This is a genomic window from Tardiphaga sp. 709 (assembly GCF_032401055.1).
Lineage (GTDB): Bacteria > Pseudomonadota > Alphaproteobacteria > Rhizobiales > Xanthobacteraceae > Tardiphaga.
The window spans coordinates 3,595,462-4,052,015 of the sequence record NZ_CP135529.1 but is presented as its reverse complement, the minus strand read 5'-3'; the positions used below and the strand labels follow the sequence as shown (position 1 = coordinate 4,052,015).

Annotated in this window: 424 protein-coding genes, 4 tRNA genes, 7 pseudogenes and 1 riboswitch; of the genes and pseudogenes, 184 read left to right on the top strand and 251 right to left on the bottom strand. The window is 61.8% G+C overall.

Annotated features, from left to right (window positions below; translation table 11 throughout):
• Positions 1 to 382 precede the first annotated feature (382 nt).
• Positions 383 to 892, top strand: coding sequence for a GcrA family cell cycle regulator (locus RSO67_RS19735; RefSeq protein ID WP_068737968.1), 510 nt, complete (start codon positions 383 to 385; stop codon positions 890 to 892).
• A gap of 242 nt (positions 893 to 1,134) precedes the next feature.
• On the opposite strand, the gene phoB is transcribed toward RSO67_RS19735, so the two are convergent.
• From phoB to RSO67_RS19680, 11 genes are all read right to left on the bottom strand, one after another.
• A complete protein-coding gene (gene phoB / locus RSO67_RS19730) occupies positions 1,135 to 1,839 on the bottom strand; it encodes a phosphate regulon transcriptional regulator PhoB (protein WP_068737970.1) in 705 nt (234 codons plus the stop codon).
• A 91-nt stretch (positions 1,840 to 1,930) separates the two neighbouring features.
• The gene (gene phoU, locus RSO67_RS19725) at positions 1,931 to 2,644 is read right to left on the bottom strand and encodes a phosphate signaling complex protein PhoU (RefSeq protein ID WP_315840221.1); all 714 of its coding nucleotides are present in this window, start codon (positions 2,642 to 2,644) and stop codon (positions 1,931 to 1,933) included.
• 28 nt (positions 2,645 to 2,672) lie between these two features.
• On the bottom strand, positions 2,673 to 3,500 hold the full coding sequence (pstB, locus tag RSO67_RS19720) for a phosphate ABC transporter ATP-binding protein PstB (protein WP_315840220.1): 828 nt from the start codon (positions 3,498 to 3,500) through the stop codon (positions 2,673 to 2,675).
• Positions 3,497 to 4,342 (bottom strand): phosphate ABC transporter permease PstA, encoded by an 846-nt coding sequence (gene pstA / locus RSO67_RS19715; protein ID WP_089266762.1) that lies wholly within the window; start codon positions 4,340 to 4,342, stop codon positions 3,497 to 3,499. The genes pstB and pstA overlap by 4 nt, the downstream gene beginning before the upstream one ends.
• A gap of 1 nt (position 4,343) precedes the next feature.
• The gene (gene pstC, locus RSO67_RS19710) at positions 4,344 to 5,342 is read right to left on the bottom strand and encodes a phosphate ABC transporter permease subunit PstC (RefSeq protein ID WP_086937148.1); all 999 of its coding nucleotides are present in this window, start codon (positions 5,340 to 5,342) and stop codon (positions 4,344 to 4,346) included.
• A 147-nt stretch (positions 5,343 to 5,489) separates the two neighbouring features.
• The gene (pstS, locus tag RSO67_RS19705) at positions 5,490 to 6,500 is read right to left on the bottom strand and encodes a phosphate ABC transporter substrate-binding protein PstS (RefSeq protein WP_315840219.1); all 1,011 of its coding nucleotides are present in this window, start codon (positions 6,498 to 6,500) and stop codon (positions 5,490 to 5,492) included.
• Positions 6,501 to 6,939: 439 nt separating this feature from the next.
• Complete coding sequence (locus RSO67_RS19700) at positions 6,940 to 8,256, bottom strand: ATP-binding protein (protein WP_315840218.1); 1,317 nt, start codon at positions 8,254 to 8,256, stop codon at positions 6,940 to 6,942.
• Between the two features lie 39 nt (positions 8,257 to 8,295).
• A complete protein-coding gene (locus tag RSO67_RS19695; RefSeq protein WP_315840217.1) occupies positions 8,296 to 9,342 on the bottom strand; it encodes a lysylphosphatidylglycerol synthase domain-containing protein in 1,047 nt (348 codons plus the stop codon).
• A gap of 265 nt (positions 9,343 to 9,607) precedes the next feature.
• Entirely contained in the window at positions 9,608 to 10,117 is a 510-nt protein-coding gene (locus RSO67_RS19690; RefSeq protein ID WP_315844311.1) for a DinB family protein, read from the bottom strand.
• Between the two features lie 2 nt (positions 10,118 to 10,119).
• The gene (locus RSO67_RS19685; protein WP_315840216.1) at positions 10,120 to 10,419 is read right to left on the bottom strand and encodes a hypothetical protein; all 300 of its coding nucleotides are present in this window, start codon (positions 10,417 to 10,419) and stop codon (positions 10,120 to 10,122) included.
• Positions 10,416 to 11,819 carry an OmpA family protein gene (locus tag RSO67_RS19680; protein WP_315840215.1) on the bottom strand — a complete coding sequence of 468 codons (1,404 nt, stop codon included), beginning with the start codon at positions 11,817 to 11,819 and terminating at the stop codon, positions 10,416 to 10,418. Before RSO67_RS19680 ends, RSO67_RS19685 begins: the two co-directional genes overlap by 4 nt.
• Positions 11,820 to 11,981: 162 nt before the next feature.
• Here RSO67_RS19680 and RSO67_RS19675 point away from each other — a divergent pair, with 162 nt between their 5' ends.
• Positions 11,982 to 13,040 carry a polysaccharide deacetylase family protein gene (locus RSO67_RS19675; RefSeq protein WP_315840214.1) on the top strand — a complete coding sequence of 353 codons (1,059 nt, stop codon included), beginning with the start codon at positions 11,982 to 11,984 and terminating at the stop codon, positions 13,038 to 13,040.
• Between the two features lie 59 nt (positions 13,041 to 13,099).
• On the opposite strand, the gene RSO67_RS19670 is transcribed toward RSO67_RS19675, so the two are convergent.
• Complete coding sequence (locus tag RSO67_RS19670; RefSeq protein WP_315844310.1) at positions 13,100 to 13,825, bottom strand: CBS domain-containing protein; 726 nt, start codon at positions 13,823 to 13,825, stop codon at positions 13,100 to 13,102.
• A gap of 169 nt (positions 13,826 to 13,994) precedes the next feature.
• On the opposite strand from RSO67_RS19670, the gene RSO67_RS19665 reads away from it, so the two are divergent.
• The 4 genes from RSO67_RS19665 to atzF all read left to right on the top strand — a co-directional run bounded on the left by RSO67_RS19665 (position 13,995) and on the right by atzF (position 19,302).
• Positions 13,995 to 14,801, top strand: coding sequence for an SDR family oxidoreductase (locus RSO67_RS19665; RefSeq protein ID WP_068737620.1), 807 nt, complete (start codon positions 13,995 to 13,997; stop codon positions 14,799 to 14,801).
• A gap of 266 nt (positions 14,802 to 15,067) precedes the next feature.
• Positions 15,068 to 15,802, top strand: coding sequence for an isochorismatase family cysteine hydrolase (locus tag RSO67_RS19660; RefSeq protein WP_315840213.1), 735 nt, complete (start codon positions 15,068 to 15,070; stop codon positions 15,800 to 15,802).
• Positions 15,799 to 17,442: a regulator gene (locus tag RSO67_RS19655; protein ID WP_315840212.1), complete on the top strand. Its 1,644-nt coding sequence runs from the start codon at positions 15,799 to 15,801 to the stop codon at positions 17,440 to 17,442. Before RSO67_RS19660 ends, RSO67_RS19655 begins: the two co-directional genes overlap by 4 nt.
• Before the next feature lie 54 nt (positions 17,443 to 17,496).
• Positions 17,497 to 19,302 (top strand): allophanate hydrolase, encoded by a 1,806-nt coding sequence (atzF, locus tag RSO67_RS19650; RefSeq protein WP_315840211.1) that lies wholly within the window; start codon positions 17,497 to 17,499, stop codon positions 19,300 to 19,302.
• A 112-nt stretch (positions 19,303 to 19,414) separates the two neighbouring features.
• Here atzF and RSO67_RS19645 read toward each other — a convergent pair whose 3' ends face one another.
• From RSO67_RS19645 to RSO67_RS19635, 3 genes are all read right to left on the bottom strand, one after another.
• On the bottom strand, positions 19,415 to 21,460 hold the full coding sequence (locus RSO67_RS19645; protein WP_244528112.1) for a methyl-accepting chemotaxis protein: 2,046 nt from the start codon (positions 21,458 to 21,460) through the stop codon (positions 19,415 to 19,417).
• A gap of 287 nt (positions 21,461 to 21,747) precedes the next feature.
• On the bottom strand, positions 21,748 to 22,437 hold the full coding sequence (locus RSO67_RS19640) for a 3-oxoacid CoA-transferase subunit B (protein WP_315840210.1): 690 nt from the start codon (positions 22,435 to 22,437) through the stop codon (positions 21,748 to 21,750).
• Complete coding sequence (locus RSO67_RS19635) at positions 22,434 to 23,105, bottom strand: 3-oxoacid CoA-transferase subunit A (RefSeq protein ID WP_315840209.1); 672 nt, start codon at positions 23,103 to 23,105, stop codon at positions 22,434 to 22,436. Before RSO67_RS19635 ends, RSO67_RS19640 begins: the two co-directional genes overlap by 4 nt.
• Before the next feature lie 260 nt (positions 23,106 to 23,365).
• Here RSO67_RS19635 and RSO67_RS19630 point away from each other — a divergent pair, with 260 nt between their 5' ends.
• The 4 genes from RSO67_RS19630 (at position 23,366) to RSO67_RS19615 (ending at position 28,396) form a co-directional block, all read left to right on the top strand.
• A complete protein-coding gene (locus RSO67_RS19630; RefSeq protein ID WP_068737631.1) occupies positions 23,366 to 23,851 on the top strand; it encodes a (2Fe-2S)-binding protein in 486 nt (161 codons plus the stop codon).
• Between the two features lie 88 nt (positions 23,852 to 23,939).
• Positions 23,940 to 26,294, top strand: a complete 2,355-nt coding sequence (locus RSO67_RS19625; protein WP_315840208.1) for a xanthine dehydrogenase family protein molybdopterin-binding subunit — start codon at positions 23,940 to 23,942, stop codon at positions 26,292 to 26,294.
• 12 nt (positions 26,295 to 26,306) lie between these two features.
• Positions 26,307 to 27,107 (top strand): xanthine dehydrogenase family protein subunit M, encoded by an 801-nt coding sequence (locus RSO67_RS19620; protein ID WP_315840207.1) that lies wholly within the window; start codon positions 26,307 to 26,309, stop codon positions 27,105 to 27,107.
• 179 nt (positions 27,108 to 27,286) lie between these two features.
• Entirely contained in the window at positions 27,287 to 28,396 is a 1,110-nt protein-coding gene (locus RSO67_RS19615; protein WP_315840206.1) for a CaiB/BaiF CoA-transferase family protein, read from the top strand.
• Between the two features lie 123 nt (positions 28,397 to 28,519).
• On the opposite strand, the gene hppD is transcribed toward RSO67_RS19615, so the two are convergent.
• Positions 28,520 to 29,644 carry a 4-hydroxyphenylpyruvate dioxygenase gene (gene hppD, locus RSO67_RS19610; RefSeq protein ID WP_315840205.1) on the bottom strand — a complete coding sequence of 375 codons (1,125 nt, stop codon included), beginning with the start codon at positions 29,642 to 29,644 and terminating at the stop codon, positions 28,520 to 28,522.
• Positions 29,645 to 29,777: 133 nt separating this feature from the next.
• On the opposite strand from hppD, the gene RSO67_RS19605 reads away from it, so the two are divergent.
• Entirely contained in the window at positions 29,778 to 30,245 is a 468-nt protein-coding gene (locus RSO67_RS19605) for an Lrp/AsnC family transcriptional regulator (RefSeq protein WP_315840204.1), read from the top strand.
• Between the two features lie 86 nt (positions 30,246 to 30,331).
• Positions 30,332 to 30,643: a DUF1272 domain-containing protein gene (locus RSO67_RS19600; protein WP_315840203.1), complete on the top strand. Its 312-nt coding sequence runs from the start codon at positions 30,332 to 30,334 to the stop codon at positions 30,641 to 30,643.
• Here the strand turns inward: RSO67_RS19600 and hmgA are convergent.
• From hmgA to RSO67_RS19580, 4 genes are all read right to left on the bottom strand, one after another.
• The gene (gene hmgA, locus RSO67_RS19595; protein ID WP_315840202.1) at positions 30,640 to 31,986 is read right to left on the bottom strand and encodes a homogentisate 1,2-dioxygenase; all 1,347 of its coding nucleotides are present in this window, start codon (positions 31,984 to 31,986) and stop codon (positions 30,640 to 30,642) included. The genes RSO67_RS19600 and hmgA overlap by 4 nt on opposite strands.
• A gap of 1 nt (position 31,987) precedes the next feature.
• Entirely contained in the window at positions 31,988 to 32,941 is a 954-nt protein-coding gene (locus RSO67_RS19590; RefSeq protein WP_089266735.1) for an MBL fold metallo-hydrolase, read from the bottom strand.
• 158 nt (positions 32,942 to 33,099) lie between these two features.
• The gene (locus RSO67_RS19585; protein WP_315840201.1) at positions 33,100 to 33,315 is read right to left on the bottom strand and encodes a DUF2783 domain-containing protein; all 216 of its coding nucleotides are present in this window, start codon (positions 33,313 to 33,315) and stop codon (positions 33,100 to 33,102) included.
• On the bottom strand, positions 33,312 to 34,925 hold the full coding sequence (locus tag RSO67_RS19580; protein WP_315840200.1) for an FAD-dependent oxidoreductase: 1,614 nt from the start codon (positions 34,923 to 34,925) through the stop codon (positions 33,312 to 33,314). The genes RSO67_RS19585 and RSO67_RS19580 overlap by 4 nt, the downstream gene beginning before the upstream one ends.
• 144 nt (positions 34,926 to 35,069) lie before the next feature.
• On the opposite strand from RSO67_RS19580, the gene RSO67_RS19575 reads away from it, so the two are divergent.
• The gene (locus RSO67_RS19575) at positions 35,070 to 35,543 is read left to right on the top strand and encodes a MarR family winged helix-turn-helix transcriptional regulator (RefSeq protein ID WP_315840199.1); all 474 of its coding nucleotides are present in this window, start codon (positions 35,070 to 35,072) and stop codon (positions 35,541 to 35,543) included.
• A gap of 71 nt (positions 35,544 to 35,614) precedes the next feature.
• Here RSO67_RS19575 and RSO67_RS19570 read toward each other — a convergent pair whose 3' ends face one another.
• Complete coding sequence (locus tag RSO67_RS19570; protein ID WP_315840198.1) at positions 35,615 to 36,427, bottom strand: N-acyl homoserine lactonase family protein; 813 nt, start codon at positions 36,425 to 36,427, stop codon at positions 35,615 to 35,617.
• A 267-nt stretch (positions 36,428 to 36,694) separates the two neighbouring features.
• On the opposite strand from RSO67_RS19570, the gene RSO67_RS19565 reads away from it, so the two are divergent.
• The 5 genes from RSO67_RS19565 to RSO67_RS19545 all read left to right on the top strand — a co-directional run bounded on the left by RSO67_RS19565 (position 36,695) and on the right by RSO67_RS19545 (position 44,205).
• Positions 36,695 to 38,206, top strand: coding sequence for a caspase family protein (locus RSO67_RS19565; protein WP_315840197.1), 1,512 nt, complete (start codon positions 36,695 to 36,697; stop codon positions 38,204 to 38,206).
• 223 nt (positions 38,207 to 38,429) lie between these two features.
• Positions 38,430 to 39,086, top strand: coding sequence for an OmpA family protein (locus RSO67_RS19560; protein WP_089266920.1), 657 nt, complete (start codon positions 38,430 to 38,432; stop codon positions 39,084 to 39,086).
• Between the two features lie 230 nt (positions 39,087 to 39,316).
• Entirely contained in the window at positions 39,317 to 40,180 is an 864-nt protein-coding gene (locus RSO67_RS19555; RefSeq protein ID WP_315844309.1) for an efflux RND transporter periplasmic adaptor subunit, read from the top strand.
• Positions 40,180 to 43,290: an efflux RND transporter permease subunit gene (locus RSO67_RS19550; protein ID WP_315840196.1), complete on the top strand. Its 3,111-nt coding sequence runs from the start codon at positions 40,180 to 40,182 to the stop codon at positions 43,288 to 43,290. Before RSO67_RS19555 ends, RSO67_RS19550 begins: the two co-directional genes overlap by 1 nt.
• A gap of 9 nt (positions 43,291 to 43,299) precedes the next feature.
• Entirely contained in the window at positions 43,300 to 44,205 is a 906-nt protein-coding gene (locus RSO67_RS19545) for an efflux RND transporter periplasmic adaptor subunit (protein WP_315840195.1), read from the top strand.
• Positions 44,206 to 44,220: 15 nt separating this feature from the next.
• Here RSO67_RS19545 and RSO67_RS19540 read toward each other — a convergent pair whose 3' ends face one another.
• Complete coding sequence (locus RSO67_RS19540; RefSeq protein ID WP_315840194.1) at positions 44,221 to 45,087, bottom strand: caspase family protein; 867 nt, start codon at positions 45,085 to 45,087, stop codon at positions 44,221 to 44,223.
• A gap of 350 nt (positions 45,088 to 45,437) precedes the next feature.
• Between RSO67_RS19540 and RSO67_RS19535 the strand changes: the two genes are divergently transcribed.
• From RSO67_RS19535 to RSO67_RS19520, 4 genes are all read left to right on the top strand, one after another.
• On the top strand, positions 45,438 to 47,174 hold the full coding sequence (locus RSO67_RS19535) for a hypothetical protein (protein ID WP_315840193.1): 1,737 nt from the start codon (positions 45,438 to 45,440) through the stop codon (positions 47,172 to 47,174).
• Positions 47,175 to 47,288: 114 nt separating this feature from the next.
• The gene (locus RSO67_RS19530; RefSeq protein ID WP_315844308.1) at positions 47,289 to 48,014 is read left to right on the top strand and encodes a thermonuclease family protein; all 726 of its coding nucleotides are present in this window, start codon (positions 47,289 to 47,291) and stop codon (positions 48,012 to 48,014) included.
• A 53-nt stretch (positions 48,015 to 48,067) separates the two neighbouring features.
• Entirely contained in the window at positions 48,068 to 48,919 is an 852-nt protein-coding gene (locus RSO67_RS19525; RefSeq protein WP_089266719.1) for an LssY C-terminal domain-containing protein, read from the top strand.
• A gap of 86 nt (positions 48,920 to 49,005) precedes the next feature.
• A complete protein-coding gene (locus RSO67_RS19520) occupies positions 49,006 to 50,184 on the top strand; it encodes a pyridoxal-phosphate-dependent aminotransferase family protein (RefSeq protein ID WP_315840192.1) in 1,179 nt (392 codons plus the stop codon).
• A gap of 133 nt (positions 50,185 to 50,317) precedes the next feature.
• Here the strand turns inward: RSO67_RS19520 and RSO67_RS19515 are convergent, their stop codons facing one another.
• From RSO67_RS19515 to RSO67_RS19500, 4 genes are all read right to left on the bottom strand, one after another.
• Positions 50,318 to 51,571, bottom strand: coding sequence for an MFS transporter (locus tag RSO67_RS19515; protein WP_315844307.1), 1,254 nt, complete (start codon positions 51,569 to 51,571; stop codon positions 50,318 to 50,320).
• A gap of 87 nt (positions 51,572 to 51,658) precedes the next feature.
• Entirely contained in the window at positions 51,659 to 52,240 is a 582-nt protein-coding gene (locus RSO67_RS19510) for a PRC-barrel domain-containing protein (protein ID WP_315840191.1), read from the bottom strand.
• Positions 52,241 to 52,299: 59 nt separating this feature from the next.
• Complete coding sequence (locus tag RSO67_RS19505; protein WP_315840190.1) at positions 52,300 to 54,501, bottom strand: amylo-alpha-1,6-glucosidase; 2,202 nt, start codon at positions 54,499 to 54,501, stop codon at positions 52,300 to 52,302.
• A gap of 75 nt (positions 54,502 to 54,576) precedes the next feature.
• Positions 54,577 to 56,343, bottom strand: a complete 1,767-nt coding sequence (locus RSO67_RS19500; RefSeq protein ID WP_315840189.1) for an ABC transporter ATP-binding protein — start codon at positions 56,341 to 56,343, stop codon at positions 54,577 to 54,579.
• A 17-nt stretch (positions 56,344 to 56,360) separates the two neighbouring features.
• On the opposite strand from RSO67_RS19500, the gene RSO67_RS19495 reads away from it, so the two are divergent.
• The 5 genes from RSO67_RS19495 to RSO67_RS19475 all read left to right on the top strand — a co-directional run bounded on the left by RSO67_RS19495 (position 56,361) and on the right by RSO67_RS19475 (position 60,698).
• Positions 56,361 to 56,645, top strand: a complete 285-nt coding sequence (locus tag RSO67_RS19495) for a hypothetical protein (RefSeq protein WP_139285809.1) — start codon at positions 56,361 to 56,363, stop codon at positions 56,643 to 56,645.
• Positions 56,646 to 57,710: a glycosyltransferase family 4 protein gene (locus RSO67_RS19490; protein ID WP_315840188.1), complete on the top strand. Its 1,065-nt coding sequence runs from the start codon at positions 56,646 to 56,648 to the stop codon at positions 57,708 to 57,710. It abuts the gene before it with no gap.
• A gap of 188 nt (positions 57,711 to 57,898) precedes the next feature.
• A complete protein-coding gene (locus tag RSO67_RS19485) occupies positions 57,899 to 59,482 on the top strand; it encodes a Na+/H+ antiporter (RefSeq protein ID WP_315840187.1) in 1,584 nt (527 codons plus the stop codon).
• A 113-nt stretch (positions 59,483 to 59,595) separates the two neighbouring features.
• Positions 59,596 to 60,345 carry a glucose 1-dehydrogenase gene (locus RSO67_RS19480; RefSeq protein WP_093758024.1) on the top strand — a complete coding sequence of 250 codons (750 nt, stop codon included), beginning with the start codon at positions 59,596 to 59,598 and terminating at the stop codon, positions 60,343 to 60,345.
• Between the two features lie 173 nt (positions 60,346 to 60,518).
• Positions 60,519 to 60,698: a hypothetical protein gene (locus tag RSO67_RS19475; protein WP_315840186.1), complete on the top strand. Its 180-nt coding sequence runs from the start codon at positions 60,519 to 60,521 to the stop codon at positions 60,696 to 60,698.
• Positions 60,699 to 60,705: 7 nt separating this feature from the next.
• On the opposite strand, the gene RSO67_RS19470 is transcribed toward RSO67_RS19475, so the two are convergent.
• From RSO67_RS19470 to RSO67_RS19420, 11 genes are all read right to left on the bottom strand, one after another.
• Positions 60,706 to 62,076, bottom strand: a complete 1,371-nt coding sequence (locus tag RSO67_RS19470) for an FAD-containing oxidoreductase (protein ID WP_315840185.1) — start codon at positions 62,074 to 62,076, stop codon at positions 60,706 to 60,708.
• The gene (locus RSO67_RS19465) at positions 62,073 to 62,531 is read right to left on the bottom strand and encodes a DUF4126 family protein (RefSeq protein WP_315840184.1); all 459 of its coding nucleotides are present in this window, start codon (positions 62,529 to 62,531) and stop codon (positions 62,073 to 62,075) included. Before RSO67_RS19465 ends, RSO67_RS19470 begins: the two co-directional genes overlap by 4 nt.
• Positions 62,532 to 62,686: 155 nt before the next feature.
• Positions 62,687 to 63,679: a branched-chain amino acid ABC transporter permease gene (locus RSO67_RS19460; protein WP_315840183.1), complete on the bottom strand. Its 993-nt coding sequence runs from the start codon at positions 63,677 to 63,679 to the stop codon at positions 62,687 to 62,689.
• Complete coding sequence (locus RSO67_RS19455; RefSeq protein ID WP_315840182.1) at positions 63,676 to 64,542, bottom strand: branched-chain amino acid ABC transporter permease; 867 nt, start codon at positions 64,540 to 64,542, stop codon at positions 63,676 to 63,678. The genes RSO67_RS19460 and RSO67_RS19455 overlap by 4 nt, the downstream gene beginning before the upstream one ends.
• Before the next feature lie 12 nt (positions 64,543 to 64,554).
• Entirely contained in the window at positions 64,555 to 65,259 is a 705-nt protein-coding gene (locus RSO67_RS19450) for an ABC transporter ATP-binding protein (protein WP_315840181.1), read from the bottom strand.
• Entirely contained in the window at positions 65,252 to 65,971 is a 720-nt protein-coding gene (locus RSO67_RS19445) for an ABC transporter ATP-binding protein (protein ID WP_315840180.1), read from the bottom strand. The genes RSO67_RS19450 and RSO67_RS19445 overlap by 8 nt, the downstream gene beginning before the upstream one ends.
• A gap of 45 nt (positions 65,972 to 66,016) precedes the next feature.
• The gene (locus tag RSO67_RS19440) at positions 66,017 to 67,261 is read right to left on the bottom strand and encodes an ABC transporter substrate-binding protein (protein ID WP_315840179.1); all 1,245 of its coding nucleotides are present in this window, start codon (positions 67,259 to 67,261) and stop codon (positions 66,017 to 66,019) included.
• Positions 67,262 to 67,470: 209 nt separating this feature from the next.
• Entirely contained in the window at positions 67,471 to 68,418 is a 948-nt protein-coding gene (locus RSO67_RS19435; RefSeq protein WP_315840178.1) for a glutathione S-transferase family protein, read from the bottom strand.
• 19 nt (positions 68,419 to 68,437) lie between these two features.
• Positions 68,438 to 68,647: a hypothetical protein gene (locus tag RSO67_RS19430; RefSeq protein WP_068737702.1), complete on the bottom strand. Its 210-nt coding sequence runs from the start codon at positions 68,645 to 68,647 to the stop codon at positions 68,438 to 68,440.
• A gap of 133 nt (positions 68,648 to 68,780) precedes the next feature.
• Complete coding sequence (locus RSO67_RS19425) at positions 68,781 to 70,061, bottom strand: MFS transporter (RefSeq protein WP_315840177.1); 1,281 nt, start codon at positions 70,059 to 70,061, stop codon at positions 68,781 to 68,783.
• Between the two features lie 84 nt (positions 70,062 to 70,145).
• The gene (locus tag RSO67_RS19420; RefSeq protein WP_315840176.1) at positions 70,146 to 72,428 is read right to left on the bottom strand and encodes an FdhF/YdeP family oxidoreductase; all 2,283 of its coding nucleotides are present in this window, start codon (positions 72,426 to 72,428) and stop codon (positions 70,146 to 70,148) included.
• Between the two features lie 193 nt (positions 72,429 to 72,621).
• Here RSO67_RS19420 and RSO67_RS19415 point away from each other — a divergent pair, with 193 nt between their 5' ends.
• From RSO67_RS19415 to RSO67_RS19405, 3 genes are all read left to right on the top strand, one after another.
• The gene (locus RSO67_RS19415; protein ID WP_315840175.1) at positions 72,622 to 73,734 is read left to right on the top strand and encodes an alkene reductase; all 1,113 of its coding nucleotides are present in this window, start codon (positions 72,622 to 72,624) and stop codon (positions 73,732 to 73,734) included.
• Positions 73,735 to 73,815: 81 nt separating this feature from the next.
• On the top strand, positions 73,816 to 74,007 hold the full coding sequence (locus tag RSO67_RS19410; RefSeq protein WP_081422070.1) for a hypothetical protein: 192 nt from the start codon (positions 73,816 to 73,818) through the stop codon (positions 74,005 to 74,007).
• A gap of 96 nt (positions 74,008 to 74,103) precedes the next feature.
• Positions 74,104 to 76,191 (top strand): molybdopterin oxidoreductase family protein, encoded by a 2,088-nt coding sequence (locus RSO67_RS19405; protein WP_315840174.1) that lies wholly within the window; start codon positions 74,104 to 74,106, stop codon positions 76,189 to 76,191.
• 207 nt (positions 76,192 to 76,398) lie between these two features.
• Here RSO67_RS19405 and RSO67_RS19400 read toward each other — a convergent pair whose 3' ends face one another.
• From RSO67_RS19400 to alr, 3 genes are all read right to left on the bottom strand, one after another.
• A complete protein-coding gene (locus RSO67_RS19400) occupies positions 76,399 to 78,036 on the bottom strand; it encodes a choline dehydrogenase (RefSeq protein WP_315840173.1) in 1,638 nt (545 codons plus the stop codon).
• A 262-nt stretch (positions 78,037 to 78,298) separates the two neighbouring features.
• Positions 78,299 to 79,552: a D-amino acid dehydrogenase gene (locus RSO67_RS19395; protein ID WP_315840172.1), complete on the bottom strand. Its 1,254-nt coding sequence runs from the start codon at positions 79,550 to 79,552 to the stop codon at positions 78,299 to 78,301.
• Positions 79,549 to 80,799: an alanine racemase gene (alr, locus tag RSO67_RS19390; protein ID WP_315840171.1), complete on the bottom strand. Its 1,251-nt coding sequence runs from the start codon at positions 80,797 to 80,799 to the stop codon at positions 79,549 to 79,551. The genes RSO67_RS19395 and alr overlap by 4 nt, the downstream gene beginning before the upstream one ends.
• A 66-nt stretch (positions 80,800 to 80,865) precedes the next feature.
• On the opposite strand from alr, the gene RSO67_RS19385 reads away from it, so the two are divergent.
• Positions 80,866 to 81,342 carry an Lrp/AsnC family transcriptional regulator gene (locus tag RSO67_RS19385; RefSeq protein ID WP_309940907.1) on the top strand — a complete coding sequence of 159 codons (477 nt, stop codon included), beginning with the start codon at positions 80,866 to 80,868 and terminating at the stop codon, positions 81,340 to 81,342.
• Between the two features lie 45 nt (positions 81,343 to 81,387).
• Here the strand turns inward: RSO67_RS19385 and RSO67_RS19380 are convergent, their stop codons facing one another.
• A complete protein-coding gene (locus RSO67_RS19380) occupies positions 81,388 to 83,013 on the bottom strand; it encodes an ABC-F family ATP-binding cassette domain-containing protein (RefSeq protein WP_315840170.1) in 1,626 nt (541 codons plus the stop codon).
• An 88-nt stretch (positions 83,014 to 83,101) separates the two neighbouring features.
• Positions 83,102 to 84,010: a LysR family transcriptional regulator gene (locus tag RSO67_RS19375; RefSeq protein WP_315840169.1), complete on the bottom strand. Its 909-nt coding sequence runs from the start codon at positions 84,008 to 84,010 to the stop codon at positions 83,102 to 83,104.
• A gap of 165 nt (positions 84,011 to 84,175) precedes the next feature.
• Between RSO67_RS19375 and RSO67_RS19370 the strand changes: the two genes are divergently transcribed.
• The 8 genes from RSO67_RS19370 to RSO67_RS19335 all read left to right on the top strand — a co-directional run bounded on the left by RSO67_RS19370 (position 84,176) and on the right by RSO67_RS19335 (position 92,930).
• Positions 84,176 to 85,228, top strand: coding sequence for an ABC transporter substrate-binding protein (locus RSO67_RS19370; protein ID WP_315840168.1), 1,053 nt, complete (start codon positions 84,176 to 84,178; stop codon positions 85,226 to 85,228).
• The gene (locus tag RSO67_RS19365; RefSeq protein WP_315840167.1) at positions 85,228 to 86,685 is read left to right on the top strand and encodes an amidohydrolase family protein; all 1,458 of its coding nucleotides are present in this window, start codon (positions 85,228 to 85,230) and stop codon (positions 86,683 to 86,685) included. The genes RSO67_RS19370 and RSO67_RS19365 overlap by 1 nt, the downstream gene beginning before the upstream one ends.
• A gap of 208 nt (positions 86,686 to 86,893) precedes the next feature.
• Positions 86,894 to 87,943: an ABC transporter substrate-binding protein gene (locus RSO67_RS19360; protein ID WP_315840166.1), complete on the top strand. Its 1,050-nt coding sequence runs from the start codon at positions 86,894 to 86,896 to the stop codon at positions 87,941 to 87,943.
• 168 nt (positions 87,944 to 88,111) lie between these two features.
• Positions 88,112 to 88,906: an SDR family NAD(P)-dependent oxidoreductase gene (locus tag RSO67_RS19355; protein ID WP_315840165.1), complete on the top strand. Its 795-nt coding sequence runs from the start codon at positions 88,112 to 88,114 to the stop codon at positions 88,904 to 88,906.
• 14 nt (positions 88,907 to 88,920) lie between these two features.
• On the top strand, positions 88,921 to 90,348 hold the full coding sequence (allB, locus tag RSO67_RS19350) for an allantoinase AllB (RefSeq protein ID WP_315840164.1): 1,428 nt from the start codon (positions 88,921 to 88,923) through the stop codon (positions 90,346 to 90,348).
• A gap of 4 nt (positions 90,349 to 90,352) precedes the next feature.
• Positions 90,353 to 91,195 (top strand): ABC transporter ATP-binding protein, encoded by an 843-nt coding sequence (locus tag RSO67_RS19345; protein WP_315840163.1) that lies wholly within the window; start codon positions 90,353 to 90,355, stop codon positions 91,193 to 91,195.
• On the top strand, positions 91,192 to 91,968 hold the full coding sequence (locus tag RSO67_RS19340; RefSeq protein WP_315840162.1) for an ABC transporter permease: 777 nt from the start codon (positions 91,192 to 91,194) through the stop codon (positions 91,966 to 91,968). The genes RSO67_RS19345 and RSO67_RS19340 overlap by 4 nt, the downstream gene beginning before the upstream one ends.
• Before the next feature lie 14 nt (positions 91,969 to 91,982).
• Positions 91,983 to 92,930, top strand: coding sequence for an acetamidase/formamidase family protein (locus RSO67_RS19335; RefSeq protein WP_315840161.1), 948 nt, complete (start codon positions 91,983 to 91,985; stop codon positions 92,928 to 92,930).
• Here RSO67_RS19335 and RSO67_RS19330 read toward each other — a convergent pair.
• The 3 genes from RSO67_RS19330 to RSO67_RS19320 form a co-directional block, all read right to left on the bottom strand.
• Positions 92,927 to 93,946, bottom strand: coding sequence for a carbon-nitrogen hydrolase family protein (locus tag RSO67_RS19330; RefSeq protein ID WP_315840160.1), 1,020 nt, complete (start codon positions 93,944 to 93,946; stop codon positions 92,927 to 92,929). The two genes, RSO67_RS19335 and RSO67_RS19330, sit on opposite strands and share 4 nt — an antisense overlap.
• Before the next feature lie 189 nt (positions 93,947 to 94,135).
• Positions 94,136 to 94,399 (bottom strand): hypothetical protein, encoded by a 264-nt coding sequence (locus RSO67_RS19325; protein WP_315840159.1) that lies wholly within the window; start codon positions 94,397 to 94,399, stop codon positions 94,136 to 94,138.
• A gap of 180 nt (positions 94,400 to 94,579) precedes the next feature.
• Positions 94,580 to 95,137, bottom strand: a complete 558-nt coding sequence (locus RSO67_RS19320; RefSeq protein WP_315840158.1) for an AraC family transcriptional regulator — start codon at positions 95,135 to 95,137, stop codon at positions 94,580 to 94,582.
• A 266-nt stretch (positions 95,138 to 95,403) separates the two neighbouring features.
• Here RSO67_RS19320 and RSO67_RS19315 point away from each other — a divergent pair, with 266 nt between their 5' ends.
• From RSO67_RS19315 to RSO67_RS19300, 4 genes are all read left to right on the top strand, one after another.
• On the top strand, positions 95,404 to 96,909 hold the full coding sequence (locus tag RSO67_RS19315; protein ID WP_315840157.1) for a sensor histidine kinase: 1,506 nt from the start codon (positions 95,404 to 95,406) through the stop codon (positions 96,907 to 96,909).
• Positions 96,902 to 97,543 carry a response regulator transcription factor gene (locus tag RSO67_RS19310; RefSeq protein ID WP_315840156.1) on the top strand — a complete coding sequence of 214 codons (642 nt, stop codon included), beginning with the start codon at positions 96,902 to 96,904 and terminating at the stop codon, positions 97,541 to 97,543. Before RSO67_RS19315 ends, RSO67_RS19310 begins: the two co-directional genes overlap by 8 nt.
• Before the next feature lie 99 nt (positions 97,544 to 97,642).
• Positions 97,643 to 98,008: a response regulator transcription factor gene (locus tag RSO67_RS19305; RefSeq protein ID WP_315840155.1), complete on the top strand. Its 366-nt coding sequence runs from the start codon at positions 97,643 to 97,645 to the stop codon at positions 98,006 to 98,008.
• 136 nt (positions 98,009 to 98,144) lie between these two features.
• Positions 98,145 to 99,449 (top strand): sorbosone dehydrogenase family protein, encoded by a 1,305-nt coding sequence (locus RSO67_RS19300; RefSeq protein ID WP_315840154.1) that lies wholly within the window; start codon positions 98,145 to 98,147, stop codon positions 99,447 to 99,449.
• 62 nt (positions 99,450 to 99,511) lie between these two features.
• Here the strand turns inward: RSO67_RS19300 and RSO67_RS19295 are convergent, their stop codons facing one another.
• Entirely contained in the window at positions 99,512 to 101,005 is a 1,494-nt protein-coding gene (locus RSO67_RS19295) for a CoA-acylating methylmalonate-semialdehyde dehydrogenase (protein ID WP_315840153.1), read from the bottom strand.
• Between the two features lie 98 nt (positions 101,006 to 101,103).
• Here RSO67_RS19295 and RSO67_RS19290 point away from each other — a divergent pair, with 98 nt between their 5' ends.
• On the top strand, positions 101,104 to 101,991 hold the full coding sequence (locus RSO67_RS19290) for a LysR family transcriptional regulator (protein ID WP_315840152.1): 888 nt from the start codon (positions 101,104 to 101,106) through the stop codon (positions 101,989 to 101,991).
• A 12-nt stretch (positions 101,992 to 102,003) separates the two neighbouring features.
• Here RSO67_RS19290 and RSO67_RS19285 read toward each other — a convergent pair whose 3' ends face one another.
• From RSO67_RS19285 to RSO67_RS19245, 9 genes are read right to left on the bottom strand one after another with little or no spacing between them, the layout of a single operon-like run.
• Positions 102,004 to 102,450 carry a carbon monoxide dehydrogenase subunit G gene (locus RSO67_RS19285; RefSeq protein WP_315840151.1) on the bottom strand — a complete coding sequence of 149 codons (447 nt, stop codon included), beginning with the start codon at positions 102,448 to 102,450 and terminating at the stop codon, positions 102,004 to 102,006.
• Positions 102,451 to 102,477: 27 nt separating this feature from the next.
• Positions 102,478 to 103,182: an ABC transporter ATP-binding protein gene (locus RSO67_RS19280; RefSeq protein ID WP_092140474.1), complete on the bottom strand. Its 705-nt coding sequence runs from the start codon at positions 103,180 to 103,182 to the stop codon at positions 102,478 to 102,480.
• Positions 103,175 to 103,930, bottom strand: a complete 756-nt coding sequence (locus RSO67_RS19275; protein ID WP_315840150.1) for an ABC transporter ATP-binding protein — start codon at positions 103,928 to 103,930, stop codon at positions 103,175 to 103,177. The genes RSO67_RS19280 and RSO67_RS19275 overlap by 8 nt, the downstream gene beginning before the upstream one ends.
• Positions 103,927 to 104,919, bottom strand: a complete 993-nt coding sequence (locus RSO67_RS19270) for a branched-chain amino acid ABC transporter permease (protein ID WP_315840149.1) — start codon at positions 104,917 to 104,919, stop codon at positions 103,927 to 103,929. The genes RSO67_RS19275 and RSO67_RS19270 overlap by 4 nt, the downstream gene beginning before the upstream one ends.
• 11 nt (positions 104,920 to 104,930) lie before the next feature.
• The gene (locus tag RSO67_RS19265; RefSeq protein WP_092140480.1) at positions 104,931 to 105,797 is read right to left on the bottom strand and encodes a branched-chain amino acid ABC transporter permease; all 867 of its coding nucleotides are present in this window, start codon (positions 105,795 to 105,797) and stop codon (positions 104,931 to 104,933) included.
• Positions 105,798 to 105,816: 19 nt separating this feature from the next.
• Positions 105,817 to 107,067, bottom strand: a complete 1,251-nt coding sequence (locus tag RSO67_RS19260; RefSeq protein ID WP_089266640.1) for an ABC transporter substrate-binding protein — start codon at positions 107,065 to 107,067, stop codon at positions 105,817 to 105,819.
• Between the two features lie 29 nt (positions 107,068 to 107,096).
• Positions 107,097 to 109,469, bottom strand: a complete 2,373-nt coding sequence (locus tag RSO67_RS19255; protein WP_315840148.1) for a xanthine dehydrogenase family protein molybdopterin-binding subunit — start codon at positions 109,467 to 109,469, stop codon at positions 107,097 to 107,099.
• A complete protein-coding gene (locus RSO67_RS19250; protein WP_315840147.1) occupies positions 109,466 to 109,978 on the bottom strand; it encodes a (2Fe-2S)-binding protein in 513 nt (170 codons plus the stop codon). The genes RSO67_RS19255 and RSO67_RS19250 overlap by 4 nt, the downstream gene beginning before the upstream one ends.
• Complete coding sequence (locus RSO67_RS19245; protein ID WP_315840146.1) at positions 109,975 to 110,838, bottom strand: xanthine dehydrogenase family protein subunit M; 864 nt, start codon at positions 110,836 to 110,838, stop codon at positions 109,975 to 109,977. The genes RSO67_RS19250 and RSO67_RS19245 overlap by 4 nt, the downstream gene beginning before the upstream one ends.
• 150 nt (positions 110,839 to 110,988) lie before the next feature.
• Between RSO67_RS19245 and RSO67_RS19240 the strand changes: the two genes are divergently transcribed.
• The 4 genes from RSO67_RS19240 (at position 110,989) to RSO67_RS19225 (ending at position 117,427) form a co-directional block, all read left to right on the top strand.
• The gene (locus RSO67_RS19240; RefSeq protein ID WP_315840145.1) at positions 110,989 to 111,660 is read left to right on the top strand and encodes a TetR/AcrR family transcriptional regulator; all 672 of its coding nucleotides are present in this window, start codon (positions 110,989 to 110,991) and stop codon (positions 111,658 to 111,660) included.
• Between the two features lie 576 nt (positions 111,661 to 112,236).
• Positions 112,237 to 113,889 carry a calcium-binding protein gene (locus tag RSO67_RS19235; protein WP_315840144.1) on the top strand — a complete coding sequence of 551 codons (1,653 nt, stop codon included), beginning with the start codon at positions 112,237 to 112,239 and terminating at the stop codon, positions 113,887 to 113,889.
• Positions 113,890 to 114,131: 242 nt separating this feature from the next.
• Entirely contained in the window at positions 114,132 to 115,934 is a 1,803-nt protein-coding gene (locus RSO67_RS19230; RefSeq protein WP_315840143.1) for a type I secretion system permease/ATPase, read from the top strand.
• The gene (locus RSO67_RS19225) at positions 115,934 to 117,427 is read left to right on the top strand and encodes an HlyD family type I secretion periplasmic adaptor subunit (RefSeq protein ID WP_315840142.1); all 1,494 of its coding nucleotides are present in this window, start codon (positions 115,934 to 115,936) and stop codon (positions 117,425 to 117,427) included. The genes RSO67_RS19230 and RSO67_RS19225 overlap by 1 nt, the downstream gene beginning before the upstream one ends.
• A 220-nt stretch (positions 117,428 to 117,647) precedes the next feature.
• On the opposite strand, the gene RSO67_RS19220 is transcribed toward RSO67_RS19225, so the two are convergent.
• From RSO67_RS19220 to RSO67_RS19210, 3 genes are read right to left on the bottom strand one after another with little or no spacing between them, the layout of a single operon-like run.
• Entirely contained in the window at positions 117,648 to 118,268 is a 621-nt protein-coding gene (locus RSO67_RS19220) for a type VI secretion system-associated protein TagO (protein ID WP_315840141.1), read from the bottom strand.
• The gene (locus tag RSO67_RS19215) at positions 118,265 to 119,287 is read right to left on the bottom strand and encodes a TAXI family TRAP transporter solute-binding subunit (RefSeq protein ID WP_315840140.1); all 1,023 of its coding nucleotides are present in this window, start codon (positions 119,285 to 119,287) and stop codon (positions 118,265 to 118,267) included. The genes RSO67_RS19220 and RSO67_RS19215 overlap by 4 nt, the downstream gene beginning before the upstream one ends.
• Positions 119,288 to 119,342: 55 nt before the next feature.
• Positions 119,343 to 120,617: a hypothetical protein gene (locus tag RSO67_RS19210; protein ID WP_315840139.1), complete on the bottom strand. Its 1,275-nt coding sequence runs from the start codon at positions 120,615 to 120,617 to the stop codon at positions 119,343 to 119,345.
• 626 nt (positions 120,618 to 121,243) lie between these two features.
• On the opposite strand from RSO67_RS19210, the gene RSO67_RS19205 reads away from it, so the two are divergent.
• A complete protein-coding gene (locus RSO67_RS19205) occupies positions 121,244 to 121,771 on the top strand; it encodes a DsrE family protein (RefSeq protein WP_315840138.1) in 528 nt (175 codons plus the stop codon).
• A gap of 63 nt (positions 121,772 to 121,834) precedes the next feature.
• Here RSO67_RS19205 and RSO67_RS19200 read toward each other — a convergent pair whose 3' ends face one another.
• From RSO67_RS19200 to RSO67_RS19135, 14 genes are all read right to left on the bottom strand, one after another.
• A complete protein-coding gene (locus RSO67_RS19200) occupies positions 121,835 to 124,564 on the bottom strand; it encodes a non-ribosomal peptide synthetase (RefSeq protein ID WP_315840137.1) in 2,730 nt (909 codons plus the stop codon).
• A gap of 113 nt (positions 124,565 to 124,677) precedes the next feature.
• Entirely contained in the window at positions 124,678 to 126,843 is a 2,166-nt protein-coding gene (locus RSO67_RS19195; RefSeq protein WP_315840136.1) for a polysaccharide biosynthesis C-terminal domain-containing protein, read from the bottom strand.
• 7 nt (positions 126,844 to 126,850) lie between these two features.
• Positions 126,851 to 128,800 carry an AAA family ATPase gene (locus RSO67_RS19190; RefSeq protein WP_315840135.1) on the bottom strand — a complete coding sequence of 650 codons (1,950 nt, stop codon included), beginning with the start codon at positions 128,798 to 128,800 and terminating at the stop codon, positions 126,851 to 126,853.
• A gap of 11 nt (positions 128,801 to 128,811) precedes the next feature.
• A complete protein-coding gene (asnB, locus tag RSO67_RS19185) occupies positions 128,812 to 130,770 on the bottom strand; it encodes an asparagine synthase (glutamine-hydrolyzing) (RefSeq protein WP_315840134.1) in 1,959 nt (652 codons plus the stop codon).
• A 30-nt stretch (positions 130,771 to 130,800) separates the two neighbouring features.
• On the bottom strand, positions 130,801 to 132,054 hold the full coding sequence (locus RSO67_RS19180) for an O-antigen ligase family protein (RefSeq protein WP_315840133.1): 1,254 nt from the start codon (positions 132,052 to 132,054) through the stop codon (positions 130,801 to 130,803).
• Positions 132,051 to 133,271 (bottom strand): glycosyltransferase, encoded by a 1,221-nt coding sequence (locus tag RSO67_RS19175; protein WP_315840132.1) that lies wholly within the window; start codon positions 133,269 to 133,271, stop codon positions 132,051 to 132,053. The genes RSO67_RS19180 and RSO67_RS19175 overlap by 4 nt, the downstream gene beginning before the upstream one ends.
• Before the next feature lie 353 nt (positions 133,272 to 133,624).
• A complete protein-coding gene (locus RSO67_RS19170) occupies positions 133,625 to 134,323 on the bottom strand; it encodes a helix-turn-helix transcriptional regulator (RefSeq protein WP_315840131.1) in 699 nt (232 codons plus the stop codon).
• A gap of 284 nt (positions 134,324 to 134,607) precedes the next feature.
• Positions 134,608 to 135,882, bottom strand: a complete 1,275-nt coding sequence (locus RSO67_RS19165; RefSeq protein WP_315840130.1) for a polysaccharide biosynthesis/export family protein — start codon at positions 135,880 to 135,882, stop codon at positions 134,608 to 134,610.
• Positions 135,860 to 137,029 carry a hypothetical protein gene (locus RSO67_RS19160; protein WP_315840129.1) on the bottom strand — a complete coding sequence of 390 codons (1,170 nt, stop codon included), beginning with the start codon at positions 137,027 to 137,029 and terminating at the stop codon, positions 135,860 to 135,862. The genes RSO67_RS19165 and RSO67_RS19160 overlap by 23 nt, the downstream gene beginning before the upstream one ends.
• Before the next feature lie 119 nt (positions 137,030 to 137,148).
• The gene (locus tag RSO67_RS19155) at positions 137,149 to 138,156 is read right to left on the bottom strand and encodes an SDR family NAD(P)-dependent oxidoreductase (RefSeq protein WP_315840128.1); all 1,008 of its coding nucleotides are present in this window, start codon (positions 138,154 to 138,156) and stop codon (positions 137,149 to 137,151) included.
• 5 nt (positions 138,157 to 138,161) lie between these two features.
• Positions 138,162 to 138,866 carry a sugar transferase gene (locus RSO67_RS19150; protein ID WP_315840127.1) on the bottom strand — a complete coding sequence of 235 codons (705 nt, stop codon included), beginning with the start codon at positions 138,864 to 138,866 and terminating at the stop codon, positions 138,162 to 138,164.
• A gap of 2 nt (positions 138,867 to 138,868) precedes the next feature.
• The gene (locus tag RSO67_RS19145) at positions 138,869 to 140,068 is read right to left on the bottom strand and encodes a DegT/DnrJ/EryC1/StrS family aminotransferase (protein WP_410001759.1); all 1,200 of its coding nucleotides are present in this window, start codon (positions 140,066 to 140,068) and stop codon (positions 138,869 to 138,871) included.
• A gap of 12 nt (positions 140,069 to 140,080) precedes the next feature.
• Positions 140,081 to 140,803 (bottom strand): sugar phosphate nucleotidyltransferase, encoded by a 723-nt coding sequence (locus RSO67_RS19140; protein ID WP_116659414.1) that lies wholly within the window; start codon positions 140,801 to 140,803, stop codon positions 140,081 to 140,083.
• A 559-nt stretch (positions 140,804 to 141,362) separates the two neighbouring features.
• Positions 141,363 to 142,163 carry a response regulator transcription factor gene (locus tag RSO67_RS19135; protein ID WP_315840126.1) on the bottom strand — a complete coding sequence of 267 codons (801 nt, stop codon included), beginning with the start codon at positions 142,161 to 142,163 and terminating at the stop codon, positions 141,363 to 141,365.
• A gap of 642 nt (positions 142,164 to 142,805) precedes the next feature.
• On the opposite strand from RSO67_RS19135, the gene RSO67_RS19130 reads away from it, so the two are divergent.
• Positions 142,806 to 143,489 carry a response regulator transcription factor gene (locus RSO67_RS19130; protein ID WP_315840125.1) on the top strand — a complete coding sequence of 228 codons (684 nt, stop codon included), beginning with the start codon at positions 142,806 to 142,808 and terminating at the stop codon, positions 143,487 to 143,489.
• A 170-nt stretch (positions 143,490 to 143,659) separates the two neighbouring features.
• Here RSO67_RS19130 and RSO67_RS19125 read toward each other — a convergent pair whose 3' ends face one another.
• On the bottom strand, positions 143,660 to 144,241 hold the full coding sequence (locus RSO67_RS19125) for an AraC family transcriptional regulator (RefSeq protein ID WP_315840124.1): 582 nt from the start codon (positions 144,239 to 144,241) through the stop codon (positions 143,660 to 143,662).
• On the opposite strand from RSO67_RS19125, the gene RSO67_RS19120 reads away from it, so the two are divergent.
• Positions 144,218 to 144,616 (top strand): hypothetical protein, encoded by a 399-nt coding sequence (locus RSO67_RS19120; protein ID WP_315840123.1) that lies wholly within the window; start codon positions 144,218 to 144,220, stop codon positions 144,614 to 144,616. The genes RSO67_RS19125 and RSO67_RS19120 overlap by 24 nt on opposite strands.
• 203 nt (positions 144,617 to 144,819) lie before the next feature.
• On the opposite strand, the gene RSO67_RS19115 is transcribed toward RSO67_RS19120, so the two are convergent.
• From RSO67_RS19115 to RSO67_RS18990, 26 genes and pseudogenes are all read right to left on the bottom strand, one after another.
• Entirely contained in the window at positions 144,820 to 145,380 is a 561-nt protein-coding gene (locus tag RSO67_RS19115) for a response regulator transcription factor (protein ID WP_315844305.1), read from the bottom strand.
• A 77-nt stretch (positions 145,381 to 145,457) separates the two neighbouring features.
• The gene (locus tag RSO67_RS19110; protein ID WP_315840122.1) at positions 145,458 to 146,600 is read right to left on the bottom strand and encodes a sensor histidine kinase; all 1,143 of its coding nucleotides are present in this window, start codon (positions 146,598 to 146,600) and stop codon (positions 145,458 to 145,460) included.
• On the bottom strand, positions 146,597 to 147,751 hold the full coding sequence (locus RSO67_RS19105; RefSeq protein ID WP_315840121.1) for a histidine kinase dimerization/phosphoacceptor domain -containing protein: 1,155 nt from the start codon (positions 147,749 to 147,751) through the stop codon (positions 146,597 to 146,599). Before RSO67_RS19105 ends, RSO67_RS19110 begins: the two co-directional genes overlap by 4 nt.
• 128 nt (positions 147,752 to 147,879) lie before the next feature.
• Positions 147,880 to 149,310 carry an alginate export family protein gene (locus tag RSO67_RS19100; protein WP_410001758.1) on the bottom strand — a complete coding sequence of 477 codons (1,431 nt, stop codon included), beginning with the start codon at positions 149,308 to 149,310 and terminating at the stop codon, positions 147,880 to 147,882.
• Positions 149,276 to 150,184: a glyoxalase gene (locus RSO67_RS19095; protein WP_410001757.1), complete on the bottom strand. Its 909-nt coding sequence runs from the start codon at positions 150,182 to 150,184 to the stop codon at positions 149,276 to 149,278. Before RSO67_RS19095 ends, RSO67_RS19100 begins: the two co-directional genes overlap by 35 nt.
• A gap of 17 nt (positions 150,185 to 150,201) precedes the next feature.
• Positions 150,202 to 151,836, bottom strand: coding sequence for an MFS transporter (locus tag RSO67_RS19090; protein WP_315840119.1), 1,635 nt, complete (start codon positions 151,834 to 151,836; stop codon positions 150,202 to 150,204).
• Positions 151,833 to 152,255, bottom strand: coding sequence for a DoxX family protein (locus RSO67_RS19085; protein ID WP_315840118.1), 423 nt, complete (start codon positions 152,253 to 152,255; stop codon positions 151,833 to 151,835). Before RSO67_RS19085 ends, RSO67_RS19090 begins: the two co-directional genes overlap by 4 nt.
• Complete coding sequence (locus tag RSO67_RS19080) at positions 152,252 to 154,138, bottom strand: amidohydrolase (RefSeq protein WP_315840117.1); 1,887 nt, start codon at positions 154,136 to 154,138, stop codon at positions 152,252 to 152,254. The genes RSO67_RS19085 and RSO67_RS19080 overlap by 4 nt, the downstream gene beginning before the upstream one ends.
• A gap of 63 nt (positions 154,139 to 154,201) precedes the next feature.
• Positions 154,202 to 154,492, bottom strand: a complete 291-nt coding sequence (locus tag RSO67_RS19075; protein ID WP_315840116.1) for a XapX domain-containing protein — start codon at positions 154,490 to 154,492, stop codon at positions 154,202 to 154,204.
• Between the two features lie 31 nt (positions 154,493 to 154,523).
• Positions 154,524 to 155,171: a hydrolase gene (locus RSO67_RS19070; protein ID WP_315840115.1), complete on the bottom strand. Its 648-nt coding sequence runs from the start codon at positions 155,169 to 155,171 to the stop codon at positions 154,524 to 154,526.
• A gap of 97 nt (positions 155,172 to 155,268) precedes the next feature.
• Positions 155,269 to 155,835 carry a hypothetical protein gene (locus RSO67_RS19065; protein WP_315840114.1) on the bottom strand — a complete coding sequence of 189 codons (567 nt, stop codon included), beginning with the start codon at positions 155,833 to 155,835 and terminating at the stop codon, positions 155,269 to 155,271.
• A gap of 383 nt (positions 155,836 to 156,218) precedes the next feature.
• Positions 156,219 to 156,746 carry a DUF5943 domain-containing protein gene (locus RSO67_RS19060; protein ID WP_315840113.1) on the bottom strand — a complete coding sequence of 176 codons (528 nt, stop codon included), beginning with the start codon at positions 156,744 to 156,746 and terminating at the stop codon, positions 156,219 to 156,221.
• Between the two features lies 1 nt (position 156,747).
• Entirely contained in the window at positions 156,748 to 157,725 is a 978-nt protein-coding gene (locus RSO67_RS19055) for a dipeptidase (protein WP_315840112.1), read from the bottom strand.
• Between the two features lie 78 nt (positions 157,726 to 157,803).
• Positions 157,804 to 158,523 (bottom strand): ABC transporter ATP-binding protein, encoded by a 720-nt coding sequence (locus tag RSO67_RS19050; RefSeq protein WP_315840111.1) that lies wholly within the window; start codon positions 158,521 to 158,523, stop codon positions 157,804 to 157,806.
• Positions 158,520 to 159,308, bottom strand: a complete 789-nt coding sequence (locus RSO67_RS19045) for an ABC transporter ATP-binding protein (protein WP_315840110.1) — start codon at positions 159,306 to 159,308, stop codon at positions 158,520 to 158,522. The genes RSO67_RS19050 and RSO67_RS19045 overlap by 4 nt, the downstream gene beginning before the upstream one ends.
• Positions 159,305 to 160,471: a branched-chain amino acid ABC transporter permease gene (locus tag RSO67_RS19040; protein ID WP_315840109.1), complete on the bottom strand. Its 1,167-nt coding sequence runs from the start codon at positions 160,469 to 160,471 to the stop codon at positions 159,305 to 159,307. The genes RSO67_RS19045 and RSO67_RS19040 overlap by 4 nt, the downstream gene beginning before the upstream one ends.
• A complete protein-coding gene (locus RSO67_RS19035; RefSeq protein ID WP_315840108.1) occupies positions 160,468 to 161,379 on the bottom strand; it encodes a branched-chain amino acid ABC transporter permease in 912 nt (303 codons plus the stop codon). Before RSO67_RS19035 ends, RSO67_RS19040 begins: the two co-directional genes overlap by 4 nt.
• A 22-nt stretch (positions 161,380 to 161,401) precedes the next feature.
• On the bottom strand, positions 161,402 to 162,586 hold the full coding sequence (locus RSO67_RS19030; protein WP_315840107.1) for a branched-chain amino acid ABC transporter substrate-binding protein: 1,185 nt from the start codon (positions 162,584 to 162,586) through the stop codon (positions 161,402 to 161,404).
• A gap of 267 nt (positions 162,587 to 162,853) precedes the next feature.
• Complete coding sequence (purU, locus tag RSO67_RS19025; RefSeq protein WP_315840106.1) at positions 162,854 to 163,705, bottom strand: formyltetrahydrofolate deformylase; 852 nt, start codon at positions 163,703 to 163,705, stop codon at positions 162,854 to 162,856.
• A gap of 100 nt (positions 163,706 to 163,805) precedes the next feature.
• Positions 163,806 to 163,931: pseudogene (locus RSO67_RS30525) on the bottom strand (dihydroneopterin aldolase); the annotation flags it as partial.
• Between the two features lie 67 nt (positions 163,932 to 163,998).
• Positions 163,999 to 165,288, bottom strand: a complete 1,290-nt coding sequence (glyA, locus tag RSO67_RS19015) for a serine hydroxymethyltransferase (protein ID WP_315840105.1) — start codon at positions 165,286 to 165,288, stop codon at positions 163,999 to 164,001.
• Between the two features lie 9 nt (positions 165,289 to 165,297).
• Positions 165,298 to 166,671, bottom strand: a complete 1,374-nt coding sequence (locus tag RSO67_RS19010) for an L-serine ammonia-lyase (RefSeq protein ID WP_315840104.1) — start codon at positions 166,669 to 166,671, stop codon at positions 165,298 to 165,300.
• Positions 166,672 to 166,700: 29 nt separating this feature from the next.
• Complete coding sequence (locus RSO67_RS19005; RefSeq protein ID WP_315840103.1) at positions 166,701 to 167,270, bottom strand: sarcosine oxidase subunit gamma; 570 nt, start codon at positions 167,268 to 167,270, stop codon at positions 166,701 to 166,703.
• A pseudogene (locus tag RSO67_RS19000) lies at positions 167,263 to 170,252 on the bottom strand (sarcosine oxidase subunit alpha). The gene RSO67_RS19005 and the pseudogene RSO67_RS19000 overlap by 8 nt, the downstream one beginning before the upstream one ends.
• The gene (locus tag RSO67_RS18995; RefSeq protein ID WP_068737808.1) at positions 170,249 to 170,542 is read right to left on the bottom strand and encodes a sarcosine oxidase subunit delta; all 294 of its coding nucleotides are present in this window, start codon (positions 170,540 to 170,542) and stop codon (positions 170,249 to 170,251) included. The pseudogene RSO67_RS19000 and the gene RSO67_RS18995 overlap by 4 nt, the downstream one beginning before the upstream one ends.
• Before the next feature lie 16 nt (positions 170,543 to 170,558).
• Entirely contained in the window at positions 170,559 to 171,812 is a 1,254-nt protein-coding gene (locus RSO67_RS18990; protein WP_231078505.1) for a sarcosine oxidase subunit beta family protein, read from the bottom strand.
• 276 nt (positions 171,813 to 172,088) lie between these two features.
• Here RSO67_RS18990 and RSO67_RS18985 point away from each other — a divergent pair, with 276 nt between their 5' ends.
• The 3 genes from RSO67_RS18985 to RSO67_RS18975 all read left to right on the top strand — a co-directional run bounded on the left by RSO67_RS18985 (position 172,089) and on the right by RSO67_RS18975 (position 174,424).
• On the top strand, positions 172,089 to 172,604 hold the full coding sequence (locus RSO67_RS18985) for a prolyl-tRNA synthetase associated domain-containing protein (protein WP_315840102.1): 516 nt from the start codon (positions 172,089 to 172,091) through the stop codon (positions 172,602 to 172,604).
• Between the two features lie 191 nt (positions 172,605 to 172,795).
• Positions 172,796 to 173,899 (top strand): GlxA family transcriptional regulator, encoded by a 1,104-nt coding sequence (locus RSO67_RS18980; RefSeq protein WP_315840101.1) that lies wholly within the window; start codon positions 172,796 to 172,798, stop codon positions 173,897 to 173,899.
• A gap of 33 nt (positions 173,900 to 173,932) precedes the next feature.
• Positions 173,933 to 174,424 (top strand): GNAT family N-acetyltransferase, encoded by a 492-nt coding sequence (locus RSO67_RS18975; protein WP_315844303.1) that lies wholly within the window; start codon positions 173,933 to 173,935, stop codon positions 174,422 to 174,424.
• 62 nt (positions 174,425 to 174,486) lie between these two features.
• Here RSO67_RS18975 and RSO67_RS18970 read toward each other — a convergent pair.
• Positions 174,487 to 174,575, bottom strand: a tRNA-Ser gene (locus RSO67_RS18970).
• 352 nt (positions 174,576 to 174,927) lie between these two features.
• Between RSO67_RS18970 and RSO67_RS18965 the strand changes: the two genes are divergently transcribed.
• Together RSO67_RS18965 and RSO67_RS18960 are read left to right on the top strand one after the other, a co-directional pair.
• Positions 174,928 to 175,971, top strand: a complete 1,044-nt coding sequence (locus RSO67_RS18965; RefSeq protein ID WP_315840100.1) for a PstS family phosphate ABC transporter substrate-binding protein — start codon at positions 174,928 to 174,930, stop codon at positions 175,969 to 175,971.
• Positions 175,968 to 176,981, top strand: a complete 1,014-nt coding sequence (locus RSO67_RS18960) for a PstS family phosphate ABC transporter substrate-binding protein (RefSeq protein ID WP_315840099.1) — start codon at positions 175,968 to 175,970, stop codon at positions 176,979 to 176,981. Before RSO67_RS18965 ends, RSO67_RS18960 begins: the two co-directional genes overlap by 4 nt.
• A gap of 163 nt (positions 176,982 to 177,144) precedes the next feature.
• Here the strand turns inward: RSO67_RS18960 and RSO67_RS18955 are convergent, their stop codons facing one another.
• Positions 177,145 to 178,248, bottom strand: a complete 1,104-nt coding sequence (locus RSO67_RS18955; protein ID WP_315840098.1) for an ROK family protein — start codon at positions 178,246 to 178,248, stop codon at positions 177,145 to 177,147.
• A 248-nt stretch (positions 178,249 to 178,496) separates the two neighbouring features.
• On the opposite strand from RSO67_RS18955, the gene RSO67_RS18950 reads away from it, so the two are divergent.
• Positions 178,497 to 179,837 carry a TadE/TadG family type IV pilus assembly protein gene (locus RSO67_RS18950; RefSeq protein ID WP_315840097.1) on the top strand — a complete coding sequence of 447 codons (1,341 nt, stop codon included), beginning with the start codon at positions 178,497 to 178,499 and terminating at the stop codon, positions 179,835 to 179,837.
• A 94-nt stretch (positions 179,838 to 179,931) separates the two neighbouring features.
• Here the strand turns inward: RSO67_RS18950 and RSO67_RS18945 are convergent, their stop codons facing one another.
• Positions 179,932 to 180,825 carry a LysR family transcriptional regulator gene (locus RSO67_RS18945; RefSeq protein ID WP_315840096.1) on the bottom strand — a complete coding sequence of 298 codons (894 nt, stop codon included), beginning with the start codon at positions 180,823 to 180,825 and terminating at the stop codon, positions 179,932 to 179,934.
• A gap of 155 nt (positions 180,826 to 180,980) precedes the next feature.
• Here RSO67_RS18945 and RSO67_RS18940 point away from each other — a divergent pair, with 155 nt between their 5' ends.
• The 4 genes from RSO67_RS18940 to RSO67_RS18925 all read left to right on the top strand — a co-directional run bounded on the left by RSO67_RS18940 (position 180,981) and on the right by RSO67_RS18925 (position 184,167).
• Complete coding sequence (locus RSO67_RS18940) at positions 180,981 to 182,144, top strand: mandelate racemase/muconate lactonizing enzyme family protein (RefSeq protein WP_315840095.1); 1,164 nt, start codon at positions 180,981 to 180,983, stop codon at positions 182,142 to 182,144.
• A 449-nt stretch (positions 182,145 to 182,593) separates the two neighbouring features.
• Positions 182,594 to 183,088, top strand: coding sequence for a 50S ribosomal protein L21 (gene rplU / locus RSO67_RS18935; protein WP_089266555.1), 495 nt, complete (start codon positions 182,594 to 182,596; stop codon positions 183,086 to 183,088).
• An 80-nt stretch (positions 183,089 to 183,168) separates the two neighbouring features.
• Positions 183,169 to 183,441, top strand: coding sequence for a 50S ribosomal protein L27 (rpmA, locus tag RSO67_RS18930; protein WP_068737821.1), 273 nt, complete (start codon positions 183,169 to 183,171; stop codon positions 183,439 to 183,441).
• 135 nt (positions 183,442 to 183,576) lie between these two features.
• Complete coding sequence (locus tag RSO67_RS18925) at positions 183,577 to 184,167, top strand: GNAT family N-acetyltransferase (protein ID WP_315840094.1); 591 nt, start codon at positions 183,577 to 183,579, stop codon at positions 184,165 to 184,167.
• A gap of 129 nt (positions 184,168 to 184,296) precedes the next feature.
• Here the strand turns inward: RSO67_RS18925 and RSO67_RS18920 are convergent, their stop codons facing one another.
• A complete protein-coding gene (locus RSO67_RS18920; protein ID WP_315844302.1) occupies positions 184,297 to 185,214 on the bottom strand; it encodes a DMT family transporter in 918 nt (305 codons plus the stop codon).
• Positions 185,215 to 185,376: 162 nt separating this feature from the next.
• Here RSO67_RS18920 and obgE point away from each other — a divergent pair, with 162 nt between their 5' ends.
• From obgE to RSO67_RS18905, 3 genes are all read left to right on the top strand, one after another.
• On the top strand, positions 185,377 to 186,426 hold the full coding sequence (gene obgE, locus RSO67_RS18915; RefSeq protein WP_315840093.1) for a GTPase ObgE: 1,050 nt from the start codon (positions 185,377 to 185,379) through the stop codon (positions 186,424 to 186,426).
• Between the two features lie 51 nt (positions 186,427 to 186,477).
• On the top strand, positions 186,478 to 187,608 hold the full coding sequence (gene proB, locus RSO67_RS18910) for a glutamate 5-kinase (protein ID WP_092140564.1): 1,131 nt from the start codon (positions 186,478 to 186,480) through the stop codon (positions 187,606 to 187,608).
• Between the two features lie 136 nt (positions 187,609 to 187,744).
• On the top strand, positions 187,745 to 187,966 hold the full coding sequence (locus RSO67_RS18905; RefSeq protein WP_315840092.1) for a cysteine rich repeat-containing protein: 222 nt from the start codon (positions 187,745 to 187,747) through the stop codon (positions 187,964 to 187,966).
• A gap of 55 nt (positions 187,967 to 188,021) precedes the next feature.
• Here the strand turns inward: RSO67_RS18905 and RSO67_RS18900 are convergent, their stop codons facing one another.
• Entirely contained in the window at positions 188,022 to 189,707 is a 1,686-nt protein-coding gene (locus RSO67_RS18900) for an MFS transporter (RefSeq protein ID WP_315844301.1), read from the bottom strand.
• A gap of 165 nt (positions 189,708 to 189,872) precedes the next feature.
• Here RSO67_RS18900 and RSO67_RS18895 point away from each other — a divergent pair, with 165 nt between their 5' ends.
• The gene (locus tag RSO67_RS18895; protein ID WP_315840091.1) at positions 189,873 to 191,249 is read left to right on the top strand and encodes a hydrolase; all 1,377 of its coding nucleotides are present in this window, start codon (positions 189,873 to 189,875) and stop codon (positions 191,247 to 191,249) included.
• Between the two features lie 225 nt (positions 191,250 to 191,474).
• Here the strand turns inward: RSO67_RS18895 and RSO67_RS18890 are convergent, their stop codons facing one another.
• Together RSO67_RS18890 and RSO67_RS18885 are read right to left on the bottom strand one after the other, a co-directional pair.
• Positions 191,475 to 191,783: a hypothetical protein gene (locus RSO67_RS18890; RefSeq protein ID WP_315840090.1), complete on the bottom strand. Its 309-nt coding sequence runs from the start codon at positions 191,781 to 191,783 to the stop codon at positions 191,475 to 191,477.
• Complete coding sequence (locus RSO67_RS18885) at positions 191,767 to 192,306, bottom strand: hypothetical protein (RefSeq protein ID WP_315840089.1); 540 nt, start codon at positions 192,304 to 192,306, stop codon at positions 191,767 to 191,769. The genes RSO67_RS18890 and RSO67_RS18885 overlap by 17 nt, the downstream gene beginning before the upstream one ends.
• A gap of 256 nt (positions 192,307 to 192,562) precedes the next feature.
• Between RSO67_RS18885 and RSO67_RS18880 the strand changes: the two genes are divergently transcribed.
• The 4 genes from RSO67_RS18880 to RSO67_RS18865 all read left to right on the top strand — a co-directional run bounded on the left by RSO67_RS18880 (position 192,563) and on the right by RSO67_RS18865 (position 197,117).
• Positions 192,563 to 193,948 carry a cytochrome P450 gene (locus tag RSO67_RS18880; protein ID WP_315840088.1) on the top strand — a complete coding sequence of 462 codons (1,386 nt, stop codon included), beginning with the start codon at positions 192,563 to 192,565 and terminating at the stop codon, positions 193,946 to 193,948.
• A gap of 135 nt (positions 193,949 to 194,083) precedes the next feature.
• The gene (locus RSO67_RS18875; protein ID WP_315840087.1) at positions 194,084 to 195,493 is read left to right on the top strand and encodes an adenylate/guanylate cyclase domain-containing protein; all 1,410 of its coding nucleotides are present in this window, start codon (positions 194,084 to 194,086) and stop codon (positions 195,491 to 195,493) included.
• 157 nt (positions 195,494 to 195,650) lie between these two features.
• A complete protein-coding gene (locus RSO67_RS18870; protein ID WP_093757953.1) occupies positions 195,651 to 196,130 on the top strand; it encodes a TerB family tellurite resistance protein in 480 nt (159 codons plus the stop codon).
• A gap of 207 nt (positions 196,131 to 196,337) precedes the next feature.
• Entirely contained in the window at positions 196,338 to 197,117 is a 780-nt protein-coding gene (locus RSO67_RS18865) for an SDR family NAD(P)-dependent oxidoreductase (protein WP_089266539.1), read from the top strand.
• A 109-nt stretch (positions 197,118 to 197,226) separates the two neighbouring features.
• Here the strand turns inward: RSO67_RS18865 and RSO67_RS18860 are convergent.
• Positions 197,227 to 197,302 (bottom strand) — tRNA-Ala (locus RSO67_RS18860).
• A 196-nt stretch (positions 197,303 to 197,498) separates the two neighbouring features.
• Here RSO67_RS18860 and RSO67_RS18855 point away from each other — a divergent pair.
• From RSO67_RS18855 to folD, 3 genes are read left to right on the top strand one after another with little or no spacing between them, the layout of a single operon-like run.
• A complete protein-coding gene (locus RSO67_RS18855) occupies positions 197,499 to 197,789 on the top strand; it encodes a YggT family protein (protein WP_068737841.1) in 291 nt (96 codons plus the stop codon).
• Positions 197,790 to 197,801: 12 nt separating this feature from the next.
• Positions 197,802 to 198,149, top strand: coding sequence for a DUF167 domain-containing protein (locus tag RSO67_RS18850; protein WP_315840086.1), 348 nt, complete (start codon positions 197,802 to 197,804; stop codon positions 198,147 to 198,149).
• Positions 198,146 to 199,030, top strand: coding sequence for a bifunctional methylenetetrahydrofolate dehydrogenase/methenyltetrahydrofolate cyclohydrolase FolD (folD, locus tag RSO67_RS18845; RefSeq protein WP_315840085.1), 885 nt, complete (start codon positions 198,146 to 198,148; stop codon positions 199,028 to 199,030). Before RSO67_RS18850 ends, folD begins: the two co-directional genes overlap by 4 nt.
• On the opposite strand, the gene RSO67_RS18840 is transcribed toward folD, so the two are convergent.
• From RSO67_RS18840 to RSO67_RS18830, 3 genes are all read right to left on the bottom strand, one after another.
• Positions 199,027 to 200,508: a M20 family peptidase gene (locus tag RSO67_RS18840; protein WP_315840084.1), complete on the bottom strand. Its 1,482-nt coding sequence runs from the start codon at positions 200,506 to 200,508 to the stop codon at positions 199,027 to 199,029. The two genes, folD and RSO67_RS18840, sit on opposite strands and share 4 nt — an antisense overlap.
• 31 nt (positions 200,509 to 200,539) lie before the next feature.
• Positions 200,540 to 201,079, bottom strand: coding sequence for an inorganic diphosphatase (ppa, locus tag RSO67_RS18835; protein WP_315840083.1), 540 nt, complete (start codon positions 201,077 to 201,079; stop codon positions 200,540 to 200,542).
• Between the two features lie 103 nt (positions 201,080 to 201,182).
• Complete coding sequence (locus RSO67_RS18830) at positions 201,183 to 201,692, bottom strand: GNAT family N-acetyltransferase (RefSeq protein WP_068737851.1); 510 nt, start codon at positions 201,690 to 201,692, stop codon at positions 201,183 to 201,185.
• Between the two features lie 279 nt (positions 201,693 to 201,971).
• Between RSO67_RS18830 and RSO67_RS18825 the strand changes: the two genes are divergently transcribed.
• Together RSO67_RS18825 and RSO67_RS18820 are read left to right on the top strand one after the other, a co-directional pair.
• Positions 201,972 to 202,865, top strand: coding sequence for an alpha/beta hydrolase family protein (locus RSO67_RS18825; RefSeq protein WP_315840082.1), 894 nt, complete (start codon positions 201,972 to 201,974; stop codon positions 202,863 to 202,865).
• Positions 202,866 to 202,899: 34 nt separating this feature from the next.
• Positions 202,900 to 203,310, top strand: a complete 411-nt coding sequence (locus RSO67_RS18820; protein ID WP_315840081.1) for a thiol-disulfide oxidoreductase DCC family protein — start codon at positions 202,900 to 202,902, stop codon at positions 203,308 to 203,310.
• A gap of 9 nt (positions 203,311 to 203,319) precedes the next feature.
• Here the strand turns inward: RSO67_RS18820 and RSO67_RS18815 are convergent, their stop codons facing one another.
• Positions 203,320 to 204,573: an NAD(P)/FAD-dependent oxidoreductase gene (locus RSO67_RS18815; RefSeq protein WP_315840080.1), complete on the bottom strand. Its 1,254-nt coding sequence runs from the start codon at positions 204,571 to 204,573 to the stop codon at positions 203,320 to 203,322.
• A gap of 93 nt (positions 204,574 to 204,666) precedes the next feature.
• Here RSO67_RS18815 and maiA point away from each other — a divergent pair, with 93 nt between their 5' ends.
• Positions 204,667 to 205,332 (top strand): maleylacetoacetate isomerase, encoded by a 666-nt coding sequence (gene maiA, locus RSO67_RS18810; RefSeq protein ID WP_315840079.1) that lies wholly within the window; start codon positions 204,667 to 204,669, stop codon positions 205,330 to 205,332.
• A 196-nt stretch (positions 205,333 to 205,528) separates the two neighbouring features.
• Here maiA and typA read toward each other — a convergent pair whose 3' ends face one another.
• Positions 205,529 to 207,352 (bottom strand): translational GTPase TypA, encoded by a 1,824-nt coding sequence (gene typA, locus RSO67_RS18805; protein ID WP_315840078.1) that lies wholly within the window; start codon positions 207,350 to 207,352, stop codon positions 205,529 to 205,531.
• Positions 207,353 to 207,581: 229 nt separating this feature from the next.
• Positions 207,582 to 209,135 (bottom strand): alkaline phosphatase D family protein, encoded by a 1,554-nt coding sequence (locus tag RSO67_RS18800; RefSeq protein ID WP_315840077.1) that lies wholly within the window; start codon positions 209,133 to 209,135, stop codon positions 207,582 to 207,584.
• 143 nt (positions 209,136 to 209,278) lie between these two features.
• A riboswitch (cobalamin riboswitch) is annotated at positions 209,279 to 209,472 on the top strand.
• Between the two features lie 105 nt (positions 209,473 to 209,577).
• Here RSO67_RS18800 and RSO67_RS18795 point away from each other — a divergent pair.
• Together RSO67_RS18795 and RSO67_RS18790 are read left to right on the top strand one after the other, a co-directional pair.
• Positions 209,578 to 211,845 carry a TonB-dependent siderophore receptor gene (locus RSO67_RS18795; protein WP_315840076.1) on the top strand — a complete coding sequence of 756 codons (2,268 nt, stop codon included), beginning with the start codon at positions 209,578 to 209,580 and terminating at the stop codon, positions 211,843 to 211,845.
• Positions 211,846 to 211,847: 2 nt separating this feature from the next.
• On the top strand, positions 211,848 to 213,296 hold the full coding sequence (locus RSO67_RS18790) for a PepSY domain-containing protein (RefSeq protein WP_315840075.1): 1,449 nt from the start codon (positions 211,848 to 211,850) through the stop codon (positions 213,294 to 213,296).
• Here the strand turns inward: RSO67_RS18790 and RSO67_RS18785 are convergent.
• On the bottom strand, positions 213,293 to 214,711 hold the full coding sequence (locus tag RSO67_RS18785) for a TAXI family TRAP transporter solute-binding subunit (protein WP_315840074.1): 1,419 nt from the start codon (positions 214,709 to 214,711) through the stop codon (positions 213,293 to 213,295). The genes RSO67_RS18790 and RSO67_RS18785 overlap by 4 nt on opposite strands.
• Positions 214,712 to 214,929: 218 nt before the next feature.
• On the opposite strand from RSO67_RS18785, the gene RSO67_RS18780 reads away from it, so the two are divergent.
• Positions 214,930 to 215,235 carry a 4a-hydroxytetrahydrobiopterin dehydratase gene (locus RSO67_RS18780; RefSeq protein WP_315840073.1) on the top strand — a complete coding sequence of 102 codons (306 nt, stop codon included), beginning with the start codon at positions 214,930 to 214,932 and terminating at the stop codon, positions 215,233 to 215,235.
• A gap of 81 nt (positions 215,236 to 215,316) precedes the next feature.
• On the top strand, positions 215,317 to 215,700 hold the full coding sequence (locus tag RSO67_RS18775; protein WP_315840072.1) for a YkvA family protein: 384 nt from the start codon (positions 215,317 to 215,319) through the stop codon (positions 215,698 to 215,700).
• A 22-nt stretch (positions 215,701 to 215,722) separates the two neighbouring features.
• Here the strand turns inward: RSO67_RS18775 and RSO67_RS18770 are convergent, their stop codons facing one another.
• Positions 215,723 to 216,697, bottom strand: coding sequence for an NADPH:quinone oxidoreductase family protein (locus tag RSO67_RS18770; protein WP_315840071.1), 975 nt, complete (start codon positions 216,695 to 216,697; stop codon positions 215,723 to 215,725).
• Positions 216,698 to 216,816: 119 nt separating this feature from the next.
• On the opposite strand from RSO67_RS18770, the gene RSO67_RS18765 reads away from it, so the two are divergent.
• The 7 genes from RSO67_RS18765 to RSO67_RS18735 all read left to right on the top strand — a co-directional run bounded on the left by RSO67_RS18765 (position 216,817) and on the right by RSO67_RS18735 (position 224,465).
• Positions 216,817 to 217,656, top strand: coding sequence for an SDR family oxidoreductase (locus RSO67_RS18765; RefSeq protein ID WP_315840070.1), 840 nt, complete (start codon positions 216,817 to 216,819; stop codon positions 217,654 to 217,656).
• Positions 217,657 to 217,858: 202 nt separating this feature from the next.
• A complete protein-coding gene (locus RSO67_RS18760) occupies positions 217,859 to 218,479 on the top strand; it encodes an invasion associated locus B family protein (RefSeq protein WP_315840069.1) in 621 nt (206 codons plus the stop codon).
• 204 nt (positions 218,480 to 218,683) lie between these two features.
• Entirely contained in the window at positions 218,684 to 219,862 is a 1,179-nt protein-coding gene (gene rlmN / locus RSO67_RS18755) for a 23S rRNA (adenine(2503)-C(2))-methyltransferase RlmN (protein WP_315844300.1), read from the top strand.
• Positions 219,863 to 219,864: 2 nt separating this feature from the next.
• Entirely contained in the window at positions 219,865 to 220,341 is a 477-nt protein-coding gene (locus RSO67_RS18750) for a hypothetical protein (RefSeq protein ID WP_315840068.1), read from the top strand.
• A gap of 45 nt (positions 220,342 to 220,386) precedes the next feature.
• Entirely contained in the window at positions 220,387 to 221,181 is a 795-nt protein-coding gene (locus RSO67_RS18745) for a phosphatase PAP2 family protein (RefSeq protein WP_315840067.1), read from the top strand.
• 68 nt (positions 221,182 to 221,249) lie between these two features.
• Positions 221,250 to 222,587 carry an argininosuccinate synthase gene (gene argG, locus RSO67_RS18740; protein ID WP_315840066.1) on the top strand — a complete coding sequence of 446 codons (1,338 nt, stop codon included), beginning with the start codon at positions 221,250 to 221,252 and terminating at the stop codon, positions 222,585 to 222,587.
• Between the two features lie 165 nt (positions 222,588 to 222,752).
• The gene (locus RSO67_RS18735) at positions 222,753 to 224,465 is read left to right on the top strand and encodes an alkaline phosphatase (RefSeq protein ID WP_315844299.1); all 1,713 of its coding nucleotides are present in this window, start codon (positions 222,753 to 222,755) and stop codon (positions 224,463 to 224,465) included.
• Positions 224,466 to 224,741: 276 nt separating this feature from the next.
• On the opposite strand, the gene RSO67_RS18730 is transcribed toward RSO67_RS18735, so the two are convergent.
• Positions 224,742 to 225,821: an OmpA family protein gene (locus RSO67_RS18730; protein ID WP_315840065.1), complete on the bottom strand. Its 1,080-nt coding sequence runs from the start codon at positions 225,819 to 225,821 to the stop codon at positions 224,742 to 224,744.
• 310 nt (positions 225,822 to 226,131) lie between these two features.
• Here RSO67_RS18730 and RSO67_RS18725 point away from each other — a divergent pair, with 310 nt between their 5' ends.
• Positions 226,132 to 226,785: a hypothetical protein gene (locus tag RSO67_RS18725; protein ID WP_315840064.1), complete on the top strand. Its 654-nt coding sequence runs from the start codon at positions 226,132 to 226,134 to the stop codon at positions 226,783 to 226,785.
• Positions 226,786 to 226,981: 196 nt separating this feature from the next.
• Here the strand turns inward: RSO67_RS18725 and RSO67_RS18720 are convergent, their stop codons facing one another.
• Both RSO67_RS18720 and RSO67_RS18715 read right to left on the bottom strand, forming a co-directional pair.
• Positions 226,982 to 227,221 carry a hypothetical protein gene (locus tag RSO67_RS18720; protein WP_068737881.1) on the bottom strand — a complete coding sequence of 80 codons (240 nt, stop codon included), beginning with the start codon at positions 227,219 to 227,221 and terminating at the stop codon, positions 226,982 to 226,984.
• The gene (locus tag RSO67_RS18715) at positions 227,222 to 227,707 is read right to left on the bottom strand and encodes a pyridoxamine 5'-phosphate oxidase family protein (protein WP_315840063.1); all 486 of its coding nucleotides are present in this window, start codon (positions 227,705 to 227,707) and stop codon (positions 227,222 to 227,224) included. It abuts the gene before it with no gap.
• A gap of 147 nt (positions 227,708 to 227,854) precedes the next feature.
• Here RSO67_RS18715 and RSO67_RS18710 point away from each other — a divergent pair, with 147 nt between their 5' ends.
• A complete protein-coding gene (locus RSO67_RS18710) occupies positions 227,855 to 228,241 on the top strand; it encodes an MAPEG family protein (protein ID WP_315840062.1) in 387 nt (128 codons plus the stop codon).
• Positions 228,242 to 228,278: 37 nt separating this feature from the next.
• Here the strand turns inward: RSO67_RS18710 and RSO67_RS18705 are convergent, their stop codons facing one another.
• From RSO67_RS18705 to sdhC, 9 genes are all read right to left on the bottom strand, one after another.
• Positions 228,279 to 230,258, bottom strand: a complete 1,980-nt coding sequence (locus tag RSO67_RS18705; RefSeq protein ID WP_315840061.1) for an ABC transporter ATP-binding protein/permease — start codon at positions 230,256 to 230,258, stop codon at positions 228,279 to 228,281.
• Positions 230,259 to 230,309: 51 nt separating this feature from the next.
• Positions 230,310 to 232,439: an ATP-binding protein gene (locus RSO67_RS18700; RefSeq protein ID WP_315840060.1), complete on the bottom strand. Its 2,130-nt coding sequence runs from the start codon at positions 232,437 to 232,439 to the stop codon at positions 230,310 to 230,312.
• A gap of 99 nt (positions 232,440 to 232,538) precedes the next feature.
• Positions 232,539 to 233,312: an ABC transporter permease gene (locus RSO67_RS18695; RefSeq protein ID WP_093757930.1), complete on the bottom strand. Its 774-nt coding sequence runs from the start codon at positions 233,310 to 233,312 to the stop codon at positions 232,539 to 232,541.
• Positions 233,309 to 234,097, bottom strand: coding sequence for an ABC transporter ATP-binding protein (locus RSO67_RS18690; protein ID WP_315840059.1), 789 nt, complete (start codon positions 234,095 to 234,097; stop codon positions 233,309 to 233,311). The genes RSO67_RS18695 and RSO67_RS18690 overlap by 4 nt, the downstream gene beginning before the upstream one ends.
• A gap of 30 nt (positions 234,098 to 234,127) precedes the next feature.
• Positions 234,128 to 235,144 carry an ABC transporter substrate-binding protein gene (locus RSO67_RS18685; protein WP_315840058.1) on the bottom strand — a complete coding sequence of 339 codons (1,017 nt, stop codon included), beginning with the start codon at positions 235,142 to 235,144 and terminating at the stop codon, positions 234,128 to 234,130.
• A gap of 205 nt (positions 235,145 to 235,349) precedes the next feature.
• On the bottom strand, positions 235,350 to 236,132 hold the full coding sequence (locus tag RSO67_RS18680; protein ID WP_068737894.1) for a succinate dehydrogenase iron-sulfur subunit: 783 nt from the start codon (positions 236,130 to 236,132) through the stop codon (positions 235,350 to 235,352).
• A 24-nt stretch (positions 236,133 to 236,156) separates the two neighbouring features.
• Complete coding sequence (gene sdhA, locus RSO67_RS18675) at positions 236,157 to 237,995, bottom strand: succinate dehydrogenase flavoprotein subunit (RefSeq protein WP_315840057.1); 1,839 nt, start codon at positions 237,993 to 237,995, stop codon at positions 236,157 to 236,159.
• Between the two features lie 3 nt (positions 237,996 to 237,998).
• Positions 237,999 to 238,400: a succinate dehydrogenase, hydrophobic membrane anchor protein gene (gene sdhD / locus RSO67_RS18670; protein ID WP_068737898.1), complete on the bottom strand. Its 402-nt coding sequence runs from the start codon at positions 238,398 to 238,400 to the stop codon at positions 237,999 to 238,001.
• Entirely contained in the window at positions 238,397 to 238,795 is a 399-nt protein-coding gene (gene sdhC, locus RSO67_RS18665) for a succinate dehydrogenase, cytochrome b556 subunit (protein WP_068737900.1), read from the bottom strand. The genes sdhD and sdhC overlap by 4 nt, the downstream gene beginning before the upstream one ends.
• A 246-nt stretch (positions 238,796 to 239,041) precedes the next feature.
• On the opposite strand from sdhC, the gene RSO67_RS18660 reads away from it, so the two are divergent.
• Both RSO67_RS18660 and RSO67_RS18655 read left to right on the top strand, forming a co-directional pair.
• On the top strand, positions 239,042 to 239,890 hold the full coding sequence (locus tag RSO67_RS18660) for a sulfite exporter TauE/SafE family protein (protein ID WP_315840056.1): 849 nt from the start codon (positions 239,042 to 239,044) through the stop codon (positions 239,888 to 239,890).
• A 97-nt stretch (positions 239,891 to 239,987) separates the two neighbouring features.
• Positions 239,988 to 240,980, top strand: a complete 993-nt coding sequence (locus RSO67_RS18655) for a cation diffusion facilitator family transporter (RefSeq protein ID WP_315840055.1) — start codon at positions 239,988 to 239,990, stop codon at positions 240,978 to 240,980.
• A 97-nt stretch (positions 240,981 to 241,077) separates the two neighbouring features.
• Here the strand turns inward: RSO67_RS18655 and RSO67_RS18650 are convergent, their stop codons facing one another.
• A complete protein-coding gene (locus RSO67_RS18650; RefSeq protein WP_315840054.1) occupies positions 241,078 to 242,592 on the bottom strand; it encodes a malonyl-CoA synthase in 1,515 nt (504 codons plus the stop codon).
• A 416-nt stretch (positions 242,593 to 243,008) separates the two neighbouring features.
• Here RSO67_RS18650 and RSO67_RS18645 point away from each other — a divergent pair, with 416 nt between their 5' ends.
• From RSO67_RS18645 to RSO67_RS18635, 3 genes are all read left to right on the top strand, one after another.
• Positions 243,009 to 243,596 (top strand): fasciclin domain-containing protein, encoded by a 588-nt coding sequence (locus tag RSO67_RS18645; RefSeq protein WP_315840053.1) that lies wholly within the window; start codon positions 243,009 to 243,011, stop codon positions 243,594 to 243,596.
• Between the two features lie 255 nt (positions 243,597 to 243,851).
• Positions 243,852 to 244,487, top strand: a complete 636-nt coding sequence (locus RSO67_RS18640) for a cytochrome b/b6 domain-containing protein (protein WP_315840052.1) — start codon at positions 243,852 to 243,854, stop codon at positions 244,485 to 244,487.
• Between the two features lie 10 nt (positions 244,488 to 244,497).
• Entirely contained in the window at positions 244,498 to 245,280 is a 783-nt protein-coding gene (locus tag RSO67_RS18635; protein WP_315840051.1) for a molybdopterin-dependent oxidoreductase, read from the top strand.
• On the opposite strand, the gene RSO67_RS18630 is transcribed toward RSO67_RS18635, so the two are convergent.
• A complete protein-coding gene (locus tag RSO67_RS18630; RefSeq protein ID WP_315844298.1) occupies positions 245,267 to 246,400 on the bottom strand; it encodes a YbfB/YjiJ family MFS transporter in 1,134 nt (377 codons plus the stop codon). The two genes, RSO67_RS18635 and RSO67_RS18630, sit on opposite strands and share 14 nt — an antisense overlap.
• 191 nt (positions 246,401 to 246,591) lie before the next feature.
• Between RSO67_RS18630 and leuB the strand changes: the two genes are divergently transcribed.
• On the top strand, positions 246,592 to 247,704 hold the full coding sequence (leuB, locus tag RSO67_RS18625; RefSeq protein ID WP_315840050.1) for a 3-isopropylmalate dehydrogenase: 1,113 nt from the start codon (positions 246,592 to 246,594) through the stop codon (positions 247,702 to 247,704).
• A gap of 224 nt (positions 247,705 to 247,928) precedes the next feature.
• Here the strand turns inward: leuB and RSO67_RS18620 are convergent, their stop codons facing one another.
• Both RSO67_RS18620 and RSO67_RS18615 read right to left on the bottom strand, forming a co-directional pair.
• Positions 247,929 to 248,306, bottom strand: coding sequence for a hypothetical protein (locus RSO67_RS18620; protein ID WP_089266485.1), 378 nt, complete (start codon positions 248,304 to 248,306; stop codon positions 247,929 to 247,931).
• A gap of 186 nt (positions 248,307 to 248,492) precedes the next feature.
• Entirely contained in the window at positions 248,493 to 249,296 is an 804-nt protein-coding gene (locus RSO67_RS18615) for a hypothetical protein (protein WP_315844297.1), read from the bottom strand.
• A 115-nt stretch (positions 249,297 to 249,411) separates the two neighbouring features.
• Here RSO67_RS18615 and RSO67_RS18610 point away from each other — a divergent pair, with 115 nt between their 5' ends.
• Positions 249,412 to 250,446: an aspartate-semialdehyde dehydrogenase gene (locus RSO67_RS18610; RefSeq protein ID WP_092140659.1), complete on the top strand. Its 1,035-nt coding sequence runs from the start codon at positions 249,412 to 249,414 to the stop codon at positions 250,444 to 250,446.
• Between the two features lie 102 nt (positions 250,447 to 250,548).
• Here RSO67_RS18610 and RSO67_RS18605 read toward each other — a convergent pair whose 3' ends face one another.
• Positions 250,549 to 251,202, bottom strand: a complete 654-nt coding sequence (locus RSO67_RS18605; protein ID WP_315840049.1) for a carbonic anhydrase — start codon at positions 251,200 to 251,202, stop codon at positions 250,549 to 250,551.
• A 129-nt stretch (positions 251,203 to 251,331) separates the two neighbouring features.
• Here RSO67_RS18605 and RSO67_RS18600 point away from each other — a divergent pair, with 129 nt between their 5' ends.
• A complete protein-coding gene (locus RSO67_RS18600) occupies positions 251,332 to 252,210 on the top strand; it encodes a CoA ester lyase (RefSeq protein WP_315840048.1) in 879 nt (292 codons plus the stop codon).
• Between the two features lie 1,080 nt (positions 252,211 to 253,290).
• Here RSO67_RS18600 and RSO67_RS18595 read toward each other — a convergent pair.
• The 3 genes from RSO67_RS18595 to RSO67_RS18585 all read right to left on the bottom strand — a co-directional run bounded on the left by RSO67_RS18595 (position 253,291) and on the right by RSO67_RS18585 (position 255,182).
• Positions 253,291 to 254,082 carry a hypothetical protein gene (locus RSO67_RS18595; protein ID WP_315840047.1) on the bottom strand — a complete coding sequence of 264 codons (792 nt, stop codon included), beginning with the start codon at positions 254,080 to 254,082 and terminating at the stop codon, positions 253,291 to 253,293.
• A gap of 21 nt (positions 254,083 to 254,103) precedes the next feature.
• Positions 254,104 to 254,709 carry a 3-isopropylmalate dehydratase small subunit gene (gene leuD, locus RSO67_RS18590; protein ID WP_089266479.1) on the bottom strand — a complete coding sequence of 202 codons (606 nt, stop codon included), beginning with the start codon at positions 254,707 to 254,709 and terminating at the stop codon, positions 254,104 to 254,106.
• A gap of 71 nt (positions 254,710 to 254,780) precedes the next feature.
• Entirely contained in the window at positions 254,781 to 255,182 is a 402-nt protein-coding gene (locus RSO67_RS18585) for a metallopeptidase family protein (RefSeq protein ID WP_315840046.1), read from the bottom strand.
• Positions 255,183 to 255,386: 204 nt separating this feature from the next.
• Between RSO67_RS18585 and RSO67_RS18580 the strand changes: the two genes are divergently transcribed.
• Positions 255,387 to 255,674 carry a hypothetical protein gene (locus RSO67_RS18580; RefSeq protein ID WP_410001899.1) on the top strand — a complete coding sequence of 96 codons (288 nt, stop codon included), beginning with the start codon at positions 255,387 to 255,389 and terminating at the stop codon, positions 255,672 to 255,674.
• 1 nt (position 255,675) lies between these two features.
• Here RSO67_RS18580 and RSO67_RS18575 read toward each other — a convergent pair whose 3' ends face one another.
• Entirely contained in the window at positions 255,676 to 255,891 is a 216-nt protein-coding gene (locus RSO67_RS18575) for a hypothetical protein (protein ID WP_315840045.1), read from the bottom strand.
• Positions 255,892 to 256,136: 245 nt separating this feature from the next.
• Between RSO67_RS18575 and RSO67_RS18570 the strand changes: the two genes are divergently transcribed.
• The 3 genes from RSO67_RS18570 to RSO67_RS18560 all read left to right on the top strand — a co-directional run bounded on the left by RSO67_RS18570 (position 256,137) and on the right by RSO67_RS18560 (position 257,996).
• Complete coding sequence (locus RSO67_RS18570) at positions 256,137 to 256,427, top strand: hypothetical protein (RefSeq protein WP_315840044.1); 291 nt, start codon at positions 256,137 to 256,139, stop codon at positions 256,425 to 256,427.
• A gap of 163 nt (positions 256,428 to 256,590) precedes the next feature.
• Positions 256,591 to 257,031 (top strand): hypothetical protein, encoded by a 441-nt coding sequence (locus RSO67_RS18565; RefSeq protein WP_315840043.1) that lies wholly within the window; start codon positions 256,591 to 256,593, stop codon positions 257,029 to 257,031.
• Between the two features lie 311 nt (positions 257,032 to 257,342).
• Positions 257,343 to 257,996 (top strand): hypothetical protein, encoded by a 654-nt coding sequence (locus RSO67_RS18560; protein WP_315840042.1) that lies wholly within the window; start codon positions 257,343 to 257,345, stop codon positions 257,994 to 257,996.
• A gap of 177 nt (positions 257,997 to 258,173) precedes the next feature.
• On the opposite strand, the gene RSO67_RS18555 is transcribed toward RSO67_RS18560, so the two are convergent.
• The 6 genes from RSO67_RS18555 to RSO67_RS18530 all read right to left on the bottom strand — a co-directional run bounded on the left by RSO67_RS18555 (position 258,174) and on the right by RSO67_RS18530 (position 263,074).
• Positions 258,174 to 259,343 (bottom strand): winged helix-turn-helix domain-containing protein, encoded by a 1,170-nt coding sequence (locus tag RSO67_RS18555; protein ID WP_315840041.1) that lies wholly within the window; start codon positions 259,341 to 259,343, stop codon positions 258,174 to 258,176.
• A 202-nt stretch (positions 259,344 to 259,545) separates the two neighbouring features.
• Entirely contained in the window at positions 259,546 to 260,961 is a 1,416-nt protein-coding gene (gene leuC, locus RSO67_RS18550; protein WP_093757912.1) for a 3-isopropylmalate dehydratase large subunit, read from the bottom strand.
• 113 nt (positions 260,962 to 261,074) lie between these two features.
• Entirely contained in the window at positions 261,075 to 261,299 is a 225-nt protein-coding gene (locus RSO67_RS18545; RefSeq protein WP_315840040.1) for a hypothetical protein, read from the bottom strand.
• A gap of 16 nt (positions 261,300 to 261,315) precedes the next feature.
• Positions 261,316 to 261,714 (bottom strand): 50S ribosomal protein L19, encoded by a 399-nt coding sequence (rplS, locus tag RSO67_RS18540; protein WP_089266471.1) that lies wholly within the window; start codon positions 261,712 to 261,714, stop codon positions 261,316 to 261,318.
• A 122-nt stretch (positions 261,715 to 261,836) separates the two neighbouring features.
• Positions 261,837 to 262,589, bottom strand: coding sequence for a tRNA (guanosine(37)-N1)-methyltransferase TrmD (trmD, locus tag RSO67_RS18535; protein ID WP_315840039.1), 753 nt, complete (start codon positions 262,587 to 262,589; stop codon positions 261,837 to 261,839).
• Between the two features lie 50 nt (positions 262,590 to 262,639).
• Positions 262,640 to 263,074, bottom strand: coding sequence for a helix-turn-helix domain-containing protein (locus RSO67_RS18530; RefSeq protein WP_315840038.1), 435 nt, complete (start codon positions 263,072 to 263,074; stop codon positions 262,640 to 262,642).
• A gap of 132 nt (positions 263,075 to 263,206) precedes the next feature.
• Between RSO67_RS18530 and RSO67_RS18525 the strand changes: the two genes are divergently transcribed.
• On the top strand, positions 263,207 to 264,076 hold the full coding sequence (locus tag RSO67_RS18525; protein WP_315840037.1) for an SDR family oxidoreductase: 870 nt from the start codon (positions 263,207 to 263,209) through the stop codon (positions 264,074 to 264,076).
• A gap of 3 nt (positions 264,077 to 264,079) precedes the next feature.
• Here RSO67_RS18525 and rimM read toward each other — a convergent pair whose 3' ends face one another.
• The 3 genes and pseudogenes from rimM to ffh form a co-directional block, all read right to left on the bottom strand.
• Positions 264,080 to 264,604, bottom strand: coding sequence for a ribosome maturation factor RimM (gene rimM, locus RSO67_RS18520; protein ID WP_315840036.1), 525 nt, complete (start codon positions 264,602 to 264,604; stop codon positions 264,080 to 264,082).
• 6 nt (positions 264,605 to 264,610) lie between these two features.
• On the bottom strand, positions 264,611 to 264,943 hold the full coding sequence (rpsP, locus tag RSO67_RS18515; RefSeq protein WP_089266465.1) for a 30S ribosomal protein S16: 333 nt from the start codon (positions 264,941 to 264,943) through the stop codon (positions 264,611 to 264,613).
• Between the two features lie 49 nt (positions 264,944 to 264,992).
• Positions 264,993 to 266,511 (bottom strand): annotated as a pseudogene (ffh, locus tag RSO67_RS18510) (signal recognition particle protein).
• A 346-nt stretch (positions 266,512 to 266,857) separates the two neighbouring features.
• On the opposite strand from ffh, the gene RSO67_RS18505 reads away from it, so the two are divergent.
• On the top strand, positions 266,858 to 267,922 hold the full coding sequence (locus RSO67_RS18505; protein WP_315840035.1) for an MBL fold metallo-hydrolase: 1,065 nt from the start codon (positions 266,858 to 266,860) through the stop codon (positions 267,920 to 267,922).
• A gap of 139 nt (positions 267,923 to 268,061) precedes the next feature.
• On the opposite strand, the gene RSO67_RS18500 is transcribed toward RSO67_RS18505, so the two are convergent.
• The gene (locus tag RSO67_RS18500) at positions 268,062 to 268,775 is read right to left on the bottom strand and encodes an SIMPL domain-containing protein (RefSeq protein WP_315840034.1); all 714 of its coding nucleotides are present in this window, start codon (positions 268,773 to 268,775) and stop codon (positions 268,062 to 268,064) included.
• Positions 268,776 to 268,845: 70 nt separating this feature from the next.
• Entirely contained in the window at positions 268,846 to 269,592 is a 747-nt protein-coding gene (locus RSO67_RS18495; RefSeq protein ID WP_115031932.1) for a GyrI-like domain-containing protein, read from the bottom strand.
• Between the two features lie 195 nt (positions 269,593 to 269,787).
• Here RSO67_RS18495 and dapF point away from each other — a divergent pair, with 195 nt between their 5' ends.
• Entirely contained in the window at positions 269,788 to 270,660 is an 873-nt protein-coding gene (gene dapF, locus RSO67_RS18490) for a diaminopimelate epimerase (protein WP_315840033.1), read from the top strand.
• A gap of 3 nt (positions 270,661 to 270,663) precedes the next feature.
• Here dapF and RSO67_RS18485 read toward each other — a convergent pair whose 3' ends face one another.
• Entirely contained in the window at positions 270,664 to 271,299 is a 636-nt protein-coding gene (locus RSO67_RS18485; RefSeq protein ID WP_315844296.1) for an RNA pseudouridine synthase, read from the bottom strand.
• 163 nt (positions 271,300 to 271,462) lie between these two features.
• Here RSO67_RS18485 and ftsY point away from each other — a divergent pair, with 163 nt between their 5' ends.
• Both ftsY and RSO67_RS18475 read left to right on the top strand, forming a co-directional pair.
• Entirely contained in the window at positions 271,463 to 272,407 is a 945-nt protein-coding gene (gene ftsY / locus RSO67_RS18480) for a signal recognition particle-docking protein FtsY (RefSeq protein ID WP_149529495.1), read from the top strand.
• Positions 272,407 to 273,018 (top strand): septation protein A, encoded by a 612-nt coding sequence (locus tag RSO67_RS18475; protein ID WP_315840032.1) that lies wholly within the window; start codon positions 272,407 to 272,409, stop codon positions 273,016 to 273,018. Before ftsY ends, RSO67_RS18475 begins: the two co-directional genes overlap by 1 nt.
• Before the next feature lie 174 nt (positions 273,019 to 273,192).
• Here RSO67_RS18475 and RSO67_RS18470 read toward each other — a convergent pair whose 3' ends face one another.
• The 9 genes from RSO67_RS18470 to rimP form a co-directional block, all read right to left on the bottom strand.
• Complete coding sequence (locus tag RSO67_RS18470; protein ID WP_315840031.1) at positions 273,193 to 273,948, bottom strand: superoxide dismutase; 756 nt, start codon at positions 273,946 to 273,948, stop codon at positions 273,193 to 273,195.
• Positions 273,949 to 274,204: 256 nt separating this feature from the next.
• Positions 274,205 to 276,352: a polyribonucleotide nucleotidyltransferase gene (gene pnp / locus RSO67_RS18465; protein ID WP_089266441.1), complete on the bottom strand. Its 2,148-nt coding sequence runs from the start codon at positions 276,350 to 276,352 to the stop codon at positions 274,205 to 274,207.
• 323 nt (positions 276,353 to 276,675) lie between these two features.
• Positions 276,676 to 276,945, bottom strand: a complete 270-nt coding sequence (gene rpsO / locus RSO67_RS18460; protein ID WP_068734145.1) for a 30S ribosomal protein S15 — start codon at positions 276,943 to 276,945, stop codon at positions 276,676 to 276,678.
• A gap of 2 nt (positions 276,946 to 276,947) precedes the next feature.
• Positions 276,948 to 278,108, bottom strand: coding sequence for a tRNA pseudouridine(55) synthase TruB (truB, locus tag RSO67_RS18455; protein WP_315840030.1), 1,161 nt, complete (start codon positions 278,106 to 278,108; stop codon positions 276,948 to 276,950).
• Complete coding sequence (gene rbfA, locus RSO67_RS18450) at positions 278,105 to 278,521, bottom strand: 30S ribosome-binding factor RbfA (protein ID WP_068734171.1); 417 nt, start codon at positions 278,519 to 278,521, stop codon at positions 278,105 to 278,107. The genes truB and rbfA overlap by 4 nt, the downstream gene beginning before the upstream one ends.
• 168 nt (positions 278,522 to 278,689) lie before the next feature.
• Entirely contained in the window at positions 278,690 to 281,473 is a 2,784-nt protein-coding gene (infB, locus tag RSO67_RS18445) for a translation initiation factor IF-2 (RefSeq protein ID WP_315840029.1), read from the bottom strand.
• Positions 281,474 to 281,482: 9 nt separating this feature from the next.
• Positions 281,483 to 282,271 carry an RNA-binding protein gene (locus RSO67_RS18440; protein ID WP_315840028.1) on the bottom strand — a complete coding sequence of 263 codons (789 nt, stop codon included), beginning with the start codon at positions 282,269 to 282,271 and terminating at the stop codon, positions 281,483 to 281,485.
• A 16-nt stretch (positions 282,272 to 282,287) separates the two neighbouring features.
• Positions 282,288 to 283,892 carry a transcription termination factor NusA gene (gene nusA, locus RSO67_RS18435; RefSeq protein ID WP_315840027.1) on the bottom strand — a complete coding sequence of 535 codons (1,605 nt, stop codon included), beginning with the start codon at positions 283,890 to 283,892 and terminating at the stop codon, positions 282,288 to 282,290.
• A gap of 3 nt (positions 283,893 to 283,895) precedes the next feature.
• Positions 283,896 to 284,675 (bottom strand): ribosome maturation factor RimP, encoded by a 780-nt coding sequence (gene rimP / locus RSO67_RS18430; protein ID WP_315840026.1) that lies wholly within the window; start codon positions 284,673 to 284,675, stop codon positions 283,896 to 283,898.
• Between the two features lie 362 nt (positions 284,676 to 285,037).
• Here rimP and RSO67_RS18425 point away from each other — a divergent pair, with 362 nt between their 5' ends.
• The gene (locus RSO67_RS18425; RefSeq protein ID WP_089266433.1) at positions 285,038 to 286,141 is read left to right on the top strand and encodes a DUF2336 domain-containing protein; all 1,104 of its coding nucleotides are present in this window, start codon (positions 285,038 to 285,040) and stop codon (positions 286,139 to 286,141) included.
• Here the strand turns inward: RSO67_RS18425 and RSO67_RS18420 are convergent.
• A complete protein-coding gene (locus RSO67_RS18420) occupies positions 286,118 to 287,071 on the bottom strand; it encodes a LysR family transcriptional regulator (protein WP_315840025.1) in 954 nt (317 codons plus the stop codon). The genes RSO67_RS18425 and RSO67_RS18420 overlap by 24 nt on opposite strands.
• A gap of 118 nt (positions 287,072 to 287,189) precedes the next feature.
• On the opposite strand from RSO67_RS18420, the gene RSO67_RS18415 reads away from it, so the two are divergent.
• Entirely contained in the window at positions 287,190 to 288,191 is a 1,002-nt protein-coding gene (locus RSO67_RS18415) for an aldo/keto reductase (protein WP_315840024.1), read from the top strand.
• A 77-nt stretch (positions 288,192 to 288,268) separates the two neighbouring features.
• On the opposite strand, the gene RSO67_RS18410 is transcribed toward RSO67_RS18415, so the two are convergent.
• Complete coding sequence (locus RSO67_RS18410) at positions 288,269 to 289,069, bottom strand: molybdopterin-synthase adenylyltransferase MoeB (protein ID WP_315840023.1); 801 nt, start codon at positions 289,067 to 289,069, stop codon at positions 288,269 to 288,271.
• A 213-nt stretch (positions 289,070 to 289,282) separates the two neighbouring features.
• Here RSO67_RS18410 and RSO67_RS18405 point away from each other — a divergent pair, with 213 nt between their 5' ends.
• A complete protein-coding gene (locus RSO67_RS18405; protein ID WP_315840022.1) occupies positions 289,283 to 290,644 on the top strand; it encodes a serine protease in 1,362 nt (453 codons plus the stop codon).
• Positions 290,645 to 290,675: 31 nt separating this feature from the next.
• Here the strand turns inward: RSO67_RS18405 and RSO67_RS18400 are convergent, their stop codons facing one another.
• On the bottom strand, positions 290,676 to 291,353 hold the full coding sequence (locus RSO67_RS18400; protein WP_309941303.1) for a PilZ domain-containing protein: 678 nt from the start codon (positions 291,351 to 291,353) through the stop codon (positions 290,676 to 290,678).
• A 164-nt stretch (positions 291,354 to 291,517) separates the two neighbouring features.
• Positions 291,518 to 292,315: a class I SAM-dependent methyltransferase gene (locus RSO67_RS18395; RefSeq protein ID WP_315840021.1), complete on the bottom strand. Its 798-nt coding sequence runs from the start codon at positions 292,313 to 292,315 to the stop codon at positions 291,518 to 291,520.
• Positions 292,316 to 292,503: 188 nt separating this feature from the next.
• Between RSO67_RS18395 and rutA the strand changes: the two genes are divergently transcribed.
• Positions 292,504 to 293,604 (top strand): pyrimidine utilization protein A, encoded by a 1,101-nt coding sequence (gene rutA, locus RSO67_RS18390; protein ID WP_315840020.1) that lies wholly within the window; start codon positions 292,504 to 292,506, stop codon positions 293,602 to 293,604.
• A 48-nt stretch (positions 293,605 to 293,652) separates the two neighbouring features.
• Here the strand turns inward: rutA and mutM are convergent, their stop codons facing one another.
• Positions 293,653 to 294,543, bottom strand: coding sequence for a bifunctional DNA-formamidopyrimidine glycosylase/DNA-(apurinic or apyrimidinic site) lyase (gene mutM / locus RSO67_RS18385; RefSeq protein ID WP_315840019.1), 891 nt, complete (start codon positions 294,541 to 294,543; stop codon positions 293,653 to 293,655).
• Positions 294,544 to 294,637: 94 nt separating this feature from the next.
• Between mutM and ubiE the strand changes: the two genes are divergently transcribed.
• From ubiE to trxA (RSO67_RS18330), 11 genes are all read left to right on the top strand, one after another.
• Positions 294,638 to 295,399, top strand: coding sequence for a bifunctional demethylmenaquinone methyltransferase/2-methoxy-6-polyprenyl-1,4-benzoquinol methylase UbiE (ubiE, locus tag RSO67_RS18380; protein ID WP_315844295.1), 762 nt, complete (start codon positions 294,638 to 294,640; stop codon positions 295,397 to 295,399).
• A complete protein-coding gene (gene ubiB / locus RSO67_RS18375) occupies positions 295,396 to 296,964 on the top strand; it encodes a 2-polyprenylphenol 6-hydroxylase (RefSeq protein WP_315840018.1) in 1,569 nt (522 codons plus the stop codon). Before ubiE ends, ubiB begins: the two co-directional genes overlap by 4 nt.
• Before the next feature lie 61 nt (positions 296,965 to 297,025).
• On the top strand, positions 297,026 to 298,486 hold the full coding sequence (gene coaBC, locus RSO67_RS18370; RefSeq protein WP_315840017.1) for a bifunctional phosphopantothenoylcysteine decarboxylase/phosphopantothenate--cysteine ligase CoaBC: 1,461 nt from the start codon (positions 297,026 to 297,028) through the stop codon (positions 298,484 to 298,486).
• Positions 298,483 to 298,947, top strand: a complete 465-nt coding sequence (gene dut / locus RSO67_RS18365; RefSeq protein ID WP_315840016.1) for a dUTP diphosphatase — start codon at positions 298,483 to 298,485, stop codon at positions 298,945 to 298,947. The genes coaBC and dut overlap by 4 nt, the downstream gene beginning before the upstream one ends.
• Before the next feature lie 286 nt (positions 298,948 to 299,233).
• Positions 299,234 to 301,756 (top strand): ATP-binding protein, encoded by a 2,523-nt coding sequence (locus RSO67_RS18360; protein ID WP_315840015.1) that lies wholly within the window; start codon positions 299,234 to 299,236, stop codon positions 301,754 to 301,756.
• Positions 301,757 to 301,767: 11 nt separating this feature from the next.
• The gene (gene tsaE, locus RSO67_RS18355) at positions 301,768 to 303,291 is read left to right on the top strand and encodes a tRNA (adenosine(37)-N6)-threonylcarbamoyltransferase complex ATPase subunit type 1 TsaE (RefSeq protein WP_315844294.1); all 1,524 of its coding nucleotides are present in this window, start codon (positions 301,768 to 301,770) and stop codon (positions 303,289 to 303,291) included.
• Positions 303,292 to 303,383: 92 nt separating this feature from the next.
• On the top strand, positions 303,384 to 303,701 hold the full coding sequence (locus RSO67_RS18350) for a PilZ domain-containing protein (protein ID WP_068734110.1): 318 nt from the start codon (positions 303,384 to 303,386) through the stop codon (positions 303,699 to 303,701).
• Positions 303,702 to 303,878: 177 nt separating this feature from the next.
• A complete protein-coding gene (locus RSO67_RS18345) occupies positions 303,879 to 304,601 on the top strand; it encodes a nucleotidyltransferase family protein (RefSeq protein WP_315840014.1) in 723 nt (240 codons plus the stop codon).
• Positions 304,602 to 304,669: 68 nt separating this feature from the next.
• Positions 304,670 to 307,861 carry a double-strand break repair protein AddB gene (addB, locus tag RSO67_RS18340; protein ID WP_315840013.1) on the top strand — a complete coding sequence of 1,064 codons (3,192 nt, stop codon included), beginning with the start codon at positions 304,670 to 304,672 and terminating at the stop codon, positions 307,859 to 307,861.
• Positions 307,858 to 311,352 carry a double-strand break repair helicase AddA gene (gene addA, locus RSO67_RS18335; protein WP_315840012.1) on the top strand — a complete coding sequence of 1,165 codons (3,495 nt, stop codon included), beginning with the start codon at positions 307,858 to 307,860 and terminating at the stop codon, positions 311,350 to 311,352. Before addB ends, addA begins: the two co-directional genes overlap by 4 nt.
• A 101-nt stretch (positions 311,353 to 311,453) precedes the next feature.
• Positions 311,454 to 311,774, top strand: coding sequence for a thioredoxin (gene trxA / locus RSO67_RS18330; protein WP_068734104.1), 321 nt, complete (start codon positions 311,454 to 311,456; stop codon positions 311,772 to 311,774).
• Positions 311,775 to 312,009: 235 nt separating this feature from the next.
• Here the strand turns inward: trxA (RSO67_RS18330) and RSO67_RS18325 are convergent, their stop codons facing one another.
• The 12 genes from RSO67_RS18325 to aroA all read right to left on the bottom strand — a co-directional run bounded on the left by RSO67_RS18325 (position 312,010) and on the right by aroA (position 324,133).
• Positions 312,010 to 312,750: a metallophosphoesterase family protein gene (locus RSO67_RS18325; protein ID WP_315840011.1), complete on the bottom strand. Its 741-nt coding sequence runs from the start codon at positions 312,748 to 312,750 to the stop codon at positions 312,010 to 312,012.
• Positions 312,751 to 312,807: 57 nt separating this feature from the next.
• A complete protein-coding gene (locus RSO67_RS18320) occupies positions 312,808 to 314,139 on the bottom strand; it encodes a folylpolyglutamate synthase/dihydrofolate synthase family protein (protein ID WP_315840010.1) in 1,332 nt (443 codons plus the stop codon).
• Entirely contained in the window at positions 314,136 to 315,065 is a 930-nt protein-coding gene (gene accD / locus RSO67_RS18315) for an acetyl-CoA carboxylase, carboxyltransferase subunit beta (protein ID WP_315840009.1), read from the bottom strand. Before accD ends, RSO67_RS18320 begins: the two co-directional genes overlap by 4 nt.
• 105 nt (positions 315,066 to 315,170) lie before the next feature.
• Positions 315,171 to 316,007, bottom strand: a complete 837-nt coding sequence (gene trpA / locus RSO67_RS18310; protein WP_315840008.1) for a tryptophan synthase subunit alpha — start codon at positions 316,005 to 316,007, stop codon at positions 315,171 to 315,173.
• On the bottom strand, positions 316,004 to 317,221 hold the full coding sequence (trpB, locus tag RSO67_RS18305; RefSeq protein WP_315840007.1) for a tryptophan synthase subunit beta: 1,218 nt from the start codon (positions 317,219 to 317,221) through the stop codon (positions 316,004 to 316,006). The genes trpA and trpB overlap by 4 nt, the downstream gene beginning before the upstream one ends.
• A complete protein-coding gene (locus RSO67_RS18300) occupies positions 317,221 to 317,877 on the bottom strand; it encodes a phosphoribosylanthranilate isomerase (protein ID WP_315840006.1) in 657 nt (218 codons plus the stop codon). The genes trpB and RSO67_RS18300 overlap by 1 nt, the downstream gene beginning before the upstream one ends.
• 57 nt (positions 317,878 to 317,934) lie before the next feature.
• The gene (locus tag RSO67_RS18295) at positions 317,935 to 318,324 is read right to left on the bottom strand and encodes a LapA family protein (protein ID WP_315840005.1); all 390 of its coding nucleotides are present in this window, start codon (positions 318,322 to 318,324) and stop codon (positions 317,935 to 317,937) included.
• Positions 318,325 to 318,411: 87 nt separating this feature from the next.
• Positions 318,412 to 318,723, bottom strand: coding sequence for an integration host factor subunit beta (locus RSO67_RS18290; RefSeq protein ID WP_315840004.1), 312 nt, complete (start codon positions 318,721 to 318,723; stop codon positions 318,412 to 318,414).
• 161 nt (positions 318,724 to 318,884) lie between these two features.
• The gene (gene sppA, locus RSO67_RS18285; protein WP_315840003.1) at positions 318,885 to 319,865 is read right to left on the bottom strand and encodes a signal peptide peptidase SppA; all 981 of its coding nucleotides are present in this window, start codon (positions 319,863 to 319,865) and stop codon (positions 318,885 to 318,887) included.
• A gap of 202 nt (positions 319,866 to 320,067) precedes the next feature.
• Complete coding sequence (rpsA, locus tag RSO67_RS18280; RefSeq protein WP_315840002.1) at positions 320,068 to 321,771, bottom strand: 30S ribosomal protein S1; 1,704 nt, start codon at positions 321,769 to 321,771, stop codon at positions 320,068 to 320,070.
• A gap of 262 nt (positions 321,772 to 322,033) precedes the next feature.
• Entirely contained in the window at positions 322,034 to 322,672 is a 639-nt protein-coding gene (gene cmk, locus RSO67_RS18275; protein WP_093757876.1) for a (d)CMP kinase, read from the bottom strand.
• A gap of 111 nt (positions 322,673 to 322,783) precedes the next feature.
• Positions 322,784 to 324,133 (bottom strand): 3-phosphoshikimate 1-carboxyvinyltransferase, encoded by a 1,350-nt coding sequence (gene aroA, locus RSO67_RS18270; RefSeq protein WP_315840001.1) that lies wholly within the window; start codon positions 324,131 to 324,133, stop codon positions 322,784 to 322,786.
• A gap of 147 nt (positions 324,134 to 324,280) precedes the next feature.
• On the opposite strand from aroA, the gene RSO67_RS18265 reads away from it, so the two are divergent.
• From RSO67_RS18265 to RSO67_RS18255, 3 genes are all read left to right on the top strand, one after another.
• Entirely contained in the window at positions 324,281 to 324,694 is a 414-nt protein-coding gene (locus tag RSO67_RS18265) for a TIGR02300 family protein (RefSeq protein WP_149529528.1), read from the top strand.
• A gap of 81 nt (positions 324,695 to 324,775) precedes the next feature.
• A tRNA-Ala gene (locus RSO67_RS18260) sits at positions 324,776 to 324,851 on the top strand.
• A gap of 178 nt (positions 324,852 to 325,029) precedes the next feature.
• Positions 325,030 to 325,842: a class I SAM-dependent methyltransferase gene (locus RSO67_RS18255; RefSeq protein WP_315840000.1), complete on the top strand. Its 813-nt coding sequence runs from the start codon at positions 325,030 to 325,032 to the stop codon at positions 325,840 to 325,842.
• Positions 325,843 to 325,875: 33 nt separating this feature from the next.
• Here the strand turns inward: RSO67_RS18255 and RSO67_RS18250 are convergent, their stop codons facing one another.
• Entirely contained in the window at positions 325,876 to 326,334 is a 459-nt protein-coding gene (locus RSO67_RS18250) for a MarR family winged helix-turn-helix transcriptional regulator (protein WP_184512584.1), read from the bottom strand.
• A 160-nt stretch (positions 326,335 to 326,494) separates the two neighbouring features.
• Between RSO67_RS18250 and RSO67_RS18245 the strand changes: the two genes are divergently transcribed.
• From RSO67_RS18245 to RSO67_RS18210, 8 genes and pseudogenes are all read left to right on the top strand, one after another.
• Entirely contained in the window at positions 326,495 to 326,920 is a 426-nt protein-coding gene (locus tag RSO67_RS18245; RefSeq protein ID WP_089266392.1) for an organic hydroperoxide resistance protein, read from the top strand.
• A gap of 222 nt (positions 326,921 to 327,142) precedes the next feature.
• Positions 327,143 to 328,350 (top strand): annotated as a pseudogene (locus tag RSO67_RS18240) (CaiB/BaiF CoA transferase family protein).
• A gap of 167 nt (positions 328,351 to 328,517) precedes the next feature.
• Complete coding sequence (ugpB, locus tag RSO67_RS18235) at positions 328,518 to 329,831, top strand: sn-glycerol-3-phosphate ABC transporter substrate-binding protein UgpB (RefSeq protein WP_315839999.1); 1,314 nt, start codon at positions 328,518 to 328,520, stop codon at positions 329,829 to 329,831.
• A gap of 106 nt (positions 329,832 to 329,937) precedes the next feature.
• Complete coding sequence (ugpA, locus tag RSO67_RS18230) at positions 329,938 to 330,819, top strand: sn-glycerol-3-phosphate ABC transporter permease UgpA (protein WP_315839998.1); 882 nt, start codon at positions 329,938 to 329,940, stop codon at positions 330,817 to 330,819.
• Positions 330,819 to 331,667 carry a sn-glycerol-3-phosphate ABC transporter permease UgpE gene (gene ugpE / locus RSO67_RS18225; RefSeq protein ID WP_315839997.1) on the top strand — a complete coding sequence of 283 codons (849 nt, stop codon included), beginning with the start codon at positions 330,819 to 330,821 and terminating at the stop codon, positions 331,665 to 331,667. Before ugpA ends, ugpE begins: the two co-directional genes overlap by 1 nt.
• Positions 331,668 to 331,673: 6 nt before the next feature.
• Positions 331,674 to 332,771, top strand: a complete 1,098-nt coding sequence (locus RSO67_RS18220; protein WP_315839996.1) for a sn-glycerol-3-phosphate import ATP-binding protein UgpC — start codon at positions 331,674 to 331,676, stop codon at positions 332,769 to 332,771.
• A 158-nt stretch (positions 332,772 to 332,929) separates the two neighbouring features.
• A complete protein-coding gene (locus RSO67_RS18215; protein WP_068730313.1) occupies positions 332,930 to 333,355 on the top strand; it encodes an Hsp20 family protein in 426 nt (141 codons plus the stop codon).
• Between the two features lie 92 nt (positions 333,356 to 333,447).
• Entirely contained in the window at positions 333,448 to 333,714 is a 267-nt protein-coding gene (locus RSO67_RS18210) for a DUF1150 domain-containing protein (protein WP_315839995.1), read from the top strand.
• A gap of 130 nt (positions 333,715 to 333,844) precedes the next feature.
• Here the strand turns inward: RSO67_RS18210 and RSO67_RS18205 are convergent, their stop codons facing one another.
• Entirely contained in the window at positions 333,845 to 334,096 is a 252-nt protein-coding gene (locus RSO67_RS18205; RefSeq protein ID WP_315839994.1) for a hypothetical protein, read from the bottom strand.
• A gap of 162 nt (positions 334,097 to 334,258) precedes the next feature.
• On the opposite strand from RSO67_RS18205, the gene RSO67_RS18200 reads away from it, so the two are divergent.
• Positions 334,259 to 334,651: a hypothetical protein gene (locus tag RSO67_RS18200; protein ID WP_315839993.1), complete on the top strand. Its 393-nt coding sequence runs from the start codon at positions 334,259 to 334,261 to the stop codon at positions 334,649 to 334,651.
• A 32-nt stretch (positions 334,652 to 334,683) separates the two neighbouring features.
• Positions 334,684 to 335,211: a hypothetical protein gene (locus tag RSO67_RS18195; protein WP_315839992.1), complete on the top strand. Its 528-nt coding sequence runs from the start codon at positions 334,684 to 334,686 to the stop codon at positions 335,209 to 335,211.
• A gap of 111 nt (positions 335,212 to 335,322) precedes the next feature.
• On the opposite strand, the gene ptsN is transcribed toward RSO67_RS18195, so the two are convergent.
• The 7 genes from ptsN to RSO67_RS18160 form a co-directional block, all read right to left on the bottom strand.
• A complete protein-coding gene (gene ptsN, locus RSO67_RS18190; RefSeq protein ID WP_089266376.1) occupies positions 335,323 to 335,784 on the bottom strand; it encodes a PTS IIA-like nitrogen regulatory protein PtsN in 462 nt (153 codons plus the stop codon).
• Positions 335,785 to 336,008: 224 nt separating this feature from the next.
• Positions 336,009 to 336,614, bottom strand: a complete 606-nt coding sequence (gene hpf, locus RSO67_RS18185) for a ribosome hibernation-promoting factor, HPF/YfiA family (protein ID WP_089266375.1) — start codon at positions 336,612 to 336,614, stop codon at positions 336,009 to 336,011.
• Between the two features lie 59 nt (positions 336,615 to 336,673).
• Positions 336,674 to 338,350: an RNA polymerase factor sigma-54 gene (gene rpoN, locus RSO67_RS18180; RefSeq protein WP_315839991.1), complete on the bottom strand. Its 1,677-nt coding sequence runs from the start codon at positions 338,348 to 338,350 to the stop codon at positions 336,674 to 336,676.
• A 90-nt stretch (positions 338,351 to 338,440) separates the two neighbouring features.
• Complete coding sequence (gene lptB / locus RSO67_RS18175; RefSeq protein ID WP_315839990.1) at positions 338,441 to 339,457, bottom strand: LPS export ABC transporter ATP-binding protein; 1,017 nt, start codon at positions 339,455 to 339,457, stop codon at positions 338,441 to 338,443.
• A 197-nt stretch (positions 339,458 to 339,654) separates the two neighbouring features.
• A complete protein-coding gene (locus RSO67_RS18170) occupies positions 339,655 to 340,335 on the bottom strand; it encodes an LptA/OstA family protein (protein ID WP_315839989.1) in 681 nt (226 codons plus the stop codon).
• Positions 340,332 to 341,081 carry an LPS export ABC transporter periplasmic protein LptC gene (gene lptC / locus RSO67_RS18165; RefSeq protein WP_315839988.1) on the bottom strand — a complete coding sequence of 250 codons (750 nt, stop codon included), beginning with the start codon at positions 341,079 to 341,081 and terminating at the stop codon, positions 340,332 to 340,334. The genes RSO67_RS18170 and lptC overlap by 4 nt, the downstream gene beginning before the upstream one ends.
• A gap of 176 nt (positions 341,082 to 341,257) precedes the next feature.
• Positions 341,258 to 341,872 carry a ribonuclease D gene (locus RSO67_RS18160; protein ID WP_315839987.1) on the bottom strand — a complete coding sequence of 205 codons (615 nt, stop codon included), beginning with the start codon at positions 341,870 to 341,872 and terminating at the stop codon, positions 341,258 to 341,260.
• 162 nt (positions 341,873 to 342,034) lie between these two features.
• Here RSO67_RS18160 and RSO67_RS18155 point away from each other — a divergent pair, with 162 nt between their 5' ends.
• Complete coding sequence (locus RSO67_RS18155) at positions 342,035 to 342,871, top strand: NYN domain-containing protein (protein WP_315839986.1); 837 nt, start codon at positions 342,035 to 342,037, stop codon at positions 342,869 to 342,871.
• Here the strand turns inward: RSO67_RS18155 and RSO67_RS18150 are convergent.
• The 4 genes from RSO67_RS18150 to RSO67_RS18135 are packed head-to-tail and all read right to left on the bottom strand — an operon-like array spanning position 342,853 to position 345,340.
• Positions 342,853 to 343,233, bottom strand: coding sequence for a cupin (locus RSO67_RS18150; RefSeq protein WP_315839985.1), 381 nt, complete (start codon positions 343,231 to 343,233; stop codon positions 342,853 to 342,855). The two genes, RSO67_RS18155 and RSO67_RS18150, sit on opposite strands and share 19 nt — an antisense overlap.
• A gap of 24 nt (positions 343,234 to 343,257) precedes the next feature.
• Complete coding sequence (locus RSO67_RS18145; RefSeq protein WP_315839984.1) at positions 343,258 to 343,995, bottom strand: 4-hydroxyphenylacetate 3-hydroxylase C-terminal domain-containing protein; 738 nt, start codon at positions 343,993 to 343,995, stop codon at positions 343,258 to 343,260.
• Between the two features lie 10 nt (positions 343,996 to 344,005).
• On the bottom strand, positions 344,006 to 344,758 hold the full coding sequence (locus RSO67_RS18140; protein WP_315839983.1) for a 4-hydroxyphenylacetate 3-hydroxylase N-terminal domain-containing protein: 753 nt from the start codon (positions 344,756 to 344,758) through the stop codon (positions 344,006 to 344,008).
• A gap of 51 nt (positions 344,759 to 344,809) precedes the next feature.
• On the bottom strand, positions 344,810 to 345,340 hold the full coding sequence (locus tag RSO67_RS18135; protein WP_210269356.1) for a flavin reductase family protein: 531 nt from the start codon (positions 345,338 to 345,340) through the stop codon (positions 344,810 to 344,812).
• Between the two features lie 202 nt (positions 345,341 to 345,542).
• Here RSO67_RS18135 and RSO67_RS18130 point away from each other — a divergent pair, with 202 nt between their 5' ends.
• Positions 345,543 to 346,082, top strand: a complete 540-nt coding sequence (locus RSO67_RS18130) for a MarR family winged helix-turn-helix transcriptional regulator (protein WP_158596735.1) — start codon at positions 345,543 to 345,545, stop codon at positions 346,080 to 346,082.
• Between the two features lie 27 nt (positions 346,083 to 346,109).
• Here RSO67_RS18130 and RSO67_RS18125 read toward each other — a convergent pair.
• The 7 genes and pseudogenes from RSO67_RS18125 to RSO67_RS18095 form a co-directional block, all read right to left on the bottom strand.
• Positions 346,110 to 346,800: pseudogene (locus RSO67_RS18125) on the bottom strand (response regulator).
• Positions 346,797 to 349,517: a sensor histidine kinase KdpD gene (locus RSO67_RS18120; protein ID WP_315839982.1), complete on the bottom strand. Its 2,721-nt coding sequence runs from the start codon at positions 349,515 to 349,517 to the stop codon at positions 346,797 to 346,799. The pseudogene RSO67_RS18125 and the gene RSO67_RS18120 overlap by 4 nt, the downstream one beginning before the upstream one ends.
• A 40-nt stretch (positions 349,518 to 349,557) precedes the next feature.
• Complete coding sequence (locus RSO67_RS18115; protein WP_315839981.1) at positions 349,558 to 350,163, bottom strand: K(+)-transporting ATPase subunit C; 606 nt, start codon at positions 350,161 to 350,163, stop codon at positions 349,558 to 349,560.
• 11 nt (positions 350,164 to 350,174) lie between these two features.
• Entirely contained in the window at positions 350,175 to 352,298 is a 2,124-nt protein-coding gene (gene kdpB, locus RSO67_RS18110; RefSeq protein WP_315839980.1) for a potassium-transporting ATPase subunit KdpB, read from the bottom strand.
• Between the two features lie 21 nt (positions 352,299 to 352,319).
• Positions 352,320 to 354,023, bottom strand: coding sequence for a potassium-transporting ATPase subunit KdpA (gene kdpA, locus RSO67_RS18105; protein WP_315839979.1), 1,704 nt, complete (start codon positions 354,021 to 354,023; stop codon positions 352,320 to 352,322).
• Between the two features lie 28 nt (positions 354,024 to 354,051).
• Positions 354,052 to 354,141 carry a K(+)-transporting ATPase subunit F gene (locus tag RSO67_RS18100; RefSeq protein ID WP_081421711.1) on the bottom strand — a complete coding sequence of 30 codons (90 nt, stop codon included), beginning with the start codon at positions 354,139 to 354,141 and terminating at the stop codon, positions 354,052 to 354,054.
• 10 nt (positions 354,142 to 354,151) lie between these two features.
• Positions 354,152 to 354,310 (bottom strand): hypothetical protein, encoded by a 159-nt coding sequence (locus tag RSO67_RS18095; RefSeq protein WP_315839978.1) that lies wholly within the window; start codon positions 354,308 to 354,310, stop codon positions 354,152 to 354,154.
• Between the two features lie 211 nt (positions 354,311 to 354,521).
• Between RSO67_RS18095 and RSO67_RS18090 the strand changes: the two genes are divergently transcribed.
• The 3 genes from RSO67_RS18090 (at position 354,522) to RSO67_RS18080 (ending at position 356,650) form a co-directional block, all read left to right on the top strand.
• Positions 354,522 to 354,980: a hypothetical protein gene (locus tag RSO67_RS18090; RefSeq protein WP_410001756.1), complete on the top strand. Its 459-nt coding sequence runs from the start codon at positions 354,522 to 354,524 to the stop codon at positions 354,978 to 354,980.
• A 180-nt stretch (positions 354,981 to 355,160) separates the two neighbouring features.
• Positions 355,161 to 356,018, top strand: coding sequence for a 2-dehydro-3-deoxygalactonokinase (locus RSO67_RS18085; RefSeq protein ID WP_315844292.1), 858 nt, complete (start codon positions 355,161 to 355,163; stop codon positions 356,016 to 356,018).
• Positions 356,015 to 356,650, top strand: coding sequence for a 2-dehydro-3-deoxy-6-phosphogalactonate aldolase (locus RSO67_RS18080; protein WP_315839977.1), 636 nt, complete (start codon positions 356,015 to 356,017; stop codon positions 356,648 to 356,650). Before RSO67_RS18085 ends, RSO67_RS18080 begins: the two co-directional genes overlap by 4 nt.
• 151 nt (positions 356,651 to 356,801) lie before the next feature.
• On the opposite strand, the gene RSO67_RS18075 is transcribed toward RSO67_RS18080, so the two are convergent.
• Positions 356,802 to 356,888, bottom strand: a tRNA-Leu gene (locus tag RSO67_RS18075).
• Between the two features lie 163 nt (positions 356,889 to 357,051).
• Between RSO67_RS18075 and RSO67_RS18070 the strand changes: the two genes are divergently transcribed.
• A complete protein-coding gene (locus RSO67_RS18070) occupies positions 357,052 to 358,020 on the top strand; it encodes a complex I NDUFA9 subunit family protein (RefSeq protein ID WP_315839976.1) in 969 nt (322 codons plus the stop codon).
• 70 nt (positions 358,021 to 358,090) lie between these two features.
• On the opposite strand, the gene RSO67_RS18065 is transcribed toward RSO67_RS18070, so the two are convergent.
• On the bottom strand, positions 358,091 to 358,900 hold the full coding sequence (locus tag RSO67_RS18065) for an undecaprenyl-diphosphate phosphatase (RefSeq protein ID WP_315839975.1): 810 nt from the start codon (positions 358,898 to 358,900) through the stop codon (positions 358,091 to 358,093).
• A gap of 205 nt (positions 358,901 to 359,105) precedes the next feature.
• Between RSO67_RS18065 and RSO67_RS18060 the strand changes: the two genes are divergently transcribed.
• Entirely contained in the window at positions 359,106 to 359,798 is a 693-nt protein-coding gene (locus RSO67_RS18060; RefSeq protein ID WP_068730287.1) for a glutathione S-transferase family protein, read from the top strand.
• Entirely contained in the window at positions 359,747 to 360,982 is a 1,236-nt protein-coding gene (gene queG, locus RSO67_RS18055; RefSeq protein ID WP_315839974.1) for a tRNA epoxyqueuosine(34) reductase QueG, read from the top strand. The genes RSO67_RS18060 and queG overlap by 52 nt, the downstream gene beginning before the upstream one ends.
• Here queG and RSO67_RS18050 read toward each other — a convergent pair.
• Positions 360,942 to 361,412 carry a nuclear transport factor 2 family protein gene (locus RSO67_RS18050; protein WP_315839973.1) on the bottom strand — a complete coding sequence of 157 codons (471 nt, stop codon included), beginning with the start codon at positions 361,410 to 361,412 and terminating at the stop codon, positions 360,942 to 360,944. The two genes, queG and RSO67_RS18050, sit on opposite strands and share 41 nt — an antisense overlap.
• Positions 361,413 to 361,479: 67 nt before the next feature.
• Positions 361,480 to 362,262 (bottom strand): alpha/beta hydrolase, encoded by a 783-nt coding sequence (locus RSO67_RS18045; protein ID WP_315839972.1) that lies wholly within the window; start codon positions 362,260 to 362,262, stop codon positions 361,480 to 361,482.
• Positions 362,263 to 362,513: 251 nt separating this feature from the next.
• Between RSO67_RS18045 and RSO67_RS30520 the strand changes: the two genes are divergently transcribed.
• The 8 genes from RSO67_RS30520 (at position 362,514) to RSO67_RS18010 (ending at position 369,774) form a co-directional block, all read left to right on the top strand.
• On the top strand, positions 362,514 to 362,897 hold the full coding sequence (locus RSO67_RS30520; protein ID WP_410001898.1) for a hypothetical protein: 384 nt from the start codon (positions 362,514 to 362,516) through the stop codon (positions 362,895 to 362,897).
• Complete coding sequence (infC, locus tag RSO67_RS30515; protein WP_410001755.1) at positions 362,795 to 363,124, top strand: translation initiation factor IF-3; 330 nt, start codon at positions 362,795 to 362,797, stop codon at positions 363,122 to 363,124. Before RSO67_RS30520 ends, infC begins: the two co-directional genes overlap by 103 nt.
• Positions 363,125 to 363,666: 542 nt before the next feature.
• On the top strand, positions 363,667 to 363,867 hold the full coding sequence (rpmI, locus tag RSO67_RS18035; RefSeq protein ID WP_068730283.1) for a 50S ribosomal protein L35: 201 nt from the start codon (positions 363,667 to 363,669) through the stop codon (positions 363,865 to 363,867).
• Positions 363,868 to 363,935: 68 nt separating this feature from the next.
• Positions 363,936 to 364,295, top strand: coding sequence for a 50S ribosomal protein L20 (gene rplT / locus RSO67_RS18030; protein WP_068730282.1), 360 nt, complete (start codon positions 363,936 to 363,938; stop codon positions 364,293 to 364,295).
• Positions 364,296 to 364,504: 209 nt separating this feature from the next.
• A complete protein-coding gene (pheS, locus tag RSO67_RS18025) occupies positions 364,505 to 365,587 on the top strand; it encodes a phenylalanine--tRNA ligase subunit alpha (protein WP_315839971.1) in 1,083 nt (360 codons plus the stop codon).
• Positions 365,584 to 367,989, top strand: coding sequence for a phenylalanine--tRNA ligase subunit beta (gene pheT, locus RSO67_RS18020; RefSeq protein ID WP_315839970.1), 2,406 nt, complete (start codon positions 365,584 to 365,586; stop codon positions 367,987 to 367,989). The genes pheS and pheT overlap by 4 nt, the downstream gene beginning before the upstream one ends.
• Positions 367,986 to 368,753: a sulfite exporter TauE/SafE family protein gene (locus RSO67_RS18015; protein ID WP_315839969.1), complete on the top strand. Its 768-nt coding sequence runs from the start codon at positions 367,986 to 367,988 to the stop codon at positions 368,751 to 368,753. Before pheT ends, RSO67_RS18015 begins: the two co-directional genes overlap by 4 nt.
• A gap of 73 nt (positions 368,754 to 368,826) precedes the next feature.
• Complete coding sequence (locus tag RSO67_RS18010; RefSeq protein ID WP_315839968.1) at positions 368,827 to 369,774, top strand: MBL fold metallo-hydrolase; 948 nt, start codon at positions 368,827 to 368,829, stop codon at positions 369,772 to 369,774.
• A gap of 25 nt (positions 369,775 to 369,799) precedes the next feature.
• Here RSO67_RS18010 and RSO67_RS18005 read toward each other — a convergent pair whose 3' ends face one another.
• Positions 369,800 to 371,203, bottom strand: a complete 1,404-nt coding sequence (locus RSO67_RS18005; protein ID WP_120287708.1) for a flavin monoamine oxidase family protein — start codon at positions 371,201 to 371,203, stop codon at positions 369,800 to 369,802.
• A gap of 194 nt (positions 371,204 to 371,397) precedes the next feature.
• On the opposite strand from RSO67_RS18005, the gene RSO67_RS18000 reads away from it, so the two are divergent.
• The gene (locus RSO67_RS18000) at positions 371,398 to 372,285 is read left to right on the top strand and encodes a YiiX/YebB-like N1pC/P60 family cysteine hydrolase (RefSeq protein ID WP_120287707.1); all 888 of its coding nucleotides are present in this window, start codon (positions 371,398 to 371,400) and stop codon (positions 372,283 to 372,285) included.
• A gap of 9 nt (positions 372,286 to 372,294) precedes the next feature.
• Here the strand turns inward: RSO67_RS18000 and RSO67_RS17995 are convergent, their stop codons facing one another.
• The 3 genes from RSO67_RS17995 to RSO67_RS17985 are packed head-to-tail and all read right to left on the bottom strand — an operon-like array spanning position 372,295 to position 375,473.
• A complete protein-coding gene (locus tag RSO67_RS17995) occupies positions 372,295 to 373,146 on the bottom strand; it encodes a carbohydrate ABC transporter permease (protein ID WP_068730277.1) in 852 nt (283 codons plus the stop codon).
• 13 nt (positions 373,147 to 373,159) lie between these two features.
• Positions 373,160 to 374,038, bottom strand: a complete 879-nt coding sequence (locus tag RSO67_RS17990; RefSeq protein WP_089263663.1) for a carbohydrate ABC transporter permease — start codon at positions 374,036 to 374,038, stop codon at positions 373,160 to 373,162.
• A 52-nt stretch (positions 374,039 to 374,090) separates the two neighbouring features.
• Positions 374,091 to 375,473, bottom strand: coding sequence for an ABC transporter substrate-binding protein (locus RSO67_RS17985; RefSeq protein ID WP_093757839.1), 1,383 nt, complete (start codon positions 375,471 to 375,473; stop codon positions 374,091 to 374,093).
• Positions 375,474 to 375,613: 140 nt separating this feature from the next.
• Between RSO67_RS17985 and RSO67_RS17980 the strand changes: the two genes are divergently transcribed.
• Positions 375,614 to 376,366: a sulfate transporter family protein gene (locus RSO67_RS17980; RefSeq protein WP_315839967.1), complete on the top strand. Its 753-nt coding sequence runs from the start codon at positions 375,614 to 375,616 to the stop codon at positions 376,364 to 376,366.
• On the opposite strand, the gene nth is transcribed toward RSO67_RS17980, so the two are convergent.
• The gene (nth, locus tag RSO67_RS17975) at positions 376,363 to 377,139 is read right to left on the bottom strand and encodes an endonuclease III (RefSeq protein ID WP_315839966.1); all 777 of its coding nucleotides are present in this window, start codon (positions 377,137 to 377,139) and stop codon (positions 376,363 to 376,365) included. The two genes, RSO67_RS17980 and nth, sit on opposite strands and share 4 nt — an antisense overlap.
• Positions 377,140 to 377,161: 22 nt before the next feature.
• On the opposite strand from nth, the gene RSO67_RS17970 reads away from it, so the two are divergent.
• The gene (locus RSO67_RS17970; protein WP_315839965.1) at positions 377,162 to 377,680 is read left to right on the top strand and encodes a DUF2244 domain-containing protein; all 519 of its coding nucleotides are present in this window, start codon (positions 377,162 to 377,164) and stop codon (positions 377,678 to 377,680) included.
• Positions 377,681 to 377,761: 81 nt separating this feature from the next.
• Positions 377,762 to 378,643 carry a bifunctional helix-turn-helix domain-containing protein/methylated-DNA--[protein]-cysteine S-methyltransferase gene (locus tag RSO67_RS17965; RefSeq protein WP_315839964.1) on the top strand — a complete coding sequence of 294 codons (882 nt, stop codon included), beginning with the start codon at positions 377,762 to 377,764 and terminating at the stop codon, positions 378,641 to 378,643.
• A gap of 142 nt (positions 378,644 to 378,785) precedes the next feature.
• Here RSO67_RS17965 and RSO67_RS17960 read toward each other — a convergent pair whose 3' ends face one another.
• The 8 genes from RSO67_RS17960 to dnaK form a co-directional block, all read right to left on the bottom strand.
• Positions 378,786 to 379,409, bottom strand: coding sequence for a 2,3-bisphosphoglycerate-dependent phosphoglycerate mutase (locus tag RSO67_RS17960; RefSeq protein WP_315839963.1), 624 nt, complete (start codon positions 379,407 to 379,409; stop codon positions 378,786 to 378,788).
• Between the two features lie 23 nt (positions 379,410 to 379,432).
• Positions 379,433 to 380,248, bottom strand: a complete 816-nt coding sequence (dapB, locus tag RSO67_RS17955) for a 4-hydroxy-tetrahydrodipicolinate reductase (RefSeq protein ID WP_089263057.1) — start codon at positions 380,246 to 380,248, stop codon at positions 379,433 to 379,435.
• A gap of 120 nt (positions 380,249 to 380,368) precedes the next feature.
• Positions 380,369 to 380,671 (bottom strand): DUF1330 domain-containing protein, encoded by a 303-nt coding sequence (locus tag RSO67_RS17950; protein WP_315839962.1) that lies wholly within the window; start codon positions 380,669 to 380,671, stop codon positions 380,369 to 380,371.
• Between the two features lie 22 nt (positions 380,672 to 380,693).
• Positions 380,694 to 381,410 (bottom strand): orotidine-5'-phosphate decarboxylase, encoded by a 717-nt coding sequence (gene pyrF / locus RSO67_RS17945; protein WP_315839961.1) that lies wholly within the window; start codon positions 381,408 to 381,410, stop codon positions 380,694 to 380,696.
• Between the two features lie 6 nt (positions 381,411 to 381,416).
• Entirely contained in the window at positions 381,417 to 381,995 is a 579-nt protein-coding gene (locus tag RSO67_RS17940) for an NAD(P)H-dependent oxidoreductase (RefSeq protein WP_315839960.1), read from the bottom strand.
• A gap of 45 nt (positions 381,996 to 382,040) precedes the next feature.
• Positions 382,041 to 382,643: a methyltransferase gene (locus tag RSO67_RS17935; RefSeq protein ID WP_315839959.1), complete on the bottom strand. Its 603-nt coding sequence runs from the start codon at positions 382,641 to 382,643 to the stop codon at positions 382,041 to 382,043.
• A 91-nt stretch (positions 382,644 to 382,734) separates the two neighbouring features.
• Entirely contained in the window at positions 382,735 to 383,877 is a 1,143-nt protein-coding gene (gene dnaJ, locus RSO67_RS17930) for a molecular chaperone DnaJ (protein WP_315839958.1), read from the bottom strand.
• A gap of 183 nt (positions 383,878 to 384,060) precedes the next feature.
• Positions 384,061 to 385,959, bottom strand: a complete 1,899-nt coding sequence (gene dnaK, locus RSO67_RS17925; protein ID WP_120287698.1) for a molecular chaperone DnaK — start codon at positions 385,957 to 385,959, stop codon at positions 384,061 to 384,063.
• Between the two features lie 378 nt (positions 385,960 to 386,337).
• Between dnaK and RSO67_RS17920 the strand changes: the two genes are divergently transcribed.
• On the top strand, positions 386,338 to 387,282 hold the full coding sequence (locus tag RSO67_RS17920; protein ID WP_315839957.1) for a hypothetical protein: 945 nt from the start codon (positions 386,338 to 386,340) through the stop codon (positions 387,280 to 387,282).
• Positions 387,283 to 387,307: 25 nt separating this feature from the next.
• On the opposite strand, the gene RSO67_RS17915 is transcribed toward RSO67_RS17920, so the two are convergent.
• Complete coding sequence (locus tag RSO67_RS17915) at positions 387,308 to 388,837, bottom strand: hypothetical protein (protein WP_315839956.1); 1,530 nt, start codon at positions 388,835 to 388,837, stop codon at positions 387,308 to 387,310.
• On the bottom strand, positions 388,837 to 390,351 hold the full coding sequence (locus tag RSO67_RS17910; RefSeq protein ID WP_315839955.1) for a hypothetical protein: 1,515 nt from the start codon (positions 390,349 to 390,351) through the stop codon (positions 388,837 to 388,839). Before RSO67_RS17910 ends, RSO67_RS17915 begins: the two co-directional genes overlap by 1 nt.
• Positions 390,352 to 390,512: 161 nt before the next feature.
• On the opposite strand from RSO67_RS17910, the gene pncA reads away from it, so the two are divergent.
• Positions 390,513 to 391,229, top strand: coding sequence for a bifunctional nicotinamidase/pyrazinamidase (pncA, locus tag RSO67_RS17905; protein ID WP_315839954.1), 717 nt, complete (start codon positions 390,513 to 390,515; stop codon positions 391,227 to 391,229).
• Positions 391,230 to 391,378: 149 nt separating this feature from the next.
• Here pncA and grpE read toward each other — a convergent pair whose 3' ends face one another.
• Positions 391,379 to 391,978 carry a nucleotide exchange factor GrpE gene (gene grpE / locus RSO67_RS17900; RefSeq protein WP_315839953.1) on the bottom strand — a complete coding sequence of 200 codons (600 nt, stop codon included), beginning with the start codon at positions 391,976 to 391,978 and terminating at the stop codon, positions 391,379 to 391,381.
• 104 nt (positions 391,979 to 392,082) lie between these two features.
• Positions 392,083 to 393,171: a heat-inducible transcriptional repressor HrcA gene (gene hrcA / locus RSO67_RS17895; protein WP_315839952.1), complete on the bottom strand. Its 1,089-nt coding sequence runs from the start codon at positions 393,169 to 393,171 to the stop codon at positions 392,083 to 392,085.
• Positions 393,172 to 393,324: 153 nt separating this feature from the next.
• Here hrcA and rph point away from each other — a divergent pair, with 153 nt between their 5' ends.
• The 3 genes from rph to hemW are packed head-to-tail and all read left to right on the top strand — an operon-like array spanning position 393,325 to position 395,868.
• The gene (gene rph / locus RSO67_RS17890; RefSeq protein WP_093757824.1) at positions 393,325 to 394,047 is read left to right on the top strand and encodes a ribonuclease PH; all 723 of its coding nucleotides are present in this window, start codon (positions 393,325 to 393,327) and stop codon (positions 394,045 to 394,047) included.
• Positions 394,048 to 394,082: 35 nt separating this feature from the next.
• Positions 394,083 to 394,718 carry an RdgB/HAM1 family non-canonical purine NTP pyrophosphatase gene (gene rdgB, locus RSO67_RS17885; RefSeq protein WP_315839951.1) on the top strand — a complete coding sequence of 212 codons (636 nt, stop codon included), beginning with the start codon at positions 394,083 to 394,085 and terminating at the stop codon, positions 394,716 to 394,718.
• Positions 394,705 to 395,868, top strand: a complete 1,164-nt coding sequence (gene hemW / locus RSO67_RS17880; protein ID WP_315839950.1) for a radical SAM family heme chaperone HemW — start codon at positions 394,705 to 394,707, stop codon at positions 395,866 to 395,868. The genes rdgB and hemW overlap by 14 nt, the downstream gene beginning before the upstream one ends.
• Positions 395,869 to 395,871: 3 nt before the next feature.
• Here the strand turns inward: hemW and RSO67_RS17875 are convergent, their stop codons facing one another.
• Positions 395,872 to 397,098: a penicillin-binding protein activator gene (locus RSO67_RS17875; protein ID WP_315839949.1), complete on the bottom strand. Its 1,227-nt coding sequence runs from the start codon at positions 397,096 to 397,098 to the stop codon at positions 395,872 to 395,874.
• 225 nt (positions 397,099 to 397,323) lie between these two features.
• Between RSO67_RS17875 and rsmI the strand changes: the two genes are divergently transcribed.
• The 3 genes from rsmI to gshB are packed head-to-tail and all read left to right on the top strand — an operon-like array spanning position 397,324 to position 399,660.
• Positions 397,324 to 398,280, top strand: a complete 957-nt coding sequence (rsmI, locus tag RSO67_RS17870; RefSeq protein WP_315839948.1) for a 16S rRNA (cytidine(1402)-2'-O)-methyltransferase — start codon at positions 397,324 to 397,326, stop codon at positions 398,278 to 398,280.
• Positions 398,267 to 398,680: a YraN family protein gene (locus tag RSO67_RS17865; RefSeq protein ID WP_315839947.1), complete on the top strand. Its 414-nt coding sequence runs from the start codon at positions 398,267 to 398,269 to the stop codon at positions 398,678 to 398,680. The genes rsmI and RSO67_RS17865 overlap by 14 nt, the downstream gene beginning before the upstream one ends.
• Before the next feature lie 38 nt (positions 398,681 to 398,718).
• Positions 398,719 to 399,660, top strand: a complete 942-nt coding sequence (gene gshB, locus RSO67_RS17860; RefSeq protein WP_315839946.1) for a glutathione synthase — start codon at positions 398,719 to 398,721, stop codon at positions 399,658 to 399,660.
• A gap of 11 nt (positions 399,661 to 399,671) precedes the next feature.
• On the opposite strand, the gene RSO67_RS17855 is transcribed toward gshB, so the two are convergent.
• A complete protein-coding gene (locus RSO67_RS17855; RefSeq protein ID WP_315839945.1) occupies positions 399,672 to 399,854 on the bottom strand; it encodes a hypothetical protein in 183 nt (60 codons plus the stop codon).
• Here RSO67_RS17855 and RSO67_RS17850 point away from each other — a divergent pair.
• The gene (locus RSO67_RS17850; RefSeq protein ID WP_315839944.1) at positions 399,853 to 400,833 is read left to right on the top strand and encodes an MBL fold metallo-hydrolase; all 981 of its coding nucleotides are present in this window, start codon (positions 399,853 to 399,855) and stop codon (positions 400,831 to 400,833) included. The two genes, RSO67_RS17855 and RSO67_RS17850, sit on opposite strands and share 2 nt — an antisense overlap.
• A 72-nt stretch (positions 400,834 to 400,905) precedes the next feature.
• Here the strand turns inward: RSO67_RS17850 and RSO67_RS17845 are convergent, their stop codons facing one another.
• Positions 400,906 to 401,940, bottom strand: coding sequence for a diguanylate cyclase domain-containing protein (locus RSO67_RS17845; RefSeq protein WP_315839943.1), 1,035 nt, complete (start codon positions 401,938 to 401,940; stop codon positions 400,906 to 400,908).
• A 182-nt stretch (positions 401,941 to 402,122) separates the two neighbouring features.
• Between RSO67_RS17845 and RSO67_RS17840 the strand changes: the two genes are divergently transcribed.
• From RSO67_RS17840 to RSO67_RS17825, 4 genes are all read left to right on the top strand, one after another.
• Positions 402,123 to 403,661, top strand: a complete 1,539-nt coding sequence (locus RSO67_RS17840) for a YifB family Mg chelatase-like AAA ATPase (RefSeq protein ID WP_315839942.1) — start codon at positions 402,123 to 402,125, stop codon at positions 403,659 to 403,661.
• A gap of 107 nt (positions 403,662 to 403,768) precedes the next feature.
• Positions 403,769 to 404,239: a hypothetical protein gene (locus RSO67_RS17835; protein ID WP_315839941.1), complete on the top strand. Its 471-nt coding sequence runs from the start codon at positions 403,769 to 403,771 to the stop codon at positions 404,237 to 404,239.
• Positions 404,240 to 404,413: 174 nt separating this feature from the next.
• Positions 404,414 to 406,660 (top strand): PAS domain-containing hybrid sensor histidine kinase/response regulator, encoded by a 2,247-nt coding sequence (locus RSO67_RS17830; RefSeq protein ID WP_315839940.1) that lies wholly within the window; start codon positions 404,414 to 404,416, stop codon positions 406,658 to 406,660.
• A gap of 138 nt (positions 406,661 to 406,798) precedes the next feature.
• A complete protein-coding gene (locus tag RSO67_RS17825) occupies positions 406,799 to 407,749 on the top strand; it encodes a GNAT family N-acetyltransferase (protein ID WP_315844291.1) in 951 nt (316 codons plus the stop codon).
• A gap of 4 nt (positions 407,750 to 407,753) precedes the next feature.
• On the opposite strand, the gene coaA is transcribed toward RSO67_RS17825, so the two are convergent.
• Genes coaA through hisB form a run of 7 tightly spaced genes read right to left on the bottom strand, consistent with a single transcriptional unit; the run spans position 407,754 to position 412,407 of the window.
• The gene (coaA, locus tag RSO67_RS17820; protein ID WP_089263094.1) at positions 407,754 to 408,707 is read right to left on the bottom strand and encodes a type I pantothenate kinase; all 954 of its coding nucleotides are present in this window, start codon (positions 408,705 to 408,707) and stop codon (positions 407,754 to 407,756) included.
• A 28-nt stretch (positions 408,708 to 408,735) separates the two neighbouring features.
• Positions 408,736 to 409,056: a phosphoribosyl-ATP diphosphatase gene (locus tag RSO67_RS17815; protein ID WP_089263096.1), complete on the bottom strand. Its 321-nt coding sequence runs from the start codon at positions 409,054 to 409,056 to the stop codon at positions 408,736 to 408,738.
• 48 nt (positions 409,057 to 409,104) lie between these two features.
• Entirely contained in the window at positions 409,105 to 409,866 is a 762-nt protein-coding gene (hisF, locus tag RSO67_RS17810; protein WP_315839939.1) for an imidazole glycerol phosphate synthase subunit HisF, read from the bottom strand.
• Positions 409,867 to 409,876: 10 nt separating this feature from the next.
• Entirely contained in the window at positions 409,877 to 410,608 is a 732-nt protein-coding gene (gene hisA / locus RSO67_RS17805) for a 1-(5-phosphoribosyl)-5-[(5-phosphoribosylamino)methylideneamino]imidazole-4-carboxamide isomerase (RefSeq protein ID WP_315839938.1), read from the bottom strand.
• The gene (gene hisH / locus RSO67_RS17800) at positions 410,605 to 411,255 is read right to left on the bottom strand and encodes an imidazole glycerol phosphate synthase subunit HisH (RefSeq protein ID WP_231078636.1); all 651 of its coding nucleotides are present in this window, start codon (positions 411,253 to 411,255) and stop codon (positions 410,605 to 410,607) included. The genes hisA and hisH overlap by 4 nt, the downstream gene beginning before the upstream one ends.
• Positions 411,252 to 411,782 carry a DUF2628 domain-containing protein gene (locus RSO67_RS17795; protein ID WP_315839937.1) on the bottom strand — a complete coding sequence of 177 codons (531 nt, stop codon included), beginning with the start codon at positions 411,780 to 411,782 and terminating at the stop codon, positions 411,252 to 411,254. Before RSO67_RS17795 ends, hisH begins: the two co-directional genes overlap by 4 nt.
• A gap of 31 nt (positions 411,783 to 411,813) precedes the next feature.
• Complete coding sequence (gene hisB, locus RSO67_RS17790) at positions 411,814 to 412,407, bottom strand: imidazoleglycerol-phosphate dehydratase HisB (protein WP_315839936.1); 594 nt, start codon at positions 412,405 to 412,407, stop codon at positions 411,814 to 411,816.
• A 200-nt stretch (positions 412,408 to 412,607) separates the two neighbouring features.
• Between hisB and hslV the strand changes: the two genes are divergently transcribed.
• Genes hslV through hslU form a run of 3 tightly spaced genes read left to right on the top strand, consistent with a single transcriptional unit; the run spans position 412,608 to position 415,131 of the window.
• Positions 412,608 to 413,180: an ATP-dependent protease subunit HslV gene (gene hslV, locus RSO67_RS17785; RefSeq protein WP_068730238.1), complete on the top strand. Its 573-nt coding sequence runs from the start codon at positions 412,608 to 412,610 to the stop codon at positions 413,178 to 413,180.
• The gene (locus RSO67_RS17780; protein WP_315839935.1) at positions 413,177 to 413,788 is read left to right on the top strand and encodes a DUF2585 domain-containing protein; all 612 of its coding nucleotides are present in this window, start codon (positions 413,177 to 413,179) and stop codon (positions 413,786 to 413,788) included. Before hslV ends, RSO67_RS17780 begins: the two co-directional genes overlap by 4 nt.
• Before the next feature lie 41 nt (positions 413,789 to 413,829).
• Positions 413,830 to 415,131 carry an ATP-dependent protease ATPase subunit HslU gene (hslU, locus tag RSO67_RS17775; protein WP_315839934.1) on the top strand — a complete coding sequence of 434 codons (1,302 nt, stop codon included), beginning with the start codon at positions 413,830 to 413,832 and terminating at the stop codon, positions 415,129 to 415,131.
• A gap of 161 nt (positions 415,132 to 415,292) precedes the next feature.
• On the opposite strand, the gene RSO67_RS17770 is transcribed toward hslU, so the two are convergent.
• Genes RSO67_RS17770 through RSO67_RS17760 form a run of 3 tightly spaced genes read right to left on the bottom strand, consistent with a single transcriptional unit; the run spans position 415,293 to position 418,307 of the window.
• On the bottom strand, positions 415,293 to 415,886 hold the full coding sequence (locus RSO67_RS17770; RefSeq protein ID WP_315839933.1) for a Smr/MutS family protein: 594 nt from the start codon (positions 415,884 to 415,886) through the stop codon (positions 415,293 to 415,295).
• Complete coding sequence (locus tag RSO67_RS17765; RefSeq protein ID WP_315839932.1) at positions 415,883 to 417,715, bottom strand: MltA domain-containing protein; 1,833 nt, start codon at positions 417,713 to 417,715, stop codon at positions 415,883 to 415,885. Before RSO67_RS17765 ends, RSO67_RS17770 begins: the two co-directional genes overlap by 4 nt.
• Positions 417,612 to 418,307, bottom strand: a complete 696-nt coding sequence (locus RSO67_RS17760) for a Tim44/TimA family putative adaptor protein (protein ID WP_068730234.1) — start codon at positions 418,305 to 418,307, stop codon at positions 417,612 to 417,614. The genes RSO67_RS17765 and RSO67_RS17760 overlap by 104 nt, the downstream gene beginning before the upstream one ends.
• A gap of 503 nt (positions 418,308 to 418,810) precedes the next feature.
• On the opposite strand from RSO67_RS17760, the pseudogene secB reads away from it, so the two are divergent.
• A pseudogene (secB, locus tag RSO67_RS17755) lies at positions 418,811 to 419,289 on the top strand (protein-export chaperone SecB).
• A 61-nt stretch (positions 419,290 to 419,350) separates the two neighbouring features.
• Here secB and dnaQ read toward each other — a convergent pair.
• The 4 genes from dnaQ to RSO67_RS17735 are packed head-to-tail and all read right to left on the bottom strand — an operon-like array spanning position 419,351 to position 422,145.
• A complete protein-coding gene (dnaQ, locus tag RSO67_RS17750) occupies positions 419,351 to 420,052 on the bottom strand; it encodes a DNA polymerase III subunit epsilon (protein WP_315839931.1) in 702 nt (233 codons plus the stop codon).
• Between the two features lie 32 nt (positions 420,053 to 420,084).
• Positions 420,085 to 420,684, bottom strand: coding sequence for a dephospho-CoA kinase (gene coaE / locus RSO67_RS17745; RefSeq protein ID WP_315839930.1), 600 nt, complete (start codon positions 420,682 to 420,684; stop codon positions 420,085 to 420,087).
• A 16-nt stretch (positions 420,685 to 420,700) separates the two neighbouring features.
• A complete protein-coding gene (locus tag RSO67_RS17740; RefSeq protein ID WP_315839929.1) occupies positions 420,701 to 421,309 on the bottom strand; it encodes a Maf family protein in 609 nt (202 codons plus the stop codon).
• A complete protein-coding gene (locus RSO67_RS17735) occupies positions 421,306 to 422,145 on the bottom strand; it encodes a pyruvate, water dikinase regulatory protein (protein ID WP_089263669.1) in 840 nt (279 codons plus the stop codon). Before RSO67_RS17735 ends, RSO67_RS17740 begins: the two co-directional genes overlap by 4 nt.
• A 472-nt stretch (positions 422,146 to 422,617) precedes the next feature.
• Between RSO67_RS17735 and hemJ the strand changes: the two genes are divergently transcribed.
• The 4 genes and pseudogenes from hemJ (at position 422,618) to mnmG (ending at position 428,307) form a co-directional block, all read left to right on the top strand.
• Positions 422,618 to 423,040, top strand: coding sequence for a protoporphyrinogen oxidase HemJ (hemJ, locus tag RSO67_RS17730; protein ID WP_315839928.1), 423 nt, complete (start codon positions 422,618 to 422,620; stop codon positions 423,038 to 423,040).
• 274 nt (positions 423,041 to 423,314) lie between these two features.
• The gene (gene rho / locus RSO67_RS17725; RefSeq protein ID WP_068730228.1) at positions 423,315 to 424,580 is read left to right on the top strand and encodes a transcription termination factor Rho; all 1,266 of its coding nucleotides are present in this window, start codon (positions 423,315 to 423,317) and stop codon (positions 424,578 to 424,580) included.
• Between the two features lie 210 nt (positions 424,581 to 424,790).
• Positions 424,791 to 426,125, top strand: a complete 1,335-nt coding sequence (gene mnmE, locus RSO67_RS17720) for a tRNA uridine-5-carboxymethylaminomethyl(34) synthesis GTPase MnmE (RefSeq protein ID WP_315839927.1) — start codon at positions 424,791 to 424,793, stop codon at positions 426,123 to 426,125.
• A gap of 311 nt (positions 426,126 to 426,436) precedes the next feature.
• Positions 426,437 to 428,307, top strand: a pseudogene (mnmG, locus tag RSO67_RS17715) (tRNA uridine-5-carboxymethylaminomethyl(34) synthesis enzyme MnmG).
• 306 nt (positions 428,308 to 428,613) lie between these two features.
• Here the strand turns inward: mnmG and RSO67_RS17710 are convergent.
• Both RSO67_RS17710 and RSO67_RS17705 read right to left on the bottom strand, forming a co-directional pair.
• The gene (locus RSO67_RS17710) at positions 428,614 to 429,009 is read right to left on the bottom strand and encodes a DUF4269 domain-containing protein (RefSeq protein WP_315839926.1); all 396 of its coding nucleotides are present in this window, start codon (positions 429,007 to 429,009) and stop codon (positions 428,614 to 428,616) included.
• Positions 428,907 to 429,146, bottom strand: coding sequence for a DUF4269 domain-containing protein (locus RSO67_RS17705; RefSeq protein WP_315839925.1), 240 nt, complete (start codon positions 429,144 to 429,146; stop codon positions 428,907 to 428,909). Before RSO67_RS17705 ends, RSO67_RS17710 begins: the two co-directional genes overlap by 103 nt.
• A gap of 102 nt (positions 429,147 to 429,248) precedes the next feature.
• Between RSO67_RS17705 and rsmG the strand changes: the two genes are divergently transcribed.
• The 3 genes from rsmG (at position 429,249) to RSO67_RS17690 (ending at position 431,805) form a co-directional block, all read left to right on the top strand.
• Positions 429,249 to 429,962 carry a 16S rRNA (guanine(527)-N(7))-methyltransferase RsmG gene (gene rsmG, locus RSO67_RS17700; protein ID WP_315839924.1) on the top strand — a complete coding sequence of 238 codons (714 nt, stop codon included), beginning with the start codon at positions 429,249 to 429,251 and terminating at the stop codon, positions 429,960 to 429,962.
• Entirely contained in the window at positions 429,949 to 430,803 is an 855-nt protein-coding gene (locus RSO67_RS17695; RefSeq protein ID WP_315839923.1) for a ParA family protein, read from the top strand. Before rsmG ends, RSO67_RS17695 begins: the two co-directional genes overlap by 14 nt.
• Positions 430,804 to 430,914: 111 nt before the next feature.
• Positions 430,915 to 431,805, top strand: coding sequence for a ParB/RepB/Spo0J family partition protein (locus tag RSO67_RS17690; protein WP_068730222.1), 891 nt, complete (start codon positions 430,915 to 430,917; stop codon positions 431,803 to 431,805).
• Here the strand turns inward: RSO67_RS17690 and holA are convergent.
• From holA to RSO67_RS17670, 4 genes are all read right to left on the bottom strand, one after another.
• A complete protein-coding gene (gene holA, locus RSO67_RS17685; RefSeq protein WP_315839922.1) occupies positions 431,802 to 432,830 on the bottom strand; it encodes a DNA polymerase III subunit delta in 1,029 nt (342 codons plus the stop codon). The two genes, RSO67_RS17690 and holA, sit on opposite strands and share 4 nt — an antisense overlap.
• Positions 432,831 to 432,839: 9 nt before the next feature.
• Complete coding sequence (gene lptE, locus RSO67_RS17680; RefSeq protein WP_315839921.1) at positions 432,840 to 433,391, bottom strand: LPS assembly lipoprotein LptE; 552 nt, start codon at positions 433,389 to 433,391, stop codon at positions 432,840 to 432,842.
• Entirely contained in the window at positions 433,378 to 435,987 is a 2,610-nt protein-coding gene (leuS, locus tag RSO67_RS17675; protein ID WP_315839920.1) for a leucine--tRNA ligase, read from the bottom strand. The genes lptE and leuS overlap by 14 nt, the downstream gene beginning before the upstream one ends.
• 182 nt (positions 435,988 to 436,169) lie before the next feature.
• Positions 436,170 to 437,867, bottom strand: a complete 1,698-nt coding sequence (locus tag RSO67_RS17670) for a diguanylate cyclase domain-containing protein (RefSeq protein WP_315839919.1) — start codon at positions 437,865 to 437,867, stop codon at positions 436,170 to 436,172.
• Positions 437,868 to 437,942: 75 nt separating this feature from the next.
• Here RSO67_RS17670 and RSO67_RS17665 point away from each other — a divergent pair, with 75 nt between their 5' ends.
• Positions 437,943 to 438,671 (top strand): YggS family pyridoxal phosphate-dependent enzyme, encoded by a 729-nt coding sequence (locus RSO67_RS17665; RefSeq protein WP_315839918.1) that lies wholly within the window; start codon positions 437,943 to 437,945, stop codon positions 438,669 to 438,671.
• Between the two features lie 9 nt (positions 438,672 to 438,680).
• Here the strand turns inward: RSO67_RS17665 and RSO67_RS17660 are convergent, their stop codons facing one another.
• Positions 438,681 to 439,190: a L,D-transpeptidase gene (locus tag RSO67_RS17660; RefSeq protein ID WP_410001754.1), complete on the bottom strand. Its 510-nt coding sequence runs from the start codon at positions 439,188 to 439,190 to the stop codon at positions 438,681 to 438,683.
• Between the two features lie 249 nt (positions 439,191 to 439,439).
• Between RSO67_RS17660 and RSO67_RS17655 the strand changes: the two genes are divergently transcribed.
• Together RSO67_RS17655 and RSO67_RS17650 are read left to right on the top strand one after the other, a co-directional pair.
• Positions 439,440 to 440,126 (top strand): response regulator transcription factor, encoded by a 687-nt coding sequence (locus RSO67_RS17655; RefSeq protein WP_068730214.1) that lies wholly within the window; start codon positions 439,440 to 439,442, stop codon positions 440,124 to 440,126.
• Positions 440,127 to 440,198: 72 nt separating this feature from the next.
• The gene (locus RSO67_RS17650; protein ID WP_315839916.1) at positions 440,199 to 440,648 is read left to right on the top strand and encodes a cyclic nucleotide-binding domain-containing protein; all 450 of its coding nucleotides are present in this window, start codon (positions 440,199 to 440,201) and stop codon (positions 440,646 to 440,648) included.
• A gap of 6 nt (positions 440,649 to 440,654) precedes the next feature.
• On the opposite strand, the gene RSO67_RS17645 is transcribed toward RSO67_RS17650, so the two are convergent.
• From RSO67_RS17645 to tesB, 8 genes are all read right to left on the bottom strand, one after another.
• Entirely contained in the window at positions 440,655 to 441,470 is an 816-nt protein-coding gene (locus RSO67_RS17645) for an exodeoxyribonuclease III (RefSeq protein WP_315839915.1), read from the bottom strand.
• A 66-nt stretch (positions 441,471 to 441,536) separates the two neighbouring features.
• Positions 441,537 to 442,391 (bottom strand): outer membrane lipoprotein carrier protein LolA, encoded by an 855-nt coding sequence (locus tag RSO67_RS17640; protein ID WP_315839914.1) that lies wholly within the window; start codon positions 442,389 to 442,391, stop codon positions 441,537 to 441,539.
• 193 nt (positions 442,392 to 442,584) lie between these two features.
• Positions 442,585 to 445,071, bottom strand: a complete 2,487-nt coding sequence (locus RSO67_RS17635; protein ID WP_315839913.1) for a DNA translocase FtsK — start codon at positions 445,069 to 445,071, stop codon at positions 442,585 to 442,587.
• Positions 445,072 to 445,109: 38 nt separating this feature from the next.
• The gene (locus tag RSO67_RS17630; protein ID WP_315839912.1) at positions 445,110 to 446,339 is read right to left on the bottom strand and encodes an aminotransferase class I/II-fold pyridoxal phosphate-dependent enzyme; all 1,230 of its coding nucleotides are present in this window, start codon (positions 446,337 to 446,339) and stop codon (positions 445,110 to 445,112) included.
• Between the two features lie 294 nt (positions 446,340 to 446,633).
• Positions 446,634 to 448,073 (bottom strand): ammonium transporter, encoded by a 1,440-nt coding sequence (locus RSO67_RS17625; protein WP_089263149.1) that lies wholly within the window; start codon positions 448,071 to 448,073, stop codon positions 446,634 to 446,636.
• A 54-nt stretch (positions 448,074 to 448,127) separates the two neighbouring features.
• On the bottom strand, positions 448,128 to 448,466 hold the full coding sequence (locus tag RSO67_RS17620; protein WP_068730208.1) for a P-II family nitrogen regulator: 339 nt from the start codon (positions 448,464 to 448,466) through the stop codon (positions 448,128 to 448,130).
• A 469-nt stretch (positions 448,467 to 448,935) separates the two neighbouring features.
• A complete protein-coding gene (locus RSO67_RS17615; protein WP_068730207.1) occupies positions 448,936 to 449,274 on the bottom strand; it encodes a P-II family nitrogen regulator in 339 nt (112 codons plus the stop codon).
• 168 nt (positions 449,275 to 449,442) lie between these two features.
• Positions 449,443 to 450,318: an acyl-CoA thioesterase II gene (tesB, locus tag RSO67_RS17610; protein WP_315839911.1), complete on the bottom strand. Its 876-nt coding sequence runs from the start codon at positions 450,316 to 450,318 to the stop codon at positions 449,443 to 449,445.
• A gap of 142 nt (positions 450,319 to 450,460) precedes the next feature.
• Between tesB and RSO67_RS17605 the strand changes: the two genes are divergently transcribed.
• On the top strand, positions 450,461 to 451,681 hold the full coding sequence (locus RSO67_RS17605; protein ID WP_315839910.1) for a ubiquinone biosynthesis hydroxylase: 1,221 nt from the start codon (positions 450,461 to 450,463) through the stop codon (positions 451,679 to 451,681).
• 8 nt (positions 451,682 to 451,689) lie between these two features.
• On the opposite strand, the gene RSO67_RS17600 is transcribed toward RSO67_RS17605, so the two are convergent.
• Positions 451,690 to 452,667 carry a LysR family transcriptional regulator gene (locus RSO67_RS17600; protein ID WP_315839909.1) on the bottom strand — a complete coding sequence of 326 codons (978 nt, stop codon included), beginning with the start codon at positions 452,665 to 452,667 and terminating at the stop codon, positions 451,690 to 451,692.
• Positions 452,668 to 452,769: 102 nt separating this feature from the next.
• Here RSO67_RS17600 and gstA point away from each other — a divergent pair, with 102 nt between their 5' ends.
• Genes gstA through RSO67_RS17585 form a run of 3 tightly spaced genes read left to right on the top strand, consistent with a single transcriptional unit; the run spans position 452,770 to position 454,428 of the window.
• Positions 452,770 to 453,396, top strand: coding sequence for a glutathione transferase GstA (gene gstA / locus RSO67_RS17595; RefSeq protein WP_315839908.1), 627 nt, complete (start codon positions 452,770 to 452,772; stop codon positions 453,394 to 453,396).
• Positions 453,393 to 454,091, top strand: coding sequence for a glutathione S-transferase family protein (locus tag RSO67_RS17590; RefSeq protein WP_315839907.1), 699 nt, complete (start codon positions 453,393 to 453,395; stop codon positions 454,089 to 454,091). Before gstA ends, RSO67_RS17590 begins: the two co-directional genes overlap by 4 nt.
• Positions 454,092 to 454,098: 7 nt before the next feature.
• Positions 454,099 to 454,428, top strand: a complete 330-nt coding sequence (locus tag RSO67_RS17585; RefSeq protein WP_315839906.1) for a multidrug efflux SMR transporter — start codon at positions 454,099 to 454,101, stop codon at positions 454,426 to 454,428.
• 17 nt (positions 454,429 to 454,445) lie between these two features.
• Here the strand turns inward: RSO67_RS17585 and RSO67_RS17580 are convergent, their stop codons facing one another.
• From RSO67_RS17580 to trxA (RSO67_RS17570), 3 genes are read right to left on the bottom strand one after another with little or no spacing between them, the layout of a single operon-like run.
• Positions 454,446 to 454,646, bottom strand: coding sequence for a Trm112 family protein (locus RSO67_RS17580; RefSeq protein WP_068730204.1), 201 nt, complete (start codon positions 454,644 to 454,646; stop codon positions 454,446 to 454,448).
• Between the two features lie 47 nt (positions 454,647 to 454,693).
• A complete protein-coding gene (locus RSO67_RS17575; protein ID WP_315839905.1) occupies positions 454,694 to 455,368 on the bottom strand; it encodes an LON peptidase substrate-binding domain-containing protein in 675 nt (224 codons plus the stop codon).
• A 30-nt stretch (positions 455,369 to 455,398) separates the two neighbouring features.
• A complete protein-coding gene (gene trxA / locus RSO67_RS17570) occupies positions 455,399 to 456,319 on the bottom strand; it encodes a thioredoxin (protein WP_315839904.1) in 921 nt (306 codons plus the stop codon).
• Between the last annotated feature and the right edge of the window lie 235 nt (positions 456,320 to 456,554).

Here is a 456,554-nt window from a genome sequence, read left to right as displayed (position 1 = left end):
CCTAGAAACGAAACGTGCCGCCCTTCTCGGGCGGCACGTGGGCATTATTCTATGTGTGCTGTGAAGACTGTCAACCGCGCACTGCGGCTTTCGAGTCACACGGAGTCGCAGAAAAAGCCGATTTTGCAGCTTTACTTGCAGAAGCATGTGGACGCGGCATGCCCGACTCTTGCGCGCGAGTCACGGCATATTGTAGCTTTTGCCTCGTCGGATACGACATCTCGTGCGGCGGTAGATCCTTTTGACACATCCAGTGCGGCGTAACAGCCGGACGCGAAATTCGCGCCCGGTGAGCGCTAAAGGATTCTGACCGCAGGGATTTTTGAAGTCTCAACTCGCAGCGCTGCCCGGTCAGGCCGGCGCTCACGAAGGGAAAACGGCGATGACGGTAATGACATGGACCGACGATCGCGTCGAACAGTTGAAGAAACTCTGGGAAGGCGGCCTTTCCGCCAGCCAGATCGCTGCGGAACTCGGTAACGTGACCCGCAACGCCGTGATCGGCAAGGTTCACCGCCTTGGCCTGTCCGGTCGTGCCAAGAGCCCCTCCTCGGCAGCTCCGCGGCAGCGCAAGGCGCGCCCGGCGCAGCAGATGGTACGCGTCGCCCGCCCGATGGCGCGCGGCAATACCGCGCTGGCCCATAATTACGAGATCGAGGCCGAGCCCGACCCGATCGCCTATGACAACATCGTGCCGATCAGCCAGCGCCTGTCGCTGGTCGAACTCAACGAAGCCACCTGCCATTGGCCGATCGGCGATCCGTCGAGCGCGGACTTCTATTTCTGCGGCGGCAAGGCCCTGGCCGGTGCCCCCTATTGCGCGCATCACTCGCGTATCGCCTATCAGCCGGCCAGCGACCGCCGCCGCGCGGTCCCAAAGCCGACGCGCTGAGCTGGAAAGCATCTAAACCAAATGAAAATGCCCGGTGATGAGCCGGGCATTTTTTATTTGGGGCTTCTTACCTCGCCCCGCTTGCGGGGAGAGGTCGAGGCCCGCATGCGAAGCATGAGGGCGTCGGGTGAGGGGGACGCTCCACAGACTCCGAAGCCGATGGAGAGTCCCCCTCATCCGACCCGGCGTCGCTGCGCTATGCCGGGCCACCTTCTCCCCGCAGGCGGGGAGAAGGAAGATATCTACTCCGCCGCCTTGTCGAAGCGATCGTCCAGCGCATAGCCGGCGCCGCGCACGGTGCGGATTGGATCGGGCTCACCGGCGGGATTGAGCAGCTTGCGCAGGCGGCCGATATGCACGTCGACGGTGCGCTCGTCGATATAGATGTCGCGGCCCCAGACGCTGTCGAGCAACTGCTCACGGCTGAACACCCGGCCCGGATGTTCCAGGAAGAACTCCAGCAGGCGATATTCGGTCGGACCGAGATCAATCGGGCGGCTGGACCGCACGACGCGGCGCTTGTCACGGTCGAGTTCGATGTCGCCAAACGCCAAGACGGTGGCGAGACGCTCGGGAGCTGCACGACGGAGCAGGCCCTTCACGCGGGCCAGGAGCTCCGGCACGGAGAACGGCTTGACGATGTAATCGTCGGCACCGGTGGCGAGACCGCGAACGCGCTCGCTCTCTTCGCCCCGCGCCGTCAGCATGATGATCGGCAATGCCTTGGTTTCAGGCCGTGCGCGCAGACGGCGGCACAGTTCGATGCCGGAAAGACCCGGCAGCATCCAGTCGAGCACCACGAGATCCGGCACCCGCTCCTTCAAGCGGGTGTCGGCATCGTCGCCGCGCGCGACGGTTTCAACATCATAGCCTTCGGCGTCGAGGTTGTAGCGAAGAAGCGTCGTGAGGGCTTCCTCGTCCTCCACCACCAGAATGCGTGCATTCACAGCCATATGGTCAATATCCTCAGTGACGTCCGAAAAGCCTTTAGGTCATGATCCTTGCGGAAGACTGGCTTCCACTTTTCCGGATCATGCTTCAGACCGTCGGCGTATTCGCGAATGTGGTCATGTCGCCCTTCGGGCGCTTGTCGAGGATCTGTTGGCCCTCGATCATGTAGAACACGGTTTCCGCAATGTTGGTGGCGTGGTCACCGATCCGCTCGATGTTCTTGGCGCAGAACATCAGGTGGATACAGAACGAAATGTTACGCGGGTCTTCCATCATATAGGTCAGGAGTTCGCGGAACAGCGAGGTGCAGATCGCATCGATTTCCTCGTCGCCCTTCCACACCGTCATGGCGGCCGGCAAATCGTGTGCGGCATAGGCGTCGAGCACGGCCTTGACCTGGGTGGTCACGAGGTCAGTCATGTGTTCGAGGCCGCGGATCAGCTTCAGCGGATGGAAATCGCTGTCGAGCGCATTGACGCGCTTGCCGATGTTCTTGGAGAGATCGCCAATCCGCTCGAGATCGGTGGCGACGCGCAGCGCGCCGACGATCTCGCGCAAATCGACAGCCATGGGCTGGCGCTTGGCGATGGTCAGCACGGCACGCTCTTCGATCGTGCGCTGCAACTGGTCGATCTCGGCGTCGGTGGCAACGACGCGCGCACCGAGCGCGACGTCCCGGCGGATCAGCGCATCGACGGATTCGACGATCTGCCGTTCTGCGAGGCCACCCATCTCGGCGACGAGACGGGTCAGCTCCTGCAGATCGTCGTCGAAAGCCTTGGTGGTGTGTTCAAAAGCCATCTCAAATTCCTCCCGCGAATATGTCGCGTCAGCCGAAGCGGCCGGTGATGTAATCCTGGGTGCGGCGATCGGTCGGCGACGTGAAGATCTTGTTGGTCTGATCGAACTCGATCAGCTCGCCGAGATACATGAAGGCCGTGCTGTCGGAGACGCGGGCAGCCTGCTGCATGTTATGGGTCACGATCGCGATCGTGTACTGATCCTTCAACTCGTCGATCAGCTCCTCGATCTTCGCGGTCGAGATCGGGTCCAGCGCCGAGCACGGCTCGTCGAACAGGATCACTTCCGGCCGAACCGCGATGGTGCGCGCGATGCACAGACGCTGCTGCTGACCGCCCGACAGGCTGAGGCCCGACGCGTTGAGCTTGTCCTTGACTTCGTTCCAGAGCGCACCGCCGCGCAGCGCCCTCTCGACGCGCACGTCCATCTCCGACTTGGAGATCTTCTCATAGAGGCGGATGCCGAAGGCGATGTTTTCGTAAATCGTCATCGGGAACGGGGTCGGCTTCTGGAACACCATGCCGACGCGGGCGCGGAGCAGGTTGAGATCCAGCTTCGGATCCAGAATGTTCTGATTGTCGAGCATGAGCTGACCTTCGGCGCGCTGGCCGGGATACAGATCATACATACGGTTGAAGATGCGCAGCAGCGTGGACTTGCCGCAGCCCGACGGGCCGATGAACGCAGTCACCCGGTTCGCCATCAGCGTCAGGTTGATCTTCTTCAGGGCGTGGTGTTCGCCATAGTAGAAGTTCAGGTCGCGCACGGTGACCTTGGGACGGGTCTCGCCCTGCAGGGCCGACGGCGGCGGCATCGAGACGGAAGGAACGCCAGACGACACAGAAAGCTCACTCATTTTGCTGTCCTCTCGGCGCCGAGAATGCGCGCGCCAATGTTAAGGGCAAGTACGGTCAAGGTGATGATCAGGGCACCGCTCCAGGCGAGCTGCTTCCAGTACTCGTAGGGGCTCTGCACGAAGTTGTTGATGGTCACCGGCAGGTTGGCCATCGTCTTGGTGAGATCGAGGCTGAAGAACTGGTTGCTCAGCGCGGTGAACAGCAGCGGCGCCGTTTCACCAGCGACACGCGCGGTCGCCAGCAGCACGCCGGTGATGAGACCGGCGCGGGCTGCACGATAGGCGATCCGCTTGATGACCAGGGAGCGCGGCAGGCCGAGCGCCGAGGCCGCTTCGCGCAGCGGGTTCGGCACGAGACCAAGCATGTCTTCAGTGGTGCGAACCACGACGGGGATCACGATCACGGCGAGCGCAAGCGAACCGGCGAGAGCCGAGAAGCCGCCCATCGGAACCACCACCGCACCATAAACGAACAGGCCGATGATGATGGACGGGGCCGACAGCAACACGTCGTTGATGAAGCGGATCACCGAGGTGAGTTTGTCGTGCTTGCCGTATTCCGCGAGATAGGTGCCGGCGAACAGGCCGAGCGGCGCGCCGATGCCGACGCCGATGACGGTCATGATGATCGAACCGACGATGGCATTGAGCAGGCCGCCTTCCATGGAGCCGGGCGGCGGCGTGTTCTGGGTGAAGATCTGCAAGCTGATGCCGGCGATACCGTTGTAGAATAGCGTGAACAGGATCAGCGCGAGCCAGGTGACGCCAAAGAGAGCGGCACCCATGCAGAGCCCACGGATGATCATGTCGTTGCGACGGCGTGAAGCGTAAATCGGGTTCATATTAGTTGCCCGCCTTCTTTTCCAGACGCAGCAGCATCAGACGCGCTGCCGAGAGCACGAAGAATGTCAGCACGAACAGCAGGAGACCGAGCAGGATCAGACCCGATTGATGCAGACCGTCGCTCTCCGCGAACTCGCTGGCGATCGCCGCCGAGATCGTAGTGCCTGGGCCGAAGATCGAGCCTGTGATACGGAACGAGTTGCCGATGATGAAGGTCACCGCCATCGTTTCACCGAGCGCACGGCCGAGCGCCAGCATGACGCCACCGATCACACCAACACGGGTATAGGGGATGACGACGTTGCGGACGACTTCCCAGGTGGTGCAGCCGACGCCGTAAGCGGCTTCCTTGAGCACCGGCGGCACGGTCTTGAACACGTCGACCGAGATCGAGGTGATGAAGGGCAGCACCATGATGGCGAGGATCAGCGACGCGTTGAACAGCGAGAGATAGGACGGCGGGCCGGCGAAGATCACGCCGAGGACCGGGACGCCTTCGAAGGCGTTGATCATGAATGGCTGCACGTGGTTGGCCAGGAACGGGCCGAGCACGAAGAAGCCCCACATGCCGTAGATGATCGAGGGAATACCGGCGAGAAGCTCGACCGCCATGCCGATCGGGCGGCGCAGCCAGTTCGGGCACAGTTCGGTGAGGAAGATCGCGATGCCGATGCCGACTGGGATGGCGATCGCCATGGCGATCACCGAGGTGATCAGCGTGCCGTAGATCGGGCCGAGCGCTCCCAGCACCGGCGGATCAGCCGACGGTGCCCAGCGCTGCGTCGTCAGGAACGAGAAGCCGAATTCTCGAAGCGCCGGCCACGCACCAACGATGAGCGACAGAATGATGCCGCCGAGGATAAACAGAACGGACAGAGCCGAAATGCGGGTGATCCAGTAGAACGCCTGGTCCCCCGTCTTGAAGGCATTCAAAGCCTTCGCACGATCATAAGGTCCGGCAGCGTCCATCGAAGAGCTCTGTACGGCCATGTCTGCCACGCCAGTCCCCTGTAATTGTTACAATACCCCAAAACGCATTGCCCTGGAGGGGCTTGTCAGGGCGCGAAGTCAGAAGAGAAGAAGAAAGAAATTCAGCCCTGCAGCAAACGGAGGAGAGATGCCCCTCTCCTCCGCCCACAGACCAGATCAGCTCTTGATGTCAGCCGACCAGGTCTTTTCGATCAGCTTGACGACGGGTTCCGGCATCGGAATGTAATCGAGCTCTTCAGCCATCTTGGCGCCCTTCTCGAACGACCACTTGAAGAACTTGATCGCTTCAGCCGAGGCCGCCTTGTCGGTCGGGGCCTTGTGCATGAGGATGAAGGTCGCAGCAGTGATCGGCCACGAGGTTTCGCCCGGCTGGTCGGTCAGGATGACATAGTAGCCAGGAGCCTTGGCCCAATCGGCGTTCGACGCAGCAGCCTGGAAAGCCGCGACGGTCGGCTGCACGGTCTTGCCAGCCTTGTTGACCATGCCGGTATAGGTCAGCTTGTTCTGCTTGGCGTAAGCGTATTCAACATAACCGATGGCATTCTTGGTCTGGCCTACGTTGCCCGCGACGCCTTCGTTGCCCTTGGCGCCGACGCCAACCGGCCACTCGACGGCGGTACCGGTGCCGACCTTGGTCTTCCAGTCAGCCGAGGCCTTGGACAGATAGTCGGTGAAGTTGAAGGTGGTGCCCGAACCGTCCGAACGACGAACGACGGTGATGGCGGCCGACGGCAGCTTCAGCTTCGGGTTCAGCTTGGCGATGGCAGCGTCGTCCCACTTGGTGACCTTGCCGAGATAGATGTCGCCGAGCACTTCGCCGGAGAGAACCAGCTCGCCCGAGGCGATGCCTTCGAGATTCACGACGGGAACGATCGCGCCCATCACCATCGGCCACTGAACCAGGCCGTCCTTCTCGAGCTGCTCAGCCTTGAGCGGCGCGTCGGTGGCGCCGAAGGTTACGGTCTTGGCCTGGATCTGCTTGATGCCGGCGCCCGAACCAATCGACTGGTAGTTCAAACCATTGCCAGTCTCTTTCTTGTAGGCGTCGGCCCACTTCGAATAGACCGGGAACGGGAAGGTTGCGCCGGCACCCGTGATGTCGGCGGCAAATGCCGAGGTCGAGGCGGCGACGAGGCCGGCAGCGACGATCGCTTTGAGGAATTTCATGGGATGTCTCCAATCTCGTGAGCGACCGCGCCGGATGCGCCAGTTGTGCTCACGCCGCCCGTTTAGGGGTGGTCGATTGTGCTTTTATGATAGTTCCGTGACACTTGGATGACGGCACCAAGCATCTGTAAATGCTTTGTTTTTCTGCCTCCGCGGATAATTTTACCGTGCAAATGACATCGAAAATGCCCTGCCATAAGGGCCATGCCCGGCCGTCAAAATCCGCCGTCACAGGGGTTAACAATATGTTTCAGCAGGCGGAATCCGGCCTCGCGCGCATGCGCGCGTATGACAACGGCGGGTACGATATTGAGGGTGATCGGACGCAATGCCGCACCATCCGCCAGGGCTTTTTTGACTGTCCGAGCGACGCGCAGCGCTGCCCGACCGCCCGAGGGCGGTCGCTATGGGCGCAGGAGAACGAAGGGAGTTTAGGGCGTCAGGATGCCGCGGAGGCGGGAGGCGCCGGCAGCGTCTTCACCTGTGGAAAGGCGGCGGTAAAAGTCGCGCCGTTCTTCGGCACGCTTTCGATCAGCAGCCGGCCGCGGTGCCGGTTCAGGATGTGCTTCACCAGCGAGAGGCCAAGGCCCGTACCGCCCTGTGCGCGGCTGTCGCCGACATCGACCCGGTAGAAGCGTTCGGTCAGGCGCGGCAGATGCTCGGGGGCGATGCCCGGGCCATAGTCCCGCACGGCGACGCGGATTTCCGGCACACCTTCCGCAGTCGACTCCGTGGTCAACGACACGTCGACCTTGCCGCCGGATGCGCCGTATTTCAGCGCGTTCTCGATCAGGTTCTCGAACAGCCTCAACAATTCCTCGCGATCGCCGGCGATGGACACCGGCGTCTCCGGCAGCGCCATTTCGATCCTGACGTTGCGCTCGTTGGCGAGCGGCTCCAGCCCATCGCCGACCTGACGGATAATGGGGAGAATATCCACCAGCGTATCCGGCCGCACATGCGCCGACAGCTCGACGCGCGACAGCGACAGCAGATCGTCGATTAGCCGTGCCATGCGGGTCGCCTGCGCATGCATGATGCCGAGAAAGCGCTCGCGCGCCTTGGCGTCGTCCTTGGCCGGTCCCTGCAACGTATCGATGAAGCCGGACAGCGCCGCCAGCGGCGTGCGCAGCTCGTGGCTGGCATTGGCGACGAAATCGGCACGCATTTCCTCGACACGGCGCAGCGGCGTCTGGTCGTGGAACGTCATCAGCATGCAGGTGTCGGTGCCGCCAAAGGCGGTCGGAACCGGCACCGGCGTGATCATCAATTCCATCCAGCGATCGACCGGAACGTGATCGAGATAGGTCGCGCGACGCGGCTCGGTGGTGGCGATGGACTCGCGCAAGGCGGTGATGATCTCCGGCGAGCGCAGCGCGAATTGCGCCAGTTCGTTCTTGCGGAGTGCCGGCGCGAGCTGCGCCGCTGCGGCATTGAGATGGATGACGCGGCCGGCGCGGTCGAGCAGCACGGCGGGATCGGGAATGCCGGCAATGATAGCACGCACCGCGGGCGCCTCGACAGGATTGGCGGCCAGCGCCTCGTCGCGCGCCGTCACCACGTCATGCAGCCGCCACGGCACCAGCGCCGCGCCGGCGATGCAGACGAACACGATGCCCGCGCGCAGCGGCGACAACTCGCCGAAAAACACCAATGCGGCCAGCGCCAGGCCGGCGGCCAGCAGGATGATCGCCGAATGCCGCAGCCGGTCCGGCCACGGCGAAAACATGGTCGATGGAGAAGCTTCAATGGCCATCTGAACCGGATCTCTTCCTGCTGCGAATGCGAACGTATATCAGGCGCCGGAGCGACCATGTTCCTTGAGCGGGTGGCCAACGCCGGGCTTGGCGTCCGCCGCGACCGCCTGCAGCTTTTTCGATCGCGAACCGATAATAAGCTCGCGAAGCGTCAGTAACATGACTGATATAAAGAACGGCGCGAGGTAATAAAGCACCCTGAACAGCAGCATGCCAGCCAGCAGCTTTTCCTGATCCATCATTTCGAGGCCAACCAGCATGGCGGCATCGAACACGCCAAGACCGCCGGGCGAATGGCTGGCGAAACCCAGCAAGGTGGCCGAGACGAACACCACCGCCACCACAACGAAACCGACGTCAGGCTCGGCGGGCACCAGCATGTACATCGCGAGCGCACAGAAGCCGAGATCGATGATGCCGATGGTGATCTGCAGCAGGGTCAGCGGACCGCCAGGCAGTACCACCGACCAGGGGCCACGGCCGACGCTGCGGGGCTTCATCCAGACCCAGACCACATAGCCGACGAGGCCGGCGAGGATGATGTAGGCCAGGATACGGTTCATCCATGGCGGCACCTGGTTGATCGCGCTAGCCGCTTCCGGGTGATAGGCGATGCCCATACCGAGCACCGCGAGATTGCCGAGCCAGAAGGTGAGGCCGGCGAGAAAGACGATCTTGGCGACATCGACGGCGCTAAGATCCCAGGCCGAATAGATGCGATAGCGCACCGCGCCGCCGGTGAAGACGCTGGCGCCGACATTGTGGCCGATCGAATAGCTGGTGAAAGCGGCCAGCGCGTTGATCCGGTACGGCACGTCGCGGCGACCGATCGTGCGCACCGCAAACCAATCATAGAATGTCAGCGTGAAATAACCGGCGGCAACCGACAGCGCGGACAGCATGATCAGCCGCGGCTCGGTCTCTTTCATCGCCCGGAAAACGGCGGCAGCGTCGATGTTCCGCAGCTTGTGATACAGCATGTAGCAGGCGACGCCGATCACCGCGACGCTGATCAAGACACCGAGCTTGTGCAGGATTTGCTTCTCGCGCAGAAACGAGATCGCCCTGCGTATTGCTTCCAGCATCTCAACCTCGAATGCGATCCCCTGACCAGAGAGATCTGGACCAGGAAGTCAGACTAGCCTCGGCGGAACCGCCACATCAGTTGTCTCCGGCACAACCGTCGTAGCGCGTTTTGCGGCAAAGTGGAATTCGCCGGCTGTGAATAAAAACAAGCCACATCAGTATATTAGGTCAGCCCTAACAAACCACCAGCCTCTCGGGCGCATTCGCTGCGGCAAAATGCCAACGTCCCGACGCGTCTCACGTGACAATGAGGCTTTCGTGACCTCATGCCGCCGATTTGGCGGCGAGACGTTGAAAAAATAACAGATCGAGTTCGGGCGCCCCGCCTGTCAGACCCGTCAGCAACGCATGGACTTGCCCGCGGTGATGGGTCTGATGATTGAACCAGTGCGCCAGGGCCGGCGCCAGCTGCTGTTCAAATTCTTCGGGAGACGACACCCGGCGGAATTTGATGGTGCCGTTGAGACGGCGCTCGTCGAGCCCGTCCACATAACCGAGAATCCGGGCATCTTCGGCGATGCGCGCCGCATGCAACCCGTCGCAGGTCTCATACAGAATGGCATCGAGACGATCCGGCGCCTCGCCTTCGCCGGTGAAGCGCTTCATCCAGATCCGGTCCGTTGCCAGCAGATGATTGAGCGTGCCATGGACGGATTTGAAGAACGCGCCCCGGTCGGCCTGATATTGCTCGCGGCTGAGCGCGCCCGCCGCGTCGAACAGTAGGCCGTTGGCCCAGACATTGTACCGGCCGAACATGCGGTAATGGTCGAGCAGCGTCACGCCGAGCGCGCCTGCTGCCGGGTCACCACGATATCGCGCAGCCACGACCCGATGGCGCAGCCGACGAGATAGAAGCCGAACAATGCGAGGCCGAGATCGAGCCAGTAGCCGAAGCGGCCGGGCACGACTTTACCAATCGCGACGCCGATGATGACCGCGGCGATTACCGACAGGCGCTGGATCCAGACCCGCGACACCGAACGCCCGCGATAGACCACGGCGATCCAGCCCATGCAGAAGCCGATCAGGAACGCCCCGAGCAGCCAGCCCCAGTGAAACATCGCAAGATAAGTCATGGCGCTTGCCTCACGACGAATTCGATCCGGCGATTCTGCAGCTTGCCTTCGTCGGTATCGTTGGTGGCGATGGGTTGGGTACTGCCGTAGCCGCTGGTGGAGAAACGGTCCGCCGGCAAGCCGGCCTTCACGAGATATTCTTCAACGGCGAGCGCGCGCTTTTCCGAGAGCGACTGATTGAACGCCGCGTCGCCATCGCCGTCGGTGTGACCGGCGATCTCGACCCGGACATTGGGACAGCGCATGGCGATTTCCACGAGGCGATCGAGCAAGCCCGCGGAATCCACATTGATGCTGGCGCTGGACGGCTCAAACCGGATGCGGCCCTTGGTCAGGTTCTGCGCGAAGAGCTGCTGGCACACGCTGGCATCGACCGGTGCCGCGGCGGGCTTCACCGATACTTCGGCTTTGGCCTGCCAACCCTGCGGGAGCTCGCGCGCGAGACTTGCGCGTATCTGGTCGGCGGCGGCTTCGTAGAGCGCGTCCCCCGACAGCTTCACCTCGCGATCGGACACCACCAGCGTGCCGGTCGACAGCCGCGACAGCGCACCCAGCGCCGTCGTCACCGCTGCCGCAAAACCACCGGGCGCGCCGATGCTAGCCTTCAGGTTGTCGACGATCTTCTCATTGCCGAACTTGCGTCCGGCAGCCGACGCAAGCGCGGCGTGGATGTTGTTGTCCGGGACATAGCCGCTCAGCGTCAGCGTGTTCGTCACCGGGTCCTTGTTGGCCTGGAACACATAGGGCGGCGCCTTGATGTCATTGGCCGCGACCGTGAAGCCTTCCGGCAGATTCTTCAGCGCCGCCGCAATGGCTTCGCGGCCACCGAGATCGCGCGCCATGCCGGAGAGGCTGACATTGGTATCCGAAATCACCGCCTTGCCTTCCTTCAGCTTGGCGACCTGATCAAGCAACAACACAGCCGCGGCATCGAAGCGAACAGGCGCGCCGCGCTTCAGACCCATGCGGTCGGAGACCTCGGTTCCGCTGAGTGCGGCGCGGGCCGCTTCCACAATTCGCGCCTTGCTGGCCGGCAATGGCGCGGTTCCCCATAGCGTGACGCGGACATTGTCGCGCTCCGCGACCCAGACGAACGGCTTGGCTTCCGCGACGAGACGGGTCTCGTCATTGACCAGGCGAACGCCCGGCGTGGCCTCGACCGACGAGACCGCACTGCGGCGACCGTCTTCGGAAAATGCTTCGGCAGAAAACGATACGTCACGGCCGGCAACCGTGATCTGGCTCTTGTCGAGGATCGTGTTTTTCAGCGCCTCAGTGCTACGCGCCGTTAAATCCGTCTCAAGCGGAATCGTGCTAACCCAGGCAGCAACCGCCCAAAGGATGGCAAGCGGGATGAGCCCGGGCCACCATTTGGCACTCCACCTGTAAAATCCGTGCATTCGACGTCCTGCGGGTCTGGAAACAGAGAGAAAACAAACCCTTGCGGGACTGTCAAACTGAAATCAAGGCAAACCTCTGGCGTCGCCGCGGGTATTCGAATAACGCTTTGTTCAATCGTTTCTGATCATTTCCGTGGGTAGCATCAATTGCTCGGTCATACGATGAAGCAGATTCGCAATACGATTATTCGTGCCGGGCTGGATGCGCTGTATTTCAGCGGCGCCCACCGGGTGTTGCGACCTATCTTCGGCGGCGTCGGCACGATTTTCATGCTGCACCATGTGCGCCCTGCGCATGCCGGTTCGTTCCAGCCCAACCGTCACCTCGAGATCACGCCCGATTTCCTGCGCGCCACCCTCGCTTATCTGCGCGCAACCGACGTCGATATCGTGACCCCCGATGAAGTGCAGCGGCGGTTGACGGAGCGGGATTTCTCGCGCCGCTTTGCCTGTTTCACCTGCGACGACGGCTATCGCGACAACCGCGACCATGCATTGCCCGCGATGCGGGATTTCGACGCGCCCTTCACGGTCTATGTCACCAGCGACTTCGCCTCCGGCACAGGCCGGCTATGGTGGGTGGCGCTGGAGCGCGTCGTTGCCAGGGCCGACGCGATCGAGGCCCCGATCGACGGACAGATGGAGCGCCTGGACACATCGACTCTCGCCGGCAAGGACATGGCGTTCGACCGCCTGCATGGCTGGCTGCGCGGATTGCCGGAAGAAGCGGATGTCCGCCGCGAGATCAGCGCACTCTGCGCCGCGCATGGCATCGACGAAGACGCGGTCAGCCGCGAACTGTGCATGTCGTGGGACGAACTCAAACCTTTCGCCGCCGATCCGCTGGTGACAATCGGCGCGCATACTGTAAGTCACTGCAATCTCGCCAAGCAGACCGAAGCGATGGTCGTGCATGAGCTGTCAGCCAGCCGCACCGATATCGAAAACGTTCTGCAGCGCCCGGCCGTGCATCTTGCCTATCCCTATGGCGACCGCTGCGCTGCTGGTACACGGGAATTCGCATTGGCGAAAGGCGCCGGCTTCGAAACAGCCGTGACGACGCGCCCCGGCGTGATCGCCTCGGACAACTCCTCGCAGCTCACGGCGCTGCCGCGGGTCTCGCTGAACGGCAACTATCAGGACACCCGCTATCTGCCGGTGCTGACCTCCGGCGCGGCCACCGCGATGTGGAACGGCTTCCAGCGCGGCGGCACCGGATAGTCTGGCCATGCGCTGCAGGCGAACTGCAGCCTTGCTGGAGTCTTGCGTCCCGCGCCGGATCAGACCGGCTTTTGCGGCAGATCGGTATCCGGCGGAAAGTACACGCCCGACATCGGATCGACCCAGCACAGATGCTCGTTGACGCGGGTGACGCCAGCCACATTTTCAGCAGCCACGACGATCGCCCGACGGACATTCTCGTCCGTGATGAAGCCGTCGATGTCCACGACGCCATCCTTCACCCGGACGTCGAGGCCGAATGGTGTCCATTCGTTATGTCTGAGCACAGCGACGATGCGACGGCGGATCAACGCATCACTCGACCCGACATCGGAGACATCTTGCATGACATCAGCGATGGCTTCGACGAAATTCTGCCGGCTGACGATACCCACGAGTTTGTCGCCCTGCACCACCGGCACGCGTTTGATGTGATACTTCTCCATCACCTCGACGACATCGGCCAGCCCGGTCTCCTCGGTCACCGTGCGGACCTCGCGGGTCATGATCTCGTGCACCTTGCGGCCGGCTTCGCGGACATAATCGATGGCCTGCAGGCTGGGGCCACGCACGAATTCGAGCCAGCGCGGACGCCTGCGCTGCGTGCCGACCTCGTGCCGACGCAGGAAGTCCCGCTCGGTCACGATGCCAACCAGCTTGCCGGCCGCATCCACCACAGGCAATCCGCTGACGTGGTAGTCGATCATCAGCCTCGCAGCTTCGCTAATCGACGCGTCTGGCGACACGGTGACGAGCTTGCGGGTCATAATTTGATGAGCTCTAATGACACTCTCCCGTTGGGTTGAGGTCCGTTTGCTGGACGAACCAACGCGAGAAGCCTACGCCGGCCGCCAGTTCCGGCATTGATCTGGCTCAACTGCAGCGGCGCTTGTTGACTCGCCTTGCCCGCCGCCGCACACAATCGGCCCAACGACAAAATAAACGGGAGGCGTCATGTTCACCAATCTGTTTTCGCTCGATGGCCGCATTGCACTCGTCACCGGCGGCTCGCGCGGCATCGGCAAGATGATCGCAGCGGGATTTCTCAGCCAGGGCGCAGCGAAGGTCTACATCACCGCGCGCAAGGCCGGGCCGTGCGAAGCCACGGCGAAAGAACTCTCCGCGCAATACGCCGGTGAATGCATCGCACTGCCGATCGACATTTCGACCATGGCCGGCATCGAGATGCTGGCTGCCGAGATCAAGAAGCGTGAACCCAAGCTCGACATTCTCGTCAACAATGCGGGCGCCGCATGGGGCGCGGACTTCGATGAATTTCCGGAGAGCGGCTGGGACAAGGTGATGACGCTGAACGTCAAGACGCCGTTCTTTCTGACCAAGGCGCTGGCCGGACCGCTGCGTGCAGCAGCCAGCGCGGACAAGCCCGCCAAGGTCATCAATATCGCGTCCATCGACGGCATCTTCGTCAATCCGATGGAGACCTATTCCTATGCGGCGAGCAAATCCGGCCTGATCCACCTGACGCGGCGGATGGCCGTCAAACTTATCCAGGATCACGTCGTCGTCACGGCCATCGCGCCGGGCCCGTTTCAGTCGGACATGAACAAGGCTGCACGCGACAATGCCGATGAAGTGGCAACCCGCGTGCCCGCCGGCCGGATCGGCACCGACGAGGACATGGCGGGCGCGGCGATCTATCTCGCCTCGCGCGCCGGCGATTACGTGGTCGGCGCCACCATCGCGGTGGATGGCGGCATCGTTTATGCGAATCCAGGCATCAAAGGCGACGGCTGGGATTGATGATGGACAACGACGGCCCCCGGGATGGAGCATCAGCCACATCCGGGGGACCGGCTGCCGTCATAATCAGCCGCGGTTATAAAATGAGCAATTAACGAATTCCAGTCTCGCTTGAGACCGGTATGTTGCAAAGCTATTTTCCAACAAGCTCCTGAAATACCGCGCGATTAGCTTCGAAGCATGTCGCCGCTTGTCATTGTACACAATGGCACGCGCCTTGCTTCGTTAACTCCTGAGAGACCCATGCCCTTGGGGAGAGACGGCAAATGGCGGACTCACCACACTCAGCAACGGTTATTGCCGAACCCGGCCCGATCGCGGTCGACTGGGCAGTGACGGCGCTCGTCATCATCGACATGCAGCGCGATTTCATGGAGCCCGGCGGCTTCGGCGAGACACTGGGTAATGACGTGTCGCAACTGGCCAGCGCCGTCGCCCCGATCGCCGCGGTCCTGAAAACGGCGCGCGAAACCGGAATGATGGTGGTGCACACCCGTGAGGGGCACCTGCCCGATCTCTCCGACGCACCGCCCGCCAAGATCGAACGCGGCGCGCCGTCACTGCGGATCGGCGATCCCGGTCCGATGGGACGCATCCTCATTCGCGGCGAGGCAGGTCACGACATCATTCCCGCGCTCTATCCGGTCGAAGGCGAGATCGTCATCGACAAGCCCGGCAAGGGCGCATTCTACGCCACGACGCTCGGTGCCGATCTCAAGGCGCGCGAGATCGACACGCTGCTGGTCTGCGGCGTCACCACCGAAGTCTGCGTCAACACCACCGTGCGCGAAGCCAATGACCGCGGCTATCGCTGCATCGTCATTTCTGACGGCTGCGCGTCCTACTTCCCTGAATTCCACGAGATGGGCCTGAAGATGATCAAGGCCCAGGGCGGTATCTTCGGCTGGGTCGCCGACTCCGCCGCCATTCTCGACGCCATCACACGTTCTGAACATGCACCGGAGACTTCCAACAAACTTGCAGCAGGAGCATCACGATGAGCACGACCGCGGGGACGTTTTCTAAAGATTCTGCCAGCAAATCCGACTTCAAGCCCGCGCTATGGACGCCGGGCGACTGGAATGCGTTTTTCGGCTTCGGCACCAACATTCTCGTCAACATGCTGGTGCTGACCGGCCTGCTGCGCTTCGTCTTGAAGATGCCTGACAACATCGTGTTCGGCCGCATTCTGCCGGCCATGGGCCTGATGATGTGCCTGTCGACGATGTACTACGCCTGGCTCGCCTACAAACTTGCGCAGAAGACCGGCCGCAGCGACGTCTGCGCGCTGCCCTCGGGCATCAGCGTGCCGCATATGTTCATCGTCACCTTCGTGATCATGCTGCCGATCTCGATCACGACGGGCGATCCCATCAAGGGCTGGGAAGCCGGCCTCGTCTGGGTGTTCTTCCAGAGCTTTATCCTGATGATCGGCGGCTTCATTGCGCCCTGGATCCGCAAGGTGACGCCGCGTGCCGCACTGCTCGGGACACTGGCCGGCGTTTCTATCGCCTTCATCGCGATGCGTCCGGCGCTGGAAATGTTCATGACGCCGGTGATCGGCCTCACCTGCTTTGCCATCATCATGCTGAGCTGGTTCGGCGGCTATAAATATCCCAAGGGGATTCCGGCAGGCCTCGTCGCGATCGGCGTCGGCATGGTGATCGCCTGGGGCTCCAATCTGTTTGGCGTCGGTATCGGCGGCGTCAGCGTCGCCGGCGTCAAGGCGGCCTTCACCAATTTCGGCTTCTCGGTACCGCTGCCAGCCTTCGATCACGTCTTCTCGGGATTCCAGTTCCTCGGCATCATCCTGGTCACCGCCATTCCCTATGGCATCTACGATCTGGTCGAAGCGATGGACAACGTCGAGTCCGCGGAAGCAGCCGGCGACGAATATCCGACCACCCGCGTACTGACCGCCGACGGCGTCGTCTCGCTGATCGGCTGCCTGATGGGCAACCCCTTCATCAACGCGGTCTATATCGGCCATCCCGGCTGGAAGGCGATGGGTGGCCGGATCGGCTACTCTGCGGCGACCGGCCTGATGGTGATCGTGCTGTCGTGGTTCGGCGTCATCTCGCTGATGCTGGCCGTCATCCCTGTGGTCGCGATCTCACCGATCCTGCTCTATATCGGCATGCTGATCTGTGCGCAGGCGTTCGAGACCACGCCACGCGAACACGCGCCGGCCATCGCGCTTGCGCTGACGCCGCATCTCGCGGCCTGGGCCACGGTGCTGTTGTCCGGCGCACTTGGCGCCGCCGGCATGAATTTCGGCGCGATCCATTCGCCCGAATTCATCGCCAAGATGGGACAGAACGGCGTGCTGTTCCACGGCCTTGAAGTCATGGGCGGCGGCTCGATCCTGGTCGGCCTGGTGCTCGGCGCCATCGCGGTGTTCGTCATCGAACGCAAATTCATCAATGCATCGGCCTTCGCTCTGGCCGGCGCCGTCCTGACCTATTTCGGCTTCATGCATGGCGAGGCGATCGGGATCGGCGGTGGATTGGGGGTGACGCCCGGCGTTGCTCTCGCTTATGCTCTTGTTGCAGCCGGGCTCTTTGCCGCGGACAAGTTCGGCGCAACCAGCCTGTCTTCTGTCCCGCAATCGGAGCCGCCACTTGCCGTGCCTGCTGAATAACATCGTCTCAACCTGCGGGTGGCACACCCGTGCCATCCGCAGCAGGTTCGCATCGTGAGTGAGTCCGTTCCCGAAACGATCGCCGCCATCGTTGCCGCGCATCGCGCCGGCACCGTGACGCCCGCACAGACAGTCGCCCGCAGCTATCAGCGCATCCGCGACCGCGGCGACACGGCCATCTTCATCACGCTCCGGAACGAGGCCGAGGCGATTGCCGAAGTCGAGGCGCTCGCTGCGAAGGATCCCGCAACGCTGCCGCTCTACGGCGTGCCGGTCGGCGTGAAGGACAATATCGACGTCGCAGGTCTGCCGACCACCGCGGCCTGTCCCGCTTTCGCCTATAACGCAACGCGCGATGCCAGCGCCGTGGCGCGACTGCGCGCCGCGGGTGCGATCATCATCGGCAAGACCAATCTCGACCAGTTCGCGACTGGCCTCGTCGGCGTGCGCTCACCCTATGGCATTCCCAAGAATGCAATCCGCGACGATCTCGTGCCCGGCGGATCGAGCTCCGGCTCTGCCGTTGCCGTGTCCGCGGGCCTCGTGCCGCTGACGCTTGGTACAGACACTGCGGGCTCCGGCCGCGTGCCCGCCATGCTCAACAATATCGTCGGCCTTAAGCCGAGCCTCGGCCTGATCCCGACGGCCGGCGTCGTGCCGGCCTGCCGCACGCTGGATTGCGTGTCGATCTTCACGCTCACGGTGGACGATGCTGTTGCCGCGCTCGATGTGATGGGCGGCTATGACGTGCATGATCCCTATTCGCGCAAGCGGGTGCCGGGTTCGGTCACGGAATTTCCGAAAGGCCTCAAGCTCGGTGTGCCGCGCAACGGGCAGTTGATCTTCTTCGGCGACAAATCCTCGGAGAAAGCCTATGCGGACGCGCTCAAGCGTTGGACGTCACTGGGTGCGACTCTAGTCGAGTTCGATCTCGAGCCGTTCTATGAGACCGCGCGGCTGCTTTATGACGGCCCATGGGTCGCCGAGCGCCTGCTGGTGATTCGCGATTTGCTGGCGTCTGCGCCGGATGCGATCCATCCCGTCACGCGCGAGATCACCATCGCCGGCGCACGGCAGAGTGCGACCGATACGTTTGCGGCTTTGTACAAGTTGCAGGAGTTGAAGCGTGTCGCCGAACAGGCTTTCACTGCTATCGACGCACTGGTGCTGCCGACGGCACCGACCGCCTATACGACGGCGCAGGTGCTCGCCAACCCCATCAAGCTCAATTCGCGGCTCGGCACCTATACCAACTTCGTCAACCTGCTCGACCTCTGCGGTCTCGCCATTCCCGCCGCCATGCGCGCCGACGGAATCCCGTTCGGCATCACGCTACTGGCGCCGGGCGGCGACGACGCCTTGCTGGCCAGCATCGGCCGGGTGTTTCACGCCGACACCAAGCTGCCGGTTGGCGCCAGGGCCCTGCCGCAGCCGGCGCTGGCGCCACTCTCCACCGAAGTCGCCGAGGGCGAGATCGCGATCGCCGTTGTTGGTGCGCATCTCTCCGGCATGGCCCTGAACGGCGAATTGCAGGCGCTGAGCGGTCGCCTGCTGAAAGCCACGACGACGGCGCCGGACTACAAATTCTATGCGCTCAACGGCACCACGCCGGCGAAGCCCGGATTGCTGCGCGTCGCGGATGGTACGGGCGCGGAAATCGCGGTCGAAGTCTGGGCGTTGTCGGCAGCAAATTTCGGCAAGTTCGTCGCATCGCTGCCGGAGCCGATGTCGATCGGTACGCTGCGGCTGGCGGATGGCTCAAACGTGAAGGGCTTCCTGGTGGAAGCCAAGGCGACCGAAGGCGCGCGCGATATCTCGTCGTTTGGCGGATGGCGGGCCTATATGGCGAGCGTGAAGTAACTCATCGTCATGGCCGGACTTGTTCCGGCCATCCACGCCTTCCTTCGCCGTCAAGACGTGGATGCCCGGCACAAGGCCGGGCATGACGGCGTTATAGTTGCGGGCATCGCGTTTACGCCGCCCGGATATTCCCCATGAACCGGTCGAGCTCGGCACGCAGGCGCGCGCTTTCGCTCGACAGGGTCTGTGCCGAATTCAGCACCTGAGCCGATGCCGCGCCGGTTTCGGTCGCGCCGCGGTTGACGTCGACGATATCGCCGGCGACCTGCTGGGTGCCGTGGGCAACGCGCTGGACGTTCTGTGCGATCTCGCGCGTGGCAGCGCCCTGCTGCTCGACGGCGCTGGCGATCTCCGAGGCAATGCCCGAAATCTCGCCGATGGTGCTGCCGATCTGCTTGATCGCTGACACCGACTCCTGCGTCGCACTCTGCATGCCGGCAATCTGGGTCGAGATTTCCTCGGTCGCCTTGGCGGTCTGGCTGGCCAGTGACTTCACTTCGGACGCCACAACCGCGAAGCCGCGGCCGGCATCTCCGGCCCGCGCGGCCTCGATGGTCGCATTGAGCGCCAGAAGGTTGGTCTGTTCGGCAATCGCCGTGATGAGATCGACGACGTCACCGATGCGCTGTGCGGCCCGCGACAATTCGCCGATGCGAGCATCGGTCTGCTGCGCTTGCACGACTGCGCTGTCCGCGATCTTGCTGGAGGTCTGCACCTGGCGGCCGATTTCATTGACCGACAGCGAGAGCTCTTCGGTCGCGGTCGCGACCGACTGCATGTTCGAGGAGGCCTGATCCGATGCGCCGGCGACGCGGCTCGACAATCCCTCGGTGGTCTCGGCGGTGCGAGTCAGCGTGCCCGCTGCGGTTTCCAGCTGCCCTGCCGATGCCGACACGTTCGAGACGATCGCGCCCACGGCGGCCTCGAAATCGTCGGCAAAGCGGATGAGTTCGGCACGGCGCGCCGCACCGGCCTCGCGGCTTTGCTCTTCCTGAGTTGCGGCATCCCGCTCGGCCTTCGCGATGGCCTGTACCTTGAACTCTTCCACGGCCGACGCCATGTCGCCGAGTTCGTCGCGGCGGCCAAGACCTGGCAGCACGACTTCGAAGTCACCGGCTGCGAGCTTGCGCATCGCTGCGCACATCGCAATCATCGGACCGGCAATGCTGCGGCCCAGCAGCAGCGCAAGGATGGCACCGACGATGAAGCCGCCAACGCCCAGCACCATCACCTGGCGCTCGGTGTCGTGGATCGTGGTGTCGGATTCGGTTTCAAGACGCTGCTGATCGGACAGCAGATCCCCCTTCATCGCCGTCGACAGCTTGGTGATCGCTCCCGCCGTCTCCGACATTTCCTGAACGAGACCGTCGACCTTCTTGGTGTTCTCAACGAACTTGACGAAAGCATCAGCGTAGAGCTTCGTCTCCGCGGTGATCTCCTTCACCTTGTTGTTGATCTTGTCGTCATTGGCATAGATCGTCGCAAACGAGTTCTGCAGGAACTTGATGCGGGCCGTCGCGGCATTCGAGGTCTTGTCCTCGGCCTTGCCGATATAGGTGTTCACGAGCGAGGTCGCGGTGATGAACTGGGTGGTGATTTCCTTGACCTGATCCTGCACGGAAGCAAGGCCGGCCATAGTCGCGGTGTCGCCGAGATCATCGATCTTGTTACGCAGCATCAGGCTGGTGCGCGACAACTGGGTCGACGCGATGGTGTCGTTCTGTCCCTTGACGGTGAGGATGTCGGCGAACACCTTGGTGAAGGTAATGAATTCGCGGGACAGTTTGGTGATCTTGTCGAGCCGCGCGGAGTCCTTGGTCACCTTCATCGACTGGTCGATGGCGTCCTTCAGACTGGTTTCCGCAGCCTTCGCTGCCTTGGCGTCCGCTTCATTGCTGGTGAGGACGTAATAGCGCGTCAGCGCCTGATAGGAGGTCAGTTCGCGGTCGATATTACGGGCCAGACCGGACTCCGCAACGCTGGTGCGATACGACACCACGCCGGCCGAGATGCGCTCGAAGCCGACATAAGCGAGCACCATGCTGAGCGCGGATATGGCGAGCACGGCCGCAAAGCCCAGCGTCACCTTGGCGCGGAATCTGAGGGCAGGAAACTTAAAAGAAGCCGGCTTCTTCCGGACAAGCGTCGTCGTTGCCACGTGGGGCCCCCGTTCATCACTCCCAACATCCCGGTCATCGCGCGCAAGCGCGCGCAAAGCCGATGCCCAAACCTACGGCACATTGGCTAAGGACGAGTAAACGGATACCGGAACTTCTGGAGGTTGCGTGGAGCTGAACGGGGGATGCCCCCTCGGGAGGCTGTTGCTTTAAAGCTCCGTCATGCCCGCGCTCGTCGCGGGCATCCACGTCTTTGCCACAAGGAAGGCGTGGATGGCCGGGACAAGCCCGGCCATGACGGTGGAGGGGCGGGTGCTCTTCGAAGTCCCTACGCCGCCATCGCCGGCGGGGTCAGCGCCTGCCAGTTGTTGGCGAGCTGCAGCTTGGGCTCGGTGAGTGCCTGCAACTGCTCCAGCGTCATACCCTCGACCATCTCGCGCACGAACAGGCCCTGCTCCGTGACGTCAATGACCGCTAGATTGGTGTAGATGCGCTTGACGCAGCCCGGTGCCGTGAGCGGCAGCCGGCACTTCTTGAGGATACGCGGCTTACCGGCCTTGTCGGTATGATCCATGATCACGCGGATTTCCTTGGCGCCGACCGCCAGATCCATCGCGCCGCCGACACCGGGCGGAAAGGATGGATCTTCCGTGGTCCAGTTGGCGAGATCGCCGGCTTCCGAGACTTCAAAGGCGCCGAGCAGGCTGACATCGAGATGCTTGCCGCGGATCATCAGGAACGCGTCGGCGTGGTGCATGAACACGCCGCCCTTGATCAGAGTCGTGTAGTTCTTGCCGGCATCGATCAGATTCTCGTCTTCCGTGCCCGGCTCCGGCTTCGGCCCGAGACCGAGAATGCCGTTCTCGCTGTGGAAGATCACCTCGCGCCCATCGGGCACGTAGCTCGCCGCCCGCGTCGGCATACCGATGCCGAGATTGACGTAAGCGCCCTCCTGCAGGTCTTGTGCGGCGCGCCAGGCCATCTGGTCACGGTTGAGCGGCCTATACGTCGTCGTCATGCCTTTGATCCCACTACCAAGATACGATCGATGAAGATGCTCGGCGTCACCACCGCTTCCGGATTCATGCTGCCAAGCTCGACCATCTCGTCCACCTGCACCACACTGAGATCGGCAGCCATGGCCATGATCGGATTAAAATTACGTGCCGACTGGTTGTAGATCAGATTGCCCCAGCGATCGGCCTTCATGGCACGCAGCAGCGCAATGTCGCCTTTCAGCGGCTTCTCGAACACGTGCAGCACGCCGTCGATCTCGCGGGTCTCCTTGCCCTCGGCAAGTTTCGTATGCGCCGTGACCGGGGAGAAGAAGCCGCCGAGCCCCGCGGCATGAGCATGCATGCGTTCGCTGATGATGCCCTGCGGCACCAGTTCGAGTTCCAGCGTCTTGGCACGATAGGCATTGAGGAAAGCGCTGTAGTCGCCGGAGCGCGGATAGGAGCAGATCACCTTGGCTACGCGACCGGAATTGATCAGCCGGGCCAAACCAGTGTCGCCATTGCCGGCATTGTTGTGGACGATGGTGAGATTGGTCGCACCCTGCTCGTGCAGCGCCTCCAGCAGATCATCGGCAATGCCGACAGTACCGAACCCGGCCACCAGGACGACCGCGCCGTCCTTCACCCCAGCCACGGCCTCGGCCGGGCTGGCTACGCTCTTATCGATCACTCCCGAAAACTCCTCGTCGCGGAATTGTTATTGTCCGCAATCGCTTGCGGCCTTTATTGCGCCGCGACTAGAGCATCGCAGCTTGCGGATATAAAGGCACAAATTTGCAGGAGGGATACGCGTGACTTTCCCTTCGCCCGCGGCGCGCAGCTTCGCTGCGCTGGGAGAGAGGGGAGAAAGTCGCCCCACCAAATTCCCAGTTGCAAACTTTCCGGACCGCGCTTCTAATTGGAATAATTAAAAAATACCGGGAGGTCTGCGTGTCCACAGTCAAGCTGACGGTCAATGGCAAATCTGTCTCTGCCACGGTCGAAGACAGAACCCTTCTCGTCCACCTGCTCCGCGAAAATCTCAACCTGACCGGGACCCATGTGGGCTGCGATACCAGCCAGTGCGGCGCCTGCATCGTGCATATCGACGGCAAGGCCGTGAAATCCTGCACCACGCTGGTCGGTCAGATCGACGGCGCCAATGTCACCACCATTGAAGGCATTGCCAAGGGCGACCAGCTGCATCCGATGCAGGCGGCGTTCCGCGACAATCACGGCCTGCAATGCGGTTACTGCACGCCGGGCATGATCATGTCGGCGATCGACATCGTGAATCGCCACGCGGGCGATCTCGATGAAGAGACGGTGCGCCACGAGCTCGAAGGCAATATCTGCCGCTGCACCGGCTACCACAACATCGTCAAATCGGTGCTCGACGCCGCCGGACGCATGAAGGTTGCGCAAGCGGCTGAATGAGCCGCAGCGCATTGATCTGAGCTGAGCCAACCGCGCCTTTCGATGGAAAGCGCGGACAATCAAAAACTCCGGCAGGGAGACCCATGAGATGGGCGTTGAAGGCATCGGCGCACGCGTTGCGCGCAAGGAAGACAAGCGATTCATCACCGGCCGCGGCCGCTATGTCGACGACGTCAAGATCGTCGGCCTCACCCACGCGCATTTCATCCGCAGCCCGCATGCCCATGCCAAGGTCAAAGGCATCGACGCCTCCGCGGCGAAGGACATGCCGGGCGTTGTCGATGTGCTGACCGCACAGCAACTGGTGGACGACAAGATCGGCAACCTGATCTGCGGCTGGGCGGTGTCTTCCAAGGACGGCACGCCGATGAAAATGGGCGCATGGCCGGCGATGGCCCCGGACACGGTGCGCTTCGTCGGACAGGCGGTCGCCGTAGTGATCGCCGAGACAAAGAACCAGGCGAAGGATGCGGCTGAGGCCGTGGTCGTGACTTATGAAGAACTCCCTGCCGTCAGCAGCATGACCGCAGCGCTCGCCCCGGGCGCGCCGCAACTGCATCCGGAGGCGCCAGGCAACGTGGTCTATGACTGGGCGATCGGCGACGAGAAGCTGACCAAGGACGCCTTCAGCAAGGCCGCCACTGTCGTCTCGCTGGACCTGACCAATAACCGCCTGGTGCCGAATGCGATGGAGCCCCGCGCGGCCGTCGCGGAATATGACGAAGCTGAGGAGCACTTCACGCTTCACACGACATCGCAGAATCCGCATGTGGCGCGCTTGGTGCTGTCAGCGTTCTATAACGTGGCGCAGGAACACAAGCTGCGCGTGATCGCCCCCGACGTCGGCGGAGGCTTCGGGTCGAAGATCTTCATCTATCCCGAGGAAATGGTCGCACTCTGGGCCTCCAAGAAAGTGCGTCGCCCGGTGAAATGGACCGGCGACCGCACGGAAGCCTTCCTCACCGACGCGCATGGCCGCGATCACATGTCCCATGCCGAGATGGCGTTCGACGCCAACAACAAGATCCTGAGCCTGCGGGTGAAGACCCACGCCAATTTCGGCGCCTATATGTCGCTGTTCTCGTCCTCGGTGCCGACCTATCTCTACGCCACGCTGCTGTCGGGCCAGTACAATATCCCGACCATCTATGCCGAGGTGATGGGCGTCTATACCAACACCACGCCGGTCGATGCCTATCGCGGCGCCGGACGGCCGGAAGCGAGCTATCTGGTGGAGCGACTGATGGAGACATCGGCGCGTCAGTTGAAGGTCGATCCCGCGGAACTGCGCCGCATCAACTTCGTCACCCAGTTCCCGCATCAGACGCCGGTGATCATGGCCTATGACATCGGCGACTTCGGCGCGTCGCTCGACGCGGCGCTGAAGGCGATCGACTATGCCGGCTTCCCGGCGCGGAAGGCCAAGGCGAAAGCAGCCGGCAAACTGCGCGGGCTTGGCTTCTCCTGCTATATCGAGGCCTGCGGCATCGCGCCGTCCAAGGCCGTCGGCTCGCTCGGCGCCGGCGTCGGCCTGTGGGAATCCGCGGAAGTCCGTGTCAATCCGGTCGGCACCATCGAAGTGCTGACGGGCTCGCACAGCCACGGTCAGGGTCACGAGACGACCTTCGCGCAGCTGGTCGCTGACAGGCTCGGCATCTCCGTCGATCAGGTGCAGATCGTGCATGGCGACACTGATAAAGTGCAGTTCGGCATGGGCACCTATGGTTCGCGCTCGGCAGCGGTCGGCATGTCCGCGATCTTCAAGGCGATGGAGAAAGTGGAAGCCAAGGCGAAGAAGATCGCCGCGCATCTGCTCGAAGCCTCCGAAGGCGACATCGTCATCGAGAATGGCGAGTTCAAGGTCGCCGGCACCGACAAGGCGATCGCGCTGCCGATGGTGGCACTCGCGGCCTATACCGCGCACAATCTGCCTGACGGCATGGAGCCCGGCCTGAAGGAAGGCGCGTTCTACGATCCCACCAACTTCACCTTCCCGGCCGGCGCCTATATCTGCGAGGTCGAGATCGATCCCGGCACCGGCAAGACCGACATTGTCGACTTCGTTGCGGTCGATGACTTCGGCCGGCTGATCAATCCGATGATCGTGGAAGGCCAGGTCCATGGCGGCCTTGCCCAGGGCATCGGCCAGGCGATGCTCGAAAGCGCTATCTACGACGATAACGGCCAGCCGGTGACGGCGTCGTTCATGGATTACGCCATGCCCCGCGCCGACGACGTGCCGTCGTTCCGGGTCTCGCACACCACGACGCTCTGCCCGGGCAATCCGCTCGGCGTGAAAGGTTGCGGTGAGGCCGGCGCGATCGGTTCCTCACCCGCGGTGATCAACGCCATCACCGATGCACTTGGCCACAACAAGATCGAGATGCCGGCGACGCCCGGCCGTGTCTGGGAAGCGCTGCAATTGCAGCAGGCAGCGGAATAAGGGAGCAGCACGATGTACGAGACCACTTATCACCGCCCCGCCAGCATCGACGAAGCAGCGGCGCTGTTCGCCAAACATCCCGAGGCCAAGTATCTCGCCGGTGGCCACACGCTGATCCCCGTGATGAAGCAGCGTCTTGCGGCACCATCGGATGTTATCGACCTTGCCAAGATCAAGGACTTGATCGGCGTCGAGGCAACATCCGACGCGCTGATCATCAAGGCGGCGACGACCTATTACGACATCACGCAGAGCCCCGCGGCAAAGAAAGCGATCCCGGCGATCGTGCATCTGACGTCGGTGCTCGGCGACCCTGCCGTGCGCTATCGCGGCACCATCGGCGGTTCGATTGCCAATAACGATCCCGCCGCCGATTATCCCGCCGCTGTACTGGCGCTGAATGCCAGCATCAAAACCAACAAACGCGAGATCAAAGGCGACGATTTCTTCCAGGGCCTGTTCTCGACGGCGCTGGAAGAGGACGAGATCATCACATCCGTGTCGTTCCCCATTCCGGCCAAGGCCGGCTACGCCAAGATGCGCCACCCGGCGTCGCGTTTCGCACTCACCGCGGTGTTCGTCGCCCAGACAAAATCCGGCGAAGTCCGTGTCGCAGCCACCGGCGCATCGCAGAGCGGCGTGATGCGCGTGCCGGCGATCGAAGCGGCACTGAAGGCGAACTGGTCGGCGGGAGCGCTGGATAGCGTAAAGATCTCAGCCGACGGGTTGATGGGTGACATCCATGGCTCGGCGGAATATCGCGCCAATCTCATCAAGGTGATGGCACAGCGCGCGGTGGAAGCGGCCGGCTGACATTCCATCAAACGGCAAAATGCGCGCGAGCACTGCGCGCATTTTTGTGCAGTGCCGCAGCATGGCCGCATGCAGGATTGCGGCCAAAAGCTTCTTGCCCTTGTCACCTCCAGCATAGACAGTTTCCGGCAAATCGGCCCGTCGCCATCGACGACCAATATCAAGCATGGGAAACACAAGTGCAGGACACCACCCTCGCGTCGTCGCGACCACAGGCCAAAGCCACCGGCCCGCTCAAGGGCACACGCATCGTCGAATTCGCCGGCATCGGCCCCGGTCCGTTCGCCTGCATGCTGCTCGCCGATATGGGCGCCGAAGTGATTACGCTGGTACGCCCGAAGCAGATGCCGAAGGGCGCGGCGTCACGCGGCCGCAAGGTGATCGAGGTCGATCTCAAGGACAAGGCCGCCATTGCACAGGTTCTGTCGCTGCTCGATAGCGCCGATGCGCTGGTGGAAGGCTATCGCCCCGGCGTGATGGAACGCCTCGGCCTTGGACCGGATGTCGTCCTCGGCCGCAACAAGAAGCTGGTCTATGGCCGCATGACCGGTTGGGGCCAGCACGGCCCGCTGGCGCAGGCCGCCGGCCATGACATCAACTACATCTCCATCACCGGGGCGCTCGCCGCCATCGGCGGCGCCGACAAGCCCGTGCCACCATTGAATCTGGTCGGCGATTTCGGCGGCGGCTCGATGTATCTCGTGATGGGCATGCTCGCGGCCATGCTGGAAGCCAGCCGCTCCGGCCAGGGCCAGGTGGTGGACGCGGCCATGTGCGACGGCGCGGCATCCTTGATCACCATGTTCTTCGACATGACCGCGGCCGGTCGCTGGAAGGAAGCCCGCGAGAGCAACATGCTCGACGGCGGTGCACATTTTTACGGCGTTTATGAATGCAGCTGCGGCAACTTCATCTCGATCGGCTCCATTGAGCCGCAATTCTATGCCGAGCTGCGCGAACTCGCCGGGCTTTCGGAGGCCTGCTACGACAATCACATGGACTCGACAAACTGGGCCGCGGTGAAGGACAAGCTCACCGCGGTGTTCAAGACCAAAAGCCGCGACGAGTGGTCAAAGATCATGGAAGGCACCGATGTGTGCTTCGCGCCGGTGCTGACCATGTCGGAAGCGACGAAGCACCCGCACATGGTGGCACGCGAAGTCTTCATCCAGCACGAAGGCGCGACACAGCCGGCGCCCGCACCGCGGTTCTCACGCACGCCGTCGGCAGCACGGCCGGCATTGAAGGTGGAGCTGGGTGACGCGGTGAAGGAGTGGGGATCGCTGTAGTTCCCTCCCCCTTGCGCGGGAGGGTTAGGGAGGGGGTGCCACAAGCGCGGACCTGAGTGCGGCGCACCCCCACCCGCCCGGCCTTTGGCCGGCCACCCTCCCCGCAAGGGGGAGGGATAAGAACTACGCCGCGGTCTTGTCCGCCACGTGCAGCACGCCGCGCCTGATCTGATCTTCCTCGATCGACTCGAACAGCGCCTTGAAATTGCCCTCGCCGAATCCGTCATCACCCTTGCGCTGGATGAATTCGAAGAAAATGGGGCCGATCGCATTGGCCGAGAAGATCTGCAGCAGCACCTTGGTCTCGCCGCCTGCGACCACGCCCTCGCCGTCGATCAGGATGCCGTTCTTCTGCAGCCGCGGCACGTCCTCGCCATGTTTCGGCAGGCGCGCGTCAATCTTCTCGAAATAGGTCTCGGGCGGCGCCGGCATGAAGGGCAGGCCGTCGGCTCGCAGCTTCTCGATGGTGGTGTAGATATCCGTTACGCCGCAGGCGATGTGCTGGATGCCCTCGCCGTGATACGTATTGAGATATTCCTCGATCTGGCCGGCATCGCCGGCATCCTCGTTGATCGGAATCCGGATCTTGCCGTCCGGACTGGTGAGCGCGCGCGAGAACAGGCCCGAGGCGCGGCCCTCGATGTCGAAGAAGCGAATCTGGCGGAAGTTGAACAGCTTCTCGTAGAAGCCGGTCCAGACATCCATGCGGCCGCGATGGACGTTATGGGTGAGGTGATCGAGATAGAACAGGCCGGCGCCCTCAGGACGCGGATTCTTGGCGCCGAGCCATGTGAATTCATGATCATAGGCCGAGCCCTTGGCGCCGTAGCGATCGACGAAATACAGCAGGCTGCCGCCGATGCCCTTGATGGCCGGCACGTCGAGCGTCTTCTGCGCTGCGATCGCATCCGCCGGCTCGGCACCGAGCAAAATCGCGCGGTCATAGGCCGCCTGCGCATCGACGACTCGGAAAGCCATCGACGGCGCGCAGGGGCCGTGCGCGGCGACGAAATTGAAGCCGTGAGTTCCGGGCTCTTCGTTGACGAGATAGTTGATGTCGCCCTGACGATAGACCGTGATCTTCCTGGTCTTGTGCTTCGCGACCGGCACATAGCCCATCAGCCTGAACAGGGCGTGGAGTTCTTCGGGCCTCGGATGCGCGTATTCGACGAATTCAAAGCCGTCGGTGCCCATCGGATTATGTGCCGAGATGGTGGCGGCCGGCGCGTCGTGCGGAAACGGACCCATGGTGATCTCCCGAAGCTGATTTGCATTATCGCTTGGCTGGAGTGTCGGTCGTTTGCGACGCAAGGTGCATGCAAACTCGGATAGAATATGCGATATTCATGCACGATTCACGCATAAAAGAGGCTTTTGACGCATGATCCCGGTGGACGCTTTCGATCTCAAGATGCTGGCCGCACTGCAGAACGACGGCCGGCTGACCAATCAGCAGCTCGCCGATGCCGTCGGCCTCTCTGCCTCGCAATGCTCGCGGCGCCGGATGCGACTCGAGGAGGAGAAAGTGATCTCCGGTTATCACGCCGATCTGTCATCGGACGCGCTCGGCTTCAACGTGATCGCCTTCATCCAGGTGCAACTGGCCACCCACTCGCCGGACAATGCCAAGAAGTTCCGCACGCTGGTGCAACGGGTCGACGAGGTGCAGGAGGCTTACTCGCTCACCGGCGACGCCGACTATGTGCTGAAAGCCGTATTGCGCGATCTCAAGGGACTGTCCGACCTCGTCAACAATGTGCTGATGCCACATCAGAGCGTCGCGCACGTGCGTTCGTCGATCGTGCTTGACCGTTTGAAGGAAACATCGCGGCTGCCGCTCAAGGCCTAGTTTTGGCGACGGATCGCGGAATTCCCTGTTCAACTTCGTCGGCGCTTCTGCAAGGATGGGCAACCGACAACGGCAGGGGAAAGAGCATGGCACTGGCGCTGCGGCCAAACTGCGAATATTGCGACAAGGATCTGCCGCCTGCGGCACGCGATGCGTGCATCTGCACCTTTGAATGTACATTCTGCGCGGATTGCGTGGAGACCAAGCTCTTCAACGTGTGCCCGAACTGCGGCGGCGGTTTCGCCCCGCGTCCGATCCGGCCGGCCACCGAATGGCGGCCCGGACTTTCCGTTGCCAAGCGCCCGCCGTCGGACAAGCGCGTGCATCTCTCCCGCAGCCTCGAAGACATCGCCGCGCAGTCGGCGCGTATCAAGGATATTCCGCCGGAGAATCGCTAGCGCTTGTTCGGATCGAAGCGCTTCTCCAGGCCCTTCCAGCAATCCGCATAATCGCTCTGCAACGTTGCCGTCGTGGCAGCGTGTTCCGTGACGCGCTGCGGGTAGCGGGTCTCGAACATGAAGGCCATGGTGCCGGTGAGCTTCACCGGCTTCAACTCGCCATTGCTGGCGTGATCGAAGGCCTCGCGGTCCGGACCGTGCGGCAGCATCATGTTGTGCAGGCTGATGCCGCCCGGCGTGAAGCCCTGCGGCTTGGCGTCATAGACGCCGTAAATCAGGCCCATGAATTCCGACATGATATTCATGTGATACCACGGCGGCCGGAAGGTGTTTTCCGCCACCGCCCAGCGCTCCGGGAAGATCACGAAATCGATATTCGCGGTACCGGCGGTTTCAGACGGCGAGGTTAGCACCGTAAAGATCGACGGATCCGGATGGTCGAAGCCGATGGCGCCCACCGGCGAGAAGGTGCGCAGATCGTATTTATACGGCGCATAGTTGCCGTGCCAGGCGACGACATCGATGGGCGAATGCGGCAGCACCGTCTTGAACAGCGAGCCGCCCCATTTCACATAGAGTTCGGTCAGCGTGTCCTTGTCTTCATAGGCGGCCACGGGCGTGAGGAAGTCGCGCGCATTGGCAAGACAATTGGCACCGATCGGTCCGCGCTCGGGCAGCGTGAAAGCGCCGCCATAGTTCTCGCAGAGATAGCCGCGCGCGGCGGCGCCCGTGAGTTCGACGCGGAACTTGACGCCGCGCGGGATCACGACGATCTCGCCTGGCTCAGCATCGATGCGGCCGAATTCGGTGACGAACAACAAGTTGCCTTGCTGCAGCACGAACATCAGCTCGCCATCGGCATTGTAGAAATGCTGATCCACCATCGACTTCGTGATCAGATAGACATGCGCCGCCATGCCGGCCTGGGTGCCGGCGTCGCCTGCCGTGGTCATGGTCTGCACGCCCTGCAGGAAGGTCATGTCCTCCTTCGGAATCGGCGCCGGATCCCACCGCAATTGCGCGATCGGCAGATCGTTCTCGTGACACGGCGCGGTGCGCCACAGCTTGCTATCTGCCTTCTCGAACCGCCCCGAATGTTTCACCGACGGGCGGATGCGATACAGCCAGGACCGCTCATTGGTGCCGCGGGGCGCGGTGAAGGGCGAGCCCGAGAGCTGCTCGGCATAAAGCCCATAGGCCGCACGCTGCGGCGAGTTGCGGCCGATGGGCAACGCGCCGGGGAGCGCCTCCGTTTCGAAGCTGTTGCCAAAGCCGGACATATAGCCCGGCGTGACATTGGACGTCGCACGGCTGATCAGATCGGGATTGGTCGTGATGTTCATCTCATCCTCCTTGGAGCGCGGCCCACATTTCGCGGTCGCGCTTGTCGGTCCAGATCACGGGGTCGTCGATCCCCGAGGCTTCATCGAAGGCGCGGGATACATTGAACGGGAGGCAGTGCTCGTAGATCGCAAAGCTCGAAAACTTCTTGTCCATGACGTCGCGGGTTGCCGCCATGGTCTCCTTCAGGCTGCGCCCCTTGGCGACCGACATCTCGGCCGCACCGTAGAGCGACATCACGAAGTCACGCGTCATCGCGATCGCCTCGCGGGTCGTCTCCAGCCCCTTCAGCGCATCGCCGCGACCGGGCGCAATCGCTTTCGGGTTGAAGGCCCGGATCTCGTTGAGCGTCGACGGCCATTCGCGCAGCAGCGCATCGCCGCAATAGCAGGCCGAGTGATATTCGATCAGATCGCCGGAGAACATCACCTCGGCATCCGGCACCCAGGCAACGATATCGCCGGACGTATGACCGGCACCGAGCTGCATGAGACGCACCTCGCGCTTGCCGAGGAAGATCGACATCTCGCCCTCGAAGGTCAGCGTCGGCCAGGTCAGGCCGGGGATGCTCTCGGCATCCTGGAACAGGCGCGGAAAGCGGCCGAATTCGGAATCCCAATCCTGCTGGCCGCGTTCTTCCACCAGCCGATAGGTCTCCTGGGACGCGACGACACCCTGCGCCTTATAGGCAGACGCACCGAGCACGCGCACCGCGTGGTAATGCGACAACACGACATATTTGATCGGCTTGTCGGTGACCGTCCGCACGCGCTCGATCACCTTGTTGGCCATCGCCGGCGTCGCCTGCGCGTCGAACACGATGCAACCGTCATCGCCGACGATGACAGCCGAGTTCGGATCGCCTTCAGCCGTGAAGGCATAGAGATCGGTGCCGATCTCCGAGAAAGTGACCTTCTTCTCGGTCATGTCGGTCGTGGATGCGAAACCCTTGGTCATGCAGCTATTCCTTTCGAATTCCAAAACTGTCATTCCGGGGCACGAGCGGCGTCAGCCGCACGTGAACCCGGAATCTTGATGTGTTCATCACTCCGGGATTCCGGGTCTGCACTGCAGTCGCTGCGCGACTTACGTGCATCCAGGAATGACGAGCTTTCTCATTTCTCGTTCCTCACCGCCGGCAACCTTCGCTTCGCCAGCGCAATCGCGTCGCCGAGCACAGCGGCATCGCCGATATGATTGGCGAGGATCAGCACCAGCGCCGTATCGAGCGCCGCGCTTTGATCGTCGGTCAGTCCGCGATGCGCCTCGACGATGGCACGATAGGCGTCGTCGGGACTGGCGAAATTGGACGCTGTCGACAACACCGTCATGACGCTCTCCCGGAGGCACGCGCGACCGCGGCCTTGATCGCCTGCGAGGTCGGATACCGGAAGCGCGCCGCGATATAGCCATCGGGGCGCAGCAGATAGGCGTTTCCGGGATCGGCACCGTAGCGCGCCTTGAACAGCCCGGCCTCGTCGCGCAGCGCCGCATCATCGCCGACGACCAGACGCGCCACGCCGTCGGGCAGTTCAATCGCCTGACCATCCGACTGCAGCACAGTGAAGCCGCGGCCGACTCCGGCGAAACATTCCGAGAGAAACACATGTGCGCCGTCATCGCTGACGAGCGGCGCGTCCGGCATATGCGCGCCCGGCCGCGGACCGCCGGACCAGTCGTCGCTATCGGCGGTCGAGAGCGGCGTCTGATAGACCGACGGCACGGACAGCCGGCCGCCATTGATCATGCGCTTGGCGAAATCGGCTTCCCTGGCGAGGGACAGCACCGCCTGCCGCATGCGCTGCTCCTGCTTCGAATGCGGCGCGATGAAATCGGTCGCATGGGTCGAGGCGCGGATGTTCTCGTCTGCGGCCGGGCCCCGTTCGGCATCATAGCTCGCCAGCAGTGACGCCGGCGCATCGCCAGCCAGCACCAGTGCGAGCTTCCAGGCGATATTCTCGGCGTCTTCGAGGCCGGAATTGGCACCCCGCGCGCCGAACGGCGACACCTGATGCGCCGCATCGCCGGCAAAGATCACGCGCTCATGCAGGAAGCGCTGCATGCGGCGGCACTGGAACTTGTAGACCGAGATCCACTCGAAATCGAAATCGTCGTGGCCGAGCATGCGTGCGATGCGCGGACGCACCTTCTCCGGCTGCCGCTCCGCGACAGGGTCGGCATCGGGACCGAGCTGCAGATCGATGCGCCAGACATCGTCGGGCTGACGATGCAGCAGTGCGGACTGGCCGGAATGGAACGGCGGATCGAACCAGAACCAGCGCTCGGTCGGGAATTCCGCGGTCATCTTGACGTCGGCGATCAGGAACTGATCCTCGAACACCTCGCCGGAAAAATCCGCGCCGACCATGCCACGCAGACCGGAGCGTGCGCCATCGCAGGCGACGACATAGTCGGCGCGCAGCGTGTAAGGCCCGTCGGGCGTCTCGACGGTGAGTTCGGCGTGATCATTATGCTGCGCCAGCGCGATGACCTTGTTGCGCCAGCGCAGATCGATCTCCGGCAGTTGATGCACGCGATCGACCAGGAAGGATTCAGCGTAATATTGCTGCAGGTTGATGAAGGCCGGCATCTTGTGGCCGGTCTCGGGCAGCAGATCGAACTGGTAGAGCATGTCCGGTCCGAGAAAGATCTTGCCGACCTTCCACACCACGCCCTTGTCGATCATGCGATCGGCGGCACCGAGACGGTCCCAATATTCGAGCGAGCGTTTGGAGAAACAGATGGCGCGCGAGCCGTCGCCGATCCGATCGGCGTCGTCGAGCAGCACCACGCGCTGGCCGCGCTGCGCCAGATCGATGGCCAGCGACAGGCCGACAGGGCCAGCGCCCACAATCACCACGGGATGACGCGCTGCATCAACAGCAGGGCGTGCCTGATCGGCATGACGGCGATAAGCAAACTGACGGACGTGTTGCGCCATGGCTCAACCCCTGCCCTGCAACCGGATGCATTTTCGGATCAACGCTGGTCTGGCCAACGGACCGCACTCCCTCTAAGATAGTCTCATTTGCAACCATCTAAACGCCGGACCCGTGGCGGCGTCAACAGCAGAATCGGTGGCTCCGTGGCAAAATTCGACCTGTTTCAGTTCGTTCCATTCCGGCTCAACCGACTGGCCGCGGAGGTCAGCGCCGCATTGTCCGACGAATATCAGGTACGCTATGGGCTCGACATTCCGGAATGGCGCGTCATCGCCACGCTGGGCTTTCGCGACGATGCCTGCAGCGCACAGTTCATTTCGCAATGCACACGCACGCATAAATCCACCATCAGCCGCGCGGTCACCGCCCTGCTGGAACGCGAACTCATCGAGCGCGTCGAGAACGAAGATGATCGCCGCGCCTTCGAACTGCGTCTCTCCGCGAAAGGCATCGCGCTCTATGAAGAGCTGATCCCGCGCCTGCTGCACAAGGAACGCGACATCCTGTCATGTCTGACGGCGCAGGAGCGCAAGGATTTCGCCGCCGCACTCGGCAAGATCGAGCGTAGCCTCGACCTCGTGCAGACACGGCACGGTCAAAAAGCCGGCGCCTATTGAGCGATTAGCGTTGTCTTGATTTGGCGCATGATCCGATCCGAAAACCGGAAGCCACTTTTCGGGATCATGCGCTACGCGCGCACAAAGGAACGCGAGGGCGCCACATGCAGCGCATAGGCATCGGCCTTGCTGCCCTCGACGCGCGGGTAGAGCTCGCGCACCAGCGGATCGTGCCCCGGAATGATCCGATCGGGATGGCCGGCGAGGCGCTCGCAGGTCGTCCAGCCGTCGCACATGTCGCCGATATTGTAGACAATCGGAAACGGGCTGCGGCGCTGCATGTTGCCGTAATAATGCGAGGCGTCTGACGCCAACACCACCGGGCCGCGCGCGGTTTGCACGCGCACGATCTGCAGACCGTCGGAATGGCCACCAACGCGGTGCAGCGTGACGCCCGGAGCAACCTCGCCATCGCCATTATGGAACGTGACGCGCTCATTGAACACGTGTCGCACCATCAAGGTGACGTCCTCCGCCGAGAACGGATGCCGCAGCAGCCCATTGCACATGCAGCGGCCCGTCGCGTAGCTCATCTCGCGGTCCTGCAGATGGAACCTGGCATTGGGGAGACGATCGAGATTGCCGGCATGGTCGTAATGCAGATGCGTGACAATAACGTCGCGGATGTCCGCCGCGCGAACGCCGAAATCGGCCAGCGCATCGATAGGATTGATCGTGAGCTTGCGGCTGCGCTCCTTCGCGGCGGCTTCGTTGAAGCCTGTATCGACAAGGATGTCGCGGCCACCGCCGCGGATCAGCCAGACGAAATAATCGAGATCGGCCGCTGCTGTCTCATGGGGATCGGGTGCGAGATAATTCATCTGCGGCGTCCGCGGCGTCATCGTGGCATAGCGGATCGCATAGATTTCGTAAGTCACGCTCATTCGTCCCGTCCCGTTCCTGGTCGTTATTGTGCGCAACAAGCCATCGTCACCGGAAAAGGTCAAACCGTTCCAACCACCGGAATGACCGGGAACCGGGACTGCAGCGACAACGCCAGACGCGTGGTGAATTGACGCGATAGCTGCCGCCCACACTGCACGTTGACAGCCGCGATCACGCCGGTTTGATAATGCGAATGGCGTGGATTAGTGTCGCTGCGGCGCAAGCCGCAGCATGGACAGCGCCCTCAAGTGTGGACCGGTTTCATTATGAAAATGCGCATTGCTCTGATCGCTCTCCTGACGTTTGCTGCCACGCCCATCTGGCAGGCCTCCGCCGCGGAAGATCGGACCCACCGGATCGCACTGGTGATCGGCAATGCGAAATATCCGGACGCCGAGACACCGCTCAAGGAGCCCCTCAACGACGCCCGCGACGTCGCCGCCGAATTGAAGCGTGACGGATTTGAGGTCGATACCGGGGAAAATCTCGGCGGCGATGGCATGCGCCGGGCGCTCGACAAATTCTACGGCAAGGTGAAGCCCGGCTCGGTAGCCCTGGTGTTCTTCAGCGGCTTCGGCATCCAGTCCGCGCGGCAGAGTTACATGATCCCGGTCGACGCCCAGATCTGGACCGAGCCCGACGTGCGCCGCGACGGCTTCAGCCTCGAGACCGTGCTCAATGAGATCAACGGCCGCGGCGCCGGCGTCAAGATTGCGCTTTTGGACGCATCCCGTCGCAATCCGTTCGAACGCCGGTTCCGCAGCTTCTCCGCCGGGCTCGCTCCGGTGATCGCACCGAGCGGCACGCTGGTGATGTATTCGGCGGCTCTGAGCTCGGTCGTCAGCGATGGCGGCGGCGATCACGGGCTGTTTGTCAGCGAATTGCTGAAGGAAATCCGGATTCCCGATCTCACCGCCGAGCAGACGCTGAACCGGACCCGCGTCAACGTCACCCGCGCGTCGCGCAGCGAGCAGGTGCCGTGGATTTCCTCGTCGCTGGCAGAAGACTTCTCTTTCATAGCCGGAACGCGCCCGGCGTCAGCCGCTGTGGCGGAAGCCAAACCGGCCGACCCGGCGCCGGCTGCGACACCGCGCCCCCCTGCTGTGGCCAAGCCGGAAGTCGTCGCCGCACCTGTCGCCCCAGCGCCTGCTGCACCCACGCCTGTTACGCCCACGCCGGCGGCTCCAGCAGCAGCGCCTGCGCCGGCCGCGGCGCCAACTCCTGCCCCCGCCGTCGTTGCCGAAGTGCCCCGTGACGAAAACAAGATCCTGCTGGCGCTGGCGGAGGATCCGACCGTCAAATCGCTGAACGTCAAGCTGACCGACAATCCGGAAGACGCCGGCGCGCTGTATCGCCGTGGCCAGGTCTATGCCAGCAAGGGCGCCTATTCCGCTGCGATCAAGGATTTCGACGCCACAATCAAACTGAATCCCAAGGATGTCGAGGCCTACAACAACCGTTGCTGGGCGCGCACCGTGACCGGTGACCTCGCCGCCGCGCTCAAGGACTGCAACGAGGCCCTGCGCCTGCGCCCGAATTTCGTCGATGCGCTGGACAGCCGCGGCCTGGTCAATCTCAAGAACGGCCAGAGCAAGAATGCGATTGCGGATTTCGACGCTGCGCTGAAGATCAATCCGCAGCTGACTTCATCGCTCTACGGCCGCGGCCTGGCCAAACATCGCCTTGGCCAGACGGCGGAAGGCGATCTCGACATCACCAATGCCAAGGCCATGGACCCGGACATCGTCAAGGAATTTGCCGGCTACGGCGTGCGATAGCACGGCGTCCGATAGCACGGCATCCGATGATCCCCAGAGGTCACCGGAATTTCGCGGGAAAGCCGCAAGAAAATCGCAGGAATCCGCACGCCCGGTTTGAACCTGCGGCGCGCGAGCGGACACTATTGATGGCAAGCCGGAAGCCATCCTGAAGCGATCCGGCACCAGATTTTGTTGGATTTGATTCAAGCGCGTTTCGCGCGACGAAATGAAGGATGCACCCATGTCAAACACATCCGCACGCCCTGGCTTCAAGGCACTTCGCACGATCGCCATGATCAGCGTCGCCCTGTCGCTGACCGCAGGCATCGCCGCAGCGGCTGAGGAAGTGACCTCCGACCAGATCCTGCGCGCATTGGCGCCGAAGAAGCCGCTGACCCGCGGCCTGTCGATGACGCCGCCGGCCGAGCCGGCCGTCAATGCCGCCGAAGGCAAGTTCGTCGATTCCCTTCGCAATCGCAGCACGCGGTCGCTATCGATCGGCGAGCGCGAGCAGATCGCCGCCGTCGCCCAGACCAAGCCGGCGATCGATCTGGAAATTACCTTCGACTACAATTCGGCGAATATCAGCAAGAAGTCGCTGTCCTCGGTGCAGGCCCTCGGCAAGGCGCTGAGCAGCGAAGACCTCAAGGGCGCAACCTTCGTGGTCGCCGGCCATACCGACGCCGTCGGCGGCGAAGAATACAACCAGGATCTCTCCGAGCGCCGCGCTGATGCCATCAAGCGCTATCTGACGGACAAATACGGCATCGCCGGCGCCGACCTCGTCACCGTTGGGTATGGCAAGGGCAAGCCGAAGGCCGGCGTAGCGCCGACCGACCCGTCGAACCGCCGCGTCCAGGTGGTGAATATGGCGAACAAGACCACCGCGTCCCAATAGAGCTCGGTGGTACCTCCGAGCTTGCTGCGGATTGCCGCACCACAGCGTTCCGTACCACGCGGGACGCTGTTTGCTGTGGTGATCGCGGATATCCTGTATAGATTGCCCCGACCTGCCGCCGCACCGATCGAATGCCCCTGGTGCTCCGTAATACCAAGTGGATCGATCTCGCAATGAAGGCTTTTGCCTGCTTCTCCCCCTCTCTCGCATGTCTGTCGCTGGCGGCCACCATGGTCGCAACCACCTCTATCGGCTTCGCCGCTGAACCCGCACCCGCCGGCTCCGCCTCGCCGAATGGCGCCATGGTGATCGTTGCCAAGGCCACCAATGCCTGCTTCTCCGATCTCGTGCGGGTGACCGGCTTCGTGGTTCCGCGCCGCGAGGCCGTTGTCGGCGTCGAGACCGAAGGTTCAAAGGTCTCCGAAGTGCTGGTTCGCGAAGGCGACACCGTCACCGAGAACCAGGAACTGGCCCGGCTGATACCGCCGCCGACAGCAGGCAATGCACGCCCGAATCCGGTGACGCTGCGCGCCCCGGCGGCAGGCCTGATTACCTCCGTGAACACCATCGTCGGCGCGCCCGCCTCGCCGCAGGCCGGGCCGATGTTCAGGATCGCCATCAACAACGAGCTCGAGCTCGATGCGGAAGTGCCGAGCATCCACATCCTCAAGCTCAACCCCGGCGTCACGGCGCGGATCAGCCGCGACGATCAGCCCGATATTTTCGGCAAGGTGCGGCTGGTGTCGCCGCAGATCGACCGCGTGACGCAGCTGGGCCATGTCCGGCTATCGCTGGCCAGCAACCCGTCGCTCAAGGTCGGTGTCTTCGCCCGCGCCAGCATCGACGCCAAGCGCAGCTGCGGCGTCGCGATCCCGCGCTCGGCGATCGAACACTTCATGGTGCAGCTCGTGAAGGGCAACACCATTGAAACCCGCCGTGTGAAGGTGGGGCTGGTGTCTGACACGTCGACAGAAATTCTCGAAGGCGTCGAGGTGGGCGACATCGTCGTTGCCGATGCCGGCACATCACTTCATGACGGCGACAAGGTCCAGACCATGTTCGTCGATGACCTCGATCGATCGCGGGTGCGTTAATGGCAATGAATATCTCGGCATGGTCGATCCGCCATCCGCTTCCGTCCATCGTCTTCTCGATCATTCTTCTGGTGCTCGGTTGGATCAGCTTCACCAAGCTGGCGATCACGCGGCTACCGAGCGCGGACATTCCGGTGATCTCGGTCGCCGTCTCGCAATTCGGCGCAGCGCCCGCGGAACTTGAAGCGCAGGTCACCAAGACCATCGAAGACGGCGTCTCCGGCGTCGAAGGCGTGCGACACATCTCATCGTCGATCACTGACGGCCTGTCAGTCACGACCGTGCAATTCGCGCTGGAAACCAACACTGATCGCGCGCTCAACGACGTCAAGGACGCCGTAACGCGCGTGCGCGCCAATCTCCCCCAGAATGTCAACGAACCGCTGATCCAGCGCGTCGACGTGATCGGCCTGCCAATCGTCACCTATGCTGCGATCTCACCGGGCAAGACGCCGGAGCAGCTGTCGTGGTTCGTCGACGACGTGGTGAAGCGCGCATTGCAGGGCGTGCGCAACGTCGCCCAGGTCGAGCGCATCGGCGGCGTCGAGCGCGAAATCCTTGTCTCGCTCGATCCCGACCGTTTACAGGCCGCAGGCCTTACCGCAGTCGATGTGTCCAGGCGTCTGCGCGGCACCAATGTGGACCTCGCCGGCGGACGCGCCGAAATCGGCAAGAACGATCAGGCGATCCGGACACTGGCCGGCGCCAAGACGCTGAACGAACTCGCCGGCACCATGATCAGCCTGCCGTCCGGCGGCGAGGTGCGGCTCGAAGATCTCGGCACGGTCACCGATACCATCGCCGATCGCCGCACCTTTGCGCGTTTCAACGGCGAGCCCGTGGTGGCGCTGGGTATCAAACGATCCAAGGGCGCCAGCGACGTGGTGGTCGCCGCGGCCGTCCAGAAGCGCATCGACGCGCTGAAGGCGTCCTATCCCGACGTCGATCTGAAACTGATCGACACCTCGGTCGACTTCACCAAGGGCAATTACGAAGCCGCGATCTCGACGCTGTTCGAAGGCGCGGCGCTCGCCGTCATCGTGGTATTCTTCTTCCTGCGCGATCTGCGCGCCACGGTCATCGCCGCGATTTCGCTGCCGCTGTCGATCTTCCCGGCCTTCTGGGCGATGGACCTGCTCGGCTTCTCGCTCAATCTCGTGAGCTTCCTCGCCATCACGCTATCGACGGGCATTCTCGTCGATGACGCCATTGTCGAGATCGAAAACATCGTGCGGCATATGCGGATGGGCAAATCGCCCTATCGCGCCGCGCTGGAAGCGGCGGACGAAATCGGCCTCGCCGTGATCGCCATCAGCCTCACGATTATCGCGATCTTTGCCCCGGCCAGCTTCATGTCGGGCATCGCCGGACAATTCTTCAAGCAGTTCGGCATCACTGTCTCGGTGCAGGTGTTCTTCTCACTATTGGCAGCGCGCTTCGTCACGCCTGTGCTGGCGGCCTACTTCCTCAAGGATCACAAGCACGACGATCCACCGCCGGGGCGCCTGCTGCAAGCCTACAACAAGCTCGTGACCCTGTCGGTGAAACGCTACTACGTGACGGTTCTGTTCGGTCTCGCCGTCTTCGCACTGTCGATCTGGAGCATCCAGCTGCTGCCGCAGGGCTTCCTGCCGGCGCAAGACACCGCGCGCTCGCTGATGGCGATGGAATTGCCGCCGGGATCGCAGCTTGCTTACACCGAAAAGGTCACAGAAGATATCGTCGCACGGCTCCGCAAGCGACCTGAAGTGAAGAGCGTGTTCGTCGATGGTGGTCACGTTCCACCCGGCACCTATGAAGTGCGGCGCGCAGCTCTCATCATCAACTACACCCCGAAGAGCGAACGCGACAGCGCACATACACAGCGCCTGCTTGAACTCGATATCAGCAAGGAACTCGAAAGCGTTCCGGATATTCGCTACTGGTTCCTCGACGAGAACGGGCTGCGCGCCATCTCGCTGGTGGTGACCGGCACCGACAGCAATATCGTCGCCAATGTCGCCAGCGAACTGGCGACGCAGATGAAGCGCATTCCACTGATCTCCAACGTGATCTCGGAAACCTCGCTGGATCGTCCCGAGCTGCGCGTGCAGCCGCGTGCCGATCTGGCGGCACGACTCGGCGTCTCCACCGAGAGCCTGTCGGAAACCATCCGCGTCGCCACCATCGGCGACGTCGGCCCGGCTCTGGCGAAATTCGATGCCGGCGATCGCCTGGTGCCGATCCGCGTGCAGCTCGAAGACACGGCACGCGCCGACTTCCAGATCCTCGAACAATTGCGGGTACCGCTTGGCGGCGGGCGCGGCGGCGTGCCGCTATCCGTCGTTGCCGACATCAAGCTCGACCAGGGACCGACCAGCATCAACCGCTACGACAGGGAACGTCAGGCCACCGTGGCCGCGGATCTCGTGGGCACCGCCGCACTCGGCGATGCCCTGAAGAAGATCTACGAACTGCCGGTCATGAAGAGCCTGCCGAAGAATGTGAGCGTCAAGCAGTCCGGCGACGCCGAAAGCCTGAACGAACTCGCGGATGGCTTCGCCACCGCGATCTCGGCAGGCCTGATGATGGTTTATGCGGTGCTGGTGCTGCTGTTCGGTACTTTCCTGCAGCCGATCACCATCCTGTTCTCTCTGCCCCTATCCATCGGCGGCGCGATCCTGGCGCTGCTGTTGACTGGAAAGCAACTCACGACGCCGGTCTGGATCGGCATCCTGATGCTGATGGGCATCGTCACCAAGAACGCCATCATGCTGGTGGAATTTGCCGTGGAAGCCATTCGCGAAGGTAAGCCGCGAGAAGTCGCGATCATCGATGCCGGCATGAAGCGCGCGCGGCCGATCGTGATGACCACCGTTGCCATGGTCGCTGGCATGATGCCGTCTGCACTGGCCTTCGGCGCCGGCGGCGAGTTCCGCTCGCCGATGGCGCTTGCTATCATTGGCGGGCTGATCTTCTCGACGGCGCTGTCGCTGCTGTTCGTGCCGGCGATGTTCATGATGATGGACGACGTCGGACAATTGGCATGGCGCTTCGGGCGCAAGCTGCTGGCGTCGAGCGGCGAGGAAGACCCGCAAAACGGTCAGCCACCCGCCGCCCCGCACAAATAGGCACATGCAATGACCCTGTCCGTCGCCTCTTCCAAGCGAACCACCACATGGGCCAGATTGCTGGTCGCGCTGTCGCTATGCGTGTTCACGCAGCCCGCTCTGGCCGCCGACGATCCTGCTGATGCCCCGAAGGGTGCAGCAGTGACCGTGCTGACCGCCGCGAAGTCCTGCTTCTCCGCCACGGTCGAAGTCTCCGGCATCCTGATCCCGCGCGAGGAAGTCTCGATCCGTCCCGATCGTCCGGGCCTCAAGGTCGCAGAGGTCATGGTCGATGCCGGCGAGAACGTCACCGCGGGCCAGATCCTCGCACGCCTGACGCCACCGGAAGGCGGATCGCTTCAAGTTCAGGCCACGGTCGCAGGATTGGTCAGCGCCTCGTCCGCCGTGGTCGGATCGCTTGCATCGGCCAAGGGCGAGGCTCTTTTCAACATCATCGCGCGGAGCGAGTTCGAATTCATCGGCCAGGTACCGACCCGCGACCTGCCGAAGCTGAAAGTCGATCAGCCGGTCAAGGTCAAGGTGATCGGCGCTGGAGAGCTGGACGGTAAAGTGAAACGCGTCGCCTCCACCGTGGAGCCCAACAGCCAGCTCGGCCAGGTCGTGGTCTCGATCACCTCGGCCCGGCGGCTGATGAGCAATTCCTACGCGCGTGCCATCATCAAAACTGGCGAAAGCTGCGGCGTCTCAGTGCCATTGACTGCCGTTCTCTACAGTGCCGGCGGCACCGTCGTGCAGGTGGTCCGGCGGCAGCGTATCGAGACGCGGCGCGTCGAGGTTGGCCTGATGTCGGGCGGCCGCGTCGAAGTGCGCGAAGGCTTGAATGATGGCGATGTGATTGTCGCGCGCGCGGGCGCATTGCTGCGCGAAGGCGACCCGGTTCGTCCGGTGATGGCGAACGCAGACGCCGCGAAGTAATCACAACGGGAAAGATCAGCTACCGGCTTTGGCCGTTGCGCTGTCACCGAGCAGGATGTCCTCAACCAGTGACGAGGACACCGCAGGAACCTGCTCACCGGCGGTCGCGCGGGTAACCGCAACGCGGGTGTTGGTGAAGACGGACTCGGCACTCGCCGGCTTGGCCTTCATGTTCTTCAGCAATTCGGTTGCGAGCAGACTGTTCTGACCATCCACATCGTCGGCAACCTTGCCCGGCGTCGCCGAGGTCAGGATCAGCGCATTCTCAGGCACATCGATCGGCGCGAGACCACGGGAGTAACCGCGGAAGCGGCGCTCATAGGGATTGCGGCGGGACGCATCCAGCACGACCAGTTTGGCCTGGGCACCCTGCTCCTTCATGATATCGAGAACGGCCTCGACGCTCATGCCGTCGCGGCGGATGTCACGCTCTTTCCAGATCGCGGCATCGACCGGGATCATGTAGCTCTGGCGGCCAACCTGAACGCCATAGCCACCGAAATACAGCATCACGACGGTTTCAGGCTTGATCTTGGCCTTCAGGCGCTCGACAGCGCGGGTCATGTCATCGCGGGTCGCGTCTTCCACCACATCGACGTCGAAACCGTCGCGGCGGAGTGCGCTCGTCATGGCACGTGCATCATTGATCGGCTGGCTCAGCGGCGCGCCGGCGTCGGGGTAATGACCGTTGCCGATCACCAGCGCGATACGCGACGCCTTCGTCACGGGATTGATCGTCCCGGTCACCGTCTCGGCCTGTGCAGCTTCCAGCGAGCGCTTGTTCAGCGCGGCATTGGCGCCAAGCGCCAGCGAAACCAGGCCGACAAAAGCTGCGGCCACAGTGATAGAGCGACGGGATACGCGAAACTGCCGTACGTTCATAAGATCATTCCTGCTCATCGTTCAGGCGCAACCGTGGGTCGCGCGAACGTCGAAATAGGTTTGAAGGGATGCCAAACCAATGAGTATCAAATGCGCTCAATTTGCGGCATCGCAGCAAACTGGTTGTTAACCCGCCAAGGCCACCCGGGCAACCGGTAAAGGCCGGGATTTAAGACAGGGTTACTGACTGACCAGGCTAAGGTCTTGAACGCGCTTGCGCTTCACGCAATTGTAATCCCGACCGATTCGTGCAACTTTTCAAAGGCTTGCAGGTGTCGGGAGGCGATTGCGCCGCAGCAGCAGCGGGCGGTTTTCGAAGCGTGCGCAGGGACCGCACTGAAAGAAACCTCATGGGTGTGACTTATTTTGCCGGCGCCGCATACCGCGCGCTGACAGCCAGCAAAGACGGCCCGTCGCTTTACGACCTCTGCGACCCCCTTTTTCACAAGCACACCGGCGGCGACGCCCATATCGTCAAGTTCTACAAAACCGCGCTCAACAATGCCGCGCTCCGCCCGTTACTCTGCCGCGCCGGCCTGTCCGAGTTGCGCGATCCCGCCCGGTTCAAAGCCATACAGCAGGCCCTGAGAGCGGCGCGCGACGACGAGAAGCCAGATTGGGAAGCGATCGGCCAGCCCATCGCCGAGCTGCTCGACACGGTCATATTGAGCCATCCAGAGCCGAAGCCCGTGATGACTTCAGCGCAGGCACCGTCGCTGGGCGAGATCGACGATGTCATCAAGGTCTGCGGCACGCATCTGCTGCGCTCGTTCGACCGCAACGGCTTCATTCCTACTTACGCGGCGTTCAACCTGATCGGCGATCCCGACATGCATGGCCGCGATTTCCTGATGGCCCTGACGGGCCTCAATTCGCGCGGCTACAAGAATTCGACGCTGCTGTTCACCCTCGCGCGTATCTTCATCGCCCGCTCACCGGCCGGAAAACTCATCAATCCGCCATGGACCGGAATTGCCGAACCCATGTGGGAGCCGGTGCAGATCCGTCATCGCTCGGCCTATTACGACGCCTTCTTCACCGAGGCGCTGCTCAGCTTCGACGAAACCGGACTGCCGTCGCCAGACCAAACGGCATCCTCCCGCCGCGCCATCGATGCGATGGTTGAATTCTGCCTGATCACCAGCCGCGAGGAAGTCCGCTCGCATGACGGGACGCGTGTGAACGTCATCACGGCGCTGGCGCCGCCGCCACATCCGCGCTTCAGCCGGCTCTTCGCGCAGATCAAGCAGGATCTCGGCTTCGGCATCTATGTGCCGGACTGCGACACTACCGCCTGCTCATTCTCCGCCGCCACACAGGCCGGCTCGACCGACCCGATCCTCGCTCAACCCCTGCTCGACTTCTATGCCGGTTATCAGGTCGGCAACGGCAGCAACGAGCCGATGGTCACCGTGCCGATCAACGACCACATCGACTATGACGGCGCCATCGTCACCTGGATCGACAATCTCGCGGGCGAACGGCCCTATGGCAACGATCTCGATCCGACGCTCAATCTCGACGTGCTCGAAGTCTCGTTCCGGAATCTCGTCCGCTGGAAGGTGATGGAGACGCCGACACGTCTGGAAACGATGCAGCGGATCATCGGCTTCCAGCGTCGCCTCGTGGCATCCGGCGCCTTCGCCGATCCGAAATCGCACATCTACTATCTGCCGGAGCTCTACAGCGCCTATTTCGGCCGCTGCTATGCGGCTTTCCGTGAATTGCCGGCCGCGACGCAACAGGCCATCGATACCGACGGCACGTTCGACTTCATCCGCCTGCGTGTGCTCGCTTATGTGCAGCACGAGTTGATTGCGCGCGAGATGAATACTTTCGATGCGGCACTCGCACTGATCGCGCTCGGACATCTCGGCGGCGAGCTCGCGCATTTCGCTCCTGCGCTGCGCTGCATCATCACGGCAACGGGTGAAGGCGGCCGCAAGGGTCCGTTCAAGGCCTATGAATGGAACAAGATGAAAACGCCAACACGGATTCTCGTCGGCGGCCCCGAGGTGACCTCAGCCTTCGTGCTGATGGGTCTCGCGCTGGCGCGGCGGAGGATGATGAACGGCCACGCCGCATAGTTCATCGCGCGAAGTTGAAGGTATGAAGGAGCGACCGCGCTGGCATGCGCGGCGAAATGCCCGCACTGTCTCCGGATTGTCGTCATGATTTTGCAATCAAACGGTTCGATGCGCATGTTCCGCACCTTCTCACTTTTTATCGCGATGCTTTGCATTCCCGCACTGGCACAGGCCGCCGACGTGACCGGGGTGCCGAAGATTCGCGATGGCGACCAGATGACCATTGGCGCGACCCGCATCCGGCTCGCCGGCATGGATTCGCCCGGCCTCGATCAGTTGTGCCTGAATGCCGCCGGCGAGCGCTGGACCTGCGGCGTCGCGGCACATGAAGCGCTTGTTGAACATGTCGGCGACAAGAGCTGGACCTGCCACGTGCTAAGGACCGATCGCTTCGGTCGCTCGGTCGCCAGATGCGAGGTGGACGGCGAGGACATCAGCCAATGGATGGTGAAGAGCGGCTGGGCGCTCTCCTATGTGCGCTTCTCGCATGCCTATGACGCCGACGAGAAAGCCGCACGCGAGGCCAAGGCCGGACTTTGGGCCGGCGCGTTCTTCGCGCCCTGGGACTGGCGCGTCCGCAACAAGAAAACCACCATTCTCGGCTCGAGCAAGCCTCCGGAGGATGCCTTGCCGATCCTGCTGGCCTCGGCATCCGGCCACGTGGCGCCGTCGCCTACCTGCCGGATCAAGGGCAACGTCAACCGGGCCGGCGTCTGCATCTACCACACGCCCGAAAGCCGCTGGTATGCCAAGATCAGCATGCGGATCAGCAAGGGAACACGCTGGTTTTGCTCTAAAGAAGAGGCCGAAGCCGCCGGCTGCCGCGAGACCCGACGATGACATCGTGGCGCTGACGTGGCAGGTTCCCCGCTCAGATTCGATCGAGCGGAACCGTGGCTGACCTGCAGACGGATGTCATTGCGCAAAAACAACGCCGCAGCCGGACATTCCGGGCGGCGCGGCTGACGCTGCTCGCTTTGGTCATCTATGGCGGCATCGCCTATCTGTTGCTCCCGGAACTCTGGACCCATTACGAGCACCAGAAGAGCCTTGCCGGATTGCCGATGACGACCATGACCGCGCAGGGCATCCCGGGCGATCCCATCAATGTCGGCCTGATCGGCGACAAGAAGGACGTGCTGTGCGCGATGCACGCTGCCGGCTGGTATCCCGCCGATCCCGTAACCCTGCGCTCGTCCCTCGAGATTGTCGGCAGCGTCCTGCTCGACCGCCCCTATCGCGAAGCACCGGTGAGCCCGCTGGTTTATCTCGGCCGTCGCGAGGATCTCGCTTTCGAGAAGCCGGTCGGCAACAGCGCTGATCATCGCCACCACATCCGGCTCTGGAAGGTCCTCGACAAGGGGCAGGAAGATCGCCCGGTCTGGCTCGGCGATGCGACTTTCGATCGCAGCGTCGGGATCAGCAAATACACCGGCGCGATCACGCATCATATCGCTGCCGATATCGACGCGGAGCGCGCGGTGCTCGCGGGCGACCTCGAAAAGGCCGGCATGGTCGAGGCCAAATATCAGGTCACCGGAATCGGCCCAACCGTCGCCGGCCACAATGGCGGCGGCGACCTGTACTACACCGATGGCGAAGTCTGGATCCTGCGGCTGGTGGTGGCCTGCGCCAAACACGACGGCCCTCCCGAGACAATCCCGAGCCCGGCGGCGACCGAGATCAAGGACCAGATCTTCCAGGCCATCGCGAATGTGATCGGGCGTGATGCGCTGACTCACTAAGCGGTCAAATTCAAAACACCTCACACGCGCTTTGATTTCGCGCTACGCCATGGCACCATGGCCAAAAATACCAACAAGGATTGAAAATGGTCGTTCGTGCAGGTCGTGAATTTCTCGCCATCCCCGGCCCCACCACGATGCCAGACGAAGTATTGCGGGCGATGCATCGTCCGCCGCTGGATATCTACTCCAAGGAAATGGTGCAGCTCACATTCGGACTGCTGCGCGATATCGGCACGTTGTTCGCCACCAAAGGCAACACCTATATGTATATCGCCAACGGCCATGGTGCCTGGGAAGCGACGCTCACCAATGTGCTGTCGCGCGGCGACAAGATCCTGGTGCTGGAAAGCGGACGTTTCGCGGTCGGCTGGGGCCATGCGGCGCGCGCCATGGGCGTCGACGTGCAGAGCCTGAAGGGCGACTGGAATCGCGCCATTCGTCCTGCCGAGGTTGAAGCTACGTTGCGACAAGACGCCAAGCATGAAATCAAGGCTGTGCTTGCAGTGCAGATCGACACGGCGTCAGGCGCGTTCAACGACATTGAAGCCATCGGCAAGGCGATCAAGGCCGTCGGTCATCCCGCATTATTCATGGTCGACACCGTGGCGTCGCTCGGCTGCATGCCATTCGAGATGGATGCATGGGGCATCGATGTCGCCATGTCCGGCTCACAGAAAGGCCTGATGACACCGCCCGGCCTCGGCTATGTCGCCGCGAATAACCGCGCACGCGAGGTGCACAAAACCGCCAATCTGCGCACGCCCTATTGGGACTGGACCGAGCGCGACGGCGACGAGCACTACCGGAAACATTCGGGCACCGCGCCGGTGCACCTGATGTTCGCGCAGCGTCAGGCCATCGACATGCTGTTCGATGAGACGCTCGTCAACGTGTTCCAGCGCCATCGATTGCTGGCGGAAGCCGTCCGCCGCGCCGTTGCCGTATGGGCCGATGGCGGCGTACTCAGCTTCAACATCATCGAGCCGAAAGAACGCGGCAACACGGTCACGACGGTGCGGATGAACAACCCGACGCCGCTGCTCGATTACTGCCGCGATAAATGCGGCGTCATTCTCGGCGTCGGCATCGGTGACCTGCACGGAAAAGCATTCCGCATCGCCCATATGGGCCATGTCAACGCGCCCATGATTCTCGGAACGCTCGGCGTGATCGAGATGGGACTGCAGGCGCTCGGCATTCCGCACGGCAAGGGCGGCGTCACGGCGGCGGTCAACTTCCTCGGCGAAAATGTGAAGCCCTAGCCGCTCTGCGGGCCATCACACCGTCCTCATCCTGAGGAGCGCGCAATTGCGCGCGTCTCGAAGGATGCGCACCACACTCCCCATGGTTCGAGACGGCGCCAAACGGCGCCTCCTCACCATGAGGGCGCCGGCGCTAAGCCTCGCCGTGGTCGCGGCGGGTTTCCGGCATCACCAGCCAGATCAGCAACAAGCCAAGCCCGGCGACGCAGGCCAGGCCGACAAAGGCAACCGGCGCGCCGAGCTTGTCGGCGACGAAGCCGGCGGTCACCGTGCTGAGCGACGCGCCGATGCCGGTGGCGGTGCCGACAATGCCTTGCGCAAGGCTGAAGCGACCGCTGCCAAAGGCGATGTCGGCGACGATCAGCGGGATCATCACGCTGAACACGGCTGCAGTGACGCCGTCGAAGACCTGCACGGCAACCAGTGCAAACGGATCGGTGACCACGGCGAATAGCAATCCGCGGATCGCGAGCGCGGCGAAGGCGATCAGCAGCAGCGGCCGGCGGCCCCATTGCTGCGCCTTTCGGCCGACCGTCGGCGAGGTCGCCGCGACGATGGCCTGCGGTACCACGATGCAGAAAGCGATCAGCGCCGGCGCCCAATCGGCGGAGCGCGTCGTGACGACGCCCGCCATCAAAGGCAGCATCGCGGCATTGGCAAGCTGCAGCAGCAGCACAGCACAGGCGAAAATCAACAATGGTTTCTGGCGCACTAGATCGCGAAAACGGATCGGCTTCTTACTCTCGGCCTCTTTGGTGCTGGCACCATGGGCCTGAGCAGAATTGATCTCCTGGGGCCGAATCCGCGACAGCGCATAAAGCACCGGCAGCGCCAGCAAGAAGGTGACGATGAACACGGACCGGCTGGACAGCAGATAGCCGCAAGTGCCCATGACGGCGGCAGCGACGCCGTTGCCGAGCGAGGCGAAGCGCGCATTGCGCCCCAGCCGTTCGCCGATCCGCAGCGGCCCGACCAGCCCCAGGCTGATAGCGGCAATCGCGGGGCCGAGCACGCAGCTCGCCATCGCATGCAGCGTCGCTGCCGCGACGATGACAGGAAACACCGGCAGCGCGGCATAGGCTAGCGCACAGCCGCCGATCGTCGCGACCGCGGCGCCGGCGACCAGCCGCGTCGAGCGCGCCGCATCGATGATCGCGCCACCCGGAATTTGGCCGAGCAGCGCGACGATGCCCCCGATCGACAGCACGAAGCCGATCTCGACCTGCGTCCATTTTTGCGTGGTGAGATAGACCGCCACGAACGGGCCGAATCCGGTTTGCACGTCGGCGAGAAAGAAGATGAACCAGTCGAGCCCGCGCAGGCTCTGCTTCGACGGCTCCGGACTCCGCTGTGGCTCCTGCGGGCCCGGCTCGGACTCCGGCGCAATCCCCGGCGCGCAGGCAACCTCAGGCACCGCCGCGACATCATCGCCGCGGGAGAGATCAGCTGCACGTGTGGTCGCGTGAACCGCCAATTAGCGCTCCTGCATGGTGAGAGGCGGAAACCTCAGCGGCGTCAGTGTGCCGGACGCACCGAGCACGACGATCGGCTGGTCGTCCTTGTATTCCGGCGCGGCGCGCACCTGCTCGCGTGTGAGATCCAGCGTGATGCTGGCGGTCTTGTCGGCCACGTTCCAGAAATGCAGCGCACCCCAATCGACCACGATCTTGCGCGAGCCGACCCCGAGGAATCCGCCGAAGTCGATGACCGCGCCGCGCACCTGCCCCGCGCGATCGACGATCACATCGGCAATGCGTCCCATATTCTCGCTTGCGGGACTGCGCACGTCGCGGCCGAGAATGCCCTTGGCATCGAAAGCGTCGATCACCGTAACCGATGGCGGCTTGGCGACAGGCGCAGACGCGACCGGGGGTGGCGTTGCCGGCTGCACGGCAGCCGCATCAGGTGCGGGCGACGGCACGGACGGCTGTGCTTCAGGGGTGGATTTCGCTGACGACGCGGGCGGAGGCACAGGCGCATCCGCCGCCTGGCACACGGCCACGGCGTTCAACGCCAACGCGACAGCCAATCCGGCAACGGTGCGAATTGCAGGCATAGAAACTCCCTCACTCACGCGTTTCGCTGATGGGCACGACCCCAGCGCCAGGCGACGCGTCAATGCGTCAATACGATCGATACCTGGATTTGACCGCGGGTTCGCAGCACTTCCAGCGACACATCGTTCTCGTGTTTGCGCAGGCAGAGATCGACGCTCGACTCGCCGAGCCGGAGATCACGCAAAATGACGTATTGCAGGAAAGCGGGCAGCCGCGGATTGCGGAAACGAATCTCGCCGCGCGCGACATCGAATTCGATTCCTAACGCTGCCTCGAGCAGAGTATACGGCGTTGCGCTGGCCCAGGCCTGCGGCGCGCAGGCCACCGGATACAAGGTCGGGCCGCGGCGTTTTTCGCGCTGAAAGCCGCAGAACAATTCCGGCAATCGTCGCAAGTCCATATAGGCCGCGGTGTCGAACAGGCCCTTGAAGACGGCCTCGACCGAATGCTTCAGGCCATAGCGTGCCAGACCGAGTGTAATCAGCGCATTGTCGTGCGGCCAGATCGAGCCGTCATGATAGGACATGGGATTGTAGCGCGCCTCCCCGCGCGCAATGGTGCGAATGCCCCAGCCGGTGAAGAAATGCGGACGCATCAGGTCAGCGGCGACCATGCGCGCACGGTCTTCACGGACGATGCCGGTGAACAGCAACTGGCCCGCATTGGAGGCGCGAACCGCGCAAGGCATCTTCTTGCCGTCGAGCGCAAGCGCATAGGTGCCGAGTTCCTCGCACCAGAAAGCTTCCTCGAACCGCGCAGCAAGTTGCTCCGCTTCGGCCTCGAGCTGCCGGGCCTTGTCGGGCAGGCCTATGCGCAATGCGAGACGCGACGCCAGATGCTTGGCGGCGAAGACATAACCCTGCACTTCCGCCAGCGCGATATTGCCCTCAGCGAGCTTTCCATCGGCATGGAAGATGGCGTCATACGAATCTTTCCAGCCCTGGTTCTGAAGCCCCTGTTCGGTAGCGCGCTGATATTCTACGAAGCCATCCTTGTCGGGATCGCCCGGACCGTCGATCCATGCGAGGGCCGCCTCAACGGCCGGCCACAGCTCGCGCAGGGTTTCATCATCGCCGGTGCGCTCGACATACATCCCTGCGAGCATCACAAAGAGCGGCGTGGAGTCGACGCTGCCGTAATATTGCGCGAACGGAACTTCGCGGAGCGCAGCCATCTCGCCGCCGCGCATTTCGTGCAGGATCTTGCCGGGCTCGGCATCCGCCAGCGGATCGACCGATTTCGCCTGAAATGCCGCAAGCCGTTTGAGCACGCCGCGCGCCACGCGCGGATCGATCCACAACAGTTGCAACGCCGTGATCAGGCCATCGCGGCCGAATGTCGTGGAGTACCAGGGAATACCGGCATAGGGGTATCGCCCCTGCGGCGTATTCGTCATCAGGATGCTGAGATCGGCCATCGCCTGGCAGAGCACCTCGTTGAAAATATCATTCGAGGTCTCGACCGTCGCCGCACCCTTGCTGAAATTGCGCATCTCGCGGCGATGCGCGAGCAACCCACGAAAGAACGGCACAGGCTTGTGGCCGGCCTCGGCGTTGCAACTGGCGGCAACGAACAGCGACGTCGTTTGCTGCGGCTTCAGCTCGAAGTGGTAGGTCGCGGTATTGGCTGCCAGCCGCGTCGGGCGCGGATCGAAATGCACCATCGTGCTAAGCGACCGGCCGTCGAGGCCGGTATATTCCAGCGCAACGTCACTCGGTCCGATCAGGCGACTCGTGGCGATGCCGCGATGCTTGCGTTTTTCGCCGCGCACCTCGAACAGATCGGCAAAGTCATTGTCGAATGTGAGCGTCAGATCGAAACTGGCGCGGTGTTCGCCGTGATTTTGCAGGCCGATCCGCTGATAGGCCGCACCACGCCACAGGAAGAACGTACGCACGATGTGCAGCATATCTTTCTGCAGCACGAGGCGGCCGTTGCGATAGATATCCGGATTGGTCAGATCGACGGTCAGCGACGAGTTGTCATCGCGCAGATTCGAGCCGAGCAACAGCGGCTGAACGTCATTCAGTGCCAGTTCCAGCCGCGCGAGATAACGCGTATCGGCATTGAACAGGCCATCCGGCCCACCCGCGGACGCGCCGATGTCACCATGGCTGTCGAGCACCACGAACGTATCGTCGTGCTTGAGCGCACGCCGCGGACGCGACGCAGGACCCGTCATCGGAATGTAAAACGGCGATTCGACTGCCTTTTGATCGGCGATAGCGTTCAACTTGGTCGCGGCGGCATCGATGGGCATGGACGACCTCGGCCGGTTGTAAGGTGAAGACAGGCACAAAGATAAACGCAGCGCCTGGAGAGGATAACTGAGTCGTCAGGCTGCGTGCTGCGCGAGACGGCTCATTTCCTGTGTGACGAGTTCCCTATACGGCCCCTCGCCCTGCATCAGATGATCAGGTTTACCGTCCTCAATGATCTTGCCGCTCTGCAGCATGACCACGCGATCGAAATTCCGCAGCGTTGCGAGACGATGCGCGATCGCGATCACCGTGCGGCCACGCATCAGACGCGCCAGCGCCTCACGGATCGCCTCCTCCGATTCACTGTCGAGGGCAGCCGTCGCCTCATCCAGCAACAAAATGGGCGCGTCCTTCAGGAAGGCGCGTGCAATGGCGATGCGCTGGCGCTGCCCGCCGGACAGTTTGACGCCGCGGTCCCCGACCATGGTGTGAAGACCTTCCGGCAGCGTCTCGACGAAGTCGCAACGCGCCGAAATGGCTGCACGCAATACCTCATCATCCGTCGCCTCTGGACGTCCGTACCGGATGTTCTCCATGATGGAGCGATGGAACAGTGAGATGTCCTGCGGCACCACGGAGATCGCGTGACGCAGGCTGTGCTGGGTCACGCGCGAAATATCCTGGCCGTCGATGGTGATGCTGCCATCCTGCACGTCGTAGAAGCGCTGCAGCAATACAAACAGGCTCGACTTACCGCCGCCGGACTGGCCGACAAGGCCGACGCGCTGGCCGGCATTGAGCCGCAACGTGAATTTGTCGAACACCTGCAGACCGCCGGGATAGCGGAACGAGATATTGTTGAAGGCGATCGCTGCACCTGACTTGACCAGCGGCTCGGCCTCAGGATGGTCGCTGAGCTCATGTGGCACCAGTAATGTGGACAGCGCCTCGGACAAGCGCGCAACATGTTGCGTGACATCCACGAGCGCCACCGCAAGATCTCGCGTCGCATGCAAGATCGAGAGACCGAGCGTGCAGATCAGAACGACGTCGCCGGTGCTGGCACCGCCGCCTTGCCAGAGCATGATCGCCCAGGCGAGCAGCCCGATCGTCAGCACGACCGTGATGGCCGCATGCGTCAGGCGCAGACGCTCAAGATAGCGCAGGCTGCGACCGCGGGCGTTCAGCTCACGATCGACCGTTTCATCGAAGCGGTCATGCTCGAAGCTCAATCCGCAGAATGCGCGGACCAGCGGCATATTGTTGATGACATCGACCATTTCGCCATCGACGGCGGCCGCCTTACTGGCGAAATCGTCATGCAGTTTCTTGCCGGCCGCGGCCATCTTGAACATCATCACGACCACGGCGCCCGCCACGACTGTCAGTCCCGCCGCCATCGGCGGGCTGACGGTTCCAATCAGCATGATCGCCGCGAATGTCGCGACGCAGGGCGGCAACACGTTCCAGACAAACATGTTTTCGACGGTGAAGACCGCGTTGGATGTTGCCGTGATACGGCTGGTCAGCATGCCGGGCAGCCGATCCGAGAAGTAGCTCGGTGCGTGTCCGGTCAGATGGCGAAAGATGTCGCGCCTGAGATCGCCGGTGACACCAACGAATGTGTAGCTCGCGGTCCAGCTGGCCACGCGCCACAGGAACATGTCTGCCGTGATCAGCGAGATCAGAACGCCAAATGCGATCCAAACGGTATTACCGGCTCCCTGAGGTCCCGATGAGAGGCCATCGACTAAAAATTTAATTCCATATTGCGTGCCCACCGAACAGGCGACGGCAGCAAGCACGGATATCAGGATGATCAGATGCGATGCAGAACGCATCCTGATGTAGCGCATCACGAAAGCGAAAGGGCGATACGCATATCCGGAAAGACTGTCCATGTGATTGTCAAAACCCGTTGAATAAGAACAAGAATCTCGACGGACAGCGTCCCCGCCCGCTGATGGAGATGATGCCATCCCGAATTTCCCACGCTCTCGCCATCTCGGCGCAACATTCGGGCAGCATTAACACTCCGGAAACCGTGGTTGAACGTGATGGCATCAGCAAGACCACAGTGTGGACGAACTACGCAGATCACATAGGAACCTCGCAGATGCGAGAACGTTCCAGCTTCAGGCATACCGGTACCGACACGTCGTCGCTGAAGTTGTTCATCACTTCCAACATGGGAGATATGTAAATGCGCATCGCGCAAGTTGCTCCGCTGACAGAAGCCGTTCCGCCGAAGCTCTATGGAGGCACGGAACGCGTCGTCCACTGGTTGACCGAAGAGCTGGTGGCGCAGGGGCATGATGTTACGCTGTTCGCCAGCGGCGACTCTCAAACGTCAGGCAAGCTCGACGCCGGATGGCCGAAGGCGCTGCGGCTCGATGGCTCTGTCCGCGATCCCAACGCACTGCATATGGAAATGCTCGAGCGCGTAAGGCGGAAATGTGACGACGACGAATTCGACGTTCTGCATTTCCATCTCGACTACTATCCGTTCTCGCTGTTCTCCCGCCAACCCACGCCGTTTCTCACGACGCTGCACGGCCGCCTGGATTTGCCGGAGCATCAGCCGACTTTCACGACCTTCTCCAAGATTCCCGTGATTTCGATTTCGAATGCGCAGCGGCGCCCGGTACCGCAGGCGAATTTCGTGCGCACGATCTACCATGGCCTTCCCGAGAAACTGCTGACGCCGCAACCGATCACGCCGAGTTACCTCGCTGTGCTCGGGCGTATTGCGCCCGAGAAGGGCGTCGACCGCGCGATCAAGGTCGCCATCCGCGCGGGCATCCCGCTGAAGATCGCAGCCAAGATCGACCGCGCGGATGAGGACTATTACGAGCAGGTCGTCCGCCCGCTGATGGATCATCCGCTGGTCGAATATATCGGCGAGATCAGCGACCGCGAGAAGCCGGAATTCCTCAGTGGTGCCTATGGCCTGCTGCTGCCGATCGACTGGCCGGAGCCGTTTGGCCTGGTGATGATCGAATCCATGGCCTGCGGCACACCGGTCATTGCCTATAACCGCGGCTCGGTGCCGGAGATCATCGACGAGGCCCTCACCGGCTTCATCGTCGAGGACGAGACCAGTGCAGTTGCCGCGGTGGGTCGTCTCGCCGGCATGGACCGTACAGCGATCCGCAAGCAGTTCGAAACCCGCTTCACCGCCCGGCGTATGGCTCTCGATTATGTGGCCACCTATCGTAGCATGATGGAGCATAGGGTGTCGCTGCGACTGGTCAGCAGCGCAGAGTAGTCTGAAGCGCATAATTAAGGCATCGAAGGGCGGCCCGTCGGGTCGCCCTTTTTCGTGCTGGCCTGCTGCAAAATCACTGGCCCGCTGTACAGCCCGTGCGACATTTGCAAGATAGATGACAGACATCAGATCACGGCATTGGCCCGAATCGACGTCCGACCGTTTTTCTCGCATTTCGACAGGCCATCATGACCGCCGTTTCCCGCTTCGAAATTATCCTCCTGCTGATGGCTGTCATCGTTTTGCTCGACATGATCGCGCGGCGTTTTCAGCTCCCGCGCGCAGCTGCACTGATCCTCGGCGGCATCGGCTTCGCGTTGATCCCGGGCACCCCGGATGTCGAGATCGACCCCGAGCTGGTGCTCGTGTTGTTTTTGCCTCCGCTGCTGATGTCGAGCGCTTGGTTCACCTCCTGGCGGGATTTCCGCGCCGATCTGCGCATCATATTGCAGCTCGCTGTCGGCGCCGTCTTCTTCACCACCCTCGTGGTCGGCCTCGTTGCGCATCTGGTGATGCCGTCGCTGCCCTGGGCCGCCTGTTTTGCGCTCGGCGCCATCGTCTCGCCGCCGGATTCGGTGGCGGCCAAGGCCGTACTGCAGAGCGTGCCGCTCCCGCCGCGCATCATCGTGCTGCTGGAGGGCGAGAGCCTCGTCAACGACGCATCGGGCCTGGTGCTGCTGCGCTTCGCCATCGCGGCAGCGCTGACCGGCTCGTTCAGCGCCACTGCAGCCACCGTGAGTTTCTTCTCGGTCGCGATCGGCGGCCTGCTTGTTGGCATCGCCTTCGCCTTCGCCGCCATCCTGGTGATCAAGCGCATCAAGGAAATCGACCTCGCCATTGCATGGACCTTCCTGGTCGCCTGGATCTCCTATATCGCCGCGGAAAAGCTGCACGTCTCCGGCGTGCTGTCCACCGTCGCCTGTGGCATGATCCTCGGATGGAAGCAGCACGAGTTCTTCGGTGCTGCGACGCGCACCCGCGCCACCGCAGCGTGGAGCGTCGTCGTGTTCGTGCTGGAATCCCTGGTGTTTATCCTGATTGGCCTGTCGCTGCGCGGCGTGCTGTATCGCCTCGGCGGCTATGACGCGGTGGTGGCGCTGTTGCCGGTGACGGCTGCTGTCATCGCAGCAGTGATCCTCGCGCGCTTCGCCTGGATGTTTCCGGGCACCTATCTGCCGCGCATGCTGATGCCGAAGCTGCGCGCCCGCGACCCCGCTCCGCCATGGACAGTGCCGTTCATCATGAGCTGGGCCGGTTTGCGCGGCGTGGTGAGCCTCGCTGCCGCATTATCATTGCCGGAGGAATTTCCGGGCCGCGACGTCATCCTGGCGATCACCTTCGCAGTCATCCTGGTGACGGTCCTTGTCCAGGGTTCGACCCTGGCACCGATCGTGCGCCGTCTGATCAAAACCGACAATGTCCGCACACCGCATCACTCCAAACTGAGCGAGGCGCAGGCGCGCGCGCGGGTTGCAACCGCGCAATTTTCTGCCGTCGAGAAGGCGTCACGCAATGATGACGGTACACATCGCCATCCGCGCCTGTTCGAGCAATATACCTATCGCAAGGGCGCCGCGGCGCGCTATGCCGAAGAGGCTGAGGCACTATCGCCACACCGCATCGACCATTACACGACGGTGCTAGCCGCCATCGAAGCCGGCCGTGCAGAGCTTCTGAAGATGCACCGTGAGGGCGAAATCCACGACAGTGTGCTGCATGCGATCGAGGAAGGCCTCGATCTCGAAGAAGTCAACGCAAGACGTTTCCTGTAAAGGCCACGCTTCCTCTAGCAGCCATTCGCCGTGGCGCCTTCACAGTCGCCGCCATCGGCTCTAACCTTGATCGTCAAGCGCCAGACAAGGCGCAAAATCCGGGAGAAAACAACATGCGACTTCAAGGCCTATCCACCATCGTCACCGGCGGCGCATCTGGTTTCGGTGCCGAGATCGCGCGATCTTACGCGCGCGAGGGCGCCAAGGTCGTCATCCTCGATCTGAATGCCGATGGCGCGAAGAAGGTTGCGGCCGAAATCGGCGACAGCGCAATCGCCCTTGGCGGCAGCGTCACCAGCAAGGCCGATGTTGATGCCTCGGTGAAGCTCGCGGTCGAAAAATTCGGCAAGCTCGACGTCGTCGTCAACAATGCCGGCTGGACCTTTCGCAACAAGCCCTTGCTCGAAGTGACCGAAGAAGAATTCGACAAGGCATTCGACATCAATGTGAAATCGATCTTTCTGATGACCAATGCCTGCGTGCCCGTGATGAAGAAGCAGAAGAGCGGCCGCATCATCAATATCGGCTCGACAGCCGGCGTCCGGCCGCGTCCGGGCCTGACCTGGTACAACGCCACCAAGGGCGCGGTGAACCTGATGTCGAAGTCGATGGCCGTGGAACTGGCGCCCGATGGCATCCGCGTCAATTGCATCGCGCCGGTGATCGGCGAGACCGCGCTGCTGGAATCCTTCATGGGCGTGCCGGATACGCCGGAGAACCGTGCGAAATTCATCGGCACGATCCCGCTGGGCCGCATGTCGCGCCCCTCGGATATCGCCAATGCCTGCGTTTATCTGGCGGGCGAGGAATCCGAGTTCCTCACCGGCGTGATCCTGCCCGTGGACGGCGGGCGGACGATCTAGAACGAGGAAATTCATAAACCATCGAATCCGGTCAGATTCGATTCACCACTCGCGTTAAGCAGTTCACCGGCCATTCATGCGATGGTCGCGTCATGATCGAGGGACACACCTCGGCAGGGAAGGCGTCAGGGTCAGGCCGGTCAACGGTCTGACCCCTCTCTTTGGGGATCGGCATGGCACAAAAGAAGAAACCGGCTCCGCGCAAGAAGACTGCTGCGCCCGATGCGGCTCACCCCGCTTCTGCGGTCGTGACAATGGCAGCCCGTAATCTGATCAATATGGCGATTGTGTCTGCATCCTGCGCAACCACCTTGTTGACGCTGATGGCCGTACTCAAGTTCCAGACTGCCTGAGCGGCGATCACTTCATCTCGTTGAGCAGCGTCGGGATCAGTTCCGATACCGTCGGATGGATCGGCACCGCCCATTGCAACTGGGTGTAGTCGGCGCCGGCATTCATGATGTCGAGAATCCCATGGATCGCCTCGTCACCCCCGGTGCCGAGGATCGCAGCTCCCAGAATCTTCTTCGTCTCAGCATCGACCACAACCTGCATCATGCCCGCCGTCTCGCCCTTCTCGACGGCGCGGCCCACATGGGTCATCGGCCGGTTGCCGATCAGAAGTTTCTTACCTGTGGCCTTTGCCTGTGTCAGCGTCATGCCGACGCGGCCAAGCGGCGGATCGATGAACAGCGCGTAGCCGGGAAGCCGATCGCTGACGCGGCGGCTTGCGCCATCGAGCAGGTTGGCGGCAATGATCTCGAAGTCGTTGTAAGCCGTATGCGTGAAAGCGCCGCGGCCGTTGCAATCGCCCATCGCGAAAATACCGGGCACATTGGTAGCGAGACCGTCATCGACCTTGATGTAGCCGCGGTCATCCACAGCGACGCCAGCCTTGTCGAGACCGAGATCGTCGGTATTCGGACGGCGTCCCACCGCGAGCAGAACATCACTGCCGATGATCTCCGGCGCACCTTCGGTGCAGTCGACACCGACAGCCACGCCATCGGGATGTGGCTTGAAGGTGATGCATTCGGCATTGGTTCGTATATGGATGCCTTCGGCGAGCAGAATATCGCGGATCGCCTCTGAAATCTCCACATCCTCACGCGAGACCAGAAGCGCGCCCTTCTCAACGACCGTCACTTCGGCGCCGAAGCGGCGATACATCTGTGCAAATTCGAGTCCGATATAGCTGCCGCCGATGACCACCAGATGTTTCGGCACCCGATCGAGCTGCAGGATGCCTGTATTGGTCAGATAGGTGACGTCGTTGATCCCCGGCATATCCGGCACGACGGCGCGACCGCCGACATTCAGGAAGATCTTTGGCGCCGTCAGCGACTCATCGCCAACACGGATCGTATCCGCGGATTCGAAGCGCGCATGGCCGTTGATGACCGTGCATTTGTCCATACCGCGCAACCAGCTTTCGACGCCGTTTCGCGAATCATGGATCACCTTGTCCGCCCGCGCCTTCACGCGGGCCATATCGATCCGCACGGGCGCGTCAATCATCACGCCATAGTCGCTACCGCGGCGCGCGAGATGCGCGGCATAGGCGCTGGCGACCAGCGTCTTGGTCGGTTTGCAGCCGGTATTGACGCAGGTGCCGCCAAACAGATGACGCTCGACGATCGCGACCGACATGCCTGCGGATGTGAGCCGACCGGCGAGCGAAGGTCCAGCCTGCCCGGCCCCGACGACGATGGCGTCGAACGACCGGGTCATTTCAGCGCCAGCACGAGCAGGGCCGCACCGATGATGGCGACGGCATCCTCAATCACGGCAGCCGGCCGATCCTGGCCAAAACTGGCGGCAAGCTTGCCCCGCATGCTCGCGCCGCCGAGCGTGCCGATGACCGCACCGACGATGCCGACCAGCGCACCGAATATCCAGTTGGCTGGACCGGCGATAGCGACGCCCGCGATGGCGCCGATCACGACGCGGGTACTGAACTGCACGGGAATCTTGCGGCTGGGCGTGGTCGGCAACTGATCGGTGATAAGCTCGCCAAGAGCGAGAACCGTGAAAATCGCGACGGCCCAGATCGAACCGAGAAACGACAGCCAAGTGCCGGATACTTTCAAAATGCCGAGATAGGCTGCCCAGCTCAGCGCTGCTGCTGGCGTCATCGCCCGCAAACCGGCCACGACACCCATCAACAATCCCAGTACGAAGATCATCGCGCTCGTCCCCATCAGGCGCGCCCGCGCCTTGCTGGTTCAAAGACTAGCTGCGGGAACCCGATCCGCCAACTGGATGATATCGAAATATCGGGGGCTACGACGGCACCGACCAAATGCGCGCGCAGGCCTATGTGGCGACACGCGCATTTACCTCATTTGCCGGCCACCGCAGGGCCGCGCCAGCGCGCCCAGAGCCGCTCAAACAGCGGCAGCAGCCCACGCGGCGTGACCAGAATGACGGAGATCACGACGATGCCGTAGATGAAATAGTGCAGGCCAGGCAGCGTACTGCCGAGCTTGCCGCGCAGGATCTCGCCAAGCGGCACCAGCAGCAATGCGCCGAGCGCGGGACCATAGGCACGACCGAGCCCGCCGACCGTGGCGAACAGCACGATCTCGATGGTGATCACGGGCGAAATCAGCAGATAGGGATCGGCAAAAGTGAGATAGCGCACATAGGCGGTGCCGACGACGGACGCGAGCATCGCCGAGATCACCATGGCGGTGATCTTGTAGCGCAGGATGTTGACGCCGATCGCCTGCGCCGCCTTCTCGTTGTCGCGGATGGTGCGCAGATAATAGCCGAGCGGTGAGTTGAGGATCGCGACATTGACCAGCACACAGATCGCCGCCAGCCCCAGCATCATCCAGAACGCGCCGTGGCCACCGCCAAACTGGAACGCCAGGAAATTACCCGTGTCCTTCGGCAGCAGCAGCCCGGACGCACCGCCGAGGAAGTCCCAGCCCTCGACCACGATGCTGCCCATTTCCGCGAAAGCCAGCGTGATAAGCACGAAGGAGAGATGGCCGAGCTGAAAGCGGAAGTCGATCCAGGCGATGACGGCGCCCAGGATTCCGGAGATCACCGCCGAGATGACGAGACCCAGCCACATATTGATGCCGAGCTTGAGCAACAGCGCGGCCGAGAACATCGATCCGATGCCGATGAACAGGCTGTGCGCCAGCGAGATCTGCCCGGCCATGCCGCCGACGATGTTCCACGACGAAGCCAGTGCCACATAGACCAGCGCCAGCGTGAGAATGTGGACGTAATAGCTCGACAGCACGAAGGGCATGATGGCGGCGACGGCCAACGCGCCCCACCAGATCGGCGACGACAGCGTCTTGTAGAATTCCTCTCTCATCGTGCCGAGCTCCAGGTCAGGCCCTTCGGGAGAAACAGCATGATCGCCACGAAGATAATGTATGGCAGCAGCAAGCCGATCGGACCGTCGAGATAGATGGTGCCGAAGGCTTCGGCCATGCCGATGATCAGGCCGCCGAGCATGATGCCGACGAAATTGGTCATGCCACCGAGCACCACGACCAGCAGCGTGATCACGGTGTAGCGCAGGCCCTGGGTCGGCTGGATCGGCGTGCCGGGCAGCAGCAGCGCGGCAGCCAGCGCGAGAATGCCGATGCCGAGTGCAAACGTGAGCACCTGGACGCGGCCGACATTGATGCCCATCAGCGCCGCGGCATGGGCATTCTGATGCACGGCGCGGATCGAGCGACCGAAGTCGGTCGAGCGCAGCATGATGTAGAGGCCAATAGCGAGCGCGAAGGAGACGACGAAGGCCACGATATGCGGCACCCGCAGCACCACGTCACCGAGAATGATCAGCTTGGATTCGACGAAAGACGGTGTGCGTGCCGGCTCGCCGCCAAATACCATCAGGATGCCGTTCTGCAGCACCAGGCTGAGACCGAGCGTAAGCTGCACCACCATCAGGAACTGATGCCCGACCATCGGCCGTATCAGGAAGATATAAACCAGCGCACCGATGGCGGTCATCAGTGGCACGGTAATGATGATGGACACATAAGGGTCCATGGCGAAGGCGGAATACAGCGCGAGGCACATGAACATGCCGAGCGAGATGAAATCGCCATGCGAGAAGTTGACGACACCCGAGACGCCGTAGACGAGCCCCATGCCCAGCGCCAGCAAGCCATATGTGGCGCCGATCAGAAGACCTTGGGCGAGAGCCTGATAAAGTTCGGTCACATCACTCTCCGATCACAGACCAAGATAGGCGCTGCGGGTGCGCGGATCGTTCTTCACGGTCTCCGCATCGCCCTCCACCGCCACCTGCCCGCGCTCCAGCACGTAGCAGCGCTTGGCGTGGCGCAACGTCAGATTCAGATTCTGCTCCACTAGCAGGATGGTCAGCCCGTCGGCATGCAGTCTGTCGATGATCTCGAAAATATACTGCACGAACAGCGGCGACAGACCGAGCGAGGGTTCATCGAGCATCAGGAGCTTGGCTTCCGCCATCAGCCCGCGGCCGATGGCCAGCATCTGCTGTTCGCCGCCTGACAGTGAGCCGGCACTTTGGGTCAGCCGCTCGCCGAGCCGCGGAAACAACCCGATGACTTTCTCCATCTGCTGCGGACGATGCTTGCGCGCATGCGCATTGATGCCGCCGAGCAGAAGGTTTTCGCGGATGCTCATTTCCGGAAATACCAGACGTCCTTCCGGCACCTGCACGATGCCGAGCTCGACACGCGCCTGCGGCGTCAATTTGCTGATGTCCTCACCCAGAAACAAGATACGGCCGGATATCGGCTTGACCATACCGGACAGCGCATTTATCAGCGTGGTCTTGCCGGCATTGTTGGCGCCAAGCAGACCGACGATCTCGCCCGCAGCGATCTTGGCGTTGACATCGCGCAGCACCGGCACACCGCCATAGCCTGCGACCAGGTTATCGATCTCAAGCATCGAGATGATCTCCGAAATAAGCATCGACGACGCGTTGATCCTTGAGAATCTCGTCGGGCGTGCCTTGCGCGATCTTCTCGCCGAAATTGATCACCACCATACGCTGCGCCAACCGCATGATGACGGGCATCACATGCTCAACCATCACGACGGTGACGCCCTGCTTGTTGAGCTCCTCGATGATCGCGATCGGCGCGGCGGTCTCGGCCATGGTCAGGCCGGCCATCACTTCGTCGAGCAGAATGCAGCGAGGATCGGTAGCGATGCACTTCGCCAGTTCCAGCAGCTTCTTGTCCTGCAGCGACAGTGTCGCCGGTGTCTTGTGTTCCTTACCGCCAAGGCCGACACGCAGCAGCGCCTGCGCCGCATAGTCGATGGCCTCGCGCATCGGACGGCGCGTCAATGCTGCGGTCGTGACGACGTCGAGCGTGGTCATGTCGGCAAAGGACTGGACGATCTGGAACGAGCGCATCAATCCGCGGCGCACCAGCCGATCCGGCGACACCCCGACGATGCTTTCGCCGTCATAGACGACGTCGCCCGCGCTCGGCGGAATGAAACCGGAGATCACACCAAACAGCGTGGTCTTGCCAGCGCCGTTCGGGCCGATGATACCGAGAATCTCACCCTTCTCGACGTCGAAGCTCACCGCGTTGAGCGCGATCAGCCCACCAAACCGCCTGGTGATGTTGGAGACTTCCAGAAATGCCACTGCCGTCCACTCTCTAGGTTGCGCTCAGTCTTGGTACAGCGCCGCTCAGGACTTCGGCCGCGGCGGTACCTGGGCAAATTCCTTCGGGAATACGACCTGCTGATCCTGCTCGGGAGTCCACTGGATGAACATCGCTGAACCGTCCTTGAGCAGACGGTCTTCTGCGAATTGCAGGCCCTTCGGCTTGGCGATGTAGAGGTTCGGATCGCCGGCCGGAATATTGACGTTCTTCAGCGCCTCGAGCAGCGCATCGCTCTGCAGCGACTTGGCATTCTCGAGCACCTGCTGCAGCACGCGCGCCGCCTGGGCGTATTGCACGGCGCCCTGGCCGATTTTGTCGAGCTTGGCGACATCGCGCAGTTCCGTGACAATCTTCTGCATCGACTCGATCTTGGCGCCGGCGCTGAAACCGGTCATGCCGAACAGGTTCTTCGTCAGCACGGCCTTACCGATCTCGGGACCGAGATCCTTCCAGAGCGACAGATCCGAATAGCCGCCGGTGCCGCCACAGAAGATGCTGCCGTGATAGTTCAGATTGTAGCGCGCCTGATGCAGCAGGATGCCGTCGCGCGGTGTCACGAGGCCGACCACAACGTCGGGCTTCAGAGAGCGGATGCGCACCATCGCCGCGGTCTGGTCCTGCGCACGGATATCGAGCGCCGCTTCGCCGATGATCTGGATGCCGCTGGCCTTCAGTTTCTCGACCAGGAATTTGTTGGACTGCTGGCCGGCCTCGTAATTCGAATAGGCCATGACCGCAGTCTTGATCGGAAACTTGAAATCGTCGCGCAGCGAGATGACGAAGTCATGCATGGTCTGCGCATAGCCGCGATCATACGGGTATCCCAGCGTGAACATATAGTTCGACTGCGAGCCGCCGGCCCAGACCGACAGCGTCGGCATCTTGGCTTCGTCGACCACCGGCGTCAGCGCCAGCATCTGTGCGCTGAGAATGGTGCCGGTGAGAAGCTGCACCTTTTCCTCGGTGATCAGGCGCCGTGCTTCGGCGGCAGTGCGTGCCGGCTGGCTGGTATCGTCCGCCAGCACCAGCTCGATCCTGGCGCCGCCCTTGCTCTTGATGCCGCCTTCGGCATTGATCTTCTTGATGATGTATTCGAAAGCCGGCTGGCCTTCCTGCGCATAGGCGGCAAGGCCGCCACTCATCGAATTGACCATACCGATGCGGATCGCCGGCTCGGCAGCGCCGGCACCGCGAATGAACGGCGCGGCGATCGGCCCTGCCAGAACGGCAGAGGCACCAAGTCCAAACGTGCGGCGGGTCATGGTCATGTCATATCCTCCGATGCGCAACGTCGCTGAAGCGGCGCGCTTTCTTGTTCTGTTGCTGTGCGCTGAAGTGTCGAACACTGCGTTGCAGATTGGGAGTCCGCATATCGCAGTTGGGCAGCGTTTTTCGGACTTAGCCGCCTTTGCGCAGCTGCGTCAAATTGCGGCGCATGGAAATCGCGAATGAGGGCCATGCATCCGTGACGGGGCTTTCATATTCGAGCAATCGCAAAGCCTGCGCGCGGAAAATGTACAACCGTCGCGCCGACATCGGGATCGTCACGGCGTAAAGCGATGCTGTCATGACCCGCAGAAACAAACGCACCAATGACGGAATCGAAGCCCCAATCGGTCGACGTGACCGATACCATCATGCCTTCCGCAAAGGGCCCATGCTGATCAGCCGCTCCGTCATCGTAAGCCGCACGAGGCGTCGCTGCAGGTTGGCAAAACCGCGCCGTCTCCAGCGCCTGCTCGGGCAACAGCTCCTCAACCGCTCCGTGCCCCAGCGACGCCACCCGATCCATCCACGCAAGCACACGTGGATACTCGGCAAGACCTTCGCTCTCACCGAGATTGCCGCGCGCGTACCAGAGCGGGTGGTAGACGGCGATGTCGGCAAGTGACGGCGCGTTGCCGAGCAGGAATGCGTCGCCATGCGCAAGCCAATCGCTGAGCCAGGCAAGATGAATGCGAAACTGGTTGCGCAGCGCAGGAATCTGCTCGCGCATCTTCACGCTGTCCCAGCCATCGAACTTGCCTGACGTGAAACTCGCGCGATCAGCATGCAGCTCCGGCGGGAAACGATCTCCGTTCAGGCCGAAGACCAGTCCAAGAGCATTGGCGAAGAGCGCGCTATCGGCCCAGGCCGCGATGATATCGGCCTGGCCGCGCGTGCCCGTCGGATAAAGCGTCGGCTCGGGAAAACGCCGCTCGAGTTCGGCCAGAATACGGCGCGTATCGCAATAGATATCCGCGCCGATCTGCAGCACCGGAATGCGGCGATAGCCTCCGGTGAGCGGCACAAGCTCTGGCTTCGGTGCAATCCGCGGCTGGATCACCGAGCGCCAAGACAAGCCCTTCAATCCGAAGGCGACGCGCACTTTCTCGGCAAACGGCGAACGCGGATAGTGATGCAGAACAAGATCGGTCGCCGTCACTGCATCCCTTGCCTGTCAGCTATGTCGCATGCACCGCCGTCGTTGCGCCGGCGGAATACATCGCCTCGAATTCGGCAATCGGATGCGGAAGTCCATCCGGACCGGTGATCTCGACATCCCAGCTGCCGTCATCGAGCAGCTCCCTGGCCTTCTTGACAGCTCCGGCCGCGTTGTCGCGGCGGAGTGAAACAGTCCCTGACGTATCGGTTCCCCTGACGAAAAACGGCAAGTCACGTCCTCCCTGTGTGAGGCGCCCCGCAAAGCGAGACCGCGCGCGACGTCTTGATCGCGTCACTCTGCGCATCAGACCACAGGACTCACGGCAATTCCAGCAACTTGCCGTCGCAATCGTCATGAACCTGTTATGCAGCCCCGCGCTGCGCTGCGGGACGCGTCAACACGAAGAAGACGAGAGTGCATACGGTCAGGAATACCGCCATTGAGATTAAAACTGCGGGCAATCCCCAAGCGGCAGCAATCGGACTGGTAGCCGATTGCATCACGGCGGTGCCGAGGAAGAACGACAGGTTTGCCGCAGAGAGCGCTTTGCCAATATTCTCGGCAGCAACGACCTGGCGGATCATCGCATAGACGAGCGGCTGCATCGCCACGAGAAGGCCGATGACCACAAGCAGGCCGGTATCGACTGCCACGGGCATCACTGGCAGGCCGAAAAGCGTGGCCAACGGATAGCCCGGTGCACCGAGCGCCATCACGAGCAGCAGCGCGGCGGCGCACAGATGGACCGTAAACAGCAGCACGCGGCGATGACCGAGCTTGCGATCGAGCAAGCCCGACAGCGCCGGCCCAATCACCAGCGCCACCGTAAACAACGCCAGTACATTGCCAGCCTCTATCCGCGATAGTCCCTTGATATTCATCAGCCAGGGGCCGGCCCAAAGGCCACGCAACACGAGCTGAACCGCCAGCGACACGAAAGCGAGGATCACGATACCGCGCACCGCGCGGGAGACACCGAGTTGCAGAACCGAAACCATCTCACCCAGGAGCGCGCGCTGCTGGCCTTCGGGACGCGACGACGGGACGATAACCGCGATCAGCATGGCCACGACAATAGCCGCTGCCGCCGCAATCCAGAAGCCGGCGCGCCAGCCCCAATGCTCGACGACGTAAGCCAGCGGACTGGCAGACAAAAGCAGCCCCGCATTGCCGAATGACAGAATGATGCCGGACCACAGACCGAACTGCGCTGGTGTCAGCCGCTTGGCCGCGAGCGTCATCGGGCACATCAGCATGCCCGACGTGGCCATGCCGATCGTGGCCTGCGACACGAAGAACGACAGAGGCCCTGTCGATAGCGCGGCGATCGCCGCGCCGCAGACCGTACCGGCGAACAGCACGAGCGACACCGTACGGATGCTGTAGCGATCCAGCGCGACGCCGACCGGAATCTGCAGGAGCGCGAAGAAAAAATGATAGGCCGAGGTCAGCGCGGCCAGCGTCTGCGGCGTGACGCCGAGATCGGTCGACATCAAATCGATCGCGACCGCAGGCGTGGTGCGCAGCATGTTGGACAGCACATGCCCGCAGGTCAGAATGAGCATGGCGGCCACGAGGGCCACGCTCACTGGCGGATCGATGGCAACGGGCTTAAAGGCAGAAGAGTTGGCAGCACTGGTCATGGCGCTCGCCTACGCGGAAATACGCCACGCAGCAACCGCCACGAAAGCCGTGGCGGTCATGCTCTCTCAATGCTGCGGTGCAGCTTAAGCCGCAGATGCCTCGATCCGGATTGGGATCGATTTGTAAGCCGGCGTTCCCGACTTCAGATCGTGCTGGTCGAGCGACACGAGTACATTGGCCTCGGGATAATAGGCCGCCACCGATCCTTGCGGGATGTTGTAAGCCACCGCCGTCACCCGACGCAGCGCGCGCGGCGCGCTGTCCGGGCGGTCCAGCACGATGTCGATCAGATCACCGTGGCTTAGCCCGCGGCGGGCGAGGTCCTGCTCGTTGACGAACACCACATCGCGCCGCCCGGTGATGCCGCGATAGCGATCGTTCATGCCGTAGATCGTGGTGTTGTACTGGTCGTGGCTGCGCAGCGTGGTCAGCGTCAACGCGGTCTCGGCGGGGCCGTCCTCATAGAGGCCGGAGAAGACCAGGAACCGCGCCTTCTTGCTCGGCGTCAGCCATTCCCGTTCCGAGGCGGCGTTGCGCAGCCGGAAGCCACCCGGCTTCTTGATCCGCGCATTGTAATCCTCGAAGGCCGGAAAGACCGACTCGATGGCCTCGCGGATCTTGCTGTAGTCGGCGACGTAGTCGAGCCACTTCACCTTTGTATTCGGCAAAGTCGCGATGGCCATATCGGCGACGATCGCAGTCTCGGACTTCAGATGCTCGGATGCCGGCTTCAAGCCGCCACGCGAGGCGTGCACCATCGACATCGAATCTTCCACCGTCACCAGTTGCGGTCCCGTCGCCTGCACATCGATCTCGGTACGGCCAAGGCATGGCAGGATGATCGACTCCTTCGCGATCAGCAGATGCGAGCGATTGAGCTTGGTGGCGATATGCACCACGAGATCGAGGCTGCGCATCGCCGGATAGGTTTCCTCGGGATCGGACATCGCCACCGCGAGATTGCCGCCAAGACAGATCAATGCCTTCGAACGCCCGTCACGGATCGCCTTCACGGAGGCGACGGCATCGTGACCATGTGCGCTCGGCGGTTTGAAGTTGAACGTGCGTTCGATACCGGCGAGCAGTGCGGCGTTGGGTACTTCGGTGATCCCTACGGTGCGGTCGCCCTGCACGTTGGAGTGCCCGCGTAGCGGCGAGATGCCGGCGCCGGGACGGCCGATGTTTCCGCGCAGCATCAGCAAATTGGCGATCTGCTGCACATTGCCGGTGCCGTGGCGATGCTGGGTAATACCCATGCCGTAATTGATGATCACGCTCTTGGCCCCGGCGTAGATGTTGCCGAGGTTTTCGATATCAGCGCGCGGCAGGCCAGACGATTTCTCGATCGCCTCCCATGAGGTCGCGTCGAGATCCGCGAGCAGTGCATCAATGCCGTCGGTGTGTTCGGCGATGAAGGCGCGGTCGAGCACGCCGGGGCCGCCTTCGGCAAGGCTCGCGGCGTCGAGCGCCACGACGGTCTTCATCATGCCCTTCAGCACGGCAATGTCGCCACCGACCTTGACCTGGTAATAGGTCGACGAGATCTGCGTAGAGCTCAACGTCAGCATTTCCGCTGGATGCTGCGGGGATGTGAATCGTTCCAGCCCGCGCTCGCGCAGCGGATTGATTGAAACGATGGCAGCACCGCGCTTGGAGCATTCGCGCAGGGTTGTCAGCATGCGCGGATGATTGGTGCCGGGATTGTGCCCGATGCAGAACACAGCATCCGCATGGTCGAAATCCTCCAGCGTCACTGTGCCCTTGCCGACGCCGATGGATTCCGGAAGGCCGACGCTGGTGGCCTCGTGGCACATGTTGGAGCAATCGGGGAAATTGTTGGTGCCGAATTCGCGCACGAACAACTGATACATGAAGGCTGCTTCGTTAGAGCAGCGCCCCGACGTGTAGAACTCGGCCATGTTCGGATCGGGCAAAGCGCGCAGGCCAGCACCGATCCGCGCCATCGCATCTTCCCACGAGATCGGAAGATACTTGTCGCTGACCGGGTCATAGGCCATCGGATGGGTGAGACGCCCCTCGTTTTCGAGATCGTGATCATGCCAGCCCCAGAGTTCGCTCACCGTATGGGCCGCAAAGAATTCCGGCGTCGTGCGCTTGGCCGTTGCTTCCCACGACACCGCCTTGGCGCCGTTCTCGCAGAACTCGAATGATGACGTATGCTTTGGATCGGGCCAGGCGCAGCCCGGGCAATCAAAGCCATGCGGTTGGTTCATCGTCAGCAGGCCGTGCGTTTCGTTGACCACCGCCATCTGTCCGCGCACCGCGTCGGCCACCGCTTTCAACGCGCCCCAACCTGCGGCCGCACCCTTATAGTCTTCGACGCCCTGAACCTGCTTCTTCGCCATCGCGATCCGTCCTTCGTCGTCAGGGCCCATATGGCCCAACCTAATTCCGCCTCGTAGCATTAAAGGCTGTAGTGCAGCGAATAGATGCCATCAACTTTGATTGACCAGGGCCTGCGCTGTATTGAACGATACGAATGCCGCGACACCTGTTCACCAAGGCTATCGCCCGATTGATATTTTGAATGGAGCGCCCATGACGTCTTCTTCCCTGTTCCAGCCGCTGCAAGTCGGCCCGTATCGATTGAGCCACCGCGTCGCGATGGCGCCGCTGACGCGCATGCGCGCCGAGAAGACATCCCTCGCTGCATGGACGCTCAATGCCGAATATTACACGCAGCGCGCGACCGAAGGCGGATTGATCATCGCCGAGGCGTCGCAGGTCATGCAGGAAGGACAAGGCAACCCGAACACGCCGGGCATCTATTCGAAAGAGCAGATCGCCGGCTGGCGTCAGGTCACTGACGCCGTGCATGCCAAAGGCGGCATCATCTTCCTGCAGCTGTGGCATGTCGGCCGTGCCTCACATTCCTCGTTCCAGCCCGGCGGTGGGCTTCCGGTCGCGCCGTCAGCCATTGCGATCAACGCTACCACGCGGACGGCTTCAGGCGAGACGGTATCTTACGAAACGCCCCGCGCGCTCGAGACCAGCGAGATTCCCGGCATTATCGACGCCTACAGGCAGGCCACGCACAACGCCAGGGAAGCCGGCTTCGACGGCGTCGAGGTGCACGGCGCCAACGGCTATCTGCTCGAGCAATTTCTGCAGACCCGCAGCAATCGGCGCACCGACCAATATGGTGGCTCAATCGAGAACCGCGCCCGCCTGCTGCTCGAAGTGACCAATGCCGTCATCGGTGCCTGGAGTGCGGATCGTGTCGCCGTCCGCCTGTCGCCTTATGGTGTCTCGAATGACTCCGGCGAAGCCGATCCGATGCCGCTCTACAGCTATGTGGTCCGTGAGCTCGACAAGCTCGGCCTCGCCTACCTCCATTTCGTCGAGCCGCGCACAAGCGGCGTCGGCCGCGCGGAAGTGTTTCATAACAATGTGCCTAAAGCCTATGAGCTGTTCCGGCCGATGTGGAGCGGCGTGCTGGTCACCGCCGGCGGATTCGACGGCACCTCGGCCGAGGAGGCCGTCGCTTCCGGCAATGTCGATATCATCGCCTTCGGCCGCCCGTTCATCGCCAATCCGGATCTGCCGGAGCGTATCAAGCGGAAGGCGCCCTTCACCCCCTATAACCGGGCGACGTTTTACGGCGGCGATGTGGCTGGCTACACCGACTACCCGGTGCTTGGCGCAGGTTAGTGCCGCGGATTATTCAATAGAAAGCACTTCTGACGCGCTATAGTCTGTGTACGGCCCGTAGCGGGTCAGGAGTATCGCCCCATGGATTCCACCCTCTCAGCCGCCGAGCTCGACGATCGCATCGCCATCCTTCGCGACAATATCCGGCAGTTGATCGAGCAGGCCACCGCGGCTTCCGGCGAGAGCAACGAGGAGCGCACCGCGGATCGGCTGGCTCAGCAGAATGAGGAGCTGGACCGGCTGATCGCCCAACGTGACGCCCTTGGCAAATAGCCGAGAGGACTACGGACTGGAGGCCTGCCCGGTTGACGGGCGGGATGCGTAAAACCACGGCTTTTCCTCCAGTAAACTTTTGGCTAGCTTGGCTGCATGAACGTTCAAGCCAAGATCGACATCAAGCACTCCACCTGCCCGCATGATTGCCCCTCTGCCTGCGCCCTCGACATCGAGGTGATCGGCGGGAACACCATCGGCCGGGTCCGCGGCTCCAAGGAGCAAACCTATACCGCCGGCGTAGTCTGCGCGAAGGTCGCGCGCTATGCCGAGCGCATCCATCATCCCGAACGGCTGATGTATCCGATGCGCCGCACCGGCCCGAAGGGCTCCGGCCATTTCACCCGCATCACCTGGGACGAGGCGCTCGACGAGATCGCTTTGAGGTTCAACGAGGCCGAGCGCGACTTTGGCGCGGAGTCGGTATTTCCCTATTACTATGCCGGCACCATGGGTCTGGTGATGCGCGATGGCATCAACCGCCTCGCCAATGTGAAGAAATATTCGCGCTTCTACTCGACGATCTGCGCGACCATCGCCTGGGCCGGCTTTGCCGCCGGCACCGGCAAGGTCGCTGGCGTCGATCCGCGCGAGATGGCGAAGTCAGACCTGATCGTGATCTGGGGCACCAACCCTGTCTCGACGCAGGTCAATGTGATGACCCACGTCTCCCGCGCCCGCAAGGAGCGCGGGACCAAGCTCGCGGTTGTCGACATCTACGACAACGACACCATGAAGCAGGCCGACATCAAGATCCTGCTGCGGCCCGGCACCGACGGCGCCTTCGCCGCCGGCGTGATGCATGTGCTGTTCCGCGACAACCTTGCAGATCGCGACTATCTCGCCAAATACACCGATCACTCACCCGAGTTCGAGGCGCATCTTTCCTCGCGGACGCCGGAATGGGCCTCAGCCATTTGTGGCGTGCCGGCCGCCGAAATTGAGGCCTTCGCCCATCTCGTCGGCGAAAATAAACGCAGCTATTTCCGCCTCGGCTATGGCTTCACCCGCAGCCGCAACGGAGCCGCGCAGATGCATGCCGCGCTGTGCGTGCCCACCGTTACCGGTGCCTGGCAGCAGGAAGGTGGCGGCGCTTTCTTCAACAATGCCGCGATCTGGAAATTCGACAAGACGCTGATCGAGGGCCTCGACGTGCTCGACGAGAGCGTTCGGCGCCTCGATCAGTCGAAGATCGGTCGCATCCTGACCGGTGACGCGGAGGCCTTGCACAACGGCCCACCGGTCAAGGCGATGCTGATCCAGAACACCAATCCGATGACGGTGGCGCCCGAACAGGCCTTGGTGCGGCAGGGCTTTGCCCGCGAGGACCTGTTCGTCGCGGTACATGAGCAGTTCATGACCGAGACCGCCATGATGGCCGATATCGTGCTGCCGGCGACCATGTTCATGGAGCATGACGATCTCTATTACGCCGGCGGCAACCAGCACATCTCGGTCGGTGCCAAGCTGATCGACGCGCCGGAAGAATGCCGCTCGAACCACGACGTTCTGCAGGGCATCGCCATCCGCCTCGGCGCGAAACACCGCGCGTTCGATATGCATCCGCGCGATATCATCGACGAGACGCTGCAAGTCAGCGGCCACGGTGGCATCGAAGGGTTGGAGGCCGACAAATGGCGCGATATCCAGCCGGATTTCCGCACCTCGCACTATCTCGACGGTTTTGCCCATGCCGACGGCAAATTCCACTTCAAGGCGGACTGGTCGGCAGTGCCAATGCCCAATGCCGGGCTGATGGGCGCATGGGACGAGATGCCGTCATTCCCCGACCACTGGGCGGTGATCGAACAGGTCGATGAGGCGCATCCGTTTCGCCTGGCCACCAGCCCGTCGCGCTCGTTCCTCAACACCTCGTTCAACGAGACGCCATCATCGCAGGCCCGCGAGGGTGCACCCAGTGTGATGATGCATCCGGTCGACGCTGCGAAATTGGGAATCGCCGATGGCGATGCCGTGACGCTCGGCAACACGCGCGGCGAGACGACACTGACCGCGCGCATCTTCGAGGGCCTGCGGCGCGGTGTGCTGATTGCGGAATCGGTGCACCCCAACAAGGCGCATATCGGCGGCCACGGCATCAACATGCTGACAGGAGGCGAAGCCGTCGCGCCTTACGGTGGGGCTGCGTTTCACGACAACAAGGTGTGGGTGAAGAAGGCGTAATCCCTTCTCCCCGCTTGCGGGGAGAAGGTGGCCGCGCGAAGCGCGGTCGGATGAGGGGCATGGCACACAACCAGCCTATATCCGCTCTATCGAAGCGAAGAAGATGCGATCCGCGAGAGATCGCCAAGCTGAAATCACGTACCACGCCCCTCACCCGCCGCGAAGACGCGGCGACCTCTCCCCGTAAAGAACGGGGAGAGGTAAGCTTCAGCGCGCATCCTCCAGAATCATGTCCGACGCCTTCTCGGCGATCATGATCACCGGTGCGTTGGTGTTACCCGACATCAGGTCCGGCATGATCGACGCGTCGATGACGCGCAAGCCTTCGAGCCCGCGCACGCGCAGCCGCTGATCGACCACCGCTTTCGCATCATTGCCCATCCGGCAGGTCGAGGTCGGATGATAGACCGTGCTGCCGCGCTGGCGGCAATAAGCGAGCCATTGCTCATCGGTCACCGTGCCCGGGCCGGGCTCGACCTCCTTCGTCACGAAGGGCTTCATCGCCGGCGCATTCAGCATCTTCCGCAGAATCTTGAGCCCTTCGACATTCGCCGTACGGTCGGTTTCGGTCGCCAGATAGTTGATGCGGATCGCTGGCGGCACCGAGGGATCCGCGCTCTTGATGCGCAGCGAGCCGCGGCTTTCCGGGCGCAACTGGCAGACCGAGGCCGAGAAGCCGGAGAACGGATGCAGTTTCTCGCCCATCTTGTCGGTGGAGAACGGCAGGAAGTGGATCTGGATATCCGGCGACGCCATGCGCGGATCGGTCTTGAAGAAGGCCCCGGTGGTGCCGGCGGCATAGGTCAGCGGACCAGTGCGGAACGCCGCATACTGGAGGCCCATCATCGCCCGGCGAACGGGATGATTGACGAAGTCATTGAGCGTGATCTTTTGCGGGCATTCCATCACCATGCGGACCTGCATATGATCCTGCAGATCACTGCCGACGCCGGGGGCATCAAGAAGGACCTCGATGCCGTGTTCCTTGAGCAGATCGGCGGGACCGACGCCGGAGAGCTGCAGCAGTTGCGGTGAATTATAGGCGCCACTCGACACAAGCACTTCCTTGCGGGCGCGCGCCTTGCGCACCACGCCATGCTGCTTGAATTCGATGCCCACCGCGCGCTTGCCTTCGAACAGGATACGCTGGGCCAGTGCTTCGGTCTCGACGCGGACATTGCCCTGCTTCAATGCCGGGCGCAGATAGGCCCGCGCGGTCGAGGCGCGGCGGCCGCCTTTCGTCGTGGTCTGGAACCAGCCGGCGCCTTCCTGCGTGGCACCGTTGAAGTCGTTGTTCACCGGAATGCCGGTCTCGGCGGCTGCAGCGATGAAAGCTTCCGACAACGGGTCGGGGCAACGCGAATCCGACACCGGCAGCGGGCCGCCGACGCCGTGATACTCGCTCGGCCCACGGGTCTGATTTTCGGCCTTCTTGAAATAGGGCAGCACATCGTCATAGCCCCAGCCGGTATTGCCGAGCTGGCGCCAGCGGTCGTAATCCTCGTGCTGGCCGCGCACATACAGCAGCCCGTTGATGGAGCTGGAGCCGCCGAGCACTTTGCCTCGCGGCTGGAAGACCGAGCGTCCATCGAGGCCCGGTTCGGGCTCGGTCTGATACATCCAGTTGACGGACTTCTCCTTGAAGAGCTTGCCGTAACCGAGCGGAACGTGAATCCAGATATTCCGATCCTTCGGGCCGGCTTCCAACAGCAGCACCGAATATTTGCCGGAGGCCGACAGACGATTGGCGAGCACGCAACCGGCCGAGCCGGCACCGACGATGATGTAATCAGCCTCAATGGCATCAGCCGACGCGCGATGCGTCGACGCAGTTTGACCGCTCATGTTTCCCCCGATTGTTTTCAGCAACTGAAAACGGAAATGACGGGGATGTAAATGGGCGTGGAAGGAAGCACGGCACGCATGCGGCTAGAATCGTCGCAATGCGAAGAGCCGGAGACAAACTCGGCGTCGTCCCCGCGAAGGCGGGGACCCATACACGCTTCAGTTATAAGGGGATCGCCGCGGTGGCGCCTCTGCCGCTTCAACCACGCAGATCGTGGTTATGGGTCCCCGCCTTCGCGGGGACGACAGGCTGAGAACCTGCTCAGCTATAACGGCTAATCGCCAGATCCTTGACATCCAACTCCGGCGCCTTGCCGGAGATCTGGTCGGACAGCACGCGGGCGGTGCCGCAGGCCATGGTCCAGCCAAGCGTGCCGTGACCGGTGTTGAGATGGAGATTGCCGAGATGCGTCGGGCCGACGATGGGCGGACCATCCGGCGTCATCGGCCGCAAGCCGCTCCAGAAGGTCGAGCGCGAGAGATCGCCGGCGGTCGGAAACAGGTCGGTCACCGACTTATCGAGCGGCATCCTCCGCGGCGCAGTGGGTACCGGATGATAATTGCCGACTTCAGCGGTGCCGCCGACGCGGATGCGGTCACCAAGGCGCGTGATGGCCACTTTGTAGCTTTCGTCCATGATCGTCGACTGCGGCGCGACGCTCTCGTCGGTGATCGGCACGGTGAGGGAATAGCCCTTCACCGGATAGACCGGCGCATCGATGCCAAGCGGACGCAGCAACAGCGGCGAGAAGCTGCCAAGCGCCATCACGTAACTATCTGCGGTGAAGACACCCTTGTCGGTCGTCACCTGCGCGACCCGGCCGCCGGTGACATCCACGGACTTGATCGTGGTCTCATAGATGAATTTCACACCGAGCCCGGCTGCGATCTTTTCCAGCCGCTGCGTAAACAGATGGCAGTCACCGGTTTCGTCCTCGGGCAAACGCAGACCGCCGACGAACAGATCCTTCACACCGGCGAGGCCCGGTTCATATTTCACGCAGCCGGCACGATCGAGCACCTCATAGGGCACGCCATATTGCTTGAGCACGTCGATATCGCCGCCGGTGGCATCGAGCTGCGACTGTTTGCGGAACAGTTGCAGCGTGCCTTGGCTGCGATCGTCATAGGTGATGCCGGTTTCGGCGCGCAGTGCGCGCAGCTGGTCGCGGCTGTATTCGGCGATGCCCACCATGCGCGACTTGTTCAACGCGTAACGCGCGCTGGTGCAGTTGCGTAGCATCTGCAGCATCCAGCGCCACTGGTGCGGATCGGCCTGTGGCCGCACCACCAGCGGGCCGTATTTGTCCATGATCCAGCCGAGCGCCTTCTTCGGCACGCCCGGGCCGGCCCAGGGCGAGGCGTAGCCGGGCGAGACTTCGCCGGCATTGCCGAACGAGGTCTCCAGTGCGGCGCCGGGCTGACGGTCCATCACCGTCACCTCATGGCCTGCCTTGGCCAGATAATAGGACGTGGTGACGCCGATCACGCCCGCGCCGAGAACCAGAACCTTCATCGCACCGTGCCTCCAGACCGGGCGGTCCACCGCACATCGATCTCATCCGAGTAAATTCTCTCATAGCGCTGACCCAGCGAGGTCAGCATTTCATAGCCAATGGTGCCCGCGGCTGCGGCCAGCGCGTCAAGCGACTGATGCCCGCCGATGATTTCGACCTGCGATCCCCGTGCCAACATGCCGGGCGGCAGATCGCCAAGATCGACCGTCAGCGAGTCCATCGATACGCGCCCAGCAACCGCCAGCCGGCGCCCGCGGAAATAGACCGCGCCGCCATTGCCGAAGGCGCGCTGCAAACCGTCGGCGTAACCGATCGCCAATGTCGCTAGCCGTGTCGCCTTGGTCGCCCGGAAATTCCAGCCATAGCCGACATGGGCATCGGTCTCGACCTCGCGGGTCTGGATCACCTGCGCGGTGAGGCGGACAACCGGCAGCATCGGGTTGCATTGCGCGGGATTGGGATTGAGACCGTAGAGCGCCGCGCCAGGGCGAACGAGATCGTGATGGTAATTGCGGCCAAGGAAAATGCCTGAAGAGTTGGCGAGAGATTTTCGCGCGGCGGGGAAGCGCTTGGCAAGCGTCTGAAATGCTGCAAGCTGATGCGCATTGGCCGAATGCTCCGGCGTGTCGGCGCAAGCGAGATGGCTCATCACCATCTGGATATCGAGAACTGAGGTGTCCTTGCCGGCGACGTCGGCGATTTCGCGTGGCGACATCCCCAACCGCGACATGCCGCTATCGACCTGAACGACCGCGGGCAGAATCCGGCCGCGTTGCCGCGCCTGATCCGACCAGGCTTCAAGCTGTTCGCGCGAATTGAGCACCGGAACGATACCGGCTTCGGCGCAGTCACGCTCGCCGCCTGAGGGCAGACCGTTGAGCACATAGATCGCGACGTCCCGAGGCAGATGCGTCTGCAGGTCCAACCCCTCGTCGAGATGCGCGACAAAGAAGGCGCGGCAGCCCGCCCGATAGAGTGCCGGCGCGACGCGATCGGCGCCGAGGCCATAGGCATCGGCCTTGACGACGCCGGCACAGGTGACGCCAGGGCCGACCCGCTCGGCCAATAGCCGGTAATTGCGTGAGATGCCTTCAAGGTCGATGGTCAGCACCGCGCTCGCGTGCCGCGCGCCCGTTCCGCCTGTCCAAGGTGCCAGCATCACATCCCCCGCCACGAATGATCGCAGCGGCAGTATCTCACCTTCCGCATGGCGCTTTACGGCGATTCCGGCCGCTGCTAGGGTCATAAACGGTGATTATCGGTGCAAAATCACGTCCTTGTAGAGAAATCCTGCAAAAATTTGGCGAGAACCATGGCAAGCGACCTCGATTCGACCGACCGGAAGATCCTTCGCGAGGTGGTCCGGGATGCCCGGATCAGCCAGATGGCACTGGCGGAGAAAGTCGGCCTGTCACCCACCGCCTGTACCCGACGTCTCACGGCCCTGGAAAAGAAAGGCGTGATCAAGGGCTATGCCGCCGAGATCGACGCGTCCGAACTCGGTTACATGATGACGGTCCATGTCCACATCACACTGGACAAGCAGAGCGAGGACGCGCTGTCGGCCTTCGAGCGCGAGATCGCCAAATGTCCGGATGTCGTGTCGTGCTACTTGATGTCGGGCAATGACGACTATCTCGTCCATGTGCAGGCGCGCGACATGGAGGACTATGAGCGCATCCACAAGCAGCACCTCTCGCGGATGCCCGGCGTGGCGCGGCTGCATTCAAGCTTCGCGATGCGCAGCGTGGTGAAGCGCGGTGTCTCGCTGTCGGCGCTGACGGGCTGAGCTTGCTTATCTCCCCCGGCTTGCGGGGAGAGGAAGCAGGCGCGCTTAATTCGGATGCAGACCCGGCGCTTCCTGGCCAGTGCGCTCGACATACTCCGTATAGCCGCCGCCGTATTGCTGGATGCCGTCCGGCGTCAGCTCGAGCACGCGGTTCGATAGCGCCGCCAGGAAGTGGCGGTCATGCGACACGAACAGCATGGTGCCCTCATAGTCGGCGAGCGCCTTGATCAGCATTTCCTTGGTGGCCATGTCCAAATGGTTGGTCGGCTCATCAAGCACCAGAAAATTCGGTGGGTCGAACAGCATCTTGGCCATCACCAGACGCGCTTTCTCGCCACCCGACAAAACACGACAGCGCTTCTCGACATCGTCACCGGAGAAGCCGAAGCAGCCGGCGAGTGCGCGCAGCGTGCCCTGGCCCGCCTGCGGAAATGAGTCTTCGAGATTCTGGAAGATCGTGCGCTCGCCGTCCAGCAGATCCATCGCATGCTGCGCGAAGTAGCCGAGCTTGACGCTGCCGCCGATGGTGACGTTGCCGTTGTCGGGCTCGGCCGCGCCGGTGACAAGCTTCAGCAGCGTCGACTTGCCGGCGCCGTTGATGCCCATCACAGCCCAGCGCTCTTTGCGGCGCACCGAGAAATCCAGCCCCTCGTAAATCGTGCGGCTGCCATAGGCCTTGTGAATGCCTTTCAGGCTGACGACGTCTTCGCCCGAGCGCGGCGCCGGCAGGAAGTCGAACGACACGACCTCGCGGCGCTTCGGCGGCTCGACGCGCTCGATCTTGTCGAGTTTCTTGACGCGGCTCTGCACCTGCGCGGCATGGGACGCGCGGGCCTTGAAGCGTTCGATGAACTTGATCTCCTTGGCGAGCATCGCCTGCTGGCGCTCGAACTGCGCCTGCTGCTGCTTCTCGTTCATGGCGCGCTGCGCTTCGTAGAATTCGTAATCGCCGGAATAGGACGTCAGCGATCCCGAATCGATCTCCATGATCTTGGTGACGATGCGGTTCATGAATTCGCGGTCATGCGAGGTCATCAAGAGCGCGCCCTCGTAACCCTTGAGGAAACCTTCGAGCCAGATCAGGCTTTCGAGATCCAGATGGTTCGACGGTTCGTCCAGCAGCATCACGTCGGGCCGCATCAACAGAATGCGCGCCAGCGCCACGCGCATCTTCCAGCCGCCGGAAAGTTTGCCGACGTCGCCGTCCATCATCTCCTGCGTAAAGGACAGGCCGGCGAGCACTTCGCGGGCACGACCTTCCAACGCGTAGCCGTCAAGCTCCTCGAAGCGCGCCTGCACTTCTCCGTAACGCTCGATGATGGTGTCCATATTGTCGGCCTGATCCGGATCGGCCATCGCGGTTTCCAATTCCTTCAACTCGCCCGCGACCACGGCGACCGGGCCGGCGCCCTCCATCACCTCGGCGACGGCGCTGTGGCCCGCCATTTCGCCGACATCCTGGCTGAAATAGCCGATGGTGACGCCGCGCTCGACCACCACTTGCCCCTCATCGGGCAGTTCACGGCCGGTGACCATCCGGAACAGGGTCGTCTTGCCGGAACCGTTGGGGCCGACCAAGCCGATCTTCTCGCCCTTCAACAGCGCGCCGGCGGCTTCGATGAAGACGATCTGATGACCGTTCTGCTTGCTGATATTGTCGAGGCGAATCATGGGAACTACGGGCTCACGGGACAGGATTTAGGCCTGCCAATAAGGCATCCGGGCCCCGTACGGAAGGATATTTTGCACCGCAAAAGAACTAGGTGCCCGCCCGCATCTCGTTCAGGCTCTTCATCAGGATTTCCGCGAAAGTCGCCGCGGCTACCGGTAGCGTGCGACCGCGCAGCTGGCACAGCACCAGATCGGCGGTGGGCACATCGCGAGTATCGATCGGGCGGCCGACCAGCCCCATGCCGAGGTTCCCGGTGGGAGCCCCGATCTCGATCTGGAACGAGATCATGTCGCAGCGGAACACCAGCCCGCGCAGCATCTCGAAGGAGTTTGACTCCGCGAGCATGTTGAGGCGCAGATCGCGCCGGGTCGTGACCTCATCGAGAATCTGGCGACCGCTCAAAGTCCGATCCGGCAGGGCTGCGGGATAATCGACACAATCGGAGAGGCGCAGCATTTTCTTGGCTGCCAGCGGATGATCCGAGCGGGTGATCACCACAAGACGCTGGGGAATGCTGGCGATGACACGCAGCGACGGCCACATCGTGGGGCGATGCACCAGCGCGAGATCGACGTCGTAAGCCGCCAGCGCGGCCAGCGCGCGCTCGTGATCCATCACCTTGAGGTCGAACACCACTTTCGGATGCTTCTTCTGGAACGCAGCGACGCGCAGCGCCAGAAAATCCAGCGCCAGCGCCTGGCTGCAGGCGATCTGGATCGGACCGCGCCGCAGACCTCTGAGATCCTCCACCTGCGATCTCATCCGCTCGGCATCGGCAATCTGGCTGCGAGCGTAGCGCACGAACATCTCGCCGGCGGTGGTCAGCTTCACGCCCCGCGGCCGGCGCTCGAACAAAGGCGTGCCGATTTCGGCTTCGAGGTCCTGAATGCGCCGGTTCATCGCGGAGGGTGTCAAGTTGAGCAGTTCCGCGGCGCGACGGATCGAGCCGGTGCGGGCCACTTCGACCACATGGGTCAGCAACCGCAGATGCCTCATTGCCCTCGCCTCTCGAGTGATGCCTTTTTTACACCGGTCACTGGAAAAGATAGCAGCAGATGTGGCCACCCGGATAGGCCTATCCTGATTCACGCAGGAAGATAGTCGCGAGAGCGACGTCGCCCACCGACCAATCATGTCACGTTTCGCAACAGGAAAGCATCGATGACCGAATGCCGGGCACTTCGTGGATTACTGACGCTCGTCTTGGCCTTGGGCGTAGCCGCAGGAACGCTCACTCTTGCCCAGGCTGCCGGGCCAACCAAGATCAAGTTCACCCTCGACTGGAAAATCCAGGGTCTGCATGCGTGGTACTACTGGGCGAAGGCCAAGGGGTACTTCAAAGATGAAAATCTCGACGTGACGATCGATCAGGGCGAAGGCTCGGCGGCGACCGTCACGCGGATCATGTCGGGCGCTTATGATGCCGGCTTCGGCGATATCAACGCCATCATTCAGAACGCCGCCACCAAGCCGGACGATGCACCGGTGATGGTCTACATGATCTATAACAAGACGCCGTTCGCGCTGCTCAGCAAGGCGGATGGACCGATCAAAACTCTCAAGAATCTCGAGGGATCCAAGCTTGCTTCGCCCTCCGGGAGCGCGTCGCTGAAACTACTGCCGCTGCTCGCCAAGCAGAACGGCATCGATTACAGCAAGATCAGCATTCTCCAGGTTTCGCCGGCCTTGCAGGAACAAATGCTGCTGCAGGGCCAGGTGGATTCGATCGCGGTGTTCGCGGCCACCAGCTATCTCAACCTGGTGTCGCTCAAGGTCGATCCCGACAAGGACTTCCGCTGGAATTTTTATTCTGACGCCGGCCTCGACCTCTATTCCAACGGCGTAATGGTGTCGCAGAAGCTGCTGAAGGAACATCCGGAGGCGGTGAAAGGTCTGCTGCGCGCCATTAACCGCTCGATCAAGGAAACCGTCCAGGCACCGGACACCGCCATCGACCTGCTCGCCACCGAGGAACCGCTGATCAAGAAGGATATCGAGAAGCGGCGCCTGACCTACGTTTACAACAACTTCATCAACACGCCAGAGGTCGGGGATCTGGGCCTCGGCGAGCTCGATCAGAAGCGCCTGACTTCAGCGATCTCCACCATCGTCACCTCGTTCGAACTGCCGCGCACACCGAAGCCCGACGACGTGTTCAACAATACGTTCCTGCCGGCCAAGCCCGACCGGATTCCCCCGACCATCGCGCCGTAATGACAACGGCTCGCTCCACCGGCGCGCCGCGTCGCATCACCTGCGCTCATGTGCTTGGCCCGGACGGGCCGATGCCCGGCGCGCAGGTGATCGCGCTGCAGGGCGGCAAGATCCAGTCGATCGCACGGACAACTGAAGCAGCAGAGTCGACCGTGGCACTGCCCGCCTTGGTCAATGCCCACGACCACGGCCGCGCGGTCCGGACCAGCTCCATCGGTGCCGACGCCAAGCCGCTGGAGTCCTGGATCCACTATCTCGCATTGTTTCCTGCGGTCGATCCCTATGTAGCGGCCTGCGTCGCGTTCGCCAGCAGCGCGCTGGGCGGCGCCGGTATCGTCATGAACCATTATACCCGCGTGCAGGGCTTCACTGATCTGCCGACCGAACTGGCCGAGGTATCGCGCGCGGCACGCGATGTCGGCGTGCGCGCCGGCCTCGCCGTGGCAATGAGAGATCGCAATCCTTTGGTCTACGGTCCCTCGGAACCTGTGCTGGCAGCGCTGCCGCCGGACGTTCGGGCGGAGATCGCGCAGCGCTTCACGCGTCCGCCGCTGTCGCCGCGCGATTACATCACGCTAGTGGACGAGATTATCTCCGCCGCCGATGGCCCGACATTCGATGTGCAATATGGTCCCAATGGCGTGCAGTGGTGCAGCGACGCGCTGTTGCAGGCGACCGCCGAAGCCTCGGCACGCACCGGCCGCCGCGTCCACATGCATCTGCTCGAGACCAAGTATCAACGCCATTGGTGTGACGCCAACTATCCTGGCGGCGTAGTCCGCATGCTGGACGAGATCGGTCTGCTGTCCCCGCGGCTGACGCTGGCACATTGCGTCTGGGCCCGGCCCGATGAACTCGAACTCCTGGCCGAACGGGGCGTCGTCATTTCGGTCAATACCAGCTCCAACCTGCATCTGCATTCGGGCCTGGCTCCCATGACCCGGATGTGGACCGCCGGATGCCGGATCGCCCTCGGCATCGACGGCAAAGCATTCGACGACGACAACGATGCACTGCGTGAGCTCCGATTGTCACATCTGCTCCATGCCGGCAGCGGTTTCGATCAAGTCGTGACCCGCCACCGGGCGCTGCATGAAAGCGTAAGCAACGGCCGCTTCGCCGTCACCAATATCGCCAGCGACGGCGGCCTGCGCGACCGCGCCGATGCGGACATGCTGCTGCTGGACTGGAACGCCCTCAACGACGACGCGCTGCGCAGCGATCTCGACCCGATCAATCTCCTGTTCTCGCGGGTAACCGCGCGCCATATCCGGGAGGTGATCGTCGCCGGCCACACGATCGTGCGCGATGGGCATGTCGCCGGGATCGACTTCACGGCTGCGCGGCAGGAGATTCTGGCGCAGATGCGCGCTGGCATGCCCTCTGGCCAGAACCTGGCTGGGGCCCTCGGTGCGCTCGACGGCGTGATTGCCGCAAGCTTTTGCGGATGCTGCTGACGCGCCTGCGCCTCGCAGTTCTGCAAGCGCCGGCCCGAGCAACGCGTTATCTGGACGATTCCGAGTGAGGCCTTTTTTGCACCGCTTAAGCAAAAAGATAGCAGCAGATAAGTTCACTCGGATAGGTTTAACTTTGCTCCTGAGGGCGGCCGCAGGCAGAGACACCCCACCGGCCGATCGTGTCACTCTTCTCAACAGGAACACACCGATGACCGGACGCCATGCATTTCGTGGATTGCAGACGCTTGCCCTGACACTGATCGTGACGGCCGGATCGTTTGTCGCCGCGCAGGCCGACACCAGGATCAAGATGGTCCTGAACTGGAAGTATGAAGGTCCGCAGGGCATGTTCTTCCTCGCGCAGGATCGCGGCTACTTCAAAGCGGAAGGTCTCGACGTCAGTTTCGACCAGGGTAACGGCTCCGGTGCGGCGGTGCCGCAGGTGGCCAACGGCGCCTATGACATGGGGTTCGGCGACATCAATGCGTTGATCGAACTTGCCGCCAGGAAGCCGGACGAAGCACCGATCGGCGTCTACCAGATGTATAACCGCCCGCCTTTCACCGTGGCCGTGAAAGCCGATAGCCCAATCAAGACCCCCGCTGATTTCATCGGACGAAAGCTGGGCGGTGCGGCCAACGACGGCGCGCTGAAGCTGTTCCCGGCACTCTGCGCAGCGACCAAGATCGACTGCACCAAGGTCGAGGTTACCAACATGCAGCCGAACCTGCGCGAACAGATGCTGATGAAGGATCAGGTCGATGGCGTGTTCGGCTACATCACCACCATCCGCTTCAGCGCCAGGTTGATCGGCATCGATCCTGAAAAGGAGATTCGCTTCATCAAGTTCGGCGACTACGGCATGGATCTGTATTCCAACGCCATCATCGTCTCGCGCAAGTTTGCCAAGGAAAACCCCGACGCCGTGAAGGGCTTCCTCAAGGCGCTCAACCGCGGCGTCAAGGATGCCATGGCCGATCCCAAAGCCGCCATCGAGGCCGTGCAGAAGCGCGAACCACTGATCAAGCCAGAGATTGAGCGCGCGCGCCTGGAAGCCACGCTGTCCGACGAAATGACTTCGCCGGAAATTTCAAAGATCGGCCATGGCGACATCAGCGACGAACGCATGAGCAAGGCGATCGATATCCTCGTCAGCGCCAAGGAACTGCCACGCACGCCAAAGGTCGGCGACGTATTCGACCGCAGCTTCATGCCGCCGCTGGCCGATCGCCCAACGGCCATCAAGGCAGCGATGTAACTCCCCAGCAGCCTCAACTCCGAGGCAGCCTCATGGTGAGGAGACGCCCTCTTGGGCGCCGTCTCGAACCATGGGGCGGGCGGATCAGCATCCTTCGAGACGCAGCGCAAGGGCGCCGCTCCTCAGGATGAGGACTGAGACTAGACATTCGACAAAAAAGGACAGCCTATGAAACTCTCCCTCGAAAACCGCGTCGTCATGATCACAGGGCCCGCCAAGGGTATGGGCGCCTCCATCACCCACGCCTTTGCCGAACAAGGCTGCAAGCTGGCGCTGCTGGGCCGCGATACCTCGGCCATCGAGCCGGTTGCTGCCGAGGTGAAAGCCAAGAGCGGCGAGGTGATCGTCATCCCCTGCGATCTCACGAAGTACGAGCAATGCGAGGCCGCGGCGGAGAGGACCAAGGCGGCGTTCGGCGGTCGCATCGACATTCTTGTCAATGTCGCCGGCGGCTCCGGCCCGATCGGCAAAACGGGGGTGCAGACCACGCCGGAGGAATTCGACGAGATCGTCACGCTCAATATGAACGGTTGCTTCCACTCCATGCGCGCGGCGTTGCCGACCATGATCGATCAGCGCTACGGCAAGATCGTCAATGTTGGCGGCACCTTCGGCATGCGCGGCCGCGCCGGCCGGATGGCCTACTCGGCCTCGAAATGGGGTCTGCGCGGCATCACCAAGAGCTTCGCGCTCGAGGTCGGCCCGCACAACATCAACGTCAATTGCGTGGCGCCTGGCATGGTCGATGGCCCGCGTTTTCGTGACAAGGTCTGCCGCGATATGGCGCTGAAGCTTGGCATCACCGAACAGGAAGCCGCCGAGCGCCACGCCATGGACTACGCGCTGCGCCGCGTCACCGTCGATGCCGACGTCGCCAATGCCTGTCTGTTTCTGGCCAGCGACGTCTCGCGCCAGATTACCGGCGTCGACCTGCCGGTCGATGGCGGTTGGGCAATGCTGTGAGCGAGGGGGCAAACGTGGGCGACAAGGTTGATCTGGTCATCAATGGCGGCACCATCGTATCGCCCGATGCAAGTTACAAGGCTAGCATCGCCATCAAGGACGGCGTGATCCACGCTATCGGCGCGCCGGAGGCGATGCCGCCGGCGACGCAGATACTCGACGCCACAGGCCTTCATATTCTGCCCGGCGCGATCGACGTGCACGTGCATTTCCGCGATCCCGGCTATCCGCAGAAGGAAGACTTTGCCAGCGGCACTGCTGCGGCGGCCTTTGGCGGCGTCACCACCGTGTTCGACATGCCCAACACGCTGCCGACCATCAACAATGCGGAAGCGCTGGCCGACAAGCACAAGATCGCTTCTGCCAAGGCCTATGTCGACTACGGGCTCTATGCGGTGCTGGGCGAAGACAGCATCGAACATGTCCCCGCCCTGATCGACGGCGGCGTGATCGGCTTCAAGCTCTATATGGGCAACACCTTCGGGCGCATCCCCTCGCCGACCACCGGCGCGATGCTGGAAGCCTTCGAGGTCGTCGCGCCGACCGGCAAGCGCATCTCGCTGCATGCCGAGACCAATTCCATCATGGAGCGCCGCGAAGCACGGCTGCGTGCCAGCGGACGCATCGAGCCGATCGCGCATCTGGCAGCACGACCCGCCGTGGTCGCCGTCGAGGCCGTGGCTCGCGCGGCGATCCTCGCCGAATGGACCGGTGCGCGCATCCACGTGCTGCACATCTCGTCTGCTGCAGAACTGCAGCCGCTGGCCGAAGCCAAGGCGCGGGGTGTCGACATTACCGGCGAGACCTGCCCGCAATATCTGCTGCTGTCGGAGACCGATTACGAAAAATTCGGCGGCGTCGTGCGCGTCAATCCGCCGGTGCGCGAGAAGGCCAACCAGCAGCCGCTGTGGAACGCGCTGATGGATGGCACGGTCGACATGATCGCCACGGACCATGCGCCACATGCACCAGACGAGAAGACCCGGCCGGATATCTGGACGGTCGACTGCGGCTTTCCGGGCGTCGAGACCCAGATGCCGCTGATGCTGACCGAGATCAACAAGGGCCGCGCCACCATCAACGACTACGTGCGCTGGAGCGCCGAGAGCCCCGCCAAAATCTGGGGCCTGTATCCCCGCAAGGGCACGCTGACGGTGGGGTCCGATGCCGATATCGCCATCGTCGATCTCAAGCGCGAATGGACCGTCGACGACGCGATGATCCAGTCGCGCGCGAAGATTTCGCCGTGGCATGGCCGCAAGGCCTCGGCACTGCCGATCCATACCATCGTGCGCGGCCGCTTCGTGATGAAGGACCGGATCTTGCAAGAGGAAGCCCGCGGCACCGGGCAATCGGTGCATGCGATCCAGCAGATGCCGCCGGCGATGCCGGCCAACACCGACTCGACCATGGCCGCGATCACCTCCGTGCAGAAAGCCTGACCCGATGAACGCACCGCTCGCCCACCCAAAGCCCCGCGCTGTGGACAATGTGATCGAGCTCGAAAAGGTGCACGTCACCTTCGGCACGGCGAAGAACGCCGTGACCGCGCTGGCCGAGACCTCGCTACGCATAGACAAGGGCGAATTCGTCGCCCTGGTCGGTCCGTCCGGCTGCGGCAAGTCGACGATTCTGAAACTGGTGGCCGGCACGCTGAATGCGACCCAGGGCAACGTGTTCGTTGCCGGCCGCGAAATCGGCGCGGGCGCGGCACGGATCGGCATGGCGTTCCAGAACCCCACGCTGCTGCCGTGGCTGAACATACGCGACAATGTGATGCTGCCGCTCAAGATCGTGCCGCCGTTCAAGGAAGCGTTCGGCGCCAAGCGCAAGACCGAATATCGCGACCGCGTCGAGGCCTCTCTGACGCAGGTCGGCCTCGGCGGCTTCGGCGACAAGTTTCCCTGGCAGCTCTCCGGCGGCATGCAGCAGCGTGCCTCGCTGTGCCGGGCGCTGATTCATGATCCGACCTTGCTGCTGCTCGACGAGCCATTCGGCGCGCTCGACCAGTTCACCCGCGAGGAATTGTGGGAGATCATGCAGAATCTCTGGATCGAGAAGCGCCCGACGGTGCTGCTGGTGACTCACGACCTCAAGGAAGCCGCCTATCTCGCCTCGCGCATCTGTGTGATGCAGGCGCGGCCCGGTCGGATCGTCGATGACAGCGCGGTGCCGTTCGCGCGGCCGCGCACCATCGACGTGTCGTTCGAGCCGGATTTCGTCACGCTGACCCAGCGCCTGCGCCAGCGCATCGTCGCGGCTCGCGCCGTTCAGGAGATCGTGTCATGAGCGAACGCGTCCGCCGCCAGGTCATGTCCACCGCTTGCATCATCGGCTTCTTCGTACTGTGGGAATTGCTGTGCCTGATGTTCCATGTCTCGGATATCGTGCTGCCAAGGCCGAGCCAAGTGCTGGCGACGCTGTGGATGCGCTTCCCCGCGATTTGGCCCCATGCACTGCAGACGCTGTACACAACCATGGTTGGGTTCGGCTTCGGCATCGCGATCGGCATTCTGCTGGGCATGCTGATCGGCTCGTCGAAGCTGGCCTATGACGTCGCCTATCCGATGCTGGTGGGATTTTCATCGATCCCGAAAGTCGCGGTGGTGCCGATCTTCGTGCTGTGGTTCGGTGCGGGCACCGTGCCGGCGATCCTCACCGCGATGATCATGTGCATCTTCCCGATCGTCGTGAACGTCGCCACCGGCCTTGCGGCGACGGAGCCCGAATTGCAGGATGTCATGAAGACACTGCGCGCGACCAAGCTGGAAATTCTGTGGAATGTGGGCCTGCCGCGCACCATGCCGTACTTCTTCGCCTCATTGAAGGTGGCTGCGACGCTGGCTTTCGTCGGCACGGTGATTTCGGAGACCGTGGCCTCCAATCGCGGCATCGGCAATCTGATGATGATCGCGTCGTCCAGCTTCGATGTGCCGCTGGTGTTCGCCGGCCTATTCATTCTGGCTGCATTGGGCGTCGGTTTGTATATTGTGTTCTCGCTGATCGAGGCGCGCGTCACCGGCTGGGCCGTGCGCAGCGACAGTTTCGCCTCTGGCGGCTGAACACAGGACATTCCATGACGCAGACACTGCTTCCGAGCCCAACGACCGTACATTGGGGCTATTTTGACGCCACGCTGAAGCCGATCGCGACCATTGATCCCGGCGAAATGATCACGATCACAAGCGTAAGCGGCACACGCGAGAACCTCCCGACAGAAGTGGGCATGACCATCCGCCCCGAACTTGTCGCCATCCTGGATGCCGTCACGCCAGAACTCGGGCCGCATATCCTCACCGGTCCTGTCGCCGTGCGCGGCGCCCAACCGGGTGACGCATTGCGTGTCGAGATCCTTGATGTCCAGCTCGCGGATGACTGGGGCTATACGCTCTTCAAGCCCGGCATGGGCACGCTGCCCGACGACTTCGACTATTTCCGCCGCGTCCATATCGGACTTGATCGAGCCAATGGCGTGGTGAGGACGCCATGGGGCATTACGCTAAAGGCGCGGCCGTTCTTCGGCGTGATGGGCACCGCGCCGAAACCTGCGGTTGGCCGGGTCAGCACGACAATGCCCTCGCATTTTGGCGGCAATATCGACAACAAGGAGCTCGGCGCAGGCTGCGTTCTCTATCTTCCTGTCTGGACCGAGGGCGGCTTATTCTCGTGCGGCGACGGCCATGCCGTGCAGGGCGACGGCGAAGTCTGTGTGACCGCCGTCGAGACCGGCCTCACCGGCACGTTCAAGATCAATCTCGTCAAGAATGCGCAGTTGGAGGCCCCCTATGCCGAGACGAAGGATCACCTCATCTCGATGGCCTTCGATGCTGATCTCGACGAAGCCGCGCGTATCGCGCTCCGCAGGATGGTTAGCATGATCGTCGCACGCACGACGCTGACGCCCGACGATGCCTATATGCTCTGCAGTCTCGCCGCCGATGTCCGCGTCACCCAGCTGGTCAATCTCGACAAAGGCATCCATGTGATGATGCCGCATGCGGTGCTGAACCAGTCGAAGCGCTAGACCGCGCGTTCGACCGGCTCCGGAGTGGTCTCTTCGTCTTCAAGCTGATCGACGAAGGTCGCAGGCACCAGACGCTTGCGATTGATGGTCAGATCGAACACGTCGAAGCGATTGTAGTAACCGACCACGTCGTGAAACTGCTTCGGCTCGATGCAGCGGCGCAGGTCGAATTCGGCATAGGCGATGCCCTCCTCGTCCTGCAGCATGTCGCCGAGCACTTCGCCGGTCGGGTCGACGAAGAAGCTGGCGGCGCGCTGCGTGCGATCGATCACATCGACCACATCGGCATCCCGCGCGATCAGGAAGTCGCGCATCGCCTTGTCCATATAACCGGCGGTGATGATGCCGAAGGCTTTGGCCTCAAACGAATGCGCGCTGGCGCGAATGCGATTGGCGGCGACATTGTTGAAATTGCCACCGCTGCTCGGGCGGCGCGTCGGCCACATCGGCGGCCAGCTCGAAATGTGAATCTGCTCGGCCTGCGCCATCAGCGTATAGCGTGCCAGCGGATTAGTGTTCTCACCGCAGATGAGGTTCCCGACGCGACCCACAGGCGTATCGGCAACGCGCAGACCTGCGCCATCACCGGCAGCCCAGATCAGCTTCTCATAGAAGGTCGGCACCAGCTTACGGTGATGATTGAGAATGTTGCCGTCGGGCCCGATCAGGACATTGCTGTTCCAGATCAGCCCGACGCTGACCGGCGAACTCTCGCTGATGCCCATCGAGACGGTCACGCCAAGCGCCCGCGCCTCGTTGCGCAAGGCGGCCATTTCCGGACCGGCGATCGACACCGACTGCTCGGCCATCGTCACGAACAGATCGTGATTCTCGATCGGCGCCCACAGCGCCGCCCAGACCGGAAACGCCGGGATATAGGTCTCGGGAAAAGCGATCAGCTGCGCGCCTGCGGCGGCAGCCTCGCGAATGATCGAAATCGCCTTCGCCGTGGTCGCCGCGCGATCGAGAAATACCGGCGCAGCATGGACCGCAGCGACTTTAACCTGTGACGACATCGTCATTCTTCCTCTTGCATCGATGCGGCGATGTCTCAGGCTCGTCGGAAGGCCCGGAAACGTCGCTGAACCATGTTCGAGGAGGAACCTATCCATTCGGGGCCGCGGGACCACGGGGCATTTCTGCAACCCGGGCTGCACGGACCACTATGCTTCGAGGATCGGCCGGGCCTAGGTCGGCACCTCGCTTCACCACGTCTGATTGCGGGAGTTGTCGCCGATACCGTAGCCATAGCTGGCCGGCGCACTCGCATAGGAATCCATCGGCCGCACCGACGGAGCAACGGAAGGAACAGTCACGCGGGCGGGAGCATGGACACGTCGCTGCACGCGGCGGGCTGCGCTGATATCGGTCGCCAATCGGGGATCTCCGATCCAGCGATAGGCCTTGTCCGATGCCGCGGAGCTCTCCGCCATGGAGGTCAACATCACGAAAGCCACGGACGCGGGCACCAAGAGCCACCGCCGGGCCGATTTTATCATCGTCTTGCGCGCAGACATTTGAGCGATCCTTTCATCATGGTTGGGGTAGCGAGATATCTTCGGGTAGAACGTCGATGCGAACTATTCGTCAAAGGCGGGGACGATCATGCAAGCGCCCATGGCCCGTTTCTGGATACTCCCCGAGGAGCATCACTGCTGTGTTGCGAGTGCGGACATCATCATGTTGTCGCGGCGCCAGGCGTTGGGACTAGCCCCGGTCGCGCGGCGAAACTGGCGGCACATGTGGGCCTGATCGGAGAAGCCGCAATCGATGGCGATCTCGCAGAGTGACTTGCCGCTGGATGTCATCAGCTCCATCGCACGCGTCAGACGGCGGGAGACGATATAGGCATGGGGAGACTGGCCGAACGTGGTCTTGAACGCATTTGAGAAGTAACCGCAACTCAGGCGAGCGATACTCGCGAGATCCGATACTTGGATCACTTCATCCAGATTTGAATCAATGTGGCGCCTGATTCGCTCCGCCTGCCAGCGAGCGAGGCCGCCTCTCGCGGGGCTGACGGGCGACGGTTGGGAGGGCGCCTCGAGCAGCGATGCAGCCTGCTTGATGCAGCGAAGAGCCGCACCGACATCCGATCCGATCGCCTGCCGTGCATCTAGCAGGAGCTGGGCGACCGTCGTAGAACTTGCGTCAGACAATACACCGGCAAACGAGTCAGAATTCTGGGACTGTGAATCGAGCAGCATATCGGTCTCCTTTGGGTGGTGAATGCCATCGACATCGCGATGACTTCGACGATCCAAGGATGAGAGATTCCGGCCGCGCTAACCATTCTACGAGGATAGAGATTCAAGAAACGAAGGTAATCCCGCCCTATACCAAGGTTTATCCCGGGCGAGACGCCACCGACTTCGGACGACTTCGCCATTCCCCGCAGGACGCATGCCCTGCTTCCTATTTTACGGCTCAAATGACCAATTCTGATCGGGTGCAACGACCCTCACAGCTGCCCATGGCCGTTGCGACAGCTATCCTTGCCGCAGGCATTTTCGCGTTCGACGCCTTCAGCACATTCGAGATCGCCGTCGCGGCGCTTTATATCGTCGTGCTGCTGATGGCGCTCCGTTTCACCAATGTCACGGGCATCATCCTGATCGCCCTCGGTTGCATCGGCCTGACAATCCTCGGTTATCTAATCGGCCACGCGAACGACCCCAATGAGGGAGCAATGCTGCGCGGCGCCGTCAGCGCGCTCGCCATTGCCATCGCTGCCGTGCTCTGCGTCCAGATCAGGATGTCGGACGCGAGGCTTCGGCAGAGCGAAGAGCGCTATCGCAACATCTTTCAGGGCACGAGTGTTGCCATCTGGGAGCAGGACTTCACGGAAGCGGCCAATGCCTGCGCGCCAATCCTGCAACAAGGCATTCCCCGGTTGCGCGATTACTTCATCGCCAATGAGGGCTTCCTCAAGCATTGCCTGTTTCTCGTCCGGACCCTCGACGCGAATGACGCCGCAAAGCAATTAATCGGCGATCTCGACCAGAAGAACGTTCAGCAGTCCTGGGATGCAGCACTCGAGCCGGAGACTTTGGTCGCCTTTCGCGAAATCCTGCTCGCATTTCTTGCGGGAGAAAGCTCATTCACGATTGAAGTGGCCATCCGTGCCGTCAACGGCGAGTTGCGCACCACCATCGTCACGGCAACCTTCCCCGCCGATCGGTCTCGCTCCGTCCTGATCAATTCGCTCGATGTCACCGCCAAGATCGCAGCCGAGCAAGCACTCCAGCAGAGCATCGCAGAACTTACCCGCGTGTCGCGCATCGCGACCTTGGGTGCCTTGACGGCATCGATCGGCCACGAGGTCAATCAGCCACTTGCCGCCGTGGTGACCAACGCAGAGGCGGCCTTGCGCTGGCTATCGCGGGAGCGGCCCGATCTCGGCGAAACCACGGCCTGCCTCAAGGAAGTCGTGCAGGAGGGCCGCAGGGCCGGCGACATCATTCACCGGCTGAGGTCGCTCGCCGTGAAGGGCGAGTTGGCGCGCGGGCCGGTCGACGTCAACGCCATTGTCACGCAGGTACTGGCGATGGTTCAGCGCGATCTGGCACAGCACCAGATTTCAGCAGTCCTCGACCTGACACCCGATCTGCCCACCATCGCCGGCGACGAAGTACAGCTTCAGCAGGTGCTGATGAATCTCGTCAACAACGCCGTCCACGCCATGAAGGCGACCGCGACGAAAGAGCTGAAAGTGTGGTCGGCATTCGACGCGACGCGGGGAATTCTCGTCTCGGTGCGTGATTCAGGATCGGGTATACCGGACGACCATATGCAACGCCTGTTCGCGCCGTTCTTCACGACAAAGGCCGAGGGGATGGGCGTCGGCCTCTCGATCTCCCGATCCATCATCGAGTCGCATCACGGGCGTATCTGGGCGGAACGAAACGAGAGTGGTGGAACCACCTTTCATTTCATGATACCGACAGCCACCGCAGAAGGACCCGGCAACCTTGCCTAACGACGCAGAAGCACCTTTGGTCGTCGTCGTGGACGACGAAGCCGCCATCCGCACTGCGGTTGGCAGTCTGCTGCGCTCGGTTGGATATGAAGTCAGTTTCGCCTCCTCGGCGGTCGAGCTTCTCGAGAGCGACATTCTCACCAGGGCCAGCTGTCTTGTCCTCGATATCCGACTGCCGATCGTCAGCGGCCTCGATTTTCAGAAGCGTCTTGCGGATCTCGGCGGCAATACGCCCATCGTGTTCATGACTGGCCATGCCGATGTGCCGATGACGGTCCGCGCTATGAAGGCCGGCGCCGTCGACTTTCTCGCCAAGCCGTTTCGCGACCAGGAAATGCTCGATGCCGTCGCCGGCGCCGTGGAGCGCGACCGCAAGGCGCGGCAAGAGCGCGATGGACTGGCCGATATCAAGGAGCGTTTCGGCACTTTGAGTGCGCGGGAACGCGAGGTGATGGAATTGGCCACCGCGGGGCTGCTGAACAAGCAGATCGCCGCAAAGCTGAACCTCAGCGAAATTACGGTTAAGATCCATCGCGGCAAGATGATGAAGAAGATGGATGCAAAATCCTTCGCCTCTCTGGTGCGCATGGCCGAGGCCATCGGCATGAAACCAGCCCCGGGTACCTCCCGATAAACCTCAGTATGATTTCGCTGCACAGCGATATTTGACAGTATTCTAGGCGAAACGGCTCAACACTGGGGTCGCTGTCAAAGCCGCCGTGTGGAGATTGCGTTGAACTCTGAACATGCCATTGCCATCATCGACGATTCCTCGTCGGTTCGCCGCGCGCTTGAAAGCCTGCTGCGATCGCTGGGCTTTGTCGTCCTCAGCTTCGAATCCGCCGAAGCGTTTCTGACCTCGCCGGTGGTCCGCGAGACGTCCTGCGTGGTGACCGACGTCGAAATGCCGGGCCTGACCGGCATCGACCTCTATGAGCGCATGCGCTCGGACAAGAACCAGACGCCGGTCATTTTCATCACCGCCAATTCCGAAGAGAAAGTGCGCGCGCGACTGGGCAGCACGCCCTGCATCCTCAACAAGCCGTTCGAAGTCGACGAACTCGCCGCATGCATCAACCAGGCCATCGCGGCGCCATAGCCGCACTGCTCTTCCGAAGATGCATGGCGCCGATCCCCCAATAGCGATGGGCTCACATGCCCAGCACGCCGTCACGCGAAGGTTTTAACGCGCGTAGGTGTCGGATAGTGTGCGCGCACTTACATGGGGGAATGATATGAGCATGTCCGGAATATTTGCGCGCGTTGTCGCGGTGATCGGCGGTGCCGCGCTGCAATGGCGCCGCCTGCAGGGCAATACACACGCGCCAGCCTGGGGCAGCGCGCCGGTGGTGCCAGAGGCGAAGCCGCAAGGCGCCATCCCCACATTGAAGATGCCGACTGCCCAGGGCTGGGCCGCGGGACAGAAGCCCGTGGTCGCACCCGGGCTCAAGGTCAATGCCTTTGCGACCGGCCTGAAACATCCGCGCTGGATCAATGTGCTGCCCAATGGCGACGTCCTGATCGCCGAGGCGACGCAGGTTGCCGGTCCCGTCCGCAACATGTTCGGCTATGCGATGCAGGCGACGATGCGGCGGGCCGCGGCGCTCGGTGTCAGCGCCAACCGCATCACGCTGCTGCGCGACCGGGATCGCGATGGCGTCGCCGAGACCAGCCAGACCTTCATGGAGGGACTGAACCAGCCGTTCGGCATGGCGCTGCTGAACGACACGTTCTATGTCGGCAATGTCGATGGTGTGGTGGCCTTCCCCTATGTGGCGGGCGCGGACAGCATCACGGCACCGGGCAAGAAACTCACCAATTTCAAGTCCGGCGGCCACTGGACCCGGAGCATCCTACCGAGCCCGGATGGCAGCAAGCTCTATATCGGCGTCGGCTCGCTGAGCAATATCGCTGAGGGCGGCATGGAGGTCGAAGAAGGCCGCGCGGCTGTCTATGAACTCGATATCGCCAGTGGCAAGAGCCGCATCTTCGGCGCCGGCTTGCGCAATCCCGTCGGTCTCGCATGGGAGCCGACGACCGGCGCGCTGTGGACCGTGGTCAATGAGCGCGACGGCCTCGGCGACGAGACGCCGCCGGATTATCTGACCTCGGTGCGCGATGGCGGCTTCTATGGCTGGCCCTATTGCTACTGGGGCAAGACGGTGGACGACCGCGTGCCGCAGGATCCGGCGCTGGTCGCCACCGCGATCACGCCCGATTACGCGCTTGGCGGCCACACCGCCTCGCTCGGCCTGTGCTGGCTGCCCGCAGGCACGCTGCCGGGATTTCCGGACGGCATGGTCATCGGCCAGCACGGCTCATGGAATCGCAGCACGCTCAGCGGCTACAAGGTCGTCTTCATCCCGTTCGTGAACGGCAAGCCGTCCGGACCGCCGCGGGATATCTTGTCGGGCTTCCTCGCACCCGACGAGAAGGTGTCCTATGGACGCCCTGTCGGCGTCACGCTCGCCCCGGACGGCGCGTTGCTGGTGGCCGACGATGTGGGTGACGTCATCTGGCGTGTGACGGGCGCGGCCTAAGACCCGCGGAATAATCCGGCGGGCTCGTGAGGCGCGCGTTATCGCGCGCCCCACGCTCCGACCTATTTCATTGTCGGCATCACGAATTCCGGCCCCTGCGCAATGCTGGTTGGCCAGCGGCTGGTGACGGTCTTCAGGCGGGTATAGAAGCGGACGCCTTCCGGCCCGTGCATCGAATGATCGCCGAACAGCGAGGCCTTCCATCCACCGAAGGAATGGAATGCCACGGGCACCGGAATCGGCACGTTGATGCCAACCATGCCGACGCGGATGCGATGCGCGAATTCACGCGCAACGTCGCCGTTCTGCGTGAAGATCGCGGTGCCATTACCGTATTCGTTGTCGTTGATCATGCGCGCTGCCGTCGCATAATCCGGCGTACGCACCACGGCCAGCACCGGCCCGAAGATCTCTTCCTTGTAGATCGTCATGTCCGGCGTCACCTGATCGAACAGCGAACCGCCGATGAAATAGCCGCCTTCGTTGGACCGGAAGTCCCGGCCATCGACGATCAGCTTCGCGCCCTGCTCGACGCCGGAATCGACATAGCCGCGCACCTTGTCGAGATGCTGCTGGGTCACCAGCGGACCCATTTCGGATTCAGCATTGAAGCCAGACCCGACCTTGAGCGCACGAATCTTCGGCTCCAGCTTCGAGATCAAGGCATCCGCCGTTTTCTCCCCGACGGGCACTGCGACCGAAATCGCCATGCAGCGTTCGCCCGCGGAGCCGTAGGCAGCGCCCATTAATGCGTCCACCGCCTGATCGATATCGGCATCGGGCATCACGACCATGTGGTTCTTGGCGCCGCCGAGGGCCTGGCAACGCTTGCCGGTGCTGGTAGCTGTCGAATAGATATAACGCGCGATCGGTGTCGATCCGACGAAGCTGATCGCTGCAACATCGGGATGATGCAGCAGCGCATCGACGGCTTGCTTGTCGCCATGCACGACGTTGAACACACCTGCCGGCAGACCGGCTTCGGCCAGCCATTCGGCAATCAGAAGCGATGCCGATGGGTCACGCTCGGAGGGCTTCAGCACGAAGGTGTTGCCGCAAGCCAGCGCCACCGGGAACATCCACATCGGCACCATGACCGGAAAGTTGAACGGCGTGATGCCGGCGACGACGCCAAGCGCCTGACGTACGCCATAGCTGTCGACGCGTGTGCCGACATTCTCGCTGACTTCGCCCTTCAGCAATTGCGGAGCGCCCACGGCGAATTCGACGACTTCGAGGCCGCGCTGGATTTCACCCTTGGCGTCCGACAGCGTCTTGCCGTGCTCCGAGGTGATGACCGCGGCAAGATCGTCGATGCGGTCTTCACAAATGCGCAGGAATTTATTGAGAATGCGGGCGCGGCGCAGTGACGGCGTATCGGCCCAGTTCTCTGCTGCTGCAAGCGCGGCAGCAACCGCGGCGCCCACTTCGGACGTGCTGGCAAGACCCACCTGAGCCGTCTGCTCACCGGTGGCCGGGTTGAAAACAGGCGAAGTCCGGCCGCTACGGCCCGCAACGAGCTGCCCGCCGATATAGTGCTTGATTTCCGAAGCCATCGAACTCTCCTTTGATGCTCCTGCGGTCTTGCGCCGCTTCCCTTTCCCGAACAACGCGAAGTATTGCGGCTTCGATGTGCAGCAAATAGAGTCCGGGGATGGATTGGGACAAAGTTCGGATTTTCCTGGAAGTCGCCCGTACCGGCCAGATTCTGGGTGCCGCCAAGCGGCTGAAACTCAATCATGCGACAGTGGCGCGCCAGCTCACCGCCCTCGAAAAAGACCTCAAGACAAAGCTGCTGAACCGGCAGACGACGGGCTCGTCCCTGACGCCATCGGGGGTTGCGCTGCTCGCGGCCGCGGAACGCGCCGAATCCGAACTGCTCAAGGTGGGATCGCAGCTAACATCGGCCGCTGACAAGGTGGCGGGCACGGTGCGGATTGGTGCACCGGACGGCCTCGGCAATTATTTTCTGGCTGACAAGCTCGGCGGCTTTGCCGCAGCCAATCCGGATCTGATCGTCCAGCTCGTGGCGCTGCCGCGCACATTTTCGCTAGCCAAGCGCGAAGCCGATATAGTCGTGACGCTGGAGCGCCCCGACGAAGGGAAACTGATCTGTACCAAACTCACCGACTACACGCTGAGCGTCTACGTGTCGGAGGACTATCTGGCTCGGTCGACGCCGATCCGCGAGCCCGGCGATCTCGCCGACCACCTGCTGATCACTTATATCTACGATATCATCTACAGCCGCGCACTGGACTATGCATCGACCTTCAGCAAACTGATCACCCGCCGCTTCGAATGCGGCAGCGTGGTCGGCCAGCTTGAAGCAGTTCGTGCGGGCCACGGAGTCGGCATCCTGCACGATTATGCCGCGCAGCTTTATCCCGAACTGCGGCGAATTCTGCCGGCCAGCCGCTTCACGCGAAGCTACTGGCTCGTGTCACATCCCGATACGCATGACACGAGCCGGGTCCGCGAGGTGCGGCGCTATATCGTCGCCAAAGTCCGCGAGGCCCGCAGCCAGTTCGTCGTGCAATAGCTGGCGTTACGCTCAGCTTGCGGAGACGACCGCGCCGAATTTGGTGAAGAACTCGCCCGCCAGTTTCTTGGCTGTGGAGTCGATCAGTCGCCCGCCGAGCTGCGCCAGCTTGCCGCCGATCTGCGAATCGACCTCGTAATGCAGGATCGTTTCATTGTCGCCGGCCGCCTCGAGCCTGATTGCTGCGCCGCCTTTGGCGAAGCCTGCGACACCGCCAGAGCCTTCACCGGTGATCCTGTAGCCGTTCGGCGCATCGAGATCGCTCAGCGTCACCTTGCCGCCGAAGGTCGCTTTCACGGGTCCGACCTTGATCACAACCTCCGCCGTCATCTCTGTCGGCGATGTCATGTCGAGTTCTTGGCAACCGGGAATGCACTGCTTCAGCACAGCGGGATCGTTGAGTGCGGCCCAGACCTTGTCGCGTGAAGCCGGGACGGTCTGGCTGTCTTTCATCTGCATGGGATCACCTGTCTGCGAGCATGCGCGTCAAACCGCGCAATAACGTTCTTGAATTTCCTTGTCGGCAAGCAGTGCCGCGGAGCTGCTCTCGTAAACGACCTCGCCCTGGTCCATGATGATCGCGCGATCAGCAAGGCGCAGCGCCCATTCGACATTTTGCTCGACCAGCAGCAGCGTGACGCCCTGATCGCGCAGCTTGCGGAACAGCACGCCCATCTCCTCGACCAGCACCGGCATGATGCCTTCGGAGGGCTCATCGAGCAGGATCATCTTGGGCTTGGCGATGGTCGCGCGCGCGATGGCCAGCATCTGCTGCTCGCCGCCGGACATGGTGACGCCTTCCTGATCCAGACGCTCCTTGAGGCGCGGAAAGCTCTCTGCGATTTCCTCGATCGCGTCTTTCTCGTTGATCTGGCCGCGGCTGGCGACGAGACCGAGCTGGAGATTTTCGCGCACAGTGAGTCCAGGAATGATCCGGCGCTCTTCAGGCACATAGGCAAGGCCAAGCCTGAAACGATCATGCGCGGGCATCGACGTCAGGTCATTGCCATCGAAGGTCATGCCGCCCGTGGTTTTCGACATCAACCCCATGACCGAACGGATCGTGGTGGTCTTGCCAGCGCCGTTGCGGCCGACCAGTGCGACGACCTCGCCCTGCGCCACCGAGATCGAGACCCCATGCAGCGTATGGCTGGCGCCGTACCAGGCGTTCAGGTCTTTGGTTTCAAGCATAGCCATCGTTCTGTCCCAGATAGACGCGACGAACCTCGGGGTCCGTCTGAATGTCGCGCGGTGAGCCGTCCGCAATCAGCCGGCCATGATGCAGCACCAGAATCCGGTCGCTGAGGCCGAGGATCATCTTCATCTTGTGCTCGACCAGCAGGATGGTGCGCTCAGACGCAAGCTTCTCTAGCAGCGCCACCATTTCCTTGGTCTCTTCCGGCCCCATGCCCGCGGTCGGCTCGTCCAGCAGCAGCACTTCCGGATTTGAGATCAGCGCGATGGCGATCTCCAGCGCGCGCTGCTGGCCATGTGCCAAAAACTTGGCGGTCTCGTCCCGCCTGCCGACAAGCCCCACGGCTTCCAGCGCCGCGTCAGCCCTGGAATCCAGCTCCGTGAACTTCTTCCGGTTGGTCCAGATATTATAGCGCGAGCGGCTGGCTTGCGCTGCGACGCGTACGTTCTCGTGGACGCTCAGATCGGGAAAGATGTTCGTGATCTGATAGGAGCGCGCGATGCCGCGATGCACGAATTCGTGCTGCTTCGTGCCCTTGAGATCGTCCCCCTTGAAGCGGATCGATCCGCTGGACGGCGTCAGCACGCCGGACAGCACGTTGAAGAACGTGCTCTTGCCGGCACCGTTGGGGCCGATGATGGAGGTGACGCGGCCCGGCCGGAACTCCGTCGTCACGCCTTGCAGCGCGACGAAGCCGCCGAACCTCACTCCGATATCGTTGACGGCGAGAAGCGGCGCGTTCATCGCATGACCTTTGTGAGAAATGTGCCCCAGATGCCCTTGGGCAGAAACAGCACGAACAGCACGAAGATGGATCCGACAATAATCTGCCAGTGCGACGTCCACAGCGAGAACACGTCCTCCATCACCAGGAAAACCAATGCACCAATGAACGGGCCGAAGAAGCTGCTGACGCCGCCGAGCAGCGTCATCATCACGATCATGCCGGAGGACAAGTAGTGCAGCGAATCCAGCGGCACGAAGGCCAGATGCAGTGCCGACATGGTGCCACCGAGGGCGCAAATCGTGCCTGACAGTGTGAATGACAGCAGCTTGGTGCGCTCGACATTGTAGCCGCAGGTCCGTGCGCGACGCTCGTTCTCGCGGATCGCCTCGATGGCTGCGCCGAATGGCGAGTTGAGAATGCGCGAGACGAGCCACAGCGCCAGCGCTGCGAATACCATCAGCACGTAGTACTTGTTGACCGGGTCGAGAAAATTGATCTCGAATCCGAACAGGTTGATCTTGTTGACCGTGAAACCGCGCAGTCCGTTCTCGCCACCTGTCCAGGACGGCGTCTGGAGCGCCACGTAATAGACCAACTGGGCGAGAGCGAGCGTCACCATCGAAAAGTAGATGCCGCGTGTGCGCGTGGATAGTGCTCCCATGACGAAGGCCAGCAATGCGCCGCCAATAACGCCCATCAGCACTGCGAGATACCAGGGCACACCGAACTGGCCGATGGCGATGCCGGTGATGTAGGCCCCGGTGCCGACAAAGGCCGCATGGCCGAACGACAGCAAACCAGTATAGCCGAATAGCAGATTATAGCCGACGGCAACCGTACCGTAGATCAGGACGTTCACTGCCAGCGCCTTGGACGGCAGCAACCACGGCAGCAGGCATAGCGCGAGGATCGACAACGGAACGCGATACTTGGTCACGAGCGATTTGAAGCGCGCAGGCTTTCGCGCACTGGCGGAAGGAGAAACGGCGAGCGCCGGGGATGTCATGGTCCGCTCCGTTACGCGAGTTTGCCGAACAGGCCCTGCGGCCGGATCAGAAGGACGATGGCCATCAGCGCGAACATCACGATGGTCGCCATTTCCGGTGCGAACAGCGCGGTCATGCTGATCACGACGCCGACCAGAAGACCCGCGATGATCGAGCCGACCAGCGAGCCGAGGCCGCCGATGACAGTCACCACAAAGGCTTCGGCCAGCACCAAGGCGCCCATTTCCGGATTGACTGACCGCATCGGGCCGGAGAGCACGCCGCCGAGCGAGGCCAGTCCGACACCGAGCCCGAACACCAGCAGCCAGACCTTGCTGATATCGACGCCAAGCACCTTCATCATGGTCGGATCACGCGCTCCTGCACGCACGATCAGGCCGAACTTGGTCTTCTCCAGCCCGAGCCATAACAGCACCACGACCAGGAAGACAACGCCGACGACGAAGATGCGGTAGATCGGGAAGAAACCGACGCCGAGATCGACCACGCCGGTCAGTGACGACGGCGTGGGAAACGGAATGCCGTCACTGCCGAACACGATGCGCACGCCTTCCACCAGCACGTAACTGAGACCGAAGGTGAGTAGAAGCGGATCGTCGATCGAACGGCCGTAAAGCGGACGGATCAGGACATATTCGATCGCCATCCCGAACACGCCGATCATGATGGGGGCAACAAGCAGCCCCCACCAGAAACTGCCGGTCAATGAGGCGACCCATAGCCCGGCATAGGCGCCGACCATGAACAGCGCGCCATGCGCGAAGTTCACCACGCCGAGCATGCCGAAAATGATCGACAGGCCGAGCGCGGTGATCACGAGGATCGCACCGAGGGCAACTCCGGAGAAGAGTTGCATCAGGATGAGTTCTGTATCCATGGAAGGCGCGTACTTTCGTTTAGGCCGGGAAGCCGAGTTCCGTACAGCTGCGCAGCACGTTTTCCGAAGCCGGCTCATTGGCCACGATGCTGAACAGATCGCTGTCGCCCTTCATATCGGCCTTCTTCTTGGACTCGAGCACGAGAACCGATTGGACCGACTGGTGATCGCATTTGCGATAATATTGCGGGCCCTTGGCGACATCGTATTTCAGGCCTTCCAGCGCCGCGATCACCTTGTCGGTGTCGGTACCGCCGGCCACTTGCATCGCCTGCAGCAGCGACGAGACGCCGGTATAGCCATAGGCGCCGTAGTCGGTCGGGATCGCGCCGCCATTGGCCGCGCGATAGGCGTCGTTGAACGCCTTGGCACTCGGCAACTGGCTCTCAAGGCCCCAATAGTAGTTAGAACCGCCAACGACACCTTCGAACACTTCCGGGCTCACCGCCAGCCGCTGGTTGTGCAGCAGCACAGGCACAACGATCTTGGCCTGCTGCTTGAGGCCGAAATCGACCGCCTGCTTGATCGAATTAGCCTGATCGCGACCGAAATTGCTGATGCACAGGATGTCCGGGCGCATCGAGCGCAGACGCGGCATAAAGGTCGAGTAATCTGCGGCACCGAACGGGTGCATGATCTCGCCGACGGTCTCAGCACCGATTACGGCCTGCGCACGCTTGAAGCCGCGCAGCATTTCATGGCCATAGGCATAGTCGGCCACGAGATGCGCAACCTTGGTTCCCTTCTTGAAGGCGTGCCGCGCCACGGCACCTGCGGTCATGGTCGGGTTGAGCGCTTCATGGAAGGTGTATTTGCTGAAGTCTTTGACCTCGTTGATGGTGTCGGACTGGCTGATGGAGACATAGAGCACGCCGCGGGCACGCGTCACTTCATTGACCGCGAGCTGCACCGCGCTGGACAGCGATCCGACAATCGCATGCACCTTGTCTTTTTCGATGAGCTCGAGCGTGCGGGTCGCGGCCTCGCCGCCATTGAGCTTGTCATCGCGCACCAGCAGCTCGATCTTGCGACCGTTGACGCCGCCCTTGTCGTTGAACTGCTTGACGGCAAGCTCTGCACTCTTGACCTGATCCTTGGCTTCCGCCGCGAACGGGCCGGTCAGCGGTGTCGGAAAGCCGATGCGGATCGTGTCGTCGGCAGCGCGTGCAATCCACGGCATGGCGACGACGCTCGCGCCGGTGCCGAGCGCGGCCAGCACGTGGCGGCGCGAAATATGATTGCGTTTGGTGTCTCGAATGTCCTTCGTCATGATGTCCTCCGTTTGATTTCTTTTATGGGTCAGATGTGTCCAAGCGCCTTGAGTATTCGCGCCGGTGTCATTGGCACCTGCGCGACCGTGCCTCCGAATGGCTTCATCGCATCATTCATCGCATTAAGCGCTGCTGCTGATGCCGCAGCCGTACCGGCTTCGCCGACACCCTTGGCGCCGAGCTGGGTATCCAGCGTCGGCGTCTCGACATGTCCGATTTCGATGTCCGGCATCTCCACCGCCATCGGCACGAGATAGTCGGCGAGCGAGCCATTGGTGAGCTGGCCGTTGTCTCCGTAGACGCATTCCTCGAAGAACGCCGCGCCGAGCCCCTGCACGACGCCGCCGCGGATCTGCTCATCGACCAGCAACGGATTGATGACACGGCCGCAATCCTCGACCACCCATAGCTTGAGTATCTTGACCAGACCTGTCTCGACATCGAGTTCGAGATGACAGGCCTGGACACCATTGGTGAAGGCGAAGGGATAGCCTTGCGGCGCGTAATGATGCGCGACCGACAGTTGCGCCTGCGTGCCGGGCGGCAGTGTATCCGACCGGAAGTAAGCGATGCGCGCGATCTCGGAGAGCTCCATGCGCTGCTGCGCCGTCGCGGCATCCACGATCCAGCCACTGTGGATGTCGAGCTTCTCCGGTTCGTCCTGCAAGATTGCCGCCGCCACGGCCAGCACATTGGCCTTGAGCTTCTTGGCGGCCTGCAACGCCGTTTCGCCGCCGATACCGGCGCCACGGCAGGCATAGGTCGCACCGCCATGCGGGGTGGTGTCTGTGTCGCCTGTCATCACCTTGATGCGATTGCTATCGACGCCGAGATGTTCGGCGACGATCTGCCCGATGATGGTCTCGGTGCCCTGCCCGAGTTCGGTCACTGAAATCGAGCAATGAACATCCCCCGACGGCGTGATCTTGACGATGGCGCCATCCTGCGACGAGATGCGCGCACCGCCGACGCCATAGAAGGCCGGGCCGGGATTGGTGATTTCCACAAAGGTGGCGATACCGATTCCGCGATGAATGCCCTTGGTGCGCAGTTCGGCCTGCTCGGCGCGCAGCCGCTCGTAGCCCATCATCGCCTTCAGCCTGGCGAGACAGGCGTGATGCGACAGCGCTTCGAACTGGTAGCCGGTCGGAGATGTACAGGGATAGGCGTCGTCCGCGATCATGTTGCGGCTGCGGATGTCGAACACATCCTGCGCCGTTTTGTCGGCGATCATGTCCACCAGACGCTCGGTGACGGTGCAGGCCACCGGATGCCCAACGGCCCGGTATTGGCTCATCTGCACCTTGTTCTGGAACACCACCTGCAGATCGGCCCTATAATTCCTGAATGTGTAAGGCGCGCCCATCAGGCGGTAGACCTGATTGCCTTCGACCACACTGGTGCGCGGATAGGCCGAGAATGCCCCGATGCCTGTAACGTCCTCCACATCCATCGCCAGGATGTTACCCTCTGCATCGGCCGCCATGCGTGCGCGGACGCGATGATCGCGCGCGTGGATATCCGACACGAAAGATTCGATCCGGTCGGCGACGTATTTCACCGGGCGGCCCAGCATCATGCTGAGCCCGATCACCGCCATGTCCTCGTGATACATGTGCAGCTTCATACCGAACGAACCGCCGATATCCGGTGCGATCACGCGGACGCGGGATTCGGGGAGGCCGTAGTGGCGGGCATAGATATCCTGGAACTGATACGGCGTCTGCGTCGCATGATGCACCGTCAATTGCCCTTCGCTGGCATCGTAATCAGCGATGATCGCGCGCGGCTCCATGGTGACCGCCGTGTGGCGACCGAAGTGAAACTCCTCTTCCACCACATGCGCGGCGCCGGCGAAGACATCCTCGACACCGCCGGTGTCGATCTTGCCATGGAAACAGAGATTGCTGCCGAGTTCCGGTGAAATCACCGGCGCATCCGGTGCGCGCGCAGCGTCGATATCGACAACGGCGGGCAGTTCATCGAACGCGATATACACCGCCTCCGCTGCATCTTCAGCCAGTGCGCGCGTATCGGCTACGACCGCGACAACCGCCTGGCCGGACCATACGACCTTGTCGACAGGCAGCGGCAGTTGCGGCGGCGATTTCATGCCTTTGAAGTGATCCATGGTGCCGACCCATGGCGTGCAGAGCTTCGCAAGGTCCTCGCCGGTCGCGATCAGACGTACGCCGGGCATTTCACGTGCCGTCTGCGTGTCGATCGACAGGATGCGCGCATGCGCGTATGGGCTGCGCACATAGGCGACATGAAGCATGCGCGGCAGCGTGATATCTGTGACGTAGCGACCACGACCGGCCAGCAACCGCTTGGCATTCGGGCGCGGGACCGAGCGGCCGATATAGGAATTCGGACGATCCAATGGTGTTAGCACGCTCATGCGCTGACCTCCTCGGACGCCTGAGCAATCACACCAGCATCGCGGTCGCGAGCGACCTTCTCGATCGCATCGACAATCGCTTCATAGCCGGTACAGCGACAGTAATTGCCCGACAGCGCGTCGCGGATCTCTTCGCGCGACGGCACGCCCGGCTGCGACAGCAGGGCATGGGCCGTCATCAGCATCCCCGGCGTACAGAAGCCGCATTGCAGGGCATTGCGCTGATGAAATGCCTCCTGAAGATCGGCAATCGCAGTGCGCTCGCTAAGACCTTCGACGGTCTCGATGGCCGCCCCACTTGCCTGCACCGCGAAGGTCAGACAAGAATGTACGACGCGGCCATCCAGAATAACCAGACAGGCGCCGCAAACGCCCATCTCGCAGCCGGCATGGGTGCCGGTCAGTTCCAGCGTCTGGCGCAGGAAATCCGCTAGCGTGATGCGCGGCGCGATGCTGTGCGACACCTCAGTGCCGTTCACCGTCATGGTGACATGGACGAGATCGTTCATGCGCCCTGCCTCGCGATCTCGCCCAGCAGTCGGCCGAGAAGAACGCGCGCCAGATGGCGCTTCATGGCAGGCGGCGTGTGCTCGTCTTCAGGCGGATCGAGATCGTCGCCGACAACGGCCTGCGCAGCAGCGATTGCAGCCTGATCCAGCCTCTTGCCGATCAGAGCTTCTTCCGCCTGCCGGGCGCGCAGTGGCGTGCTGCCTACAGAGAAGAACGCGATACGCACCTGTTTGACGACGTCATCGACGAATTCGGTGAGAATGCCGCAGCCCACCAGCGCAAAGTCGCCACGCCGACGCGCAAGCTCGTGAAAGGCCCAGCGATGATTTGGTCGAACCACCGGCACGTGAATCGCGACAAGAAGCTCGCCCGGTTCGATCGCTGTCTGAAACAAATCGAGGAAGAAATCGTCGGCCGGCACGCGACGTACGCCGTCGCGGCCAGCAATTTCGAGCTCAGCGCCCAGCGCCAACGTCATCGCCGGGAATTCCGAGGCCGGATCGGCGTGTGAAATACTGCCGCCGAGCGTGCCTTTGTTTCGTATGGCCGGATGCGCCACATGCGGCGCGGCTTCGCTGTAGAGCGGCGCGTGCCGGCGGATCAACGGATCGGTCAGCACTTCGTGATGGCGGGTGAGCGCGCCAATGCGCAACCAATCACCCTGCAGGTCGATGCCACGAAGCGTCAAGATATGCGCGATGTCGATCAGCAGTTGCGGCGCCTGCAAACGCAAGGCAAGCGCCGGTACGAGGCTCTGGCCACCTGCGATGTAACTCGCATCGTCGCCGGCTTCCTCGAACGCTTTCAAAGCCTCCACCACGGTGGAAGCCCTCACATAGTTGAACGCCCTCGCCTTCAACGTCTTCTCCCTAAACGTCTCGCGGACGTCCAGTTGTGACCATTTGGTCGGAAATCTAGAACACGTCGATTTCCCCGGGTCAACTTAAAATGACCATTTGGTCTCTTTTTCGAATTGAGCTATTCAGAACTCCCGCAACGCGAAGCAAAAATGGCAAAAAAGCCCATCAAATCAGTTGAAAAGCCACCGCGTCGCAACATGCGCGCGGCGGAGCGCGAGCGCTTCATCGTCGACGAAGCGGTGAAATTCTTCGCCGAACACGGCTTCGGCGGGCAGACGCGCGAACTGGCGAAACGCATGGGCATCACCCATTCGGCCATCTATCGGCACTTCCCGAGCAAGGAAGCGCTGATCGAGCGCGTCTATGAAGAGATCTATCTCAGCCGCTGGTCACCCTCGTGGGCCGGCCTGATCCAGGATCGCACGCTGTCGCTGCAGGCACGGTTGTCGCGCTTCTATCTCGAATATGTCGAGCAGGTCTTCGAATACAACTGGGTGAGAATCTTCGTCTTCTCCGGCATGAAATCCTTCGACATCACCAAGCGCTATCTTCAGATCGTCCGCGAACAGATCATCGAGCCCGCCTGCCGCGAGCTTCGTCACGAGTTGAAGCTGCCTTCAAGCGATCAGGTGCCGCTGTCGGAGCGCGAGGTCGAAATGTTCTGGGGTTTGCACGGCCGCATCTTCTATATAGCCATCCGGCGTTTCGTCTACGACACGCCGACACCGGAGCGACTGGACGACATCGTCAACGACGCAGTGAGGGTGTTTCTTGATGGCTCAAAACAGCTGATGCCTGAGCTTGTACAATCGGCATCGTGACGCTTGTGGCACAGCCACGCCGGCAGATTGATCAAGTTGCCCGAGCACTTGAAGTGCATTGACGGAACCAGGTTCTGCCGCGGCATTAATGCGGCCGGTACTGGCGCACGCTTTTCCGGCGAAGGAGTGAGATCGCACCACGTCGGCATAGCGGGCTTTCCGAAGCGCGACGCTCGAAATGTTCATTGCCGAGGTCGGAGAGACGCTTGCTGTCGTTGTCGCGGGTGCAACTACAGCAGAGGAAAGCGAAACGCGCGTCACCGAGTATCATTTCTCTCAGCGATACTTATGCGCGCGTTTGTGTAGTTCACCGTGTCGGGATTACTAAAAGTACCGCTGCGAACAGATTGAAGCGTTACGCACCGTGCTACCACTTCTCTGATACCAGCCTCCAAGTTTTAGCACAATAAACTCACCGTTTTGCCCAAAGCCGCGCCAAACTCCCGCCTCAAACGTAAACAAACGTTAATCCATGGGCGCTTCGATCGAAGCTAATGCAGAACTGTAGTTACGTACCTGCACTTTCTTTTACGAAGTTTCTTGGGGGCTTCGTCAACACAATACAGGGGAACGGTATTGGCAACATTACACTACACATCCGGCGATAACATCGACGCGCAAGGTAACTTCACTCCAGCTCAGGCAGGCTTCAATCTCGCCGACGTTTCGTCGGTGGAGCAAGTGAACGCTTTGCCAGCAGGTGTGAAGGGCCTCGTCTGGCTCGATCAGGGCGATGGCGTCACCCAGAGCTTCATCGACGCTGTGAAACCTTACATCGGTAATCCCAACGTCTACGGTTTCTTCCTTAAGGATGAGCCAGATCCCACGGGGCAGTGGAATACCCTCGTGACCGCTGCAAACCTGAAGGCTGAGTCCGATTGGATTCACGCCAACGTTCCGGGCGCGAAGACGTTCATTACCATGATGAACATGGGATCTTCAGATAATCCCAGCTTCGCGAATACGTACACTCCGGAAAACACCCACATCGACCTCTTCGGAATCGATCCGTATCCGGTGCGGTCGGGTAGTGGGACAGTCGACTACAGCATGATTGAAAAGGCTGTCGCTGCGGCTGAAGCCGCCGGGATTCCGCATGCCAGCATCGTTCCGGTCTTTCAGACGTTCGGTGGCGGCAACTGGGTCACCGATCAGGGAGGCCACTATGTGATGCCGACCGCCGCGCAGGAACAGCAAATGCTCGACCATTGGGCATCTGTCGTTCCCAATCCGGCATTCGACTACGCCTATGCTTGGGGATCGCAGAACGGAGACGTGGCGCTCGAAAACTCGCAAGAGCTCCAGAACGTATTCCTGCAGCACAATACGAGCACCACGACGACGGGGTCAACGTCGACTGGAAGCACGACTCCGGTCGATACGTCGAGCAGCAGCCCGACAACGCCGATCGACACGTCGCATAGCGGCACCTCGACAGACACGACGTCTTCGAGCGATCCTTCGACGACGCCCACGACCTCCCAGCCAACGACGACGGCGCCGACCACCGACACCAGCAGTTCCGGGCACAACCACCATCACAGGGCTGACTCCTCCCAATCGACAGATGGAAGCACATCGTCCGGATCCGGAGGCGGACACCATCACCACGGATCCACGGCAAACGCGTCGGTGAGCACTGCAACGGATACCGCTTCCAGCAGCGTTACCGACAAAGCGTCGGTCGATACGTCAACAACGACGGACTCGACCTCATCGGTCGACACCTCGACTGCGCCCACGACCACGGAGCCAGCGACGGCGCCGACCACCAACGCTGGCCACTCCGGGCATAACCACCATCACAAGCTGGACTTCTCCCAGCTGACCGATGGAAGCACGTCATCCGGAGGTGGACACCATCACCACGGATCCGCGGCAACCGCGTCCGTGAGCGCCGCAACGGATACCGCTTCCAGCAGCGTTGTCGACACCTCGACTGCGGCGGCCACCACCGAGCCGACGACGACGGCTCCGGCCACCGACGTCGGCAACTCCGGGCACAACCACCATCACAGGCTGGATTTCTCTCATCTCACGGATGGGAACAAATTTTCCTGGGTTGGTCATCATAACCAGGCATCCGCTTCGCCCGCTGCAGCTGCGGCAGCGACGGCTGCAACCGATACGGCTTCGAGCGACGTCACCGACGCAACTCTGGCGCCGCATCTGGATCTCGCCAGCCTCCACAACAACCATCACGTGGATCACCATTCGTGGCACTGGTAAGCCCGCAGAACTGAGTCTGCGACAAAGAACGACATATGCGCGGTGATCCGCACATATGAAAGCGACTTGGGGGGCCTTCATGGCCCCCCAATTTGGGGATCATCGCGGCCAGTATGGTCGCGAGAGGAATGCCGTCTCGCGCAGTGCGGGATGTGTTGCGTACGAGCGCATTCGCGCTCGCTTCTTCGCATATGGCTTCTCTAACGTTAGCGCCGTCCGTTTCGGGCGGCCCGGATGCACACATGTATACTTCAGCAAAGCCACCTGCGCTTGCGGACGCTTTCCGTCAGATACGTCCCGGCCTGCTTGCCGCCGGCGGGCTGTCTGTCTTCATAAATCTTCTGGTGTTCGTTTCGCCACTTTATACGATGCAGATCTACGATCGCGTTCTGACGAGCCGAAACGCGATGACGCTTTTGCTGCTTTCGCTGATCGCACTCGCGCTTTTCATCAGCTACGCAGCACTCGAACACTTCCGCAGTCGTGTTCTCGTGCAAACCGGGATCCGCTTCGACCAGCTACTCTCAGGAGAAGCTTTCGAAACGGCGCTTGCACAGGCGGTGCGCACAGGGAGCTCGCGTCATGTCCAGCTGTTGCGCGATGTCGATACATTGCGCGACGTTCTTTCCGGCGGCGTGATCACGTCTTTGATGGACGTACCCTGGACTCCGATTTTTCTCGGCATGTGTTTTCTGCTTCATCCGTCGATCGGCCTCGTTGCCCTGACGGGTGCGCTCGTTATTCTTGCGCTCGCCTTTCTCAATGAGCGCGCGACCAAAGCGCCGCTGATGGCCGCCTCGGCCAAGAACCTCCACGCTTTGGATCGACTGACATCCTCGCTGCGTAATGCGGAAGCCATCCGCGGCCTCGGCATGGGGCCAGCGATCCGCTCCGCCTGGGGCTCGATGCATGGACAGGCACTCGTTGAAAGCGCCAGGGCGGGAGAACGCGGCGGAACACTGCTCGCAATCTCAAAGTTCCTGCGGATGGCGATTCAAGTGGCGATTATGGGAGTCGGTGCTTACCTGGCCATTCACCAGGAAATCTCGGGAGGCGTTCTCTTCGCTGCCTCACTCATCATGGGGCGCGCGCTTGCACCGGTCGAGGCCGCCGTCTCCCAGTGGAGAGCGTTCGTTGCAGCACGTACCTCCTTTTCCCGCCTCGACGAGGCCTTGCGAAATCGCGCGACAGAACGACAGCCGACACGGTTACCGCCCCCGGTTGGCCAAATCTCAGTCGAAGCCTTGACCGTTATGGTGCCGGGATCACAGCTGGCGGCGATTGCCGATGTCAGTTTCCGCCTGTCACCTGGCGAGGTTGTTGCGATCGTCGGTGCATCCGGCTCCGGCAAATCCTCTCTGGCGCGCGCGCTGGTCGGAGCATGGCCCGCCGCGCAGGGATGCGTGCGCGTCGACGGAAACGACATCCGGCATTTCGAGGCCAGTTTCCTTGGCCAAAGTTTCGGATACCTGCCGCAGGACGTTGAACTATTCGCCGGAACCGTTCGCGACAATATCGCTCGCTTTCGCGACGGCGCTTCGGACGAACAGGTTGTCGAAGCAGCACAACTGGCTTCGGCGCATGCCATGATCCAGCGGCTGCCGCAGGGTTACGACACCGTCATCGGGGAAAACGGCGCTGGTCTTTCCGGCGGCCAGCGGCAGCGCATCGGACTGGCCCGCGCGCTGTTTGGCAGGCCCGTCTTCGTCGTGCTCGATGAACCCAACGCCAATCTCGACGGCGACGGCGATCGCGCCTTGGCTGATGCCATCCAGGCGCTACGGCAGCAACGCGTGACGATCGTGATCATCAATCACAGACCCAATCTCCTTTCATTGGTCGACAAGATTGTTTTCATGCATGACGGGCGCATCGGGCGCGCAGGCACGCGCGAAGAGCTGCTCCCCCTGCTTCTTGGTGACACGGCCGCGCCCAAGCCCCGCGAGACACGGATCGCGCCGGAAGAAGATCGCGGAGTTCACGGACCCTCACGCCACGCGCCGTTTCCACGTTCGGTGCGGCCTGTCCACATAACGAGACAATGATGAATATACCCAAGCTGCGAGCAGAGACGGCTGCTCACGACGAATTGGCGCGCCTTCTCACGCGCCTGAGCGATGGCGGACGCGCACTGCGGTCGCCTGATGTCCTGCAGCGTTTCGCGGAGGTCAAGACACGGTTGCTCGCCTGGCTATCGAAGGCGAAGCTGGCGATCTTCCCGAACAATAATCCCGGGAACGACAATGGCACCCCAACGGGCGACTGGCACACTCCGGCGCGACGCGGCTTTGGCATCGTGTTCCTGACCTTCGTTGTGTTTGGTGGTTGGGCCGGCCTGGCCTCCATCGACGGTGCCGTCGTGGCTGCAGGCTCGGTCGTTGTCGAGAGCGATCGTAAGTCCGTTCAGCACCTTGAAGGTGGCATCGTCCAAAGCCTGATGGTGAAAGGCGACGCGCATGTGGAACAGGGACAGGTGCTGTTGCGGCTCGATCCAACACAGGACCGGGCACGGGAGGAGATGGCGCGCTCGGCCGTGTATTCGGCAATAGCGGAGGAGGCGCGCCTGCTTGCGGAAGCCGAGGGAGCCGATACGATCACGTTTCCGTCCGAACTGACGCAGAAGGCCTCCGACCCCTCCGCGCAGCGCGCCATGGGCGACCAGAAGCGGCGGTTCGAGGAACGCCGCGCGGCGCGAAAGATCGAGGTTTCGATCCTTGAAGAAAAGATCGGACAGGCGCAGCGCCAAATCCAGGGAAACGCTGCGCAAAGCAAGGCTGCACGGGCGCAATTCGACAGCATGGCGCAGGAATATACCAAGCTCAAGCCGCTCGCCGACCAGGGGATTGTTCCGTTCGCGCGGATTGCGACTCTGGAGCGTTCCAAATCCGACCTTGAGGGCCGAATTGGTTCATACGACGCCGACATCGCGCGCTTCGGACGGATCATCGACGAAGCACGGTTACAGATCAATCAGGTCGGGCAGAAAGTTCTGGAGGAAGCCACCGGCAAGCTTGCCGACACCCGCGCTCAGCTCGCTGACGCGCGCGAGAAGCTGCGCATGGCCGCAGACGTTCTCGGTCGGATGGACGTGCGTGCATCTCGCTCCGGGCGTATCGTCAACCTGAAAGTCCATACGGTAGGCGCGGTGATCAAGCCGGGCGACGTCCTGATGGAGATCGTGCCGGACAACGACGTCCTCGTGGTTGCCGCGAAAATATCCTCTCTCGACGTCAATCACGTACAAATCGGCATGCCCACGGAAGTGCGGCTTCCCTCGTTCAAGGCTCGCTCGACGCCGATCGCCATCGGCGAAGTTCTCTCGGTGGCGGCCGATGCGCTTCGCGACGAAGCCACGCACCAGCCTTACTATGAAGTCAAAGTTTCAGTACAAGTGACAAAATTTCCCGACAAAATTCGCGAGAAACTGAAACCCGGCATGATGGCCGACGTCCTGATCGCGACTGGTGAGCGCACCGTTCTTGCCTATCTCATGCAACCGATGACCGATGCGATAAGGCGTGGCATGCGGGAGGACTAAGAAAACCACCGGCGTCGCGACTTACCGAGGCCTCGCCGGCGGCTTGGTTCAGTTCAGCACAACCGTCGTTGCCGCAATGCCAAGACATTTCGGATGTTGGAGCGTTGAATGGACGAGCGGATACGAAGGGCAGCTGCGCGTGCGGCAAGGCGATGGATATGTCGGGCAGGTATCTTCGCAAGGGTCGCGTTGTCCTGCGCTCGTTTAGCATCTGCGTCGGTCAGGGCGCGGGCCAGTTGCATGCTGTCGCTATCTTGCGTCGGACTGAATCCAAGCCGACCAATTGAAACGTACTTTCATATGGCGGACCTTTCCCAACGCGGACCTTAACGAGAAGTTGGCTGCCCTCCGGCATTGAGCGGAGCAAGCGAACAACGTCGCCTGGAAAGGCAAGACCTTTCCCCGTTTCTAACGCCCGCCAGCGCTGTTCAACAACTGGCTCTTCGTTGATCCGGTGCGCGACCTTCATCTCGCCATCCGCGCCCTGCTTCCAGGATCCCGTTGTGGAAATGGTCAGCTCCGTGCGATGGGCGCGGCAATGGATGGCGAGCGCGGAGGCAGCATTTTGCGATGCTGTGCGCGCTGTCATCAGCGCCTCAATCTGCGGCTGATAATCCACCGGAGAGGTGGTCTCGCTGATGATCCAGTTCGGACTTGGAGACGGCGTGGTAGCGTGGGTTTCGGTCATCTCCCCCAACAGCTCATCGACGCACTTCAAGCGCTCCATGCCTTCAAACTGTGAGCAGGTCTTCAGGCGATCTATGGCGCCACCGGTTTGAGCACACACAGTCTGGCTCATAACCAAGAGCACCGCCAGACCGAGAGTACTCGTGTCCTTCATGGGGACCGTCCCGCTGTTACGGCTTGCGGAAGATCGAGCCATTCCTGCGCCGGCTTAAACCGGCCGAGGCTCGGCACGCTGGCCCGCAGATTGACCTCTTTCCATTTCGGATCGAAACCAGGGGACTGCAACCGGTCGAAGCGACCAAACAGATGATCGACAAGGCGCGCCACGCGCCGGTATCGGTCAGACTGTTGTGGCCAGTTATAGGCTGCAAGAATGGTGGGGACTGCAATCGTCGCTATCCGCTCACCTTTCGGCACCAGACTCGGATAGTCCGCCGCGTCGATAGACGATGGAAGATAGTAGTCCTCAAATTTGGCGCCGTATTCGACGGGGAGGAACTTAAATCCGGGATCCCAGCGTCCCTTCAGAAAGGCGTCGACGGGCTTTGACGTCACAAACACAACGGCCGCGATTTCTCCGCGCTTCATTTGCTCCAATGCGACCTGGTGCGGAATGAACATCTTTTCCACGTTTAGTCCCAGCCGACTGAAGATCAGCGGACCGGAATAGGCGGCTGCCGTACCTTGCGTATTGAAATTGACCTTTTTTCCCTTGAGCTCTTCGAGCGACCGTATCTCCGGGCGGACGAATATGTGCAGTTCGGACGGAAAGAGGTTCAGAACGTAAACGATGCGCCGTTCGATAGACGGAACTTGAGTTTTATATTCCTCAAGAGCATCCGTGTTGATGATCGCCGCATCAACGCCTCTAAGATACAGCAGCGAATTGACGTTTTCCGTTGCTCCGCGCGTCACGATCGGGAGGACGTGAAGCTTATCCTCCTCATTTACGACGCGAGCGATCTCTGCCGCGAGACGAAGCGGAGCCCCTTCAATGAGCCCGCCGGCGAGGCCGACAGTCCATGCATTGATGCGCTCTTTCGCGGCCGTTTCGGTCCTTTTCACCGCCGCCGTAGCCTGCGTCTCGCGCGTCGGGAGAGATTGGGCATTGGCAGCCAGTTGCAGCCCGAACGCCGCTAATGCCATGGCAAATGAGAACTTGATGAGCGACATGCGAGTCTCCATTCTCGGAATGACCATCTAGGCCTGACGCGTCAGGAGCTGGCAGCTATTTCAACGACTCAATCCTCGCCTTCGCATCCTCAATGCCGCCCGCCTGTGCCTTTTCATACAGTTCGCGTGCCTTTCTGGAATCACCGAGGACCCCACGTGCGCTCCACGATTTCAGCACGCGAGCGTCGTAGGTCTCCGCGAGCATAAAGGCGGCTCGCGCGCTGCCATGTCCAAGAGCGTGTTCAAGCAATGGGCGCGCCCCGCTGATGTCAGCTTGCCGGAGCAATGCGTTGGCCCGAACAAGCAGTCTCTGTTCGTCCGCCACAGAATAGGGAGCGACACTCGCCAGCACGGTTGCCTCTGATGCCACGGGGACTTTCGGCTCCACACTTGGCACGGCTTCGCGAGCGGTCGACCGTGCTTGCGGTGGCGTTTCCAACACTGACGATCGTTCCGCATATGAAGCGACGGCCTGAGTGGAAGCCCACTGCGGCAAGGCGCTCTTTCCCTCGGTCGTCTTCGCACGGGGCTCCGCCGCGCCTTCGTTCCGGCCAGTAGGGGCGGGTTGGCGCGAAGCGAGAGTCTGAGAAGCACTCACGGCAGCAAGCTGCTGGTTTCCAGCCTTCAGTTGGTTCTTAACAAGAGCGAGCTCCTGCGCAAGTACGTCAGCACGCTCGCGCTCGCTGGCAAGAGCTCGCTTCTGCTCTGCTGCCGTGGTGTTGCTGGCCTCCGTCACCCGAAGCACCTCAGCGTGTGCCGCCGCGAGACGGCTGGCATGCTCCTCGATCTGCTGGCGCGCCGAGGAGAGCTCGCGGGCGACTGCCTCGGTCCGGCTGCGCTCCTTTGCAGATGCGCGCTCTTGTTCGACCTTCGCAGCCTCAACGATCCGCGCAGCCTCCGGCGTCGCGGCGCGCGCCGCGTCGAGTTCCGTCCGGAGAGAGATCAATTCACGCTTGAAGGCTTCTGCTCCGTCTTGCTGCTGTTTGAGCTGCTGTTCGAGCGCCTGCTTTTGTACGATCTCTGCCGCTGTGGCTTTTGCGGCGTCCGAAGCGGCGATCCGCACCGTATCGGGTTCCGCCCGAAGGGAAGCAAGGTCATGGGCGGGCGCGTCTGCCTTCCGCCGCTCCTGCTGTTCGAGCGCCTGCTCTTGCTTGATCTCTGCCTCGGTGGCTTGCACGGCTTTCGAAATCACGATCCGCGCCGCGTCAAGTTCCGTCCGAAGGAAGGCAAGCTCACGCATGAGGTCGATTGTTTTGTCTCGCTCCTGTTCGAGCGCTTGCGTTTGCCTGATCCCTACCTCGATGGCCTGGGCAGACTCCTTGCCTGTCACCCGCGCCGTCTCGAGTTCCGCCCGGAGGGTCGCAAGTTCACTCGCAAGGGCGTCTGCCCTGGCTCGCTCTTGATCAAGCGCGTGTCTTAGCGTGGTGCTGGTCGCTTCGGGCGTCGACTGGGCCGCATTGAGTTCTGCTCGGGGGGGCGCGACAAGCACAGGTACAAGGGCTTCAGCCCTGTTCCGCTCCCGTGTTTGGGAGGATTCGGAGGACTGCGCGCGAAATTGGCTTTCACCGCATAGCCCATCCTCCGCAGCCCCAATGAGGACCCACAGAATGCAAGCTCCTACCGCAGACGAGGCACGCGCAGCGGTTCTGCCTGTTGCGCGGGAGCCCTCAACAGCTTTGGATTGCGGTAACCAATGCGATGCTGCCTCAACTGCCTGTGACCACATCGTGACAACTCAGGTGAGCTTTTATGTGTGTCCATTTTCATGACACAGCCTTCATCGGCCGTTTGTCGATGTAGCAATGGAAGTAGTCACAATGAGGTAGGCGCACCAATCGCGGCAATTAAGTAGATCACGCCTGCATTGTCTGAACCATTCTTGACCCGCCTGTTCGCGCGCGATTACGCTATCGCGCACACTTGAGCCCGCACTCCCAGCACACTCAAGGAAACAACATGAACAGATCGCTCGTCGTCTTCGCCAGCATGGCCGCCGTGGCGGGTATCTTGATGCTGAGCACCCAAACCAGCGGCGCTGTGGAAATCAATACGTCTGCCAAGACTTCTACCAAAATGAACGCCAACGCCAAGGTGACCACTGCCGCCATCCGAATGCAGCCCCATCGGCTCGTTGTACAGGTTGACGTCAATGACCCCGCGACAATGAATCTCGCTCTCAACAATGTCAGCAATGTCGCTCAGCACTACAGCGAGATCGGTCAAAAGGTTGGGATCGAAGTGGTCGTTTTTGGACCCGGACTGCATATGCTGCGAGATGACACCTCTCCCGTCAAAGCGCGCATCAAATCCATGAGCGAAACCATGCCACAACTGACCTTTTCGGCATGCGGGAACACCCGCGAGAATATGACAAAAACTGAGGCGAAAGATATTCCTCTTATCCCGCAGGCCAAGGTCACCAAATCCGGAGTGGTACGGATCATGGAGCTGCAAGAGCGAGGCTGGAGCTACTTGCGACCTTGATCCGGAGGGGCCTCTGCGATCTGCATCGCCTCGTTCCAAACTGTTGGATCTGTTGGTCGAAGATCAGGAACAGGACGACGTGATCGCTCGTTCGATGACCGGTCGGTTGACGGTCAAATGCGGGTCGATCACGAGATCGAGGTGTCCGCCAGCAATCGGAATAACCTCGAGTTTTGCAAACAGAGAGTCCCATCCGAGATGTGCTGGTGACCCTCGCCGGTTGCAAAGGAATAGCGTTCCGGTGATAGGGAGGCGGGGTTTGGCACTTGCCACCCAGCGGCCGAATTCCTGCATCCGGAGAATCTCCTCAAGCTCCAACTTGAGCATGAAGCGGGTGCCGGCCAAGCGCGTCCAGATCCTCGCATCGAGAATTCGACAGAACTTCACCTCCCAGTGGAGTCGAGCAACGCATTTTGCAATAGCGCGGCACAGCATTCGGTACATCGTGACCCGGTGTGATCTAACTCTCTGCAGAGTACGCGACAGGGTCTCCCGATAATCACTCCTGCGGGGGCCGATATTCGTGTCCAATATGCCCAGAAATTTCACCGATCGGCCTTCCGCAATCAGCCGCGCTGCCACTTCAAATGCGACGCCGCCACCCAGCGAATAGCCGATCAGACGTATGTCGCCGCGAGGATGAACGGCGTTGATCTGTTCCAGAGCCAAGGTTGCCATGTGGTCGACCGAGCCGCATCCGGTCAGGGCAGACGTCAGATCCGGGTAGCGGATCGGGATCACATGAGCCGTCTTGCTCAACTGTGCCCCGAACGCCGCCAGACTCGGACCGTAACCTATCGAGCCTGGCAACATCACCAGATGAGGCAGGAGTTCCCCGGCGGCTTGTTGCCGCTGCGATCGGCCACCTGCAGCGACGATCTGAATCATATCGGCTGCGCTCATGTCCACCGTGAAAGCTTCCATGTTGAGCTCTTGGCCGACCAGCTCTTCCAGCTCCATCACGCATCGCAGAAGCTTGAGGGAATCGCCACCTGCCTCGTCCCAGCGGCTGGCAACGTCGGTCGTACCGAGGATCCGCGCCCATACCTGCGCCACTATTTTTTCGGCTTGCTTCACTTCACCCGCCCCTGGGGGCTGAGGTGGGGCTGGACCTCTTCGGCTCTCGGCATCCAGCACCTTGAGTTTCGCGACATCTATCTTTCCGCCAGCGAGGCGCGGAATCTCCGCGATTTCATGCAATCTGGTGGGATGCAATGCGGTCGGAAGCGTCTGCCTGATGACGTCCCGAACGTCAGCTGTGAATGTTGCCTTCGCCTCGGCGCCTGGCGATGCAAAAATAACCAGCTCGTTTGAATCGGTAACGATCGCGACGGCGTCGCTTACATAAGGAATTCTGCGTACGACAACCTCGAGTTCAGCCGGTTCGACACGCCGTCCATTGATTTTGAGTTGACGCCCCTTTCGTCCCAGCATCTGCATCAATCCGCGCGCATCGACAATAACAAGGTCGCCTGTCGGGAAGATGCGGCAATGGCTATCATCCGGGTCGGGTAATGCAGGAAGCACCTGACCGTTCTCCCAGTAACCAAGCAGCACATGCATGCCCTTGATGATCAGCTCCCCAACCTCGCCGGTGGGCACAGGCATCCCGTTGTCGTCGACGACGGCAAACGACATTCCCGGAAGCAAATAGCCAACCGGGGGCATGCTGAAATCGCTTTCGTAGCAGTCGTCGGGAAGAAACCACTGCGAACCGGTGGTTTCGGTCGACAAGTAGCTGATCTGAATGAAGCAGGAGGGCTTCACGACCTTTCGGACGAGTGCAACATCCGTCCACAGCACCTTCTCGCCGCCGATCCGGACAACCCGGAGCGATTCGAAGTCACCGGCATCGCTTGCGGCGACCACTGCCCGCAGGAGAGCAGGAACGATATACGTGATCGTTATCTGCTGCGATCGGATCTGACGCAACACGCCGCGAAGGCCAAGGGCCTCGACATCCGCCATATGCAATCTTGCGCCGGTCAACAAAGCCGTGAGCATCTCTCTGGTGCCCGCAATGGTCGTAGGGCCGCTCAGAGGCATGAAGACGTCAGTAGCGTCGATGTGACATGCATCCGCATATTGCTGGACGCGCTGGAGCAAGCTGCGTTGGCTATTCACAACGCCCTTTGGCTGGCCGGTACTGCCCGACGTGTAGAGCACGAGGGCAGGTGCATCCACCGAGACCGGCTCAAGCGACGCGGTGTCGCCGAAAAATTCGTTGGCGCGCGTAATATCGATCCAACGCAGGCCGTTTTCGTCGATCCATTTGGTTGAGCTACCGTCGCCCTGGCCGATCAGTACAGAAATCTGCGCATTTGCAACGATGTGGGCAAGTCGCTGGTCGGGATCGCGCGGATTGAGCGGCACCAAGGGGCGCCCTGCGGCCATACATGCAAGCATGGCGATCGGATGCCAGATCGAGTGGCGCAACAACAGGCCGACGGCCTGCCCTTCGGGAGCCACCGCTGCAATCGCCTGCGCCAGCGTCAAAACTCTGAGCAGAAAATCCGAATATGTGATTTGGCGGGTGTTATCGCTGATGGCTACGTTGCCTGGAAATTTCTTTACCACCGCATCCAGATGCGTGATCGCCGGCACGCCGGCAAATTCGGCCCCCATACGATTGAACGGACGATCGACAGGCCCACCAGCGTCGAGGGGAAATTCGGGAGGCGTCATCCAGATAGCTTTTGCAGAATCTCCAAAATCTCCGGAAAGTGCGCGCCGGCTAGCAAACGTCTTCGCGCGTTTCGGCAAGGATCCATCGGGAAATCTTTGAAGTTGCATGACGGTACTCACCGTTGCGGGACGAACATCGTAGGTTAACAAGTCGGCTATTGGCGTCCTTCGAGTGAATGATAGGGCTGCACCAATTTTCTGGCCTCTATCCAATTACCGGGTTACTTGGCGGCGGCGGGTCGACGAAACTCCACAACGGCAAAGAGCAGGCCGGCCGTCATGTTCACGCGTTTGTAGATGTAGATCGCCATTGCCATATTCCAGGCAACATTCGTCACGGCCGTCGCAACGGCGGCACCGATCACGCCAAAAAAAGCAATGCCGATCGCACAGGCAAGGACGTTCATGACAGCTCCGATCGCTGTGATTGCGGCTGCTGCCCGCTCGTGCCCTGTCATGGTCAGAAGATTTTGCTGCGGACCAGTAGCAGCAGCAAAGATCTGTCCAACGACGAGAATTTGGGCGACTGGAGCTGTCGCAACGAATTCCTCGCCAAAGAAGCGGAGTAACGGTACCGTCAGCAACAAAAGTGGAAGTGCCAGCACGACTGTCCCCGCCAGCGACAGAACAGTCGCTCGGGCAAACAGACTCTGAAGCGCTGCCTCATTCCGATGAGCGTGAAGCTTCGAGACGTTTGGTGAAAAGAAAGTCCCTACTGCCATCCGGGGGAGAACAAGAAAAAGAGCTAAATTCAACCCCAGTGCAAAAATGCCGGCCTCGTGGGCATCGCCGGTCCAGCCGAGGATAATCACGCCGGCGCGGCTCATGAGAACCTCAACTCCAATCAGGATCATGACAGGACAGGCGAGATGCCACCAGTCGCCGGGCGCATAAGCCGGCACCGCCGAGCGTAGTTGTGGCGGCCAAAGCTTCCGCATGCTCAGTCCGACGATGGCTGCCGTGACGGCAGAGCTTGCCATCAACGCTATCAGGACTGTTGTCGCATCGATTGGCGTGACGTTGAGTGCCACAGCAAGCAGAAGCAGAACGACCATAAGGCCGTCCCGAACGAAGCGTTCGGGCGCGATTGCCGAAATGACGCCACCCAGCGCGCGTACCGTAGCGGAACCGAGAATGTAAAGCGCGACCAATGGAACGGTCGCCATGCCAACCGCCAAACTGATAGTCAGCTCCCGATGAAGTGTCTCCGACAGGAATAGTGCGGTGGCGATTCCACAGAGCGCGATCAACATCCCGACCAGCAATGACCGCCCGAATGCAAATTGAATGACTCCGCGAGCCAATGGCCATTTTCCGGTCGCACTGTAGGCCGGCACATATCGCAGCAGAACCGTGTTGAACCCGAGTCCCGCGATGTAGGAGAGAAGGGTCGTCCAGGCCAAAACGTATGAATAGATACCGTAACTCGTCGCTCCTATCGTACGGGCAATGACAAGTTGAGCTACGCACGTCAGCCCGGCGCCGCCCACATAGATAACGAACGCCCACAGGCTTGCGCTGGCCATGCGCCGAGCCAGCTCGGGTTGAGCCTGAGCTGTGAAAGTTCCGATTATCTCGGGCGCCGGCAAAGGTGGTGTGAATTTCTCCGCACAGCGCTCCAAGCTTTCGTCTGCTGCCCCAGGTGACAAATCGACCGTCCTGTCGGGCCTGAACTTGCTGGAGACCTCCTCTTCGATACGATCGAGAGCCTTGGACATCAGGCTAGGATCGAGCGAATTGATGCAGATCATCTGTTGATGCTCGGCCGCGAGCAGTGAGCCAACGTAGTCAGTAATCGGCTTTGCCTTGAGAAAGGTACCTACATCGGGGTCGAACCATTTCTCCATGTACGTTTTCTGGCGTACTCGCTCATGGAGGCGCCGTTCCAACAGTTCCCTCGGAGCATCAAAACGAATCAATAGATCTGATTGCGTCCGCATACCTATGGCATGAGCGATCGTCTTCTCGTCCGCTCGGCTAAACAGGGCCAGAGTGCAAACGATCTGCACAAAGCCCTGGTCGAACAAGACGATGCGATCCGGCTTGTGTGAATCTCTCCACACGCAGGAAAATCGAACGACGTATTGGCTAAGCCTGATCCACCAGACGGGATTGTCGGGCGGCATCAGTTGGAGCAACTCTTTCGCCAGACGTAGCCCTCGGGCATTTGCGACAGGACGGCACAAGATTGCGATGGTGGCAAAGATCGCGATGGTGACGCGCTGCAACGCCGGGAGGAACCCTCCAAAGTTGAGAAGATGATTGGATAGATGCGGCAACGTAAGTACGAGGTCGACCTCATACCCACGGTCGCGCAGGCGTTGAGCGAGTGCCTCACTAAAGGTTGTTTTGCCAGCGCCTGGTGGACCGAAAGTCTCGATAATCATGCTGCCCTCAATCGCTTCTCAACCAATTGCGGGGGTTCAGTTTGGGCGATCCGGAGCGCTTCAATTCGATTGCGTCTCCGCCCCACATTCGCCAGGTGATTGCTCTCTTCGACCGCTGGCGGAGTGCGCCCCAAGTCCTCTTGAACAGTTGCTGCCCGCCGAACTGGTCCTGCTGTGGCGGTTCGACGCGAGTTAAGACCGACGAGAATCTCGTGTTCTGGGCGGGATTAAGATGTTCCGTCCGAACAAGTTGACGCAGCGCGGTCTGCGCCGCCTCACGATCGGTGCTTCCAGAGTGAATGGCGAGCAAAACGTGGTCTGCCCAACTCGCCAGAAGTCGTGCTTCCGGAGCTTCTAGCAGCGAGGGCCCGTCGATGATCACGAAATCATAGGTGTCGCTCAGTTGCCGGAGCAACGAAGGAATCTTGGGGTCGGCGAGAATCCGAAGCCGATGCCCCCCAAACGATGTAGCGGGCAGGTAGTCAATTCCGGACTCATCGATATGTTCGATCGCGTCTGCAAGTGGACGACCATACGCCAGTACGCTGAGTAAGTTGGCGCTCTCGCCACCCGGTCGACGAGTGAATTGACCAAAGTCAAGGAGTAGAGTGCGCCACCCGAGCCGGGCAGCGTAAAGACCAAGGCTCCATGCAAGCGTGGTCTTGCCTTCCCCACCAATGCTGGAGCTGACGAGGACAACACGCTGCGATCGTGGGGTTGCCGGGTCGGAGGCCAGTATGGATACCAGAATGGAGCGGATTGCTCTGGCATAGTGGCTCGCAGGCTCCTCCAAGACATAATGCGGCTGCTTGCCTGGCTCCAGCGGAATCGAAGGTATCTGTCCGGCGCATGGAATACGCAGAGCCTCAGCTGCGTCGGCTTCCGTGTGCAGGGTCCGATCGAAGTGGTTTAATATGACCGCGAGAACACAAGCCAGCAGAGCGAAGATAATTGCCGCAGGAGGAATCATAAGTAACGGGTGCAATGAGGTCGGTCGTTCTGGCGGCGTGGCCGTGGCGAGAATACTGACGTCTGATTGCGCGGTCAGACCTTTTGCAGTGAGCTCCTGCCGACGCCGCAGGAGCGTTTCGAACTGTTGCGCCAGCATTGTGACCTGCCACTCCAGCGCGGCGTCCCGTGAGGGCGAGGACTGGCCGAGACGGGAAGCTTTTAGTTCCTCCTCGGCCTTTGCCAGGTCGCGCTGAACTTTGGATGACTGTGCCGAGACGGAGCTCAAAGCATACTCGACATCGCTTTGCTTCTGACGCGCGACCTCATCGACATACGATTGTGCCACCGTATTGGCGATCTCCGCCGCTCGTTGCGGATTGGAGGCCGTAGAAGTAACGGCGATGATTCTGGAGCGCCGCTCCTGACCAACCCTCAGGCTGCGCTTTAGCGCAGCGAGCGCGGATCCGTCATCGGGCTCATGGTTCTTGCCAAGGAGCATCTCCTTGGTTGCTGACCATGTACGACGAAAGAGCGTGCGCAAGCTTTGCATCCACGTTTGTGACCCCGTTTCAGCACCATGCCTCGCATCCTCGAGAGCGCGGAGCGTTGGGAGAAGTCTCCGCAGGTAGGCGTCGGAGAGCAGCACCGTGACATGTGTGTCGATGGTGGACTCCTCAGCGGCCGGTGTAGGCGCTGCGGACGCGCCACCGACATTCAGGGCATCGGCTGCGCCAGATTGTCGGACGTCAACAGCAAGTTGCGCCGTCGCGATGTAAGAAGGAGACATAAGAAAGCCGGCTACTCCGGCCAGCAAGGCCCCGACGACGATCATCCTGACGACAAGCCGTCTGTACTTCCGCACGCTATCCAGCACGCGATTCAAAGAGTGGAGACCATCATTTGAAGCCAGGGATTGTTCCGTCAGGCGCCGCCCAAGTTCGTCCTCTGCCATATCCGGCGAAAGCGCCTGCAAGGGTCGAATGCGTCTTCCTACTAACGCTTCCATAGCTCGCTCCTCTACTGTGCGGGCTCGAGGGTGTCTGTCGATTGGGGCGTACTCTGTTCAACCATCGTTCCCAGCCATGATTGCAACATCAGGACGGCCCATAGCATTCGCGAGTGATCGCGATTGCCACTCAGATGATCCTGCCAGCAGCTCTGGACTCGTTGTACGTCCAGCAAATTCTGGCGGTTAAGGCGTGATTCGGAGAGCAGGTCTGCAGCCCATGAGCGCAGGGGGCCTTTCAACCAGGCGCCAACAGGCACGTCGAAACCCTGCTTGGGTCGATCTATCAAGTGGCGTGGCAAGTAACGGCTGAGAACCTGCCGCAAGATCCACTTGCCCTGTCCGTCGCGCACCTTGGCCGTGTTCGGCAGCCGCCAGGAGAATTCCACGACGCGATGGTCAAGAATTGGACAGCGCGCTTCCAGACCTGTCGCCATGCTGGCGCGATCGAGCTTCACCAGAATGTCGCCGGGGAGATAGCCGATCATGTCCCGCACAATGAAGTCGGATAGAAGATCGTCCAGCGGCGGCACCTTAGTCGAATCGGGGACCTGCTCCGGGGTCAATTGCAGCTCGGAAAGCCGCATGACTTTCCGGTACATGTCGCCGGCGTCGCTGCCTGCAAACAGTTGCGCAAGGCGGTTAATCCGGTCGCTTCCGATCATCCGTCGCAGACGGCCTGGAAGAGGCAACGCATCGGCGATGTCCTCCCGCAAACCGCGGGCGAGCAATGACACACCCATTGCCGCCGTTCGCCGAAGTGCTCGATTGGAGTTAAGGAGGGGAGCGAGACGAGCGGTCAAAAGATGCCTGGAATATCCAGCAAAACATTCGTCTCCGCCGTCACCGGAGAGGACAACAGTTACATCCCGGCGGGCGAGGCGGGATAGCAGCAGTGTCGGAATCTGCGATTCGTCGGCGAACGGCTCGTCCCAAATACGGGGCAGTTCGGGAATGACATCCATGGCCTCCGAGGGAGTGAGACGTAGCTCCGTGTGGTCCGTGCCGAGGTGACGAGCCACGGCCGCGGCACTGGCCGCTTCGTCGAAGGCCGGCTCGCCGAAACCGATAGTGAACGTGCGGACGGGCCGGGTGGATTGGGATTGCATCAGCGCGACGACAGTTGAACTGTCGATGCCACCGGACAGGAACAGCCCGATTGGCACGTCGGCAACCATGCGCTCGCTGACGGCCTCGCGAAGCAAGCCATCAAGATGCAACACGAGCTGGCAATCGTCCGCGGAAACGAGGTTTTCTCGGCCGTTCTTTGCTATCTCAGTCAGCGACCACCAGGTGTGCGTCTTTGTCCGAAGCTCTGCTGCATCCCGCGATGCCAGAAGATCATCGGCGCTGAAGGATAGCATACCGCCGGGCGGAAGTTTGAAGACGTCTTTCCATATGCAATGTTCGTCCGGTAACCAGCCGCGGGCGAGAAACTCAGCGACCCCGCACGGATTGATCTCCGGATGGAAATCGGGGAACGCATTGATCGCCTTTAATTCTGAAGCAAAGACAGCGGCGTTTCGCGTTCTGGCGACGTACAGGGGTTTCTTTCCCATTCGATCGCGAGCCAGATGGAGAGTGCGGGTCTGACGATCCCAGAGGCCGATTGCGAAGATGCCATTGCTGCGCCCCAGGGCTGCCTCAAATCCCCATCTCTCGATCATCGCGAGCAAGACCTCGGTATCGCTGCCGCCGATGAAGTTCTGGCCGAGGCGTTGGAGCTCCTGTCGCAGCGACAAGTAATTGTAGATCTCGCCATTGAAGGTGATGACGAACCGACCGCTCTCGGAAAGCATCGGTTGTCGCCCCGCATCCGTGAGGTCAACGATGGCGAGCCGGCGATGCCCGAATGCAATCCCAGCGTCGCGATCACACCACGAACCGTGGGCATCAGGTCCGCGATGATGCAAAGAATTCGTCATTCGGCCAATCGCATCCAGATCGGCGGATCGGGGAGCGGTTGGCATCTGAAGAATTCCGGCGATTCCACACATGATCTAGCTTCCGATGCGCGTGCGCGGCGGCGAGGCCCGCGCCGATCCGAGGATCAGACTGAGAGCGAACGCGAACCACACAATGGGATGACGCAAGATGAAATGGCTGATGCTGAAAATGGCCAGCGCAACGAACAATGCTGCCAGAGCATCGAGCTTCGCGCGGAACATGAGTATGAACGTGCCTGCGAATAGGCCGCAAACGGCAATCACAGCGAGCAGGCCACCTTGCGTAAATATATCCAGCAGTGTGCTATGGGCTTCGAAAGGAGTTGGAAGCGCCTTGTTATTGGCGACGTTCGGCTTCTCGAGATGCGGGCCTGGCCCCAGCCCGAGCGATCCGGTTTCCAGCCCCCGATGGAGTGCATCTTCCCAGAGTTGCAGCCGCAGGGACGCGGTGCGCTTCGTTGCCTCGCCGCCACGGTCCTTGGCCAGACTGATTGCCAGACCTTCAAACTCATCGGCGGTCGCAACGGCATACGGTGCTAATGCGAGCGCCAGAGGGACGGCGGCGGCGATGACCAGAACCGCGACCATCGACCGGAAATTCAGTCTGTGCTGTGGCGAGGTCAGCCAACTGCGCAAACGCAGCAAAGAAAAGATCGCGGTGGCAATCACCATCGCAACAAGAAATGTATCGCTTTTGGTCAGGCGCCCGACGGCGAAGGTTAGCAGGCAACTGAATGATGCCGCGATGCGGCCAAACCCTTTGGCCCATAGGGCAAGGCTGAGAGACAGCGGCGTCAAAACGGCGCAATAGAGAGCGATCTGATTGGGATTCTCCGCCCAGCCTCGAAATCGATCCCAATACCATGGATCGACCGACGGTAGGCTGATGATGGACCAGCCCGCAGCAATCTGAAGGACCAGTGCGATGTTCCAAAAAGCGAGCAGGAACCATTGGGTTTGACGTAGGGCAGCGTTGGCTTCCATCGTTGCGACGATGAGGCAGGTCAAAGTTGCCACCAACAGATACGCGAAGGTGTCGTGCAACATCGTAGGAAGGTCCAGCTCCTGGCTCAGATAGGCCACGCATGTCCCTATGCTCAGGGCGAGTGCAAGACAGGCCCAAAACGCACCGATTCGGAGCAAAGCTGTCGCGTTGTAAATCTGGCCGGTAACGATGACTCGCAATGAGACGAAGGCTAGCCACAGGACAAGACAGACCTCGCCAACACCCAGCGGAATCCCGGGAAGGCGCAGTTGTGAAGCTGTCGTAAGTACGATGCCAAAAGAGAGAAGCGCATTGGCGATCATGGTGATTTCCCGCCGTGCTGGCTAACCCTTCGATCTTCATGGATGTCACGAGATAAAGCAGCCGGATCTTCGCTTCGCCTCCCGGTGAGAATCAGCCTCCTGTAAAGATCCGCGTAGCGGTCAGCCACGACGTTCAGGTCGAATTCACGGCGGACGAGTGCGATCGAGCGCTGTCCCATGTTCTTTGCGCGGGCAGGATGCTGGAGAAGATCGAGAATGGCTGCAGCGAGCGCACGCGGGTCCCGGGGCGGCACCAGATGGCCATTGCAGTTCTCCACCACAACATCGCCGCAGCCTGGCATACGCGTGGCGACAATAGGCACACCCGCCAATCCTGCTTCCAGCAGAACACGGGGGATTCCTTCGCGATACTCCGTCGGGAAGGCAAAGACATTCGCAATCCCCAGAAGCGCAGGAACGTCGGATCGCGCACCGAGAGCGATTACGTGTGGTGCGTATCGATCGATCAACGCCTGATCCACGGCGAAAGGACCTTCGCTCTCCCTTGGACCGACAAGCACGAAACGAACCCGGGGCCGCGCTTCGCGGACAATCGCCGCCGCATCCAGAAGCGTGGGTATGCCCTTCTGTACGGTCAGTCGGCTCACAGTCATGACGACTTCGTCGTCACCGAGTCCGAGTTCTCTACGAAGTTGTGCGGTGGACGGCGCCTGGGCCCGCGCTGTGTCAAAAGCATCGACATCGATTCCCGAACTTCCGATCAGTACAGCGGGGCTGTTGCCAAGCAGACGATAGCGGCGGAAAAAGTCGCCATCCTCCTTGTTTTGAAATACCGTTGCCGAGGTCCAGCAAGCGGCCAACCGCTGCAGCGCTAGGTAAGCTGGCCTGAATGCAAGGGCTTTCAGCTGTGCCGAGGAGAATACCCAACCCATTCCGTTGATAGTGCGCACAATGGGGATTGCGCCTCTCACCGCAAGAGGGGCAAGCAGATTTGGTTTGGTATCGAACGTTTGAACAACGTCCGGTCGAATGCCCCGCACAAGCTGTGAGAGCTGGCCGACAGCTAGGCGATCAGCAACCCGTGCGCCGAATCTATTGAAGTCATAGCGATGATAATCGATGCCGCTATTTGAGAACGGGAGTGCAGCGCCAGTACCGGCAGCGCTCACCCGAAAGCCACGACTGCGCAAAGCTGCCAGAAATGGGATCCGCAGGGCATGATCCTCGCCTCCCACACAAAGCACATGCAACGTCATGCTAATCCTTTCGGTCGCAATCAGAATGCAGCTCAGTCGATCCGAAGAATCGGCTACAGATCGAATATGAGCGGACGGTGTGAGCTTACGAGGCGATCACAAAGTGTCTTCATTCGTTCGAATGACGGCCGCGTCGGAAGTACTAGGCGATCCCGAAGAATTGAGACATCGACACCACGAGGATTACTCCGAAGCGATTTTGGCATGATGTACGCAAGCTGAAGCGTCGCGTCGTCAGATCCGGACTCAGTTCAAACGTCGGAGCAAAGCGGGCCTGTCGGCGACCCGTTTCACTTGCGCTGTGTTTATGCCTGGACGCACAAGGAGGCTTGCCTGGGTGCCTATCGTCGGACTCAATTACCGGGAGAAGGCAGGACGGCGACACGCCCGAGTAATGCAACCAGCTCCGCCTGCCGCCGTGTCTGTGTCTTGACGAACAGGGAGGCCAAGTGTGAACGGATCGTCGTCCGGCTCAGTCGTCGGGCGCGAGCAATATCAAGCAAATTATGGCCGCGCGCCAATTCGACTGCAAGCTGGGTTTCCGCGGCTGTGAAGCCGAACAAACACCGGAGCGCCTGGGGCGTCGGCTCTGGATGAGCGTCGAGATCGAGCAGAATGATGGTGCTGGTCTCATCCGTCCAAACATTGACCATCTGGCTTACAAGGCTGGTGACGCCCTCCTTGAAGGAAGTCGCGAGCCATGATGTCGAGCCAACGGGAATTTGGGCCCCCGCGCGGCTCACCAGCTGCTTGACGGCGCTGTAGAGCGTTTCAGGGCTAGTGGTGAGGTTGCATTCGCGTTCCAATATCGCACGTCCGATTGCGCTGACGTCAAGCACGCAGCCACGTTTGAGCAGAACTTGCCCGCAGCCAATACGCGCCAGAACTGCGTGTAGGACGTCACGTTGTTCGCCAAGGTCGGGCTTCTTGCCTGGATCAGCCTCTGGCCGGATAGCGGGAGCACGATTCGAAATGTTAAAGATGGATTCCCTGCAGGGATGAAGCGATGCAATTGCGCCGGGCAATGTGGCACTCTGGTTCAAATTCAACATGTCGTCATTCCCTTCGCCTACTACTTCAATCGAATGACAAGGATTGATCGGAGGGAAAGCATTCCAATTTCAACGAGCCATGTAAATGTTCAAATTGGGGTAACCCGACTGCACATTTTGCTGAGGCAGTCTACTATTCGTGGGGCCTCTAGCGGCCTGAATGACATGGAGGAAATGTCGGCCGGAAAAGCGATGCGCGCCTCAGCGCGCAGTTTTGTGCAGGTATCCGGCCAGAGATCGTTAACGCGGTATCCTTTGTGGGTACCCCCGCTTGTGCCAATGGCTCAATTGGATGCGCTGGCTACTCCCGAAGGGCGCAGCGAAACTTCGACCACATCTCCCGGTTCTACATCGAAATCAACTGATGCAATGATCCTGTTCCACTGCTGGCCGACCTTTCGCGCGATCGTTACTTCTGCTCGGAGATCGCTGGTTCCGACAGGCAGTGCTCCCGCACCACCGACAGGCTGCAATTTTTGACTCAACGCCTGCAATTTAACCCGTAAGTCCGCCATGCGAACGGTCGAATCCTTCAGCTCGCGCAACAGATTGATGGTTCGCTGATTAGCGACCCGCTCGATCTGGCGCACGAAGTCGTCGCGCTGACGTTGCAGCCGCATGACTTCGACCATCGTCTGAAGACGCCTTGTCGACGACAACAGAAGAGCGCGTCGGCTTTCCGTAACACGGGGGCTTGGCAATGATCCTGCGCCAAACAACTTGGCTACCCGATCCAGCTCATCCTCATCGGCCTGAACACCCTTTTCCTCACCGTCTTGCTGCTTCCTGAGAGTTACGAGCTGCGCTTCCGATTGTTTGACAGCATCCTCCAGAAAGCTTCGTTCCTTACGATAGTCGATTTGCGCGGTCTTTAGCGACGCCGCCTCGGATTGCATGATCGACTCGATGACGGAGGCCGGCAAAGATACTTCGCTGGGTATCTTCTGATCGAAGCTGTCATTTCCCTGGAGTTCCGCATTGGTGCGGATCACGTGGATATACTCTTTGATGTACTCGGTCGACAAAGATTGGTAATCGCGCAACAGATCCGCCGGATCGACGGCACCGATCTGACCGCGAGAACGCAACAGACTAAAGCCCCCGGCGACCGCAACCGCTTGGCGTACGGTCATGGACGCGCGATACACCAACTGTCCGGGCGTGAGAACATCGCCAGTGACGTAGATCGGTCGATATTCCACGACGCTAGTGATCACGTCCCCAGGCTTGATGACGAGCGCCTGCTCGCGCCCATCCGGTGAGCGCTGACGCAGAATCCTGGACTGCAGCAGCGTCTCCATGCGGGTCTGTAGTTCCGACGGCGTCAGACCAGCAACCGGCACCGTACCGACCCCGGGAAGAGCAATGGTGCCGTCAATCTGGATCTGAGCTCTATTGCGCTGTTCAGGCGCTCCACCGACGGATACCTCGACAGTATCGCCCGGCGCGAGGCTGTATTGAGCTCCAAGGCAAGCGTCGCTGCCCGCCAAGACAACGATTCCTGCCCAGAAGCTGACGGAGACATAGCTGAAAGTCTTACTGCGCCTGTTGCCCTTCATGACGATCTCCTTGCGCTAAGTCGTTTCCGCTGTCTCGATCAGACCAGTCGATGCGGGAAACAAAATCAAATACCGGCCCGCCTCGTTGCCCCCAGTTGCTCGACCAGATGACTTGCGATCCATCAGGAGAAGGTGAGCCATGCGTTTCGCTCCAATAGTCATACGGAGCATTGCGCGTATGCGCGATACGTCGAAACTCGCCACTGCCATCGATTTTAAGTGCGATAACTTCCTGAGCGAACGGAGCTACTTTCTTACCGCCGGCGGGAGCGAGCGCGGCGCCGGCATAACTCATGAAGACCCAGCCGGGACGGCGTATCGCTCGCATCGATGCATGCTGAGCTTCTCCATAGGGAGCGAGCGCCGTGACCTGTCCGTCCTGGAGTCTCCGTTTGATGACCTGATACTTGTCGGGCGCCGACTTGCTGATGCCTACATAAACTTCATAGCCATCGATATCGACAGTCATGTCGCCGTGGCCGGGCCGGTGATGCTCGGTCCAGCTCTGCAGGAGATCGCCCTCAATGCTGAAGACAAATGCTTGATCCGTGAAGTCAATGAGAGACTGCTGGCAGAATATGTGCTTGCCCAGCGGCGAGATCCCGCAATAGCTGTTTTTACCGGGAATTCGCGCCAAGTCGATGTCGGGAAATTTCCGGCGGTCCGAAAGATCCAACGCAAATGCGACAAGCGTGCCCTGTTGGCTGATGGCGCGCACCACGATACGGTTGCCGTCCCATGAGGGATTGCCCTTGTAGGGGCCGAATTGAAGCTCGCGATATGCTTCAGTCTCAAGAATTACGTCTTCGGCGTTGCTTCGCGGCGACCATCGCGAAATGCGGCGCCCGGCGACACAAATCATGAGCTCCGGATCTTGCGGATGCCATTCGCATTCACCCCCGCGCTGTCGCCGGAACAGTGGAGCATAAGTGCGCCCATCAAGAAAGCACAGGCCATTGCAGCCGTTGACAATCAAAAGCAGGCTCTGGTTGGCGTTCCACGCCTGCGCGCTCGAATAGCGATGAGTGCAGTAGGAACGCTTGCAAACCATGCCGTTTCCCATCGGACTGTCAGGCGTGGTCACACGTACAAAGGTCGTACCGAGGGATGCGTCGGCGGCTGGCGCGAGATAGCCAGGCAAATCCATGGCGGGCGCCGGGAGGAATTGGGCGTTTGCGAGCGATTCGGTTGAGGCGGGTCTTGAGGAAGCGAGCAAGACAAGGGCGCCACAGCACAGGAGAGCTCGGGCATAACCCAGCCGGGCCATCATGTGATGAAATCCCTCTGCCGCCGGACTTGCTTTCCCGAAAGGCGATGACGCCACCAGTCCACTGTCCGTTCCAACCCTTCCCGCAGCGTAACCTGCGGTGACCATCCCGTTGCATGGACGAAGCGGGTACAATCAGCGAGCAACGCTCGCACTTCCGAATTTGTCGGTCGCAGACGCTTCTCATCCTGAAGCACAGGCTTGTCGCTGGAAGTAAGGTCGACGATGACATCAATCAGGTCGCGGATCATGATCGCCCGCTGACTACCTGCGTTATATGGCTGGCCGTATTCGATGCCCTCGGCCAGCCCGGCAGCCATGAACGCGGCTGCCGTATCCGCGACGAATGTAAGGTCGCGCACGGTCGTTGCATCCCCGATCATGATCGCGGGGCAGGAAGGGTCTAGCGCTTGCCGTATGATGGCAGCGATGATCGCCCTTTCGCTCTGTCGTGGCCCAAATGTATTGAATGGTCTGAGGATGACGACCGGTACGCCGAACGACTTCGCAAAGGCCCCTGCCATCATGTCCGCGGCTATTTTAGAAGCTGAATACGGCGATTGTCCCTGCAGCGGATGAGTCTCATCGATCGGCATTGTTATGGCCGTGCCGTAGACCTCGCTGGTCGACGTATGAATGACCCGCTCGGTGCCGTACTGCCGCGCCGCTTCGAGCACATTCAAGGTGCCGAGCACGTTCGTTTCGATGTAGGATTGCGCAGCGACGTAGGAATAGGGGATCGCGATCAGTGCCGCGAGATGAAAGACGATTTCGTGGCCGGGTACGAGGCGACCAACGAAAGCCGCATCGCGGATGTCGCCGCGAACGAGATTGACTTTCTTTCGAGTCGAGTCTGGCAGATCGTCCAGCCAACCATGGCTATCGAAGGAATTGTACTGGGCAAGAGCGGTAACGTTGGCTCCTGCCGAAACAAGCGCTTCGGTCAGGTGCGAACCAATGAAACCGTCGGCTCCCGTAACGAGAATTCTGGCACCAAGGTAATTCATGGCCGTCAATGTCCGGTTTGTTGTTCAGAGTCTTCCGATTGATTCTTCGGCGTGCATTCGGTCCACGATCCCACCGCGATTGCCCAGGCCGCACGAACAATCCAGCCGAGATCAGAAGCCAGTGTTCGGCGCGGGAAATAAGCGAGATCGATTTTCGCCTTGGTCGGGAACAGAACTTGTCGATAGAAATCCACAGCCGCAACGTCAGCGGGATAGAGCTTGCTTTCATGTCGAAACATCACCTGGCACGGACCAACAAGACCGGGCTTGTGGTCGAGAAGCTTCTCGAACCCACCGTGAAAGCAATCGAAGAATGCGAGCGATTCAGGCCGCGGTCCCACGAGCGCCATGTCGCCGCGCAGAACGTTCCAGAGTTGCGGTAACTCGTCCAGCTTGCTCGCTGCGAGGATGCGGCCAATTCTAGTCAGGCGGCCGTCTCCCTCCATTGTGAGCGGACATCCATGCCGGTCGCAATCCGGCCTGAACTTGCGAAATTTGTACATGCGGAATGGTCGTCCATTTTGCCCGAGACGAAGTTGCGAGAACAAAATCGGCCTTCCTCCTTCGATCCAGATAGCGAGTGCTACGATCAGGAAGAGAGGAGCGAGAGTGACTGTCGCAGCACCGGCAAACAGAATATCAAGGGCGCGCCGCAAGCCCACCTGCGTAACAGGAGTTGACGCCAGGAGCTGGTTCGCTGCCTCGCGCATGGCTACGCGATTGCCCCTAAAGGAAACTCCGTGCCCAGTGCGGCCGCAAGGGAATTCACCACCTGTTCCACGTCGGCCGGGTTCATCCGGGGGTGCAGCGGCAGCGTGAGCTCCCGTTGGGCAAATTCCTCGGTGCGCGGCAAGAATGTATCGGGATAGAGCTCTCTGTAGAATGTCAGGTGGTGGACCGCGGGATAGTGAATGGTGGTCTGTATGCCGCGCTTGCGTAGCCGATCGATCACGGGCTGCCGATCGGTTGCCGTCGGCAGGACGACCGGCATCAGATGGTGCGCCGATGGCCAAGGATTCGCGAAGGGTATCATCACCGCTGGGCAATGCTCCGCCATCAACTGACGATAGCACAGCGACAGGCGTCGCCTGGTGTCATTCCATTCCGGAAGCTTCTTGAGTTGGGCAAGGCCGACGGCAGCGCGCAAATCGTCCATACGATAGTTGAATCCGAGGATCGTAACATCGTAATCGGGACGACGACTGGTGAGGCGCTGCCGCGTGCTGCTTGTCATGCCATGAGACCGTGCTCGCCTGATGGTTTCCCTCAAAGCGCGGCTGCGGGCGATAATGGCGCCCCCCTCGGCGGTCGTCATGTTCTTGTTGCCGTAGAAGCTGAATGCTGCCGCCTCGCCAAAGGTCCCCACTGCGGCCAGTCCGGGCGCATGAGCTGCATCCTCGATCAGGAGCAGGCCCTTGCGACGAGCGAAGGACTGCCACGTGTCGCGATGCGCGAGGTAGCCAGCGAAATGGACGAGAATAATCGCTTTGGTTCTCGATGTGCATTTGGCTTCAGCATCATCCAGCGACATCAACGGAATCTCGGCTGAATCGATATCGACGAAGACCGGTCGCGCTCCCACATAGAGAACGCTATTGGCCGTGGCGACGAAGGTCAGCGATGGAACGAGAACTTCGTCGCCCGGTCCAATGCCGAGCGCGTGCAGGATGAGGTGGAGGGCTGCCGTACACGAGCCGACGGCGATCGAATCCTCAGCCTCATGAAGATGGGCGAACGCTTGTTCGAATTCGCGGACGCGGTCTCCCATCGTGACCCAGCCACTCTCGATGACAGAGGCTAGGGCTGTTTGCTCGTCCGAACCCAGGACTGGCTCTGATACCAATAGCATGTGCTTTTCTCCGATCCCGGATTCAACGAAACGTTTGAGCGGCACGGGCAACAGACGTGACAAGCGGCGTCTTGGTCACGCCGCAACGGTTGCCACGAAGGCCGGAGGCGACTGCTCGTCCCATGCAATATCCTGAGCCTTGAGGAAGTCGTCCACCCGCCCGATGTCGAGCCACATGCCGTTGTGCTTGAATACGTTCACGGGTATTTCCTCTTCCAACATCTGGGCCATCAGATCGTCGAAGCCGAATGGAACACCTGACGGAATGCGATCCAGCACCGAGGGATCCATGCAGTAGATGCCCATGCTCACGAGATGCGACAGTTCAGGCTTCTCGCGAAATCCGGTCACGCAACCGCCCGTCTCATCGATCACGCCAAAGTCCATCTTGGTAGGACGTGTGGCGGTGGCGATGGTGAGGGGACCTTGGTGCCGTCGATGACAGCTCACAAACTGACTGAGGTTCAGATCCGTCAGCACATCGCCGTTGAGGACCAGAAACGGCGTGTCGAGTTGTTCTCGCAGAAGTGACAGCGGGCCGATCGTTCCAAGCGGCTCCACTTCCTGCGTGTAAACGATCTGCATGTTCCACTGATTGCCGTCGCCGCAAACACTGCGAATAAGGTGGCCCAGATATCCAGTCGTGATGAAGACTTCTCTGATCCCATTTCGCCTGAGCCATTTGAGCAGGAGCTCGAGTACGGGCCGCGATCCGATCGGCATAAGCGGTTTCGGCAAGATGGATGTATGCGGACGCAAGCGCATTCCCTTTCCGCCGCATTGGATGACAGCCTTCATATTATCCTCCTGTGTTGCTGAAGCGCGCAATCGTTCATCATATCAACGCGACAGCCCGATCTGGCGCTGATGGCCGAACCGGAATGCCATTGACGAGAAAACTAGACGCTGACTATCCACGCGTCTTCGTGCGTTTGCATGAGATGTCGGAATGATAGTTGGATTGCACGCGAGCACCGTATTGCAGCGGCAATACTGCAGCTCGCAGTGGCGCATGATGGGACAGGACAGACCGGATCGGACTTCGGCTACATCGCTGACGCGTGATATCGCGAGGCACGATTGATATCGCGGCGCTTGGAATGACGACGACAACGCAACGAGCCGGCTTTTCAGCAAGCCTGTTAAAAACTGACGCCCGGCATCCGTCACGCGCGCGAGCGACATCGCACTAACCGTCGCCGAAGATCGCTGGAATAATTTATTGAATCGCATCGGCAAGGACACGCGCGATCGTCAGCGCCTCACGTGTCCATGCTCGATGATTCACCGGCGTGAGTGCCACGCTCCGACAAGCATCGATCGGCGCGACTTGCTCGCCTGCGTCAACAATCGCTCACTATTTGCCGATTCGTGCCGTGCCGCAGATCTTTCCGTTGATGCCCTTAGGGATCAGACCGTCGATGCGCGAGACCTCAATATGATTTGGCTCGTGGTTGATCACACCTAGTGGCACTGGCGTCTCGTTTTTCTTGATCTCGGAGATCATCGCAACGGGATTTGAAAGCCGACCGTTCGAATCGCCAGCTAAAGGCGGAGAGTTGCTGTTTGCCGGCTCTGCCAGTGATCCGTTGTTCATCCCCCAAATCGCTGCCTGTGTCCGATTCTGGACCCGGAGCTTGCGAAGGATCGCCTTGACGTGGACTTTTACAGTTGCTTCGGCGATATGGATCGTCCGCGCGATGCTTTTGTTGGAGGCGCCTTCAATCAGGCAGTGCAAAATTGATTTTTCCCGCGGAGAAAGCTGCGGCGTGGTCATATCTTCTGTAGCGATAAGAATCGCCTGCGTCTTGTTTTGGTCGCGCGCGCCCGGCTCGCCTGGGTGACTGCCTTCGGGAGCAAGAACAGATGATAGAAATGCCGGAGGAAAGATCGTTTCACCCATCATTATCAGTTCGATGGATTTTATGAATACATCGCAGGTCATAACGTTGACAAAGTAGCCGTTGGCACCTGCCCGAAACGCAGAAGCCAGTTCGTCCATTCGATAATGATCGGCCACGATCGCAATGCGCCCGCCCGGATGGTAGTCCCTGAAAAGTTCGATTTGTTCAATCGCGGCGTCAAAATCATCGCCGGTGTGAGCAATAAGAAGCAGAGGCTGGTGTGCTTGCGGTTGACCCGGGAGCAAATCATCCACGCTTGATACTGAGGCTAGGATACGAAAATTTGCTGAGCGTAAAATCCTGGCAAGACCTTCTCTGAGTAAAGTATTTTTCCCAACGAGAATTGTAAAAAAAGACTGTTGCCTCCGCATCGCGACCCTCCCAACCATACGCAAACTGATTTAAAAAAACGGAGCGATTGAAATTCAGCTCATTCTTGGTGATCTGTCGGCGGTTAAGCCCCGCTTCTTCGGCAGAAATTTTGGCATTGGAATATTTTCAGTCGGCAAGAAACTCTGTCTTTTTAGAAGCATTTCGTCGTCGAATTGAAGAAGCCTCCCTTCTCGTTTGAGACGATTTTATGAATGTTAGATGCGAATTCCCGATCTCCCTATATACCTTTAGTTATAGGCGATCGGCCGGTACTGAGGGATGTCGTTCATAATAGTAAACGGGGAAATCACCGCAGACTCCGCAAAGGGAGTGCGTGCTTCGTCATATGGAAATCCACCCTTGAGTGACAGTTCCTGACATATCCACCCAAGGTTGCGATCTGTTTTCGTTGTTGCGTTGCGATGTAGCGTAACGAATTTGAGCCTCCCGAAAATTAGGCTAAGAAGGGAATATCCGGGGTAGCGTGGAGTTTAAGTTTTGGGGGGCTAGGCTGAGGACCGCCCATGCGTTGCACCAGTGTCGTGATCGCAGACCGCCATCCTGTGGTTCTGCAAGGTTTGACGAGCGTGCTTGAAGCGCAAAACGGCTTCAAGATTGTCGCGTGCTGCAGCACTGGCCCGAGCTGTATCGAAGCGATTCGAAATTTAACGCCGGACATCGCCATTATAGACATCGCAATGCCGGGCCTGACCGGGCTGGAAATCGTTGCCATCGCCAACTCCGAGGGGCTTTCAACGCGGGTCGTCTTTTTCACCGCTGTCGTTGAAGATCGCCAACTGGCTTTATCGGCTGCTGCTGGCGCCTACGGTGTCATCCTGAAGGACATGCCGCTCGACCCCCTGGTGCAGTCCTTGCGGGAAATCGCGGCCGGCCAAAGGCTATTGCCGCTTCCCGCGGTCAATCACGTTATACCTTCCGAGCAAAAGAGTATCGCGATCACGGAGAGTGTTCTGGCGGTGCTGACAGAGCGCGAACGTCAGATCATGCGCCTGGTCTCTGAAGGGTTGTCGAACAAGGAAATTGGGCGGCGGCTGAATATTGCTGACGGCACCATCAAGCAACATCTCCATCACATCTATCAGAAGCTTGAAATCAACAACCGTACAGTGCTTGCGGCGCTTGCCATATCGCACAACGAACGTGGGGGCTTTCTTGAGGATCGGGCTCTGTCGATTCATTGTGACTGAGCGTCTGCAGTCGCACTGCTGACCCATATGCCATTTGCCATTTCAACGCTGATACGGGCGCCGATTGGCGCACAAGTCTGGTCGGCGACATCCACCTTACCGCCAGCGCGGAGGCTGAAAGGACCCTGATGCGCGGCTTCACCACCCTGCGCGATATCGGTGGGCATTCTTCAGAAAATCGCTGGGGAACCTGCATTGCCGGTCGCGCGGCGCCATGCCCCCGGCGGCAGTCCGGTCGCGGCGGAAAAGACGCGGGTGAAGTGGCTTTGATCGGCAAAGCCACAAGCTAGTGCGACATCAGCCAACGGCGTATCGGTCTTCATCAGAAGGCCTCGGGCCTGCTCGACGCGCTGGGATAGGATCCACTGGTGAGGCGCCTTGCCCGTCGCTTTCTTGAAGCCGCGAATGAAATAGCCGCGCGACAACCCGCAGGCCTGGGCAACATCGGCAACCCGCACATTGCCGGCAGCGTTGCTGCTCAGCATTTCGATGGCGAGCGCCAGTTGCGGCCGCGATAACGCCGCGCCCTGCGACGTGGCTTCGAGACTGGTCGCATTGTTGTATCGCTCGATCAGATGAATACCGATCGTCGTTCCGAGCTGGTCGAGGAACAACGGACTCGCCTCGCTACTCTTCTGCAGAAAGGGCTCGACCACGCTGACGAGCCGCAACAAGACCGGATCAGTGTCACCGGCGTGGCACGCAAGGTCGACCGCGCCGCGCCACCCATGCTCCTGCGCCAGTTCGATCAAGAACGGCCGCGACACCTCCATCAGGAGAAAATCGAACGCGCCGCGCAGATCGGCACGATAATCATCCGCCAGGTTTCGGATATAAATCGAGCCTTCCTCGAACTCCTGGCCCGTGGCGTGATGCTCGTGAAAAACACGCCGCCGATGACCACGACCTTGCGAGATGCCGATCAGGAAACCGCGATCGTCGGCTGCGGTCACGACCTGCCCGAGATGCGGATCCTCGCTCCCTTTGCGGAAAAACTTGATCCCCGCGCCGCGCAGCTCCTGATCCTGGTGGAGTTTGCTGGCGGGACAGCCGAACACATCGATCTTCGATTTCGGCTTCAGCGAAACAGGCAACGGCTCAAGCATGTGGATCGGTCCGGCATATGATGCACCGTCGGGAATTCGGGTACCCGCCATCATGCACCCCCATCGCTGCACGCTGCAGATCGCCCGGACGTTCTCATGCGTCCCAACGAACTACCTCAGATTTCAGTTTAGCCACGCACATGGCTGCGGCTCCATGATTCCAGAATGCGGAATTGCATGCGGACAGACAATTGGAGCATGGTGGAGGCTGACTAGACCTTGGTCTAGGCGAGCGATGGAGGCTCATATCCCAACTGGTCGGCCATCCGCACGATGTCAGCGAGCGAGTTCGCCCGCATCTTACGCATCATCGTGCCGCGGTGGAGCTTGATCGTGGCCTCGCTCAGGTCCAGCGCAGCCGCAATCTGCTTGTTCATCAAGCCGGCGGCGACATGCGCGAACACCTCACGTTCCCTGACCGTCAACGTCTCGAAATCCGCCTTGAGGCCAGCGATTTTCTCGGCCGCCTGCTTCATTGCACGATCGCGCTTCACGGCCGTCTCAACCGCAGCGAGAAGATCCATCGCGCGAACCGGCTTGGTCAGGAATTCGATAGCGCCGGCCTTCATCGCCCGCACCGACATCGGCACATCGGCAAAGCCGCTAATCACGATCACCGGCGTTGTGACACGCAGGGCAGCCAGATCATCGAGAAAATCGAGACCGTTGCGGCCGGGCAGATGCACGTCGAGAACGATGCAGCCAAATTTGTCCCGGTCGTCTTTGGTCAGGAACTCCTGCGCCGAGGCAAAGCACTCGACCTGAAGACCGACAGAGCGCAGCATGCCGTCCAGGGCCTCGCGAATACCCTTGTCATCGTCAATAACGGCGACAACTGCGGTGACTGGCTCCGGGTTTGCGATCACGGTGCCACCTGCAGCGTATGTGGCGGCAGCGTGAAGCGAAAGCGCGTGCCAGTGGGCACGCGTGGCTCCGCCCAGAGCCTTCCGCCATGGGCATCGATGATGGAACGGCAGATCGACAGCCCCATACCAATGCCATCCCGCTTGGTCGTGAAGAACGGATTGAAGATCATATCGAGATGATCGGGGTCGATACCCACCCCCGCATCTTTGACGGTGACGCAGACCTCTCCCAGTGGGTCCATCGCCGACACAACAGTCACACGCCGTTGTAGATTCTCCGATGAATTGATGGCATCCGCCGCGTTGGATACCAGGTTCAACATTACCTGTTGCAGCTGCACCCGATCACCAATGATCGATGGCTGGTCGGGCTGAAGATCGACTTCCAGCGCAATCCCCCGCCGCGACAGTTCCGGCTGCACGATCGAGAGGACGCCTTCGATCATCTCGTTCAGGTCGAGCTCTTCGAACACCACCGGTGCGTTGCGCGCAATCGCGCGGACGCGCTGGATGATCGCTCCGGCGCGATGCCCCTCCGCGATGGCCCGCTCCGCGGCAGCGCGGGCTTCGCCGACATTGGCCTTCTCGCCCTTGAGCCATTGCACGCAGGCCTCGGCATTCATGACAACGGCCATCAGCGGCTGATTGACTTCATGCGCAATGGACGCGGTGAGCTGCCCCATCGTGGTGATCCGCGACATGCGCGCCAGCTCCGCATGCGCCACCTGAAGCGCCGCCGTGCTCTCGCGCAGCTTGCGGTCGGCGCGGTCCTTGTACAGGGCCATTTCGATCACGGTGCGCAGTTGCAGATCCTCGAACGGCTTGAGCAGATAGCCGAACGGCTCGGCCTGACTGGCGCGCCGAACCGTCTCGTCATCGGCATAGGCCGTGAGGAACACTACCGGGATCTGGCATCTGGCGCGGATCTGCCGGGCGGCATCGATGCCGTCTATCTCGCCTTCCAGACGGATGTCCATCAGCACCAGATCGGGGCGATTGCTGATCGCAAGCTCAACGGCCGCCTCGCCGCGGGCGGTCACCCCGATCACGGAATGACCGATCCGGCCGAGCTGCTCACTGATATCGCGGGCAACGATGCGATCATCTTCGACCACCATCACGCGGGCGCGCGTTGTCATGGCGCAAGCCTCGCGCTACGGCCAGCCTGGAATGTAAGGGTGCAGGTGGTGCCGCCGGTGCGATCAACCGAGAAAGTGCCGTGCAACTGCTCGACCAGATCGCGCACCAGCTGCAGACCGAGTGATCTGGTTTCGATGAAGTCGAACTGCTCGGGCATCCCGATGCCGTCATCCGCCACGGTCAGAATGCATGTCCCGTCGTCGCGGCTGCCGAACCGAACCTTGATATATCCGCTGCGTTTGCTAGGAAAGGCGTGCTTGAACGCATTGGACACGAGCTCGTTGATGATAAGGCCGCAGGACACCGCGCGATCCATATCCAGCGTGACGTCATCACTTTCGGCCGTGATCTCGACGCGAGCCCGCCCATAGGCGCGGCGCAGATGCGTGCACAGACTGAGCACATGGGTCTGCATCTCGATCTCAGCGAAGTTGCCGGCACGATAAAGGTTTTCATGCACGAGTGCCATCGACCGCACGCGGTTGCGGCTGTCCGCAAACAGAGCCGCGGTGATCGGGTCGCTGATGCGCGACGCCTGCAGATTCAGGAGACTGCTGATGAGTTGCAGGTTATTCTTGACGCGGTGATGCACTTCCTTGAGCAAGGCTTCCTTCTCGTTCAGCGATGCTTCCAGTCTTTCCCGCGCAGCGTTTCCGGTTGTGATGTCCATCATCGCGCGGCGGAGCTCGAGCTGGTTCATGATCTGCCGCGCGAGCGCCTGCAGCGTGAAGCGCTGGCGTGTCGACAGACCATCCGGGCGCGGCGTGTGGTCCAACACACAAACGGTACCGATCGGCAGGCCATTCTGTGTTTCCAGCAGCGCGCTGGCATAGAAGCGGAGCCTGGGACCCCCGCTCACCAATGGATTATTCTGGAAGCGTGTATCCGAAGACAGATCGGAGATCACGAAAAGATCCGTCTGGCGGATCGCCTGCGCGCAGATCGAATGATCGAGCGGCAGTTCCCGATCGCCGCGCCCGATACCGGTAAGGGTCCAGTGCCGGTCGCCATCTATCAGATTGATGGCCGCGATCGGCGCATCGCAGATATCCGATGCGATCTGCACAAAGTCTGCGAAATCCACATCAGATGCAGAATCGAGAATATCGTATCGATGCAAGGCCGCGATGCGATCGCGTTCATTCCACATGTCAGGCACTTATGTCGGCGTCATCCGAACCATCACGCCAAAACGGGGACCGATGGCGGGCGATCGCGTAACCTATTCTGCGGCGGCACAAAATGAAACTGCCTCCGCGTGGCCAGCGGGGCGCCCGATTACCACCCATATCTCAGCTCCAGCCCGAGATAATTGCTGTCATGGCCGCCGGCATTCCGCACGGTATCACCGACAGCATAATGCACCGCCTCAACGGCTCCGGTCAGGTTGGCGTTGAAGACGTAATCCGCCCGAAGCTGCGAATAGACCCCGGTCCAGCGACTGCCCTGCCCGGCCGTGCCCGCAACGGCAACGTTGGGCTGAACATAGACGGCATCGGCAACCGTCTGGCGCCACTGCATGCCGACTCCCGCGGTCACCGTCAGATTGACAACGGGCTTCACCGTCAGTGTCGGCTTGAGATGGATCAGGTTGGCGTAGCCGGTATAGCCTGCCAGCGAAAAATAGTAACCGTTCGGGAACAGCGGATTGAACGTACCGATCGTGTTGTCACCCGCACGCCCGTCACCTGACGCCGCATCCGCCTGCAAGCCGATCCTTGGCGTCCATGCGACGTTAGAGAATGTGTGACCGGTGCGGGCGCCCAATGCCCAGGCTTCGATGTCCTTAGCGCCGACATGGCCGGTCTGCCCCATCGCCTCGAGATCCCAATCGAAGCCATTGGCATTGCCGGCAAAGCGGACGTCGAAGATGTGCCGCGTCTCTTCGCCCAGGGCGTCGAGATAACGCGCCGATGATCGCTCGAACAGCGAGTAGTAGCCGGAGAGTTCGTTGTCGCCGAAAACCTTGCGTTCGATACGCGCCGTGCTGAAGCGGAAATTCTGGCCGGAGAAGTCATCGAACACATCGCCAAAGCGATATTGCACGGGCTGACTGACAAAGCCGATGAAACGCCACAGCCCGGTCTCGTAATCCGCCCACATCGCATCGAATGACTGCCGCACATTCGGTCCGTCACGCGACGACACGAAGCGCTGCAGATCGAAGGCAAAATCCTGCCGGCCGACGCGCGCCTTGAAGATGCCGCCACCCAGCGCGCCGCTATAGGCGATGAAGGCCAGTCTCAGATCGAGCTGGTTCTGGTCGACCGGCGAGATACTCGCCTTGTCGATGGTTCGCACGTCCTCGAGCTGGGTGAAGATCTGCCAGTTCTCGTTTAGCCGAATATCAACATGCATCTGCAGCCGCTGCAGCAGATAAGAATCGCCACGCGTATTGCCGACGCCGAAATTCGGTGCATCGTTGAACTCGAACCGCTCGCGCAGATTGGCACCAAGCGATACATAGCTTTTCGGATCGGTGACAAAGAGCGGAATATACTTCAGCGCGTCGAACGGCTCGGTCCGGAGCGCCGGATTGGCGAGCGCGGACCAGTCTTCCTGCCAGCGATTGGTGAGAACCTTCGGGCGTGACGGCGTTACCGCTGAATCGTCGGCATGCGCGAGCGGCAGCAGCGCCGCGCTGAAGGCCAGCGCGGTCGCGGCTGCCCAGGCCTTACTTGCCGACGGCAGAGTGAATCTCGGCAACATAACCTCCGGGGAACTTTACCAGCGCGGCGCGGCGTGCATCCGCGACATAGGGCTCGACCAGCACCGCGGCTCCGGCGGTCTTCGCCTTGGCCAGCGTCTCGTCGAGCGACGGCACTTCATAGCCGGTCAGCTCATGGCCATAAGGATAGGGGAGCACGCCGTCGGTCACCAGCACAGTCATCTTGCCGAACTTCGACGTGATGCGAATCCGACGATAGGTATCGTTGGGGCGGCCGATCTCGATGCCCGGCGCCTTCGCCGTGTCGGAGACAACGCTGCCTTTCGAGAAAGCAACAAAGCTCTTCACGAACTGGTCGGCCCGGCCCGCCGGCACGTAGACGCGATTTTCTGGGACCGTCTGCAGCTCCGGATAGGACGGAGCCGTCGTGTGCCAATAAAGCTGCATGTTGATACCGCCCGGCCATTGCACCACGACATCGCGGCCGATCGGATCCGGGAATGTCTTGACCAGCACATCGGCGCCCGCGCCTTGCGCGGCTTTGACGGCCGCATCGATATCGGTGACGAGATAGCCGGTGCGCTCATGACCGAACGGATAAGGGATCGGCGTCTTGAATCCAAACACCGAGACCGACCCCGCCGGGGTCAGCAGAAGCTGCGATGTCGTGCTGCTTGGCGTCGGCGTCACCGTCGCGACCACCTGTTTGGTGCTCTTGCCGCCAAAGGTCGCGATGAAGCTTTCGACAAAGCGATCGACCTCGTCCGGCGCAACATAGACATGCGTCGTGTCATATTGCGCGCCGACGGCAAAGCCGGCCCTCACCGGCGCCTCGCGCGCCCATGTATCTTGCGGCGCGGCCAATAGCAACGCGACGGAAACAATAGCGGCGGTGAATTTGAACAAACGCATCATGGCAGTCCTTGTGGCGACTAGTGCTGGTTGACCAGTTCGAGCTTCGACATCGGGTTTTTCAGATCCAGCGTCAGAAAATGCCGGACCACGGGGGCGGCGGGCCCGATGTGATATTGCGTCATCTCGCGCTGCACATCGGCATCAGCCTTCGAGACGCGGTGATGCTGCCGCAGATGCTCCGCCCATGATTCCACAAGGAACCATTCGACGATCTTCTCCGGATCGGCCGCATCCTCGGTGATGCCCCAGCCATAAGCGCCATCGCGACGACGCGCTTCAGAGAGGCGCTTGAGCCCGGTGAAGAACGGCGCGCGGTTTTGACGCGCGATTCGGTACTCAATCAGGATCAGGACGGGGCCGCGGTCATGTTCGACCTCATCCGACGTCAGCGGCTCCGGCCAGTAGTTGGACGGCGCGAGATCGGCTTCACCTGTCGGCAGCTTCACCCGGTGCATGATGAAGGCGGCGACGGCGAGACCGCATGCGCTAACCAGCAGTGTCGCCGGTAGGCTCAGCGCTTGGGCCACCGCGCCCCAGCCAAGGCTTCCAGCAGCCATGGCACCATTGAACACCATCAGATAGACGGCGAGACCGCGACCACGCACCCAGTTCGGCAGCACCGCCTGTGCGACGCCACTGAACGTCGTCAGCGCCGTGATCCACGCAGAACCGAGCAGCAGCAGAACCGGCAACGCAACCCATTTCGGCGGCGCGAAGGACAGTACAGCCATCACGCACGCCGATAGCAGCGCGGCGATCAGCAGCAGCACGTCGGAGTCGAGCTTCGCGCGGAGCTGCGGCAGCACCAGCGCGCCACCGATCGCGCCCACGCCAACCGCACCAAGCAGCACGCCGTAAAAACTGGCATCGCCACCCAGCAGATTACGCGCCACCAGCGGCAGCAGCGCCCAAATCGAGCTGGAGAATGCAAAGAAGATCGCTGCCCGCAGCAGCACAATATGCAGTTCACGGCTGGAACGTGTGTAGCGTAACCCCGCCCGGAACGCGCCGAAGAACTTCTCCGATAACACGTCGTTCTCGGCCTTGGCGCGCGGCCACCACAGCAATGCTACGATGACGAACATGTAGCTGATGACATCGGCGCCATAGGTGACGGCGGCGCCGAATGTCGCCAACAGGATACCGCCTGCCGCAGGACCGATCGAGCGCGAGACATTGATGCCCAATGAATTCAGCGCGACCGCACTCTTGATGTCCTGTCGCGGCACGAGCTCCGGCACGATCGCCTGCCATGTCGGCCCGACCAGTGCCGCCCCGACCCCGCCAATGAAGGTCAGGCCGATCAGCAGATTGACCGTCAGCAGCCCGTAATAGGACAGCATCATCAGCGTCGCACTCACCAAGGCGAGCAGTACCTGCACCGCGATCAGGAATTTGCGGCGATCGAGAATATCGGACAGCACCCCGGCGGGGATTGCAAACAGGAAGATCGGAAGCGTGCCCGCGGCCTGGATCATGGTGACCGCTGCGGGCGCTGCCGACAGATCAGTAACGAGCCAGGAGCTCGCCACGTCGCGCATGAAGCTGCCGGTATTGCCCATCACCGTCGCGACCCAGATCACCGCGAAGATGGATTGGCGGAATGGCGCGAAGGCGCTGGTTGCCTTGGCCGGCTCGGCGGCTCCGCTCATGGTTTTGCCTTCCTGGCGCGGTCATTAAGGTCATGCCATGCGACGAACAGGAAGCCGCCGCACAGGCCGATATGTTCGAAAAACGAATTGGCGCTCATAAAGCGCTCTGGTGGGGCCAGCTCCCAGAACCGATTCGCCAGAAATGTCGCCATCAACGTAAAGCCTGCCAGCGAGAGTGCACCGAGCCAGCGCAACACGCCACCGAGAATCAATAGCGAGGCAACCAGTTCGAGCCCGATCGTCGCCAGCGCGAAGGGCGCTGCCGGCTGCAGTCCGAAATGGTTCATCTCGGCAATCGCTCCCGGAAGGTCGAACGCCTTCACCAGCCCACCTTGCAGATAGGCCGCACACAGGCAGAGCAAACACAGCCAATGCACAAAGGGCGCACCGATCACGCGACGCGCGAGATTCGTGATCATACCGCCCAGCACGCGCAGCCGAGTGCGCCCCAGAAGCTCTTGAGATCGGCGATCGGCAGCTTGCTGGACCATGCGGTGGCATGATCATGGCCATGCACGCCGCATGAATTCGCGCAGCCGCAGCTCATCGCCATCTTCTGCGCGACGACCTGTCCATTTGCATCGGGAGCGGCCCACGCGCCATAGCCACCAAAGGTGCGCACCGGCGACCAGTCCGGCATGGCTGGCGGCGGCGCATTCTCGTCGAGCTTGGCGAAATCACTGACGGCATAGACAACCTTGCCGCCGACGATTGTCAGTACTGCGCTCGTGTCGGCGATCTCATTCTCCGCGCAGGAGAAGAAGTCACGATCGGGTACGACGATATCGGCGAGCTGGCCGACCTGGATGCGGCCCTTTTTGCCTTCTTCATTCGAGAACCACGTCACGTTTTCGGTCCACATCCGCAATGCCGTCTCGCGATCGAGGCAGTTGCGTTGCGGATAGAGCTGCATGCCACCAACGGTGCGACCGGTAACCAGCCAGGACAGCGACACCCAGGGATTATAAGACGCAACGCGCGTCGCATCGGTGCCGGCGGAAACCTTGACGCCCTTGGCGAGCATCTTCGACACCGGCGGTGTGGCCTCCGCCGCGCCATGGCCGTAACGCTCGACGAAATATTCGCCCTGATAGGCCATGCGATGCTGCACCGCGATGCCGCCGCCAAGCGCCGCGATACGGTCGATGGATTGATCCGAGATCGTTTCGGCGTGGTCGAAGAACCAGTTCAGCCCTTTCAGCGACATCTCCTGATTGACGCGCTCGAATACATCCAGCGCGCGGCTGATGGTCTCATCATAGGTCGCATGCATGCGCCACGGCCATTTGTTTTGCACGAGAACGCGAACGACCTCCTCGAGCTCGCCTTCCATCTCCGGCTCCATATCAGGACGTGGCTGGCGGAAGTCCTCGAAGTCTGCGGCAGAGAACACCAGCATTTCGCCGGCGCCGTTGTGGCGGAAGTAGTCGTCGCCCTGCTTGTATTTGGATGTTTTCGTCCAATTGAGGAAGTCGTCCTTCTCGCCCTTCGGCTTCTGGGTAAAGAGGTTGTAGGCCAAACGAATGGTCAGCTGATTCTCGTCATGCAGTTTCTGGATGACGGCATAATCTTCGGGGTAGTTCTGGAGGCCGCCGCCGGCGTCGATGGCGCCGGTGACGCCGAGGCGATTGAGTTCGCGCATGAAGTGGCGGGTCGAGTTGACCTGATAGTCGAAGGGCAGCTTCGGTCCCTTGGCCAGCGTTGCGTACAGAATACCAGCATTGGGCTTGGCCAGCAGCATGCCGTTCGGATTTCCGTTAGCATCGCGAATGATCTCGCCGCCCGGCGGGTTCGGCGTGTCCTTGGTGTAGCCGACCGCGCGCAGCGCAGCACCGTTGAGCAATGCACGGTCATAGAGATGCAGCAGGAACACCGGCGTATCAGGCGCGACGGCATTCAGTTCGTCGATCGTCGGCAGCCGCTTCTCGACAAACTGATGCTCAGTGAAGCCACCGACCACGCGCACCCATTGCGGCGGCGGCGTGATGGCGACCTGACGCTTCAGCATGTTCATGGCATCGGAGAGCGAGCGCACGCCGTCCCAGCGAAGCTCCATGTTGAAGTTCAGACCACCGCGGATGATGTGCAGATGGTTGTCGATCAGGCCGGGCAGCACGCGCTTGCCCTTGAGGTCCACGACCTTCGTCTTCGGTCCCGCCAGCGGCAGGATGTCCGCGTCATGGCCGACATAGGTGAAGCGTCCATCCTTGATGGCCACCGCGCTGGCGACGGGATTGGAGCGATCGAGCGTCGTGAACAGGCCACGATGGAGAATGAGATCGGGGGTCTGCGGCTCGGTCATGGGGAGCTCCTTCGGCGGTCGTGAATTGAACGGTCGACGTGATCGTGATGCGTCTGCCGGCGACTAGCCACCGGCGGGCGGCTGCGGCGTTATGTCGCCAGCGACACGCGTATCGGAGCGCTGGCCCTTCGGCAGATGGCCGAACATGTGTGGCTTCACCTGCTCGAGCCAGGACTGCACCACCGGCTCCTTCTGCCAGAGCGTGCGCACCAGCGGCGGCAATTGCTCGCCAACGAGAATGCCGAGCAGGCCAACCAGCGCCACCACCGGTGGCGCCGGAGAGCGCACATTGATCAGACTGTAGATGACGCCCACCAGCAGGCCTGCGCCCAGCGAGATCATATGTGCTTTCATATCGTTGTCCTCGGTAGTGTGACCTGACGGCTTACTTGGCCGAGCCGCCTTCGGAGGCGTGCTCACCAAGCGCCCACTTCGAGAAACGGATCTGGATGCCGTAAGGCGAATGTGCACGCTGGATGTCCATCATGCCCTCATAGGTCTCGCTGCGCGCCCAATCCTGCTGCAGCTCATAAGCATATTGCGAGGACGTGATCGGCACCGCGCCAGCCTGGATCGCGCGCTGCATGGCGCGCTCATGCGCTTCCGGCGAGAGATCGCCGCAGGCGTCGGCAGCAATGTAGATCTCAAAGCCTTCGCGCAGCATGTCTAGGGTCGGAAAGATCACGCAAGCCTCGGTCCACAAGCCCGCGATGACGAACTTCTTGCGGCCGGTGGCGGCAACGGCCTTTCGGAAGTTGGCATCGAGCCACGAATTCATTGAGGTGCGATCGATGATCTCCTGTCCCGGAAACAGCGACACCACCTCGGGGATGAATGGGCCCGAAAACGACTCCGCCGCGACGGTGGTGAGAACGGTTGGAATCTTGAACAGCTTCGCAGCTTTTGCAAGAATCTGGACGTTGTTCAATGTGACAAGACGATCATGCGACTGGACACCCTGGAACATCGCGGGCTGAAAATCGATCAGCGCGATAGCGCTATTCTGCGGGGTCAGCATTTCCTGAAATGACATTCGAATTCTCCATGAAAGAGTTGTGACGGCTTCGCTCATGTCCGCAAAATGGCAGCTCTTCTGCTGATCCGTACGCCGACACCGATCAATTCGTCGATCAGGAGACCACGGGCCACGAAGCCACCACGCGGGATAACCCGGGAAGAAACCACGGTCTTGTCTGGAAGTCATCGGCATTGAACGATCGGCCACCACGCGGCGTTCCGAACGCTTCTCCGCGGCCTGACTTGCACCCCTCTGCTATGCTTCGGAAACTATGTCGATGCATGCAGCCGTGCATATCGATGCGCCGACGTAGGCGCATAAGATCGTGAGCACCGCCGATCTTGTTGCCGCCATCAGGAGCGAAGCAAGATAGGCTTGGGCCTGTCGCCGTCCTTGCCATGTCGATGGCCGAGCCGACGCTGAAATAGTACGGTATGACCTCTCCCGGACAGCGGCCGAGATAGATCATCTTCAGCGCGTCCGGCCATGCGAGCGATACGGTGCAGCCGCTCGCGGTCGCCAACCGCTGTAACTGCTCGTGGGCAACGGGCAGAACTCTCATGTTGCGCAGTAGCGAAAACACCAGCGTCAGAACACGCCGACGCAACTGATATTTGCCACCAACGGGTTCGTAATCGAGGTAACCCGCAGCCACCAAAGCTCGGGTCAGCCGGGACACGGTCGGCTTCGGAAGGTACTCGACGATACTCCCAAGACAATCTCGGAGAAGCCTGTCGAACGCGCTTGTATCGACCGTTTGCGCCGAGACGGGACAATCCCATAGGGCGGAACCCTCGCGGTCGTTGCGTGGACGCACTACGAAGCCCACCATGAAATGTTAGATTCCAATCATGGTTCTACGCGGAATACTCGTGCGGCAAGCCGCCCCTTGGCAGCACAGACCCACGATCATTCGCGCGAGAACTCACGGTGACCCAAATGCGGCACTGCTGCCGGAGGCCTCTCGTCTACTGCGACTTTCTGAATGCTTGGCCGATCTCATTGACCTAGCCAGGCTAGGCGCGTCTCAATACCGTTGCAGACGGATTTCGCCGGCTCAAATTAAGCCGGCTCGACCTTAAACAGACAATGATCGTGAGCGCCTTCGGCCTCGCAATAGACCTCCTGCGCCCGCAACCTGACCTCACGACCGGCACTTGCGGCAACATATTCGAGCGAGCCCTCGAGCCAAGACGCAAACATGTAACACACCTTGCGACCACTGTTGCGGCGCTCGCCATCAACCATTGCCGAATTTCGCAAGCGCACTGTCGCCGTCCCTGCTTCCGGCGACACGTCGAGGACGTCGAACTGGCCCCATCCGCGCTGCGTGATGCGGCGCATATAGTGACGGAACACATCGACGCCGGACATGCCGTGAAATTCGGCTTCCTTCTCGCACCAGTAATAGGCCGAGCGATGGCCGGCCGGTCGCAGAATGCGCTCGAGTTCCTCAGCGCCCACTGCCGCCTCGATGGCAAAGTGGTTGTTCATGTAAAAATGCTGCGGCACCAAGATCATATTGGTCGCGTCGACCGACCAACGCCCGGTCTGGTCATCGACATTGATGTCAACCTGCGGCTTCCCCATCTCAGGCCCCCCAGACAGTCTTCAGGAGATTGACCCAGTTCTTGCCAATGACGGCCTCGATGCGTGAGGCCTTCCAGCCGCGCTTCTCCATAGCGGCCGTGAGATTCGGCCATTCGCCGATAGTCCTGATGCCTTCGGGATTGATGACGTCGCCGAAATTAGTGAGGCGACGGCCATATCCCTTGTCATGGGTGATCCAGTCGAAGAATTCCTGGCCATAGCCCTGCGTGAAGTCGGTGCCGATGCCGACGCTGTTCTCGCCGCAGATATCGATGACGTATTCGATCGCCTCGACATAATCGTCCACAGTCGATGCCGGACCGCGCTTCAGGAAAGGTGGGAACATGGTGACGCCCACAAAGCCGCCGTGATCGACGATGAAGCGCAGCTGCTCGTCGGACTTGTTGCGCGGATGCTCCTTCAAGCCGGCTGGCAGGCAGTGCGAATAGGCAACCGGTTGCTTGGAGGTGAGGATGACGTCTTCGCTGGTCTTCGATCCGACATGCGACAGGTCGCAGAGGATGCCGAGACGATTCATCTCGGCGACGACCTCACGGCCAAAGTCGGACAAACCACCGTCCTTGGACTCGTAGCAGCCGGTGCCGACCAGGTTCTGCGTGTTATAGGCCATCTGGATGATGCCGACGCCGAGCTCCTTGAACAGGCCGAGATAGCCGATCTGATCTTCGATACCGGTGACGTTCTGCCAGCCCAGGATGATGCCGGTCTTGCCTTCTTCCTTGGCCTTCAGGATGTCAGCGGTGGTGTAAACTTGCTTGAGGATGTCGTCGTTGTCTGCGAACCAGCGCTTCCACTTGACCACATTGCGCATGGTAGCTTCGAAGCCTTCCCAGACGCAGCAAGTGCAGTTGGCGGCGGTCAATCCGCCCTTGCGCATGTCCTCGAAGACCGGACGCCCGAAATCCGAGATGATCAATCCATCGACGACGATGGCGCTTTCATGGATGGTTGAGGACATGACGTTTCCTTTCAGATGATAGTCTGACTTTTCGTTGTAATGCGGCGGCCATATCAGCTAGCGCGACGTTCTTTCTGATCAGTGCGCCCCGCCAAAGTAAGCGCTCTGGACTTCCTCGTTCTTTGCCAGCATCTCGGAATCGCCCTGGACGATAATCCTGCCCTGCGACAACACATAACCGTAATGGGCGATGGCGAGGGTCTGGTTGACGTTCTGCTCGACCAGGAGGACCGTCACGCCGGTTTCGTTGAGCCGGCGCACGATGTTGAAGTTCTCCTGCACGAACAGCGGAGACAGGCCCAGCGACGGCTCGTCGATGATCAGAAGCTTGGGATCCGTCATCATTCCGCGGCCGATCGACACCATCGCCTGCTCGCCGCCGGACATGGTGCCGGCAAGCTGCTTGGCGCGCTCTTTCAGTCGCGGAAACACCTCATACACCTTGCCAAGGCGCGCTTTGACTGTCTTCTCGGCATTGACGAGATAGGCGCCGACCCGAAGATTCTCTTCGACCGTCATCTTCGCGAAGATCCGTCGCCCTTCGGGAATGCAAGCAATCCCGAGACCGACGATCTCGTGGGTCGCCATCTGATCGAGCGTCTTGCCTTCGAAAGCGATGGAGCCGGCACGCGGCGGCGTCAGCCGCAGAATTGAGCGGATCAGCGTCGACTTGCCGGCACCATTGGAACCAAGGATACAGGTGATCTTGCCCGGCTGCACGTCGATCGAAATGCCGGATAGCACGTCGGCCCGATCATAGGCGGTGAAGATGTTCTCGACTGTGAGATGACCGCTCATGCTTGCCCCAGATAGGCTTCGCGGACCACAGGATCAGCCGCGACGTCACGGAATTTGCCTTCGCAGATCTTCTTGCCGTAGTTCAGCACGACGCAGCGATCGGTGACTCGTTCAATCAAGCCCATTTCGTGCTCAACAATGATTATCGTGAGCCCGCCGAGCGATTTGCGGATGCCGAGAATTTCATCCACCACCTGATCCGTCTCGTCATGGGTCATGCCGGCAGACGGTTCATCGAGCAGCACAAGCTTTGGCTTGCCGATCAATGCGCGGCAAATCTCAACCCTGCGCCGATCAATCATACCGAGCGAGATCGCCGGATCGAACAGTTTGTCCGGCAGCGCGGTATTGAAGACGCGCAGCAGTTCGCGAGCTTCCTCCGCGATCTTCCGCGCTTCCGCAGCGAATGCTTTCCGCTGCACGATATTGTGCCAAAGGCCATTGTTCAGCGTTCGCTGCGCACCCAGCGCAATATTGTCGAACACCGACAGCGACAGGCACAGGCGTGATCGCTGGAACGTACGCGACAGGCCATAAGATGAGATATTGTGAGCCTTCTCGCGGGTGATGTCGATGTCACCCAGCAAGATCTTGCCTGCACTTGCGGAATAGACGCCGCTGATCACATTGAGAAACGTGGTCTTGCCCGAGCCGTTCGGCCCGATCAGTCCGAGCACTTCGCCATTGTGGACGTCAATGTTCAGCTCATTAAGTGCGAACAGGCCGCCGAAACGGACCGTCAAGCCGCGGCTCTCGAGCAGCACGTCGTTAGACAAGCTCGTCATGCGCTTGCCTCCGTGTGCAGTTTCCGGACCCGGCGCGCCACGAGGCCGTCCGGGCGCATGGTCAGGATCGCGATGACGAGGACGGCATAGAAGATGAGCCGGTATTCCTGGATGAACTGGAGCTTTTCGGGCAGCAGGACGACGATCAGCGCCGCCGGCAACACGCCCCAGCGATTGCCGATGCCGCCAAGGATGACGATGGACACCATCACCAGCGAGTCGCCGAATGTGAAATTCGCGGGCGCGATGAACCCCGTCATTTTCGCATAGACCGCCCCCATCAGGCCGGCCAGAAAGTTACCGAGCGTGAATGCCAGCACTTTCCAGTAAGCTATCTTCAGTCCGAAAACGGATGCTGCGGTCTCATCGAGGCGCACCACATCGAACCAGACACCGATCCAAGAGCGGTCCAGCAATCCGACAAAGATCATCGCCAGCGCCGTCAGAATGCCCGTCAGAATCACGTAGTTCACATAGGACGACAGCATGAGGCCGAAGATATGGATGTCATTGGTGAAGTCCCAGCCGAACAGATTGATACCGGGAAGCTTCAGGCCTTGCGGACCGCCAAAGAAGTCATTCGCATCGAGAAAGACGTTGAACATTACGCCGAACGCCATGGTCGTCAGCGCGCCGTAATGCCCGCGGGTGCGCAGCACCGGGAGGATGAGCAGCGAGCCGATGAGGACCGCGACCAAGCCGCCGCAGACCAGAACCAGCGCATCGGGCAGACCGCCCTGCTGCCCCAGCATCGCCGCGGTATATCCGCCGGTGCCGGCGAAAGCTGCGGCTGCAAAGTTGGTCAGGCCAGCATAGCCCATCTGCACAGTGAGGCCGAGGCAGATGGTCGCGTAGATCAGCACAGTTGCCAGCATCAGCAGGCCGAAATTGTCGTCGCGCAACACGAAGATGACGGCGAGCGAGGCCAACGTAAGCAGGCCGCGCAGCAGCCAGGGATTTTCCGAAGCGGCGACTTCCGTCGCGGCGACGCCTCCGAACCGGGCGGCGCAGAAGCAGACCGCAGCTGTGATCACCAATGCGGCACCGAGCAATTTCTGGTTTTCGATCATGACCAGCGCCGTGAGCGCCACTGCAGCGAAGGCCACTGCAACAAACAGCGGCCACACCGGCACCCGTGCAAGCGTCCGAGAGGTCGGCGTCATACCCGCTCGCTCCCGCGCTCGGCGAGAAGCCCGGTCGGCCTCCAGGTGATGAGGACGATGATCAGCACGAAAGCAAACACGTTCTTGTAGTCACTCATCGACGGCATCGCGGCAACGACGAAAGTCTGCAGCCCCGCGAACAGATAGCCGCCGATGATCGCGCCCCAGATATTGCCGAGACCGCCGACGATCGCAGCCGTGAAGCCGATCACCGCCAGCAGCAGGCCCATGCTGTAGTTGATCTCGCTGTAATACAGCGCATAGATCATGCCAGCGAAGCCAGCGGTGATGGAGCCCAATGCGAAGGTCAGCGGGATGATGCGACCGAAATCGATCCCCATCACACGTGCCGTTTCGGTGTCTTCCGCGACCGCACGCATCGCGAGGCCGAATTTGGAGTGATTGATGATCCAGTAGACGGCGCCGATCGAGGCGGCGCCGGCAATGATCAGGATGATGGCGTCGGTGCGGAAGAACGACGGACCGATATTGAAGCCACCGGCCGGCAGCAACTCCGGAAAGCGCTGCGGATTGGTGCCGTTAGGAAAGAACAGCCGGATGGCTTCACGGATCGCCGTACCGACCATCATCGTCATCAGCAACATGTTGAGCGGCGGCGCATTCCGCAGCGGCATGATGAGAAAATGTGAAATGCCGGCGCCAACCACCGCGGTCAGTGCCATTGCCACGCACAGTGCGACGATGAACTGCAGCGGCACCGACAGTCCCAGCGCGTTCGCCGCCCAGACAGCGACGAGGCCTCCGAAAGCGCCGAGCGTGAGCACGTCCCCGTGCGAGAACTTGATCACGTTCATGACGCCGAAGAAGATGGTGAACCCCATGGCGACGAGGCCATAGATCGTTCCTTGCATCAAGCCGTTCAGCAGGTGTTGACCGATCATACCCATGGGATGCCCCGACGATCCGCGCTTACGGCAGGTTCTTGAGCTTGCGCTTGCCGGACACGTATTCGCTTTCTTCCCAGACCACCCACTTGCCGTCCTGGACGACATAACTCGTGGTCAGCGGCGTGATGTTCTGGCCATGGTCGTCGAAGGTGACCGGACCGACGATGGACGGACGGTCCTTCACATCGCCAAGGTCGGCGGTGACCTTGGCGCGATCCGGCCCGACCTTCTCGATGGTTTCCATGACCAGACGGGTGGCGACATAGGCGAACGGTCCGTAAGCTTCCGGCGGTTCGGAATAGCCGGCAGCCTTGTAGGCATCCGAGAACATCTTGCCGCCCGGCATCTTGGACATCGGCGGGCTGTCGAAGAAGGTCAGCGTGCCTTCGGCGAGCTCCGGACCAGCGGCGTTGACGAAGGCGTCGCCCATGATGCCGGAATTGCCCTCTAACTGCGCGTTGATGCCGAACTTGGCCATCTGCGTGCGGAGGCGCGCGCCGAGCGGCGTCAGGCCACCAAAATAGATGACCTCCGGATTGAGCTCCTTGATCTTGGTCAGCTCGGCCGACAGATCCTGCTGATCCGGCGGGACCGAGAAGCTGCCCAGGATTTCATTACCGTTCTCGAGCGTAAACTGGGTGAAGTACTTGTTCATCGACTTGCCGTAGTCCGTGGAGTCGGCGAAGGACACGAACTTCTTGTAACCGCGTGCCTTCATGAACTGCGCGCCGATGCGGTTCTGCCCGATCAGGATGCCGCTGACGCGGTGCACTTCCGGATATTTCTTGGCATAGGTAATTTCGGGCAGCACTGCGGCCCACACGACCATCGGCATCTTGAAGCGATTGAAGATATCAACGGTAGCAATCGCGGTCGCGGAACAGTAATGCGGGATGGCGGCAATGATCGAACGATCGGACGCGATCTTGGTGACGACCTGCACGCCCACGTTGGGCTTGCACTCGTCGTCAAGCACGACGAGCTCGTACTCATATTTGGCGTTGGGCTCGGCATTCATCAGCTTCACTGCCAGTTCGGCCGAGTTGCGTCCGCCAATACCGTGAGGCGAAATAGCGCCGGTCAGCGGACCCACGAAAGCGATCTTCACCTTGTCCTTGGCGAAGGCCGCGCTGAAGCTGCCAAAGGCCAGTGGCAACACGCTCGCAACGGCCAATGCGGCCAAACCACGCTTGCTAATCGTCCCCATCGCTGATCCTTCCAGGTTGATCCAGCCTGCAACGCTAGTGGTCCGCGAATACGGCAGATAGGATGCACGCGCGCTGTTGCTTGTAGAATTGCGTCATAACTACCGAATATCGACTGCCTGTTCTTGGTTGGCGCGCCGCGCTGCTCGTCGAGACTATTTTGCGTAGCAAACACAATGATTTCCGCTGCGCTGCAAAATTCATCGCGAAGATTAAATCTTGGCCTGTCGATGCTTTTCAAACGAGCATTCGTCGTCGCATTGCGGGCGCTAGAACACCACCGTCCTGCGTCCATTCAAAAGGACACGACGCTCGAGATGAAGCCGCACGGCGCGCGCCAGAACTCGCGACTCGATGTCGCGCCCAACGGCGACAAGATCGTCCGAGGACGACGCGTGCGTCACCCGTTCGGTCTCCTGTTCGATGATCGGGCCCTCATCGAGATCCGGCGTCGCGTAATGCGCGGTAGCGCCGATGATCTTGACGCCCCTGTCGTGGGCCTGGTGATAGGGCCGCGCGCCCTTGAAGCTCGGCAGGAAGGAGTGGTGGATGTTGATGACATGACCATAGAGCTTGCTCGACAGGTCGTCCGACAGGATCTGCATGTAGCGCGCAAGGATGACCAAATCAGCGCCTTCCTTCAGATACAGCTCGTAGAGTTGCCGCTCTTGCTCTGCCTTGGTCTCGTTGCCGACGGGCCAGTGATAGTACGGGATCCCCGCCTTCTCGGCGATCGCTTCGCAGTCGCGGTGGTTTGACACGATCGCAACGACCTCGGCTTTCAGCCAGTCGACTTTGACCTGATACAGCAGCTGCTCGAGACAATGGTCCGACTTGGAGACCATGATGATCACCCGGGGACGCGACGCTGCATCGACCAGAACGGCGTTCATCTCGAATCGAGACAACACCGGATTGAGCACCGATTCCAGTATCTTTCGACTGACCGCATCCGGCGTCTCGAAAGCAATGCGCATAAACAGGCGGTTGGTCGTCCGGTCCCAGAACTGCGCGCTTTCCAAGATGTTGCTGTCGACATCGGAAATCGCCGTCGCGACGGTCGACACGATGCGCGGGCGATCCTGGCAATAGAAGGTCAGGATCCAGTTCTTCTTCGTCATCTTGCTTGTCTCGGTGGTGGATCGATCGCGCGGCTGCGATCGCTATGGGGTGAAACATGTTGGTGTGGCTGCCGCGCAGCGGGATCGGCGGACGCCTGCATCACGCGGTCCGACGATGCCTGTCGCCGCGGCATCGCGTCAGCCTTATGCCAACACCTTCGAAGATCGCCGCGATCGGCGCCTGCGGCTTGTGGATGGTGACGCGCACGGCGCTGGCGCGCGTGAACATTCGGCCCTTGGATAAATATCCCGTCGGCCTGCCCCTCTCCGAAACGCTCCATCAAGCGGCCTGATCAGGACCGATAGATCGGAAACGACGCAACCAGCTCGGCGACGCGGCCACGTGCCTTTGCCTCGACCTCCGACGCTCCCTGGTCTGGCGCGCCAGAATTCGCATCCAGGACGGCGGCAATGAGCCTGCCGACTTCTTCGAATTCACCGACGCCAAAGCCGCGCGACGTCGCGGCTGGTGAGCCGAGCCGGATGCCCGACGTGATGGTCGGCTTCTCCGGATCGAACGGGATACCGTTCTTGTTGCAGGTGATGTTCGCCCGCCCGAGCGCCGCCTCGGCGAGCTTGCCGTTCAGGTTCTTCGGCCGGACATCAACCAGCATCAGGTGATTGTCGGTGCCGCCGGTGACGATCGGATAGCCGGCCTTTGAGAGCGTGTCCGCCAGCGCGCGCGCATTGGCGACGACGTCGGCCGCATATTGACGGAACGAGGGTTGCAGCGCTTCGCCGAACGACACGGCCTTGGCGGCGATGACATGCATCAACGGCCCACCCTGCAGTCCCGGAAAAATCGCCGAATTGATTTTCTTGGCAATGTCCTCGTCATTGGTCAGGATCAATCCGCCGCGCGGTCCGCGTAGCGTCTTGTGGGTGGTCGAGGTCACCACATGCGCATGCGGGAACGGCGACGGATGGACCCCGCCGGCCACAAGACCAGCGAAATGCGCCATATCGACGAACAGATAGGCTCCGACCGCATCCGCGATGCGACGGAACGCAGCAAAATCCCAGAACCGCGAATAGGCCGAACCGCCCGCAACGATCACCTTCGGCTTGTGCTCCACTGCCAGCTTCTCGAGCTGCTCCATGTCGATGGTGCAGTCGTCGCGGCGAACGCCATAGCTGACGACATTGAACCACTTGCCCGACATGTTCGGCTTGGCGCCATGGGTGAGATGACCGCCTGCGGCGAGATCGAGACCCATGAAGGTGTCGCCGGGTTTCATCAACGCCATGAAGACGGCCTGATTGGCCTGGCTCCCGGAATTCGGCTGCACATTGGCATAGCTGCAGCCGAACAGCGTCTTGGCGCGCTCGATCGCGACCTCCTCGACTTCGTCGGCGAAGTGACAGCCGCCATAGTAGCGCCGACCCGGGTAGCCTTCGGCATATTTGTTGGTCAGCACCGAGCCCTGCGCCTGCAGCACTGCACGCGATACGATGTTCTCGGATGCGATCAGTTCGATCTCGCCACGCTGCCTGCCGAGTTCTCCAGCCAGCGACGACGAGATGGTCGGGTCCGCTTGAGCGAGATCAGTCGTGAAGAATGCCGCGAGTTCAGCTTGGGTCATGGTCTTCCCTCAACACTCTGCCAGATTGACAGCGAGACCTCCCAGCGAGGTCTCCTTGTATTTCGATTGCATGTCGCGTCCGGTCTCGCGCATCGTCGCGATCACCTTGTCGAGCGGCACCACATGGGTGCCGTCGCCCTGTAATGCGAGCGACGCCGCATTGATCGCCTTCACAGCCCCAAAGGCGTTGCGCTCGATGCATGGCACCTGCACCAGCCCGCCAATCGGATCGCAGGTCATGCCGAGGTGATGCTCCATGCCGATCTCGGCGGCGTTCTCGATCTGCTCATTGGTACCGCCGAGCACGGCCGCGAGCCCCGCCGCCGCCATCGAACAGGCCGAGCCAACCTCGCCCTGGCAGCCGACTTCCGCGCCGGAAATCGACGCATTCATTTTGAACAGCGCGCCGATAGCCGCCGCAGTCAGCAGGAACACGCGCATGTTTTCAGGTGACGCCTCGCGGCAATGGTCGCGGAAATAGCGGAGCGTGGCGGGAATGATGCCGGCCGCGCCATTGGTCGGTGCCGTCACCACCTTGCTGCCGGCCGCATTCTCCTCGTTGACCGCGATCGCATACAGACTGACCCAATCCATCACCTCATGCTGGGCGCGGCTGTTTGAACTTGCAGCGGCGAGAAGGCGCCGATGCAGTGAGGGCGCGCGGCGCTTGACGTTCAGTCCGCCCGGCAGCTGCCCCTCTTTGGTCATGCCGCGATCGATGCAGTCCATCATCACCTGGATGATGCGATCGAGCCGCTGCTCGATCTCTTCCGCCGGGAGCGACGACATCTCGTTGGCCATGACGATCTGTGCAATCGACAGACCGGTTTTTGCACCGATCTCGAGCAGCTGCTTGCCCGACCTGAAAGGATGCGGAACGGGAACGTCCTCGACAATGCCGACGACGCCGACCTGCGCTTCCAGAACGACAAAACCGCCGCCGACGGAGCACCAACGCTCGCCGTGAAGAACATGACCAGCCGCATCAAAGGCAGAAAGCGCCAGCGTATTCGGATGGGTTGGCGGCTCGGTTACGCCGTCGAAAACGATGTCATTGGCGAAATCGAACGGAATATTGCGCCGCTCGGCCACCCGCAGCGTGCCCGCCGCGCGGGCGCCATCGACCAGCGTCTCCGCTTCTTCCGGATCGATCGTTTCGGGAAACTTGCCAGCAAGACCGAGAACGATCGCCTTGTCGGTGCCATGACCGCGACCGGTCCAGGCCAGCGAGCCGAACAGCTCGACCTTCACGCGCGCGACATCCTTCAACAGACCGCGCTCCACAAGCTGGCTGGCAAACAGCGCCGCAGCCCTCATCGGTCCCATCGTATGCGATGACGACGGCCCGATGCCTATCTTGAAGAGATCGAACGTTCCAACCATCGCGCGGTCTCCAGGGCGCAGCCGGGCTGCTAGGACAGGCTTCGCGCTTCGTCGAGGTACTGCCAGACATAGGGCGCAAACGAACGCCATACATCCACATGGAACACGTGCTCTTCAGAACGTGACAGCAGAAGTGATGCCTTGCCCAGTACCGTGCGTGTGCACATCCCGACCGGGAACTCCTTGAGGGACAGGTCCAGCGGGCAGCCATGGTTCAGCACCAGCGCCGCCGTCGGCCCCGCAACCGCGATTCCGTCCGAACGATGGCTAACATCCACCAGCGAGCAAGCCTCCGCCTGCAGCGCTGCCGACATCCCGCCAAATACCTCGATCGGATCCTCGTTCACCGCCTGGAACAGCCATTCGTCCGGCCCCAGCCAATAGACCGAGCGGCCGCCGACCGCCGCGAAGCGGCAGGCCTCAAGGCTCGGCTTGACGCCAAAATGCGCCCCCGCAGCCTCGACCGCCTCGGCCTTGCCGCGAAACACCAGCTTCGCCGCATCGGGAAGAATCGAGAGCGTCGTGGCGGTCGCAGCAGTCGTGCCAGACGACTGCATCGGGGACAACGCGTTCGAACGCATGACCGCGGGACTAAGCATTCAAACGTTCCCCCTTCGGATCGAACAATATCGAGTCGACGACTTTCGCCTTGATCACACCGTCCGGCATCGGGATCGAGAGCTCCTCACCCATCCGCGAGCGACCACCGCGAACGAGTGCCAGCGCGATCGAGCGGTTCAGCGTCGCACTCCAGTAGGCGGAGGTGACATGTCCGATCATCGGCACCGGGATCGGATGGGTCGGATCGAGCACGACTTGGGCGCCCTCTTCGAGGACCACCTTGGGATCCGTCGTCAGCAACCCGACCAGTTGCTTGCGGTCTTCCCTGACCAGCGCCGGCCGCGACAGCGAGCGCTTGCCGACGAAATCCCGCTTCGCCTTGCCGACCGCCCAGCCGAGGCCGGCGTCATCGGGCGTCACCGTGCCGTCGGTTTCCTGACCGACAATGATGTAGCCCTTCTCCGCGCGCAGCACGTGCATAGTCTCGGTACCGTAGGGCGTGATCCCGTAGGGCTTGCCCGCCGCGAAAATCGCTTCCCAGACCGCCCGGCCATAGCCGGCGGGAACGTTGACCTCGAAGCCCAGTTCGCCGGTGAACGACACCCGGAACAGCCGCGTCGGCACGCCGCAGACGCGTCCTTCGCGGACGCTCATATGCGGCATGGCATCGGCCGACAGATCGATGCCCTCGACCAGCGGCTCCAGCACCTTGCGCGCATTCGGCCCCTGCAAGGCAATGACGGACCACTGCTCGGTGGTCGAGGTGAGCCACACTTCGAGGTCCGGCCATTCGGTCTGGAGGTAGTCCTCCATCATGGACAGCACGCGGGCCGCCCCGCCGGTCGTCGTCGTGACGTGGAAACGATCAGTTGCCATGCGGCCGACGACGCCGTCATCCATGATGAAGCCGTCTTCGCGCAGCATCACGCCATAGCGCAGCCGGCCTGGCTCCAGCTTGGTCCAGGCATTGGTGTACATGCGATTCATGAATTCGGCGGCGTCCTTGCCGACGATCTCGATCTTGCCGAGCGTTGAGGCATCGAAGATGCCGACCGACTCGCGCGTCGCCTTGCATTCGCGCGCGACGGCAGCATGCATGTCCTCGCCCACCTGCGGGAAATACCAGGCGCGCTTCCAGACGCCGACATCCTCGAACTGTGCGCCCTGGGCTTCGGCCCATGGATGGATGCTGGTCTTGCGCACGGGATCGAACAGATCGCCACGCGATTGGCCGGCAAAGGATCCGAAGGTCGTCGGTGTGTAAGGCGGCCGGAACGTGGTCAGGCCGACCTTCGGCACTGCGACATCGATCTGCTTCGACACGACACCGAGGGCGTTCATGTTGGACAGCTTACCCTGGTCGGTGGCCATGCCGGTGGTCGTATAGCGCTTGACGTGCTCGATCGACCGGAACCCCTCGCGGGTCGCGAGCCGGACATCCTTGGCCGTCACGTCGTTCTGGAAATCGACCCAGGCCCGCTTTTCCGCCTGATGATCGGTCATCACGGAGCCGATGAACGCATCGGCACCCACCGACTGCGCGGAGACCGTATAGCTGCGCTCGCCACGCGGAGAGAAGCCGGCCTTGGCCGCAGCGTCCCGCCCCCCTTGGCGCCGCTTTCGATGACGCTTTCGAGCGCGAACAGTCCCTTGCACGCCCCGACCGACCGCTCGCGCTCGACCGACTCGCCCGGCACATAGGCCCGCAGCTCTTCGCTGTAGCTGAGCTTGCCGCGGCTCTGCGAGAACAGATGCACCGACGGGGTGAACCCGCCGGACATCAGGATGAGATCGCAAGCCACCGTCTCGGCATCGCCGCCCTGCGCGTTGGAGATCTGCGCCGACTTTACCCGCAGCCAGCCCGACGTGCCGCGAACGATGCTGTCGGAGCGGACCTTGATGCCTTCGGCGCGCGCCTTGTCGACCCAATGGCCCGACACGCTCTTGCGCAGATCCACGATCACCTGGATCTTGGCTCCGGCTGCCTTGAGGTCCAGCGCCGCGCGATAGGCGCTGTCGCAGGCGGTGAACACGACCACCTGCTTGCCCGGCACCACGCCGTACCGATTCACATAGGTCCGGGCAGCATCGGCCAGCATAGTGCCCGGCCGGTCATTGTCGGTGAAGACGAGCGGCCGCTCGATCGCGCCGGCGGCCAGCACGACTTCCTTGGCCCTGACCTGCCAGAGCCGCTCACGCGGCTGGTTCGCCGCGGGATTGCTGAGATGATCGGTGACGCGCTCGTTGAGACCGACAAAATTGTGCGGATACCAGCCGAACGCCGTCGTGCGCGACATCAGCTTCACATTGGAGCACTTGCGCAATTCATCGAGCGCCGCGCGCGCCCATTCGGCGGCCTGCATGCCGTCGATCGATGCCGAACGATCGGACAGCAGCGAGCCGCCCATCTCCGCCTGCTCGTCGCACAGGATCACGGTGGCATCGCTGTTGCTGGCTTCGATGGCCGCGGCAAGTCCTGCAGGTCCGGCGCCGACGATCAGCACGTCACAATGCGCAAATACCTGCGTATAGCGATCGGCATCCGGCTCGGCTGGCGCCTTGCCGAGACCCGCCATCCGCCGGATCACCGGCTCATAGAGCTTCTTCCAGGCCGCGCGCGGCCACATGAAGGTCTTGTAGTAGAAACCCGCAGGCAGGAAAGCCGAGAAATATTCGTTGAGGAAACCGGCATCGGTCTCAAGCGACGGCCAGCGATTCTGGCTTTCGGCCACCAGCCCGTCATAGATCTCGACCTGGGTCGCGAGCAGGTTCGGCGTATAGCGCGACTGGGTCGCACCCACACCGACCAGCGCATTCGGCTCTTCCGAGCCGGCGGAGACGAAGCCGCGCGGCCGGTGATACTTGAACGAACGGCCGACCAGATGCACGCCATTGGCGATCAACGCAGAGGCCAGCGTGTCGCCGGCCAGGCCCTGATACGACTTTCCGTCGAACGTGAAATGAACTGCGTTGCGTCTTTCAGCGCCGTCGCCGCGCCGCACGCGATACGTATCCGTCATGGCTTGGCCCCCTGATGTTCGGCTTCGGGGCGCTCGCCCATGCGATAGGTGCGCTTGATGACGTCCGTGGTCGTGTCGCGGCTGGCATTGAAGAAACGGCCGCAGCCATTGGCGTGCCGCCAACGCTCGTGATGCAGCCCCTTGGTGTTGTCGCGCATATAGAGATAGGCGGCCCACTCGTCGTCAGTGAGGCTCATCGGGTCGGCCGGGCGGGCGATATGCGCCTGCCCGCCATTGGCGAATTCGGCCTCCGGGCGCGGCCCGCAATAGGGGCAATTGATCAAGAGCATCTCGTTTTCCCCGCTATCAATGCGCCACGGCGGCCGCAGCCGCTTCGTCGATCACGGCGCCATCGCGGAATCGCTCGATGGTGAACGGCGCATTGATCTTGTTCGGCTCATCCTTGGCGATCGTGCTGGCGAACACCTCCCCCGATCCCGGCGTCGCCTTGAAGCCGCCGGTGCCCCAGCCGCAATTGACGTACAGCCCGGATACCGGCGTCTTCGCCACGATCGGCGAGCGATCCGGCGTGACATCGACGATGCCGCCCCAGTTGCGCAGCATGCGCAGGCGCCGGAACGCCGGCACCAGTTCGCAGATCGCATCCAGCGTATGATTGACGATGTGCAGGCCACCGCGCTGCGTATAGGACGTGTAGACGTCCGTTCCCGCGCCGATCACCATCTCGCCTTTGTCCGACTGCGAGATATAGGCGTGGATCGTGTTCGACATCACCACACAGGGGAAGATCGGCTTGACCGGCTCGCTGACCAGCGCCTGCAGCGGGAAGCTTTCCAGCGGCAGGCGCACGCCGGCCATATTCATCACCGTGCTGGTATTGCCGGCCGCGACGACGCCGATGCGCTTCGCATTGATGCTGCCGCGCGTCGTATCGACGCCGACCACCTCGCCGGTCGGCGCGCGGCGGATGCCGGTGACTTCGCAATTCTCGATAATATCCACGCCGAGCGCGTCAGCAGCGCGGGCATAGCCCCAAGCCACAGCGTCGTGGCGCGCCGTGCCGCCGCGGCGCTGCAATGCGCCGCCAAGGATCGGATAGCGCATGGACCCGCCGACATTCAGCGGCGGACAGAATTCTTTGCATTCCTCCGGCGACAGCCATTCATTGTCTATGCCGTTGAGACGGTTGGCATGAACGTGTCGCTTGAAGCTCTGCACGTCGTGAATGTTGTGCGCTAGCATCAAGACGCCGCGTGGTGAATACATGACATTGTAATTCAGTTCCTGCGACAGCCCTTCCCACAGTTTGAGGGCGTGCTCGTAGATCCCGGCGCTTTCGTCGAACAGATAGTTCGAACGAATGATCGTGGTGTTCCGGCCAGTATTGCCACCGCCGATCCAGCCCTTTTCGAGAACGGCAACGTTTTTGACGCCGTAGCGGCTAGCCAGGTAGTAAGCCGTTGCAAGCCCGTGGCCACCACCACCGACGATGATGACGTCATAGCCCGGCTTCGGTTCAGGCGAACGCCACTGTCGCTGCCAGCCGGCATGACCGGTCAGCCCTGCCCGTAGTAATGAAAGCGCTGAAAATTTCTGCATTGCTGTCCACGTTGTGATTGGACGGAGCCTACAACTCGCTGCCGCTTCGCGGCCAGCATCAGCCCGCCAATCATGTTGGATCAGAGCGACATCGGAACGCCGCGGGTTTGCAAAGCCCCGACACGAAACACGTAGATTTGCGACAAGCCGCCCGGCTTCGCTCGCCAGGGTCTCGAATTCGCGACGTATCCATGCGACACGGATCGCTGCCATGTAGACAGGACGGCATGCCCCGGGCGCACGCAGTCCCGCCCTCGACGATCAAGGACACGCAGGATGAGCATAGAGCGCAGCGACGAGATTCTTCAGTATCTCAAAGACAAGTCGATCGTGGTGGAGACGTTCGAACACCCGCCCGTGCATACGGTGGAAGAGTCGCGTGCGCTGCGCGGCGACATTCCCGGCATTCACACCAAGAACTTGTTCCTCCGCGACGGCAAGAAGCGGTTCTTCCTGTTCGTCACCGACGAAGCCGCGACCGTACACCTGAAGTCGCTGGCAAAGACGATCGGCGCCAAGGGCGGACTGTCATTTGGAAGCGCGGAAGCCCTGAAGGAATTGCTTGGCATCGAACCGGGATCGGTCTCGATTCTGGCGCTCTACAACGATGCCAATCAGGCGGTCACGCCCGTCATCGATGCGCGCTTGCGGTCGGCGGAGCGCATCAATTGCCACCCCATCATCAACAGCCGCACGACATCGCTGTCGGTCAGCGCACTCGACGCATTTCTTGCCGCGATCGGCCGCGAAGCGCAGTTCGCAACGCCAGAAGAGCCGCCATCCGCCGGCTAACCCTCCTGCGCCGCACCGGCCGACCTGATCTGGCCGCAACAACCAAGGGCTTCCGGGTTCCCAGGAGACGCCCCGAACGTCGCGCGCCAAGCGAGACGCTTCGCCGCTCTTGCGCGCGCGGCAATGTATTTTTAGGATCAGCCCGTTGTAAATGCCTGCCCCAGCGCGCTGGAGGTATGTAATGATGCGACATGGGTCCGTTTTGGAGCATCGTCTCGCGGCGATCACCCGGATTGCCATTCGACCGTACGGTGAATGCGAAGGCAGGGGTGATGCAACCAAAGGTCCGTCCGCTGCGCGTTGGCTTCATTCTGACCAAGAATTTCACGCTGACTGCGTTGGCCAGCTTCGTGGACGTGCTGCGTCTCGCCGCCGACGAGGGCGACAACAGTCGGCCGATCCGCTGCCAGTGGCACATCATGGCCGACACCGACGAGCCGATCCGTTCGAGTTGCGGTCTGCTGATGTATCCGAATTCCCGGTTCCTCGATCCGCGCGAGCTCGACTATGTCGTCGTCGTGGGTGGCCTGCTGCATCAGGGCCCGCAGATCGATGACAAGATCAAGCGCTATCTGCTGGAGGCTGCGAACACCAAGGTCGATCTGATCGGCGTCTGCACCGGCAGTTTTGTGCTGTGGCGTCTCGGCCTTCTCAACCAGAAAAAGTGCTGCATCAGCTGGTACCACTATCGCGATTTCCTAGAGGAATTCGGCGAGACACTCCCGGTGGCCGACCAGCTCTTCGTCATCGACGGCAACCGCATCACCTGTTCGGGCGGCATGGGCGTTGCCTACCTCGCCGCCCATATCGTGGAACAACGCATGGGCCTGTCGAGCGCGCAGAAAGCGCTCCACATCATGCTGATCGATCGCATGAAACCCGGGTCGTCGGCTCAATCGGCGCCGCCGACCGAATTTGCCGAGACCGACGGACGGATCTCGCGCGCACTGTTAATGATGGAGCAGAACCTATCAGCGCCGCTGTCTGTCGCGCGATTGGCCGGCAAGGTCAGTCTGAGCACGCGTCAACTGGAGCGCCTTTTCAAAGAGGAAACCGGACAGTCGCCGCAGGCGACATATCTTCGGCTACGCCTGAAACATGCACGGTGGATGCTGAAGACCGATCTATCGCTGGCCGCGATCGCCGCCGAAACCGGCTTCGTCGACGGTTCGCATCTCAGCAAGGCGTTCAAGGCGGCCTTCAATACCAACCCGTCCGAGGAACGCCGCAGAATAATCGGTCAATCGCACGGGCAAGATGCCGGCGAAGGTCGGCGTATATTCAGTCTGGCTTAGGCGGCACTTGTTATGGTCATGCACTCCGACGACCTGATCATTCGCCCGGCTGAGCCGGCAGACCGGACAGATATCTGGTCGGTCATCGAGCCGACCATCCGTGCAGGCACGACCTACGCCCTGGACCCCCTGATGACGAAGGACGATGCTTTGTCCTACTGGCACGGTCCAGATAAACGAACCTTCGTTGCCGTGCGCCAAGGCCAGATCGTGGGATCCTATTATCTCCGTGCCAACCAGGACGGTGGTGGCAGCCACGTGGCCAATTGCGGCTACATGACGCTGGCGAGCGCGCAAGGCGGCGGTGTGGCGCGCAAGATGTGCCTACACTCGCTCGACTATGCCAGAAGTTCCGGATTTCGCGCGATGCAATTCAACTGTGTCGTGAGCAACAACACGCGCGCGGTGAAACTCTGGACCACGCTCGGCTTCGCGATCGTCGGACGGTTGCCTGAGGCTTTTCGGCTTCCGACTGGCGAATATGTTGATGCGCTCGTGATGTTTCGCAAGCTTGACACTCGATGACGGCGCGGGAAAAGCCTATTGCTTCCAACGACCCATTGATTTCACTGCGATTTTCATATGGCTGGCGGAGAGGGGGGATTCGAACCCCCGATGGGCTTGCACCCATGCCGCATTTCGAGTGCGGTACAATCAACCACTCTGCCACCTCTCCAAGGCGCCAAGACCCACGGTCGCCCGCAGGTGGTTGGCGGTGTTCTAGGCGAGGATGACTCGGCAGACAAGTCGCCCAAACGGGAATTTCCGCGATCTTTGCAGATGCCCGGTGAAGTCACCAATGGCAGAGACTTCGCGCGATCCGGGTAACTAGAGCGATAGTAAAGTGCCCTTCGCCAGACGCGCTGTTTGCCGGCGTCGCACATAAGTCACCGATTTTATTACGGTTTCAGCGAGGCTATCAGCCTGCGCAAGCAGCTTCGGCCTACTCCTGCGCCTCCTCGTTCGTTGCGCCCAAGCCGTGATCGCCATAGGGCACGATGGCTTCCCCCTCGAGCGAGGTCACAACCATGCTTCTCACTGCCCGCGCCTGCGCGGTGTCACTGGCCCTGCTGGCGCCGCTTGCTGTTGCCGCACCGGCCGCAGCCGAATCTTTCGCGGTAGATCCCGCAATTCCCTCTTATGCCCCGGACAACGCCAAGCCTGTGGCCGGCGCAGCCTATCTGACATCAGACGGGGCGATCCGGATCGGCGGTGCCGTGCACGCCAAATTCGTCGTAGAACGCGCCAACGCGCTGTATGCGCAAACCCATCCCGCCGCCAAGCTGGTCGACGTCTCCGCCGGCGCGGAAACCGCGATTCCCAACCTGACCTATAATCGCATCCTGGTCGGATCGATGGGGCGTCCGATCAAGCTGCTGGAAGCCGCCGGCTTCAAGAGCGCATTCGGCGCGGAACCGATCGAGATCAGGGTCGCGCATGCCGCCAACGATACCTCGCAGCATCTTGCCACCTCGCTGGCGGTTTATGTCCATCGCGACAATCCGATCACGCAGCTGACCACGAAGCAGGTCGCGCAGATCCTCACCATCGGCAATGACGGCGGCGACTTCTCGCGTTGGGGCCAGCTCGGCCTCAAGGGCGACTGGACCAAGCGCCTGATCCATCCGCTCGGCACGCCGCAATATAGTGGCTTCGGCACGTGGATGCTGGCCAACCGGCTCGATGGCAAGCCCTACAGCACCCGCTATGAGGAATATTCCTCGACCGACGAATTGCTGAAGCGGCTGGAGAGCGAGCCCGGTGGCATCACCGTCGCCGCGATTGGGCGCGAGACCGACAGGATCAAGCAGGTCGCAGTCGCCGAGACGCCGGGAGGTCCTTTCATTAAGGGCACGCCGACAGAGATCCAGGTCAATAAGTATCCCTATAGCCGCTACCTGTATTTCTACGCGCGCCGCGAAGCGGACGGCAAGATCGACCCGGTCGCTGCCGACTATCTGAAACTGCTGCTCTCGAAGGAGGGGCAGGACATTTTCGCCGCACAGGCCAACGGCTATATCCCGCTCAATGCCGCCGACGCGGCCATCGAACGCGCAAAGCTCGACCAATGAAAAACACGCTCTCGCTCCTGGCCCTGCTGATCGGCCTCTCAGACGCTCATGCGCAGAACATCAAACCACAGCCGGCCACCGCTCCCAAGGATGCCAGCTATCTGTTGCCAGACGGCCGCATCGCGCTGCATGGCGATGATGCGCTGGCGCCGGTGATCGACGCGCTGAACGCGAAATTCGCGGAGAGCCATCCCGGCCTCAAGTTCGCGCCCGCACTGAAGGGCTCCGCGACGGCGCTGCCCGCACTGGCGGCCGGTGCGACGGCAATCGGTTTCGTCGTCGGCGAAGCGACGCGTCCCGATGTGCGCGCGTTCAAGGCCATCAACAAGCACGATCCGCTCAGCATCAGGATCGGCTATGCCGGCCATGGCCCACGCGCCGGCGGCAAGGCGCCGCCTGCGGTCTATGTGAACAGCGCCAATCCGCTGCAGGGCCTGACGATGGCGCAGCTCGCTGGCCTGTTCACCTCGGGCTCGCCCGGCGGCGATATCAATACCTGGAGCCAGCTCGGCGTGACCGGCGCCTGGGCCACCCGGCGCATCCATCTCTACGGCCAGCGCGATGACGGCGACTTCTCGACCAGCCTGCGGCTAGCGCGTCTCGGGGGCATGCCGTTTGCGGGACATTACGAGCCGCTCGCGGACGATGCCGCCGTGCTGCTGGCGGTGGCGCAGGATCCCTACGGCATCGCCATCGTCGACTGGCTTGAGCTGAAGCAATCGTCGAACGCTGTCCGCATCGTTCCGCTGGCCGCGGAGACCGGCAAACCGTTCGTGGCACCGGACAAGGCCGGCGTCGCAAACGGCGCCTATCCACTGACGCCCGCGATCACGCTTTACATCGCCCATCCGCCGAAAGGGCCGATCGAGTCCTTCATCAAGGACTATCTGACGATGGCGCTGTCGGACGAAGGCCAGGCGATCATCGCGCGCTTCGTTGACAGCGAGACGGGATTTCTGCCGCTGTCGCAGGACGATCTGCTCGTCGAACGCGAGAAGCTGAAGGATTAATAGGGCAACTAAACTATCGTTCCGGGCGCGAGCGCATCCAAGCGCACGAGAACCTCAGCCACTCCAATTGGAGTGACTGGGAATCCGGACCGGCTCAGCCATATCGAGATTCCGGGTTCGCGTATCGCTTGCACGCTACGCGCCCCGGAATGATGAGCGTAGCTCAATCCTTTTCTTTCTTATCGTCCTTGGCCTTGTCTTTCTTCGTTTCTTTCTTGCGGTTGGTGAAGCGGGCATTGCCCAGCCCCGTTCCGATCGTCAGCACGCCCCATCGTTCGAAGTCCTGCATGAAAGGGACTTCACTGAGGCCTTGGACAACGCCGTCATTGTGCATGAGCACCGCAGTATCGTGATCCCCGATTGTGGGAATGCCTTCGGCGAGCAAGGCCGGCAGGTTGAACTTGCTGCTTTCCCAATTACCCGGAAGATTCTGCGCTCCCTTCGCGATGGTGCCGTCTTCGTTGATCACCCCCGGGCACGAGATGCCGATGAACGGCGCCAGCTTGAGGCCTTCCTTGTCGGCGGCGGAGATCAGATCCTTCAGCATCTTCACCAGCCGTTTGATGGCGCCTTCACGCGTCGGCTCGTCATCGGCATGTCTCCAGAGATCAGATTTCCACACCGAGGCCTTGGACAGATCCTTCGATTTCTTCCATGCGGTTTCGACCACACCGCAACGGATGTTGGAGCCGCCGATGTCGACCGCAAGAATGCTGTCGTAACCTTCGAAAATCCACGACGGCGCCAGATGCAGGCAACCGATCAGGCCGGCTTCATCTGGATGAAAACGGATAGGCACCAACGCAACCTTGAGATCCTCGGCCTTGAGAATAATGTCCGTGCGCGCAATAACAAGTTCCCCGACACGGCTCTGGCGGAAACCGCCGCCGACCACGATGCATTCCGTATCTGCCCAGGCCTTCGTCTTGAAGAAGCGCTGCGTGACATAAGCCAGCTCCCGCGCGAATTCTTCGATCGCACCATGAACGAGTGCAGCCGCGGCCACATCGTCGCCAAGCAGGATTTCGTCAAGGCTGGATTTACTGATCTCGTTGGCAGCCTTTTTGCCGAGCGGATCGTCGCCGTTTTTCTTCAATGGCTTTCTGAGATCATCCAGTATGCGCTGAAACGCGCCCTTGCTGGCGCGGTCACCGAGAAAGCCGTTGTCGTCCTTCAGCTCGATGTTGAACGTGTCCACGTCAACGGATGGCAGCCGCTTGGCACCGTGATTGCCGATGCCGACGGTCGTCATTGTGTCTTCAGCCATATTGCCCCTACCAGACTAGAACCGCACGACAATGCGCAGGGAGCCGGTTTGTTTCATGGCCCCCGCAGGACGATCGTACCGCTCACCTGTTGCGTCGGTCCTGCGAGCCGGTTTTCGACCGATGGCCGGTAGAACATCCTTAACTAACCAACAGGGCAGCAACCCAAGCCACTACCTTTCTGCGATCGACCTAACAGTAAATTTATCAGCTCAGGTAATTATCTCCGCATTCATTCGGGTGCGTATTCATGCTGAAGTCATTCCTCGGGCTATCGTTCCTCAAGCTAACTAATCGTTTTTGCGGCGACCGGCGCGGCAATGTCGCGATCATATTCGCGATCACATGCATCCCCCTTATTTCCATGGTTGGCGCCGCGGTCGACTATACGCGCGCACTACAGATCAGATCTCAACTGCAAGCCGCCCTTGATACTGCCAGCGTCGGCTCCATCGTGCAGAAGTCTGCTGCATTCATTACCGCAGGTTCGATGGCGGCGGATGGCCCCGTCCCCGGGGGCGACGTCGACGCAATCAATATTTTCAAGGGCAACACATCAGGCAGGACCGGCTTCACGCTGACCAGCACGACAGCGACCGTCAATCGCGCCAACGGCGTCGTGACGGCCACTATGCAATTCTCGGCGGATGTGCCGACCAGTCTCACATCCGTCATGGGCTTTTCCAAGATGACCGTCACCGGCAGTTCTGTCGCGACGGCGACGATGCCGAATTATATCGATTTCTACCTGCTGCTCGACAATTCGCCATCCATGGGCGTCGGCGCAACACCGGCCGACGTGGCCATGATGGTCAAGAACACGTCGGACAGCTGCGCCTTCGCCTGCCACGACCTCAACAATACCAACAACTACTACAAACTCGCCAAGACACTTGGTGTGACCACGCGCATCGACGTGCTGCGGACGGCCACCCAGAAGTTGATGGATACCGCGGCCAGCACACAGACCTATTCCAACCAGTTCCGCATGGCGATCTACGACTTCGGCGCTGCCGCCTCGACGTCCGGTTTGAGAGCCCTGTTCGCATTGTCGTCCAGCCTCTCGAATGCAAAGACAGCGGCCGGAAACATCGACTTGATGACGGTGAACGGCCAGAACGACAACAACGATCAGGACACCGGCTACAGCGCCATATTCCCGGCGATCAACACCGCCATCAGTGCCCCGGGAGCCGGTACAGCCAATGCACCGCTCAAATATCTCTTCTTCGTATCCGACGGCGTGGCCGACGAATACAATCCAAGCAACTGCCTGAAGCCGACCACTGGTGGACGATGCCAGTCGCCGATCAATCCGGCGCTTTGCACCACGTTGAAGAATCGCGGCATCAAGATTGCCGTGCTCTATACGACCTACCTCGCACTCCCGACCAACGCTTGGTACAATAGCTGGATCGCGCCATTCAACGCTGGGCCTTACGGACCCTCGCCCAACAGCCAGATCGCCAGCAATATGCAGAGCTGTGCTTCGCCGGGCTTCTATTTTGAGGTCAGCCCTACCCAGGGCATCTCGGAAGCGATGACTGCGCTGTTTCAGCGTGCCGTCGCCGATGCGCGCGTGAGCCGCTAACCGGCGCAACGCGCGGGCAAGTCGGCCAGCGCCGCGATATCGATTGCGCTATCCATCTTCAAGATCATGCAGGACACTGCAGCGTGGCGAATCCTCATTTGCTCGCGCTCTCCTTCAGGCTTTCCAGCAGCAATTGCGCCGGCCGACTGAGGCCCTTGTCGCGTACGGCGACGACGAATTGCCGTTTCGCCCAATCATTACTGAGCGGAATGACTTTCAGCCGCAGAGTCTGCTGGATGGTGGAAGCTTCTTCCTGCGGGATGATCGCGACAGCCAGTTGCGCGGCGACGATGCGATAGGCGGCGTCCACCGTGGAGACCTGAATGCGGTAGCGCATCTGCTTGCCGGCCGCAGCCGCCACGCTCCGTTGCATCGTCTGCATGATGCTGCGCGTGACGATGTCGACATGCTCGAAGTCGATCGTGTCCTCGAACGACACTGACGTGTGCTTGCCCAGCGGATGATCGGGATGGACGACCACGGCGAGATGATCGCGGTGATAGGGAAACGTCCTAAGGCCGCGCAGGTCGACGGCATCCCAGCACACGCCGATATCGGCGCGCCCTTCCTCGACGCCGCGGACGACCTCCCAGATCTCGCGCTCTTCCAGACTGACGCGCACATCGCGATAGCGCTTGGCGAACAGACTGATGTCTTCCGGCAGCACCTGCGCCACCGCCGACTTCGAGGCGAACACCCGCACATGGCCCTGCACGCCATCGGCGAACGCGCCGAGTTCGGCCTGCATCCGGTCGAGCAATTGCAACGACTCCCGTGCATAGCGACACAGCGCTTCACCGGCCGCCGTCACCGTGACGCCGCGGCGACCGCGTTCGAGTAACTGCACGCCGGCTTCCTGCTCCATCTGGCTGATGCGCTTGCTCACCGCGGAGGGCACGATGGCCTCGCGCTTGGCGGCATTGGCGATATTGCGCTCCTCGCAGACGGCGATGAACAGGCGGAGCGAAATTGGATCGAAGCTTTGCATGGAACGTCCGAGATGGCACTAGCCATCTTATCTCGGAACTTCTCTGATGAAAAATGACCATTTCAGAGATGGCTGGGGAAGGCGTATGTCATCTCAAACTGGCCGGAAGTCGGCCTCAAGCATCTCAAGCCTGCCTCAGGAAAGTCACAGGATCCATGCGTATCGTCGACATCCGGGAGCGCACCGCTCCGATCGCCTCCCCCATTGCTAACGCCTTCATCGACTTCAGCAAAATGACATTGAGTCTGGTCGCTGTGGTCACCGACGTGATCCGCGACGGCAAACCCGTGATCGGCTACGGCTTCAATTCCAACGGCCGTTACGGCCAGGGCGGCCTGATCCGCGAGCGCTTTGCACCGCGCATTCTGGAAGCCAAGCCCGACAGCCTGATCGACGCCTCCGGCGACAATATCGACCCGCACCAGGTGTGGGCCACCATGTTCACCAATGAGAAGCCGGGGGGCCATGGCGAGCGTTCGGTCGCTATCGGCACCATCGACATGGCGGTGTGGGATGCGGTCGCCAAGATCGCCGGCAAGCCGCTGTTTCGTCTGCTCGCGGAGCGTTACGAAACCACGGCCGACCCAAAGGTCTTCGTCTATGCCGCCGGCGGCTACTACTATCCGGGCAAGGGCCTCGAAGGCCTAGCGTCGGAGATGAAGGGCTATCTCGATCGGGGCTACAATGTCGTGAAGATGAAGATCGGCGGCGCGCCGCTGGCCGACGACTGCAAGCGCATTGAACATGTGCTGAAACTGCTTCCAGCAGGCGCTAAACTCGCTGTCGACGCCAATGGTCGCTTCGATCTGGAGACGGCCGTCGCCTATGCCAAGGCGCTGCGTGAATACGATCTCTTCTGGTACGAGGAAGCTGGTGATCCGCTCGATTACGAGCTGCAGGCAAAGCTCGCCGAGCATTATCCGGGCCCGATGGCGACCGGCGAGAACCTGTTCTCGATGCAGGACGCGCGCAACCTGATCCGTTACGGCGGCATGCGCTCGGACCGTGACTGGCTGCAGTTCGACTGCGCGCTCAGCTACGGCCTCGTCGAATATCTACGCACGCTGGAGATGCTGAAGAGCTACGGCTGGTCGTGGCGCCGCTGCATCCCGCATGGCGGCCACCAGATGTCGCTCAACATCGCGGCCGGCCTCGGCCTCGGCGGCAACGAGTCCTACCCGGACCTGTTCCAGCCCTATGGCGGGTTCCCGGACGGCGTGAAGGTCGTCGATGGTCACATCACCATGCCGGAACTCCCGGGCATCGGCTTCGAGGGCAAGTCCGACCTGATCAAGGAAATGCGCAGCCTGGCGTCATAAGGCAGCCTACCGCTAACGCACTGGCGGAAAACATAAAACGCTGTCATGGCCGGGCTTGACCCGGCCATCCAACTTCAGATAGCCCGACTTCAGAAAGGTGGAGGCCCGGGTCAGGCCCGGGCATGACGACCGAGGGGACGGAGCACCCGGCCCAAAGGCGATACCAAACTAAAAGGTATGCCAGAACAGGCGTCGACCGCGCCGCCAAGACTCTGTTTTTGGCTCGCTTTTCGCCCGTCTTTCCTTGACTCTCCGCCTTCACCCTCTATAAAGCACGCTTCGGCGCAAGCTTTGCTTGGCGCCGATTGTTTTTGCGTGGGGTCGCAACGTCGACCAGAAAACGCAGGAATTCGCGACTTCCTAGAAGTCGCGGTGAACCCTTATCGACTGAACAAGAAGCCGTCCCGGATCTGATCCGAGGATGGGATCGAACACGAAGGAATATAACGATGTTCGCAGTCATCAAAACCGGCGGCCGGCAGTACCGCGTCGTTCCGGATGATGTGCTCGAGATTGGCAAGATCGCCGGCGATGTCGGAACGATCGTGCAGCTTGGTGAAGTACTCGTGCTGGGCGGTGATACGCCTGTGCTCGGCCTGCCCCTCGTGGCTGGCGCGTCGGTTGCGGCCGAAGTGCTCGACCACAAGCGCGGCCCCAAGGTCATCTCTTTCAAGAAGCGCCGCCGCAAGAATTCGAAGCGCAAGCGTGGCTACCGTGACGAGCTCACGATGATCCGCATCACCGAGATCCTGGCCGACGGCAAGGCGCCGACGATCGGACCTCGCCCGAAGCGTGAGAAGCCGGTCGTGACCGCTCCGGTTGATGGCGACGAAGCTCCTGCCAAGAAGGCGCCGGCGAAGAAGGCCGCTGCTCCGAAGGCAGCCGCCGCCAAGCCTGCTGCAGCCAAGAAGCCGGCTGCGAAGAAAAAGCCCGCCGCGGAATAAGCCGCTGCGAAAAGTTGAGAATCTGTGAGACAATTCCTTCAAGGAATTGATCTAGAACTTATCGAGATTGGAGACGGGCTATGGCTCATAAAAAAGCAGGCGGTTCATCGCGCAACGGTCGCGATTCAGCTGGCAAGCGCCTCGGCGTAAAGGCGTTCGGCGGCGAACGCGTGATTCCCGGTAACATCATTGCGCGTCAGCGCGGCACCACCTGGCACCCCGGCCTTAATGTCGGCATGGGCACGGACCATACCCTGTTCGCCAAGGTCGAAGGCCACGTGGAGTTTCGCGCCAAATCGAACGGCCGCACCTTCGTATCGGTACTCCCGATTACTGAAGCCGCGGCCGAATAAACGGTGGACACATTGGAGTCCGCCGGGTCCTGTTGAACCGGCGGAGCGCCAGAATTGGGCTCCAGAGGGGAGGCGGGAAACCGGCCTCCCCTTTTCGTTTGGTGCGTCGCTTCGGGGCGCACACAGGAGCCCGAGATGCTGCAGGATATTCCGACCCCTACGTTGAGAGAAACCAGAGGCTGCGTCCTCGAGACCGAACGGCTGGCCTTGCGCAAGCCGACACTCGCGGACGTAAAAGCCATCGCGCATCTCGCCAATGATCGCCGCATCGCCGAGATGACACGTCGTCTGCCGTTTCCCTATCAGCACGATCACGCGGTCGATTTCGTCAATTCGCTGAGCGAGACCGCTAGCGACAGCGTGTTCCTGATCGAACTCGATCGTCGCCCCATCGGCATGGTCGGGATCGACTGGCGTGAGGTCGAATCACCGGAGCTCGGCTACTGGCTCGGCGTCGATCACTGGGGTCAGGGTTTTGCGACCGAGGCCGCGCGTGCTGCGATCGATTACGCCTTTGACGAGTTCGACATCGATCACCTGATCTCGGGTGCGCGCGTCGCCAATCCGTCGTCGCGCAACATCCTGGAGAAGTGCGGCTTCCAGTGGAGCGGCGTTCAGCTCCACCGCTTCGAAGCCATCGGCTCATCGACGCCGGTGGATTGCTTCAAGCTGACAAGGGGCGTGTGGAGTTCGCTGAAGAACTGGGGAACGTCGACGCGGCGGTGAGTGCTTTGCACATCGCTTGAACCAAACTCCGTCATGGCCGGGCCTGACCCGGCCATCCACCTTCAGCGGCAAAGATGGATGCCCGGGTCAAGCCCGGGCATGACGTGGGGAGAGCCGCGTTGAACGCGACTACACCGCCGGCGGCACCTCATCCGCGATCTTTCCTAGCTGCTGCTCGCGCAGGAAGATGTAGAGCCCTGCCGCGATGATGACTGCCGCGCCGATCAGCGTGGCCCATGACGGCAATTCGCCGAACACGAGATAGCCGAAGATCACCGCCCAGATGATCATCGAATACTGATACGGCACCACCGTGCTGGCTGGCGCCAGCTTCAGCGAACGATTGACACAGAGCAGCGCGCAGACCGAGACAACGCCCGCCAGAAAAAACAGACCGAGATCGCGCAGATTGGGCGTCACCCATCCGAATGTCGTGAAGACCGCGCCGAAAGTAAACGTGCCGATAAACTGCGTCGTCGCCAGCACGACGTCCGGCGCGGAACGCAGCGAGCGGGTGATCAGCATCAGCGCGGCGAAGGACAAGCTACCGCCGAGCGCGATCAGTGCCGGCCATGTCACCGTCTGCGCCGAGGGCTGCAGTGCGATCAGCACGCCGCAGAAGCCGACGAAGATCGCAGTCCAGCGTCGCCAGCCGACGGATTCGCGAAGAAAGATCGCGGAACCCGCGGTGACGAAGATCGGACAGGCGAGATAGTAGGTGATGACATCCGCCAGCGGCAGATAGGCCGCCGCCCAGAAGAACGCCGCGACTTCCAGCGTCGACAGCACCACGCGAATGAGCTGCAGACCTGGTCGGTCGAGTTGCAGGAAGTCCGCACGATGCCGCCAGATCGACGGCGCCAGCAGCGCCAGCGCTGCGCAGGCGCGCAGGAGCATCAATTGCCCGACCGAATAGGTGCCGACCAGGAATTTGCCGATCGCATCGCCGCAGGAGAACATGCTGATGCCCAGGAGCATCAGGCCGATACCGGCCAGCCGGGCGGCGCGATTGTCGGCTGCGGTCGAAATGGTCGCAAACATGCCTATATGAGCCTTTAGGTAAGCTTCTGGGTGCGGCTTGGTTAACGGCGCGATGTTGTCGTTTAGGACGCCACCGGATGCGCAGCAAGGCCCGAAAATAAGGGCTTTTCACGATGCGCCGACGATGAAGTGGTTGCCGCGACCACCCCCCTGCGATACGGATACGCTATGAAATTCCTCGATGAAGCCAAGGTTTACATTCGCTCCGGCGACGGCGGAAACGGCTGCGTGGCCTTCCGCCGCGAGAAGTATATCGAATTCGGCGGCCCGTCCGGTGGCAATGGCGGCCGCGGCGGCGATGTCATCATCGAAGTGGTCGACGGCCTCAACACGCTGATCGACTATCGCTACCAGCAGCACTTCAAGGCGCCGCGCGGTGTCAACGGCATGGGCAAGGATCGCCATGGCGCCAATGGCAAGCCGATCACGCTGAAGGTTCCGGTCGGTACGCAAATCATCGACGAAGATCGCGAAACGCTGATCCACGACTTCACCAAGCTCGGCGAGACCTATGTGCTGGCCGAAGGCGGCAATGGCGGCTTCGGCAACGCGCATTTCAAGTCATCGACCAATCGCGCACCGCGCAATGCCAATCCCGGCCAGCCCGGCGAAGAGCGCTGGATCTGGCTGCGGCTGAAACTGATTGCAGATGCGGGCCTCGTCGGCCTACCCAATGCCGGCAAGTCCACATTCCTCTCCAAGGTCAGCGCTGCGCGACCGAAGATCGCCGACTATCCGTTCACCACACTGCATCCGCAGCTCGGGGTCGTCGATGTCGACGCGCGCGAATTCGTGCTGGCCGACATTCCCGGTCTCATCGAGGGCGCGCATGAAGGCGCCGGCCTCGGCGATCGCTTCCTCGGCCATGTCGAGCGTTGCCGCGTGCTGCTGCATCTGATCGATGCGACCTGCGAACATGCGGGCAAGGCCTACAAGACTGTCCGCGCCGAACTCGATGCCTATGAGGGCGACCTTGCCAACAAGGTCGAGATCGTCGCGCTTAACAAGATCGATGCGGTCGAGCCGGACGAGTTGAAGAAGCAGAAAGACCGACTGAAGCGCGCTGCGAAGCAGACGCCGCTGCTGATCTCGGGCGCAACAGGCGAAGGCGTGCCGGAGGCATTGCGTGCGCTCGTTGCAGTGATCGGCGAGGCGCCGGTGTCGGACAAGGCCAAGAGCGCGGCACAGTCTGCCCCATGGGCACCGGCGACGAGCTGATCTGCCTCTGACGTCCGTCCAAGCATCACACGCACTGCCAAAGCCCACATCATGTCGCGCCCCGAGCTAAAGAACTTTCGCCGTATCGTCGTCAAGGTCGGCTCCTCGCTGCTGATCGATTCCGCGGCCGGTGAAGTCAGGGCCAAGTGGCTCGCGGCGCTTGCCGCCGACATCGCCAAGCTGCATGCGGACGGTCGCGACGTGCTGGTGGTCTCGTCCGGCTCGATCGCGCTCGGCCGCAGCCGTCTCAAATTGCCGCGCGGTCCGCTGAAACTCGAAGAGAGCCAGGCCGCCGCTGCCGTCGGACAGATCGCGCTCGCACGCATCTGGTCGGAAGTGCTGGGGCATCACGGCATCGGCGCCGGACAGATTCTCGTGACACTGCAGGACACCGAGGAACGCCGCCGCTATCTAAATGCGCGCTCGACCATCGGCAAGCTCCTAGAATGGCGCGCCGTGCCGGTCATCAACGAGAACGATACGGTGGCGACCAACGAAATCCGCTATGGCGACAATGATCGCCTCGCGGCACGTGTCGCGACCATGGCATCCGCCGACCTGCTGGTGCTGCTGTCGGATATCGACGGTCTCTACACTGCGCCGCCCGGCGCCAATCCCGATGCGAAACTGATTCCTATTGTCGACAGCGTCACCGCCGAGATCGAAGGCATGGCGGGCGCGGCCGAGAGCGAATTGTCGCGCGGTGGCATGTACACCAAGATCGAGGCAGCGAAGATCGCGACCACGGCCGGCACGCACATGATCATCGCGTCCGGTAAGGTCGAGCATCCGCTGCAGAAGATCGCCGATGGCGGCCTCTGCACCTGGTTCCTGACGCCTGCCAATCCCGTCACTGCACGTAAGCGCTGGATTGCGGGATCGCTGGAACCGAAGGGTACGTTGACCATTGATGCAGGTGCTGTTGCTGCACTCCGTGCCGGCAAGAGTTTGCTGCCTGCCGGCGTCATCAAGGTCGAAGGCGATTTCGCACGCGGCGACGCCGTTATCGTGCGTGGACCGGACACGCACGAAATCGGCCGCGGCCTCGTGGCTTATGACGCAGACAATGCCGAGAAGATCAAAGGCCGCTCATCTCCGGACGTGATGATTATTCTTGGCATCAGCGGCCGCGCCGAAATGATCCATCGCGACGATCTCGTGATCTCGGGATCGCGAAGTTAAGCAGCGACAGTTCGCCTGAATGACGTAACGCGCAATCCGTAAACATGGTGCCGGACGCTCGCCATCATTGCGCCACTCCCGCGTACTTCGTTGCGCGCCATACAGTCAGATAACCAATTTTTGGGAGGCCCATTTCATGACCCGACTTTTGATCATTCCGTTCCTGCTGATCGCAACGTCCGCTTTCGCGCAGGGCGGCAACACATCAGCCAATCAGTCGGCCTGCTCACGCGACGTCTCGCGCTTCTGCCGCGCCAAGATGAATGATGGCGACATGGTCGTGCTCAGCTGTCTCAAGGAAAACCGTTCGAAGCTCAGCAAGGCCTGCGCGAAAATTCTCGCCGAGAATAATCAATAGCGCGACTAGCGTTTTCGAGCGAAGTGGGCACGGGCTCGCGTCAAAACAAAAAACTCTAACCGCTGCTGCCGGCCGGCGTCGCGACAGGAAGCACCTCGGTCGCCGCGCGATCAGGCGTATCGTCCTTCCAGCGCACCGAACCAAACGGCCGCTCCAGCATGCGACGCACGCGGACCGGATCCGGCCCGAGATGGAATGCCACTGCGCGCTGATACAATGCGCGTTCGGACTGTGTCGCGCGGTTGCGCTGGCGCAGGAAGTCGAGCCAGGTCGGGCAGTGATAGCGCTCGGTCCACAATTCGGGATCGGCGATATCGCGCGCGATCGACCAGCCATAGGCGCCGTTGCGCTGGCGCGAGAGCTGCACGTCCTGCATCACGCCGTGGAACGCCCGCGCACTCTCCTGATCCACGCGATATTCGATCTCTACCACCAGCGGGCCGCTGCGCGCTGTGAGCTGCAGCTGTACTTCGGGGTCAGCCAGCGTCTCGGCATCCTCATCGCGTGCGCCGGTCGGCGGCATCCGCAAGAACAGACCGAACAGTGGTGACAGAAACATCGACGCGCCGGACACTAGTAGCGCGGCCTCGACGCCGACCATATCGGTGAGATGACCCCAACCCCAGCTGCCAATCGCAATGCCGCCGGCAATCGCCGCCTGGAATGCCGCAAGCGAACGCCCGGCGACCCAGCGCGGTGCGGAGAGCTGCACGCCAATATTGAACAGGGCGACCGCCAGCATCCACACCGACCCCGCCACCACCAGCGCCGCCGCGGTGATCACGGGCTCACTGCTGACCGCAACGACAGCAATCGCGACACCCATAATCAGCGCGCAGGCGCGGATCGCGCCTTCGCCGCTGAGATGCTTGCGGACATGGCCGATATTCATTGCGCCGATCACCGCACCCATGCCGAAGGCGCCGAGCATGATGCCATAGGTCTGCGCGCCGCCATGCAGAAGGTCGCGCGCGACCAGCGGCATCAGTGCCGACACCGAGCCACCGCAGATGCCGGTGATCAGCGTGCGCGTCAGCACGATGCGGATCGACGGCGAATTGGCGATGTAGCGCACGCCGGACACGATGGCGCGGCTCATCCGTTCGCGCGGCAGCCTGGACACATCGACCTTGCGACGCCACAGGAACAGCACCACCAGCAACGGGATGTACAGCACCGCATTGGCCGCGAAGGCTGCGACGGCACCGGCGGCGGCAACCACGATGCCGCCGATCGCCGGGCCGAAACTGCGCGCGATATTGTAGCTGATGCCGTTCAGCGCCACGGCGGATGGCAGTACCTCCGGCGGCACCTGCTCGCCCACTGAGGATTGCCAGGCCGGCCCGAACAGCGCCATGCCGCTGCCGATGATGAAGCAGAAGGCCAGCAAGATGTTCGGCGTGATGTGGCCAGTCCAGTCCAGCATGGTCAGCATGGTGGCGCCGACCAGCGACAGCACCAGCGACACCAGCGACACGACGCGGCGGTCATACATGTCGGCCACGGCGCCTGCGGGCATGGAGATCAGCATGATCGGCAGCATCAAGGCGGTCTGCACCAGCGCCACCTTGTCCGCCGACGCAGTCATCTGGGTCATCGCCCAGGCAGCGCCCACGCTCTGGATCATCAGGCCCAGATTCGACAGCAGGCTGGCGAGCCAGATCCGCCGGAACACCGCAAACCGCAGCGGGGCGGCAATGCCGTCGGAGGGAAGAACCACTGGTTTCGCTGCTTCGGCCATCATAGTCCCGTCGTCTGCTGCAGATAGCGACTGCAGGGCCATGCGGGACCTGATTCCCCGCTGGCGTATCCAAGGTGATGCCTGCGAAACGCGTTGTCTGTCCAGTGCCTGCTCCGCTATCACAGCAGCAAGCGCCGGTAGTGCGCAGATAGAGGGAGACCAGCCATGACGCTGTCGCGACGAACCATTCTCACAGGCGCAGCGATGCTGCCGCTGGCCCTCCATACGCTCCGTTTCGAGGCGGTTGCACAGACCAACCCTAGCGCAGCGGCCGGTTCCGACATTCCTCCGATTCTGTTCGTCCACGGCAATGGCGACCACGCGGCGCTCTGGATGACGCAGATCTGGCGCATGGAATCCAATGGCGTTCCGCGCAACCGTCTGATGGCGCTCAATTTCACCGATCCGCTGGCGCGTTCCGACGATGCTGTGGCGCAGCAAGGCCGCTCCTCCACGGAGGACCAGCGCCGCGAGCTCGGCGAGGCCATCGCGAAACTGAAAAAGCGCACGGGCGCGGTGAAAGTGGCGCTCGTCGCCAATTCCCGCGGCGGCAATGCGGTGCGCAATTACGTCAAGAATGGCGGCGGAGGCGATGTCAGCCACGCCGTGTTGTGCGGCACGCCCAATCACGGCGTATTCGACTGGGCCGACAATCCCGGCAGCGAATTCAACGGCCGCGGGCCGTTCCTCAAAGGGCTCAATGGCAGCGAAGGCCCGGAAGTGACCGAGGGTACTGCGTTCCTGACGCTGCGCAGCGATGGCATCGACAAATATGCGCAGCCCGATAGCCGGCTGCTCGGCAAGCCGGGCGTGGCCACCGGCGTCACCTCCGATGGTCCGGCACTGCGCGGCGCCACCAATCTCGTGATCGGCGCCATCGATCATCGCGAGACCGGCTTTCACCCCCGCGCCTTCCGCGAGATCTACAAATTCATCGCCGGCCGCGAACCCGCGCGGATCGATATCGCGCCGGAAAATGAGGTGAAAATCAGCGGTCTCGTCACCGGCACGCCTGGCGGCGCGCCGACCAATCGTCCGGTCGCGGATGCTCTGGTCGAGGTGTATCGCGTCGCACCTGACAGCGGCGAACGGATCGGGGCGGCGCTCTATGCGACCCGCACCTCCGCCGATGGCCGCTGGGGTCCGGTTCAGGTCGACCCGACCTGGCCTGTCGAGATCGTGCTGACATCGGCAGGCGCGCCGATCACGCATTCCTATCGCTCGCCATTCCTCCGCTCGTCCGACGTCGTTCATCTGCGCGCCGGTCGCGCCCTGGGTCCCGCCGACACCACTGCCGGCGCGGTGGTGTCGATGTCGCGCGTCCGCGGCTATTTCGGACTGCCGCGCGATGTCGTGCTGCTCGACGGCAAGGAGCCGACCGACGTGAAAGCCGGCGTGCCCACGGATTCGCTCTCGACCATCCGCCTTCCGGTCACAGATATCGGACGTCCGGTGGCGGCACTGTTCAATCAGGAGCGGATCGTGGTGCGTGCCTGGCCGGCTTCGGAAAACCGGATCACGGTGGCGGAGTTCACCGAGTAGATCACGCCAACTCTCGCGCGCCTCGGGGCTTGGCTTCCATAACGCTGCTTTTGCGCGCGCCTTCCGTCAGATCGCGTGAAGCATTGTTCGAAATAGCATAGAGCCCCGCCGGGTACGGGGCTCTGTCGTTATTCTGTTATCGCAGCAACAGCACCAGGATGATGAGGGGAAGCGGGATTCCGAGTAGCCACAGAAGAATGGGCATGGTTGTCTCCTTTGATTGGGTTAACGACGTTTTTTCCAGGTACCGTCACGAAGACCGCCACCTTCCGTCGCAGCAAGGCTGGCGGAGAAAGCACCGATCAGCAGCGAAGCCGTGAGCCAGAATGCGAGTTGCATCGCAGCCTTGCGTGCAGCATCCGCAGCGGACTTCGCATCATTGATGACTTCGGTGACACGCTTGTCCGCATCGGCCTCGCTCAAGCCGGTGCGGCTGGCGACGACCTTGTTGACGTAACTGCGATCAGCAGGCTTGACGTCCCCGCCGCGGAAACTGGCAGCCATCAGACGCGACAGTTCACCGCGCGCTTCCATGCTGTTGCCATCGGCCGATGGCGTCGTCGGGCGGAGCAGCGAGATCGATGTAGCCATCATTCGGACCCGCCTGGGCCGTTGCAGCGGTTGCACCTGCGGCAACACCTGACGTAGCCCCGCTCAACAGGGTCGTGGCAGGAGACGCCAGCAGAATTGCCCCCAAGACTGTTGCGAACGACCAGGCCAGGAATCCATGCGCAGTGTCGCGAAAGTAGACCTCGTCCGAATGCACACCGATCCAGCGCGACCGCAGGCGGCCGGCCAGATAGCCGCCGATCGATGATGAGATCATTGCGATCACGACCAGATAGATGCCGGTCGTGATCTTGAATGTCGTGGTGGAGGCGCCTGAGTTTGCCCAAGGCGATACGACCGACAGGCCAAGACCGGTGCCAAAGGCAATCAGAATCAGCGTAAGTGCGAGCGAAGTAACCGCGCCGGCGGCGACCGCAGCCCACGACACGCCCGAGGTTTGCGGTTCGTCGACGCCTGCGGCGGGTTGGACGACAACTGTATCGATCATTCTACATCCCCAAATCGTTCCGGTACGGAACGTTGCCTCCCCAATGTGCATGAGTGAGTATCGTTCCGAGGGATGCATCCGTTTGGGCCGCAAGTCGTCGCAGAGTTCGTCTCGGCTCGCCCCTTTCGGTGAGCACGGGGGCGAAGAAGCAGCTAGCCATTACCGCGCGACAGGCCGACGCCTTCATGGCGCCCGGATTAGCAACTGTTATAGTGAAGCCACACCCGGCACCGCATTTCAGGTTGCGAGGTCCATCGTGAGCATTGCCGAAGTCTATGACTTTTCAGCTCCACGGCAGCCCCTGGTGCCGCCGAGCCCGCCGCGTGCGCCCGAGAACATGGGAGCACTGGGGCGTATGTCGGCCATGCGCCGCAGCGCCATCGAGACCTGGGGCCAGCGTGCCTATGAAGATGACATCATCAAGGGCCGCTTCTTCGGCCATGCCAGTTTCATCCTCAATAACCCCGATGCGATCCGCCATGTGCTGGTAGACAATTACGAGAACTATACCCGCACGCCTGCGGCATTCCGCGTGCTGCGGCCGATGCTCGGCGAGGGCCTGCTGCTCGCCGAAGGCCGCACTTGGAAACACCAGCGCCGGACACTGGCGCCGGCCTTCACACCGCGCGCAGTGACGACTTTGGTGCCGCACATGATCTCGGCGGTCGATGACACGCTGGCCGACCTGCACCGTGCGGAGGGCAAGCCGGTCGATCTGCGCGCGATCATGCAGCGGATGACGCTGGAGATCGCAGGCCGCACCATGTTCTCGTTCGGCATGGCCGAACATGGCGCGAAGCTGCGCGACTTCGTGATGGAATACGGCATGAACCTAGCACGGCCGCATTTCCTCGACCTGCTGCTGCCGCTGGGCTGGCCAACGCCGCAGGATATCTCGCGCGCCTTCTTCCGCAGACGCTGGACGAGATTCGTCGGCGAGCTGATGACCGCACGTCGCGCCGCCGGCAAGAACGACGACGCGCCGCGCGATCTGTTCGATCTGATGGTGGCCGCGCGCGATCCGGAAACCGGCGCATCCTTCACCGACGTGCAACTCGGCGATCAGGTGGCGACGATGATCCTCGCCGGCCATGAGACGACGGCAACGGCGCTGTTCTGGGCGCTGTATATGCTGACGCTCGATCCGGCGACCCAGGAGCAGGTCGCGGCCGAAGCCCGCGCCGCCAGTGCGAACGGTACGTTCGATATCGAACATCTGAAATTCACCCGCGCCGTGATCGACGAAACCATGCGGCTCTATCCGCCGGCTTTTCTGATCGCGCGCGCCGCCGCGGGCCCTGATCGTCTGGCTGGCCAGTCCGTTGCCAGCAAGGACGTGATCCTGATCGCGCCCTGGCTGCTGCATCGGCACGAGAAATTGTGGCACGAGCCCAACGCCTTCATGCCGTCCCGCTTCATGCCCGGCGCGACGCCGCCGGACCGCTTCGCCTATCTGCCTTTTGGCGTCGGTGCCCGGGTCTGCATCGGCGCGCATTTCGCGCTTGTCGAGGCCACATTGGCGCTGGCGAAAATCATCGGCGCGTTCCGCATCGAGCTGCCGGATAAAGCGCCCGTCATGCCGATCGGCGTGGTGACGACACAACCGGATCGCTCGCCACAGTTCTGGATTGAGCGACGCTGACGTTATTTCAGCACGTCCTCTCCTCACGTCTTCCCCGCCCCCGCGCGCTCATGGCACGCGGGCGGAACGACAAGTTGAAGTGTTGCGGCAAAGCCCTGTCTTGGATGCAGCGCCTATTTGGCCTAAACTGATGCCATGAGTGATGTTCAGGCACTATTCGCGACATTGAACCAGGCGACCGATCCGGCCGTAGCCGATGCCATTGCACAACTGATCCGCGACGGCGCGGACCACGAACTCAATCGTATCAATGTGCTGGATTTTGCGGCACGCCGTGGCCTGAACGAAGAGCGCGTCATTTCCGGCTTCCTGCATGCCTCCCGCCTCGGCCTGTTCGACCTGACCTGGAATGTGTTGTGCCCGGGCTGCAGCGGCGTCCTCGACGCCCACAGCACGCTGAAATCGCTACGCCATGACGACTACCATTGCGGGCTCTGCGCCTGCGGCTATGAAGCGTCGGTTGACGAGCAGGTCGAGGTGGCGTTCACGGTCGCACCGCGCGTCAGGCACATCGCTGCACACGACCCCAATACGCTGCCGCTCTGGGAATATTTCAAGCAGGTGTTCTGGAGTTCAGGCGTCGATCTCAATCAGGAATCGTTTGCGTCACTCACCGATGAAGTGACACTGGACGCAATGGAATTGCCGGCACATGAAAAAGCGGTGATGTCGCTGCACTTGCCGTCGGAATTCGTCATCGTGTTCGAGCCGGTAACCCATGCCGCGCAGTTCATTGACGTGCAGGGCGAGCCGACCAAGGAACGACAGCATCTGTCGCTGATCTACAACCGGCAGCATACGCCGACCGGCACCATCACAATGCAACCCGGACCGCTGCGATTGTCCCTCGAAAACCAGACCGAGGTGCGCGTGCTGCCATCGGTATTTGTCGCGGCCGAGGGTCTCCATCACCTGATCGGCAAGCGCAAGCCGTTCCTCACAGCCAAGCGGATACTCACCAACCAGACCTTTCGCGACGTCTACAAGGCCGACAACCTCAATATCGATCAGCGACTGAAGATTACCTCGCTGACTTTCCTGTTCACCGACCTCAAGGGCTCGACTGCCTTGTACGAGCGCGTCGGCGATCTCGCAGCCTTCGATCTGGTGCGTGCGCATTTCCACGCACTGCTGGAGATCATTGCGTCGGAAGCCGGTGCCGTCGTGAAGACCATCGGTGATGCCGTCATGGCGACCTTTACGCGGCCCGAACAGGCGCTGGCCGCAGGTTTGCGCATGCGCGCCGCGATGGAGCGGCTGAATGAAGAGCGCGGCACCAAAGACCTCGTGGTCAAAATCGGTATCCATGAGGGACCCTGCCTCGCTGTGATGCTGAACGAGCGGCAGGATTACTTTGGCCAGACCGTCAATATCGCTGCCAGGGTGCAGGGCCTGTCAACCTCGCAAGCGATTCACGTTACCAGCCCGGTGATATCGGCGCAGGCCGTGGAAGCCATTCTGCGGAAGGCTGAGATCACGCCGATCCAGAAACATGCGGCCTTGCGCGGTATCGCCGACAAAATGGTGGTCTATGAAATCCCGTGACATGAGCCCCCGTAAACTGCCAATCGTCTCAATCGTTACTTAACTGTCATCAGCGCTTCGGGAACCCGGCCGCATTGCGCGCGTTCCATTTTCGCGCGACAAAGCACGAGCGCTTTCGCCGCATGGCAGCCCGCTCGATCATCTGGTTCAAGGAATAATGCTGGAAAAACTGCGCCAATTCATTGCCGACGTGGTGTCTCCCGATGCGCACGAAAATCAGGCATTCGACGATACCGGCTTCCGTCTTGCCGCCACGGCGCTGATGCTTCACGTCATCTCGCTGGACGGTGAGCCCTCAGCTATCGAGAGAGCCAAGTTGCACAGCCTGATCGAGTCGCGTTTCGAGCTCGATCCCGGCACGGCTGACAGGCTCATCTCGGCTGCCACCCTCGTCGAAGGCGAAGCCGTCGATCTCTATCACTTTACGAGCGTCATCATGCGCGTGGTCGACGAGCCCGGCCGTGTCCGTCTCGTCGAGATGATGTGGCAGCTGGTCTATGCTGACGGTCGCGTCAGTGAGTTCGAGGAAAATGTGGTCTGGCGCGCAGCCGACCTGCTCGCAGTTTCATCACGTGACCGGATGGAGCTCAAACGACGCGTGGCGGGCGGTACGGCCACAACGGATACCACTGTCTGAACAGGCGCAGCCTGGCAAATGACAGCACCACGACGCATAACCAAAGTTTAATGCGCGGTCCCCGATAATTCATGCCACTGCTACACGCTCGGGAACTGGAGGTCCTGCGGTACTCCGGTGGTCATTCCGACTTGCACATCACGGGTATCCCTATTACGCCTGTAGATGCATGCAAATCGTCCTCACGTATTTTAAGAGTACCTTATTGTGACTGAGCGCGTGACGTTAATAACCGGAGCCTCGGCCGGAATTGGCGCCGAGTTCGCGCGCATCTTCGCTGCGAACAAGCATCGCGTCGCTCTGGTTGCACGCCGTGCCGAGCGCCTGAATGCGCTGGCCGCTGAAATCACTGCTGCCGGCGGCGCTGCGCCCATCATCATTCCCTGCGATCTCGAACAACGCGACGCCTGCGCCCAGATCGCGGCTGCCCTCGCTGCTGCCGATGTCGAAGTGGAGTACGTCGTGAACAATGCCGGCTTCGGCATGTTCGGTCGCGCCATCGACATGGACCGCGACCGGCAACTCGGCATGCTTGAGGTCAATGTGCGCGCACTGACGGATCTGTCGCTGCGCTTTTCCGAGAGCCTGATCCGCAACAAGGGCGGCATTCTCAATCTCAGCTCGATCGCGGGTTTTTTGCCGGGTCCCGGAATGGCCGTGTACTACGCCAGCAAGGCCTATGTGCTGTCCTTCACCGAAGCACTGCGTCAGGAGCTCGGCTCAAAGGGCGTGCGCGTCACCGCATTGTGCCCCGGGCCGGTGCCTTCGGAATTCCAGGCGCGCGCCGGATTCACGCCGGGCCTCGACTCAGCCATCCTCAATGTCTCGGCCGCCGATGTCGCCCTGCTGGGCTATCAGGGCCTGATGGCCAACAAACGCACGGTTTTCCCCGGCCTCGGCATCAAGATCGTGCCGCTACTGCTGCGGCTTTTTCCGCGCGGCTTCATCGCTGGGGCGGTGGCAAGGTTGCAGTTGAGACGGGTGTGAATCCGGTCCGCCTACGCCCTGCGCCTCGGCGAGACATCATTCGTTTGCTTCGCTTTTTATGGTCGGGAGGGTGGCTTGCCGAGCCAGAGCTTGCGAAGCAAGCGAAGGATGGTGGAGCCAGGCGGGATCGAACCGCCGACCTCGTCATTGCGAACGACGCGCTCTCCCAGCTGAGCTATGGCCCCGATACGAACCGGGTCGCCCATGCGATCCGGTCAGCAATCGGCGCCATTTACAATCCCCGTTAACGGCAAGTCAAGAACGTCGCAAAAGCGCGGTTTTCCGGCACTTTTCGCCCGGAACTTCCCTTGTTTGAGGGGGGCTGAACCGATATTTAGCGGACAGTCGAATCCGCGACCTAACCCGCGAGCCATCCCCGCCATGCGCGCCGTTCTCGATATCGTGCTGATCATTCTCGATCTCTATGTCTGGCTGCTGATCGCCTCGGCGATTCTGTCCTGGCTGATCGCCTTCAACGTCGTCAACACCCGCAACCAGTTCGTCTCCGCGATCGCCGAATTCCTGTTCCGGATCACCGAGCCCGTGCTGGCGCCAATCCGCAGAATGCTGCCGAGCCTCGGCGGCCTCGATATCTCGCCGATCATCCTGATCCTGATCATCATGTTCCTGCAGCGGGTGATCACCTACTACATCTATCCCAGCGTCTTCTGATCGGCCGGGTTCGTGGCAGATCCCTCGCGCTACGCGACTGACGGTGTCAGCATCGCCGTTCGCGTGACGCCGCGGGGTGGCCGAGACGATATCGACGGGATCGAGACCATGGCCAATGGCCGTTCGGTAGTGAAGGTGCGGGTTCGCGCCATCGCCGAGGGCGGCGAAGCCAACCGCGCCATGACCGAACTGTTTGCCAAGCGGCTCGGCGTGCCGAAGCGCGATGTGCGCGTGCTGTCCGGCACCACGTCGCGCGTGAAGCAGATCGCGGTCGACGGCGACCCGACGAAACTAGGCGCGATGCTGCGCAGGATCACTGCAGCAACGCCCGACGACACAGACGACAGGACCGACACATGACCGCCAGCATCATCGATGGAAAGATCATTGCCGCCGAATTGCGCGACCGCGTCGCCGCCGAAGTCGCGCGCGTCAAAGCCGAACATGGCGTGACGCCTGGCCTCGCCGTAGTGCTGGTCGGCAGCGATCCCGCCAGCGAGGTCTACGTGCGCAGCAAGCACAAGCAGACCCAGGAAGCCGGCATGGCCTCCTTCGAACACAAGCTGCCGGCTGATGTCGCGCAGGCCGATCTGATCGCGCTGGTGCAGAAGCTGAACGCCGATCCGGCCGTACACGGTATCCTCGTGCAGCTGCCGCTGCCGAAGGGGCTCGACACCGACACCGTCGTCAACGCCATCGATCCCGCCAAGGACGTCGACGGCCTGCACCCGACCAATGCCGGACGTCTCGCCAGTGGCATGCCCGCTTTGTCGCCCTGCACGCCACTCGGCTGTATCATCCTGACCAAGAGCGTGCACAAATCACTCGAAGGCATGAATGCCATCGTGATCGGCCGTTCCAATCTGGTCGGCCGTCCCTTGGTGCAACTGCTGCTCAATGAAAACGCCACGGTGACCATCGCGCATTCGAAGTCGCGCGATCTCGCCAAGCTCTGCGCGCAGGCGGATCTGGTCTATGCGGCAGTGGGCCGCCCTGAAATGGTGCGCGGTGACTGGATCAAGCCCGGCGCGACCGTGATCGATGTCGGCATCAATCGGCTGCCCGGCGCCGAAGGCAAGACCCGCCTCGTCGGCGACGTCGCCTATCAGGAAGCGCTGAAGACCGCCGGCGCCATCACGCCAGTCCCAGGCGGCGTCGGCCAGATGACCGTGGCGTGCCTGCTGGTCAACACGCTGCGGGCCGCCTGTGCGATCCACAGGCTGGCTGCCCCGGCGGTTTAATTCGCCGTATTCTCGATCAGCCGTCGATAGAACCGGATCATGTCCGCGTAATTCGCCACGCTAAGACGCTCATTGGTGCCGTGAAAGCGCTTGAGGTCTTCGGACGTCGCGCGCACCGGCGAGAAGCGGAAGATGTTGTCGGTCACATCCGTGTAGTGCCGCGAGTCCGTTGCCGCCACCATCAGGCCCGGTGCCACCAGCGCATCCGGGAAGATCTCGCGAATGGTCTGGTTGAGCGCGCGATAGGACGGACTCGCCGTGCCGGTCACCGGGGGCGGATCGGTATTGCCGGGGAACGGCGCGATGGAAATCCTGTCGTTGCTGACGGCGCTGCGCACATGTTCGGTGACGCTGGCCTGGGTATCGCCGGGCAATAGCCGAAAATTTACCGTGGCCTCGGCATTGCCCGGCAGCACATTGTCCTGCTCGCCGGCCTTGAAGATCGTCAGCGCCGTGGTCGTGCGCACCGTCGCCTCGGTCGGGCCGCTCTTCTCGAATTCGCGCAGCAGCAGGGGCTTGAACAGCCAGAGATTGGACAGCACCACGCGGTTGAAGCCGCTCATTTCCGGCGCGATGGTGTCGAACATCTCGCCGACGGTGCCGCGGACCTGCATCGGCAGGCGCTTGTTCTCAAGCTGCGCCAGTGCTGCGCTCATCATGCCGATGGCCGTTTCGCGGGGCGGCATCGACGAATGACCGGGCGTGCCATGCGCGGTCAGCACCAGCGTCGCATAGCCCTTCTCGGCCACGCCGATCAACGCCATCGGTCTGTCGAGGCCCTTGAGAATCCCCTCGGTGATCAGCAGGCCTTCGTCGAGCACGAAGTCGAGTTTCGCGCCGCGTGATTTCAGCAGCGCCGCGATCGCCCGCGCGCCGCGCTTGCCGGACACTTCCTCGTCATGACCGAAAGCGAAATAGATCGTGCGTTTCGGCTTGAAACCTGCCTTCGCCATGGCTTCGGCGGCTTCGAGGATTGAGTACAGATTGCCCTTGTCGTCCCATGACCCGCGCCCCCAGATGAAGCCATCGGCGACGACGCCCTTGAACGGCGGCTGCTGCCAGTCCTTTTCGGTGCCCGGGGCAACAGGCACGACATCCTGATGCGCCAGCAGCGCGATCGGCTTCAAGGCAGGATCGCTGCCTTCCCATGTGTAGAGCAGGCTGTAATCGCCGACCACTTCGCGCTTCGCCGCCGCATGGAAAGCCGGAAAGCTCGCCACCAGATGCGCCTGCATCGCACGAAGCGGTTCGGCAGCCTGATCGGGATTGAGAAAATTGGAGATGGTCGGAAAGCGGATCGCCTCTGCAAGGCGCTCTGCGGCCGCCTGCTCATCGACGGGCGCTTTCGCCGCTGCGGTCACTTGCAGCTGCCGCGATCCCCCGCTGAACGTCTTGACGAGTACGACGCCCGCAAGAAGCAGAACGGCCGCGATGACGATCAGCGCGGCCGTTCGGAGCAGTTTGATCCATCGGCGCATCGGAAGTCCCCTTCTGCTACGCCGGTCTCTGTTACTTGGTCTTGGCGGCCTTGGCGCGCTCGACGCCTTCCATGATCAGGCGCTGCGCGTCGGCGGCATCGCCCCAGCGCACCACCTTGACCCACTTGCCGGGCTCGAGATCCTTGTAGTGCTCGAAGAAGTGCTGAATCTGCTGCAGCGTGATCTCCGGCAGATCGCTGTAGTTCTTCACCTTGTCGTAGCGCTGGGTCAGCTTCGAGGTCGGCACCGCGATGATCTTCTCATCGAGGCCGCCTTCGTCTTCCATCAAGAGCACGCCGACTGGACGCACGCTCATCACCGCGCCCGGCACGATGGCGCGGGTGTTGGCGATCAGCACATCGCAGGGATCGCCGTCGCCAGACAAAGTGTGGGGAATGAAGCCGTAATTCCCCGGGTAGCGCATCGGGGTGTAGAGGAAGCGATCGACGAACAGGGCGCCGGATTCCTTGTCCATCTCGTATTTGATGGGCTCGCCGCCCACCTGGACCTCGATCACGACGTTCACTTCATGCGGCGCCTTGGCGCCGAGCGGGATTGCGTCAAGACGCATCAAACACTCCAGATTTCATAGGACAGGTTGCGACAGGCGTAGCCGAGCGGGAGCCCGGATTCAACGCCTGCGAGACCAGAAAATCATGAACCGGCTTAATGGCTTAATTCGTCCAGGCGAATGCCACTTTATCGAGCGATTTTGCGCCGAAACGCTCCGAGGAACGGGCCACCATGCGGCCACCCAGAGCGCGGTAGAACTCCGTCGCGCCCTCATTGTCCGACAGCGCCCAGATGACCATGCTCTTCAGCCCGCTCTGCACGAGGTCGCGCTTGGCGGAGGCGAACAGCCGGCGGCCGAAGCCGAGGCCCTGGAATTCCGGACGCAGGTAAAGTTCGTAGATCTCGCCTTCGAACTGCAGGCTGCGGGCGCGGTTACGACCGTAATTGGCGTAGCCGGCGACCTTGTCGCCGAAGCACAAAACGCTGACGCGGCTGCCCTTGCGGATCGCCGAATCCCACCAGCCGGGACCGCGGCGATTGATCAGCTTTTCCAATTCGGGGCCCGGGATGAGACCTTGATAGGCCGCGCGCCAGGCTTCGTCATGGGTGGACGCCACCGCGGCTGCATCCGCAGCTTTGGCCGGCCGAACCTCGATCAGGGTTGTGCTCATGAGGGGATCAAAGCAAGTCGGCGGGCGCTCTTCAAGGTCCATCGTTAATTATCGGTTAACGTGTGGATTTTCAGCATCAGTTTACCGAAAGAGTTGTATCGAAAAAGGACAGAGCTGCATCCAATGCGCGCCGAACGCCATGTTTTCCACTGCTGGCACGTATCGCGCGAGTCGTGTCGCAGTTGCACACGCGTATCGATGTGCACAACTGCATCGATGTGATTCGCGGCGTGTAGAGTTCGACAGGCATGGCGTCCGCACGAAAGTCCCTGAGCGCATATGAAATACGTCCAAGCGCTTTGCCTGCTGGCTGCATTGCACGGAAGCGCTGCTATCGCCGCGGCCCAGACATCAGGCGCGCAGGGCCCGGAAGAAGCGCCGCATCGCCGGCAGGTCTGGTCGGTAGCGTCGCCCGATCCAAATACCAGTTCCCGCGCCGTGCTGTTTCGCCCGCCCGGCAATGGCCCGTTCCCGCTCGCTGTTATCGCGCATGCCTCCACACAGAACGCGCTGCGCCGCGCGCAGATGCCGCAACCGGAATATCGCGCACTCGCCTCCTGGTTTGTCAGGCGAGGCTACGCCGTGCTGGTCGCTGAACGTCCCGGCCATGGCGTCACCGACGGACGCTACCTGGAAGACCAAGGCGGCTGCGACAATGCCGACTATCTCGGCGCCGGCCGCGCCACGGCGGATAGTATCGCCGCAGCGATGACTGATATTCGCAGACAACCCTTCATTCGCAGCGACGGCACGATCGTCATCGGCCATTCCGCGGGCGGCTGGGGCGCGCTCGCCATGGCCGGCGCCAATCCGCAAGGCGTCAGAGCGGTCATTGCCTTTGCCCCCGGACGGGGCGGCCATGCCAATGACCGGCCGAACGACGTTTGCGCGCCGCAGCGCCTGATCGCCGCGGTCGCAACCTTCGGCAAGACGGCGCATGTGCCTGTGATCTGGCTCATCGCGCACAACGACAGCTATTTCTCGCCGGACTTGTCACGCCAACTGGCGGATGCATTCCGCAAGGGCGGCGATAGAGTCGATTTCCATGAATTGCCGGATTTTCGAAGCGAAGGCCACTGGCTTGCGGAGAGCGACGGCGGTGACGACATCTATGGTGCCGCACTGGACAAGGCACTCAAGGCAGTTTTGACCAGTCCGGCGACAACGCGATGACGCGCAAGCTTGCGCAACCGGGATGGACAGTGCAGTGACCGAGCCTTGGCCCGATGACAATGTCATCCTTTATGACGGTGTCTGTATCTTCTGCTCGCGCTGGATCCAGTTCGTCGCCAAACGCGACACCGATCGTCGCTTTCGCTTCACCCCGATCCAGTCCGACTATGGCAGCCGCCTCGCCCGCCATTTCGGCATCGATGCCGCCGACCCCGACACCAATGCAGTGATTCATGGCGGCGTGGCTTATGTCAGATCCGATGCGGCGCTGACGGTGTTGTCGACGCTGCCCGGCTGGCAGTGGGTGCGCGTGCTGTTCGTGGTGCCGAAGGCGCTGCGCAATCCGGTCTACAGCCTGATCGCAACGAACCGCTATCGCATCTTCGGAAGGACCGAGGCGTGTATCGTGCCGGACGCGGGGATGAGGGCGAGGGTGATTGAGTAGCGCGGCCAATTACGCTTTCGCGCGCTTACCTGCACTCACCACCTCCTTGGCCGCCCTCTCCCCGCTCTCCCTTGCCCCGTGCGCTGTCGAGAAGAAATTCGGCGACGTCGCTTCGCCGGCAAAGAACAGCCTGCCATCCACCGGCGCCGCGAGGACCGCGCGAGCATCGGCATGGCCGGGCTTCGCCGCCGAATAGGCGCCCTGCGCGAAGCGATCATGGCCCCAGCGGGATTCCGCGAGCGGCGTGAGCTTGCTGCGGATGTCTGAGCCGAGCAGTGCCACGATCTCGTCGATGCTTTGCGCGGCGAGCGCGCCCTCACCGGCGTCTTCCAGCTCGCGCGCGAAACTCCCCCCGAAGAAGCCGGCGATGCAGGGGCGACCGGACGGGCGCAGGTGAAAACTGCCGACGCCGGTGCGCAGGGCGGCGCCGCGCAACCCGATATCCGACGGCCACTTCTCCGCGTCGGAGAGCGCCAGCATTACCTTGTTGTCGGCGCCGAGCGGCAGGCCTGCGGCGGCCTCGACCTTGCCGGGCAACGGCGGCGTGAAGCGGATATTCTCGTTGGCGATGAGATTGGCCGGCACGCAGACGATGACTTTCGCCGCGCTGAGCGTGCCGCGCGATGTTTCGATGCGGGTGCGCGCGCCGGAATGATCGATAACAGTGACTTCGGTGTTCAGCGCCACCGGACACGGCGCGCCATAGGCCGCAATCAGCGCGCCATAGCCATCGGGCAGGCGCCAGTTGATGTCAGTGTCCTCATAGGCATCCATGTCGTGCAGCGACACATCCTTGAGCTCGAAGCCGTTGATATAGGTCGAGATCGCATCGATCATCGGATTCCATGGATTGCCGGGCTCGAGGCACGTCGCGGCCGGCGCATCGATCTCGTTTTCCGCGGCCTCCTCGGCGCGCTCATAGAACGCGTCGATCGCGGCGAAGAACTCATCGCGCTTCGCCTTTGAGAAGGCGGCGTCATAGGCCTGATCGCGCCACGGCGGACGCGACTTGTCGACGGCGAAGCCGAGCTCTTTCGCGATGCCGACGAAGTCATTCTTGTCGGCGGAGTGTAGCCACTCACAGCCCAGATCGAACGGAATGCCGGGGGCCGCCATGATCGTATGGGCACGGCCGCCGATCCGGTCGCGCGCTTCCAGCACAATCACCGAGAGCCCGGAACCTTCCAGCATACGAGCGGCGCCGAGGCCGGCAGCGCCGGCTCCGATGATGGCGACATCTACTTCGGAAGGCAGTCTGGTCATCGCGTCGGTATTCACAGCGAATGGGAAACGGGTGACAACGGGATAAAGGCTTGCTTGAATTATTCAAGCCACCGCTGCCCTCGGAGAAGATGCATGACAGCCCCACACGATTTCGAACTCTACGGCTTCTGGCGGACGTCCGCGACCTATCGCGTCCGCGTGGCGCTCAACCTGAAGGGATTGGAAGCGCACGAGCGCGTGATCGACCTCGACAAGGGCGAGCAGCGCGGCGACGAGTTCCTCAAGATCAATCCGCTCGGTGCGATTCCGGCCCTGATCGAGCCCGGCCACCTGCCGCTGACGCAATCACTGGCGATCCTGGAATTCCTCGACGAGATCCATCCGACCCCGCCGCTGCTGCCGAGCGATCCACACGGCCGCGCACGGGTGCGTTCGATCGCCGCGATGCTGGCCGCCGACACCCATCCGCTCATTACGCCGCGTGTGCGCAAATATCTCGCCATTACCGCCGGCTTTGACGATGCCGCAGTTCGCGCTTGGCTGGTGCACTGGTTCACCACGGGCCTCGCCGCCGTGGAAAAGCGCCTCGCCAGCGAGCCCGTCACCGGCCGCTTCTGTCATGGCGACGAGGTGACCATCGCCGATATCTGCCTGCTCAGCATCACCGCAACCATGAAGGTGCTGAAGATCGAAATTGCGGGCATCCCGACCATCGACCGCATCGTCGCCGCCTGCGAGGCGATGGAGGCGTTTGCGAAGGCCGATCCGTTGAAGCAGGTCGGGGCGCCGAAGGTCTAACCATAGAGCTTGTCATTCCGGGGCGGGCGCTCAGCGCAGCTGAGGGCACGAGCCCGGAATCCCGAAGTGTTCAACCATGTCGGGATTCCGGGTTCGCCCGCGCAAAGATGCGCGTGCGCCCCGGAATGACAGTGCCAAACAAAAAATGCCCGGCTCTCGCCGGGCATTTCGTAACTCGCCAAAGAAAGCTCGTCGCTTACGCGATCACTTCCTTGGTCTTTTCGGCGCGCTTGCGGTCGTTGGCATCGAGATGCTTCTTGCGCAGGCGGATCGACTTCGGGGTGATCTCGACCAGCTCGTCGCTCTCGATATAGGCGAGCGCCTTTTCGAGGGTCATGCGGATCGGCGGCGTCAAACGCACCGCTTCGTCCTTCGACGTGGTGCGGATGTTGGAGAGCTGCTTGCCCTTGAGAACGTTGAGTTCGAGATCGTTCTCGCGGGTGTGCTCGCCGATGATCATGCCCTTATAGACCTTCCAGCCCGGCTCGATCATCATCGGGCCGCGATCTTCCAGCTTGAACATGGCATAGGCAACCGCTTCGCCCTGGTCGTTGGAGATCAACACGCCGTTGCGGCGGCCGGCGATCTCGCCCTTATAGGGCAGGTAGTCGTGGAACAGGCGGTTCATGATCGCGGTACCCTTGGTATCGGTCATGAGTTCGCCCTGATAGCCGATCAGGCCGCGGGTCGGCGCGTAGAAAACCAGACGCAGGCGGTTGCCGCCCGACGGACGCATCTCGATCATCTCGGCCTTGCGTTCGCTCATCTTCTGAACGACGACGCCGGAGAATTCCTCATCGACGTCGATGACGACTTCTTCGACCGGCTCCAGCGTGTTGCCGTTCTCGTCCTTGGTGAGAACCACGCGCGGACGCGACACCGAAAGCTCAAAGCCTTCGCGGCGCATGTTCTCGATCAGGATCGCGAGCTGCAATTCGCCGCGGCCCGACACTTCCATCGCGTCGCGATCGGCAGATTCGACGACCTTGAGCGCGACATTACCTTCGGCTTCGCGCAGCAGGCGGTCGCGGATCAGACGGCTGGTGACCTTGTCGCCTTCGGTGCCGGCGAGCGGCGAATTGTTGACGATGAAGGACATCGACACGGTCGGCGGATCGATCGGCTGCGCCTGGATCGGAATTTCAACCGACGGATCGCAGAAGGTGTCGGCGACAGTGCCCTTGGGCAGGCCGGCGATGGCGACGATGTCACCGGCTTCGGCGAGCTCAACCGGCTGACGCTCAAGACCACGGAACGCCAGGATCTTGGTGATACGGCCGGTTTCAACAACCTTGCCGTCGCGCGACAGCACCTTCACGCTCTGGTTCGGCTTGACCGAGCCCGCCGAGATACGGCCGGTGATGATCCGGCCGAGATAGGGGTTGGCTTCGAGGATGGTGCCGAGCATGCGGAACGCACCTTCTTCCACCACCGGCGGCGCGACATGCTTGATGACGAGATCGAACAGCGGCTTCATGCCGACGTCATGCGACGCGTCCGGGCTGTCGGCCATCCAGCCGTTGCGGCCCGATCCGTACAGAATCGGGAAGTCGAGCTGGTCGTCGGTGGCGTCAAGCGCTGCAAACAGGTCGAACACTTCGTTGACGACTTCGGTGATGCGGGCGTCCTGACGGTCGACCTTGTTGATGGCGACGATCGGCTTGAGGCCGAGCTTCAACGCCTTTCCGACCACGAACTTGGTCTGCGGCATCGGGCCTTCAGCAGCGTCGACAAGCACGATCACGCCATCGACCATCGACAGGATGCGTTCAACTTCGCCGCCGAAGTCGGCATGGCCCGGGGTGTCGACGATGTTGATCTGGACCTCATCCCACAGCACCGAGGTGCACTTGGCGAGAATGGTGATGCCGCGCTCTTTTTCGATGTCGTTCGAATCCATCGCGCGTTCCTGGACGCGCTGATTGTCGCGGTAGGTGCCCGACTGTTGCAGCAGCTTGTCGACGAGAGTCGTTTTGCCGTGGTCAACGTGGGCGATGATAGCAATGTTGCGAAGGTTCATAGGTCTTCTTCTGGTTACGGTCTGGGTGCCCTTGAGCGGGTTCAACAAGACATGCTCGACAAAAGGCCTCAGCCTTGCGCTCGAGCGCGTTCGATAACTGCCTCGTCTGAAAACGCGCTGGGGCAATCCCTCCAAAAGCAAACCCGGCCAGAAGGGGCCGGGTACTCGGACGCGTTGCGGCGCAATATAGGGGAAAATCGCCGAAAAACAATGCGAATCTGCCAAATGGTTAGCCCAATTTCGGGTCCAGAACCGTGGCCCAAAGGGCCATATCGGCCCGATCTCGCAAGGTAACGGTCATTTGGCCGCTTTGGCCGTCGATTTTGACGTGGCCGAAGAACTGCATGCCTGCCGACGGGGGCAAATTCTGCTTATCGGGCCCCGGCGCCTTCACGAAACGGACCTCAGGACCGAAGGTATCGTCGAGCGCCGCCGGCCCAAAAGTTCCGGCGTGAAACGGGCCCGAAACGAACTCCCAGAACGGCTCGAAATCCTGAAACTGCGCCTTGTCGGGATTGTAATAATGCGCCGCCGTGTAATGCACGTCGGCGGTCAGCCAGACCGTGTTGCGGATACCGGCCGATTTGATGAAGCGCAGGATATCGGCAATTTCCAGCTCGCGGCCCCGCACCGGTCCGTCGCCCTGCGCGATGGCCTCAGAGCCGGTTTTGTCGGCAGCGTTGTCATAGACGACGAGGCCGATCGGCATGTCGGCGGCGATGACCTTCCAGGTCGCCTTCGATGCGATCAAGGCGCGCTTCAGCCAGGCCATCTGCTCCGGGCCGATGAAATATGCGTCGGGACCATAGCTCGCCTGCAGGTTCGGGCCGTTGGGCCCGCGATAGCTGCGCTCGTCCAGCATAAAGACATCGAGATGCGGGCCGTAATTGAGCGTGCGATAGACGCGGCCGGGTTCGGCCGGATTGATCGAGATCGGATACATCTCGTGAAAGGCACGCGCGCCGCGCGCAGCCAGCAGCGTGATGTCGCGCTCCTTGTAGGACGCCGGCAACTGCTTCGAGAGCGACCAGTTGTTGGTGACCTCGTGATCGTCCCACTGGCCGAAGATCGGCACTTGCGCATTGAATGCGCGGACATTGTCGTCGAGCAGATTGTATTTGTGCGCGGCGCGGAATTCATCGAGCGTTTCGGCGACCTTCGCCTTCTCCGGCACGGTTATGGTGTTTTTCCAGATCGTGCCATCCGGCAATTTCACTTCGGGCAGGATCGGACCGTCAGCATAAATCGTATCGCCGGAATGGATCAGGAAATCCGGGTTGTGCTTGCGCATGGTGGCGAAGGTGACCATGCCGCCATCCTCGGCATTGATGCCCCAGCCCTGCCCGGCGACATCGCCGCCCCAGACAAAGGATACATCGCGGCGATCGGCCGGCGCGGTGCGAAAGCGGCCGATCACAGGTTCGCTGACGATTTCGGGATGCGACAGATCGCGGAATTTGACGCGGTAGAAGATGTCCTGTCCCGCGGGCAGATTATCGAGCAACAGCTTCGCCGTGAAATCGCTCTCGGGCAGCGCCGTGATAACCGGCAACATGCGCACATTGCTGAAGGATTCGGTCGTGGCGACTTCCACCATCATCTGCGCCGGGCGATCGGCGCGCGACCAGATCATGCCGCTGCTCGTCCCGACATCGCCGGACTGCACGCCATGCGACACGACCGGACGATCCTGCGCGCGGCTGAGGTAAGGCATCGCCAGGAAGCTTGCGCCTGTTACGGCTGAGTGCGCGAGGAAGCGGCGACGGGATAAACGTAGTGCCATGGCGAACTCCTGATCCTGGCTCTGGCACCAGTGGCTCTAGGCAGATCGCTTGACGCTGCGATGACAGGTGATGCGCAATATCAACACCCGCCAAAGCAAGCTGCGAATGACTGGCAGCTTGATTGACACATTTGGAAATTTCACCTTAACGTGAATGCGACGGTTCCCCTTCGGGGATCAAAAGGGAATGCGGTGAGGGGGATCCCCCGATTCCGCGGCTGCCCCCGCAACTGTAAGCGGCGAGCCTGCGCCAAGAGCCACTGGGTATTCACCTGGGAAGGCGGCGACAGGCACTGACCCGCGAGCCAGGAGACCTGCCGCCAGTCGTGGTCACACGCGAGCACATTGGGCGGGGTGTCCTGGTGGAAGTCACACTGCCTGTTTGAAAGCGGCGGGGCGACTTGGTTTGCGGTGACGTGCCACGTAACCGCGAGTCCTGTTCATGACCTCCGTTTCTCCAGTCGCATTGAAGCGACATACGCCCTTTCTTTATTCTATTGCTCTCTCCTGCTTGTTGTGTCCGAGTGAAAGCTGGGCACAAGCTGCACAGCCCAGCCAGACGCTCGATCCTGTTGTAGTTCAGCCGTCAGCGACGCCTCAGCGGGCACGCCGCGCCACGAACGGCACTGCATCGCGCGCTGCGCGCTCGCGGCAGCAGCGCAATGTCGCCGCCAATACCGGCGCGCCGGTTGCCACGCCGACAGGCCCTGTCTTCGCAGCGCCGACGCTCAACCTCACCGGCACGACATCCACGGGCAGCCGCCTCGGCCTCACGCGCCTGCAGACGCCGGCCAGCGTCGAAGTGATCTCCGCCGAGACTATGGCCGAACGCGGCCAGCAGAACGTGGTCGATGCCGTCACGCAGAATGCTACCGGCTTTACGGCCATCGGCGAACCCGGCAATGGCGGCATCGCTTTCAGCACCCGCGGCTTCGCCGGAAGTGGCTCCGTCACTTCGCTTTATGACGGCACGCGCCTCTATGTCGGCTCCGGCACGGTGAACTTCCCCTTCGACACCTGGACCGCCGAGAAGATCGAAGTACTGCGCGGCCCGGCCTCCGTCATGTATGGCGAAGGCGCTATCGGCGGCGCCATCAACGTGATTTCGAAATTGCCGCTCTGGGTGCCACGCAACCAGGCTGAAATCTCGCTCGACAGCAACATGACGCGCCGCATCGCCCTCGATAGCGGCGGTCCGGTCAGCAAGGACGTTGCCTATCGCATCGCCGTCACCGGCAACGCGTCCGATGGCTGGGTCGATCGCGACAACACCTCGAACATCGCGCTGCACGCCGCGGTGCAGATCAAGCAGACCGAGGACATCACCTGGACGCTCTCCACCGACTATGGCGACCGCCATCCGTCAAAATATTTCGGCACGCCGCTGATCAATGGCCAGCTCAATGAGGCGATCCGCTTCAAGAACTACAATGTCAGCGACAGCAACATTCGCTATCAGGACAGCTGGAGCCAGGTAAAGACCGAGTGGCAGGTCAGTGACGGCATCACCCTGCGCAACACGCTCTATTACATGTATGCGAAGCGCCACTGGAAGGAGGTCGAGATCTACGGCTTCAACTCCGGCACCGGCCTGATCGATCGCAGCGACTATTTCGAAATCTTCCACCAGCAGCAGCAGATCGGCGACCGCATGGACGCCACCTTCCAGGGCCATCTGTTCGGCATGGTCAACACCTTCGTGGCAGGCTTCGACGTCAACCGCATCGACTTCAAGCACACTAACAATTCGCCCTATGGCGGTACGTCGTCGGTCAATCCATATAATTTCGATCCCGGCCTGTTCAGTAGCCCCGATCCGACGATTCCCGGCTTCAAGAGCGTCGCCAATCAGTACGCGTTCTTCGCGGAAAACCGACTGGCCGTCACCGAACAATTGTCGCTGATCGCGGGCGTCCGCCAGGACCAACCGACCGTCGAACGAACCGACTACCGCAATCCCGCCAACAGCTACACACGGGACTATTCGGCGACATCCTGGCGTGTCGGTGCGGTCTATACCCCCATCCAGAATCTCGCGTTCTACGGCCAGTATTCCACGGCGGCGGATACGGTCGGCGGACTGATCTCGGCGAGCAACGCCAATGCGAAGTTTGAGCTGGCGACCGGCAAGCAGGCCGAGATCGGCGTCAAGCAATCGTTCTGGGGCGGCCGCGGCGAGTGGACGCTGGCCGCCTATCAGATCGAGAAAAACAATCTGCTGGCGCGCGACCCGAACAATCTCGACTTGGTGGTGCAAGTCGGCCGGCAGTCGTCGCGCGGTGTCGAGGCGTCGATCGGCCTCGTGCTCGATCACGGCTGGCGCATCGATGCCAATACCGCTTTCCTGCGCGCGAAGTATGACGACTTCCTGCAGCCCAGTGGCGTGAACTTTGCGGGCAATGTTCCCGTCAGCGTGCCACAGAACGTCTCCAACATCTGGGCAACATGGGGTTTTGCGCCGAACTGGTCGGCTAATGCCGGTGTGCAGATCGTCGGCAAGACATTCGCCGACAGTGCCAATACGCTGGAAATGCCGAGCTACACACTGGTCAATGCGGGCCTGCAGTGGAAGCCGGACGTCAACACCACGGTGTCACTGCGCGTCTACAACCTGTTCGACAAGATCTATGCGACGTCGAGCTACAGCGACAATCAGTGGATCCTCGGTATGCCGCGCACCGCCCAGCTCGCCGTCAACGTGAAGTTCTGAGCTTGTCGCGCAAGCTGACACGAACACTCCGGCGGTGGCTGTATATCGGCCACCGCTGGATCGGCATCGTCACCTGCCTCTTCTTCGCGATGTGGTTCATCTCCGGCGTGGTGATGATGTATGTCGCGTTTCCCGGCCTCTCCGATAAAGAGCGGCTGGCGGCATTGCCCGATATCGTCTGGGAGAAAGTGGCGCTCTCTCCCGACGAGGCGATGAAGGCTGCCGGTGCCACGCGCTATCCGCGCGAATTGCGATTGAACATGGTTGCCGACGAGCCGGTGTATCGGTTGACTGGCTGGGACGGCAAACGGCAAACCATCTCCGCCGTCGATGGCCGTACCATCACCGAGATCAACGAACTGCAGGCACTTGCAGTCGCGCGGCATCATCCCGCCAGCAAGTTGCCTCAGCTCGAAGAGACCGTCGATCGCGATCAATGGAGTGTCACCGCACGCTACGATCCACTGCGACCATTGTATCTGATCACACTCGGCGACGATGCCGGCACCAAACTCTACGTCTCCTCGCGCTCCGGCGAGATCGCACTCGATACCAACCGCACCGAGCGCATCTGGAACTGGCTCGGCTCGATCCCGCATTGGATCTATCCGACCGTGTTGCGCAAGGACGGACCGCTGTGGCGGCTCGTCGTGCTGTGGATCTCCGGCATCTGTTTGATCGTCGGCGTTACCGGAATATGGATCGGCATTCTGCGCGTGCGCCTCAAGCGACGCTATGCGAGCGGCAACATCACGCCCTATCGCGGCTGGATGGCATGGCATCACGTCACGGGCCTGATTGCCGGCCTGTTCGTGCTGACCTGGATGTTCTCGGGCTGGCTGTCGCTCGATCCCGGCCGGGTTTTTGCCGACCGCAATACGCCACGCGAGGTATTGCAGCGCTACGCCGGCCACGATGCGCCAACCATAGCGGCAGCCCTTCGCGCACCAGCGGACAAAGCCGCGGTCGAAGCGCGCTTCGTGTGGCTCGACGGGGCGCCTCTTATGATTGTCGCGAAGCGCGACGGCACGAAGACGGTGATCGATCCGGCAAGCGGCGAAATCGCGAGGCTGCCGCAAGATCGTCTCTGGAAAGCCGCAACAACACTGCTGCCGGGCTCACGCCTAGAAACCCGGCTAAGCATCAGAGAATACGACGCTTATTGGTACGCACACCACAATGACCGCGAATTGCCGGTGTTGCGCGCCAAATTCGATGACGACGCGCAAACCTGGTTTCACATTAGCCCCGTCACCGGCGACATCCTCGGCCGTATCGACTCAAGCCGGCGCACCTATCGCTGGCTGTTCAACGCGCTGCACAGTTTCGATTTTCAGTTGCTGCTGATGTATCGCCCGGCCCGGGACATCGTGGTGTGGCTGCTGTCGATTCTCGGCACCATCGTCTCGGTGAGCGGCGTCGTGATCGGCTGGCGTTATCTCAAACGCTAGACTGCGAGCGGCCGCGGCGGCTGTCGCAATTGCTCCGGCGGATTCATCGGCTCGGGCGGGATCATGCCAATCAGCGCCTTGCGGTCGGCAACGGCGTTGTGGAATTGCTCAAGCGCAATGTTGAAGGCTGTCAGCGTGCCTTCCTCGATGGCGCCGTGCTCGTAGCAATTCAGCGTATGACGCAGAATATCGTCGGCCTCCACCTGCATCGTATCGAGCTCTTCGAGAGACTCGCTCTTGCGTGCGGCGGCAATCATGTCGAGCAGACGATCGCGCTCCGACACATTCACGTTGCGCTCGTCCTTCTTGAGATAGCTCGCGAACCAGGCGCCGATCGAGCCCATCGCCGAGAGCCCCATCAGGCTCCACCAGATGTAATCGCTGTAGCGATCGAGGAAGGTCTTTTCTTCACCATCCACATAGGCGGCCGCGCCGGGATGCACAGGAATAACCGCATCCTTGTCGGTATCGGGCGTCTCGATCTTCGCCGCCAGCGGGAAGTCGTTGATGATCTGCTGACGGATCGCAAACAGCTGCCGCGTGAAGGCGGCGATGGTCACATCCGACAGGCTCTGCCGTGCCACGATGTGATGCGAAAAACTGATGGTCTTGACGTCATCGTCGGGCCGCGCCGGCGCGCCGCCGAATGCGCCGGCAGGAATTTCCGATGATTCATACATCGGGAAATTCTGCGCGATGGCTTCGGCCGAATCGATCGCGAGGAAAGTCGGCGTGCCATCGCGGCTCGAAGCCTGGATGGCGTCATTAGTGATCTTGCTGTTCACGGGACCTGCCGCGATGAACGCATCGACCTTCTGGTCCTTCACGGCCTCGGCCACTTCGGTGGTCGAGAACTGCACGATGGTGACCTTGGCGGGATCGACGCCGTATTGCCGCAGGATGATGTTCAGCAGGTTGACGTTGGCCTGCGTCTTGCCGATCACACCGACACGGCGTCCGGCGAGCTGCGAGAATTTGGTGATCTTGGGTCCCGACTTCTTGCCCTTGGCCGCCGGCGGCACCCATATCACAGCGACGTTCTTGCGCAGCGTAGCGACCGCGCGCGCATTTTTTGGTACTTCCAGATCGCCGCGGATGATCGCGAGATCGGCCTTGCCATCCGCAAGCGCCTTGGCGCTGGCTGTGGCACCTTCGGTGAGGATCGGCCGCAGCCGGACTGTATAGTGATCACGCGAGAACGATTGCACCAGCGCCTGCACGACCTTGACGTCATCGCTGTTCGGTGGACCGACGGCGATGCGCAGCGGCACCGGCTTCATGGCGAAGTAGTAAGCGCCGGCCACGGCCGCGACGATCGCCAGCGTCCCGGCCAGCGTGATCAGCGTCATCTTGCGCCGGATCGACCGCGGCGACGGCGGCCCCACCGGCCCGATAACATCGGGACCGTCTGCCATGGATCTGGAAAACAATCGCTTCAAATTCATCTGCGCCAAATGGGTTCGAGCGACAATGTAGCAAAGTTTCGGGTCGACGCGCCGTTCCACCGGCAGCATGGTTACCGGCACGCTTGGTTACCGTTCTGCATGCGCGGCATTTGCTGCCTTATTGTGGCATGGATCCCAACTGTGTCACCGGGCGTTAGAGTAAAGTTCAAGTGAAGCAGGAGGTTGGCATGGTGGAACGACTCTCGGCCGAGGCCCGCAACGCGGCGCTCAAGGAGCTCTCCGGCTGGAGCGAGGTCTCCGGACGGGATGCCATCGCCCGGACCTTTACGTTCAAGGATTTCAATGAGGCCTTCGGTTTCATGGCGCGGGTCGCCATGGTCGCCGAGAAGAGCGACCACCACCCGGAATGGCGCAATGTTTACAAGACGGTGGAGGTAGTTCTGTCCACCCACGACGCCGATGGCGTCACCAAGCGTGACATCGATCTGGCCAGGGCCATGAATACCATCGCCGGGCAACTCGGCCACTCCTGAGCGTTGCTGAATGTTGCGACCGCCGCGCCACATCACCATTTAAAGAGAACGCTGCAAACTGCAGCCGCGAGGACATTGCTGATGGCAACCGACCACAGCGTGGGCTTTGAGCCAGCCGATGAACTGGCCAAAGACCGCGAAAGCGTACGCAAGCAGTTCTGGCGCAAGCTGAAAAAGCTGGCCGTCAGGCTACCTTTCGCCGAAGATCTGCTGGCCGCGTATTATTGTGCCTTCGATCGGCAGACGCCGCGCCATGTCCAGGCGGCGCTGCTCGGCGCCATCGCCTATTTCGTGCTGCCATTCGATTTCGTGCCGGACATGCTGCCCGTTCTGGGATTCACGGACGATGCCGCGGTGCTGGCCACCGCCTTGCGCATGGTGGCGAGCCACATCAACGAGGACCATCGCGCGGCTGCCAGAGCGGCCATCGCGCGTGGATTGGCGAAGGGTGAAACGGACGCGTAATCCGCGTCCGCCTCATTCAGTTTTATGGATGAAGGATCACTTTACCCATGGCCTGACGGCCTGCCAGTACCTTCAACGCATCGGCTGTCTTGGCCAACGGGAAAGTCCTGTCGACATGGGATGAGATCTTCCCTTCGGCCGCCCACTTCACCAGCTTTTCCAGATTGGCACGGTTCTTTTCGGGATTCTGCCGTACCCATGCGCCCCAGAACACGCCGCGGATGTCGCAGCCCTTCAGCAGCGCGAGATTAAGCGGCATCTTCGGAATGTCGCCGGCGGCGAAGCCGATTACCAGGAAGCGGCCCTCCCAGGCGATGGCACGCAGCGAGGCTTCCGCGTATTTGCCGCCCACCGGATCGAAGATGATGTCGACACCCTTGCCATCGGTCAGCTTCTTCAGGCCTTCCTTCAGATCTTCGGTTGCGTAATTCAGGCCGATATCCGCGCCGTGCTTCTTGGCGAATTCCAGCTTCTCATCCGAAGATGCGCAGGCGATGACCTTGAGACCCAGGAGCTTGCCGAGTTCGCAGGCCGCGAGGCCCGTGCCACCGGCTGCGCCGAGCACGGCCAGCGTTTCGCCGGGCTTCGGGCTGGCGCGATCTTCCAGCGCATGCAGCGCCGTGCCGTAAGTGATGATCACACCCGCGGCGCGGTCGAAATCGAGATTGTCGGGAATCTTCACGGCGGATGCCGCAGGCACCGCGATCTTTTCACGGGCGCCATTGTGGCCCACGGATGCGACCACACGGTCACCAACCTTGAGACCGGTCACGCCACTGCCGATGCTCTCGATCACACCAGCGACTTCCGCAGCCGGCGAGAACGGGAACGGCGGCTTGATCTGGTACTTGCCCTGGATCATCAGGATGTCGAAGAAATTCAGCGCCGCCGCCTTGATGGCGATAACGACCTGACCGTCACCGGCAACGGGATCATCGATATCGGCGAGAACGAGATCATCGGGTTCGCAAAATTGCGAGCAGAGAATGGCTTTCATCTGATCATCTGACCTTCGGCTTGAGACAGTTGAAGGGAGTCATGCCGGATTTGACGGCGCGCTACAATCTGATTCGAGAAAAGGTAATTCCGCCACGCGGCCAACCGAGGAACCGTCCCATGTTCGAGACAACGCTGCTCGCCAACAAGCGCATTCTGGTCACCGGCGGCGGTTCCGGCCTCGGTGCGTCCATGAGTCGCCGCTTTGCGGAGCTGGGCGCTGAACTCATTCTGTGCGGTCGCCGACTTGAACTGCTCGAGCAAACTGCGGCGCAACTGCGTGCAGATTTCGGCGGCAAGGTGAGCGTTGCCCGATGCGACATTCGTGACGCAGCTGCGGTCGAGGCGATGATGGAGACGATCTGGCGCGACGGGCCACTCGACGTCCTCGTCAACAATGCCGCGGCCACCTTCATCGCACAGAGCGAGCACCTCTCCGCCCGCGCCGCCGATGCGATCCTCGCACCGACGCTGCACGGCGCCATGTATTGCACCCTTGAAGCCGGACGGCGCTGGATCGTAGGACACCACAAGGGCGTCGTGCTGAGCATCCTCTCGACATCGACCATCACCGGGCGCGCTTTCACGGTACCATCGGCGATGGCCAAATCCGGACTCCTTGCAATGACGAAGTCCCTTGCGGTGGAGTGGGGACCGAAGGGCATCCGCACCGTTGCCATTGCGCCCGGATCGTTCCCCACCACTGGCGCAACCGGGCAGCTGCGGCCCGAGGGACGCGACAACGGCCCTGCGGCACAAAACCCGCTCGGCCGCGTCGGCGAACACAGCGAACTCGCCAATCTCGCAAGCTTCCTGATTTCCGATCAGGCCGGCTACATCAATGGCGAGATGGTGGTGCAGGACGGCGGCGCACACCTGCGCGCATCTGGCGCAGAGGATCTGCTGCAGTGGAGCGATGCGCAGTGGGCGGCGCAGCGTGCGGCGCGTGCAAAAAACTGAGCAGAAAACTGAGGATGACTCCTGCGCCGTCAGCGCGCAGCAAGGCAAGGACGGCTATCCTTGCGGGAGTCGCGCCTGCCTTTTCAAGAAAGCGATTTGCGGATATGGCAGACATCGTGACGTCAGCGATTCCAGATCGTCTTGGTGAAGCCGTCTTGTTGCGAGCCATCTTCCAGTCACAATGATAGAGGATCGAGACTTGATGTCCGTGCGGCGATTCCTGACAGTTGTGTCGATGAGTGTAGCGATGGTCGGTATCTCCGATCTTGCGCAGGCGCAGAGCGCTGCTTCGAAGGGCAAGGCCGCCGCACCACCGAAGGCAGCGCCCACACCGGCAAAGCCCGCAGCCGCGGCGCCTGCTGCAGCGGGTGGCGCAGAGCCCACGCTGGTCGGACAGTTCGGCTCGTGGGGCGCCTACACCGCCACACCGAACGGCAAGAAAGTCTGCTTCGCCCTGGCCAAGCCCGCGTCGTCGAAGACCAATCCGGCGAACCGCCCGCGCGATCCTGCTTACGCCTTCGTCTCGACCCGCCCCGCCGAGAAGGTAACCAACGAAGTCTCGATCATGATCGGCTATCAGTTGAAGCCGGGCTCCGAGTCCACGCTGGAAGTCGGCGGCGCGCGCTATGCGATGTACACGCAGGGCGACGGGCTCTGGATCAAGAATGCCGCCGAGGAAGAGCGTATGGTGGAAGCCCTGCGCAAGGCAGCGGACGTGACCGTCAAAGGCGTCTCCGCCAAGGGCACCGAGACCACCGACACGTTTTCGCTGAAGGGTCTGGCCCAGGCGCTGGACCGTCTCGCGCAGGATTGCCGGCGGTAATTGCCGCCAAAATCCCGGCTAAATCCTTGTCGTCGTTAATATTGCCGCATTTCGCGCCTTTTCATTCGGGCGCGAAAAGCTTATTTGAGGTCGGCCTGTTTAAGGTCAGATTTCCCGCGACATCATAGATCGAACGCCATGACCCCCGTTTCAGCCGAGGCCGGTTCCGCCATCGACGCTTCCCGCGCATTGCCCGCGGGCGAGATGCCGCTGGAGAAGATCGCCACGGAGACCTATGTGCCGCTGGCCAAGCCGTCCTTGATCGGCCTGTCGCGCGCGGAAATCGCCGAGAAGCTCGGTTCCATCGGCGTGGCCGCAGCCCAGCGCAAGATGCGGACACAGCAGATCTGGCACTGGATGTATGTCCGGGGCGTCCAGACCTTTGGAGAAATGTCCAGCATTTCCAAGGATATGCGGGCTGAACTCGAAAAGCATTTCACGGTGGCGCGGCCCGAGGTGATCGTCGAACAGATCTCCAATGACGGCACCCGGAAATGGCTGCTGCGGCTGCCTTCAGGTACCGCCGGCGAGAAGGCCCATGAGGTCGAGTGCGTCTATATCCCCGAAACCGACCGCGGCACGCTCTGCGTCTCGTCGCAGGTCGGCTGCACCCTGAACTGCTCGTTCTGCCACACCGGTACCCAGCGGCTGGTGCGCAACCTGACGGCCGGCGAGATCGTCGGCCAGATCATGGTGGCCCGCGATCGCCTGGGTGACTGGGCCGACCGCGAGACCCCGGACGGTAACCGCCGCGTCACCAATATCGTGATGATGGGCATGGGCGAGCCGCTCTACAATTTCGATGCGGTGCGCGACGCGCTGCTGATCGTCTCCGACAATGAAGGCATCGGCATTTCGCGCCGGCGCATCACGCTCTCGACCTCCGGCGTGGTGCCGAACATCAAGCGCACCGGCGACGAGATCGGCGTGATGCTGGCGATCTCGCTGCATGCGGTGCGCGATGAACTGCGCAACGAGCTGGTGCCGCTGAACAAGAAATATCCGCTCGAAGAACTGATGCAGGCCTGCCGCGATTATCCCGGCGCCTCCAACGCACGGCGCATCACCTTCGAATATGTGATGCTGAAGGGCGTCAACGACTCGCTCGAGGACGCCAAGCTGCTTGTGAAGATGCTCAAGGGCATCCATGCCAAGATCAACCTGATCCCGTTCAATCCATGGCCCGGCACGCGTTACGAATGTTCGGAGTGGGACCAGATTGAGAAATTCTCCGAATACATCTTCAATGCCGGCTATTCCTCCCCGGTGCGCACGCCGCGCGGCCGCGACATTCTCGCCGCCTGTGGGCAATTAAAGTCGGAGACCGAGAAACTGTCGGCGCGTGAGCGTCAGGCATTACGCGCGATGGCGATGACGGACTGACGATGGCGCTGATCGGCCGCCTGTTCGTCATCTTTCTCGGCTTCTGTGCCGCCTGTCTCGTCGGTGGCGCGATCGTGGTGTTCTCGATCCTGTTTCCGGAGCTCAGCGCGCTCGATACCGGCGTCATCGATCCCAACACCATCAATATCCTGCTCGGCTTCGGTTTCATCTTCATCAGCGGCTTCGCGCTGATTCCGGCGATGCTCGTCGTCCTCATTACCGAGGCCTTCTACATTCGCAGCGTCATCGTCTATGCGCTCGGCGGCGCGGCGGTCGGGCTCGCCTGCTATCTCGGCCTGATCCCTTACGATCCCGCCACCATGACGTTCGACGGCATTGTGCGGCGGCATCTCGAAGTGATGACCGGCGCGGGCATCATCGCGGGGCTGATCTACTGGGTGATAGCCGGCCGCAATGCCGGCGCCTGGCGGCAGCCGCGGCGCGCACCACCGCAGCCCGATGTCGCGGCCGGCCCCTAGTGCACTGGCTTTCCTTCAACTCCTGCCTCGGTTAAACCGCCCGCCATGAACCGGACCGGACTCCTCATCGCGCTTGGGCTGTTTGCCGCCATTGCCATTATCTTCGGAGTCTGGCCCGAACTCGACCTCAAGCTCGCGGCACTGTTCTACGATCCCGAAACCAGGCGTTTTCCCACGACGTCGCTGCCCTATGCGCAGCTCGCCCGCGATGCGGCGATGTGGATCGCATGGGCCTTTGTCGCGCCCTCGATCCTCGCGCTGATCGTGAAGCTGATCTGGCCGAACCGGCCGCTGCTGGTGAAGGGCCGCACCATGGCCTTCCTGATCCTCACCATGCTGATGTCGGCCGGCATCCTCACCAATTTCACCTTCAAGACCTTCTGGGGCCGGCCGCGGCCAGTAACGGTGACGGAATTCAACGGTCCCTGGCAGTTCAAGGCCTGGTGGGATCCGCGGGGAGAATGCGGCCGCAACTGCTCGTTCTTCTCGGGCGAGGGTGCCACGGCGTTCTGGACCTATGCTCCGGCCGCGCTGGCGCCGCCGTCGGTGCGGCCCTACGCCTATGCGGCAGCGACGGTGTTCGGCCTCGCCACCTCGGGCTGGCGGATGGCCTTCGGCGGCCATTTCTTTACCGACGTGACCATCGCCGGCCTCGTCTCATTCCTGGTCATCTGGTTGATTCACGGATGGATTTACCGCTGGCCCTCGACCCGGAAGACCGACGAGGAGATCGATGCTGCGTTGACGCGCTTCGCCTGGCCGGGCTATCGCTGGCGGCAGAAATTGCGCGGTCGCGACATCGGTCCCGTGCCGGACGCGATTCCCGTCAACCGCCGTTAAACGGGTGATCTTCACGGGACGTTTGATAGCGCCCGTATGCACCCGAAACTGCCCCGATTGGACGTTCGATGACCACGATCTTGAAGAGCCTGCCCCAAGGAAAAAACGTCGGCATCGCTTTCTCCGGCGGGCTGGACACATCAGCCGCACTGCTCTGGATGAAACAGAAGGGCGCCAAGGTCTTCGCCTATACCGCCAATCTCGGCCAGCCTGACGAAGCCGACTACGACGAGATTCCGCGCAAGGCCATGGAGTTTGGCGCGGAGAAGGCCCGCCTCGTGGATTGCCGCACCCAGCTCGTCCATGAAGGTATCGCCGCGATTCAATCCGGCGCGTTCCACGTCTCGACCGGCGGCATCGCCTATTTCAACACCACGCCGCTCGGGCGCGCCGTGACCGGCACCATGCTGGTCTCGGCCATGAAGGAAGACGGCGTCAATATCTGGGGCGACGGCTCGACCTATAAGGGCAACGACATCGAGCGGTTCTACCGCTACGGCCTGCTGACCAATCCGGAGCTGAAGATATACAAGCCCTGGCTCGACGATCAATTCATCGACGAACTGGGCGGCCGCGCGGAAATGTCGGCCTTCATGACCGCCCACGGCTTCGCCTACAAGATGTCAGCCGAGAAGGCGTATTCGACCGACAGCAATCTGCTCGGCGCGACCCATGAGGCCAAGGATCTCGAACAGCTCGATAGCGGCATCAAGATCGTCAACCCGATCATGGGCGTGCCGTTCTGGCGCGACGATTGCGCCGTCAAGGCCGAGAAGGTCGTGGTGCGGTTCGTCGATGGCCAGCCCGTTGCGTTGAACGGCCAGACCTTCACTGACGCTGTCGCGCTGTTCCTCGAGGCCAATGTCATCGGCGGCCGCCATGGTCTCGGCATGAGCGACCAGATCGAGAACCGGATCATCGAGGCCAAGAGCCGCGGCATCTATGAAGCGCCGGGCATGGCGTTGCTCCACATCGCCTATGAGCGTCTCGTAACCGGCATCCACAACGAAGACACCATCGAGCAATATCGCATGAGCGGCATGAAGCTCGGCCGGCTGCTCTATCAGGGCCGCTGGTTCGACTCGCAGGCCTTGATGCTGCGCGAGACCGCGCAGCGCTGGGTAGCCCGCGCGATTACCGGCGAAGTAACGCTCGAACTGCGCCGCGGCAATGACTACTCGATCCTCAACACCGAGAGCCCCAACCTGACCTACGCGCCCGAGCGGCTCAGTATGGAGAAGGTCGAGGATGCGCCCTTCACGCCGGCGGACCGGATCGGCCAGCTCACCATGCGCAACCTCGACATCACCGATACCCGCGCCAAGCTGGATCTGTATTCGAAGGCGGGTCTGTTAAGCGCCGGCGAAGGCTCGAACATTCCGAAGCTGGACAACGGCAAGAACTGATCGCGGCGGATTACGCTTCGCTAATCCACTCTACGACCGGATGTCATCAACGCGACATCCGGTTGTCGTAACTGCAAGGACAACGCCTGCCACCCATTTTGCGGGAGCACTTCCTTGAACAACGTATCGAAGATCGTTTCACTGGCCGCGTTCGCGGCCTTTTTCATGAGCGCCCCCCTCTGCGCCCAGACCATCTATCCGCTCGACCGCGCTGATATCCTCGCGGGCGCGAAATTCGACTTCAAGGTCGAGTTTCCCGAACTCGTTCAGGCCGCCGACATCAAGGTGACGATCAACGGCGCCGATCAGACCGCAGCGTTCGGCAAATCCGCTGATTACATCGCGAAGGAAGACGGCAAGGATCAGTCCGCGCTGCTGCTGCGCGACGTGACGCTCGATAGAGCCGGGACTTACAAGATCGAAGTCAGCGACGGCATGCGCAGCCGCGCGGTGACGTGGAACGTCTACGACACTGGTCCGCGCAAGGCGAAGAACGTGATCCTGTTCATCGGCGACGGCATGTCGCTGGCGCATCGCGTCGGCGCACGCTTGCTGTCGAAGGGCATTTCCGAAGGCAAGAGCCGCGGCAAGCTCGCCATGGACGACATGCCGCATATGGCGATGGTAGCAACGGCGGGCTCCGACTCCATCATCACCGATTCCGCGAATTCGGCCAGCGCCTATGCCACCGGCCACAAGACCGCGACCAATGCGATGGGCGTCTACGCGGATCGCACGGCGAATGTATTCGACGACCCGCAGGTCGAAACCATCACCAGCCTCGCGAAGCGCAAGCTCGATCTGGCAATCGGCATCGTCACCAATACCGAGGTCGAGGACGCGACGCCCGCCGCGATGATCGCGCATACCCGCCGCCGCGCGGCCTATGACGAGATCGTTGCGCAGTTCCTTGCGGCCAAGCCGGACGTATTGATGGGCGGCGGCGCAGCGAATTTCCTGCCGCAGGCGGCCGCGACATCGAAGCGCAAGGATGACGTCGACTATGTCGCGCGCTTCCGCGAGGCCGGTTATTCGGTTGCGACCACCGCGCCCGAATTGAACGGCCTCGCCAAGAAGCCGGAGACGCGCAAACTGCTTGGACTTTTCACGCCTGGCAATATGGACGGCGTGCTGGATCGCAAGTTTCTCGGCGGCGGCGGCGTGAAGAAATTTCCGCAGCAGCCTGATTTGACCGAACAGGTGCATGGCGCGCTCAAGATCCTGTCGCGCAACGACAACGGCTTCTTCCTGATGGTCGAGTCCGGCCTGATCGACAAATACGCCCATCTGCTCGACATGGACCGCGCCGTCTATGACGTCATCATGCTCGACAATGCCGTTAAGCTGGCCCGCGACTGGGCAGCCAAGCGCGGCGACGATACGCTGATCCTTGTCGTCTCCGACCACAACCACCCCAACAGTCTCGTCGGCACCGTCAATGACGACATGAGCAAGGAGTCAAACCTGCTGCTGCGCGAACGGCTTGGCGTCTATGAGAAGGCCGGCTTCCCGAACTATCCCGCGCCGGATGCCGAAGGCTATCCATCGCGCGTCGATGTCAGCCGGAGGCTTGCGATCATGTCGGCGAGCCTTCCCGATCACTACGAGACGCTGCGGCCGAAGCTCGACAACCCGAACGATCCGACCGAGAAAGGCGACGAGCCCGGCACTTTCAAGGCCAACGAGAAATACAAGAATGCGCCCGGCAGCATGCTGCGGCTCGGCAACCTGCCGGCCATGATGGGCGCCAGCGTGCATTCCGGCGAGGACGTAATCCTCACCGCCATCGGCCCCGGCAGCGACCGTGTGAAGGGCTCGATGGACAATACGGACGTGTTTCGCGTGATGGTGGATGCGTTGGGACTGGCGACGAAGTAGTAGCGGAGCTCCGCTTATCCCTCCCCCTAGCGTGGCGTAGCCACGCCGCGCGGGGAGGGTGGCACGACTGCGAGCGTTCAGCGAGCATCGTGACGGGTGGGATGCTGCCACACACTCCGTCCTTCCGTGGGAGAGCCCCCCCGGCCTATCGGCCGACCCTCCCCGCTGCGCGGCTGCGCCGCTTGGGCGAGGGAGACCGCAACGACAGCGCTTCAACAATCAACGAAAACAAAAATGGCCGGGACTGCTCCCGGCCACTTTCATTTTCTACTCGCCTCAGCGACGCGGCGGTGCCGTGCCCGGAGGCGGCGGGGGCAGCGACGCCTGACCGCCATTGAGCAGCGGCGTGATATTGCGGATCGTGACGCGGCGGTTCTGACGCTCCGGACCGTCGGTCTGGATCTTTAGATACTGCTCGCCATAACCCTGCGACGTCAGGTTTTCTGCCGGCACCTGGAATTGCTGGGTGAGCAATTCAGCCGCCGACTGCGCGCGGCGATCCGACAGCGACAGATTGTCGACATCGGAGCCAACCGCATCGGTGTGTCCCTCGATCAGGAACACCGCGCGCGGGTTGCGCGAGATCGCCCGGTTCAGACCATCCGCGATCACCTGCAGCTTCGAGGCCTGATCCGGCGGGATATCCCACGAGCCTAGCTCGAAGTTGATCGAGTCCAGATCGATCGACGGCATGCGCTGGCGCACCATCGGGCTGTAGCGGATTTCATCGAGCGTATAGCGGCGCTCGATGCGATCCACCGGAGGCGCGATCAGCGTGTCGTAGACCAGATCGGGCGAGGCCTGATCGTAATCGACGATGTAACGGTTCTGCGGAATCCGGATCATCGGCGGCGGCAGATCGACATAGAAGCCGAGTCCACCCGGACCGCCGGGGCCACGCGGACCGCGGAACGAGTTATCGATGATGATGATCTCGCGTCCCTCACGATCCCTGCGGATACGTCGCAGCAGCTGGCCGTCGCGGCCGACCACCGTGATGATCTGCGAACCGTCGGGACGGATCACGATGGTCCGGTCCTCGCCGCCGACCCGATCCGTACGGATGTCACGCGCGCCGTAGCGGAAGCGATCGACCTCGTTGTGGCGGATGAACGACTGACCGCTCGGATCCTGCACGATGATGCGTCCAGGCTCGGTGATGATCGTGCGACCGCCTTCCTGGCGCTCGCTGCGCTGGCCGCGGAAATCGCCCATGTTGCGCGGCCCTTGGGGGGCAGCGCCTGGTGCGATCGGCGTCAGCGCCGCTGCCGGCGGCGGCGCCTGAGGGATCGGTGCCGTCACGGTCGGTGCGGGCGGCTGCACGACCTTGATGTTGCCGCCACCGGGGGCAACCACGAGAGGTGCAGCAGTGCTCGTGGGCGGCGCAGCGGCGGGTGCCGTAGCGTTCGGCGCGACACCGGGCGCAGCAGCGTTGGGCGGCGTGCCGGGTGCACCGGGCGCGCCTGCGCCCGGACCACCAGGAGGACCACGGCGGCCATCCGAACCTCGTCCGTCAGGACCACGCCCATCAGGGCCACCGGGGCGACCAGACGGAGGCGCACCCGCAGCAGGCGGTGTGCCAGATGCAGCCGGAGCTGCCGACGGCGCCGGTGCTGCAGCAGGAGGCGTTGCCGCAGGGGAGTCGCAGCCGCTGGCGGCGTCGCCGGTGTTGGAGCCGGTGGCGGCGCAGCAGCAGGAGCCTGCCGCGCGGCAGGCGGAGTTGCTGCAGGCGGTGTCGCTGGCGCCGCGGCTGGTGGCGTTGCAGGCGCGGGACGTGCGCCGGCCGGCGGCGTTGCACCGGGTTCACGGCGCTCAGGACGTCCTTCGCCGGGCTCGCGACGTTCGGGACGCGCAGCGGGCGGCGTTGGCGCGGACGGAGCTACAGGCGCAACGGTGGGCGCTGGAGGTGCGGCACGCGGGGCCGGAGGCGCGACGGGAGCCGGCGGCGGAGTTGGGCGCGGCGGCGGAGCGGCCGCAGGTGGCGGGGGTGGCGGGGGTGCCGGGCGCGGAGGTGCAGCCGCAGGCGGCGGCGCAGCAGGAGGTGCCGGAGGCGCGGGACGCGCAGCAGGGGGAGCCGGTGGTGGCGGCGGCGGCGCCGCAGGGCGTGCGGCCGGCGGCGCAGCGGCGGGAGGCGCAGCAGCTGGCGGAGCCTTGGGTGGTGCCTTCGGGGGAGCCTTGGGCTCACCTTCAGGCGCAGAAGGTGCGGCCTGCGCGAGCACGATCGGCGCATCGACATTCGACGCATAAGCAGCGGTCGCTGCGATATGCGCAACGCCGAGCGTCGTCGTGGCCAGTAATACGAGACGAAGTTTTGTCATGATAGACCTTGGGCCCCCGGATAAAGATCTTCAACAAACTGATTTTTGTCGGCCGAACAAATCGGCACATTGATCAACTGATATGCATTGGGCCGGAATGTGGCGACAGGCAAATGCAAATTCGTTTTTATTTTCGACACGACAATGGCCTAAACGCGCTTTGTTCATTGCGCGTTCAGGCCATCGATCTGTAGTTCGCTACATCACTGCAGGCGGCCGTTGACCCGGATTGATATCAGGATTTGGAACCGGCATCTCATCAGGCACATCTCCAGGTAGCTCTTCGGGTCGCGACGGCTCACCGGGGTCGCGCACCGGCGGCGGTACCTCGGGCCGCGGATTGCCCGGCGGGCTCTCCTGCGGCGGTTCGGAGGGTTGACCGGGCTTGATCGGCGGATCCTCGACGGGATCGATGCCGGGTGAATCGTCTTTAGGCATCTAGATTGCGACCTTACGGTTGGTGCCGATGTCCGGACGCGTACCAGTCACAGCCGCAGCGGCCATCTTCACATAGCTGATCACAGTGCCCGGCGAGTCCCAGAATTCGGCATCGTCAGGCGTGAACTTCAGCACGCGAATATTCGGATCTTGAGCGCTGTCCCACCACGCCTTTGCGGAGGTGGTGAACAGCTCCTTGATCTTGGCGCGATCGTTCGAGACGGCAGCCGTGCCGCTCACCGACACATACTTCTGATCGCTCGCATCTGCGAAAGAAAGATTCACGTTCGGATTGCGCTTGATCTCATCATCCTTGTGTCTGCGCACATCGCTGAGGAAGTAGACCGCATCGGCTTCGCGATCCACGTAGGCAGCCATCGGGCGCGCTCGCAGCTTGTCGCCATCATGCGTCACCAGCATGGCAAAGCCGATCTTCTTCATCAATTCCCAGGCACGCTCGATATCGCGGGTATTGTCATTGGCCATCATCTGTCTCCCTTGGGGTCGAACTGACAACGGCTCGATCGATACGATGTTCCGCGACAACGGGCCGGATGAAGGCGAGTTTGACAGCGGAACAGGAACCGCTCATCAAGACGCAGTTTGGCCATACTATTTCATCTGGGGGATTCGATGCCGTTCGCCTATTGGAGCATTTTGATTGCTGCACTGCTACCGCTGATTATTATTAGTTATGCCAAAGCGGGATCGCGCGATAACAGCGCACCACGCGACAGCGCCGAGAACCTTTCAGGCGCCAAGCGCCGCGCCTATGCCGCGCATCAGAATGCCTTCGAGAGCTTCCCGTTCTACGCCGTTTCGGTCGTCGCAGCACTGAACTTTGGCGCATCGGCGACGACCGTGAGCGTGCTGGCCGCCCTCTATCTCGCGTTTCGGATTGCGCACGCGCTGCTGTACATCGCGGATAAATCGTCGCTGCGCTCCGCCGCCTATGCCGGCGGCCTCTTCGCCAATATCGCGATCTTCCTGTCGCCGGCGCTGAAGATCAACTTCTTCTAAGTCGAAACACGCAGCAAGCGCCTCATAGCGCATGGTGTCACGCCGCGCTCCTGGCCGGCTTGCGATGGCGCAGGAAGCGGCCGAGCAGACGGCGCTTACCCTTACGCGGGATGAGATCGATGTCGCTGACCAGCTTGGCGCCGCCCTTGCGGCGCTCCAGCACGATCTTGCGGCTGTGGAAGGCTTCAAGCTCGACTCGATGCGCGACAGATACCACCGTGGCGTTGGGCAGCTCCTTGGTGAGCAGCTCCATCATCTTGTCCTGGCTCTTCGCGTCCAGCGCCGAGGTCGCTTCGTCCAGCACAATGATATCAGGGCGGTGCAAAAACAGCCGCGCGAAAGCGAGACGCTGCTTCTCGCCGCCGGACAGCGTCTGGTCCCACGGCGCATCCTCCTCGATCTTCTCCTTGAGATGACCGAGCCCGACCTTGTCGAGGGCCTCGCCGATCTGCTCGACGGTCCAGTCCTCCGACGCCGCGGGATAGGCGGCTGCGCGGCGCAAGGTGCCTGACGGCACATAGGGCTTCTGCGGCAGCATGAAGAGCCGCCGGTCGGGATGGAAATTGACGCTGCCACCACCCCATGGCCACAGGCCCGCAATGGCGCGCACCAGCGTGCTTTTGCCGGTGCCGGACTCGCCCGCGACAAGCAGACGTTCACCAGGCTCGATCTTCACTTCGGCGTCGCCGACGACGGCAGTGCCGTCGTCGAGCGTCACGGAGAGATCATGCAGGCTCAGCATCGTCTCATCCGTCGTTTCGCCGCGCTTGATACGGCCGATACCGTCACCAAGCTCGGCGCGTTCGAGGCCATCCAGCGACATCATCAGTGAGGCGATGCGGCGCGCGCAGGCGTTCCAGTCGGCAAGGCGCGGATAGTTGTCGACCAGCCAGCCGAATGCGCTTTGCACGATGGTGAACGCAGACGCCGCCTGCATCACCTGACCGAGCGACATGCTGCCGTCAAGAAATTTTGGCGCGCACAGCAGCAGCGGCACGACGGGCGCGATCAGGCTCGAGCCCTGCGACACCAACGTGGTACGCATATGCTGTCCGGCGAGACGCGCCCATTGCCTGAGGACATTGCCGAAGGTCTTGTCGATCCCGTCGCGCTCTTCCTCTTCGCCGCCGAGCAGCGCGATACTCTCGCCGTTCTCGCGCACGCGGGTGAGCGCATAACGATACTCGGCCTCGGCCTGGTTCTTGTCTTCGGAGATCTGAACGAAACGGCGGCCGATCACCATGATCGAACCGGATGCGATGGCGGCATAGATGATCGCGGCAATGACGAGGAAGCCGGGAATGGTGATGACGCTGCCGCCGACCGTCAGCGTCAGCGCACCGCCGATCGTCCACAACACAACGATGAAGGTGGTGGCGGAGAGAAACGCGGCAATGACGCCGGAGACGAAATCGACCGGCGAGTCGGTCGCGATGCGCAGATCCTCGGCGATTCGATATTCGGGATTCTGGTGATCGCCACCGACAAGATTGAGCTGATAGTAGCGACCGTTGGTGAGCCAGCGCGACACCACAGAATTGGTCAGCCATGCGCGCCAGCGACGCTGGATGCCCATACGGCCATAGACCTGCGCGACGCCGAGCAACACACTGCCGATCGCCAGCGGAAAAAACACACCGGTGAGATGAAACACGCTGGCCGCATCACGCTTCTCGATGGCATCGAAGATCGCGCGATTCCAGACATTGATGCCGTATTGAAACGCGACATTGCCAACGATCAACAGCACGAGCCCGATCGAGAACATCCAGGCGAGTCTGTCGCCCGACTTGCCCCAGAAGCCCCGCGCGCTGATCCAGAACCGGGTCAGCAGATAGTCCTTACGCGCCTGCTCGGCCTCTTCCGGCGTCAGATCCGGATCGGGCTCCACCACTTCGGGCGGCGGCGGCTCGATATGCTTGCCGTCTTCGCCAATGACGCCGACGATCGGCCCCTTCACATCGGACGCATCGGATGCAGGTGCGGGCTTGGATTCGTTAACGGACTGCGTGTTCATGGCGCGATAACGCCAAGGAAATCAGAAGGTTCCCTCAGGTTCTCGAGCGGCTCAAACGGCCTCGCGCCGGGCCTTGCGCCAGGTGCCGGCCTTGCTGAGTACACGCGACAATTGCTCGACCGAGTAAGGTTTATGCAACAGCTCGAACCCGAAGGTGCCGTTTTGCGCAAGGACATGGCTGTAGCCGGAGGTCAGCACCACCGGCAAGTCCGAGTAGAGTTTTCGAATCTCCTGCGCCAGTTCGATGCCGGTCATCCCAGGCATCACCACATCCGAGAATACCACGTCGTAGTGCGTGGCGTGGCGGGCGAGTTCGGCGAGCGCTTCCTGAGCGTTCGGCCGCAGCACGGTGGTGTAGCCAAGCTCGCGCAACACATCAGTCGCAAAAATGCCGACGTCGCGATTGTCTTCCACCACCAGGACCGACATGCCGTGGCCATCGACAACGGGCGCTTCGCTTGCCGACAGCGCCGGCGCGATGCTATCGCCGGAGACGCGCGGCAGATAGAGCGTGAAAGTGCTGCCCTTGCCGACTTCGCTGGCGACCATGACCTCACCGCCGGATTGTTTGGCAAAGCCAAACACCTGCGAAAGTCCGAGGCCAGTGCCCTGCCCGACCTCCTTGGTCGTATAGAATGGCTCGAAGATGTGCTCGAACTGATCGGCAGGAATACCGGCGCCGGTGTCGGATACTGAGATCGCCACATAGCCGTCAGACCTCAGGGCGAGCGCAACAGGGATTTGCTCTGCCGCGCTGACAGCGATCGTCAGCCGACCCTCGCCCGCCATGGCATCGCGCGCGTTAACCGCGATGTTGATCAACGCGGTTTCGAACTGACCGATATCAGCATCCACGAACAACGCCTCATCGGGCACATGGGTCATAATTTCGATGGGTGCCCCCGTCAGCGTGCCGATAATCTCGCTCACCGAATGCACGCATTGGCCGACATCGAACACTTCAGGCTTCAGCGCCTGGCGCCGCGCAAAAGCCAGCAATTGCGCCGTCAGCTTGGCGGCGCGATTTACTGTTTCGGAGATCGCCGCAATGTAGCGTGCACGACGATCCGGCGAGAGATCGGGCCGTTGCAGCAAATCGACTGACGAACGGATCACGGTGAGCAGATTGTTGAAGTCATGCGCAACGCCGCCGGTTAACTGCCCGAGCGCTTCCAGCCGCTGGCCATGTTTCAGCGCTTCTTCAGCCTCGCGCCGCTTCATCGCTTCGAAATTGAGCCGGCGGGTGCGACGGATCGCGAATACCAGTAATAGGAATAGCAATGCCGTCGCAGGAACACCGAAGATCAGATGATAGCTGATGTTGCGCAGCCAGCGCGCACGGATCGCTGAAGTTTCAAGACCTGCCGCGACATAGACCGGATAGCCGGCGAGCTGCTGATAGCCGATACGGCGCTCGACATTGTCGCCGGGCGAGACAAGCGTGACCAATCCTCCAACAGGATGGGCCGACAATGTGCGGCCCACGGGCCCCTTGGGGTCGAGCCGCACCTCACGGTCGAGCTGCGGATAACGTGCCAGGATCGAACCATCGGTGAGACCAAGCGCAAAGAAGCTCCCGGCATCGTGGCCGATGCGCGCATAGAAACGATCAAAATATTCCGGAAAGACAGAGGCCTGCACCACACCGGTGAAGCTGCCATCGGCCGAGACCCGCCTACGGCTCACGCCAAAGAACGGCGCGCCCTGATAGGGCGGGCGCGGCAACAACGATTGACCGATGAACGTGCCGGCATCACCTGCGATATGGATCCTGTAGTAATCGCGATCAGAGAAATCGAGATCCGGCAGCGTCAGATCCAGACTATTGACCAGCGCGCGGCCTTTATTGTCGAACACCCAGACCGACTTCAACTGCGGCAACGCATCGGTGAGCTGCTTTAGCCGGCCCGCCATCTGGTCCGATTGCGCACGCAGCTCGTCGTCGGATTTGCCGCGTACGATCTCGTTCATTTCGGACAGGCTGCGGTCGATCGTCTCGAACACCTTTAAAGCGTGTTCGTGCGCCACATCGAGCGCGCGCTCGATCTCTCGGTCGGCGATCTCGCGCGTCGACACCCACGACGTCGCCGCCGCGAACAGAAACAGTGCAAGCGGAAGCGCCAGCGAAGCGGCCATCATCCATTGCAGCGTTCTCAACGAATTTTGGTGTTCGGTCTTCACAGCACCTGCCCGACTCCCTGCAGTCTAGCGCAAGGGCGGTGTCTCACCAACCGCTCCGCGGGCGGGAACCCACCGTGGCCGGGAGGAAGTCCTGTGGCGTTAGCCGGCCGCGCTCATTTGCGACCGGAAGGCCCATTTGGTGAAATGCTGCTCGATCCCCGCGAACACCGCGTACATGAGCACGCCTTCGAAGGCGAGCAGCAGCAAGGCGGCGTAGACATTCGCCATGCGGAAGCTGGCGCCCTCCAGCGCAATCAGGTAGCCGAGCCCGGCATTGGCGCCGAGCGTCTCCGATACCACCGTGCCGACGAAAGCCAGCGTGATGGCGATCTTCAGCGAGCCGAAGAAATATGGCAGCGCACGCGGAATGCCGACCTTGAGCATGATGTCGAGCTTGCCGGCGCCGAGTGCCCGCAACACATCCTCGAGTTCCGGCTCGGTTGTCGCCAGACCGGTGGCGATATTGACCACAATCGGAAAGAACGAAATCAGGAAGGCGGTGACGATCGCCGGCACTTCGCCGATGCCGAACCACAGGATCAGCAGCGGCACAATGGCGACCTTCGGGATCGTGTTGAAGCCGATCATCACCGGATAGAGCCCGCGATAGATCGCCCGCGACCACCCCACCACGAGGCCGAGAATGATGCCGAAGCCCACGGCCAGGGCAAATCCGACCATGGTCACCCAGAGCGTGACCCAGGAGTGATAGAGAAACACCCGCCAGAGTTTGAACATCGCCGCAAAGGCGGCTGACGGCGGCTGCAATACCGACGTGTTGACCTTGAAGACGATGCAGGCCAGCTCCCAGACCAGGAAAATGGCAATGGTGAAGAGCCAGGGCGAGAGCTTTTCGAGTGTCCGCGGGTTCATGACTGGCGCACCTGTGCGATCTTCATGCGCAGCTCCATCACGATGTCGCCGAATTCCTTCTCATACGTAACTTGCAGATCGCGCGGGCGCGGGAAATCTACCGGCTTGACCTGGACGATGTGGCCGGGGCGCGCACTCATGACATAGATATTATCAGCAAGGAACGCCGCTTCGCGCAGATCGTGCGTTACCAGTATCACCGTGAAGCCTAGCCGCTGCCACAGATCGCGCAACACGCACCACAGTTCCTCGCGCGTAAACGCATCGAGGGCGGCGAATGGTTCATCGAGCATCAGCAGCGCGGGCTCATGGATCAGCGAACGACACAGCGAGACGCGCTGTTGCATGCCGCCGGACAATTCCCAGGGATAGCGGTCACCGAAGCCGGCGAGACCGACCGTGGCCAGCAACTGCTCGGCCTTGGCGCGGAACTCGGCCTTCTTCGATCGGAACTGCGAGCGATGTGGCTCAACGATTTCCAACGGCAGCAGGACATTGTCGATGACCTTGCGCCACGGCAGCATATTGGCGTTCTGGAACGCCATGCCGGCCATCTTCACCGGTCCCGTCACTTGTTTACCGTCGATGGCGATGGTGCCAGCCGTCGGCTTGTGCAGGCCGGTGACGAGCCGCATCAAGGTGGACTTGCCGCAGCCGGAGGGACCGACCACCGCGGCGAATTCGCCGCGCTGGACTTTGAGCGTCGCATCCTGGAGCGCGACAATGTCACCCGAGGCGCCACGGTATTTGAGCGTGACGCCGTCGATATCTACGAACGCTTCCATGCGCGGCGACCTGACCTTCTGTCGTGCCGCTTAGAACTTGCGTGCGTCGGCCGGGGGCAGATACTCCGACGTGAACAGATCCCCCGCCTTCGGCTTCGGATTCTTGAACTCGTAGGTCACGGCGATCTGCTCGATGGCATCCGTCATGCGCTTCTCGTCGATGCCGCCGACGCCATTGGCCTTCACCCACGGCGTCACGAAGTTGTCCTTCAGCGACATCTTGAGGCGGGCGAGTTCGATCTTCTCGTCAGCGGTCTCGTTACGCTTCATCACCGACTTGATGGCCGTGTCGGGGTCCTTGATGGTGTCGATGATGCCCTTGACGGTCGCGCGCACGAAGCCGGCCACGAGTTTCGGATTGGCCTTGGCGAATTCGGGGTTCACCATGATGGCATTGCCATAGAGCACGATGCCGTAATCCGACATCAGCATCACCTTGATGTCCTTCTCGGCGATGCCCTTGGACATCAGGTTGAAGTAGGACGAGAACGAGAAGCCGGTGATCGCATCGACCTTGCCGTCGGCGAGCATCGGCTCGCGCACCGGGAAGCCGACATTCTCGATCTTCACCTTGCTGTCGTCGATCTTGTTCTCTTTGACGAAGGCCTTCCACTGCGCGAAGGCACCGTCCGGCGCCGGTGCGCCGAGGATCTTGCCTTCGAGGTCCTTCGGTCCATTGATGCCCGACTTCGCGATGCTGACAATCGAGAAGGGCGGCTTGTCATAGACCATGAGGACGCCCTTGACGTCCTTGTCCGGATTCTGGTCGCGGAAGCGCGCCAGCGAATTGATGTCGAAGAAGCCGATCGGATAGGTGCCCGCCGCGACGCGGGCAATGCCGGCGACCGAGCCCGGACCGGAGTCGATGGTCACGTTGAGGCCTTCGGCCTTGTAGTAGCCCTTGTCGAGCGCAACGAAATAGGGTGCGGACGGACCTTCGAATTTCCAGTCGAGCGCGAATTTGACATCGGTATCGGCGCTCGCAGATAGCGCAGACGCCAGCAGCGCTGCACCCGCCATGACGCTCAAACCCAGCTGACGAAACATGAAAAACTCCCCCTGATCAATTATCAGGCACAGGCTAGCACAGCCCGTGCCAACCTTGGCGAGTCCCCTTTTCAACGAGAAATAGCGCCGTAACTCCGAGGAATCGGGCTCGAGGAGGCAGTATGCTTAAATCATGAGCAAAAAAAGAACACCGGCCTGCTTGGGCAGGCCGGTGTTCTGATCGGAAGATCCGGTCAGCGGAACGTCAGACCTGACGTTCGACCATCTTCATCTTCAGCTCGGCGATGGCTTCGGAGGGGTTGAGACCCTTCGGGCACGCCTTGGCGCAGTTCATGATGGTGTGGCAGCGATAAAGCCGGAACGGATCCTCGAGATTGTCGAGGCGTTCACCGGTGGCTTCGTCGCGGGAGTCCTTGACCCAGCGGGTGGCCTGAAGGAGGGCAGCCGGACCGAGGAAGCGGTCGCTGTTCCACCAGTAACTCGGGCACGAGGTCGAGCAGCAGGCGCACAGGATACACTCGTAGAGACCATCGAGCTTCTCGCGGTCGGAGTGGCTCTGCTTCCATTCCTTCTGCGGGGTCGGCGTGGTGGTCTTCAGCCAAGGCTCGATCGACGCATACTGGGCGTAGAAGTTGGTCAGATCCGGCACGAGGTCCTTCACGACAGGCTGATGCGGCAGCGGATTGACCTTGATGGCGCCGTCGTCGACTTCGTCCATCGCACGGGTGCAGGCCAGCGTGTTCTGGCCATCGATGTTCATGGCGCAGGAACCGCAGACGCCCTCACGGCAAGAGCGCCGGAAGGTCAGCGTCGGATCGATGTTGTTCTTGATCCAGATCAGACCATCGAGAACCATCGGACCGCAGTCGTTGGTGTCGATGTGATAGGTGTCGACCGACGGGTTCTTGCCGTCATCCGGATTCCAGCGATAGACGCGGAATTCGCGCGTCTGCGTGGCACCGGCCGGCTTCGGCCATTCCTTGCCGCCGGTGATCTTGGAATTCTTCGGAAGTGCGAACTCAGCCATTCTCTCAAGCCTTCGCTGTCATCATTAGTACACGCGCGCTTTGGGCACGATGTACTGAACGTCGTTGGTCATCGTGTAGTCGTGCACCGGGCGATAATCGATGGTGGTTTTGCCACCCTGATCGATCCACGCCAGCGTGTGCTTCATCCAGTTCTTGTCGTCGCGATCCGCGAAATCCTCACGCGCATGCGCGCCGCGGCTCTCGGTGCGATTCGCCGCCGAGTCCATGGTGACGATCGCCTGAACGATCAGGTTGTCGTATTCGAGGGTCTCGATGAGATCCGAATTCCAAACCAGCGACCGGTCGGACACGGCGATGTCGCCGATGCCACTATAGACCTTGTGAATCAAGGTCTTGCCCTCGTCCAGCACTTCGCCGGTACGGAACACGGCGCAGTTGGTCTGCATGACGTGCTGCATGTTCTCGCGCATCTTCGCGGTCGGCGTGCCGCCCTTCGAATAGCGATAGTGATCGAGACGGCCGAGCGCGCGGTCGGCCGAGTCCTTCGGCAGGTCTGGCTGCTTGGCATTCGGCGTCAGCTTCTCGGCGCAGCGCAGCGCGGCCGCGCGGCCGAACACCACGAGATCGATCAGCGAGTTGGAGCCGAGACGGTTGGCGCCGTGCACCGACACGCAGGCGGCTTCGCCCACGGCCATCAGGCCCTGCACCACCGCATTGTCGTCGCCATCCTTCTTGGTGACGACTTCGCCGTGATAGTTGGTCGGGATGCCGCCCATATTGTAGTGCACCGTCGGAACGATCGGGATCGGCTCCTTGGTGACATCGACGCCGGCGAAGATGCGCGCCGAGTCGGAGATGCCCGGCAGACGTTCCGCCAGCACCTTTGGATCGAGATGGTCGAGATGAAGGAAGATGTGATCCTTCTTCTTGCCGACGCCGCGGCCTTCGCGGATTTCGATGGTCATCGCGCGCGAAACGACGTCGCGCGAGGCGAGATCCTTGGCCGACGGTGCGTAGCGCTCCATGAAGCGCTCACCTTCGGAATTAACGAGATAGCCGCCTTCACCGCGTGCACCTTCGGTGACGAGACAACCCGAACCGTAGATGCCGGTCGGATGGAATTGAACGAATTCCATGTCCTGCAGCGGCAGGCCGGCACGCAGCGCCATGGCACCGCCGTCACCGGTGCAGGTATGTGCCGAGGTGCAGGAAGCATAGGCGCGGCCATAGCCGCCGGTGGCGAGAATGACGGTCTGCGCCTTGAAGCGATGCAGCGTGCCGTCGTCGAGCTTGAGCGCAATGACGCCGCGGCAGACGTTCTGATCGTCCATGATCAGATCGATGGCGAAGTATTCGATGAAGAACTCGGCCGAGTGGCGTAGCGCCTGGCCGTACATCGTGTGCAGCATGGCGTGACCGGTCCGGTCGGCAGCGGCGCAGGTGCGCTGGGCCTGGCCCTTGCCGTAGTCCATGGTCATGCCGCCGAACGGGCGCTGATAGATCTTGCCGTCTTCGGTGCGCGAGAACGGCACGCCCCAGTGTTCGAGCTCGTAAACGGCGTCGGGCGCGTTGCGCACCATATATTCGATCGAGTCCTGATCGCCGAGCCAGTCCGACCCCTTCACGGTGTCGTACATGTGCCAGCGCCAGTTGTCCTCGTGCATGTTGCCGAGCGAGGCGGAGATGCCGCCCTGCGCCGCAACAGTGTGCGAGCGGGTCGGAAACACCTTGGTGATGCAGGCGGTGCGCAGGCCAGCTTCGCCGCAGCCGACGGTCGCGCGCAGGCCGGCGCCGCCGGCGCCAACGACAACGACGTCATAGGTGTGATCTTCGATGGGATAGGCGTGGCCGTTGGTGGCGGGGCCGCCAACGCCGTTCGCGCCAGTGCCGTTGACGGCCATGCGCTACACTCCGGATGAAAGTTTAAGGATGGCGTAGATCGATGCCAGCGCCACGGCGGCAGAGAAGAAATTGTTGCCGATGATCGAGATCAGCTTGATCTTCTCGTCATGGACATAGTCTTCGATCACGACCTGCATGCCGATCTTCATGTGCCAGATGCTGGCAACGATGAAGAGCAGCATGACGATAGCCACGATCGGCGAACCGAGGACCTGCGCAACGCCGGCCTGATTGCTTCTGAAAACCGACATCACGATGAAGATCACAGGGATCATCAGCAGCAGCATGGCCACGGCGGTCAGGCGCTGACGCCAGAAGTCCGAGGTGCCGGAATGCGAGGAGCCGAGACCGCGAACGCGACCGAGCGGCGTACGCACCGACTTGGGCGAGTTGGAACCGCTCATCGCCCGCCTCCGATCGCGTATGCAATGATCCAGAGCAGGATGGTGATGCCGATGCCGCCGATCAATGCGGCCCAGGTGAGCCATTCACGCTCGGATGGCTTGAATCCGTAGCCAAGATCCCAGACCAGATGGCGGATGCCGCTCATGGCATGATGGATCAGCGCCCAGGTGTAGCCGAATGCGATCAGGCGACCGATGATGCTGCCGGTGAAGGCCTGCACATGGGCATAGGCGGCTGGGCCGGACGCAGCGGCGATCAGCCACCAGACAAGAAGCAAAGTGCCGAAGTACAAGGCGACGCCGGTAGCGCGATGCACGATGGACAGCGCCATCGTCAGGGTCCAGCGGTACACTTGCAGATGCGGCGAAAGGGGTCGTTCGATCCGAGCGGTCATTTAGCAACTTTGACAGGTTAATGGGCAGACGGTGCCCGATTGGGGATCGCGTAGAGCAATTCTATTTACGAACTCAAAACAACCAGTGCAATCGCGAAATGACATACTCCGAACAATCGTTCAGAGCTTCAAATGAGCCTTGCATTTGCGGGTATTGACAGTTGCCGGGCTTGTTGCTGACAGCCTTGGTGAAGCGCGATTCATGAGAACTTCATGATGCGATAGCAAATGGCAATCGGGGCGGGAATGGCTGGGCTCAATGTAACGGAGATTGTCGAACTCGCGGCGCTTCTTATTGCCGTCGGCGCACTTGCCGGTTTCCTGGCAGGTGTCTTCGGGATCGGCGGGGGCGCCATCCTGGTCCCCGTATTTTACGAGTGTTTCCGCATCGCCGGAGTGCCTCTGGAAGTACGGATGCCGCTCTGTATCGGCACCTCGCTGGCCATTATCATCCCGACCTCGATCCGGTCCTTCCGTGCCCATATGGCCCGCGGCGCCGTCGATATGGAGATCCTGCGGAAGTGGTGGTGGCCGATCCTGATCGGCGTCGTCATCGGCAGCGTCACAGCGCGTTATGCCCCGGAGCGGCTGTTCAAGATCGTTTTCGTGGCCGTCGCCTGGTCCGCAGCGGCACGGCTGTTGCTCGCACGCGACGGCTGGAAGCTCGGTGACGATCTGCCCGACGGCCCGCTGATGAAGATTTACGGCTTCTTCGTCGGTCTGCTCTCCACGCTGATGGGCATCGGCGGTGGATTGTTCTCGAACCTACTGATGACCTTTTACGGCCGCCCAATCCATCAGGCGGTGGCGACCTCATCGGCCCTCGCCGTGCTGATCTCAATCCCCGGCGCCATCGGCTACATCTATGCCGGCTGGCCGGCCGCCGCGCGCTTCCCCGAGGTCGCAGCGCTGCAGCTGCCGTTCGCTGTCGGCTACGTCTCGCTGATCGGCGCGCTGCTGGTGATGCCGACCAGCCTGCTGATTGCACCGCTTGGTGTGAAGGCGGCGCATGCGATGTCGAAGCGCGCGCTGGAAATGGCGTTTGGAATTTATCTATTCATCGTCGGCAGCCGATTTGTCATCGCTCTAATATGACCCCGTAAATCGGGGCGGCCGACGGGCATCGGTCACCGTAATAGTATCCAAATCATAACTTGCTATGGATGCCGTCAGACCACGCGACGGAACATCGATGGCGCATTCACATCACGATCATGACGACCACGGTCACACACGCGACCGTGCGGGCCACAGCCACGCGCAAGGCGATCACGGCCATGCGCACGGCCCCGGCGGGCATGTGCATGCGCCCGCGAGTTTCGGCATGGCCTTCGCCATCGGCATCAGCCTCAATACCGTCTTCGTCGTCATCGAGGCGATTTACGGCTATGCCAGCGGCTCGATGGCGCTGGTGGCCGATGCCGGACACAATCTCTCGGATGTACTCGGGCTGATCGCGGCATGGACCGCGGCTGTGCTGTCAAAGCGCGCGCCCACGCCGCGCTTCACCTATGGCTTGCGCGGTTCTTCAATTCTCGCGGCGCTCTTCAACGCAGTGTTCCTGCTGGTTGCCGTCGGGGCCATCGCCTGGGAAGGCGTGCTAAGACTGTTCAATCCCGGACCGGTAGCCGAGATCACCGTGATGATCGTCGCCACTATCGGCATCGTCATCAACGGCGTGACCGCCTGGCTGTTTGCCTCGGGCCGCAACAGCGACCTCAACATTCGTGGCGCCTATCTGCATATGGTCGCTGACGCTGCGGTCTCGGTTGGCGTGGTCATTGCCGCGATCGTCATCATGTTCACCGGCTGGCTGTGGATCGACGCCCTGACCAGCCTCGTCATCTGTGCGCTGATCGTCTGGGGCACCTGGAGCCTCTTGCGGGACTCCACTGCGATGTCGCTCGCCGCCGTCCCGCGCAGCATCGATCCTGCTGCAGTCCGTACCTATCTGGAGAAATGCCCCGGCGTCGCGCAGGTGCACGACCTGCATATCTGGCCCATGAGCACCACCGAAGTGGCGCTGACTTGTCACATGGTGATCCCGTCAGGCCCGCCCGGCGATGCCTATCTGATGGAAGTCGCCGCGCGCCTGAAGCGCGACTTCGGCATCGAGCACGCGACGATCCAGATCGAGATGGATCCGAATTCAGCCTGCGCGCTCGCGCCGGAGCATGTGATCTAGGGTATGGCCACGCACTTGCTTCACCTCTCCCCACGCGAAACGAAGCTTCTAGGGGGAAGGGTGCGGCGGAGTTTGGCTCGATGGACCGTACGAAGACTTACTTCGCGTAGATATCCTTGTAGCTATCGCGCAGCACGTTCTTCTGCACCTTGCCCATGGTGTTGCGCGGCAGATCGTCGACGAAGATCACGCGCTTCGGCATCTTGAACTTGGCGATCTGGCCATCCAGCGCCTTGAGCACGGAGGCCTCGTCGATCGAGGTCTTCTTGTCGCTCACGACCACCGCGGTGACGCCCTCGCCGAAATCTGCATGCGGCACGCCGATCACGGCGCTTTCGATCACGCCGGGCATGGCGTCGATCTCGGTCTCGATTTCCTTCGGATAGACGTTGAAGCCGCCGGAGATCACCAGATCCTTGCCGCGGCCGAGAATATGCACATAGCCTTTGGCGTCGATCTTGCCGAGGTCGCCAGTGATGAAGAAGCCGTCGTCGCGGAATTCCGCCTTGGTCTTTTCCGGCATCCGCCAATAGCCCTGGAACACGTTCGGGCCCTTCACCTCGATCATGCCGATGGTGTCACGCGCGAGCTCTTTGGCCGTCTCGGGATCGGTGACGCGCACGGAGACGCCGGGCAGCGGGAAGCCAACCGCACCGGGTACCCGCTCGCCGTCATAAGGGTTCGACGTGTTCATGTTGGTTTCGGTCATGCCGTAGCGCTCCAGCACGGCATGGCCGGTGCGCGCGAACCATTCGCGATGGGTGTCCGCCAGCAGCGGCGCAGACCCCGAGATGAACAGCCGCATGTGGCTGCAAGTCTCTTTCGTCAGGTTCGGCGACTGCAGCAGGCGCGTATAGAAGGTCGGCACGCCCATCAGCACGGTGGCGCGCGCCATCAGCTTGACGATGAGTTCCGGATCGAGCTTGGGCAGGAAGATCATTGACGCGCGCGCAAACAGCGTCACATTGCTCGCCACGAACAGACCATGCGTGTGGTAGATCGGCAGCGCGTGGATCAGCACGTCGTCTTTGGTGAAACGCCAGTATTCGACAAGGCTCAGCGAGTTTGAGGCCAGATTGTCGTGGCTCAGCATCGCCCCCTTGGAGCGACCGGTGGTGCCTGACGTATAGAGGATCGCGGCGAGATCCTCGTTCTTGCGCTCGACTGTCTGGAAGTCCGGCTTTTCCTTCGCTGCCGCATCGGTCAGCGACCCCTTGCCGTCCGCGCCAAGCGTCTCGACCTTCGCGCCAACCTTGGCCGCAATGGTGGCGAAGCCTTCAGCCTTGGAGGGATCGCACACCACCAGCGAGGGTTCGGCGTCGGTAATGAAGTAATCGAGCTCGTTGAGCGTATAGGCCGTGTTGAGCGGTAGATAGATCGCGCCGGCGCGCACGGTCGCCAGATACAGCACCAGACCGGGCACTGACTTCTCGGTCTGCGCCGCCACACGGTCACCTGGCTTGACGCCACGGGCCACCAGAACATTCGCCATCTGGCCCGCCAGCGCGATCAGATCGCCATAGCTGATGTGCTTGCCCTCGGGCGTCTCGATCGCGAGACGCGAGGTATCGTCGAGTTTGTCGAACAGGCGAGAAAACAGGTTGGCGTTCATGGCAAGGTCACGCGGTGCAGGAGTGCGGGAGCGACCGGTGCAGCTAGCCCAACGATCGCGTCAATTTGTCCCGTTCCTTAGCAAGAATGGCCATATCTAGGCAACGCATCCTGCAGGCGGCTGGACCGCCATATCCGGTGGATCAGCCCCTCAAGTCGCGTCATCTCGTCGCGACTTCCGCTCATGATTGTATCAAACGCGATGCATCGAACTCGTTATTGATTGCCTCGCGCGAACGAAATGCACCCGCAAAAGTTTCAGCGGTGACAAAAAATATAGACTGAAACTGGCCCCCGATGCTTCGCGTAACTCGGGCATCGACGGCGCAATCGAAACTCCAAGGGATTGCCGCGGTCGATACCCAATCATCGCACCAGCGAGATCGCTGGTCACTTACATCACTCGGGAGACGATCCATGTCCAAGCGCATTGCACTTCTGTCGGCCGTCGCATTCAGCACCCTCGCCATCACTGGCGCCGTGCTTGCCCCCGCACAGGCCGAAGACAAGAAGATGATGAAGAGCGAAATGTCGGGCGAGAAGACCGTCATGGTCGGCGGCGCGCCGATGTATCCCTCGAAGAACATCGTCGAGAACGCCGTCAACTCGAAGGATCACACCACGCTGGTCGCCGCCGTAAAGGCCGCCGGCCTGGTCGATACGCTCTCCGGCAAGGGCCCCTTCACGGTGTTCGCACCGACGAACGCCGCCTTCGGCAAACTGCCGGCCGGTACCGTCGACACGCTGGTGAAGCCTGAGAGCAAGGCGACCCTGACCAAGATTCTGACCTACCATGTGGTCCCCGGCAAACTGAATGCCGCCGACCTCAAGGACGGCCAGAAGCTGAAGACCGTGGAAGGCGAAGAGCTGACCGTGAAGGCTTCTGGCGGCAAGGTTATGATCGTCGACGCCAAGGGCGGCTCCTCAACCGTGACCATCGCCGACGTCAACCAGTCGAACGGCGTGATTCACGTCATCGATACTGTCCTGATGCCGAAAGCCTGATCTCCGGCTTCTGCGCAACAAGTTCGCGCATCCTGACTTGTCCCCACCGGATGCGCGCGCGTCCCCGAAGGATACCGAGGGGCGCAAAAGGAGCGAGCCGGGGCAACCCGGCTCGCTTTTTTGTGATCGGTTTGAGCCGACCCGAGCGGGGTTGTTATAAGAGCCCCCGTAACGAACGATCGGTTATGCCGTATAGCTGGTAATAACTCGCGTCACCGAGCACCATCGAACCGCTGCTCAGCCCAGGATATGCCTATGTCGGTCATCACAGCCGCCGGCGACCGCGCCGCAACCCAGGTTACGAATACCAAAGTCATCCAGCCGGCCTGGGTGCGCGTCGTGCATTGGATCAACGCCCTCGCGATCGTGCTGATGATCATGTCGGGCTGGCAGATCTACAACGCCTCGCCGCTGTTCAATTTCACATTCTCATCATCCATTACGCTGGGTGGTTGGCTCGGCGGCGGCATCATGTGGCACCTCGCCGCCATGTGGCTGCTGGTGATCAACGGCCTCGTCTATCTCACCCTCGGCATGGTCACCGGACGCTTCCGCAAGAAGCTGCTGCCGATCTCAGCGAAAGGTGTACTCGACGACACCAAGGCTGCGCTGACCGGCAAGCTTTCGCACGCTGATCTCTCAACCTACAATCAGGTGCAGAAGCTGCTCTATACCGGAATTATCGTGGTCGGCATTCTGATCGTCCTGTCGGGACTCGCAATCTGGAAGCCCGTCCAGTTGCAATATCTTACCGCGCTGTTCGGCGGCTACGACACCGCCCGCTATGTGCATTTCTTCATGATGGCGGCCATCGTCGGCTTCCTCGTCATCCACGTCGCTTTGGCCCTGATCGTGCCGAAGAGTCTGCGTGCAATGATTATCGGACGCTGAGGACACGACTATGATCAGGAAACTCCGCTCCCTCATCATTCCCGGCGTCGACAAGAATCTCCTCGTCAAGGACGCCACGAAATTGATGCCAGACCTGTCGCGCCGCCGCTTCATCGCGTCGGGTGCAAGCTTCGGCGCGTTAACGCTGCTCACCGGCTGCGACGTCAGCGACAGTCTCTCGGCCGAGAACCTGCTGACACACATGTCCAAGTTCAACGACATGGTGCAGGCCAGGATCTTCAATCCGAATACGCTGGCGCCAACCTACTCCGAGAAGGACATCAAGCGTCCGTTCCCGTTCAATGCGTTCTATGCCGAGGACGACGCGCCGAATGTGGACGGCAAGGAGTGGAAGCTCGAAGTCTCCGGCCTTGTGCAGGACAAGAAGTCATGGACACTGGACGAACTGCATAAGCTGCCGGAAGTGTCGCAGATCACCCGTCATATCTGCGTGGAAGGCTGGAGCGCCATCGGCTCCTGGCAGGGCACGCCGCTGCGTGACTTCCTGAAATTGGTCGGCGCGGACACCAACGCGAAGTGGGTCCATTTCCGCTGCGCCGAGGACTATACGAGCTCGCTCGATATGCCCACGGCCATGCATGCGCAGACGCAGATGACCTTCAAGTTCGACAATCAGCTTCTGCCCCGGGCCTATGGTTTCCCGATGAAGATCCGCGTGCCGACCAAACTCGGCTTCAAGAATCCGAAATACGTCGTCGCGATGGAAGTCACCAACGACTACAAGGGCGGCTATTGGGAAGATCAAGGCTATAACGATTTCAGCGGGAGCTGATCGGCTTCTGGAACATCGCCAGCGCCGCACCGAGCACCAGCGTCGCCGCTGAGACCACAAGAGCGGATGTGAGACTGCCGGTCGCGTCCGAAATGGCACCCACCGCGATCGGACCCAGAGTCTGGCCGATACCGAACACGATCGTCACCGCTGCAATGGCCTTCGACCATGCCGGGCGAGGATAGTTGAAACGCACAAAGGCTGTGGTCGCCGCAACCACCGCGAAGAATGCAACGCCGAAAATGGCGGCAGAGATGCCGAGCACCACAGGCGAATGGCCGAGCAGCGGCATCGCTGCGCCCACCGCATTGGTGCCGAGAATGATTGCCATGGCGCGGCCGCTCTGGCCACGCGCCAGCACGCCACGCCACAGCCATGGCGACGCGAATGAGCTGACGCCGATCAGACACCAGAATGCACTCTGGGCCACCGCGCTGCCGCCGCCATCGCGTACATAGGCAATCATGAAGGTCATGTAGGCGATGTAGCCGGCGCCAAACATGAAATAGGCAATGAGGTAAATCCACATCGGGCGGATCGCGACGGATGGCGCGGCCTCAGTGGACGTGCCTTCCGCCGCATCGACCAAACGCCGCAGCAACGGCAGGCCCATCACCACCGAGACGAGGCCGATCACCAGCCAGACGATCCACCAGGAGCCTGCGCCAAAGCCTTGCAGCACAAAAGGGGCGATCAGGCCGGACACCAGAATGCCCATTCCCGGCCCGGCATAGAACAGGCTGAGCAGATAGGACGAACGCTCCGGATGCGCGAGACCGATGGTCGCCGCCAGCGCGCCGCCTGCCACAAACGAGATGGCCGCGCCAAATCCGGTGACGAAACGGGCGATGCTGAGCAGCGTGAAATCCGCCGTGATGCCACAAAGCAATAGCGACGCAATGCAGGCCGCCGTGCCGATCTGGATCACCGCGAACAGACCATACCGTTTGCCGAGACCTGCTGCCGCGAGTGCGCCGAGCAGATAGCCGGCCGCGTTGACGGTATTCATGAAGCCCGCGGCCGAATAGGACCACTGCAAGCTGTCGCGCATATCCGGCAATACAAGCGAATAGACGAAGCGCCCGATGCCGAGCCCGATGGCGGGCGCGAGCGACAGCATGAGGATCAGCACAGCCGGATCACGGCGCGAAAACGAAGGGGTGGATGACGTCACTGGCTACTCCGGCTGGGCGTCACTGTCGCAGGTTTTGCGCCGGCTGCAATCGACGCTTGCAGCAAGGCTGTCTTGCCAATGCAGCAATGACGGCTTAGCACTCGCCCGAAATTCAGCGTTCAGAGAAGGAAACGATCATGGCGGCGCACAAACTGCTGGTTCTCCCCGGCGACGGGATCGGCCCCGAAGTGATGGCGGAGGTGACGCGCCTGATCGACTGGATCGACGCCCAGGGCATCGCCAAATTCGAATCCGAGACCGGCCTGGTTGGCGGCGCATCCTATGATGCCGACAAGCTGCCGATCACCGATGCCACCATGGCCAAGGCCAATGCTGCCGACGCCATCATCTTCGGCGCTATCGGCGGCCCGAAATGGGACGGCGTCCCCTATGAGCATCGCCCGGAAGCCGGCCTGCTGCGCCTGCGCAAGGATCTCGGCCTGTTCGCCAATCTGCGTCCGGCGGTCTGCTATCCCGCCCTCGCCGACTCCTCGAGCCTGAAGCGCGAAGTGGTCGAGGGCCTCGATATCATGATCGTGCGCGAACTCACCGGCGGTGTCTATTTCGGCGAGCCGAAGACCATCACCGATCTCGGCAACGGCCAGAAGCGTGCCGTCGATACGCAGGTTTACGACACCTATGAAATCGAGCGCATCGCCCGCGTCGCTTTCGATCTGGCCCGCAAGCGCCAGAACAAGGTGACGTCGATGGAGAAGCGTAACGTCATGAAGTCGGGCGTGCTCTGGAACGAGGTTGTCACCCAGGTGCATGGCCGCGAATACAAGGACGTCACGCTCGAGCATCAGCTCGCTGATTCCGGCGGCATGAACCTCGTGAAGTGGCCGAAGCAGTTCGACGTCATCGTCACCGACAATCTGTTCGGCGACATGCTCTCCGACATCGCAGCGATGCTGACCGGCTCGCTTGGCATGCTGCCCTCGGCCTCGCTCGGCGAAGTCGATGCCAAGACCAAAAAGCGCAAGGCAATGTATGAGCCGGTGCACGGCTCAGCGCCGGATATCGCCGGCAAAGGCATGGCCAACCCCCTGGCCATGATCGCCTCGTTCGGCATGGCGCTGCGTTATTCGCTGGAGATGGGCGAGTTGGCCGACAAGGTCGACCAGGCGATCGCCGCGGTGTTGGCGAAGGGCCTGCGCACGGCGGATATCAAGTCGGACGGCGCGACCATTGTGAGCACGTCCGGCATGGGCGAAGCGCTGCTGAAGGAACTGCAGGCGCTGCACGCCTAAGCGCGCGAAGGCTCAAGCCTCTCGATCTGTCGTACCCGCGAAGGCGGGGACCCATAACCACGATGAGCGTGGGTTAAGCGACAGAGTTGCGGCTACAGCGCTTCGATTAGATCTTCGGCGTGTATGGGTCCCCGCCTTCGCGGGGACGACATCGGAGAGACCTTCCCCACAAACAAAAAATGCCCGGCTCAGCCGGGCATTTTCGTATCGATATGTCGCTGCGCTCAGTAGAGCGGGAAGCGCTCGGGGTAGCCGCCGAGATCCCACTGCGAGTTGAGCGGCTGGCGGTCCAGCGGACGGTTGTTGTTGTCGCGGGCGAAAGAGTAACCGGGCGGATAGGCGTAGTCGGTGAACTTGCGGTCACCCGGGAGCACTTCGACGCCGGCATCGAGCCAGGAGCGACGCGTCACGTAAACGCGGGTGCGGCCCTGCTGATAGGACACGTTCGGGCCGCGTGCGCCATAGACAGCGTCACGGTCAGAAACACGAACCTTCTTCTTGGTGGCGGCATCGGCCGGCGAGACGGCAACGGCGGTCGCGATGACGGCAACCGTCGCGAACAACATGGCGAGAGTTTTCGCGGCGGGGAATTTCAAGGTCATCAGGTCCTCATTGCAGTCAGAAGATCGGCGTTCAAAAGCCGAGTCGGCAAATCCGATTTGCGGTCAATTTAGCTGGCCGGGGTATCCGGCCACAAGGTCTATCCGGCCACAGTCGTCGATATAATGCGCGGGGTGGCCGAATGTTGCATGTAATCCAAGGTCTTGGTCCTGCACATCACGAAGAGGTCACAGACTGCCGCGCAGCAGCGGGTTCTGGGCGCCGGTGACCCAATCGACCGAAGTGGCCGACAGCGCCGCGCCGCTAATGCAGCTGGCCCGCTTCAAATCTGCTTGGGCAAAGGCCTCCTGCAGCCGGGGTTCATTGCCGGCGGTCAGCAGCACCAGCCGGTTCAGGGTGCAGGCAATCGCAGCCCGCCGCGCCGGCAGGCCGTCGCCCTGGCACGACCAGCCGGAAATCCTGAGATTGGCCACCTCCAGCGTCTTCATGAAGCCGAGGCAACGCTTGCTGTCCTTCAGCCGGTCGGAAAAGCCCATCAGGGCGACCGGCCCGAACTTGCTGTCGATAATGCCCTCGCCCACCACGTCGCGGACGCCGCCGGGGTCCATGCGGCCCGCAATGTCCGCTGCCGGCGGACCTGCCCGCCCAGCCTCGGCACCAGGGCGATACAATTCCAGCTCGGCCACCGGGGGCTCTCCGGGCGACGACCAACGCAGGACATCCTTGCGACCGCCTCCGGGGTGTCTCAAGATCTCGTAAGAGGCTGTTTTACCTAATGAATCAAACTGGCTGACGGCGAAGGCTGGATGGGAACGGCTGGCGACGCTCCAGCCGGCTTTGGCGACCGGTTCGCTGCTGAGGTCGAATTCCAGCCCGTCGAAAACGGTAACCGCGGCCATGACAACCAGTGCCAGCGCCCCCATATAAGCGAGCAGGCGCACGGCGATGGCACCGCACTCGTCGGCAAAGCTCTGCAGGGCCGGATGGACACCTGCCGACTTTGGGTGGTGCGAAACCAAAATTGAACGCATCAACACACGCAAACACGCTTAGGACGTTGTCTTTGCGACGTTTCTCGCATAGAAGCGCGGCTCTTCCCTTTCCACGGTATGTGGGGGTGAAGCATTTTTCTTCGGAGAGTGAACGATGGGTTACAAAGTCGCGCTGGTCGGAGCGACCGGCAATGTCGGGCGTGAAATGCTCAGCATTCTGGATGAACGTAAATTCCCCGCTGACGAGGTCGTGGCGCTTGCGTCGCGCCGCAGCATGGGCGTTGAGGTTTCCTTCGGCGACAAAACCCTGAAATGCAAAGACCTTGCGACCTATGACTTCAGCGACGTCGACATCTGCCTGATGTCGGCCGGCGGAGCCGTGTCGAAGGAATGGTCGCCGAAGATCGGCGCAGCCGGTGCCGTCGTGATCGACAATTCGTCGACATGGCGTATGGACCCGGACGTGCCGTTGATCGTGCCGGAAGTAAACGCTGCTGCCGTTGATGGCTTCACCAAGAAGAACATCATCGCAAACCCGAACTGCTCGACTGCGCAGCTCGTGGTGGCGCTGAAGCCGCTGCATGACAAGGCGACCATCAAGCGCGTCGTCGTCTCGACCTATCAGTCGGTGTCGGGCGCCGGCAAGGATGCGATGGACGAGTTGTTCTCGCAGACCAAGGCCGTCTACACCAACAGCGAGCTGGTCAATAACAAATTCCCGAAGCGTATCGCCTTCAACGTCATCCCTCAGATCGACGTGTTCATGGAGGACGGCTACACCAAGGAAGAGTGGAAGATGATGATGGAGACCAAGAAGATTCTTGATCCCAAAATCAAGATGTCCGCGACCTGCGTGCGCGTGCCGGTGTTCGTCGGCCACTCGGAAGCGGTCAACATCGAATTCGAGAACCCGATCTCGGAAGATGAAGCCCGCGACATCCTGCGCAATGCGCCAGGCTGCCTCGTGATCGACAAGCGCGAGCCCGGTGGCTACGTCACGCCTTATGAAGCCGCCGGCGAAGACGCTACCTATATCAGCCGTATCCGCACGGATGCGACGGTCGATAACGGTCTCGTTCTGTGGTGTGTCTCGGACAACCTCCGCAAGGGCGCGGCGCTCAACGCCGTGCAGATCGCGGAATGCCTGATCAACCGCAAGCTGATCACTGCGAAGAAGAAGGCCGCGTAAACTTCCCGCAGCCTCGCAAAAACAACGAAGCCCGGTCGCAAAAGCGTCCGGGCTTTTTCTTTTCATAGCGCGTGGAAGCCGCCCGATGATGAGGTCGGGGTATCAGGAGGCCTTTGCCTGGCTGACCGGCCGAAACTCTTTCGCGACCTGATCCAGCACCGACAGCGATCCCACCGCGACGCCAAAGTAAGCGCCGTGCAATTCGAGTTCGCCCTTCGCGACCTTGCTGCTCACAAACGGGAACGTCATCAGGTTCTCAAGGCTGCGGAACACGGCGGCCTTTTCGATACGGGTGACGAAATCCTGGAACGCCTCGTGCTCGCGGATCTCGACCTTTTCGTCGGGCTTGATGAACATCGACATCCAGCGGCCGATGAAGTCACCCGGCGACAGCGGCGCCGCATTGTCGACGAAAGCACGGATACCGCCACATTGCGCGTGGCCGAGGATGACGATGTGCTTCACCTTCAGCACCTGCACCGCATATTCCAGCGCTGCCGAAACGCCATGGGCGCCGCCATCGGGTTGATAGACCGGCACCAGGTTGGCGATGTTGCGCACCACGAACAGTTCGCCGGGCGAGGCATCGAAGATGACCTCCGGCGACACCCGCGAATCGCAGCAGCCGATCACCATGACTTCCGGCGACTGGCCCTTTTCCGATAATTCGCGGAAGCGCGACTGCTCGGTCGGCAATCGCTCCGACGTGAAGGTCTGGTAGCCGGCAATCAGTTGCTGCGGAAATGATGCTGTCATGGTCTGCCTCATGGGTCCCCACGGATAACCATAGGACGCCAGCGCGAACAAGCCTTCCGGGCGACGTGCTGAAATGTTATCGCGAATGCCTGAATAACGAACAGGCCATAATTACAGGGAAATGACGCCATGATCCGTCCGCGCCGCAGCCATTTGTTCATGCCCGGCTCGAATCCGCGCGCGCTGGAGAAGGCCCGGACCGTGGCCGCTGACGGCATTATTCTGGACCTTGAAGACGCCGTGGCGCCGGACGCCAAGGGAACCGCACGCGACGCCATCGCACAGACCTTGGCTGCCGGCGGCTTCGGCAAACGCGAGGTCATCATCCGCATCAATGCGCTGGATTCGCCGTGGTGGATCGACGACGTCACCATGGCCGGCAAGGCCAAGCCGGACGGCATCCTCGTGCCGAAGATCTCCAGCGTCGAGGATCTCTCCGCCATTGCCGATCGTCTGAGTGACATTGGCGCCGACATGTCGATCAAGGTCTGGGCCATGATCGAGACCTCGCGCGCCATCCTCCATGCGGAAGAGCTCGCGGCTGCCTCGCGCGATTCCGAGAATCGCCTGGCCGGCTTCGTGTTCGGCCCCAACGATATCGCCCGCGAGACCCGCATCCGCATGATGCCCGGCCGCGCAGCGATGCTTGGCATGATCACCCATTGCGTGCTGGCGACGCGGTTGCATGGTCTCGAAATTCTCGATGGTCCCTACAGCAATTTCAGCGATACCGAGGGCTTCATCGCCGAAGCCGAACAGGGCCGCGACATCGGCTTCGACGGCAAGACGCTGATCCATCCGAGCCAGATCGAGGCCTGCAACAAGGTCTTCACGCCGCCCGCCGACGAAGTTGCCCAGGCCCGCCGCATCATCGCAGCGTTCGAACAGCCGGAAAACGCCAGCCGCGGCGCGATTCAGCTCGACGGCAAGATGGTCGAGCGGCTGCATGCGGATATGGCCAAGCGCACAATCGCGATCTCGGACGCGATTGCGGCGATGGGGAACTGACGCGCAGGCGTCATTCCGGGTCGGGATGGACAGCGCGACGCGCGTTTTACGATGAGACCGGACCTCATGTCATGGCCGGGGCGCGAAGCGAGCTTCGCTAGATGCTCCCGGCCATCCACGTCTTCCTTGTGGCCAAGACGTGGATACCCGGCATTCGCCGGGCATGAAGTGGAGTTTGTTGTGAGCGTTCGCATGCTCACGCTATTTCAGATTCAACTGTCAAACAGCCACTGTTCTGGAGAGTCTTGTCCTTCAGACATGCGTCATCGCCCCTGTTGTTTGCGGCGCGGGGGCGCCGTCGTGTCTTGCATTCCCACCCCCCTGCGAGAGGGCGTGCGGAACGCCGGGTGCCCGTTGCACCCTTGGGCCTGATGCGAATGCGGTCTTCCGCAATCTAGAGTGCATCAGGACTTTCGGAGGCGCCGAGCGATTGCCCGACGTTCCGCATACGGTGTTTTTTCGGTTGCTTGCGCGTTGCCATGGCGAACGATCCGATCACCAAAATTACAGTCCCAAGGCGAATGGGACAGGGTGCCTCAAGCGAGTAAGCCGGACGCGTTTCGACTTGGTCGTCCGTCACACTGTCCAGGGGTCTTTCCATCCCAAGGCCAGCCGTCTCCTTGCCAGTGGCAGTGCTGGCGCAGATCCGTCCTGCCCGAAGACAGACGTCCCCCATGAACCGCGTAACGCCGCATCTCCGGCGTCCACCGCATCCCACCCCGCGAACGTGACGATCGCGATCGCCCCTCTCGGTGGGGCAGGACAAAGAGGAATATAATCAAGGCGGGGATATTGTCAACGAAGAATAGGAAAAAATGTTTAAGCGCTGTCTTGCCACCTCACACCCGTCATTCCGGGGCGCTGGAGCGACAACGTCGCGCAAGCGAACCCGGAATCTCCGCATGTTCAACGCAAAACACTCTGAGATTCCGGGTTCGCGCTTCGGCGGCATTGCCGCCTTCGTGCGCCCCGGAATGACGAGAGTGGGTCGGGAGGTCAGCTTCGCCCTCTGCCGGCTTCGCCGGCGACGCTCGCCCCGGAATGACGTGGGAGGCCGGGCGCTTCGAGAGCCTGGCTCGTCTACCGATCGCCGACCCGCTCGGTCGCCCAGGCATAAAAGCTTCCGGGCATCGGCGCTTCCTTCCCGCGCCCTTTCGGCGAGATGTGAAAACCCAATATCTCGGGATCGCCGACCAGCGTCGCAAAGTCCGACGGCTCGAAGAACAGCTTTGGCTCCGCATGAATCGAATAATAAGCCCTCCGCGGCAGCGCGTGATGCTGGGAGCCGTGGCGTTTCGCCAGCGCCGTCAGCGATGCCGGGCCGAAAATCGCGACGCGGACGTCGCTGGCGCGCTTCGCACTACCGCGCAGCTTGCGCCACGTGAAAGCGAGCCGGTGACGCAGTGACATCCAGTCGGGCGTCAACTCATCCTGCCTGATCAGCGCCTCGAACGCCGCGACGATCGGATCATTGGGCGGAAGATACAGCACCGAATTGCCGAGCTGACGTCGCTTCTCCCAGGCGAAATAGGGCTTTGCCGGATCAATCTCGATCGGCTTCAGCAACAGCACGTCCGCATCCAACCAGAGGCCAAGACCTTCGGCCATCAGCCGGATGCGAAAGAAATCGCTGAACTGCAGCGGGGTCCAGCCGACCCATGCGCCATTGGGAGCTGATGGGCGCAACCGCTCGGCAAAGGCGCGCGGCAGCACGGCTTCCGCATCGGCATTGCTCACGCCGTCCGGCAGATCGGTGATGGGAGCAAAACTGTAGAGCGTGACGCGGTGGCCAGCGTCGACCTGCGAGCGCAGGCACAGCCTGCGCAGCGCATCGAGCGGGCCCTCCCAAAAGGTGACGACGTCAGGAATCACGCGTCACCTTCCGAAGTGTGATCAGGCCCAGGCGCGTGCGGTCTTGAGCTTCTCTTCGTAGCTGTCGATGGAGGCCTTCTTCTCCATTGTCAGGCCGATATCGTCGAGACCGTTGAGCAGGCAGTGCTTGCGGAACGGATCGATCTCGAACTTCACGGTGCCGCCGTCAGGGCCGCGGATTTCCTGGTTCGGCAGATCGATGGTGATGGTCGCATTGGCGCCGCGCTCGGCATCGTCGAACAACGCGTCGAGATCCTTCTGCGAGACGCGGATCGGCAGCACGCCGTTCTTGAAGCAGTTGTTGTAGAAAATGTCGCCGAACGAGGTCGAGATCACGCAGCGGATGCCGAAATCCAGCAGCGCCCACGGCGCGTGTTCGCGCGACGAACCGCAGCCGAAATTGTCGCCCGCGACCATGATCTTGGCATTGCGATAGGCAGGCTTGTTGAGGACGAAATCCGGGTTCTCGCTGCCGTCATCGAGATAGCGCGCTTCCGAGAACAGACCCTTGCCGAGGCCGGTGCGCTTGATGGTCTTCAGATACTGCTTCGGAATGATCATGTCGGTGTCGACATTGATGATCTTCAGCGGCGCCGCGACGCCTTCCAGCGTGGTGAACTTGTCCATGAACGTATCCTCGGATTGAGCGGGCGTTTTAGCCCGATCGGGCGGCCCGTCCAAGGGTGATTTATGCAGGGCTAATCGGCGACGCCAGCCTCGATGGCCTCCATATCAGCGTCCGACAGGCCGAAATGGTGGCCGATCTCGTGGATCAGCACGTGGCGGACGATATGGCCGAGGGTTTCGTCGTGTTCGGCCCAGTAATCCAGGATCGGCCGGCGATACAGCCAGATCATGTTGGGCAACTGACCAGTGTTGTCATGACTCTGGAACGGCAGGCCGACGCCCTGGAACAGGCCGAGCAGGTCGAATTCGGTCTCGGCCTGCATCTCCTCCAGCACCTCATCCGTCGGGAAATCGTCGACCCGGATGATCACGTCCGCGCAGAGCTTGCGGAAACCCTCCGGCAGGAGGGCGAGCATGGCATGGGCCATGTCCTCCATTTCGGCAAGATCGGGTGCTTTCGCCTGGTGCCACATGTTCCCTGTCTAGCCAATTCCCGTGACATGGCAATGCGCCGGTGCAGTGCGCCTACGAGCGGTTGACGGGCGGGCGGCAATCGGAGACTTTGCGGCGTTGTTTGAGGCATGATCTCTCGACAAACGAACCCGTTTGTCGGCGAAAATCGGCATTTACTTTTCGGGATCATGCCTATGGCGGTTTGGGGCGTTAAAATGCGGATCATGATGGCGGCACTGGGATTGGCGGTTGCGCTCGGCGCGTTGCCTATGGTTGGCGTCGCACAGGCACAGACGGCCACGCAGATCGCCCAGTCCGACGACAGCGTTCAGCCTCGCCGCGCGCGCCCGCGCGTTCGCATCTATCGCACCCCGGACGAACGCGGTGTCTATCCCAGCTACAATCCCGGCCCGAATGCCGTGCGCGATTGCACCGCCAATCTGGTGCAGGAATATCGCCCGAGCGGCACCGTGATCGTGCCGCGCATGAACTGCTACTGGCGCCGCGGCTAACCTAGCGGCGCTCTCGCGCGGCACCGATCAGACCCGCTGCAATCACTATCGCCGAACCGCCATAGACGATGATCGCCATGGCGAGTTGTGTTGCCGTGCCTGCGGTGCCGGGCATCACGCCGGGGCCTTGCGACGCCTGCGCCTGTTCGATCCACTGATCCAGAGCGGCGGAGACAAATGCGAGCGTGACAACAATCGTCGAGATCAAGCGCATCATGATGGCCTCCATCATTGCATGATCGAGATACGTGTCGCGCAGCGGTTTGGTTTTACAACCATGCTTCACATTGGCGCGATGACGCGCATTCGTTCCACGGCTGCGACAGTCCGCCACCGCGTCATATCGCTCACGCACCATTCACATCGCGTTCACCTCTCAAACCCTAGCGTCATCAGCATGGGCGATGATCCATTCGTGAAGCTGCATCTCGACATGAACGCAGCAGACCCAGGAGAGAACACGTGAACGTAAAGAAATTTTTTGGCTTCGCTGCCGTCGCAGGATTGCTGTTCGTCGCAGCGCCAACGCAGCAGGCGAACGCAGTCTCGCTGAACAGCCCAGGCATCGCATCGTCTGTGCAAGGCAGTGAGAAGCTGACGACCGAGGTGCAGTATCGTCATCACCACGATCGCGGCTATCGCCCGCATCACGGCATGCGCCGTCACCACGGCTGGCATCGCCCGCATCACGTCCGCCGCCATCATGGCTGGCACCGGCCGCATCACGTGCGTCGTCACGGCTGGCGCTACTGAGAATATCTCTGAAATGGAAACAGGCGCACGCAAGTGCGCCTGTTCTCGTTGACGGGATGTTGACCGCGTCTCTCTGTCGCGGGAAATCATTGTAGCTATATGCGTTATGGGGTGAAGGCGACGAAAGACGATCGATGGAAAGCGATCGAGGCAAGGAAAAATCATGAAGAACTGGGTAGGCGCAGCCATGCTGGCTGCAACACTTTCACTTGGTGGCGCATTGACCAGCGCCCCCGCAATGGCTGACGCACAGACGCCTCAAAAGGCTGCGGCAGACAACAAGGCAAAGGCGACGGACTTCAGCGCGCAGCGGCGCCATCGCCACTTCCACCACCGCCATCACTTTGGTCACCGGCATTACGGGTATCGCGGCTATTACGGCCCGCGTTATGGTTACGGATACGGCTATCGTCCGTACCGCTCCTATTACGGCCCGGCCTATTACGGACGCCCCTATGCCTATCGCCCTGCTTACTACGGCGGATACGGCTATCGGCCCTACGGCTATTACGGCGGCTATCGTCCCTATGGCGCCTATGGTTATGGCCCGGGCGTCGGTTTCGGCGGCCCGCTCAGCGTCGGCTTCAGCTTCGGCCGCTGGTAAATTCCAGGATCTCCAGACGACATCGACAGGCGCCCTTTGCGGCGCCTGTTTTTTTGTGCGCGCCGCGCGGCTTCCGCCTGCGTTATTCATGACGCGTTCAGATCAGCATCCTTAATTTTCGGTCAAGGCGCGACAACTCACATGACACGACCATGCGCAAACGCACCGTTGGCGCAAGCGGGGACCTGTGCCGTCAGGTTTGCGCGATCGATGTCCCATGCGCTGATCGAGGGAGGATGTTTCCGATGAGAGATGTTCAAAATCGACAACCTGTCCTGAATGCCGAACGAGGTTTTGCGATCAGACAATTCATGACGCGCTCGCTCGGCGTGGCTGCCGCCGCAGCGATGATGATGTCGCTGACGCCATCGGCACGGGCTGTCTCGCTGATCAATCCCGGCGCGGCACCCGCAGCCAAGCAGGCGAGCGACGCGTTGCTCATGCAGGTCCAGCATCGCGGTGGACGCGGTGGCGGTGGAGGTTTCCGCGGCGGTGGCGGCGGTCACGCCTTTCATGGCGGAGGTGGCGGCGGACTTCGCGGCGGCGGCATGCCGGCGCTTCGGGGTGGCGGTGGAGGCGGAGGCTTCCGTGCCGTAGCGCCTGCGTTTCGTGGCGGCGGCGGTTTCCGCCCGGGCCCGGCCTTTGTCGGCGGCGGCTTCCGGCGCGGCCCCGCATTCCATGGCGGTGGCTATCGCTACGCGGCGCCATTGATCGCAAGGCGCCCCTATTATGCGCCGGCGCGTTACTACGGCGCGCGCCATTACGGCTATCGCCGCCATTTCCGCCCGCACTATTACGCCTATGCGCCGAACCACTATTATGGCCCGCGTTACTACCAGCCGCGCCGTTTCTGCCGGATCGTCTGGACCTATTACGGCCCACGCAAGATCTGCCGCTATCGCCCCTGGCATCACCGCCACTGGCACCACCGGCGCCATTACCATCGCTTCAACGTTTATTGGTAAGCGTGCGTAACGACCTCGAACTCACCACAGACTCCGTCATGGCCGGGCAGCGCGAAGCGAGCTTCGCTAGGTAACCCGGCCATCCATCTTTCTTCTTAAACTTAGTTGCGCAGCAAGATGGATCCGCGGGTCAAGCCCGCGGATGACGTCGGAGTCTAGGACTGGCACTGCCCGCTTCTATTCACCCAGCTGAAACGCCTCGAACCGCCCGAGTTCTTCCTCGATGCGGCGCTTCCATTCCTTGCGCGGTGTTTTCGGCTTGGCGCCATCACCGACCCAGCTCCATTGCTGCATCAGCAATTTGCGCTTCTGGCGATCGGTCTTGAGATCGACAGCGGCCACGATCTGATCGTCCACCAGCACCGGCAGTGCGAAATAGCCGAGCTGGCGTTTTTCTTTCGGCACATAGGCCTCGAAGCGATGGTCATGCCCGAAGAACAAATTGGTCCGCTTGCGTTGGATCACCAGGGGATCGAATGGCGACAGCACATGCACGAGCCCCGCCTCGCCCGGGCTGGTGTCCTCGATCGCCGCGGGCGTCGTCCAGTGCTCCTGCTTGCCGGCGCCTCCGAGCGTAACGGCCATCAGCTCGCCCTTGCGCACACGGGCCTCAATCAGCTTGCGTATGCCGGCCTTGCTCGGTGCATCCAGATGGCAGATCGAATCGAGACTGACGATGCCCTGCGACCGCAGCGCGCGGTCCAGCAGATAGGCGAACTTCTCCGTAGCGCTCGCCGCTTTCGGCAGCGTCTCCCAACCGAAATGCCGCAGCAGAAGATCATAGGTCTTCAGCATGCCCTGCCGTTCGGAGATCGTGAGATGCCCCTCATAGAACGCCAATTGCAGCGCCCGCTTCGACGGCTTGCGGCTGGCCCATTCATGATCCTTCTCGCGCAGCACGTCGTCATCGATGTCGCGAATCGACAGCGGGCCGGCCTTGGCCAGCCGCATCACCTTGCGCTTGTCCGCCGGTGTCACCGACGCGAACCAGCCGTGGCCCTCACGGCGATAATATTTCATGTCCGGCACGAAGAAGCCGATATCGTCGGTCGGCACATAAGCAAGCGCATGGGTCCAGTATTCGAACACGCTCTTGTCGTGCGTCTGCGCCTGCCTGAGATCTGCCCGTTTGTAGTTGGGGGTGCGCGAGAACAGGATGTGATGATGGCTGCGCTCGATCACATTGATGGTGTCGATCTGCACATAACCGAGATGCTGGACGGCAGCCTTCACCGCCTCTGCGCCGTCACCGAACGGCGCACGTGCATCGAGCCGCTGCGCGCGCAACCAGATGCGGCGGGCGGCGATGATATCGAGATTGATCGGTTTCGAGGGCGGGCGCAGCATGTCGCAAAGTTAGCCCGGATACACGCGGCTGTCATTCCGGGGCGCATGAAGGCGGCGTAGCCGCTGCAATGCGAACCCGGAATCTCGGTGTATTCATCGCCTGCTCATTCCAGGCGAGGAAGACGCGGACCCACGTCGGGATTCCGGGTTCACGCCGGCCCGCTACGCGACCCGGCCTGCCCCGGAATGACGAGCGAGTGACTCAGTGCCACTCTCTGATATCGACGAAGTGCCCCGCGATCGCAGCCGCAGCCGCCATCGCCGGCGACACCAGATGGGTGCGGCCCTTGTGGCCCTGACGACCCTCGAAGTTGCGGTTCGAAGTGGCGGCGCAGCGTTCTTCCGGCGCCAGCTTGTCGGGGTTCATCGCCAGACACATGGAGCAGCCGGGCTCGCGCCATTCGAAGCCGGCTTTCAGAAAGATCTTGTCGAGCCCTTCGGCTTCCGCCTGCTCCTTCACCAGACCCGAGCCCGGCACGATCATCGCCGAGACATGGCCGTTGACAGTCTTGCCGTCGACGACCTTGGCCGCGGCGCGCAGATCTTCGATACGGCCATTGGTGCAGGAGCCGATGAAGACGCGATCCAGCTTGATATCGGTGATTTTCGTACCCGCGGTCAGACCCATATAGGCCAGCGCGCGCTCCTTGGAGAGACGCTTGGCTTCATCCGCGATGTCCGCCGGGTTCGGCACCTTGCCGGAGATCGAGATGACGTCCTCAGGCGACGTGCCCCAGGTGACGATCGGCGGCAGCTTCGCCGCATCGAGACGAATCTCGTGATCGAAATGCGCGCCTTCGTCGGAGCGCAGTGTTTCCCAGTAACGCACAGCCTGTTCCCACATCTCGCCCTTCGGCGACATCGGGCGACCCTTGAGGAATTCATAGGCCTTCTCGTCGGGCGCAATCAGGCCGGCGCGGGCGCCGCCCTCAATTGACATGTTGCAGACCGTCATGCGGCCTTCCATCGACAGCGCGCGGATCGCCTCGCCGGCATATTCCAGCACATAGCCGGTGCCGCCGGCGGTGCCGATCTCGCCGATGATGGCCAGGATGATGTCCTTGCCGGTGACGCCGTCGGGCAACTTGCCATCGACGGTGGCGCGCATGTTCTTCGCTTTCTTCTGGATCAGCGTCTGCGTTGCCAGCACGTGCTCGACTTCCGACGTGCCGATGCCGTGCGCCAGCGCGCCGAATGCGCCATGCGTCGAGGTGTGGCTGTCGCCGCAAACGATCGTCGTGCCCGGCAGCGTAAAGCCCTGCTCGGGGCCGATGACATGAACGATGCCTTGGCGCTTATCGAACTCGTTGTAATATTCGATGCCGAATTCCCGCACGTTTTCGGCCAGCGTCGCGATCTGCTCGGTGCTTTCCGGATCGGGGTTAGGCTTTGTGCGATCGGTGGTCGGCACGTTGTGATCGACGACAGCGAGCGTCTTCTCCGGCGCATGCACACGGCGGCCGGCAGCACGCAGACCTTCGAAGGCCTGCGGGCTCGTCACTTCGTGCACCAGATGGCGGTCGATATAAAGCAGGCAGGTGCCGTCGGCGGCTTCCTCGACCAAATGGTCGTTCCAGATCTTGTCGTACAGGGTGGTGGGCTTTGCAGAGTCAGTCATGAGATCAGGCCTCAAAAGAAAACGTGGGCCAGTTGCGTGCTGCTAAATGATCTGCCGCATCGGCGGCGCAAAGCGCGCAACTGAGAAACGGGGAAAGAAACGCGTGAGATTGCTCACGCGCTTCTAAGCGCACCCACGATCGACGTGGTGAAGCGACCGAAGAAGCGACCGGGCAGCCGGCTATGATCGTCGATGACGATGCGCAATGCGTGCTGGTGCAGGTCTAGAAACATTCCAGTCATATAGCACTCGGCGATCACGACGCCAATGCGACCGAGGTATGCAGTCTTCACATCACAAAAAAGCGCGGCTTGCGCCGCGCTCTTCGTCTCGCACATTCGATGATGCGGAAAATTACTTCGCTGCAGCCACAGCCGCGACCTTGGCCGGACGCTCGGTCTTCTTCTCGACGATACGGGCCGACTTGCCGCGCAGATCGCGCAGGTAATACAGCTTGGCGCGACGCACCTTGCCGCGGCGCACAACCTTGATCGAGTCGATCATCGGGGAGAGCAGCGGGAACACGCGCTCGACACCCTCGCCGTAGGAGATCTTGCGAACGGTGAAGCTCTCATTGATGCCACCGCCGTTACGGCCGATGCAAACGCCTTCGTAGGCCTGAACGCGGGAGCGCTCGCCTTCGACAACCTTCACGTTGACGATGAGGGTGTCGCCGGGACCGAATTCCGGGATCGACTTGGTGGCGGAAAGGCGGTCGAACTGCTCTTTTTCAAGCGTCTGAATCAGGTTCATCGAAAATCTCCATCGGCGGCGCGCCCAGACGTTGCGCGGGCTGCGCTCGAAACTCTTACCCTGCCATTGCACGGATTTGGCGCTGCTATACGGGAAAGCGAAGCCGTTGTCACCCGTCTCTGTCACTCACCCGTCGTGATTTTTGGCGGTTTTCGCTTTCTGCCCGATTCCGGGGCTTTCGGGCGAGCCGCCCATAAATCCGGCCGGCGCTCTTGGGTAAGCGCCTCCGCCTCGGCCAGCCGCCATTTGGCAACCTTCGCATGGTCGCCCGAAATCAGGACATCCGGGATCTGACGGCCCTCGAAGGCCTGCGGGCGGGTATATTGCGGGTATTCCAGTAGCCCGTCGGAGAAGCTCTCATCGGTTCCAGACGCCAGCTTGCCCATAACCCCCGGCAGAAGCCGCACGCAGGCATCGATCAGCGTCATGGCAGCGATTTCCCCGCCGGACAGGACATAGTCGCCGATCGAGACTTCCTCGAGCCCCCGCGCATCGATGACGCGCTGATCGATGCCCTCAAAGCGGCCACAGACGATCAGCGGCCCCCGCCCCGCGGCCAGTTCCGCCACCCGCGCCTGGGTCAATGGCCGACCGCGGGGGCTCATGACGAGCCTGGGGCGGTCTTGCGCATCTGCCGCATCGATCGCCGCCGCCAGCACATCGGCCCGCAGCACCATGCCCGGCCCCCCGCCCGCCGGCGTGTCATCGACGCTGCGATGCTTGTCGGTGGCCGATGCACGGATATCGCGCGGCTCCAGCGCCCACAGGCCGGAAGCCAGCGCCTTGCCTGCGAGGCTGATGCCGAGCGGTCCCGGAAACATTTCGGGAAACAGCGTCAGCACCGTCGCGCGCCATGGTGTGGGTTCGATAATCATGGCTTTCCATCGCGCGTCCGGCGCGAGGCGTCAAACCCCCGCGAGCCCGTTCAAGCCGCCGACATCTGCTCGCTGGTGTCGCCGGCATCGAACGCGGCGCGCGACGCCTTGATCTCCTCAAAACTACGTTCCGCCCAGTCGATCAGGCCCGCCAGCGGCGCCATCGCGGACTGGCCGAGCGGCGACAGGCGATACTCCACCGAGGGGGGCTTGGTCGGGAAGACGTGGCGGGTGATCAGCCCATCGCGCTGCAGGTCACGCAGCGACTGGGTCAGCATGCGCTTGGAAATATCCGGTACCGCACGATGCAGCTCGCTGAAACGATGCGGCCGGGCCGCCAGCACCACCAGCAGCAGCGACGTCCATTTGTCGCCAATGCGGTCCAGCACGTTGCGGACCGGGCAGGCATCGGCATCGAAGCCCCGTGCCCGCCATTCGTCGAAGCGGGTGGACAAGGGGGCATTGTCAGAAGCTTTTTGGGGCATCGGGAGACTCCTTCCGGCCGACCGCAGGTCACTTCCAGGTAACCTGGCGATAAAAAACTGCCTCCTTACGGTACGATCAGGCAGTCTCTATTCAAGACCTATCGTCAATTAGAGACCTTAGGAAATTTTGCCATGTTGAACCACCGTATTCTCGTCACCGCCGCCAATGGCCAGCTTGGTCGCCTCACCATCGACGCCCTGCTCAAACTCGTCCCGGCCAGCCAGATCGTCGCCGGCCTGCGCGATCCCGCCAAGGGCGCCGATCTCGCCGCCAGGGGCGTCACCGTCGTCGCTGCCGATTACAGCAAACCGGACACGCTGGACGCCGCCTTCAAGGGCATCGACCGCCTGCTGCTGATCTCGTCGAACGAACTCGGGCAACGTGTCCCGCAGCACCGCAATGTGATCGACGCCGCCAAGAAGGCCGGCGTGAAGCTGATCGCCTATACGAGCGTACTGCGTGCGGACACCTCACCGCTCTCAGTCGCCAAAGAGCATTTGCCGACGGAAGAATTGATCCGCGCTTCCGGCATTCCTTTCGCGCTGCTGCGCAACGGCTGGTACACCGAGAACTACACGGCATCGATCCCCGCGGCATTGGCGCACAACGCGCTGATCAGCAGCGCCCGTGATGGCCGCATCGCATCGGCCTCGCGCGCAGATTACGCAGCCGCGGCTGCAGCCGTGCTAACCTCGACAACGGATCACGCCGGACAAATCTATGAGCTGGCTGGCGACGAAGCCTACACGCTGGAAGCTTTTGCAGCAGAGATTACGAAGCAGTCCGGAAAGACTGTCGCCTATGTCCGCTTGCCCGAAGCCGATTTCAAGGCAGCGCTGCTCGGCGCGGGACTGCCGCCTGAACTTGCGGAGCTGATTGCGACGTCGGATACAGCCGCAGTGGATGGCGCGCTGTTCGACGACAGCCGCGCACTGAGCAAGCTGATCGGGCGGCCGACCACGCCGTTTGCAACAACGATTGCGGAAGCGTTGAAAGCGTAAGCGTTATGCCGCGGTGGGATCGTCGCCGATGATCTCACCCGGCAATTCGATCACGACACGGCCAGCCGCGAGGTCGACGGTCGGCACCACCGCATTGGTGAAGGGCAATAGCAGGGTCGCGCCCTCTAGTGGCGCGATCTCGATGATATCGCCGGCACCGAAATTATGGATGCCGACAACGCGGCCGATCGCATCGCCCGCGGCATTGACCGCAGCGAGGCCGATCAGGTCGGCGTGGTAATATTCATCGTCTTCGGTGTCGGGCAGCGCGTCGCGCGCCACATAGAGCTCGACGCCATTGAGGCGCTCGGCATCTTCGCGGGACGCGACGCCCTTCAGCGTCGCGACCAGATGGCCCTTGGCCTCGCGGACATCATCGACCTCAAAGCTCCGCTTGCCGTCCTTGGTGGCAAGCGGACCGTAGTCGCACACGGCGAATGGATCTTCGGTGAAGGTCCACAGCCGGACCTGGCCGCGCACACCATGCGGCGCGCCGATACGCGCGACGCAGATTTGCGCGGAGGTCATTCCGCCTTACTTCTTGGCGGCGGCTTCAGCGTTGGCCTTGCGCTCCTTGCGCGGCACGGCCTTCTCGGGATTGTTGCGGGCTTCGCGCTTCTGGACGCCAGCGGCATCGAGGAAGCGAGCAACGCGATCCGACGGCTGTGCGCCCTTGGCGATCCAGGCCTTGGTCTTGTCGAGGTCGAGCTTCAGGCGCAGCTCGTTATCCTTGGCGAGCAGCGGATTGAAGTAGCCGAGACGCTCGATGAAGCGGCCATCGCGGGGGAAGCGCGAGTCGGCGACGACGACGTGATAGACGGGGCGCTTCTTGGTGCCTGCGCGTGCGAGGCGGATAACGACGGACATGGGATTCTCCTAAGTGTGTTCGATTTGAATGTGAGTGAACTTGATCGCGTTATTTCTTTTTCCCGAGACCGGGAAAGCCGCCGAGTCCCGGCAGCGTCGGTTTGCCCAGCCCTGAAAGGCCCGGGAAATCTTTCGGCAATGACGGCATGCCCTGCGGCATCCCGCCCGGCATCTTCTCGGCCATCGCCTTCATCTGTTCGGGGGATGGCATGCCACCGCCACCGAAGCCCATGGCCTGCGCGATGCCGGCCATCGGGCCACGCTTGCCGGAGCCCATGGCCTTCATCATATCGGCCATGTTCCGGTGCATCTTCAGCACCTTGTTGACTTCCTCGACCTTGAGGCCGGCGCCGGCAGCGATACGCTTCTTGCGACTGGCCTTGAGGATGTCGGGATTCTTGCGCTCCTGACGCGTCATCGAGATCGATGACTGCGATCTGGCGCTTCACCACGCGGTCATCGAGACCGGCGGAGGCGATCTGGTTCTTCATCTTAGCGATGCCGGGCATCATGCCCATCAGGCCGGATAGACCGCCCATATTGGTCATCTGGATCAGCTGCTCACGCATGTCGGTGAGATCGAACTGGCCCTTGCGCATGCGCTCGGCAGTACGGGCGGCTTTTTCCGCATCGATATTTGCAGCAGCGCGCTCGACCAGCGACACCACGTCGCCCATGCCGAGGATGCGGCCGGCGATACGGCTCGGATGAAAGTCTTCCAGCGCATCGGTCTTTTCGCCGGTACCGATCAGCTTGATCGGCTTGCCGGTCACGGCGCGCATCGACAGTGCAGCACCGCCGCGGCCATCGCCGTCGACGCGGGTTAGCGCGATGCCGGTGAGGCCGACGCGCTCGTTGAAGGAGCGCGCGAGATTGACGGCGTCCTGACCGGTCAGCGCATCCGCGACCAGCAGCACTTCATGCGGATTGGCGATCGCCTTGATCTCGATCGCTTCCGACATCATTTCTTCGTCGAGCGTCGTGCGACCGGCGGTGTCGAGCAGAACCACGTCATAGCCGCCGAGCTTGGCAGCGGACAGCGCGCGCTTGGCGATCTCAGCCGGCTTCTGGCCTTCGACGATCGGCAGCGTCTGAATGTCGAGATCACGGCCGAGCACCGCGAGCTGCTCCATGGCAGCCGGACGATAGACGTCGAGCGACGCCATCAGCACCTTGCGCTTGTCGCGCTGAGTGAGACGGCGCGCAAGCTTCGCGGTCGTGGTGGTCTTACCGGAGCCCTGCAGACCGACCATCATAATGGCGACGGGCGGCACAGCCTGAAGATCGATGCCGCCTTCGCCATCTGCGCCGAGGGTCGCGACCAGTTCGTCATGGACGATCTTGACGACCATCTGGCCGGGCGTGACCGACTTGACGACGGTGGCGCCAATGGCCTGCTCACGCACGCGATCGATGAAGGAGCGGACCACGTCGAGCGAGACGTCGGCCTCAAGCAGCGCCCGGCGGACTTCGCGCATGGCGGCATCGACATCAGCCTCCGACAGCGCACCGCGCCCGGTGAGCCGATCGAGAATTCCGCCAAGCCGTTCCGACAGACTGTCGAACATCGATCGTCGCTTCCGCTCGTGCCATCCCCATGATGGCAAATAACCAAACACTTTTGCGCCCGAGGGCGCATCGCGCTGTCGGGCGTTGACCTCCGGTCTCCAGGACCGGTCGGCGGGTCGAAAAGAGAACTTTTCGAGAATTGGTGGGGACTTACAGCGCCGGGGCCCGGCGAGTCAAGGAAATATGGCCGCCGCGCCGTCGCCCGAAACGGCAACCCATTCAAGATAAAGGATATTCTCTGCAGCAGGCGATTAAATTGACAATAGGCAATTGGATTTCTGGGTGAGCTGCCCTAGATGTGAGTGATCGCTCACCTCAGGTTCCCCTTTTCGGCTTTTGACATTCATGACCATCACCCGCCGCGAGCTTCTCGCATCCATCGGCGGCCTCGCCGCAGCGGCGGGGCTGTCGGCCATCTGGGCTTCCCGCATGACCAATTATGACGGCCCCGTCTCCGATCACTTCGACGGCAAGATCTTCTTCGATCCCGATGGCGCGCCGCCGAGGTCGCTCGGCGAAGTGCTGCGCTGGCAATTCGGCGGCGGCCGTACGCGCGAGGTCTGGCCGGACTGGGTCGAGAACGAGTTTGCCGATACGCCGCCGGCCAGGGTCGAGGGTACGGGCGTTCGCTTTTGTTACGTCGGTCACGCCAGCTGGCTGATCCAGACCGCCGGGATCAACATCCTGTTCGATCCGGTGTGGTCCGATCGCGTATCGCCATTGTCATTTGCCGGGCCGAAGCGTCACAACGCGCCGGGCATCGCCTTCGACAAACTGCCCAAGATCGATGTTGTGCTGGTCTCGCACGGTCATTACGACCATCTCGATCTTCCGACCCTGTCGAAGCTATCAGCCAAATTTGCACCGCGGGTGATCACGCCGCTTGGCAATGACATCACCATGAAGAGCGCCGACAGCGCGATCAAAGCCGAGGCCTATGACTGGACAGATCGCGTCGAGCTCGGCAACGGCCTCGCCGTCACGCTGGTGCCGACGCGCCACTGGACCGCGCGCGGCCTGTTTGATCGTAACAAATCGCTGTGGGCGAGCTTCGTGCTGGAGACACCAGCCGGCAAGATCTACATCGTCGGCGACAGCGGCTATGGCGACGGCCTGCACTTCCGCCGCGTGCGCGAGACCCATGGTGCTATCAGGCTCGCGATCCTGCCGATCGGCGCCTATGAGCCGCGCTGGTTCATGAAGGACCAGCACATGAATCCGGAAGACGCCGTGAAGGCGTTTGGTGACTGCGGCGCACAGCAGGCGCTGGCCAGCCATCACAGCACATTCCAGCTCACCGATGAGGCGATCGACGGGCCGGTGAAGGGATTGGCCGCCGCATGCAGCGCGGCGGAATTGCCCAGCGAGAAGTTTATGGCGCTGAAGCCGGGGCAGGTAGTGGAGATCTAGCTGTCGTCCCCGCGAAGGCGGGGACCCATAACCACGGTCGAAGAATTTGAAACAGCAGAGCCACGACTGTCGAGCTTAAACTACACCTACAGTGTGTATGGGTCCCCGCCTTCGCGGGGACGACAACTGAGCTTTGCCGTCACTGCGCCGGCTTGATTTCCCAGCTCACACTGACATTCACGCGCAGCACTTCCTCGCCTTGCGCCACCGGAGCCGATGCCACGTCGGCGCCCATCTTGCGCAACATCATCGGCGCCGGAGCGCTGCCGGAGTCCTCGGAGATACTGATCGGCGCGCCGAGCTTGACGCCGGCAGCCTTGGCGTAAATCTCCGCCTTGCGCCGCGCATCCGCGATCGCGTCGCTGCGCGCATCGTCGAGCAGTTGCGACGCCTTCGTCACCATGAAATTGATGCCGCCGACCTCATTGGCACCCGAAGCCACCAGCGCGTCGATGGTGCCGGCCACCTTGGTCACGTCGCGCACCCGGATGGTGACGCGGTTGCTGGCGCGATAGCCCGAGATGACATTGGGGCCAGGATTGGGATTGGGACGGGTCTGCTGCGCATATTGCGGAAACAGCGACAGCCGCGATGTCTGCATGTCTTTCTCGGCAATGCCAGCGCTCTTCAGAGCCGCCAGCACTTTGGCCATCGCGGCATTGTTGGCCTCAGCAGCCTCGCGCGCGGTCTTGGCGTCGGTCGTCACGCCGCCATCGACGACAGCGAGATCCGGCGGCACCGAGACGGTGCCTTCGCCGGAGACGGAAATCACCGGCGGTGGATTGACCTGCGCGAGCGCAGGAGTGGCGATGAGCGCAATGCCGAAAACGGCCAGAGTCAGATGATTTTTCATGCCCGATCTGTCGCGACCGTCCAAGGCTTCTTTATGACCAGAGATTCTTTATCGCTGGCCTTCGCTTCTATTACTTCAGCGGCACATAGACATTGATGACGAGCTTGTCTTCCGCCGTCTTCAAGGGATCGGTCATGTATTCCTCGATGAAGGTGTCTTTCGCCTCTAGCTTTTTGTCGTCGAGGTGATTGGTGATCGCCTCATAGGTGTTGTCCATATTGTCGTAGGAGCCGCGATGGACGAACTTCAGTGCCTTGCCATCCGGTGACAGACCCATCTTCATCGCCTTCGGCAGGTTCTTCACCTCCTGATCGACCGGGATTTCCGCGAGGAAGGTGAAGCCGGTGTCGTCGGTGGTCGTATAGACGATCATCGGGTTGCCGGATGACTTGACGCCCTGTTTGTCGAGCACGGTGGTGATCTGCTTGAACGCATCCATCAGCGTATCGAAGGCCGAATCCCAATTCGCCTTGCCGACGAAGGTCACCATCTGCTTCGGCGATAGCGTGATTTCCTCGCCGAACGGATCGGCAACCTGGACCTGAGGCGCGGCTGGCGTTGCGGGAGCCTGCGCCGCGGCGGGCGGCGTTGCCGGCGCGACGGGGGCCGGCGTCTCCGGTGCGGCGGGAGCGGGAGTGGCGGGAGCCGTTGCCGCCGGAGCTGGTGTGGCCGGTGCGGGCGCGGGCGGGGTCGCCGGGGTGCTTGCCGCTGGCGGCGTGGCGGGTGGAGATTGCGCCCAGGCCGCGGCGTTCAGCGTCAGCGCGGCTGCCGGGATCAGCGCCGCAGTGGCGAGGCGGGACAGGCGAGAACGGGTCATTCGAAGGGTCTCCAGTGACATCCTGCAGCGCAGTGTCCGGCAACATGCGCGATACGGCACCATGGTAACACGCAGCCGCGGCTTTCGTCCCCTCCCCAAATTGCGCAGGGCCATTCAAAACAGCCGACACAGAATCGCCGTACTGGCCAATCCGCCCGGCCTCGCCATATAAGGCTGAGATCAACGGGACCGAGCATGAGCGCACTGGCCAACCATTCCTTCGCCAAGATGAACGGCATCGGCAACGAGATCGTCGTGATCGACCTGCGCGATACGGCATCCGGTATTACGCCTGCCGACGCCCGCGCCGTGGCCACCCCCGAAGGCGTACCCTATGACCAGTTGATGGTGCTGCAGAAGCCCCGGCTGGCCGGCACCGACGCCTTCGTCTCAATCTACAACAATGACGGCTCCGAAGCCGGCGCCTGCGGCAATGGCATGCGTTGCGTGGCGCGCCAGACTTTTGCCGGCGGCGACAAGACGGCGCTCACATTCGAGACCAGGGCTGGCCTGATCAATTGCTGGCAAGGCCCCGCGCCGGACCTTTACACGGTGGACATGGGCACACCGAAGTTCGGCTGGCAGGACATTCCGCTGGCCGAGGAATTCCGTGACACCCGCGGCATCGAGTTGCAGATCGGCCCGATCGACGCGCCGATCCTGCACACCCCGTCAGTCGTCTCGATGGGCAACCCTCATGCGATCTTCTGGGTGGACGACATCCAGGCCTATGATCTCGAAAAGTTCGGCCCGCTGCTGGAAAACCACCCGATCTTCCCGGACCGCGCCAATATCACGCTGGCCCATATCGTCGATCGCGATCACATCGTGATGCGTACCTGGGAGCGCGGCGCCGGCCTGACCAAGGCTTGTGGCTCCGCAGCTTGCGCAACCGCTGTTGCCGCCGCTCGCCTGCGCCGGACCAATCGAACTGTGCATATGACGCTGCCCGGCGGTGAACTCACCATCGAATGGCGCGAGAGCGACGACCACGTGCTGATGACGGGGCCGGCCGCGTTTGAATATGAAGGCACGTTCGATCCGAAGCTGTTCGCTTCGGTCGCGTAAGCCCTACTCCCCGTTCCAGCCGCACGCTTTGAGCCGCTCATGCAGATGCGGCGGGGCCGGCGCGACGACACGGATCGGGTCCTTGTTACGCGAGATCGGAATCACGATCTCGCGGGCATGCAGATGCAGCGTCGGCTCGCCGAATCTGGGCCCGTTGCCATAGATATTATCGCCGACAATCGGAAATCCCGATGATGCACAATGCACACGGAGCTGATGCGTGCGCCCCGTCACCGGCTCCAGCGCCAGCCAGCTCATGCCGCCGCCGCGGCCGAGCACGGTGAAATTCGAAACGGCCTTGAGTCCCTCGGGATCCGGCTTCATCCACCAGCCCCGATCGGCATTGAGCCGCCCGAGCGGCATGTCGATCACGCCGGAATCTTCGGCAGGCCCGCCCTCGACGACCGCCCAATAGGTCTTTCGGATACGGCCGTGCTTGAACAGCAGACCGAGCGACGCGGTCGCCTTGCGATGCCGCCCCAGCACCAGGCAGCCCGACGTGTCGCGGTCCAGCCGATGCGCCAGAACGGGTGCGCGCGGCAGGCCATAGCGCAAGAATTCGAACGAGGTTTCCAGATTGGCGCCGCCCTTGGGGCCGCGATGCACCGGCAGGCCGGCCGGCTTGTCGATCACCAGCATCAACCCGTCACGGTGCAGCACCCGCGCCAGAATCTCGGCCTCGGTCAGCTCCACCGCATCGGTGCGGGGTTCCAGCCGGGGCTCGGCCTCCAGGCTTACGTCTTCGTCACTTTCACTGGTCATACTTTGAATCATGGCGCGAAACGGCTAACACACCCCCGACATGAGCGACACTCCCGAAACGCCAAAACTGAGCTGGTGGCGACGGCTCTCCGGCGGGCTGAAGCGCACCTCGAGCGCCCTTGGCACCGCGGTCGCCGACCTCGTGACCAAGCGCAAGCTCGACCGCGCCATGCTCGAGGATATCGAGGATGTGCTGCTGCGCGCCGACCTGGGTACCGAAGTGGCAGCGCGGATTTCCGCCGCCGTCGGCCATGGCCGCTACGACAAGGCGATCTCGGCCGACGAGGTCAAAACCGTCGTAGCCACGGAGGTCGAAAAGGTGCTCTCGGCGGTGGCGAAGCCGCTGGTGATCGACACCGCCCACAAGCCGTTCGTCATCCTCGTGGTCGGCGTCAACGGTTCCGGCAAGACCACCACCATCGGCAAGCTGGCGTCCACCTTCTCCGCCGAAGGCCGCAAGGTGATGCTCGCCGCCGGCGATACGTTTCGCGCGGCGGCCATCGAGCAGCTGAAAGTCTGGGGCGAACGCAACAAGGTGCCAGTCATCGCCGGCGCGCAGGGTTCGGATTCCGCGAGCCTCGCCTTCACCGCCGTCACCGCGGCGCGCGACGACAATCGCGACGTCCTGCTGATCGACACCGCCGGCCGCCTGCAGAACAAGACCGAACTCATGGTCGAGTTGGAGAAGGTCGTGCGGGTCATCAAGAAGGTCGATGCCACAGCGCCCCATGCGGTGCTGCTGGTCCTCGATGCCACAGTGGGACAAAACGCGCTGTCACAAGTCGAAGCGTTTCATCGTACGGCTGGCGTCACCGGCCTTGTGATGACCAAGCTCGATGGCACCGCGCGCGGCGGCATCCTCGTGGCACTGTCGGAAAAGTACAAACTGCCGGTGCATTTCATCGGCGTCGGCGAAGGCATCGACGATCTCGCGCCGTTCACCGCCAAGGACTTCGCGCAAGCGATTGCAGGAATTGAAAGCTGATGACTGACGTACTTGCCAAAAACCAGCCGCATCCGCTGTTCAAGCTCGCCACCGAACTCGGCCCGCTGATCGTGTTCTTCGTCGCCAATGCAAAATTCAACCTGTTCGTCGCCACCGGCGCCTTCATGGTGGCGATCGTCGCGGCGATGATCGCGTCTTACGTCGTGGTCAAGCATGTGCCGATCATGGCGCTGGTCACCGCTGTCATCGTGCTGGTGTTCGGTACGCTGACGCTGGTGCTGCATGACGAGACCTTCATCAAGGTCAAGCCGACCATCATCTATGGCCTGTTCGCAGCGATCCTCGGCGGCGGCCTGTTGTTCGGCCGTTCCTTCATCGCCATCATGTTCGACCAGATGTTCAATCTCACGCACGAAGGCTGGCGCGCGCTGACGAAGCGCTGGGCGCTGTTCTTCTTCGCGATGGCGCTTCTGAACGAAGCGATCTGGCGCACCCAGAGCACCGATTTCTGGGTGGCCTTCAAGGCGTTCGGCGTCATCCCGCTGACCATGGTCTTCGCGGTGGCGCAGATGCCGCTGATCAAGCGTTACAGCATCGAGCCGGCGACCCTCGCCGAGAGCGCTGCGGACGAAGGCGATGTGAGGAAGTAACTTCTAACCTCTCCCCGCCTGCGGGGAGAGGTCGACTGGAACGCGCACAGCGCGTGGAAGTCGGGTGAGGGGCACTCTCCATTTATTCCGAACTCGCGGAGACTCCCCCTCATCCGTCTCGAACGCGCTTTGCGCGTTCGAGACACCTTCTCCCCGCAAGCGGGGAGAAGGAAACTATACCGCCAGCGTGCCGGCCTTTGCCGCCGCATAGCGCTCGCCGACCTTGGTCCAATTGACCGTATTCCACCACGCCTTGAGATAATCAGCGCGACGATTCTGATAGGTCAGATAGTAAGCGTGCTCCCAGACGTCGTTGCCCATCAGCGCGCGCTTGCCGTCCATGATCGGATTGTCCTGATTCGGACGCGTCTCGATCGACAGCTTGCCGTCCTTATCGACGATCACGAACACCCAGCCAGAGCCGAACTGACGGCCGCCGGCGGCATTGAAGTCGGTCTGGAATTTCTCGAGGCCGCCGAGGTCGCGATCAATCGCGGCAAGCACATCGCCTTCCGGCTTGCCGCCATTCGGGCCCATGATCTGCCAGAACATGGTGTGGTTGGCATGGCCGCCGAGATTGTTGCGCACGCCGGTGCGGATCGCATCAGGCACGCTGTTGAGATTGCCGAGCACCTCGACCAGCGGCTTCTCGCCGATCACCGGGGTGTCCTTGGCAAAATTGTTCATGTTGGCAACGTAGGCGGCGTGATGTTTATCGTGATGGATCTCCATCGTCTTGGCATCGATATGCGGCTCGAATGCCGTGACCGGATAGGTCAGCGGCGGCAGGATGAATGGTGCATTGCCGGCAGCGGGGGTGGCTGGCGCAGCCGCCTGGGCGAAAGCAAGACGGGGCGCGACAACCGCGGCAGCGATGCCAGTCGCAGCGAGCATGAGATGGCGTCGAGACATCGATGCGGAGGTCGTCATGGGGCTTCTCCCTGAGGAATTTGCGGGTTCGTCGGACAGATACGCAACGCATCACTGCCAGTTTCATATGCGGGCATTGTGACGCAGCAGGATATAGCACATCACGTGTCGGAGAGACGTGTTCCTCTTTCCCCCAAGCGCAACAAAGCCACACGCAGTGGGGAGGGATACGTCGGCGTCCTCGCAAAACATCGCCACAAACAAAAAGGGCGGCCTTTCGGCCGCCCTTTCGCAACTCATTTCGCGTGAGCGAAAATTACTCCGCTGCAGTCGCGCCTTCGGCGGCCTTCTGCTTGGCTTCGAGGTCTTCGCCGGTCTCCTGATCGACAGCCTTCATCGACAAACGCGTCTTGCCGCGATCGTCGAAGCCGAGCAGCTTGACCTTGACCTTGTCGCCTTCCTTGACGACGTCGGAGGTCTTCTGCACGCGGCCGCCGGCGAGCTGGCTGATGTGAACCAGACCGTCCTTGGCGCCGAAGAAGTTCACGAATGCACCGAACTCCATGACCTTGACCACGGTACCTTCATAGATCGCGTTGAGCTCCGGATCGGACGCGATCGACTTGATCCACTTGATCGCAGCCTTGATCGACTCACCATCGGATGAGGCCACCTTCACGGTGCCGTCGTCTTCGATGTTGACCTTGGCGCCGGTCTTTTCGACGATCTCGCGGATCACCTTGCCGCCGGTGCCGATCACTTCACGGATCTTGTCGGTGGCGATCTTAAAGGTCTCGATGCGCGGCGCGTATTCGCCGAGCTCGGCACGGGCGTTGTTGAGCGCCTTCGACATCTCACCGAGAATGTGAATGCGGCCTTCCTTGGCCTGGCCCAGAGCGACCTTCATGATCTCTTCGGTGATACCGGCGATCTTGATGTCCATCTGCAGCGAGGTGATGCCGGTATCGGTACCAGCCACCTTGAAGTCCATGTCGCCGAGGTGATCTTCATCACCCAGGATGTCCGACAGAACTGCGTAGCGTGCGCCTTCGAGGATGAGGCCCATGGCGATACCCGCCGTCGGACGCTTCATCGGAACGCCCGCATCCATCAGCGCCAGCGAAGCACCGCAAACCGATGCCATCGACGACGAACCGTTGGACTCGGTGATCTCCGACACCACGCGCACGGTGTACGGGAACTCGTGGTGACCCGGCAGAACCGGATGGATCGCGCGCCAGGCGAGCTTGCCGTGGCCGATTTCGCGACGCTTGGTGCCGCCCATACGACCGGTCTCGCCGACCGAGTAGGGAGGGAAGTTGTAGTGCAGCAGGAACGTCTCTTTGTACGTTCCCGACAGCGAGTCGATGTACTGCTCGTCTTCACCGGTGCCAAGCGTGGTCACGACCAGCGCCTGGGTTTCACCGCGGGTGAACAGAGCCGAACCATGGGCGCGCGGCAGCACGCCGACTTCGGCGACGATCGGACGAACCGTGGTCAGGTCGCGGCCATCGATACGCTTCTTGGTGTCGAGGATGTTCCAGCGAACGATCTTCGATTCCAGTTCCTTGAAAACGCCGGCGATGCGGAGCTTGTCGTATTTCGGCTCCTGACCTTCCGGGAAGTAATGCGCCATCGCCTTCGCCTTGACGGCGCCGACGGCCGCGTAGCGGTCCTGCTTCACAGGGATCGCATAGGCAGCGCGCAGCTCGGTTTCGACGAGACCGAGCATTTCCTTCTCGATTTCGCTGTCATCGATGGTCTTGACCTCGCGCGGCTCCTTGGCGGCCTTCTCGGCGAGTTCGATGATCGCCTTGATGACCGGCTGGAAGTGGCGGTGACCGAACATCACGGCGCCGAGCATCACGTCTTCGTTGAGCTCCTTGGCTTCCGATTCCACCATCAGCACGGCATCGCCGGTGCCGGCGACGACGAGGTCGAGATTGGTGTCGGCCATCTCGTCGAGGGTCGGGTTGAGGACGTATTCATCGTTGATGAAACCGACGCGGGCTGCACCGATCGGGCCCTGGAACGGGGCGCCGGAAATCGTCAGGGCAGCCGAGGTGGCGACCAGCGCGAGAATGTCCGGATCGTTTTCCATGTCGTGCGACAGCACGGTAACGACGATCTGGGTTTCGTTGCGCCAGCCATCGACGAACAGCGGGCGGATCGGACGATCAATCAGGCGGGAGACCAGCGTCTCCTTCTCGGTCGGACGACCTTCGCGCTTGAAGTAGCCGCCGGGAATGCGGCCAGCTGCGTAGGTCTTCTCGATGTAATCGACGGTCAGCGGCAGGAAGTCGATGCCATCCTTGGCAGTCTTCGCGGCGACGACGGTGGCGATAACGACGGTCTCGCCATAGGTCGCGATGACGGCGCCGTCAGCCTGACGGGCAACCTTGCCGGTTTCCAGCTTGAGCGGACGACCGCCCCAATCGATCTCGACGGAGTGAACATTAAACATCTTAGGTTTCTTTCATGGGTTCACGGAGGACGTGACGGCCAAAAACACTGAAGTCCAAAACACAAAAGCCATGCGCAAGACGGCAAGAAGCTGTTCGCGATGTCGCGAAATCAGCGTCCGGCGATCCTGCCATGGCTCTGGTATTCTGAATGGCGTCCATCCTTCCGATGGTCGCGGGGATCTTTGGAGGATCGCGCCGCGCGACGGGCACCTTGCCCGTCATCGTCCAGTTGCCGGATTGCTTCTGAACGTTATCGCGAAAGCCGCACATGGCTTCCGCTACAAAAAACGCGCGCAAAGGGTTTTTGCGCGCGTGATTTCGCTTAGCGGCGAATGTTGTGCTTCTCGAGCAGCGCCTTGTAGCGCGCCTCGTCCTTGCGCTTGATGTAGTCAAGCAACGAACGACGCGTGGAGACGAGCTTCAAAAGACCACGGCGGGAATGGTTGTCCTTGGTGTGGGTCTTGAAGTGTCCGGTCAGGTTGGCAATGCGCTCGGAGAGGATCGCAACCTGGACTTCCGGCGAACCAGTGTCGCCGGTCTTGTTGGCATTGGTCTTGATGACTTCCGCTTTGCGTTCTGCGGTAATCGACATCGTCAGTTACTTTCTTTGCGGGCCGAACTGGCGGTCAGTCCGGTCAGGTTAAACACGCGCTTGGGGATGAGTTCGCCATTGCCAACTTCAGCGAGGGCCAATAATCGCCCTGCCACCGTGACATAAACTGTGCCGCTACAATCGGGCGCATCCCGTCCGCGCAACAAAACGGCCTGGCCCCGATGGAGCCTTGCCGCATCCGCCCGTGTGACGGCCAGTGCCGGGATGTCGTCCAGCGCGGTCTCAACGGGCAGTAGCGCGTCGGCGAGGCTACCCTCGCCAGACGCGGCTCTATCGCACAAAGCCTCCAACTGTTCCAGCGGAATCATGTCGGCTTCGGCGAAAGGTCCGACCAGGGTGCGCCGGAGCGCACTGATATGGCCGTAACAGCCGAGCAAACGGCCGATATCGCGAGCCAGTGCGCGCACATAAGTGCCCTTGCCGCACTCGGCCTCGAACACGGCATGGTCGCTATCTGGCTGTTCTGTCAGGACTAATTCGTGAATCACAACCGGTCGGGGAACCAGCGGCACCACCTCGCCGTCGCGGGCGAGATCATAGGCGCGCTCACCCTGGATCTTGATCGCCGAGTATTGCGGCGGGGTCTGTTCGATATTGCCGGTAAATTGCGGCAGCAGAGCCCGGATCTGGTCGGCCGTTGGCCTATTCGGGCTGGTGAAGGTCGCGCGGCCCTCGGTGTCGTCGGTATCGCGCTCCTCGCCCCAGGCGACCGTGAAGCGATAGCGCTTGCGGCCGTCCATTACGAACGGAACCGTCTTGGTGGCTTCGCCGAGCGCGATCGGCAGACCGCCGGACGCCAACGGATCGAGGGTACCGGCATGGCCGGCGCGCTTGGCCTGGAACAGGCGCTTGGCGATCGCGACCGCCTGGGTCGAGGTCATGCCGATCGGCTTGTCGAGGATCACCCAGCCATGAACGTCGCGCTTGTCGCGCCGGACCTGGCCCTGCTGACGCTGCTTGCCGCCCTGATGGCGGGGATCGTTATTGCCGCGATGGCCCTGATGCTGACGCTGGTCATTGCCGCCGCGGTCACCTTGCTGACCGTGGTCGCCGTGCTGCACAGCCGGAGACAGGGTGGACTCGCCATTGCCCGTTTCATCGAGGCGTGAATCGAGGGCGGCGGCTGGGGTCGTCACAGTCATTCGTTTTCGTCCGAGTCTGGTTTGAGGTCGCGCGCAACGGCAGGCGTGCGCAGGAGTTTGTCGATGCGCTCGGCTTCGTCGAAGCGCTCATCTATGCGGAAGCGAAGATCGGGGGCGTATTTCAGGTTCACGCGATACGCGACCTCGGTTCGCAGGAAGCTCTTGTTCGCCGCGAGCGCCTTCAGCACCGGTTCGGTGTTCTGGCCGCCGAGCGGCATCACATAGACGGTGGCGAGCTTCAGATCGGGCGACATCTTCACCTCGGGCACGGTGATGATGGTGGTCTGCAGAACGGGATCGTGGACCCCACCCTGCGACAGGATGTCGGCAATCGCGTGGCGCATCAGCTCGCCAACGCGCAATTGACGCTGCGAACCGCCCGGCGCCGCGGACTTCTGGTGATGCTTGGGCATCGGTTTCCCTACGAAAACAAAATTCGTCATGGCCGGGTTTGTCCCGGCCATCCACGACTGCTCTTTTGAAATTCAAAGACGTGGATGCCCGACCATCTAGCGAAGCTAGCTTCGCGCAGGCCGGGCATGACGTCTCGTTTAAATCCGGTCTCTCTGTAAGATTTGGACTTACAGCGAGCGCTGGATGGTCTCCACGCGGTAACACTCGATCACGTCGCCGGCGCGCATATCGCCGTAGTTCTCGAACGCCATGCCGCATTCCTGGCCTGACGCCACTTCCTTCACTTCGTCCTTGAAGCGCTTCAGTGTCGACAGCTTGCCTTCGTGCACCACGACGTTGTCGCGGATCAGGCGCACATTCGCGCCGCGTTCCACGGTTCCGTCGGTGACGCGGCAACCCGCAACCTTGCCGACCTTCGAGATGTTGAACACTTCGAGGATCTGCGCATTGCCCAGCATGGTTTCGCGCAGTGTGGGCGCGAGCAGACCGGACATGGCTTTCTTCACGTCATCCACGAGATCGTAGATGATGTTGTAGTAGCGGATTTCGATGCCGTTGCGCTTGGCAGCAGCGGCGGCTTCCTTGTTGGCACGAACCGAGAAGCCGATGATGGCGGCGTTGAAGCCTTCCGCCAGCGTGACGTCCGATTCCGAAATGCCGCCGACGCCCGCATGCAGGATGCGCGCAGCGACTTCATCGGTGCCGAGCTTCTCAAGCGAGCCGAGAATGGCTTCGAGCGAACCCTGCACGTCAGCCTTGATGATCAGCGGGAAGTCCTTGCGACCCGAGGTCTTCAGCTGGCTCATCATCTGCTCGAGCGAACCGCGCATGCCGTTGGTGGAGGCAGCGGACTTCTCGCGCTTCTGATGGGCACGGTAGCCGGTGATTTCACGGGCGCGAGCTTCGTTCTCGACCACGGCCATACGATCGCCAGCTTCCGGAGGACCGTTGAAACCGAGCACTTCGACCGGCACCGACGGACCTGCCGCGGTCAGCGTCTCGCCCTGATCGGAGATCAGCGCGCGGACACGGCCCATTTCGGCACCGGCCACGATGATGTCGCCGACCTTCAGGGTGCCGCGCTGAACCAGCACGGTCGCCACCGGACCACGACCACGATCGAGCTTGGCCTCGATCACGGTACCTTCCGCCGGACGCTCCGAATTGGTCTTCAGGTCGAGAATATCGGCCTGCAGCGCGATCATTTCCAGGAGCTTGTCGAGGTTGGTCTTGTTCTTCGCCGACACTTCGACGTCGACCACGTCGCCGCCGAAGGATTCGACCTGCACGTCATGCTGCAGCAGTTCGGTGCGCACGCGCTCCGCCTTGGCATCGGGCTTGTCGATCTTGTTGATCGCCACGATCATCGGCACGCCGGCTGCCTTGGCGTGGTTGATGGCTTCGATGGTCTGCGGCATGACGCCGTCATCGGCCGCCACCACAAGGATGACGATATCCGTGACCTTGGCGCCGCGGGCACGCATCGCGGTGAACGCAGCGTGGCCTGGCGTATCGATGAAGGTGATCTTCTTGCCGCTCTCGGGCGACGTGACCTGATAAGCGCCGATATGCTGCGTGATGCCGCCGGCTTCGCCGGACACCACATTGGCATGACGCAACGCATCGAGCAGCGAGGTCTTGCCGTGGTCGACGTGGCCCATGACGGTCACGACCGGCGAACGCGGCTCGGTATCGGTGGAATCGTCGACCTTGTCGAACAGACCTTCTTCAACGTCCGATTCGGCAACGCGCTTGACGGTGTGGCCCATTTCTTCGGCCACCAGCTGCGCGGTGTCGGCGTCGATGACGTCGTTGATCTTGTGGATCGCCCCCTGCTTCATCAGCAGACGGATCACGTCCACGGCACGCTCGGCCATACGGTTGGCGAGTTCCTGAATCGTGATCGCTTCCGGGATCGTGACTTCACGAACCAGCTTTTCCTTCGGCTCGTTCGACTGATGACCCTTCAGACGCTGGGTGCGGCGACGGAACGAGGCGATCGAACGCTCGCGCACGTCGCCGGCCGACAGCGCGGTGACGACGGTGAGACGGCCGCGCTCCTTCTGCGGACCGGGCTTGGCAGTGGGCTTCGGCGCGATCACGGGGCGCGCGGCGCCGCCGGGACCACGGCGAATGACGCGTGGACCTTCATCCTCGTCGGTGCCGTCGGCGGCGACGCCGGGCGCACGCGCAGGCGTCGTTGATGTGGCGCCGGGACGGGCCGTCGTCGTGGCCGGCTTGGCGGCCTTCGCATCGGCTTCAGCCTGACGGCGCTTGGCCTCGACTTCAGCGCGGCGCTTGGTTTCTTCTTCCTGGCGGTGACGCTCTTCCTCGGCCTTGCGACGGGCTTCGGCAGCTTCACGCTCTTCCTGTTCCTTGAATTCCTTGGTGTTGCGGCGAGCTGCCTCGATCTCGGCGAGGCGACGCTCTTCCTGCTCGCGCACGCGGGCATCGGCCAGCGCGCTGGCGCGGGCATTGCGCTCTTCTTCGGTCAGGGTGCGGAGCACGACGCCCGAACCCGAACGGGCCGGAGGCTGCGGGCGCTGCGGCGCGCGCGACGGCGGCGCTGCGGGAGGCGGAGCAGAGCTGCGTCCTGCCGGAGAAGGCGCCGCAGTGCGGGAAGCCGGTGCGGCCGGTGCAGGCGCAGCAGCGCGCGCAACCGGCGCCGCGGGCGCAGCAGTTGCAGCGGGAGCAGCTGGCGCAGCAGCAACGGGAGCCGGTGCAGCAGTCTCGACAGGTGCGGGAGCAGCAGTTGCCGGCGCGGCGGAGGGCGCAGCAGCCGGCGCATCGCCGGGCATGCGGCGCTTGCCGCGCTTCTCGACGACCACCTGCTTGGTGCGGCCATGGCTGAAGCTCTGGCGCACAGTGCCCTGCTCGACGCGCGGCTTGAGCGTCAAGGTCTTGCTGGGAACGCTCAGAGTCTTGTCACCAGGCGTTTTCGTATCAACCATTCAGCAGTCCTAATCTTGTTGCGTTGTGCGCGGTCGCACAGTCGTCGAAGTTTCGATCAGCGAGATCGTTGGCGTCAGCGGCTCCGTCTCCGGCGCAGCAGTTGTCAGCGAAGCTTTGGCGCTTGCGTTGATGTCGTCGTCAGCCAGCCGGTATTGGACCAGAGTCTGGCTGCGCGACAGGAACGTTTTGCCCGCCGGGCCCGTAAGCACGGCAGCATGTATCACATTTGACCGCCCCAATGCCAAATCCAATTCATCGGAGCTCAAAACCGTAATGATCGGCAATTTCGGCGCGTTGTCGCCGGATTCCGCGTCAAATTCCACGCGTTGCCGGGCAACGCTGTCCAGTTTGCGGATTCCGTCGGGGGCGCCGTTGGAGGCGTGGAGCAGAACACCGACCGTTCCGCGGCGCAGGGCATCCTCAACCTTGGTGAAGCCGGAAACCACCTGACCCGCCTTGGCGGTCATGGCCAGCGCCTCGATGACACCGCGCACCATGAGCTTGTCGGTGTCGTCGGCCAGGGTCGGCGACGCCTTGACCGCTTTCTTGAAGCCCTTGGCAAAAAGATTGCGCTTTGCCGCCTCGGCCACCGCCTTGCGGGAGGCCGTGACCCAGAGGCCGCGGCCTGGAAGCTTGCGCTTCAGGTCCGGAATCGCCTCGCCCGTGGGCGCGACGACGAACCGGATCAGATCATCGATCGGGCGCACGCTCCGCGTGACCACGCACATCCGCTCGGTCCCGGGCTTGGTGCTCCGGGGGCCGTTGTCCAGATCTGCTTGGTCAGCAATGGCGAGCATGCGCGTGGCATTGTCCTTACGCTTCTTCGGTGGCGTCGAGCGGCGCACCCTTGTCGAGATCGGCCTGGGTGATCCAGCCGGCCACGACGCGGGCCTGCATGATCAGATGCTCGGCGTCTTCGCGCGAAACTTCGCTGGCATCGAGAATGCCCGGGTGCTTGGTCGGCTCGGAGCCTTCCTTGCGTTCGGTCCAGCCCACCAGATCGTCAGTGGCGCAGCCGGCAAGATCCTCGACGGTCTTGATGTCGTTTTCGCCGAACTTGACCATCATCTTGAGGGTCACGCCCGGAACGTCCTTCAAAGCGTCTTCCACACCCAGTTCCTTACGTTTGCCTTCGAGTTCAGCTTCGAGCTGCTCGAGGTATTCACGTGCACGGCTCTGCAATTCGGCCGCTGTTTCGTCGTCGAAGCCCTCGATGCCCGACAATTCCTTGGCATCGACCATCGAAAGTTCTTCTACCGAGGTGAAACCTTCCGACGCGAGCAGCTGACCGACCACTTCGTCGACGTTCAGCGCTTCCATGAAGACGCGTGTGGAATTTTCGAAATCGGCCTGGCGACGTTCGGATTCTTCCTGCTCGGTCAGGATGTCGATATCCCAGCCGGTCAGCTGCGAAGCCAGGCGCACATTCTGGCCGCGACGACCGATCGCAAGGGATAGCTGGTTATTCGTGTCGGGAACGACAACCTCGATGCGCTCACGATCTTCATCGATCACGACTTTCGAGACTTCTGCCGGGGCCAGCGCGTTCACCACGAAAGTGGCGATATCCGGCGACCACGGAATGATGTCGATCTTTTCGCCCTGCAGCTCGTTGACCACGGCCTGCACGCGGGAACCACGCATACCGACGCAGGCGCCGACCGGATCCACCGACGAGTCGCGCGAGATCACGCCGATCTTGGCACGCGAACCAGGATCGCGGGCCACGGCCTTGATCTCGACGATACCGTCATAGATTTCAGGCACTTCCTGCGCGAACAGCTTGGCCATGAACTGCGGATGGGTGCGCGACAGGAAGATCTGCGGACCGCGGGTCTCGCGGCGCACGTCGAACACATAGGCGCGAACGCGGTCGCCGTTGCGGAACACTTCGCGCGGCAGCATCTCGTCGCGACGCACGATGGCTTCGCTGCGGCCAAGATCGACGATCACCGAACCGTATTCGACGCGCTTGACGATGCCGTTGACGATCTCGCCGATGCGATCCTTGAATTCCTGGTACTGCCGGTCACGCTCGGCTTCGCGCACCTTCTGCACGATGACCTGCTTGGCGGACTGCGCGGCGATACGGCCGTATTCCAGCGGCGGCAGCGTGTCGGCGATGGTGTCGCCGATCTGCGCACCCGGATTGGCGCGCTGCGCGTCAAACAGCGAGGTCTGGAAAGACGAATTCTCGACGTCCTCGACCACCAGCATGTGGCGGGTCAGAGAGAGCTGGCCGGTCTTGGGATGAATCTCGGCATGCACGTCGGTTTCGGAGCCGTAACGGGCACGGGCCGCTTTCGCGATCGCCTCTTCCATCGCCTGGATGACGATGTTGCGGTCGATCGATTTCTCGCGCGCGACGGCGTCGGCGATCTGCAGCAGTTCGAGTTTATTGGCGCTGACAGCGGCCATAGCTCATTCTCCTTCGATGGGATCGATTTCGCCTCGGCGCGCACGGTCGGCGGCCAGACGATGTTCTTTGGTATTCTTCGGCAAAGGCTTCTTGGTAGCTTTCGCGACCTTGAGTTTCGGCTTCGGCGCAAAGCTCTTCTTGGGATCGCTGCGCTTGGCATGCGGTGCCGGCGGCGGCGCGAGACCGAGCTCCCGCTTGAGATCAAGCTCGGCGTGCTTGCCGCGGCGCATGGACTCGGCGATCAGCTCGTCGGTCAGTACCAGACTGGCATTGGAGATGTCTTCCAGCGGCAACCGTGTGATGGGGTCCTCGCCGTCGCGGGCGCCTTCGCGGTCAATGAGTACGACGTCGCCTTCGATGGCGCCGAGCAGACCGCGGAAACGTTTGCGGCCGCCGACGGCGACGGCCATCTCGACCTTGACCAGATAGCCATTATAACGCTCGAAATCGGAGCGTCGGACCAGCGGACGATCGATGCCGGGCGAGGAAATTTCGAGGCGATAGGCGCGCTGGATCGGATCGGCGACATCCATTACCGGCGACAGCGCGTGCGAGATCGCCTCGCAGTCCTCGACCAGCATGGTGCCATCCGGCCGCTCGGCCATGATCTGCACGGTGCAGCCGAGCTCGCCGGAAATTTTGATCCGCACCAGCCGGTAACCGAGGTTTTCAAGCACGGGCGTAGCGACTGCCGATACCCGCGCCGCAGCACCCGGCTCGATCACCAGGCGCGGCTCGGAAAGCAGCTCGGTATCAACGGCTTCTGGGTTTTGGTCGGTCATGTCCAGGATCGAAGTATTCCGGTTGGAGGATGTCTGAATGCGCGTGCAGCCTGCAGAAGTGTATCGCGTCGGGCTTTCGGCCCTTTTGGACCCGGGCGAGCCCCGCCGGATTATCGGCCAAGGTCCGTTCAGGTAATAAAAAAGAGCGGGTCCCGAGGGGCCCACTCTCAAACGCGATCGTATGAGAACCTAATAAGTTGTGGGCGATATAGCCCTTTTCCGGCGCCCCGGCAAGGCCACAGTGGCTGCCCCGCAATATTTCTGCAACCCGCGGTAGCCCAATCCTGCGGACTAACCGTTCCTTCATCAACCCCATCTAGGGTGCCCCAGCCTTTCCGTATGGTGGTGTTGAGTATTTTTTGATGGCTGAGGCGAAATCGCTCATTCCCGGGCTGGAGAATATCGTCAGAGATGGCGATCCCAAGCGGCGCGGCGAGGCGGTGCGTAAGATTTCCGAGCTTTTCCTAAGGGGCGCATCCCGTTTTCAACCGGCCCATGTCGATCTGTTCGACGGCGTTCTGACGAGTCTGGTTCCGCAGACCGAGGTCGAAGCACGCACCGAGCTGGCCGAACGGCTGTCCGATCTCGTCAACGCACCGCCGCAACTGGTGGCCTTGCTCGTCCGCGATGACGAAATCCTGATCGCCGGACCGCTGTTGCGCCGCTCACCTTTGATCGACGAACCGACACTGGTCGATATCGCCAAGGCCCAGGGCCAGTCGCATCTGCTGGCGATCTCCGATCGCTCGACACTGACCCCGCGCATTACCGACGTGATCGTGCGCCGCGGCGACCGCGACGTGATCCGCCGCGTGGCCGGCAACGCCGGTGCCGCTTTCTCGCAACTCGGCTATACCGGCCTCATTCGCCGCGCCAGCGATGATGGCGCCCTCGCCGTCACGGTCGGGCAGCGCGACGATCTCGCGCCGGAACAGCTCAAACACCTGTTGGCGCAGTCAGTCGAGGTGGTTCGCCGCCGGCTGTTCGACGCCGCCGCCCCCCAACTGCGCAACGCGATCAACCGCGCGATGCAGGACATCACCGGTACGCCCACGCATCTGGCCGTCACCCGCGACTTCGCCACCGCGCAGCGTGCCATTCGCAAGCTCCACCAGGCCGACGAGCTGGACGAAGGCGCTTTGTTGCGCTTTGCCCGCGCCCATCAATATGAGGAAACCGCCGCCGCCCTCGCCGCTCTGTCGGGCGTGCGGATCGGGACCATCGACCAGCTCCTCAAGGGCGACCGCGACGATCCGATGCTGATCCTCGGCAAATCGATCGGGATTTCCTGGGCCACCGTCCGCGCCCTGATGACGCTCCGTCTCGGCCCCGGCCGTTCGCCTGCCGCCGCCGATGTCGAGGAAGCCCGGCAGAATTTCGAGCGCTTGGTGCCCGCCACGGCACAGCGCGTGCTGACCTTCTGGCAGACCCGCGAGACCGCCTCAGCGATCCCCCTGCCGCTCTGATCCGCTGGGGTTCTCCGGGGCCGCAGCCCGCCGCTCCCGTTTGCGCCACTCCGCCACAAAACTCACGAACGCCGCCAAAGCCGGCGGCGGTTGCCGGCGGCTCGGATAATACAGGAACGGGCCCGGGAATGGCGGCAACCAATCCTCCAGCACGCTGATCAACCTCCCGGTCGCGAGGTCGTCCCGGACATAGCCCTCAAACACGGCGTAAAAGCCGAGGCCTTCCCGGGCCGCTTCCAGCCCGAGGCGGGAATAGCTCGCCAGCAGCGGCCCCCGCGGCGGGATCCGGACCACCTGGCCGTCCTTTTCGAACTCCCATTCCGGAATCGAACCGTTGTCGAAACGGGTCCTGATGCAGCAATGCTGCAGCAATTGCTGCGGCGCAACAGGTCGGCCATGCTGCGCAATATATTGCGAAGAAGCCACCATCACGAAGCGTTGCGGCGGCCCCAGCGAGACTGCGATCATGTCCTGCGCCAGGTCCTCGCCATAGCGAATGCCGGCGTCGAAACCCTTGGCAACGATGTCGATCAATGATGTCTCGGCAACGATTTCAAGCTCAACCTGCGGATATTGCTGTAGAAATGGCGTAACCATCGGCGCCACCACGATATCGATCGCTGGTGCCGGACCATTGATCCTAAGTCGGCCAGACGGCACGTCACCGAAATCGCGAGTTTGCTGCAATGCGGCATGAACATCGTCCATGGCTGGAGCTATTTTGCGTTGCAGCAATTCCCCAGCCTCGGTGAGTGCCACGCTGCGCGTTGTGCGATGCAGCAAACGAACGCCGAGCCGCTCTTCCATGTCGCGCAGTCGCTGACTCAAGCTGGACACCGAGACATGGGTCTCTATCGCAGCCCGCCGGAAATTCCGGGTCCGTGCAACTGCCAGAAAGGCCGCCAGATCGCGCAGATCGAGATCGCTCATTGTTCGGCAGAGTGAACAAGCCTTTCGGGATTGTCCAGCTTATCGGATCAATGGAGCGGGCTCATATCGGGGCGGCAGCGGCAAGGGATCGGTCCGGCCGCCTTCTGGGAGAACCACCATGAACCACCTTCAACTCGGAAAGACTGGCCCCACAGCGGGCGCGCTCGGCCTCGGCTGCATGGGCATGTCGGATGTCTACGGCCCGGCCGACCGAGGCGAAAGCATTGCCACCATCCACGCCGCGCTGGAGGCCGGCGTCACCCTGATCGACACCGGCGACTTCTACGCCATGGGCCATAACGAGCTACTGATCGCCGAAGCCTTGCGCGGCCGCAGCCGCGACAACCTGCAGCTTTCGGTCAAATTCGGCGGTATGCGCGATCCCGCCGGTGCCTTTATGGGCTTCGACAACCGCCCGATAGCGATCAAGAATTTCGTGGCCTATTCGCTGGTTCGGCTCGGCGTCGAGGTCATCGACATCTACCGCCCCGCGCGGCTCGACCCCAATGTGCCCATCGAGGACACCGTCGGCGCCATCGCCGACCTGATCAAGGCCGGCTACGTCAAACATATCGGCCTCTCCGAAGTCGGCTCTGAGACCATCCGCCGTGCCCACAAGGTGCATCCCATCACCGACCTGCAGATCGAATATTCGCTGATCTCGCGGGGCATCGAGGATGACATCCTGCCGACCTGCCGCGAGCTCGGCATCGGCATCACGGCTTACGGTGTGCTGTCGCGCGGCCTGATCGGCGGCCATTTCGCCAAGGACAGCATGAACGCGAAGGACTATCGCAGCCACAGCCCACGCTTCAGCGCCGCGAATATCGATCAGAATCTGGCTCTGGTTGAAAAAATCCGCGCTGTCGCCGACGACATCGGTGCCTCGGTCGCACAGGTCGCCATCGCCTGGGTCGCCGCGCAAGGTCAGGACATCCTGCCCGTGGTCGGTGCCCGCCGACGGGATCGGCTCACTGAAGCGCTGGGATCGCTGGATGTGAAACTCACGCCCGCACATCTCAGGGCGTTGGCGGAGGCGATCCCGGCCGATGCGGCAGCCGGCGGCCGTTATCCGGACGAGCATCTGGCGCATATGGACAGCGAGAAGAAGCGGGCGTGAGTGCCGAGGGCATGATGCGCTGAGCAGCCAACGGTTTCCCCCCCAAGCGAAGCGCGGTGGGGAGGGAGAAGATCAGCTCACAGATACGCGCTCAAATCCCTGATGCTCGGCGCATCCCCGTTCAGCGGATTCGCCGGATCGCGCCCGTAACGCAGCGTCTCGAAGCGCATGTTGCGGGCGTCGATCATCAGCAGACGCCCGACCAGCCCTTCACCAAAGCCCACGATCTCGCGGATCGCTTCCAGCGCCATCATCGAGCCAACCATACCGGCCAGCGCGCCCATGACGCCGGCTTCCTGACAGCTCGGCACAGTGCCCGGCGGCGGCGCTTCGGGGAACAGGCAGCGATAGGTCGGGTTCAACACACCTGCGGCATTAGTCTCATGCGCGCGGATCGTGGTCAGCGACGCATCGAAAGTGCCGAGCGCCGCGGAGATCAACGGCTTCTTTGCGAGATAGCAGGCATCCGACAGCAGATAGCGCGTGGTGAAATTGTCGGAACCATCGAGCACGATGTCGTAGCCCGACAACAGCGCCATCGCATTCGCTGCATTGAGCCTGACGGCATGGCAGATAAATCTGACATGCGGATTGAGCGCATGGATCTTTGCCGCGGCGCTGTCGGTCTTCAACGCGCCGATATCCGGCGTTGCGTGAATGACCTGCCGCTGCAGGTTCGACAGCGACACCGTGTCGTCATCGACCACACCGAGCGTGCCGATGCCCGCGGCCGCCAGATACATCAGCGCCGGTGCGCCGAGCCCGCCGGCGCCGATCACAAGCACTTTCGCGCCCTGCAGCGCGGTCTGGCCGGGACCGCCGACCTCGCGCAACACGATGTGACGCGCATAGCGCTCAAGCTCGTCGGCATTCAGCATTGTTTCGTTACGTCCCTGTTCATCGACGCCCTCCGCCCGTCATTGCGAGGAGCGAAGCGACGCCGCAATCCAGAAGCCACAAGCGGAGACTGGATTGCTTCGCTCCGCTCGCAATGACGTGGAGGCGCCTGAACCTTGCTACCGCTGTCACCGACCCACGAGATGTGCTTAATTCCACCGAAATCAATCACCAGCTTCAAGACCGGACATGTCATGAGATCGATGCTTTCAGCAACATTGATGATCGTGACGGCCTCAGCGGCTCACGCACAGGTGCAGGCAACGCCTCCCGCGGTGCAGGGCGTCAAACCCAAACCTGTCACCACGACGCCGATCCGTCCGGCGCTGCAGACCCCTGCCGACACCGCCAATGCCATGGCGCAGGCCGAGCGGCTGGGGATCCAGTCGGATCTGGCATGGACCGGGCAATATAACGGCGCCATCACCGGCGAGGTCTCGGATCGCATGGTCAATGCGATCAAGACGTTCCAGAAGAACAATGGCGCGAAACAAACGGGGGTGCTGAACCCGCAGGAGCGCGATGTGCTGCGCGCCGCGGCGAAGAAACTTCAGGACAATGTCGGCTGGAAGATGGTCACCGACATGGTGACCGGCGCCCGGCTCGGCATTCCCGGAAAGCTGGTGCCGCAGCAGACCACCGACATCAACGGCAGCAAGTGGTCGTCCTCCACCGGCACGATCCAGATCACGCTGGCGCGCCGCAAGGAGGAAGCACCCTCCACCGCGAAACTCGCCGAGGCGGAGCGCAAGGAGCCCGGCCGCAAGATCGATTATCAGGTGGTGAAGCCGGATTTCTTCGTGCTGTCCGGGTTGCAGAACCAGAAGAAGTTCTACATCCGCGGCCAGTTCAAGGACTCCGAAGTCCGCATCCTCTCGATCTTCTATGATCAGGCCACTGAAGGCACGATGGAGCCCGTGGTAATCGCGATGTCGTCTGCCTTCAACGCATTCCCCGCAGGGGCGCAGGCGATGGGCCCGCCGCCGCGCAAGAAGGTTGAATATGCGTCGGGGATCGTCGTGAGCGATGACGGCGCCATCGTCACTGATCGTCAGGCGGTCGATGGCTGCATGTCCATTGTCGTCGCCGGTTATGGCAATGCCGACAAAATCGCCGAAGATAAAGTGCGCGATCTCGCTCTGCTGCGGATCTATGGCGCGCGCGAGCTGAAGCCGCTGTCGCTCGGCGCAGGCGCAGCGAAGCCCAATCTTGAGCTCGTGGGGATTGCCGATCCGCAAAACCAGGGCGGCGGCGCAGCCGTCACCAGCGTGAAGGCGTCCACCACGCCGGTCGGCACCGGAAGCGAACTGGCGCTGTCACCCGCACCGGGCCTGGGCTTTTCCGGCGCGGCCGCCATAGACGGCGACGGCAAATTCGCGGGCCTTGCGCAATTGAAGCCACTGCTCGTGGCCGGCCCGCCGAATGCAGCGCCACAAGCAGCTCTGGCGCCCGCAGAACTTGTACTGAATTTCGTGAAAGCGAATGGCGTGAGCGCGAACAGCAGTTCGACCGATGCTAGGGCGGCGATGGTGCGCGTGATCTGCGTGCGGAAGTAGTTTTTCAGGATACGAAGCGCGCCGACGTTCGTTAGTCCACTTCCTCGTACATCGAATCCATCTGCGCCGCGAACGGCGTCGCACGCGGCGGCGGCGCTGCGGGCGCGCGGATGATCCGGCGTTCGAGTTGTTCGCGGTTCTGCTGCTCGACGAATTTCACTGCGAAGCCACCCTGGAGATGGCGCACCACGCGGCCGACGCAGGCGCCGACGGCGAGCGGCGTTCCGACCTCCGGCTGCACATCGGCAGAGACTGCAGCACCGGACACCGACATGTCGATCACAAAGCAGCTTTTCATGCTGCCGTCGGCAAAGGTCAGCATGGAATGCGGGCTCGCGGGAATGAGGCGCGCCTGCTTGCGCTCTTCCCGCACCGTGGGGTCTTTCTGGAATTTCTCCAGCCAGGTCAGCTTGTCCGAGAGCTTCTGACGCATCGGCGGCGTCATGTTGAGTTCGAGCAGGAAACTGCCGGAGATGGTGTCGCTGATGCGACCTTCGAGCTGACCGAAGTCGCCAAAATAGGGCGTGATGCGATCGCCGATACGACCGACCACCGGCACATCGACAATCATCCGGAACGGCGAGACGCGGCTGGTCCGGCAAGCAAAGCTGCGCGGATTGCCTGCGGAATCGAGCCAGTTCGACAGCGTATATTGTCCGCTGACGACAACGTTGACGGCCCGCTGCTTGAGGAATTTTTCGACGGACACAGGTTCATCCTCTACGGTACATTTCCACCACCATAGAAAACCCAACCACGCCAGCATTTGCGCCCGCTTTGGTTATTGCGTTACTTATATACCCTTTCAAGTTGAGGAAATATTACCGGCAAAATCCCGGCGATTTGGCCACGGCAGCTGGCAGACGCCCTGCCTCAGCCCGGCACCCGCCCCTTGATGGCATTGGCGCGGGCACTGCAGGTGATACGGCCGGTTGCATCCTCCGAAAGTCCCGTCCGGACGCGTGATTTGAGCTGCACAATATCCTCCGGCGTCATCACCGTCAGAGCTGCCTTCACCGATGGCCCTGCGGACGAGGCCGACCAGAAGTCGTCGAAATCGGTGAATTCCCTGGTGACATCGATCACGCGGGTTTCGACGTCCACCAAACCGGCAGAGGTCCACAGCGACTGCATCACGTCGAGGCGCGATGCGTCCACGCTCGGCGGAAGCGACGGCATCTGGCCCATCTTCAGCAATTCACCAAGGATCGGCTGCAGCGGAAAGCCGCCGCCATCCATATCCCAGGCATAGGCGGCGACCATGCCGCCGGGTGACACGACACGCACCATTTCCGCCACGCCCTTCGCTGGCTCCGGCACGAAGAAGATCACAAGCGCCATCACAGCCACATCGAAGCTGCGATCGGGAAACGGCAGCGCCATCGCATCGCCCTGATGAAACGCGGCCAGTGCCGCGCCCGGCCTCGTCCGCGCATAAGCAAGCTGCGGCTCCGAGGGATCGATACCATCGATCACCGACGGCGCATGACGCTCGGCGATCAGCTGCGTGAAGGCGCCGTTGCCGCAGCCGACATCGACCCAGGCAAGACCCGGCTTTGGCGCCACCCAATCCAGAAAGACCTCGCCGGCGCTGCGGCTCCAGACGCCCATCATCCGCTCATAGGACGCGCCATCATTGAAGCGGATGGAGGGAGACGATGCGTCGGTCATGGGGAGTCCTCAATAGGGTGTTGGCGGCAGACCATGGCCGGAAATGCATCGCCTGCAACCTCTATCCTTCATGGTGAGATCGTGTGGTCGACGCAAGAGCGCGTATCGGCACGGTTGTTGCTTTGTTCAACACAAGCAGAATGGTTCGCGATGCCCCGAGGGGGCACGCGATTGCGGAGGAGAGCGAGATGAAGGTCGGCGTATTCATTCCAATCGGGAACAATGGCTGGTTGCTCTCTGAAAATGCCCCGCAATACATGCCGACTTTCGACCTCAACAAGGAGGTGACGCTAAAGGCCGAACATTACGGCCTCGATTTTGTGCTCTCGATGATCAAATTGCGTGGCTTCGGCGGGAAGACCGAATTCTGGGATCACAATCTGGAATCCTTCACCCTGACGGCCGGATTGGCCGCGGTGACCAAGCGAATAAAATTGTTTGCCACGGCAGCGACGCTTGTGATGCCTCCCGCGATTGCTGCACGCATGGCGGTGACCATCGATTCGATTTCACACGGCCGCTTTGGCCTCAATCTCATCACCGGGTGGCAACGTCCCGAATATTCGCAGATGGGGCTTTGGCCGGGCGACGAATACTTCGCGCGCCGCTACGAATATCTTTCGGAATATGTCGAGATCCTGCGCGAGCTCTGGCAGACCGGCGCCTCGGATCGCAAGGGCGAGTTCTTCCAGATGGAGGACTGCCGCGTCAGCCCGCGGCCGCAGGCGGACATGAAGATCATTTGCGCCGGCCAGAGCGGCGCCGGAATGGCCTTCTCCGCAAAATACGCCGACTACAATTTCTGCTTCGGCAAGGGCGTCAACGCCCCGACCGATTTTGCGCCCGCCGCCGAACGGCTGCTCGAGGCTACGCATGACACCGGCCGGCACGTGACGACCTATGTGCTGTTCATGGTGATCGCGGCGGAAACCGACGATGCCGCGTTCGCAAAGTGGGAGCACTACAAAGCCGGCGTGGATCACGAAGCGGTCGCCTGGCTGGGCGTACAGGGTGCGGCGGACACGAAGTCAGGTAAGGACACCAACATCCGCCAGATGGCGGACCCCACATCAGCGGTCAATATCAACATGGGGACCTTCGTCGGCTCATTCGCCAACGTCGCCCGCATGCTCGACGAGGTTGCCACCGTGCCGGGCACCGAGGGCGTGTTGCTCACCTTCGACGACTTCGTCCAAGGCGTTGAAGACTTCGGCCAGCGCATTCAACCCTTGATGACCTCGCGTGCGGGGGTCGCAGAGGCCGCAGCCGCCGCATTGAAAGACATGTGAGGATCGATACTCAACAACGACGTGCCGGCAAGGCCGGCCGACGCGGTGTCACCTCTGACACTTCGGGCACCAAAACGTCGACCGCCCGTTCTGCACGAAGCGCTTCACGATGCCTGAGCAGCCATCGGTCTGGCACGGCTCGCCTTCGCGGTCATAGACCTGAAACGAGTGCTGGAAGTAACCGAGCTCGCCATCGGTCTGGCGGTGATCGCGCAGCGACGAGCCGCCGGCCTTGATGGCCTGGTTCAGCACCTCGTGGATCGCCGAGACCAGTCGTTTGGAATGATCGGTCGGCTCGCCCTTCTTGGTCGCCAGCGTCGCCGCCAGCCGCCGCGGCGACAAATGCGAGCGAAACAGCGCCTCGCAGACATAGATGTTGCCGAGGCCTGCGACGACGCGCTGATCGAGCAGCGCGGCCTTGAGGCTGGTCTTCTTGCCTGCGGTGGCGCCGGCCAGCATCGCCGCATCGAAGGCGTTGCCCAGCGGCTCGGGGCCGATGTCCTTCAGGAACGGCTCGTTCTCGATCTCGCTGCGCGCAAAGATCTTCATGAAGCCGAAGCGGCGGGGATCGTTGTAGATGACCGACGGCCCCGATGACATGTGGAAGACGACATGGTCGTGCGCGCGCTCGTCGCTGCGCGGATGATGGAAGGCGCCGGGCATCACATTTTCTTCATCGGGCGCATCGGACACCACCCGGAACGAACCGGACATGCCCAGATGCATCAGCAGCACGTCGCCGGAATCCAGATCCGCCAGCAGATATTTGGCGCGGCGGCCAAGGCTGGCGACGGTCCGGCCCTGCAACCTGCCGGCAAAATCCGGCTGAAACGGAAACCGCAGGTCTTTTCGCCGCAGCTCCAGACGGGTGATCTTCGACCCCTCCATGGCGGGCTGCAGGCCGCGGCGGACGGTCTCGACTTCGGGCAATTCAGGCATGATTCACGTCATTCACCTTGAGAGGCTGACGTGATAGCCCCATTGCCGTAGGCGCGCTATGGTCCGCCGCGATGAGGCTTTTGAGATGAAAACGATGGATCAGCCGGGCGAAACCACCCATTTCGGCTTCAGGGACGTCCCCGTGGGCGACAAGCAGACGCTGGTGAACGACGTGTTCCACAGCGTGGCCCGGCGCTACGACCTGATGAATGATCTGATGTCCGGCGGCATGCATCGCGTCTGGAAGGACGTGATGATTAACCAGCTCAACCCGCCACGCTCCGACGCGCCGTTTGCCCTGCTCGACGTCGCCGGCGGCACCGGCGACATTTCCTTCCGCGCCGCCAAGGCGTCCGGCCTCGGCTTCACGGCGACGGTCTGCGACATCAACACCGGCATGCTCGATGTCGGCCGTGAGCGCGCCATTACCCACCATCTCGAACATCAGGTCTCCTTCGTCGAGGGCAACGCAGAAGAGTTGCCATTCGCCGACAAGAGCTATGACGCCTATACGATCGCCTTCGGCATCCGCAACGTGCCGCGCATCGACCGCGCGCTCGCTGAGGCCTATCGCGTGTTGAAGCCGGGCAGCCGTTTTCTCTGTCTCGAATTCTCGACCGTCGACGTACCGGGCCTCGACGAGATCTATGACCTGTTTTCGTTCAAGGTGATCCCGCCGCTCGGCAAGGCGGTCACCGGCGACTCTGAGTCGTATCAGTATCTCGTCGAATCGATCCGCAAGTTTCCGAAGCCGCCCATTTTTGCCGACATAATCCGCGAGGCCGGCTTCTCCCGCGTGAAGTACGAACTCCTCTCGGGCGGCATCGTCGCGCTGCATTCGGGCTGGCGTTTGTGATCTCCGCACTCAATCATATGGCGCGGCTGGCCCGCGCCGGCTTCGTGTTTGCGCGCGAAGGCGTGTTCGGCGTCGTCGATCCCTCGCTGGTGCCGCCGCCGGGACAGCTCGCGCTGCGCATGGCGCGGCTCATTGAGCGGCCCGGCGCGAAATCCGGCGCACGGCTGTCGCGCGCGCTGACCCGGCTGGGACCTGCCTATCTCAAGCTCGGGCAGTTTCTCGCGACACGGCCCGACGTGGTCGGCGTCGCCATGGCGCGCGATCTCGAAAGTCTGCAGGATCGGCTGCCGCCGTTCTCCCTGACCGAGGCCGAAGGCGTCGTCGCCGCTTCGCTGGAACGCCCTGTGGCGCAGCTCTATGCGAGCTTCAGCCCGCCGGTCGCCGCGGCCTCGATCGCGCAAGTGCATCGCGCCGAGATAGACAAGGACGGTGTCCGCAAGACATACGCCGTGAAAGTGCTGCGCCCGAATGTCGCGGCACAATTTCGCCGCGACCTCGGCGATTTCGCTTACGTCGCCCACAAGGCCGAAGAGCATTTTTCGGAAGCGCGGCGCCTTCGCCTGATCGAGATCATCACCACCATGTCGCGCTCGGTGGCGATGGAGATGGATCTTCGGCTCGAAGCCGCAGCACTCTCCGAGATGGCGGAGAACACCCGCAACGATTCGGATTTCCGCGTGCCGGAAGTGGACTGGGATCGTACCTCGCACAATGTGCTGACGATGGAGTGGATCGACGGTATCGCACTGAACGACCACAAGGGGTTGGAAGAATCCAACGTCGATCTGCCGGACCTTGGCCGCAAGGTGATCCAGAGCTTCCTGCGCCATGCGCTGCGTGACGGCTTCTTCCATGCCGACATGCACCCCGGCAATCTGTTCCTTGATCCTGACGGCCGCCTCGTCGCCGTCGACTTCGGCATCATGGGTCGGCTCGGTCTGAAGGAGCGCCGCTTCCTCGCGGAGATTCTGCTGGGCTTCATCACCCGCAACTATCGCCGCGTCGCCGAAGTCCACTTCGAGGCCGGCTATGTGCCAGGCCACCATTCAGTAGAGAATTTCGCGCAGGCGATCCGTGCCATCGGCGAGCCGATTCACAATCGCACGGCCGAAGAAATCTCGATGGCCAAGCTGCTGACGCTGCTGCTCGAGGTCACCGGTCTCTTTGATATGCGCACGCGGCCGGAATTGATCCTGCTGCAGAAGACCATGGTCGTGGTCGAAGGCGTCGCGCGAAGCTTCGATCCCAAGCTCGACATCTGGAAGGTCGCCGATCCCGTCGTCCGCGAATGGATCGAGCGCAATCTCGGCCCATTGGGCAAGATTCAGGGTGCGCTCGCCGGCGCCGGCGAACTCGGCAAGGTCGCCGGCAGTCTGCCGGCCTTGGCAACACGGGCGCTGACGGTGCTGGAACAGTTGGAGACCATGACCCGCGACGGCGTCAGGCTCGACGACGCGACCATTGCCGCCATCGCGCGGGCACGGGCCAAGCAGCTCCGCTGGCGCACGGTTGGCGTCTGGGTGATCGCCCTGTCATTCCTGGGACTCCTGCTCTCGATTCGCTAGAACTGATTGCAGTGCTGGCATTTTATGCTAGCATTGCCATCAGAACAGCGCGAGACGCCTCATGGCCAGCCTGACGATCCGCAAGCTCGACGACGCCATTCGCGATGAATTGCGGCTGCGTGCCGCCCGCAACGGACGGTCGGTTGAGGACGAGGTGCGGGTCATTTTGCGCGAGGCGTCGCAAGACGGCCTCAAGACTGACGCAAGACTTCCGCAAGACAAGCCAAACCCGGAAAACCCATCCAAGCCATTGAAATACATCGGCGATCAGCTCCGCGTCACGCTGATCATCGGCGGCGGCATCGCCGCCTATAAAGCGCTCGACCTGATCCGCCGGCTGAAAGAGCGCGGCATCCACGTCCGCGTGGTGCTCACCCGGGCCGCGCAGCAATTCGTCACCCCGCTGGCCGCCAGCGCCCTGTCCAACGAGCGGGCCTATACCGACCTGTTCGATCCGCAGAGCGAATTCGATGCCGGGCATATCCGTCTTGCGCGCGAATGCGATTTGATCGTGGTCGCACCCGCGACCGCAGACCTGATGGCGAAGATGGCCAATGGTCATGCGGATGATCTCGCCTCTGCGATTCTGCTCGCCGCCGACAAACCGATCCTGATTGCGCCGGCGATGAATCCGCTGATGTGGAATAACGCCGCGACGCGCCGCAATGTCGCGCAATTGCAGCGTGACGGCGTGAGGATGATCGGGCCGAATGCCGGCGAGATGGCCGAACGCAACGAATCCGGTGTCGGTCGCATGGCGGAGCCGACCGAGATCGCGATCGCGGCTCACACCTTCCTGCAGCCACCCACGCCGAAGCCACTGGCCGGCAAGCGCGTACTGATCACCGCGGGCCCGACCCATGAGCCGATCGATCCCGTGCGCTACATCGCCAATCGCTCGTCCGGCAAGCAAGGCTATGCGATTGCTGCCGCCGCGCGGGCCGCCGGCGCAGAGGTCATTCTCGTCTCGGGCCCGGTCGATCTCGACGAGGTGCCGGGCGTGATGATGATGCATGTCGAATCCGCGCGTGACATGCTCGCGGCGGTCCAGTCCGCGTTGCCGGTCGATATCGCGATTTTCGCGGCGGCTGTGGCCGACTGGCGCGTCGTCAACGAAGGTGCGCAGAAGTTGAAGAAGACCGCCGGTGCTGCGATGGCACCGCTGCAGCTCACGGAAAATCCCGATATTCTCGCGACGATCTCGAAACTCCCCGCGCATCGGCCGCCGCTGGTGATCGGCTTCGCCGCCGAAACCGAGCACCTGATCGACAACGCCAAGGCCAAGATCGCACGCAAGGGCTGCGACTGGATCGTTGCCAATGACGTCTCGCCAGCCACCGGCATCATGGGCGGCGACGACAATACCGTGCATCTGCTGACACGCAGCAAGGACAGCGCGGATATCGCCGTTGATTCGTGGGCACCGATGAGCAAGGAACAAGTCGCGACGACCCTGGTCGCGCGAATCGCCGACGCAGTGACATCAAATAAATCGACGCAATCCACGAAAGACCCATCATGAGCGCTGCCATCCCCGTTCAGGTCGACGTCCAGCAGCTCTCGCATGGCGCTGGCCTTGCGCTGCCGGCCTATCAGACCGCGCATGCCGCCGGCCTCGATCTACTCGCCGCAGTTCCCGAGGACCAGCCGATGATTCTCGCGAGCGGCAAATATGCGCTGGTGCCGACCGCGCTGACCATCGCCCTGCCGCCCGGCTATGAGGCGCAGGTGCGACCGCGCTCTGGCCTTGCCGCCAAGCACGGCATCACCGTGCTGAACTCACCGGGCACCATCGACGCCGATTACCGCGGCGAGATCGGCGTGCTGCTGATCAATCACGGCCCCGCGGATTTCACGATCAAACGCGGCGAGCGAATCGCCCAGATGTTGATCGCGCCGGTCACGCATGCGGAACTTATGGTGGTCGCGGCGCTCAGCGAAACCGAACGCGGCAGCGGCGGCTTCGGATCGACGGGGCGGTAAAAGCGACGGCACCCGTCCTCTCAACCGTCATTGCGAGGAGCCCTTGCGACGAAGCAATCCAGACTTCCTTCGCTTGGGGCCTTCGGGATTGCTTCGCTTCGCTCGCAACGACGGCTGATGGAACTGCGCATCCGTCCAATTCGATTCAAATCCTCCCGCATTTTTTAACCGGGGACTCTGCGTTCACGGTCTGGACTCTTACCCGGCGACTCCCGAAGCGGATATTGTCGAACGATTCGCGATCGGTGAGGGGCTGGTCGGGAAGACGTGCGGTTTGGGGCGAATGATGTCAGGCGTGATCGCGGCGATGCGTCGGACCTTGCTGTCGTGCACTTTCATCGTGCGCGACGGGCTTGTCGGCATCAGTGCGTCTGCACTTCTGGCCACCTCCTCGGCGTCGGCCGCCGACGAACCCTTCATTACCCAGACGCTCGCCAATCTGCTCGATCTCGATCGCCAGGAAATCGCCGCGCTGACGACAGCCACAGCGGTGCTCGGCTTCTCCGTCGTTTCCGCCATCCTGTTGATGCATAATCGTATTCGCTCGGCCAAGACCGAGGCGAAGCTGCGCGCCGAGCTGCATACGCTGCAGGTTGAATCCGACCGCTTTCGCGCCTTGCTGTTCACCGAACCGCAGGTGCTGATCGCCTGGGCTGCGGGCGAAACCCGTCCAGATATCTCCGGCGACACCGCATTGATGATGTCGCAGGACCCGCAGCAGCATCAGCCGCAGCGCATTCTCGCATTCGGAACATGGCTGCCGCCGGAACCCGCGCTGCGGATGGATCACGCCGTCGACGCACTGCTCGATGCCGGCGAAGGCTTTGTGCTGAATCTGACGACCTCGAGCGGCCGCGCCATCGAGGCGATGGGTCGCGCCATCGGCGGTCAGGCCATTGTCCGGATTCGCGAATTGAGCGGTTTGCGCCGCGAGCTCGCCGAAGTCTCGCTGCGTCACAAGGAACTGACTGAGGAAGCCGAGATTCTCCGCGGCTTCGCCAATGCCGCGCCATGGCCGATCTGGGCCAAACAGGCCGATGGCCGATTGAGCTTCGTCAATGCCGCCTATGCGCGTGCGACTGAAGCGACTGATACGGGCGATGCGGTCGGTCGCAATCTGGAACTGCTGGATAGCGACGACCGCAGCAGTTTGGCGCGTGCGCTGAACGACAACCAGCCATTTGCCGCGCGCGTGCCGATCGTGATCTCGGGTGAACGCCGTATTTTCGACGTCCACGCCGCCAAGGTCGCCAGCGGCAGCGCCGGCATGGCCATCGACGCCAGCGAAGCCGCGGCACTCAGCGCTGCGCTGGTGCGGATGGCCGAGGCGCATCGCCGCACGCTCGATCAGCTGTCGTCGGGCGTTGCCGTATTCGACGGCCAGCGCCGCCTCGCCTTCTACAACGACTCCTATCGTCGGCTGTGGGATCTCGACCGCACCTTCCTCGACGGTAATCCCGACGACTCCAGTGTGCTCGACCGTCTCCGTGCCGCGCGAAAACTGCCGGAGCAGCCCGACTTCCGCGCCTGGAAGGCCAAGCTTCACGAAGCCTATCGTGCCGTCGAAGCCCATAAGGATGTCTGGTATCTGCCGGATGGCCGCGCGCTCTCGATCGTCACCACGCCGAATCCCGAAGGCGGCGTCACCTATCTGTTCGACGATGTCACCGAGAGCCTTGAACTGGCACGGCGCTTCGACGGCCTGATCCGCGTTCAGCGCGAGACCCTCGACAATCTCGCCGAGGCCGTCGCCGTGTTCGGCAGCAACGGCCGCGCGCAACTGTTCAATCCGGCTTTCGCCAAGATGTGGAAGCTGTCGGACGAAGCGCTGGAACAGCGTCCGCATATCGAAATGGTCGAGACCTGGTGCCGGCCATTGTTCGACGACACTCCGACATGGCAGGCGATCCGCAGTGCCATTACCGGGATCGACAATCGCAAGTCTGTTCCGCTCAAGCTCGAGCGCAAGGACGGCAGCGTGCTGGCGTGCATGACCATGCCGCTGCCCGACGGCGCGACCATGCTCACCTTCCAGGACATTTCGGACGCCGAGAATGTCGAGCGCGCTCTGCGCGAGCGCAACGAGGCGCTGGAGACCGCCGACCAGATGAAGGTCGACTTCGTCCACCACGTCTCCTACGAGCTACGCTCGCCGCTGACCACGATCATCGGCTTCGCGCATCTGCTCAGCGATCCCGTCACCGGCCCGCTGATGCCGAAGCAGGCGGAATATCTCGATTACATCACCACCTCGACCGGTGCGCTGCTGGCGATCATCAACAATATCCTGGATCTTGCCACCATCGATGCCGGCGCGATGACGCTGAATCTCGGCCCGATCGATATCCGCAAGACCATCTCGGCGGCGGCCGAAGGCATTCAGGATCGACTGGCGAAGGATCACATCGCGCTGCAGATCGACGTCGATCCGGCCATCGGCAGCTTCACCGGCGACGAAAGCCGCGTGGTGCAGGTACTATATAATCTGCTCGCCAACGCGGTCGGCTTCGCACCGCAGAATTCGGCGATCACGCTGACGGCGCGCCGCTCGGAGCACACGGTCACATTCGCAGTGACGGATCGCGGCCCCGGCATTCCGCCTGAAGTAAAGGACAAGGTGTTCGACTGGTTCGAAAGCCACGCCAATGGCTCGCGTCATCGCGGCGCCGGCCTCGGTCTGTCGCTGGTGCGCTCCTTCGTCGAATTGCATGGCGGCAAAGTCCGCGTCGATTCCGCGGTCGGCAAGGGCACCACCGTCAGCTGCGACTTCCCCATCGACCAGACCGCGCATCGCAACGCCGCCGAATGAGCGAATCCATCATAAACGAGCCCTGCACATTTTCGCTGGCGCTCGCAAATGAGACCGCCACTGCGCAATTGATGGCCGACCTCGCTCTGCTGATCAGCCCCGGCGATGTCATCACCCTCTCGGGCGATCTCGGCGCCGGCAAGACGGCTGCGGCACGCGCGATGATTCGCTATCTCGCCAGCGATCCCGAGCTTGAAGTACCGAGCCCGACTTTCACGCTGGCACAGAGCTACGACCTGCCGTCGTTTCCTCTCATCCACGCCGATCTCTATCGCATCAACGACGCGAGTGAACTCGAGGAGATCGGTCTCTCACCGCTCCCGGATGGCGTGGTCGCACTGATCGAATGGCCGGAGCGCGCCGATGGTACGCTGCCGCCGGATCGTATCGATATTGCGCTCAGCCATCGCCCGGCACTGGGCTCCGTGGCGCGTGCGGCGGAGATCACCGGTCACGGCAAGGCCGCATCGATCGTTCTGCGCCTGAAAGCACTGCGTGAATTTCTCGAAGAAGCGCGCTATCTCGACGCCACGCGCCAGCGCATGGCCGGCGATGCGTCGACGCGCTCCTATGCGCGGCTGATTCGCGGTGACTACGTCTTCATCCTGATGAATGCGCCGAAGCGGCCGGATGGCGCGCCGGTCTATAACGGCAAGTCCTACAGCGCAGCGGTGCATCTGGCGGAGGACGTCAGACCGTTCGTCGCCATTGCGAACGGTTTGCGCGCGCAGGGGATCTCCGCGCCGGCGATCCATCACGCCGATCTCGATGCGGGTTTCCTGATCACCGAGGATTTCGGCACGGCGCCGGTGACCGAAGGCGAGCCGCCGGCGCCGATCGCCGAGCGCTATCAGGCAGCAACCGACATGCTGGCAATGCTGCACGGCAAGACGCTGCCGGAGACACTGCCGCTGTTGCCGCATGTCGATTACGCCATTCCCGTCTTCGACACGGATGCATTGATGGTCGAGATCGGCCTGATGCCGGAATGGTATCTGCCGGACCGTAACGCGCCACTCTCCGATGACGCTCGCACTGAATTTGTCACGATGTGGCGTGAACTCCTGGCGAAGCCCGCGGCCGCGCCGAAGACCTGGGTGCTGCGCGATTTCCATTCGCCAAATATCATCTGGCTCGAGGATCGCGAGGGCATCAAGAAGGTCGGCGTGATCGACTTTCAGGACACGGTGCTCGGCCCCGCCGCCTATGATCTCGTCTCGCTGCTGCAAGACGCGCGTATCGACGTGCCCGAGCAACTCGAGCTGACCATGCTGACGCGCTACATCAAGGCGCGCCGCGCAGCAGATCCCGCCTTCGATCCTGGGGCCTTTGCCGAACTCTATGCGATCATGTCGGCTCAGCGGAATACGCGATTGCTTGGGACGTTTGCGCGACTCAATCGCCGCGACGGCAAGCCGCATTATCTCAAGCACCAGCCGCGGATCTGGACCTATCTCAACCGTTCGCTGGCGCATCCGACGCTGGCGTCGTTCCAGCAGTGGTATGCGGCGTATGTGCCACCGCCGCGGGCCTAACACTTCCTTAACCACTTATTAGTCGCACACACTCTATCCTGCGCTTGAGCTCCGCACGTGCGGGGCTTGGCGTACTGGACAAGGGACGTGTCATGACGGAGCGGCGTGCCGGAGATCGGGTCGTTTTCGAGCGCGGCTTTCCTGCGCACATGATGGGCATCGACGGCACCTGGCGTCGCTCCTGCATCATGGAAGATATTTCCGAGACCGGTGCCAAGCTCACCGTCGATGGTTCTGTCGAAGGATTGAACCTGAAAGAATTCTTCCTTCTGCTCTCGTCAACCGGACTTGCCTATCGCCGCTGCGAACTCGGCTGGGTCAATGGCGACCAGATTGGTGTGAACTTTCTCAAACCGAACGACAAAAAGAAAAAGACGAAACGTTCCGAGACGCAGGAGGCAGAAACGTGACTGTGCAGGCGGGTGCAATTGTCGCATCCGCGTCATCTCGGCCCATTATGGCTCGATAGGTTCATGCATGCGACACGCCGCTGTGCTACCATTATTTCAGCTCGAAAATTCAAGAACGATTCCATCAAGGCCCATCATTCTACCAAGGCCCGTCCTTCTATTAAGGCCAATGTCGCCATGTCCGTAAAACCCACCAAAGCAATGGTTCTCGCCGCCGGTCTCGGCCTGCGTATGCGACCGCTCACCGACAATCTGCCGAAGCCACTGGTCCCTGTCGCAGGGCAGCCGCTGCTGGATCATGTGCTCGACAAACTCGCCGCTGCCGGCGTGACCGAAGCGGTGGTCAATGTGCATTACCTGCCCGACCAGATCATCGATCATGTCGCGACGCGCATCGAACCGAAGATCATCATTTCCGACGAGCGCGATCAGGTGCTCGGCACCGGCGGCGCCGTGGTGAAGGCCCTGCCGCTGCTCGGCAGCGAGCCGTTCTATCATCTCAATGCCGACACGATGTGGATCGACGGGGTGCAGCCGAATCTCGCGCGTCTTGCGGAGGCCTTCGATCCTGCACGCATGGATATCCTGCTCTTGATGGCGCCGACCGCCAACAGCATCGGCTATGCCGGATGCGGCGACTACGCGATGCTCACCGATGGTGCGCTGCGTCGCCGCAAGGAGAATCAGGTCGTACCGTTCGTCTATGCCGGCGTCGCGATCCTGTCGCCGGCGCTGTTCAAGGATGCGCCATCCGGCGAATTCTCGCTGACCAGACTGTTCGACAAGGCCAACGAGCAGGAGCGCCTGTTCGGGCTGCGCATGGAAGGCGTCTGGATGCATGTCGGCACGCCCGACGCCGTGCGCGCCGCGGAAGACGCGTTCCTCGCCAGCGTCGCCTGAGTTTCCTGCGACTCCCGTCGCCTTTCCAGCCATGCCATGATGCACCCTGATCACGAATCAGGGTGTTCATGCGCGTCTTCAACATTCCATCCTCTGCGCCGTTCCTGCGCACGCTGATCACCGCGCTTGTCGACGGTGATCTCGTCGAGGGATTCTCTGCACGCGGCGCGCCGGAGAAACTGGCTGAAGTCACCCTGTATCTGCCCACACGCCGCGCCGGCCGCATGGCACAGGAGATCTTCCTCGACGTGCTCGGCACCGACGCCGTGCTGCTGCCGCGTATCGTTCCGCTCGGGGATGTCGATGAGGAGGAACTGGCCTTTGCGCAGGCGGCATCGCCCGAGGCCCTCGAAAGGCTGGATGCACCGCCCGCGCTTGACGGATTGCAGCGCCGGCTTCTGCTGGCGCAACTGATTGCCGCATGGGCGAAGCAACTCGCGCCCGGCGACCCCGGCCAGACACCGCTCGTGGTCGGTGGCCCCGCCTCGACGCTCGCGCTGGCCGACGATCTGGCGCGGCTGATGGACGACATGGCGACGCGCAAGGTCGACTGGGGCGCGCTGGACGGGCTGGTACCCGATGCGCTCGATCAGTATTGGCAATTGACGCTGCAGTTTCTGGGTATCGCCAGAAATGTGTGGCCGGACATCCTCGCGGCTCACAATGCGATCGAGCCTGCGGTGCGCCGTGATCTCTTGATCGACGCGGAAGCAGCGCGCCTGAAAGCGCACAAAGGCGGCCCGATCATCGCGGCAGGTTCGACAGGCTCGATGCCGACCACGGCGAAGTTCCTGCGCGAAGTCGCGCAACTGCCTGATGGCGCTGTCGTGCTGCCCGGCCTCGATACCGACCTCGACGACATCGCATGGAATCTCATCGGCGGCACCAAGGATGCATTCGGCCGAACCGAATCCTCGGCATCGAACCATCCGCAATTCGCGCTGCACGCACTGCTGGAACGCTTCGGCATCACGCGCCGCGATGTGATGACGCTCGGCACGCCGTCACCGCAGGGCCGCGAATTGCTGGCCTCGGAGGCGATGCGCCCGTCCAATGCCACGGCGCAATGGCATACGCGACTGGCGCAGCCCGCCGTGGAGCAGAAGATTGCGGCCGGCATGCAGAATCTCGCCGTGATTGCCGCCACCAATCCGGAAATGGAAGCGCTGGCCATCGCGATTGCGATGCGTGAGGCTCATGAGCTGAAGAAATCCGCAGCCCTCGTGACGCCCGACCGCGCACTGGCGCGCCGGGTAATGGCCGCGCTCGGCCGCTGGAATCTGATTTTCGACGACTCCGGCGGCGACGCGCTGACGGAGACATCGGCCGGCATCTTTGCACGCCTCATTGCCGAGGCCGCGGCGGAGCAGCTCGAACCGGCGACATTGCTGGCGCTGTTGAAACATCCGCTGTTTCGCCTTGGCGCCGCACCGAACGCCTGGAAAGACGCGATCGAGACGCTCGAACTCGCACTGCTGCGCGGCACGCGGCCGACGCCGGGCACGGCGGGACTGGCGCAGGATTTCGCGCGGTTCCGCGACGAGCTCCGCAAGCTGCGCCGCCGCGAAGCCTCGATGCTGCATGGCGCGGAGCCCCGCGCAAAACTCGACGACGACCGTCTCGACCGCGCGGAAGAATTGATCGTGGGATTGCGCGCGGCGCTGGCGCCGCTGGAGAGCATCCACCCGATCCGACCGATCGATTTCGCCGAGGTCGCGCTGCGGCATCGCGAAGCGATCAGGCTGCTATCGCGCGACGACAGGAACAACGACGTCGCGCTTGTGGGGCGCGAAGGCACGGCGCTGACCAAGGCATTCGACGATCTCGTCGTCATGGAGACCGTCGCGACCGAGAGCGGCGACGAAGAGCGACTACGCCCCAGCGGGCTGATGATGCAGCTCCGCGATTATCCCGATGTGTTTCACACCGCCTTCGCCGACCGCATCGTGCGCCGGCCGGAAGTCGCCAATGCGACTTTGCGCATCTACGGCCAGCTCGAAGCACGCCTGACGCAATCGGATCGTGTGATTCTCGGCGGTCTCGTCGAAGGCATCTGGCCGCCGTCGCCGCGCATCGATCCCTGGCTCAGCCGCCCGATGCGGCATCAACTTGGTCTCGATCTCCCGGAGCGCCGCATCGGCCTCACCGCGCATGACTTCGTGCAGCTGCTCGGCACGGAAGACGTCATCCTCAGTCACGCGGCAAAAGTCGGCGGCGCACCGGCCGTGGCCTCGCGTTTCCTGCACCGGCTCGAAGCCGTCGCCGGCGAGACCCGCTGGGACGCGGCGCTGGCCGCGGGCGAGCATTATGTTCGCTATGCCGAAGAGCTCGATAAACCCGAGACCGTCACGCCGATTGCCCAGCCGGAGCCGCGGCCGCCGCGTGCTGCACGTCCGCTCAGGCTGTCGGTCACCGCCATCGAGGACTGGCTGCGCGATCCCTATACGATCTATGCCAAATATATTCTGGGCCTGGCGCCGCTCGATCCCGTCGACATGCCGCTCTCGGCCGCCGACCGGGGATCGGCGATTCACGCGTCGCTCGGCGACTTCACGATGGAATACAGCAAGGCGCTGCCTGACGATCCCGCCCGCGAGCTGCGCCGGATCGGCGACCGGCATTTTGCGCCGCTGATGGCGCGGCCTGAAGCGCGCGCATTGTGGTGGCCGCGCTTCCTGCGCATCGCATCGTGGTTCGGCGCCTGGGAAATCGACCGCCGCATCAATGTCGCCAGTATCGATGCGGAAGTGCGCGGAGAGATCACGATCCCGCTCGATCACAACCGTGTCTTCCATCTCTCGGCGCGGGCCGACCGTATCGAACACCGCAGCGACCGCACTTTCGCGCTCTTGGACTACAAGACCGGCCAGCCGCCCACCGGCAAGCAGGTGCGCATGGGCCTGTCGCCGCAGCTCACACTGGAAGCCGCAATCCTGCGCGAGGGTGGATTTGCCGGCATTGCCGCGGGCTCGTCGGTCAGCGAACTGGTCTATGTCCGGCTCAGCGGCAACAACCCGCCTGGCGAAGAGCGGTCGCTCGAACTGAAGATCGAGCGCAAGGACGAGCCGCAATTGCCCGACGATGCTGCGATCGAAGCGCGCACCAAGCTGGAAGCGCTGATCCGCAGCTTCGAAGACGAAGCCACCGCCTATACGTCGCTCAGCCTGTCCATGTGGTCCAACCGCTATGGCAGCTATGACGATCTGGCGCGGATCAAGGAATGGTCGGCCAATGGTGGCTCTGGGGGAGGCGAGTCATGAGCGGCCCGCGCAATATCCCGCCCGCGGCGAGCGCCAAGCAGCAACTCGCATCGGATCCCGCTTCCTCCGTATTCGTCTCGGCCAATGCCGGCTCCGGCAAGACCTATGTGCTGGTCAACCGCGTCATCCGGCTGCTGCTCGACGGCGTGCCGCCCGAGAAGATTCTCTGCGTCACCTTCACCAAGGCCGCTGCGGCCAACATGGCGGAGCGCGTCTTCACGCGGCTCGGCCATTGGGTCACGCTGGATGACGCCGCACTCGACGCGGAAATCAGGAATGCCGGCGTTCCCGCATCGAACAGCAGACTGCGCTCGCGGGCGCGCGAATTGTTCGCCAGCGCGCTGGAGACGCCGGGTGGTCTGAAAGTCCAGACGATCCACGCGCTGTGTACGCGACTGCTGCAACAATTTCCGTTCGAGGCCAATGTGCCGGCGCGGTTCAGCGTGCTCGACGACCGCGACCAGAACGAGATGATGGAGCGCGCCAGCCTGCAGGTGCTGCTGCACGCGGCGGCGGCGCCTGACAGCGCAGAAGGCCGCGCGTTGACAACGGCCATGACCTCGGCCGCCGACGTGACGTTCCGCGACGTGGTGCGCGAGGCGAGTCTGTCCCGCGATCAGTTCCTGGCGTGGATCGAGCGCGCCGGCTCGACCGACGCCGCGATGGCGCAGCTGTCGGCAACGCTGGGCGTCACGCCCGGCGATACCAAAGGGAGCGTCGAGCTGGAGATCATCGACGGACCGCATCTGCCGCGCGAGCGCTGGATCCTTGCCGCGGAAATCTTCGCGACCGGCAGCAAGACCGATAACGATCAGGCAGCACGGCTGCGCGAAGCTCTGGCGCTATCGGGCACCGAGCAGGTCGAGAAATATCTCGAACTGTTTCTGACCAAGGACCAATCGCTCCGTAAATCGCTTGCGACCAAGAAGATCGCGGACAGCCGGCCGGATCTGCTGGCGGCTTTGCAACGCGAAGGCGACCGCGTGATCCCGCTGCTGGAGCGTCGACGCGCCGTCGCGATGCGCGAGCGTACCCAGTCACTGCTGGTGATCGCCAGCCAGGTCGCGGAGAACTATCGCCGGGAGAAGAACGAACGCGGCTTGCTGGACTATGACGACCTGATCGCGCGCACGCTGGAGATGCTCGACAGGGTGTCGTCGAGCTGGGTGCATTTCAAGCTCGACCGCGGCGTCGATCATGTGCTGATCGACGAGGCGCAGGATACGAGCCCGCGGCAATGGGACATCATCACCCATCTGATCTCGGAATTCACCTCCGGCGAAGGCGCGCGCGACGGCCTCAAGCGCACGATCTTCGCGGTGGGCGACGAGAAGCAGTCGATCTTTTCGTTCCAGGGGGCCGCACCGCGCGAATTCGACCTGCGGCGCAAGGCGCTGCAGAGCCGCTTCAAGGACGCCGGGATGAAGTTCGATCCCATCGCGTTCAGCCATTCGTTCCGGTCGGGCTCGGCCATTCTGCAGTCGGTCGATCACGTGTTTCGCGAGGAAGCAATTTTCCGCAGCATCCATGCCGTGGAGAACGGCTATCCCATTCATGAAACGCTGGAGGATGCCGGTCCCAGCCTGATCGATCTGTGGGAGCTGGAGCAGCCGGACGACCGGCCCAGTATCGAAGGCTGGCAGGCGCCATTCGACAAGCGCTCGGAGACCAGCCCGGAGGTGAAGCTCGCGCGCCGTGTGCAGACCGAGATCAAAGACTTGATCACGGCGAAGACCGAGACCGGGCCGCTCGGCAAACGCCGTGCGCTGCGCTATGGCGACATGCTGGTGCTGGTGCGCCGCCGCGGCAAAGCCTTCGACGCCATCATCCAGGCGCTGAAACATGCGGGCATTCCCGTCGCCGGCGCCGACCGACTCAAGCTCACCGAACATATCGCCATCATCGACCTGATGAATCTGGCCGACGCGCTGCTGCTTCCGCAGGACGATCTGGCACTGGCGACCGTGTTGAAGAGCCCGCTATTCGGACTCGATGACGATGACCTGTTCAAGCTGGCCTATGAGCGCACGGGATCGCTCCGCGACGCGCTCGACGAACAGGCGGCGAGCGATCCCAAGCTCGGCGGCGCTTTCAAGCGGCTCATCGCCTGCGAGAAACGCTTCGCCAGCGAGACGCCTTTCGCATTCTATGCCTGGCTGCTCGGCGGTGATCACGGCCGCGCGCGTATCCTGCGCCGGCTCGGCCATGAGGCCAATGACGCGCTCGACGAATTTCTCGAACTGGCACTGGGATATGAGCGCAAGGCGCCGGCCTCGCTGCAGGGCTTCATCGCCTGGCTGCGCGCCGCCGACACCGAAGTGAAGCGCGACATGGAGATCGCCCGCGACGAAGTCCGCGTGATGACCGTGCACGGCGCCAAGGGTCTGGAAGCGCCTGTTGTGTTCATGGTCGATACCACATCGTCGCCAGCGGATTCGCAGCGGCTCAACCTGATTCATCTCCCGCAGGGCAACGCCGCACCGAACAGCCCGGGCGTCGTGGTCTGGGCCGGCAAGAAGGCGGACGATCCGCCGGCCGTGGCGGCAGCGCGCGCCGACATGATCCGCGATACCGAGGACGAGTATCGCCGGCTGCTTTACGTCGCGATGACGCGCGCGGCCGATCGCCTGATCGTTGGCGGCTGCATGCCCGGCAACCGCAACGAAGTGCGGCCGCTGTCCTGGTACGACCTGATTCAGAAGGGCCTGGAAAACTCCGGGCTGCAGATGCAGAGCGTTCCGCCGCCGGACGGCGTGGTGAAACGCTATACGCGCGTGGAAGACGTGACACCGGCGCTTGGTGCGATGGCACCTGTCGCAGCGGGTGCGCCGATCGTGCTGCCGGCCTGGATGCGCGGCAAGGTCGGCGACCAGCCGCGCCGCGAAAGCCTGCTGCGGCCATCGGATGCCGACGACGATAACGACGGCCGCGGGCAGAGCTCGGGCGAATCCGAACGGCTGCGTCAACTGGCTCTGCAGCGCGGCAATCTCGTGCATCGCCTGTTGCAATCGCTGCCCGACATCGCCGCCGAGAAGCGTCGCGAGACCGCGCTGAATTTCCTCGCCCGCAACGCTAATGACTGGAGCGATCTCGACCGCGTGGCGCTGACCACGCAGGTGCTGTCGCTGATCGGCGATCCGCGCCTCGCGGAACTGTTTGCCCCCGGCAGTCGCGCCGAGGTGGCGGTGGCCGGACGACTGACGCGGAAGGATGGGACGCCCGTGCTGGTGTCGGGCCAGATCGACCGGCTGGTCCTGACCAAAACCGAGATCCGGATCGTCGATTACAAGACCAACCACAACCCGCCGCGCAGACTGATCGAGGCGCCCAAGGCCTATATCCGGCAGCTGGCGCTGTATCGCGGCGTGCTCGCCAAGTTATACCCAGACCGGCCGATCCGGGCTGCCCTGCTCTGGACGGAAACGCTTGAAATGATGGAGATTTCCGGTGCTGCGCTGGACGCGGAGCTGGCCGCCATCATCTCACTGTGACCAACCTTGACCCGGCAAGGGGGCGTTCATAGGTTGGATGCATCATTCCAGCGCGCGAATCTTCCAGCGCGCCCTTCATTGAACAGGACGAGGATACGACAATGGCCGTTGGCAAGGTGACAGACGCCGATTTCGAAGCAGAAGTGCTCAAGGCGACCGGGCCGGTCGTGATCGACTTCTGGGCCGAATGGTGCGGTCCGTGCCGCATGATCGCGCCGGCGCTCGACGAAATCTCTGCTGCCATGGGCGAAAAGGTCACCATCCTGAAGCTCAATGTCGATGAGAACCCGAAGACCGCGTCGAAGTATGGCGTGATGTCGATCCCGACGCTGATGATCTTCAAGGGCGGCGAAATGGCCTCGCGCCAGGTCGGCGCCGCGCCGAAGGCGAAGCTGCAGCAGTGGATCAGCGCTGCGGTCTGATCGGCGCCGCCGCTATATCTGAGAATTCGAACGGCCGGTGATTTTTTCACCGGCCTTTTTTTGTGTGATGGAGCGAGATCTTCTCAGACGTCGTCCCCGCGAAGGCGGGGACCCATAACCACGATCAGTGTGTTTGAAACGGCAGAGCCGTGACTACAGCATTTCAACTATACTCTCGGCGTGTATGGATCCCCGCCTTCGCGGGGATGACAGTCGAGAGGGTGTACCGTCTCGTCTACCTGATCCACCCCGTCGCCAGCGCGCTGGCCCATTCGGGTCGCTCGTTCTGCAGCGCCAACTCCGCCATCGCCTGATGATCGTAAGGCACCTGACGAAACGTCACCTGCCAGCGGCCTGAGCTCGAATCCAGAATCGCGTAGCAGGCATCCGGTGTGCCGACTTCCAGCGTGTGCGGATAGGGCGTGACGTCGCGATAGCCGGGACCGCCGACACTGCCGGGATTGACGATCATGCGGCCGTCGCGGAGCCGCACCGACCGCGCGATGTGGGTGTGAGCGCAGAGAATCAGCGATTGGGCGATGCCCTTGGCCTTCTCCTCGATGGTTTCGATCGCGGCCATATGCACGATGCCCTCGGGGGTCACCGCTTCCATCCAGTAGGTGTTGTCGTCATCGGGCGTCGCGTGAACGAGATAGACTTCTTCGCGATAGATCGTGCTGAAGGGCAGCGCGCGCAGCCAGTCCATCTGCTCTGGTTCTAGCTGGCTGTGTGCCAGCCGATCGGACGGCCACATGTCGTCAAGCTTGTAGTCGGTGATGTAACGATCATGATTGCCGCGGACATTGGTGGCATTGAGGCCCATCATGATGTCCACCGCACGGCGCGCATCGAGCGCACCGCTGGCCATATCACCAAGATTGACGATGTCGGTGATGCCTTGAGTACGGATATCGGCGACAACCGCCTCAAGGGCAAAGTGATTGCCGTGAACGTCGGCAATGGCAGCGAAGCGCATCGAACCTCCCTAAAATCAAGCAAGGATCAATCAGAGATCACTTGTATCGATGCGATTCTATGCAGGGAGCGTGCCGTTCTCGGCAAGCACATGGCCGGCCAGATAGAGCGAGCCTGCAATCAGGATCCGCGGCGGCACCTCATAGGCCAGCCTGGTGAGAGATTGCAGCGCATCCGCGACGCTCGGCGCCGTCTCGACGCGCATGCCGAGACTCCGCGCGGCATCGGCCAGCGCATCCGGTGCCATGGCGCCGTCGCGGCCGGGGATTTTCACCGCGATGATATGCCGGGTCTGGCCAGCAAAATTCGCCAGAAAGCCCGTCGCGTCCTTGTTGGCCATCATGCCCGCGATGACCACCAGCGGCCGCGGCACGCGCTCCTCGAGATCGCCAAGGGCCGCCGCGATCACGCGCCCGCCATCGGCATTGTGGCCGCCGTCGAGCCAGAGTTCGGAATCGGCGGGCGCCGCCGCGACAAGCTTGCCTGAGGTTAGCCGTTGCATCCGCGCCGGCCATTCGGCGCGCGCCACACCCGTCTCATAGGCGGCCGGATCAATCTTGAAGATATCCAGCGCACGCAAAGTCGCAATCGCAAGGCCGGCATTACCGAACTGATGGCGCCCGAACAACCGCGGTGCCGCGATATCCATCAGCCCGCGGTCGTCCTGATACACCAGACGGCCACGCTCGATATTGACGTGCCATTCCTGCCCGGCACTGACGAGTGGCGCATGCATCTTGCGCGCCTGCTGCTCGATCACGTCGGCGACATCGGGCGATTGCTCGGCCGTGATCGCCGGCACACGACGCTTGATGATGCCGGCCTTCTCGCTGGCAATCTTTGCGAGCGTATCGCCGAGAAAATCGGTGTGATCGATGGCGATCGGCGTCAGCACGCAGGCAGCTGGTGTTTCGATCACATTGGTCGCATCAAGGCGGCCACCGAGACCGACTTCGAGCAGTACGACATCAGCGGGATGCTTTGCGAACAAATCGAATGCGACCGCAGTCTCGGCCTCGAACAGCGTGATCGGCGCGCCGGCATTGACCGTCTCGACATGGGCGAACGCGTCACGCAATGCGTCGTCGCTCACCAATGTGCCGGCAAGCCGGATGCTCTCATTCATGCGGACGAGATGCGGCGAGGTGTAGACGTGGACGCGCAGGCCTGCGGCTTCACAGATCGCGCGCAGATAGGCGATGGTCGAGCCCTTGCCGTTGGTGCCGGCAACGTGAATCATCGGGGGCAGCTTGCGCTCGGGATTGCCGAGCTGCGCCATCAGCCGCTGCATGCGGGTCAGCGACAGATCGATGGCGGTTGGATGCAGCTTCGAGAGCCGCGCCAGAATCTCGCCGAGGTCGGGCGACGATGGCGGCGCGGAGGTGCTCACGCGTGCGCGGCCGGCACCGCGTCAGGAGCCACGAGGATCTCGGCCGGAATGCTCTCCGCGCGCGGCGGGCTCGCAATGGCCGGAGACTTCGTCAGCAGACGGCAGAGACGCGCCAGCGTCGGCTTCAGATCGTGGCGATGCACGACCATGTCGATCATGCCGTGGTCACGGAGATATTCGGCGCGCTGGAAACCTTCCGGCAGTTTCTCGCGGATGGTCTGTTCGATCACGCGCGCACCGGCAAAGCCGATCAGCGCGCCGGGCTCGGCGATCTGGACATCACCCAGCATCGCATAGGACGCGGTGACGCCGCCTGTGGTTGGATTGGTCAGCACGACGATGTAAGGCAGCTTGGCCTCGCGCAGCATCTGCACGCCAACAGTCGTGCGCGGCAGCTGCATCAGCGAGAGAATGCCTTCCTGCATCCGCGCGCCGCCGGAGGCTGCGAACACGATGAAGGGCGACTTTTTCTCGACCGCGAGTTCGAGCCCGCGCACCAGCGCTTCACCGGCAGCCATGCCGAGCGAACCGCCCATGAAATCGAAATCCTGTACGGCGACGACGACGCCAGAGCCTTCCATCTTGCCGTAACCGACCTTGACCGAGTCATTCATGCCGGTCTTGGTGCGGGCATCCTTGATGCGGTCGACATATTTGCGCTCGTCGCGAAACTTCAGCGGATCGGCGATCACTTCGGGCAGCGCGACGTCGTACCAGGTCTCGTTGTCGAAGATCGACTTCATGCGGGCGGTGGCGCCCATACGCATGTGATAGTTCGAGCCGGGAATGACGAACTGGTTGCTCTCGACGTCCTTGTAGAACACGAGCTGTCCGGTATCCGGGCACTTGATCCAGAGGTTCTCGGGCGTATCGCGCTTGAGGATGCTGCGGATCTTCGGCCGGACGACGTTGGTGAGCCAGTTCATATGTGTCTCCGCGTCGCTGAGATGATGCGTCGCTCTGATATCTATATGGCGGCCGGGACGGAGCCCGGCAACCGTTGTTCCCGGTTGATGGAGGCCAATTGTGGCTTATTCCGCAGCCTGTTTGGCCCCATGAACGCCCTGGGCGAGGGCTGCGGCCAGATCGGCGACCGCGCTGACGGTCCTGGCCGTGGCCTTGCCATCGGCGTCCAGCGAGCCTTTCAGCGCATCGATCAGCGCCGTGCCGACCACAGCGCCATTGGCATGCCGGGCGATGTCGTGGGCCGCTTCCGGCGTCCGGATGCCGAAGCCGACACAAACCGGCAGCTTCGTATGACGCTTGATCCGCGCCACGGCCGTGCTCACGACGGATGAATCCGCGCTGGCACTGCCGGTGATGCCCGTGACCGAGACGTAATAGACGAAGCCCGAGGTGTTCGCGAGCACCGCCGGGAGGCGCTTGTCATCGGTGGTCGGCGTGGCCAGACGGATGAAGTTCAATCCGGCTTTGATTGCCGGCAGGCAGAGCTCAGCGTCTTCTTCCGGCGGCAAATCGACGATGATCAGACCATCCACGCCGGCCGCCTTGGCATCGGGCAAGAACTTGTCGACGCCGTAAATATAGATCGGATTGTAGTAGCCCATCAGCACGATCGGCGTCTTGTTGTCGGAGCTGCGGAAGTCGCGCACGAGCTGCAACGTCTTCTTCAGCGTCATGCCGGCCTGCAGCGCGCGCAGGCCTGCGGCCTGGATCGACGGGCCGTCGGCCATCGGATCGGTGAAGGGCATACCGATCTCGATAATGTCGGCGCCGGCCTTCGGCAGCGCCTTGACGATTTCGAGCGCGGTGGCGGGATCTGGATCGCCGGCCATCACGAAAGTCACGAAAGCCGCGCGGCCTTCGGCCTTGAGTTCGGCGAAACGGGTATCGATGCGGGTGGTCACGACTGCCTGCCCTTCAGGATATCGCCGACCTGCGGGACATCCTTGTCGCCGCGGCCGGAGAGGTTGACGACCATCAGGTGATCCTTCGGCAGTGTTGGCGCGAGTTCGCTCACCTTGGCGAGGGCATGGGCCGGCTCCAGCGCCGGGATGATGCCTTCGAGTTTCGACAGCAACTGGAATGCAGCCAGCGCTTCCTCGTCCGTCGCAGACAAATACTTCACGCGACCGATCGTATGCAGCCAGGAATGTTCCGGGCCGATGCCAGGATAATCGAGACCGGCAGAGATCGAATGGCCTTCCTGGATCTGGCCGTCTTCATCCATCAGGAGATAGGTGCGGTTGCCATGCAGCACGCCGGGACGGCCGCCAGCGATTGATGCGGCATGCAGGTTAGTGAGCCCGTGGCCCGCCGCCTCGACGCCGTAGATATCGACCGATGGATCGTCGAGGAACGGATGGAAGAGCCCCATAGCATTGGAGCCGCCGCCGATGCAGGCGATCAGCGAATCCGGCAAACGACCTTCGATCTCCTGCATCTGCACACGGGTTTCCTCGCCGATGATCGACTGGAAGTCGCGCACCATCATCGGATACGGATGCGGGCCGGCGACGGTGCCGATGCAATAGAACGTGTTGTGCACATTGGTGACCCAGTCGCGCAGCGCCTCGTTCATAGCATCCTTAAGCGTGCGCGCACCGACCTGCACAGGTACCACCTTGGCGCCGAGCATTTCCATGCGAATCACGTTGGGCTGCTGACGCGCGACGTCCACTGCACCCATATAGACGATGCATTCGAGGCCGAAGCGCGCGCAGAGCGTCGCCGTCGCCACGCCATGCTGGCCGGCGCCAGTCTCGGCGATGATGCGCTTCTTGCCCATGCGGCGCGCGACCATGATCTGGCCGAGCACGTTGTTCACCTTGTGCGAGCCGGTGTGATTCAGCTCCTCGCGCTTCAGATAGATTTTTGCGCCACCGAGATGTTCGGTGAGACGTTCCGCGAAATAGAGCGGCGACGGGCGACCGACATAGGCCTTGAGATAACCGTCCATCTCCTTGCGGAAGTCGGGATCGGCTTTGGCGTCCTCATAGGCCTTCTGCAGGTCCAGGATCAGCGGCATCAGCGTCTCGGCGACGAAGCGGCCGCCGAAAATGCCGAAGTGACCGGTGTCGTCGGGACCGGACCGATAGGAATTGGGAATGGCTTGAGTCATCAGGTCGTCAACTCTTCCGTTGCGCGCGCGGCGCGGATGAAAGCGCGAATCATGTCGGGATCCTTGATGCCCGGCGCGCTTTCCACGCCGGACGAAATATCGACACCGCCGGCCCGCGTGATGCGCAGGGCCTCGGCGACATTGGCGGCAGTGAGGCCGCCCGATACCATGAAGGGCAGCTTCAGATCGAGGCCTTCGAGCAGATGCCAGTCGAAGACCGCGCCGAGACCACCCGGACGCGTCGCATCCTTCGGCGGTTTGGCATCGAACAGGATGCGATCGCAGACCGCGGCATAGCCGGGCAATGCAGCGAGATCGGCCCTGGTCTCGACGGCGAGCGCCTTCATCACCGGAAGGCTGAACTTCTGTTTGATATCACGCACCCGCGCCACGCTCTCCTTGCCATGGAGCTGCAGGATATCGGGCCTCAAGGCATCGATACTGTTTTCGAGATCGGCGTCATCGGCATCGACCGACAGTGCGACCTTCACGGCACGGCCCTTCGCCTGCTTGCCCAAAGCCCGCGCAACGTCGAGCGTGACGTGACGCGGCGACGGCGGAAAGAACACGAAACCGACCATATCCGCGCCGCCGACCAGAGCCGCATCGAGCGTCTCCGGAGTAGACAGGCCGCAAATTTTGACGATCAGAGACATGCTTCAAATGGCCGCTGGCAATACCGGGAATGGCAGGAAAAGCCTGTGCGCGGGGTTCTACAACGTCGCGCCGGACTTGTCTCGCTCACCGGCCATATAGGAGGAACCCGGCGCCGGAAGCCGCTGCGCACCGTTCCGTGACGTGGTCGCGGTATGGGCGCGCAGATCAGCCAGTTCTGCACGGGCCCGCCGCACATCGGCCTCGTGCTGACGTGCTGCACGGCGCCAGTGCCCTTGCCTGAACCAGGTCGCCATTCCCCCTGCGATGACGCCCAGGATGGCCGACAGGATGATCACCGCGAATAGCGGCATCGTGGCACCGACCGCGGGATCGCTGCTGTTGAACGGATCGAAGGAGACCGTGACCAGATGACGGTTAGCGACGGCGAACACGACGAAAACGATCGCGAGGGGGATGATCACCAGAGCTGAGAAGAATTTACGCATCAACGTCTCTCGCGAAGGCGATGCGGGCGCGCATTCCGCTAATTGGCTCAGACCTGTCGGCCCGAATGCGCGCTACCTCAAAGTTCTTTATGGCGCTGCGCTTGCTTCCGGCACAGCATTGTCGCGATTCAGGCGCTCGCGCATTTCCTTGCCGGTCTTGAAGAACGGAACGCTCTTCTGGTCCACCGGCACATGCTCGCCAGTCCGGGGATTGCGGCCCGCACGGGCCGGGCGATGCTTCACCGAGAATGCACCGAAGCCGCGGAGTTCGACACGGTCACCGCGTGCCAGCGCGGCCACGATCTCATCGAGAATCGCATTCACGATGTTCTCAACATCCCGCTGGTAGAGGTGCGGGTTATGCTCAGCGATGCGTTGAACGAGTTCGGATTTGATCATCGAGACGTTGGACTCTGAACGGGAGGATGCATTTCCGTGAAAATGCCTTGAACTGTCAAGACGCTAAATGAATTCAGGCACCTTCGAAAATGCGTGACAAATGCCCGAAACCGTTGTTGCAGCCTTCCTTGCAGTGCGGAAAGAACAGGACGAGCAGTTCCCTAGTTGGTGGTGGCCGGCCGCCACAGCGCCAGCATGCCATCGAGACCGAAGCCATCCATGGCCTGCGCGAGGCCCGCCTGCTCGACCTGCCGCGCGATCGCACCAAGACCTACAGCGTCGAGCGTGATCGTCGCAGCAGCGCGCAGGAAGGTGAAATCGCTGAATTTAGGCGTCAGCTTGAAGTCGCGAACCGGCAGGTCGCTCTTGATCTTCTTCTCGGATACCAGCCACGCCACGGCGGCTTTCTCGTCGCCAAGCTGATCGATCAGCTTGAGGTCCACGGCCTGGCGCCCCGTGAAAACACGGCCATCGGCGACTTTCTGTAGTTGCACGTCATCCATGGCGCGGCGGCTCTGCACGAGCCCGCGGAACCAGCCGTAGGAGTCCTTCACCAGCGATTCCAGCGCTGCCCGCGCCTCCGGGCTGGTCGGCTCGAAACCATTAGGCGCCGCCTTCAGCGGCGAGGATTTGACCTGCTCGACCTCGACACCGACGGTCTTCATCAACCCCGTGAAATTGGGAAACTGGAACAGAACACCGATGGAGCCGACCAGCGAGCTCTGCTGCGCAACGATATAGTCGGATGCGAGTGCCGCGATGTAGCCGCCCGATGCGGCCAAGCCCTCGACGACAACGACCATCGGCTTCTTGGCCTTGAGGCGCATCAGCGCGTCATAGAGCTGCTCGGAGCCAGCCGTAGTGCCGCCCGGCGAATTGATATGTACCACCACCGCCGCCGCGGATGACTTCTCCAGCCGCTCCAGCGCCTCGACGCGATCATTGTTGCTCTGGATCAGGCCCTCGATCTTGATGCGCGCGATCGCCCCCGACGACGACAGCGCCTCAGAGCCCGACCGTGTCACGACGACGCCGACGACGACCACCGCAGCGACCGCGACCAGCACCGCCGCCACGCGCCAGAACGTCAGCTTGCGACGTATTCTGCGGCGATCGACGATCACATCGGAATCAAGCGACATCGGAAATCTCCTGGAAGCCCTCGGGAGAGCTTGCGTCTGGCGGATGCTGCATCTGTCGTCCGGGCAGCGTTTACTTGAGGTATCTCAAATACATCAATTGCGAGGCAATATGAAGAAAACATGGTCGAAACAGCAAAAAGGGCCCCGGTGAAACCGGGGCCCCAATTGATAGCAGCAAGTGAGTCGAAACTTACTTGCGCGCTTACTTGTCGCCGCTCTGCTTGAGCGCCTTGCCGAGAATATCGCCGAGGGTCGCGCCCGAATCCGACGATCCGTACTGCGCGATGGCTTCCTTCTCTTCCGCCACTTCGAGAGCCTTGATCGACACCTGGACCTTGCGTGCCTTCTTGTCGAACTGGATCACGCGGGCATCGACCTTCTCGCCGACGGCGAAACGCTCAGCGCGCTGATCCGAACGCTCACGCGCCAGTTCCGAACGCTTGATGAAGGTCGTGAAGTCGGTGCCGGCGATCTGAACGTCGATGCCGGATTCCTTCACTTCGATCACTTCGCAAGTCACGACAGCGCCCTTCTTGACGTCGCCCGGCTCTGCGAAGGGGTCGCCTTCGAGCTGCTTGACGCCGAGCGAGATGCGCTCCTTCTCGACATCCACGTCGAGGACGATGGCCTTGACCATGTCGCCCTTCTTGAAGTTGTCGATGACCTGCTCGCCCGGCTGCTTCCAGTCGAGGTCGGAGAGATGGACCATGCCGTCCACGTCGCCTTCGAGACCCAGGAACAGACCGAACTCGGTCTTGTTCTTGACTTCGCCTTCGACGGTCGAACCGACCGGGAATTTCTCGACGAACACTTCCCACGGATTGCGCATGGTCTGCTTGAGACCGAGCGAAATGCGGCGCTTGACGCTGTCGACTTCGAGAACCTGCACTTCGACTTCCTGCGAGGTCGAAACGATCTTGCCGGGGTGCATGTTCTTCTTGGTCCACGACATTTCCGACACGTGGATCAGGCCTTCGATGCCCGGCTCCAGTTCGACGAATGCGCCGTAGTCGGTGATGTTGGTGACGCGACCCGAGAAGCGTGCGTTCAGCGGGTACTTCGCCTCGATGCCCTGCCACGGATCGTCGAGCAGCTGCTTCATGCCGAGCGAGATACGGTGGGTCTCGTGGTTGATCTTGATGATCTTGACCTTGACCGTCTGACCGATGGTGAGCACTTCGGTCGGGTGGTTGACGCGGCGCCACGCGATATCGGTGACGTGCAGCAGGCCGTCGATACCGCCGAGGTCAACGAACGCACCGTAATCGGTGATGTTCTTGACGACACCGTCGATGACCTGACCTTCTTCAAGGTTCTGGACCAGTTCCTGACGCTGTTCAGCGCGGGTCTCTTCGAGAACCGTACGACGCGACACGACGATATTGCCGCGGCGACGATCCATCTTGAGGATCTGGAACGGCTGCGAGTTGTTCATCAGCGGAGCAACGTCGCGGATCGGACGAATGTCCACCTGCGAACGCGGCAGGAAGGCCACTGCGCCGTCGAGATCGACGGTGAAGCCACCCTTGACCTGGTTGAAGATGACGCCGTGAACCTTCTCATTGTTGTTGAAGGCCTTCTCGAGCTTGCCCCAGCTCTCTTCGCGGCGGGCCTTGTCGCGCGACAGAACGGCTTCGCCGAGTGCGTTTTCGATCCGGTCGAGGAACACTTCGACTTCGTCGCCGACCTTGAGTTCGCTGTCACGGCCGGGACCGGCGAATTCGCGCAGTGCCACACGGCCTTCAGTCTTCAGGCCGACGTCGATGACGGCCATGTCCTTTTCAATCGCAACCACGATGCCCTTGATGACAGAGCTTTCCTGAAGGTTGCCGCCCGCGAAGGACTCGTCGAGCATTGCCGCGAAATCATCGCGGGAAGGATTATACGAAGAAGCAGTCGAAGCCATTTGTTCTCCAGATGCGGGTATCGCCGGCCGTTCGGGTTAATGGGCGTCTCAAATGTGAAGTGTCAGGGGTCCGCAACCTCTAACGACCGCCTTGCAGGAGGATGCAAGAACGGGCCGGCAGCATGCCTTCACGATCGAAACGTGGGTAGGGTCTTGATGGTGTCCGGAGCCTTAAGCGCGTATCGCAGCTCGAGATCGGGAGCGGGCTTTCCTCCAATGACGGCAACGGTTTTGTCTGAGGTCTTTCGGAAAGAAAGAAAAATCAGACCCGCTGCCGGCCCGCTCGGACGGCCTCGACAATGTCGATGGCGGCCCGGACGCCGCCTTCTATATCCAAATTGGAGTTATCCAGCAAGTATGCATCCGTGGCCGGCTTCAGAGGCGCAATCGGGCGGTTCTGGTCGCGTTCGTCGCGCCTGATGATATCCGCCAGCACGGCGGCCTCATCGGCCACTTCGCCCCGTCCAAGAGCCTCCAGGGTGCGCCGGCGGGCGCGGACCCTGGCATCGGCCACGACGAAGATCTTCACGTCCGCATGGGGGCAGATCACGGTTCCAATGTCGCGGCCGTCGAGCACCGCTCCCGGCGGATCTTCGGCAAAACGCCGCTGGAAGTTCAAAAGGACCTCCCGCACCCGCGGGATGGCCGAGACCACAGAGGCCGCATCACCGACTTCCTGGGTCTTCAGCGCCGGATTGCCGAATTTCTCGGGATCGAGCTCACTGGCGACAGCCACGGCCTGCGCCTCATCGGTCAGGTCCGCGCCGAGATCGAGCATCGCCTTGGCGACCGCGCGATAGATCACGCCGGTATCGAGGTGCCGGTAACCGTAATGATGCGCAAGCCGTTTGCCCAGCGTGCCTTTTCCAGATGCGGCGGGACCGTCGATAGCAATGATCATGCGTTGCGCGTGCTCGTCTTGTCACGATGAATGACGGTGGATCGGGAGCCAGGCTCGCGCGACCTGCGCGGACTTAGCACCCGCCTCGGGAAATATCCACGCCAGCCCAGCTCACGAAAAATCAGCACCCAGCCGACGCATCATCGGGATGAAATCGGGGAAGCTGGTCGCGATGAATGTCGTGTCGTCAATGGTCACCGGCTTGTCGGAAGCGAGGCCCATGGCCAGCGCTGACATGGCGATACGGTGATCCATATGGGTGGCAACGAGACCGCCGCCGGCAACACGGCCGTTGCCGTGCACGATGAGGTCGTCGCCAACGATCTCGACATTGACGCCGTTGACCCGCAGCATCGCCGCAGTGGCTTCCAGACGGTCGGATTCCTTCACGCGCAGCTCCTGCAGCCCGCGCATGATGGTCGTGCCATCGGCAAAAGCCGCAGCCACCGCCAGCACCAGATATTCATCGATCATCGACGGCGCGCGCTCCGGCGGCACTTCGACGCCGTGCAGCTTCGACGCTGTGATCCGGAACTGCGCCATCGGTTCGCCGGCATCGCCGCGAATATCGCTTTCCTCGATGGATGCGCCCATCTCGCGCAGTGTCGTGAACAGGCCTGTACGCAGCGGATTGGTCATCACATCGGTGAGCACGAGCTCGGAGCCCGGCACGATCAATGCCGCGACCATCGGGAATGCTGCGGAGGACGGATCTGCCGGTACCACGACATCGGCGCCCTTCAATTCGGGCTGGCCGGTGAGGGTGATCTTGCGACCGTGCGCGCCTTCCTTTTCGGAGACGATCTCGGCGCCGAAATGCTTGAGCATCAGCTCGGTGTGGTCCCGGCTGGCCTCGGTCTCGATGACCGTGGTGGTGCCGGGGGCCGACAGGCCGGCCAGCAGTACGGCTGACTTGATCTGGGCGGAGGCGACCGGGGTGCGATAGACGATCGGCAGCGGATCACGCGCGCCTTTGAGCGTCAGCGGCAGACGCCCGCCGTCCTGGCTCGCGGTGACCTTGGCGCCCATCAATTCCAAGGGATCAACGATCCGGCGCATCGGCCGGCTGCGCAGCGAGGCATCGCCATCGAACGTCACCTCAATCGGGCAGCCCGCGACGGCGCCCATCACCAGCCGGCATCCGGTACCGGAATTGCCGAAATCCAGCGGCGCCTTGGGTGCGGCGAAGCCGGCAACACCGACGCCGTTGACCTTCCACGCAAAATCGCCTGTTCGCTCGACCTTGGCGCCCAGCGCCTGCATCGATTTGGCGGTATTCAGGACGTCCTCGCCCTCCAGTAACCCGGTGATCCGGGTCTCGCCGACCGCCAGCGCGCCCAGAATGAGGGCCCGGTGCGAGATCGACTTGTCACCGGGCACGCGAGCAGAGCCGCGCAGGGCGCCGGATTTTCGCGCTGTCAGCGGTGTCGGCTGGGCGGCGGCTGTGTCTGATTGGGTCAAGATTGTGTTCCTTCGCGCAGGCGGCTCGTAGCATATGAGCCACGCTGCGTCACGCAGCGGTCATTCTCACGCAAACCGCTATTGACAGGGGCGCGTCAACTAGCCAAGTGAAGCACCGTTTTTCAAAAAATCCCCAGGACCCTTCACGTGGCCAAATCCGATCTCGGAACCAAACGCATTTGCCCCACGACGGGCAAGAAGTTCTACGACCTCAACAAGAGCCCGGTGATTTCGCCGTATACGGGCGAGGTCGTGCCGATTGCGCCGATTGCGCCGCCGCGAACCCGCGCGGATGCAGCCGCTCGCGCAGCTGCAGCGTCTGCTGCGGCGGAGGCTCCGGAAGCCGCCGAGAACGAAGAATTGGTCTCGCTGGAGGAAGCCGACGCCGAGGAAAATACCGGCAAGAAGGCTGCCGTGCTGGAATCCGAGGACGATATCGAAGTCGATGACACCATCGATGACGATGAAGACGATGATTCGACCTTCATTGCCGACGAAGAAGAAGGCGATGAGGACGTCACCGACATCATCGGCGACGTCTCGGGCGACGAAGAAAGTTAAGCTCAGAAGAGACTTGAGATCACTCCTGATATGTGATCTTGGTTTGCCGCGCGACGCCCCACCCAGTGCGTCGCAGGTATTGGGGCCATAGCTCAGCTGGGAGAGCGCTTGCATGGCATGCAAGAGGTCGGCGGTTCGATCCCGCCTGGCTCCACCATCCTTCACTGCCGATGACTTGAGGCAGGACGATATTGCGGTAGCGCGTTTACCCGTTCTCTGAACCACTCGTTGACGTGACGAAAAGCCTTCCGGCCCGTACAATCCCTTGGCCGCTTCGGATATCTATCCTGGACGTGTGACGCTTCTCCTTCTGTAGACAATGCGGGGGTTGAACAATGACGTCAGCTTTCAAGGCCTTCGAACACGATGCCTGGCAGAACGCCGTTGACGAATATGACGCTGCATTCGCCCGTCTCACTGAACAGGCCATCCCTTCGATCCTGATCGTTCTGGGGGTCAAGTCCGGAACCGCCTTGCTCGATATCGCATGCGGGCCGGGTTATCTCGCCGCCGCCGCGCAGCAATCTGGCGCCAGAGCCGTGGGAACCGACTTTTCCGCACGCATGGTCGCACGAGCACGAAAGCTCTATCCCTCCATTCAGTTCGATGAGGGCGATGCAGAAACGCTCGAAAACTATTCCGACAACAGCTTCGATGTCGCGGCCATGAATTTCGGCATGCTTCATTTCGATCAGCCTGAAAAGGCACTGCGGGCCGCTCATCGAGTCCTGAAACCGGGCGGCCGGATGGCGTTCACAGTCTGGAGCACGCCCGCCAGGGTGGCCGGATTTTCGATTGCTCTCAAAGCCATCGAGGCTTTCGGAGATCCTTCCGCGCGGGTGCCTGCCGGGCCATCGTTCTTTCATTTTAGCGAACCGGACAATTGCATCGACGCTTTCCAACGATGTGGCTTTACCGATGTCGCGACCAAGACGGTCGACCAGACATGGGAGCTCAACTCACCGGAGGACTATTTCGAGGCGCTCTTGAAAGGAACGGCGCGGACCGGTGGAACGCTGAAAAGACAACCGCCCGCAAATCTGGCAGCTATTCGTGACAATATCGTCCGGGCCGCGAACAACTATCTCGATGCGGGAAAAATCAGGCTGCCGATGCCTGCTCATCTGGCCTGGGCCACCAAGCCATGACTGCATTGTACCTGAGGAGATCGACAGGCGGCGCTAATCCCCCAGCGCCGCGTTGAGCCTGTCGCGCAGCGCCACGAGTTCATTTTTCATCGCGGCCATTTCGCCGACCGTGCAGGCTGATGCCGCGAGGATTCCCTGCGGCACGGCCTTGGCTTTTTCACGCAGCGCCTGACCTTGCGCCGTCAATGCGATCAGCATCTGCCGCTCATCCTCTGCGCTGCGGGTGCGCTTGATCAGGCCAGCGGCTTCCAGGCGCTTCAACAGCGGCGTCAGCGTGCCGGAATCGAGAAACAGCCGCTCGCCTATATCCTTGACCGGGACATTATCGTGCTCCCACAGCACCAGCATCGCCAGATATTGCGGATAGGTCAGCTTCAATCGGTCCAGCAACGGTTTGTAGACGCGATTGAACGCATGGCCGGTCGAATAGACGGCAAAGCAGAGCTGGTTATCGAGTTGCAGCAGCGGAACAGGTGCGGGTTTCTTGGCCATGATGATCTCCGGAGCTTATTTGGCCACAGGTGACGCCAGACCCCAACCCCTTCACGATCAGTTGAGCACAATTCGATTGCGTCGCGCATTTTTTGTATTGCACACAATCTAATTGTGCGCAATTATAATTGGGCAAGATGCAAACAATGAGGAGACGACAATGTCTGTGAACGTACTTTACAAGACCAGCGCCAAGGCAACCGGTGGCCGCGATGGCCATGCCGCAACCCTCGATGGCGCGCTCGACGTCAAGCTCACCACGCCGAAGGAACTCGGCGGCGCAGGCGGCGCCGGCAACAATCCCGAGCAGCTGTTCGCGGCCGGCTATGCTGCCTGTTTCATCGGCGCGATGAAATTCGTGGGCTCGCAGGGCGGCCCCAAGGTGCCCGCGGATGTGTCGGTCACCTCCACCGTAGGCATCGGCCCGCGTTCGGCCGGCGGTTTCGGCCTCGATGTCGAACTCGCGGTCTCCCTGCCGGGTCTGGCGCGCGCAGAAGCTGAAGCGCTGGTCGAGAAGGCGCATCAGGTCTGCCCGTATTCCAACGCCACCCGCGGCAATATCGACGTCCGCACCGTGATCGTCTGAGTCACAGCGACGCAAACGAATTAACTCTCGATACGAACGGGCTCGGCCATCGGCCGAGCCCGTTCGCGTTCGTCTGGCGGTTGCGCCATACCCTCGCTCTGGCCATAGCCGCTGCCCGGACAAGGCCATTGCTGACCAGCCGGAAGCCCGCTAGCTCTGAGAGCCCTTACATGCTCTCTGGCATAAAAATATCCCAACGACACTTGAGAGAAGGCTGATTGAATGAGCTTGCCCATAGCTCCCGGCGCGATTGCCGGCCTGCGCGTGATCGATCTGTCGCGCGTTCTTGGCGGACCCTATTGCACCCAGATCCTGGCCGACCACGGCGCTGACGTCGTCAAGGTCGAGCCGCCGGCCGGCGACGAGACTCGCGACTGGGGCCCCCCTTCCACGACGACGACGCGGCCTATTTCATCGGCACCAACCGCAACAAGCGCTCGATCGGTCTCGACCTCGCCTCCGAGGGCGGCCGCACGGTGCTGATGCGGATGCTCGAAAATGCCGACGTGATGATTGAGAACTTCAAGCCCGGCACGCTCGACAAATGGGGCATCGGCAACGATTTCCTGCGCGAGAAATTCCCGCAGTTGATCCATTGCCGCATCTCGGGCTTCGGCGGCGATGGCCCGCATGGCGGCCACCCCGGCTATGACGCGATCATCCAGTCGATGGTCGGTCTGATGGCATCGACCGGCTCACAGGAAAGCGGCCCGACCCGCATCGGCGTCGCGCTCGTCGACATGGCGACCGGTCTCTATGCCTGCGTCGGCATCCTGATGGCGCTCGCCGAGCGTGCCAAATCGGGGCTCGGTCAATTCGTCGAGGCGACGCTGTACGAAACCGGTCTCGCGATCATGCATCCGCATACCGCGAACTATTTCTACAATGGCGGTAAGCCGCCGGCGCTGACCGGCAACGAGCATCCGAACCTGGTGCCCTATGCCGTGTTCGCTGCCCGCGACGGCAACATCTTCATGGGCGTCGGCAATGACGGCACCTTCCGCAAGCTGTGCCGTGAACTTGGCAAGCCGGAACTCGGCACGGACGTGCGCTTCGCACGCAACCGTGACCGCGTGCAGAATCGCGATGCGCTGCGTGCCGAGCTGGAAGCGATCCTGAAGGATCACGATAGCGCACCGCTGTGCGAGCGTCTGCTTGGCGCCGGCCTCCCCGCCGGTCCGGTGCAATCGATCGACAAGGCGCTCGCCAATGCGCACACGAAGCATCGCGGCGATATCATCGAGAAGGACTGGTACAAGGGCGTTGCCTCGCCGGTCCGCTTCGATCGCACCAAAGCGAGCCTGCGCCACGTGCCGCCGAAGTTCAACGAGCACTTCAACGAGATCCTCACGGAGTTCGGCTACTCCGGCGATGAGATCAAGGAGCTGGTCGCCAAAGGAACCGTGAGCGGCTCCGAGCGCAAGCGATAAGGACAACACGGGGCTGCGCGATCCGCAGCCCCGCTCGTCTTCGACTTTTTGCGGCTTCCCAACGCCGCCATTTCCCGCCTAGCATCCGCGCTGTCAAAATGTCGCATGCACGTCATCCGACGCAGCTTTGTTGCAACGAGACGATGACGGCTAACGGGAGAAACTGAATGATCCGCCGCAAATTCGCACTTGCCACTTTGTTCGCATCCTCGCTGGCGCTTGCTTCGCCCGCGCAGGCGGTGACCGAGATCCAGTGGTGGCACGCGATGACCGGCGGCAACAACGACATCGTCAACAAGCTCGCGGCTGACTTCAATGCCAGCCAACCGGACTACAAGGTGGTCCCGACCTTCAAGGGCAGCTATCCCGACACCATGAATGCCGGCATCGCAGCATTCCGCGCCGGCACCGCACCGCACATCCTGCAGGTCTTCGAGGTCGGCACCGCGACCATGATGAGCGCCAAGGGCGCCGTCAAACCTGTCTACCAGTTGATGAAGGATGCGGGCGAGCCGTTCGATCCAAACAACTATCTACCCGCGATCACCGGCTACTATTCGACATCGAAGGGCGAAATGCTGTCGTTTCCCTTCAACTCGTCGTCGATGGTGATGTGGGTCAATCTGGATGCGCTGAAAAAGGCCAACATTGCCGAGATTCCCAAGACCTGGCCCGAAGTGTTCGAGGGCGCCAAGAAGCTCAAGGCGGCCGGCTATGCGACCTGCGGCTTCTCCAATGCCTGGGCGACCTGGGCCAATATCGAGCAGTTCTCGGCATGGCACAACGTGCCGATCGGTACCAAGGCGAATGGACTCGACGGATTCGACACTGAGCTGAAATTCAATTCGCCACTGCATGTCAAGCATCTGCAGACGCTGATCGAATTGCAGAAGGACAAGACCTACGATTATTCCGGTCGCGCCAATGCCAGCGAGAGTCGCTTCGGCTCCGGCGAATGCCCGCTCTTTATGACCTCCTCGGGCTATTACGCGACGGCGAAGGGCACCGCTAAATTCGCCTTCACCTCGGCGCCGATGCCTTACTACCCCGAAGCTACCGGCGCGCCGCAGAATTCGATCATCGGCGGCGCTTCGCTATGGGTGATGGGCGGCAAGAAGCCCGACGAATACAAGGGCATCGCGAAATTCTTCAGCTTCCTGTCCGACACAGATCGTCAGGCCAAGCTGCATCAGGAGTCAGGCTATCTGCCGATCACCAAGGCCGCCTATGAAAAGACCAAGGCCGACGGTTTCTATGACAAGAACCCAATCCTGCAGACCCCGCTGAAGGAGCTGACCAACAAGGAGCCGACCGAAAATTCGCGCGGCCTGCGGTTCGGCAACATGGTGCAACTGCGAGATATCTGGTCCGAAGAGATCGAGGCTGCGCTGGGCGGCCAGAAAACGGCACAACAGGCACTCGACACCGCCGTGAGCCGCGGCAACGCCATGTTGCGGACCTTCGAAAAGACTGCGAAGTAGTCTTCAAGCGGACGCTGTCGTTGCCCGGCCTCGCGCGCAATTGCGTGCTTGGACCGGGCGATGACATGAGCAGAATGAGGCTGCTTTCTGGGGCACGACGAACTGCATGGAAAAGTCCGCGGTCTTCAAGGGTAAGCTGCTGCCATATTTGTTGCTCGTGCCGCAGCTGATCATCACCCTAGTGTTTTTCTACTGGCCGGCCAGCCAGGCCGTCTGGCAATCGTTCCTGCGCGAGGACGCGTTCGGCCTGAACTCGGAGTTCATCGGGCTGGAGAACTATCAGACGCTGCTGGCCCAGCCGGAATACTACAAGGCAATGGCAACGACCGTGGTGTTCTCGTCGCTCGTCGCCGCGCTGTCGCTGTCGATCGCGCTGCTGTTCGCCACCCAGGCCGACAAGAATCTGAAAGCCGCACCGACCTTCAAGGTCATGATGATCTGGCCCTATGCGGTGGCTCCCGCGGTCGCCGGCGTGCTGTGGCTGTTCATCTTCCACCCGACGCTCGGCACCATGGCACGGCCGCTGCGCCTGATGGGCTTCAACTGGAATCCAATGTTGAACGGCAACCACGCTATGGCGCTCGTCGTCATGGCCGCGGTGTGGAAGCAGATCGCCTATAATTTCCTGTTCTTTCTGGCCGGTCTGCAGGCGATCCCGCGCAGCGTACTGGAGGCCGGGGCGATTGATGGTGCCGGACCATATCGACGGTTCTGGACGATCACCTTCCCGCTGCTGTCGCCGACCACGTTCTTCCTGCTGGTCGTCAATGTCGTCTATGTGTTTTTCGACACCTTCGGCATCATCGACGCCGTCACGGGTGGTGGGCCGGCCGGGGCGACGACCACCATGGTCTACAAGGTCTATGCCGACGGCAGGCTCGGCGGCGACCTCGGTGGATCGGCAGCGCAATCGGTGATCCTGATGGTGATCGTGATCGCGCTCACGGCCATCCAGTTTCGTTATGTCGAGCGCAAGGTGCAGTACTGATGGTCGAGCACCGCCGCTGGAACGACATCCTCGCTTACGCGATCCTGACGCTCGGCGTATTCATCGTCGTGTTCCCGGTCTATGTCGCGCTGATCGCCTCGACCCATGACGCAGCAACGGTGGTCAACGGCAACATGCCGATGCTGCCGGGCAGTCATACGCTGGAGAACTACTACCGCGCGATTTTCGTCGGCGGCTCGCGCGCCAGCCGCGAGCCGGTCGGCCACATGCTGATGAACTCGTTCGTCATGGCAATGGGCATCGCGCTCGGCAAGATCATGATCTCGATCCTCTCCGCCTATGCGGTGGTATATTTCCGTTTTCCGTTCCGCCAGACCGCGTTCTGGATCATCTTCGTCACGCTGATGCTGCCGGTCGAGGTCCGTATCTATCCGACCTACAAGGTGATCGCCGATCTGAAGATGCTCGACACCTATGCCGGGCTCATCCTGCCGCTAATCGCATCAGCCACCGGCACGCTGCTGTTTCGCCAGTTCTTCATGACCGTCCCCGATGAATTGCTCGAAGCCTCGCGCATTGACGGCGCCGGTCCCTTTCGCTTTTTCAAGGATACGCTGCTGCCGCTGTCGGTCACGACGATGGCGGCACTGTTCGTGATCCAGTTCATCTATGGCTGGAACCAGTATCTGTGGCCGCTGCTGATCACGACGCAGGAATCGATGCAGACCATCGTCACCGGCATCAAGAAGATGCTGACGACGACGGATGAACTCGCCGAATGGCAGCTCGCGATGGCGACAGCGATCCTTGCGATGGTGCCGCCTGTCGCCGTCGTGGTGTTCATGCAGCGGCTGTTCGTGCGCGGCCTGGTCGAGACGGAGAAGTAAATTCAGATGGCCAATGTTTCGCTGCGCAACGTCCGCAAGACCTATCCCGGCGGCTTCGAGGCCATCAAGGGCATCGATTTCGAAATCGGTGACGGCCAATTCTGCGTGCTCGTCGGGCCAAGCGGCTGCGGCAAGTCAACCTTGCTGCGCATGGTTGCCGGCCTCGAAACCATCACTTCCGGCGAGGTCGATATTGGCGGCCGTATCGTCAACGAGATCGAGCCGGCGGATCGCGACATCGCCATGGTGTTCCAGAACTACGCGCTTTATCCGCATATGAGCGTCTACAACAACATGGCTTATGGCCTGCGCAACAGGGGTATGCCGAAGCCGGAGATCGATACGCGCGTGCGCGAAGCCGCGCAGACGCTCGAACTCGCCGGCATGCTCGATCGCAAGCCCAGACAATTGTCCGGCGGGCAGCGCCAGCGCGTTGCCATGGGCCGCGCCATCGTCCGGCAGCCGAAAGTGTTCCTGTTCGACGAACCACTGTCGAATCTCGACGCCAAGCTGCGCGTCGCCATGCGGGTCGAAATCCGCAAGCTGCAACGTCGCCTGAAGACGACCTCGATTTACGTCACCCATGACCAGCTGGAGGCGATGACGCTGGCCGATATTCTGGTGGTGATGAATGGCGGCCAGGTCGAGCAGATCGGCAGTCCCCTCGATATCTACCGCAAACCGGCGACCACTTTCGTCGCTTCCTTCATCGGCGCGCCCCCGATGAACCTGATCAAGCTGAGCGGCGATGAGATCCGTGCACAGTTCGCCGGCGACAGCCGCAGCGCTGCCGAGGCCGGTATACTGGGCGTCCGGCCGGAAGACCTTGCAATCTCCGGCGAGGCGGCAGCTGACGGCGGCATCACGCTGAACCTGACGGTCGAGGCCATCGAGCGGGTGGGCGCGGAAACCTTCGTCTATGGCACCCGGGCGCGGGCCGAGAAGGCCGTCAGCGCCACGCCAGGCGAGCTGCCCGAGGGCGAGGTCATCGTGCGTATCCCCGGCCAGGATGCCCCGGCCATCGGTGCTTCGATCCGCGCCACGGCTTCCCCCGACAAACTGCACCTGTTCAGCGCTAACGGCCGCAACCGGATCGATATCTGATCGGTTTCAAGGCCTTAGTAACGGTTTCCCTGCAATTTAGAGGTGCTTGAACCGGGCTTTGGCATGCCCATATTGTTGATTGACCGGTTGGCAGAGTGCCGATTGGCCAGGGGTGCCGTAAGGGCCCCTCAAAGTCGCTTCGAGAGGGCTTTGTAGGTATGTCTCGTGTTCCTTCGTTATCTAGTCCGTTCCTTTTGGGATTCGACGAGATTGAGCGTGCGCTCGATCGCGTCGTCAAAGGCGCAGACGGTTATCCTCCTTACAACATCGAGCGGTGCGACCGTAACAATGGTCAACCCGAACGCCTGCGGATCACGCTGGCGGTCGCAGGTTTCACTCGCGATCAGCTCGATGTGACCACCGAGGAAAACCAGCTCGTGATCCGGGGCCGCCAGCAGGACGACAAGACTCGGCAATACATCCATCGCGGCATCGCCGCGCGCCACTTCCAGCGCACTTTCGTGCTGGCAGAGGGGATGCTGGTGCTGGGTGCGGATCTAAAGAACGGGTTGTTGTCGATTGATCTGGCCAGGCCTGAGCCTGAAAGGGTCATTAAGACAATCGCTATCAATGAACACGAATAATGCATGACGCGACAAACTGATCAGGTCATGCATCCTGAGTGTGGAACGAGTAGCGGACTCGACCGCTTGATCTCATAGAAGGAGTCGAGACGATGACTGAAGTTGTTACGATCAATGAAAACGCCGCCGTCACCACCGAAGCATTGGCGCATCTGGGCGAAGGTATGATCGCCTATGTGAAGCCGGTTCGCTCGGAAGATGTGCCGGGACTGTTTCCGCAAGCGCCGTTGATTGCGCCGGGCCTGCAGCTGTTTGCGCTGCATGCCGCCGACGGTACACCGATCATGCTCACCGACAGCCGCGAAGCGGCGATCGCGAATGCATGGAGCCAAGAATTGCAGGCAGTCAGCGTTCACTGACGCGAACTCGCCAGGATGCAGACGTCAGGATACGCGGCGACAGCCGCGTATCCCAATGTCGAGTATCCCAGCGTCCAAACGACGATCCTCACGCGCAGGCGCTCGGCTTGCATGACGCGGTAACCCGTCGTCAATATCGTGAGCACACCATCAGACGCAATCGATTCGCACGCGACCACTCATCCGCTGCGCCATCTGAAAAACTGATCCCCCCATCAATAGCAATCCGGATATCCGACGCGATGGCATCATCGCGCCTGATATTTGCTGCCGTTTCACAGAAGGAAATGGTGACCACGCATTCACCATGACTTGCGAAAATCTGGTCATGTTGAGATTCGAGGTCGCCATGAATGGATCGACACAAGCCCAGATCGTTCAAATCGAAGACCTGCTGCGGAGCGTCAGTGCAACAGTCACCGCCCCAGAGGTAAAGGTGGCTGCGCCAAGCCGCTCTTGGAGTTTCGATAGTCGGCCGGTGATCGCAGCCTGTTTCTCGCTCTTCGTTTTTGCACCGGGCTGCGCTGCGGCCGCCGTGTTCCTGATGCGCGCCGATGGCACCGTCCCTCCCGTCATCGCGCCCGACCGCAACCTGCCTTTCGTGGCCAAGTCAGACCGCTTGCCGCTTGGGCAATGGAGCATCGAGGCAGTTCAGAGCCTCGACACTCTAAATAACGCACACCTTGCGACGACCGCTGCACTCGCAGATCCCGTATTTCTCTCACCAATCCTGATCCGCGGCAGCCTCGAGGACGGCACGCTCACGACCTTCGCCGAGGCTGCGGTCATGCCGGGGCCAATCATGCTGCCGTCAAAGCCGCGGGTGAAGCGTGACGTCCAGCGCTCCAAGTCGCTCAAACTCGTCGCCGAAATCGCTCAACCCGAGCCGCAACAACCAACCTTCTTCGAAAAGCTGTTCGGACGACGTTTCAACTAACCCAATTACTCTTCTCACAAGCGAGGAACACAATGCAGAACAGTGCCGCGATGAACTCGGACGTCAAAGCCCTCCTCACTTTGCTGCTGCTGAAGACCGGAACCAGTTCGTCGGAAATTCACAACGCTCTGCAGCTTGCTGCCGCATCGCGGGTGATGATGGCGGAAGAGCATGCCAATCCGATCCGCATGCAGGGCACAGAAGCCTCGGGCAGCAACGTTGCCAAGCTTCGTCCCGTAGCCGCCCTCAACGTTCCTGAAACGTCAGCGGCGGTGCGACGCATGAAGCAGAGCGCAGAGGCCATGAATTCCGACGTCAAGGCGCTGCTGACGCTGCTGCTGCTCAAGAGCGGCGCGGATTCCAATCAGATCCAGACAGCACTGCGGATGGCAGCCTCATCGCGCGCAGCTGCCGCAGCAGAAGAAGCAGAATCGGTCCGTGCCGAAACGCAGGCCGAAGCTGACTCTGCAGCCATGAACGAGATCGTATCGATCACCGCGCGGCAGGCGGTACGCAACGAGTCGCTTGCTCCAATCCCGGCCAAGGAATTCGCGGCGTAAGTTGGCGAGGCCAACCAGCCTTCCATCCCCACGCAAGCAGGGATCTGGTTGGGAGTAGGAGAATCGCCCGGTCCAGCCGGGCGCTTCCAGCATAAGCTGCGGGTGAGATGGTTAGGCGGCTGTCGCTGGCGGCAAAGCGAGCACCGAATAGATCGCCTGCGCGTCACGGGAGGCACGCAGTTTCTTGGCGACGTCCTGATCGCGCAGCAGACGTGCGATCCGCGCCAGCGCCTTCAGATGATCGGCGCCCGCACCTTCCGGCGCCAGCAGCAGAAACACCAGATCGACCGGTTGACCGTCCATGGCCTCGAAATCGATCGGACGATCGAGGCGCGCAAACAGGCCGAACAGCTTGTCAAGCTTCGGCAACTTGCCATGCGGAATGGCAACGCCATAGCCCACGGCCGTCGTGCCGAGCTTCTCACGCTGCAACAGTACCTCGAAAATGGCGCGGTCGTTCTGACCGGTGAGCGCGGAAGCGCGCGCAGCGAGCTCCTGCAGCGCCTGTTTCTTGCTGTTGACCTTCAACGCCGGGATTATCGCCTCGGGCGCGACCAGATCGGTAATCGTCATTGACCGTTCCGAGGATGTTTGACCGTCAGCGGGTAGTTAGAACCAAAACCGGCAGCGTCAAGAAAGACTGGAAAGGGACATCGTCCCCTGTGATGGAAAACGCGCCGGGCGCGAACGCCCGGACGTACTCTAGCACCGGAACCCCCCATGCGAAATCCATTGACCGGTATAACCCTGTCAAAGGCGGCGGACCATAGGGAGGGGCCGTTTGGGCGTCAATGCCGTCAGGACGGTTTAACCACCGGTGGATCGACCCAACCCACGTTACCATCGCCCCGGCGGTACACGATATTCACCCGACCGGTACTTCCATGCAGGAATAGCACGACGGCCGCGCCGGTGAAATCAAGTTCCATGACAGCTTCGCTCACCGAGAACCGCTTCAGCGACCTGGTCGATTCGGCAATGATGACCGGATCGTAGCCGCTGTCGGCATCGCCCTCATGATCGGGCGCCTCAAGGATGTAGCTCGGCGCATCCAAAGTCGGGGCCGTGAGTTCGGCCATCGCCTGATTTTCAGCATGCGTCTTGCGCGCAGAACGATCCTTCAGCCGGCTCTTGTAGCGACGCAAACGCTTCTCGATCTGAAGCAGCGCCTGATCGGCGCTGGCGTAAGCATCCGCTGCATTGGAGTCCGCTTCGAGCGTAATTCCGGAATCAAGATGCAACGCACAATCTGTGCGGAAGCCGAAGCCGTCTTTGCTTAGCGTGATGTGACCGGAATAGTTGCCATCGAAATATTTGCGAAGGACCTCATCGGTCCGTTCGCTCACGCGGCCTCGCAAAGCGTCTCCGACATTGATGCTTTTTCCCGAGATACGAAGGGTCATGCTGATGCCTCGATTCTTCTGCCTTGAACCGACAGTATCCCGTTTCCACGGGAGTGCAATCAAGCTGGTGCAGTGTCGCGGGATCGGTCGGGTGTCCTATCGGACGGAGTGGTGGGTGCCGTGAGTGCATTGCCGAGCATACTCTGCTTGTCGCGGCGGCGCTGGACCGAAGACGGGATACGCATGGCTTCACGGTATTTGGCAACGGTACGGCGCGCGATATCAATTCCGGCTTCGCGCAAGCGTTCCACGATCGTGTCGTCCGAAAGAATAAGAGAAGGACTTTCTCCATCAATCAATTGCTTGATGTGATGTCGCACCGCTTCCGCCGAATGCGCTTCGCCACCATCAGCCGACGCGATCGACGCCGTAAAGAAGTATTTCAATTCAAAGCTGCCGCGATTTGTCGCCATGTATTTATTGGCGGTAACGCGCGACACCGTCGATTCATGCATTTGAATGGCATCAGCAACCGCCTTGAGATTCAGCGGCCGCAGATGCGCAACACCCTGCGTGAAGAAGCCATCCTGTTGCCGAACGATCTCGGTCGCAACCTTCAGGATAGTACGCGCGCGCTGATCAAGCGCACGCACCAGCCAGGTCGCGTTCTGTAGACAATCAGTGAAGTACGACTTGTCACCATCCTTGCGGATCGTTTTCGACAGCTCGGAATAATAAACCTGGTTCACGAGAACGCGCGGCAGCGTGTCACTGTTCAACTCGACATGCCAGCCGCCATCGGGACCCGGCCGTACATAAACATCAGGCACCACGGTCTGCGTCCGCGCCGAGCCAAACTTCAGACCGGGCTTCGGATCGAGCCTGCGAATCTCGCCGATCATGTCGGTCAGATCTTCGTCGTCGACGCCGCAGATTTTTCTGAGATTGCCGATATCGCGCTTGGCAAGGAGATCGAGATGCTCGACCAGTGCTTGCATCGCGGGGTCGTAGCGGTTCTGTTCACGCAACTGGATTGCGAGACATTCGCTAAGGCTGCGCGCGCAGACCCCCGGCGGGTCGAATTTCTGCAGCGCGCCGAGAACGCTTTCGACATCGTCAAGAGAGGCGCCCAGCCGCTCATGCACGTCGCCGAGATCTTGCGGCAGGTAGCCGGCTTCATCAACGAGATCGATCAAATACTGACCAATCATGCGCTGCGCGGGCGACGAGAACGCCACCGCGAGCTGTTCGGCGAGATGGCTGCCGAGCGTCACTTCCGCGGCAACGAAGGCCTCGAGATTGTAGCTGTCGTCGTTGGAAGCGCCGCCACCCCATTCGGTATAGGCGGTCGGGGCAGCGTCTTGTGCGCTGCGTGCGGCGGCTTCGGCCGGCTCTTCGGAGAAGACGTTGTCCAGCCCGGTATCCAGGGTCTGTTCGATCTCGGCGCGGGTGCCGAGCTCCCGGTTCATCCACTCGTCGGGCGCCGGCGCATCGAAGCTGTCGCCGCCTGTACGATCGGAAAAATCGGAATGGTCGCCACCATCGTCGTGGCCGGAGGCATAGCCCGCCTCGTCCTGGCTCGAAAACTCGCTGCGCTCGGGGCTGGCCTCGCCGGCCACCGGCGGCTCAGGACCGTCGCTGGCGCGTTCCAACAGCGGATTGCGCTCCAGTTCATCTTCGACAAAGGTTGCGAGATCGAGATTCGACAGCTGCAGCAGCTTGATGGCCTGCATCAACTGCGGCGTCATCACCAGCGACTGGGATTGCCGGAACTCTAGTCTCTGCGTCAGCGCCATGGAGGCAAAAACCGATCCAAAAGTTGGTCCGTTTCTTGCTTATCTCTTTCCCGGCCTGATGTACACGGCTTGACGAATTGTAAATTTGGTCTAGAGGCGGAATTCCTCGCCAAGGTAAAGGCGACGCACGTCCGGGTCAGCCACGATCTCCTCAGGAGATCCTTCCGTCAGGATTTCACCAGCATAGACGATGTAGGCGCGGTCTGTCAGCCCCAGCGTTTCGCGCACGTTGTGGTCCGTGATGAGCACGCCGATGCCGCGATTGGTTAGGTGACGCACCAGGTCCTGAATATCTCCCACCGCAATCGGGTCGATGCCGGCAAAGGGCTCGTCGAGCAACATGTAATTCGGCCGCGTCGCCAGCGCGCGCGCAATTTCAACGCGGCGGCGCTCACCGCCGGACAGCGCGATCGACGGCGACTTGCGCAGTCTCTGGATGTTGAACTCTTCGAGCAGCCCGTCGAGCTCGCGCTCGCGCTTCTTGCGGCTGGGCTCGACGACTTCCAGCACCGCACGAATGTTCTGCTCGACCGTGAGGCCGCGGAAAATCGAGGCTTCCTGCGGCAGATAGCCAATGCCGAGGCGCGCACGCTGATACATCGGCAGCTGGGTGACGTCGTGGCCGTCAAGCTCAATGGCGCCGCTGTCGGGCTTGATCAGGCCGGTGATCATGTAGAACACCGTGGTCTTGCCGGCGCCGTTCGGTCCGAGCAGACCGACGGCCTCGCCGCGGCGAACATAGATGCTGACGCCGCGGGTGACCTGGCGTGAACCGAAGCTTTTTTTGACGTTATGGACGGCCAGATAGCCTGCACGCGGGGTCGCTTTTGGCGCGGCAGCGCCGTTGGTTCTCGGCCGCGGCGGCACCTTGTCCGGACGGCGGGCTGGCGCAGGCTGCGGGGCGCGCGGCGCCTCCGCCCGGGCCTGCGGAACCTGGGGCGTATCGGCCGGGGCGGTGCGCGCCAGTGGCGGCGCCTCACGGCTGGGATTGCCCAGCATGTCGCCCATGCTGTCGCCGAGCGCCGTAATGTCGACCGGCGACCGCGCAAAACCCTGCGGACCGCGTTTTGGAGCGCGCCGACGGAACATGCCGAGGAAATCAACCATTCGCGCTTCGATCAGCCTTTAAACGTCATCCGCGCCAGGTCGCGGCATGTTCGATCACTGGGAACAGCATGGCGGACTAGATGTCCCTTGCCCAGCCGAACGCCAAGCCTTCCATGTCGATTAAAACAATGGCGATAACGGGTTACGCAGCTAGATTCAACCGGATCGGGCTCGTCCATATCGGCAAACCCTTCGAGTTACTTGGGTTTTCCGCCTCCAGGCCCGGGTATGATCGAGGTCGGGCCACCGCCACCCTTCTGGCCGGACGACTCGAACATGCCTTGGACCCTGCCACTGTTGGATTCAACGCGTGAAGTACCCGTGGTCATATCCACGGTCAGACGATCGCCGCGCAGCACATTCTTGCCCTGGGTGAGCACAACATTGCCCTGCATGGTGACGAGATTGGTCCGGGTGTCGAACACCGCCGTCTCGCCGGTGACGACCTGGTCTTTTTGGGTGACGATGACGCCGCCGCGCGCTTCAAGCCGCTTGATCGCCGACGAGCCACCCGGGCCCGGCTGCGCAGCCTTGATCGGTGCCTTGGGCGCAGCCTTGGCCGCCGGCTCGTTCGCGGAGCCACCGCCGTCATAGAAGACCACGAGAGTCTTCGACTTCATCGTGGTGTCGCCCTGGACGACCTTCACATCGCCTGCGAAGGTCGCTTCCTTCTTCTTGTCGCGCATTTCCAGCGATGCGGCCTCGATCTGAATGGGCTGATCGCGATTCTGTGAGAAGCCCTGCATGGCATTCGGCACACCCTGCACCGCGCTCTGCGCATGTGCATCGGCTGTCAAAGCCAGCAGGAGCACGGCGATCGCAGCGGCGGTCACCCCGCGGAATCGGACATTACTGACGGGAAAAATCATCACATTCATTTCGCGTTGGCGCGCTTGCCGTTGGCGGCCCGCGGTTTCGCGGGCTCCGGCGCGACTTCGGGCTCTGCCGCGGTCTCAGGCTGAGCCGAAGCATCCGGCGAAGGCGGGTCCATTTTCAGGTTCATCGAAACACCGCCCTCGAACCGAACCAGCTCACCATGTTCCGTGATGCGCATCCGTTGCCCGAGCAGAGTGCCGTTGAGAAGTTTGACGTCGACCGGCTCGTCCGACGTGACGGTGCCATTGGCAATATCAATGTTCGCCTGAGTCAGCCGGGCTTCGTAGCCGGTCGTCGTTTGCAGGAAAACGTCCTGGTACAGATAAAGCATCTGCGCCTTCGAATTGAACTTCCCGGTACGGGCATCCATCGTCATCGTCGACTTGTCTTCCATCATCACCTTGGCGCGCAAGGTTGTCAGTTCGACATTGTCGGGATCCGTCAGATCCTGCGTCGCGGCCTTGGCCCATAGCTCATATGGCCGCCCGTCCGGCGAGAAACCGGCCAGATGCGGCGTCTCCATAGTGATTTTGGTCCCCGAAACGACCAGATTGCCCATGTCGAGCGGCAATTTGGCGAGGATCCGGAACGGATTGAAGATCGACACACCGACAATTGCCGCCATCGACAGGATCACGACAGCAGGGACAGCAATCCGCAGCAGACGCACCAGACGGCTATGGCGTGCCGCGGCCCTGAACCGCGCATCCATGCCCGCCTGATAGCTGGGAATCTGAACTGAACTCACCGTCGCTCCAACGGGCCATGCCGAAAAGGGCCACACCGAAAGGCCTGCCAAACCGGCGCCAGTCTACGCTGAAATGCACCGGTTTGCAGCCCCGCCCCACCAGAACGAGGAGTATGACCGAAACGCGGCGGGAGGGACCCTGGACTGTTTCAGAAAGTCACTTCGCCGCAGGCCGGTCACGAATGAGCGAAAATGTCCTCGTTTTCCCAACCCGAAAGGTCGAGTTTGGCCCGGGTCGGAAGGAAGTCGAAACAAGCCTGCGCCAGTTCGGTGCGGGCTTCGCGCGCCAGCATGACGTTCAGCCGCTCGCGCAGCCCATGCAGATGCAGCACGTCCGACGCCGCATAGGATAGCTGGGCCTCGCTGAGGGTCTGACTGCCCCAATCGCTCGACTGCTGCTGCTTCGACAGATCGACGCCCAGGACTTCACGGACCAGATCCTTGAGACCATGCCTGTCGGTATAGGTGCGGCACAGGCGGGAGGCGATCTTGGTGCAATAGACCGGCTCGGGCATGACGCCGAGCGCGTTGTAGAGAGCGGCGAGATCGAACCGCGCAAAGTGAAAGATCTTGGTCACCTTGGGATCGCCGAGCAGCTTCTTCAGGTTCGGCGCATCCGTGTGGCCCATCGGAATCTGCACGACATCGGCACTTCCATCGCCGGGCGAGAGCTGCACCACGCATAGTCGGTCGCGATGCGGATTGAGACCCATGGTCTCGGTGTCGATCGCAACTGAATCGGTGTAGCGGCTCAGATCTGGCAGATCGCCACGATGCAGGCGGATGGTCATGGTCTCAATTGCCTCTTTCAGCGCCCGCGATTCGCGGGATTTGGGTGACTTTACCGCGCAATGGCCGGGCTGACGAGAGATACGCTCCCTCAGGTATGTTTCGCTTGCAGCAAAAAGCTGACAGACTGAGCGGGCCATTCATCCAGCGGGCAGAGGTTGCAGATGAACGTCGCACAGCAGCGTTTGCCCCGTTTCGCAGTCCTGATCGATGCCGACAACACGTCCCCGCAGATCGCCGGAGGCTTGTTCGAGGAAATCTCCAAATTTGGCGAAGCCAGCGTTCGCCGGATCTACGGCGACTTCTCAAGTCCGCAGCTCAGATCCTGGGCCGACATCCTGCAAAAACACGCCATCGATCCTTATCAGCAGTTCGCCTACACGAAGGGCAAGAACTCATCCGACATCGCGCTGGTGATCGACGCGATGGACCTGCTGCATAGCGGGCGGTTCGACGGCTTTTGCCTGGTGTCCTCCGACAGCGACTTCACACGTCTCGCCTCACGGCTGCGCGAGCAAGGCGCTGACGTCTACGGCTTCGGCACGCGGAAAACACCCGAGAGTTTTCGGCAGGCGTGCCGGCGCTTCATCTATACGGAGAACCTGAGACCCGAACGCGCGACGGCAAGCACGGAGCAACCATCCAAGCCGGCAGCTTTGCAAAGCCCCACTGCCGCAGTTCCCATTCTGGAAAAGGTGGTATCCCAACTGAGCAACGAAGACGGCTGGGTCAATCTGGACCGGGTTGGAGAACAACTTCCGAACACCGTGTCCGACTTTGACGTCCGCACCTACGGCTTCAAGAAGCTGAGCGACCTGGTGCGCAAAATGGAGACATTCGAGGTCGGAGAGGGCTCGACCGGACGTTTGCGACTTCGGATCAAACCGAAGACGGCCACGCCGGCCGAGGAGAAACCTTCCGAAGAAGCAGCGGTCGCGCCACGAAGAAAGCGCGCCGCCATCAGGAGAAGGCGCGAAACGGCTCAGGCCGGGTCGAAATAGTGGATTTCCATCAACACGCAGCCGCCAACCGACTTGAACGGGCCGTGATAGGCGCCGGGCGGACGGCAGGCATAGGTGTTCGGCTTGAAGGACTCGCCGCCATTGCCCTGCTTGTCATTGCCGACGATCAGGTCGCCGGTGAACAGGAACACTTCTTCCCAATATTCGTGCACGAACGGCTCGGTAGTGTAGACGCCCGGCTCGAAGCGCAGCAGGCGGGTGCGGCTGCCACGCCTGGTCACTTCGTCGAGCGCCCCCGACAGGATCTTCTGCTGGATGCCTGCCGGATAGCCCGCGGGCGTCTCCCATCCCGAAGACATATCGACGGTACGGAATTCATCGTGAAGTTTATTGATGGCCATGGTCAGTGTTCCTGAGGGGACAGATCAAGCGACAGCGCGCGGCGAGGCAGCCGGCGCCGTTGAGGTGGAGACTTCATCGGCAAGGTCATAGCTGGACAGCATCTTGTCGAGCAACGCCGCCGATTTCATCCAATCATAAGTCCGGAATGCATGGCCCTTGGTGACGAAGGTCGCGCCCGCAAAAAACATCTCGTATTGCGAGTGACGCGAGGCGAATTCGGAGCCGACCGCATCCCAGGCCAGCTTGTAAAACTTGACCTTCTCGGTCGCGCTGGCGGCAGGGGACTGCTGGGTCTTGCCGATCAGACGCGCCAATTCAGGATTGGCGAAGTCCTTCACCGAGGACGGCAGCATGATCATGCCGCCGCCAGCGAGTTCGCGCAGGGTGTTGATGACCTTGGAATAGAGCTGCTGGGTGAGGACCTGTGCCGAATACAGCATCGCCCGGTCCGGCACGTAATAGGCGCCGCGCTGGGTGCCCTTGGTCTCCATCGCGACGACGAAGGCTTCGACCATCGACACTTCGGCTGCGAGCTGGCCGAGCATTTCCTTGACCTGCGGGAAGCCACTGATGCCGTTGGTCTCGGCGGTCCGATGCGCGATCCCGATCAGGAAGCGCAGCTTCACCGAGAGCCGGATCATGGCCTGATAGTTCTGATACACATGCGCCGGGGTCGCATGGAACTGCTTCTGGCACATCGCGATGTCATCGACGATGAACACGCGATCCCAAGGCACCTTCACGTCGTCGAAGTACAGCACGGCATCGTTTTCATCGAGAGCGACTCGACAGCGGATTGTCGAACACCGACGGCGATGCGGCTTCATAGGACTTACGTGACAGAACCTTCAGACCCTTGGTGTTCATCGGAACCGCGAAAGACACCGCGTATTTCTCGTCGCCGGGCTGCAGCGGCTGGATACAGGTGACGAACACCTCGTTGGCCATGATGCCGCCGGTGGCCAGCATCTTGGCACCACGGATCGTCAGGCCCTCGGCATCGCGCGACACCACGCCTGCTGACAGGAACGGATCGGCCTGCTCGGCCGCGCTCTTGGAGCGGTCGGCCTGCGGGTTGATGATTACATAAGTGAGGTAGAGGTCGTTGTCGCGAGCGTAGCGATAGTAATCCGCCAGCGCCTTGGCGCGATCCTTGTTGTAGGCCTCGAAGACTTCGACGCCCATATACATACCAGCGATGCAGGAGGCGACGTGATCCGGCGCGCGGCCCATGAAGCCGGCATGCAGCTCGGTCCAGGCTTCCAGCCCGCGGCGGCGATTGACCAGCGCATCATAGCTGCCGGGCAATTCCCAGATCCGGTTGGCGCGGGTGCCGGTTTCGGTCTCGAAAGTCATCAGCTCGCGATTTTCCGGCGCGCTCTGGAAATCGAACATCCGTCCGATCGAAGCCACCGCCCCCCGGAACGCCGGATGGGTGGTCACGTCATCCACCAGCTCGCCATCGAGATAGATTTCACGGCCGTCGCGCAGGCTCGCGATGTGCTGTTCGCCGGTCTTGATCATGGGTTGCCTCGATCACTTTCAGTCATGGGTAGCATTTTCAGGTGCGTTATTTCAGTAGTGCATCGGCAGCGGCCATTCCGGGCTGCGCTCGGTACTTGCAAGGCTGCGATAGGCCCCACGGAAGAAGACCAACGGCTCGTTGGCCGGATAGGCGCTGAACTTCACCACCCGGCCGACGAAGATCACATGGTCCCCGCCGTCATATTGCGCGTATGGCGCACATTCGAAGTGTGCGAGCGCGCCGGCGATCAGGGGCGCCGCCTCATGGCCCAGCGTATGTTCGACCGCCGCCCACTTGTCGCCGAGCGCCCTGGCGAACTTGTTCGACAGATGCTCCTGATCGCGGCCGAGGATATTCACGGCATAGCCCTTGGCCTCGGTCATCGCCTTGAGGCTGAAGGCCTTGCGGTCGATCGAGAACAGGATCAGCGGTGGGTCCACCGAGACCGAGTTGAACGAACTCATGGTCAAGCCGATCGCCTGGCCATCAGCCGCTTCGGCCGTGATTACGGCGACGCCGGTGGCAAACTGTCCGAGCGCCTGTCGGAAGGCGCGGGGATCCACGTCCGCAGTGGCGCCCATGGTCATCTCCTGATCGCGAAACCTGAACGACGCGCATTAGCTTTATAACAAAGCTATATTATCGAACGAAAGCTCGCGCTGTCAAGCATGGCTGGCCCGCTATCAAAACGCACTGGTTCCAACTTGTTTGTGCGTAACGCCGCCGCTATACGACTCATAGGTGTGCGGGGACCTGATGGCGATTAAGAGCAAATCACGTAAAATGAAGGTAGAACCGACGATTTCGCGGCCACAATTGATGGTCGACGGATCGGATCGGGCTTTCCGTCAATTTGTCCATGACACATTGGCGTTTTCGGCGCGGCTTCAGGCTGTGCGCGGGCAACTCGGCGCAGTGATCGGCCTGTCCGGCACGCAATACACCGTGCTGATCGCCATTGCTCATTTGAGCGGCACGGATGAGAAGATCGGCGTCAATCAGGTTGCCGAGCACCTGCACTTCAGCGGCGCGTTCATTACGATCGAGATCAACAAGCTGGTATCAAACGGCCTTGTTGAAAAAGAGACCGATGAGGAAGACCGCCGCCGCGTCATTCTGACCATCACGCCGAAAGCGCGCGCGCTGCTCAATGAATTGGCACCCGTTCAGCGTCCGGTGAACGATATGCTGTTTCGCAGCATGTCGGCTGCGGATTTCGAGCGAACGCGCAAGTTGATGTCGGAGATGGTGGACGCCGCCGACGAGGCGATTCGGCTGCTGGATTACAACGCACCGGCATCGGTCGCCCGGCAGACCAAATAACCCACCGTTTGACGGGTTTGCCGCTGGCTATTCGCCGGCGCGCAGCCGATAGCCGACACCCGTTTCGGTCAGGACGAATTGCGGGCGCTCCGGATCAAGCTCGATCTTTTGACGCAACTGGCGGACATAAACGCGCAGATATTGCGCGTCGGTGAGCTCGTCCCACAATTCCTTCAGCAGAAACCGGTGAGTCAGCACCTTGCCGGCATGCTGCACCAAGACTCGCAGTAACTCATATTCCTTCGGGGACAGCTTCACATCGCGGTCACCGACCTTGACGATGCGGCGCACCAGATCGACCGACAATTCGCCGGATCGGAATACCGGCCGCTCGCCGTGAACCTGCAGCTGATGCCTGAGCGCGGCCCGCATGCGCGCCAGCAGCTCATCCATGCCAAACGGCTTGGTGAGATAGTCGTCGGCACCGAGATCGAGCGCCTGCACCTTGCCGGCCTCGTCCCCGCGGCTCGACAGCACCACGATCGGCACGCTGTCATCGCGGGCGCGAGATCATCTGCAGCAGATCGTGGCCCTGGATGTCGGGCAGGCCGAGATCAAGGATGATCACGGCTGGTTTCTCCGCCAGTTTCTCCAGCGCGATCTTGCCGTTGCTAGCCTCCAGGATGTCATAGCCCTGGGTGCTGAGGCCCATGCGCAGCAATTTGCGGATCGGCGGCTCATCATCGATGATCAGGACCTTGATGGCAGCGGTGTTCATGCGGCGGTGTCCAGAGCTTCGGAGGCCGGCGGGATGGCAAGGCGGATGGTCAGCACGGCGCCTGATCGGTCGGCGCGGTTGGTGGCCGAGATCGTGCCATGCATTGCCTCAACAAAGCCCCGCGAGATCGCAAGGCCGAGGCCGGTACCCGCCCGAACGTGATCGCCCTTGTTGGCGCGATAGAATTTATCGAACACCTGCTCGAGATCGGCGGGTGGAATGCCTGCCCCCTCGTCCGTCACCTGCAGCGAGACTGAGTCCGCATCGCGCATGGCCCTGATCGTGATGGTGGTGTCATCCGGGGCATACTTCGCGGCATTATCAAGCAAATTGAACAGCACCTGCTCGAACAGTACCGCATCCAGCTCCAGCATCGGCAGGTTTGGCGACAGATCGAGCGCGACGCGATGTCTGCTGAGGATCTTGCCGGCCCGGCGCAGCGCACTGCCGACGATCTCGGTGAGATCCTGCAGTGTTGCATTGGGCACCACGGCACCGGACTCCAGCTTGGTCATATCCAGCAGATTGGCGATAAAGCGGTTCAGCCGCTCGGATTCGTCAATCACCGTGCCGAGCAGATCGGCCTTCTCGGTCTCGCTGAGCTTCGGCGACAGATCGCGCAGCGTGGAAGCCGCGCCGAGCACGGAGGCCAGCGGCGTCTTCAGATCATGCGAGATCGAGGTCAGCAGCGCCTGACGCAACCGATCGGATTCGACGTTGCGCTCGGCGCGGTCCATGTCTTCCACGAGCTGCACCCGCTCGATGGCGAGTGCGCTCTGATCCACAAGCGCATCCAGCAACCGGCGCTGGTCGGGTGTCAGCAATGGCCCCGTGCGGTCATCGTCGATGCCGATCACGCCGATCGGTCCACGGCCGGTGCGCATCGGCAGAAACAGCCGCTTCGCGCCGGGCAATGTCTCGGAGCCACGACCGGCCGGGCGATCATTGCTCCAGGCCCAGTTGGCAGCGGCCAGATCCGCCTTGTCCAATTCGTCCTCAGGGGGATAGCCGGCCTTGACGGTGATAACGCCCTGTTCCGGCAGCAGAAGAACGACGCGCACCTTGAGCATCAATGCGATCTGATAGGCGCTCGCCCATAGCACGTCGTCGAGTGCCGCCGTGCCAGCGAGTTTGCGGCTGAACGCGTAGAGCGACTCGGTCGTCCGCACGCGGCCGAAGGCCGAGACGGCCTGCGTGCGTACCCGCGCCGCGACATTGGACACCAGAATGGCGATCAGCATGAAGAAGAAGAACGCCGCGACATTGGTCGGATCGGTGATGGTGAGCGTGTAGACCGGCGGCAGGAAGAAGAAATTATAGCTCAGCGATGCCACGACGCTCGCCAGCAGCGATGGCCAAAGGCCGAAGCGCACGGCTACACCGACCACAGCAGTGAGAAACATCAGATCGACATTCTCGATGCCGAAGATCGGACGCAGCAGCGTTGCGGCCCCAAGAGCCACCGCCACGACGGCAACTGCTGCGATATAGGGCTTTGCGTCGAACGGCTCGACGCGATCGGTCATCTGCGCGCGCTTCGCGGCAGGTTCGGCCGGCAGTGCATCGCCGGCGATGACATGCACGCTGATATTGCCTGCGCGCCGCACGAGATCATGCACTACCGAACCGCGCACCAGTTCGAACCACCATGACCGCGATGCCTTGCCAATCACGATCTGGGTGACGTTGTTGGCATGGGCATAGCCGAGCAGATCGTCGGCAATCCGCCGTCCAGCCCCCGGAATCGTCAGGGCTTCGGCACCAAGCGCTTCAGCGAGCCGCAGCGTATCGGCCAGCCTGTCGCGCTGTTCCTCCGTGAGCTGAAGGCTGCGCCGCGTTTCGATGCTCACTGCCGTCCATGGCGCATGCAGGCGATCGGCAAGACGCTTGGTGTAGCGCACCAGCCCGGCCGACCGCGGGTCCTCACTAATACAGACCAGAATGCGTTCACCGGCAGCCCATGGGCCGGCGATGGCATTGGCCTGCATATGCGTGAGCAATTGCTCATCGACCCGGTCGGCCGTCCGTCGCAACGCCAACTCGCGCAACGCCGTGAGATTGCCAGGCGAGAAATAATGTTCCAGCGCGCGCTCGGCCTGTTTGGGAACGTAGACTTTGCCTTCCTTCAGACGCTGAATCAGATCGTCCGGGGTGAGGTCGATCAGCTCGATGGCGTCCGCCCGATCGAACACCGAATCCGGCACGGTCTCGCGCACCCGCACATGGGTGATCTGTGCGACCACATCATTCAGACTTTCGATGTGCTGGATATTGACCGCCGTATAGACGTCGATCCCTGCGGCCAATAATTCCGCGACGTCGAGATAACGCTTGGGATGGCGGCTGCCCGGCGCGTTGGTATGAGCGAGTTCGTCCACCAATGCGATCTGCGGCCGCCGTGCGATCAAGGCATCGAGGTCCATTTCCTCGAGGACTTGACCCTTGTGATCGATACGGCGCCGGGGAATGACTTCAAGACCCGTGAGTAGCGCCTCAGTCTCGGCGCGCCCGTGGGTCTCGACCACGCCAACCACCACATCGACGCCCGCCTTGCGCCTGGCGTGGGCGCTTTGCAGCATCTCATAGGTCTTGCCGACGCCGGGGGCGGCGCCGACAAAAATCTTCAACCGCCCGGCCGCACCTTCCTCGCGCCTTGCTGTTTCCAGTAAGGCTTCAGGCGAAGGTCGTTGATCGGGATCGCGGCGCTGATTTGCCATAAGGCAATATAGTCTCCGCTACGGCTGCGGCCTAGACGACCTACTTGGGTGCGGCGGCGTCCAGCGCGAGATTCAAGGCGAGAACGTTAACGCGCGGTTCGCCCAACAGGCCGCCGAGGCGGCCCTCGACCTTTTCGGTCACCAGCTGGCGGACGCGGTCCTCCGGCAGCTTACGCGCCTTGGCGACGCGAGGCACCTGAAACAGCGCCCCCTCCGGCGAGATGTTGGGGTCGAGGCCGCTGCCCGAGGTGGTGACGAGATCGATCGGCACCGGCATCGATGGATTCTCCGCCTTCAGCTTCTCGACGTCGTCCCTGACGCGGTCGATCAGCGCCTTGCTGGTCGGACCGAGATTAGAGCCCATCGAGTTCACCGCGTTATAGGGCTGCGGCACGGTTTTGGTAGAATCCTGCGGATCGGGACCCAGGGTCGCGGATGGGCGACCGTGGAAGTATTCGTCGCCCTTGAACTCCTGACCGATCAGGGACGAGCCGACAACCTTGCCGTCCCGTTCGATGAGGCTGCCTTGCGCCTGGTTCGGCATGATCGCTTCGGCGACGCCCGTCATCGCGAGCGGATAGCCGAGGCCAGCGATGGCGGTGAGGCCGAGCAGCAGAACGATGGCCGGGCGAATTTCTCTCAACATAACGTAACTCCTCAAACCAGGTGCAAGGCGGTGACGACGAGGTCGATCGCCTTGATACCGATGAACGGAACGATGATGCCGCCGAGGCCATAAATCAGCAGATTGCGGCCGAGCAATGCGCCGGCGCCGATCGGACGATAGGCGACGCCTTTCAGGGCGAGCGGGATCAGCGCAATGATGATGATCGCGTTGAAGATGATAGCCGACAGGATGGCGCTCTGCGGGCTCGCCAGCTTCATGACATTGAGCGCTTCAAGCTGCGGATAGAAGGCGAGGAAGATCGCCGGGATGATGGCGAAGTACTTCGCCACGTCATTGGCGATCGAGAACGTGGTCAGCGCCCCCCGCGTCATCAGGAGCTGCTTGCCGATTTCGACGACCTCGATGAGCTTGGTCGGATTGGAGTCGAGATCGACCATATTGCCGGCTTCACGCGCTGCCTGCGTACCGGTGTTCATCGCAACGCCCACATCGGCCTGCGCCAGTGCCGGCGCGTCGTTGGTGCCGTCGCCGCACATCGCCACCAACTTGCCCTTGGCCTGCTCGTCGCGGATGAGCTGCAGCTTGTCCTCGGGTGTCGCCTGCGCCAGGAAATCATCGACACCGGCTTCGGCTGCGATGGCTGCAGCGGTCATCGGATTGTCGCCGGTGATCATGATGGTGCGGATGCCCATACGGCGCAGCTCCGCGAAACGCTCACGGATGCCGCCCTTGACGATGTCCTTCAGATGGATGACGCCGAGCAGCTTGCCATCGCGCGCGACCGCCAACGGGGTGCCGCCGGCCTTTGCAATCTCGTCGGAGATCGCCTGGATCTCGCGTGCCGTATCCGACATCGCGGCCGGCTGCATCGCACGCACAGTGTTGCCGGACGCCACGGCGAACGACGAGCCACCGTTAACGTAAGCGAGTATCGAATCCACCGCGCCCTTGCGGACCGACGAGCCACCGGCATCGACACCGCTCATCCGGGTCTGTGCGGTGAACGGCACGAAAGTCGCTGACAGTTCGGCCATGTCGCGGCCGCGGATGCCGTATTTCTCCTTGGCCAGCACGACGATGGAGCGGCCTTCCGGGGTTTCGTCCGCGAGCGATGCAAGCTGCGCCGCATCGGCCAGTTCCTGTTCGGTCACGCCGCGCACCGGACGGAAGGCTGTCGCCTGACGGTTGCCGAGCGTGATGGTGCCGGTCTTGTCCAGTAAGAGCGTATCGACATCGCCGGCCGCCTCCACCGCGCGGCCAGACATCGCCAGCACGTTGAAGCGCACCAAGCGGTCCATACCGGCAATGCCGATAGCCGAAAGTAGCGCGCCGATGGTGGTCGGGATCAAGGTCACGAACAGCGCCACCAGCACCACCACCGAGATCGAACCACCGGCATAGGCCGCATAGCTCGGGATCGTCACCGTCGCGAACACGAAGATGATGGTGAGGCCGACCAAGAGAATGTTCAGCGCGATCTCGTTCGGTGTCTTCTGCCGCTCGGCGCCTTCGACCAGCTTGATCATGCGGTCGATAAAGGTCGAGCCTTGCGCCGCAGTGATGCGGACGCGAATCCAGTCGGACAGCACCTGCGTGCCGCCGGTGACCGCCGAGCGATCGCCGCCAGATTCACGAATGACAGGTGCGGACTCGCCGGTGATCGCCGCCTCATTGACTGAAGCCACGCCTTCGATCACTTCACCGTCGGACGGAATGTTGTCGCCGGCTTCCACCAGAACGACATCGCCGACCTTCAGGCTGGTGCCCGAGACCATGCGATAGCTCTTGTCACCGCTGTCGCTGCCGGTGAGCAGCTTGGCCTGGCTTTCGGTGCGGGTCTTCTTCAGCGATTCCGCCTGCGCCTTGCCGCGCCCTTCGGCGACGGCTTCGGCAAAGTTGGCGAACAGCACCGTGAACCAGAGCCAGAGGATGATCTGGAATGCAAATCCCAGATCGCTTCCGCCGGTGATGACGTTCTTGATGAAGATCACCGTGGTGAGTGCGGCGACGACCTCGACCACGAACATCACAGGGTTCTTGATCATCAGTCGCGGATCGAGTTTCGTAAAAGCCGAGCCGATGGCTGGGATGACAATTTTCGAATCGAGCATGGCCGAGACCGGCACCCGCTTCTGCAGTTTCAACGTTTCCATGATGAATACTCCGAAATCCGATCAGAACAGGGTGCTGGCGGTCATCGCGAGGTGCTCGACGATCGGCCCAAGCGCGAGCGCCGGGAAGAAAGTGAGACCGCCGATGATCAGAATCACGCCGATGACGAGGCCGACGAACAATCCGCCGGTCGTCGGCAAGGTGCCGGCCGAAGCCGGGATCGACTTCTTCGCGGCCAATGATCCGGCTAGCGCCATGGCTGGCACGATCATGAAGAAGCGGCCGACGAACATCGAACTCGCCAGTGTGAGGTTGTAAAAGAAGGTGTTGCCAGTGAGCCCGCCGAAGGCCGAGCCGTTATTGCCGGTGGCCGAGGTGAAGGCGTAGAGCACTTCAGTGAAGCCATGCGGCCCAGCATTGGCCATGGAGGCCACGGCCGAGGGCAGCACCACCGACACCGCGGTCCAACCGAGATACATCAGCGGCAACACGAGAATGGCAAGCATCGCCATCTTTACTTCGCGCGCCTCGATCTTCTTGCCGACATATTCCGGTGTGCGACCGACCATCAGACCGGCGACGAAGATCGCCAGCACGACGAACAGCAGCATGCCATAGAGACCGGCACCGACGCCGCCGACGATGATCTCGCCGAGCTGCATATTGATCAGCGGGATCATGCCGCCAATCGCTGTGAACGAGTCATGCATCGCATTGACCGCACCGCAGGATGCTGCCGTGGTGATGACGGCGAACAGGCTGGAGGCAACGATGCCGAAGCGCATCTCCTTGCCCTCCATATTGCCGCCAGTGAGACCGAGTGCATTCAGGCCTGTGGTGCCCGAGGCTTCAGCGCCATAGGTGATCGCGACGCCGGTAATGAACAGCACGCCCATCACGGCCAGGATCGCCCAGCCCTGCCTGGGATTACCGACCATACGGCCGAACACATTGGTCATCGCCGCACCCAGCGCGAAGATCGAGATCATCTGGATGAAATTCGACAGCGCGGTTGGATTCTCGAACGGATGCGCCGCATTGGCGTTGAAGAAGCCGCCGCCATTGGTGCCGAGCATCTTGATGGCGACCTGCGAGGCGACGGGACCGACCGCGATGGTCTGCTTCGCACCTTCCAGCGTCGTCGCATCGACATAGGCGCCGAGCGTCTGCGGAATGCCCTGCCAGACCAGGAACAGCGTGTAGACGATGCAGATCGGCAGCAGCACATAGAGCGTGCAACGGGTGATATCGACCCAGAAATTACCGATGGTGCGCATCGACGACCGTGCAAAGCCGCGAATCAGTGCCACGGCCAATGCGATGCCGGCCGCTGCCGACAGAAAGTTATGTACCGTCAGACCCAGCATCTGGGTCAGATACGACATGGTACTTTCGCCGCCGTAGTTCTGCCAGTTGGTGTTGGTGACGAAGGAGATCGCGGTGTTGAAGGAGAGATCTTCGGCGACCGCGGACTGCCCGGCAGGATTGAACGGCAGCACGGCCTGCAGCCGCATGATCGCGTAGAGACCGAGGAAGCCGACCACGTGGAATAGCAGCATGGCAACCGTATAGGTCAGCCAGTGCTGCTCACGTTTCTCGTCGACGCCACCGATCCAGTACAGCCCGGCTTCGACCGGTCGCAGAATAGGAGAGAGGAAAGTACGCTCTCCATTGAAAACGGATGTCATGTAGCCGCCGAGCGGCTTCACCAGCGCGAGAACCACCGCGCAGTACAGAGCAATTTGAATCCAGCCAATCATTGTCATGTCAGTTGACCTTTTGAGGTGCGCGCGCTCAGAACCGCTCGGGCCGCAGCAGCGCGTAAGTGAGGTAGATCAGCAATGCCGCGGACACGAAGCCGGCGAGCGTGTAATCGAAAATCATGATGCGCTCCTCACAGCCGCTCGCAGGCATAGGCGTAGCCCAGGGTGAGAATGAAAAAGCCGAGCCCGAGGGCCAGCATGACGATGTCCAGCATGGAATGCTCCTGATGCAATGACTGCGGCGGCACGGAGCAGACGGCTCGCGGGCCCGATGCACGATCAGGTGCCATTCAGGACGTAGGTTTTCGAGATGAGGCCAGCAGCGAACTTATAGGAATCTCATAAAGACGCGGCGGGGCGCATGCGCGTGCGCCGCTAGTCCTCGAGCGCTTATGCAGCCTTTATATCTTCGTGCCCGAAGCTGCCTCGTATTCAAATGACGGACTACGGATATTGCATGATGCGGTCTTCCGAAGATCGCGCTGTTCATGGAGACCCGTCATGTCGTTCATCTCGATTCAGCGAACGCCCCTTTGCGATGCGCCATCCGAAACGGCCCCGCTTGACGCTACGAGTTTCACCGCGATCTGCCTCACCACCTGCAAGCGTCTGCCCGCGATGCGTCGCACGGCGGAGGCCCAGCGCCTCGATCGTCTGGTCGCGGCCGGCGCCTGGACCGATGCCGCGCTTGCCTTGATCGCGATCGAACTGCCGCGGTGGCAAGTGCGTCGGCTCGCTTATGACGAAGGTGAATGGCATTGCGCTCTCTCGAACCAGCGTGACCTTCCAGACTGGCTGGACAGCGCCGTCGAGACGCATCACCCAGACATGGCGACGGCGATCCTGGATGCATTTCGCGCTGTTGTTAGCCGCGGAGGCACGCCGCATCTGACGCAAGCGCCCGTGCGCGCGATCCAACCCACCGATTCCGAGCCGATGCTGTGTGAGAATTACTGTTGAGCGAAGAGGGTCGGTGCGCAATGCTGTAGCTCGACCGCCGCGAACGGCCTTCCAACAGCGACGCTTTCGGCTATGCTCGGCACGAATTCGTGCCATGAGAAGCCGGAGCGACGCGTGACATCAGGCAAACCGGCTTTCGTTGCAGTCGATTGGGGCACCAGCAGCTTTCGAGGCTGGTTGATGGCCGCCGACGGCAGCGTGCTTGCGGAGACCCGCGGGCCTGAAGGCATGCTGCATTGCGCGACTGCCGGCTTCGCTCCGGTGCTCGCTAATCACCTTGCCAGACTCGGTGCGACGCAGGACCTGCCCGTGTTGATCTGCGGCATGGCCGGCGCACGACAGGGCTGGATCGAGGCGCCCTATCTGCACACACCGACACGCCTCGACGCCTTGCACGACGGTGCGCAGCGTGTCGACACGCAAGGCGACGTGCGTATCCTGCCCGGCATTGCCCAGGCCGACGCCGCGGCGCCCGACGTCATGCGCGGCGAAGAGACGCAACTGCTCGGCGTGACCGAGCCCGGCTTCACCGGTCTCGTCTGCATTCCCGGCACCCACAGCAAATGGGTCTGGATCGAGTCCGGCAGCGTGGTGTCATTCACGACCTATATGACCGGCGAGCTCTTTTCGGTCATCACTCAACACAGCATCCTGAAACACGCTGTGGATCACGACGCGCCGCCGCCTGTAGCGAATGATGCGTTCCGCGACGGCCTGCAACGCGCGCTCCATGCGCCGGCTGGCTTGACTGCTTCGCTCTTCAGCTTGCGCGCGGCGCAACTGCTCGGCTTCCAACAACAAGCCGACGGCGCGGCACGCCTGTCGGGCCTCCTCATCGGCACAGAAATCGCCGATGCCGGATCGCACTATGGCACGCGGCATCCGGTGCGCCTGATCGGCGCCGGCGCGCTCAAGGATCTCTATGCGTCCGCGCTTGCCGCTGCCGGCTTCGAGGTCGCCATCGTCGATGCCGAACGCGCGTCGCAACACGGCCTGACCAAGGCCGCAATCCATCTTTGGGGAGCTCAGTTCACATGAACCAGCCAATCCGTTGGCCCACCGTGAAGCGTCCGCTCGTCGCCATCCTGCGCGGCGTGCAGCCCGACGAGGTGGAGGGCATCGTCGAGACGTTGATCGACACCGGCTTCGAGATGATCGAGGTACCACTGAACTCGCCCGATCCGTTCGATTCCATCGCACGGATCCGCAAACGATTTGGCGACGACACCCTGATCGGCGCCGGCACTGTCCTCACCGCGGATGACTGCGCCCGCGTCGCTGATGTCGGCGGGCGTCTGATGGTGAGCCCGAATGTCGATGTCGATGTGCTGGCAATGGCAGTGAACCGCGGCATGGTCACGATGCCCGGCGTGTTCTCGCCGACCGAAGCTTTCCTCGCGTTGCGCGCGGGCGCTTCCGCATTGAAATTCTTTCCGGCGTCGATCCTCGGGCCGTCCGGCATCGCCGCCATTTGCGCGGTTCTGCCCAAGGATGCCGTGATTGGGGCTGTTGGTGGTGTTTCCGATCGGAATTTCGCGGGCTATATCGCCGCCGGCATACAGGTCTTCGGCCTTGGCAGCAGCCTGTACCGGCCTGGAATGAGCGCTATCGAGGTGAAGGCGACCGCGCAGGCATCTGTCGTGGCTTATGATCAGGCGATGGCCCGCTAGAAGCAGAGTGCAGTGTCTGTTTGCGGATGTCGCGCGCACTTCGCGGGGGACGGCAGGGCAAGACATCTCCGCGCCCGCAGGCATCGACCGCGCGGCCCCAAACTGTCAAATTCATTGAATTGCTCTGAATATCAGAGACTTAGGAGCACCGTGGTGCCCAGGAAAGGACTCGAACCTTCACGGCCGTTAAGCCACTGGCACCTGAAGCCAGCGCGTCTACCAATTCCGCCACCTGGGCACGTGCGAGGCACGTGGCGCGGTTAGTAGGGGGCCGTTACGCGCTTGTCAAATTGCTTCGTTCAATTCCAAATCCGCTGTACAGGCCCCGCGCGTTGGCGTATCGCGAATTGGTCTAAATTCCCCCGTTTTGCCCTTGCATGACTGACTCAAGGAACTGATCCATGGCTGCCCCCATCGACACCCTCGTTACGGTTTTCGGCGGATCCGGCTTCGTGGGACGCCATGTGGTCCGCGCGCTGGCCAAGCGCGAATACCGGATCAGGGTCGCCGTGCGTCGGCCGGAACTGGCCGGCCATCTGCAGCCGCTTGGCCGTGTCGGACAGATCAACATTGTTCAGGCCAATTTGCGCCACCCGGCCTCGATCAAGGCCGCAATGCGCGATGCCAGCATCGTCGTCAATCTGGTGGGCATCCTGACCGAAAGCGGCGCGCAGACCTTTGATGCCGTGCAGGCGCGGGGCGCCGGCGCGGTGGCGCAGGCCGCCGCCGAGATCGGCGCGCGGATGGTGCAGTTTTCAGCCATCGGCGCCGATGCCGATTCCGAATCGGCCTATGCCCGTGCCAAGGCGGCCGGTGAGCAGGCCGTGCTGGCGGCCGTGCCTTCCGCAACGATCCTGCGCCCGTCGATCGTGTTCGGCCCCGAGGATCAGTTCACCAATCGATTTGCCAATCTCGCCCGGATGGCCCCGGTGATGCCGGTGTTCGGCGCCACGACCAAAATGCAGCCGGTCTATGTGGGCGATGTCGCCCAGGCTGCGGCCGATGCCGTCGACGGCAAGACCAAGCCGGGCGCCACTTATGAACTCGGCGGTCCGGAAGTGCTGACGATGAGTGAAATCATCGACATCATCCTTGCGACCATCGAGCGCAAGCGCATGACGCTGCCGGTGCCGACGGCCATCGCCAAGCTGCAGTCCTATTTCCTGCAATTCGCTCCGGGCGACTTCAAGCTGACGCCGGATCAGGTCACCATGCTGCGCGTCGACAATGTGGTGTCGGAAGCCGCCAAGGCGGCCGGGCTAACGCTGGATGGCTTGGGTATTGCCGCTGATTCGCTGGAAGCGATTGCGCCACAATATCTCTGGCGCTTCCGCGCTACCGGTCAGTTCGCACATAACGGCATAAACTGACGATATTGTCGCCCCCGCCTGGCACGCCGAAAGGCGTGCGCGGCGGGGATGACAGCAGGGTATGTGAAATTCAGTAGCCCAGCGCCAGCGCGATCAGCCCGAGCGTACCGACGATCACGCGCCACCATGCGAACAACGCGAAGCCGTGGCGGGTCACGTAGCCGAGAAAGCTTTTCACCACGATGATCGCGGTGATGAACGACACCACGAAACCGATGGCGATGATCACGCCGTGATCGACCGAGAGATCCGCGCGGCTCTTGTAGAGATCATAGACGAAGGCCCCGACCATTGTCGGGATCGCCAGGAAGAACGAAAACTCGGCCGCTGCACGCTTCTCGGCGCCAAGCAGCATGGCACCGACGATGGTGGCACCGGAGCGCGACACGCCAGGGATCATCGCCACGCACTGCGCGAGACCAATCTTGAGATACATCGGCAACGGGAACGTGGTGGCATCGTGATGCACGGGCTTAAGATCGAGCTGATCGACCCAGAGCAGGATCGCACCGCCGACAATCAACGAAAAGCACACGACCCACGGATTGAACAAATAGCTTTTGACGTAGCCGCCGGCGGCAGCGCCAATGATCGCGGCAGGCAGGAACGCGACCAGCACGCCGACCACGAAACGGCGCGCCGCAGTGTCGCCTTTGAACAGGTTCAGCGCGATATGCCACAACTTGCCGAAGTAAAGTGCAAGGATCGCCAGAATGGCGCCGAGCTGGATCAGCACGGCGAAGCTCTTCCAGAAATTGTCCTCGCCCAGATCGAAGAAGCGTTCCGCGAGCAGCAGATGCCCCGTTGAGGAAACCGGCAGGAACTCGGTGACACCCTCGATAATGCCGAGAATCACCGCCCTTATCGCATCAGACATCATCTGCTTATCTGTCCTTCGTCAGTGTGGGCCTGAAAAAGCCGGGTTCTTCTCGCCTATTCCCTTCATTGCTGCAATCGCAAATACCATCACATTCGCGGGTTGCCTCAGAGCCAAGCTTCGCTAGTTTGGCGCGCGCCGCGTGACACTTTTACCACCGACGCAACCGAGACGCTTTCTTAACGACCGCATAACTATCAAGGCCCGCATGTACACGCTTTACCATCACTCGTTCTGTCCGCATTCCCGCTTCATTCGTCTCGTACTCGGCGAATACGGACTCGACCTCACATTGGTGGACGAGCGGCCGTGGGATCGACGCGAGGCATTTCTGGCGCTCAATCCTGCGGGAACTACGCCTGTGCTGCTCACCGACGGTTTCCCGCCCATTCCTGGCGCCGGGATCATTGCCGAGTATATAGACGAGACCCATGGACCGGAGATGGGCGATCGCCGCCTGCTGCCTGTCGCGATGGCGGAACGCATCGAAGTGCGCCGGCTGATGGCGTGGTTCAACGAGAAATTCTTCGAGGAAGCCTCCGGTCCGTTGGTCACCGAGCGCATCTACAAGCGCTTCATGAGCGAAGAGGTCGGCGGCGGCGCCCCGGCGATGGATGTGATTCGCGCAGCCACCGCAAATGTGCGCTATCATCTGGCCTATATCGGCTGGCTGGCGCGGACGCGCAATTTTCTGGCCGGTGACCGACTGACTTACGCGGATCTGGTCGCGGCAGCCCATCTGTCGGCGATCGACTATCTGGGCGATGTGCCATGGAGCGAGGACGACGCGGCGAAGGCGTGGTACGCGCGGGTGAAATCCCGTCCGTCGTTCCGACCGCTGCTGAGCGAATGGCTGGCGGGCGTGCCGGCATCGCGGACCTATGTGGATCTCGATTTCTGAGCCCATCCGCTAACGACGACCGCGCCACGCTTCCCGCCGATCTCAAGGATACGCTGACGCGCGAGGCGAAGGCGCTGGGCTTCGATTCAATCGGGATCACCGATCCCGATGCCATTGCCGGCGTGCGCGAGCGGCTGCAGGAATTTCTCAATGCCGGCGCCCATGGCGACATGGAGTGGCTTGCCGACAATCCAGACCGCCGCGCCGACCCGAAGGTGATGTGGCAGGATGTTCGTTCCGTCATCATGCTCGGCGTCAATTATGGACCCGACGAGAACCCGCTTGAGATTCTGAAGCAGTGCTCGCATGCCGCGATCTCGGTCTATGCCCGCGGCGACGACTATCATGACCTCATCAAGAAGCGCCTGAAGCTGCTGGCGCGCTGGCTGATCGCGCAAGCCGGCGGCGATGTGAAGGTGTTCGTCGATACGGCCGCCGTGATGGAGAAGCCACTTGCCGGCGCTGCGGGTCTGGGCTGGCAGGGCAAGCATACCAATCTCGTCTCGCGCGAATTCGGCTCGTGGCTGTTTCTCGGCGCGATCTTCACTACGCTCGAATTACCGCGTGATGCGCGGGCGAATGATAGCTGCGGTTCGTGCCAGGCCTGTCTCGACAGCTGCCCGACATCGGCCTTTCCGGCGCCTTACAAACTCGATGCGCGGCGCTGCATTTCCTATCTCACGATCGAGAACAAGGGCCCGATCCCGCACGAATTCCGCAAACCCATGGGCAATCGCATCTATGGCTGCGACGATTGCCTCGCCGCCTGCCCGTGGAACAAGTTCGCTCAGGAAGGCCGCGAGATCAAACTCGCCGCACGCGATGAGTTGCGCGCGCCGTCGCTGGCCGAACTTGTAAGGCTCGATGACCCGTCTTTCCGCACATTCTTCACGAAGTCGCCCGTGAAGCGCATTGGCCGTAACCGCTTCATTCGCAATGTGCTGATCGCCATCGGCAATTCAAACGACCTGTCGCTGATCGACGACGCGCAGCGACTGCTCGGCGATGAAAGCCCCGTGGTCCGCGGAGCTGCAGTGTGGGCGTTGTCGCAGCTGATGCCTGCGGATGCGTTTGCTGCATTGGCTGTGCAGTTCACTGAGGCCGAACAGGACGAGAGCGTCGGCAGCGAGTGGCGACTGGCCCTCAGTTCGTCAGGTGTCGCGCCATCTCCGGTCGCGCTTTGAGCGCTTCACCCTGCTTGGCGACGATCTTGGCGATACGCTCCGGCGCGAAATGCAGATCGACGAAGGCCGGCGCCGTATTGGCCACTTCATGATAGCTCACGATCTTGCCGTCACGCAGCGTCATGATCGCAACGCCTTCGAACATCGCGCGGCCGCCATTGGCTTCGGGGAGTTTCGAGCGATAGCTGAATGTGTAGCGCGCATAGAGCGTGGCGCCGTCGCTGACGGGCGTGTGCATGTCCCAACGAAAATCATCCGCGGTCCGGTAGAACCAGTCATCGACCATGTCGGCGATTTTGGCGCGGCCTTCGAAGGCGCCGTAGAAAACGTCGTGATAGACGCCGTCCTCGGTGAACAGCGCAGCGAAGCTCTGGCCGTCACGCTGTTCGACAGCATCGCAAAATGCGCGCAGCATCGCCGTGGCATCCATCCCCAGTTCCTCCCGCTGATTGATCGCTCTTTTCAGGCGAGCCTATTCAACGGTGCGGGCGATGCAATCAAAACTCCGCCACAGCCGACAATAGTCGCGCAATGTCCTGCGGCCGCGACAGCCGATGGTCGCCGTCCTGGATCATGGTCAGCACGACGTCGTCGCTCGGCAGGCGTTCGGCCAGACGGAAAGCATGCTGCCAGGGAACGTCGGGGTCCTGCCGGCCCTGAAGAATTCGCACGGGGCAACCCACATCGATCGTGCTGCCGAGCAGCAGGTGATTGCGCCCCTCCTCGATCAACCGCCGCGTGATCGGATAGGGCTCGCCATATTCCGACGGGCGCAGCCATTGACCGGTGGTCTCGATCTCCGCGCGGATTTCCGGCGAGAAGCCTTTCCACATCAGCTCTTCAGTGAAATCCGGCGCCGGCGCGATCAGCACCAGACCCTTCAGCGTCGCGCGCCCCACTTTGCCGCGTCGGGCCAGCGCGCGCGCCAGCAGGAGTGCCATCCAGCCGCCCATCGACGAGCCAATCACCACCTGCGGACCCTGGCAGGCTGCATCGAACGCCGCGAGGCTATCCTCCAGCCATTGGCCGATCGTGCCATCGACGAAATCGCCACCGGATTCGCCATGGCCGGAATAATCGAAACGTACACAGGCCCGGCCATGGTCGGCGGCCCAGGCATCGAGCGCCACCGCCTTGCCACCCAGCATGTCGGATTTGAAGCCGCTCATCCAGAACAGGCCCGGAGCAGCGCCATCGCGGACCCGGATGGCGATCTGGCGGCGGCTACTGCCTGTACCTGCCGTGATGAAAATAGGGTCGGTCGATACCGTTGTGCTCATCAAACCATCCTTGTTCGACCTGAAATGCCGCTTGCTGTTTGATTGAGCAGGTCGGGATCGTCAACGTCGATCCCTCAACGTCCATATCGTCCCAGGGAACGTCCACCTCGATGCCGCGTTGCGCTCCTGTCAACCACGGCTTGCAGAACGGGCCGTGGAACTCTATTTGAGCAAGGTCAGCGGTCTACGAGGCCTATGGCCTTTCGCGTGACGAAATTGCCTCGTATTTGAGTGATTTGACGCTGCGTTGCGTGAGTTTGCTTGCTCCAAACGCCTTATTCCTTCACACTGCGGCCTTCCTAAACAACATTGGAGAGTTACCCATTCGCCGTCCCAACAGAGCCCCGCCCGCCGCAACCAAAGACGGGCCGCGCACCAACGATGAAATTCGCAATCTGCAGATCCAGCTGATTGATCAGACCGGCCTCAACCACGGCACCGTGGAAACCATTGCTGCGATCAAGATGGCGATGGAAGCCGGTATGGATCTGGTCGAGATTTCGCCGAATGTGAGCCCCCCGTCTGCAAGATCATGGACTACGGGAAGTTCAAGTATTCGGCGCAGAAGAAGGCCGCCGAGGCCCGCAAGAAGCAGAAGATCGTCGAAATCAAGGAGATCAAGCTCCGCCCGATGATCGATGATCATGACTACGACGTGAAAATGCGCGCAATGCAGCGCTTCTTCGAAGAAGGCGACAAGGTCAAAATCACCTTGCGCTATCGTGGCCGCGAAATGGCGCACCAGGAAATCGGTACCAAGCTGCTCGACAAGGTCAAAGCAGACGTCGCCGAATACGCCAAGGTGGAGCAGGACGCGCGCTTCGAAGGTCGTCAGGTGGTGATGGTGCTCGCACCGCGCTGATCACAGCGGCCACTGACCTTAACGAGGTTGGCAATGAGAAATTTCGGCCCGTCAGATTTCTGGCGGGCCTTTTTCTTTGGGAGAGTATTCGGAGATCGTCCGGAGCCGGACGGTTCAGCCCGAAATGAGGGCGAGCGCACCGGCCAGCGCGAGACCCGCAGCAGCAAATATCAAGCGGGTAGCGCTCTGAGCAGCAGCATCTTGCTGGATGGCAACCGCCCTTGCGGCGGCACGTGCATTCCGGGCCATTGTCGTCGTCCCTCTGTTTCTCTGGTCCGGATCACATAGGCATCCGGGGCGCGTCGGACCAGTCTGAAGCCATGCGCTAAACAGAGTGTTGAGCCGCGTTAATCGTTGCCATCGGGGCATTCCTCTGCCATAAGCGCAACCTTCGTCGCCCGGCTGATTAAGGGCTGCCGTGTCGACGACTGTGCTGACTTCCCGCAAACGGCGGTTAGTTGAGCATTTTCAACGCTCTAACGAGCATTTTAGCCGACGCAACGCCTTTCGGGGCGCTTTCTGCGTGGCCATAGGAGAGCCAAATGCCCAAGCTGAAAACCAAGTCGGGCGCTAAGAAGCGCTTTAAAGTCACCGGAACGGGTAAGGTCATGGCCGCCCATGCCGGTAAACGCCACGGTATGATCAAGCGGACGAAGAAGCAGATTCGTCAGCTCCGCGGCACCCGCGTGCTGTTCAAGACCGATGGCGACAACATCAAGCAGTACTTTCTGCCAAACGCCTGATCGCCCTTACGCCGCTTCGTTGCGGCGGATATCACCCCTTTTGTTATTTCAGATGAAGGAGATCAGTCATGGCTCGCGTAAAACGCGGTGTGACGGCTCACGCCAAGCATAAGAAAGTCTACAAGGCCGCCAAGGGTTTCCGTGGTCGCCGCAAGAACACGATCCGCGCCGCAAAGGCCGCCGTCGACAAGGCCGGCCAATATGCGTTCCGCGATCGCAAGCGCAAGAAGCGTACGTTCCGCGCGCTCTGGATCCAGCGTCTCAACGCTGCCGTCCGTCCGCTCGGCATGACCTACAGCGTGTTTATCAACGGTCTCGCCAAGTCCGGCGTGACGGTCGACCGCAAGGTGCTCTCGGATCTCGCGATCAACGAGCCGGCGGCGTTCAACGCGATTGCTGAGAAGGCCAAAGCTGCACTCGCAGCCTAAGCCAGCAAAGGCCGCACTGGCGGCCTGAGCTCTCCAAGCTCCGCGTATTCATCGACATTGTCATGGCCGGGCAGAAGCGTTCACGCGCTCCTGTCCCGGCCATTGACGTCTTAATCCCTGTGATACCCGTGCTGTAGAAGCTGGTGCCCGGCCTTCCGTCGGACGCGCAGACAGCAAGAGGCGCCCGCCTCTCTCATCGAGGTTGCTTGATGTCCGATCTGACGACGCTCCAACAGACTATTTTGGCCGACATTGCCAATGCCTCAGACGAAGCCGCGCTCGAAGCGGTGCGCGTCGGCGCGCTCGGCAAGAAGGGTTCGATCTCCGCGCTGCTCGCCACGCTCGGCAAGATGTCGCCGGAAGAACGCAAGACCGAAGGCGCTGCGATCAACCTCGCCAAGGATGCCGTCACGCAGGCGATGACCGCGCGCCGCGATGTGTTGAAGTCCGCCGCACTCGATGCACGCCTCGCGTCCGAGACCATCGACGTCACGCTGCCGCTGCGCGATGGCCCCGCTGAACTCGGCCGCATCCATCCGCTGAGCCAGACCTGGGACGAACTGACGACGATCTTTGCCGATATGGGCTTCGCCGTCGCCGAAGGTCCGGATATCGAAACCGACGACTACAATTTCACCAAGCTCAACTTCCCCGAGGGCCACCCGGCCCGCGAGATGCACGACACCTTCTACTTCAATCCGAAGGAAGACAGCTCGCGTCTGCTGCTGCGCACGCACACATCACCGGTGCAGGTTCGTACCATGCTGAGCCAGCAACCGCCGATCCGCGTGATCTGTCCGGGCCGCACCTATCGCAGCGATAGCGATCAGACCCACACGCCGATGTTCCATCAGGTCGAAGGCCTGGTCATCGACAAGGGTTCGCATCTCGGCCACCTCAAATGGATCCTGCACGAATTCTGCAAGGCTTTCTTCGAGGTCGATAACGTCAATATGCGCTTCCGTCCGTCGTTCTTCCCGTTCACGGAGCCGTCGCTGGAAGTCGATATCCAGTGCCGCCGCGACAAGAACGAGATCCGCTTCGGCGAAGGCGAAGACTGGCTCGAGATTCTCGGCTGCGGCATGGTGCATCCGAATGTGCTACGCGCCTGCGGCATCGATCCCGACGTGTATCAGGGCTTCGCCTGGGGCATGGGCATCGACCGTATCGCAATGCTGAAATACGGCATGGCCGACCTGCGTCAGCTCTTCGAAAGCGATGTGCGCTGGCTCAATCACTATGGCTTCAAGCCGCTTGAAGTACCGACGCTGGCCGGAGGACTGAGCACGTGAAATTCTCCCTCTCCTGGCTGAAAGATCATCTCGAGACTGACGAGTCGCTCGAGACGCTGACCGACAAGCTCACCATGATCGGGCTTGAGGTCGAGCATATCGACGACAAGGCGAAGCTCCTGAAGCCGTTCACGATCGCCGAGATCGTCACGGCCGAGCAGCATCCCAATGCCGACCGCCTGCGCGTCTGCACCGTCAATGCCGGCGATGACAAACCGTTGCAGATCGTCTGCGGCGCGCCGAACGCACGCGCGGGACTGAAGACCGTTCTCGCCAGGCCCGGCACGTTCATCCCGGGCAAGGATTTCACCATCGGTCTTGGCAATATCCGCGGTGTCGAAAGCCAGGGCATGCTGTGCTCGGCAGGTGAACTCGGCCTGCCGGAAAATATCGACGGCATCATCGAACTGCCCGCCGATGCACCCGTCGGCGCGATCTATCCCGATTGGGCCAAGCTCGGCGATCCCGTCATCGAGATCAATCTGACGCCTAATCGTCAGGACTGCACTGGTGTGTCCGGCATCGCGCGCGATCTCGCCGCGGCCGACATGGGCGTGTTCAAGAATCCCGGCATCAAGCCGATCAAGGGCGAATTCCCCTGCCCGGTGAAAGTCACCGTCGAAGACGCCAAGCTGTGCCCCGGCTTCGCGCTGCGTCTCGTGCGCGGCGTCAAGAACGGCCCGTCGCCCGAGTGGCTGCAGAAGAAGCTTACCTCGATAGGTCTGCGTCCGATCAATGCGCTGGTCGACATCACCAACTTCCTGACATTCGACCGCGCGCGCCCGCTGCATGTGTTCGATGCGTCCAAGGTAAAGGGTGACATCGTTGTCCGCCGCGCACGTGACGGCGAGACGCTGCTCGCGCTCGACGGCAAGACCTACACGCTCGACAGCAAAGCCTGCGTCATCGCCGATGACAACGGTGTGGAATCGCTCGCCGGCATCATGGGCGGCGAAGCGTCGGGCTGTTCGGAAGAGACCACCGATGTGCTGATCGAATCCGCGCTGTGGAACGAGATTAACATCGCGCAGACCGGTCGCAGGCTCGGCATCAATTCCGACGCGCGCTATCGGTTCGAGCGCGGCGTCGATCCGGTCTTCATGGTGCCCGGTCTCGAACTGGCAACCAAGCTGGTGATGGAACTATGCGGCGGCACACCGTCGGAAAGCATCGTGGTCGGAAAGCCTTACGGCGACGACCGCATCATCGACTTCCCGATTGCCGAGGTGAAGCGCCTCGCCGCCATCGACGTGCCTTTCCCGGAGATGCGACGCATCCTGACGCATCTCGGCTTCATGGTGGCCGGCAGTGGTCCTATGGTGAAGGTCGCGGTGCCGTCCTGGCGTAGCGATGTGACCGGCAAGGCTGACATCGTCGAAGAAGTCATGCGCATCTTCGGCGTCGACAAGGTGCCGATGACGCCGTTCCCACGCGGCGATGCCCCGCGCAAGCCGGTGCTCACCCAGATCCAGCAGCGTACCCGCCGCGCCAAGCGTGGATTGGCAGCACGTGGGCTCGTCGAAGCGGTGACGTGGTCGTTCATCTCGAAGCCACATGCCGAAGTGTTCGGCGGCGGCGCGCCGGAACTGGCGCTGGCCAATCCGATCGCCTCCGACCTCTCCGACATGCGGCCCAGCCTGTTGCCCGGACTGATCGCGGCCGCTCAGGCCAATGCGCATCGCGGCTCGTCTGACCTCGCGCTGTTCGAAGTCGGCCAGATCTTCCGCGGCGATCGCCCGCAGGATCAGTTCATGGCTGCATCCGGCGTCCGGCGTGGTCTCGCCTCGTCGGCGGGCAACGGCCGTCACTGGTCAGGCGCCAGCGCTGCGAACGCGCTCGACGCCAAGGCCGATGCCTTTGCAGTTCTCGCAGCCGCGGGCGCACCGATGCAGGCGCTGCAGATCGTCGCCGGTGGCGCGAATTGGCTGCATCCCGGCCGGTCCGGCACGATCCAGATCGGTCCGCAGAACGTCCTCGGTCATTTCGGCGAGCTGCACCCGCGCACGCTCGAAGCACTCGGTGCCGACGGCCCGTTGATGGCGTTCGAAGTGATCCTTGATCGTATTCCCGACGCCAAGCAGAAGGCGACCCGCGCCAAACCGACTTTGGAGCTCTCGGCGTTCCAGCCTGTGTCACGCGACTTCGCCTTCATCGTCGATCGCAAGGTCAGGTCCGGTGACATTCTCCGTGCGGCAGCCGGCGTGGACAAGAAGCTGGTCACCGATGTGACGGTGTTCGACGTCTACGAAGGCAAGGGCATCGACGACGACAAGAAGTCCGTCGCCATCGCCGTGACCATGCAGCCGCGCGAGAAGACCCTGACCGATCAGGAAATTGATGCGGTGGCAGCGAAGATCGTGGCGGAAGTAACGAAGAAGACGGGCGGCACGTTGCGCGCATGATGGAATCACTCGGCCTGGTCCAGTATTCGACCACGTCGCTCGTTTTTATCACCGTCACCGCCTTCATCGCCGGACTGGCCCGCGGATTTTCGGGCTTCGGTTCGGCGCTGATCTTCATGCCGCTCGCCTCAAGCGTGGCCGGCGCGCAGGTCGCGTCGCCGTTGCTGCTGCTGATCGACTTCTCGACCACGCTGACGCTGATCCCGAACGCCGCAAGACGAGCCGACAGGCGCGACGTCAGCATCATTTCGCTGGGCGCACTTATTGGCGTGCCACTTGGCACGATGGCCTTGGCCTGGGCCGATCCGCTGACTGTTCGCTGGGGCATCGTCTTACTGATCGTCACGATGCTGACGCTACTGATCTCCGGCTGGCGCTATCCTGGTAAGCCGACCGTACCGGTGACTGTCAGCGTCGGCGGTCTCGCCGGGTTCTTCGGCGGCTTGGCGCAACTCGGCGGCCCGCCCATAGTGATGTATTGGCTGCGAGATGCGGCAGTCGCAGCCGTCACCCGCGCAAATATCATCCTGTATTTCGCCGTCGCCGATGTGCTGATCATCATCAGCTACACGATCGGCGGATTGTGGAGTTCCGCCATTCTCGGTCTCGCGGTGATTACCGGACCACTATTCGGTCTCGGCCTCTGGCTCGGTTCGAAACTGTTCGGCAAGGCCAGCGACGAGCTGTTCCGCAAGATCTGTTACGCGCTGATCGCCGTCTCGGCGCTGATCAGCCTGCCGCTGTTCGACGGGATATTTCACTGACGCTTGCGTGACTTGCGGCGCCAGCCGCCGCGGCGCTAGGGTCTCTCCAATTCAAGAACAACGGGAGAAGACCATGATCGATCGCCGCGACATGCTGAAGTTCGCCGCTGCCGGCGCCATGCTCTTCGCGGCGCGCCCCGCGCTGGCGCAGACGCCAGCAAAACCGCACACCAGGATCATATTTCTCGGCACCAAGGGCGGCCCGCGCGTCGGCGTCGGTGCATCCAATCCCGCCAATCTCGTTGTGGTCAACGACACGCCATTCGTGATCGATTGCGGCATGGGCGTCAGCCGGCAACTGGTCAATGCCGGCGTGCCGCTTCCCTCGGTGAAGTATATCTTCATCAGCCACCACCATTCCGATCACAATCTGGAATACGGCAACTTGTTCTACAATGCTTGGGCCGCAGGTCTCTCGACGCCGATCCACTCGTTTGGTCCCAAGGGCATCGAGGCAATGACCCGGACTTACTGGGAGTTGAACAAATTCGACGTTGATACCCGCATCGAAGATGAAGGCCGCCCCGATCCGCGGCCGTTGCTCGTTGCCAAGGATATCGCGGAGGATGGCGTGGTGCTGCAGACCGCCGACGTCAAGGTGACAGCGTTTCGCACTCCGCATCCGCCGATCGTCGACAGCTTCGCCTACAAATTCGAGACGCCCGACGGTGTCATCGTGTTCTCCAGCGACACCGCCTACAACCCGAGGCTAGCAGAGTTCGCCAAGGGAGCGGACGTGCTGGTGCATGAGGCACTTTACGTGCCCGCTGTTGACCGGCTGGTGATCAAGACGAAGAACGGCGCGACGCTGAAAAAACATTTGATGGAAAGCCATACCACCACCGAGGATGTCGGCCGCATCGCCGCCGCGGCTGGCGTGAAGGTGCTGGTGCTCAGCCACTTCGTGCCGGGCGACGATCCCGAAGTCACCGACGAGGACTGGATCTCGGGCGTGCGAAAGAATTTTTCCGGCAAGATCATCGTGGCCAAAGATCTGATGCAGCTGGCGCTACCGGTGTAGCGCCAATAGCAGCCTCACGTCGCGGCTACTCCAACCCCGCTCCGCTCGACCGCTGCCGCCGCTGCTTCGTCCGCACCGGCTTGTCTGGTTCCGGCTCTTTCATTGCGCCGATCTTCTTGAGCGCCGCCTCTGCTGCGCGCTCGCCGCTTTCCCATGCGCCATCGACCGTGCCCCACAATGTTTCGTGCGTGGCTTCGCCGGCAAGGAACAGATTGCCCATAGGCTCAGCCAATACGCGGCGCGAGGCCTGGCCACCCGGTGCGGCCCCCGACATGGCTCCGAGCACGAATGGCATCGTATCCCAGCGCGTCGTTGCAGAACGCTTGATCGCCGGTTTGATATCGGAGCCGAACAGCTTCGTCAGCCATTCAACGGCGAAAGCCACCATCGCGGCCTCGCCCTGAGTTGCAAGGTCGCGGCCGAATGCGCCCGCGACATCGACGGTACACAGCGATGACCCGCCAATATTCGCAAACAGTGCACCGGTACGTGTGCTCGTGCTTTGCTCGACCATCAGCTCATCGCGACCCAGCCCGAGCGGATTGCCAGTAAACTGTAGCGCGATACGGTCATAGCTGCCGAGGCTGAGTTTTGCCGCCGCGTCGAGCTGCCGCTTTGGCAGTTCCGGCGTGAACTTGATTGTCCCCGACGACAACACATTGCTTGATGCGGTGATGATCACCGCCCGCGCCGCAATGCGCCCTGACGCCGTCTCAACGCCGATGTCGCGTCCGCTCCAAGTCACGCGCGTCGCAGGGGTCGACAGCGCCACCGGAACGGCCTCGCCGAGCTTGCCCATCAATGCCCCGAGCCCCTGGCGCGTGGCAACATCGATGGCGCGATCCTGCGCGCGCGAAAGATCCAGCGTCGAGAGATCCTTGAGGTCCTTGCCGGTCGCATAGGCCCCGAGCACGAAATCGATCGTGCCCGCCCAGTCCCCGAGATCCTTCGGCAGCGCCGCGGCGCAGGAGATGTCGGCACGGCGCGCTGCTTCGTCGATGGCGCGATTGGCCCGCACGACCGCAGCGAGCAATTCCTCGGTCTCGCCGGCGCGGGCATTACGACGGCCGATACGCAGCTTCTGGCTCGGCGGCGATGGCGCGACATCAATTCCCACCGGCCGGGCAAGCTTCACCACTGCGTTGGTTTCCGGCGTGTGCAGCCAGCGCGCGCCGCGATCGAACGGGGCGTCGAAACTTGTCGCGTCTGTCATGCACCGTCCGCCAATCCGGCTGGAGGCCTCGACCACGATCACCTTGCGATTGGCTGCCTGGATACGACGCGCCGCAGCGATGCCCGCAGCGCCTGCGCCAATCACGACAATGTCAGCATCCCGCGGCAGCGACGCGGCCAATGTCCTTGCGCCGAACAGCGGCACAAGTGTCAATGCTGCGGACGCCGACAGGAAATCTCGGCGTGAAATCGTCATGACATGGTTTCCGAAATTTTATGATGCATGAGAACGTCTCGCGAACCTTGCCGTATTCGAGGGTGTGCGGCAACCGTCGTGGTGAATGAATCGTCACCAGCGCCGCGCGGGCATGAACCAAATTGCAATGGCTCTCGACCATGATGGAGCCAGGGAAAGCGGTCGACATGAACCGCGCTGGGGGAGTCACGATCATGGGCCTCATGCTCGATACGGTCGGGAAACTGATCGCGAAATATCTGCAGAAGGAGCTGCCCGGCTACGAGCCATTCACGCCGAGCGACCCCGAACGCCTGCGCGGTATCATCGAGGAAGGTGACGTGCTGCTGGTCGAAGGCAACAACCGCGTCTCCGGCATCATCAAATATCTCACGCAATCGACCTGGTCGCATGCCGCGCTCTATGTCGGCCCAATCGATGGTGCTGCAGAGCCGAACGGCGAGCCGCATGTGCTGATCGAGGCCAATATCGGCGAAGGTGTCACCTCGGCACCGCTGTCGAAATATTATCCGTTCCACACCCGCCTGTGCCGCCCGGTGGGTCTGTCCTACGAGGACCGCACCACTGTGTGTCGCTACGCCATCAACCGGATTGGCTTTGGTTACGACACCAAGAACATTCTCGACCTGATGCGCTTCCTGATCCCGCTGCCAATACCGCAGCGCTGGCGGCGGCGCATGATCGCGTTCGGCTCCGGCGATCCCACCAAGATCATCTGCTCGGCATTGATCGCGCAGGCTTTCGATGCCGTGCGCTATCCGATTCTGCCGAAAATCACCCGCGCCGGTAGCCGCCAGGCCCGTCGCGAGATTCTGCACATCCGCGATTCATCGCTCTATATGCCCAGGGATTTCGATATCTCGCCCTATTTCGAAGTGGTGAAGCCGACCATCGAACTCGGATTCGACTACACGGCATTGCATTGGGCCGACAAACAAAAGCCGCTCCGGGAGGTGGCGGGCACTTTCGATCCATTTCCGGACGTCTTCGGCACGCCGACGCTCATTCCTGAGACGACTGACACGGAAGCGGAAGTGGCTGACGAAGACGTGAGCAGGCCTCGGATCAGGCTTATCGCCTGATCCGCCACTTCAAGACTTGACCGCGCCCGCTGTGAGTCCGCCGACCATGTAGCGCCGGAAGGCGTAATACACTGCGGCTGGTGGGAGCGCGTAAATAAAGCCCGTCGTCATCAGCAATTCCCAGGGCGAGTCATCAGCGGCCAGGAAGTTGCCGAGCGCGACGGGTAGCGTGATCTCGGTATCCTTGGACAGCAGCAGGAAGGCGTAGAGATATTCGTTCCAGGCGAGCAGCAGCGCATAGGTCCCGATCGCGACCAGCGATGGCAACATCAGCGGCACATAGACCATGCGAAACAGTTGCAGCGGCGTCGCGCCATCCATGATAGCGGCTTCGTCGAGCTCGAGCGGCAGCTTGTCGGACGCCTGCTTGAGCACCCAGATCGCATAGGGCGAAGCAATGGTCACCATCGCCAGGATCAGCGACCAGTGATTGTTGAGCAGGCCGTAATTGCCCATGGTGCGATACATTGGCACAGCGAGGAATGCGGCGGGAATGAAATAGGTGAACAGCGCCATGTTCATCACCGTTCGGCCGCCGCGGACGCGCAGGCGACTGATCGCAAAGGCCGCCGATGTCGCAATCACCAGCGTCAGCGCACCGACCGCCACCGCGATGACGACTGAGTTCAGGAACTGCGCCCAAAAATCGCGCAGGAAATAATGCTGCTGATTGAACACGATTCTGAAATTGTTCAGCGTTGGATGGTCGGGCCACAGCTTTCCCGCGAAGGCATCCTGCTTCGGCGAGATCGCGAACAGGAACATGTGATAGATCGGAATCAGCGTCCAGATCAGCACGGGAATGCCAATCAACAACAGTCGCGCTTCGGTGCCGACCTCTCGTAGCGTTGGCACTCTCATCGGGTGAACCTCTTCATCGAGAGAGCCGTTTCATCATGAAATAGACCAGCGGCAGCACAAGCGGCATCGCGCAAACGATCGATGCCATCGACATGTCGAGCTGATCGAGGCGGAGATAGCGAATCCCCAATGTAGACAGAACATGAGTGAGATCGGCTGGCCCGCCTCCGGTCAACAGATAGACGCTGTTGAAGTCACCGAGCGTCCAGATCATCGAAAGCAGCGTGCAGGTGAGATACAGTGTCTGCATCGACGGCCAGGTGATGAAACGGAATTTCTGCCACCAGCTGGCGCCGTCCACATCGGCGGCTTCGAACATGTCCGTCGAGATCGCCAGACGTCCTGTCATCAGGATCAGCGTCCAGAACGGCAGCGACTTCCAGATGTGGACCATGATCGCCAGCGTCAGGCCGATAGCGGGATCGTTCAGCCAGTTGGGCCCATCCTCGCCAGTAAACTTGAAGATCAGATTATTGATCACGCCCCATTCGGGATTGAACATGAAGCGCACCGACAGGATGGTCGGGATCGACGGCACCGCCCAAGGCAGGATGAACAGTACCGACAGCCAGCGTATCCATGTCCGTGACTGCACGAAGAAGCCGGACAGAAAGAGAGCGATCAGCATCTTCACATTGATGCCGATAATCAGGAAGATCAGCGTGTTGACGACGGCGCGCGCGAATACCGGATCGTTATAGAGCGCGACGTAACTCGCCGGGTGCCGCGCCAGCCACAAGCCATAACCGATCGGATAGACCACGAAGGCGGCGAACACGAGCAGATAGGGCGCGATCATCACGACGCCCCAGACCTGCGGCGTCGTCAGGCGGGCCGACCATGGCCGGCGTGGCAGCGTATCGGCGGGAGCGGGATAGGTGATCGTGGCCATGCTGTACACCATTGCAAAAGCCGGCCGCGAGGGCGGCCGGCTTTGTCTCGGACTAACCCGCGATTTCCTTGATGCGGGCGATCAACTCATCGACGGCCTTCTCGACCGGCACCTTCTCGCTGACCACGCGGTTCATCGCCTTAGCCCAGACGTTCTCGTTATTGAGTATCGTGAACTTGTAGTTCTTCACGAAATCGAACGACGAGGTGCCTCCCGTGAATTGGGTGTAGACCGCTTTGCGATGCTTGTCGGCCTGCCAGAACGGGCTTGCCTGTCCGGCCTTGGTCACCGGGAACCAGCGACCTAGCGCACCTTCGACATAGGGGCCAAGGTTTTCTTCTTCCATCAGGAACTTGACGAATTCCTTGGCGCCCGCCTTGTTCTTCGACTGCGAGAAGATCATCCCCGTCTTCACGTCTGAGCGATACTTGATCGGCGTGCCGTCCGGCTTCAGCGGGAACGATGCCGTGACGATCGTCTCTTCATAGGCCTTCTTGCCGGCCGCGCGTTGCTCTGGTGTCAACGTCTGGTTTTGCGAATCCTCGAACCACTTCGCCGCGATCGAAATCGTGAAGTTGTGGGTCATGATGATGCTCTTGTTATGGAAGGCGACATTGTTGTCGGGGTCCTTCCACGTCGTCGAGGATGGCGGCGTGCAGCCCTTGATATAGGTGTCGGTATAGTCCCTGAGCGCACCGATCAGGCCTTCCTTGACCTTGGGGTCGTCCACCAGAAGCTTGCCGTCATCGTCCACCAGCTTGACGTTATAGGCATCCATGAAGGTGTAGAACGACTGCAGCGAGTCCGTGGACTCCACGCCCATCGGCTGGCCGACACCATAGGCACGGCTGCCTGACGCCTTGCGATAGGCCGGCTGGACCTTGTCGCACCAGAACGACCAATAACCCTTCCAGTCCTTGGGAATATCGCTGACCTTGAAGCCGGCCTGCTCGAGCAGATCGCTCCAGATCTCCACATGCATCGACTGTTGCTTCAGCGGAAAGCCGTAATAGGCTTTCTTCTTGGTCTGGCCGTTCATCAGATAGGCCGTCTCGACCGTGTTCGGCGCGAATTTATCCATCATCGGCTTCAGGATGTCGGTGATATCTTCCAGCTTGCCTTCGAAGGCCCATTTGCCGGATGCCTGCACATCGTAGGTGTCGGCATAGGCGACATCCGGCGGCGTGCCGGAATCCAGCGCGGCCACGGTCTTCGGGATCATGTCCTGAATGGCATATTGCGAGAGTTCGACCTTGATCTTGGTTTTGTCTTCGAACTTCTTGATCGCCGCCAGCAGTGATTCATCTTCGGATTTATAAAACCCCTTGCTGAACCAGACGGTGATGCTTTGCTGCGCGAAGGCAGGCGCTGCGGTCAGAAACAAGCCGGAAGCGGCAGTGGCGAAAACAAGCGCACGGGTACCCTTGGTGATCAAGACGTCGTCCTCCCTGATGATTGTTTTTCTTGAGACTACCTCTTTCTATTTATCCGTCCAGTGAAGAAGTCGATGCTGCGCTGCACTTGTCTGACAACTTCGCAAGGGTTACGTCTTCGTGATTGCAAGGAGAAAATCGGATGCTTGTCGCTGCCGCCAAGGCGCTATCGCAAATTCTTTCACCACCGATGCGCAGCATCCTGTGGAAGTCGATCGGACTTGCCCTGGTTTTAATCACCGTCCTGGCGGTCGGCATGCAGCGGCTGTTGAACTGGGCTGCCACTTCGGGCGGCGTCTGGGCCGAAAGTGCTATCGGGTCGGACTACCACACGATGATTAACGTGCTGTCCTGGATCTTGTCGATTGCCGCCGGTCTCGGCGTCGTCGTCGGCGCAATCTTTCTCATGCCGGCGATCACGTCACTGGTTGCCAGCGTGTTCGTCGATGATGTCGCCGATATCGTCGAGCGCGAGCACTATCCCGCGGAGCGGGTCGGCGTCGCATTGCCGTTCGGGCTCGCCATTACCGAAGGTGGCAAGACCGCGCTGCTGACCATCGCGGTCTATCTGATCGCACTACCCTTCGTATTCTTCGCCGGCATTGGGTTCGTTGTCTTTTTCATCGCCACAGCCTGGTTGCTCGGCCGCGAATATTTCGAGCTGGCCGCCATGCGGTTCCGCTCGCCGGCGGACGCCAAGGCGATGCGCAAGCAGCATGCGGCGACGGTGTTCACCGCCGGGCTGTTCATCGCAGCCTTCGTCTCGATCCCGATCGTCAACCTGGCCACGCCGCTGTTCGGCATGACCTTCATGGTCCATATGCACAAGCGGTTGAGCGGACCACGACCGGAGCTGATCGAGCCAGGTCGCGTGACGAAGATGCCGGCCGCCTAGACCACGGTCTTCTCCGGCCACTGGCACAGATCGTTGATCAGACATACCTCGCAGCGCGGCTTGCGCGCGAGGCACGTATAGCGGCCGTGCAGGATCAGCCAATGATGGGCATGCAGCATGAACTCCTGCGGGATCACGCGCTCCAATTCGAGTTCGACGTCCAGCACGTTCTTGCCCGGCGCCATGTTGGTGCGATTGCCGACGCGAAAGACATGGGTGTCCACAGCCATCGTGTGCTCGCCAAACGCCATGTTGAGCACGACATTGGCGGTCTTGCGCCCGGCGCCCGGCAGTGACTCGATTTCGGCGCGGGTGCGCGGCACGACGCCGCCGAATTCGCGGATCAGCTTTTCCGACAGCGCGATGACGTTCTTCGCCTTGGTGCGATAGAGGCCGATGGTCTTGATATAGTCCCGCACCGTCTCTTCGCCGAGATCAATCATTTTCTGCGGTGTATCGGCGATGGGAAACAGCGCACGTGTTGCCTTGTTGACGCCGGCGTCAGTCGCCTGCGCGGACAACACCACTGCAACCAGCAATGTGTAGGGATTGAGATGTTCGAGCTCGCCCTTGGGCTCGGGATTGGCCTTGCGGAAGCGCGAGAAGGCTTCATGGACCTGGGCTTTGGTCCAAGGCCTCAACTTGATGGGTTTCAGCTTGGTGGGCTTCGGCTTGGCTATCTTCTTCGCAGGCGCCTTCACCGCTTTCGCTACAACCTTCTTTGCAGGACTGGACTTCGCGCTGGCGGGGAGCTTGCGGGTGATTTTCGGCATCAAAGGGATATACTGAGGGACCATGACATCAGGCAACGACTTTGACGTCCTGCAGGAACCGATGCTGTTCAGCGCGCTGCTGCGTCCGCATCACGCGCTGGGTCGCAAGGGCTTCCTCATGCTCATGGGTTTCATCAGCATGGTCTCGTTCGGCGCGGGGATGGCCTTCCTGCTGATGGGCGCCTGGCCGGTGCTCGGCTTTTTCGGCCTCGACCTGCTGGCGATCTATATCGCCTTCAAAGTCTACGACAGACGCGCCAGGGCCACCGAAGAGATCACGGTCACGCCGTCGGAAATCCGTGTGCGCCGGGTCAGCCCATCAGGCGACGTCGTGGAATGGGCATTCAATCCACTCTGGGTGCAGATCGATCAGGTGTGCCACGCCGAATTCGGCATCGAGCAGCTTTTTCTGGTGTCGCGCGGCCGTCGGGTGTCGATCGCACGGTTCCTCGGTGCGGAGGAAAAGGCGAGCTTCATCAAAGCCTTGATGGAAGCGCTCCAGGCCGCCAAACGCGGCCAGACCTATAATCCGGTGAGCTGATGACCAGTCGGGAAACGGGTGGTTTGCGCGCCGGGGCAGGCCTACATCGATATCATGATGAATCTTGCCAGAGACCTAGCGATGACTGAGCATCGCCCGATCAAGCCGGGCCAGCGCGACGCGGCCCTGCGCGATTACGATTCCGTACGCCGTGCCATCGGCTTCATGCACTCACAGTGGCGGGACCAGCCGAACATCGAGGCGGTGGCGGACGCCGCGAGCGTAACGCCGGACGAGTTGCACCACCTGTTCCGCCGCTGGGCCGGACTGACGCCCAAAGCGTTTATGCAGGCGCTGACACTCGACCACGCCAAGGGCCTGCTGCGCGATTCCGCCAGCGTCCTCGACGCCGCGCTCGACTCCGGTCTGTCAGGCCCAAGCCGTCTGCACGATCTCTTCGTAACCCATGAAGCGATGTCACCCGGCGAATGGAAAACCGGCGGCGCCGGCATGGAGTTGCGCTACGGCTTCCATCCCTCACCGTTCGGCACCGCGATCGTGATCGCCAGCGACCGCGGCCTTGCGGGTCTCGCTTTCTCCGATCCCGGCGACGAACAGCGCGCTTTCGCCGACATGAGCCGGCGCTGGCCGGCGGCCACATTGATTGAGGACACTCCCGGCACGGCCGGACTGGCGCAGCGCATCTTCGACAGCAAGCTGTGGCGCCCGGACCAGCCGTTGCGGGTGGTCCTGATCGGCACCGACTTCGAAGTCCGTGTCTGGGAAACGCTGCTGAAAATCCCGATGGGCCGCGCCGTCAGCTATTCGGATATCGCCTGCAAGATCGACAACCCGAAGGCCGCACGCGCCGTCGGCGCCGCCGTCGGCAGGAATCCGATTTCCTTCGTGGTGCCGTGCCACCGCGCGCTCGGCAAATCCGGCGCGCTGACGGGTTATCATTGGGGCATTACACGGAAGCAGGCCATGATCGGCTGGGAAGCGGGACAGGTGGGGGCGATTTGAAGCTTCCACACGCTCTGCCCTCATTCTGAGGAGCGGTCGCTTTCGACCGCGTCTCGAAGGATGCGTGCCACACTCCTCATGGTTCGAGACGGCGCAAGAGCGCCTCCTCACCATGAGGGTTGTGTGTGACGCTAAATGACGCTTACCCCGCCAGATCGACCTTTGACGCCACCGTCGCGTCGGCATTGAGTCGGTAGATCACCGGCACGCCGGTTGCGAGTTCGCGGGCGAGAATGCCTTCCGGCGTCAGCTTCTCCAGCACCATGATCAGGGCACGCAGCGAATTGCCGTGGGCCGCTACCAGCGTGCGTTCGCCGCGCAGCACGCAGGGCAGGATTTCCTGCACGAAATACGGCAGCGTGCGCGCCAGCGTATCCTTCAGGCTTTCGCCGCCGGGTGGCGGCACGTCATAGGATCGACGCCAGACATGGACCTGCTCCTCGCCCCACTTGGCGCGGGCGTCGTCCTTATTGAGGCCGGAGAGATCACCGTAATCACGCTCGTTCAGCGCCAGATGTTTCGTGATCGGCAGGCCGGTCTGGCCCATCTCTTCCAGCGCGAGATTGAGCGTGTGCTGCGCGCGGGTCAGCGCCGAGGTGAACGCGACATCGAAGGTCAGACCCTGCGCCTTCAGCTTGCGGCCGGCTTCCTTGGCCTCTGCGACGCCCTTCTCGGTGAGATCAGGATCTTTCCAGCCGGTGAAAAGGTTCTTCAGATTCCATTCGCTCTGTCCATGACGGACGAGGACGAGAAGACGTTCGTTCATCGAGAATTCCGTTTCGTTTCTTCTTACATTTCACCAAGGCCGAGCACGTCAGCCATCGAGTACAAACCGGGCTTTTTTCCATGCGCCCACATCGCCGCCTTCAGCGCACCATGAGCGAAGATCATGCGATCCTCAGCCTTGTGCGACAGCTCGATGCGTTCATGGGGACCGGCGAAAATCACCGTATGATCGCCAGCAACAGTGCCGCCGCGCAGCGACGCAAAGCCGATATCGCCGGTCTTGCGGGCACCGGTGAGACCATCGCGGCCACGGGCCGAATGTTGCTCGAGCGGAATCTTGCGACCCTCGGCAGCAGCCTGACCCAGCATGAAAGCCGTGCCCGAGGGCGCGTCGATCTTGGCCTTGTGATGCATCTCCAGCACTTCGATGTCGAAGCCGTCATCGAGCGACTGCGCAACGCGCTTCACCAGCGCGGCGAGCAGATTGACGCCGAGGCTCATATTGCCCGACTGCACGACGATGGCCTGGCCGGTCACGCTCTTGATCACCGCGTTGTCCGACGACGACAGGCCGGTGGTGCCGATCACATGGACGAGGCCGCGCTGAGCTGCGATCGCAACATTGGCGATGGTCGCCGCAGGAACCGTGAAATCGAGAATGCCATCGGCATCCTTCGACAGCGTCCAGAGGTCGGCCGAGAGTTTGACGCCGTTCTCAGGGAGGCCGGCGAGCACGCCGGCATCCTGTCCAAGCAGCTCCGAGCCGGGCGCTTCCAGCGCACCGGAAACGACAGCGCCGGGGGTTTCGGAAATGGTGCGGATCAGCGCGCGGCCCATTCGGCCGCCGGCGCCAGCAACGATCAGTCTCATATCGGACATTGAACGATCCTCAGTATCTCAAGGCGGTATAGCGGCGCGCTGCCACGGCGGCAACACGCCCACGGTACCTAAAGTCCTTAGATACCAATCAGATCAGACACATGCTTAAGGCCCTGCGGCTCAGGGCTGCGGACCGTCATACCCCTCGATGATCACGAGGTCGCTCTCGCCGTGCGGGCTGCGCATCGCCACCAGTCGCTGGTATTCCGGCGAATTGTAACAGGCCAGAGCGGTCGCGTAGTCGCTGAATTCGAGCACGACATTGCGCGAACGCGAGGTGCCTTCCTTGGCCTCGAACTGGCCGCCGCGTACCAGGAATTTGGCGCCGAATTTATTGAAGACCGGGCCGTTCTCGGCCACGTATTGTTTGTAACCGTCCATATTGTGCACGTCGACGCGTGCAATCCAGTAAGCCTTGGCCATCTGTCACTCTCCTGTCCCGTTCTTACTTGTTCGCCAGAGCCTGCGCGATTTCGGCGACGATCGCCTCGGCCGCAGCCTTCGGATCAGCAGCTTCCATTACCGGACGGCCGACCACCAGATAGTCCGAACCTTCGGCAATCGCGCGTGCCGGGGTCATGATCCGCTTTTGATCGCCCACGTCACTGCCCGCAGGGCGCACACCGGGCGTGACCAGACACATCTCGGGCTTGATATGCTTGCGCAGGTTCGCCGCCTCTTCCGGCGAGCAGACGAGACCATCGATACCGAGCGCCTGCGCCTGCTGCGCGCGCGCGGCGACGAGATCGCTGACACCGAGCTGATAGCCCGCGGCTTTCAGATCCTCGTTGTCGTACGAGGTCAGCACGGTCACGGCGAGGATCTTCAGGCCGGAACCCTTGCTGGCATTGGCCGCCGCCTGCATGGTCTGCGGATAGGCATGCACGGTCAGGAAGGTCGCGCCGAGCTTCGCCACGCTTTCCACACCGCGTGCGACAGTGTTGCCGATGTCGTGCATCTTCAGATCGGCGAACACCTTCTTGCCGGCATCGGCGAGCTTGCGCACCAGTGGCAGGCCGCCGGCATAGCCGAGCTGATAGCCAATCTTGTAGAAAGTCACGCTGTCGCCGAGCCGCGCGATCATTGCTTCGGCGGCGTCAACATCCGGCAAATCGAGCGCGACGATCAAGCGGTCGCGGGGATCAATGGTCTGCAACGTCATGTCATCTCACTTCATCTGCTGCGCGACATCGATGAGCTGGCGCACCATCGCCATCATTGCATCCTTGTCAGCTGCGTGTTTTAGCCGGTCCATATCGTCATAGGCCTCACCGGCGAACGCCAGCGTCAGCTGGTTCGGGATCACCATCGCGCGACACGCCGACAGCACCAGCCGCAAGGCCTGCAAACAGCGCGCACCGCCAAGCCGCCCATTCGAAGCCGCCGCAATCGCAAACGGCCGCTCGCGAAACACCTGGCCCTTGCTCTCATGCGTGTCTTCCACGCGCGAGACCCAGTCGATCGTATTCTTCACCAGCGGCGGCAGCGACGCGTTGTATTCGGGCGTCACAATCAGCACACCATGATGCGCCGATATCATACGCTTCAGATCGAGCGCAGGTTTCGGCACGCCGGAATTGCTCTCGAGGTCGCCGTCATAGATCGGCAGCGGAAAGTCGCCGAGCGAAATCCTGGTGGCATCGACATCGGCGCGAACCAGCGCGTCAATGGCGACAGCCGCGAGTTTCGCATTCAGCGACCCTGTGCGCAGCGAGCCTGGAATAACGAGGATCTTGATCGCAGCCATGATTCCGATCGTCGGGGCGAAGCCACCGCGCGATCGCGGCCGGCACTAGCGTTTGCGATACACCCAGACGCGCGCCGGCGGAAGGTTCATCCAGATCCGCTCGGAGGCCTCTGTGGACACGCCGGGCAGCGATTTGGGGATCGGCGGCGCCACCGAATAGGTGAACTGCACGAAGGGCGCGTTCGGCGACATTGCCGCGAACGCATCGCGGATCAGCTTGAGGCGCGTCAGCATCGGCTTGGTGACAAGTGGCAGGCCGGAGACGACGGCGGAGGCGGGCTCTTTCAGCACATCCCACAGCGTATCGCGCAATGTGTAGGCGTCGCCCTGAACGATCGTCGCCTGCGGGTAGCGCTCGCGCAACAGCGCGCAAAAGGTGGGATTGAATTCGACGAGCAGCAGACGTTTCTGGTCCACCCCGTGCGCAACCAGCGCAGACGTGATCGCGCCGGTGCCGGGCCCAAGTTCGATGACCGGACCGGTCGCGTCATTGTCGACATATTGCGCCATGGTGCGGGCAAGGGCTTTGCCCGATGGCATTACCGCACCCATATGCAGCGGCTTATCGATCCACGAACGGAGGAAGCGGACCTCGTCGTCGAGACGGAGCGGCTTCTTCAACGTACGCGCGGACGAGTGCAGAGGCATGTCGCTTCCAGGCAGACCGCGGAACGGCGGAACGTCAGAATTTCGTCATAAAGAGGTATAGGCAACAATAGAAACGGTCAAGCTTCCAACGTCAGGAGCCCGCCCGCGTTCCGAAGAAGTCCTTGACCTTAGTGAAGAAACCCGCGGCTTCAGGTTGCGTTGCACCCGAAGATAGTTTCTCGAATTCGGCCAGCAGCTCCTGCTGCTTTTTCGTCAGGTTCTGCGGCGTTTCCACGACGACCTGGACATACATGTCGCCGGTCTGGCGCGAGCGCAGCACCGGCATGCCCTTCGACGAAACGCGGAAGCGGCGCCCGGACTGGGTGCCCGAGGGAACCTTGACCTTGTTGCGCCCGCCTTCGATGGTCGGCACTTCGAATTCGCCGCCCAGTGCCGCGGTCACCATCGAGATCGGCACCCGGCAATGCAGGTCCGCGCCATCGCGCTGGAAGAAGTCGTGCGAGGCCAGCGATAGGAAAATATAGAGATCGCCCGAGGGGCCACCACGCGCGCCGGCTTCGCCTTCATTGGCGAGACGAATGCGGGTGCCGTCCTCGACACCCGCCGGAATGTTGACCGAGAGCGTGCGTTCGCGCTCGACGCGGCCGGCACCGGAACAGCTCGGGCACGGATCCTCGATCATCTGACCGCGGCCCTGACAGCTCGGGCAGGTCCTTTCCAGCGTGAAGAAGCCCTGGGCCTGGCGGACGCGGCCAGCACCGCCACAGGTCGAACAGGCCTTTGGCTTGGTGCCAGCCTTGGCGCCGGTGCCGGAGCAGGCTTCACAGGTCACCGCGACCGGAATCTCGATCTGTGCGGTCTTGCCGGAGTAAGCCTCCTCCAGCGTGATTTCCATGTTGTAGCGAAGATCTGCCCCGCGCTCGCGGCCGCCGCTGCGACCACCGCCGCGCTGTCCGGCCATGCCGAACAGGTCTTCAAAAATGTCGGAGAAAGATGAGGCGAAGCCGGATCCGAAGCCTGCACCGCCGCCGCCATGGCCCTGCTCGAAGGCGGCGTGGCCGTAACGATCATAGGCGGCGCGCTTGTCGCCGTCCTTGAGCACGTCATAGGCCTCGGCAATCTCCTTGAAACGCGACTCGGCGGCTGCATCGCCGGGGTTCTTGTCCGGATGCCACTTCATCGCCAACTTGCGGAACGCGCTCTTCAGCCCCGCATCATCGGTGCTGCGTTCGACTTCCAGAGACTCGTAGTAGCAGCGCTTGGTGGTGGACATCCGTCAGATCCGCCCGAAATTGGTCCTCATCCCGAGGAGCATCCCAGAAGAACGCATCGATGAAGATGCTACTCCCGTACTAACAAAACTTGCCTAACAAGGCCCGCCTGACAAAAAACAACCCTCATCCTTCGAGACGCGCACCGCGCTACTCAGGATGAGGGTCATCGTTCCGCTCGCCTATCAGGCCGACTTCTTCGGCTTGTCGTCATCGACTTCCGTGAATTCGGCGTCGACCACGTCATCCTTCTCGGCATCGCGCTTGGCGTCAGCCTCGGCCTGCTGGGTGTACATCGCTTCGCCGAGCTTCATCGAAGCCTGCGCCAGCGTGTTGGTCTTGGCCTTGATCGCCTCGGCATCATCACCCTTCAGAGCTTCCTTCAGGTCGCTCATGGCATCCTCGATAGCGCGGCGCTCGGTCTCACCGACCTTGTCGCCATGCTCGCTCAGAGCCTTCTCGGTCGAATGCACGAGGGCATCGCCGTGGTTCTTGGCATCGACAGCTTCACGACGCTTCTTGTCCTCGGCAGCGTTGGCTTCGGCGTCCTTGACCATCTTCTGGATGTCGGACTCGGACAGACCGCCAGATGCCTGGATCCGGATCTGCTGTTCCTTGTTGGTCGCCTTGTCCTTCGCCGACACGTTGACGATGCCGTTGGCGTCGATGTCGAAGGTCACCTCGACCTGCGGCATGCCGCGCGGAGCCGGCGGAATGCCCATCAGGTCGAACTGGCCGAGCGGCTTGTTGTCGGCCGCCATTTCGCGCTCACCCTGGAAGACCCGGATGGTGACGGCGTTCTGGTTGTCCTCGGCCGTCGAGAACACCTGGCTCTTCTTGGTCGGGATCGTGGTATTGCGCTCGATGATGCGGGTGAACACGCCACCCAGCGTCTCGATGCCCAGCGACAGCGGAGTCACGTCGAGCAGCAGCACGTCCTTGACGTCGCCCTGCAGCACGCCCGCCTGAATGGCGGCGCCGATGGCCACGACTTCATCCGGGTTGACGCCCTTGTGGGGCTCCTTGCCGAAGAACTGCTTCACGACTTCCTGGATCTTGGGCATGCGGATCATGCCGCCGACCAGAACCACCTCGCCGATTTCACCGGCGGTGAGGCCGGCGTCCTTGAGCGCCTTGCGGCAAGGCTCGATGGTCTTCTGCACGAGATCGTCGACCAGCGCTTCGAACTTGGCGCGGGTCAGCTTCAACGTCAGATGCTTCGGACCGGAGGCATCCGCCGTGATGAACGGCAGGTTGATTTCGGTCTGGGTCGTCGACGACAGCTCAATCTTCGCCTTTTCAGCAGCTTCCTTCAGACGCTGCAGCGCCAGCTTGTCGTTGCGCAGGTCGATGCCCTGCTCTTTCTTGAACTCGTCGGCGAGGTAGCCGACCAGACGCATGTCGAAGTCTTCACCGCCGAGGAACGTATCGCCGTTGGTGGACTTCACTTCGAACACGCCGTCGCCGATCTCGAGGATCGAGACGTCGAAGGTGCCGCCGCCGAGATCGTACACCGCGATGGTGCCGGATTTCGACTTGTCGAGGCCGTAAGCGAGCGCAGCAGCAGTCGGCTCGTTGATGATGCGCAGCACTTCGAGGCCAGCGATCTTGCCGGCATCCTTGGTGGCCTGACGCTGGGCGTCGTTGAAGTAGGCGGGCACGGTGATGACGGCCTGCTCGACCTTTTGGCCGAGGTGAGCCTCCGCGGTCTCCTTCATCTTCTGCAGCGTGAAGGCGGAGATCTGCGAGGGCGAATAGGTTTTACCGTCGACTTCGACCCAGGCGTCGCCATTGCCACCCTTGGCAATCTTGTAGGGGACGAGCTTCTTGTCCTTCTCGACGGTCGGATCGTCATAGCGGCGGCCGATCAGGCGCTTCACCGCGAAAATGGTGCGCTCGGGATTGGTAACTGCCTGGCGCTTGGCCGGCTGGCCGACGAGGCGCTCGCCATCATCGGTAAAAGCCACGATGGACGGCGTGGTCCGCATACCTTCCGCGTTCTCGATGACCTTCGGCGTTTTGCCATCCATGACGGCGACGCAGGAATTCGTCGTACCGAGGTCGATACCGATGACCTTTCCCATGCTCTCATATCCTTTTTCTGCGGCAGGTTGGCTGGGCCCTGACGGCACCCCGCTCCCAACCCCCAAACATCAACTATTCGCGATATTGCGACGGTAGGCCTCATATAGGAGGGGGGTGGTGGCCGCAAGGCATCTGGCACACTCCAGACCCATGAAAACACGACCGATGCGCGAAATTAATATTTGGTGAAACAGACCCTTGGCGGTGTTTCGCCAATACGCGACGGATGGGCGCGGACGGCGCCGGGAACGGATTTATGGCTTGATCTGTTGGCGGAACAGGGCAACCGTGAACGCCCTTTCCGGCCGGTCGTGTGATGGCCAATGCCGGAACCCCGCACCATCGAACAGCCTCAATACAAACCCAGTAGATTTTTCATGAAACATGCTGCGCCCCTGTTCGCTTTGACCATGCTGACGGCCATTTCGGTCGCCCACCGCCCCGCTTTGGCGGCTGACCCCGTCTTCCCGCCGGGTGTCCGTGTGGGTCTGGCCCCACTGGTCGGCCTCGCCCCGGCAAAGACCTTTGTTGGCTTTGAGACCTCCGATCAGGGCGTCAAGGTGCTCATGACCGAACTGCCAGCCGCCGCTTTCAACGAGGTTGAGACCGCGTTCAAGGCCAATCCGGCTGGTATGGCCGCGAAGCCCGAGAGCATCGAGACCACGGCCGGAAAGGCCTTCTACACGATCGAGAACGCCAAGGACGCGACCGGCAATGTCAGGCGCTATTCGATGATCGTCGGCGGCGGGACCTTCTCCGGCTATGTCGCCGTGCAGGTCCCGGAAAACGCCCAAAAGATCTATACCGACGACGCGGTGCGCCAGATGCTCGCATCGGCCGTGGTGCGCAAGGAAGTACCGCTGGCCGAGCAGCTCGGCCTGATGCCGTTCAAGGTCGCCGAAATGAGCGACTTCAAGACGGTTCGCACGCTCGCGCCGGGCGCCGCTTTGTTGCTGGCCGACTCGACTGACGAGAACAGCATCGAAACGAGCCCTTTCATGGTGATCGGCAGCCTGGCCTCGGCGCCGGAAAAGGCCGAAGATCGCGGCCGCTTTGCCCAGCAGGCAGCAGGCACGATTCCGGGCCTGCGCGAAGGGCGCATCACCATGTCGGAGCCGCAGCGGATCGACGGTATGCCCGGCTATGAGACGCGCATCGACGCTGTTAGCGGCAAGAACAACACGCCGGTCAGCGTGGTACAGTGGCTGCGCTTCGGCGGTGGCAAAATCACCATGCGCATTATTGCAAGCGCACCGCGCGATGATTGGGCCAAAGCATTTCCGCGCTTCCGCGCCGTGCGCGACGGTATCGAGCCGCGCTGACGCAGCACGTAACACAACATCGGCTTCAGGGCTCATGGCTTCGCGTAAGAAGCGTCACCTTGTTGATGGTGGCCACGACGCGAAAATCCTCTAACAGATCGGCGACGTCGGGATGCGCTTTTAGCCATTCCGAGCCGCTGCCGGTGAGATCATCCACCAGCATCAGGGTCGGTGGTCTTTTCTTGATATCCTCGATCAGCATCGTGCGCTCACGCGCGGCATAGGCCTCGAGCAGTCGGTCTTGTGCAGGACTTACTCCGCCTCTGCTGCGCAGGGCGGCGTGATAGGCGGCGACCCACAGGCCTTGCTGCCGTGAAACCCATGTGCCGCCGACCGCGCGCACAAGAGGATGCCCGATGCCCGGCTCGGCGGAGATAGCAAGAATGACAGGACGCGGTCCCAGTTGCGCGATTTTCTCCTGCAGTGGGCGCGCATCGAAGGCGACGTCGAACCATAACATGGAGCGCATGAACAGGAGCGCCAGCAGGACGACCGCGCCGACGCCGAACAGACGATCCGTCCTGGTGACCGATAGATAGGTCATACGCGCATAGCCAAAAGCAAGCAGTGCGAGCGCAATCATTGGGTATGAATGGTAAGGCCAGCCTTTGCCCTGCAAAACAAAACCAGCGGCAAAGCCGGCCGAGGTCACCAGTAGCAAAACGAACGGACCATCGACGCCGACGCGCCGTTTGAGCACCACAGCCGCGAGCAGCGCGGTGGCCCACAGTGCCACTGCCGGCTTTTCCAGCAGCATCATGACCGGCTGCTGCACCTGAAGATAAACATCGCGAACCATCGGCCCGATTACCGTTAGGAATTCCGGAAACAGCACAATGACGACGGCGGCGTAGAGCGCCAGCGCGACGGCGAGCGCCAGATATTCCGGCCGCAGCAGGACGCGCCACGATAATCGCGTGAAGACAGCCTCCGCGACCAGCGCGCCGAGCAGGGCGATCGCGAAATAGGGCTTGAACGACAGCGCAATCGCCGCGCCGATGCCGGCTGCGATGGCCGCGGGCCATGATGGTGCGCTGTGCTTTACGCGGCCCGCCAATACAGCCAGCATCGGCAGCATGGCGATCAGCGCAATATGTTCGCGTTGACCGAAAGTCTGCGTCGGCAGCACGGCCAGCAGTGCAACTGCCAGCAGCGCCAGCGGCCAGCCTTGTGCGACACTGAGAACCGACGCGCGCGACAGAATGCGGGCGCTGAGCAGCAGCGACACGGCGACGCCGATGAAGACCAGCGCATCGGTCACGCGCTCCGCAGCCAGCCCAAGTGCGCGGGCGATGGCGATCCCCGGCAGATAGGCCAGGACGGCCATCGGCGGATTGGTCTCGATGATATCGATATAGAGGCGCTGACCGTCGAGTACGCGCTCGCCGACAGTCAGAAGCCAGCTTACATCCGTATTGGCCGCGAGAATGTGACGCAGCACAATCGCCACGATCAGCAGTGCGACGACGGCGAGCCACGGAAGGATGCGGCTTCGCTGCAGCGTCCGCCCGGGCAGAACAGTACTTGCGGTTTCGCCCGGCGTGGTGGCGCGCATCACGGCATCCTCTTCAGGATGTCGATGCCGTCGATGGTCTGCACCAGGGCATAGGGCTTCAGGAGCTGCGCCAGCTCCGGATCAGCTTGTGCCCAAGCGCTCCAGTCGGCTTCGCGCTCGTCAATCAGCACCACATCCGGCGGCATCTTGCGAATATCATCGACCAACCCATTTCGCTCAGCCGCCAGATACGCATCGAAACGTGCTGATGTTGCAGCGTCGATCGTCCGCTCCAGACGAGCGCGGCGGACGATCTCCCGGATCGACAGCGCCTCCTGACGTGACACCCAGACACCGCCAACATTGCGCACGAGCGGATGTGCAATCGTCGCCGCCCCACCCAACATGATGATCTTCGGACGCTGCAGTCCAAGCTTTACCACAGCATCTTGAAGTGCACGCACATCGACGCTGGCCTTGAACCAGAAGCAGGCACTCACGAGGAGCGCCACAGCGGCGACCGACGAACCGACCTGCAAGCGCGGCCCATGCTGCCGTGCGCGATCGATCGTTGCGACGGCATAACCAAACGCCATCAGCGCCAGCGCCACCATCGGGTAGGCGTGATAGTTATAACCCCTGCTTTGAACGAAATAGGACATCGCAAAGCCAAGCGAGCTAGCCAGGAGCACGACAAGAGCCGGGTCTGCTGAACGCCGACTCTGTAACAGCAGTGTGGCGAATACGGCAACCAACCATAACGTCGTCGCACCGCCCAGCGCGAGCGCCAGCCACGACGACGTCAGCAGCCGATACACGTCGCTGGCAACAGGATAGATCACGGTGAAATAGGCGGGGAAGGCCACGTAGACCCACAGTGCATAGGCCACCACCAGTGCGCTGGCGATCCAGTTCTCCGGCGCGAAAACAATCCTCCACTGCCGTGCATTGGTCGCCGCCGCGATAACGGCTGTACCGACGCCGAACGCGAAATACGGTTTGAAGCACATAGTGATAGCAGCACTGATGCCGGCGATGACAACCACGCCAGGCGGGATTATCTCGCCATCGGCGCGGCGGATCAGGACCGCCAGCGCGGGTAACAAAAACAGCAAGGCGAGATGTTCGCGCTGGCCGAAGTCGTACATTGGCAAGATGCCGAGCAACGCGATCGCACAAACCGCCAGCGGAGCAGCGGCGACGCGCCCGGGGATGCGCGAGTTGTGCAGCAGCTGCCATGTCACCGCCATCGACCCTGCGATGAGGCCGAATACCAGCACGAGCGTCATGAGCTCGGCGCGCAATCCCAGAAGCCGTCCCAGTACCACGGCGATAATATTGACCGCCCCGGCCATCGGGGGGTTAATCTCAAGAATATCGAGATAAAGACGCTGACCATCGAGCACGCGTTCGCAGACGATCAACAACCAGCTGACATCGACATTAAACGGCAGCACCGCGCGCAGCCCGACGGCCACCGCGCAGACGAGAGCGCCGGCGATCAGCCAGATGGCCGCAAGCCGCGTCCGAGGCGTGGTCGCGCCGCCGAGTTGCAAACCGGCATCGATCATCATGCACTTATTCTTTCGGCCAATACCATCGCTACGCTAGGAGAGCCGCGTTAAAAAGCCATTGCGCGGGTCTGCGAGACACCGCCGCACCATCCATATCGAGCCGCCTTTACGGAAGCGCCTGGACCTGATTTGCTGCAGAAATTCTGACAGGAGATGTTGCGATGTTCGATAGACGTCAGCTTCTTGTGGGACTTGGTGCGCTAACAGCGGCCGGCATGGCGCCCAAGGCGCTCGAAGCGGCAGGCAAGGTCAGCCTCGATCGTACATCCGTGTTGCTGGTGATCGACGTGCAGAACTGCTTTCTGCCCGGCGGCAGCCTAGCCGTGAAGGACGGCGATAAGGTCGTGCCGATCATCAACGCCATCGCGAAGAAATTCGCCGACGTGGTGATGACGCAGGACTGGCACACGCCCGGCCATATCTCCTTCGCATCCAGCCATAGCGGCAAGAAGCCGTTTGAGACCCTTGAGGTGAAATACGGCAAGCAGGTGCTGTGGCCGGATCACTGCGTGCAGGGCACTGAAGGAGCCGCCCTCTCGAAGGATCTCGCCATCCCGCATACCGAGCTGATCCTGCGCAAGGGCTTCAACAAGGACGTCGACAGCTATTCGGCCTTCACCGAGGCCGACGGGAAGACCACCACCGGTCTCGCCGCCTATCTGAAAGCCCGCAAATTGCAGCGCGTGTTCATCGCCGGTCTCGCCACCGACTTCTGTGTCGCGTGGTCGGCGCTCGATGCGCGAAAGGCAGGTTTCGATGTCTATGTGATCGAGGACGCCTGCCGCGGCATCGACACGCAGGGCTCGCTGGCCAAAGCCTGGGCCGACATGAACAAGGCCGGCGTGAAGCGGATTCAGTCGGGCGATCTGGCGGCTTGACCCATACTCTCATTGTCATCGCCCGACTTGAGCGCACAACTGCGCGCTGGGTTCGGGCGACCCAGTAAGACCGGCGCTTGTGATCACTCACTGAGACCAGCGTGTACTGGCTCACCCGCTTTCGCGGGTGATGACAGCCAGAGGCGCTGTTACTCCGATGCAGCAGGTGCCGCCTTGGCCCCACCCTTCGATACGCCAACCAGCGCCGGGCGCAGCACGCGCTCGCCAATGGTATAACCGGCCTGCACGACCTGAACCACGGTTCCCGCAGGCACCGAGGCATCCGGCACTTCGTACATGGCTTGCTGGAAATTCGGATCGAACTTCTCGCCGGACGGATCGAACTTCTTCACGCCGTTCTTTTCCAGCGTGTTGAGCAGCGAGCGCTCGGTGAGTTCCACGCCTTCGAGCAGCGCCTTCAGGCCCGGATCGGCGGCGGCCTTGGTGTCGGCAGGCACGGCATCGAGGGCGCGCTGCAGGCTGTCGGCGATATCGAGCACTTCGCGCGCGAAATTGGCGATCGCATAGGTGCGTCCGTCGGCGACTTCCTTCTGGGTCCGCTTGCGCAGATTTTCCATCTCCGCCAGCGTGCGCAGCATCTTGTCGCGCGCGTCCGCAGCTTCCTTGGTCAGGGCCTCGACCGAATTCGGTTCCGGATCGTCCGGCATGATGTAGGGCTTGGAGACCACCGGATCGGCGGCCGCTGCCGTCTTGTCCTGATTGTCGTTCTGCCCATTGGAATCAGTCATCACGCTGCCTTCTCAAAAACACGCCAAAATGGTGGGATTGCTGAGCGGGATATCGGGGTTTGAGCGCCGAAAATCAAGCGCAACCGGCCGGATTCGGCCGATCGTCAGCCGCCGAGCATGCGGCTGACGATGCGCGCCGCGTAATCTACCATCGGGATCACCCGCGCATAGTTCAGCCGGGTCGGGCCGATGACACCGAGAACGCCGACAATATGGCCGGCGCCATCGCTGTAGGGCGCAATGATCGTGGACGAGCCGGACAGCGAGAACAGTTTGTTTTCCGAGCCGATGAAGATGCGGACACCTTCGGCCGTCTCCGCCCGACCGAGAAGGTCGATCACCTCGCGCTTGGCTTCGAGATCGTCGAACAGGAGGCGAACGCGTTCAAGATCCTCCAGCGCATGGAGATCCTCGAGCAGATTGGCCTGGCCGCGCACGATCAGCTGCCGATCGTCCTTCTCGCCACCCGACCAGCTGGCAATGCCGGCGGCAATCACCTTCTGGGTCAGTTGATCGAGCTCGATCTGGTTCTGGGTCAGTGCCGTTTCCAGTTCCAACCGGGCCTCAGCCAGCGTGCGGCCGCGAATCCGGGCATTGAGGAAGTTCGACGCCTCGTTCAGCGCCGACGACGGCACCCCCGGCGGCAGGGTCAGCACGCGGTTTTCGACCTGGCCATCCTCGGCGACCAGCACGACCAGCGCCTTTTCGGGTTCCAGACGGACGAATTCGATGTGTTTTAGCCGCACATTGGACTTGGCGGTCAGAACCACCGCCGCCGCGCGGGTTAGCCCGGACAGCTGCGTCAGCGCCTCGCCGAGCGCCGCCTCCACGGTCTGCGAGCGCCCCACGGAGGATAATTGCTGCTGGATCGACTGCCGCTCCGGCTCGGTGAGGTCACCGACCTGCATCAAGGCATCGACGAAAAACCGCAGTCCGAGTTCGGTCGGAAGCCGTCCTGCTGACGTATGCGGCGCATAGATGAGGCCGAGCTGCTCCAGGTCCGACATCACGTTGCGAACCGAGGCCGGCGACAGCGGAACCGTGATCAGGCGCGAGATGTTGCGGGAACCCACGGGTTCGCCGGTGGCGAGATAGCTCTCGACGATCTGCCGGAAGATCTCACGCGATCGCTCATTGAGCTGGGCGAGCCCGGCATGCGGCGAAATCAGGCCGATCGGATCGTGATGGACCACAGGGTACTCCTTGAGGATCTAATCTGTCGCTCCGGCGGGCCGGATACAAGCACCATTGCGGTTGTGGAACCTGCCCTGCCCTTGCCGCTGCGCTCCGTGGCCCCTAAAAGCACCGCGAACAGGCTTTCTCTGGACATTTGGAAGGATTTTCTCATGCGGCCAAGCCGTCGTGCGCCCGATGAACTGCGCGCCGTGTCGCTGGAACGCGGCGTGGTCAAATATGCCGAAGGCTCCTGCATGGTGAAATTCGGCGACACCCATGTGCTGGTAACCGCCACGCTGGAAGAGCGCCTGCCGCCATGGCTCAAGGGCCAGGGCCGCGGCTGGGTCACCGCCGAATACGGCATGCTGCCCCGTGCCACGCTGGAACGCACCCGCCGCGAAGCCGCATCCGGCAAGCAGGGCGGCCGCACCGTCGAGATCCAGCGCCTGATCGGCCGCTCGCTCCGCGCTGCCGTCGACCTCGAAGCACTCGGCGAACGCCAGATTACCATCGACTGCGACGTGATCCAGGCCGACGGTGGCACCCGCACAGCGTCGATCACCGGCGCATGGGTTGCGCTGGCCGACTGCATCTCGTGGATGAAGAACCGCAACATGTTCAAGAACGGCGGCGGCAACGTGCTGCGCGACAATATCGCGGCGATTTCCTGCGGCATCTATCAGGGCACCCCGGTGCTCGATCTCGACTATGCCGAAGATTCCGAAGCCGACACCGACGCCAATTTCGTGATGACCGGCGACGGCCGCATCATCGAGGTACAGGGCACTGCCGAGAAGACGCCGTTCACGCAGGACGAATTCCTGAAGTTGATGGCACTGGCACAAAAGGGCGTCGGACGCCTCGTCGAACTGCAGAAAATGGCCATCGCGTGATTCCGCAAGTCATCAAGCAGGCGTAGACTCCCATCATGCATCGTCGAATCACTGGGAAGCTCGTCATCGCCACCCACAATCCCGGCAAACTTGCCGAGATGCGCGATCTCCTGGCCCCCTACGGCATCGAGGCAGTGTCAGCAGGCGAGCTCGGTCTCGCCGAACCTGACGAGACCGGCAATACTTTCAAGGCCAATGCCGCGATCAAGGCGATTGCCGCGGCCAATGTCGCACAATTACCAGCTTTCGCAGATGATTCCGGCCTCGTCGTCGATGCCCTCGACGGCGCGCCCGGCATCCTCTCGGCGCGCTGGGCCGGCGAGTCCAAGGACTTCACCGGCGCAATGACGCGCATCGAGCGTTTGCTGCAAGAGCGCGGCGCGACCTCGCCTGACAAGCGCACCGCGCATTTCGTCTCCGCACTCTGCGTGGCGTGGCCCGACGGTCATCTCGAGGAAGTCGAAGCGCATGCGCATGGCACGCTGGTCTGGCCGCCGCGCGGCACCGCCGGCTTCGGCTACGATCCGACATTCCTGCCCGATGGTCACACGCGCACCTATGGCGAAATGACCGCGGTTGAGAAGCACGGGTTGCCGCCACTCGGCGAGGGCTTGTCGCATCGCGCCAGGGCATTCGTGAAACTCGCGGAGATCTGCCTTGAACCCCGCTGACGCACAGCAAGACGCTTTCGGCGTCTATGTGCACTGGCCGTTCTGCCTGTCGAAGTGCCCCTATTGCGACTTCAACAGCCATGTCCGTCATCACGCTGTCGATGAAGTACGTTTCGCGCGCGCTTTCGCACGCGAGATCGAAACCACCGCAGCGCGCACGCCCGGCCGTACGGTGACGTCGATCTTTCTCGGCGGCGGTACGCCGTCGCTGATGCAGCCACAAACCGTCGGCGCTATTCTCGACTCGATCGGTAAATACTGGAACGTCGCTTCCGACGTCGAAGTATCACTCGAAGCCAACCCGACCTCCGTCGAAGCGACGCGCTTTCGGGGCTATCGCGAGGCCGGCGTCAACCGCGTGTCGCTCGGCGTACAGGCGCTTGACGATGCGTCGCTGAAATCACTGGGACGTTTGCATACGGCGCGCGAGGCACTCGATGCCGTGGCCATCGCGCGCAGCGCGTTCGATCGCTATTCGTTCGATCTGATCTATGCGCGCCCCGACCAAACTCCGCAAATGTGGACCGACGAACTCAAGCTCGCGATCTCGGAAGCCGCCGAACATCTGTCGCTGTATCAGCTGACTATCGAGGAAGGCACGCCGTTCTTCGGATTGCACGCCGCCGGCAAGCTCAAGACACCCGACGAAGGCCTCGCGCGCACGCTTTATGACGTGACGCAGGAGGTCTGCGCGCAGCAGGGTTTGCCGTTCTACGAGATTTCCAACCACGCCCGCCCCGGTGCGGAGTGCAAACACAACCTCGTCTACTGGCGCGGTCAGGAATATGCCGGCATCGGGCCTGGCGCCCATGGCCGCCTCGACATCGACGGTGTCCGCCATGCCATCGCCACCGAGAAGCGTCCGGAAGCCTGGGTCATGCGTGTGGAAGACAACGGCCACGGCGTGACATCGGATGAATTGCTCAACAGTGAAGAACGCGCCGACGAATATCTGCTGATGGGCCTGCGCCTCGCTGAGGGCATTGATCCCGCGCGCTATCAGATGCTGTCCGGCCGCGCGCTGGATGAGAAGCGCATCCAGATCCTGCTCGAAGAAGGCGCGATCGTCGTCGAAACAAATGGCCGTCTGCGCGTGACGCAGGAGGGATTTCCCGTGCTCGATGCAGTCGTGGCAGATCTGGCGGCTTAAACGCTACGCCCCAAAGCTCTTGGGCGAGCCCGCCACCGCCTGACCACCACCTGATGCGACCTTCATCACAGCCAAACCGCGATCGTTGCCGCCATCGCTGCGGAACCGGAACAGGCCATCGATGCCGGCAAAGCCGGATGGATTGGTGAGCGTTTCAGGTGCGAAGCGCTGTCCGCCCTGGGTGCGCGCCAATGCGGCGACCAGTGCAACAGCATCGTAAGCGAGCGTCGCGGTACGCACGGGGTCGCCGCCATATTTTGCGCGGTAGCGACCGGCGAAGGCACGGAACCCTGCAGGATCCGGCGCGGCGTAGAGCCCACCCTGCAACGCCGCGCTGTTGAAGACCCGCGGGTTGTCCCAAAGGCCCGTGCCAAGCAATTGCACGTTGCGCAGATTGGCGCCCGCCGCAGTCAGTGCATCGGCCGTTGCGACCACCGCGTCGCCATCGTCTGCGATGAACAACGCGTCGGCGCCGGTGAGGGATGCGGCAATGTTGCGTGCTGCGCTGGAGCGATCCGCGCCATAGCGCTCGAAAGCGACGATGCGGCCGCCTTTGCGGGCTACGGCCTGCTTGAAAGCGACTTCAACAACATTGCCATAGGCATTCTCGGGCAGCATCGCCGCAAAGGAGCGTTTGCCCGTGCCTGCGGCGTAATCGACGATGCGATTGACGTCCGACTCAGGTAGGAAGCTGAGCAAATAGACACCACGGCCGGCGACGCTGGAATCGGTCGAGAACGCGATCACCGGGACGTTACGCGCGCGCGTGAGCTGCGCCGTTGCCGGTACCGAGAGTGCGAAGAGCGGCCCGAGAATGATTTCGGATCCTTCATCGAGCGCCTGCTGGGCGGCCTGCTGCGCGCCCTGCGCGCTGCCACTATCGTCCTTGATCAGGAGTTGAATGCTGGGATTCTGGAATTCGGCGAGCGCCATTTCGGCGGCGTTCTTCATCGACTGCGCGGCGACGCCAGCATTGCCCGAAGCCGACAGCGGCAGGATCAGTCCGACTTTCGTGCCGCCGGTGCCGATGGCTTGTGACTGCTGCGCCGGTCCGGCAGGCGGTCCCGATGGCGCCGCCGGTCCGGTGCCGAACGCATTGGTCAGCGTCGATTGCACACCCGCGCAGGCCCCGAGCAGCGGCGCGCCCAGCAGCAGGCCGACAGCCGTCCGCCGTGTTGCGCCCGACGTCGCGCCCTTGGTCCCGGATTTGGGGTCGAACGGATCCGCCATCACTTCTCTTCTTTCGGCCGCATCAGATCGGCCCGCCTCGGCACCCACTATATAGTGTGAGGCGCGGATTCAGACATATTGTCGGCGATAAGTTAACCAAAACAAAAGCTTTATGTCCGGCATACCCCATCACCGCGGCCGGATTAGCACGATGGGAATGAACCACAGCCAAACGTCTGAAAAACGGCTGTCCCCCTTTGGCGCAATTCGCTCTACATTGTCGCCATGCGCGCAACACCCCTTTCCTCATCGCCTGCGGACGCCGCGGCGCCGTCGGCCCGGACCTTCACGGTCTCCGGCCATCTGCTCATGGCACCGAAAGCTGTTCCGGGGCTGCATCTTGTGGCCACGCCGATCGGCAACCTTGGCGACATCACCCTACGCGCGCTGGAAACCCTGGCGGGGGTCGATATCATCGCCTGTGAAGACACCCGCATCACCCGCCGGCTCACCGAGCGCTACGGGATCTCCGGTACGCTCAAGCAGTATCACGAGCACAATGCCGAACAGGCGCGGCCGAAGATCCTCGAAAAGCTGTCGCAGGGCGCGTCCATCGCGCTGGTGTCGGATGCCGGCACACCATTGATTTCCGACCCCGGCTTCAAGCTGGTGCGCGAGGTCACCGCCGCAGGCTTCAGCGTGATCTCGCTGCCGGGGCCATCCTCGGTGCTGGCCGCGCTGGCCGTGTCGGCGCTGCCGACCGATCGCTTCTTCTTCGAGGGCTTTCTGCCATCGCGGCAGATGGCACGCCGCTCACGCCTCACGGAGCTGGCTGCCATCGACGCCACGCTAGTGATGTTCGAATCCGGCAACCGCGTGCAGGACACGCTGGTCGATCTCGCCGATATCATGGGCAACCGCGATGCGGCGATCTGCCGCGAGCTCACGAAGATGCATGAAGAGGTCAATCGCGGGCCGATTGCCGATCTGGCCAAGGAGGCCGATGGGCTGGAGACCCGCGGTGAATTCGTACTCGTCATCGGGCCACCGGCTGCGGATGCGCAGGCCATGACCGAGGACGATCTCGATGCCCTGCTGCGCAGCTCGTTGCAGCGCGATAGCGTCAAGGATGCCGTGGCGCATGCGGTCGAACTGTCCGGCCGGCCGCGCCGCGCCGTTTATGCCCGCGCGCTGGAACTGGCGAAGGAGATTCACAGGGACTCCGGTGATGGCGAAGACTGACAAAGTCTCCGCACCGAAGCCCACAGCCAGACCGGCTGCGCCGGAGCGCGTCGCCGCGTTCAATACCGGCCTCTCAGCCGAAAGCCGTGCCGCTGCTTTATTGCTGGCCAAGGGCTATCGCATCCTCGCCCGCCGCTTTCGTACCCCGCATGGCGAGATCGACATCGTCGCTAGGAAGCGCAACCTGATCGCCTTTGTCGAGGTGAAGGCCCGCGCCAGCCTGAACGAGGCCGCCTATGCGGTGACGCCGCGCCAGCAGGCCCGGATCATGGATGCCGCCCAGGGCTGGCTGATGGCACATCCCGAACATGCGGAATTCGACCTTCGTTTTGACGTCGTGCTGATTGCGCCAAGACATTTGCCACGCCATCTGTTAGCGGCATTCGACGCCTCGACCTGAGCTTTCGCCTCCCCGACCACAATTCCGGACCTTGCAGCATGACCTTGAACGTCGCCGTCCAGATGGACCCCATTGCGCGCATCAATCACAAGGGCGATTCGACCTTCGCGATGTTGCTGGAAGCCCAGAAGCGTGGCCACAAACTGTCCTATTACACGCCGGACAAGCTCTCGCTGCGCGGCAATGACGTGGTGGCGCCGGTGCAATCGCTGTCGGTGCGCGACGTCGAAGGCGATTACTTCACCCTCGGCGATCCCACCCGCACCAACATGGAATCCTTCGACGTGGTGTTGCTGCGGCAGGACCCGCCGTTCGATCTCGCTTATATTACCTCGACACATCTTCTGGAGCGCATCCATCCGAAGACGCTGGTGGTCAATGATCCTGCTTCCGTGCGCAACGCGCCGGAGAAGATCTTCGTGATGGGCTTCTCGGACCTGATGCCACCGACGCTGATCTCGCGCGACAAGGACGAGATCAATGCATTCCGCGCCGAGCATGGCGCGGTGGTGATGAAGCCGCTGCATGGCCATGGCGGCGCAGCGGTGTTTCGCGTGCTGCCGCAGGACATGAACTTCGGTTCGCTCTACGATCTGTTCTCCGTGACATTCAAGGAACAGTGGGTGATCCAGCGCTTCCTTCCCGAAGTGAAACATGGCGACAAACGCATCATCCTGATCGACGGTGAATTCGCCGGCGCGGTGAACCGCGTGCCGGCTGAAGACGATTTGCGCTCCAACATGGTGCGTGGCGGCGCCGCCAAGGCCACCGAACTCTCGCCGCGTGAGCGCGAAATCTGCGAACGTGTCGGACCGGCGCTGCGTGACCTCGGTCTGCTGTTCGTCGGCATCGATGTGATCGATGGCAATCTCACCGAGATCAACGTGACGTCGCCCACGGGCATTCGCGCCATCGCCAAGCTTGGCGGACCGGATGTCGCCGCGCGGGTCTGGGACGTGATCGAAGCGAAGCGGAAGTAACTCCGCTCGCGTCACTCGTTGCGCTGCGTCAATGCTTGACGCAGCGGTTTAAATTCCATTCGTCGCAATTCTTTACCCGCTGCTTTTGCTTGCCAGTCATTGAGGGCAAGGGCAGCATGTTGATGCACGCCCGACCAATCGGGCGGCCCGCCACATTTGGCGGCAAGCAAAAGCATATCAGTGGAGAAACGCATGACTTCAGACGTTTCGCGAAGGTCCCTGCTCTCGCTCGGCGCAGGGCTGGGCGCTAATCTCCTCGCTCCCGGCCTCATCGGCAGCGCATCGGCCAAGGCACCAAAGCTCGGCACACAGGCGCCCTACTTCCACCGTTTCATGTTAGGCAGTGCGGAAGTCACCGTTGTCTCCGACGGACCTTTGCCGCTCGGCGATCCCTCCGGCACATTCGTCGGCGTGCCCAAGGAAGACGTGCAGAAGATGTTGACGGATAATTTCCTCAGCAGCAGCAATGTCGTGCTCGAACAGAACGCGCCGATCGTCAACATGGGCGACAAGCTCATCCTGTTCGACACCGGCATGGGCACGTCACAACTGTTCGGCAACACCACGGGCCGCCTGCAGAAGAGCATGGCCGAGGCCGGTATCAAACCTGGCGATATCGACGCTGTGGTGTGCTCCCATGCCCATATCGATCATATCGGCGGCATCGTCGATGCCAATGACAAGCCGCTGTTTCCCAATGCGCAGGTCTATCTCAGCGAGGAAGATTTCAAGTTCTGGACCGACGAAAGTAAACTCGGTTCGCCGCTAAAGGACTTCATCGTCCATGCCCGCAAGAACCTGCTGCCAGTGAAGGATCGCCTGGTGTTCTTCAAGGACGGACAGGAGTTCCTGCCGGGCATCACCGCGATGCATGCGCCCGGGCACACGTTTGGCCACCATATGTTCATGATCCAGTCGGACGGAAAGTCCTTCGCATTCCTCGGCGATCTTACCCATCATCAAGTGCTGTTGCTGGAGAAGCCGCGGATGGAGTTCGCCTATGATTCCGATCCGAAGATGGCGGCGGCGACGCGGGTGAAGATGCTGGACATGCTGGTAGCCAACAAGACCGCCGTGATGTCTTACCACTTCGCCTGGCCGGGCTATGGCCATGTGGTCAAATCAGGCGACGGCTTCCGCTATATCGCCGAGCCGATGGTGATGAATCTCTAGCGGAAATCCTGCGACAATCCTGCGGCGATCTTGAGACAATGACCGCCGCAGGAATTCTGCAGCAATTTATCCTCACGCCGCCGATGACGTATCCCGCGCGCGCCGCTCCGCACCGCGTTTGTAGATCCGGAACGTGCCGCGTCCGGCATCCTTCGCCGCATAGAGCGCCGAGTCGGCCATGGCTGCCAATTGCGATGACGTGCAGTTATCGGCCAGTGCGATGCCGACCGAAGCGCCGACCCGCAACTGTTGTCCTCGATGATCGATCGGCAGGCCTAGCTGCGTGACGATGGCCCGCGCGGTCTCAGAGGCTTCCTCGAATTGTGCGTGAGGCCCCAGCAGAACGGCAAACTCATCACCGCCAAGGCGCGCCACCAGTTCCGCGCCGGCGCAGATGTTGCGGATTCGATTTGCAACGACAGTCAGGCAGGCATCGCCGGCGGCGTGGCCGAAGCAGTCATTGACCGGCTTGAATTCATCGAGATCGACCAGCAGCAGCGCGCCGAACGGCTTTGCCTTGCTGGCCGACGCCGCATCGAACAGCGACAGCTTGGTTTGAAACTGGCTGCGATTGGCGAGTCCGGTCAGCGTATCGAACTCGGCGAGATAGCGATTGCGATCCGCCAGAATTTTCTCTTCGGTGATGTCCTGCTTCATGCCGAAGATGCGGACGGCAACGCCATCGACCGACTCGACTGTGGCCGTGATCCTGATCCAGCGCCGGTTACCCTTGAAGGTGATGATCTCCGCATCGAGACTGAAGCCGGTTCGATCTTCGATTGCCTTGCTGCGCCGCTTCGTCAGTTCCCTGACGGATTCTTCTGGATAACAGGCGAGCGCCTCCTCGCGAATCGGCGTCGAGCCGCGCGGTAGATCGAAGATGTCGTAGACAACATCGGTCCAGACCAGCGATTCATCGGAGAGGTCGCATTCCCAGACGCCGATTCGCGCCGCGGCCGAGGAGCGATCGAAGATCTTCCGGCTATGCGCCAGCGAAGCAGCCTGTTGGTCGATGATGGCTTGCTGGGCTTCGATCTGGGCCTTCAGCGCGGCGATCAGATCGGCATCATCCGGAGCGTCTGGCGTCATCGGCAAGCGATCTGACATCTGCGGGCACCCGGTCTTCGTCTCGAAGCTCATAGGATGCTTTGCATGACGTGCTTAAGATTCTCTACGCCAATGGCCGACTTCGGCCAAAACCAGCATACTTTACCGCTGCATTTCGTTCACTGATTGTTCTTGAATTAGAAGCAACCTTAGGTTACGCTCTCATCTCGAATGAGGGCGGCATGGTTCAACGCGTTTCCACCGTAGCCTTTGAGGGGATCGAGGCCCGCGCGGTCGACGTGCAGGTTCAGGTCGTGCCCGGCCTGCCGAATTTCCTGATCGTCGGCCTGCCCGACAAGGCAGTGTCCGAGGCCCGCGAACGGGTCCGCGCGGCGCTGGTCGCCTCGGGTCTGGCGCTGCCGGCGCGACGCATCATCGTTAATCTCGCACCGGCTGACTTACCGAAGGAAGGCAGCCATTACGATCTGCCGATTGCGCTGGGACTGATGGCTGCGATCGGCGCGATTCCGCCGGATGCATTGACGGGCTTCACTGTACTCGGTGAACTCGGCCTCGATGGTTCGCTCGCTCCCGTGGCCGGCGTACTGCCTGCAGCGATCGGCGCCAACGCGCGCGACGAGGGATTGATCTGTCCGGCAGCCTGCGGCGCGGAAGCCGCCTGGGCCAGCCCAGACATTCAGATCATCGCCGCGACATCGCTGATCCAGATCGCCAATCACTTCAAAGGTACGCAGGTTCTGTCGCGGCCGCAGCCGAGAATACATGCGCGTGAGGAAACGCTGCTGGATCTGCGGGACATCAAGGGACAGGAAAGTGCCAAACGCGCGCTGGAAATCGCTGCGGCAGGCGGCCATCACCTGCTGATGGCCGGCAGTCCCGGATCGGGAAAATCCATGCTGGCGGCACGGCTGCCGTCGATCCTGCCGCCGCTGTCGCCGGCGGAGCTGCTCGAAGTCTCGATGATTGCATCGGTGGCCGGCGAGATCAAGGACGGCGCACTCACCTCACGCCGGCCGTTCCGCGCACCGCATCATTCCGCCAGCATGGCCGCCCTCACCGGCGGCGGGTTGCGCGCGCGGCCGGGCGAGATTTCGCTGGCGCATCAGGGGGTGCTGTTTCTCGATGAACTGCCAGAGTTCGATCCGCGCGTGCTGGATTCGCTGCGCGCACCGCTCGAGAATGGCGAGGTGGCGGTCTCGCGCGCCAATCACCGCGTCACCTATCCTGCGCGATTCATGCTTGTTGCTGCGATGAATCCATGCCGGTGCGGTCACGCTTTCGAGCCGGGCTTCTCCTGCAAGCGCGGCCGCATCGATCGCTGCACCTCGGATTATCAGGCGCGCATCTCCGGCCCCTTGATGGATCGCATCGATCTGCGCATCGAAGTGCCCGCGGTGACCGCGGCGGATCTCATTCTGCCGCCACCGTCGGAAGGTTCCGCCGAAGTTGCGGCGCGTGTCGCCGCCGCGCGCGATCTGCAGACCATGCGTTATGCCGCGGCGGGATTAGCGGGCACACATACCAATGCTTCCGCGCCCGCCTCCGTGCTGGAAACGGTTGCGCAGCCGGATGCGCAGGGACTGACATTGTTGCGCGATGCCGCCGAAACGATGCGACTGACCGCGCGCGGCTATCACCGCGTGCTGCGCGTGGCGCGGACGCTGGCGGATCTCGACGGCGCCGAGAAAATCGGGCGGCTGCATCTGGCCGAGGCGCTGTCTTACCGCGCGCTGGCGGAGGACGTTCGACGGGCTGCTTGACGTCACCTCATCGCCGCTGATGTGGCCGTCAACGCGATAGTAACGAGTTTTGTTTACGCTCTGCTCACCATAACCCCGCGTTACGGGGCCAGGGAGAGTACCGTGTCATGCTGCGTTTCAAGATTTTAGCCTCGACGATTCCTTTGGTACTCGCGGCATTTCTCGCCCGTGGCGATCTCGTAGCCGGCACGCATCCCTGCATCTCCACCGGTGAGACCACCATCCAGATCGCCACCATGCCCTGGCAGGCGCAATCGCATGTCAGCTTCACCAGCGACCCCTTGCAGGCAACCGTCCGTGTGCAAATCGTCGATAGTGCTGACACCGCCGACTTCGTCGTACTTGATGACGTCGATGCCGCGGAACCGGATGCTTGTCCCGTCACCGCTGCGACGCGCTTCATCCGCATTGCCGACACATCCGCGAGTTCGGAATCCGTCATCTATCTGTCGGAGGAAGGTGACGCCGACTACCGGATCTTCGTGAAGTCTCGCAGCTTCACGGCACGCGATGCCGCCGCGCTGATCGTCAGCGCCCACAGCCGCAGCCCGGCGCGGATGGCGGCGGCCAGCCTCTAGGCCGCGCATTAACGCTTCATCAACCATGTCTGCGCCGGCAAATTCAAAACTGCCACCGCGCAAGCACTTGGCAACAACATACCCGCATAGTTCCGACATCTGCGATTGCCTGATCGCGGCCTGTAGTCGCGTGCAAGCGCGAGCCATGATGTGACCAAGCCGGAGTGCTGATCTGTGGCGAAAGGTGTTTTCCGGATCAAGGTCTACTTCCGCCGCTTCGCGCGCCGTTTTCCGTTGCTTGCTTTCGTCATTCGCTCCTTCGTGATGTTCTCGGCTGCCTTCGGTGGCGCCTATGGTTTCATCTCTGGTTCGACCTCCAAAGACTCCGGCTACGATCCGCACGCTTTTGCGATCGGCGCCAGCTTCCTGTTCGCGCTGGCCTGCGTCGCCCTGGCCACCATGAGCATTCGCATGCGCTTCATGGGCAAGCGGATGCGCAAGCTGACTGCGCACAACGAAGCCCTGGTCGACCGGAACTGGGAATTGAAGGAAGCCGAAGAGCGCGCGCGCAGCCTGTTCGAGGCACAGGGCGACCTCATTGTGATCCGCGACAGCGAAGGCTGCATCACCTTCGTCAACGATGCCTATTGCACGCTGGCGGAACAATCGCGCGAAGCATTGATCGGCAGCCGCTTCGAACTCACGCTGCTGGAGCAGGGCGATATCGCCAACGAGCCCAACGGCACCAGCGTGCACGATCAGAAGATCGCCACGGCGACCGGTCCGCGCTGGATCGCTTGGCGCGAAGGTCTGGTGCGGATCGATGCGGGCCAGCCCGCCGAGTTGCAATGCGTGGGTCGCGATGTCACCGACCGCACCCAGACCGAGCGCGCCCTCGGTGAAGCGCGCGACCATGCCAATGCCGCCAACCGCGCCAAGTCGCGTTTCCTTGCGATGGCGTCGCATGAAATCCGCACGCCGCTGAACGGCATTCTCGGCATGAGCGGCTTGCTGCTCGATACGCCGTTGACACCCGAACAGACCACTTACGCCAAGGCCGTGAAGACCTCCGGCGATGCGCTGCTGTCGCTGATCGAGGAGTTGCTGGATTACTCCAAGATCGAGGCCGGCAAGATCGATCTGGAACATCGCCCCTTTGCACTAGCCGGATTGATCGAGGACATCACCGAATTACTGGCGCCGCGTGCGCAGGCCCGCAATCTCGAAATCGCGGCCTATGTCGACGAGCGACTGCCGCTGACAGTGATGGGCGATGCGGCGCGCCTGCGGCAAGTGCTGCTCAATCTCGCCGGCAATGCCATCAAGTTCACGGCGACCGGCGGCGTAGCGCTGATCGTCGAACCCGGCATCTGGCCGAACGAAATCTCTTTCCTGGTGCGCGACACCGGCATCGGCATCGCGCCGGATGCGCAGCAGCGTATCTTCCGCGAATTCGAACAGGCAGACGAGGGCACCGCGCGCCACTATGGCGGAACGGGTCTTGGCCTCAGCATCAGCGAGCGTATCGTCAAGCGCATGAACGGCCGTATCACGCTGCAAAGCGAACTCGGCGCCGGTTCGACCTTCGAAGTGTCGATCCCAATGGTCGCGTCCGACAGCGGCACCGCGACCTTCGTGCCGCCGGATCTTACGGGCCTTTCGGTGATGCTGGTGGCGCCACAAACCATCGAAGCTTCGCTCACAGCCCTGCGACTCGGGCGATGGGGCGCGCAGACCTGCACTGTCTCCGATCTCGCCGTCGCGCAAGCGCTGCTGCCCGAACGTTCATGGCACGCCGTCATGATCGATCGCGCTCTTGGTGCTGACGCTGCCGAGCAGCTTGCGAACGCTGCAATTCCGCACGCGCTGCGACGGATCGTGCTGTTCACGCCGGCGATGCGTCATGAGCTGCAGCCCACAACGCCGAGTGCGTTCACCGGGTATCTGGTGAAGCCACTGCGCGCGACCTCGCTCGCCGCGCGCCTGACATTGCAGACGGACTCACCGACAATCGCCGCCGATGATCCGTTGGATCGTGATCCGGCCACACCGGAACCAACGGCGGCGATGGCACCCAGCCTCTCGATCCTGGTCGCCGAAGACAATGAGATCAATGCGCTACTGATGCGCTCGTTGCTGACGCGGCTTGGCCACAAGCCCGTCGTGACCACCAATGGCGAAGAGGCACTGGAATCTTGGCTCGCCTCCGACTCCGCAGGTACGCCCTATGACCTCGTCCTGATGGATATCCAGATGCCGAAGCTCGACGGCATCGAGACCACCAAACGCATTCGCGCGCGCGAGGCCGGTCAACGCGTCAGGCGTACCCCGATCCTGGCCCTCACAGCGAATGCACTGGTCGAAGATCGCTATGCCTGTTTCGAGGCCGGCATGGACGGCTTCCTGATGAAGCCGCTGGACCGCGACAAGCTCGCCGAAGCCCTCAAGGGACTCGCCAAGACGCGGCACGTCGCCGCCTAGCAGCTCCACCTTCGCTGTCACACCCCCGCAACACGCCCGTCACACGGCTGTTGAGCGCCCGTGATGTCTGGTGCGGATAAGCCGCATCGATGATTCGCGTGATGCCTGCGGCACAAGGCGATTGAGTTGGGGATGGCCATGCACGGCAACGAACTGGTGCGACCGAAGCAGGGTTTCATGCAGATGTTGCGGCCCCAGAACATGAGCGCCGCTGCGCAAACTGCGATCACCTGGTTCAAGCCGCCGCTGCATCTCGATCCCGCCAACGGTATTCCAGTCGCCACTACTTCGCTGGGCCGGATGGGTCCGCTCGAAGTTCGCCTCGCGCAGGACAAGCGCGACGTAAAGCGCGCGCAGCGTCTGCGCTACAAGGTATTCTACAAGAACGGCACCGCGATCGCCGACGCCGCCACGATGCTGGCACGCCGCGACAAGGATGCATTCGACAAGATCTGCGATCACCTTCTCGTCGTCGATCACGACGCCAAGCCCACGCTATCCGGCAAGCAGCCGGTGGTCGGCACCTATCGCCTGCTACGCCACGAGGCGGCCATGCAGAATGGCGGCTTCTATACCGACAGCGAATTCGATCTGTCGGGGATGATCGAGCGCCATGCGGGTCTGCGGTTTCTCGAACTCGGTCGCTCCTGCGTGCTTCCGCGCTACCGCAACAAGCGCACCGTCGAATTACTGTGGCAGGGCATCTGGAGCTACGTGCGACAGAACAAGTTCGACGTCATGATCGGTTGCGCCAGTTTTGAAGGCACCGATCCGGATCGTCTGGCATTGCCGCTATCGTTTCTGCACCACAATGCGCGCGCGCCCGAAGCCTGGCGCGCCCGCGCGCATCCGTCGCGCTATGTCGAGATGAACCGGATGGCCGCGGATGCCATCGACACCAAGGCGGCGCTTCGTGCGCTACCGCCGCTGATCAAAGGCTATCTACGGATCGGCGCCATGATCGGCGACGGCGCCGTGATCGATCATCAGTTCGGCACCACCGACGTTCTGATCGTGATGCCGGTGACATCGATCGGCGCACGCTATATCGAGCATTTCAGCACGGACGCGTCACGCCACGCGGCGTAATCGCTTAGAGGCGACGCAGCGCGACGTTTTCCACCACGTGATCCGCGCCCTTCTTGAGGATAAGCGTAGCACGCGGTCGCGTCGGCAGGATGTTGTCTTCGAGATTGGCGAGGTTGGTGCGCTCCCAGATCGCAAGCGCCGTCGCCGTGGCTTCTTCATCCGACAGCAATGCGTAGCGGTTGAAATACGATCGCGGATCGTGGAATGCGGTGTCGCGCAGCGCCAGAAACCGTCTCACATACCAGTCGCGCAGCACCGGCTCATCGGCATCAATATAGACGGAGAAGTCGAAGAAGTCGGAGACCACGGGCACGGCCTTGCCGTCGCGCGGCAGACGCCCGGTCTGCAGCACGTTGACGCCTTCGACGATCAGGATGTCGGGTTGATCGACCTCGACCCACTTGTTCGGAACCACGTCATAAGTGAGATGCGAATACACAGGCGCGCGGACGGCATTGCGGCCGGCTTTGATGTCGCTGAGAAACTGCAGCAGCGTCGGCAGATCGTAGCTTTCGGGAAAGCCCTTCTTCTGCATGATGCCTTCGCGCTCGAGCACCGCATTCGGATAGAGAAAGCCGTCCGTTGTGACGAGATCGACCTTGGGCCGCGGCGACCATCTTGCGAGCAGCGCCTGCAGCACGCGGGCGGTGGTCGACTTGCCGACAGCCACCGATCCGGCGACACCGATGATATAGGGCATCTTGCGATCCTCGATGCCGAGGAATTTGCGCTGCGCGTAATACAGACGTTGCGTCGCCGTGACATAGATCGAGAGCAGGCGGGACAGCGGCAGGTAAATCTCTTCGACCTCGCGCAGGTCGAGGCGATCGTACATCGAACGCAGGGCGGCGATCTCGCCGGCCTCCAGCGTCATCGGCGTATCGTCGCGCAGCTTGGCCCACTGCTCCCGCGAGAAATTCCGATAGGGATTGTATTGTTGGTCTGCCCGCATATCCATGAAGCGGTCCCCGTTGTGATCGACGCTGTTACTCGCTCTTGCGCGACGCTTTCTCTTGCAGTCCGGATTGCGACGTGCGCTGACCGAGCGCCGCCTCGACTTCCTGAATCGTCACGCCGCGCGCCTTCAGCAGCACCAGCAGATGAAACAGCAGGTCGGCACTTTCATTGATCAGATTGGTGCGATCGTTCTCGACCGCCGCGATCACGGTCTCGACCGCTTCCTCACCGAATTTCTTGGCGCAATGCTCCGCGCCCTTGTCGAGCAGCTTGCGGGTATAGGACGCGTCGCCACCCGCCGCCGCGCGGGCGTCGATGGTATCGGCAAGGTCATGAAGCGTAAAAGCCATTTCGGCGCCTTGTTGGCTGGGCAGCGCAAACTCCTGCCAGAGATTGACCTAGGGGTCGAGCCGCATCGGCAGTCCGGCCCGGACCATATGCTCCTTGGCCTCGCGAATGGTAAATTCCCCGAAGTGAAAAATCGAGGCCGCCAGCACCGCAGTGGCGTGGCCGTTACTGATACCATCGACCAGATGATCGAGATTACCGACGCCGCCCGAGGCGATTACCGGTACGCCGACGCTGTCGGCGATGGCCCGGGTCAATTCGATATCGAAGCCGGAGCGGGTGCCGTCGCGATCCATCGATGTGAGCAGGATTTCGCCCGCACCCAATGAAACGACTTCCTGGGCGAATTCGATAGCATCGATGCCGGTCGACTTGCGGCCGCCATGGGTAAAGATCTCCCAGCGCGAGCCGGACCGTTTGGCGTCGATCGCCACCACGATGCACTGGTCGCCGAACTTCTCGGCGGCTTCCTTGACGAACTGGCGATTGGCCACCGCGGCCGAATTGATCGAGACCTTGTCGGCACCGGCGCGCAGCAGCGTCTTGATATCGTCCACCGTACGCACGCCGCCGCCGACCGTCAGCGGCATGAAGCAGGCTTCAGCGGTGCGGCGCACCACGTCCATCATGGTGCCGCGGTTTTCGTGGGTGGCGTTGATATCGAGGAAAGTGAGCTCGTCGGCGCCAGCGGCGTCATAGGCGATCGCAGCCTCTACGGGATCGCCGGCATCGCGCAGGTCGACGAAATTGACGCCCTTCACCACGCGTCCATCCTTGACGTCGAGGCAGGGGATGACGCGGACTTTGAACATGGCTCGGTCCTTATGCCGCCTGCTTGATGAGCTTCAGCGCCTCGGCCGGATCAATCCGCCCGTCATACAGCGCACGGCCGGAGATCGCGCCTTCGAGCTTCGCAGCGCGTGGCTCAAGCATGGCCTTGATATCATCGATGGAGGCAAGGCCGCCCGAGGCGATCACCGGAATTGAAATCGAATCGGCCAGCGCAATCGTCGCATCCCAATTGATACCCTTGAGCAAGCCATCGCGCGCGATGTCGGTGAAGATAATCGCGGCGACGCCGGCATCTTCAAAACGCTGTGCGATTTCGAGTGCGGTGACAGTCGAGGTCTCGGCCCAGCCTTCGACGGCAACCTTGCCGTCGCGCGCATCGAGGCCAACGGCCACCTTGCCGGGGAATTTCTTCGCGGCTTCCTTTACGAGCGCGGGATCGCGCACCGCAGCCGTGCCGATGATGACGCGGGCGATGCCCTTGGCCAGCCAGGCTTCGACCGTCTTGAGATCGCGAATGCCGCCGCCGAGCTGCACTGGCATCTTGATGGTAGCGAGCATCGACTCCACAGCCTGCGCGTTCACCGGCTTGCCGGCAAAGGCGCCGTCGAGATCGACGACATGAAGATATTCGAAGCCCTGGGTTTCGAAGTCGCGTGCCTGTGCGGCGGGATCGAGGTTGAACACAGTGGCACGCGCCATGTCGCCCTGCTCGAGGCGAACGCACTGGCCGTTTTTCAGATCGATGGCGGGAAAGAGAATCACGGCTTCCACTTCAGAAAATTCGAAATCAGGGCCAGCCCGAAACGCTGGCTCTTTTCGGGATGAAATTGCGTACCGATCGCGGTGTCCTTGCCGACGATAGCGGTAATGGGACCACCGTAATCGGCGCGCGCCAATACATCGGCCTCGTTGACCGCGTTCAGGTGATAGGAGTGCACGAAGTAAGCATGGCGACCCTTCGGCCCGAGGGGCAAGCGCTCCAGCACGGCGTGCTCACGCACCATATCGAGCGTGTTCCAGCCCATATGGGGGATCTTCAGATTCTCTTCGCGCGGCTGGATCTTCTCGACATCGCCGGCAATCCAGTTGAGCCCATCGGTCGTGACGTGTTCCTTGCCCTTGGTCGCCATCAGCTGCATGCCGACGCAGATACCGAAGAAAGGCCGCGCCTTGTCGCGCACCGCTTCGGTCATCGCCTCGACCATGCCATCCAGCGAATCCAGTCCCTTGCGGCAATCCGCAAAGGCGCCGACGCCGGGCAGCACGATGCGATCGGCGCGGAACACCGCTTCGGGATCGCGCGTGACGATGATTTTCTCCGGCACATCCATGCTGCGCGCGGCGCGCTCGAACGCTTTCGCTGCGGAGTGCAGATTGCCGGAGCCGTAATCGATAATGGCAACGCTCACCGTGTCACTCCCGGTTGCGGGAATAACCCGATGATGTCGTGTTGCGCCGGAGACGGCGGACGTGAGAAAGACTGGCTGGGAACGTGACGGGTCGGCGGCGGACCGCCGCGATCGCTCGCCCACTGATCGTTGACGGCGTTGTGTTGGGCGGTCCAGCGATCGAAGAAGCGACGCTCGGCGGCATCCTTGTTATTGGCGACGACCACATCGAGCTGACGCCACTTGCCGCGCGACAGGGTCCAGCGGCGCAGGCTGGCGCCCTCGAAGCCCATCAGCAGCGCAAACAGCAGCATCACGACGAAACGGGCGCCGATATCGACCTTCAACAGCGACAGCGCGACTTCGCCCGCGATCGACAGCACGACATAGCCGAGCGACGCCCACCACAGCCGATGATAGATCAGCCAGATGAGGCCGGCGACGAAGGCCCAGAAATGGAATCCATCGCGCACGAACTCGAACTTGTCCGTTGCCGCAAACGGCTCAGGGCCAGCACCGCGAGGCGCATGAACTGTGTAGACCGGCATGGCAAACTCCGCCCGAAACCGTAAAGGCCGATCAGCCGCCGAGCTGACCCTTGGTGGATGGCACTTCGCCGGCATTGCGCGGATCGATCGCAACAGCCGTCCGCAGCGCCCGCGCCAGACCCTTGAAGCAGGATTCGGCAATGTGATGGCTGTTCTCGCCATATAGGGTTTCGACGTGCAAAGTCACGCCCGCATTGCCGGCAAAGGCATTAAACCACTCGCGCACCAGTTCGGTGTCGAATTCGCCGATCTTGTGGGTCGGGAAGGTGGACTTGAACACCAGCACCGGCCGGCCGGAAATATCCAGCGCCACTCGGGTCAGGGTCTCGTCCATCGGCATATAGACCGAGGCATAGCGGGTGATCCCTGCCATGTCGCCGAGCGCCTGCTTGACCGCCTGGCCGAGCGCGATGCCGACATCCTCCACCGTGTGATGGAAATCGACATGAAGGTCGCCGACCGCCTTCACGGTGACGTCGATGCGGGAATGGCGGGCGAGCAGATCGAGCATATGGTCGAAGAAGCCGATTCCGGTGGTCGATTTGGATACGCCGGTACCGTCGAGGTTCACGGAGACCTCGATGTCGGTTTCCTTGGTCTTGCGCTTGATCGTCGCCGTGCGCATGAAAACGCCTCTCCGCCTGCTGAAAACGCGCCCTTTTAACAGGGAGATGACACCTTCGCTACCGCGGGAGAGCCGATTCCGGATCGATCTTTGCGCCTATGGTGACCGGAATCCGCGCGCATCGGCCGCTGGCCTATGCTTCCTCACCGGATTTGCAACGGCCGGTATCCGTGCCTAGATCAGGCGCTCAAGAGGTTTCCATGAACGCATCTTATTCGGCTTCCCATGATGGATCGTCTCCGGTCTGGCACGGCACCACCATCCTGACCGTCCGCAAGGGCGGTAAAGTCGTGATCGGCGGCGACGGCCAGGTCTCGATCGGCCAGACGGTCATCAAATCCAACGCCAAAAAGGTCCGTAAGCTGGGCAAGGGCGACGTGATCGGCGGCTTTGCCGGCGCCACGGCGGACGCCTTCACCTTGTTCGAGCGGCTGGAGGCCAAATTGGAACAGTATCCCGGCCAATTGACCCGGGCCGCGGTCGAGCTCGCCAAGGACTGGCGCACAGACCGGTATCTGCGCCGGCTGGAAGCCATGATGATCGTCGCCGACAAGGACGTTTCGTTGGTGCTCACCGGTACCGGCGACGTGCTGGAACCGGAAGCCGGCGTAATGGCCATCGGCTCCGGCGGCAATTACGCACTGGCAGCGGCGCGGGCGCTGGTCGATACCGACCAGGATGCCGAGACCATCGTGCGCAAGTCGCTCGATATCGCCGCCGATATCTGCGTCTACACCAACCGGAACGTGACGCTGGAAATGCTGGAGGCATGACCGCCGCGGGTCACGATACCCGCGCGTCTTCCGTCACCGGCCTCTCGGTCACGCAGGGCGTCGCGATCGCGCTCGGTCTGCTCGCGCTGCAGGCAACACTTCTCTATGCGATGGGACGGCTGCCGATCTGCGCCTGTGGCTACGTGAAGCTCTGGCATGGCGTGGTGCTGAGTTCGGAGAATTCACAGCACCTCACCGACTGGTACACCTTTTCCCACATCATCCATGGCTTCTTGTTCTACGCCGCCACCTGGCTGCTGTTTCCGCGGCTGTCCTGGATCGCGCGGCTGATCGTAGCGATGCTCGTGGAAGGCGGCTGGGAGCTGCTGGAAAATTCGAGCTGGATCATCGAGCGCTATCGCGCCGGAACGATGTCGCTGGATTATTTCGGCGACAGCATCGTCAATTCGCTGGCTGACACGCTGTCGATGATCACGGGCTTCATCCTGGCGCGGAAGCTGCCGGTCGCCGCTACCGTCGCGATCGCGCTTCTGTTCGAGATTCTGGTCGGCCTGCACATTCGCGACAATCTCACTTTGAACGTGATCATGCTGATTCATCCATTCGAAGCGATCCGAACCTGGCAGGCCGGGCCACCCATCATCTGATCCGCTTGTCCCAACGCCCTTCTCAACCTACGTAGAGCGACATGACCGACTTTTCCCCCCGCGAAATCGTTAGCGAACTCGACCGCTTTATCGTCGGCCAGCACGACGCCAAACGCGCAGTGTCCATCGCGCTGCGCAATCGCTGGCGGCGCCTGCAACTGACCGGATCGCTCCGCGAGGAAGTGCTGCCTAAGAATATTCTGATGATCGGGCCCACCGGCGTCGGCAAGACCGAGATCGCACGCCGGCTGGCGAAGCTCGCCGGCGCTCCTTTCATCAAGGTCGAGGCCACCAAGTTCACCGAAGTCGGTTATGTCGGCCGTGATGTCGAGCAGATCATCAGGGACCTCGTCGAGGTCGCGATCTCGCTGACCCGCGAGCGCAAGCGCAAGGACGTCCAGGCACGCGCACAGCTCGCCGCCGAGGATCGCGTGGTCGATGCACTGGTCGGCGCCACCGCAAGCGCGGCAACGAAAGAGTCGTTCCGCAAGAAGCTCCGCACCGGCGAGCTCAACGACAAGGAAATCGAGATCGAGGTGCAGTCGTCCGGCAGCCCGTCGATGTTCGAAATCCCGGGAATGCCCGGCGCGCAGATGGGCGCGATCTCGATTGGCGATATCTTCGGCAAGATGGGCAAGGGCACCAAGACGCGCCGTCTGCGCGTGGAAGACGCACATGAGCCGCTGGTGAATGAGGAAGCCGACAAGTTGCTCGACAGCGACGCACTTGTGCAGGAAGCGATTTCAGTGGTCGAGAATAACGGCATCGTGTTTCTCGACGAGATCGACAAGATCTGCGTGCGCGATGGGCGCAGCGGCGGCGAAGTCTCGCGCGAAGGCGTGCAACGCGACCTGCTGCCGCTGATTGAAGGCACCACCGTCTCGACCAAGCACGGCGCGGTGAAGACCGACCACATCTTGTTCATCGCATCCGGTGCATTCCATATTGCCAAGCCGAGCGATCTCCTGCCGGAATTGCAGGGCCGTCTGCCTATCCGCGTCGAGCTCAACGCGCTGACCCGCGATGACATGCGCCGCATTCTCACCGAGCCCGAGGCTTCGCTGATCAAGCAGTATGTCGCGCTGCTGCAGACCGAAGGCGTGATGCTCGAATTTGCAGATGATGCCATCGATGCACTGGCCGATGTCGCCGTTGCCGTGAATTCAACCGTCGAGAATATCGGAGCACGACGTTTGCAGACGGTGATGGAGAGGGTGCTCGACGAGATTTCCTTCGCTGCGCCCGATCGCAACGGCGAGACCATCCGAATCGATGCCGCCTATGTGCAGAAGCATGTGGGGGATCTGGCGAAGAATTCGGATCTGAGCCGGTTTATTTTGTAGTTCGCCAACCTCGTCGTTCCCCGCCACTCCGATTGGAGTGGCTGAGGGCGCGCTCATGCGCGAACCCGGAACCTCGTGCGGCCCTATCACTGCAAGATTTCGGGTCTGCACTGCAGCCGGCTTCGCCGACTTGCGTGCATCCCGGAATGACGAGTTTGGGCCTACCGCGCCCGCCTGATCCGCACATACAGCGCACCGGCGCCGCCGTGCCCGATATGCGCTTCCTCGAATCCCACCACCAGCGACCGAAATTCCGGCAGGCCCAGCCAAAGCGGTACCTGGCGGCGCAGGACGCCGCGCTCGGATTCCGGGCCGGTCGTGCGGCCCTTGCCGGTGATGACCAGCACGAAAGTCATGCCGTCATGGCTGGCGCGGTGCAGGAAGGCGGACAGCGCGTGATGCGCGCGCGTCTGCGTCATCCCGTGCAGATCGATCCGAGCATCGATCTCTTTGCGACCGCGCGAGAGCTGCGAACGTTCGCGACGGCCGAGCGGCGCCAGAGGCGGCACGGGCGGCGGCGCAGGCTTTGCGGTTTTGAGGACTCCCGGCGGTGCCGAGGTCATCTTCTTGGGCGCCGCGACTTTCAGAAGCGTTGGCGCGTCTTCCGCAGGCTCCGGCTTCACCACGCGCTTCTTGCGCAGCGGCTTGACCTGTTTGGCGACCAGTTCCCACAGCGCGCGCTCCTCTTCGCTCAGCACGCGGCGACGGCGCGGCGCCACGGGATCGATGAGTTGCGGTGGACGTGAACGCTTCATTGCCAGGGGAAACGGAAGAAGGATTGCGGCTGCTTCGCTGCGCGACGATACACGCGGTGCCTGGCTTTGGCACGGTTCGGTTTAACTTCCCGCTTCACTTCAGGTTTTACTTCGGGTTTTTTCTGTGACTTCCCCTCGGCTGCGACCTGAGGCGCGACCGCAGGCCGAGCCTCAGGCAATGGCACTGTCGTAGCCACGGATGGAGACGATGTCGGGGCGGGAGCGACTGTAGCCACAGCCGGTTTTGCAACTGGCAATGGCGGCGTCGCTGTCACCGTTGGCGCTACGGGTTTCGACGCGACCGATGTATCAGACTTGGACGTATCGGGCTTTGCTGCAGCCTTGTTATCGGTCGCGGAATTTTCGACCTTCGATGCTTCCGCAGGCTCCGTCTGCGGAAGCAGTTTTGCGATTCGCTCCGACGGCCGCGCATCGGGCAGCGGCATGTGATGGCCGCGCGCAGAGGGATCGAGACTCTTCGGCACCAGCATCACGAAGCGCGCAGGATGGCGCATCCGGCCGGCGACTCGGCCAGCTTCTGCGCCGGCGCCAAAATACAGATCGGCGCGGGCAGGGCCGATAATGGCCGAGCCGGTGTCCTGCGCCACCATCAGGCGACGGAACGGCGTCTTTGCCGTATCCGAGTCGACAGGCAGATCGCCTTCGATGAAGAACGGCGTGCCATAGACATGCAGCGACTTGTCGACGGCGATGGAGCGGCCCGGCGTCAACGGTACGCCTTGCGCACCGACGGCTTCGTCCTTGTCGGAGAGCTGCACCTCGCGGAAGAACACGTAAGAGCGGTTCTGCCGACGCAGTTCGCTCGCCGCATCGGGATTCTCATCCATATATTGACGGATGCGCTGCATCGACATCTGTTCACGCGGGATGATGCCGCGATCGATCAGCACGCGGCCGACCGGCGTGTAGCGATAGCCATTATGTGCATCGTAATTGATCCGCACCGTGCCGCCGTCTTCGAGGCGGACGCGCGCCGAGCCCTGGATCTGCGTGAACAGCAGATCGGTCTGACTCTTCAGCCAGACGATTTCGAGCCCGCGCCCGGCGATGGCGCCGTCTTCGATCTCACCACGATCATAATAAGGCACGAGTTTGCGACGGCCAATCTTGCGGAACACATCGCCGCCATTCGGCATGCTTGCGGATGACTGACGATAGCCGCGCACAAACAGATTCGACGGGCGGCGATAGACCGGCACGGTGTAAACGTCAGTCTTCGTGCGCGAACCGTCGATCACCGGCTCATAGTAGCCGGTGACGAAACCTTCGGGTTCGCCGAGCCGTGAGATACGCAGCGGCTGAAAATGGTCTTCAAAGAAGGCGCGGGCCTTGGCGCCATCGGAAATCTCGGCAGTTCTCGCAGCCCGGCAGGGATCGCGGAGCGTGGTGCCGAGCGCCTTGGAATCTGGTGGTGCCTTGCGTTGAGCTACAATCGGTTTGCAGCTGGTGCGAAAAGCCTGGAAGGCGAGGAGGTGATCGTCTTCGCTCCAGCCGGCGATATTGGCCCAAGCGACAGGCTCGTACTGGCTGCCTGTGAATTCGAACGGCCATTCCCGCGGCGGATTGTGCCGCGGGACATAGACAAATTGTGCGGGTTCATTCTTGACGTGCTTGGCGTGACGCCGGACCCGTGCGTCTGCAGGGGCAGGAACCAACGCAGCAGCAATCACGCACAGCGCGGCAAGCCGGCCGAGCCTGGCAGCGTTATTGCACGCTGCCGGTGCCAACCAGCTTCCAATTCGGATCGCGCGAAGTGATGTCGCGGGCAAAGGTCCACACGTCGGTGATGTCGCTGACCTTGTCGGCATTGCCGTCGACCACAGCGCCGGTCTTGTCGCGCGTCACCGAGATCATCTGCGACACGAAACGCACGGTGAGCTGCGCCGCGCGATCGCGCACCTCAGCGCCGACGAGTTCGGCCTTGTCGATCGAAACGAAACGGGTCTCGGTCTTCTGCTCGTTCTTCTCGCGGTCCTTGATGACGGCGTCGAACGAGTCGAACACTTCCGATGACAGCAGATCCTTCAGCGACCGACGATCGCCATTGGCAAAGGCCAACACGATCATCTCATAGGCGCCCTTCGCGCCGGTGATGAAATGGCGCGGATCGAACGACGAATCCTGGTCGACGATGGCATCGAGACCGGCGGCGAGCGGCGTGCCCGGTTCGGTGATGCCCTTCCAGCGCTCGGCGGGAGAGACGTCGGCGGCCGGTGCCGGCGCAGCCTGATCGATGGGACCGCCAGGCATCGGCACGACATTGCCTTCGGGCGGCAGAGCATCACGCGCGGCACGGTCGAAGGGCGGACGCTCTTCGCCGGTGCGCTGTCCGAGCACGTTGCGCAGGCGGATGAAAATGAAGACCGCCAGTGCCAGGAAGATGATGGTGTAAATGTCCACGTCTTATTGCTTTCTGATCGGTGCCGGGCATGCCCGGCGGAAGACTATGCCGCCCATCGCGGTCTGAAATCGGCTCCCAGAGGGTCGGGAGATCGCGTCATGGGCGAACCTGCTCCATGTAGACATGAAACTAAGCCCAGCCAATGGCGCGCCATCGTGTCCGGCTGCGGCAAAGCGGCCTTCGCACCGGCAGCCTCGACCGCAACCGTTTCGATAAATTCTAGCGCGTTTGTCCGTCAGAGGAAATCGGATCGAACGAGGAAAACCCGCACTTTCAGTCATTTAACGTGAATTCGGGGCGAATATGACCGGTTTTGCACCTGGATGCCCAAGCGGTGGGTCAAACCAGCGATTTTCTAGCGTCCAGGTTGCGGCGTGGCATCCTTGTCGAGTGCCGCAGGCCTATGATAGCCACTCGCCGCGATCACCTCATTCGACCGTTCGCGCGGATACCCGCGACGAACCGGTTCCACCCGCCCGGCAGCGCTTCAGGAGAATTTTCGATGGCAAACGGCAACGGCACCCCTCCGGAGCAGTCACCCCCCAGCTCAATGTACTGGCGCAGTACACCAAAGACCTGTCGTTCGAAAACCCGAACGCTCCAGCCTCGCTGGCACCGCAGGCCCAGCAGCCGAACATCAATATCCAGATCAATGTCGGCGCCAACAATCTCTCCGAGAGCGAATATGAAGTGACGCTGTCGGTCGAGGGCAAGGCCGAGAACGCCGGCTCGGTGCTGTTCTCGTTCGAACTGGCCTATGCCGGCGTATTCCGCATCGTCAACGTGCCGCAGGAAAACCTGCACCCGCTGGTCATGATCGAATGCCCGCGCCTGCTGTTCCCGTTCGCGCGCGAAATCATCGCTACCGCGGTGCGCGATGGCGGCTTCCCGCCGCTGATGCTCGATCCCGTGGATTTCGTCGGTCTGTACCGGCAGAACCTGGAACGCCAGGCTCAGGCCGACGCTGGTCCGGCAAACTAAGTTCGGGTGCTCCAAACAATAAGCTTACGTCATGGCCGGGCTTGTCCCGGCCATTGTCGTTTTACGACGGCGCTCCCAGAAATTCGTTCCAGATTGCCTTCTCGCCCATCGTTGCGACAAAGGCGCGGTGCTCGGCGCGATCAGCTTCGGTCACGCGCGGCGCAAGTGCGATCTCGCGCTGGCGGCGCGGGGCGTCATTGATGCTGCCGGTGCGCTGCGCAGGCGCTTCGTCCGCCAGGATCAGTTGCGACTGCCGGGCGCCAATGAGGTCGATATAGACTTCCGCCAGCAATTCAGAGTCGAGCAGCGCGCCGTGCTTGGTACGGCGGGAATTGTCGATCGCATAGCGGGCGCAGAGATCGTCGAGCTTGTTCGACACACCGGGATGCTTGCGCCGCGCCAGCAGCAGCGTGTCAACGAGACGCTCGCGCGGCACCGGCGGGCGCTTGATGCGATCGAGTTCGGCATTGATGAAGCCGAGGTCGAACATGCCGTTGTGAATCACCAACGGCGAATCGCCGATGAAAGCCATAAAGTCGTCGACCACTTCGTGAAACAGCGGCTTGGTCGACAGGAACTCGGCCGACAGCCCGTGCACGTTGAACGCTTCCTGAGGCATGTCGCGCTCGGGATTAACGTAGACATGGAAAGTCTGGCCGGTCGGCATCCGGTTGAAGATTTCGAGGCAACCGATTTCCACCAGCCGATCGCCCCGGAGGGGATCGAGGCCCGTGGTTTCGGTATCCATGACGATTTCACGCATCAAACTAAGCCGGTTGTCGAATCAGGGGACGGTCAGGGCCGCCGTTGTGGCATCTTAACAGCCTCGGAGAGAATTTCACGGATCCGCTCCCGCACGGGGTCCAATCCGTTCGATGTATCCACCACGAAGTCGGCGCGCTTGCGCTTTTCGGCATCAGGCAGCTGCCGCGCCAGAATGGCGTCGAGTTTCTCGGCCGTCATACCCTCGCGCGCCAGGATGCGCTCGCGCTGCTGCTCGGGATTGGTGGACACGACGACCACCGCATCGACCCGCTTTTCTCCGCCGGTTTCATAGAGCAGGGGCACATCGACCACTGCCACCGGCGCACCCGACTTCTCTGCATCATCCAGGAATTTTCTGTGATAGGCGCCGAGCAGCGGATGCACGATCTGCTCGAGCTTCTTCATCGCGGCGGCATCGTGCACGACCAGCGGCGATAGCTTCGCGCGATCGACCTTGCCATTCACCGTGGTTCCGGGAAACGCCGCCTCGATCAGCGGTGCAGCTTCGCCCTCATAGATCATGTGCACGGTGGCGTCAGCGTCATAGACCGGCACGCCGGCTTCCATGAACAACTTCGCCGTGGTGGATTTCCCCATTCCGATCGAACCGGTCAGCCCCAATACGCGCATCAAGTCCTCATCAAAATCAGATCGCGATCATCTCTTCGCCGCGCAGGAAACTCAGCAGCGGCAGTAGTGGCAGACCGAGAATGGTGAAGTGATCGCCTTCGATCAGCTCGAACAGATGCACACCCACCCCCTCAAGCTGATAGGCGCCGACACTCGTCGTCACCTTGTCGCCCACAGCGTCCAGATAGGCATTGATCGCCACATCATCCAGCTTGCGCATGGTCATATGCGCCACGGAGACATTGGAGAACAACGTCGCACCATCGCAAACGACGGCAAGCGCTGAATGCAATTCGTGGGTCCGGCCGGCGAGGATCGCAAGTTGTTCGGCCGCCTGTTCGCGTCCGGCGGGTTTGCTGAACATCCGATCGCCCAGTGCCAGGGTTTGATCGGCGCCAAGAACATAGCGGCCGGGATGACGCAGCGAGATAAAGGCCGCCTTCCGCTCGGCGAGCAAGGCTGCGATCTCGCCCGGCGCCTTCAACCCGGATTTCTGCTGGATGCCGCGCTCGTCGATATCTGCAGGCATCGCATCAAACGTAATGCCAGCATTCGCCAGCAACTCACGACGCGCCAAACTCTGCGACGCCAGGATCAGCGGTTGCACGCCGCGCCAAATGGTCATTCGGACATCCTCTGACGCTGGCGATCGGCAAGCAGTTTCATAATGGCTGCCGCGGTTTCTTCGATGGAGCGACGTGTCACTTCCAACAAAGCCCAGCCGTATTTGGCGCTAAGCTTGCGCGCATAGGTGACTTCGTCCGTGACCGACTGGCGATCGATATAATCGTCATTGGCCGTATCGCTGCCAATGCTGAGAAGCCGGTTCTGGCGGATCTGAATCAAGCGCTCCGGCGTCGCGTGCAGGCTGACCACTAGCGGATTTTTCAACGTCTCAAGCTGATGGGGAATGGGGATGCCGGGGACGAGCGGCACATTGGCCGTGCGCACACCACGATTGGCAAGATAGATCGATGTTGGCGTCTTCGATGTGCGCGACACGCCGACCAGAACCACGTCCGCTTCTTCGAGGCCTTCCACATGCTGGCCGTCGTCATGCATCATCGAATAATTCAGCGCATCGATGCGCTTGAAGTATTCGGCGTTCAACGTGTGTTGTGCGCCGACACGGCCGGTGGTCGACGCACCGAGATAGGCCTGAAAGAGTTGCATCACCGGCCCGATGATCGACAGGCTCGGGCTGTTGATCTCCTGGCACTTGGCTTCCAGTCGGCCGACCAGATCTTTTTCCAGCAGCGTAAAGAGAACGATGCCCGGCGCTTCCTCGATCTCGGAAAGCACCCGATCAAGCTGCTTCTGACTCCGCACAAGCGGGTAGACATGCTCGACCGGCGTGACATTCGCGTATTGCGCCGCGACGGCGCGGGCCACCGTGATCAGCGTCTCACCGGTCGAATCGGAAACCAGATGGAGATGAAAATAGCTGCCGGTGGTGGGCACCATGATCGTGTATGTCCTGTGAATCGCTGTGGAGCTTTTCCGGGATATCGACCACCGCCTCGGCGGACCCGGGATAACTCGGTTTTTTCTTCACAGGCCTCATGAAAAGGAAAAACTCTGAGGCTATCTGGAATGATAATGGGGTTATCTAGGTTTGTCTTGGGATAATCCAGTGCACAGCGACGGTAAGCCTTTGCGCTGCATATCGAACTTGCATGCGAGCGGCTGTCGGAAAATCACGCGGCGATGTGCATAAGCGTGGGACAGTTCTGGGATTGTTTTGGGCGGCTGAAATCCACTGTCACTTAGACTCAAACCTAAGATTCTATAAATATTATTTAAGAGAAGGATGGCTTGCGGATAGTGCGGTGATCCGCTCTGTATCGGCGTGTCCTGCAACGCGGCTTTCCGGTGAAGTGTTCCGGTCTCGGCACGTGCGATGTGACGCAGTGATGCTGGAAAGAACTTTCGAATGTATGAATGGGCCAAGGCGCTGCATGTGATCGCCGTCATCTCGTGGATGGCGGGCATGCTCTATCTGCCGAGACTGTTCGTCTATCACTGCGACGCAGAGATCGGCTCGAAGCAATCCGAAACCTTCAAAGTGATGGAGCGTCGCCTGCTCAAGGCGATCATCAATCCGGCGATGATCGCCACCTGGATCCTCGGCCTGTATCTCGCCTGGGCCGGTCACTGGTTCAGCTCGGGCTGGTTTCACGCCAAACTGACGCTGGTGCTGCTGATGTCTGGCGTTCACGGCTTCCTGAGTGCCCGGGTGCGTGATTTTGCTCAGGACAATAATACGCGGACTTCGAAATTCTATCGAATTATCAACGAGGTACCGACAATTTTGATGATCCTGATCGTCATTTTGGTGATCGTGAAGCCGTTCTAGGCCAAATTTGTCATCACAACCGCCGTTTCGGCTCCTTGCGCGACACCCTGCGATTTTCTATATTCGCGTCATCCCACCCCACGCAGGCGGATGTGGTTTGTACCGGTTTCGCTTTTTGAACCGGCCACCGCATCAGGTTTGAAGCTCCTTCAGCACCTTCCTCGCTCAAGACTTCCTGGCCAGAGACCTGCGGACTTTCCTGATCTTTTCCAGCGTCCGCATCCGTCTTGGCTACCTCGCGCTCCCTCCCCGACTTTCCACAGGATCCCTCCCAATGCGGGAAATGAAACTCCAGGACCTCAAGGCCAAGACGCCAGCCGAGCTTGTCTCGTTTGCGGAAGAGCTCGGGGTCGAAAATGCCAGCACCATGCGCAAGCAGGAGCTGATGTTCGCGAGCTTGAAGCAGCTGGCGATCAAGGAAACCGACATCATCGGCGAAGGCGTCGTCGAGGTTCTCTCCGACGGTTTCGGCTTCTTGCGGTCACCCGATGCGAACTACCTGCCGGGTCCGGACGATATTTACGTCTCGCCCTCGCAGATTCGCCGTTTTGGCCTGCGCACTGGCGATACGGTCGAAGGCCATATTCGCAGCCCGAAGGAAGGCGAACGCTATTTCGCTCTGCTGAAGGTCAATACGCTCAATTTCGAAGATCCGGAGAAGTCGAAGCACAAGGTCAATTTCGACAATCTCACCCCGCTATTCCCGGATCAGCGCTTCCGCCTCGAGCTGGAAGATTCGACCCGCCGCGATCTCTCGGCGCGCGTTATCGACATCGTCGCGCCGATTGGCAAGGGCCAGCGCGCACTGATCGTAGCGCCGCCGCGCACGGGTAAGACCGTGCTGATGCAGAATATCGCGCATTCGATCACGGCCAATCATCCGGAATGCTATCTGATCGTTCTTCTGATCGACGAACGTCCGGAAGAAGTCACGGACATGCAGCGTTCGGTGAAGGGTGAAGTCGTCTCTTCGACCTTCGACGAGCCGGCTGTGCGTCACGTGCAGGTCGCCGAAATGGTGATCGAGAAGGCAAAGCGCCTGGTCGAGCACGGCCGCGATGTGGTCATCCTCCTGGATTCGATCACCCGCCTCGGCCGCGCGTACAACACCGTCGTCCCGTCGTCCGGCAAGGTGCTGACCGGCGGCGTTGACGCCAACGCGCTGCAGCGGCCGAAGCGCTTCTTCGGTGCCGCCCGTAATGTGGAAGAAGGCGGTTCGCTGACTATCATCGCCACCGCGCTGGTCGATACTGGCAGCCGCATGGACGAAGTCATCTTCGAAGAATTCAAGGGCACCGGTAACTCCGAACTCATCCTGGACCGCAAGGTCTCGGACAAGCGGACCTTCCCGGCGATCGATATCTCGCGCTCGGGCACCCGCAAGGAAGAGCTCATCACCGATCCGCAGCTTCTCAAGAAGATGTATGTGCTCCGCCGGATCCTCAATCCGATGGGTACGATGGACGCCATCGACTTCCTGCTCGACAAGCTCCGCAACACGAAGAACAACTCGGAATTCTTCGATTCAATGAATACGTAAGTTTCAGGGCTGTTCGAGCGAGCAGCTTCAGGATTTCAAAGAGCGCCGTAGCGAAAGCATCGGCGCTCTTTTTGTTTGGTGCGCCGTCACTTACTGTCGTTCTGGGTTCGGTTGCATCAAGCGCTTCGCTCGGCCCAGAATGACGGTGTGGGTGGGATTTCTGAGTCAGAATCCCCATTGCATCCCGCCACCCCCATCGGCAAATAGGCGATGCATCCGCGCGACCAGACGATCTACGCCTTGTCCTCCGGCCGCCCGCCGACGGCGATTGCGATTGTCCGCGTGTCAGGTCCCCAGGCAGGTGAGGCGCTGACGCGTCTGGCGAAGAGACTGCCGGCGCCGCGGTTGGCGACCCATGTTCTGTTGTCAGACGAGAAGCTCGGCCCGATCGACGATGCGGTGGTGCTGTGGTTTCCGGGACCGGCCAGCGTGACTGGGGAAGATGTCGCCGAATTTCATATCCACGGCGGGCGCGCGGTACTGGCCTCCTTGTTCGTGGCGCTGGGCGCTATCGACGGCTTGCGGCCGGCGGAGCCCGGCGAATTTACGCGCCGTGCGTTCGAGAACGGCAAGCTCGACCTGACCGAGGCGGAAGGCCTTGATGATCTGATCCATGCCGATACCGACCGGCAGCGGCGCCAGGCGCTGCGGCAGCTCAAGGGACTAGTCGGCGACAAGGCGCGCAACTGGCGACAGCAGATCATCGAGGCGCTGGCTCTGGTCGAAGTCGGTATCGATTTTTCCGACGAGGGCGACGTATCCGCCGAATTGCTGGCGCCGGCTTTGGCGAAAGCATCGGCGCTGCATCGAGAGATCGAGGGAGTGCTGGCGGCGCAGGGTCGAAGCGAGCGGTTGCGCGACGGTCTGTTGGTGGCGATCGCGGGCCAGCCCAATGTCGGCAAATCGACGCTGATGAATCAGCTCGCCCGGCGCGACGTGGCAATTGTTTCACCGCATGCCGGCACCACCCGGGACGTCATCGAGGTGCAGCTCGACCTCGACGGTTATCCGGTAACTATCATCGACACCGCCGGCATTCGCGAGACGGCCGATCCGGTAGAGGAGGAGGGGGTGCGCCGGGCGCGGGCTCGGGCGGCCGAAGCGGATCTGGTGCTGTGGCTGGTCGACTCCAGCGCGGAGGCGTCCAATCCAGAACAATGGCTGACGGAATCTGAGACGCCGGTCTGGGTGGTCCGGAACAAGGTCGATCTGGTCCAGACTGCGTCGGCCGGGCCAGATCTGTTGATCGCCATCTCTGCAGAGCGCGGTGATGGCCTCGCACAGCTGTTAGCCCTGCTTGTCGATTTTGCCGGTCGATACTTCGGGAGCGGTGAGGCTGGGCTGATTACCCGGGAGCGGCAGCGTCTTTTGCTGCGCAGCACGTCGGATTTGCTGCAGCATGCTGCAACATCGGCTGGGCAAGGCGAAGAATTCGTTGCCGAAGATATGCGTGCTGCAGCGCAGCAATTGGGGCGGTTGCTGGGACGTGTCGATGTGGAAGATGTCCTTGATAGCATCTTTCGAGATTTTTGTATAGGTAAGTAATATTTCTTTGTTCATTATTTAATGAAGTGAATATAAAATCAATATAACGTGGAACACTCGGCAAAAGCGTAGAAATTTCAGCTGTCATTACGAGCGGAGCGATGCAATCCAAAGGCTAGGTTTGCGGGCGGCTGGCTCGACTGGACTGCTTTGTTGTAAGATGCTCCGCGCCATCGCGGCTAAACAAGAGTGTGTTTCACGTGAAACAGTCCGGCTCTCTGATCCTCTTAAAGGACGTCTGTTGTTTCACGTGAACACTGTCTGTGGATTTCTCTTCAATCCCAGCGGCACCCGCGCTAGAAGCTGCGGCCATGCAGGACAAGTTTGACGTCATCGTAATCGGGGGAGGCCATGCCGGCTGCGAGGCCGCGGCTGGTGCTGCGCGCATGGGCGCGCGGACGGCATTGGTCACGCATCAGTTTGCGACCGTTGGCGCGATGTCCTGCAACCCAGCCATCGGCGGTCTCGGTAAGGGCCATCTCGTTCGCGAGGTGGATGCGCTGGACGGGTTGATGGGACGCGTCGCTGATGCCAGCGGGATCCAGTTCCGCATGCTCAACCGCAGGAAGGGTCCGGCCGTTCGTGGCCCGCGTACCCAGGCGGACCGCAAGCTTTACGCTGCAGCGATGCAGGCGGCGATCGTGGCGACCGAGAATCTGAGTGTGGTTGAAGGCGAGGCCGACGACCTGCTGATGTCAAATGGCCGGGTCACCGGCATCCGTCTGGCCGATGGCCGCGAACTCTCCGCCGGATCGGTGGTCATCACCACTGGGACCTTTCTGCGCGGCCTGATCCATCTCGGCGAGAAGAACTGGCCCGCTGGCCGGATCGATGAAGCTCCCGCACTCGGCCTGTCCAAGGCGTTCGAGCGCGTCGGCTTTACCCTCGGACGGCTCAAGACCGGCACGCCACCGCGGCTCGATGGGACCACCATAGACTGGGCCGCCGTTGAGATGCAGTCCGCCGACGATCCGCCGGAGCCGTTTTCGGTGATGACCGATCGGATCACCAATCCGCAGATTCAGTGCGGCATCACGCGCACCACACCGGCGACCCATGAGGTGATCCGGGCCAATGTGCATCGCTCGCCGATGTATTCCGGCCAGATCAAGAGCTCGGGGCCGCGCTATTGCCCGTCCATCGAGGACAAGATCGTCCGTTTCGGCGATCGCGATGGCCACCAGATCTTCCTGGAGCCGGAAGGCCTCGATGACTCCACGGTCTATCCCAACGGTATCTCTACCTCACTGCCCGAGGACGTTCAGGCTGCGATCCTGTCCTCGATCCCCGGTCTCGAGCGGGTCCGAATGGTCCGCCCGGGCTATGCGATCGAATATGACCATGTCGATCCCCGCGAACTCGATCCGACCCTGCAGACCAAGCGCGTCCCCGGCCTGTTTCTGGCCGGGCAGATCAATGGCACCACCGGATACGAAGAAGCCGCCGCCCAGGTCTCGTCGCCGGTCTGAATGCGGCCCTGGCCGCGAGCGGTAGCCAGTTGATCGTGTTCGATCGAGCTGACGGCTATCTGGGCGTGATGATCGACGATCTGGTCACTCGCGGGATTACCGAGCCCTATCGGATGTTCACGTCACGGGCGGAATACCGGCTTACGCTGCGTGCCGACAACGCCGATCAGCGCCTGACCGATAAAGGTATCAGCCTGGGATGTGTCGGCAGCGCCCGTTCGGTCCGCCATGGCGCCAAGATGGAAGCCCTCACTGCCGGTAAGGCCCTGACCCAGGCGCTCTCGATCACTCCTAACGGGGCGGCTAAGCACGGTCTGGCGCTCAATCATGACGGTCAGCGCCGCTCCGCCTTCGATCTCCTGTCCTACCCCGAGACCGAATGGGCCACCGTGACCGGGATCTGGCCAGAATTGTCGGCCATTGACCCAGCGATCGGCACCCATATCGAGATCGACGCCAAATATGATGTCTATCTGAAGCGTCAGACCGCGGATGTGGAGGCTTTTCGCCGTGACGAGGGTCTCTCGCTGGTGGATGTCGACTATGATGTGGTCCCCGGACTGTCCAATGAGGCCCGGGCGAAGCTTAAAGCCGCGCTTCCGCACACAGTGGGGCAGGCCGGACGTCTGGATGGTATGACCCCGGCCGCCCTGGCCATTCTCGCGGCCTATCTCCGCCGCGAAGCACGTAAGCCGAAGGCTGCTTTGGCCTAGTTGGTTGTTTCACGTGAAACAGGAAGCCGAAATCAGCGCGGCTCTGTTGAAGGTGGCTTCGCTGGACGGCGGGGCCAGAAAGCAACAGCTGCGACGGCCACTGTAAAAAGAATTACAGCAACGATTGTCTGGACCACGTCAAAATTGAGTGCGTCACGCGAGACGAATAGCGCAGCGATGGGCGCTGCCAGCATCAGGAAAAGCCGTACGATCGCACTCATGGTCATCTGCCTCCAACGATGATTCATTGGAGGCAGGACTCGTCCCGCTCGCATTGATCCTGGTCAACTCACTGTCCTGAATCCTCTAGACTGCAAAGCCTTGCGCCCTCAGGACTGCATTCAGCTGGTCATCAGAGGTGCTGAACAAGTTGTACAGGGCAGTATAAGGATCACGTTCAAGCTTGAGAGCACGCGCAAAAGCAGGCTCTGTCTTCACTCCCTCGGCCCGTAACGCGCAGATGGCGGTGTGGAAGGTGGGTCCACCCAGGGTCAGCAGTCGCTTCTCGACCTCGAAGTGCCGCCAGCCAGTTTGATCCTGTACGGGAGTCGAGCTGACAAAGATCTCGAACGGCCATCCATACGCCTCGAATGTCGCGATCACCGGTCGGCCTTTGGCCGACCATTGATAAATGGCAAAGCTCTCGGACTCGCCGAAGTGCTCCAGACAAGTCCGACAGCCGTGGACAGGTCGGCGGCGCAACAGACGATATCGATGTCACTATCGGGCCGGGCGACGCCGAGCGGCAGCGTGCCGATCATACGCGGGTCGAACGGCTCGAGGATGCCGAGCAGGCCGGTGCGTCGAAGGGCCTCCTGATAGGTCAGTCGCTCATTCATCGGCAATTCCGGCCCGGATTCGTCGCCTCGATCCGGCAATTTGATAGCGGCAGCAATGGACTCAGAGTATGGATGGGTCCCAACAGCTTTTCAGACAATCTAATGGCCCAACGATCCCAGCAAGCTGCTCCCGTACCCCGGCTCGATGCCGACAAGGCTGTGGCCCTGCGGTTGACACCTGTTTCACGTGAAACGGAAGACAGGCTCGATCGCTATGTTGACCTGTTGCTGCAGTGGCAGGCCAAGACAAATCTGATTTCGCCGGCCACGCTTCCAAATCTCTGGACGCGCCATATCTCGGATTCGCTGCAGCTTCTGAACCTCGCGCCGGATGCAAAGATCTGGCTCGACTTCGGCAGCGGCGGAGGCTTTCCCGGTGTCGTTCTGGCCTGTGCCATGGGTGACGTCGGAAGTGGGCATGTTCATCTCGTCGAGCGCAACGCCAAGAAGGCGGCGTTCCTGCGCGAAGCGCTACGGGTGACACAAGCCCCGGGTACAGTTCACCTCGCTGACATCGGGGATAATGTGGATAGATTTCCCGAGCATGTCGATTGCATCACCGCGCGTGCCGTTGCGTCGTTACATATCGTTATCGGTTTCGCCGAGCCCCTAATGAAGAAGCCAGGCACAAAAGCCTTATTTCTCAAGGGTCAAGATGTAGAATCGGAATTGACCGAAGCTACTAGATATTGGAATATAAGCCCGCGCCTGCATGCCAGCCTGACCGGCGGACAAGGCTGGATCGTCGAACTCGACCGGATCGAGCGATTGACCCCGTCCGCAAACCAAAATGGCCACGCCAATGACCGTAATTGATCAGGAATATCAAGAGCATGCGTCAAATACGGTGCCTGGACACCCGCGCATCCTGGCGCTGGCTAACCAGAAGGGCGGCGTCGGCAAGACCACGACTGCGATTAATCTCGGCACCGCACTTGCCGCAATCGGCGAGCGCGTGCTGATCGTCGATCTCGATCCGCAAGGCAATGCGTCCACCGGTCTCGGCATCGATCGTCGCAATCGCAACTGCTCGACCTATGACGTCCTGATCGGCGAAGCGCCGCTGCGCGATGCCGTTGTGGTCACCGCCGTGCCGCGTCTGCATATCGCTGCCTCGACCATGGATCTCTCGGGCCTTGAGCTCGAACTTGGTTCGGCCCGCGACCGCGCCTTCCGGCTGCGCGATGCGATTGGCGAATTGAACAACAATGTCTCGCCGGGCTCCGACTACACTTATGTGCTGATCGATTGTCCGCCGTCGCTCAATCTTCTCACGGTCAATGCGATGGCTGCGTCGGATGCGATCCTCGTTCCCCTGCAGTGTGAGTTCTTCGCGCTCGAAGGTTTGTCACAGCTGCTGCAGACGGTGGAGCAGGTGCGCTCGACGCTGAATCCGAACCTGTCGATCCATGGCATCGTGATGACCATGTTCGACGCACGCAACAACCTGTCGAACCAGGTCGTTGCCGACGTGCGCGAGTTCATGGGCAGCAAGGTTTACGAGACCATGATCCCGCGCAACGTCCGCATTTCGGAAGCACCGTCCTACGGTAAGCCAGTGCTCGTCTATGATCTGAAGTGTTCGGGCTCCGAAGCCTACTTGCGGCTCGCGACCGAAGTGATCCAGCGCGAGCGCGATCTGCGTACTGCTCACTGAAATCTTGCGTCGATAGTTTTCGGGATGCGGTGAGCTTTGCGCCACCGATCCTGCGGTCTGAATTTCTAGTTTGAGTACGGAGTAACCCGCATGAGTTCGAAGGGATTGGCGATGGCCGATGAAGCGCGTTCGCGGTTAGGCCGCGGTCTTGCAAGTCTGATCGGCGATGTCGGCGGCGAAGCCGCGCATGTCGAGCGTCCTTCGCGCAATCAACGCAAGGTGCCTATCGAATTTCTCAAGGCCAATCCGCGCAACCCGCGGCGGGCCTTTGCGGATGCGGAGCTCAGCGAACTTGCGGCATCGATCAAGCAGCATGGTGTGATCCAGCCGATCGTGGTGCGGCCGGTGAAGGGCTCGAACGATCGCTTCGAGATCATCGCCGGTGAGCGCCGTTGGCGTGCGTCGCAGATCGCCGGTCTGCATGAAGTGCCGATCGTGCCGCTCGACGTGACGGATTCGGCCGCGATGGAAATCGCGATCATCGAGAACGTCCAGCGCGAAGATCTCAATGCGATGGAAGAGGCACAGGGCTATCACGCACTCGCCGAGACCTACAAACACAGTCAGGATGAAATCGCGAAGATCGTCGGCAAGAGCCGCAGCCATGTAGCCAACATGATGCGTCTCACCAAGCTGCCGGAGGACGTGCAGGGCCTGATCGCGTCGGGTCAGTTGTCCAACGGTCACGCCCGCGCGCTGATCAACCTGCCGGATGCGTCGAGCGCCGCGAAGCGGATCATCGCCGAGGGACTGAACGTTCGTCAGACCGAAGCACTCGCGCATGAAGAGGGCGTGCCGGAACGCGCGCCGCAGAAGCCGCGTACGTCGTCTCCCAAGGCGGCGAAAGATGCAGACACGATCGCGCTCGAAAAGCGGGTCAGCGACGTGCTCGGGCTGAAGGTGTCGGTGGATCACCGCGATCCCGGCGGCACCGTGATCATCAAGTATCGTGATCTCGATCAGCTCGACGAAATTCTGAAGCGGCTGGATTCGGAAAGCTAACCGCGCCGCCTTGCATTCACGGCAATCGACATCAACGCCCTCTGTGCGATCACCGCGCCGAGGGCGTTTTGTTTGCGGACATCGAGCGCGGCGACCGCGAGCTGGTCGATAATAGTCACCAGTCGCTGCGCTGAGAAATTGCGCAGCGCCGCTTCCACCGTTCCCTTGCGTGAGAAATGCAGCCGCGGAAATCCGCTCTCGACAGCGGATGACGCAGAGCTGCCGGCCTCTACCAGCAGGCTGGCTTTGTGCAGCAGTGCGGCCTGGCGCTGCGCAGCCATCATGATCATGCCCGGGTAAGTCCCGGCGATCATCGCCTTGTTGAACTCGACCTCCACCGCGGCGGGATTTCCGGCAAAGGCGCCATCGACGATCGGATCGATCTTCAGTTCGGACGCGTCGGCAACGACGGCCATCACATCGTCGAGCGTGACTTCGCCGGTGCCATGCGCATAGAGCGTCAGCTTGCGGAGTTCATTACGCGACGCTTGCCGATCACCGCCAAGCAGCGACATCAGTGTCGCGCGCGCATCCGGCGCCATGCGGAGATTGGAGACGCGGAGTTCTTCGTCGATAAGCTTTGCGAGATCGCGCTCGGTGTCCGGGTAACAGGCGATGGCCACCGCTGTCCTGGCCTTCTCGCAAACTTTCCGCAAAGGCGATTCCGGCCTGAGCTCGCCGGCCTCGATGACGATGCGGCAGTCCTTGATGTCGGAGTCGGCGAGCGTATCGACGCCGCTGGAAAAATTCTTCGAGCCCGCGCGGACTCGGATCGCGCGGCGCCCGCCGAACAATGGCACTGTCATCGCCTCTTCGACGAGCCGGGACGGTTCGGCAGCGAGATCGTCGCCGTCCATGCGAACCAGCGAAAATGGATCGTTGGGATCGTCGACCGCGGATTTCATCAGCGCGTCGGCGCGTTCGCGCACGAGTCCGGCATCAGCTCCGTAAAGCAGGATAATGGGCCGGCCGGCATCCGGCCTGGCCAGGAACGTGTCGATATCTTTTCCGCGAAGCGCAACCACGCGGCGTGCTTAGGTGCCGGCGTAGAAGAACGACGCCAGCCGGGTATTGATGTTGTCGGCGATCTCGGCCGCGGCGCGGTCTTCAGCGTCCCGATAGGCGCGGGCGCGGGCAAAGCGCTGCAGCTGGCCGGGGATGTCGTAGGTGACGCGGGAGAAGGTGCTGCCGGTCAGGACCTGCTTGCCGGTGGCGATCTCGATCAGACCATAGGTCGCGTCGATACCGTAATTCTCGCTGGTCGGCAGCGCGGTATTCGGATCGACGATCAGCGAGGTCCGGCTCGGATTGAAGCGGATCTTCAGCTGATAGGTCGGCGGCAGGCCGGTGGCACTGCCATACATCTTGAACATCAGCGCGTTGCGGATCGCCACACCGACGCGGGCCTGCGGTGATGCATTGGGATATTCCAATGGCGGAACTTCGACGCCCTGCAGCTTCTCGCGCAGGCCGGGCTTGCCATCATTGCGCTCGGCATACATCGGCTGGAAGCAGCCGGCTGTCAGCGCCGCCAAGGTGGCGACGACCATGAGCCGGGCGGCAATGCGGGATTTAGCCGACAACATTCACGATCCTCTGGGCGACGACGATGACCTTCTTGACGGGCTTGCCGTCCAGCGCCTGTTTTACAGCATCGAGTGCCAGAGCGGCAGCCTCAATTTCCGGGTTCGTCGCTTCCCGGGCCACTGTGACTTCTCCGCGCTTTTTGCCATTGACCTGCACCGGCAGGGTCATGGTGTCTTCAACCAGCAGATTGGGCTCGATTTGCGGCCAACGGGCTTCCGAGATCATGCCCGGTTGCCCCAGCACACCCCAGCATTCCTCGGCCAGATGCGGCATCATCGGCGCAAACAGTTGGACAAGGATGACCGAGGCCTCGTGGAGCGCCCAGCAGACATCCGGAGCCGGGGTTCCCGGGCGTGCCAAAGCTTCGCCCAACACATTGGAAAATTCGCGGATATGGGCCAGGCAGACATTGAAGTGCAGCTTTTCGATCTCGGTCGAGACCTTGCTGAGCGCGCCATGGGCAGCCTTGCGGATCGCCAAGGCATCGGGGCCAAATTCAGCGGGACGGGCTGCCGGCGCAGATTTGCCATGTGCGGCTGATTCGTTGATCTGACGCCACAGGCGCTGCACGAAACGCGAGGCGCCCTTGACGCCTTCTTCGCTCCAGATCACGTCGCGGTCGGGCGGCGAATCCGACAGCATGAACCAGCGGGCGGTATCGGCGCCGTAGGTGCCCATGATGTCGTCGGGATCGACTGTGTTGCGCTTCGACTTCGACATCTTTTCGATCGGGCCGATGGTGATGTCTTCGCCAGTGGCGATCAGCGTAGCGCGTTGGCCGTTACCGCCGATCTCGATGTTGATCTCGGCCGGTGAGGCGAAGGTGCCGTCCTGCTTCTTGTAGGTCTCGTGAACCACCATGCCCTGCGTGAACATGCCGGCAAATGGTTCGTCGAAATTGACGTGACCCGTCGCCTTCATCGCGCGAGTGAAGAAGCGACTATAGAGCAGATGCAGGATCGCGTGTTCGACGCCGCCGATATACTGATCGACCGGCATCATGCGGTTGGCGACAGCAGTCGTCGTAGGTGCCGTCGTGTTCCACGGATCGGTGAAGCGCGTGAAGTACCAAGACGAATCCACGAAGGTGTCCATGGTATCGGTTTCGCGCCGCGCATCCGCGCCGCAGTTTGGGCACTTCACATGCTTCCACGTCGGATGATGATCAAGCGCATTGCCCGGCTTGTCGAAGGAAACGTCCTCCGGCAGCACGACCGGCAGATCCTTGTCCGGCACCGGCACGATATCGCAGCTCGGGCAGTGGATGATCGGGATCGGGCAACCCCAATAGCGCTGACGTGAGATGCCCCAGTCGCGTAGGCGGAAATTGATCTCGCGCTTGCCCCAGCCGTCCTTCTCGAAAATCTCGAGCGACTTCTTCATCGCTTCTTCGCAGGTCATCACGCCGGGTTCACCCACCCAACGGACATACTGCACAGTCTCACTTTTCGCCGGAGCGAAAGCGATGTTACCAACGCGCTCATCGCTGCCGACGGGCACAAACACGTCGAGCACCGGCAGATCGTACTTGCGCGCGAAATCCAGGTCGCGCTGATCGTGTGCCGGGCAGCCGATGATGGCGCCGGTGCCGTAATCCATCAGCACGAAGTTCGCGATGTAGAGTGGCAGTGTCCATGACGCGTCGGCGGGATGCGTGACCTTGATGCCGGTGTCGAAGCCGAGCTTCTCGGCTGTGTCGATCTCGGCCTGCGAGGTGCCCATGCGACGGCATTCCTCGATGAAGGCGACAACCTTTGGGTCCTTTTCTGCCAGCGCTTTCGCCAGTGGATGATCCGGCGAGATCGCAGCGAAAGTCGGGCCATACATGGTGTCCGGGCGTGTCGTGAACACCGGCAGTTTGTCGAAGCCGGTGGGGGCGCCGATCAGTCCGAACTGGAAATGCAGGCCTTCCGACTTGCCGATCCAGTTGCGCTGCATCAGGCGCACCTTGTCGGGCCAGCGGTCTAGCGTATCCAGTGCAGACAGCAGCTCGTCGGAATATTTACTGATCTTGAAGAACCACTGGGTCAGCTCGCGCTGCTCGACCAGCGCCCCTGAGCGCCAGCCGCGGCCGTCGATCACCTGCTCATTGGCCAGCACGGTATGGTCGACCGGATCCCAGTTCACCTTGGACTTCTTGCGCTCGGCGAGGCCGGCACGCATGAAATCGAGAAACATCTTCTGCTGATGCTTGTAGTAGGTGGGGTCGCAGGTCGCGAATTCGCGCGACCAATCCAGCGACAGACCCATGGTCTGCAGCTGCTTCTTCATCGACGCGATATTCTCGTAGGTCCACGCCTTCGGAGCGACCTTGCGCTCGATCGCGGCGTTCTCGGCGGGCAGGCCGAACGCATCCCAGCCCATCGGATGCAGCACGTTCTTGCCCTGCGCGCGCTGGAAGCGCGCAACCACGTCGCCCATGGTGTAGTTGCGGACATGGCCCATATGGATGCGCCCCGACGGATAGGGGAACATCTCGAGCACGTAATACTTCTCGCGCGGATCGTCGTTCTTGGTGGCGAAGATCGCCTTGTCGTCCCAGACGCGCTGCCAGCGCGGTTCGGTCTCGCGGGCGTTGTAACGTTCGTTGCTCATGGTGCTTTTGAAATCCGCCGGCCGGTTCGAGCGCTTCTCAGATCATGGACGCGCGAACGAGGTCGCAAACCGGTGCTTGCTCGGGCTGAATTCGCGCTTGAGGCCGGGGACTAGGCCATAAAAGGCCGCGTTAGGTCAATGGTTTAAGACGAAAAACGGGCCAAGAGTGGGTCTCTGTCGCCTCACCCCGCCAGCGACACGGCCGTGCCGTAGGCTCGGACAAAGCCGTGCTCAACCACGGTGTTACGGCCACGCCGTTTGGCGGCGTAGAGCGAGGCATCGGCCGCCTCGATCAGGTCCCTGGCGGTCTCCAGTGTGGCGGGTGTCGCTGAGGCCACGCCGACACTGACGGTGACCCGCTGATGCGCGCTGGTGGCATGGGGGACTGACAGATTCCAGATGGCGGCACGCACCATTTCGCCGATCTGGACGCCGCGGGCGACCTCGGTGCCCGGCAGCAGCAGGCAGAATTCCTCGCCGCCATAGCGTCCGGCAAAGCCGGAGCTGCGATCGGCCAGATTCGAGAGCGCTTCGCCGACGCGCGCCAGGCAGGCATCGCCTTCGGGATGGCCATAGGTGTCGTTGAAGAGTTTGAAGTGATCGACGTCGATCATCATCAGCGTCAGATGGTCGCCGGACTGCTGGGCTTTCAGCCACTCGAAGTCGAGGCGGCTCTGGAAGCCTCGCCGATTCGCTAGGCCGGACAGCATGTCCACCGACGCCAGCACCGTGAGCTGCTCGTTGCTGGCGCGCAATTCACGCTCGCGACCGCGCAACTGTGCGGCCATGCCGTAAAATGCACGGGCCAGCGGCACGAACTCAGCCGGCAGCGTGTTGCGAGCAACGCGCGCCGACCAGTCACCGCGGCCAAACCTCTGCGCCATGGTTTCCATCATTTGGATCGGTTTGATGATCAGTCGCTCTGCAACCACCAGCGCGCCAAGCAGAACAAAAAGACAGACGAAGGCGAGCTGCAAATAAGCGGTGCGGATCTCGCGATCGGCAACCGCCGAGACTCGGGCCTCGTCGATGCTGACAATCAATTGCGCGCCGGTACCGGGGATTGTCGCGAATGATACGGCGCGCTGTGAACCGTCACTGGCGCTGAATGACAGCGAACCGGTCTGCTTATCTGTATTGCGCAGATGCGCTTCGATCATCGGCAATAGAGCAAGGTCTTCCATCGGCCGACCGATCGCGCTGGTGTTTGTCGGCGGCGCAGCAAGCACGGTGCCGGCATGATCGACCAGCAGTGTCGTGACGCCGGGCCGGTCGCCGAGATTGCCCATGATCTTCGACATCCAGTCGAGATTCACCGCCGCCAGAACCACGGCATCGTCGTCCTTGGTCAGGCCCGGTGCGAGATAGGCAGCCATCACCGTCGGCTGGTTCGTCAGGCGGCTGAACAGATAATCGCTGACGACAAACTCACCGGTCGCTATCGCCTTCTTGAAATAGGGGCGATCGCTGAAATCGAATCTCTGCTCGATGACTTCCGGCCAGGTTGAGCACATGGCGATGCCATCCGCGCCGGCCACTGTCAGGCTGCGCAGCCACGGCATATCGCCGCGGAGGCTCGCCCGCATAATGGCGCAGCTCCGGTTCACCTGAGCGGCCGACGTATAGATGTAGGCGGATGATTTCAGCACGGCCTCGATAGAGGCGAAGACTTCGCGCTGTGCATCGGCGCTGTGCTGGGCGACACCAGCGAAATCACGCGCGGCCGTCGTGATCTGGTGGGTACGCGTCGCATCGAGTGAGCGAATTCGCTCCGCCATTAATGGCCCCACCAGAATGAGGGCCAACAGGACCAGTCGAGCGCGAATACCGAGAGCTCCCCTGAGCCTCGCTTTATTGCGGTTAATACCGATGCGTGACATCTTCGATCCCTAAGCCCCGCGGACATAGGTACTCTAAAGCCTTCAAAAAGCCTTTCCCGGATTCGTTAAACTGCAATGGATCTCAAGAAAGTTCGCGCCTTGGTTGAAAATAAATCCGTGCAAGAGTCGTCAGGCGTAACGCCTTCTTTACCAACCGACGGACTCGCATCGGTCGAGTACGATATCTTTCGCGCGTGTAACGAAGCGCGGCGGGATCGCAGTTCTGTGACATTGATCGCGGTCTCGAAGACCTTCGAGGCTGACGCAATTGCGCCCGTGATCCAGGCCGGTCAGCGTGTGTTCGGCGAAAATCGCGTCCAGGAGGCAAAATCCAAGTGGCCGGCGCTGATCGCCACTCAACCCGCGATTGCGCTGCATCTGATAGGGCCTTTGCAGTCCAATAAGGCCAAGGAAGCGGTCGCCTTGTTCGATGCAATCCACTCGGTCGATCGCCCGAGCATTTGCGAAGCGTTAAGCAAGGAGATGAAGGCGCAGCAGCGGACGCCACAGCTCTTCGTACAGCTCAACACTGGAGAGGAGCCGCAAAAGGCCGGCATCGCGCCGGGCGAGGCCGATGATTTCCTGGCCCGCTGTCGCGATACATACGGGCTGACGATTTCGGGACTAATGTGCATTCCGCCGGTTGACGATGCACCGGCGCCGCATTTCGCGCTGACGGCCAAGATCGCGGCTCGCAATGGACTGACTAAGTTATCGATGGGCATGAGTGCCGACTTTGCCATCGCCATCCAGTTCGGCGCGACTCATGTGCGCGTCGGCTCGGCGATTTTCGGACGTCGCTAGGCCAGAGGCCTAGCCGATGACAATCTTCGTCTTCGGCCCGATCCGGGCCAGCAGCCGCAGCATGGCCGGCTTGGTCATCGCCACACAGCCCGCGGTCGGCGCGAATTTCGGGCGGGCCAGATGCAGGAACACTGCGCTTCCCCGTCCGGCGATCCGCGGCCGGGTGTTCTGGTCGATCTCGATGATGAAATCGTAGAGATGATCCTCGCGGGCCAGTCGGTCGCCGTCATTTCCACGATCGAGCCGCACAGGCCGATTGTAGTGCCGGTCAGATGGATCCTCGCACCAGCCATCCATTGGCGTGATGGGGCGGATCGGCAGAAAGCTACGCGGACGTGGATTACGGTCGGCTCGCCACCACAGCCGGATGGGGCGAAACGTCCCACGCGGCGTTCCGCCATCGCCTTCGCGTTTGTTCGCCTTGATTCCGCCGCGACCGAGCGCGACGGGTATGGTTGTGTGATCGGTCGTCAGCCATCCACGGAGTCTGTCTCCGGCTGACGCGCGAATGTGAACCATAGTTAGCGGTCGATCACGTAAGCTTGTTCGATAAGTGTCTGAAATAACGAGACTTCCCATCCGAATCGCGAACTCCACCTTGCTATTTACCGCAAATGTTCTATTTCGCGCTGCAGCAGTACATTCGCCGGGAATGTCGCTGATTTTGCGCTAGAATATGCGTTAACGGCGAAGCCTGTCACGATTTCTGGCCCACTGTTTCAGCGCGGCGAACAACGCTCCGCCGCAGCCGTTCAAAGGATTGTCGCAATGCCCAATGCCCGCAAGATCCTGATCGTGGATGACGATACTGATTTGCGCGAGGCGCTGGTCGAGCAGCTGTCGCTGCACGAAGAGTTCGAGGCCTCCGCTGTCGACACCGGCGCCAAGGGCGCTACTGCAGCCAAGGCCAATTCCCCCGATCTGGTGCTGATGGATGTCGGCCTGCCCGACACGGACGGTCGCGAAGTCGTGCGCAGCCTGCGCAAGGGTGGCTTCAAGGCGCCGATCATCATGCTGACGGGACACGACACCGATTCCGATACCATTCTCGGTCTGGAGTCCGGCGCCAATGATTATGTCGCCAAGCCATTCCGCTTTGCTGTGCTGCTGGCGCGCATTCGTGCGCAGCTCCGTCAGCATGAAGCCAGCGAAGACGCTGTTTTCACCGTCGGTCCCTATAGTTTCCGACCTGGCTCCAAGATGCTTACCGGCGCCAATGCCAAGAAGGTCCGCCTGACCGAGAAGGAAACCGCGATCCTGCGCTTCCTGTATCGCGCCGGCCAGTTGCCGGTGTCGCGCGAGACGCTGCTGCAGGAAGTCTGGGGCTACAATTCCGGCGTCACCACACACACGCTGGAAACGCATATCTATCGGCTGCGTCAGAAGATCGAGAAGGACGCCGCCAATCCTGAAATCCTGGTGACGGAAGCCGGTGGCTACAAGTTGGTGCCGTGATACGATTGGGGAGCCGATTCGCCATTAGCTGTTCGGTGCCCTCCTTCGCGCGTCCCGATCACACGGTTCTACATGTCGATCGATGATGATGTAGCCCTGCTTGAGCGCGTCCCGACATTGCGCCTGTTGGGTATCGCCGCTTTGCGCGTGATCGCGATCGGCTCCGAACAGCAGGAATTTGCACGGGGCTCCGTGCTGTTCCGGCAGGGCGACGATGCCGATTGCGGCTACGTCGTCCAGACCGGCGCATTCCGCATTAGTCTCGACAACGGCAGCGATCATGAAGTGATCGCAGGTCCTGGCACATTGATGGGCGAACTTGCACTACTGGTGGCAATGCAGCGGCCCTCGACGGCGGTCGCCACGGAATATTCCAGTACGATCCGGATCACACGCAGCCTGTTTCAGCGCGTGCTCGACAGCGATCCGGCAGCCGCGCGCCGTCTGCGTGACGACATGGCGACCCGCGTCAGCCAGCTCGCCAGCGACGTGACGCTGATCGGCGCCAAGCTCAGCCAGTAACTGATATCAAAGCTCCAGCACCGTCGTGACCGGGACGTGGTCCGATGGCCGCTCCCATCCGCGTGCATCACCGGTCACGGTGAAGTCGCGGATCGAATCTTTCAGCGCTGACGACACCCAGATGTGATCGAGGCGGCGGCCGCGATTCGACGCCGCCCAGTCGGCAGCGCGGTAGCTCCACCACGTGTAGATCTTTTCGGACAGTGGAATGCGTTCGCGCGCGACGTCGATCCAGTTGCCTTCGCTCTGCACGGCGAGCAGCTTTTCGCACTCGATCGGCGTATGCGACACGATCTTCAGCATCTGCTTGTGCGACCACACGTCATTCTCATGCGGTGCCACGTTGAGATCGCCGACCAGGATGTGACGCGCATCACCGCGCGGATGCAGCGGCTCGCAGGTCTTCATCTCGTCGAGGAACGAGAGCTTGTGCGCGAACTTCGCGTTCACGTCCGGATCCGGGACGTCACCGCCGGCAGGCACATAGAAATCATGCACGATCAGCGGCACGGTCATGCCGGCCTTTTCGCCGAACGATACCGAGATGTGGCGTGAGTCCAGATTGTTGCAGAACACGCGGATGTCGCTGCTCTCGAACGGAAGTTTCGAAACGATGGCGACGCCGTGATAGCCCTTCTGCCCGTTCAGCACGACATGGTCATAGCCGAGCTGTTTGAAGCGCTTGAGCGGAAAGGCATCGTCCGGGCACTTGGTTTCCTGCAGACACAGCACATCCGGCTGCATCTCTTCGAGAAACTTGGCGACAAGGTCGATGCGCAATCGCACCGAATTGATATTCCAGGTGGTCAGGGAAAAACGCATGGAAATCCGATGGTGAGACGGCGCAAGCGCGCCTGCTCATCATGAGGGCATCACCTGCAGCGAAAACTAATTCGCGCCGCTGGTGGGATACTTGGTGAAGTCGATCTTGAACAGCCCCGGGTCGGGCTTTTTCGCGGTATCGAGATTGTAGATCGCGACCGTGGTGTCATAGCCCTGCGGGTCGGTGACGGTCCACTGCTTGAGCTGGCCATCCTTGGTGCCGACCATCAGCATCAGGCGCGAGGTGCCGACCAGCGCGTTCTTTTCCTCGATGGTCACCGACGTATAGAGGTCGTCAGCGGTGACGGCGACCACATTGGTGTCCTTCATCAGATCGATGCGATCGGACAGCAGATAGCGCAACGGTGTCTGCGACAGCGGGTAGATGTCCTGGGTTGCCAGCTTGGAATCGCGGACGGCGAGCGACTGGCCGTCGGACACCATGGCGATGGTCGTCGGCGCATCATATTCGAAACGGACCTTGCCGGGCTTCTGGATGAAGAAATCACCGGTGGTGCGGCTGCCGTCCGGGCCCACCTGAACAAAGTTACCGCTCAGATTGCTGAGCGATGACAGATAGCTGCTGACTTTGCTCGCCTGCGCCTTCTGATTGGCGTCGAAGCTCATGAAAATGCTGGCGGGAACGTTGCGGCGCGGATCCGGAATGATTGGATTCGGCGGCGTGGATGACGTCGTCGATGTCTTGGGTGCGATTGCAACTGGCGGCCGAACGGCCTGGGGCTCGGAGGCCGACATCTGGAAACTGCCATTGCTGCGCGCTTGCGGTGCAGGTCGCGGCAAGGGGATCGACTGGGCATAGGCCGACGGCGCCACACTAGCGGCGACAAACGTCGCGACGAGGCCGGCTGCGCCGATGCGCAGGAAAGACCGGTCTGCGGCGTGATGGGTCGGGCGTCTCATCAAGGCGTCGTCCTGCTCGGCGGGTTCGGCGCATTTTACCGCGCTTTGCGTCAGAATGGGTACCGGTTTTGCGGTCCGGGCGGTGGTCTCTTGCGCCTCCGTCGCGGCTGACGCCACCAGCGCAGGCGCTAACCCGGAGCTGTGGCGATTTCGCGACTCGAAAGCGGGATTGTCCATCGACAGGGTCAAACTCTCAGAACCCGCTTTCTTCTTCTTCGATCAGAATTTCGCGTTTACCGGCATGGTTTGGCTGACCGACGATGCCTTCATTTTCCATGCGCTCGATCAGCGACGCTGCGCGATTGTAACCGATCTGCAGCCGGCGCTGGATGTAGCTGGTCGACGCCTTCCGGTCGCGCTTGACGATGGCAACGGCTTGCTGGAACAGATCGCCACCACCGCCATCGGCACCCATGCCGGTCGAATCGAATACCGCGCCGTCCTCGCCTTCTTCCGGTTCTTCGGCGGTGACCGCCTCGAGATATTCTGGCTCGCCCTGCATCTTCAGGTGGCGCACCACCTTCTCGACTTCCTCGTCCGACACGAAAGGACCGTGTACGCGCGAGATGCGGCCGCCGCCAGCCATATAGAGCATGTCGCCGCGGCCGAGCAGTTGCTCGGCGCCCATCTCACCCAGGATGGTGCGGCTGTCGATCTTCGACGTGACCTGGAAGGAGATACGCGTCGGGAAGTTCGCCTTGATCGTGCCGGTGATGACGTCCACCGACGGTCGCTGCGTCGCGAGGACGACGTGCAGACCGGCGGCACGTGCCATCTGCGCGAGGCGCTGCACCAGGCCTTCGATGTCCTTGCCGGCAACCATCATCAGGTCGGCCATTTCGTCGACAATGATGACGATATAGGGCAGCGGCGCGAGATCGAGTTTCTCTTCCTCGTAGATCGCCTTGCCGGTCTCCTTGTCGAAGCCGGTGTGAACGGTGCGCGAGAGCTCCTCGCCCTTGGCCTTGGCTTCCACGAGGCGCGCATTATAGCCGTCGATGTTACGCACGCCGAGCTTGGCCATGCGCTTGTAGCGCTCTTCCATCTCGCGCACGGCCCATTTCAGGGCGACCACGGCCTTCTTCGGATCGGTCACGACCGGCGTCAGCAGATGCGGGATGCCGTCATAGACCGACAGTTCGAGCATCTTCGGGTCGACCATGATCAGGCGGCACTGATCCGGCCGCAGCCGGTAGACCAGGCTGAGAATCATGGTGTTGATAGCGACCGACTTGCCCGAACCGGTGGTACCGGCGATCAGCATATGCGGCGTGCGCGCAAGATCGATGATGATCGACTCGCCGCCGATATTCTTGCCGAGGCAGAGCGGCAGCTTGATGCTGCCGTCATTGGTGTCCTGCACGGTCAGCAGTTCGCGCAAGTAGACGTTTTCGCGATGGGCGTTCGGCAGCTCGATGCCGATGGCGTTGCGACCGGGAACGACGGCGACGCGGGCGGACAGCGCGCTCATGGAGCGTGCGATGTCGTCGGCAAGGCCGATCACGCGCGACGACTTGATACCCGGTGCGGGTTCGAGTTCGTACAGCGTGACGACGGGGCCGGGATTGGCTTTGACGATCTCGCCGCGCACGCCGAAGTCCTGCAGCACGCCTTCCAGCGCGCGCGAATTGGCTTCGAGTTCGGCTTTGCTGAGCGGCTTGCGATCGGCGGCCTTCGGCGCGGTGAGCATGCCGACGGAGGGCAGTTCGAACTTGCCGTTGGATTTCCGCACCGGCTCCTTGGCCGAGGATTTCTTGCGCGCCTTCGGGGCGGGCTCCTCTTCCTCTTCTTCTTCCTCGTAGTCGTGCTCTTCGTCTTCGTCGTGATCGACCACGTCTTCGTCATGCGGCGCAATTGACGGACTATTGCGACGAGCGCCGAGGTTCGGTTCCTGACGTTCGAAGGATGCCGCGCGCGCCTTGGGTTCGCTCGCAACCATCTTGCCATAGATCACCGAGAGCAACCGGCCGAGACGCGCCTTCGCGCTCATCACGGCATGCGCGGCCCAGCCCAGCGAAACCGAAATTGAGCTGCGATCGCGGGTTTCGTCTTCCTCGAATGGCTCGTCGTCTTCCTCGATGTCGATCTCGGCAAACTCTTCCTTCGCCTGCGCGCCATAGCCGCAGGCGATGAAGAAGGTCACGATCATCGCCGCGCAGAGAATAAAGCCGAGTACGAATCGATAGATGAAGCCGACGGGGCCAAATACGACCGCGGGCGCGCGAAACAGCGCGTCGCCGACCACGCCACCGACGCCGGTCGGCAGGGGCCACGACCCGCCATGCTGCCAGCAGCTGGCAAAGCCTGATGCGATGATGGTGCAAAGGACCCAGCAACCGATACGCAGTGCTTCGCGATCGAAATGCCGATGCGTCATCATCCGCCAGCCCCAGACGGCGATGGTGAGAATCATCATGATCGCGCCGAGGCCGAGGATCTGCATCAACAGATCGGCGCCGATCGCGCCGGGATAACCGGCGACATTGCGGATCGCACGCGAGGTGGCATGGCTCAGGCTCGGGTCCTGTACGGACCACGTCATCATCGCTGCCGCCGCGACACCTGCGGCGCAGACCAGGCCAAAGCCTGCCAGTTCACGCAGCCGTCGTCCCAGCATCTCGCGAATTGACGCGGGCAGATGGCCGACGAGAGGAATGACGCGTTCGATCGTGGTGCTCATACCGGAGTGCTCATGCGCCCTGCATTAATCCAGGATCTTCAATTCAAAATTTTCACCAGCCGATGCAAAGCCTCGGCTGTCGTTTCACTGTCCTGCACCATGGCCAAACGAATATAGCCGGCGCCGGGATTGCTGCCGTCGGCCTGCGGGCGCGCCAGATAACTTCCGGGCACCACGCGCACGCCGCCATCGCGATACAGTCTCACGGTTGCCTCTTCGTCACCGCCATATGCGGAGACATCGAGCCACAGACAGAAGCCGCCGGCCGGTCGCTTGTAGCCGTAGCGATTGCCGAGGATCTGATCCGCAAGATCGAACTTCAAGCGGTAGAGCCTACGATTCTCTTCCACATGCGCTTCGTCGCTATAGGCGGCAACCGCGACCTGCTGCAGCGGTACCGGCACCTGCGGCGCGGCGACGTTGCGCAATTCGTGAAACGCGCTCAGGAACTTCTTGTCGCCCGCGACGAAGCCGACGCGCATGCCTGGCAGATTCGAACGCTTAGACAGCGACTGGAACGCAACGACATTGGCATAGTCGGGTCCGGCTGATGCCAGCATGCTGCCGGGCGCGGCCTGTGTGTAGATTTCCGAATAGCATTCGTCGGACAGCACGATGAAACCGTAGCGCAACGCGAGGTCGTGCAGCTTCTTGAAGTAAGCGGGCGTCGCGACGGCGCCTTGCGGGTTTGCCGGCGATGCGACGTACATCGCCACCGTGCGCGCCAGCGTGGCCTCATCGAGTGCGTCGAGATCGGGAAGGAAGCCGTTGGCCACCGTGGTCGGCATGAAGATCGGTTCGCAACCCGCGGCACGCGCACCGGCGCCGTAGGCTGGATAGAACGGATTTGGCAGCAGGATCGCCGGCGTGCCTTTGCGCGGGCCGACAAAGCGCGCGGCCGTGATCGCGGCGAAGAACAGGCCTTCGCGGCTGCCATTCAGCACCAGTATTTCGGTTTCCGGATCGAGGGCGCGCGGGAGATTGAAGCGCGTACCCATCCACGTAGCGGCGGCGCGGCGGAACGGCTCAATGCCCTTGGCGATCGGATAGCGGCCGAAATCGGCAGTGTGTTTGGCGAGGACCGGTCCGACGAAATCCGGCACCGGGTGCTGCGGCTCGCCCAATGACAGTGTGATCAGCGGTTGGCCGGGCTGATATGGCGCCAGCAATTCCGTCAGCCGCGCAAACGGTGAACGCTCGCCATTGGGCCCAGCCGAGGTCCGGCTGCCAGCGCCTTGCGCCGCGGAAGGAGGAGCGGTGAGTGCCATCAGGAAAACGCCAGTACTTTCAAGGCAGCCGATCGCCCCATGAGATCGGCCGAAACGAGATCAAACCACCATAGATACGGCGAGGTTAAGACGCGATTAACCATCGAGGGGCCGGCCTTGCTATCACGTGTTCGGCGGCCGTCCAGGCCTGCGCGGAGATCAGAATGGCCGCCCAAAAAGTGAAAGGCTCCAGCTTGCGCTGGAGCCCTTCGACGGTTGGGACATTGCCGGGTAGTGCCCCAACCGATCCCTTTGTGAGCATCCCGGACCGATGATCCGGGATACTCGTGACGCTTACATGTTGTAGGCGCGTTCGGTGTGCTCGGTGACGTCGAGGCCTTCGCGCTCGACTTCAACATTGACGCGGAGACCGACGATCACATCGACGACCTTGAACAGGATCGCCGAACCGACGCCCGACCACACCAGCGTGGTCGCGACAGCCTTACACTGCGCGATCATCTGGGTGACCATGTCGTAGTCGCCAATCTTGCCGGCGACGTAGTCCATGACGCCCGTGCCGCCGAGGGCCGGGTTGACCAGGATGCCGGTGCCGAGCGCGCCGATGATGCCGCCGACGCAATGGACGCCGAACACATCGAGCGAGTCGTCATAGCCAAGCGAGTTCTTCACGACGGTGCAGAAGAACAGGCAGACGACGCCTGCGACCAGACCGAGAACCATCGCGCCCATCGGGCCCGAGAAGCCGCAAGCCGGGGTGACGGCGACGAGGCCGGCAACCGCGCCCGATGCTGCACCGAGCAGCGACGGGTGACCCTTGGTCATCCACTCCGCGAACATCCAGGCCATCGCCGCAACCGCAGTTGCGAGGAAGGTGTTGGTCATCGCGAGAGCGGCAGTGCCCGAGGCTTCGAGGTTCGAACCGACGTTGAAGCCGAACCAGCCAACCCACAGCAGAGACGCGCCGATCATGGTCATGGTCAGCGAGTGCGGAGCCATCAGTTCCTTGCCGTAGCCGGTGCGCTTGCCGATGATCAGGCAACCCACGAGACCAGCAATGCCGGCGTTGATGTGAACGACGGTGCCGCCGGCGAAGTCGAGAGCGCCCCACAGGAACACCTGGCCGGCATCGGCCATGACTTCGTCAAGCTTGGCCTGAGCCGCAGCCTTCGCATCGGGAGCCGCAGCCGCAACAGCCTTGGCGGCTGCGACAATGGCGTCCGGACCGGCCCAGTACCAAACCATGTGCGCGATCGGGAAGTAGATCAACGTCACCCAGAGCGGGATGAACAGTGCAATCGCGGCGAACTTGGTGCGTTCTGCGAAGGCGCCGACGATCAGGCCGGGGGTAATGGCGGCAAAGGTCATCTGGAAGCAGAAGTAGACGAGTTCCGAGATGTTGGCGTCTGCGGTGAACGAAGCAGCCATCGAGTCAGGCGTCACGCCGGCGAGGAACGCCTTGGAGAAACCACCGATATAGGCCGAACCGCCAGTGAACGTGATGCTGTAGCCGTAGAGAGCCCAGATCACCATCACGATGCAAGCGGTGTAGAGGACCTGCATCAACACAGAGAGCATGTTCTTGGAACGAACGAGGCCGCCGTAGAACAGGGCGAGGCCCGGGACTGTCATCAACAGAACCAGCACCGTCGAGGTCATCATCCAGGCGTTATCGCCCTTGTTGACCGTCGGATCGGCGTAAGCCGCAGTTGCGGCGAACAGGCCAACGGCGAGTGCCGCCAATCCCGCGCCAGAGGGACGCTTAAACGTCATTGTGTTTGACTCCTGATTGAAGAATGGGTGAGCGCGAAATCCGAGGAATTCGACTTAGAGGGCTGCAGCATCGGCCTCGCCGGTGCGGATGCGAACCGCGTGGTCGAGGTTGATGACGAAGATCTTGCCGTCGCCGATCTGGCCGGTCTTGGCGGCCGTGGTGATGGCTTCGATGGTCTTGTCGACCTGATCGGAAGCGACAGCCACCTCGATCTTGATCTTGGGCAGGAAGCTCACCGCATATTCAGCGCCGCGATAAATTTCCGTATGGCCCTTCTGCCGGCCATATCCTTTGACTTCCGTCACCGTCAAACCATGAACGCCAATGGCGGTCAGGGCATCACGGACTTCCTCAAGCTTGAATGGCTTGATGATCGCCATAACAATTTTCATGGGTCCTATCCCCGCTTGGGCCCGACCGAAAACCGACCGGGCGATCTCGACTGAGGTTCACCACGCGGAGAAGTTCACTACGCGGGCACAGCCAGACCAGATAGAATCAAATGCCGTGCCAGATCGGCGGAATTCTCTAACGGTTTATGAATCCCCAGCTTTTCGCGTTTCTCACGTGATGAGACAGAGTGCGCTATTCCGTCGCGCCCAAACTCTAGTCAATCCTGCCCAAAAGGGAAGCATGACAGGCTCTCGACATATTCCTGCTTAGGCGGCGGGCAGCCCAGAGGTGTCCAAATACGTCAATCCGAGGCAAAAAACTCGAAATTGTCTAATCTGCAGGCCTTCCAACTGGCGCGCGTAGAATTGACATGGTTCAACCGGGCAAGGCAGTAGAGCCCTTCGGGCGTATTCGAGCGGACTGTGAGAGCAGCTCTGGCTGAAAGCCCAGTGGGCGCTGGCTTATTGCCTAAAGCGCGTCGCTGTCGGTCTCGCCGGTGCGGATACGCAGGGCGTGGTCGATCGGGGTCACGAAGATCTTGCCATCGCCGATCTGGCCGGTCCGGGCTCCGGTGGAGATGACCTCGACCGCCTTGGCTACGAGATCGGATGCCACAGCGATTTCGAGCCGCAGCTTGGGTAGGAAATTCACGATATACTCGGCGCCGCGATACATCTCGGTATGGCCCTTCTGCCGGCCATAGCCTTTCACTTCGGTCACCGTCATGCCGTGGACGCCGATAGCCGTCAAAGCCTGACGCACTTCATCGAGCTTGAAGGGTTTGATGATCGCGACCACGAGCTTCATGCAGGGCTTCCTCTTCGGGGCGGTGTACGACACTGCTTACGCAATCGCGCAACTTTATGCCATCCCTGTTGGCACGACGCGTGGAAATTGGGCGCCGGCGCTGCCTTCGGGCGGGCCAACTGCACGCCAGGACGGCAAGCAGTAATTCCGGACTGGAAGCGAAGCGACTTACGTCGCTGGCTTCTCGCGTCGCTCGCGTACTGAGCCTTCCTGCGCCACGGTCGCCACCAGCGTGCCGTCGGGCTTGAAGATCAGGCCGCGCGCGAGGCCACGGCCGTTCTGGGCGCTCGGCGAATCCTGGCTGTAGAGCAGCCATTCGTCGGCGCGGAACGGGCGGTGAAACCACATGGCGTGGTCAAGACTGGCCGCCATTGCCTGCCCGTCGAACAAAGTGCGGCCATAGCGGGCCATGATGGAATCGAGCAGTGAAAAGTCCGACGCGTAGGCCAGCGCGCACATATGGAGTGCCGGATCGTCCGGCAGCTTCGCGGCGGTACGAATCCAGAAATTAATCCGCCCCTCCGGAATCTTCTCGCCGGCATAACGCTGGAATTCGACCGGACGTAGCTCGATCGGCCGGTCGGACTCGTAATAACGGCGGATGAAATCGGGCATCTTCTCGATAATCGGATGTTTCGAGAGCTCTTCCGCAGTGAGTTTGTCCGGCGGTGGCACGTCCGGCATAGGATCCTGGTGGTTGAACGAGTCCTCCTCCTCGGCGTGAAACGACACCATCATCGAGAAGATCGCGTGGCCATGCTGGATCGCGGTGACACGCCGGGTCGAATAGCTCTTGCCGTCGCGCAGCCGCTCGACCTCGTAGACGATCGGAATCTGCGGGTCGCCGGGCAGGATGAAATAACAATGCAGCGAATGCGGCATGCGGTTTTCGACGGTGCGGCACGAAGCCACCATGGCCTGGCCGATCACCTGGCCGCCGAACACCCGCTGCCAGCGCGTTTTCGGGCTGCGACCGCGGAACATGTTCACCTCGATGGTCTCGAGATCGAGGATATCGATCAGATCGATCAGGCTCTTGGACATGTCGGCATCTTTCGCTCAGCGGCAATATTAAGGGAGGTTTACCAAGACCTTGGCCGTGGAGGCCCTGGTCCCATTGCCGCCCTTGTTTCGCGATCCTGTTTCGCCCAGCTATAAGCGCGTGGCAACAGCGAGAACGGATATCATGGCGGCACAACGAGGCATTGTCATCGGCGGCGGAGCGTTTGCCGGGCTGGCATTGGCGCTGGCGTTGCGGCAGGGGCTTGGCCCCGATCTGCCGATTATTGTTGCCGATCCCGCGCTGGCGGCCAGGCCGAGCCGCGATCCGCGCGCCACGGCCATCGTTGCTGCCTGTCGGCGGCTGTTCGATGCTCTCGGTGTCTGGGATGCTGTGGCTGCCGAAAGCCAGCCGATCCTCGACATGGTCGTCACCGATTCCAAGCTGGAAGACGCCACCCGTCCGACCTTCCTGACCTTCGGCGGCCATGTGGAGCCGGGCGAGCCGTTCGCACATATGGTCGAAAATCGCCGGCTGATCGACGAACTGGTGATCCGCGCCGAAGCGGCGGGCGTCGACCTGCGTGCGACTGCGGTGACGACATTCGATTCACGGGCCGACGGTGTCAGCGTCACGCTCGGTGATGGCAGCGTGATTGAAGCAGCACTTCTTGTCGCCGCCGATGGCGCGCGCTCGAAGCTACGTGAGCGTGCGGGCATCGCGACCCATGGCTGGGACTATGACCAGTCCGGTATCGTCGTCACCGTCGGTCATGAGCGCGATCATGACGGACGTGCCGAAGAACACTTCCTGCCCGCCGGGCCGTTTGCAATTCTGCCTTTGACTGGCAAGCGTTCGTCGCTGGTGTGGACCGAGAAGCGCACGGAAGCCGCACGCATCGTTGCGTTGCCGGACGATGAATTCCATGCCGAGCTTGAGAAGCGCTTCGGCCTGCACCTTGGCGAGGTCAAAGCACTCGATAAGCCGCGGGCATTTCCACTCGGCTACTTCGTCGCGCGCTCCTTCATCGGCGAACGGTTAGCGCTGATCGGCGACGCCGCACATGTGATCCATCCGATCGCGGGGCAGGGACTCAATATGGGTCTCAAGGACGTGGCGGCATTGGCAGAGACCATCGTCGATGCTGCAAGGCTCGGCATGGATTTCGGCCAGAGCGATGTGCTGGAGCGCTACCAGCGCTGGCGCCGCTTCGACACCATGACGATGGGTGTCGCCACCAACGTGCTGAACGTCCTGTTCTCGAACGATCTGCCCTTCGTGCGCAGCATCCGCGACATCGGTCTCGGCATCGTCGATCGCCTGCCGCCGCTGAAGGGCGCGTTCATCAAGCAGGCGGCGGGATTGTCAGGCGATGTGCCAAGGCTATTGAAGGGCGAGGCGCTGTAGTCAGCACGTCATGCGGTTACGCCGCTCAACGTGGAAGGTTTCTGATTCTTCTCGCCTTCGAACAGCGGGCGCTCGCGGATCAATCCTTCGCCGACGAGATCGAAGAAGGCCCTGACGCGCGCCGTATTCTTCAAATCCGCATGAGTCACGATCCAGAGTTCACCCTCGAGTTCCTTGAGGGGCTCAGACAGTGCTCTCGCCACCCCGGCGTCGTGATCCGCGAGATAGCACGGCATCAGCGCGAGCCCGATGCCGGCTTTCGCTGCGACGAGCTGGTTGACCAGACTGTTCGTCCGATAGACGAAGGCCTTCGATGGCGCGGCGCGTGACAGCCAGTCGGCAGCCGCGATGCCTGATGTTGTTTCGTCCCAGCCGATCAAGGAATGGCGATCGATCTCGGATGGATTCGATAACGGGCCGCCAATTGCCTCGAGATAGGCAGGGGCGGCATAGAGCCCCCACGCGATGGCCGACAGTCTGCGTCCCCAAAGATCGCCTTCCTTCGGACGGATAGGGCGCAATGCGATGTCGGCTTCGCGGCGCGACAGGCTCAGCACACGGTTTTCGATCACCAGCTCCACGACGATGCCGGGGTGAGCCCGCTGGAACGCGGCGAGAAGCGGCGTCAGCCGGCTATAGGCCAGCGTTTCCGACGACGTGACCGTCAGGCGGCCCGACAAACGATGATCGCGACCGGATATGTCGCGATCGAGCGCCAGCGCCTCGTCTTCCATGCGCTCCGCGCCGGCAGCCATCCGCGCACCGGCCTCGGTCGCCTGGTAGGCGCCGCCTGGAAGTCGTTCGAATAGGCGCACGCCAACCTTGCCCTCCAACGCTTTCAGGCGGCGGAAGGCCGTGGAGTGATCTACGCCGAGTGTGATCGCCGCCGCTGTCAGACTGCCCACGCGTTGGATGGCGAGCGCCAGCCGAAGTTCGTTCCAATCATCCATGTTGACGAAGATAGCAGTGGGTTTGCTTGCAGTCACGCAAGCCTCGCTGGCGAAATGCCAATGGGACTTGCGCCTGCGCGGACGCTACCTTGCTCGTGCGATAGCGAACCCACGACGGATGCAATGAAAGATCCAGCCATGAAACTCTATTACGCCACCGGTACCTGCTCGCTCTCGCCGCACATTGCTGCGAACGAAGCCGGTATTCCGTTTGAACTCGTGCGGGTGGATATCCGGAAGTCGCCCCATGTCACCGAGGCGGGTAGCGACTATTCGGCGGTGAACCCGAACGGTTATGTGCCGGCGCTGGCGCTCGATGACGGCACAGTGCTGACCGAGGGCACCGCGATCGTTCAATACCTTGCGGACCTCAAACCCGAAAGCGGGCTGGCGCCGCCTGCCGGCACACCGCAACGCGTTGAGCTGCAATCCTGGCTCAACTTCATTGCTACCGAACTCCACAAGATGTTCAGCCCGTGGCTGTTTCACCCCGAATATGGCGCGCAGGCGGGAGATGTTGCACGCGCAAAGATCGCAGAGCGGCTGGCGTCCGTCGAACGCCATCTGGCGGCGGGCCGGCCGTTCCTGCTCGGAGAAAGCTTCACAGTGGCCGACGCCTATCTGTTCACGATCGTCGGGTGGTCCAACTTCACCAAGGTGGATCTGTCCAACTTTCCGCATCTGCGCGACTTCATGGCCCGCGTCGAAGCGCGGCCCGCTGTGCAGCAGGCCATGCGCGCCGAGAGAATAAAGGTGAGCGCATGACCGTGGATCAGCCAGGCGCGCCAGCACTGACGCTCGTCAGTCATCATCTCTGCCCTTACGTGCAGCGAGCGGCCATCGTGCTTGCCGAAAAGGGCGCCCGTTTCGAGCGGTGCTATATCGATCTTGCGCACAAGCCGGATTGGTTCCATGCGGTCTCGCCGCTGGGCAAGGTTCCGCTTCTGCTTGTCCGGCGCGACGGCAATGACGCTGCCGCGCTCTTCGAGAGTGCGGTGATCTGCGAATATCTCGAAGAAACGCAGATGGGCGTACGGCTTCACCCATCCGATCCGCTCGAACGAGCCGCGCACCGTGGCTGGATCGAGTTCGGCTCGTCGATCCTCGCGGATTTGTGGGGATTCGAGACGGCCACCGAAGCGAACGGCTATGAAGCGAAGCGGAAGATGTTGGCCGGAAAATTCGGTCGTATCGAGAACGTGCTAACCGCAGCGCCGTTTTTCGCGGGGGAGCACTTCAGTATGGTCGATGCGGTTTACGCGCCGATCTTCCGCTACTTCGATGTGTTCGATACCATCGCTGACACGGAAGTCTTCGTCCAAACACCCAAGGTTCGGGCATGGCGCGCAGCGTTACGCGGGCGTCCGAGCGTAGCGAACGCCGTCACGGCCGACTACGCCGAGCGGCTGCGTGCATTCCTCGCTGAGCGCGACGCACATCTTCTCAAGATCGCAGCATGAGGCAGCCATGAGCCAGGGTGTCGCATGGCTGCTACTGATCGTGGCCGGGCTTCTGGATGTGGGGTGGGCGATCTCGATGAAATATGCCACGGGCTATACCCGACCAGGCTGGACCATCGTGTCGCTGACTTTCCTCGCCGCGTTCGTCTATCTGCTCGGTCGGGTTCTGGAAGTTCTGCCGGTGGGATCCGCCTACGCGGTGTGGGTCGGGATCGGTGCAGCCGGGACGGTCCTGTTCGGAAGCGTGCTGTTTGGCGAGTCGATGACTCTGCTGCGCGGCGGCGGGGTCGCCCTCATCGTCGCGGGCATCGTCGCCCTGAGATTTGCGCCGGCATGAGCTGCCAGAGCAGAAATTCAGTCGATCTTCCGCGCTTCTTCCGGCAGCATGATCGGAATGCCATCACGGATCGGATAAGCAAGCTTGGCCTGGCGCGAGATCAGCTCCTGACGGGCGGCATCGAATTCGAGTTGGCCCTTGGTCAGCGGGCAGACCAGAATCTCGAGCAGCTTGGCGTCGACGGTGCTTTCGGCGCGCTCGATTGGCGGTGTGGTCATGGGTGCGCTCCGGTGATGCGGTCGTTGATCATGGTTATTTATCAGAATTACTGCAGCGGTGGGTCGCCGCTGGTGCGTTTCTTGGCCAGATCCATTTCAGTGATAGCGATCAGGATCTCGGCGCGGGTCTTAAGGTCAGGGGCTTCGAGCATCGCCTGCTTCTCAGGGGGACCATAGGGCGACATCATCGCCAGCGCGTTCACCAGGGCCTCGTTGGGAGCCTTGTCGATGCCTTCCCAATCCACTTTCAGGTTGTTGGCCTTGAGGAAGTCGGTGAGCACCGCGAGCAGCGCAGCCCGATCGACATCATCTTCGCCCTTGCGTGCCGTGAAATCGTCGATGAAGGGGAAGTAGTCGACCTTGCACTGCCTGTACGCGGTCAGCACCGAGAGTTCCTGCACCACCTCGAAACGGGAAACGCCGGTCAGTTCGAGGATGTAGCGGCCGTCACCGGATTCGGCGAGCTGGGTGATGCGCCCGACACAGCCGACTTTGAACAGTACCGGCTTGGCCTCATCCGGCGAATGCGCCGCATCGGGCTGGATCATGCCAATCAGCCGGTGCCCGTCGCGAAGCGAATCGTCGATCATCGCGAGGTAGCGCTGCTCGAAAATGTTCAGCGGCATCTGGCCGCGCGGCAGCAGCAGCGCGCCCGGCAGCGGAAAGACCGGGATCACCTCGGGAAGTTCGGCAGGCCCGCGATAGTCGGCATTGATGGGCATGTCCGGTTCCGATTCGTCACGCGAGAAGAATTACGAGAACAGGATAGTCGATAACCGCCTGCGACCGTCAACGGTGGCCTCGTCCGTCGGTCCCCAGGCGTCGAAGAACTGGATCAATTGCTTGCGGGCGCCGTCGTCATCCCATTTGCGGTCGCGCTTGACGATTTCGAGCAGGTGACCCGTGGCTTCACTGCGTTGATTGGCGCCATTGAGCGCGATCGCAAGGTCGAAGCGGGCCTGATGGTCGAGTGGATTCGCGGCGACCTTCTGTTCAAGTTCGGTGACCGGACCGAGCGCGCTGGCCTGTTCGACCAAATCGATCTTGGCCTGCACGGCCTTGACCGCAGCGTCCTCACGCTTCGCGGCCGGGACGAGCTCAAGGGTCTGCTTGGCCTGCTCGATGGCGCCGGTCTCGACGTAACAGCGGGCAAGGCCAGCAATGGCGGCGATATTGCCGGCATCGGCGGCAATCACCTCGCCATAGATCGAGGCGGCGGTCGCCGGATCGCCTTCAGCCAGAATCGCTTCAGCCTCCTGAAGCAATTCCGCTGCCGTGGGCTCGGCGCCGGGCATGCCAGCTGTCAGCTTGTCGATGAACGCATTGACCTGGCTCTCTGGAACCGCACCCATGAAGCCATCGGCCGGCTGGCCGTTGACGAAGGCGATGACGGCGGGGATCGACTGGATGCCCATCTGGCCGGGAATCTCCGGATTCTCATCGATGTTCATCTTGACCAGCTTCACCTTGCCCTTGGCGGCGGTCACGGCTTTTTCGATGACAGGAGTCAGCTGACGGCACGGACCACACCAAGGCGCCCAGAAGTCGATCAGGACCGGCTGGCGCTTGGATTCCTCGATGACGTCCTGCACGAATGTGCGGGTGGTCGTGTCCTTGATGAGAGCGGTTGCTGCCTGCGGCGTCGCGGCGCCGCCCTGTTCCATGATGGTCACGTGAACCTCGCTCGATGTCTGAAAAATTTGGCTGCTTCTAGCATGGCCTGAGCGATTAAATGGCGTTCGTGACAGTAATTTGCAATCCGGTGAAATAGGTCCGGCAGGGGCCGATTCGACCCCGGAGGCGACATTTGGTTGTTTTGACCCGTTTTCTGGGCAAAATCGGGCTCAAAGGGCCATAAACCGCGATTAACTCGCCGCGATCCGAGATGCAGTCTAACTGTTGCATTCG

What these genes read in the sequence shown, in the direction of transcription:
- RSO67_RS19735 (WP_068737968.1), top strand. Translation starts at nt 383, where the DNA reads ATGACGGTAATGACATGGACCGACGATCGCGTCGAACAGTTGAAGAAA.
- phoU (WP_315840221.1), bottom strand. Translation starts at nt 2,644, where the DNA reads ATGGCTTTTGAACACACCACCAAGGCTTTCGACGACGATCTGCAGGAG.
- pstB (WP_315840220.1), bottom strand. Translation starts at nt 3,500, where the DNA reads ATGAGTGAGCTTTCTGTGTCGTCTGGCGTTCCTTCCGTCTCGATGCCG.
- pstA (WP_089266762.1), bottom strand. Translation starts at nt 4,342, where the DNA reads ATGAACCCGATTTACGCTTCACGCCGTCGCAACGACATGATCATCCGT.
- pstS (WP_315840219.1), bottom strand. Translation starts at nt 6,500, where the DNA reads ATGAAATTCCTCAAAGCGATCGTCGCTGCCGGCCTCGTCGCCGCCTCG.
- RSO67_RS19700 (WP_315840218.1), bottom strand. Translation starts at nt 8,256, where the DNA reads ATGGCCATTGAAGCTTCTCCATCGACCATGTTTTCGCCGTGGCCGGAC.
- RSO67_RS19695 (WP_315840217.1), bottom strand. Translation starts at nt 9,342, where the DNA reads ATGCTGGAAGCAATACGCAGGGCGATCTCGTTTCTGCGCGAGAAGCAA.
- RSO67_RS19685 (WP_315840216.1), bottom strand. Translation starts at nt 10,419, where the DNA reads ATGACTTATCTTGCGATGTTTCACTGGGGCTGGCTGCTCGGGGCGTTC.
- RSO67_RS19680 (WP_315840215.1), bottom strand. Translation starts at nt 11,819, where the DNA reads ATGCACGGATTTTACAGGTGGAGTGCCAAATGGTGGCCCGGGCTCATC.
- RSO67_RS19675 (WP_315840214.1), top strand. Translation starts at nt 11,982, where the DNA reads ATGAAGCAGATTCGCAATACGATTATTCGTGCCGGGCTGGATGCGCTG.
- RSO67_RS19665 (WP_068737620.1), top strand. Translation starts at nt 13,995, where the DNA reads ATGTTCACCAATCTGTTTTCGCTCGATGGCCGCATTGCACTCGTCACC.
- RSO67_RS19660 (WP_315840213.1), top strand. Translation starts at nt 15,068, where the DNA reads ATGGCGGACTCACCACACTCAGCAACGGTTATTGCCGAACCCGGCCCG.
- RSO67_RS19655 (WP_315840212.1), top strand. Translation starts at nt 15,799, where the DNA reads ATGAGCACGACCGCGGGGACGTTTTCTAAAGATTCTGCCAGCAAATCC.
- RSO67_RS19640 (WP_315840210.1), bottom strand. Translation starts at nt 22,437, where the DNA reads ATGACGACGACGTATAGGCCGCTCAACCGTGACCAGATGGCCTGGCGC.
- RSO67_RS19625 (WP_315840208.1), top strand. Translation starts at nt 23,940, where the DNA reads ATGGGCGTTGAAGGCATCGGCGCACGCGTTGCGCGCAAGGAAGACAAG.
- RSO67_RS19620 (WP_315840207.1), top strand. Translation starts at nt 26,307, where the DNA reads ATGTACGAGACCACTTATCACCGCCCCGCCAGCATCGACGAAGCAGCG.
- hppD (WP_315840205.1), bottom strand. Translation starts at nt 29,644, where the DNA reads ATGGGTCCGTTTCCGCACGACGCGCCGGCCGCCACCATCTCGGCACAT.
- RSO67_RS19605 (WP_315840204.1), top strand. Translation starts at nt 29,778, where the DNA reads ATGATCCCGGTGGACGCTTTCGATCTCAAGATGCTGGCCGCACTGCAG.
- RSO67_RS19600 (WP_315840203.1), top strand. Translation starts at nt 30,332, where the DNA reads ATGGCACTGGCGCTGCGGCCAAACTGCGAATATTGCGACAAGGATCTG.
- hmgA (WP_315840202.1), bottom strand. Translation starts at nt 31,986, where the DNA reads ATGAACATCACGACCAATCCCGATCTGATCAGCCGTGCGACGTCCAAT.
- RSO67_RS19590 (WP_089266735.1), bottom strand. Translation starts at nt 32,941, where the DNA reads ATGACCAAGGGTTTCGCATCCACGACCGACATGACCGAGAAGAAGGTC.
- RSO67_RS19585 (WP_315840201.1), bottom strand. Translation starts at nt 33,315, where the DNA reads ATGACGGTGTTGTCGACAGCGTCCAATTTCGCCAGTCCCGACGACGCC.
- RSO67_RS19580 (WP_315840200.1), bottom strand. Translation starts at nt 34,925, where the DNA reads ATGGCGCAACACGTCCGTCAGTTTGCTTATCGCCGTCATGCCGATCAG.
- RSO67_RS19570 (WP_315840198.1), bottom strand. Translation starts at nt 36,427, where the DNA reads ATGAGCGTGACTTACGAAATCTATGCGATCCGCTATGCCACGATGACG.
- RSO67_RS19565 (WP_315840197.1), top strand. Translation starts at nt 36,695, where the DNA reads ATGAAAATGCGCATTGCTCTGATCGCTCTCCTGACGTTTGCTGCCACG.
- RSO67_RS19560 (WP_089266920.1), top strand. Translation starts at nt 38,430, where the DNA reads ATGTCAAACACATCCGCACGCCCTGGCTTCAAGGCACTTCGCACGATC.
- RSO67_RS19555 (WP_315844309.1), top strand. Translation starts at nt 39,317, where the DNA reads ATGGTCGCAACCACCTCTATCGGCTTCGCCGCTGAACCCGCACCCGCC.
- RSO67_RS19550 (WP_315840196.1), top strand. Translation starts at nt 40,180, where the DNA reads ATGGCAATGAATATCTCGGCATGGTCGATCCGCCATCCGCTTCCGTCC.
- RSO67_RS19545 (WP_315840195.1), top strand. Translation starts at nt 43,300, where the DNA reads ATGACCCTGTCCGTCGCCTCTTCCAAGCGAACCACCACATGGGCCAGA.
- RSO67_RS19540 (WP_315840194.1), bottom strand. Translation starts at nt 45,087, where the DNA reads ATGAACGTACGGCAGTTTCGCGTATCCCGTCGCTCTATCACTGTGGCC.
- RSO67_RS19535 (WP_315840193.1), top strand. Translation starts at nt 45,438, where the DNA reads ATGGGTGTGACTTATTTTGCCGGCGCCGCATACCGCGCGCTGACAGCC.
- RSO67_RS19530 (WP_315844308.1), top strand. Translation starts at nt 47,289, where the DNA reads ATGTTCCGCACCTTCTCACTTTTTATCGCGATGCTTTGCATTCCCGCA.
- RSO67_RS19520 (WP_315840192.1), top strand. Translation starts at nt 49,006, where the DNA reads ATGGTCGTTCGTGCAGGTCGTGAATTTCTCGCCATCCCCGGCCCCACC.
- RSO67_RS19510 (WP_315840191.1), bottom strand. Translation starts at nt 52,240, where the DNA reads ATGCCTGCAATTCGCACCGTTGCCGGATTGGCTGTCGCGTTGGCGTTG.
- RSO67_RS19505 (WP_315840190.1), bottom strand. Translation starts at nt 54,501, where the DNA reads ATGCCCATCGATGCCGCCGCGACCAAGTTGAACGCTATCGCCGATCAA.
- RSO67_RS19500 (WP_315840189.1), bottom strand. Translation starts at nt 56,343, where the DNA reads ATGGACAGTCTTTCCGGATATGCGTATCGCCCTTTCGCTTTCGTGATG.
- RSO67_RS19490 (WP_315840188.1), top strand. Translation starts at nt 56,646, where the DNA reads ATGCGCATCGCGCAAGTTGCTCCGCTGACAGAAGCCGTTCCGCCGAAG.
- RSO67_RS19485 (WP_315840187.1), top strand. Translation starts at nt 57,899, where the DNA reads ATGACCGCCGTTTCCCGCTTCGAAATTATCCTCCTGCTGATGGCTGTC.
- RSO67_RS19480 (WP_093758024.1), top strand. Translation starts at nt 59,596, where the DNA reads ATGCGACTTCAAGGCCTATCCACCATCGTCACCGGCGGCGCATCTGGT.
- RSO67_RS19475 (WP_315840186.1), top strand. Translation starts at nt 60,519, where the DNA reads ATGGCACAAAAGAAGAAACCGGCTCCGCGCAAGAAGACTGCTGCGCCC.
- RSO67_RS19470 (WP_315840185.1), bottom strand. Translation starts at nt 62,076, where the DNA reads ATGACCCGGTCGTTCGACGCCATCGTCGTCGGGGCCGGGCAGGCTGGA.
- RSO67_RS19465 (WP_315840184.1), bottom strand. Translation starts at nt 62,531, where the DNA reads ATGATCTTCGTACTGGGATTGTTGATGGGTGTCGTGGCCGGTTTGCGG.
- RSO67_RS19460 (WP_315840183.1), bottom strand. Translation starts at nt 63,679, where the DNA reads ATGAGAGAGGAATTCTACAAGACGCTGTCGTCGCCGATCTGGTGGGGC.
- RSO67_RS19450 (WP_315840181.1), bottom strand. Translation starts at nt 65,259, where the DNA reads ATGCTTGAGATCGATAACCTGGTCGCAGGCTATGGCGGTGTGCCGGTG.
- RSO67_RS19440 (WP_315840179.1), bottom strand. Translation starts at nt 67,261, where the DNA reads ATGACCATGACCCGCCGCACGTTTGGACTTGGTGCCTCTGCCGTTCTG.
- RSO67_RS19425 (WP_315840177.1), bottom strand. Translation starts at nt 70,061, where the DNA reads ATGACCAGTGCTGCCAACTCTTCTGCCTTTAAGCCCGTTGCCATCGAT.
- RSO67_RS19420 (WP_315840176.1), bottom strand. Translation starts at nt 72,428, where the DNA reads ATGGCGAAGAAGCAGGTTCAGGGCGTCGAAGACTATAAGGGTGCGGCC.
- RSO67_RS19415 (WP_315840175.1), top strand. Translation starts at nt 72,622, where the DNA reads ATGACGTCTTCTTCCCTGTTCCAGCCGCTGCAAGTCGGCCCGTATCGA.
- RSO67_RS19410 (WP_081422070.1), top strand. Translation starts at nt 73,816, where the DNA reads ATGGATTCCACCCTCTCAGCCGCCGAGCTCGACGATCGCATCGCCATC.
- RSO67_RS19405 (WP_315840174.1), top strand. Translation starts at nt 74,104, where the DNA reads ATGAACGTTCAAGCCAAGATCGACATCAAGCACTCCACCTGCCCGCAT.
- RSO67_RS19400 (WP_315840173.1), bottom strand. Translation starts at nt 78,036, where the DNA reads ATGAGCGGTCAAACTGCGTCGACGCATCGCGCGTCGGCTGATGCCATT.
- RSO67_RS19395 (WP_315840172.1), bottom strand. Translation starts at nt 79,552, where the DNA reads ATGAAGGTTCTGGTTCTCGGCGCGGGCGTGATCGGCGTCACCACGTCC.
- alr (WP_315840171.1), bottom strand. Translation starts at nt 80,799, where the DNA reads ATGACCCTAGCAGCGGCCGGAATCGCCGTAAAGCGCCATGCGGAAGGT.
- RSO67_RS19385 (WP_309940907.1), top strand. Translation starts at nt 80,866, where the DNA reads ATGGCAAGCGACCTCGATTCGACCGACCGGAAGATCCTTCGCGAGGTG.
- RSO67_RS19380 (WP_315840170.1), bottom strand. Translation starts at nt 83,013, where the DNA reads ATGATTCGCCTCGACAATATCAGCAAGCAGAACGGTCATCAGATCGTC.
- RSO67_RS19375 (WP_315840169.1), bottom strand. Translation starts at nt 84,010, where the DNA reads ATGAGGCATCTGCGGTTGCTGACCCATGTGGTCGAAGTGGCCCGCACC.
- RSO67_RS19370 (WP_315840168.1), top strand. Translation starts at nt 84,176, where the DNA reads ATGACCGAATGCCGGGCACTTCGTGGATTACTGACGCTCGTCTTGGCC.
- RSO67_RS19365 (WP_315840167.1), top strand. Translation starts at nt 85,228, where the DNA reads ATGACAACGGCTCGCTCCACCGGCGCGCCGCGTCGCATCACCTGCGCT.
- RSO67_RS19360 (WP_315840166.1), top strand. Translation starts at nt 86,894, where the DNA reads ATGACCGGACGCCATGCATTTCGTGGATTGCAGACGCTTGCCCTGACA.
- RSO67_RS19355 (WP_315840165.1), top strand. Translation starts at nt 88,112, where the DNA reads ATGAAACTCTCCCTCGAAAACCGCGTCGTCATGATCACAGGGCCCGCC.
- RSO67_RS19345 (WP_315840163.1), top strand. Translation starts at nt 90,353, where the DNA reads ATGAACGCACCGCTCGCCCACCCAAAGCCCCGCGCTGTGGACAATGTG.
- RSO67_RS19340 (WP_315840162.1), top strand. Translation starts at nt 91,192, where the DNA reads ATGAGCGAACGCGTCCGCCGCCAGGTCATGTCCACCGCTTGCATCATC.
- RSO67_RS19335 (WP_315840161.1), top strand. Translation starts at nt 91,983, where the DNA reads ATGACGCAGACACTGCTTCCGAGCCCAACGACCGTACATTGGGGCTAT.
- RSO67_RS19330 (WP_315840160.1), bottom strand. Translation starts at nt 93,946, where the DNA reads ATGTCGTCACAGGTTAAAGTCGCTGCGGTCCATGCTGCGCCGGTATTT.
- RSO67_RS19320 (WP_315840158.1), bottom strand. Translation starts at nt 95,137, where the DNA reads ATGCTGCTCGATTCACAGTCCCAGAATTCTGACTCGTTTGCCGGTGTA.
- RSO67_RS19315 (WP_315840157.1), top strand. Translation starts at nt 95,404, where the DNA reads ATGGCCGTTGCGACAGCTATCCTTGCCGCAGGCATTTTCGCGTTCGAC.
- RSO67_RS19300 (WP_315840154.1), top strand. Translation starts at nt 98,145, where the DNA reads ATGAGCATGTCCGGAATATTTGCGCGCGTTGTCGCGGTGATCGGCGGT.
- RSO67_RS19295 (WP_315840153.1), bottom strand. Translation starts at nt 101,005, where the DNA reads ATGGCTTCGGAAATCAAGCACTATATCGGCGGGCAGCTCGTTGCGGGC.
- RSO67_RS19290 (WP_315840152.1), top strand. Translation starts at nt 101,104, where the DNA reads ATGGATTGGGACAAAGTTCGGATTTTCCTGGAAGTCGCCCGTACCGGC.
- RSO67_RS19285 (WP_315840151.1), bottom strand. Translation starts at nt 102,450, where the DNA reads ATGCAGATGAAAGACAGCCAGACCGTCCCGGCTTCACGCGACAAGGTC.
- RSO67_RS19280 (WP_092140474.1), bottom strand. Translation starts at nt 103,182, where the DNA reads ATGCTTGAAACCAAAGACCTGAACGCCTGGTACGGCGCCAGCCATACG.
- RSO67_RS19275 (WP_315840150.1), bottom strand. Translation starts at nt 103,930, where the DNA reads ATGAACGCGCCGCTTCTCGCCGTCAACGATATCGGAGTGAGGTTCGGC.
- RSO67_RS19270 (WP_315840149.1), bottom strand. Translation starts at nt 104,919, where the DNA reads ATGACATCCCCGGCGCTCGCCGTTTCTCCTTCCGCCAGTGCGCGAAAG.
- RSO67_RS19265 (WP_092140480.1), bottom strand. Translation starts at nt 105,797, where the DNA reads ATGGATACAGAACTCATCCTGATGCAACTCTTCTCCGGAGTTGCCCTC.
- RSO67_RS19260 (WP_089266640.1), bottom strand. Translation starts at nt 107,067, where the DNA reads ATGACGAAGGACATTCGAGACACCAAACGCAATCATATTTCGCGCCGC.
- RSO67_RS19255 (WP_315840148.1), bottom strand. Translation starts at nt 109,469, where the DNA reads ATGAGCGTGCTAACACCATTGGATCGTCCGAATTCCTATATCGGCCGC.
- RSO67_RS19250 (WP_315840147.1), bottom strand. Translation starts at nt 109,978, where the DNA reads ATGAACGATCTCGTCCATGTCACCATGACGGTGAACGGCACTGAGGTG.
- RSO67_RS19240 (WP_315840145.1), top strand. Translation starts at nt 110,989, where the DNA reads ATGGCAAAAAAGCCCATCAAATCAGTTGAAAAGCCACCGCGTCGCAAC.
- RSO67_RS19230 (WP_315840143.1), top strand. Translation starts at nt 114,132, where the DNA reads ATGTATACTTCAGCAAAGCCACCTGCGCTTGCGGACGCTTTCCGTCAG.
- RSO67_RS19225 (WP_315840142.1), top strand. Translation starts at nt 115,934, where the DNA reads ATGAATATACCCAAGCTGCGAGCAGAGACGGCTGCTCACGACGAATTG.
- RSO67_RS19220 (WP_315840141.1), bottom strand. Translation starts at nt 118,268, where the DNA reads ATGAAGGACACGAGTACTCTCGGTCTGGCGGTGCTCTTGGTTATGAGC.
- RSO67_RS19215 (WP_315840140.1), bottom strand. Translation starts at nt 119,287, where the DNA reads ATGTCGCTCATCAAGTTCTCATTTGCCATGGCATTAGCGGCGTTCGGG.
- RSO67_RS19205 (WP_315840138.1), top strand. Translation starts at nt 121,244, where the DNA reads ATGAACAGATCGCTCGTCGTCTTCGCCAGCATGGCCGCCGTGGCGGGT.
- RSO67_RS19200 (WP_315840137.1), bottom strand. Translation starts at nt 124,564, where the DNA reads ATGCAACTTCAAAGATTTCCCGATGGATCCTTGCCGAAACGCGCGAAG.
- RSO67_RS19195 (WP_315840136.1), bottom strand. Translation starts at nt 126,843, where the DNA reads ATGATTATCGAGACTTTCGGTCCACCAGGCGCTGGCAAAACAACCTTT.
- RSO67_RS19190 (WP_315840135.1), bottom strand. Translation starts at nt 128,800, where the DNA reads ATGGAAGCGTTAGTAGGAAGACGCATTCGACCCTTGCAGGCGCTTTCG.
- asnB (WP_315840134.1), bottom strand. Translation starts at nt 130,770, where the DNA reads ATGCCAACCGCTCCCCGATCCGCCGATCTGGATGCGATTGGCCGAATG.
- RSO67_RS19180 (WP_315840133.1), bottom strand. Translation starts at nt 132,054, where the DNA reads ATGATCGCCAATGCGCTTCTCTCTTTTGGCATCGTACTTACGACAGCT.
- RSO67_RS19175 (WP_315840132.1), bottom strand. Translation starts at nt 133,271, where the DNA reads ATGACGTTGCATGTGCTTTGTGTGGGAGGCGAGGATCATGCCCTGCGG.
- RSO67_RS19170 (WP_315840131.1), bottom strand. Translation starts at nt 134,323, where the DNA reads ATGTTGAATTTGAACCAGAGTGCCACATTGCCCGGCGCAATTGCATCG.
- RSO67_RS19165 (WP_315840130.1), bottom strand. Translation starts at nt 135,882, where the DNA reads ATGAAGGGCAACAGGCGCAGTAAGACTTTCAGCTATGTCTCCGTCAGC.
- RSO67_RS19160 (WP_315840129.1), bottom strand. Translation starts at nt 137,029, where the DNA reads ATGGATTTGCCTGGCTATCTCGCGCCAGCCGCCGACGCATCCCTCGGT.
- RSO67_RS19155 (WP_315840128.1), bottom strand. Translation starts at nt 138,156, where the DNA reads ATGAATTACCTTGGTGCCAGAATTCTCGTTACGGGAGCCGACGGTTTC.
- RSO67_RS19150 (WP_315840127.1), bottom strand. Translation starts at nt 138,866, where the DNA reads ATGCGCGAGGCAGCGAACCAGCTCCTGGCGTCAACTCCTGTTACGCAG.
- RSO67_RS19140 (WP_116659414.1), bottom strand. Translation starts at nt 140,803, where the DNA reads ATGAAGGCTGTCATCCAATGCGGCGGAAAGGGAATGCGCTTGCGTCCG.
- RSO67_RS19130 (WP_315840125.1), top strand. Translation starts at nt 142,806, where the DNA reads ATGCGTTGCACCAGTGTCGTGATCGCAGACCGCCATCCTGTGGTTCTG.
- RSO67_RS19120 (WP_315840123.1), top strand. Translation starts at nt 144,218, where the DNA reads ATGCTCCTGCGCCAGTTCGATCAAGAACGGCCGCGACACCTCCATCAG.
- RSO67_RS19115 (WP_315844305.1), bottom strand. Translation starts at nt 145,380, where the DNA reads ATGCTGCGCTCTGTCGGTCTTCAGGTCGAGTGCTTTGCCTCGGCGCAG.
- RSO67_RS19110 (WP_315840122.1), bottom strand. Translation starts at nt 146,600, where the DNA reads ATGACAACGCGCGCCCGCGTGATGGTGGTCGAAGATGATCGCATCGTT.
- RSO67_RS19105 (WP_315840121.1), bottom strand. Translation starts at nt 147,751, where the DNA reads ATGTGGAATGAACGCGATCGCATCGCGGCCTTGCATCGATACGATATT.
- RSO67_RS19100 (WP_410001758.1), bottom strand. Translation starts at nt 149,310, where the DNA reads ATGTTGCCGAGATTCACTCTGCCGTCGGCAAGTAAGGCCTGGGCAGCC.
- RSO67_RS19095 (WP_410001757.1), bottom strand. Translation starts at nt 150,184, where the DNA reads ATGATGCGTTTGTTCAAATTCACCGCCGCTATTGTTTCCGTCGCGTTG.
- RSO67_RS19090 (WP_315840119.1), bottom strand. Translation starts at nt 151,836, where the DNA reads ATGAGCGGAGCCGCCGAGCCGGCCAAGGCAACCAGCGCCTTCGCGCCA.
- RSO67_RS19085 (WP_315840118.1), bottom strand. Translation starts at nt 152,255, where the DNA reads ATGATCACGAATCTCGCGCGTCGCGTGATCGGTGCGCCCTTTGTGCAT.
- RSO67_RS19080 (WP_315840117.1), bottom strand. Translation starts at nt 154,138, where the DNA reads ATGACCGAGCCGCAGACCCCCGATCTCATTCTCCATCGTGGCCTGTTC.
- RSO67_RS19075 (WP_315840116.1), bottom strand. Translation starts at nt 154,492, where the DNA reads ATGAAAGCACATATGATCTCGCTGGGCGCAGGCCTGCTGGTGGGCGTC.
- RSO67_RS19070 (WP_315840115.1), bottom strand. Translation starts at nt 155,171, where the DNA reads ATGTCATTTCAGGAAATGCTGACCCCGCAGAATAGCGCTATCGCGCTG.
- RSO67_RS19060 (WP_315840113.1), bottom strand. Translation starts at nt 156,746, where the DNA reads ATGGGGAAGCCGCAGGTTGACATCAATGTCGATGACCAGACCGGGCGT.
- RSO67_RS19055 (WP_315840112.1), bottom strand. Translation starts at nt 157,725, where the DNA reads ATGTCCTCAACCATCCATGAAAGCGCCATCGTCGTCGATGGATTGATC.
- RSO67_RS19050 (WP_315840111.1), bottom strand. Translation starts at nt 158,523, where the DNA reads ATGAGCGGTCATCTCACAGTCGAGAACATCTTCACCGCCTATGATCGG.
- RSO67_RS19045 (WP_315840110.1), bottom strand. Translation starts at nt 159,308, where the DNA reads ATGACGAGCTTGTCTAACGACGTGCTGCTCGAGAGCCGCGGCTTGACG.
- RSO67_RS19040 (WP_315840109.1), bottom strand. Translation starts at nt 160,471, where the DNA reads ATGACGCCGACCTCTCGGACGCTTGCACGGGTGCCGGTGTGGCCGCTG.
- RSO67_RS19035 (WP_315840108.1), bottom strand. Translation starts at nt 161,379, where the DNA reads ATGGGTATGATCGGTCAACACCTGCTGAACGGCTTGATGCAAGGAACG.
- RSO67_RS19030 (WP_315840107.1), bottom strand. Translation starts at nt 162,586, where the DNA reads ATGGGGACGATTAGCAAGCGTGGTTTGGCCGCATTGGCCGTTGCGAGC.
- purU (WP_315840106.1), bottom strand. Translation starts at nt 163,705, where the DNA reads ATGACGAAGAAGAACTGGATCCTGACCTTCTATTGCCAGGATCGCCCG.
- glyA (WP_315840105.1), bottom strand. Translation starts at nt 165,288, where the DNA reads ATGACCCAAGCTGAACTCGCGGCATTCTTCACGACTGATCTCGCTCAA.
- RSO67_RS19010 (WP_315840104.1), bottom strand. Translation starts at nt 166,671, where the DNA reads ATGGTTGGAACGTTCGATCTCTTCAAGATAGGCATCGGGCCGTCGTCA.
- RSO67_RS19005 (WP_315840103.1), bottom strand. Translation starts at nt 167,270, where the DNA reads ATGCTTAGTCCCGCGGTCATGCGTTCGAACGCGTTGTCCCCGATGCAG.
- RSO67_RS18995 (WP_068737808.1), bottom strand. Translation starts at nt 170,542, where the DNA reads ATGCTCTTGATCAATTGCCCCTATTGCGGGCCGCGCCCGGAGGCCGAA.
- RSO67_RS18990 (WP_231078505.1), bottom strand. Translation starts at nt 171,812, where the DNA reads ATGCAGAAATTTTCAGCGCTTTCATTACTACGGGCAGGGCTGACCGGT.
- RSO67_RS18985 (WP_315840102.1), top strand. Translation starts at nt 172,089, where the DNA reads ATGAGCATAGAGCGCAGCGACGAGATTCTTCAGTATCTCAAAGACAAG.
- RSO67_RS18980 (WP_315840101.1), top strand. Translation starts at nt 172,796, where the DNA reads ATGGGTCCGTTTTGGAGCATCGTCTCGCGGCGATCACCCGGATTGCCA.
- RSO67_RS18965 (WP_315840100.1), top strand. Translation starts at nt 174,928, where the DNA reads ATGCTTCTCACTGCCCGCGCCTGCGCGGTGTCACTGGCCCTGCTGGCG.
- RSO67_RS18960 (WP_315840099.1), top strand. Translation starts at nt 175,968, where the DNA reads ATGAAAAACACGCTCTCGCTCCTGGCCCTGCTGATCGGCCTCTCAGAC.
- RSO67_RS18955 (WP_315840098.1), bottom strand. Translation starts at nt 178,248, where the DNA reads ATGGCTGAAGACACAATGACGACCGTCGGCATCGGCAATCACGGTGCC.
- RSO67_RS18950 (WP_315840097.1), top strand. Translation starts at nt 178,497, where the DNA reads ATGCTGAAGTCATTCCTCGGGCTATCGTTCCTCAAGCTAACTAATCGT.
- RSO67_RS18945 (WP_315840096.1), bottom strand. Translation starts at nt 180,825, where the DNA reads ATGCAAAGCTTCGATCCAATTTCGCTCCGCCTGTTCATCGCCGTCTGC.
- RSO67_RS18940 (WP_315840095.1), top strand. Translation starts at nt 180,981, where the DNA reads ATGCGTATCGTCGACATCCGGGAGCGCACCGCTCCGATCGCCTCCCCC.
- rplU (WP_089266555.1), top strand. Translation starts at nt 182,594, where the DNA reads ATGTTCGCAGTCATCAAAACCGGCGGCCGGCAGTACCGCGTCGTTCCG.
- rpmA (WP_068737821.1), top strand. Translation starts at nt 183,169, where the DNA reads ATGGCTCATAAAAAAGCAGGCGGTTCATCGCGCAACGGTCGCGATTCA.
- RSO67_RS18925 (WP_315840094.1), top strand. Translation starts at nt 183,577, where the DNA reads ATGCTGCAGGATATTCCGACCCCTACGTTGAGAGAAACCAGAGGCTGC.
- obgE (WP_315840093.1), top strand. Translation starts at nt 185,377, where the DNA reads ATGAAATTCCTCGATGAAGCCAAGGTTTACATTCGCTCCGGCGACGGC.
- proB (WP_092140564.1), top strand. Translation starts at nt 186,478, where the DNA reads ATGTCGCGCCCCGAGCTAAAGAACTTTCGCCGTATCGTCGTCAAGGTC.
- RSO67_RS18905 (WP_315840092.1), top strand. Translation starts at nt 187,745, where the DNA reads ATGACCCGACTTTTGATCATTCCGTTCCTGCTGATCGCAACGTCCGCT.
- RSO67_RS18900 (WP_315844301.1), bottom strand. Translation starts at nt 189,707, where the DNA reads ATGGCCGAAGCAGCGAAACCAGTGGTTCTTCCCTCCGACGGCATTGCC.
- RSO67_RS18895 (WP_315840091.1), top strand. Translation starts at nt 189,873, where the DNA reads ATGACGCTGTCGCGACGAACCATTCTCACAGGCGCAGCGATGCTGCCG.
- RSO67_RS18890 (WP_315840090.1), bottom strand. Translation starts at nt 191,783, where the DNA reads ATGGAAGCGCGCGGTGAACTGTCGCGTCTGATGGCTGCCAGTTTCCGC.
- RSO67_RS18885 (WP_315840089.1), bottom strand. Translation starts at nt 192,306, where the DNA reads ATGATCGATACAGTTGTCGTCCAACCCGCCGCAGGCGTCGACGAACCG.
- RSO67_RS18875 (WP_315840087.1), top strand. Translation starts at nt 194,084, where the DNA reads ATGAGTGATGTTCAGGCACTATTCGCGACATTGAACCAGGCGACCGAT.
- RSO67_RS18870 (WP_093757953.1), top strand. Translation starts at nt 195,651, where the DNA reads ATGCTGGAAAAACTGCGCCAATTCATTGCCGACGTGGTGTCTCCCGAT.
- RSO67_RS18855 (WP_068737841.1), top strand. Translation starts at nt 197,499, where the DNA reads ATGCGCGCCGTTCTCGATATCGTGCTGATCATTCTCGATCTCTATGTC.
- folD (WP_315840085.1), top strand. Translation starts at nt 198,146, where the DNA reads ATGACCGCCAGCATCATCGATGGAAAGATCATTGCCGCCGAATTGCGC.
- RSO67_RS18840 (WP_315840084.1), bottom strand. Translation starts at nt 200,508, where the DNA reads ATGCGCCGATGGATCAAACTGCTCCGAACGGCCGCGCTGATCGTCATC.
- ppa (WP_315840083.1), bottom strand. Translation starts at nt 201,079, where the DNA reads ATGCGTCTTGACGCAATCCCGCTCGGCGCCAAGGCGCCGCATGAAGTG.
- RSO67_RS18830 (WP_068737851.1), bottom strand. Translation starts at nt 201,692, where the DNA reads ATGAGCACAACCCTGATCGAGGTTCGGCCGGCCAAAGCTGCGGATGCA.
- RSO67_RS18825 (WP_315840082.1), top strand. Translation starts at nt 201,972, where the DNA reads ATGAAATACGTCCAAGCGCTTTGCCTGCTGGCTGCATTGCACGGAAGC.
- RSO67_RS18815 (WP_315840080.1), bottom strand. Translation starts at nt 204,573, where the DNA reads ATGACCAGACTGCCTTCCGAAGTAGATGTCGCCATCATCGGAGCCGGC.
- maiA (WP_315840079.1), top strand. Translation starts at nt 204,667, where the DNA reads ATGACAGCCCCACACGATTTCGAACTCTACGGCTTCTGGCGGACGTCC.
- typA (WP_315840078.1), bottom strand. Translation starts at nt 207,352, where the DNA reads ATGAACCTTCGCAACATTGCTATCATCGCCCACGTTGACCACGGCAAA.
- RSO67_RS18800 (WP_315840077.1), bottom strand. Translation starts at nt 209,135, where the DNA reads ATGGCACTACGTTTATCCCGTCGCCGCTTCCTCGCGCACTCAGCCGTA.
- RSO67_RS18795 (WP_315840076.1), top strand. Translation starts at nt 209,578, where the DNA reads ATGACCTCCGTTTCTCCAGTCGCATTGAAGCGACATACGCCCTTTCTT.
- RSO67_RS18785 (WP_315840074.1), bottom strand. Translation starts at nt 214,711, where the DNA reads ATGGCAGACGGTCCCGATGTTATCGGGCCGGTGGGGCCGCCGTCGCCG.
- RSO67_RS18780 (WP_315840073.1), top strand. Translation starts at nt 214,930, where the DNA reads ATGGTGGAACGACTCTCGGCCGAGGCCCGCAACGCGGCGCTCAAGGAG.
- RSO67_RS18775 (WP_315840072.1), top strand. Translation starts at nt 215,317, where the DNA reads ATGGCAACCGACCACAGCGTGGGCTTTGAGCCAGCCGATGAACTGGCC.
- RSO67_RS18770 (WP_315840071.1), bottom strand. Translation starts at nt 216,697, where the DNA reads ATGAAAGCCATTCTCTGCTCGCAATTTTGCGAACCCGATGATCTCGTT.
- RSO67_RS18765 (WP_315840070.1), top strand. Translation starts at nt 216,817, where the DNA reads ATGTTCGAGACAACGCTGCTCGCCAACAAGCGCATTCTGGTCACCGGC.
- RSO67_RS18760 (WP_315840069.1), top strand. Translation starts at nt 217,859, where the DNA reads ATGTCCGTGCGGCGATTCCTGACAGTTGTGTCGATGAGTGTAGCGATG.
- rlmN (WP_315844300.1), top strand. Translation starts at nt 218,684, where the DNA reads ATGCCGCTGGAGAAGATCGCCACGGAGACCTATGTGCCGCTGGCCAAG.
- RSO67_RS18750 (WP_315840068.1), top strand. Translation starts at nt 219,865, where the DNA reads ATGGCGCTGATCGGCCGCCTGTTCGTCATCTTTCTCGGCTTCTGTGCC.
- RSO67_RS18745 (WP_315840067.1), top strand. Translation starts at nt 220,387, where the DNA reads ATGAACCGGACCGGACTCCTCATCGCGCTTGGGCTGTTTGCCGCCATT.
- argG (WP_315840066.1), top strand. Translation starts at nt 221,250, where the DNA reads ATGACCACGATCTTGAAGAGCCTGCCCCAAGGAAAAAACGTCGGCATC.
- RSO67_RS18735 (WP_315844299.1), top strand. Translation starts at nt 222,753, where the DNA reads ATGAGCGCCCCCCTCTGCGCCCAGACCATCTATCCGCTCGACCGCGCT.
- RSO67_RS18720 (WP_068737881.1), bottom strand. Translation starts at nt 227,221, where the DNA reads ATGCCTAAAGACGATTCACCCGGCATCGATCCCGTCGAGGATCCGCCG.
- RSO67_RS18715 (WP_315840063.1), bottom strand. Translation starts at nt 227,707, where the DNA reads ATGGCCAATGACAATACCCGCGATATCGAGCGTGCCTGGGAATTGATG.
- RSO67_RS18710 (WP_315840062.1), top strand. Translation starts at nt 227,855, where the DNA reads ATGCCGTTCGCCTATTGGAGCATTTTGATTGCTGCACTGCTACCGCTG.
- RSO67_RS18705 (WP_315840061.1), bottom strand. Translation starts at nt 230,258, where the DNA reads ATGAACACGCAGTCCGTTAACGAATCCAAGCCCGCACCTGCATCCGAT.
- RSO67_RS18695 (WP_093757930.1), bottom strand. Translation starts at nt 233,312, where the DNA reads ATGAACCCGCGGACACTCGAAAAGCTCTCGCCCTGGCTCTTCACCATT.
- RSO67_RS18690 (WP_315840059.1), bottom strand. Translation starts at nt 234,097, where the DNA reads ATGGAAGCGTTCGTAGATATCGACGGCGTCACGCTCAAATACCGTGGC.
- RSO67_RS18685 (WP_315840058.1), bottom strand. Translation starts at nt 235,144, where the DNA reads ATGTTTCGTCAGCTGGGTTTGAGCGTCATGGCGGGTGCAGCGCTGCTG.
- RSO67_RS18680 (WP_068737894.1), bottom strand. Translation starts at nt 236,132, where the DNA reads ATGGCTGAGTTCGCACTTCCGAAGAATTCCAAGATCACCGGCGGCAAG.
- sdhA (WP_315840057.1), bottom strand. Translation starts at nt 237,995, where the DNA reads ATGGCCGTCAACGGCACTGGCGCGAACGGCGTTGGCGGCCCCGCCACC.
- sdhD (WP_068737898.1), bottom strand. Translation starts at nt 238,400, where the DNA reads ATGAGCGGTTCCAACTCGCCCAAGTCGGTGCGTACGCCGCTCGGTCGC.
- sdhC (WP_068737900.1), bottom strand. Translation starts at nt 238,795, where the DNA reads ATGACCGCTCGGATCGAACGACCCCTTTCGCCGCATCTGCAAGTGTAC.
- RSO67_RS18660 (WP_315840056.1), top strand. Translation starts at nt 239,042, where the DNA reads ATGGCTGGGCTCAATGTAACGGAGATTGTCGAACTCGCGGCGCTTCTT.
- RSO67_RS18655 (WP_315840055.1), top strand. Translation starts at nt 239,988, where the DNA reads ATGGCGCATTCACATCACGATCATGACGACCACGGTCACACACGCGAC.
- RSO67_RS18650 (WP_315840054.1), bottom strand. Translation starts at nt 242,592, where the DNA reads ATGAACGCCAACCTGTTTTCTCGCCTGTTCGACAAACTCGACGATACC.
- RSO67_RS18645 (WP_315840053.1), top strand. Translation starts at nt 243,009, where the DNA reads ATGTCCAAGCGCATTGCACTTCTGTCGGCCGTCGCATTCAGCACCCTC.
- RSO67_RS18640 (WP_315840052.1), top strand. Translation starts at nt 243,852, where the DNA reads ATGTCGGTCATCACAGCCGCCGGCGACCGCGCCGCAACCCAGGTTACG.
- RSO67_RS18635 (WP_315840051.1), top strand. Translation starts at nt 244,498, where the DNA reads ATGATCAGGAAACTCCGCTCCCTCATCATTCCCGGCGTCGACAAGAAT.
- RSO67_RS18630 (WP_315844298.1), bottom strand. Translation starts at nt 246,400, where the DNA reads ATGCTGTCGCTCGCGCCCGCCATCGGGCTCGGCATCGGGCGCTTCGTC.
- leuB (WP_315840050.1), top strand. Translation starts at nt 246,592, where the DNA reads ATGGCGGCGCACAAACTGCTGGTTCTCCCCGGCGACGGGATCGGCCCC.
- RSO67_RS18620 (WP_089266485.1), bottom strand. Translation starts at nt 248,306, where the DNA reads ATGACCTTGAAATTCCCCGCCGCGAAAACTCTCGCCATGTTGTTCGCG.
- RSO67_RS18615 (WP_315844297.1), bottom strand. Translation starts at nt 249,296, where the DNA reads ATGCGTTCAATTTTGGTTTCGCACCACCCAAAGTCGGCAGGTGTCCAT.
- RSO67_RS18610 (WP_092140659.1), top strand. Translation starts at nt 249,412, where the DNA reads ATGGGTTACAAAGTCGCGCTGGTCGGAGCGACCGGCAATGTCGGGCGT.
- RSO67_RS18605 (WP_315840049.1), bottom strand. Translation starts at nt 251,202, where the DNA reads ATGACAGCATCATTTCCGCAGCAACTGATTGCCGGCTACCAGACCTTC.
- RSO67_RS18600 (WP_315840048.1), top strand. Translation starts at nt 251,332, where the DNA reads ATGATCCGTCCGCGCCGCAGCCATTTGTTCATGCCCGGCTCGAATCCG.
- leuD (WP_089266479.1), bottom strand. Translation starts at nt 254,709, where the DNA reads ATGGACAAGTTCACCACGCTGGAAGGCGTCGCGGCGCCGCTGAAGATC.
- RSO67_RS18585 (WP_315840046.1), bottom strand. Translation starts at nt 255,182, where the DNA reads ATGTGGCACCAGGCGAAAGCACCCGATCTTGCCGAAATGGAGGACATG.
- RSO67_RS18580 (WP_410001899.1), top strand. Translation starts at nt 255,387, where the DNA reads ATGATGGCGGCACTGGGATTGGCGGTTGCGCTCGGCGCGTTGCCTATG.
- RSO67_RS18575 (WP_315840045.1), bottom strand. Translation starts at nt 255,891, where the DNA reads ATGATGCGCTTGATCTCGACGATTGTTGTCACGCTCGCATTTGTCTCC.
- RSO67_RS18565 (WP_315840043.1), top strand. Translation starts at nt 256,591, where the DNA reads ATGAAGAACTGGGTAGGCGCAGCCATGCTGGCTGCAACACTTTCACTT.
- RSO67_RS18560 (WP_315840042.1), top strand. Translation starts at nt 257,343, where the DNA reads ATGACGCGCTCGCTCGGCGTGGCTGCCGCCGCAGCGATGATGATGTCG.
- RSO67_RS18555 (WP_315840041.1), bottom strand. Translation starts at nt 259,343, where the DNA reads ATGCTGCGCCCGCCCTCGAAACCGATCAATCTCGATATCATCGCCGCC.
- leuC (WP_093757912.1), bottom strand. Translation starts at nt 260,961, where the DNA reads ATGACTGACTCTGCAAAGCCCACCACCCTGTACGACAAGATCTGGAAC.
- RSO67_RS18545 (WP_315840040.1), bottom strand. Translation starts at nt 261,299, where the DNA reads ATGTGCGAGACGAAGAGCGCGGCGCAAGCCGCGCTTTTTTGTGATGTG.
- rplS (WP_089266471.1), bottom strand. Translation starts at nt 261,714, where the DNA reads ATGAACCTGATTCAGACGCTTGAAAAAGAGCAGTTCGACCGCCTTTCC.
- trmD (WP_315840039.1), bottom strand. Translation starts at nt 262,589, where the DNA reads ATGATTATCGAACCCACACCATGGCGCGCGACGGTGCTGACGCTGTTT.
- RSO67_RS18530 (WP_315840038.1), bottom strand. Translation starts at nt 263,074, where the DNA reads ATGCCCCAAAAAGCTTCTGACAATGCCCCCTTGTCCACCCGCTTCGAC.
- RSO67_RS18525 (WP_315840037.1), top strand. Translation starts at nt 263,207, where the DNA reads ATGTTGAACCACCGTATTCTCGTCACCGCCGCCAATGGCCAGCTTGGT.
- rimM (WP_315840036.1), bottom strand. Translation starts at nt 264,604, where the DNA reads ATGACCTCCGCGCAAATCTGCGTCGCGCGTATCGGCGCGCCGCATGGT.
- rpsP (WP_089266465.1), bottom strand. Translation starts at nt 264,943, where the DNA reads ATGTCCGTCGTTATCCGCCTCGCACGCGCAGGCACCAAGAAGCGCCCC.
- RSO67_RS18505 (WP_315840035.1), top strand. Translation starts at nt 266,858, where the DNA reads ATGACCATCACCCGCCGCGAGCTTCTCGCATCCATCGGCGGCCTCGCC.
- RSO67_RS18500 (WP_315840034.1), bottom strand. Translation starts at nt 268,775, where the DNA reads ATGAAAAATCATCTGACTCTGGCCGTTTTCGGCATTGCGCTCATCGCC.
- RSO67_RS18495 (WP_115031932.1), bottom strand. Translation starts at nt 269,592, where the DNA reads ATGACCCGTTCTCGCCTGTCCCGCCTCGCCACTGCGGCGCTGATCCCG.
- dapF (WP_315840033.1), top strand. Translation starts at nt 269,788, where the DNA reads ATGAGCGCACTGGCCAACCATTCCTTCGCCAAGATGAACGGCATCGGC.
- RSO67_RS18485 (WP_315844296.1), bottom strand. Translation starts at nt 271,299, where the DNA reads ATGCTGGTGATCGACAAGCCGGCCGGCCTGCCGGTGCATCGCGGCCCC.
- ftsY (WP_149529495.1), top strand. Translation starts at nt 271,463, where the DNA reads ATGAGCGACACTCCCGAAACGCCAAAACTGAGCTGGTGGCGACGGCTC.
- RSO67_RS18475 (WP_315840032.1), top strand. Translation starts at nt 272,407, where the DNA reads ATGACTGACGTACTTGCCAAAAACCAGCCGCATCCGCTGTTCAAGCTC.
- RSO67_RS18470 (WP_315840031.1), bottom strand. Translation starts at nt 273,948, where the DNA reads ATGACGACCTCCGCATCGATGTCTCGACGCCATCTCATGCTCGCTGCG.
- pnp (WP_089266441.1), bottom strand. Translation starts at nt 276,352, where the DNA reads ATGTTTAATGTTCACTCCGTCGAGATCGATTGGGGCGGTCGTCCGCTC.
- rpsO (WP_068734145.1), bottom strand. Translation starts at nt 276,945, where the DNA reads ATGTCGATTACCGCAGAACGCAAAGCGGAAGTCATCAAGACCAATGCC.
- truB (WP_315840030.1), bottom strand. Translation starts at nt 278,108, where the DNA reads ATGACTGTGACGACCCCAGCCGCCGCCCTCGATTCACGCCTCGATGAA.
- rbfA (WP_068734171.1), bottom strand. Translation starts at nt 278,521, where the DNA reads ATGCCCAAGCATCACCAGAAGTCCGCGGCGCCGGGCGGTTCGCAGCGT.
- infB (WP_315840029.1), bottom strand. Translation starts at nt 281,473, where the DNA reads ATGGTTGATACGAAAACGCCTGGTGACAAGACTCTGAGCGTTCCCAGC.
- RSO67_RS18440 (WP_315840028.1), bottom strand. Translation starts at nt 282,271, where the DNA reads ATGCTCGCCATTGCTGACCAAGCAGATCTGGACAACGGCCCCCGGAGC.
- nusA (WP_315840027.1), bottom strand. Translation starts at nt 283,892, where the DNA reads ATGGCCGCTGTCAGCGCCAATAAACTCGAACTGCTGCAGATCGCCGAC.
- rimP (WP_315840026.1), bottom strand. Translation starts at nt 284,675, where the DNA reads ATGACCGACCAAAACCCAGAAGCCGTTGATACCGAGCTGCTTTCCGAG.
- RSO67_RS18425 (WP_089266433.1), top strand. Translation starts at nt 285,038, where the DNA reads ATGGCTGAGGCGAAATCGCTCATTCCCGGGCTGGAGAATATCGTCAGA.
- RSO67_RS18420 (WP_315840025.1), bottom strand. Translation starts at nt 287,071, where the DNA reads ATGAGCGATCTCGATCTGCGCGATCTGGCGGCCTTTCTGGCAGTTGCA.
- RSO67_RS18415 (WP_315840024.1), top strand. Translation starts at nt 287,190, where the DNA reads ATGAACCACCTTCAACTCGGAAAGACTGGCCCCACAGCGGGCGCGCTC.
- RSO67_RS18410 (WP_315840023.1), bottom strand. Translation starts at nt 289,069, where the DNA reads ATGCTGAATGCCGACGAGCTTGAGCGCTATGCGCGTCACATCGTGTTG.
- RSO67_RS18405 (WP_315840022.1), top strand. Translation starts at nt 289,283, where the DNA reads ATGAGATCGATGCTTTCAGCAACATTGATGATCGTGACGGCCTCAGCG.
- RSO67_RS18395 (WP_315840021.1), bottom strand. Translation starts at nt 292,315, where the DNA reads ATGACCGACGCATCGTCTCCCTCCATCCGCTTCAATGATGGCGCGTCC.
- rutA (WP_315840020.1), top strand. Translation starts at nt 292,504, where the DNA reads ATGAAGGTCGGCGTATTCATTCCAATCGGGAACAATGGCTGGTTGCTC.
- mutM (WP_315840019.1), bottom strand. Translation starts at nt 294,543, where the DNA reads ATGCCTGAATTGCCCGAAGTCGAGACCGTCCGCCGCGGCCTGCAGCCC.
- ubiE (WP_315844295.1), top strand. Translation starts at nt 294,638, where the DNA reads ATGGATCAGCCGGGCGAAACCACCCATTTCGGCTTCAGGGACGTCCCC.
- coaBC (WP_315840017.1), top strand. Translation starts at nt 297,026, where the DNA reads ATGGCCAGCCTGACGATCCGCAAGCTCGACGACGCCATTCGCGATGAA.
- dut (WP_315840016.1), top strand. Translation starts at nt 298,483, where the DNA reads ATGAGCGCTGCCATCCCCGTTCAGGTCGACGTCCAGCAGCTCTCGCAT.
- RSO67_RS18360 (WP_315840015.1), top strand. Translation starts at nt 299,234, where the DNA reads ATGTCAGGCGTGATCGCGGCGATGCGTCGGACCTTGCTGTCGTGCACT.
- RSO67_RS18350 (WP_068734110.1), top strand. Translation starts at nt 303,384, where the DNA reads ATGACGGAGCGGCGTGCCGGAGATCGGGTCGTTTTCGAGCGCGGCTTT.
- RSO67_RS18345 (WP_315840014.1), top strand. Translation starts at nt 303,879, where the DNA reads ATGTCCGTAAAACCCACCAAAGCAATGGTTCTCGCCGCCGGTCTCGGC.
- addB (WP_315840013.1), top strand. Translation starts at nt 304,670, where the DNA reads ATGCGCGTCTTCAACATTCCATCCTCTGCGCCGTTCCTGCGCACGCTG.
- addA (WP_315840012.1), top strand. Translation starts at nt 307,858, where the DNA reads ATGAGCGGCCCGCGCAATATCCCGCCCGCGGCGAGCGCCAAGCAGCAA.
- trxA (WP_068734104.1), top strand. Translation starts at nt 311,454, where the DNA reads ATGGCCGTTGGCAAGGTGACAGACGCCGATTTCGAAGCAGAAGTGCTC.
- RSO67_RS18325 (WP_315840011.1), bottom strand. Translation starts at nt 312,750, where the DNA reads ATGCGCTTCGCTGCCATTGCCGACGTTCACGGCAATCACTTTGCCCTT.
- accD (WP_315840009.1), bottom strand. Translation starts at nt 315,065, where the DNA reads ATGAACTGGCTCACCAACGTCGTCCGGCCGAAGATCCGCAGCATCCTC.
- trpB (WP_315840007.1), bottom strand. Translation starts at nt 317,221, where the DNA reads ATGACTCAAGCCATTCCCAATTCCTATCGGTCCGGTCCCGACGACACC.
- RSO67_RS18300 (WP_315840006.1), bottom strand. Translation starts at nt 317,877, where the DNA reads ATGTCTCTGATCGTCAAAATTTGCGGCCTGTCTACTCCGGAGACGCTC.
- RSO67_RS18295 (WP_315840005.1), bottom strand. Translation starts at nt 318,324, where the DNA reads ATGCGTAAATTCTTCTCAGCTCTGGTGATCATCCCCCTCGCGATCGTT.
- RSO67_RS18290 (WP_315840004.1), bottom strand. Translation starts at nt 318,723, where the DNA reads ATGATCAAATCCGAACTCGTTCAACGCATCGCTGAGCATAACCCGCAC.
- sppA (WP_315840003.1), bottom strand. Translation starts at nt 319,865, where the DNA reads ATGTCGCTTGATTCCGATGTGATCGTCGATCGCCGCAGAATACGTCGC.
- rpsA (WP_315840002.1), bottom strand. Translation starts at nt 321,771, where the DNA reads ATGGCTTCGACTGCTTCTTCGTATAATCCTTCCCGCGATGATTTCGCG.
- cmk (WP_093757876.1), bottom strand. Translation starts at nt 322,672, where the DNA reads ATGATCATTGCTATCGACGGTCCCGCCGCATCTGGAAAAGGCACGCTG.
- RSO67_RS18255 (WP_315840000.1), top strand. Translation starts at nt 325,030, where the DNA reads ATGACGTCAGCTTTCAAGGCCTTCGAACACGATGCCTGGCAGAACGCC.
- RSO67_RS18250 (WP_184512584.1), bottom strand. Translation starts at nt 326,334, where the DNA reads ATGGCCAAGAAACCCGCACCTGTTCCGCTGCTGCAACTCGATAACCAG.
- RSO67_RS18245 (WP_089266392.1), top strand. Translation starts at nt 326,495, where the DNA reads ATGTCTGTGAACGTACTTTACAAGACCAGCGCCAAGGCAACCGGTGGC.
- ugpB (WP_315839999.1), top strand. Translation starts at nt 328,518, where the DNA reads ATGATCCGCCGCAAATTCGCACTTGCCACTTTGTTCGCATCCTCGCTG.
- ugpA (WP_315839998.1), top strand. Translation starts at nt 329,938, where the DNA reads ATGGAAAAGTCCGCGGTCTTCAAGGGTAAGCTGCTGCCATATTTGTTG.
- ugpE (WP_315839997.1), top strand. Translation starts at nt 330,819, where the DNA reads ATGGTCGAGCACCGCCGCTGGAACGACATCCTCGCTTACGCGATCCTG.
- RSO67_RS18220 (WP_315839996.1), top strand. Translation starts at nt 331,674, where the DNA reads ATGGCCAATGTTTCGCTGCGCAACGTCCGCAAGACCTATCCCGGCGGC.
- RSO67_RS18215 (WP_068730313.1), top strand. Translation starts at nt 332,930, where the DNA reads ATGTCTCGTGTTCCTTCGTTATCTAGTCCGTTCCTTTTGGGATTCGAC.
- RSO67_RS18210 (WP_315839995.1), top strand. Translation starts at nt 333,448, where the DNA reads ATGACTGAAGTTGTTACGATCAATGAAAACGCCGCCGTCACCACCGAA.
- RSO67_RS18200 (WP_315839993.1), top strand. Translation starts at nt 334,259, where the DNA reads ATGCGCGCCGATGGCACCGTCCCTCCCGTCATCGCGCCCGACCGCAAC.
- RSO67_RS18195 (WP_315839992.1), top strand. Translation starts at nt 334,684, where the DNA reads ATGCAGAACAGTGCCGCGATGAACTCGGACGTCAAAGCCCTCCTCACT.
- ptsN (WP_089266376.1), bottom strand. Translation starts at nt 335,784, where the DNA reads ATGACGATTACCGATCTGGTCGCGCCCGAGGCGATAATCCCGGCGTTG.
- hpf (WP_089266375.1), bottom strand. Translation starts at nt 336,614, where the DNA reads ATGACCCTTCGTATCTCGGGAAAAAGCATCAATGTCGGAGACGCTTTG.
- rpoN (WP_315839991.1), bottom strand. Translation starts at nt 338,350, where the DNA reads ATGGCGCTGACGCAGAGACTAGAGTTCCGGCAATCCCAGTCGCTGGTG.
- lptB (WP_315839990.1), bottom strand. Translation starts at nt 339,457, where the DNA reads ATGGTTGATTTCCTCGGCATGTTCCGTCGGCGCGCTCCAAAACGCGGT.
- RSO67_RS18170 (WP_315839989.1), bottom strand. Translation starts at nt 340,335, where the DNA reads ATGAATGTGATGATTTTTCCCGTCAGTAATGTCCGATTCCGCGGGGTG.
- RSO67_RS18160 (WP_315839987.1), bottom strand. Translation starts at nt 341,872, where the DNA reads ATGACCATCCGCCTGCATCGTGGCGATCTGCCAGATCTGAGCCGCTAC.
- RSO67_RS18155 (WP_315839986.1), top strand. Translation starts at nt 342,035, where the DNA reads ATGAACGTCGCACAGCAGCGTTTGCCCCGTTTCGCAGTCCTGATCGAT.
- RSO67_RS18150 (WP_315839985.1), bottom strand. Translation starts at nt 343,233, where the DNA reads ATGGCCATCAATAAACTTCACGATGAATTCCGTACCGTCGATATGTCT.
- RSO67_RS18140 (WP_315839983.1), bottom strand. Translation starts at nt 344,758, where the DNA reads ATGATCAAGACCGGCGAACAGCACATCGCGAGCCTGCGCGACGGCCGT.
- RSO67_RS18135 (WP_210269356.1), bottom strand. Translation starts at nt 345,340, where the DNA reads ATGGGCGCCACTGCGGACGTGGATCCCCGCGCCTTCCGACAGGCGCTC.
- RSO67_RS18130 (WP_158596735.1), top strand. Translation starts at nt 345,543, where the DNA reads ATGAAGGTAGAACCGACGATTTCGCGGCCACAATTGATGGTCGACGGA.
- RSO67_RS18120 (WP_315839982.1), bottom strand. Translation starts at nt 349,517, where the DNA reads ATGGCAAATCAGCGCCGCGATCCCGATCAACGACCTTCGCCTGAAGCC.
- RSO67_RS18115 (WP_315839981.1), bottom strand. Translation starts at nt 350,163, where the DNA reads ATGTTGAGAGAAATTCGCCCGGCCATCGTTCTGCTGCTCGGCCTCACC.
- kdpB (WP_315839980.1), bottom strand. Translation starts at nt 352,298, where the DNA reads ATGGAAACGTTGAAACTGCAGAAGCGGGTGCCGGTCTCGGCCATGCTC.
- kdpA (WP_315839979.1), bottom strand. Translation starts at nt 354,023, where the DNA reads ATGACAATGATTGGCTGGATTCAAATTGCTCTGTACTGCGCGGTGGTT.
- RSO67_RS18100 (WP_081421711.1), bottom strand. Translation starts at nt 354,141, where the DNA reads ATGATTTTCGATTACACGCTCGCCGGCTTCGTGTCCGCGGCATTGCTG.
- RSO67_RS18095 (WP_315839978.1), bottom strand. Translation starts at nt 354,310, where the DNA reads ATGGCACCTGATCGTGCATCGGGCCCGCGAGCCGTCTGCTCCGTGCCG.
- RSO67_RS18090 (WP_410001756.1), top strand. Translation starts at nt 354,522, where the DNA reads ATGTCGTTCATCTCGATTCAGCGAACGCCCCTTTGCGATGCGCCATCC.
- RSO67_RS18085 (WP_315844292.1), top strand. Translation starts at nt 355,161, where the DNA reads ATGGCCGCCGACGGCAGCGTGCTTGCGGAGACCCGCGGGCCTGAAGGC.
- RSO67_RS18080 (WP_315839977.1), top strand. Translation starts at nt 356,015, where the DNA reads ATGAACCAGCCAATCCGTTGGCCCACCGTGAAGCGTCCGCTCGTCGCC.
- RSO67_RS18070 (WP_315839976.1), top strand. Translation starts at nt 357,052, where the DNA reads ATGGCTGCCCCCATCGACACCCTCGTTACGGTTTTCGGCGGATCCGGC.
- RSO67_RS18065 (WP_315839975.1), bottom strand. Translation starts at nt 358,900, where the DNA reads ATGATGTCTGATGCGATAAGGGCGGTGATTCTCGGCATTATCGAGGGT.
- RSO67_RS18060 (WP_068730287.1), top strand. Translation starts at nt 359,106, where the DNA reads ATGTACACGCTTTACCATCACTCGTTCTGTCCGCATTCCCGCTTCATT.
- queG (WP_315839974.1), top strand. Translation starts at nt 359,747, where the DNA reads ATGGCTGGCGGGCGTGCCGGCATCGCGGACCTATGTGGATCTCGATTT.
- RSO67_RS18050 (WP_315839973.1), bottom strand. Translation starts at nt 361,412, where the DNA reads ATGGATGCCACGGCGATGCTGCGCGCATTTTGCGATGCTGTCGAACAG.
- RSO67_RS18045 (WP_315839972.1), bottom strand. Translation starts at nt 362,262, where the DNA reads ATGAGCACAACGGTATCGACCGACCCTATTTTCATCACGGCAGGTACA.
- infC (WP_410001755.1), top strand. Translation starts at nt 362,795, where the DNA reads ATGGACTACGGGAAGTTCAAGTATTCGGCGCAGAAGAAGGCCGCCGAG.
- rpmI (WP_068730283.1), top strand. Translation starts at nt 363,667, where the DNA reads ATGCCCAAGCTGAAAACCAAGTCGGGCGCTAAGAAGCGCTTTAAAGTC.
- rplT (WP_068730282.1), top strand. Translation starts at nt 363,936, where the DNA reads ATGGCTCGCGTAAAACGCGGTGTGACGGCTCACGCCAAGCATAAGAAA.
- pheS (WP_315839971.1), top strand. Translation starts at nt 364,505, where the DNA reads ATGTCCGATCTGACGACGCTCCAACAGACTATTTTGGCCGACATTGCC.
- RSO67_RS18015 (WP_315839969.1), top strand. Translation starts at nt 367,986, where the DNA reads ATGATGGAATCACTCGGCCTGGTCCAGTATTCGACCACGTCGCTCGTT.
- RSO67_RS18010 (WP_315839968.1), top strand. Translation starts at nt 368,827, where the DNA reads ATGATCGATCGCCGCGACATGCTGAAGTTCGCCGCTGCCGGCGCCATG.
- RSO67_RS18005 (WP_120287708.1), bottom strand. Translation starts at nt 371,203, where the DNA reads ATGACGATTTCACGCCGAGATTTCCTGTCGGCGTCCGCAGCATTGACA.
- RSO67_RS18000 (WP_120287707.1), top strand. Translation starts at nt 371,398, where the DNA reads ATGGGCCTCATGCTCGATACGGTCGGGAAACTGATCGCGAAATATCTG.
- RSO67_RS17995 (WP_068730277.1), bottom strand. Translation starts at nt 373,146, where the DNA reads ATGAGAGTGCCAACGCTACGAGAGGTCGGCACCGAAGCGCGACTGTTG.
- RSO67_RS17990 (WP_089263663.1), bottom strand. Translation starts at nt 374,038, where the DNA reads ATGGCCACGATCACCTATCCCGCTCCCGCCGATACGCTGCCACGCCGG.
- RSO67_RS17980 (WP_315839967.1), top strand. Translation starts at nt 375,614, where the DNA reads ATGCTTGTCGCTGCCGCCAAGGCGCTATCGCAAATTCTTTCACCACCG.
- nth (WP_315839966.1), bottom strand. Translation starts at nt 377,139, where the DNA reads ATGCCGAAAATCACCCGCAAGCTCCCCGCCAGCGCGAAGTCCAGTCCT.
- RSO67_RS17970 (WP_315839965.1), top strand. Translation starts at nt 377,162, where the DNA reads ATGACATCAGGCAACGACTTTGACGTCCTGCAGGAACCGATGCTGTTC.
- RSO67_RS17965 (WP_315839964.1), top strand. Translation starts at nt 377,762, where the DNA reads ATGACTGAGCATCGCCCGATCAAGCCGGGCCAGCGCGACGCGGCCCTG.
- RSO67_RS17960 (WP_315839963.1), bottom strand. Translation starts at nt 379,409, where the DNA reads ATGAACGAACGTCTTCTCGTCCTCGTCCGTCATGGACAGAGCGAATGG.
- dapB (WP_089263057.1), bottom strand. Translation starts at nt 380,248, where the DNA reads ATGTCCGATATGAGACTGATCGTTGCTGGCGCCGGCGGCCGAATGGGC.
- RSO67_RS17950 (WP_315839962.1), bottom strand. Translation starts at nt 380,671, where the DNA reads ATGGCCAAGGCTTACTGGATTGCACGCGTCGACGTGCACAATATGGAC.
- pyrF (WP_315839961.1), bottom strand. Translation starts at nt 381,410, where the DNA reads ATGACGTTGCAGACCATTGATCCCCGCGACCGCTTGATCGTCGCGCTC.
- RSO67_RS17940 (WP_315839960.1), bottom strand. Translation starts at nt 381,995, where the DNA reads ATGGCTGCGATCAAGATCCTCGTTATTCCAGGCTCGCTGCGCACAGGG.
- RSO67_RS17935 (WP_315839959.1), bottom strand. Translation starts at nt 382,643, where the DNA reads ATGCCTCTGCACTCGTCCGCGCGTACGTTGAAGAAGCCGCTCCGTCTC.
- dnaJ (WP_315839958.1), bottom strand. Translation starts at nt 383,877, where the DNA reads ATGTCCACCACCAAGCGCTGCTACTACGAGTCTCTGGAAGTCGAACGC.
- dnaK (WP_120287698.1), bottom strand. Translation starts at nt 385,959, where the DNA reads ATGGGAAAGGTCATCGGTATCGACCTCGGTACGACGAATTCCTGCGTC.
- RSO67_RS17920 (WP_315839957.1), top strand. Translation starts at nt 386,338, where the DNA reads ATGAAACATGCTGCGCCCCTGTTCGCTTTGACCATGCTGACGGCCATT.
- RSO67_RS17915 (WP_315839956.1), bottom strand. Translation starts at nt 388,837, where the DNA reads ATGCGCGCCACCACGCCGGGCGAAACCGCAAGTACTGTTCTGCCCGGG.
- RSO67_RS17910 (WP_315839955.1), bottom strand. Translation starts at nt 390,351, where the DNA reads ATGATGATCGATGCCGGTTTGCAACTCGGCGGCGCGACCACGCCTCGG.
- pncA (WP_315839954.1), top strand. Translation starts at nt 390,513, where the DNA reads ATGTTCGATAGACGTCAGCTTCTTGTGGGACTTGGTGCGCTAACAGCG.
- grpE (WP_315839953.1), bottom strand. Translation starts at nt 391,978, where the DNA reads ATGACTGATTCCAATGGGCAGAACGACAATCAGGACAAGACGGCAGCG.
- rph (WP_093757824.1), top strand. Translation starts at nt 393,325, where the DNA reads ATGCGGCCAAGCCGTCGTGCGCCCGATGAACTGCGCGCCGTGTCGCTG.
- rdgB (WP_315839951.1), top strand. Translation starts at nt 394,083, where the DNA reads ATGCATCGTCGAATCACTGGGAAGCTCGTCATCGCCACCCACAATCCC.
- RSO67_RS17875 (WP_315839949.1), bottom strand. Translation starts at nt 397,098, where the DNA reads ATGGCGGATCCGTTCGACCCCAAATCCGGGACCAAGGGCGCGACGTCG.
- rsmI (WP_315839948.1), top strand. Translation starts at nt 397,324, where the DNA reads ATGCGCGCAACACCCCTTTCCTCATCGCCTGCGGACGCCGCGGCGCCG.
- RSO67_RS17865 (WP_315839947.1), top strand. Translation starts at nt 398,267, where the DNA reads ATGGCGAAGACTGACAAAGTCTCCGCACCGAAGCCCACAGCCAGACCG.
- gshB (WP_315839946.1), top strand. Translation starts at nt 398,719, where the DNA reads ATGACCTTGAACGTCGCCGTCCAGATGGACCCCATTGCGCGCATCAAT.
- RSO67_RS17850 (WP_315839944.1), top strand. Translation starts at nt 399,853, where the DNA reads ATGACTTCAGACGTTTCGCGAAGGTCCCTGCTCTCGCTCGGCGCAGGG.
- RSO67_RS17855 (WP_315839945.1), bottom strand. Translation starts at nt 399,854, where the DNA reads ATGCGTTTCTCCACTGATATGCTTTTGCTTGCCGCCAAATGTGGCGGG.
- RSO67_RS17845 (WP_315839943.1), bottom strand. Translation starts at nt 401,940, where the DNA reads ATGTCAGATCGCTTGCCGATGACGCCAGACGCTCCGGATGATGCCGAT.
- RSO67_RS17840 (WP_315839942.1), top strand. Translation starts at nt 402,123, where the DNA reads ATGGTTCAACGCGTTTCCACCGTAGCCTTTGAGGGGATCGAGGCCCGC.
- RSO67_RS17835 (WP_315839941.1), top strand. Translation starts at nt 403,769, where the DNA reads ATGCTGCGTTTCAAGATTTTAGCCTCGACGATTCCTTTGGTACTCGCG.
- RSO67_RS17825 (WP_315844291.1), top strand. Translation starts at nt 406,799, where the DNA reads ATGCACGGCAACGAACTGGTGCGACCGAAGCAGGGTTTCATGCAGATG.
- coaA (WP_089263094.1), bottom strand. Translation starts at nt 408,707, where the DNA reads ATGGATATGCGGGCAGACCAACAATACAATCCCTATCGGAATTTCTCG.
- RSO67_RS17815 (WP_089263096.1), bottom strand. Translation starts at nt 409,056, where the DNA reads ATGGCTTTTACGCTTCATGACCTTGCCGATACCATCGACGCCCGCGCG.
- hisF (WP_315839939.1), bottom strand. Translation starts at nt 409,866, where the DNA reads ATGTTCAAAGTCCGCGTCATCCCCTGCCTCGACGTCAAGGATGGACGC.
- RSO67_RS17795 (WP_315839937.1), bottom strand. Translation starts at nt 411,782, where the DNA reads ATGCCGGTCTACACAGTTCATGCGCCTCGCGGTGCTGGCCCTGAGCCG.
- hisB (WP_315839936.1), bottom strand. Translation starts at nt 412,407, where the DNA reads ATGCGCACGGCGACGATCAAGCGCAAGACCAAGGAAACCGACATCGAG.
- hslV (WP_068730238.1), top strand. Translation starts at nt 412,608, where the DNA reads ATGAACGCATCTTATTCGGCTTCCCATGATGGATCGTCTCCGGTCTGG.
- RSO67_RS17780 (WP_315839935.1), top strand. Translation starts at nt 413,177, where the DNA reads ATGACCGCCGCGGGTCACGATACCCGCGCGTCTTCCGTCACCGGCCTC.
- hslU (WP_315839934.1), top strand. Translation starts at nt 413,830, where the DNA reads ATGACCGACTTTTCCCCCCGCGAAATCGTTAGCGAACTCGACCGCTTT.
- RSO67_RS17770 (WP_315839933.1), bottom strand. Translation starts at nt 415,886, where the DNA reads ATGAAGCGTTCACGTCCACCGCAACTCATCGATCCCGTGGCGCCGCGC.
- RSO67_RS17765 (WP_315839932.1), bottom strand. Translation starts at nt 417,715, where the DNA reads ATGCCGACAAGGTCAGCGACATCACCGACGTGTGGACCTTTGCCCGCG.
- dnaQ (WP_315839931.1), bottom strand. Translation starts at nt 420,052, where the DNA reads ATGCGTGAAATCGTCATGGATACCGAAACCACGGGCCTCGATCCCCTC.
- coaE (WP_315839930.1), bottom strand. Translation starts at nt 420,684, where the DNA reads ATGCGCGTATTGGGGCTGACCGGTTCGATCGGAATGGGGAAATCCACC.
- RSO67_RS17740 (WP_315839929.1), bottom strand. Translation starts at nt 421,309, where the DNA reads ATGACCATTTGGCGCGGCGTGCAACCGCTGATCCTGGCGTCGCAGAGT.
- hemJ (WP_315839928.1), top strand. Translation starts at nt 422,618, where the DNA reads ATGTATGAATGGGCCAAGGCGCTGCATGTGATCGCCGTCATCTCGTGG.
- rho (WP_068730228.1), top strand. Translation starts at nt 423,315, where the DNA reads ATGCGGGAAATGAAACTCCAGGACCTCAAGGCCAAGACGCCAGCCGAG.
- mnmE (WP_315839927.1), top strand. Translation starts at nt 424,791, where the DNA reads ATGCATCCGCGCGACCAGACGATCTACGCCTTGTCCTCCGGCCGCCCG.
- RSO67_RS17705 (WP_315839925.1), bottom strand. Translation starts at nt 429,146, where the DNA reads ATGAATGAGCGACTGACCTATCAGGAGGCCCTTCGACGCACCGGCCTG.
- rsmG (WP_315839924.1), top strand. Translation starts at nt 429,249, where the DNA reads ATGGCCCAACGATCCCAGCAAGCTGCTCCCGTACCCCGGCTCGATGCC.
- RSO67_RS17695 (WP_315839923.1), top strand. Translation starts at nt 429,949, where the DNA reads ATGACCGTAATTGATCAGGAATATCAAGAGCATGCGTCAAATACGGTG.
- RSO67_RS17690 (WP_068730222.1), top strand. Translation starts at nt 430,915, where the DNA reads ATGGCCGATGAAGCGCGTTCGCGGTTAGGCCGCGGTCTTGCAAGTCTG.
- lptE (WP_315839921.1), bottom strand. Translation starts at nt 433,391, where the DNA reads ATGTTGTCGGCTAAATCCCGCATTGCCGCCCGGCTCATGGTCGTCGCC.
- leuS (WP_315839920.1), bottom strand. Translation starts at nt 435,987, where the DNA reads ATGAGCAACGAACGTTACAACGCCCGCGAGACCGAACCGCGCTGGCAG.
- RSO67_RS17670 (WP_315839919.1), bottom strand. Translation starts at nt 437,867, where the DNA reads ATGTCACGCATCGGTATTAACCGCAATAAAGCGAGGCTCAGGGGAGCT.
- RSO67_RS17665 (WP_315839918.1), top strand. Translation starts at nt 437,943, where the DNA reads ATGGATCTCAAGAAAGTTCGCGCCTTGGTTGAAAATAAATCCGTGCAA.
- RSO67_RS17660 (WP_410001754.1), bottom strand. Translation starts at nt 439,190, where the DNA reads ATGGTTCACATTCGCGCGTCAGCCGGAGACAGACTCCGTGGATGGCTG.
- RSO67_RS17655 (WP_068730214.1), top strand. Translation starts at nt 439,440, where the DNA reads ATGCCCAATGCCCGCAAGATCCTGATCGTGGATGACGATACTGATTTG.
- RSO67_RS17650 (WP_315839916.1), top strand. Translation starts at nt 440,199, where the DNA reads ATGTCGATCGATGATGATGTAGCCCTGCTTGAGCGCGTCCCGACATTG.
- RSO67_RS17645 (WP_315839915.1), bottom strand. Translation starts at nt 441,470, where the DNA reads ATGCGTTTTTCCCTGACCACCTGGAATATCAATTCGGTGCGATTGCGC.
- RSO67_RS17640 (WP_315839914.1), bottom strand. Translation starts at nt 442,391, where the DNA reads ATGAGACGCCCGACCCATCACGCCGCAGACCGGTCTTTCCTGCGCATC.
- RSO67_RS17635 (WP_315839913.1), bottom strand. Translation starts at nt 445,071, where the DNA reads ATGAGCACCACGATCGAACGCGTCATTCCTCTCGTCGGCCATCTGCCC.
- RSO67_RS17630 (WP_315839912.1), bottom strand. Translation starts at nt 446,339, where the DNA reads ATGGCACTCACCGCTCCTCCTTCCGCGGCGCAAGGCGCTGGCAGCCGG.
- RSO67_RS17625 (WP_089263149.1), bottom strand. Translation starts at nt 448,073, where the DNA reads ATGACGTTTAAGCGTCCCTCTGGCGCGGGATTGGCGGCACTCGCCGTT.
- RSO67_RS17620 (WP_068730208.1), bottom strand. Translation starts at nt 448,466, where the DNA reads ATGAAAATTGTTATGGCGATCATCAAGCCATTCAAGCTTGAGGAAGTC.
- RSO67_RS17615 (WP_068730207.1), bottom strand. Translation starts at nt 449,274, where the DNA reads ATGAAGCTCGTGGTCGCGATCATCAAACCCTTCAAGCTCGATGAAGTG.
- tesB (WP_315839911.1), bottom strand. Translation starts at nt 450,318, where the DNA reads ATGTCCAAGAGCCTGATCGATCTGATCGATATCCTCGATCTCGAGACC.
- RSO67_RS17605 (WP_315839910.1), top strand. Translation starts at nt 450,461, where the DNA reads ATGGCGGCACAACGAGGCATTGTCATCGGCGGCGGAGCGTTTGCCGGG.
- gstA (WP_315839908.1), top strand. Translation starts at nt 452,770, where the DNA reads ATGAAACTCTATTACGCCACCGGTACCTGCTCGCTCTCGCCGCACATT.
- RSO67_RS17590 (WP_315839907.1), top strand. Translation starts at nt 453,393, where the DNA reads ATGACCGTGGATCAGCCAGGCGCGCCAGCACTGACGCTCGTCAGTCAT.
- RSO67_RS17585 (WP_315839906.1), top strand. Translation starts at nt 454,099, where the DNA reads ATGAGCCAGGGTGTCGCATGGCTGCTACTGATCGTGGCCGGGCTTCTG.
- RSO67_RS17580 (WP_068730204.1), bottom strand. Translation starts at nt 454,646, where the DNA reads ATGACCACACCGCCAATCGAGCGCGCCGAAAGCACCGTCGACGCCAAG.
- RSO67_RS17575 (WP_315839905.1), bottom strand. Translation starts at nt 455,368, where the DNA reads ATGCCCATCAATGCCGACTATCGCGGGCCTGCCGAACTTCCCGAGGTG.